408 protein-coding genes, 8 tRNA genes, 1 other RNA gene, 6 pseudogenes, 1 CRISPR repeat array, 2 riboswitches and 2 other annotated features (2 of these 428 cut by a window edge) are annotated in these 461,373 nt (G+C 36.5%); of the genes and pseudogenes, 138 read left to right on the top strand and 285 right to left on the bottom strand.

Annotated features, from left to right (window positions below):
• The 3 genes from AC3B7A_RS06695 to mmuM all read right to left on the bottom strand — a co-directional run.
• Positions 1-6,064 carry the 5' portion of an SLAP domain-containing protein gene (locus tag AC3B7A_RS06695; protein ID WP_489755351.1) on the bottom strand. It extends 4,301 nt beyond the left edge of the window, so the window shows 6,064 of its 10,365 coding nt (coding positions 1-6,064); the start codon lies at positions 6,062-6,064; its stop codon lies off the left edge, out of view.
• A 580-nt stretch (positions 6,065-6,644) separates the two neighbouring features.
• Positions 6,645-7,733: a PTS sugar transporter subunit IIC gene (locus AC3B7A_RS06690; protein ID WP_489755350.1), complete on the bottom strand. Its 1,089-nt coding sequence runs from the start codon at positions 7,731-7,733 to the stop codon at positions 6,645-6,647.
• A 120-nt stretch (positions 7,734-7,853) separates the two neighbouring features.
• Positions 7,854-8,084 (bottom strand) — a binding site (T-box leader).
• A gap of 78 nt (positions 8,085-8,162) precedes the next feature.
• Positions 8,163-9,083 carry a homocysteine S-methyltransferase gene (mmuM, locus tag AC3B7A_RS06685; protein ID WP_489755349.1) on the bottom strand — a complete coding sequence of 307 codons (921 nt, stop codon included), beginning with the start codon at positions 9,081-9,083 and terminating at the stop codon, positions 8,163-8,165.
• A gap of 83 nt (positions 9,084-9,166) precedes the next feature.
• Here mmuM and AC3B7A_RS06680 point away from each other — a divergent pair, with 83 nt between their 5' ends.
• Together AC3B7A_RS06680 and AC3B7A_RS06675 are read left to right on the top strand one after the other, a co-directional pair.
• On the top strand, positions 9,167-10,549 hold the full coding sequence (locus tag AC3B7A_RS06680) for an amino acid permease (protein ID WP_489755348.1): 1,383 nt from the start codon (positions 9,167-9,169) through the stop codon (positions 10,547-10,549).
• Positions 10,550-10,578: 29 nt separating this feature from the next.
• On the top strand, positions 10,579-11,040 hold the full coding sequence (locus AC3B7A_RS06675; RefSeq protein WP_489755347.1) for a cysteine hydrolase family protein: 462 nt from the start codon (positions 10,579-10,581) through the stop codon (positions 11,038-11,040).
• Between the two features lie 83 nt (positions 11,041-11,123).
• Here the strand turns inward: AC3B7A_RS06675 and AC3B7A_RS06670 are convergent, their stop codons facing one another.
• The 3 genes from AC3B7A_RS06670 to AC3B7A_RS06660 form a co-directional block, all read right to left on the bottom strand.
• Positions 11,124-11,831 (bottom strand): glucosamine-6-phosphate deaminase, encoded by a 708-nt coding sequence (locus AC3B7A_RS06670; RefSeq protein ID WP_489755346.1) that lies wholly within the window; start codon positions 11,829-11,831, stop codon positions 11,124-11,126.
• 71 nt (positions 11,832-11,902) lie between these two features.
• The gene (locus AC3B7A_RS06665; protein ID WP_489755345.1) at positions 11,903-13,075 is read right to left on the bottom strand and encodes a hypothetical protein; all 1,173 of its coding nucleotides are present in this window, start codon (positions 13,073-13,075) and stop codon (positions 11,903-11,905) included.
• Between the two features lie 393 nt (positions 13,076-13,468).
• A complete protein-coding gene (locus tag AC3B7A_RS06660) occupies positions 13,469-14,689 on the bottom strand; it encodes a NupC/NupG family nucleoside CNT transporter (protein WP_489755344.1) in 1,221 nt (406 codons plus the stop codon).
• A gap of 300 nt (positions 14,690-14,989) precedes the next feature.
• Here AC3B7A_RS06660 and AC3B7A_RS06655 point away from each other — a divergent pair, with 300 nt between their 5' ends.
• Positions 14,990-15,640 (top strand): HD domain-containing protein, encoded by a 651-nt coding sequence (locus tag AC3B7A_RS06655; protein ID WP_489755343.1) that lies wholly within the window; start codon positions 14,990-14,992, stop codon positions 15,638-15,640.
• Position 15,641: 1 nt separating this feature from the next.
• Here the strand turns inward: AC3B7A_RS06655 and AC3B7A_RS06650 are convergent, their stop codons facing one another.
• The 12 genes from AC3B7A_RS06650 to AC3B7A_RS06595 all read right to left on the bottom strand — a co-directional run bounded on the left by AC3B7A_RS06650 (position 15,642) and on the right by AC3B7A_RS06595 (position 24,494).
• Complete coding sequence (locus AC3B7A_RS06650) at positions 15,642-16,499, bottom strand: alpha/beta hydrolase (RefSeq protein WP_489755342.1); 858 nt, start codon at positions 16,497-16,499, stop codon at positions 15,642-15,644.
• 166 nt (positions 16,500-16,665) lie between these two features.
• Positions 16,666-17,397, bottom strand: coding sequence for an acyl-[acyl-carrier-protein] thioesterase (locus tag AC3B7A_RS06645; RefSeq protein ID WP_489755341.1), 732 nt, complete (start codon positions 17,395-17,397; stop codon positions 16,666-16,668).
• Between the two features lie 5 nt (positions 17,398-17,402).
• The gene (gene rsmI, locus AC3B7A_RS06640; RefSeq protein ID WP_489756561.1) at positions 17,403-18,272 is read right to left on the bottom strand and encodes a 16S rRNA (cytidine(1402)-2'-O)-methyltransferase; all 870 of its coding nucleotides are present in this window, start codon (positions 18,270-18,272) and stop codon (positions 17,403-17,405) included.
• Positions 18,272-18,601: a DNA replication initiation control protein YabA gene (locus tag AC3B7A_RS06635; protein WP_489755340.1), complete on the bottom strand. Its 330-nt coding sequence runs from the start codon at positions 18,599-18,601 to the stop codon at positions 18,272-18,274. The genes rsmI and AC3B7A_RS06635 overlap by 1 nt, the downstream gene beginning before the upstream one ends.
• A 12-nt stretch (positions 18,602-18,613) precedes the next feature.
• Positions 18,614-19,543, bottom strand: a complete 930-nt coding sequence (locus tag AC3B7A_RS06630; protein WP_489755339.1) for a hypothetical protein — start codon at positions 19,541-19,543, stop codon at positions 18,614-18,616.
• A complete protein-coding gene (locus AC3B7A_RS06625; protein WP_489755338.1) occupies positions 19,543-19,869 on the bottom strand; it encodes a cyclic-di-AMP receptor in 327 nt (108 codons plus the stop codon). The genes AC3B7A_RS06630 and AC3B7A_RS06625 overlap by 1 nt, the downstream gene beginning before the upstream one ends.
• Before the next feature lie 2 nt (positions 19,870-19,871).
• On the bottom strand, positions 19,872-20,510 hold the full coding sequence (gene tmk, locus AC3B7A_RS06620; protein ID WP_489755337.1) for a dTMP kinase: 639 nt from the start codon (positions 20,508-20,510) through the stop codon (positions 19,872-19,874).
• A 150-nt stretch (positions 20,511-20,660) separates the two neighbouring features.
• Entirely contained in the window at positions 20,661-21,260 is a 600-nt protein-coding gene (recR, locus tag AC3B7A_RS06615; RefSeq protein WP_489755336.1) for a recombination mediator RecR, read from the bottom strand.
• Positions 21,261-21,272: 12 nt separating this feature from the next.
• Entirely contained in the window at positions 21,273-22,991 is a 1,719-nt protein-coding gene (gene dnaX, locus AC3B7A_RS06610; protein ID WP_489755335.1) for a DNA polymerase III subunit gamma/tau, read from the bottom strand.
• 166 nt (positions 22,992-23,157) lie between these two features.
• Positions 23,158-23,245: signal recognition particle sRNA small type (ffs, locus tag AC3B7A_RS06605), an RNA gene on the bottom strand.
• A 159-nt stretch (positions 23,246-23,404) separates the two neighbouring features.
• Complete coding sequence (gene tadA, locus AC3B7A_RS06600) at positions 23,405-23,848, bottom strand: tRNA adenosine(34) deaminase TadA (protein ID WP_489756560.1); 444 nt, start codon at positions 23,846-23,848, stop codon at positions 23,405-23,407.
• A gap of 34 nt (positions 23,849-23,882) precedes the next feature.
• Positions 23,883-24,494 (bottom strand): class I SAM-dependent methyltransferase, encoded by a 612-nt coding sequence (locus AC3B7A_RS06595; protein ID WP_489755334.1) that lies wholly within the window; start codon positions 24,492-24,494, stop codon positions 23,883-23,885.
• A 649-nt stretch (positions 24,495-25,143) separates the two neighbouring features.
• Here AC3B7A_RS06595 and AC3B7A_RS06590 point away from each other — a divergent pair.
• Positions 25,144-28,458, top strand: coding sequence for a hypothetical protein (locus AC3B7A_RS06590; RefSeq protein ID WP_489755333.1), 3,315 nt, complete (start codon positions 25,144-25,146; stop codon positions 28,456-28,458).
• A 98-nt stretch (positions 28,459-28,556) separates the two neighbouring features.
• On the opposite strand, the gene AC3B7A_RS06585 is transcribed toward AC3B7A_RS06590, so the two are convergent.
• Positions 28,557-30,095 carry an ABC-F family ATP-binding cassette domain-containing protein gene (locus AC3B7A_RS06585; RefSeq protein ID WP_489755332.1) on the bottom strand — a complete coding sequence of 513 codons (1,539 nt, stop codon included), beginning with the start codon at positions 30,093-30,095 and terminating at the stop codon, positions 28,557-28,559.
• Between the two features lie 119 nt (positions 30,096-30,214).
• Here AC3B7A_RS06585 and AC3B7A_RS06580 point away from each other — a divergent pair, with 119 nt between their 5' ends.
• Positions 30,215-30,502 (top strand): virulence factor, encoded by a 288-nt coding sequence (locus tag AC3B7A_RS06580; RefSeq protein ID WP_489755331.1) that lies wholly within the window; start codon positions 30,215-30,217, stop codon positions 30,500-30,502.
• A 67-nt stretch (positions 30,503-30,569) separates the two neighbouring features.
• On the opposite strand, the gene rplL is transcribed toward AC3B7A_RS06580, so the two are convergent.
• The 17 genes from rplL to AC3B7A_RS06495 form a co-directional block, all read right to left on the bottom strand.
• The gene (gene rplL, locus AC3B7A_RS06575; RefSeq protein ID WP_489755330.1) at positions 30,570-30,938 is read right to left on the bottom strand and encodes a 50S ribosomal protein L7/L12; all 369 of its coding nucleotides are present in this window, start codon (positions 30,936-30,938) and stop codon (positions 30,570-30,572) included.
• A gap of 29 nt (positions 30,939-30,967) precedes the next feature.
• Positions 30,968-31,477, bottom strand: a complete 510-nt coding sequence (gene rplJ / locus AC3B7A_RS06570) for a 50S ribosomal protein L10 (RefSeq protein ID WP_489755329.1) — start codon at positions 31,475-31,477, stop codon at positions 30,968-30,970.
• Between the two features lie 23 nt (positions 31,478-31,500).
• Positions 31,501-31,616, bottom strand: a sequence feature (ribosomal protein L10 leader region).
• Positions 31,617-31,634: 18 nt separating this feature from the next.
• Positions 31,635-32,318 (bottom strand): 50S ribosomal protein L1, encoded by a 684-nt coding sequence (rplA, locus tag AC3B7A_RS06565; RefSeq protein ID WP_489755328.1) that lies wholly within the window; start codon positions 32,316-32,318, stop codon positions 31,635-31,637.
• Positions 32,319-32,408: 90 nt separating this feature from the next.
• On the bottom strand, positions 32,409-32,834 hold the full coding sequence (gene rplK, locus AC3B7A_RS06560) for a 50S ribosomal protein L11 (RefSeq protein WP_489755327.1): 426 nt from the start codon (positions 32,832-32,834) through the stop codon (positions 32,409-32,411).
• A gap of 158 nt (positions 32,835-32,992) precedes the next feature.
• Positions 32,993-33,538: a transcription termination/antitermination protein NusG gene (gene nusG / locus AC3B7A_RS06555; protein ID WP_489755326.1), complete on the bottom strand. Its 546-nt coding sequence runs from the start codon at positions 33,536-33,538 to the stop codon at positions 32,993-32,995.
• Positions 33,539-33,640: 102 nt separating this feature from the next.
• On the bottom strand, positions 33,641-33,814 hold the full coding sequence (gene secE / locus AC3B7A_RS06550; protein ID WP_489755325.1) for a preprotein translocase subunit SecE: 174 nt from the start codon (positions 33,812-33,814) through the stop codon (positions 33,641-33,643).
• Positions 33,815-33,825: 11 nt separating this feature from the next.
• Positions 33,826-33,975, bottom strand: a complete 150-nt coding sequence (gene rpmG / locus AC3B7A_RS06545; protein WP_489755324.1) for a 50S ribosomal protein L33 — start codon at positions 33,973-33,975, stop codon at positions 33,826-33,828.
• A 36-nt stretch (positions 33,976-34,011) separates the two neighbouring features.
• Entirely contained in the window at positions 34,012-34,623 is a 612-nt protein-coding gene (locus tag AC3B7A_RS06540) for a sigma-70 family RNA polymerase sigma factor (RefSeq protein ID WP_489755323.1), read from the bottom strand.
• Between the two features lie 73 nt (positions 34,624-34,696).
• Positions 34,697-36,019: a D-alanyl-D-alanine carboxypeptidase family protein gene (locus AC3B7A_RS06535; RefSeq protein ID WP_489755322.1), complete on the bottom strand. Its 1,323-nt coding sequence runs from the start codon at positions 36,017-36,019 to the stop codon at positions 34,697-34,699.
• A 20-nt stretch (positions 36,020-36,039) separates the two neighbouring features.
• Complete coding sequence (locus AC3B7A_RS06530; RefSeq protein ID WP_489755321.1) at positions 36,040-36,567, bottom strand: NYN domain-containing protein; 528 nt, start codon at positions 36,565-36,567, stop codon at positions 36,040-36,042.
• A 2-nt stretch (positions 36,568-36,569) separates the two neighbouring features.
• Positions 36,570-37,334, bottom strand: a complete 765-nt coding sequence (rlmB, locus tag AC3B7A_RS06525) for a 23S rRNA (guanosine(2251)-2'-O)-methyltransferase RlmB (RefSeq protein WP_489756559.1) — start codon at positions 37,332-37,334, stop codon at positions 36,570-36,572.
• Complete coding sequence (locus AC3B7A_RS06520) at positions 37,315-37,728, bottom strand: Mini-ribonuclease 3 (RefSeq protein ID WP_489755320.1); 414 nt, start codon at positions 37,726-37,728, stop codon at positions 37,315-37,317. Before AC3B7A_RS06520 ends, rlmB begins: the two co-directional genes overlap by 20 nt.
• Positions 37,725-39,137 (bottom strand): cysteine--tRNA ligase, encoded by a 1,413-nt coding sequence (gene cysS / locus AC3B7A_RS06515; RefSeq protein WP_489755319.1) that lies wholly within the window; start codon positions 39,135-39,137, stop codon positions 37,725-37,727. The genes AC3B7A_RS06520 and cysS overlap by 4 nt, the downstream gene beginning before the upstream one ends.
• Before the next feature lie 70 nt (positions 39,138-39,207).
• Positions 39,208-40,698, bottom strand: coding sequence for a glutamate--tRNA ligase (gltX, locus tag AC3B7A_RS06510; RefSeq protein ID WP_489755318.1), 1,491 nt, complete (start codon positions 40,696-40,698; stop codon positions 39,208-39,210).
• 158 nt (positions 40,699-40,856) lie between these two features.
• Positions 40,857-45,065, bottom strand: coding sequence for a bacterial Ig-like domain-containing protein (locus tag AC3B7A_RS06505; protein WP_489755317.1), 4,209 nt, complete (start codon positions 45,063-45,065; stop codon positions 40,857-40,859).
• Between the two features lie 333 nt (positions 45,066-45,398).
• Positions 45,399-46,763, bottom strand: a complete 1,365-nt coding sequence (gene radA / locus AC3B7A_RS06500) for a DNA repair protein RadA (protein WP_489755316.1) — start codon at positions 46,761-46,763, stop codon at positions 45,399-45,401.
• Between the two features lie 64 nt (positions 46,764-46,827).
• Positions 46,828-47,367 (bottom strand): dCTP deaminase/dUTPase family protein, encoded by a 540-nt coding sequence (locus AC3B7A_RS06495; protein ID WP_489755315.1) that lies wholly within the window; start codon positions 47,365-47,367, stop codon positions 46,828-46,830.
• Between the two features lie 96 nt (positions 47,368-47,463).
• On the opposite strand from AC3B7A_RS06495, the gene AC3B7A_RS06490 reads away from it, so the two are divergent.
• From AC3B7A_RS06490 to AC3B7A_RS06480, 3 genes are all read left to right on the top strand, one after another.
• Complete coding sequence (locus tag AC3B7A_RS06490; protein WP_489755314.1) at positions 47,464-47,775, top strand: GNAT family N-acetyltransferase; 312 nt, start codon at positions 47,464-47,466, stop codon at positions 47,773-47,775.
• Positions 47,762-48,448: a ribose-5-phosphate isomerase RpiA gene (gene rpiA, locus AC3B7A_RS06485; RefSeq protein ID WP_489755313.1), complete on the top strand. Its 687-nt coding sequence runs from the start codon at positions 47,762-47,764 to the stop codon at positions 48,446-48,448. Before AC3B7A_RS06490 ends, rpiA begins: the two co-directional genes overlap by 14 nt.
• 69 nt (positions 48,449-48,517) lie before the next feature.
• Positions 48,518-49,864 (top strand): C1 family peptidase, encoded by a 1,347-nt coding sequence (locus tag AC3B7A_RS06480; protein WP_489755312.1) that lies wholly within the window; start codon positions 48,518-48,520, stop codon positions 49,862-49,864.
• A 206-nt stretch (positions 49,865-50,070) separates the two neighbouring features.
• Here the strand turns inward: AC3B7A_RS06480 and AC3B7A_RS06475 are convergent, their stop codons facing one another.
• From AC3B7A_RS06475 to AC3B7A_RS06460, 4 genes are all read right to left on the bottom strand, one after another.
• The gene (locus AC3B7A_RS06475) at positions 50,071-50,586 is read right to left on the bottom strand and encodes a shikimate kinase (RefSeq protein ID WP_489755311.1); all 516 of its coding nucleotides are present in this window, start codon (positions 50,584-50,586) and stop codon (positions 50,071-50,073) included.
• A gap of 4 nt (positions 50,587-50,590) precedes the next feature.
• On the bottom strand, positions 50,591-51,880 hold the full coding sequence (gene aroA / locus AC3B7A_RS06470; RefSeq protein WP_489755310.1) for a 3-phosphoshikimate 1-carboxyvinyltransferase: 1,290 nt from the start codon (positions 51,878-51,880) through the stop codon (positions 50,591-50,593).
• A 356-nt stretch (positions 51,881-52,236) separates the two neighbouring features.
• Positions 52,237-53,403, bottom strand: coding sequence for a chorismate synthase (gene aroC / locus AC3B7A_RS06465; RefSeq protein WP_489755309.1), 1,167 nt, complete (start codon positions 53,401-53,403; stop codon positions 52,237-52,239).
• 9 nt (positions 53,404-53,412) lie between these two features.
• The gene (locus AC3B7A_RS06460; protein ID WP_489755308.1) at positions 53,413-54,474 is read right to left on the bottom strand and encodes a serine hydrolase domain-containing protein; all 1,062 of its coding nucleotides are present in this window, start codon (positions 54,472-54,474) and stop codon (positions 53,413-53,415) included.
• Between the two features lie 125 nt (positions 54,475-54,599).
• On the opposite strand from AC3B7A_RS06460, the gene AC3B7A_RS06455 reads away from it, so the two are divergent.
• On the top strand, positions 54,600-56,684 hold the full coding sequence (locus AC3B7A_RS06455) for a KUP/HAK/KT family potassium transporter (RefSeq protein ID WP_489755307.1): 2,085 nt from the start codon (positions 54,600-54,602) through the stop codon (positions 56,682-56,684).
• 584 nt (positions 56,685-57,268) lie between these two features.
• Positions 57,269-57,439, top strand: coding sequence for a hypothetical protein (locus AC3B7A_RS06450; protein ID WP_489755306.1), 171 nt, complete (start codon positions 57,269-57,271; stop codon positions 57,437-57,439).
• 430 nt (positions 57,440-57,869) lie between these two features.
• Here AC3B7A_RS06450 and AC3B7A_RS06445 read toward each other — a convergent pair whose 3' ends face one another.
• Both AC3B7A_RS06445 and AC3B7A_RS06440 read right to left on the bottom strand, forming a co-directional pair.
• The gene (locus tag AC3B7A_RS06445; RefSeq protein ID WP_489755305.1) at positions 57,870-58,547 is read right to left on the bottom strand and encodes a 2,3-bisphosphoglycerate-dependent phosphoglycerate mutase; all 678 of its coding nucleotides are present in this window, start codon (positions 58,545-58,547) and stop codon (positions 57,870-57,872) included.
• A gap of 14 nt (positions 58,548-58,561) precedes the next feature.
• Positions 58,562-59,503, bottom strand: coding sequence for an AEC family transporter (locus AC3B7A_RS06440; RefSeq protein WP_489755304.1), 942 nt, complete (start codon positions 59,501-59,503; stop codon positions 58,562-58,564).
• A gap of 97 nt (positions 59,504-59,600) precedes the next feature.
• Between AC3B7A_RS06440 and lepB the strand changes: the two genes are divergently transcribed.
• Positions 59,601-60,185 carry a signal peptidase I gene (gene lepB, locus AC3B7A_RS06435; protein WP_489755303.1) on the top strand — a complete coding sequence of 195 codons (585 nt, stop codon included), beginning with the start codon at positions 59,601-59,603 and terminating at the stop codon, positions 60,183-60,185.
• Here the strand turns inward: lepB and AC3B7A_RS06430 are convergent.
• Both AC3B7A_RS06430 and AC3B7A_RS06425 read right to left on the bottom strand, forming a co-directional pair.
• Positions 60,182-61,078 (bottom strand): cation diffusion facilitator family transporter, encoded by an 897-nt coding sequence (locus tag AC3B7A_RS06430; protein WP_489755302.1) that lies wholly within the window; start codon positions 61,076-61,078, stop codon positions 60,182-60,184. The two genes, lepB and AC3B7A_RS06430, sit on opposite strands and share 4 nt — an antisense overlap.
• 120 nt (positions 61,079-61,198) lie before the next feature.
• Positions 61,199-61,363 (bottom strand): hypothetical protein, encoded by a 165-nt coding sequence (locus tag AC3B7A_RS06425; RefSeq protein ID WP_489755301.1) that lies wholly within the window; start codon positions 61,361-61,363, stop codon positions 61,199-61,201.
• Between the two features lie 536 nt (positions 61,364-61,899).
• On the opposite strand from AC3B7A_RS06425, the gene AC3B7A_RS06420 reads away from it, so the two are divergent.
• Positions 61,900-62,877 carry a DUF5067 domain-containing protein gene (locus AC3B7A_RS06420; RefSeq protein ID WP_489755300.1) on the top strand — a complete coding sequence of 326 codons (978 nt, stop codon included), beginning with the start codon at positions 61,900-61,902 and terminating at the stop codon, positions 62,875-62,877.
• 109 nt (positions 62,878-62,986) lie between these two features.
• The gene (locus AC3B7A_RS06415; RefSeq protein WP_489755299.1) at positions 62,987-63,622 is read left to right on the top strand and encodes an SAP domain-containing protein; all 636 of its coding nucleotides are present in this window, start codon (positions 62,987-62,989) and stop codon (positions 63,620-63,622) included.
• Between the two features lie 63 nt (positions 63,623-63,685).
• Here the strand turns inward: AC3B7A_RS06415 and AC3B7A_RS06410 are convergent.
• From AC3B7A_RS06410 to rpsJ, 37 genes and pseudogenes are all read right to left on the bottom strand, one after another.
• Positions 63,686-63,951: pseudogene (locus tag AC3B7A_RS06410) on the bottom strand (helix-turn-helix domain-containing protein).
• Positions 63,938-64,294: pseudogene (locus tag AC3B7A_RS06405) on the bottom strand (type II toxin-antitoxin system RelE/ParE family toxin). The pseudogenes AC3B7A_RS06410 and AC3B7A_RS06405 overlap by 14 nt, the downstream one beginning before the upstream one ends.
• Positions 64,295-64,431: 137 nt before the next feature.
• The gene (gene rpsI, locus AC3B7A_RS06400; protein WP_489755298.1) at positions 64,432-64,824 is read right to left on the bottom strand and encodes a 30S ribosomal protein S9; all 393 of its coding nucleotides are present in this window, start codon (positions 64,822-64,824) and stop codon (positions 64,432-64,434) included.
• Positions 64,825-64,837: 13 nt separating this feature from the next.
• Complete coding sequence (rplM, locus tag AC3B7A_RS06395; RefSeq protein WP_489755297.1) at positions 64,838-65,281, bottom strand: 50S ribosomal protein L13; 444 nt, start codon at positions 65,279-65,281, stop codon at positions 64,838-64,840.
• A 124-nt stretch (positions 65,282-65,405) separates the two neighbouring features.
• Positions 65,406-66,152, bottom strand: coding sequence for a tRNA pseudouridine(38-40) synthase TruA (gene truA / locus AC3B7A_RS06390; RefSeq protein WP_489755296.1), 747 nt, complete (start codon positions 66,150-66,152; stop codon positions 65,406-65,408).
• Positions 66,153-66,950, bottom strand: coding sequence for an energy-coupling factor transporter transmembrane component T family protein (locus AC3B7A_RS06385; protein WP_489755295.1), 798 nt, complete (start codon positions 66,948-66,950; stop codon positions 66,153-66,155).
• The gene (locus AC3B7A_RS06380) at positions 66,943-67,806 is read right to left on the bottom strand and encodes an energy-coupling factor transporter ATPase (protein WP_489755294.1); all 864 of its coding nucleotides are present in this window, start codon (positions 67,804-67,806) and stop codon (positions 66,943-66,945) included. Before AC3B7A_RS06380 ends, AC3B7A_RS06385 begins: the two co-directional genes overlap by 8 nt.
• A complete protein-coding gene (locus AC3B7A_RS06375) occupies positions 67,782-68,618 on the bottom strand; it encodes an energy-coupling factor ABC transporter ATP-binding protein (RefSeq protein ID WP_489755293.1) in 837 nt (278 codons plus the stop codon). The genes AC3B7A_RS06380 and AC3B7A_RS06375 overlap by 25 nt, the downstream gene beginning before the upstream one ends.
• A 185-nt stretch (positions 68,619-68,803) precedes the next feature.
• Positions 68,804-69,184 carry a 50S ribosomal protein L17 gene (gene rplQ / locus AC3B7A_RS06370; RefSeq protein WP_489755292.1) on the bottom strand — a complete coding sequence of 127 codons (381 nt, stop codon included), beginning with the start codon at positions 69,182-69,184 and terminating at the stop codon, positions 68,804-68,806.
• Positions 69,185-69,203: 19 nt separating this feature from the next.
• The gene (locus tag AC3B7A_RS06365; RefSeq protein ID WP_489755291.1) at positions 69,204-70,139 is read right to left on the bottom strand and encodes a DNA-directed RNA polymerase subunit alpha; all 936 of its coding nucleotides are present in this window, start codon (positions 70,137-70,139) and stop codon (positions 69,204-69,206) included.
• Between the two features lie 69 nt (positions 70,140-70,208).
• Positions 70,209-70,604: a 30S ribosomal protein S11 gene (rpsK, locus tag AC3B7A_RS06360; RefSeq protein WP_489755290.1), complete on the bottom strand. Its 396-nt coding sequence runs from the start codon at positions 70,602-70,604 to the stop codon at positions 70,209-70,211.
• Between the two features lie 18 nt (positions 70,605-70,622).
• Positions 70,623-70,991 (bottom strand): 30S ribosomal protein S13, encoded by a 369-nt coding sequence (rpsM, locus tag AC3B7A_RS06355; RefSeq protein ID WP_489755289.1) that lies wholly within the window; start codon positions 70,989-70,991, stop codon positions 70,623-70,625.
• 15 nt (positions 70,992-71,006) lie between these two features.
• Entirely contained in the window at positions 71,007-71,123 is a 117-nt protein-coding gene (gene rpmJ, locus AC3B7A_RS06350; RefSeq protein ID WP_045922249.1) for a 50S ribosomal protein L36, read from the bottom strand.
• 49 nt (positions 71,124-71,172) lie between these two features.
• Complete coding sequence (gene infA, locus AC3B7A_RS06345) at positions 71,173-71,391, bottom strand: translation initiation factor IF-1 (protein ID WP_489755288.1); 219 nt, start codon at positions 71,389-71,391, stop codon at positions 71,173-71,175.
• Positions 71,392-71,498: 107 nt separating this feature from the next.
• Entirely contained in the window at positions 71,499-72,155 is a 657-nt protein-coding gene (locus AC3B7A_RS06340; protein WP_489755287.1) for an adenylate kinase, read from the bottom strand.
• 19 nt (positions 72,156-72,174) lie between these two features.
• On the bottom strand, positions 72,175-73,479 hold the full coding sequence (secY, locus tag AC3B7A_RS06335) for a preprotein translocase subunit SecY (RefSeq protein WP_489755286.1): 1,305 nt from the start codon (positions 73,477-73,479) through the stop codon (positions 72,175-72,177).
• The gene (gene rplO / locus AC3B7A_RS06330; protein ID WP_489755285.1) at positions 73,479-73,919 is read right to left on the bottom strand and encodes a 50S ribosomal protein L15; all 441 of its coding nucleotides are present in this window, start codon (positions 73,917-73,919) and stop codon (positions 73,479-73,481) included. The genes secY and rplO overlap by 1 nt, the downstream gene beginning before the upstream one ends.
• A 28-nt stretch (positions 73,920-73,947) precedes the next feature.
• Entirely contained in the window at positions 73,948-74,130 is a 183-nt protein-coding gene (gene rpmD, locus AC3B7A_RS06325) for a 50S ribosomal protein L30 (protein ID WP_489755284.1), read from the bottom strand.
• A gap of 11 nt (positions 74,131-74,141) precedes the next feature.
• Positions 74,142-74,642, bottom strand: a complete 501-nt coding sequence (gene rpsE / locus AC3B7A_RS06320; protein WP_489755283.1) for a 30S ribosomal protein S5 — start codon at positions 74,640-74,642, stop codon at positions 74,142-74,144.
• 18 nt (positions 74,643-74,660) lie between these two features.
• Positions 74,661-75,026: a 50S ribosomal protein L18 gene (gene rplR, locus AC3B7A_RS06315; RefSeq protein ID WP_489755282.1), complete on the bottom strand. Its 366-nt coding sequence runs from the start codon at positions 75,024-75,026 to the stop codon at positions 74,661-74,663.
• A gap of 30 nt (positions 75,027-75,056) precedes the next feature.
• Positions 75,057-75,593: a 50S ribosomal protein L6 gene (rplF, locus tag AC3B7A_RS06310; RefSeq protein WP_489755281.1), complete on the bottom strand. Its 537-nt coding sequence runs from the start codon at positions 75,591-75,593 to the stop codon at positions 75,057-75,059.
• Between the two features lie 28 nt (positions 75,594-75,621).
• Entirely contained in the window at positions 75,622-76,020 is a 399-nt protein-coding gene (gene rpsH, locus AC3B7A_RS06305; protein WP_489755280.1) for a 30S ribosomal protein S8, read from the bottom strand.
• 25 nt (positions 76,021-76,045) lie between these two features.
• Positions 76,046-76,231: a type Z 30S ribosomal protein S14 gene (locus tag AC3B7A_RS06300; RefSeq protein ID WP_489755279.1), complete on the bottom strand. Its 186-nt coding sequence runs from the start codon at positions 76,229-76,231 to the stop codon at positions 76,046-76,048.
• Positions 76,232-76,251: 20 nt separating this feature from the next.
• Complete coding sequence (rplE, locus tag AC3B7A_RS06295; RefSeq protein ID WP_489755278.1) at positions 76,252-76,794, bottom strand: 50S ribosomal protein L5; 543 nt, start codon at positions 76,792-76,794, stop codon at positions 76,252-76,254.
• Between the two features lie 25 nt (positions 76,795-76,819).
• Positions 76,820-77,083, bottom strand: coding sequence for a 50S ribosomal protein L24 (gene rplX / locus AC3B7A_RS06290; protein WP_489755277.1), 264 nt, complete (start codon positions 77,081-77,083; stop codon positions 76,820-76,822).
• Positions 77,084-77,114: 31 nt separating this feature from the next.
• Positions 77,115-77,483, bottom strand: coding sequence for a 50S ribosomal protein L14 (rplN, locus tag AC3B7A_RS06285; RefSeq protein ID WP_489755276.1), 369 nt, complete (start codon positions 77,481-77,483; stop codon positions 77,115-77,117).
• A gap of 36 nt (positions 77,484-77,519) precedes the next feature.
• Positions 77,520-77,795, bottom strand: coding sequence for a 30S ribosomal protein S17 (rpsQ, locus tag AC3B7A_RS06280; protein WP_489755275.1), 276 nt, complete (start codon positions 77,793-77,795; stop codon positions 77,520-77,522).
• Between the two features lie 15 nt (positions 77,796-77,810).
• The gene (gene rpmC, locus AC3B7A_RS06275; protein ID WP_249514631.1) at positions 77,811-78,008 is read right to left on the bottom strand and encodes a 50S ribosomal protein L29; all 198 of its coding nucleotides are present in this window, start codon (positions 78,006-78,008) and stop codon (positions 77,811-77,813) included.
• Positions 77,998-78,432: a 50S ribosomal protein L16 gene (gene rplP, locus AC3B7A_RS06270; RefSeq protein WP_489755274.1), complete on the bottom strand. Its 435-nt coding sequence runs from the start codon at positions 78,430-78,432 to the stop codon at positions 77,998-78,000. The genes rpmC and rplP overlap by 11 nt, the downstream gene beginning before the upstream one ends.
• A gap of 3 nt (positions 78,433-78,435) precedes the next feature.
• Positions 78,436-79,119 (bottom strand): 30S ribosomal protein S3, encoded by a 684-nt coding sequence (gene rpsC / locus AC3B7A_RS06265; protein ID WP_489755273.1) that lies wholly within the window; start codon positions 79,117-79,119, stop codon positions 78,436-78,438.
• A 20-nt stretch (positions 79,120-79,139) separates the two neighbouring features.
• On the bottom strand, positions 79,140-79,493 hold the full coding sequence (gene rplV / locus AC3B7A_RS06260) for a 50S ribosomal protein L22 (RefSeq protein ID WP_489755272.1): 354 nt from the start codon (positions 79,491-79,493) through the stop codon (positions 79,140-79,142).
• 17 nt (positions 79,494-79,510) lie between these two features.
• Positions 79,511-79,789: a 30S ribosomal protein S19 gene (gene rpsS, locus AC3B7A_RS06255; RefSeq protein ID WP_489755271.1), complete on the bottom strand. Its 279-nt coding sequence runs from the start codon at positions 79,787-79,789 to the stop codon at positions 79,511-79,513.
• 38 nt (positions 79,790-79,827) lie between these two features.
• On the bottom strand, positions 79,828-80,667 hold the full coding sequence (rplB, locus tag AC3B7A_RS06250) for a 50S ribosomal protein L2 (protein WP_489755270.1): 840 nt from the start codon (positions 80,665-80,667) through the stop codon (positions 79,828-79,830).
• A 17-nt stretch (positions 80,668-80,684) separates the two neighbouring features.
• The gene (rplW, locus tag AC3B7A_RS06245; RefSeq protein WP_489755269.1) at positions 80,685-80,972 is read right to left on the bottom strand and encodes a 50S ribosomal protein L23; all 288 of its coding nucleotides are present in this window, start codon (positions 80,970-80,972) and stop codon (positions 80,685-80,687) included.
• Entirely contained in the window at positions 80,972-81,595 is a 624-nt protein-coding gene (gene rplD / locus AC3B7A_RS06240; RefSeq protein WP_489755268.1) for a 50S ribosomal protein L4, read from the bottom strand. Before rplD ends, rplW begins: the two co-directional genes overlap by 1 nt.
• 28 nt (positions 81,596-81,623) lie before the next feature.
• Positions 81,624-82,313 (bottom strand): 50S ribosomal protein L3, encoded by a 690-nt coding sequence (gene rplC / locus AC3B7A_RS06235; RefSeq protein ID WP_489755267.1) that lies wholly within the window; start codon positions 82,311-82,313, stop codon positions 81,624-81,626.
• Positions 82,314-82,350: 37 nt separating this feature from the next.
• Complete coding sequence (gene rpsJ, locus AC3B7A_RS06230; protein WP_489755266.1) at positions 82,351-82,659, bottom strand: 30S ribosomal protein S10; 309 nt, start codon at positions 82,657-82,659, stop codon at positions 82,351-82,353.
• 271 nt (positions 82,660-82,930) lie between these two features.
• On the opposite strand from rpsJ, the gene AC3B7A_RS06225 reads away from it, so the two are divergent.
• Entirely contained in the window at positions 82,931-83,482 is a 552-nt protein-coding gene (locus tag AC3B7A_RS06225; protein WP_489755265.1) for a cysteine hydrolase family protein, read from the top strand.
• 337 nt (positions 83,483-83,819) lie between these two features.
• Here the strand turns inward: AC3B7A_RS06225 and fusA are convergent, their stop codons facing one another.
• The 3 genes from fusA to rpsL are packed head-to-tail and all read right to left on the bottom strand — an operon-like array spanning position 83,820 to position 86,872.
• Positions 83,820-85,913: an elongation factor G gene (fusA, locus tag AC3B7A_RS06220; protein WP_489755264.1), complete on the bottom strand. Its 2,094-nt coding sequence runs from the start codon at positions 85,911-85,913 to the stop codon at positions 83,820-83,822.
• A gap of 35 nt (positions 85,914-85,948) precedes the next feature.
• Complete coding sequence (gene rpsG, locus AC3B7A_RS06215) at positions 85,949-86,419, bottom strand: 30S ribosomal protein S7 (RefSeq protein WP_489755263.1); 471 nt, start codon at positions 86,417-86,419, stop codon at positions 85,949-85,951.
• 39 nt (positions 86,420-86,458) lie between these two features.
• Positions 86,459-86,872: a 30S ribosomal protein S12 gene (gene rpsL, locus AC3B7A_RS06210; protein ID WP_489755262.1), complete on the bottom strand. Its 414-nt coding sequence runs from the start codon at positions 86,870-86,872 to the stop codon at positions 86,459-86,461.
• A gap of 219 nt (positions 86,873-87,091) precedes the next feature.
• Here rpsL and AC3B7A_RS06205 point away from each other — a divergent pair, with 219 nt between their 5' ends.
• Positions 87,092-87,769 carry a prepilin peptidase gene (locus AC3B7A_RS06205; RefSeq protein WP_489755261.1) on the top strand — a complete coding sequence of 226 codons (678 nt, stop codon included), beginning with the start codon at positions 87,092-87,094 and terminating at the stop codon, positions 87,767-87,769.
• On the opposite strand, the gene msrA is transcribed toward AC3B7A_RS06205, so the two are convergent.
• Complete coding sequence (gene msrA / locus AC3B7A_RS06200; protein WP_489755260.1) at positions 87,761-88,279, bottom strand: peptide-methionine (S)-S-oxide reductase MsrA; 519 nt, start codon at positions 88,277-88,279, stop codon at positions 87,761-87,763. The two genes, AC3B7A_RS06205 and msrA, sit on opposite strands and share 9 nt — an antisense overlap.
• Before the next feature lie 142 nt (positions 88,280-88,421).
• Here msrA and AC3B7A_RS06195 point away from each other — a divergent pair, with 142 nt between their 5' ends.
• The gene (locus AC3B7A_RS06195) at positions 88,422-89,207 is read left to right on the top strand and encodes a TraX family protein (protein ID WP_489755259.1); all 786 of its coding nucleotides are present in this window, start codon (positions 88,422-88,424) and stop codon (positions 89,205-89,207) included.
• A 68-nt stretch (positions 89,208-89,275) separates the two neighbouring features.
• Here the strand turns inward: AC3B7A_RS06195 and rpoC are convergent, their stop codons facing one another.
• The 3 genes from rpoC to AC3B7A_RS06180 form a co-directional block, all read right to left on the bottom strand.
• A complete protein-coding gene (rpoC, locus tag AC3B7A_RS06190; protein ID WP_489755258.1) occupies positions 89,276-92,917 on the bottom strand; it encodes a DNA-directed RNA polymerase subunit beta' in 3,642 nt (1,213 codons plus the stop codon).
• Positions 92,918-92,931: 14 nt separating this feature from the next.
• Positions 92,932-96,603, bottom strand: coding sequence for a DNA-directed RNA polymerase subunit beta (gene rpoB, locus AC3B7A_RS06185; RefSeq protein WP_489755257.1), 3,672 nt, complete (start codon positions 96,601-96,603; stop codon positions 92,932-92,934).
• 217 nt (positions 96,604-96,820) lie between these two features.
• The gene (locus AC3B7A_RS06180) at positions 96,821-99,283 is read right to left on the bottom strand and encodes an ATP-dependent Clp protease ATP-binding subunit (RefSeq protein ID WP_489755256.1); all 2,463 of its coding nucleotides are present in this window, start codon (positions 99,281-99,283) and stop codon (positions 96,821-96,823) included.
• 453 nt (positions 99,284-99,736) lie between these two features.
• Between AC3B7A_RS06180 and AC3B7A_RS06175 the strand changes: the two genes are divergently transcribed.
• Entirely contained in the window at positions 99,737-100,993 is a 1,257-nt protein-coding gene (locus tag AC3B7A_RS06175) for an ISL3 family transposase (RefSeq protein ID WP_489755255.1), read from the top strand.
• Positions 100,994-101,272: 279 nt separating this feature from the next.
• Here AC3B7A_RS06175 and AC3B7A_RS06170 read toward each other — a convergent pair.
• The 19 genes from AC3B7A_RS06170 to pth all read right to left on the bottom strand — a co-directional run bounded on the left by AC3B7A_RS06170 (position 101,273) and on the right by pth (position 116,614).
• Positions 101,273-101,346: transfer RNA gene (locus tag AC3B7A_RS06170), tRNA-Pro, on the bottom strand.
• Between the two features lie 5 nt (positions 101,347-101,351).
• Positions 101,352-101,425 (bottom strand) — tRNA-Pro (locus tag AC3B7A_RS06165).
• 8 nt (positions 101,426-101,433) lie between these two features.
• Positions 101,434-101,505, bottom strand: a tRNA-Gly gene (locus AC3B7A_RS06160).
• A 31-nt stretch (positions 101,506-101,536) separates the two neighbouring features.
• Positions 101,537-101,610: transfer RNA gene (locus tag AC3B7A_RS06155), tRNA-Arg, on the bottom strand.
• A gap of 9 nt (positions 101,611-101,619) precedes the next feature.
• A tRNA-Leu gene (locus tag AC3B7A_RS06150) sits at positions 101,620-101,705 on the bottom strand.
• A gap of 14 nt (positions 101,706-101,719) precedes the next feature.
• Positions 101,720-101,791: transfer RNA gene (locus AC3B7A_RS06145), tRNA-Gly, on the bottom strand.
• A gap of 24 nt (positions 101,792-101,815) precedes the next feature.
• A tRNA-Lys gene (locus tag AC3B7A_RS06140) sits at positions 101,816-101,888 on the bottom strand.
• Between the two features lie 81 nt (positions 101,889-101,969).
• Complete coding sequence (lysS, locus tag AC3B7A_RS06135; RefSeq protein ID WP_489755254.1) at positions 101,970-103,457, bottom strand: lysine--tRNA ligase; 1,488 nt, start codon at positions 103,455-103,457, stop codon at positions 101,970-101,972.
• Between the two features lie 11 nt (positions 103,458-103,468).
• The gene (gene dusB, locus AC3B7A_RS06130) at positions 103,469-104,461 is read right to left on the bottom strand and encodes a tRNA dihydrouridine synthase DusB (protein ID WP_489755253.1); all 993 of its coding nucleotides are present in this window, start codon (positions 104,459-104,461) and stop codon (positions 103,469-103,471) included.
• 64 nt (positions 104,462-104,525) lie between these two features.
• A complete protein-coding gene (gene hslO / locus AC3B7A_RS06125; RefSeq protein ID WP_489755252.1) occupies positions 104,526-105,398 on the bottom strand; it encodes an Hsp33 family molecular chaperone HslO in 873 nt (290 codons plus the stop codon).
• A gap of 226 nt (positions 105,399-105,624) precedes the next feature.
• Positions 105,625-107,703 carry an ATP-dependent zinc metalloprotease FtsH gene (gene ftsH / locus AC3B7A_RS06120; RefSeq protein ID WP_489755251.1) on the bottom strand — a complete coding sequence of 693 codons (2,079 nt, stop codon included), beginning with the start codon at positions 107,701-107,703 and terminating at the stop codon, positions 105,625-105,627.
• Positions 107,704-107,870: 167 nt separating this feature from the next.
• On the bottom strand, positions 107,871-108,413 hold the full coding sequence (gene hpt / locus AC3B7A_RS06115; RefSeq protein WP_489756558.1) for a hypoxanthine phosphoribosyltransferase: 543 nt from the start codon (positions 108,411-108,413) through the stop codon (positions 107,871-107,873).
• Positions 108,414-108,421: 8 nt separating this feature from the next.
• On the bottom strand, positions 108,422-109,744 hold the full coding sequence (tilS, locus tag AC3B7A_RS06110) for a tRNA lysidine(34) synthetase TilS (protein WP_489755250.1): 1,323 nt from the start codon (positions 109,742-109,744) through the stop codon (positions 108,422-108,424).
• A 59-nt stretch (positions 109,745-109,803) separates the two neighbouring features.
• Positions 109,804-110,217, bottom strand: a complete 414-nt coding sequence (locus AC3B7A_RS06105) for a S1 domain-containing RNA-binding protein (RefSeq protein WP_489755249.1) — start codon at positions 110,215-110,217, stop codon at positions 109,804-109,806.
• Positions 110,218-110,233: 16 nt separating this feature from the next.
• A complete protein-coding gene (locus tag AC3B7A_RS06100) occupies positions 110,234-110,626 on the bottom strand; it encodes an FtsB family cell division protein (RefSeq protein ID WP_489755248.1) in 393 nt (130 codons plus the stop codon).
• Positions 110,627-110,713: 87 nt separating this feature from the next.
• Entirely contained in the window at positions 110,714-110,959 is a 246-nt protein-coding gene (locus tag AC3B7A_RS06095) for an RNA-binding S4 domain-containing protein (RefSeq protein WP_489755247.1), read from the bottom strand.
• Complete coding sequence (locus AC3B7A_RS06090; RefSeq protein WP_489755246.1) at positions 110,959-112,521, bottom strand: putative polysaccharide biosynthesis protein; 1,563 nt, start codon at positions 112,519-112,521, stop codon at positions 110,959-110,961. The genes AC3B7A_RS06095 and AC3B7A_RS06090 overlap by 1 nt, the downstream gene beginning before the upstream one ends.
• 2 nt (positions 112,522-112,523) lie before the next feature.
• Positions 112,524-116,045 carry a transcription-repair coupling factor gene (gene mfd, locus AC3B7A_RS06085; RefSeq protein ID WP_489755245.1) on the bottom strand — a complete coding sequence of 1,174 codons (3,522 nt, stop codon included), beginning with the start codon at positions 116,043-116,045 and terminating at the stop codon, positions 112,524-112,526.
• An 11-nt stretch (positions 116,046-116,056) separates the two neighbouring features.
• Entirely contained in the window at positions 116,057-116,614 is a 558-nt protein-coding gene (gene pth, locus AC3B7A_RS06080; protein WP_489755244.1) for an aminoacyl-tRNA hydrolase, read from the bottom strand.
• 391 nt (positions 116,615-117,005) lie between these two features.
• Between pth and AC3B7A_RS06075 the strand changes: the two genes are divergently transcribed.
• The 5 genes from AC3B7A_RS06075 to AC3B7A_RS06055 all read left to right on the top strand — a co-directional run bounded on the left by AC3B7A_RS06075 (position 117,006) and on the right by AC3B7A_RS06055 (position 120,293).
• Entirely contained in the window at positions 117,006-117,974 is a 969-nt protein-coding gene (locus AC3B7A_RS06075) for an L-lactate dehydrogenase (protein ID WP_489755243.1), read from the top strand.
• Positions 117,975-118,133: 159 nt separating this feature from the next.
• Positions 118,134-118,277, top strand: coding sequence for a hypothetical protein (locus AC3B7A_RS06070; protein ID WP_489755242.1), 144 nt, complete (start codon positions 118,134-118,136; stop codon positions 118,275-118,277).
• 11 nt (positions 118,278-118,288) lie between these two features.
• On the top strand, positions 118,289-118,954 hold the full coding sequence (cbpA, locus tag AC3B7A_RS06065; RefSeq protein ID WP_489755241.1) for a cyclic di-AMP binding protein CbpA: 666 nt from the start codon (positions 118,289-118,291) through the stop codon (positions 118,952-118,954).
• A gap of 73 nt (positions 118,955-119,027) precedes the next feature.
• Complete coding sequence (locus AC3B7A_RS06060) at positions 119,028-119,951, top strand: aldo/keto reductase (RefSeq protein WP_489755240.1); 924 nt, start codon at positions 119,028-119,030, stop codon at positions 119,949-119,951.
• Positions 119,952-120,164: 213 nt separating this feature from the next.
• A complete protein-coding gene (locus tag AC3B7A_RS06055) occupies positions 120,165-120,293 on the top strand; it encodes a hypothetical protein (RefSeq protein WP_489755239.1) in 129 nt (42 codons plus the stop codon).
• A gap of 99 nt (positions 120,294-120,392) precedes the next feature.
• Here AC3B7A_RS06055 and AC3B7A_RS06050 read toward each other — a convergent pair whose 3' ends face one another.
• A complete protein-coding gene (locus AC3B7A_RS06050; RefSeq protein WP_489755238.1) occupies positions 120,393-121,310 on the bottom strand; it encodes a P63C domain-containing protein in 918 nt (305 codons plus the stop codon).
• 210 nt (positions 121,311-121,520) lie between these two features.
• Between AC3B7A_RS06050 and AC3B7A_RS06045 the strand changes: the two genes are divergently transcribed.
• Positions 121,521-121,688 carry a hypothetical protein gene (locus tag AC3B7A_RS06045; RefSeq protein WP_489755237.1) on the top strand — a complete coding sequence of 56 codons (168 nt, stop codon included), beginning with the start codon at positions 121,521-121,523 and terminating at the stop codon, positions 121,686-121,688.
• Between the two features lie 1,134 nt (positions 121,689-122,822).
• Here the strand turns inward: AC3B7A_RS06045 and AC3B7A_RS06040 are convergent.
• The 10 genes from AC3B7A_RS06040 to AC3B7A_RS05995 all read right to left on the bottom strand — a co-directional run bounded on the left by AC3B7A_RS06040 (position 122,823) and on the right by AC3B7A_RS05995 (position 143,504).
• The gene (locus AC3B7A_RS06040; protein ID WP_489755236.1) at positions 122,823-132,680 is read right to left on the bottom strand and encodes an SLAP domain-containing protein; all 9,858 of its coding nucleotides are present in this window, start codon (positions 132,678-132,680) and stop codon (positions 122,823-122,825) included.
• Positions 132,681-135,575: 2,895 nt separating this feature from the next.
• Entirely contained in the window at positions 135,576-135,971 is a 396-nt protein-coding gene (locus AC3B7A_RS06035; protein WP_489755235.1) for a type II toxin-antitoxin system death-on-curing family toxin, read from the bottom strand.
• 1 nt (position 135,972) lies between these two features.
• The gene (locus AC3B7A_RS06030) at positions 135,973-136,212 is read right to left on the bottom strand and encodes an AbrB/MazE/SpoVT family DNA-binding domain-containing protein (protein ID WP_489755234.1); all 240 of its coding nucleotides are present in this window, start codon (positions 136,210-136,212) and stop codon (positions 135,973-135,975) included.
• A 664-nt stretch (positions 136,213-136,876) separates the two neighbouring features.
• The gene (locus tag AC3B7A_RS06025) at positions 136,877-137,587 is read right to left on the bottom strand and encodes a C39 family peptidase (protein ID WP_489755233.1); all 711 of its coding nucleotides are present in this window, start codon (positions 137,585-137,587) and stop codon (positions 136,877-136,879) included.
• 184 nt (positions 137,588-137,771) lie between these two features.
• The gene (locus AC3B7A_RS06020; protein WP_489756557.1) at positions 137,772-138,110 is read right to left on the bottom strand and encodes a type II toxin-antitoxin system PemK/MazF family toxin; all 339 of its coding nucleotides are present in this window, start codon (positions 138,108-138,110) and stop codon (positions 137,772-137,774) included.
• A complete protein-coding gene (locus AC3B7A_RS06015; protein ID WP_489755232.1) occupies positions 138,100-138,363 on the bottom strand; it encodes a ribbon-helix-helix domain-containing protein in 264 nt (87 codons plus the stop codon). The genes AC3B7A_RS06020 and AC3B7A_RS06015 overlap by 11 nt, the downstream gene beginning before the upstream one ends.
• A gap of 377 nt (positions 138,364-138,740) precedes the next feature.
• Positions 138,741-139,865, bottom strand: a complete 1,125-nt coding sequence (gene alr / locus AC3B7A_RS06010; protein ID WP_489755231.1) for an alanine racemase — start codon at positions 139,863-139,865, stop codon at positions 138,741-138,743.
• Positions 139,866-140,225, bottom strand: a complete 360-nt coding sequence (acpS, locus tag AC3B7A_RS06005; protein WP_489755230.1) for a holo-ACP synthase — start codon at positions 140,223-140,225, stop codon at positions 139,866-139,868. It abuts the gene before it with no gap.
• A gap of 179 nt (positions 140,226-140,404) precedes the next feature.
• The gene (gene cshA / locus AC3B7A_RS06000) at positions 140,405-141,916 is read right to left on the bottom strand and encodes a degradosome RNA helicase CshA (protein WP_489755229.1); all 1,512 of its coding nucleotides are present in this window, start codon (positions 141,914-141,916) and stop codon (positions 140,405-140,407) included.
• A 226-nt stretch (positions 141,917-142,142) separates the two neighbouring features.
• Complete coding sequence (locus AC3B7A_RS05995) at positions 142,143-143,504, bottom strand: UDP-N-acetylmuramoyl-tripeptide--D-alanyl-D-alanine ligase (RefSeq protein WP_489755228.1); 1,362 nt, start codon at positions 143,502-143,504, stop codon at positions 142,143-142,145.
• Between the two features lie 94 nt (positions 143,505-143,598).
• Between AC3B7A_RS05995 and AC3B7A_RS05990 the strand changes: the two genes are divergently transcribed.
• Complete coding sequence (locus AC3B7A_RS05990) at positions 143,599-144,810, top strand: MFS transporter (RefSeq protein WP_489755227.1); 1,212 nt, start codon at positions 143,599-143,601, stop codon at positions 144,808-144,810.
• 202 nt (positions 144,811-145,012) lie between these two features.
• Here the strand turns inward: AC3B7A_RS05990 and AC3B7A_RS05985 are convergent, their stop codons facing one another.
• The 5 genes from AC3B7A_RS05985 to AC3B7A_RS05965 form a co-directional block, all read right to left on the bottom strand.
• The gene (locus tag AC3B7A_RS05985; RefSeq protein WP_489755226.1) at positions 145,013-145,261 is read right to left on the bottom strand and encodes a type B 50S ribosomal protein L31; all 249 of its coding nucleotides are present in this window, start codon (positions 145,259-145,261) and stop codon (positions 145,013-145,015) included.
• 104 nt (positions 145,262-145,365) lie between these two features.
• Positions 145,366-146,634, bottom strand: a complete 1,269-nt coding sequence (gene murA, locus AC3B7A_RS05980; RefSeq protein WP_489755225.1) for a UDP-N-acetylglucosamine 1-carboxyvinyltransferase — start codon at positions 146,632-146,634, stop codon at positions 145,366-145,368.
• 325 nt (positions 146,635-146,959) lie between these two features.
• Complete coding sequence (gene pyrG / locus AC3B7A_RS05975) at positions 146,960-148,573, bottom strand: CTP synthase (RefSeq protein ID WP_489755224.1); 1,614 nt, start codon at positions 148,571-148,573, stop codon at positions 146,960-146,962.
• A gap of 177 nt (positions 148,574-148,750) precedes the next feature.
• On the bottom strand, positions 148,751-149,278 hold the full coding sequence (rpoE, locus tag AC3B7A_RS05970) for a DNA-directed RNA polymerase subunit delta (RefSeq protein WP_489756556.1): 528 nt from the start codon (positions 149,276-149,278) through the stop codon (positions 148,751-148,753).
• A gap of 98 nt (positions 149,279-149,376) precedes the next feature.
• On the bottom strand, positions 149,377-149,811 hold the full coding sequence (locus AC3B7A_RS05965) for a YwiB family protein (RefSeq protein WP_489755223.1): 435 nt from the start codon (positions 149,809-149,811) through the stop codon (positions 149,377-149,379).
• A 198-nt stretch (positions 149,812-150,009) separates the two neighbouring features.
• Between AC3B7A_RS05965 and AC3B7A_RS05960 the strand changes: the two genes are divergently transcribed.
• The 3 genes from AC3B7A_RS05960 (at position 150,010) to mscL (ending at position 152,695) form a co-directional block, all read left to right on the top strand.
• Positions 150,010-150,825 (top strand): lipoate--protein ligase family protein, encoded by an 816-nt coding sequence (locus tag AC3B7A_RS05960; RefSeq protein WP_489755222.1) that lies wholly within the window; start codon positions 150,010-150,012, stop codon positions 150,823-150,825.
• Positions 150,822-152,162: an HD domain-containing protein gene (locus AC3B7A_RS05955; RefSeq protein WP_489755221.1), complete on the top strand. Its 1,341-nt coding sequence runs from the start codon at positions 150,822-150,824 to the stop codon at positions 152,160-152,162. The genes AC3B7A_RS05960 and AC3B7A_RS05955 overlap by 4 nt, the downstream gene beginning before the upstream one ends.
• A 155-nt stretch (positions 152,163-152,317) precedes the next feature.
• A complete protein-coding gene (mscL, locus tag AC3B7A_RS05950; protein ID WP_489755220.1) occupies positions 152,318-152,695 on the top strand; it encodes a large conductance mechanosensitive channel protein MscL in 378 nt (125 codons plus the stop codon).
• Positions 152,696-152,806: 111 nt separating this feature from the next.
• Here mscL and AC3B7A_RS05945 read toward each other — a convergent pair whose 3' ends face one another.
• The 13 genes from AC3B7A_RS05945 to AC3B7A_RS05885 all read right to left on the bottom strand — a co-directional run bounded on the left by AC3B7A_RS05945 (position 152,807) and on the right by AC3B7A_RS05885 (position 165,732).
• Positions 152,807-153,643 carry a hypothetical protein gene (locus AC3B7A_RS05945; RefSeq protein ID WP_489755219.1) on the bottom strand — a complete coding sequence of 279 codons (837 nt, stop codon included), beginning with the start codon at positions 153,641-153,643 and terminating at the stop codon, positions 152,807-152,809.
• Positions 153,644-153,681: 38 nt separating this feature from the next.
• Entirely contained in the window at positions 153,682-154,821 is a 1,140-nt protein-coding gene (locus AC3B7A_RS05940; RefSeq protein WP_489755218.1) for a DUF3114 domain-containing protein, read from the bottom strand.
• A gap of 222 nt (positions 154,822-155,043) precedes the next feature.
• Complete coding sequence (locus AC3B7A_RS05935; protein ID WP_489755217.1) at positions 155,044-155,301, bottom strand: hypothetical protein; 258 nt, start codon at positions 155,299-155,301, stop codon at positions 155,044-155,046.
• Between the two features lie 383 nt (positions 155,302-155,684).
• A complete protein-coding gene (locus AC3B7A_RS05930; protein WP_489755216.1) occupies positions 155,685-156,659 on the bottom strand; it encodes a ribose-phosphate diphosphokinase in 975 nt (324 codons plus the stop codon).
• 42 nt (positions 156,660-156,701) lie between these two features.
• Positions 156,702-158,090, bottom strand: coding sequence for a bifunctional UDP-N-acetylglucosamine diphosphorylase/glucosamine-1-phosphate N-acetyltransferase GlmU (glmU, locus tag AC3B7A_RS05925; RefSeq protein ID WP_489755215.1), 1,389 nt, complete (start codon positions 158,088-158,090; stop codon positions 156,702-156,704).
• A gap of 72 nt (positions 158,091-158,162) precedes the next feature.
• Complete coding sequence (gene purR / locus AC3B7A_RS05920; protein ID WP_489755214.1) at positions 158,163-159,011, bottom strand: pur operon repressor; 849 nt, start codon at positions 159,009-159,011, stop codon at positions 158,163-158,165.
• A 156-nt stretch (positions 159,012-159,167) separates the two neighbouring features.
• Positions 159,168-159,401 carry a Veg family protein gene (locus tag AC3B7A_RS05915; protein WP_489755213.1) on the bottom strand — a complete coding sequence of 78 codons (234 nt, stop codon included), beginning with the start codon at positions 159,399-159,401 and terminating at the stop codon, positions 159,168-159,170.
• Positions 159,402-159,475: 74 nt separating this feature from the next.
• Entirely contained in the window at positions 159,476-160,363 is an 888-nt protein-coding gene (rsmA, locus tag AC3B7A_RS05910; RefSeq protein ID WP_489755212.1) for a 16S rRNA (adenine(1518)-N(6)/adenine(1519)-N(6))-dimethyltransferase RsmA, read from the bottom strand.
• Position 160,364: 1 nt separating this feature from the next.
• Positions 160,365-160,925: a ribonuclease M5 gene (gene rnmV, locus AC3B7A_RS05905; protein ID WP_489755211.1), complete on the bottom strand. Its 561-nt coding sequence runs from the start codon at positions 160,923-160,925 to the stop codon at positions 160,365-160,367.
• On the bottom strand, positions 160,912-161,691 hold the full coding sequence (locus tag AC3B7A_RS05900) for a TatD family hydrolase (RefSeq protein WP_489755210.1): 780 nt from the start codon (positions 161,689-161,691) through the stop codon (positions 160,912-160,914). The genes rnmV and AC3B7A_RS05900 overlap by 14 nt, the downstream gene beginning before the upstream one ends.
• 88 nt (positions 161,692-161,779) lie before the next feature.
• On the bottom strand, positions 161,780-163,789 hold the full coding sequence (gene metG, locus AC3B7A_RS05895) for a methionine--tRNA ligase (protein WP_489755209.1): 2,010 nt from the start codon (positions 163,787-163,789) through the stop codon (positions 161,780-161,782).
• Between the two features lie 88 nt (positions 163,790-163,877).
• Complete coding sequence (locus AC3B7A_RS05890) at positions 163,878-164,567, bottom strand: NAD-dependent protein deacylase (RefSeq protein WP_489755208.1); 690 nt, start codon at positions 164,565-164,567, stop codon at positions 163,878-163,880.
• 229 nt (positions 164,568-164,796) lie between these two features.
• Positions 164,797-165,732: a hypothetical protein gene (locus AC3B7A_RS05885; protein ID WP_489755207.1), complete on the bottom strand. Its 936-nt coding sequence runs from the start codon at positions 165,730-165,732 to the stop codon at positions 164,797-164,799.
• A 124-nt stretch (positions 165,733-165,856) separates the two neighbouring features.
• Here AC3B7A_RS05885 and AC3B7A_RS05880 point away from each other — a divergent pair, with 124 nt between their 5' ends.
• Complete coding sequence (locus AC3B7A_RS05880; RefSeq protein WP_489755206.1) at positions 165,857-166,369, top strand: YbhB/YbcL family Raf kinase inhibitor-like protein; 513 nt, start codon at positions 165,857-165,859, stop codon at positions 166,367-166,369.
• A 233-nt stretch (positions 166,370-166,602) separates the two neighbouring features.
• Here the strand turns inward: AC3B7A_RS05880 and AC3B7A_RS05875 are convergent, their stop codons facing one another.
• The 16 genes from AC3B7A_RS05875 to trpS form a co-directional block, all read right to left on the bottom strand.
• Positions 166,603-167,502, bottom strand: coding sequence for a Ppx/GppA phosphatase family protein (locus tag AC3B7A_RS05875; RefSeq protein WP_489755205.1), 900 nt, complete (start codon positions 167,500-167,502; stop codon positions 166,603-166,605).
• 266 nt (positions 167,503-167,768) lie between these two features.
• Positions 167,769-168,650 carry a DNA/RNA non-specific endonuclease gene (locus AC3B7A_RS05870; RefSeq protein WP_489755204.1) on the bottom strand — a complete coding sequence of 294 codons (882 nt, stop codon included), beginning with the start codon at positions 168,648-168,650 and terminating at the stop codon, positions 167,769-167,771.
• A 185-nt stretch (positions 168,651-168,835) separates the two neighbouring features.
• Positions 168,836-169,246, bottom strand: coding sequence for a PTS sugar transporter subunit IIA (locus AC3B7A_RS05865; RefSeq protein WP_489755203.1), 411 nt, complete (start codon positions 169,244-169,246; stop codon positions 168,836-168,838).
• A gap of 18 nt (positions 169,247-169,264) precedes the next feature.
• Positions 169,265-170,260: an SIS domain-containing protein gene (locus AC3B7A_RS05860; RefSeq protein WP_489755202.1), complete on the bottom strand. Its 996-nt coding sequence runs from the start codon at positions 170,258-170,260 to the stop codon at positions 169,265-169,267.
• Positions 170,261-170,416: 156 nt separating this feature from the next.
• Positions 170,417-171,244, bottom strand: a complete 828-nt coding sequence (locus AC3B7A_RS05855) for a PTS system mannose/fructose/sorbose family transporter subunit IID (RefSeq protein WP_489756555.1) — start codon at positions 171,242-171,244, stop codon at positions 170,417-170,419.
• On the bottom strand, positions 171,228-172,013 hold the full coding sequence (locus tag AC3B7A_RS05850) for a PTS mannose/fructose/sorbose/N-acetylgalactosamine transporter subunit IIC (RefSeq protein ID WP_489755201.1): 786 nt from the start codon (positions 172,011-172,013) through the stop codon (positions 171,228-171,230). Before AC3B7A_RS05850 ends, AC3B7A_RS05855 begins: the two co-directional genes overlap by 17 nt.
• A 15-nt stretch (positions 172,014-172,028) precedes the next feature.
• Positions 172,029-172,865 (bottom strand): sugar phosphate isomerase/epimerase family protein, encoded by an 837-nt coding sequence (locus AC3B7A_RS05845; RefSeq protein ID WP_489755200.1) that lies wholly within the window; start codon positions 172,863-172,865, stop codon positions 172,029-172,031.
• A gap of 3 nt (positions 172,866-172,868) precedes the next feature.
• Entirely contained in the window at positions 172,869-173,339 is a 471-nt protein-coding gene (locus AC3B7A_RS05840) for a PTS sugar transporter subunit IIB (protein ID WP_489755199.1), read from the bottom strand.
• Positions 173,340-173,623: 284 nt separating this feature from the next.
• Complete coding sequence (locus AC3B7A_RS05835; protein WP_489755198.1) at positions 173,624-176,383, bottom strand: sigma 54-interacting transcriptional regulator; 2,760 nt, start codon at positions 176,381-176,383, stop codon at positions 173,624-173,626.
• Positions 176,384-176,690: 307 nt separating this feature from the next.
• The gene (locus AC3B7A_RS05830; RefSeq protein ID WP_489755197.1) at positions 176,691-177,395 is read right to left on the bottom strand and encodes a DUF4811 domain-containing protein; all 705 of its coding nucleotides are present in this window, start codon (positions 177,393-177,395) and stop codon (positions 176,691-176,693) included.
• Complete coding sequence (locus AC3B7A_RS05825; protein ID WP_489755196.1) at positions 177,396-178,862, bottom strand: MDR family MFS transporter; 1,467 nt, start codon at positions 178,860-178,862, stop codon at positions 177,396-177,398.
• 3 nt (positions 178,863-178,865) lie between these two features.
• Positions 178,866-179,324, bottom strand: coding sequence for a MarR family winged helix-turn-helix transcriptional regulator (locus AC3B7A_RS05820; RefSeq protein WP_489755195.1), 459 nt, complete (start codon positions 179,322-179,324; stop codon positions 178,866-178,868).
• A gap of 349 nt (positions 179,325-179,673) precedes the next feature.
• The gene (locus AC3B7A_RS05815) at positions 179,674-180,981 is read right to left on the bottom strand and encodes a PTS sugar transporter subunit IIC (RefSeq protein WP_489755194.1); all 1,308 of its coding nucleotides are present in this window, start codon (positions 180,979-180,981) and stop codon (positions 179,674-179,676) included.
• A 148-nt stretch (positions 180,982-181,129) separates the two neighbouring features.
• Positions 181,130-182,083 (bottom strand): glycosylasparaginase, encoded by a 954-nt coding sequence (locus AC3B7A_RS05810; RefSeq protein WP_489755193.1) that lies wholly within the window; start codon positions 182,081-182,083, stop codon positions 181,130-181,132.
• A gap of 15 nt (positions 182,084-182,098) precedes the next feature.
• On the bottom strand, positions 182,099-183,412 hold the full coding sequence (locus tag AC3B7A_RS05805) for a Sapep family Mn(2+)-dependent dipeptidase (protein WP_489755192.1): 1,314 nt from the start codon (positions 183,410-183,412) through the stop codon (positions 182,099-182,101).
• 354 nt (positions 183,413-183,766) lie between these two features.
• Positions 183,767-184,783 (bottom strand): tryptophan--tRNA ligase, encoded by a 1,017-nt coding sequence (trpS, locus tag AC3B7A_RS05800; RefSeq protein ID WP_489755191.1) that lies wholly within the window; start codon positions 184,781-184,783, stop codon positions 183,767-183,769.
• A 734-nt stretch (positions 184,784-185,517) separates the two neighbouring features.
• Between trpS and helD (AC3B7A_RS05795) the strand changes: the two genes are divergently transcribed.
• On the top strand, positions 185,518-187,791 hold the full coding sequence (gene helD / locus AC3B7A_RS05795; RefSeq protein ID WP_489755190.1) for an RNA polymerase recycling motor HelD: 2,274 nt from the start codon (positions 185,518-185,520) through the stop codon (positions 187,789-187,791).
• Between the two features lie 272 nt (positions 187,792-188,063).
• On the opposite strand, the gene coaA is transcribed toward helD (AC3B7A_RS05795), so the two are convergent.
• Positions 188,064-188,993 carry a type I pantothenate kinase gene (gene coaA / locus AC3B7A_RS05790; RefSeq protein WP_489755189.1) on the bottom strand — a complete coding sequence of 310 codons (930 nt, stop codon included), beginning with the start codon at positions 188,991-188,993 and terminating at the stop codon, positions 188,064-188,066.
• Positions 188,994-189,098: 105 nt separating this feature from the next.
• Here coaA and AC3B7A_RS05785 point away from each other — a divergent pair, with 105 nt between their 5' ends.
• Entirely contained in the window at positions 189,099-189,698 is a 600-nt protein-coding gene (locus tag AC3B7A_RS05785; RefSeq protein ID WP_489755188.1) for an SGNH/GDSL hydrolase family protein, read from the top strand.
• 25 nt (positions 189,699-189,723) lie between these two features.
• Positions 189,724-190,023: a CRISPR direct-repeat array (repeat unit 36 nt; unit sequence GTTTTTGTACCCTTAAAGATTTAGCAATAGAAAAAC).
• Positions 190,024-190,175: 152 nt separating this feature from the next.
• Here the strand turns inward: AC3B7A_RS05785 and AC3B7A_RS05780 are convergent.
• Entirely contained in the window at positions 190,176-190,583 is a 408-nt protein-coding gene (locus AC3B7A_RS05780; protein WP_489755187.1) for an iron-sulfur cluster biosynthesis family protein, read from the bottom strand.
• Positions 190,584-190,664: 81 nt separating this feature from the next.
• Between AC3B7A_RS05780 and AC3B7A_RS05775 the strand changes: the two genes are divergently transcribed.
• Positions 190,665-191,390 (top strand): SIR2 family NAD-dependent protein deacylase, encoded by a 726-nt coding sequence (locus AC3B7A_RS05775; protein WP_489755186.1) that lies wholly within the window; start codon positions 190,665-190,667, stop codon positions 191,388-191,390.
• A 30-nt stretch (positions 191,391-191,420) separates the two neighbouring features.
• Here the strand turns inward: AC3B7A_RS05775 and AC3B7A_RS05770 are convergent, their stop codons facing one another.
• From AC3B7A_RS05770 to AC3B7A_RS05750, 5 genes are all read right to left on the bottom strand, one after another.
• Positions 191,421-192,815: an amino acid permease gene (locus tag AC3B7A_RS05770; RefSeq protein WP_489755185.1), complete on the bottom strand. Its 1,395-nt coding sequence runs from the start codon at positions 192,813-192,815 to the stop codon at positions 191,421-191,423.
• Between the two features lie 233 nt (positions 192,816-193,048).
• Positions 193,049-194,497: a DUF8451 domain-containing protein gene (locus tag AC3B7A_RS05765; protein ID WP_489755184.1), complete on the bottom strand. Its 1,449-nt coding sequence runs from the start codon at positions 194,495-194,497 to the stop codon at positions 193,049-193,051.
• 570 nt (positions 194,498-195,067) lie between these two features.
• Entirely contained in the window at positions 195,068-195,724 is a 657-nt protein-coding gene (pgmB, locus tag AC3B7A_RS05760) for a beta-phosphoglucomutase (protein ID WP_489755183.1), read from the bottom strand.
• Positions 195,721-198,534, bottom strand: coding sequence for an alpha-L-rhamnosidase (locus AC3B7A_RS05755; RefSeq protein WP_489755182.1), 2,814 nt, complete (start codon positions 198,532-198,534; stop codon positions 195,721-195,723). The genes pgmB and AC3B7A_RS05755 overlap by 4 nt, the downstream gene beginning before the upstream one ends.
• Positions 198,535-198,798: 264 nt before the next feature.
• Positions 198,799-200,502 carry a glycoside hydrolase family 3 protein gene (locus AC3B7A_RS05750; RefSeq protein ID WP_489755181.1) on the bottom strand — a complete coding sequence of 568 codons (1,704 nt, stop codon included), beginning with the start codon at positions 200,500-200,502 and terminating at the stop codon, positions 198,799-198,801.
• 182 nt (positions 200,503-200,684) lie between these two features.
• Here AC3B7A_RS05750 and AC3B7A_RS05745 point away from each other — a divergent pair, with 182 nt between their 5' ends.
• The 6 genes from AC3B7A_RS05745 (at position 200,685) to AC3B7A_RS05720 (ending at position 209,323) form a co-directional block, all read left to right on the top strand.
• On the top strand, positions 200,685-201,695 hold the full coding sequence (locus tag AC3B7A_RS05745; RefSeq protein WP_489755180.1) for an AraC family transcriptional regulator: 1,011 nt from the start codon (positions 200,685-200,687) through the stop codon (positions 201,693-201,695).
• Positions 201,696-201,996: 301 nt separating this feature from the next.
• Positions 201,997-203,298 (top strand): PTS sugar transporter subunit IIC, encoded by a 1,302-nt coding sequence (locus tag AC3B7A_RS05740; protein WP_489755179.1) that lies wholly within the window; start codon positions 201,997-201,999, stop codon positions 203,296-203,298.
• Positions 203,298-204,710 carry a glycoside hydrolase family 1 protein gene (locus AC3B7A_RS05735; RefSeq protein ID WP_489755178.1) on the top strand — a complete coding sequence of 471 codons (1,413 nt, stop codon included), beginning with the start codon at positions 203,298-203,300 and terminating at the stop codon, positions 204,708-204,710. Before AC3B7A_RS05740 ends, AC3B7A_RS05735 begins: the two co-directional genes overlap by 1 nt.
• A gap of 433 nt (positions 204,711-205,143) precedes the next feature.
• Positions 205,144-206,358: an MFS transporter gene (locus tag AC3B7A_RS05730; protein ID WP_489755177.1), complete on the top strand. Its 1,215-nt coding sequence runs from the start codon at positions 205,144-205,146 to the stop codon at positions 206,356-206,358.
• 75 nt (positions 206,359-206,433) lie between these two features.
• Positions 206,434-207,897 carry a GH39 family glycosyl hydrolase gene (locus AC3B7A_RS05725; RefSeq protein WP_489755176.1) on the top strand — a complete coding sequence of 488 codons (1,464 nt, stop codon included), beginning with the start codon at positions 206,434-206,436 and terminating at the stop codon, positions 207,895-207,897.
• Between the two features lie 229 nt (positions 207,898-208,126).
• A complete protein-coding gene (locus tag AC3B7A_RS05720; RefSeq protein ID WP_489755175.1) occupies positions 208,127-209,323 on the top strand; it encodes an MFS transporter in 1,197 nt (398 codons plus the stop codon).
• A gap of 341 nt (positions 209,324-209,664) precedes the next feature.
• On the opposite strand, the gene rpoN is transcribed toward AC3B7A_RS05720, so the two are convergent.
• The 13 genes from rpoN to AC3B7A_RS05655 form a co-directional block, all read right to left on the bottom strand.
• Complete coding sequence (gene rpoN, locus AC3B7A_RS05715) at positions 209,665-210,954, bottom strand: RNA polymerase factor sigma-54 (protein ID WP_489755174.1); 1,290 nt, start codon at positions 210,952-210,954, stop codon at positions 209,665-209,667.
• Positions 210,955-211,221: 267 nt separating this feature from the next.
• Positions 211,222-212,400: an MFS transporter gene (locus AC3B7A_RS05710; protein WP_489755173.1), complete on the bottom strand. Its 1,179-nt coding sequence runs from the start codon at positions 212,398-212,400 to the stop codon at positions 211,222-211,224.
• Positions 212,401-212,705: 305 nt separating this feature from the next.
• Positions 212,706-213,098: a PTS sugar transporter subunit IIA gene (locus AC3B7A_RS05705; RefSeq protein ID WP_489755172.1), complete on the bottom strand. Its 393-nt coding sequence runs from the start codon at positions 213,096-213,098 to the stop codon at positions 212,706-212,708.
• Between the two features lie 81 nt (positions 213,099-213,179).
• Complete coding sequence (helD, locus tag AC3B7A_RS05700; protein WP_489755171.1) at positions 213,180-215,471, bottom strand: RNA polymerase recycling motor HelD; 2,292 nt, start codon at positions 215,469-215,471, stop codon at positions 213,180-213,182.
• Between the two features lie 210 nt (positions 215,472-215,681).
• Positions 215,682-216,476, bottom strand: a complete 795-nt coding sequence (locus tag AC3B7A_RS05695) for a hypothetical protein (protein WP_489755170.1) — start codon at positions 216,474-216,476, stop codon at positions 215,682-215,684.
• An 18-nt stretch (positions 216,477-216,494) separates the two neighbouring features.
• Positions 216,495-217,283, bottom strand: coding sequence for a hypothetical protein (locus AC3B7A_RS05690; protein ID WP_489755169.1), 789 nt, complete (start codon positions 217,281-217,283; stop codon positions 216,495-216,497).
• A gap of 23 nt (positions 217,284-217,306) precedes the next feature.
• Positions 217,307-218,086, bottom strand: coding sequence for a hypothetical protein (locus AC3B7A_RS05685; protein WP_489755168.1), 780 nt, complete (start codon positions 218,084-218,086; stop codon positions 217,307-217,309).
• The gene (locus AC3B7A_RS05680; protein ID WP_489755167.1) at positions 218,079-218,807 is read right to left on the bottom strand and encodes an ATP-binding cassette domain-containing protein; all 729 of its coding nucleotides are present in this window, start codon (positions 218,805-218,807) and stop codon (positions 218,079-218,081) included. The genes AC3B7A_RS05685 and AC3B7A_RS05680 overlap by 8 nt, the downstream gene beginning before the upstream one ends.
• Positions 218,797-219,174, bottom strand: a complete 378-nt coding sequence (locus AC3B7A_RS05675; RefSeq protein WP_489755166.1) for a GntR family transcriptional regulator — start codon at positions 219,172-219,174, stop codon at positions 218,797-218,799. Before AC3B7A_RS05675 ends, AC3B7A_RS05680 begins: the two co-directional genes overlap by 11 nt.
• Before the next feature lie 160 nt (positions 219,175-219,334).
• Positions 219,335-219,865, bottom strand: a complete 531-nt coding sequence (gene hdcB, locus AC3B7A_RS05670) for a histidine decarboxylase maturation protein HdcB (protein WP_489755165.1) — start codon at positions 219,863-219,865, stop codon at positions 219,335-219,337.
• Between the two features lie 55 nt (positions 219,866-219,920).
• Positions 219,921-221,405: a basic amino acid/polyamine antiporter gene (locus AC3B7A_RS05665; protein ID WP_489755164.1), complete on the bottom strand. Its 1,485-nt coding sequence runs from the start codon at positions 221,403-221,405 to the stop codon at positions 219,921-219,923.
• Positions 221,406-221,420: 15 nt separating this feature from the next.
• Positions 221,421-222,356, bottom strand: coding sequence for a histidine decarboxylase, pyruvoyl type (hdcA, locus tag AC3B7A_RS05660; RefSeq protein WP_489755163.1), 936 nt, complete (start codon positions 222,354-222,356; stop codon positions 221,421-221,423).
• Positions 222,316-222,597, bottom strand: coding sequence for a hypothetical protein (locus AC3B7A_RS05655; RefSeq protein WP_489755162.1), 282 nt, complete (start codon positions 222,595-222,597; stop codon positions 222,316-222,318). Before AC3B7A_RS05655 ends, hdcA begins: the two co-directional genes overlap by 41 nt.
• Positions 222,598-222,759: 162 nt before the next feature.
• On the opposite strand from AC3B7A_RS05655, the gene AC3B7A_RS05650 reads away from it, so the two are divergent.
• Positions 222,760-224,142, top strand: coding sequence for an FAD-dependent oxidoreductase (locus AC3B7A_RS05650; RefSeq protein WP_489755161.1), 1,383 nt, complete (start codon positions 222,760-222,762; stop codon positions 224,140-224,142).
• 157 nt (positions 224,143-224,299) lie between these two features.
• On the opposite strand, the gene AC3B7A_RS05645 is transcribed toward AC3B7A_RS05650, so the two are convergent.
• From AC3B7A_RS05645 to AC3B7A_RS05630, 4 genes are all read right to left on the bottom strand, one after another.
• Entirely contained in the window at positions 224,300-224,617 is a 318-nt protein-coding gene (locus tag AC3B7A_RS05645; protein WP_489755160.1) for a glycine cleavage system H family protein, read from the bottom strand.
• Positions 224,601-226,001, bottom strand: a complete 1,401-nt coding sequence (locus tag AC3B7A_RS05640; protein ID WP_489755159.1) for a lyase family protein — start codon at positions 225,999-226,001, stop codon at positions 224,601-224,603. The genes AC3B7A_RS05645 and AC3B7A_RS05640 overlap by 17 nt, the downstream gene beginning before the upstream one ends.
• Complete coding sequence (lplA, locus tag AC3B7A_RS05635) at positions 225,994-227,040, bottom strand: lipoate--protein ligase (RefSeq protein ID WP_489755158.1); 1,047 nt, start codon at positions 227,038-227,040, stop codon at positions 225,994-225,996. Before lplA (AC3B7A_RS05635) ends, AC3B7A_RS05640 begins: the two co-directional genes overlap by 8 nt.
• Positions 227,041-227,250: 210 nt before the next feature.
• A complete protein-coding gene (locus tag AC3B7A_RS05630; RefSeq protein WP_489755157.1) occupies positions 227,251-229,101 on the bottom strand; it encodes a cation:proton antiporter domain-containing protein in 1,851 nt (616 codons plus the stop codon).
• A gap of 1,095 nt (positions 229,102-230,196) precedes the next feature.
• Here AC3B7A_RS05630 and AC3B7A_RS05625 point away from each other — a divergent pair.
• Positions 230,197-231,102 carry a proline-specific peptidase family protein gene (locus tag AC3B7A_RS05625; protein ID WP_489755156.1) on the top strand — a complete coding sequence of 302 codons (906 nt, stop codon included), beginning with the start codon at positions 230,197-230,199 and terminating at the stop codon, positions 231,100-231,102.
• A 167-nt stretch (positions 231,103-231,269) separates the two neighbouring features.
• On the top strand, positions 231,270-231,968 hold the full coding sequence (locus AC3B7A_RS05620; RefSeq protein WP_489755155.1) for a histidine phosphatase family protein: 699 nt from the start codon (positions 231,270-231,272) through the stop codon (positions 231,966-231,968).
• A 126-nt stretch (positions 231,969-232,094) separates the two neighbouring features.
• Here AC3B7A_RS05620 and AC3B7A_RS05615 read toward each other — a convergent pair whose 3' ends face one another.
• The 7 genes from AC3B7A_RS05615 to AC3B7A_RS05585 all read right to left on the bottom strand — a co-directional run bounded on the left by AC3B7A_RS05615 (position 232,095) and on the right by AC3B7A_RS05585 (position 239,210).
• Positions 232,095-232,751: an amino acid ABC transporter permease gene (locus AC3B7A_RS05615; protein ID WP_489755154.1), complete on the bottom strand. Its 657-nt coding sequence runs from the start codon at positions 232,749-232,751 to the stop codon at positions 232,095-232,097.
• A gap of 13 nt (positions 232,752-232,764) precedes the next feature.
• Complete coding sequence (locus tag AC3B7A_RS05610; RefSeq protein ID WP_489755153.1) at positions 232,765-233,403, bottom strand: amino acid ABC transporter permease; 639 nt, start codon at positions 233,401-233,403, stop codon at positions 232,765-232,767.
• Entirely contained in the window at positions 233,400-234,215 is an 816-nt protein-coding gene (locus AC3B7A_RS05605) for a transporter substrate-binding domain-containing protein (protein ID WP_489755152.1), read from the bottom strand. The genes AC3B7A_RS05610 and AC3B7A_RS05605 overlap by 4 nt, the downstream gene beginning before the upstream one ends.
• A gap of 12 nt (positions 234,216-234,227) precedes the next feature.
• Positions 234,228-234,965 (bottom strand): amino acid ABC transporter ATP-binding protein, encoded by a 738-nt coding sequence (locus AC3B7A_RS05600; RefSeq protein WP_489755151.1) that lies wholly within the window; start codon positions 234,963-234,965, stop codon positions 234,228-234,230.
• Positions 234,966-235,051: 86 nt separating this feature from the next.
• Positions 235,052-236,239 (bottom strand): MFS transporter, encoded by a 1,188-nt coding sequence (locus AC3B7A_RS05595; protein ID WP_489755150.1) that lies wholly within the window; start codon positions 236,237-236,239, stop codon positions 235,052-235,054.
• 354 nt (positions 236,240-236,593) lie between these two features.
• Positions 236,594-238,390 carry an FtsX-like permease family protein gene (locus tag AC3B7A_RS05590; protein WP_489755149.1) on the bottom strand — a complete coding sequence of 599 codons (1,797 nt, stop codon included), beginning with the start codon at positions 238,388-238,390 and terminating at the stop codon, positions 236,594-236,596.
• Positions 238,391-238,457: 67 nt separating this feature from the next.
• Positions 238,458-239,210 carry an ABC transporter ATP-binding protein gene (locus AC3B7A_RS05585; RefSeq protein ID WP_489755148.1) on the bottom strand — a complete coding sequence of 251 codons (753 nt, stop codon included), beginning with the start codon at positions 239,208-239,210 and terminating at the stop codon, positions 238,458-238,460.
• 199 nt (positions 239,211-239,409) lie between these two features.
• Here AC3B7A_RS05585 and AC3B7A_RS05580 point away from each other — a divergent pair, with 199 nt between their 5' ends.
• The 8 genes from AC3B7A_RS05580 to AC3B7A_RS05545 all read left to right on the top strand — a co-directional run bounded on the left by AC3B7A_RS05580 (position 239,410) and on the right by AC3B7A_RS05545 (position 250,322).
• The gene (locus tag AC3B7A_RS05580) at positions 239,410-240,795 is read left to right on the top strand and encodes an APC family permease (RefSeq protein ID WP_489756554.1); all 1,386 of its coding nucleotides are present in this window, start codon (positions 239,410-239,412) and stop codon (positions 240,793-240,795) included.
• 371 nt (positions 240,796-241,166) lie between these two features.
• The gene (gene hflX, locus AC3B7A_RS05575; protein ID WP_489755147.1) at positions 241,167-242,450 is read left to right on the top strand and encodes a GTPase HflX; all 1,284 of its coding nucleotides are present in this window, start codon (positions 241,167-241,169) and stop codon (positions 242,448-242,450) included.
• Between the two features lie 295 nt (positions 242,451-242,745).
• Positions 242,746-244,389 carry a peptide ABC transporter substrate-binding protein gene (locus AC3B7A_RS05570; RefSeq protein WP_489755146.1) on the top strand — a complete coding sequence of 548 codons (1,644 nt, stop codon included), beginning with the start codon at positions 242,746-242,748 and terminating at the stop codon, positions 244,387-244,389.
• A gap of 228 nt (positions 244,390-244,617) precedes the next feature.
• Positions 244,618-246,261 (top strand): peptide ABC transporter substrate-binding protein, encoded by a 1,644-nt coding sequence (locus tag AC3B7A_RS05565; protein WP_489755145.1) that lies wholly within the window; start codon positions 244,618-244,620, stop codon positions 246,259-246,261.
• Between the two features lie 72 nt (positions 246,262-246,333).
• Positions 246,334-247,269: an oligopeptide ABC transporter permease gene (gene opp3b, locus AC3B7A_RS05560; RefSeq protein WP_489755144.1), complete on the top strand. Its 936-nt coding sequence runs from the start codon at positions 246,334-246,336 to the stop codon at positions 247,267-247,269.
• Positions 247,269-248,288, top strand: coding sequence for an ABC transporter permease (locus AC3B7A_RS05555; RefSeq protein WP_489755143.1), 1,020 nt, complete (start codon positions 247,269-247,271; stop codon positions 248,286-248,288). The genes opp3b and AC3B7A_RS05555 overlap by 1 nt, the downstream gene beginning before the upstream one ends.
• Positions 248,289-248,301: 13 nt before the next feature.
• The gene (locus AC3B7A_RS05550) at positions 248,302-249,378 is read left to right on the top strand and encodes an ABC transporter ATP-binding protein (protein WP_489755142.1); all 1,077 of its coding nucleotides are present in this window, start codon (positions 248,302-248,304) and stop codon (positions 249,376-249,378) included.
• Positions 249,378-250,322, top strand: a complete 945-nt coding sequence (locus AC3B7A_RS05545; protein WP_489755141.1) for an ABC transporter ATP-binding protein — start codon at positions 249,378-249,380, stop codon at positions 250,320-250,322. Before AC3B7A_RS05550 ends, AC3B7A_RS05545 begins: the two co-directional genes overlap by 1 nt.
• A gap of 49 nt (positions 250,323-250,371) precedes the next feature.
• Here AC3B7A_RS05545 and AC3B7A_RS05540 read toward each other — a convergent pair whose 3' ends face one another.
• From AC3B7A_RS05540 to AC3B7A_RS05510, 7 genes are all read right to left on the bottom strand, one after another.
• Positions 250,372-251,538 (bottom strand): MDR family MFS transporter, encoded by a 1,167-nt coding sequence (locus AC3B7A_RS05540; RefSeq protein ID WP_489755140.1) that lies wholly within the window; start codon positions 251,536-251,538, stop codon positions 250,372-250,374.
• A gap of 77 nt (positions 251,539-251,615) precedes the next feature.
• Entirely contained in the window at positions 251,616-252,722 is a 1,107-nt protein-coding gene (menC, locus tag AC3B7A_RS05535) for an o-succinylbenzoate synthase (RefSeq protein WP_489755139.1), read from the bottom strand.
• Positions 252,712-253,521: a 2-succinyl-6-hydroxy-2,4-cyclohexadiene-1-carboxylate synthase gene (gene menH / locus AC3B7A_RS05530; RefSeq protein ID WP_489755138.1), complete on the bottom strand. Its 810-nt coding sequence runs from the start codon at positions 253,519-253,521 to the stop codon at positions 252,712-252,714. The genes menC and menH overlap by 11 nt, the downstream gene beginning before the upstream one ends.
• Positions 253,511-255,238: a 2-succinyl-5-enolpyruvyl-6-hydroxy-3-cyclohexene-1-carboxylic-acid synthase gene (gene menD / locus AC3B7A_RS05525; protein WP_489755137.1), complete on the bottom strand. Its 1,728-nt coding sequence runs from the start codon at positions 255,236-255,238 to the stop codon at positions 253,511-253,513. The genes menH and menD overlap by 11 nt, the downstream gene beginning before the upstream one ends.
• A 17-nt stretch (positions 255,239-255,255) precedes the next feature.
• Positions 255,256-256,527, bottom strand: coding sequence for an isochorismate synthase (locus AC3B7A_RS05520; protein WP_489755136.1), 1,272 nt, complete (start codon positions 256,525-256,527; stop codon positions 255,256-255,258).
• Between the two features lie 110 nt (positions 256,528-256,637).
• On the bottom strand, positions 256,638-257,306 hold the full coding sequence (locus AC3B7A_RS05515; RefSeq protein WP_489755135.1) for a C40 family peptidase: 669 nt from the start codon (positions 257,304-257,306) through the stop codon (positions 256,638-256,640).
• Between the two features lie 153 nt (positions 257,307-257,459).
• On the bottom strand, positions 257,460-258,005 hold the full coding sequence (locus AC3B7A_RS05510) for a guanylate kinase (protein WP_489755134.1): 546 nt from the start codon (positions 258,003-258,005) through the stop codon (positions 257,460-257,462).
• Between the two features lie 244 nt (positions 258,006-258,249).
• Between AC3B7A_RS05510 and AC3B7A_RS05505 the strand changes: the two genes are divergently transcribed.
• The gene (locus tag AC3B7A_RS05505) at positions 258,250-258,474 is read left to right on the top strand and encodes a DUF2187 domain-containing protein (RefSeq protein WP_489755133.1); all 225 of its coding nucleotides are present in this window, start codon (positions 258,250-258,252) and stop codon (positions 258,472-258,474) included.
• Positions 258,475-258,546: 72 nt separating this feature from the next.
• On the opposite strand, the gene AC3B7A_RS05500 is transcribed toward AC3B7A_RS05505, so the two are convergent.
• Positions 258,547-259,167 (bottom strand): LVIS_2131 family protein, encoded by a 621-nt coding sequence (locus AC3B7A_RS05500; RefSeq protein WP_489755132.1) that lies wholly within the window; start codon positions 259,165-259,167, stop codon positions 258,547-258,549.
• 327 nt (positions 259,168-259,494) lie between these two features.
• On the opposite strand from AC3B7A_RS05500, the gene nrdH reads away from it, so the two are divergent.
• The 8 genes from nrdH to AC3B7A_RS05460 all read left to right on the top strand — a co-directional run bounded on the left by nrdH (position 259,495) and on the right by AC3B7A_RS05460 (position 265,973).
• Positions 259,495-259,731, top strand: coding sequence for a glutaredoxin-like protein NrdH (gene nrdH / locus AC3B7A_RS05495; RefSeq protein ID WP_489755131.1), 237 nt, complete (start codon positions 259,495-259,497; stop codon positions 259,729-259,731).
• Entirely contained in the window at positions 259,728-260,105 is a 378-nt protein-coding gene (gene nrdI, locus AC3B7A_RS05490) for a class Ib ribonucleoside-diphosphate reductase assembly flavoprotein NrdI (protein WP_489755130.1), read from the top strand. The genes nrdH and nrdI overlap by 4 nt, the downstream gene beginning before the upstream one ends.
• Positions 260,086-262,260 carry a class 1b ribonucleoside-diphosphate reductase subunit alpha gene (nrdE, locus tag AC3B7A_RS05485; protein ID WP_489755129.1) on the top strand — a complete coding sequence of 725 codons (2,175 nt, stop codon included), beginning with the start codon at positions 260,086-260,088 and terminating at the stop codon, positions 262,258-262,260. Before nrdI ends, nrdE begins: the two co-directional genes overlap by 20 nt.
• Before the next feature lie 711 nt (positions 262,261-262,971).
• Positions 262,972-263,940 carry a class 1b ribonucleoside-diphosphate reductase subunit beta gene (nrdF, locus tag AC3B7A_RS05480; RefSeq protein WP_489755128.1) on the top strand — a complete coding sequence of 323 codons (969 nt, stop codon included), beginning with the start codon at positions 262,972-262,974 and terminating at the stop codon, positions 263,938-263,940.
• A gap of 301 nt (positions 263,941-264,241) precedes the next feature.
• Positions 264,242-264,553, top strand: coding sequence for an ArsR/SmtB family transcription factor (locus tag AC3B7A_RS05475; protein ID WP_489755127.1), 312 nt, complete (start codon positions 264,242-264,244; stop codon positions 264,551-264,553).
• Between the two features lie 80 nt (positions 264,554-264,633).
• Complete coding sequence (locus AC3B7A_RS05470; RefSeq protein ID WP_489755126.1) at positions 264,634-265,329, top strand: helix-turn-helix transcriptional regulator; 696 nt, start codon at positions 264,634-264,636, stop codon at positions 265,327-265,329.
• Complete coding sequence (locus tag AC3B7A_RS05465; protein ID WP_489755125.1) at positions 265,323-265,457, top strand: hypothetical protein; 135 nt, start codon at positions 265,323-265,325, stop codon at positions 265,455-265,457. Before AC3B7A_RS05470 ends, AC3B7A_RS05465 begins: the two co-directional genes overlap by 7 nt.
• Before the next feature lie 81 nt (positions 265,458-265,538).
• Positions 265,539-265,973 carry an SRPBCC family protein gene (locus AC3B7A_RS05460; protein ID WP_489755124.1) on the top strand — a complete coding sequence of 145 codons (435 nt, stop codon included), beginning with the start codon at positions 265,539-265,541 and terminating at the stop codon, positions 265,971-265,973.
• 510 nt (positions 265,974-266,483) lie between these two features.
• Here the strand turns inward: AC3B7A_RS05460 and AC3B7A_RS05455 are convergent.
• From AC3B7A_RS05455 to AC3B7A_RS05445, 3 genes are read right to left on the bottom strand one after another with little or no spacing between them, the layout of a single operon-like run.
• Positions 266,484-267,383 carry a ribokinase gene (locus AC3B7A_RS05455; RefSeq protein ID WP_489755123.1) on the bottom strand — a complete coding sequence of 300 codons (900 nt, stop codon included), beginning with the start codon at positions 267,381-267,383 and terminating at the stop codon, positions 266,484-266,486.
• Position 267,384: 1 nt separating this feature from the next.
• Complete coding sequence (rpe, locus tag AC3B7A_RS05450) at positions 267,385-268,053, bottom strand: ribulose-phosphate 3-epimerase (RefSeq protein WP_489755122.1); 669 nt, start codon at positions 268,051-268,053, stop codon at positions 267,385-267,387.
• Positions 268,046-269,038 (bottom strand): LacI family DNA-binding transcriptional regulator, encoded by a 993-nt coding sequence (locus AC3B7A_RS05445; protein ID WP_489755121.1) that lies wholly within the window; start codon positions 269,036-269,038, stop codon positions 268,046-268,048. The genes rpe and AC3B7A_RS05445 overlap by 8 nt, the downstream gene beginning before the upstream one ends.
• Before the next feature lie 177 nt (positions 269,039-269,215).
• On the opposite strand from AC3B7A_RS05445, the gene AC3B7A_RS05440 reads away from it, so the two are divergent.
• Positions 269,216-270,616 carry a PTS transporter subunit IIC gene (locus AC3B7A_RS05440; RefSeq protein ID WP_489755120.1) on the top strand — a complete coding sequence of 467 codons (1,401 nt, stop codon included), beginning with the start codon at positions 269,216-269,218 and terminating at the stop codon, positions 270,614-270,616.
• Between the two features lie 124 nt (positions 270,617-270,740).
• On the opposite strand, the gene AC3B7A_RS05435 is transcribed toward AC3B7A_RS05440, so the two are convergent.
• From AC3B7A_RS05435 to AC3B7A_RS05425, 3 genes are read right to left on the bottom strand one after another with little or no spacing between them, the layout of a single operon-like run.
• Entirely contained in the window at positions 270,741-271,106 is a 366-nt protein-coding gene (locus tag AC3B7A_RS05435; RefSeq protein WP_489755119.1) for a DUF1634 domain-containing protein, read from the bottom strand.
• Positions 271,107-271,964: a sulfite exporter TauE/SafE family protein gene (locus tag AC3B7A_RS05430; protein ID WP_489755118.1), complete on the bottom strand. Its 858-nt coding sequence runs from the start codon at positions 271,962-271,964 to the stop codon at positions 271,107-271,109.
• Positions 271,961-272,443, bottom strand: coding sequence for a hypothetical protein (locus AC3B7A_RS05425; protein WP_489755117.1), 483 nt, complete (start codon positions 272,441-272,443; stop codon positions 271,961-271,963). The genes AC3B7A_RS05430 and AC3B7A_RS05425 overlap by 4 nt, the downstream gene beginning before the upstream one ends.
• A 242-nt stretch (positions 272,444-272,685) precedes the next feature.
• Between AC3B7A_RS05425 and AC3B7A_RS05420 the strand changes: the two genes are divergently transcribed.
• Positions 272,686-274,023 (top strand): amino acid permease, encoded by a 1,338-nt coding sequence (locus AC3B7A_RS05420; RefSeq protein ID WP_489755116.1) that lies wholly within the window; start codon positions 272,686-272,688, stop codon positions 274,021-274,023.
• A gap of 166 nt (positions 274,024-274,189) precedes the next feature.
• On the opposite strand, the gene AC3B7A_RS05415 is transcribed toward AC3B7A_RS05420, so the two are convergent.
• From AC3B7A_RS05415 to AC3B7A_RS05390, 6 genes and pseudogenes are all read right to left on the bottom strand, one after another.
• Positions 274,190-277,018 (bottom strand): BspA family leucine-rich repeat surface protein, encoded by a 2,829-nt coding sequence (locus tag AC3B7A_RS05415; protein ID WP_489755115.1) that lies wholly within the window; start codon positions 277,016-277,018, stop codon positions 274,190-274,192.
• A gap of 608 nt (positions 277,019-277,626) precedes the next feature.
• Positions 277,627-278,781, bottom strand: a complete 1,155-nt coding sequence (gene nagA, locus AC3B7A_RS05410) for an N-acetylglucosamine-6-phosphate deacetylase (RefSeq protein ID WP_489755114.1) — start codon at positions 278,779-278,781, stop codon at positions 277,627-277,629.
• A gap of 181 nt (positions 278,782-278,962) precedes the next feature.
• On the bottom strand, positions 278,963-283,003 hold the full coding sequence (locus AC3B7A_RS05405) for a hypothetical protein (protein WP_489755113.1): 4,041 nt from the start codon (positions 283,001-283,003) through the stop codon (positions 278,963-278,965).
• A gap of 365 nt (positions 283,004-283,368) precedes the next feature.
• On the bottom strand, positions 283,369-284,679 hold the full coding sequence (gene potE / locus AC3B7A_RS05400) for a putrescine-ornithine antiporter (protein WP_489755112.1): 1,311 nt from the start codon (positions 284,677-284,679) through the stop codon (positions 283,369-283,371).
• A 47-nt stretch (positions 284,680-284,726) separates the two neighbouring features.
• Positions 284,727-286,940, bottom strand: coding sequence for an ornithine decarboxylase (gene speC, locus AC3B7A_RS05395; protein ID WP_489755111.1), 2,214 nt, complete (start codon positions 286,938-286,940; stop codon positions 284,727-284,729).
• A gap of 1,775 nt (positions 286,941-288,715) precedes the next feature.
• A pseudogene (locus tag AC3B7A_RS05390) lies at positions 288,716-289,134 on the bottom strand (transposase); the annotation flags it as partial.
• A gap of 107 nt (positions 289,135-289,241) precedes the next feature.
• Between AC3B7A_RS05390 and AC3B7A_RS05385 the strand changes: the two are divergent.
• Positions 289,242-289,505: a type II toxin-antitoxin system RelE/ParE family toxin gene (locus tag AC3B7A_RS05385; protein WP_489755110.1), complete on the top strand. Its 264-nt coding sequence runs from the start codon at positions 289,242-289,244 to the stop codon at positions 289,503-289,505.
• Between the two features lie 37 nt (positions 289,506-289,542).
• Positions 289,543-289,836: a HigA family addiction module antitoxin gene (locus AC3B7A_RS05380; protein WP_489755109.1), complete on the top strand. Its 294-nt coding sequence runs from the start codon at positions 289,543-289,545 to the stop codon at positions 289,834-289,836.
• Between the two features lie 238 nt (positions 289,837-290,074).
• On the opposite strand, the gene AC3B7A_RS05375 is transcribed toward AC3B7A_RS05380, so the two are convergent.
• Entirely contained in the window at positions 290,075-292,759 is a 2,685-nt protein-coding gene (locus tag AC3B7A_RS05375) for a BspA family leucine-rich repeat surface protein (protein WP_489755108.1), read from the bottom strand.
• A 418-nt stretch (positions 292,760-293,177) separates the two neighbouring features.
• Here AC3B7A_RS05375 and AC3B7A_RS05370 point away from each other — a divergent pair, with 418 nt between their 5' ends.
• Positions 293,178-297,419, top strand: coding sequence for a hypothetical protein (locus AC3B7A_RS05370; protein ID WP_489755107.1), 4,242 nt, complete (start codon positions 293,178-293,180; stop codon positions 297,417-297,419).
• Positions 297,420-297,778: 359 nt separating this feature from the next.
• On the opposite strand, the gene AC3B7A_RS05365 is transcribed toward AC3B7A_RS05370, so the two are convergent.
• Both AC3B7A_RS05365 and AC3B7A_RS05360 read right to left on the bottom strand, forming a co-directional pair.
• Entirely contained in the window at positions 297,779-297,931 is a 153-nt protein-coding gene (locus AC3B7A_RS05365; protein WP_489755106.1) for a hypothetical protein, read from the bottom strand.
• A 178-nt stretch (positions 297,932-298,109) separates the two neighbouring features.
• Positions 298,110-298,343: a hypothetical protein gene (locus tag AC3B7A_RS05360; RefSeq protein WP_489755105.1), complete on the bottom strand. Its 234-nt coding sequence runs from the start codon at positions 298,341-298,343 to the stop codon at positions 298,110-298,112.
• Between the two features lie 474 nt (positions 298,344-298,817).
• Between AC3B7A_RS05360 and AC3B7A_RS05355 the strand changes: the two genes are divergently transcribed.
• Positions 298,818-302,750 (top strand): pectate lyase-like adhesive domain-containing protein, encoded by a 3,933-nt coding sequence (locus AC3B7A_RS05355; RefSeq protein ID WP_489755104.1) that lies wholly within the window; start codon positions 298,818-298,820, stop codon positions 302,748-302,750.
• A gap of 200 nt (positions 302,751-302,950) precedes the next feature.
• Here AC3B7A_RS05355 and AC3B7A_RS05350 read toward each other — a convergent pair whose 3' ends face one another.
• Together AC3B7A_RS05350 and AC3B7A_RS05345 are read right to left on the bottom strand one after the other, a co-directional pair.
• Positions 302,951-304,012 (bottom strand): D-alanine--D-alanine ligase family protein, encoded by a 1,062-nt coding sequence (locus tag AC3B7A_RS05350; RefSeq protein WP_489755103.1) that lies wholly within the window; start codon positions 304,010-304,012, stop codon positions 302,951-302,953.
• 377 nt (positions 304,013-304,389) lie between these two features.
• Positions 304,390-304,653, bottom strand: coding sequence for a type II toxin-antitoxin system Phd/YefM family antitoxin (locus AC3B7A_RS05345; protein WP_489755102.1), 264 nt, complete (start codon positions 304,651-304,653; stop codon positions 304,390-304,392).
• A gap of 261 nt (positions 304,654-304,914) precedes the next feature.
• Between AC3B7A_RS05345 and AC3B7A_RS05340 the strand changes: the two genes are divergently transcribed.
• Positions 304,915-305,856, top strand: a complete 942-nt coding sequence (locus tag AC3B7A_RS05340; protein ID WP_489755101.1) for a DUF1002 domain-containing protein — start codon at positions 304,915-304,917, stop codon at positions 305,854-305,856.
• Positions 305,857-305,936: 80 nt separating this feature from the next.
• On the opposite strand, the gene AC3B7A_RS05335 is transcribed toward AC3B7A_RS05340, so the two are convergent.
• The 5 genes from AC3B7A_RS05335 to AC3B7A_RS05315 all read right to left on the bottom strand — a co-directional run bounded on the left by AC3B7A_RS05335 (position 305,937) and on the right by AC3B7A_RS05315 (position 310,870).
• A complete protein-coding gene (locus AC3B7A_RS05335; RefSeq protein ID WP_489755100.1) occupies positions 305,937-307,304 on the bottom strand; it encodes a bacteriocin secretion accessory protein in 1,368 nt (455 codons plus the stop codon).
• A complete protein-coding gene (locus AC3B7A_RS05330) occupies positions 307,297-309,477 on the bottom strand; it encodes a peptide cleavage/export ABC transporter (RefSeq protein ID WP_489755099.1) in 2,181 nt (726 codons plus the stop codon). The genes AC3B7A_RS05335 and AC3B7A_RS05330 overlap by 8 nt, the downstream gene beginning before the upstream one ends.
• A 10-nt stretch (positions 309,478-309,487) precedes the next feature.
• Entirely contained in the window at positions 309,488-310,213 is a 726-nt protein-coding gene (locus AC3B7A_RS05325) for a response regulator transcription factor (protein ID WP_489755098.1), read from the bottom strand.
• 163 nt (positions 310,214-310,376) lie between these two features.
• On the bottom strand, positions 310,377-310,538 hold the full coding sequence (locus AC3B7A_RS05320) for a class IIb bacteriocin, lactobin A/cerein 7B family (protein ID WP_489755097.1): 162 nt from the start codon (positions 310,536-310,538) through the stop codon (positions 310,377-310,379).
• 155 nt (positions 310,539-310,693) lie between these two features.
• A complete protein-coding gene (locus AC3B7A_RS05315; protein ID WP_489755096.1) occupies positions 310,694-310,870 on the bottom strand; it encodes a class IIb bacteriocin, lactobin A/cerein 7B family in 177 nt (58 codons plus the stop codon).
• A gap of 315 nt (positions 310,871-311,185) precedes the next feature.
• Between AC3B7A_RS05315 and AC3B7A_RS05310 the strand changes: the two genes are divergently transcribed.
• Together AC3B7A_RS05310 and AC3B7A_RS05305 are read left to right on the top strand one after the other, a co-directional pair.
• Complete coding sequence (locus tag AC3B7A_RS05310) at positions 311,186-311,428, top strand: type II toxin-antitoxin system RelB/DinJ family antitoxin (protein ID WP_489755095.1); 243 nt, start codon at positions 311,186-311,188, stop codon at positions 311,426-311,428.
• Positions 311,421-311,701, top strand: a pseudogene (locus AC3B7A_RS05305) (type II toxin-antitoxin system YafQ family toxin). The gene AC3B7A_RS05310 and the pseudogene AC3B7A_RS05305 overlap by 8 nt, the downstream one beginning before the upstream one ends.
• 62 nt (positions 311,702-311,763) lie before the next feature.
• Here AC3B7A_RS05305 and AC3B7A_RS05300 read toward each other — a convergent pair.
• The 8 genes and pseudogenes from AC3B7A_RS05300 to AC3B7A_RS05265 form a co-directional block, all read right to left on the bottom strand.
• Positions 311,764-312,111, bottom strand: a complete 348-nt coding sequence (locus AC3B7A_RS05300; RefSeq protein ID WP_489755094.1) for a hypothetical protein — start codon at positions 312,109-312,111, stop codon at positions 311,764-311,766.
• 47 nt (positions 312,112-312,158) lie between these two features.
• Positions 312,159-312,695 carry a hypothetical protein gene (locus AC3B7A_RS05295; RefSeq protein WP_489755093.1) on the bottom strand — a complete coding sequence of 179 codons (537 nt, stop codon included), beginning with the start codon at positions 312,693-312,695 and terminating at the stop codon, positions 312,159-312,161.
• A 736-nt stretch (positions 312,696-313,431) separates the two neighbouring features.
• Positions 313,432-313,620, bottom strand: a complete 189-nt coding sequence (locus tag AC3B7A_RS05290; protein WP_489755092.1) for a hypothetical protein — start codon at positions 313,618-313,620, stop codon at positions 313,432-313,434.
• A 428-nt stretch (positions 313,621-314,048) separates the two neighbouring features.
• Positions 314,049-314,273 (bottom strand): hypothetical protein, encoded by a 225-nt coding sequence (locus tag AC3B7A_RS05285; RefSeq protein WP_489755091.1) that lies wholly within the window; start codon positions 314,271-314,273, stop codon positions 314,049-314,051.
• Between the two features lie 21 nt (positions 314,274-314,294).
• Positions 314,295-314,834, bottom strand: coding sequence for a hypothetical protein (locus tag AC3B7A_RS05280; protein WP_489755090.1), 540 nt, complete (start codon positions 314,832-314,834; stop codon positions 314,295-314,297).
• A gap of 299 nt (positions 314,835-315,133) precedes the next feature.
• Positions 315,134-316,390: a glycosyltransferase gene (locus tag AC3B7A_RS05275; RefSeq protein WP_489755089.1), complete on the bottom strand. Its 1,257-nt coding sequence runs from the start codon at positions 316,388-316,390 to the stop codon at positions 315,134-315,136.
• 60 nt (positions 316,391-316,450) lie between these two features.
• Positions 316,451-316,633, bottom strand: a complete 183-nt coding sequence (locus AC3B7A_RS05270; RefSeq protein WP_489755088.1) for a hypothetical protein — start codon at positions 316,631-316,633, stop codon at positions 316,451-316,453.
• Positions 316,634-316,995: 362 nt separating this feature from the next.
• Positions 316,996-317,860, bottom strand: a pseudogene (locus AC3B7A_RS05265) (IS982 family transposase).
• Positions 317,861-318,501: 641 nt separating this feature from the next.
• Between AC3B7A_RS05265 and AC3B7A_RS05260 the strand changes: the two are divergent.
• Entirely contained in the window at positions 318,502-319,122 is a 621-nt protein-coding gene (locus tag AC3B7A_RS05260; RefSeq protein WP_489755087.1) for a helix-turn-helix domain-containing protein, read from the top strand.
• Between the two features lie 846 nt (positions 319,123-319,968).
• On the opposite strand, the gene AC3B7A_RS05255 is transcribed toward AC3B7A_RS05260, so the two are convergent.
• Both AC3B7A_RS05255 and AC3B7A_RS05250 read right to left on the bottom strand, forming a co-directional pair.
• On the bottom strand, positions 319,969-320,106 hold the full coding sequence (locus AC3B7A_RS05255; protein WP_489755086.1) for a ComC/BlpC family leader-containing pheromone/bacteriocin: 138 nt from the start codon (positions 320,104-320,106) through the stop codon (positions 319,969-319,971).
• A gap of 127 nt (positions 320,107-320,233) precedes the next feature.
• Positions 320,234-320,905 carry a ribonuclease H family protein gene (locus tag AC3B7A_RS05250; RefSeq protein ID WP_489756553.1) on the bottom strand — a complete coding sequence of 224 codons (672 nt, stop codon included), beginning with the start codon at positions 320,903-320,905 and terminating at the stop codon, positions 320,234-320,236.
• Positions 320,906-320,987: 82 nt separating this feature from the next.
• Here AC3B7A_RS05250 and AC3B7A_RS05245 point away from each other — a divergent pair, with 82 nt between their 5' ends.
• From AC3B7A_RS05245 to cls, 3 genes are read left to right on the top strand one after another with little or no spacing between them, the layout of a single operon-like run.
• Positions 320,988-321,836, top strand: coding sequence for an alpha/beta hydrolase (locus AC3B7A_RS05245; RefSeq protein WP_489755085.1), 849 nt, complete (start codon positions 320,988-320,990; stop codon positions 321,834-321,836).
• A complete protein-coding gene (locus AC3B7A_RS05240) occupies positions 321,823-322,218 on the top strand; it encodes a hypothetical protein (RefSeq protein WP_489755084.1) in 396 nt (131 codons plus the stop codon). Before AC3B7A_RS05245 ends, AC3B7A_RS05240 begins: the two co-directional genes overlap by 14 nt.
• A gap of 21 nt (positions 322,219-322,239) precedes the next feature.
• Positions 322,240-323,700, top strand: a complete 1,461-nt coding sequence (cls, locus tag AC3B7A_RS05235) for a cardiolipin synthase (RefSeq protein WP_489755083.1) — start codon at positions 322,240-322,242, stop codon at positions 323,698-323,700.
• A gap of 271 nt (positions 323,701-323,971) precedes the next feature.
• Here the strand turns inward: cls and AC3B7A_RS05230 are convergent, their stop codons facing one another.
• Positions 323,972-324,442 carry a hypothetical protein gene (locus tag AC3B7A_RS05230; protein ID WP_489755082.1) on the bottom strand — a complete coding sequence of 157 codons (471 nt, stop codon included), beginning with the start codon at positions 324,440-324,442 and terminating at the stop codon, positions 323,972-323,974.
• Between the two features lie 69 nt (positions 324,443-324,511).
• Here AC3B7A_RS05230 and AC3B7A_RS05225 point away from each other — a divergent pair, with 69 nt between their 5' ends.
• Positions 324,512-325,348 carry an aldo/keto reductase gene (locus tag AC3B7A_RS05225; protein WP_489755081.1) on the top strand — a complete coding sequence of 279 codons (837 nt, stop codon included), beginning with the start codon at positions 324,512-324,514 and terminating at the stop codon, positions 325,346-325,348.
• A 187-nt stretch (positions 325,349-325,535) separates the two neighbouring features.
• Here the strand turns inward: AC3B7A_RS05225 and AC3B7A_RS05220 are convergent, their stop codons facing one another.
• Positions 325,536-326,141: an Rgg family transcriptional regulator gene (locus tag AC3B7A_RS05220; protein ID WP_489755080.1), complete on the bottom strand. Its 606-nt coding sequence runs from the start codon at positions 326,139-326,141 to the stop codon at positions 325,536-325,538.
• Entirely contained in the window at positions 326,119-326,418 is a 300-nt protein-coding gene (locus AC3B7A_RS05215) for a helix-turn-helix domain-containing protein (protein ID WP_489755079.1), read from the bottom strand. Before AC3B7A_RS05215 ends, AC3B7A_RS05220 begins: the two co-directional genes overlap by 23 nt.
• 93 nt (positions 326,419-326,511) lie before the next feature.
• Here AC3B7A_RS05215 and AC3B7A_RS05210 point away from each other — a divergent pair, with 93 nt between their 5' ends.
• Both AC3B7A_RS05210 and AC3B7A_RS05205 read left to right on the top strand, forming a co-directional pair.
• Positions 326,512-326,763 carry a hypothetical protein gene (locus AC3B7A_RS05210; protein WP_489755078.1) on the top strand — a complete coding sequence of 84 codons (252 nt, stop codon included), beginning with the start codon at positions 326,512-326,514 and terminating at the stop codon, positions 326,761-326,763.
• Positions 326,714-327,712 carry an MFS transporter gene (locus tag AC3B7A_RS05205; RefSeq protein ID WP_489755077.1) on the top strand — a complete coding sequence of 333 codons (999 nt, stop codon included), beginning with the start codon at positions 326,714-326,716 and terminating at the stop codon, positions 327,710-327,712. Before AC3B7A_RS05210 ends, AC3B7A_RS05205 begins: the two co-directional genes overlap by 50 nt.
• A gap of 138 nt (positions 327,713-327,850) precedes the next feature.
• Here AC3B7A_RS05205 and AC3B7A_RS05200 read toward each other — a convergent pair whose 3' ends face one another.
• Positions 327,851-329,245: an MFS transporter gene (locus AC3B7A_RS05200; protein WP_489755076.1), complete on the bottom strand. Its 1,395-nt coding sequence runs from the start codon at positions 329,243-329,245 to the stop codon at positions 327,851-327,853.
• A 155-nt stretch (positions 329,246-329,400) separates the two neighbouring features.
• On the opposite strand from AC3B7A_RS05200, the gene AC3B7A_RS05195 reads away from it, so the two are divergent.
• A complete protein-coding gene (locus tag AC3B7A_RS05195; RefSeq protein ID WP_489755075.1) occupies positions 329,401-330,966 on the top strand; it encodes an Nramp family divalent metal transporter in 1,566 nt (521 codons plus the stop codon).
• A 130-nt stretch (positions 330,967-331,096) separates the two neighbouring features.
• Positions 331,097-332,722, top strand: coding sequence for a malolactic enzyme (locus AC3B7A_RS05190; RefSeq protein WP_489755074.1), 1,626 nt, complete (start codon positions 331,097-331,099; stop codon positions 332,720-332,722).
• Here the strand turns inward: AC3B7A_RS05190 and AC3B7A_RS05185 are convergent.
• From AC3B7A_RS05185 to AC3B7A_RS05165, 5 genes are all read right to left on the bottom strand, one after another.
• The gene (locus tag AC3B7A_RS05185; RefSeq protein ID WP_489755073.1) at positions 332,719-333,444 is read right to left on the bottom strand and encodes a MurR/RpiR family transcriptional regulator; all 726 of its coding nucleotides are present in this window, start codon (positions 333,442-333,444) and stop codon (positions 332,719-332,721) included. The two genes, AC3B7A_RS05190 and AC3B7A_RS05185, sit on opposite strands and share 4 nt — an antisense overlap.
• A gap of 117 nt (positions 333,445-333,561) precedes the next feature.
• Positions 333,562-333,882 (bottom strand): PTS sugar transporter subunit IIA, encoded by a 321-nt coding sequence (locus tag AC3B7A_RS05180; protein WP_489755072.1) that lies wholly within the window; start codon positions 333,880-333,882, stop codon positions 333,562-333,564.
• An 18-nt stretch (positions 333,883-333,900) separates the two neighbouring features.
• Positions 333,901-334,209 carry a PTS sugar transporter subunit IIB gene (locus tag AC3B7A_RS05175; protein ID WP_489755071.1) on the bottom strand — a complete coding sequence of 103 codons (309 nt, stop codon included), beginning with the start codon at positions 334,207-334,209 and terminating at the stop codon, positions 333,901-333,903.
• 47 nt (positions 334,210-334,256) lie between these two features.
• Positions 334,257-335,555 (bottom strand): PTS cellobiose transporter subunit IIC, encoded by a 1,299-nt coding sequence (celB, locus tag AC3B7A_RS05170; protein WP_489755070.1) that lies wholly within the window; start codon positions 335,553-335,555, stop codon positions 334,257-334,259.
• 16 nt (positions 335,556-335,571) lie between these two features.
• Entirely contained in the window at positions 335,572-337,017 is a 1,446-nt protein-coding gene (locus tag AC3B7A_RS05165; RefSeq protein WP_489755069.1) for a 6-phospho-beta-glucosidase, read from the bottom strand.
• 220 nt (positions 337,018-337,237) lie between these two features.
• On the opposite strand from AC3B7A_RS05165, the gene AC3B7A_RS05160 reads away from it, so the two are divergent.
• Positions 337,238-338,326, top strand: a complete 1,089-nt coding sequence (locus tag AC3B7A_RS05160; protein ID WP_489755068.1) for a DUF871 domain-containing protein — start codon at positions 337,238-337,240, stop codon at positions 338,324-338,326.
• Between the two features lie 140 nt (positions 338,327-338,466).
• Here AC3B7A_RS05160 and lplA (AC3B7A_RS05155) read toward each other — a convergent pair whose 3' ends face one another.
• The 5 genes from lplA (AC3B7A_RS05155) to AC3B7A_RS05135 all read right to left on the bottom strand — a co-directional run bounded on the left by lplA (AC3B7A_RS05155) (position 338,467) and on the right by AC3B7A_RS05135 (position 343,611).
• Complete coding sequence (lplA, locus tag AC3B7A_RS05155; RefSeq protein ID WP_489755067.1) at positions 338,467-339,480, bottom strand: lipoate--protein ligase; 1,014 nt, start codon at positions 339,478-339,480, stop codon at positions 338,467-338,469.
• A 47-nt stretch (positions 339,481-339,527) separates the two neighbouring features.
• Positions 339,528-340,541 carry a lipoate--protein ligase gene (lplA, locus tag AC3B7A_RS05150; RefSeq protein WP_489755066.1) on the bottom strand — a complete coding sequence of 338 codons (1,014 nt, stop codon included), beginning with the start codon at positions 340,539-340,541 and terminating at the stop codon, positions 339,528-339,530.
• A gap of 73 nt (positions 340,542-340,614) precedes the next feature.
• Positions 340,615-341,187 carry an energy-coupled thiamine transporter ThiT gene (thiT, locus tag AC3B7A_RS05145; protein ID WP_489755065.1) on the bottom strand — a complete coding sequence of 191 codons (573 nt, stop codon included), beginning with the start codon at positions 341,185-341,187 and terminating at the stop codon, positions 340,615-340,617.
• A gap of 39 nt (positions 341,188-341,226) precedes the next feature.
• A riboswitch (TPP riboswitch) is annotated at positions 341,227-341,324 on the bottom strand.
• A 110-nt stretch (positions 341,325-341,434) separates the two neighbouring features.
• Entirely contained in the window at positions 341,435-342,172 is a 738-nt protein-coding gene (locus AC3B7A_RS05140) for a DUF4811 domain-containing protein (protein WP_489755064.1), read from the bottom strand.
• Positions 342,169-343,611, bottom strand: a complete 1,443-nt coding sequence (locus AC3B7A_RS05135; RefSeq protein ID WP_489756552.1) for an MDR family MFS transporter — start codon at positions 343,609-343,611, stop codon at positions 342,169-342,171. The genes AC3B7A_RS05140 and AC3B7A_RS05135 overlap by 4 nt, the downstream gene beginning before the upstream one ends.
• Positions 343,612-343,944: 333 nt before the next feature.
• Between AC3B7A_RS05135 and AC3B7A_RS05130 the strand changes: the two genes are divergently transcribed.
• The 8 genes from AC3B7A_RS05130 (at position 343,945) to AC3B7A_RS05095 (ending at position 351,195) form a co-directional block, all read left to right on the top strand.
• Positions 343,945-344,385, top strand: coding sequence for a MerR family transcriptional regulator (locus AC3B7A_RS05130; RefSeq protein ID WP_489755063.1), 441 nt, complete (start codon positions 343,945-343,947; stop codon positions 344,383-344,385).
• 28 nt (positions 344,386-344,413) lie between these two features.
• Positions 344,414-345,151, top strand: a complete 738-nt coding sequence (locus AC3B7A_RS05125) for a DUF475 domain-containing protein (protein ID WP_489755062.1) — start codon at positions 344,414-344,416, stop codon at positions 345,149-345,151.
• A 263-nt stretch (positions 345,152-345,414) separates the two neighbouring features.
• Positions 345,415-346,620: a betaine/proline/choline family ABC transporter ATP-binding protein gene (locus AC3B7A_RS05120; RefSeq protein ID WP_489755061.1), complete on the top strand. Its 1,206-nt coding sequence runs from the start codon at positions 345,415-345,417 to the stop codon at positions 346,618-346,620.
• Entirely contained in the window at positions 346,613-347,245 is a 633-nt protein-coding gene (locus AC3B7A_RS05115) for an ABC transporter permease (protein ID WP_489755060.1), read from the top strand. Before AC3B7A_RS05120 ends, AC3B7A_RS05115 begins: the two co-directional genes overlap by 8 nt.
• A gap of 12 nt (positions 347,246-347,257) precedes the next feature.
• Positions 347,258-348,193, top strand: a complete 936-nt coding sequence (locus tag AC3B7A_RS05110) for an osmoprotectant ABC transporter substrate-binding protein (protein WP_489755059.1) — start codon at positions 347,258-347,260, stop codon at positions 348,191-348,193.
• Positions 348,194-348,853, top strand: a complete 660-nt coding sequence (locus AC3B7A_RS05105) for an ABC transporter permease (protein ID WP_489755058.1) — start codon at positions 348,194-348,196, stop codon at positions 348,851-348,853.
• A 91-nt stretch (positions 348,854-348,944) separates the two neighbouring features.
• Positions 348,945-349,370 carry an Hsp20/alpha crystallin family protein gene (locus AC3B7A_RS05100; protein WP_489755057.1) on the top strand — a complete coding sequence of 142 codons (426 nt, stop codon included), beginning with the start codon at positions 348,945-348,947 and terminating at the stop codon, positions 349,368-349,370.
• Between the two features lie 232 nt (positions 349,371-349,602).
• Positions 349,603-351,195 carry an APC family permease gene (locus AC3B7A_RS05095; protein ID WP_489755056.1) on the top strand — a complete coding sequence of 531 codons (1,593 nt, stop codon included), beginning with the start codon at positions 349,603-349,605 and terminating at the stop codon, positions 351,193-351,195.
• Between the two features lie 135 nt (positions 351,196-351,330).
• Here AC3B7A_RS05095 and AC3B7A_RS05090 read toward each other — a convergent pair whose 3' ends face one another.
• The 8 genes from AC3B7A_RS05090 to AC3B7A_RS05055 form a co-directional block, all read right to left on the bottom strand.
• Positions 351,331-351,408: a S26 family signal peptidase gene (locus AC3B7A_RS05090; RefSeq protein ID WP_489756551.1), complete on the bottom strand. Its 78-nt coding sequence runs from the start codon at positions 351,406-351,408 to the stop codon at positions 351,331-351,333.
• A 169-nt stretch (positions 351,409-351,577) separates the two neighbouring features.
• Complete coding sequence (locus AC3B7A_RS05085; protein ID WP_489756550.1) at positions 351,578-351,718, bottom strand: S26 family signal peptidase; 141 nt, start codon at positions 351,716-351,718, stop codon at positions 351,578-351,580.
• 16 nt (positions 351,719-351,734) lie between these two features.
• Complete coding sequence (locus AC3B7A_RS05080) at positions 351,735-351,887, bottom strand: hypothetical protein (RefSeq protein ID WP_489755055.1); 153 nt, start codon at positions 351,885-351,887, stop codon at positions 351,735-351,737.
• Between the two features lie 121 nt (positions 351,888-352,008).
• Positions 352,009-353,322 carry a class II fumarate hydratase gene (locus tag AC3B7A_RS05075; protein ID WP_489755054.1) on the bottom strand — a complete coding sequence of 438 codons (1,314 nt, stop codon included), beginning with the start codon at positions 353,320-353,322 and terminating at the stop codon, positions 352,009-352,011.
• Between the two features lie 48 nt (positions 353,323-353,370).
• Positions 353,371-356,502 (bottom strand): AAA family ATPase, encoded by a 3,132-nt coding sequence (locus AC3B7A_RS05070; protein ID WP_489755053.1) that lies wholly within the window; start codon positions 356,500-356,502, stop codon positions 353,371-353,373.
• Between the two features lie 3 nt (positions 356,503-356,505).
• Positions 356,506-357,630 (bottom strand): exonuclease SbcCD subunit D, encoded by a 1,125-nt coding sequence (locus tag AC3B7A_RS05065; protein ID WP_489755052.1) that lies wholly within the window; start codon positions 357,628-357,630, stop codon positions 356,506-356,508.
• 291 nt (positions 357,631-357,921) lie between these two features.
• Complete coding sequence (locus AC3B7A_RS05060) at positions 357,922-359,592, bottom strand: glycoside hydrolase family 13 protein (RefSeq protein WP_489755051.1); 1,671 nt, start codon at positions 359,590-359,592, stop codon at positions 357,922-357,924.
• 118 nt (positions 359,593-359,710) lie between these two features.
• On the bottom strand, positions 359,711-360,727 hold the full coding sequence (locus tag AC3B7A_RS05055; RefSeq protein WP_489755050.1) for a PTS sugar transporter subunit IIC: 1,017 nt from the start codon (positions 360,725-360,727) through the stop codon (positions 359,711-359,713).
• Between the two features lie 356 nt (positions 360,728-361,083).
• On the opposite strand from AC3B7A_RS05055, the gene AC3B7A_RS05050 reads away from it, so the two are divergent.
• Positions 361,084-361,404 carry a DMT family transporter gene (locus AC3B7A_RS05050; protein WP_489755049.1) on the top strand — a complete coding sequence of 107 codons (321 nt, stop codon included), beginning with the start codon at positions 361,084-361,086 and terminating at the stop codon, positions 361,402-361,404.
• A gap of 246 nt (positions 361,405-361,650) precedes the next feature.
• On the opposite strand, the gene AC3B7A_RS05045 is transcribed toward AC3B7A_RS05050, so the two are convergent.
• The 3 genes from AC3B7A_RS05045 to AC3B7A_RS05035 all read right to left on the bottom strand — a co-directional run bounded on the left by AC3B7A_RS05045 (position 361,651) and on the right by AC3B7A_RS05035 (position 365,778).
• Positions 361,651-362,595: a 3-hydroxyacyl-CoA dehydrogenase family protein gene (locus tag AC3B7A_RS05045; RefSeq protein ID WP_489755048.1), complete on the bottom strand. Its 945-nt coding sequence runs from the start codon at positions 362,593-362,595 to the stop codon at positions 361,651-361,653.
• 184 nt (positions 362,596-362,779) lie between these two features.
• A complete protein-coding gene (locus AC3B7A_RS05040; RefSeq protein WP_489755047.1) occupies positions 362,780-365,188 on the bottom strand; it encodes a YhgE/Pip family protein in 2,409 nt (802 codons plus the stop codon).
• Between the two features lie 26 nt (positions 365,189-365,214).
• Positions 365,215-365,778 carry a TetR/AcrR family transcriptional regulator gene (locus tag AC3B7A_RS05035; RefSeq protein WP_489755046.1) on the bottom strand — a complete coding sequence of 188 codons (564 nt, stop codon included), beginning with the start codon at positions 365,776-365,778 and terminating at the stop codon, positions 365,215-365,217.
• A 138-nt stretch (positions 365,779-365,916) separates the two neighbouring features.
• Here AC3B7A_RS05035 and AC3B7A_RS05030 point away from each other — a divergent pair, with 138 nt between their 5' ends.
• Positions 365,917-366,606, top strand: a complete 690-nt coding sequence (locus tag AC3B7A_RS05030; protein WP_489755045.1) for a GTP pyrophosphokinase — start codon at positions 365,917-365,919, stop codon at positions 366,604-366,606.
• 91 nt (positions 366,607-366,697) lie between these two features.
• Here the strand turns inward: AC3B7A_RS05030 and AC3B7A_RS05025 are convergent, their stop codons facing one another.
• The 8 genes from AC3B7A_RS05025 to rsmG all read right to left on the bottom strand — a co-directional run bounded on the left by AC3B7A_RS05025 (position 366,698) and on the right by rsmG (position 372,860).
• Positions 366,698-367,321 carry a type 1 glutamine amidotransferase gene (locus AC3B7A_RS05025; RefSeq protein ID WP_489756549.1) on the bottom strand — a complete coding sequence of 208 codons (624 nt, stop codon included), beginning with the start codon at positions 367,319-367,321 and terminating at the stop codon, positions 366,698-366,700.
• A gap of 202 nt (positions 367,322-367,523) precedes the next feature.
• Positions 367,524-368,285: a DUF1129 domain-containing protein gene (locus AC3B7A_RS05020; protein ID WP_489755044.1), complete on the bottom strand. Its 762-nt coding sequence runs from the start codon at positions 368,283-368,285 to the stop codon at positions 367,524-367,526.
• A gap of 8 nt (positions 368,286-368,293) precedes the next feature.
• Positions 368,294-369,394 carry a redox-regulated ATPase YchF gene (gene ychF / locus AC3B7A_RS05015; RefSeq protein ID WP_489755043.1) on the bottom strand — a complete coding sequence of 367 codons (1,101 nt, stop codon included), beginning with the start codon at positions 369,392-369,394 and terminating at the stop codon, positions 368,294-368,296.
• Between the two features lie 15 nt (positions 369,395-369,409).
• A complete protein-coding gene (locus AC3B7A_RS05010) occupies positions 369,410-369,661 on the bottom strand; it encodes a DUF951 domain-containing protein (RefSeq protein WP_489755042.1) in 252 nt (83 codons plus the stop codon).
• A gap of 12 nt (positions 369,662-369,673) precedes the next feature.
• Positions 369,674-370,528 (bottom strand): ParB/RepB/Spo0J family partition protein, encoded by an 855-nt coding sequence (locus tag AC3B7A_RS05005; protein ID WP_489755041.1) that lies wholly within the window; start codon positions 370,526-370,528, stop codon positions 369,674-369,676.
• Complete coding sequence (locus AC3B7A_RS05000; protein ID WP_489755040.1) at positions 370,521-371,285, bottom strand: ParA family protein; 765 nt, start codon at positions 371,283-371,285, stop codon at positions 370,521-370,523. The genes AC3B7A_RS05005 and AC3B7A_RS05000 overlap by 8 nt, the downstream gene beginning before the upstream one ends.
• A complete protein-coding gene (gene noc / locus AC3B7A_RS04995) occupies positions 371,278-372,114 on the bottom strand; it encodes a nucleoid occlusion protein (RefSeq protein ID WP_489755039.1) in 837 nt (278 codons plus the stop codon). Before noc ends, AC3B7A_RS05000 begins: the two co-directional genes overlap by 8 nt.
• Positions 372,115-372,143: 29 nt before the next feature.
• Positions 372,144-372,860: a 16S rRNA (guanine(527)-N(7))-methyltransferase RsmG gene (gene rsmG, locus AC3B7A_RS04990; RefSeq protein ID WP_489755038.1), complete on the bottom strand. Its 717-nt coding sequence runs from the start codon at positions 372,858-372,860 to the stop codon at positions 372,144-372,146.
• A gap of 176 nt (positions 372,861-373,036) precedes the next feature.
• On the opposite strand from rsmG, the gene AC3B7A_RS04985 reads away from it, so the two are divergent.
• Positions 373,037-373,570 (top strand): GNAT family N-acetyltransferase, encoded by a 534-nt coding sequence (locus AC3B7A_RS04985; protein WP_489755037.1) that lies wholly within the window; start codon positions 373,037-373,039, stop codon positions 373,568-373,570.
• Positions 373,571-373,573: 3 nt separating this feature from the next.
• Here AC3B7A_RS04985 and AC3B7A_RS04980 read toward each other — a convergent pair whose 3' ends face one another.
• Positions 373,574-374,536, bottom strand: a complete 963-nt coding sequence (locus tag AC3B7A_RS04980; RefSeq protein ID WP_489755036.1) for a S66 family peptidase — start codon at positions 374,534-374,536, stop codon at positions 373,574-373,576.
• A 174-nt stretch (positions 374,537-374,710) separates the two neighbouring features.
• A complete protein-coding gene (locus AC3B7A_RS04975; protein ID WP_489755035.1) occupies positions 374,711-376,033 on the bottom strand; it encodes a C1 family peptidase in 1,323 nt (440 codons plus the stop codon).
• 85 nt (positions 376,034-376,118) lie between these two features.
• Between AC3B7A_RS04975 and AC3B7A_RS04970 the strand changes: the two genes are divergently transcribed.
• Positions 376,119-376,799 carry a type 1 glutamine amidotransferase gene (locus tag AC3B7A_RS04970; RefSeq protein WP_489755034.1) on the top strand — a complete coding sequence of 227 codons (681 nt, stop codon included), beginning with the start codon at positions 376,119-376,121 and terminating at the stop codon, positions 376,797-376,799.
• 105 nt (positions 376,800-376,904) lie between these two features.
• Positions 376,905-378,662, top strand: a complete 1,758-nt coding sequence (locus tag AC3B7A_RS04965) for a thiamine pyrophosphate-dependent enzyme (protein WP_489755033.1) — start codon at positions 376,905-376,907, stop codon at positions 378,660-378,662.
• Between the two features lie 156 nt (positions 378,663-378,818).
• Here the strand turns inward: AC3B7A_RS04965 and AC3B7A_RS04960 are convergent, their stop codons facing one another.
• From AC3B7A_RS04960 to AC3B7A_RS04950, 3 genes are all read right to left on the bottom strand, one after another.
• Positions 378,819-379,199, bottom strand: a complete 381-nt coding sequence (locus AC3B7A_RS04960; RefSeq protein ID WP_489755032.1) for a VOC family protein — start codon at positions 379,197-379,199, stop codon at positions 378,819-378,821.
• 130 nt (positions 379,200-379,329) lie between these two features.
• Entirely contained in the window at positions 379,330-381,297 is a 1,968-nt protein-coding gene (locus tag AC3B7A_RS04955) for a cation:proton antiporter (protein WP_489755031.1), read from the bottom strand.
• Between the two features lie 195 nt (positions 381,298-381,492).
• Positions 381,493-382,086 (bottom strand): ECF transporter S component, encoded by a 594-nt coding sequence (locus AC3B7A_RS04950; protein ID WP_489755030.1) that lies wholly within the window; start codon positions 382,084-382,086, stop codon positions 381,493-381,495.
• Between the two features lie 388 nt (positions 382,087-382,474).
• A riboswitch (Lysine riboswitch) is annotated at positions 382,475-382,659 on the top strand.
• 80 nt (positions 382,660-382,739) lie between these two features.
• Between AC3B7A_RS04950 and AC3B7A_RS04945 the strand changes: the two genes are divergently transcribed.
• From AC3B7A_RS04945 to AC3B7A_RS04920, 6 genes are all read left to right on the top strand, one after another.
• On the top strand, positions 382,740-384,179 hold the full coding sequence (locus tag AC3B7A_RS04945) for an amino acid permease (protein ID WP_489755029.1): 1,440 nt from the start codon (positions 382,740-382,742) through the stop codon (positions 384,177-384,179).
• 196 nt (positions 384,180-384,375) lie between these two features.
• Positions 384,376-385,074: a Bax inhibitor-1/YccA family protein gene (locus AC3B7A_RS04940; RefSeq protein ID WP_489755028.1), complete on the top strand. Its 699-nt coding sequence runs from the start codon at positions 384,376-384,378 to the stop codon at positions 385,072-385,074.
• Positions 385,075-385,411: 337 nt separating this feature from the next.
• On the top strand, positions 385,412-386,596 hold the full coding sequence (locus tag AC3B7A_RS04935) for an MFS transporter (RefSeq protein ID WP_489755027.1): 1,185 nt from the start codon (positions 385,412-385,414) through the stop codon (positions 386,594-386,596).
• An 18-nt stretch (positions 386,597-386,614) separates the two neighbouring features.
• A complete protein-coding gene (locus tag AC3B7A_RS04930) occupies positions 386,615-387,478 on the top strand; it encodes an NAD(P)-dependent oxidoreductase (RefSeq protein ID WP_489755026.1) in 864 nt (287 codons plus the stop codon).
• A gap of 23 nt (positions 387,479-387,501) precedes the next feature.
• Entirely contained in the window at positions 387,502-387,747 is a 246-nt protein-coding gene (locus tag AC3B7A_RS04925) for a hypothetical protein (protein ID WP_489755025.1), read from the top strand.
• Positions 387,748-387,934: 187 nt separating this feature from the next.
• Complete coding sequence (locus AC3B7A_RS04920) at positions 387,935-390,283, top strand: ABC transporter ATP-binding protein/permease (protein WP_489755024.1); 2,349 nt, start codon at positions 387,935-387,937, stop codon at positions 390,281-390,283.
• Positions 390,284-390,387: 104 nt separating this feature from the next.
• Here the strand turns inward: AC3B7A_RS04920 and AC3B7A_RS04915 are convergent, their stop codons facing one another.
• Entirely contained in the window at positions 390,388-391,185 is a 798-nt protein-coding gene (locus tag AC3B7A_RS04915; protein ID WP_489755023.1) for a pyrroline-5-carboxylate reductase family protein, read from the bottom strand.
• 130 nt (positions 391,186-391,315) lie between these two features.
• On the opposite strand from AC3B7A_RS04915, the gene AC3B7A_RS04910 reads away from it, so the two are divergent.
• From AC3B7A_RS04910 to cydC, 5 genes are all read left to right on the top strand, one after another.
• Entirely contained in the window at positions 391,316-392,185 is an 870-nt protein-coding gene (locus tag AC3B7A_RS04910; RefSeq protein ID WP_489755022.1) for a DUF308 domain-containing protein, read from the top strand.
• A 446-nt stretch (positions 392,186-392,631) separates the two neighbouring features.
• A complete protein-coding gene (locus AC3B7A_RS04905) occupies positions 392,632-394,095 on the top strand; it encodes a cytochrome ubiquinol oxidase subunit I (protein ID WP_489755021.1) in 1,464 nt (487 codons plus the stop codon).
• Entirely contained in the window at positions 394,095-395,105 is a 1,011-nt protein-coding gene (gene cydB, locus AC3B7A_RS04900) for a cytochrome d ubiquinol oxidase subunit II (RefSeq protein WP_489755020.1), read from the top strand. Before AC3B7A_RS04905 ends, cydB begins: the two co-directional genes overlap by 1 nt.
• Before the next feature lie 3 nt (positions 395,106-395,108).
• A complete protein-coding gene (gene cydD, locus AC3B7A_RS04895) occupies positions 395,109-396,839 on the top strand; it encodes a thiol reductant ABC exporter subunit CydD (protein ID WP_489755019.1) in 1,731 nt (576 codons plus the stop codon).
• Positions 396,839-398,563 carry a thiol reductant ABC exporter subunit CydC gene (gene cydC, locus AC3B7A_RS04890; protein ID WP_489755018.1) on the top strand — a complete coding sequence of 575 codons (1,725 nt, stop codon included), beginning with the start codon at positions 396,839-396,841 and terminating at the stop codon, positions 398,561-398,563. Before cydD ends, cydC begins: the two co-directional genes overlap by 1 nt.
• 65 nt (positions 398,564-398,628) lie before the next feature.
• Here the strand turns inward: cydC and AC3B7A_RS04885 are convergent, their stop codons facing one another.
• Positions 398,629-399,321 (bottom strand): GntR family transcriptional regulator, encoded by a 693-nt coding sequence (locus AC3B7A_RS04885; protein WP_489755017.1) that lies wholly within the window; start codon positions 399,319-399,321, stop codon positions 398,629-398,631.
• Between the two features lie 196 nt (positions 399,322-399,517).
• Between AC3B7A_RS04885 and AC3B7A_RS04880 the strand changes: the two genes are divergently transcribed.
• The gene (locus AC3B7A_RS04880) at positions 399,518-400,846 is read left to right on the top strand and encodes a PTS sugar transporter subunit IIC (RefSeq protein WP_489755016.1); all 1,329 of its coding nucleotides are present in this window, start codon (positions 399,518-399,520) and stop codon (positions 400,844-400,846) included.
• Positions 400,847-400,936: 90 nt separating this feature from the next.
• Complete coding sequence (locus tag AC3B7A_RS04875) at positions 400,937-401,392, top strand: ASCH domain-containing protein (RefSeq protein WP_489755015.1); 456 nt, start codon at positions 400,937-400,939, stop codon at positions 401,390-401,392.
• Between the two features lie 763 nt (positions 401,393-402,155).
• On the opposite strand, the gene AC3B7A_RS04870 is transcribed toward AC3B7A_RS04875, so the two are convergent.
• From AC3B7A_RS04870 to AC3B7A_RS04850, 5 genes are all read right to left on the bottom strand, one after another.
• Positions 402,156-402,845: a hypothetical protein gene (locus tag AC3B7A_RS04870; protein WP_489755014.1), complete on the bottom strand. Its 690-nt coding sequence runs from the start codon at positions 402,843-402,845 to the stop codon at positions 402,156-402,158.
• A 36-nt stretch (positions 402,846-402,881) separates the two neighbouring features.
• Positions 402,882-403,658, bottom strand: a complete 777-nt coding sequence (locus AC3B7A_RS04865; RefSeq protein WP_489755013.1) for a DUF3114 domain-containing protein — start codon at positions 403,656-403,658, stop codon at positions 402,882-402,884.
• Positions 403,658-404,425, bottom strand: a complete 768-nt coding sequence (locus AC3B7A_RS04860; protein ID WP_489755012.1) for a hypothetical protein — start codon at positions 404,423-404,425, stop codon at positions 403,658-403,660. Before AC3B7A_RS04860 ends, AC3B7A_RS04865 begins: the two co-directional genes overlap by 1 nt.
• 100 nt (positions 404,426-404,525) lie before the next feature.
• Positions 404,526-406,154, bottom strand: coding sequence for a DUF3114 domain-containing protein (locus AC3B7A_RS04855; protein ID WP_489755011.1), 1,629 nt, complete (start codon positions 406,152-406,154; stop codon positions 404,526-404,528).
• 376 nt (positions 406,155-406,530) lie between these two features.
• Positions 406,531-407,286, bottom strand: coding sequence for a DeoR/GlpR family DNA-binding transcription regulator (locus AC3B7A_RS04850; RefSeq protein ID WP_489755010.1), 756 nt, complete (start codon positions 407,284-407,286; stop codon positions 406,531-406,533).
• A gap of 210 nt (positions 407,287-407,496) precedes the next feature.
• Between AC3B7A_RS04850 and AC3B7A_RS04845 the strand changes: the two genes are divergently transcribed.
• From AC3B7A_RS04845 to AC3B7A_RS04800, 10 genes are all read left to right on the top strand, one after another.
• On the top strand, positions 407,497-408,015 hold the full coding sequence (locus tag AC3B7A_RS04845) for an RpiB/LacA/LacB family sugar-phosphate isomerase (protein WP_489755009.1): 519 nt from the start codon (positions 407,497-407,499) through the stop codon (positions 408,013-408,015).
• A gap of 20 nt (positions 408,016-408,035) precedes the next feature.
• Positions 408,036-409,403 (top strand): PTS galactitol transporter subunit IIC, encoded by a 1,368-nt coding sequence (locus tag AC3B7A_RS04840; protein ID WP_489755008.1) that lies wholly within the window; start codon positions 408,036-408,038, stop codon positions 409,401-409,403.
• Between the two features lie 16 nt (positions 409,404-409,419).
• Positions 409,420-409,704, top strand: coding sequence for a PTS sugar transporter subunit IIB (locus tag AC3B7A_RS04835; RefSeq protein WP_489755007.1), 285 nt, complete (start codon positions 409,420-409,422; stop codon positions 409,702-409,704).
• A gap of 9 nt (positions 409,705-409,713) precedes the next feature.
• A complete protein-coding gene (locus AC3B7A_RS04830) occupies positions 409,714-410,178 on the top strand; it encodes a PTS sugar transporter subunit IIA (protein ID WP_489755006.1) in 465 nt (154 codons plus the stop codon).
• 50 nt (positions 410,179-410,228) lie between these two features.
• On the top strand, positions 410,229-410,777 hold the full coding sequence (hxlB, locus tag AC3B7A_RS04825) for a 6-phospho-3-hexuloisomerase (protein WP_489755005.1): 549 nt from the start codon (positions 410,229-410,231) through the stop codon (positions 410,775-410,777).
• A gap of 312 nt (positions 410,778-411,089) precedes the next feature.
• Positions 411,090-411,764 carry a deoxyribose-phosphate aldolase gene (gene deoC, locus AC3B7A_RS04820; RefSeq protein ID WP_489755004.1) on the top strand — a complete coding sequence of 225 codons (675 nt, stop codon included), beginning with the start codon at positions 411,090-411,092 and terminating at the stop codon, positions 411,762-411,764.
• An 11-nt stretch (positions 411,765-411,775) separates the two neighbouring features.
• On the top strand, positions 411,776-412,963 hold the full coding sequence (locus tag AC3B7A_RS04815; RefSeq protein ID WP_489755003.1) for a phosphopentomutase: 1,188 nt from the start codon (positions 411,776-411,778) through the stop codon (positions 412,961-412,963).
• Between the two features lie 11 nt (positions 412,964-412,974).
• Positions 412,975-413,922, top strand: a complete 948-nt coding sequence (locus AC3B7A_RS04810; protein ID WP_489755002.1) for a sugar-binding transcriptional regulator — start codon at positions 412,975-412,977, stop codon at positions 413,920-413,922.
• Positions 413,923-414,312: 390 nt separating this feature from the next.
• Positions 414,313-415,611 (top strand): pyrimidine-nucleoside phosphorylase, encoded by a 1,299-nt coding sequence (locus tag AC3B7A_RS04805; protein WP_489755001.1) that lies wholly within the window; start codon positions 414,313-414,315, stop codon positions 415,609-415,611.
• Between the two features lie 144 nt (positions 415,612-415,755).
• Positions 415,756-416,955 carry a NupC/NupG family nucleoside CNT transporter gene (locus tag AC3B7A_RS04800; RefSeq protein WP_489755000.1) on the top strand — a complete coding sequence of 400 codons (1,200 nt, stop codon included), beginning with the start codon at positions 415,756-415,758 and terminating at the stop codon, positions 416,953-416,955.
• A gap of 68 nt (positions 416,956-417,023) precedes the next feature.
• On the opposite strand, the gene AC3B7A_RS04795 is transcribed toward AC3B7A_RS04800, so the two are convergent.
• The 5 genes from AC3B7A_RS04795 to AC3B7A_RS04775 all read right to left on the bottom strand — a co-directional run bounded on the left by AC3B7A_RS04795 (position 417,024) and on the right by AC3B7A_RS04775 (position 420,971).
• A complete protein-coding gene (locus AC3B7A_RS04795) occupies positions 417,024-417,638 on the bottom strand; it encodes a DUF6037 family protein (protein WP_489754999.1) in 615 nt (204 codons plus the stop codon).
• A 91-nt stretch (positions 417,639-417,729) separates the two neighbouring features.
• Complete coding sequence (locus AC3B7A_RS04790; RefSeq protein WP_489754998.1) at positions 417,730-418,326, bottom strand: MarR family winged helix-turn-helix transcriptional regulator; 597 nt, start codon at positions 418,324-418,326, stop codon at positions 417,730-417,732.
• 385 nt (positions 418,327-418,711) lie between these two features.
• Positions 418,712-419,308 (bottom strand): histidine phosphatase family protein, encoded by a 597-nt coding sequence (locus AC3B7A_RS04785; RefSeq protein WP_489754997.1) that lies wholly within the window; start codon positions 419,306-419,308, stop codon positions 418,712-418,714.
• 193 nt (positions 419,309-419,501) lie between these two features.
• Positions 419,502-419,972 (bottom strand): MarR family winged helix-turn-helix transcriptional regulator, encoded by a 471-nt coding sequence (locus tag AC3B7A_RS04780; RefSeq protein WP_489754996.1) that lies wholly within the window; start codon positions 419,970-419,972, stop codon positions 419,502-419,504.
• 33 nt (positions 419,973-420,005) lie between these two features.
• A complete protein-coding gene (locus AC3B7A_RS04775) occupies positions 420,006-420,971 on the bottom strand; it encodes a polyprenyl synthetase family protein (protein WP_489754995.1) in 966 nt (321 codons plus the stop codon).
• 71 nt (positions 420,972-421,042) lie between these two features.
• Here AC3B7A_RS04775 and AC3B7A_RS04770 point away from each other — a divergent pair, with 71 nt between their 5' ends.
• Positions 421,043-421,954 (top strand): 1,4-dihydroxy-2-naphthoate polyprenyltransferase, encoded by a 912-nt coding sequence (locus AC3B7A_RS04770; protein ID WP_489754994.1) that lies wholly within the window; start codon positions 421,043-421,045, stop codon positions 421,952-421,954.
• A 79-nt stretch (positions 421,955-422,033) separates the two neighbouring features.
• On the opposite strand, the pseudogene AC3B7A_RS04765 reads toward AC3B7A_RS04770, so the two are convergent.
• From AC3B7A_RS04765 to AC3B7A_RS04755, 3 genes and pseudogenes are all read right to left on the bottom strand, one after another.
• Positions 422,034-422,381, bottom strand: a pseudogene (locus AC3B7A_RS04765) (RNA-guided endonuclease InsQ/TnpB family protein); the annotation flags it as partial.
• A 24-nt stretch (positions 422,382-422,405) separates the two neighbouring features.
• On the bottom strand, positions 422,406-422,495 hold the full coding sequence (locus AC3B7A_RS04760; protein ID WP_489756548.1) for a helix-turn-helix domain-containing protein: 90 nt from the start codon (positions 422,493-422,495) through the stop codon (positions 422,406-422,408).
• Positions 422,496-422,831: 336 nt separating this feature from the next.
• Positions 422,832-424,022, bottom strand: coding sequence for an acetate kinase (locus AC3B7A_RS04755; protein ID WP_489754993.1), 1,191 nt, complete (start codon positions 424,020-424,022; stop codon positions 422,832-422,834).
• A 174-nt stretch (positions 424,023-424,196) separates the two neighbouring features.
• Between AC3B7A_RS04755 and AC3B7A_RS04750 the strand changes: the two genes are divergently transcribed.
• Positions 424,197-425,381 carry an NAD(P)/FAD-dependent oxidoreductase gene (locus tag AC3B7A_RS04750; RefSeq protein ID WP_489754992.1) on the top strand — a complete coding sequence of 395 codons (1,185 nt, stop codon included), beginning with the start codon at positions 424,197-424,199 and terminating at the stop codon, positions 425,379-425,381.
• Positions 425,382-425,587: 206 nt separating this feature from the next.
• On the opposite strand, the gene mnmG is transcribed toward AC3B7A_RS04750, so the two are convergent.
• The 6 genes from mnmG to rpmH all read right to left on the bottom strand — a co-directional run bounded on the left by mnmG (position 425,588) and on the right by rpmH (position 431,280).
• Positions 425,588-427,507: a tRNA uridine-5-carboxymethylaminomethyl(34) synthesis enzyme MnmG gene (mnmG, locus tag AC3B7A_RS04745; protein ID WP_489754991.1), complete on the bottom strand. Its 1,920-nt coding sequence runs from the start codon at positions 427,505-427,507 to the stop codon at positions 425,588-425,590.
• 10 nt (positions 427,508-427,517) lie between these two features.
• The gene (gene mnmE, locus AC3B7A_RS04740) at positions 427,518-428,894 is read right to left on the bottom strand and encodes a tRNA uridine-5-carboxymethylaminomethyl(34) synthesis GTPase MnmE (RefSeq protein WP_489754990.1); all 1,377 of its coding nucleotides are present in this window, start codon (positions 428,892-428,894) and stop codon (positions 427,518-427,520) included.
• Positions 428,895-429,184: 290 nt separating this feature from the next.
• Positions 429,185-429,847 (bottom strand): RNA-binding cell elongation regulator Jag/EloR, encoded by a 663-nt coding sequence (jag, locus tag AC3B7A_RS04735; RefSeq protein ID WP_489754989.1) that lies wholly within the window; start codon positions 429,845-429,847, stop codon positions 429,185-429,187.
• 30 nt (positions 429,848-429,877) lie between these two features.
• Positions 429,878-430,720: a membrane protein insertase YidC gene (yidC, locus tag AC3B7A_RS04730; protein WP_489754988.1), complete on the bottom strand. Its 843-nt coding sequence runs from the start codon at positions 430,718-430,720 to the stop codon at positions 429,878-429,880.
• A gap of 25 nt (positions 430,721-430,745) precedes the next feature.
• Positions 430,746-431,084 carry a ribonuclease P protein component gene (gene rnpA, locus AC3B7A_RS04725; protein ID WP_489754987.1) on the bottom strand — a complete coding sequence of 113 codons (339 nt, stop codon included), beginning with the start codon at positions 431,082-431,084 and terminating at the stop codon, positions 430,746-430,748.
• 55 nt (positions 431,085-431,139) lie between these two features.
• Positions 431,140-431,280: a 50S ribosomal protein L34 gene (rpmH, locus tag AC3B7A_RS04720; RefSeq protein ID WP_249512191.1), complete on the bottom strand. Its 141-nt coding sequence runs from the start codon at positions 431,278-431,280 to the stop codon at positions 431,140-431,142.
• A 475-nt stretch (positions 431,281-431,755) separates the two neighbouring features.
• Between rpmH and dnaA the strand changes: the two genes are divergently transcribed.
• The 16 genes from dnaA (at position 431,756) to AC3B7A_RS04640 (ending at position 449,866) form a co-directional block, all read left to right on the top strand.
• On the top strand, positions 431,756-433,111 hold the full coding sequence (gene dnaA, locus AC3B7A_RS04715) for a chromosomal replication initiator protein DnaA (RefSeq protein ID WP_489756547.1): 1,356 nt from the start codon (positions 431,756-431,758) through the stop codon (positions 433,109-433,111).
• 166 nt (positions 433,112-433,277) lie between these two features.
• Positions 433,278-434,420 carry a DNA polymerase III subunit beta gene (gene dnaN, locus AC3B7A_RS04710; RefSeq protein WP_489754986.1) on the top strand — a complete coding sequence of 381 codons (1,143 nt, stop codon included), beginning with the start codon at positions 433,278-433,280 and terminating at the stop codon, positions 434,418-434,420.
• Positions 434,421-434,689: 269 nt separating this feature from the next.
• Complete coding sequence (gene yaaA / locus AC3B7A_RS04705; protein WP_489754985.1) at positions 434,690-434,896, top strand: S4 domain-containing protein YaaA; 207 nt, start codon at positions 434,690-434,692, stop codon at positions 434,894-434,896.
• Complete coding sequence (recF, locus tag AC3B7A_RS04700) at positions 434,896-436,002, top strand: DNA replication/repair protein RecF (RefSeq protein WP_489754984.1); 1,107 nt, start codon at positions 434,896-434,898, stop codon at positions 436,000-436,002. Before yaaA ends, recF begins: the two co-directional genes overlap by 1 nt.
• On the top strand, positions 435,999-437,948 hold the full coding sequence (gene gyrB / locus AC3B7A_RS04695) for a DNA topoisomerase (ATP-hydrolyzing) subunit B (RefSeq protein ID WP_489754983.1): 1,950 nt from the start codon (positions 435,999-436,001) through the stop codon (positions 437,946-437,948). The genes recF and gyrB overlap by 4 nt, the downstream gene beginning before the upstream one ends.
• 19 nt (positions 437,949-437,967) lie before the next feature.
• Positions 437,968-440,466, top strand: a complete 2,499-nt coding sequence (gyrA, locus tag AC3B7A_RS04690; protein WP_489754982.1) for a DNA gyrase subunit A — start codon at positions 437,968-437,970, stop codon at positions 440,464-440,466.
• A gap of 183 nt (positions 440,467-440,649) precedes the next feature.
• Complete coding sequence (gene rpsF / locus AC3B7A_RS04685) at positions 440,650-440,946, top strand: 30S ribosomal protein S6 (protein ID WP_489754981.1); 297 nt, start codon at positions 440,650-440,652, stop codon at positions 440,944-440,946.
• 32 nt (positions 440,947-440,978) lie between these two features.
• A complete protein-coding gene (gene ssb, locus AC3B7A_RS04680; RefSeq protein ID WP_489754980.1) occupies positions 440,979-441,494 on the top strand; it encodes a single-stranded DNA-binding protein in 516 nt (171 codons plus the stop codon).
• A gap of 30 nt (positions 441,495-441,524) precedes the next feature.
• Positions 441,525-441,761 carry a 30S ribosomal protein S18 gene (gene rpsR / locus AC3B7A_RS04675; protein WP_489754979.1) on the top strand — a complete coding sequence of 79 codons (237 nt, stop codon included), beginning with the start codon at positions 441,525-441,527 and terminating at the stop codon, positions 441,759-441,761.
• A 106-nt stretch (positions 441,762-441,867) separates the two neighbouring features.
• Positions 441,868-443,901, top strand: a complete 2,034-nt coding sequence (locus AC3B7A_RS04670) for a DHH family phosphoesterase (RefSeq protein WP_489754978.1) — start codon at positions 441,868-441,870, stop codon at positions 443,899-443,901.
• Positions 443,902-443,912: 11 nt separating this feature from the next.
• Complete coding sequence (rplI, locus tag AC3B7A_RS04665; protein ID WP_489754977.1) at positions 443,913-444,365, top strand: 50S ribosomal protein L9; 453 nt, start codon at positions 443,913-443,915, stop codon at positions 444,363-444,365.
• A 249-nt stretch (positions 444,366-444,614) separates the two neighbouring features.
• Positions 444,615-445,052, top strand: a complete 438-nt coding sequence (locus tag AC3B7A_RS04660; protein ID WP_489754976.1) for a CidA/LrgA family protein — start codon at positions 444,615-444,617, stop codon at positions 445,050-445,052.
• Positions 445,052-445,780, top strand: a complete 729-nt coding sequence (locus tag AC3B7A_RS04655; protein ID WP_489756546.1) for an LrgB family protein — start codon at positions 445,052-445,054, stop codon at positions 445,778-445,780. Before AC3B7A_RS04660 ends, AC3B7A_RS04655 begins: the two co-directional genes overlap by 1 nt.
• 190 nt (positions 445,781-445,970) lie before the next feature.
• Positions 445,971-447,353 (top strand): replicative DNA helicase, encoded by a 1,383-nt coding sequence (gene dnaB, locus AC3B7A_RS04650; RefSeq protein ID WP_489754975.1) that lies wholly within the window; start codon positions 445,971-445,973, stop codon positions 447,351-447,353.
• 5 nt (positions 447,354-447,358) lie between these two features.
• Positions 447,359-448,507, top strand: coding sequence for a hypothetical protein (locus AC3B7A_RS04645; protein ID WP_489754974.1), 1,149 nt, complete (start codon positions 447,359-447,361; stop codon positions 448,505-448,507).
• Between the two features lie 72 nt (positions 448,508-448,579).
• Positions 448,580-449,866 (top strand): adenylosuccinate synthase, encoded by a 1,287-nt coding sequence (locus AC3B7A_RS04640; RefSeq protein ID WP_489754973.1) that lies wholly within the window; start codon positions 448,580-448,582, stop codon positions 449,864-449,866.
• Positions 449,867-449,966: 100 nt separating this feature from the next.
• Here the strand turns inward: AC3B7A_RS04640 and AC3B7A_RS04635 are convergent, their stop codons facing one another.
• Positions 449,967-450,887: a hypothetical protein gene (locus AC3B7A_RS04635; protein WP_489754972.1), complete on the bottom strand. Its 921-nt coding sequence runs from the start codon at positions 450,885-450,887 to the stop codon at positions 449,967-449,969.
• 106 nt (positions 450,888-450,993) lie between these two features.
• On the opposite strand from AC3B7A_RS04635, the gene AC3B7A_RS04630 reads away from it, so the two are divergent.
• The 3 genes from AC3B7A_RS04630 to AC3B7A_RS04620 are packed head-to-tail and all read left to right on the top strand — an operon-like array spanning position 450,994 to position 455,303.
• Positions 450,994-452,196 (top strand): hypothetical protein, encoded by a 1,203-nt coding sequence (locus AC3B7A_RS04630; protein ID WP_489754971.1) that lies wholly within the window; start codon positions 450,994-450,996, stop codon positions 452,194-452,196.
• 12 nt (positions 452,197-452,208) lie between these two features.
• Positions 452,209-454,848, top strand: a complete 2,640-nt coding sequence (locus AC3B7A_RS04625) for a transglycosylase domain-containing protein (RefSeq protein WP_489754970.1) — start codon at positions 452,209-452,211, stop codon at positions 454,846-454,848.
• Between the two features lie 38 nt (positions 454,849-454,886).
• Positions 454,887-455,303, top strand: coding sequence for a GtrA family protein (locus AC3B7A_RS04620; RefSeq protein ID WP_489754969.1), 417 nt, complete (start codon positions 454,887-454,889; stop codon positions 455,301-455,303).
• A 177-nt stretch (positions 455,304-455,480) separates the two neighbouring features.
• Here AC3B7A_RS04620 and AC3B7A_RS04615 read toward each other — a convergent pair whose 3' ends face one another.
• On the bottom strand, positions 455,481-455,924 hold the full coding sequence (locus AC3B7A_RS04615) for an 8-oxo-dGTP diphosphatase (protein ID WP_489754968.1): 444 nt from the start codon (positions 455,922-455,924) through the stop codon (positions 455,481-455,483).
• A gap of 172 nt (positions 455,925-456,096) precedes the next feature.
• Between AC3B7A_RS04615 and AC3B7A_RS04610 the strand changes: the two genes are divergently transcribed.
• The gene (locus AC3B7A_RS04610) at positions 456,097-457,266 is read left to right on the top strand and encodes a pyridoxal phosphate-dependent aminotransferase (protein WP_489754967.1); all 1,170 of its coding nucleotides are present in this window, start codon (positions 456,097-456,099) and stop codon (positions 457,264-457,266) included.
• A 105-nt stretch (positions 457,267-457,371) separates the two neighbouring features.
• Here AC3B7A_RS04610 and AC3B7A_RS04605 read toward each other — a convergent pair.
• Positions 457,372-457,444: transfer RNA gene (locus AC3B7A_RS04605), tRNA-Lys, on the bottom strand.
• A 117-nt stretch (positions 457,445-457,561) separates the two neighbouring features.
• Here AC3B7A_RS04605 and AC3B7A_RS04600 point away from each other — a divergent pair.
• From AC3B7A_RS04600 to AC3B7A_RS04585, 4 genes are all read left to right on the top strand, one after another.
• Positions 457,562-458,263, top strand: a complete 702-nt coding sequence (locus AC3B7A_RS04600; RefSeq protein ID WP_489754966.1) for a hypothetical protein — start codon at positions 457,562-457,564, stop codon at positions 458,261-458,263.
• A gap of 105 nt (positions 458,264-458,368) precedes the next feature.
• Positions 458,369-459,094 (top strand): response regulator YycF, encoded by a 726-nt coding sequence (yycF, locus tag AC3B7A_RS04595; protein ID WP_489754965.1) that lies wholly within the window; start codon positions 458,369-458,371, stop codon positions 459,092-459,094.
• Positions 459,095-459,109: 15 nt separating this feature from the next.
• Complete coding sequence (gene walK / locus AC3B7A_RS04590; protein ID WP_489754964.1) at positions 459,110-460,990, top strand: cell wall metabolism sensor histidine kinase WalK; 1,881 nt, start codon at positions 459,110-459,112, stop codon at positions 460,988-460,990.
• Positions 460,974-461,373 carry the 5' portion of a YycH family regulatory protein gene (locus AC3B7A_RS04585; protein WP_489754963.1) on the top strand. 935 nt of this gene lie beyond the right edge of the window, so only the first 400 of its 1,335 coding nucleotides appear in the window; it begins with the start codon at positions 460,974-460,976; its stop codon lies beyond the right edge, outside the window. The genes walK and AC3B7A_RS04585 overlap by 17 nt, the downstream gene beginning before the upstream one ends.

Below are 461,373 nucleotides of genomic sequence, written 5' to 3'. Positions count from 1 at the left end.
GCGTACTGGTATCAGTTGAATCAGCAGCACCAGTTAAATAACCACCTTGATTACTACTTGCAGCTAACTCATTAATATTATCCTTAGCAGTATTATACCAACCAGCTACTGTACTTAGGTTACCGGATAAGTTTTTCGCCGCTGTAACAATCGCATCAATTGCTTTTTCTCCAGCTGTTAAAGCATCATCAGCAGCTCCAATACTATCAGCTTTCTCAATATTCTGATTTGCTGTCGTTTGGGCGCCATCAGTGGTATTGGTAATTTGATCTTGATACTTTTGAATATCTGTTGGTTGCAGAGTGGCCGTCAAATGACCAATTATGTCACTCGCAGCTTGCGCATAGCTATCTAATTGGCTTTGATTATCAGCTTTATGTTCCGCCAATTGCGCTTGATCCACCACTTGTTGTAACGCCGTTTCACCGGTGGTTTCCGCACCATCAGTACCATTGGTAATAGCTGTCACTGCATTGTTATAAGCTGTCTTAACTTGGCCTTGATACAACCCCTGTTTCTCTTCGCTTAAATGACCGAGTTTGTCAGCAGTTGTTTCATCTTGGGCCGTTTGGTAAGCAGTTTGTAACTTACCCATGTCTGTATTCATGGTTCTTGCTTTACCAGTTACTGCCGTGAGCTTTTGCTCCTCTGTTTCTTCGTTGAAGCCTGCCCCAGGATTTTCTAGATCACTTAAAACTTCATTGTAAGCCGTACCTAATTGTTCCACTAAGGTATCCACTTGTGACTTATGTTCGGCGTCAGGCGCTGTGGTTGTTAAATGACCATCAGTTTGATCGTCACCTAAATTAGTAATGTTTTCCTTTTCGGTATTGTACCAATCAGTAACTTTATCAGCAGTTGTAGCTTGACTAACAATATTGTTAATCTTTGCTTGAGCAGCTTGATAAGCACTAGCAGCCTTTGTTGCATCAGTAGCACTATCAATCGCAGCTTGCCCTTTAGTTTGTTCGGTTTCTTTAGTCGGATCAGTATTCGTAATTTGTTGTTGATACTTGGTCTTTTGCTTGTCTGTCAAATGCATTAAAGCATTAATTTGGTTAACAGCAGCCGTGACCCCATTTTGAAGTTGCGCACTAGCTAATTTCTGGGCAATTTCTTTCAAGCCCGTATTAACAGTAGCATCAATTTGGTCTTGGGTTGTGGTTGTGACAATCAAAGAATTTAAACCACTAACTGCTGTATTATAAGCACCAGCAATGTTATCTTTATAAGTTTGTGGATTAGTTAAGGCGGTTAAATCAGTGTTGACGGTTTGTTCGGCATCATTTTTAGCGGTTTGTAGTTGCGTCATTGCTGTATTTAACTTGTCAGCTAACGTGGTAATCGGAGCAAAATTGGTTGTTTCTTCACTGCTTAACCAATCGTCAGCCAAAATATCAGCTTGCTGCAAATCGGTTTTAATTGTCGTTAAAGCTGTTGATAATAAAGCTAAGAGCTGTTCAACTTGTTTAGTGTCATCCCCACTAGTTAAATGATTATTGGCTTGCCCTTCAGCCAAGTCTTTAATGGCTTGGACTTGTGTATCATAATCGGTTTGTAACTGAGTTAAAAGTTGATTCTTCTTGGTAATTAAAGTGGCTAAATTATTTAACGCCGTAACGCCATTTTCTTGCGCCGTGTCTAAGTCATCTTCGTCTTCACCAGCCAAAACCGCAGTAACTGCATCATCATAGATCTTGTTAATTTGCGTTGTGAGTGTGTCTTTCTGATCTACCAAATTAGTTGCATTGGTCACTGCCGTATCAGCAGCAGTTTTAGCAGTTTGTAAAGCATTTAGGGCAGCATTCTTGTCTGTAGCTAAACTTAAAACATCATTAAGCTGCATTTGCCCTAATTTCCGTGCTAATTTAGCAGTATCTTTATTAGTGGCAGCAATAATATCAGCTTGAGCAGTTTGGTAGTCCTGATTCAGTTCAGTAATAATCGGGTTCAATTGTTCCGTCGTTAATTGGCCACCATTACTTTGATTTAAAGCATTTAACGCTGCTAAATCATTAGTCTGTGTACCATCAAGTTTATTTAACTCATCATCTTGAGCTTTAACTAATTCCAAAACTTGCTTAATGGCCGTAGTCCCCGCATCTTTCAAATCAGCCAGATTATCCGTCGTTGCGGTCGTCAAATTATTAACTGCTGTTGTATAAGCTTCATCAATTTGACCACTCAACTTGTTCTTGGGATCCAGCAAATCAGCATGGCTCAAATTATCCAAATCTGTGTGCGCATCCGCTTTTGCTGTATTTAAGGATTGCACTGCATCACTCATGTTTTGTGCAAAGGCTGTGATAGTCTTTAATTTTTGTTTTTCCGTTTCCGAGTTGAAATCGGCACTAGGATCTTTTAGATCATTCAAGACTTCATTGTAAGCTGTCTCTAAATCAGCTAATAACTTATCAACTTGGGACTGATGATCTGCATCAGGTGCAGTTGTCGTCAAATGTCCTTGTTTATCGTCACCTAAATTAGTAATTTTTTCCTTTTCGGTATTGTACCAATCTCCAATTTGACTAGCCGTTTGAGCTTGTGTCACAATCTTCTCAATAGCCTGTTGACCCGCAGCTTCAGCAGCATTCACATCTGTCTCACTCGTAGCTTGGTTAATTGCCGTCACGGCTGCTGATTGCGCTGTGGTCTTGGTTGGATCAGAACTAGTAATTTGTTCTTGATAAGCAGTAATTTGATCATTTGTTAAATTATTCAAGTCACCAATGACGGTTAGTTCTTGATTAACGTAATCTTGCAATTGGGCTTGAGCCAAGCCTTGAGTAATACCTAAGACGGCCTGATCTTTGGCTTTGTCAATCGCTGTTTGGTCCGTAGCACTATTAATGTCACTTTTAGCTTGATTATAAGCCGCATCAATTAAAGTTTGGAAGGGTTCTTGTTTAGCGGTGGTATCTAAGGTTGCCAAGTTATTATGCAACGTATTGAAAGCCGTATTATACTTCTCAGTAATAGCTTGCATGGCATCATGCTTAGCTTGCGCTAAACTGACAATTGCCGCAATATCGTCAGCCGGATCACTAGTAGCAGCGGTAGCGGCCGCATTAGTAACATCATCTTTATCTTTCTCTGGATCTTTTTGCGCCGTATCAATAGCGGCTAAACCATTGTTAGCAGCGGTATTAGCCTGATCTTTTAAATTCGAAACTTGATCGGAAGTTAAACCATCCGCACCACCTAAATCATTAATCGTTGTTTCATCCGTGTTTAACTGCGTAGCTAAGGCGGCAATGGCATCCATGGCTGCTTTGCCTTTATCTAAGGCTGTTTGGCGACCAGTATCATCACTAGCAGCATTATAAGCACTTGTTGCCGTAGTCAAAGCTTGGTTAACTTGCGTCAAAAAGTTATTAACTTGCGTTTCGTTTAATTGCCCGGTAGGGTCTTGGAAAGCTTTAATTGTTTGTTGATCAGTATTTAAAGTGTTAGCTAAAGTAGTGACCGCATCAATCAAGGCTTTACCATTATTAATAGCGGCTATTAAAGCGGCAGCAGGATTAGGTCCACCATCAGGATTAGCAGGATCAACGTCATCATCGCCGACTTGACTAACTAACGCTTTTGCTTGTTGTAAAGCCGTATCAAACGCCCCATTAATGGCATTAATTAAATCCGTTTGTCCCGTAATATTAGCTAAATTATCCGCAGTAGTCTCACTACTATCATGGTAGTTCTGTAAAGTAGTCAAGGCATCTTGTTTTGCATCAGCTAAGCCTTCCATGTTAGAAGTAACTTCAGGGTCGAAGTCTAAAACCGGACTGTCTACAAAATCTTTATTAGCAGTTAAAACTAGATGATCACCCTTTTGTAACATATTTGCGGGTAAGGAAAAACTAAAGTTGCCATCAGCATCAGAATTAACAATATAAAGTTTCTGGGGATTACGCCAGCTATCATTTGTTTCAACTAAATTAGAATTGTCAGGAAAATCTACTAAAGTTCCGTTAGCATGTTTAATTTGAACTTTAATATGGGCATTAGCCAAATTAGTCTTGCCAGATATCTTGGTTTTATCAAATGATAACTTGATTGAGTCTGAGACAAAATTAATAGTATTATCGGTAGTAGTCATCGGTTTCAAAGCACGGCCATTCACAAATTGTTGGTTGGCTAATAACTGTAAAACTTGCGTTTCAGCGTCTTTAGTTGGACCGACAATATCACTGACACTTTCACTATTTAAATCCTGATTAATTGCTTGAACTACATCATTTCGTAAATTAAATTTGAGTTTCTGTAAAGCATGTGCCTGTCCTTTTGAGTCCACAAAATTAATATTAGTTAAATTAAAGTAACCCATACCTGTAATCAAATGAGCTTGTGCGTTATTACCCGCATCTAAAATTAATTGTCCAGAATAGGTATATTCACTACGTTGAAGAGCTTTAAATAACGTTAACGCCCCGCCACTACCATCTGTGGTAAAAGACACCGTTCCGCTTTTCATTATTAAAGGATTCCAATTTACATGCTCACCAACACAAACAGCTGTAGTAGCCCCGACTGGCGTAAAATCACTACCATCGTAAATGATTCCATTAAAATCAGGTGCCAAATTAGCTGCCCGTATAATAAAACTACCACCAGTAGTTTCAATTCCCGTTTGAATCCAATGCTCAATGTGTTGCCCATTAGTATTAATAGTTAATTGAGCCGCTGGCGGTAATTGTAAGGGCCAATAATAAGTTTTTGAATTACCTGTAATATCTAATCCCAAAGCTCCTGATAAATCACCACTGGTTGTATTACCATTGACATTAATGGTTAATTGACCTAGTACAGCAATAAAATTACCATCCGTGGCGTAATTTTCGACATTAATACCATAGGCAGTTGAACTAGCGGTACTATGTGGCGTTAGATTAACTTGTGCACCATCATTAATATCAACAGAAGAATAAAACGTATGAATCACATCACTACTAATCGTTTCACCAGTAAATTTTGCCCCACTATCAAAGATTAAATGCTGTGTATTTACCGTACGGTTTCCAATAGAAATTAATGGTTGATCACTATAATTGGTATTCACCGTTATGCCGTTAATCGTATAGGCAGATACTATTTTGCCAGTAACCTGATTTTGGATGTGTACTCTGCGACAATCAGTAGTGTTAACAATTAATTGCGCACCTTGATAATCAACATTATTAATAAAAACTGCGTTAGTATCGTCGGAATAATAAACATAATCATGATTAACACCGGCATCAATTGCTAAACCTGTGCTGTATAATTTAACATTTTCAATAGTAAACTGCTGTGAATGATTAGCTAATTTTAATGAATTACTACGTAAATCCAAAATATGGTTCTGACCATTAATAATTAACCCGTCATAAATATTTAAAGCATTATCAGTATAAGTATCTAAGATAACATCAGAAGTCAAATCAATTTCTTTCACATCGTAAACACCTATAGCTGATATAAATTGAGCTTCATTGCCAACTTGAACGACACCATTGGCATCAATACTTAAAAGATTAGAGATTTCTGGCTTGGTAGTCTCATTATTATTGTTATGTACTACAGTTTGGTTGATATTATTGTCAGAAACTTCATTAGTGGGTTGATTAGAATTGATATTGTTGTCGGCACCAACAGCATCGGCGTTATTATTGGTATTTGCTTCGTTAGCGTTATTGTCATTGACATTATTATTAGAATTAACATCATTATTATTGCTAGCGTTTACATTAGAACCACTTACAGAATTTTGCTCATTGTTAGCAACAGTATTACCAGCTTGTGCTTGATTATTCTGTTGATTGTTCGTTACATTCTCAGACTCATTAGTATCAGCGTTCGTCACATCACCCATGGCTCGCGCACTAATTTGCCCCGCTGTGACATTCGCTGGTTGATTAATTTCCCTAGCGTTAGTAGCTTGCACTGCTTGTCCGGGTGCGGCTTGATCGACTTTGCCTTGATCATTAACTTCATCCGCTTTGGTCGTGGTTTTATTAGCTGTTAACCACAACGTTGATGAAAATAGAGTCACACCCATGGTTGCTAATAATCTTTTACTTCGATGCATTTTTATCTGCTCCTTTAATCGTCTAAAATATTTACATTTTTTGGAAATGATTTTGATTATGTTCAACTCGAATTTGATATATAATTTTATCAAATAATAAGCATTCAATAATCTCAATCTCTCATATATTCAATATTATAATTGGTTAATGAGTGATAAATCAAACCCTATTTGGCAAAAAACTCGCGAAAAAGCTCGTTGTGATTTATACATCACACAAAATGACCGTTTTATTTTTTCACATACTTGCGGTCAATGTTGATTTAATCGCATTTATTCTTGTGAACGATTTTTTCAAAAATGGGCAAAATCTAAATGTTAAGTTTTTCTTAAGATTCTTAAGTTTTTATTAAGTTGCAACACTATGTTGCTTTCAAGACCCACTTTTTCAGTAAATAAAAACAGACTAGCCCCGTTTTTAATCTGTCAGCTAGTCTGCATTTTTGATCTTCGTCTCGATAATTAATTTCTAATAGTTCCAAAAAAATTTAGTTTTCTCAATTTTGAATTAAAGTCATTTACATAGGTACAACTGGTTAACTTTGGAAGTGCAATAACTAATTAACGTCCCGATCAGTTTTTAAACCAAGTCAACATGCAATTGTCCATCTTTAACTAATTTCATTTTCAACATTACTTTATAAATGACGTATGAAATCACTGCCGGAACCACAACTCCCATTACCAAATAAACAACTAAGGCCTTCGGATTACTGGAGGCCAAGTTAATCGGCACAATCAACGAATTCAAACCCAAGCCGGCCAAAGTGTAATTAACTTTAAAGTGGAAGAACATTGTGGCAATTGGAGCCGCCACCACTGCGGCAACAAAGGACGGTATCGCTAATTTAGGATTAATTAATAAATTAGGAAATTGAATTTTCGGGGTAATAAAGCCTTGAGAGATATTAGTTCCTAATTGATTTTGTCGCCAAGAAATGGTCAAAAAGCCCACAAACTGTGCTGTTGTTCCAATTAAGGCTGCTCCTGATGATAATGGATCTAGCATAACCGCCACTGCTAAGGCGGCTGAAGAAGCCGGCGTCATCAAAAACAGTGACCAAGCAAAGGAAACGCAAATCGAACCGAGTAATGGATTAACTTGCATTGATTGTGCAATAAAATCACTCAACCAATTCAAGGCTGGTGTTGTAACACTGGCTAAGCCTAAACCCGAAATGGCGCCGACTAAAGTAGCACCTAACGGCACTAAAATCATATCTAATGGTGTTTTACCAGTTAAATATTTACCAACCAAAGCAGCAATTAAACCAGCTGCTACCGCACTAATTGGCTGACCAGAAGTAAAAATTCCTGAGTGAGCAGCTTCCATTAAGGTATTACCGGTCGGTGTGACCCCTTTCATCGCTGCATTGGTAAAGTAAACAGCATTCGCCCCAATTGTGGAAGAAATCATGGAACTAAACATGACTAATGAATTAGTTCTTAATTGAGTGGCGATAACGGCCCCAAAGGCCGGCGCCAACATCCACTGCGCGATCGCTCCGACTTGATAGAGTGCATTCCAATGAACAAAATTCGCAATAGATTGAATTAATAAACCAACACCTAACATTACTAAAACGGCATTGGATACCCCTGCTGATACCGCATAAACATAATCTTTAACAGTCATTTTATGTTTTTCTTGTTGCGCTGTTTCTTCCATAACAAAACACTCCCATCTTAAAATAATTTTAATGATTAAATTAAAAACTTTGATTTGATAATGACCTGCGCAGTTTTTTACCAGTTGCAAAAAACGCCCTTTTAAAGAGTAATTACTCTTTAAAAGGGCGTTCAACGCGGTACCACCTTTTATTATCTCAATCGAATTTCTTTGACGCGATCAAGGTCAAATTATTCGTAGTAGTGATAACGGCTACCAGCCGGTAAAACTTAATTAATTTCAGTTAACAACTAAGAAGTGAGATTCACATAATACTTTTAACCTGCTTGCACCAACCGCAGGCTCGCTAATAAAAGTAATTATATTGTTTATCTTCCTTAACGTTTTTTAATTTTTAATTTAATTGTTTCTAATCTTACTCATTAAAAAACGAATTGTCAAGCCTAAATTTAATTTCCTTTAATTAAATTATTTTTTCGGCAACTTTTCTCTAATCTGCTGAATATCAGTTGGCGTCGTCCGACAACAACCGCCTAACACTCCTAATCCTAATTGTAACCATTGTGGCACAAAATCTGCCAATTCCCGTGCATCAGCAGTCGCCTGCCAACTCTTAGTTAACGGATCATAAGTATCACCATTATTGGGATAAACAATGACGGGTTTATTGGTATTTTGCACTACTAATGGCAATAGCTGCGCCACATTGTCCATGGCCGTACAGTTAAAACCGAGCGCCACGATCTGGGGATGCTGAGCAAAATATTGAACTGCTTGACTCAGTTTAGTCCCATCACACAAACACTCCTTGCCATCAACGCTAAATGATAACCAAGCTCCCATTTGTGGAAACTCAGTTTCTAATAATTCGACTAAAGCCTGTGTCTCGGCAAAATTAGGCATGGTTTCAAACGCAAACAAATCAACGCCATTAGCCGCTAAAATCTGCATCCGGGGGCGATGAAATTCTTGATATTGCTCTTTAGTTAAGTGATAATCCCCCCGATATTCGCTACCGTCAGCCAAATATGCGCCGTAAGGTCCCACATCCCCAGCAATTAAGACGGGCTGCTTACTAAACTGTTGACGGACTGCTTTAGCTAACTGAACGGAACGTGCAATTAATTCTTGGGCAGTTTGTTCACTATAACCAGCCTGCACAAAAGCGGCAATATTAGCTTGATAACTGTTCGTTGTCAAAACTTCTGCCCCCGCTAACAGATAACTTGCGTGCACTTTTTGGACGGCTGCTGGATTTTCGATTAGTGCTTGGGCTGACCATAAATCATTATTAGTATCAACCCCCTTTTTCTCTAGCTCACCAGCCATTGAGCCATCTATTAAGCGGACTTTTTCGTTAAAAAACTGTTGGACTGTCTGTAATTTCATCCTAACTTCACTCCTCATTGATATTAATTATCTGTTAATGATATTATATGATAGAAACTTTCGTACATAAAAGTAGGGTGAAAATGTTGAAAAAAAACAAAACTGATCTCAAACGAACAATGAATCAATACCAATTGCTGATGATTTCCTTAGGTGGCGTCATCGGCACCGGATTATTTTTAAGCTCTGGTTATACCATTAATCAAGCTGGTCCCATTGGGACTATTTTAGCTTATGCTTTAGGCGCGGTGATTGTCTACTTAGTCATGTTGTGTCTAGGTGAACTGTCTGTCGCCATGCCCGAAACTGGCTCTTTTCATGTTTATGCCACGAAATTTATTGGACCGGCAACTGGATTTACCGTCGCTATTTTATATTGGCTGACTTGGACAGTAGCTTTAGGCTCAGAATTTACCGCGGCGGGCATTATTATGAAGCAATGGTTTCCGCATTCCCCCACTTGGGTGTGGAGTTTGTTATTTATGACGTTAATTTTTGTTTCCAATGCCTATTCCACAAAATTTTTTGCCAATACTGAATTTTTATTTTCGAGTATTAAAGTCATTGCCATTATTGTTTTTATTATTTTAGGGGGCGCAGCCATCTTCGGCATTATCCCCATGAAAGGTTATACCCACGCACCACTCTTTCATAACTTATTTAAAGATGGCTTGTTTCCTAACGGTTTTAAAGCGGTCTTTACGACCATGTTGACCGTGAACTTTGCTTTTTCGGGCACCGAACTAATTGGCGTCACTGCCGGCGAAACCAAAAATCCGGCCTTGGCTTTGCCCAAGGCCATTCATACCACCTTATTACGCTTAGTGCTCTTTTTTATCGGCAGTATTATCGTGATGTCTGCCTTAATTCCGTGGCAAAAAGCTGGTGTTAATCAAAGTCCCTTTGTCTTAGTTTTTAACAAAATGGGCTTGCCGTTTGCGGGCGATATTATGAACTTTGTCGTCTTAACTGCCATTTTATCAGCGGCTAATTCTGGCTTGTATGCTTCCACACGAATGCTCTGGTCCTTAGCTCATGAAAATATGATTTCCCCAAAATGTGCCCAAACTAATTCCCGCGGTGTGCCGATGATCGCTTTATGCTTGAGTATGATTGGTGGTATTTTAGCTTTAGTCTCAAGTGTTTACGCCGCTTCCACCGTTTATTTAGTTTTAGTGTCCATTTCTGGATTAGCCGTAGTCATTGTGTGGATGGCGATTGCTTTATCCGAAATTAATTTTCGCAAGCAATGGCTCAAAGCAGGGCACTCCCTTGCAGAACTCCAATACAAAACTCCATGGTACCCCGTCATTCCGTGGATCGCTTTTTTAGCCAGTTTCTTATCGTGTGTCTTGATTGTGTTTGATCCCACGCAACGTCCGGCTTTATTTTACATGATTCCGTTCTTAATTTTGTGCTATGCCGTTTATTATTTAAAAGAATGGCTGGCCAAACGCAAAGCGTAAACTATGTTTTTTGAAAAGAGGAGTTAACAATGGCTGATTTTTTGATTGTGGTTGATATGCAAACTAATGTCGTGGGTCAAAATACCCCACATGCTGATCCAAAATTAATTACCGCTGTTAATAACAAGATTAAAGAGTATTCAGCTAGTCAAGTAATTTATGTCGTCAATCGTTACTTATGGGATTGGTCGCGCCAGCCCAAGCGCTTGATTAATGAACTGAATATTGTCTCTAATAATCTTTATGAAAAGCGACATGGTTCTTGTTTAACAAATCAAGAATTGCAGCAATTCTTAACAAGGAATCATGCTCAAACTTTAGAAATCATCGGTGTTGACGGCAACTGGTGTATCAATGCTTCCATTCTAGGGGCAATCAAAGCTGGTTATCGTGTCTTTACTGCCCTTTCTTGTATTGGAACCAGTAATCAACACAAGCTTCACGACAAAATTGAACACTGGCGCAAGCTTGGTGTTCAGATTACAGCTTAAACAATGATTAAACTAAAACGGAAATGTTCGTCAATTTCAAAAGTTGACCTGAACATTTCCGCTTTTTAATGTTTGAAAATTATTTATTGATTTAATAATGAAGCCGCTGCTGGATCCAACAAAACAATCACATCTTTGTGTCGCTGCAACACACTGGCAGGCACGTCTTCAGTCACCGGTTCTTCAAGCATTTTTTGCACTGCTTGTGCCTTATTAGCTCCAAACGCTTCTAAAATAATTTTTTTCGATTGCATAATCGACGCAATCCCCATGGAATAAGCTTGTTTTGGAACATCGTCAATCTGATCAAAGAAACGCGCATTAGCATCAATGGTTGATTGCGTCAAATTAGCTACATGCGTTGTTAAACTAAACGGGGTCTGCGGCTCATTAAAACCAATATGACCATTTTGACCGATGCCTAGCAATTGTAAATCAATCGGATTTTGAGCAATTATTTGGTCATAACGTTTGACCTCAGCTTGAGCATCAGTTGCCAAACCATCGGGCAAATAAGATTGAGCAAATGGCTTCTTAGCAAATAAATGCTGCTGCATAAAATAATGATAGCTCTGTTTATTGGTCGGAGCAATACCAACATATTCATCCAAATTAATTGAAACACAACGCGAAAAATCTAAGTCACTATTCACCAAATTTTGATAAGTTAAAATGGGACTGGAACCCGTGGCTAAGCCAAAAGTTTGGGCTCCTTGACTTAATACTTCTGCAAAAATTTGTGAAGCTTGGTAGCTAGCTTCGACTTGATCTTTAGCAATGATAACTTTCATGACAATCGCTCCTATTTCTCACTGATTGGTATAGTCCAATTATAATTGATCTAGACCAATAGTCAAGTTGTCTATAAAAGTTTCAAAAAGACCGTCGCAATCACGACTGATGCTAAAGAGACGGTTGCAAAGCCTCCAACCAACATTTTAGGCAACATTTGATCCAATAAATATTCATGTTGTTGTTTGTCAGTCGTTAAACTATCCACCACTTCATTGGTTAAAATATAATCCATCGGAAAACCAAATAGTGCTGTCAAAGAACAAGCAAAAGCCATTTGCCACGACATTTTTAACGGCTTTGCTAAAACAAAAGATACTAAAAACATGCCTAGTAATCCTAAAATAATTAGCCCCATAATTTGCACAATCAGTCCTAAGACTTGCTGTGGTTTGATCAAACTCAATTGTGAAAAAGCATAGGCTAAAATGCCATACATTAACCAATTATAAACCCCAGCTCGGTTTAAAATTTCATCTTCTAAGAAACCAATTTGATGGAAAATAACCCCCAAAACTAAACACATGATACTCGAATTAATCGCACCATTCATTAATTGTGACAACCAATTGCCCAAAAAGGCAACTAATGCCACCTTCGCCAACATAAAGGACGCAGTTTGATAAGCCTTAGGCATTGTAAAGCGAGCTTTGGTTGAGTCATCTTTTGCTACGATTACTTGTTGAACTTTAACACTTTGTGGTGAAAAGTTTTTTAAGAGCCGTTTACCTTCTTGCTTAAGAACCATCGAAGTTAACGGATAACCGACTAATGAATGCATAACCATCATGGCGATCGGTAATGCTGATAAGGCAATAATTCCCTTTTGCTTTAGGCCTTCTGTCATCAACAAAGCAGCGACAATCCCACCAGTTAAAGGAGGAATTGCCGCCACCACGGTCTGCCAATTAAATAACAATGTTCCAATTGTTAAAGTTAAAATTAGGGTACCTAAAACACCACAGATTGCAATTAAAACTGCTTTCCATTGTTGCAGCAACTTTTTTAAGCTCATCATCGTTCCTAAATGCACCAAAATAAACGACATAAACATGTTCACTGCGGTATCTGTAAAAGAAGCATTCGCTGCTAAATTTTTAGGAAAAAACGTCCAATAACCAATTAACGATAAAATAGCTGTAACAAAAATTGAAGGTAAGTATGCATGGGTTTTAGTTGATACCCATTCCCCCACAAACATACAACTCATGACCGCTAAAAACGAACCAATAATTAGTACCATTTGACTCACCCTCTTCTATTCAAATTAAAATTAGTTTAATTTAATATTACTTAAGAAAGTTTGTCAATAGTTTTTTATTTGCTAATCAGGCAGTCTGTTATAATGCGGATTATCAAAAAATATTTTTAATAAATATTAATTTAAAATTTTGAATTTAAGCTTTTGAAATCACACACAAATTCTTTTTATTAGAAATAAAAGTTACTCAATTAAATAAAAATCAATGTTCATTCTTGATTAAATTATCAATATTTTTGCTCAAATTAATATTTGGTGACTACTATTTTTTATGTATAAAAAAGGTTGGGCAATCAGAATCATAATTTTTTTCTGATTGTGTTCCAAGAAAACAACCGTTTCTTGTTGTCCCAACCTCTCAACTAATCTTTTAACTTACCACACAAATAAACCAACCGTGGCCGCTGACATTAACGAAACTAGAATTCCTGATATTAGTAAATAACTAATATTTTTAGCAATGTAATTATTTTTCTCTCGGTCAATCAAGTCCTTGAAAGCACCAATGATCATGCCAATCGTTGAAAAGTTAGCAAATGAAGTTAAAAAGACCGTTAAAATGGCTTGATAATGCGGAGTAAAATGATGAATCGTCTTGGTAACTTCACCCATTACCACAAATTCATTCGTGACCAACTTAGTTCCCATATACTGAGCAAATTGGAACGCATCCTGGACATTGAGTCCCATTAACCAAGCAAAAGGAAACATCACAATTCCCAATAAATGCTCTAAGCTGAGCCACGGATTAATAATGCCTAAAAGCTTGTCAATCAAAGCTGCTAAAGCTACAAAAGCAATCACATTAGCCGTAATGATCAAAATCAATTTACCGGCTGCTAAAATAGAATCACCAAGAAAAGAAAAGAAGGGCTCTTTTTCGACTTTATCGCCCTTGCCCTCATCAGCTTGCTGTCCCATCTTAGCAATGGTATCCTCACTTGGAGTGACATTCACTGGATTCAAAATACTGGTTACAATAATTGCGTTAATGATGTTCACTGGAATCGCCGTTAATACAAATTGGCCAGGAACCATTTTGGTATATGCTCCGATAATGGAAGCTGTCACACAACTCATTGACATCATAGCAATGGTTAAGTTGCGTTCCCGACTCATTTGACGTAACTGAATGCCTGAGACTGCTAAGGCTTCAGTATTTCCCAAAAACATCATTTCCACAGAAAAGAATGATTCAAAACGAGGTTGCCCTGTAATTTTGGCTAAACCTTTACCAATCCATTTGATCACCCAAGGCAAAAAGCCAATATAGGTTAAAATATCAAACAGGGGCACAATTAATAAAATAGGCATCAAAACACTAATGACAAAATCCATATTTTTAACATGCACCATACTTGGTAAAGCAAAGGCAATCCCCGTATAAGCGACTTGAACCAATTGGTTAAAACCGTTTGCTGCTCCTAAAACAATTTGTCGCCCAATTTCAAAGCCTGTTAAGAACCAAGCAATCACTAAATTAATGACTACCATTACTAAAACTGAACGCCAATCAATTGCCTTCTTGTCCTTTGAAAACAAAAAAGCTACTCCAATAAAAACTAGTAAACCAATTGCGTTAACAATTAAGTACATCGCTCCTTCACTCTCCTATAATATCAGTCTAGCTATATCATTACATTTTTTTGGAGGGGAGGCAACAAACTTTACTATTATTTATTGATTAGATTTTATTAATCTAAAAAAATTGGTAGTAACTTTTTTAATTTTTATCCGTGCTAATCAAGCACTAAAGGAATTTTAAAATTAAACTTTCAAGTGGATTTTCTTAAATTATTACTGCTAAATAATTTTTCACCTTGGTTGCAATAAACTATTCAATTAAACTTATAATATAAGATAATTTTTATATTAACAATTAAAAGGAGTAATCGTATGAATTTAGATCAAATTAAAGCTTTTGCGCAGAGCACTTTGCAAGCGGATGTTAGCGGTCATGACTACTGGCACGTTCAACGCGTAGCTGATTTAGCTTTAGCTTTAAATCACCAAGATCAGGTCGCCGATTCTTTAACAGATAATTTGCTGGTGGCTGCTAGTTTATTACATGATACCGTCGATGAAAAACTCATCACTAATTTAACCAAGCAACAACAAACAGTGACTGACTTATTAAAAAATAGCGGTTTTTCTGCACTACACATCAAAGCCATCTTGCAAACTATCAATAATCTTTCCTTTTCCCATAATATCCAAGCACAACAATCTTTACCGGCATGGGGTTATTATGTTCAAGATGCTGATCGTTTAGACGCTTTAGGCGCCATCGGCATCGCCCGCGCCTTTGCTTACGGCGCTAGTCACCAACAGCCTATCTATGATCCCAATTTAAAACCCATTCAGCTGCACAATCGGCAAGAATACCGGCACCATCAAAGCACGACAATTAATCATTTCTACGAAAAATTACTAAAATTAGAAGGTCTCATGACTACACCAGCTGGTCAAAAAATTGCTCGGCAAAGAACCAAAATTATGCAGGACTTTTTACAAGAATTCTTGGCTGAGTGGAACGGCCAAAAATAATTTACCATAAGAATTGTCCAATTTTTTGGGCAACTTGTTGATTTTCGTGTAATTGACTGTGTTGACCTTGAGCGCCTTTAATTTCCAGTTCCTGATAAGACTGCGCTCGTTTTTGAACAATTGAACGCAAACTTTGCGCAGAGACGGTGGTCACATCACCATCTGAATTCGAACCATCTTCTAAGTTACCAAAAATATTCAACACTTGGGAATCTGAAGGAAAATTCAACCGGTGCTTGTACAGATAACGATAACTGTCATTTTGAAACTTCGGTTGACCATTAGCTTGCAGATAGTTGTGGTTAACTCGATCATCAATCCCAATAATCCCAGCAAAGTGTCCTGCTAAATTAACTTGGCGATGTAATTTGGGCAAATCTTTGGTGCCATGAGGTGTGACTTGATAGTACATCGTCATTAAATTGCCCATGGAATGCGTCACGGTATTATATTCTTTAATCCGATACCGCTGTTGCAGTACTATTAATAGTTGTTCAAACCACTTACTGGTCTGGCGATAATTGGAATTTTTATTATCCTGTAACACGACCTGAATTAACGGATGCTTAACCCGCGTCTGCCAATTTCCTTGTAACTCCACTTGGCCTTTGGAAGAAATTTTAGCTGTTAAAACCTTTTGGGCCTGATGATGCTTTTGCGCATAATTAATCAGATAATCAGTGGACTTAGCCCCCGCACCATAGCCAGGAAGATAAATCGTCGGAATACTTTCTGATTGATTGACACTATGTGGTTGCATAGACCGCCAAGATAAAATTGCTAATAAAATAAAGATAATTATTAAAGCTACAATCATGCCTCCACCAGGCCGCTGTGAATGCGAACTTCTTTTTTCCATTACCGTCAAATTTCCTCCATTGTCTGCATTGTAGTAGATTATGAAATAGTTAAAATTTAAACATTAGAGCAATTCATCACGTTCTTAAAAGAATGTATTTTCTTGCCCGTTTTCAAAAACCAGTTGCCCACTAATATGATTTTTAGTACTATTAGGTTCAATTATTCTATCTTTTTTGCCAAATAGCTTGTGCCTGTGCACTAACACCTGCCGGTGACTTAATTAAATGATGTGTCACTAGTTGTTCTTTTTGAACAAAACTTTGCACAATATCACCGTATTGAACTTCGCGCTCATATTTAATGTCAAATTGTTTCAACTGATAATTTAACAAAAAGTCCCAACCTAATGAATCTAGCATCCAGTTTAAATAAATTGAATTATTAACATGACCATTAACATCAATGTCAAAAAAACGGGTTCGATACGACCGCGGCGGATTGGCATAATCAACCAAATCTACACGTGGAAACTTCCAAATTGCTTTGGAATAAGGGCATGCCAACTGAGCCATAATTTCATCATTAATTGGCAACATCTTACGCGTCTTAATATCTAACATAACCCAATTGCTAGTTAATTTCACCAATGGTTCATCAGCTAATGTTTTCACAATAAAAGTACGATAACAAAAAAATTTATTGTAGCTATTAGCCTGTGTGGTAATTTTAATCTGCTCATTTAGTTGTGGCAAGCGCTCAATTTCTAAATGATATTTGGTCACTACCCAGCCCAAACCATGCTGTACCATTTGCTGAGAATCAATTTGTGCTTGGTGCAATTGATGTTCCGAAACTAATAAAATTTCATTGAAGAGGCTTGATAAATTCATTTCTTTAGTAATGTTAATATCATAAAACGGTACTTCGATTTGTTCTGTAAATTCTGGAATACTCATTATTTTTACTCCAATCCGTGATAAAGATTATAAACTTTTTGTCGCGTTAACTGCTGCTGCTGCGCAATTTGTTTAATAGCAGCATTGGGTTTTAATCCCCGATCAATTTGTTGTTTGACTAAAGCGATAATTTGATCATTTGCCAATTGCGGTTTACTAGCGGGCTGCTCTGGTTTGCCAGCAACAATAATGACGTATTCTCCTCGGGGAGTATGCTCTTGAAAATAAGTTTGAACTTCAGCTAAACTACCACGTAAAAATGATTCATGAATTTTAGTTAATTCTCGTGCTAAAACCACTTGTCTACTAGCACCTAAATTAGCGGCCAGTGTTTGAATTGTTTTTACAACACGATAAGGTGATTCATATAAAATAAAAGTTGCTGTCAATTGAGCTAGCTTTGCTAATTCTTGATGCAATTGTGACTTTTTCCGTGGTAAAAAGCCGTAAAAATAAAAGGGCTGCGGCACCAAGCCAGAAGCAATTAATGCCGTAAGTGCTGCATTGGGACCGGGCAGTGGAACAACTGGAATTTGGGCTTTGATACAAGCAGCGACCAATTCTTTTCCCGGATCACTAATTGAAGGCATTCCCGCATCGCTGACTTGGGCGATACTTTGTCCGTGCTGGAGTTTACTTAATAACTCTGGTAAGCGTTGTTGCGTGTTATGTTCGTGAAAACTAATTTGTGGGGTCTTAATTTGAAAATGATTGAGTAATTTTTGCGTATTTCTAGTATCTTCAGCGGCAATTAAATCAACCATTGCCAGCGTTTGAATCGCTCGGTTACTAAAATCCTGTAAATTACCAATCGGCGTCGGTACTAAGTATAAGCAGCCACTATTTGCTGCGGCAAAGTTTGCCACTTCTTGAATCATTTTGGCCCCCGATCTCCATAAATTACATCTAAACAAAAAGCACATTCTTCGTTATTTTTACGATGGGCTCCATACATAACTGTACAGACGTGAAAACCATCTTCGTATAATTTTTCCAAAGTCCGTCGAGCATGTGGTAATTCCGGTTCTTTTTTTAAATCCATTTCATTCAACCGATTACGCAAATGATCATTTTCAATTTTTAATTCCGCATTTTCTTCTAAAACACGAGAAATATCATCTTTCATGGTTGACAAAGCTGTTGTTAAATCTTGAGCTACCTGTTGTAACTCTGCAAATTTAGCATAATAATCTGGTTGTTTCATGATCAACTTCCTTTAAATGAGCGTCGTCGCCTGCAACGCTAATTGTTCCAAACAATTTTCAAAACTAACATTCGCATGCCACAATTGTTGGGCATGTAAAAAATCCTGTAGCACTTGCGTTACATGTCGTAATTGTACCAAATTAGTCAAATTAGCCTGTAGTTGTTGCTGTAAAAAGGTTTCTATCAAGCCTAATAATAATTCTTGTTGACTCCGATTATCAACAACAGGAACCAGCTTAGCTGCGACTTCCACAAACGCTTGCCATGGTTTTTGTAAGACTAACGGTGTCCAATTAAAAGCGACTTGTTTAAATTTGGCAAACTGGTCACCAGTTAATTCAGCAGCGATTAAATTTTCCAAATCACCCGTCACAATCAAGTCAATATCCGGCTGACTGAAACCTCTTTGCTGTAAATCTTGTTTCAAATCCAAGTCAGCATGTTCTTGTAAATTAAATGATTGCACCCGCGATAAAATTGTCGGCAAAATAACCGCTGCACTATTGGTCAATAATAAAGTTGTTATTTGTCCGCTTGGATCTTCTAAAAATTTCAATAAACTATTGGCGGCCGCCACCGTTAATTTTTGTGCTTGTTCAATTACTAATAAGCGCCGATTACTTTCGACTGCCGTTTGCTCTAATTGTTGTTTAGCTTGTCGAATATCATCGACACCCAAACTAGTTTTAGTGGTTTTAATCCGACTAATATCGGGAAAATCATTTTGCGCAATGCGCCGACAATAATCACACTTTAAACAAGGATATCCCTGATCAGCTTGCGGGCAATAAATGGCTTGCGTAAACCACAAGCCTAAAGCTTGGGTTTGCAATTGATTATTCCCAGCAAACAAATAGGCATGCGAAATCCTTTGCTTGTTAACTTGATTGGCTAATTGTGCAACTAAAGCGGACTGTTCTTGAATAATTGCAGCTGTCATTAAAAATGAACCATCTTTTCCATCGGTAAGATAAAGACGGTTGCACCGCCAACACTCACCTCAACTGGCCTTTCTGGGATTTCACCTAACATACTAGTTGCAATGGCTGTCGAAACATATTCTTGACGAGTTTTCGAATGTTCCTTGATGAGCGTCAATAATTCATCTAAGCGCCCATCTTCAATTCCGACAATAAAAGTAGAGTTGCCATTTCGCAAAAAATTACCAGTCGTTGATAGGCGTGTCGAGCGAATTTGTGCTTGATTTAACGCCTTACTTAAATTGGAATGATCTTTATCTTGAACAATAACAATTACTAATTTCATAATTAGCCCTCTTTTGTTAAAACCCTTTGAATAGCTGTTAAACTAGCAGCTACCACTTGTTCCGGCGACTTAGTAGCATCAATACGTTGAATACGTGTTGGATTAGTTTGCCACAAATGTTGATATTCTTGATAAACACGTTGATGAAAAGCCAAAGTTTCTTGTTCTAAACGATCCTCTTGCCCAGGGCGCTGATGACGAATTCTAGCTAAACCAACTTCTGGCGGAACATCAAAGTATAAAGTTAAATCTGGCAACAATCCACCAGTCGCAAAATGATTAATAGCCGCTACTTCTTCAACGCCTAACTTTCGTCCTGCACCTTGATATGCCAAGGAACTGTCAACATAACGATCGCTAATCACCAATTGATTTTTAGCCAAAGCGGGCATTACTACATCAATCAAATGCTGGCGCCGTTGGGCAGCATATAATAATGCTTCTGTTCGATCATCCATTTGCTGATTAGCTACATCTAAAATTAATTGGCGAATCTTCTCCGAAATGAAACTACCACCTGGTTCTCTGGTTAAAAGTACAGGCATCGTTGTTAATTTTGGTAGTTGCTCGATGATTGTTTTTGCTGCTGTCGACTTTCCTGAGCCATCAGGTCCTTCTAATGAAATAAATATGCCTGTCAAGCTTGCAACCTACTTTCTAATCTACTTTTAAAACTAATTGTGAATTATCGCTACTCATCTCAGCAAGAGCAATTTGGTCTAATTGTAATCCAATTTGCATGAAAAAATGCTACTATATCTCAATTTAGGATATATTGATTTTTAAACAATTCAAATTTGTTGTCGGCCTTCTACAGCACGCCTTAACGTCATTTGATCAGCATATTCAATATCTGCTCCAACTGCTAAACCATGTGCCAAACGAGTAACCTTAATTCCCGCAGGTTTAATTAATTTAGCCAAATACATAGCGGTCGCTTCACCTTCAGGTGTTGCATTGGTCGCTACAATTACTTCTTGAAATTGCGAATTTTGTTGCAGTCGTTCTAATAGATGTTTAATTTGCAAATCCTCAGGACCAATTCCGTTAACAGGTGATAAAACGCCCCCCAAAACTTGATACAATCCATTATAACTTTGCATTTTTTCCATTGCCATAATATCTTTTGGTTGTTCGACCACTAATAATTGACTTTGATCACGGTTGGTACTACTACAAATTTCACAAGGTTCTTCATCTGTAATATTTCCACAAACTTTACAATAATGTAATTGAGTTTTAACAGCTGTCAAACTTTGAGCAAATTCGGTTACATCTTCTTGATCCATACCAATGGTAAAAAACGCTAACCTAGTGGCCGTTTTTTCACCAATTCCCGGTAATTTCATATACGAATCAATTAATTTTGTAACTGGACGTGGATATTGCATACTCTAACTCCTTTAGTCGTGACTAATCTCTACTAAATCCTCACCAAATAAATCTTGAGCTTGTTTCACCAAATCAGGCGTTTTAGGCTTGCTAGTACCAGCTTGGTTATGCAGGTCATGACCCTGTAAAAAATCTTGTCGAATTTTCGGCCAATCTTTGGCCGCCACTAAAACGACATCTGCATCATTTTTTAGTAAGCGATCCAAATTATCTTTTAGCATGTCTAACATTTCTTGATTACTCATCACCCGTTCAAACCACAACGCATAGTCAAAGGAGACAACCACCCCTTGAGCACTAGCCGCTACTGGTTTAGACACTTTCATCACTGCTTTTTGGGTAACATTTAACATACTCATTAAATCCGGCCAAACTTCGCGCACTTGATTAAGGTCATCTCTTGTTGCCGCTTGTAAAATTTGATTAATTTTAGCTTGATCAACATGCACCTTCGTCTTTTTCTTGGCCACGGTGGACTTTGTTTTCAGTGGCTTAGTCATCGTTGTTCCTGCACTAGCTAAATGTTCAGGATGTTGTTTAGCCGTTTGTTGTAATTGTTCGACTTGTTGCGCTAATTTTTGAACTTGTTGTTGCAATTGCCAAAATTGCTGATCAGCGCCCTGAACACCTGTGACGGTCGGTTGTTGTAATTGTTCAATTAACTTAATTGTCAAAACTTCTAAGTGAATCGAAGGGCGATCGGCTTGTTTTAACGCTTGTTGGGTGGCTGAAACCTGCTCAATTAGATTATACAATTGATCCGTTGTGAATTTTTCCTTCAATTGTAATAATTGGTTGGATAACAATGATTGGTCTAAATTAGACAATAACTTTTCATCCGTTTTAGCCAATAATAAATCACGTCCCGTGGACATTAAGGCTTCGGTAAAACGATTAGCTGAGCGACCACTGGCCATGATTTCGTGCAAACTTTGTAACGCTTGGGCGACATTCTGCTCCGCCAAAGCCGTAAAATATTTTTCTAATTGTTGATTATCTAAAGCACCAGTAACTTCTAACGCATTTTTTAACTGCAGTTGACCCTGTCCTAAAGATAAAGCCTGGTCTAAAATACTTAAGGCATCACGCATTCCACCTTCGGCGGCCTGCGCAATTAAATTTAATGCTTGCTCATCAAAATCAATTTGTTTTTGCTCTAGGATTAATTTCATGCGTGCCAACAAATCTTGCGCCCCAATTCGCCGAAAATCAAAGCGTTGGGTTCGCGAAATAATAGTGGCCGGAACTTTTTGTGGTTCAGTCGTTGCCAAAATAAAAATCACTTTGGCCGGAGGTTCTTCTAGCGTTTTGAGTAAGGCATTAAAAGCTCCAGTCGATAACATATGAACTTCGTCAATAATATAGACCTTATATTCTGATTGTGTGGGCGCATATTTAACTTTATCACGGATATCACGAATTTGCTCAACGCCATTATTAGAAGCTGCATCAATTTCCAGAACATCATTTAAACTACCGGCCGTAATTGCTTGACAAATTTCACACTGATTACACGGTTCGCCTTCAACCTGCTGGGGACAATTAACCGCCTTTGCTAAAATTTTAGCACACGAAGTTTTTCCTGTCCCCCGGGGTCCCGTAAATAAATACGCATGACTAACTTGATGCTCACTAACTGCGTTTTTTAAAGTAGTTGTGATAACCTCTTGACCAACCACATCACTAAACTTCTGGGGCCGCCATTGCCGATATAAAGCCTGGTAAACCATCAAAAACCTCCTTTTTAAACTTGTACTACACCAATTACTTAAAAAATTTCAGTTTAATTTTTAACTGCTACTTTTAGCTGTCGTCAATCTTTTTGGTTCCACCAGCTAATTACAAAATTTATTATAATAAAAAAACTCTTAGCTAAACAGCTAAGAGTGTTAATAATCATATCAAAAGGCACATGACCGCACTTACTTAGTGCTGCTTTCTCTCGAACCTGACACGATTCATAAGCCAATCATTGCCTCCGGCCTTGCGGCAAAGATATTATATCTTAATTTCAATAAATTAACAAGTCATTTGGAGCAACTTAAAATTTTATTTAGTAGTTATTTAACATCGACAAATTATAAATTTAAGACTGGGACTACTCGTTGACGTCTTTTGGATCATCCTTATTTTCCGAATCAAACTAGCTTTTTTGACGTCGAATAGCTTGAAAAAAGTTTGTTAATAAACTAGCACATTGCGTTTTCAAAACCCCACCTTGAAAATGCGGCTGGTGATTATACGGCTGCGTAAACAAATTAACTAACGAACCAACTGAACCGGCCTTCGGATCGAAGGCTCCAAAAATCACATTGTTAATTCGACTGTTAATAATTGCGCCAGCACACATTGCACAAGGTTCCAGTGTTACAAATAAGGAACACTGTTCTAAACGCCAAGTCTTAAGCTTTTGACAAGCTGCTGCAATAGCAATCAATTCTGCATGTGCTAGAGCATCTTGTTTAATTTCCCGTTGATTATAACCGGTTGCAATCACTTGGTGACTTGTCTCATCAACTATAATTGCCCCGATGGGTACTTCAGCTTGTTTGCGTGCTTTTTGAGCAACACTAATTGCTTGTTGCATATAGTCAGCTAATTGGGCGGTGGTATATAGTTCTTCAATCGTTGGTCTTAAGACTTTCAATAATATAATATCCTTTATCTCGTTTAATAATTTGGGCGTTACCAAAGGTTTGCAACATTAATTGCTGATAAGTTTTAGCTCCTTGCTTTTTTTGGCCGACAAACCAAAACTGACCATTAACTTGTAAATGAACTTTCGCTTGCGTAATCATCTTACTTACCACTGCTTTGCCAGCCCGAAAAGGTGGATTAGTATAAATTGCCGCATAATCTTGGTTAGTCACATTTTGGTAGACATCCGATGCAAAAATATGAACATTGTCAATTTGATTAACTTGGGCATTTTGGCGAGCTAACTGTAAAGCTCGTTCATTTAAATCAACTAAGTCAACCGCACGTCCAGTTTCTTGAGCCAAGCACAACCCAATTGGTCCATAACCACAACCCAGATCTAATAAAGCTCCCGTTTTTGGTAAGTTCTTTGTTTCAATAGCCATCAATAGTGCACGCGTACCATAATCAACCGTCTTCTTGGAAAAAACTCCACTATCAGTTTGAAATTTCAAATTTTGCTTTCTCAAAGTAAAGTTAAATTCTTGGTAATCATGGTCTGCACTAGGGTTACTAGCAAAATATTGTTCTGTCAAAATTACAACCTCTTTAAAATATAAAATCATGACTGTCCAACTTCAATAATATCATGATTTCAAATAATCGTGATACCCTCCATCGGATTAAGTAACCGTAATTTTTCAATCGTCGAATATTTCAACAATTGATCGTTCAATTTTTTAACACATAATTTTAAATTTATCATACAAAAATAATTATACGATACATAATTTTTTCAGTGCACTAATTAAACCGTTATTTTTTTATTTTAATTCCTATTTTTTATCAAAAAAAATTAATAATTTTGAATATAGTTCTCAATTTTCACGTTTCTTTCCTCAAAAAAATTTCAAATTTAAGTCCACTTGGAAATCGTATACAATTAATCAATATCAAGAAAAACAATAGTTTTCAAATTGTTTCATCAATTATCAAGTTGCCGTTCTTGAAATAATTTTATTCTAAAAAAAGCGCTATATTTTTACCAAAATTTTAGGTTAAGAACGTATACATCAGACAATACGACCAATTATCTAAATTTTTAATTAGGAAAATAATTTTTATCAGTTTACCATGGCTTTTTTATATAAACATTGAAATTGACCACGTATAACTATTAGGTTATGGTTAAGGGTATTTAAACTAATTTTTTAGAATAACATAATTAAGGAATTCAAGACTAAAATGAAAAATACTAAAGCCTCAGGTTTATTCAAAACTATTTTATACATGTTGACTATGGTCATCATTTTATTAAACGCCCAGTCAGTTCATGCCACGCTTAATAGTGAGAGTGAAATTTCTCCCTTTGATCAACTCGTGCAAGAACAAGGTTTACCTTTAAGTCTTTCTTCACAGCTAAAAAGTAAACAGTTAGAAATCAATACTTTAGCCGAAGGCGTCAGTAGCTCAGATTATCAAAATTTATTGAATATGCAATCCAATTTTGATAAAGATTTAACTAGTAAATTAGCCTACAAAAGTTACCATCAATCAGTACCAACCACATCAACAACCGTTACAGTTACTAATTGGGCCGACTTTTGTCTGCAAGTTCAAAATCCACAAGTTCAAACCATTGTCCTCAATAATGATTTAGTTGCAAGTGGTCAATCCGCTCATATCACTTCCGATAAAGTCATTGACTTTAATAATTATCAAATTAACACCACTGATTGTACAATTTCTTTAGATCAAGGTACTACCACCGTTAAAGATGCTCATGTCCTTGCCAATACTACCACTTCTACAACTTATTATAGTTTTACAGCAGTCAAAGGCAATTTAGTTGTGCAAGATAGCGCCACTGCTAGTTTGGAACCTGCAGCGGATATGGATAACACAAATACAGATAGTACTATTAGTAATGGTGGTTTTTATAGTGCTGAAAATGCCAGTACTGCCGTCAAATTAACCTTTGATCACGCCAATGTTTCACAGCAAATGCCTGCCAGTCTCGTAACTGGTAGCCAAACTAGTACTAGTCCTTACGCCATCGTTTTAAATAGCACTATGGGCAGTCAATTAATGATTCAAGATAGTAAATTTCAAGTTGAAGCTAACAATTACGTTATGTTTCCCGGAATGAAAAGTAATTTAAGTATTGATAAAACTGTTAATATCACCAATTCAACCATTAACGCCGTTCAAGCTAGCAATCTTTATACAACAAACACTAACTTTTTTATCAATAGCGATAATAATAGTACTACCCAAAGAAATTACTTTGGCTTAAACTTCAGCATCACCGATCATTCGCAATTGAATGTTTTATATAACAATGCTGCTAATCTGGATGCATCTGGCGTTATTCGCATTTTCGGGGCTAATTCAACCTTTGAATTAGGAAGTGGCTCCAATCTTAATATTAAAAATATCAACGGTTCAGCTATCAGTATCTCCGGTATTAATAGTAAGTTTAACGTCACAGGTGTGGATAATGACCAAACCACTAGCCTAGACGCCACCCGTGGTACTGGTGGTGGAGGCAATTCCACCAACCCGGCGTTGCGTTTTATCTGGACGGGTGGAATGTTATTTGACATCCAAGGTAATGCCAAGGTCAATGTTAATCAAAACGTGCGTGATTCTGATGCCCCTGGAATTCGCATGTATGGTACAGGTAATAAAATTTCCGTTTCTCAAGGAGCCGAATTTAACCTTCACAATAATTCTGCTTATGCAGCTCCTAACAGCGGTGAAAGTGGTGGTCAGGGCATTCTTTACCGCGATAATCGTGCTGACGGAACAGTTGACCCTTACAATTCTTTTGTTTTAAAGGATCCCAATTCACAGGTATTAGTTGACGCTAATAATGGTGCTGCCATTATGACTAATGCTACCCCACTAAAAATTGATGCTGGCGACTCAACGAACGATAAAATCTCGTTCGTAGCTCGGGGTAATTACCCTAAAAATGCCATTTTTTCTGCTAGTTCCAATTTGAATTTCAGTATGCCATATCCCCGTTATTTTGACTTTCAAAATAAAGCACCAATTAATACTGCCAGTTATTTATTTAGTGGGACCGTTAAAGGCAGTACTTTTGCTCATAACGCGCTACCGTTACAAGTTTGGGACAGTAGTAGTGACGTCAATAGTAATCCCTCAGCCAGTTGGCAACACGTCGGTGCTAATTATCAATCAGTCTCTAATTTATTTGATACCATTTCTCCTAGTCCTGATAGTGATGCCACCGAAGCTACGTATTTTAAATCCTATTTGGAAAGGCCACTGGCGGGTTCTAAAGCACCTGGTTTAAATAAAATTATCCGGATGACCGCTAATGTCATGCCTGCGAAAGTTAATTGGTTACAAGACGCCAACCATCAATTAATTAGCCCCGCCAATACTGATAAATATATTTGGCTCCAAGCTAAAGTTCCTGCTGAAAATCATGCGTTACGACCTGGCTTAGATCAAGAAATTAACGTTGACTTACAACTAACTTTTCCAGATGGTTCAACCAAAGAAGTCCATGGCTTTTCTGCCAATCAGGAACAATATTATGATAAGCAATCTTTGAGCGGTGCCGTCAAAATTGCCGTCCCTGACGCCAAACTATTAACCACCGGTACTAAAATCAAAATTTTACGTGTCTGGCGCAATGGAACCTACGAAAATGGTAATTTTAGTACCAGTGCAATTGTTTCTCAACCTAAAGAAGATTACGACGATACCGATCAAGTAGTAGTGAACAAGACGCCACCAGCCCCAGCAAAAGTCTTTAATGCCAAATCGACTTTAAGTAGTCAAGGCTCTACTACACCACTCACTTCGATTGTCCCTTCAACTCATAGCCTATCCGGTACCGGTGCTAGTAATGCTCAGGTTTCTTGGCGCATTATTCATGCTGACGGTTCTACCTACGATTCCAAGCCAACGGAAAATACTACGGTCGGTTCTGATGGTAAGTGGACCTTAGACCAAGTTCATGGCTTAGTTGCCGAGGATCAATTGCAGGTTATTTTAACAGACGCCGAACAAAATTCGAATCCACAAACTACTACCATTTATCATGACACTTCTTTTCCTGCCGCCACAACTTTAACGGTTAAAGGAGATTTGACTTTACAAGTCCCACAAAGTTTAGACTTTGGTTCTCATTTTTCCAATGATAGACGTAATTTTCCTATCGCTAATTTGACCGGCAATTTAGCAGTAACTGACACTTATCATCAAGAAAACAGTTGGTCCATTACCACTCAGTTAACTAATCAGCCTGGTGATGATTTAGGGACGGGAAATTTACCTTTGTACTATGGCAATGCCGGAAGTAGTATTCAAATTACAAATATTCCTGTAAAAATTTTTCAAAATAATCAACCCAATATCGTTGATAATATCTTTAATATTTCCGATAGTTGGACTAATAGTCATCAATCTAGTAGTACGTTACCTCAAGGTCCTTTTGTCAAAAATATCACTGCCAATAATACAATGCCCATTAAAAATCATAATGGTCAGATAACCTGGTCCTTAACTAATAGTCTAGAATAAGCCCTTCCCTATCAAAACTAAAAAAGCATTGAAATCTCATAATTCAAGGTTTCAATGCTTTTTAGTTTTACAATTCAAACTACCAAAATTTTCTGTTTTTAAGACAATTGTTTTTCAATATCTAAAACTTTATTAATCCAAGAACTATCATAAAAATCAGTCTCATGAGTAATCAAAATAACTGTTCCGGCATAATTAACTAAAGCTTGCCGTAAAGCTAATTTGCTATCGTCATCTAAATGATTGGTGGGTTCATCCAACAATAACACATTAGATGGCTGCAACATCAATTGAGCCAATTTAACTTTAACTTGTTCACCCCCAGACAAAGTTTTAATCGCCGAATTCACCTGTTGATTGGTCAAACCTGTTTGTGCCAAAGTACGGCGAATGACTCTTGGTTCTTGTTCACTAAAACGTTGTTCTAAAATAGCTAAGGGAGTCGCTAATGGTGCTGCCCACAGCAAATTTTGTTCATAATAAGCGCTTTTGACCGTTGGTACTAAGTCCACTTGACCACTCACGGCTGGAATTAAGCCCTGAATTGTTTTTAATAACGTTGTTTTACCAATACCATTAAAACCTTTAATGACAACTTTTTCGCCCATCATAATTGAAAAATTAAGTGGTTTAGCGATTAACGGTTCTTGATAACCAATTATTAAATCATTGACTTCTAAAATCATGTGCATTTTATTCAAAACATACGGAAAATTAAACTGGGCTACTTGCCGATTAGCCGGCGGGGTTAATTTATCCAAATGAGCTAATTGTTTTTCACGACTACGTGCACTTTTAGACCGGGAACCCGCTTTATTTTTTTGAATATACGCTTGCGTCTTCGCAATTTTTTTCTGTTGACTGGCATAAGCTTTTAAATAAGTTTTTTGGTCGGCTGCTTTTTGGCGCAAAGCTTGCTTTAAAGTGCCCGTATAGGTTTTTATCTGCCCTAGTTCTACATCACAAACTTTATTAACGACCTGATCTAAAAATTGATAGTCATGTGAAACGACCACAAAGGCTCCCGCAAAGTTTTGTAAATAAGTGGTTAGCCAAGCAATATGCTGTTGGTCTAAATAATTAGTTGGTTCATCTAATAATAAAATATCAGGTTGTTCTAATAACAACTTAGCTAAAATTAATTTTGACCGCTGCCCACCACTTAATTCGGCGACATCATGATCATAACCTAAAGCTACCAATCCTAAACCTTGCGCTACTTGTTCAACCTTTAGATCAATTTCATAATAACCATTAGTTTCCAGACTAATTTGTAACTCACCCGCATGTTCTAGCAAATCAGAGCTAGGATTAGCCTGTTGATAGATCTGTTCTAATTGTTGTGCTTGATCCAATAATGGTTGAAAAGCTGTCGTCAAAAATTCTCGCAGCGTTTGACCAGGTTTTAAATTAGCATACTGATCTAAATAGCCAATTGCTGCTTTCTTTTTCCAAGTAATTTTACCTGCATCTGGCACCAAGGCTCCAGTTAAAATATTAATTAAGGTACTTTTACCGACACCATTTTGACCAATAATTCCTAAATGGTCATGCTCATTAACCTGAAAGCTGGCGTCCGTATATAAAGTTTTATCTAAAAATTGTTGACTCAAATGTTCAACGCGTACAATACTCAAATTCTGCTCCTTTGAAAAGTTAAATTAAAATACTCGCCAGTAGTACTTCATTGACATTACAATAAATAATGTCTTAAACTATTTCTATAGTTACTAAAAACGGGGAGGTAAAAATAAATATGTCAGCCAGATATGCTATTGCTTTCAACCTTGATCAGAAAGAACTTAAAAAGAATTATCCAAATTCTAGTTTTAACAATGCCTATAATGACATTAAAACTTTTTTTATAGAAGAAAACAATTTTGAATGGCAACAAGGATCTTTATACTTTGCTGGTGAATCTCCTGTCGATGCAATTATCACCGTTCAAAAATTATCCAATAAATACAACTGGTTTAAACCATCAGTTAAAGATATCAGATTATTACGTGTTGAAGAGAATAATGATTTAAAATCAGCATTATAATGGTGTTTTATTTAAACAAAAAAGCTATCGAATAAAAATTCGATAGCTTTTTTAACTCTAACAATGATTATTTCAAAGTTACAGTAGCGCCAACTTCTTCAAGTTTAGCTTTCATATCATCAGCATCAGCTTGAGCTACGCCTTCTTTGATAACTGAAGGAGCTTTGTCAACTAAGTCTTTGGAATCTTTCAAGCCTAAGCCTGTGATTTCACGAACAGCCTTGATAACCTTAACTTTTTCTTGACCAACTTCAGTCAATTCAACATCGAATTCATCTTTAGTTGCAGCAGCATCGCCACCAGCAGCACCGGCAACAGCAACTGGAGCAGCAGCTGAAACGTCAAATTCTTCTTCAATTGCCTTTACTAAGTCGTTTAAATCGGAAATACTTGCTTCTTTCAAGGAAGCGATGATTGAGTCTTTATCGAAAGCCATTTTTATTCCTCCAATGGATTATAATTTAATTAAGCAGCATCGCCATCTTCATTGTTTTTATCAGCGATTGCTTTAACAGCATAAGCAACTTTGCGAACTGGGTCTTGCAACATTGAAGCAAGAGTAGCCAACAATTCGTCGTGACTTGGCATATGAGCGTATTCATCAATTTTGGCTAAGCTTTGAACTTCACCTTCGATGATTCCACCTTTAATTTCCAAGACATCAGCAGTTTCTGCAAATTTAGAAATAGTCTTAGCAGCAATAATCGGATCTTCATAAGAAAATGCGACCGCTGTAGGACCTGTAAAGGTTTCATCTAAGCCTTCAAAGCCAGCCTTATCAGCAGCCCGCCGTAAAACAGAGTTTTTGATGACGCGCATTTCAACGTCTTCAGCACTCAATTGGCGCCGTAATTCTGTTACTTGCGCAACATCTAAGCCTAAATAATCAACAACAATAACTGATTCAGCGCGTTTGATTTTATCAGCAACACCATCAACTAATTCTTGTTTAGCTTTTAAAACAGCATCTTTCACGTGGTTTCACCTCCATAATTATTCTACCTAAAATTAAAGGACACCTTGACAAAGCAAGATGTCCTAACGAATACATCTAGCCTCGGCAGGATATTAAGGCATACGCCACCTGAGTCTTAGGTAGTTTCTTTAATAGAATTTAACATTGATTAATTAATTAGTCAATATTTAATTTGATACCAGGTCCAAAAGTTGAAGTTAAGTAAACCGAGTTTACATATTGACCCTTAACGGTTGCTGGACGTGCTTTAACAATCACATCGTTCAATGCATTAAAGTTAGCAACTAACTTATCAGTATCAAACGAAATCTTGCCTAGTGGTGCATGGATTAAGCCTTGAGCATCAGCCCGATAAGTTACTTGACCAGCTTTAATATCATTAACAGCTTTAGTAACATCCATTGTAACTGTACCAGTCTTCGGGTTTGGCATCAAACCTTTCGGTCCTAAAATCCGTCCCAAACGACCAACTTTAGCCATCATCTTCGGTGTTGCTACAACAACATCAAAATCTAACCAGCCATCAGTAATCTTATCAACTAAGTCATCATCACCAACATAGTCAGCACCAGCAGCTTGCGCATCTTTGGCTTGTTGACCATCAGCAAAAACTACGACCCGTTGAGTCTTACCAGTACCATTTGGCAAAACCATTGCGCCCCGAATTTGTTGATCAGCTTGTTTAGTATCCAAGTTCAAATTATAAGAAACTTCAATTGTTGCATCAAAGTTTGCATAGTTAACTTTCTTTAATAAGTCCATTGCTGCTTTTGCGTCGTAAGCTTTATTCTTATCAACTTGCTTAGCAGCTTCTAAATATTTTTTTCCATGTTTAGCCACGTTTTGTTCCTCCTTGTGATTGTGGTCAAGTGGGTTTTACCCCTCCCACTGTGACAAGCTTTTTGTTTAGTTACAGTCAATTAATGAAGTTTAGCCTTCAACAGTAAAGCCCATGCTTCGTGCTGTACCTTCGATCATTCGCATCGCAGCTTCAACATCATTAGCATTTAAGTCTTTCAGCTTAGTTTCAGCAATTTCGCGTACTTGATCTTTAGTAACTGTCGCTACCTTTTCATCACGAGGATTGCCAGAACCCTTCTTGACACCAGCGGCTTGCATCAACAAGACAGCTGCTGGTGGAGTCTTTGTAACAAAATCAAAGGAACGATCTTCATAAACTGTGATCACAACAGGAATAATCATACCCTTTTGATCAGCAGTCCGTGCGTTGAAATCTTTCGTAAATTCAACGATATTAATACCAGCTTGTCCTAAAGCTGGACCAACTGGAGGAGCTGGTGTTGCTGCTCCACCTGGAATTTGCAATTTAACAACATTTGCAACTTTTTTAGCCACGGTACATACCTCCTTAAGTCCGTGATGTGGTAAAAAATGGGAATTTAAATTTTCCCTCCCACAGAAATGTCCAAGACATTCTTAGATAGAATAACACAAATTACAATAACAAACAAATCAGTCTAAACTGAAGAATGCTACGCAAATTAATTTGATTATTAAGCGCGCGTCAAACTAGTGTAATCTAACTCGGCTTCAGTCATTCGTTCAAACATATTAATTTCAACTTTGACTTTGCCATGTTCATTATCAATGGCTGCCACTTTGCCTTCCATATTAGCAAAAGCACCGTCTTTAATTTTAACAGTATCCCCAATTTCAAAATCAATATCATAATTGTTCTGTTCTTGAGTCATACTATTTAAAATAGCATCTGCTTCTTCCGGCAATAACGGAGCAGGCTTACTACCGGCCCCGTGACTACCAACAAAGCCAGTAACACCAGGCGTATTCCGAACCACAAACCAAGATTCATCAGACATCACCATTTCAACTAAAACATAACCCGGAAAAGTCTTTTTCATTTCAGTCTTCGTTTTACCATTTTTGGTTTCAGTTTCTTCTTCTTCAGGAACCACTGCTTGAAAAATATAATCTTCCATGCCCATTGATTGTGCCCGCGATTGTAAGTTTTCCTTAACCCGATTTTCATATCCAGAATAAGTATGTAAAACATACCACATCTTTTGTGTTTGATCTGACATTTGATAACCTTCCTTAACCAAATAAAAAAAACCTCGTTCCAACGAAGTTTTTAACTACAATTCAAGTATAGAATAGCAAATTTTTTAAAAAACTACAAATCATTAACGTGTAACAAATAAAGTAATGAGGGTCTGAAACAGCCAATCACAAGCACCTAAGAATAGAGCAAAGAAAACAGAAGTTAAAATAACGGTCATTGTATCATGCCGATTTTCCTTAGCTGTTGGCCATTGTACTAATTTCATTTCATGTTTAACACTTTTTAAAAATTTCATCGAAAACCCCTCTATCTTGTTTCTTGATGAATTGTCTGCTGATTGCAGTGCTTACAAAACTTTTTAATCGTAAAACGTTGCTGACGGTCTGTGGCTACTGAAGTGCGATAATTATGAGCTCCACAAACTTGACATTCCAAAACAACTTTTGCTCGTTGCATAAATACCACCTACACTAAGTGATAACTATACCGATTCTAATGTACAGTGTCAAGACTCACATGCTGATAAAAAGTTAAAAACTTGATACGGCTACGCTGACTTGCTTGTTCCAATTGAACCGTAGTGTATGGTGAATGTTGTTTAACTTGGTCTAATCTGCTACCTAACAATAATTGTAATCCCTGCAATTCAACCAATGACATTTTGGAAATCAAATTCTTAAATTCTACTGATAAAAATTCGGCTTCATTCTGTACCAGATTATGCTGCCACCGCCAATCATTTTCTAAATCAGGATTGATCTGGATTAAAGCATCCATCGAAATGGCTTGAACATTAATTTGCCGCTTTAAGGCTAACTGTTGTCGAACCAAGTTTGTCCAATGATTTTGTAATCGCAACTTAAAAAAACTACCAAATTTTGAACCTTTTTGTTCATCAAATATTTGACAAGTCTTTAAACAAACGATCCGGGCTTCTTGTCGCCAATCATCTTGATCGAATAATCGTAAACGATACTTATGACTAGTACTTTCAATTAATGGTAAATACTTTTGAAATAATTTTTCTAAAGCTAAAGAATCATTATGCTCACGAACTAATTTTATCCAGGATAACTCTTGATTAATTAATTGTTGATCTACCATAATTTTTGGGAACTTTTAAAGAGTCTAAAATCAATATAACAAAATAGCTTTGGTCTGATAAGCGAACTAATGTTTATTTTTTAGATAAATATTTTAAATATTTAAAATTAAAAACGGTTTTTGACGTAATTTTAGGATTATTTTGCATAATTTCAGCTAAATAATTAACTTTAATTTGTTGATTTAAATTATTAGCAATCCATACTGGCTGTTGTTCTGCCTTTGTCCACTGCTGAAGTAGAACATTGCGCGGTTGTAAATTCACATTCACAAAATCCAAAACTTTTTGAGCCTGTTCAAAGCGTTGTTGGTCATTACTAGCATGTAAAATTACTAATACCAACCGTTGCTGATGTAGCTTAGTTGTTACTACTAAACTAGCACCCGCATGAACCCCGGTCCCGGTCTTGAGCCCATCAACTACATAATTATGAGAAGCCCACTTGCCGCCAGGAATCATTTGGTTAGTATTACTTAAATTGTGTGTGCCTAATTTCACGGCTGGCGGTTTAGTTAGCTGCAAAATCTGGGGATCAATTTGCAGTAAACGCCGCGTAATTTTAGCTATAGCTAGGGGGGTCAACTCATTTTCAGAAGTTGTAGCTTGCGGATTATTATTCACAGCTGGATCGAGATCTTTCGGTAAACCATTAGCATTAACAATTTGGTAATTAGTTAACTGCAATTGGCGGGCTTGCTGAAGCATCTTTTGGACAAAATTTTCCTGACTACCGTAAAGAAATTGACCAATTACCATAATGGCATCATTAGCACTAGCAAGCATTGAAGCTTGTAATAATTGTTGCAATGAATAAGTCTGTCCAACTTGTAAATGAGCATTACTTAAATCACTTTTTTTCTCTAAATTAGCAATTACTGAAGTGGCAACAATTGGTGTTGTCAGTTGCAAATGTCGCTGTTTGATCGTCTCTTCGACTGTTAACACAGCTAATAATTTTGATAAAGAGGCGACCGGTTGGCGAATCTGGGCAGCTTTTTGCCATAAAATTTGGCCACTAGTTTGATCAAACAAAATTCCCGCCGAAATGTCTGAAAAAGTGGACGTCGTAATTGGCGTGGCCGTTTGGTGCGTCCAACTAGCAAATGGTGCCACTTGCTGACTTAGTTGCTGCAACCGGTTAGCAGTTTGTCTAATTTTGGGTAAAGTGTTTTTCGTGGTTAATTTTGTCGTTGTTGTGGTTAACTGAGACCATTGTTGCTGATTAAATTGACTTTGGGCTATTTTTAGTAAGTCAATTTGTTGGCGATATGATCGTGCCTGCGAACCAGATATTTGACGCAGAACCTTCTGTGCCGTTTGATAACGCCCTAATTGAACATAATGTTTAGCTAAATTAAGGCTAATTTGTTGAGATTGTGCGCTACAACCAACCAATAACAATAATCCACAAAAAATTAAGAATCGGAAGACAACTGGTCGCGTAAATTTTCGAGTTGTTTTAATTGATCATCCCTCCACGGATTATTACGTTGTAAATCCCGATCAAAGCGTTGGCGACTTTCTTGATGCAATTGCTGACGCATTTCTTTAATTCGCTTATACAATTCATAAGACGGTATCCGAATGGCTCCACGGGAAAAAACAGTCCATTGTACTGCTTGATCAGAAGTTACAACTGTGACTTGATTAAGCACGGTATTTAACTCATTACTCAAATTTTGAATATAGGTATCTGCAGTCACATCTTCTGGCGTAAAGATAACCTCTAATTCCCACTTGGTAAACTGCTCTTTTAAACCAGGTACATACATTGCATCAAAGACCACAATAATTTGTCCATCAAAAAATTTGCGGTAATCCGCTAATGTTGCCAATAATTGATCACGCGCATCAGCTAATAAATCACGTTGCTTTAACTTTTTTAATTGCGGCCAACTGCCAATCACGTTATAACCATCAACAATTAAAATATTATGCTTCATAATTACTGACTTTCCCGACTACTAAAGGCTTGATATAACAACACCCCCGTGGCCACACTAGCATTCAAACTTTGCACATGACCAATCATTGGAATTGTCAACATTTGATCAGCTTGCTTTTTAACTAACGGTGATAAGCCTTTACCTTCATTACCGATGACTAAGGCAATCTTCCCCCGGGCATTCCAAGTCCGATAATCGCTGCCTTGCATATCCGTCCCAAAAATCCAAATTCCTTGGTCTTTTAAGTCTTGAATGGTTCGGACTAAGTTAGTAACCCGCACAATTGGTAAATGTTCAATCGCTCCAGTTGACGTTTTAGCAACCACTGCCGTTACTCCGACTGAACGACGTTTAGGAATAATAATTCCATTGACCCCAACCGCATCTGCGGTTCGTAAAATTGAACCAAAATTATGAGGATCGTTTAAATTATCCAAAATTAAAAAGAACGGATCTTCTTGTCGATCTTGCAGCTGGTTTAATAAATCTGCTAAAGGTGTGTACAAAAAAGGCGTCACTGTTAAAACAATGCCTTGATGATTACCATTTTGTGATAATTCATCTAACTTTTGCTTGGGCGCATCTTGGATTACTAAATGTTTTTCTCGAGCAATTTTAACCGCAGTTTTAATGCCATCATTATGCAAACCGCGTTGTAAAAAAATTTTGTTAACTTTTTGGGGGGCATCAGCGGCTTGTAAAACAGCTAGCGCAGCATGATGACCAAAAATTATTTCTGCTTGATTACTGGAAGTTGAATTCATCACTATGACCTGCCTCTACTTGTTCAATACACCATTGTGCCAATTCATTTAACCGCTCATTTTGTCCACTAAGTTGTAAATAACCAAAGATTGCTTCAAACCCCGTCGAAATATTATAAGTTTGCACCGAAGTATTTTTAGCATGCGTTTTACTTTTGGCATTACGCCCGCGTTTAAAAATTTCTGCTTCTTGTGGTGTTAAAATATCTTGTTGTTGCATTAAAGCAATCAAAGCTGCCTGAGATTTTGCCGACACGAAATGTGTGGCCCGTTTTTGCAGCCGATTAACCTTAGTCAATCCTTGTTCTAATAAATGCTGGCGGACGAACGTTTCCCAAGCAGCATCGCCTAAGTAAGCTAACGTCACACCGTTTAATTGTTGATAATCAATCATTGTTTATGCCACCGTGTCCCTTGTGGAGTATCTTCTAAAATAATGCCTTGTTGTTGCAACTGATCACGAATTGCATCACTGGTTGCAAAATCTTTTTGACTACGTGCCTGATCACGCTGCGTAATTAAAGCTTTTACTCGTTCATCTAACGTTTCAGTCTTGTGAAATTGTAACCCAAAAATGCCCGCTAAAGTAGTAAAAGTAGTTTGAAATTGTTGCAAATTTTGCGAATTAACGCTTGAACGCTGCAAATAAGCATTGATTAAACCTTGAATTTCAAACAAATCACTCAAGCCATTTTGCACATTAAAATCATCGTCCATATGTGCTTGAAACTGCTGTTCCAGCGTTGCCAATTGCTGTGCCACCGATTCATCAAACTTGGCCGTCGTTGCTAAATTATTTTGACGAAAAACTAAGTTTTGCCACGTAGTTTGTAAATGTTGCAAATTGTTAGCAGCGGTTTGTAAGTTAGTAGCGGAATATTGGATTGGCCGTCGGTATTGTGTACTAGCAATAAATAACCGTAAAGCTTGTGGATCAACTTCTCTTAACAAATCGTGAACCGTTACAAAATTACCTAACGACTTACTCATTTTTTCATTGTCATCACCGACAGTCACAAACCCGTTGTGCAGCCAATAATGTGCAAACTTTTGTCCCGTATGAACTTGACTTTGGGCGATTTCGTTTTCATGATGGGGAAAAATCAAATCTTCCCCACCCGCATGAATATCAATCGTTGCACCTAAATATTTAGTTGCCATTACAGAACATTCAATATGCCAACCTGGACGACCATTGCCCCAAGGCGAACGCCAAGACAACTCATCTGCCGGTGCCTTTTTCCATAAAGCAAAATCCAATGGATCTTTTTTGCGAGCTGTTTCTTGATCTGCGACGCGTTGACTAGCACCTTGTTCTAAATCATCAACGGATTGGTGCGATAATTGCCCATATTGAGCAAATTTCCGCGTTCGATAATAAACATCACCATGACTGGGATAAGCATAACCTTTCACAATCAAATCTTCAATAAATTTGATAATTTCATCAATATTTTGCGTTGCCCGGGGATTGACCGTTGCTGGTAAAACATTTAAAGCTTGGCGATCTTCATGAAAAGCGGCAATATACTTAGCGGTCAGCTGTTGGGGCTCGATTTGTTGTTGTTGAGCGGCATTAATAATTTTATCATCGACATCAGTAAAATTAGAAACATAATTAACCTGATAACCACGATATTCTAAATAACGTCGAATGGTATCAAAAGCCACCAACGAACGAGCATTACCGATATGAATATAATTATAGACCGTCGGTCCACAGACATACATGCGAACTTTATTTTTTTCTAAAGGTATAAACTCTTCTTTGGTTCTAGTTAAAGTATTATAAATTCGAATCATTCAATCACCTCTTACGAAAAAAACAGCGACTGATAGTTAATCATCATGTGCTGTTTTTTTATTATTAATATTAGTCAGCTAGTTGTTTTAAAGTTTCTGCTAAGTGTTTTTGTGAACGTTCATAGCCTAATAATTCAATTGACTCGCCAATTCCTGGTCCGTGCATTGAGCGTGTCGTTGCAATCCGAATTGGCATGTATAATTTCCGCCCCTTGACCCCAATTTCATCACGCACTGCAAAGATTGCTTGCATAATTTGGGTAGCTGTAAAACGTGGCAATTGTGTGATTTTTTCTTGGAAAACTTGTAAAGTCTTGAGAGCATCATCTTTTTGCAATTCAGCCATTGTTTCATCATCCAATTGTTCTGGATCATTAAAGAAAATTTGGGACAATTCTACAATTTGTTTAGTATAACTCATTTGATCTTTAAACAAAGTGACCAATGACCGAGTCCATTCAATTGTTTTGGTATCTAAATGTTCTGGTAATAACTGGGCTTCTTGCAAATTAACGATCGATAAATCAGTAATTTGACTTAAATCAGCAGCTTTGACGTATTGGTTATTAACCCATTCCAATTTCTTTTGGTCAAAAGCAGCGGGGGACTTGCTTAAACGTTTCGGATCAAATTGTTTAATAAATTGCTTCCGCGTAAAGATTTCATCTTCACCAACTGGTGACCAACCTAACAAAGTAATGAAGTTAAACATCGCTGCTGGTAAATAACCACGTTCTTTATATTGTTCAATAAACTGCAACACACTTTCGTCACGTTTACTTAATTTTTTACCTGTAGCACTGTTAATAATTAAGGTCATATGCCCGAACTTGGGTGGTTGCCAGCCTAAATAATCATAAATCATTAATTGCTTAGGTGTATTAGCAACATGGTCATCGCCCCGTAAAACATGTGAAATTTCCATTAAGTGATCATCAATCACAACTGCAAAGTTATAAGTCGGCATGCCATCACGCTTTTGGATAACCCAATCGCCCCCAATCGTATTGGCATCGAATTTAACTTTGCCTTTAACCATATCATCCCATTCGTAAACTTTGTCTTGTGGCACTTTAATACGGATAACTGGTTTAATCCCTTGCGCCTGAGCTTGGGCAATTTTAGCTTGTTTTTGTTCTTCAGTCATGCCCGCAAATTCATATTCATAGTGGGGCATAATCTTAGCAGCTTTTTGAATTTCGCGGTCATGTTCTAATTCTTCTTCTGTCTTATAAGATTCATAAGCGACCCCAGCGTCTAATAATTGTTGAATATATTTTTGATAAATTGCTTGACGTTCAGATTGCCGATATGGACCATAATCGCCACCAATATCTGGGCCTTCATCCCAATCCATGCCCAGCCACTTTAAATTCTCTAATTGACTTTGCTCGCCACCTTCAACGTTACGTTTGGTGTCAGTATCTTCAATTCGGATGACAAATGTCCCCTTATTATGACGCGCAAACAAATAATTGAATAAAGCTGTCCGGGCATTACCAATGTGCAAATGTCCAGTCGGACTCGGTGCATAACGAACACGAATTTTATTATCAGTCAAAATAAACTCCTCTTTCTTGGCAATACTTACTATTATATAGCTTACCTACTTTTATTCAAAAGTCAAAGTTTCATCACCATTATTTTCAATCCCAATTAATAAAAAACAAGAGAATGAAATAATTAAAATAAAATCTTTCATTCTCTCGACGATTATTATTAATGTTTTCGCTTAAAACTCAATTTAGCCAACAATAAATCAACTGCCGCCAACAGTCCACCAAGCATTTGCCAAGAACTTTCGTTACTATCACCCGTTTGTGGATAACTCTTTTGAGCTGGTGCCTTTGAAGATGCTTTAGGATCTTGTCTTTGTAAAACCACTAACCAAGAACTGTTATTAATTGGGTAACTTATTTTATGAGCAGTTGGTTTAAAAGTAGCAACTGGTTGAACAGTATTTGCCGTAGTCGGACTCATCGCAGTCCCAGAGCTTCCAAGTGCTGGAGTAGGATGCGTATTATTGTCCTTGATCTGGACTGTTGCCGTTTGAAGATACAAATTGCCATCTGCTGCGCGATAATAATAAGTGACTGAATAATTGCCAGCTATTTGCGGATTAACATTACTAGAATAATATACCCCCATGGTTGTCGGAACATGATTTTGATCTGTAACTTGTTGCAGCTTATTCGGATCAACTTTAATCTGATTACCATCTTTATCAGTTAGACCGATAAAAGTTGCCTGTGGTGTCCATTGTTGACCACTACCTAAATTAAAACTCATATTAGAAACATAAACATTAAATTTGGGTTTATCAGGTTGAACTGGTAAAGAATTGGTCGGCGCAGTTGTTTCATGATTGGAATTATTTGGTTGCGAATTATTGTGGTCAACAGCAGGTAAAGTTATTGTCGGTGCCTTGACTGTAACTACTGCCGTCGCTTCAGCTAAAATATTGTCTTTGGCATCTTTATAGTAATAATGAATCTCATAAGTTCCAGGGCGTGTAGGATCAACATTCCCCGTAGAAGTAATTTCACTATAATTTAAGTGATTTCCCTTTTCATCCGTATTTTCTGATAAATCTAAATTAAATGACGGATTCCAAGTCACATTGTCACCTGCAATAATAGTACTATCATGCGCCTGAATGTGTGCTTGATTAGCACTCACAGAAACGGTGGCTGTTGCTTCATGTTGACTGCCAACACCGTCAGTGTAAACATAATGAATTTGATACTCACCTGGAGTGGTAGGATCAACTGTAGCATCACTAATTGTAATATCATTTTTATGATCAGCTAGATTAATTGGGTCACCATTCTCATCCAAAATAGAACCGATTAAGTCGAAAGAATCGTCTTGACTCCAAGTACCATTTGAACTAGCCACTAATTGCGTATTGTGAGTTTCAACTTTACCTTCATTTTCACTCACAGAAACGGTGGCTGTTGCTTCATGTTGATTGCCAACACCGTCAGTGTAGACATAGTGAATTTGATAATTGCCTGGTTTAGTCGGATTAACCATACCATTAGGATAAGTGACAGCAGTATTAGCCACTGTTGCTGTTATTGGCGTGCCATTTTCGTCAACTAACTGACTGACTAAGGAAAGCGCGTCTTGATCAGTCCAAGTCTGATGAGAACTAGCTATTAGATGCTTGTCTTTAGCACTAACTTGACCTTTATTTTCGCCTACATAAACGGTGGCTGTTGCTTCATGTTGACTGCCAACACCATCAGTATAAACATAATGAATTTGATACTCACCTGGAGTGGTAGGATCAACTGTAGCATCACTAATTGCAATATCATTTTTGTGATCAGCTAGATTAATCGAGTCACCATTTTCATCTAAAATAGAACCGATTAAACCTAAAGAATCGTCTTGACTCCAAGTAAGATTTCCACCAGCGGTTAAATGTTTGTCATGGGTTTCAACTTTACCTTGATTTTGTTTGACAGTTACTATTGTAGAACAAGTTACAATTTTACCATTATTATCAGTAAAACTGTAATTAATTTGATAATTCCCGGGTACGTTAGTATCAAATGGTTCATCGGTAATATTACCTTCTAAACCATAAGTGACTTTAATCTTACTAGAATCAACCACTTTGCCATCAATGTTTAACAAGGTATTGTTAGTTTCGTTCGCAAGTTTATCAATTAAAGCCAAAGATTTATCTTTATTCCAAGCCGCTTTTGGGTTAGAAGTTTGCATAATATTGGTTTTATTAGCATGGATATCTGAAAGATCAGGAAGAACATTCACAGAAGATTCAGCCGTAACCTTCTTGCCGTAGCTATCTGTGTAACTATAGTAAATCTTATAAATTCCGGTTTTAGTGACATCAACCTTTTTATCGGTGCCATCAGCATTTTTATCGTAACTAATAGTTACTTGGCTTTTATCAAGGGACTGCCCATTCTCATCCACAAAAGAATCAATCAATTCGTTAGTTTGTGCGTCACTCCAAGCCGCTTCTGGCTGAAAGTTTTGGGTAATCGTTCGATCACTAGACTGAATAGCTGTTTGATCAGTTAACACCGTCACTGTGGAACTCGTACTGACAGTTTTACCACGGCTGTTAGTATAACTATAATGAATTGTATAATTTCCTGGTTTAGTAACATCAACCTTTTTCTCGGTGCCATCAGCATTTTTATCGTAGCCAATAATTACCTTGCCCGTATCAACCTTTTTTCCATCTTCGTCAACCAAATTGGCAATCAGCTCTCTGGACTGATCATCATTCCAAGCAGCAGTGGGCTTAAAACTTTGCATGACTTGTTGATCAGTAGCAGCAATATCTGTTTGATCCTTTTTAACATGGATAGTAACCGAACTGGTAATATCGTTGTCTAAATCATCTTGATAGTGATATGTGACAACGTAATCTCCCGGTTTAGTGGTGTCAACTCCACTCACAGTCTCCCCATTTAATGAAACGGTCGCAGTAACTTTATCTTTAGCGCCAACAATACTATGATCGTCACCATCTACCACATCAATTAAATTATCATCTTTATTCCAGTTATTCTGATTGTCTTCAACCCAAATAGTAGCGTCATCAGTGGTTTTAATTTTAGTAACCGGAGCAAGAACATGAACAATAGTATGAGTAGTATAAGTATCATTAACGTCTTGATCGATGTCTTGATAGGTATAATAGGCGTCATAATCTCCGACTTTAGTAACATCAACATTACCACTATAATTAACATTAGAAGACGTAGATGAAACTACGGTTCGACCTAAATGATCAGTTGCACCCAATCCGACATTAAAACCAAATGCTGGGTAAGGGTTCTTCATGCTATTTGATTTTTTATTTTCCCATTTATCCGTTAATTTTTGACTTTGTGGAATAGTAATTTCTTTACTGGAGGTAATATGACCTAGGTTTCTCCTAATCGTTACAGTTACATTGTTAGTTAGTTTTTGTCCTGCAGAATCAATAAAACTATATTTTAAAATTACTTTGATTGAATTTTTCTTAGTTCCATTAATGTCTGAATTCCAAAGTAAATCTGAATTATGCAAAGCGGAAACAAACTCATCCCAACTAGTGGGATCAACTGTCACCGAATTTTTCCATTGTTCGCTATTGCTAGTAACAGTATCTCCGTTAGCATCCTTAATTTCAACAAATTGCCCTGCGTTACTTTCAATATCATCTAATGAAGTATTATTAACCGATTGGGCATAAAGTGTATTTTCCATACTGTTGATAGCAGACAAATCTTGATTGACAGAAAAATCCCGTGACCACGTTGTCGTACCATCAGGAGAAGTATATTCAATCTCACCAAAACTACTACTACTAGACCAATCGCCATTACCAAAAAAGTTCACGTTGAAACTAACTTGATCAATTAAATCATTTCCATTAGTGTCGTAATAATGTAGCTCTCGTTTCAAATCGCTATGTTTAATTTGACCATCTGGAGTAGTGTAAGTATATACAGGTAAAGTATTATCTTTTAAATCATCCACAAATCCAGTTTGCTTTTCTTTCGGTGCAGATGTCGGAATTTGATTATTATTAGTTTTACTCTGAGCTGTCATTAACTGATTTTGGTTAGTCGTATTTTGATTTGACGTCGTTAACTGCGATTGCTCAGTTACTGGCGCTTGAACATTCGTAGTTTTCAAAAATGAATTAGATTCTGAACTAGATTGTTCAGTAATTAGCGATTGTTGACTAGTAGCAACTTGGTCATTATTAACTGGCGCTGGTGACTGCTGTTGTTCATTAGTAAGCGACGAATTGCCATAATCTTTGATTTTTACATCAGCATTATTAACATTATTTTGCACGTCAGCGTGTACTGTTTGACTACTTTGATTAAAACCTAATAAAGCCAAGCCGGTAACAGTCATAGTTGCCATTACCCATAATTTATTTTGATTCATTATTTTTTATCCCCCATATCAATAAAAAACAATCCATACTTTCAATTTTAGAAAGCATAGTCCCCATATTGAAAAATTATTCAGCTATTAAATATTGCGAATATTATCATAGGTTAAAGTAAAAACCACTCCGACACAAGCGTTTTAAATTAACGGTTCAAACTTCCATTTGGTCGGTAGTGGTTTAAGGAATAAATTATCATCAGCAAAATAAGTTATTTCTTCATAGCTTTTACATATTAGTTATCAATCAATCATCTTACAATGTTTCATTAAATATAAATTAAAAATTATAGTTTTATAGTATTTCAGTTATAAAAAACGACGAATTTTCTAAAATACTAGCTTAATTGCTTCATTTAAAGTATGCACACCCACTAATTCAATTTGAGGATAATCAGCAGCTGGTAGGTCATTATTAGCCGGTAAATAAATCTTGCGAAAGCCTAATTTTTCAGCCTCTTTAACCCGCTGATCAATCAAATTCACCCGGCGAATTTCACCAGTTAATCCAATTTCCCCTACAAAACAAACATCACTGGCTAAACTCCGGTTTTTACAACAAGAAACAATGGCCATCGCCATCGCTAAATCAATGGCCGGCTCATCTAAACGGACACCACCAGTAGCTTTTAAATAAGCATCCTGATTTTGCAATAACAAGTTGGCGCGCTTTTCCAAGACGGCTAAAATGACCGCCACTCGATTATGATCCAAGCCCGTGGTTGTTCTTTTGGCATTACCATATAAAGTTGGAGACGTCAGTGCTTGAATTTCTACCAAAATTGGCCGTGTTCCTTCCATAGAAACCACTACCGCTGAGCCCGTGGCATTATCTAAGCGCTCAGCCAAAAAAATCTCAGACGGATTTTGTACTTCGCGCAAACCAGTATTAATCATTTCAAACATGCCAATTTCATTAGTCGAGCCAAAACGATTTTTAACGGAACGCAAAATCCGATAGTTATGATGCAAATCCCCTTCAAAATACAAAACAGTGTCAACCATATGTTCTAAAATTTTAGGACCCGCAATCGCCCCACCTTTTGTAACATGCCCAACCACAAAGACCGTTACTCCTTGCTGTTTAGCAATATTCATCAACTCCGAAGTTACCTCGCGAATTTGGGCGACACTACCAATCGCTGATGCTAGTTCTGGCTCATTCATAGTTTGCACCGAGTCAATGATTAAATAATCTGGCTGTTGTTCGTTAATTGCCTGCCGAATTGCCCCCATATCAGTCTCCGGATACAAATACAAATTCTCACCCGTGATCTGTAAACGATTAGCCCGCAACTTGATTTGAGCTGCACTTTCTTCACCGGAAACATATAATACCCGACCGCCGGTTTGTTCTAGTTGTCCCGAAACTTGTAATAATAATGTTGATTTACCAATCCCAGGATCACCGCCAATTAACACTAACGACCCTGGCACCACACCACCACCTAAAACCCGGTCTAATTCGCCTAATCCGGTTTGCACACGCTCTTGTTCATCAAAACTAACCTGCGCTAATTTAACTGGTTGACTGGTATTTTGACTAACTCGACTGGGTGTGGCCTTTGAATTCAAGGGACGCTGAATTTCTTCAACTAATTGATTCCAAGCACCACAATTGGGACAGCGCCCTAACATCTGCGGTGAAACATAACCACAATTTTGACAAATATAACGTGTTCTGGCTTTAGCCATTAACTATCTCACCCTCGATTTCTTTAAATTTAATTCTAAAACATTAATCTCTAGCCGCCTGTTACTATCGTCCTGACGAACCAAATCCGCCTTGGCGTTGGTTAGTACTAATTTGATCATCAACGGTTTTTAAATACTTGATAAAAATTCCCTGGCAAATGCGCTCTCCTTTTTTAATTAAACGGTCAGTCGGATAGTAATTCAATAATTGAACGAAAATTTCGCCTTCATTGTTGGCGTTATTGTAATAATCAGCATCAATGACGCCCACTGAATTAGGTAAAACTAAGCCTCGTTTTAAGGGGCCGCTGGATCGATTAACTAATAATAAAACTTCATCGGCTGGCAAACTAACTTTTAAACCAGTTGGCACTAAAACCGGCTTCAGAACTGCTTGCGCCCATTGAGCACGTCGTTGATCTTTAAGCTGACGGGTTTGGCGCCAAATAAATTGCGCTAACGGATGTCGCCAAATGGTGGGCACGATAAAATCTTCTGCTGCCGCCAAATCATAACCAGCAGCTGCTGGTGTTTGACGCTTTGGTAAAGTTAAACCTTGGTTTTTGTAACGTGTCACAATTTCAAACTTACGTTCTGGCATCATACTACTTCCTTAACTAATTATTTTTAATTTTTTAAAATAGCTTTATACTTAATATAATTAAACATTTACCTTAACACAAAGGAGGCCAAATTAAAGATGGATTTTCAACAAGACGACCAGCAATTTTTTCAAACAACGGCCACTGGTGAGATCATGGTACAATTACATTATACGTTATTGCCTGATCAACAAGCGATTAGCATTGATCAAATTTTTGTTCAACCGCAATATCGTAATCAGGGTTTAGCCGGAAAAATATTATTAGCTACCTTAAAGTGGGTGCAACAAGAAAAATTAAAGGTCATTCCCGTTTGTCCTTTTGCCCGCCAATTTTTCTTGCGTGAACCAAAATTTCAACCATTATTAGCAATTAATACTATCAAAGGAGATTATTATGAATCAAGATGAACTAAAACGGATGGCTGCTATTAAATCTGTTGACTTTGTCGAATCAGGTATGGTTTTAGGCCTAGGTACCGGTTCAACTGCTTCTTATATGGTGGAAGAATTAGCGCGCCGAGTTCGCCAAAATAAATTACAGGTGGATTGTGTCTCCACTTCCAGACGGACTTATCAACAAGCACAAGAACTAGGCATTACTATGCATCCGCTAGCCGATATTGAACAAGCTGACTTAACAATTGATGGTGCTGATGAATTAGACTTTCATTTTCAAGGAATCAAAGGTGGTGGCGCTGCTTTAACTTACGAAAAAACCGTCGCCATTAACTCAAAGCGTAACCTTTGGATTATTGATCAAACAAAAGTTACGAAACAATTAGGTCATTTTCCACTCCCGATAGAAGTTAATCCGTTTGGTTATCACCAACTCATTGAACGTTTAATGCAAGAACGTTTACATCCTAAATTACGTTATGATGCAAATAATCAATTAGTGAAAACGGATATGAATAATTACATTGTTGATTTACATCTCGAACGAATTGAACATCCCCACCTTTTAGCTGATTGGCTAGATCATCAAACTGGCATCATTGAGCACGGTTTATTTTTAGATCTAGTGAATGATGTCATCATTGGGCAACCTGAAGGTCCCCGTGTAATTAAAAACATTCGTTAAAGGATTGGAAAATTTAGTAATTTCCGTTATATTTAACTTAAGTCTTTTTAATTAATGGAGGATTTTGTTATGACTAAAGCAATCAGTCAAACTGATTTACAAAAATTTCAAGCTGATTTTCAACAAACACCAGCTGCTAATGTAATAAAAAATAGCGTTGCTAATAACGGTATTTATCAATCTAGTGAAACTTTACAGTCACAAGTTGCGATGGATCCTACTTTTTCTATTGATTTAACCACCGGCAAAGTTGCTGACCAAAAGCAATCCGGTTTATGTTGGGTCTTTGCCGCTTTGAATACCTTGCGCCATCCGATGCAAAGCAAATTTAAAATTAAGGATTTTGAATTATCTCAAGGTTACGTTTTCTTCTGGGATAAACTAGAAAAATCTAATTATTTTTACGAAAACGTGATTCAAACTGCTGCTTTACCAATTGGTGACCGTAAAGTTGATTTTTTGATGACTACCCCTCAACAAGACGGCGGCCAATGGGATATGGTTTGTGCTTTATTTGAAAAATATGGCGTCGTTCCTAAAAGCGTGATGCCCGATACTGCAAGTCGGACTAATTCATCCGAATTAAATAGTGTGTTAAATACTAAGTTGCGCAAAGATGCTGTGAGCTTACGGCAATGGATTAAAGATGGCGTACCAGAAGATACAGTGGAAGAACGCAAAGAAAAAATGTTATCTGAAGTTTATCGGATGTTGACCTATGCTTTAGGTGAACCACCTGTCCAATTTGCTTGGTCTTATCGCGACGATGATAACAACTTCCATTCTGAAAAAGCGATCACCCCGCAAGAATTTTATAAAAAATATATTGATTTAGATTTACCTGAATATATTTCCACCATCAATGCGCCTACGCAAGATAAACCGTATAACCATGTTTATACAGTCGAAATGTTAGGTAACGTCGTTGCTGGTCGTGGTGTCCGGCATTTAAACTTGGAATTAGCTGATTTTAAGGCAAGTGCAGTGAAGCAACTGCAAAACGGTGAAGCCATCTGGTTTGGTAGCGATGTTTCCGCTATGTCTGATCGCAAAAAAGGAATTTTAGACACTAAAGTTTATAACTTAGACGATTTATTTAATGTTGACTTTTCGATGACTAAAGCGCAACGGCTCGACTACGGCGAGAGCTTAATGAACCATGCCATGGTCTTAACTGGAGTAGATTTAGATGCAGAAGGCCAACCAACGAAGTGGAAAGTCGAAAATTCTTGGGGCGAAAAAGTCGGTACTAAAGGGTACTTTGTTATGAGTGATGCCTGGTTTGATCAATTTGTTTACCAATTAGTAATTAACAAAAAGTATCTACCACAAACAGCCCAAACTGCTTATGACCAAGAATATGATCAACCAAAAGTTTTAGCACCTTGGGATCCAATGGGTGCTTTGGCTCAATAATTTAGCTTTATTATGCCTTTCAAAAGAGGTCGAGACCAAAGTCGCTTAGAAGTTAAGCACAAACTTCTGACTTTTTGTCTCAGCCTCTTTTTTCGTGTCTAATTAGCACCAAATTATCCAGTTAATATTTATCCCTTGGGAAAAACCCCAAAAGAGAATTAATTAGTTTTTTATTAGTTATCCACAACTAGTATCTGTTTTTTTAATCAACTTTTAGGGCAAAATTTCTTTGACTGTAACTGGGCAATAATAGTCTGCACCACTTGCTGTGGTGGTAATGTGTCCGTTTGCACTACTAAATCGGCCACCTGTTGATAACTAGCTTGTCGTTGTTGCTTTAACAATTTCAATTGGGTTAAATTTTGAGCTAACGGTCGTGTCTGATCCGTTTTGATACGTTGCCAAAGCACTTCCATCCGCGCATCTAACCAGATAATTACTGCTGGCGACTTTTTTAACAACTCGCCATTTTTGGGACAACAAAGTGTCCCTCCGCCCAAGGATAGCACACCTTTTTGAGGTAAAATTTGGCTTAGCACTTGTTGTTCCACTTGGCGAAAATAGCTTTCTCCCTGAGTTGCAAAAATATCGGCTATTCTTTGGTGCTGGGTTTGTTCAATAACGGCATCTAAATCCCACATCGGTAATGATAATTGCTGCGCCAATAACTGACCAACGGTCGTTTTTCCAGCTCCCATAAAGCCTGTTAAAATAATATCCATTTGTTCAAACTCCAATTAACTTGTCTAAATCTTGCCAAAACTGCGGATAAGAAATGGCGACGCATTCACTGTTATTTAATTTGACTGGGGTGGTTAAATTTAGCCCCGCAATCGCTAACATCATCGCTAATCGGTGGTCACCGTGGCTATCTAACGGCACTTGATTCCACTGCCATTTAGTAGGACCGTGTATAATCCACCCATCTGCTTGAGCGATAATATTCACTCCTAATTTTTGCAATTCTTGTGTGACCGTTTCAATCCGATCAGTTTCTTTATAATGCAGTTCCTGCGCACCACTAATCCTGCTAGTACCTTGAGCGTTAGCCGCCAGTAAAGCTACTAGTGGTAATTCATCGATTAACTGCGGGATTTGGGCAGCCGTTAGTTGAATTGACTGAAGCAAACTAGTTTGTGCACTAATTTTGCCCCAAATTTCCCCGGTTGTAGTATGCGGTTTGACTTGTAAATTAGCTCCCATGGTTTTCAAAACCTGTAAAAAGCCACTGCGCGTGGGATTCAATCCCACTTGCTGCAATTCAATCTTTGAATGCGGTACTAAAACTGCCGCCGCGAGCCAAAAAGCAGCGGCTGATAAGTCCCCAGGAACTTGAACAGTTCTCCCACTTAAACTAGTCTGGGGCACAACCTGAATCGTCCTTTGATCTGGGGCAGTATTAACATCAGCACCAAATTGACGTAACAATAATTCAGTATGATTGCGCGTTGGTAACTTTTCCACAATGGTTGTTGGTCCTTGAGCTTGTAACGCTGCTAAAATTACGGCACTTTTCACTTGCGCGCTGGCAACTGATAACGTTATCTGCGTACCATGCAATGGTTGGCCTATAATATCAACAGGTAAATGTCCTTGAGTTGTAGTAATTTTTGCTCCTAATCGCGCTAATGGTTCACTGACCCGGGCCATGGGTCGTTGAATTAATGAACGATCCCCCAACAAATGTAAATGCCACTGCCCTGCAGCTAATAACCCCATCAATAAGCGCACTGAAGTTCCCGAGTTATTAAAATTCAAAGTTGTTTGGCTTGGTTGCCATAAGTTCAAAGGTCGTCCTTGAATCGTAATTGTCGTCCCCTGGCAACTAATAGGAATCTGAAAGTTTTTTAAAGCGGCCATGGTTGTTAAACAGTCTTGTCCCAAACTAGCATCTTGTAATTTGGTCGTTTGCTGAGCTAAGGCACCTAAAATTAAACCGCGGTGCGTAATACTTTTATCCCCTGGTAATTTGATAGTTCCCTGAAGGCCATGAGGGGCTTGAGCTAAAATTTTCATCTTAATTAATTCCTTTGACTAGCTGTGAAAAAATAATGTGTGTCTTTCATATAGTATTAAGCACACATCAATTCATTGTGACGTCTGCAACTAATACTGATAGCCCGTACTTTTAATTACGATCACAAAACCAGAAGCTTACATCTAACCACGCCTAAGAATTAAGTTGCAGATCAAAATTAGTCTCTTAGTTTAGGTTAATTGATGGCTTCTAAGCGGTCTTGTTCATAGCTTGTTTTTAATTACGCTTCAAGAAACAAAAGTTTGCGTCTAACTACACCTGTCAAGCAAGCCAAGTTCAGGCTTAATCGTCAGTTTAGGTTAGTACTCAACTTTTAACCGTTTCTTGTCACAGCTTAATATTGATCTAATTCTGCTCGATAAACTTGAACTTGTTCTTGCAAACGGCCAAGACTAGAAGCTTCAAACATCTGCGTAATTTGCCGAACTAATTCAATTGCCACTACGCTTTGAATCACAATTGAGGCTGGGACAATAGCCGTTGTGTCCGAACGTTCAACGTTAGCCTTTTGGACTTCTTTCGTTTCAATATTAACGGACTGTAAAGCATGATACAACGTCGGTAAAGGCTTCATCGCTGCATTAACAATCAACGGCATGCCATTAGTCATGCCTCCTTCAAATCCGCCTAAATGATTGCTTAAACGTCCCCAATGCTGATCTTGGTAAGAAATCGGATCCATAGCTTGACTACCCGGGCGCTCACTATTTAAAAAGCCATCACCAAAACTTACACCTTTCATGGCATTCACGCCCATAACAGCCGCCGCGATTTGCGCATCAAACTTGGTATCCCAACTTGTATAACTGCCTAAACCCGCAGGAACATTTTCTGCTATCACTTGCAAGACGCCGCCGACGGTATCTCCGACTGTTTTAGCTTGATCGATTAATTCATGAATCACTGGTACTTGTTGTGGAACCAAAATTCTTAAATCATTAGTTTGAACTTGTTGTTGGATTTGTTGCACATTAAAATGTTGTGGATTACCAACTCGCTGATTACCAACTTGGTAAACATAACCGACTAAGTGAATTTGCAATTGCGCTAAAAGTTGTTCACATAAATTACCAATCGCTACGCGCATTGCTGTTTCACGCGCTGATGATCTTTCCAAAACATTTCGCAGATCACGCTGACGGTATTTCATGCCTCCGACTAAATCTGCATGTCCCGGTCGGGGACGTTTGACTTGGCGTAAGTTAGCTCGTTTTGACTCCACAGCGATGGGACTCATGATATTTTGCCAATGACTAAAATCACGATTCACTAAAGTCAGTGCAATAGGCGAACCTAAGGTTACTTGCTGGCGAACGCCCCCGACAATTTGGATTTGATCGTGCTCAATTTTTTGGCGATTACCACGCCCATAGCCACCTTGACGAGCAGCCAAGGCAGCATTAACTTGGTCAATATCAATTTTTAAACCGGCAGGAAAACCTTCAATAATCCCAGTTAATTGGGGACCATGTGATTCACCGGCTGTTAAATAAGTAAACATCATTCAACCTCACTTGTTCGAATTTACTAGTTCGTAAAATTGTTTAGCTAAAATAATGAGATTATTAGTGTGGGGATTATGCCGATTACTAAATAAAATCACTGCTGTTTTAGCATCATCACTCATGACAATGACCGTATCGAACCCTTGCTGCACACCATGTGCATAAAAATAGTGATCCTTCAATTCGTGATAAACACCGCCACTATAAATACTATTCGCAGCTGGAGTACGCAATTGCCGAACATGTTTTTGAGAAATAATTTGACCACGCACAATGGCTTTTTGAAGTTGATAAAATTCTTGTGGATTGGAGTATAACTGACCTGCTCCTACTTCCAAACGAATGGCTGACCACTGCCATGTTAAAGGCGTTTGGTAATTAGCAGGGGAACTGTTACCATCATAAGCCGTCACGTGATGACGATTAGCCAAAAAGTTCTGATCAACTTGCGTATTTTTTAAGTGCAATGGTCGGCGAAAATAACACTGAAATAATTGCTGGAACGACTGATGTTCCACCTTAGTTAAAATGCGTGCTAATAAAATATAATTTACATCACTATAATGCCATTGATTAATATACTTAGCTTCAATATGGACGTGCGTATTTAGATAATGATCCAATTGTTGCCCTTTGATTGGCGGATTTTCTTGATGTAAAACTAAACCTGATTGCATCCGCAACAAATTCCACAAAGTTAAATTAGCACTATACGGAATTTTAGGAAAATACTTTTGTAAAGAATCCGTTAATTTCAAACGCCCCTGTTCTTGAGCTTTCATTAATAAGGTCGCCGTAAGGGCTTTTTCCAACGAAGCCAATTGGTACGTCGACTGTTTAGTCAAAAGTTTTTTTTGCGCATAATTACTATATCCTTGAGTTGTTTGGTAATAAGTTTTACCATGCTTAATTAACAGGACATTACCACTGAATTCATTCTTAGTCAGTAATTGTTGATAACTTTGGCGCTGCTGGTCATGAGTACTGGCTTGAACAAATGTTGGTCGACTTAGATTTAACCAACAAATACTGGCAACCACCAGCAACCACTTAGTTAACTTCTTCATAGTGCACCTTCGTCATTTAATCTGTCCTATCATATCATTTAGCTTGGCATTAGAAAAGCTCTGCGACCGTTATCAATTTTTTCTGTTATAATCAAATATGATTAAATAAGGATAAGCGATTAATTATGAAATTTCAAAACACAATTCAACGAAAGAAAAATTTACAAAATAAGCTCTCGATTGGTGGCATCTTGGTGGCCTTAGGTGTTGTCTACGGTGATATTGGAACTTCACCGATGTATACCATGTCATCTTTGATCCATGGCAATGGCGGTTTAAGCCATATTTCCACTGATTTTATTTTGGGTACTATTTCTCTTATTTTTTGGACTTTAACTATTATTACTACAACTAAATATGTCCTGATTGCCTTGCGGGCTGATAATAACGGCGAAGGTGGGATTTTTGCGTTATACACATTAGTGCGCAAAAAAGCCAAGTGGTTAATTATTCCCGCTATGATCGGCGGTGCTACTTTTTTGGCTGATGGGATGATGACCCCTGCAGTAACGGTCACCACGGCCATTGAAGGTCTTAAAGGAGTCCAAATTTTCAAACGGGTGCCCATTACCAACCAAAATACCGTGATTTTAACGACCATTATCATTTTATCATGCTTATTTTTTATTCAACGGTTTGGAACTGAAGCCATTGGTAAAGCTTTTGGTCCGATTATGATGATTTGGTTTACTTGCCTTGGCTTAGTCGGCTTATATCGCTTAGCTGGGGACTGGAGCTTTTTAAAAGCTTTCAATCCTTACTATGCTTTTAAAGTTTTAATTAGTCCCCAAAATAAAAACGGCTTATTTATCTTAGGCAGCATTTTCCTAGCGACGACCGGTGCCGAAGCTTTATATTCGGACATGGGGCATGTGGGACGCAACAACATTTATGGCAGTTGGCCTTACGTCAAAATTTGTTTGTTAATCAATTATTTAGGTCAAGCTGTTTGGATCAACCAAGTTAAAGATCAAGTTGCTTATCAAAAATTAGATAACTTAAATCCCTTTTTTATGATGGTGCCTGCACATTACCGCTTAGCGATGACCTTTCTAGCAACTTTAGCAGCCATCATTGCTTCACAAGCCTTAATTTCAGGTTCTTTTACCCTAGTTTCTGAAGCTACTAAGTTAAAAATTTTACCCCGGTTACGCATGAATTATCCGACTAACTTCAAAGGGCAATTGTACATTCCGGCAGTCAATAATCTAATCTGGATTATTTGTTCATTTATCGTTATTTATTTTCAAACTTCGGCGCGCATGTCAGCTGCCTATGGTTTAGAAATTACAATCACCATGTTAATGACAACCCTGTTATTAAATGTTTGGTTATCAACAACACAAGTTAATCGCTGGTTGTCACATTTAGTAATCACCTTTTTCTTAGCCATTGAAACGGTCTTTTTAATTACCAATAGTGTAAAATTCATTCATGGCGGCTACATTACCTTGGGTATTGCTTTAATCTTAATCATTGTGATGGTCATTTGGCGTTACGGTGAACTCCTGAAAAATGATAATACGTTCCATCGTGAATATGTTTCGCTTTTGGCCTATAAAAATCAATTACGTGAATTAAGTCAAGACCAAAGTTTACCAATGTACACTACCAATTTAGTTTATTTAGCCAAAGTTAAAGATGGCTATAAAATTAAAAAAGATATTCTTTACTCCATCCTAGATAAACGTCCCAAACGCGCACAAGTTTATTGGTTTGTGACCGTTAACGTTACGGATAAGCCATACACTACTGCTTATAGTGTTGATACCTATGGCACTGATTATATGGTCAATGTCCAATTGTATTTAGGTTTTCGGATGGAACAAAAAGTTAATTTCTTCTTACGGCAAATTGTCAATGAAATGATGGTAAAAAAAGAATTACCCCGACAACCACAAAGATACACAACCATTCCGGATCGTAGTGTCGGCGATTTTTCCTTCGTTTTAATTAAAGAAGTTTTATCACCGGATACCCAATTAAACAGTTGGAAAAAGAATTTAATTCAAAGTCGCTTATGGTTACAAAAATATACGGTTACTCCTACAGCTTGGTATGGCTTATCTTATGCAGACGTTGTCACTGAATTCGTACCATTGACCTTAGGTCAGGTACGCTCTGATCGTTTACAGTTAATTCAACGTGAACCCAAAATTAAATATGATCCTAACAATTTAGATGATGATGACGAGGACGATGATGATTAACTATTTTAAGTTTCTGATGTTAATAAAGTTAACTATTATCCATTTCTTGGTATCGTTTTCATTTTTAAAATGCTATAATTGATACGCGGGGAAGTTGGCGCGGAAACACCACTTTCAACATAAAACTACTAATAATAGCTTTTAATTTAGAGTTCCTGCTAAGTGTGAAAACTAAGTAGGACTTTGCCATTAGACCTTATTTTCGAAGTTCCTGAATGATTGTTTTTATAATATTGAGTGTTGATGAATATTTCATTAGCACTCTTTTTATGTAAACGAAAGCGGTTTGGGAAAAAGTCGTTTAGAAGTTAAGTACTAACTTATTATATGGTAAAAAAATCCCTATTCGTAATTAATTTTGTATTTTATATCTTGATTCTTTGTTTCTCATATCCCCCCTCTCCAACTTCTTCTATGCTTATTTTCCCAATAAAATAATCTTTTTCTAATCGTAAATTATAAGGCGTATCGTATTATTTATGTAACCGCTTATAAAAACTCAATATATTTTTTAGACATTTTTTCCAAATATCAAAAAAATATTTCTCATACGGAAAAAATGTACTGAAGAAGGAATAACTAATATGACTAAAACAGCATTGGAGCAAAGCTTAATAGAACTTAACCAACTATTAGATGGAATTGATCCTGGTGTAGAAATTCATAAACGTATATTATCCGAGCTACCTGTTTTTAGCGAAAACGAAATTAAAAAACCGCGAAAAGAAATCGAGCTCAACAAGGATTCGCATTAATTATGAGTGCCTCTATTAGAACTGTAGAAGCTGGGGAAACAGGACGAAGCAAAGCTTAACGGTCCTGCAAGGAGGCTAATGCAAATAAAAAAAAAGAGTCCAAGATTGCTAAAGCTCTAATTTAGATAAAAGTTCGTCCAATAACTTATATAACAAGCCCTCCTAAACCTATCAGGAGAGTTTTATTTTTTTAGATTTAAAAAAGACCGCCCGTCGGCGGTCACATCATTCATCGTAGGAGTAACTTTGGTGTTTAATTCTTAAAAAACTCCCAATATCTTGACAAATCCTTGTAACACGATTATTAACAACCTGTCGTTTTGTTATGCATCATGATCTCCTTATTAGAAAGCTACTAATCAGTACCGTTAATGTTCGGGCAAGTGAAATAATTTAAGGGTTAACAGTACTAAACTTACACCACAACCTATTACTTTAAAACTTGTTTTTGCACAATTTGCAACTTTTCATCTAATTCGTACACAATGGGTTCGCAATTACCCACTTCGACGCCATCAATTGCTTGATCAGATATTTTTTCTAAATACTTAATCAAAGCCCGTAAAGTACTACCATGTGCGACCACTAATTGATTCTGCTGTGCTAAAAGTAACGGGGCAATTACCTCTTGAAAATAAGGAACAGTTCGCTTTAACGCCATTTTTAAACTTTCAGCACGCGGTAGGATATCTCGAGGATAACCTTGATATACTCGTTGGGTCGTATCAACTTGTTTTAACTTAGGCGGCACACTCTCAAAACTCCGGCGCCACAAAGAAACTTGCTCTGTCCCAAATTGTCGGCGCGTCGCTTCCTTATTCAAACCACGCAACGCACCATAATGTCGCTCATTTAACCGCCAAGATTTATTAATGGGCGTCCATAAAGCCTGACACTGCTCTTGAATCAAATAAGCCGTAACAATCGCCCGTTTTAATACTGACGTATGCACACCCACAAAAGTTAAACCTTGTTGTTGGATTAATTGGCCTGCCTGTTGTGCCTGTGAGACACCTTGCGGCGTTAACTCCACATCTGACCAACCAGTATATTCATTTTTCGCATTAGCCGTACTTTGTCCATGGCGCACTAAAATTAACTTAACCATTACTTCCTCGTCATTTAAAAACTAATTGTTACTAAATTCATCAAAATGGGAACCATCACCAAACTAAAAATCGTTGTCGCTGTCACCATGACCGCGGCATAATCGGAATCAGCACCGTATAATTTGGCAACTACAGGCGCATTGGTCATGACTGGCATGGCTGCTTGTAAAACAAAGACTTGCTTCATCAAAACGGGGACATTCGCGGTTTTAACTAGCACTAACATCAATAACGGTGCTAAAATAAAGCGACCTAAAAAAATTCCGACCATATCTTTACTAAAACGAATATTTTTAATACCCACTTGCGCTAATTTCATCCCAATGAAAAACATGGATAACGGAATTGTTAAACTACCAATATATTTAAAATCAGAGTTTAAAAACGTTGGTAATTGAATTTTAGCTAAAACTAAAACCACCCCAATTAAAAAGCCCAGTAATGGTGGTGAAAAGATTTTTTTCAAAATTTCAGTCAATTTCATTTTGGTCGTGGCCGAACCATCTAAGCGAATCAAATAAACTCCTAAGGTCCAAAAGAAAGTCGTATTGGCCATATAATAGATCAAAACATATGGTAAACTGGCCTTACCAAATAGCGCCATATTAACCGGTAATCCAACGAAAACAGTATTGGAATTGGAGAACATTGATTTAAACAAGCCCCGATGACCGAGCGCAATTTGCAATAAATATTGCACGCCCCAAGACACCACAAAAAGTAAAACCATCGATAAAATTGGAAACTTTAAATCCGGAAAAATCCGAAAAAGTTCCCCCCGTGAAAACTTAGACGTGATAGTATTAATCATGTAACACGGTAGTGCTATTTGGGTCACTAATTTGGAAACTGTTTGACTAAAATTTTCATCAAACCAACCACTCAAGGTTAAACAGTAACCGACAATAATCATTCCTAAAATAATTAACACACCGCTAATACTGTGTAATAACATAATTTCATCTCTTTTTTAGTTATAATATCTATGTTAGCATTACTGACTGGTTTTTTCAGATAAAGATGACAGCAAATTTAAGGACGGTAATCACCTCATGCAAAATAAAGCTCATTTTTCTTGGCAACAATTTTGGCATAAAAATCACTTATTTATCAGCATCATCGCTGGCTTCATCATTACGGTCGCCTTATTTACATACCTCGTTTTTAACGTCGTTTGGATTAATGGGACGGTGCATGGTAAGTCCATGCAACCAAATTTTTATGCCCAAGATCGCGTTTTAGTTGCTCCTAATGCGTCTATTAAGCGCGGTGATATTGTGCTCTTAGATCCTCCCGGTTCCACAGAAAATAAATTATTTGTTAAACGTGTAATTGGGGTACCACATGACCAAATTTCTTCCAAAGACGATACCACTTACATTAACCATCACGCCATTAATGAGCCGTATCTTGATCCCTACAAATCCAAACTGCCACCAGATAAATTATTAACCAAAAATTTCAAACTCAAGAACCTCTTTGGCATGACTAATTTGCCAGCTGATACGTACTTTGTGATGGGGGATAATCGCCGCCAGTCTGCGGATAGTCGTTCCTTTGGGCCTGTCAAAAAAGAACGCATCTTAGGTGTTATTAAGATGCGCTATTGGCCATTAAATCGCATTAAGTTTTATTAGTTTTGCTTTTGATGGACTAGTTGTTCTTTTAAGCCATGTTTAAACTCAGGTTGTAAAGTCACATGTTCAATACCATAAGTTTTTAAGATGTGACCAATTTGCTCATATAAACTTTCTAGTTGCGCCACGGTAATATTGGCCTGCACATTAATATGCGCATCAAAGGCAATTAATTGTTCATCAATTCGCCAAATATGAACGTGGTGGACACTAACAACATCCGGTAAAGCCGTAATTTTTTGACAGACACCATGTAAGTCCAGTTGCGGACTAGCTTCCATCAAAATCGAAACCGTTTGTTTAATCACTTCAAAGGATTCTTTTAAAATCCAGATACCCGTTAACAAAGTGATCACCGGATCCGCCCAATACCAATTAAAGAATTGTACCACTAATGCCGCAATAATCACGCCCAAAGATGATAATGCATCGGCAGCCATATGTAAAAACGTAGCCTTGATATTTAAATTATGTTGCGAACCTTGCACCATAATCAGCGCCGATAACAAGTTAGCTGCTAAGCCGACAATAGCAACAACCAGCATCAAGCCACCATTGACTTTTTGCGGATGTAATAGGCGCTGAATTCCTTCCACTGCTAAGACAACGGTAATCGCAACTAAAATCGCCGAATTAACAAACGCGGCTAAAATTTCAGCTCGTTGGTAACCAAAAGTCTGTCGTTCATTATTGGCTTTTTGGCTGATTAAATGTGCAATAAAAGACAACACAACGGACAAAGTGTCTTCCATGTTATGAAAACCATCAGAAATCAAACCCAAACTACCAGAAAAGAAACCACCAATGATTTCTGCAACAGTAATTAGCGCGTTCAAAACCGTCACTAACGCAAATTTAGCATTAGACATTACATTATGAGGTCTGTCAGTCATTTAATCAGGAACTCCTTCAAGTTCCAATTCTAATTTAAAATTCCATAATATTCAATTATTATTTTTAAATAATTAAAAAACCAGCGATTAACAAACCACTGGCAACCTCAAATTTATTTTTTAATGATTAATCTTTGCGTTAACTTTAATTGGACTGTGGACATCCAGGTTATCAGAATACTGGGTTTGTACCCAGTTTTTCATTCGCTGAATCGCTTCACGTCTTGAAACGTTGTGACAAATGCGCTTTGCCACAATCCGTTCACCACTAATTGTATTAAACACTCCAACTACTTCGTAATCACATACCTGACGATTGAAAATCAATTTTATCATTCCTCCATCAGAATCCTTACTTCTTTAGCAACCAGAATGTTATATCATGTTTAACTAATAAATTCAAGACCTAACTTAGTTTTTTAGTTTTACTTTGACTATGAGATCTTTTGTGAATAGCATTTTATAAAATTTACCTGACCACAATTTAATTTTTTCTAGCTGGTTAAAATTTCAAAATTATTGCCACAAGCCTGCTAATCCCTGGGAAATCTGCAAAAAAATTTGCGAAAGCTTTCATTTCGAAATATAATTTCTAAATGAATAATTTTTAAATAGTTACTAAATTAAATTCACCTAACTAGTGGGAAATTTTGTTAACTTTAACTCCATAAATATAAGCAATTTAAAATCAACCAATAAGTCAAATGTTATTTAATTGGAATTAATCACCCTAAATATTAAAGATTTACTTTAATTTTCATCAGAATAGTTTTATTTGTGTGGTAGATTGTATAAGATAAGATAGAGGAGGCTACGAATCTATGCCTGAAAAAAGAAGACGTCAATTTAAAACTAATCAAAATAATAATTTAACGACTAATCAAAGCACTAATCCCCAAGTGCCACAATCCCAACCGCCATTTACCAATAATACTGCACCGACACCCCCACAACAACCAGCTTCCCCGCAGCAGTCAGCACCGATACTACCGAACAATCAAAAGCCCGAGTATCCCAGTGAGCAGCATCCCAACTATCAGATGCCCGAAACCAATCCGACCCCGGAAAAACTTCCGCGTCATTCATCCAATAATAAAGGAAAAGCAACGGCTAAACGCGCGCAACATAACAAAGCCTGGTATAAGCAACCCATTATTTGGATTATTGCTAGTCTAATTGTCATTGTCGCGGCCATTTTACTCATCTTTTTATTGTTACACCCGACTAAACAAGCTGCTAAACCAGCTAGTCATCCCCAAAGTGAGCAATTATCTAATAAGAAAGTGCCTTTAAAAAAATCTAAAACTCCCAAGGTTACACCTGATTTAAAGAAGAGCGCTACTGCTAAGGACGTTCAACATCCAGCTGCCGATGGCCGTCAATGGAAAAATCCGGGCTCCTATGACAATATGAAGTATGATACTGATGATTTTACCATTGAATTAAATAACTCTTCTGACGGCGTTAAATTAATCTCTGACGCCAATAACAAACCGGCTTTATACATTGAGTACACCATCACCAATCATTCTAAACAAGATCTCAAGCCGGCCGACATTGTTAGTCAAGACTTACAGTTAAAGCAAGACAACCAAATCTTAAATGCCAATGGCGACATTGGCGATAATCAAGACCTTAAAGCAAAGCTTGATAACGCACAACAACCGGTCGCGGCTGGGCAAAAGACTGATGCAGCCATGTTATATTCAGTTAATAACACCAAAGACCAAATTTCGATGTTCTTTATGAACTTGAAAACCAAACAACCAATTACTACCACACAACCTTTTAAATTATAAAAATAGAAGCCCAAATGTTAATTAACGACGCCACCTTCACGGTTGTGTCGTTTTTTTGTATAATTGAGGCAACTGAATATTATCAATAATTGTCGTAGGAGCTGGTATTTTGACTCAGATAACTTTAAATGACTTAAAAGAAAAATATTTTTACAAAACTGAATTAATCAAACTATGCCGGGAATACCATTTGCCAACCTATGGCACTAAAGCAGAATTAACTCACTATCTTTCTTTATATTTAAGTGGAAAACCTGCTGACCAAATTAAAGCCCGGCGCAAAATTTCCCAGCAGCCAGTACTTACGGCCAAGCAAATCACTTTAAAAACAAAATTAATTGGTTCCGGTTTTACGTTTAATAATGAAGCTCGGAAATTTTTTGCGGCTTATTTTAAGGTTGATCATTTTTCATTTAAAAAAGAAATGGCCATTATTAAACGTCAAGCTGAAATCGATCACGACACTAATATGACCGTTGGTGATTTAATTGTCCAAGCTCAAAAATTACAAAATAACAGTCAGCAAAGAGCTCACCTTTTAACTAAAAATAACGAAGAAGCAACTTATCAATGGAACAATTTCGTTAAGGATTTTTGTCAAAGTCCTGAAAGCCGTTATTTTACTAATCAATTAAAAGTAGCGGCAATCTTATGGCAACACGTTAAGCAATCAAAGCACCCAAAAATATATTCTCCCAATTTAATCAATAAATTTTCCGAAGAAATTAGCACCTTTAAAAAATAAATATTTACGTATTACATTATTAATAGGAAATTGCTAAATCATTGAGGACATCGAAATTTAACATTATTCAAACTTGACAACTAAACTTTTGCCCATAGCATGCGCTACTGTAGCTAATTTATCAAAAGTTACATTATCGCCACGCTCTATCCGTGCTATGGTTGGTTGTGGTACGCCAGCCCGTTCGGCCAGATCAGCTTGTGTTAAGCCGGCTGCTTCAAGTGCTTTATATAAAGCTATCCACTGGCAGATCGTTCCTTTTCCAAGCGATAAGCCTTAGCAAATTCTGGATCTTTTAATTATTCTTTTAAAACATCATTGACTTTCAATGTTAAACTCAAACTCCCTTCTTAAAGCTATTACATGATTAATTTCTGACTTAGGTGTTTTAGCTAAATTTTTTGTAAATCCATGAGTAATTACGTACCTAGATCCGTGAACATTAAAATATAGTACTCGTTGAATATTGGTAGACACTTTACTACGAATTTCATACAAATTTTTTTCGCCATGTATTTTTTTAACCCAATTAAGACTTTGAGCAATTAATAAGCCCTGCTCTTGCGTATCAGTTATAACCCGCAATTTTTAGCACGGTCAGCTTTGCAACCATTCCTCAAATTCGTCATGTTCATTTAAACGTTTATATGACTCAAATATTGGTCTTTCCATAATATTTTAATTTTGTTATATATGGTATTTTTGTATTTAAAGTAAAATCAAAAAAAGTGCCGACGAAATCACTCATCAACACTCAATATTATAGAACCAAAAAAACACTCCCAAAAGGAAGTGTTGTAAAATAATTTTTAACGTTTGGAAAATTGTGATGCCTTACGAGCTTTCTTCAAGCCAGGCTTCTTCCGTTCTTTCATCCGTGGATCACGAGTTAACATTCCTGCGCGTTTTAAAGGTGTCCGAAAATCAGGATCTACTTCTAGTAAAGCCCGTGCAATACCATGACGGATTGCACCAGCTTGACCAGAAAATCCGCCTCCATGAACATTAACCAAGACATCATAACTATCAGCAGTTTCAGTGATATCTAATGGTTGTTTTAAATCTTTGATTAAACTTGCAGAAGGAATATAATCTTCCGCAGCGCGTTTATTAATTGTAACTTGACCCTTACCAGGGACTAAGCGTACACGAGCAACTGAGTCTTTACGACGTCCAGTTCCAGCATAAGATACTTGTGCCAAATCGTTCTCCTCCTTAAATCAACTTATTAATATCTAAAACTTCAGGTTGTTGAGCAGCATGTTTATGTTCAGAACCAGCATAGACATAAAGCTTCTTAAATTGTTGACGACCAAGAGAATTCTTTGGCAACATACCGCGAACTGAGGTTTCAATTAAGCGTTCAGGCTTTTCAGCCAACATTTTACCTGCAGAAGTAGTTTTTAAACCACCGGGATGGTTACTATGATGATAATACATCTTCTTAGTAGCTTTCTTGCCGGTTAATTTAACTTTATCGGCGTTAATGATAATTACATTGTCACCAGTATCAACGTTTGGGGTAAATGTTGGTTTGTTTTTGCCACGTAAAATTGTAGCAACAGCTGATGATAAACGACCTAAAACGACATCAGTTGCATCAATCAGATACCATTTACGTTCAACTTCGCTTGGTTTAGCTAATGGTGTTGTACGCATTTGTTTTCCTCCAATATCTGTGTTTGTTCACACACTCAATAAGTTTCCGGGGCTCATCGTGGGGTAAACAATACCATTTATCAGTATAGCTTCTAATTTTGATTAAGTCAATGCTAACACAAAGTTAATCGTAATAGACTTGCTTTAAATATAAACCGCTGGCGGGAGCCGTTACCCGAGCTTGCTGGCGATCTTGAACCTCATATAAACGTAAAAAGTCGTGAACTGCACGGCGACCATTACCAATTTCTAGTAATGTTGCAACCATAATACGCACCATATTATATAAAAAGCCATTACCGTGAAAACGAAAAATCAATTGCTGCGGATAAAAACTCAAGTCTAAATCAGCTTGATAAATTTCCCGGACTTTATTTTTAATTACACCGCCACTGGCTTCAAAACTCGCAAAGTTATGCACGCCCACCACATCTTTTAACGCCAAAGCAATTTTATCTGTCTCCAATGGATATGGGTAATGACCGGTATATAATCTTAAAAACGGATCCGTATAACGCCCTAGTGCGACTCGATATTCATAAATTTTACTAACAGTATCAAAACGGGCATTGAAGTTTGCCGGCATAATCGCTGCATTTTGAAACAAAATATCTAATGGCATTAAGCTATTTAAGGCTTTAACCATTTTATCAGTCGGAATATTTCCCGGGTAATTAAAAGAAATAACTTGTCCTAAAGCATGGACACCAGCATCTGTTCGGCCCGAACCAGTTACTTCAACTGCTGTCCCCTTAGTCATCTTTTGCAGTGCTTGTTCAATTGTTCCTTGGATGGTTGCTAAGTGGGGCTGTTTTTGAAATCCATGGTAATTTGTACCATCATAAGCCACCGTCATTTTGTAAACCGTCATTTAATAACTCCGCAAAATTAGTAATAAAACTGTCAAAAGGCCAAATGTTGCCAACATCAGCGTATCAATTCTTTGCCAATGCAGTTGTCGATATTTGCTGCGCCCTTCACTGCCTTGATACCCCCGCGACTCCATAGCAATGGAAAGATCATAAGCAATATTAAAACTGCTAACAAATAAAGGAATTAAAATGGGTACAATAGCTTTAACTTGTTTAACAAGATTACCTTCACCAAAATCAACACCACGGGCTCGTTGCGCGTTCATAATTTTCGTTGTTTCATCAGACAATAAGGGAATAAACTGTAAAGCAATTGACAACATTAAGGCCACTTCATCAACCGGAAAATGTACATAACGTAAGGGTTTGAGTAAAGCCTCAATGGCATCAGACATTTGCAAAGGGGTCGTAGTAATAGTTAACAAAGTAGAAATAAAAATAATTAAAATAAAGCGTAAAAAAATATAAGCACCGTTAGTGAGGCTGAGCGTTGACAAGGTTAAAAAGCCCCAGCGCCAAAAAGGATGCCCCCCTGGCGTTAAAAAAACTTGAAGCGCTACTGTAAATAAGATCAAAATAATCATTGGCCGAATACCACGCAAAAAAAAGCCGAGAGAAACTTGTGATAAGTAAACAGCTCCAATGACAAAGGCCAATAACAAGGCGTACGTCCACCAATTATTGGCTAAAAAAACAATTAAAACAAACAAAAAAGTGGCGATAAATTTAGCACGTGGATCCAAACGATGAATGAAAGAATCGCCAGGTAAATAACGCCCAATTATAATTTTACCCATCTGTCTCTCCTTTTAATTGCGGAATTAACTGCTTAACTAAAGCTGGCGGAGTAATTGGCAACTGAGCAAATTCAAATCCTTTTTGTCTCAACATTTGCGCAAATTTAGCACTTTCTGGTTGTAACAAATGATGTTCTTTTAAAAAGGTTTGATCGCTAAAAATAGCTTGGGGACTGTCATCACGAACTAAACGTGCCTGATCCATGACCAAAACCTTATCACTGTATAAAGCTACATCTTCCATCTGATGAGAAATTAAGATGATCGTCGTTCCTTGTTGATTCAATTTAGCAAATAAACCCATTAACTCTTGATGACCTTGGGGATCCAAGCCAGCGGTTGGTTCATCTAAAATCAAAACTTGTGGTTTCGAAGCTAAAACGCCAGCAATCGCCACTCGGCGCATTTGTCCTCCTGATAAATCAAACGGTGATTTATCAGCTAAAGTCGGTGGTAAGCCCACTAAATCTAACATTTCTAATGCCAATTGCTCAGCTTGCTCTTTAGAAACCCCAAAATTTTGGGGACCAAAACTAATATCTTCTTGAATCGTTTCCGCAAATAATTGCTGTTCTGGAAATTGAAAAACCATCCCCACTTCTTGCCGCAAGGACTTCAAATGTTTATTTTTAGTTGCGGCAGTAATCTGATGATCACCAATCTGTATATGACCACTGGTTGGTTTCAATAAAGCATTCATATGTTGTACCAATGTCGATTTACCACTGCCAGTTTGCCCAATAATCGAAGTAAAACTCCCATCAGCAATTTGAAAACTAACATCTTTTAAACCAGTATAAGCTAAAGGGCCATCTGCTTGATAAGTATGTGTTACCTGTTCAAATGTAATTGCCATAATTTTTCGACCAATTCCTGCTCTGTAAAATACTGACTGTCAATTGCAATCTGTTGCTGCTGTAATTGTAACTGTAATTGTTGCGTAAACGGTGGCTGTAAGCCAAAACTGGTTAACTCTTGTGGTTTTGCAAAAATACTTGCCACCGTGCCAGTTTTTAAAACAGTTCCGTTTTTTAAAACTACTATTTCATCAGCTTGAACGATTTCACTTAAATCATGCGTAATTGATAAAACCGTCATGCCTAATTCAGCTTGTAAACTCTTAATCAGGTTAAGAATATCCTGCCGTCCTTGGGGATCCAGCATACTAGTAGCTTCATCCATGACAATAATTTGTGGTTTTAACGCAATAATTCCCGCAATAGCGACGCGTTGTTTTTGACCACCAGACAATAATTGTGGCGCTTTTTTAGCATAAGCGCTCATCTTGACTTTTTGCAAGGCCCACTGTACCCGCGTAACCATCTGTTCGCGCGGCATACCTTGATTTTCTAGGCCAAAAGCCACATCATCTTCAACTGTCGCCCCCACGAATTGATGATCCGGATTTTGAAAAACAATTCTTAACTTACTGCGAATATCCCACACAGTTTGCTCAGATAATTTTTGACCGTCAATAATAACCTGCCCACTTTGCGGTTGTAATAACCCATTCAAAATTCGCGCCAAGGTACTTTTACCACTACCGTTACGCCCAATAATTGCTACCCAATTGTGAGCTGGGATAGTTAAATCAACGTGGTTCAACGCTGGAGTTGTGGCTTCTTCATAAGTATATGTGACATGGTCTAATTGAATAATATTTTCCATCCAGTCACCTCGTTATCGTCTTTATCAAATATCATACCATACCCCAACCAGATTTTAACCACAAAAAAATCATTCCCGAAAAGTAGCGCAAAAGCATTAGAGCTAGACTTAGCTTTCACCATCATCGTTACGCTCACTACTAATCGAAAGAATGATCATTTAAATAGCTATTTAAAAAACCTAAATTAAACTAATTCAATAATTGCCATTGGTGCTGCATCACCACGACGAGGGGCTGTCTTTAAAATTCTTGTATAGCCACCTTGACGCTCTTGATAACGAGGTGCAATATCACTAAACAATTTTTGCAAAGTTGATTGAATAACAACTGCGTCATCTTCTTCAGTAATACTTGCGACCTCATTACGTAGATACTTAGCAGCTAAACGACGGGAATGCAAATCGCCACGTTTAGCTAACGTAATCATCTTTTCAGCAATTTTTCTGATTTCTTTGGCACGAGCTTCAGTTGTCACAATTTGTTCATTGATAAATAAATCTGTTGTCAAATCGCGTAACATTGCTTTACGTTTATCTGATGCACGACCTAATTTACGATAACTCATCTGTTTACCTCCTTTTTACCTAATCATCCATTCGTAAAGATAAACCTAGGTTCGCTAATTTTTCTTTAACTTCTTCTAGCGACTTACGTCCCAAATTACGAACTTTCATCATATCTGATTCGGACTTATCGGTTAATTCTTGAACTGTATTAATTCCCGCACGTTTCAAACAATTATAAGAACGTACAGACAAATCCAGCTCTTCAATGGTCATTTCCAGTTTCTTCTCTTTACGAGTTTCTTCCTTTTCAACCATCATTTCAGCATCTTTAGCTTCGTCAGTTAATTCAACAAAAACGCTCAAGTGTTCTGTCAAAACTTTAGCAGCTAAGCTAATGGATTCCCGCGGACCAATTGAACCATTAGTCCAAACATCCAAAGTTAATTTATCAAAATCATTTCTTTTACCAACACGGGTATGTTCAACTTGATAATTAACCCGAGAAACAGGGGTAAAAATTGAATCCACAGGTAAAACGCCAATTGGTGTTTCATCAGTTTTATTTTGATCAGCAGGAATATAACCCCGACCAGTCTTCACAGTCAGTTGCATATGCAATTGGCCACCTTCAGCTACCGTACAAATATATTGATCTGGATCCAAAATTTCTAGATCGGCATCTGTTTCAATATCTGCGGCAGTAACCTTTTTAGGACCTTCTACATTGATTTCAACTTTTTTCTCGTCAGTGTTTAACTTCAAAGATAATTTTTTAATGTTCAAAACGATCTCTGTTACATCTTCCAAAACACCATCAATCGTTGAAAATTCATGTAAAACACCGTCAATTTGAATATCAGAAACGGCTGTCCCTGGTAAAGAAGATAATAAAACCCGGCGTAAAGAATTACCTAAAGTAGTTCCATAACCACGTTCCAATGGTTCAATTACATACTTACCGTAATTATCTGTCTCATCAATTTTTGTGATAACAGGTTTTTCAAATTCAATCATTATTTACGTTTTGCCCCTTTCACAACACTGTTTAACAACAAAAGTTTAACACTAATGCTTGGGTCAAAACTAGACACGACGCCGCTTTGGTGGACGTGAGCCGTTATGTGGAACTGGTGTTACGTCACGAATTGCAGTTACTTCTAAACCAGTAGTTTGCAATGAACGAATAGCAGCTTCACGACCAGAACCAGGACCTTTAACAGCTACTTCTACAGATTTCATACCATGTTCCATTGATTCTTTAGCAGCAGCTTCACCAGCCATTTGTGCGGCAAAAGGTGTAGACTTACGGCTACCCTTAAAACCCAACGCACCTGCAGAAGACCAAGAAACAGCATTACCATGAGTATCAGTAATCATTACGATCGTATTATTGAAAGTTGAATGAATATGAGCAACGCCAGATTCAATATTTTTCTTTACACGACGCTTACGTGATGTCTTTGCTTTTTTGTTTGCCATTAATCAGTAACCTCCTTTTTAAATAGTTTTCTTGCCAGCAATTGCCATCTTCTTACCTTTACGTGTCCGAGCATTATTCTTCGTATTTTGTCCCCGAACTGGTAAACCACGACGATGACGCATGCCACGATAGGAACCAATTTCTTGTAGACGTTTAATGTTCATGCTGACTTCACGACGTAAGTCACCTTCAACTTTAATGCCATCCACTTGTGCACGGATTTTTTCCTCTTGTTCAGGAGTCAAATCACGTGTTCTGATATCTTCAGAAACACCGGCAGCAGCCAACACCTTTTGAGCGGTAGTATTACCGATTCCATAGATGTAGGTTAATGCGACAACAATCCGTTTATCACGTGGTAAGTCAATACCTGCAATACGTGCCATGTTGTAACCTCCTTTTTAACCTTGTCTTTGCTTATGCTTAGGGTCAGCAGAACAAATAATCATAACGCGACCCTTACGCTTAATAACTTTACAATGTTCACACATTGGTTTCACTGATGGTCTAACTTTCATAAACTAAATCCTCCCATCTGAAATGACGGACAACTTTGACTAACACTATTTACCGGAAACGATAGGTAATACGTCCCTTAGTTAAATCATAAGGTGAAAGTTCAACCGTAACTTTATCACCCGGCAAAATCCGAATATAGTGCATCCGAATTTTACCAGAAACATGTGCCAAAATAGTGGCTCCATTTTCCAATTTAACTTTGAACATTGCATTTGGCAAAGTATCGGAAATAGTTCCTTCAACTTCGATTACATCATCTTTAGCCAAAAAAGTATCCTCCTCGTTTCTTTTAAACACAAAAATAGTGAGAGCTTGGCACTCACTAGACGATACACGCGCTTAGTGTACCATATAAATGAAGTGATTGCCACCAATTAATTAATCTGTTTTAAAACTTGATCAATTTCCGCAAAAACTTGATCAATTTCTTGTGCACCATTAACTTTATATAAAATACCAGCTTTTTGGTAATAATCAATTAATGGTGTATTCATTTTGACGTTAACGTCCAAACGATTTTTGACAGTTTCAGGTTTATCATCATCACGTTGGTAGAAATCATGACCGCCACAACGGTCACAAATTCCTTGAACCTTCGTCGGGTTATAAAGCTTATGGTAAGTTGCTCCACAATCCCGGCAAATAAACCGTCCAGATAAACGATCAACTAATAAATCAGTTGAAACATCAATATCAATTACTGCATCTAAGCGAAGTTTAATATCAGCATTAATTTGATCTAAAGCCTTAGCTTGATCAAGATTACGCGGAAAGCCGTCTAACATATAGCCGGCTTGAAAAACATCGCTTTGTGCTAATCGCTCTTTAACAATTTCATTAGTCACACTATCAGGAACCAAATTGCCACTATCCATGTAGGATTTGGCTTTTAGCCCAACAGGCGTTTGTTGAGCCATTGCTTCCCGAAACATATCACCAGTTGAAATATGAATCACATGATATTTATCAACAATTTTTTCAGCTTGTGTGCCCTTACCAGCACCAGGCAAACCCATGAGCATCAAATTCATTTAAACTTCCTCCAAGTTTTTAACGAATAAAACCAACATATTCACGCTTCATTAATAATCCTTCTAGTTGCCGATTTGCTTCAATCGCTACCCCAACAACAATTAACAAACTCGTACCACCTAAACCAATTGATTGAGGTAAGCCAAAGAGGTTAGTTGCTAGTTGTGGAATTAAAGCAATCAAGCCCAAAAAGATCGAGCCAACGGTTGATAACCGCATTAATAAACCAGAAATATATTTAATAGTAGCATTTCCCGGCCAAATGCCAGGAATATAAGCCCCTTGTTTTTGAAGGTTTTCAGCTAATTTTTCAGGATTGACCTGAACAAAAGCGTAGAAGAAAGTAAATAGAACAATTAAAACTGTATAAACAATCGAGCCAGTTGTTGTCTGTAAACTAAAAATGTTTTGTAATACTTGATACCAAGTATCACCACCATGTGAATTTTGAAAAGCCATTAAAATCGTTGACGGTGTAACAATTAATGAGCTAGCAAAAATAACTGGAATAACTCCCGCAACGTTAACTTTTAATGGTAAATAACTTTCGGAACCACCGCTAATTGCCCGCCGTGTATATTGAATGGGAACTTTACGATTGGCTTGTTGAACGTAGGTGGTAAATTGCGTTACTAGTAATACTGCAACTAAAATCAAAACTAAGAATAAAATATTTAACCAAAGGTCAGAGCCTGTAGAACTAATAATTTTTTCTTTGATCAATTGATAAGTGCCATGTGGTAAACGTGCTACAATTCCGGCAAAGATAATCATCGAAACACCATTGCCGATTCCCTTGTCAGTAATTTGTTCACCCATCCAAGTCAGCAACATAGAACCACCAGTCATCACAATTCCCAAAACTACAAAAGTTTGCCAATCAGGTTTTGGTACCAGTTTTAAGCCCTTCATTGAGCTTAATGCATTAAAACCAGCTGTAATGCCGACTGATTGAACAAAAGCTAAAACAATAGTCAAATAACGCGTAATTTGGTTTAACTTTCGTCGACCAACTTCACCCTGTTTACTCCATTCTACAAACTTAGGAACAATATCCATTTGTAATAATTGAATAACAATTTGGGCAGTGATATATGGTGAAACACCTAATGAAAAGATTGAATAATTAGATAATCCACCACCACTAACAGTATCTAACAAAGGAATCAGTCCTGAAGAACCAAATTTCTCCATCGCTGCAACGTTAATACCCGGAACTGTAATCTGTGCTCCTAAACGATACACTGCCAAAATAAACAGTGTGAAAAAAATCTTCTTGCGAATCTCTTTAACTTTAAGAGCATTTTTCAATGTTCCTAGCATTAAATCACCTCGATTGAGCCACCTGCTGCTTCAACTGCTTTTTGAGCAGCTTTAGATACTTTGTTAACTTTAATAGTTAATTTCTTAGTTAATTCGCCATCAGCTAACAATTTAACGCCAGCTAATTCTTTCTTAACAAGACCGGCCTTCTTCAAGGCATCAATATCAACTGTACTTCCAGCGCGGAATTGATTCAATTGATCTAAATTAACAACCGCATATTCTTTACGGTTAACATTACTAAAACCACGTTTAGGCATCCGCCGGAATAAAGGCATTTGACCACCTTCAAAACCTAGACGAGTTTTTCCACCGCTACGTGCTAATTGACCTTTTTGTCCACGACCAGAAGTTTTTCCAAAACCAGAAGACGTTCCACGACCAACACGTTTACGTGCTTGACGTGAACCTGCACTCGTTTGTATTTCATGTAACTTCACGATTATGACACCTCCTTCAATTTAAGCTTTAAGCTTCTTCAACATCAACTAAATGAGCAATCTTTAAAACTGCACCCCGAATTGCAGCATTATCAGGTTTTACAACTGAACTGTTAAGGCGACCAAGGCCCAATTCTTTAACAACTTTACGTTGTTCTGGGATTCGGTGTGCCACACTGCGTTTTAAAGTGATTTTAATTTTATTCGCCATTGTGTGCTCTCCTATCCTTGTAAGTCTTCAGTTGAAACTCCACGCAAATTAGCAACTTCTTGCGCAGTCTTCAACTTTCTTAGGGCATCCATTGTTGCACGAATCATATTGATTGGTGTGTTACGGCCCAAGGATTTGCTGGTAATATCATCAATTCCAGCTAATTCCATAACGGCACGAACAGAACCACCAGCGGCAATTCCAGAACCAGCAACAGCTGGTTTCAAAAGTACACGACCAGCACCAAACTGACCAATAATTTCGTGAGGAATCGTTGTTCCAACCTTTGGTACTTCAACCAAATTTTTACGTGCATCATCAACAGCCTTGCGAATAGCTTCTGGAACTTCTTGAGCTTTACCAGTACCTAGACCAACATGACCATTTTTGTCGCCAACAACAACAATCGCTGCGAAACGTAAGCGACGACCACCTTTAACAACTTTAGTAATCCGATTGATGGAAACCAAACGATCTTCTAATTCTAATTGAGATGGGTCAACAAAAGCCATAAATTTTATTCCTCCTTTCTAAAATTTCAAACCATTTTCACGTGCAGCTTCGGCTAAAGCTTGAACTCGACCTTGGTATAAGTAACCGCCACGATCAAAAACAACATTTTCTTTGCCGGCTTTTAAAGCACGTTCAGCAACTAATTTACCAACAGCACTTGCTTGTTCAGTTTTATTAGCAGCTGCTACTTCAGAGTCTAAAGTTGAGGCACTTGCTAGCGTTACACCCGCTACGTCATCAATTAATTGAGCGTAGATGTTTTTGTTGGAACGAAAAACGTTTAAGCGTGGGCGCTCAGCAGTACCAGAGATTTTAGCACGAACTCGACGATGGCGTTTAGCGCGAGTCTTGTTTTTATCTGGTTTAGTAATCACAATTTTCACCTCATAAAATATTAAGAATAAACTGGTCGATTATTTACCAGTCTTACCTTCTTTACGACGAATATGTTCATCAACATATTTAATACCCTTACCCTTATAAGGTTCTGGTGGACGAACATCACGAATTTCAGCCGCAAATTGACCAACTTTTTGTTTACTAATGCCACTAACATTAATTTGTGTGTTTGAAGGAACATCAATACTTAATCCTTCAGGTGTTGTCATGTCAACGGGGTTAGAGTAACCAACGTTTAACACTAAGTTATTTCCCTTCTTTTGGGCCCGATAACCAACACCAACTAATTCCAAGTTCTTTTGGAAGCCTTCGGTAACACCGATTACCATGTTATTAACATTAGCTCTCGTTGTACCATGAATGGCTTTGTCATTTTCATTATGACGTTCAAATTTTAATTGATTGTCTGTTTGTGTAATTGAAATCTTAGGACTAACATTACGGGTTAATTCACCTTTGGGTCCCTTAACAGTAACAGTATTTTGATCATTGTCAATTTTAACTGTTACGCCTTCTGGAAGATCAATTACTTTATTTCCAATACGACTCACGCTAAGCGCACCTCCTTGTTATTGATTTTTACCAAACGTAGGCAATAACTTCGCCACCGATGTCTTTAGCCCGAGCTTCTTTATCAGTAATAACTCCTTCAGATGTTGAAAGAATAGCTATTCCTAATCCATTAAGAACCTTGGGAACGGCATCAGCCTTAACGTAACTACGCAAACCTGGCTTAGAAATTTTCTTCAAACCAGTAATGACGCGTTCATTGTCTTTACTATATTTCAAGTAAACCTTGATAATACCTTGTTTATGATCATCAATCACTTCGTAATCGCGAATGAAACCTTCACGTTTAAGGATCTCAGAAATACTTTTCTTCATATTAGAAGCAGGTACTTCTACTGAAGCATGACGAACCATGTTCGCATTACGAATCCGTGTTAAGTAATCCGCAATTGGATCTGTCATAGACATGTGCTGACCTCCTAAGTTTTATTTTTTACCAACTAGCCTTACGCATACCAGGAATTTGTCCATCATGAGCTAATTCACGAAGGCAAATACGGCAGAGCTTGAATTTACGATATACAGAATGTGGACGACCACAGCGTTCGCACCGTGTATAAGCTTGTGATGAAAACTTTGCAGGACGATGATTCCGAACAATTTGTGACTTCTTAGCCAATAGTTTGACCTCCTAATTTACTACTTTGCAAATGGCATTCCAATTTGCGTTAACAATTCTTTAGCTTCTTCATCGAATTGAGCAGTTGTAACAATGACAACATCTAATCCCCGAACTTTGCTAACCTTGTCGTAATCAATTTCTGGGAAAATTAATTGTTCTTTAATACCTAAAGTATAGTTACCACGACCATCAAAAGAACGACCGTTGATTCCGTGAAAATCACGAACACGAGGCAATGAAATATTGATTAACTTATCTAAAAAGTCATACATTCTTTCACCACGTAAAGTAACTTTAGCACCAATTGCCATACCTTCACGTAAACGAAAGCCAGCAATGGATTTCTTAGCTTTAGTAATTAAAGGCTTTTGTCCAGAAATTAAGCTTAATTCTTCAACTGCATTATCCAAGTTCTTAGAATTGGCAACTGCGTCACCAACACCCATGTTTAAGACAATCTTATCAATCTTTGGTACCTGCATTACTGAGGTATAATCAAATTTCTTAACTAAACTTGGGACAATTTCTTCAACATATTTTGTATGCAAAGCATTTTCCATCTTAGACAAAATCCTCCTTCCTTAATTATTTATCTTTCTTTTCATCGGACTTTTTAGCAGGCTCTTTAGCTGCAGTCACGACTTTAACATTTGATGCATCAAGCGGAGCTTCAACGTCTTTGATTCCACCGTTAGGTTCTGTTTGAGATGGTTTTTGATGTTTTTTCACCATATTAACACCCTTAACAGTTACCTTGTTGGCTTTAGGAAAAGCTTTAATGACTGTTCCAGTCTTACCTTTATCTTTTCCTGCAATGACTTTAACATTATCGCCGGTTTTTACAAACACTGGTCGAGCACCTCCTTATGAATTCCAGATTTTACAAAACTTCGGGAGCTAATGAAACGATCTTCATAAAGTTGTTATCACGTAATTCACGTGCAACTGGTCCAAAGATACGAGTTCCCTTCGGTGTCTTATCAGCATTAATAATAACAGCAGCATTTTCATCAAAACTGATATAAGAACCATCAGGACGGTGAGAGCTAGAAACTGTTCTCACAATAACAGCTTTAACAACGTCACCTTTTTTGACAACGCCACCTGGTGTTGCTTGTTTAACAGTTGCAACAATTACATCGCCAACTCCAGCAACTTTCCGGCCAGAGCCACCTAATACTTTAATAGTAAGCAATTCACGTGCACCAGAGTTATCAGCTACACGTAACCGCGTTTCTTGTTGAATCAAATTAGGATCCTCCTCTCATGAACTATAAAAAGCAAATTAAATTTTAACAGCCTTTTCAACAACATTTAGTAAACGGAAACGTTTCAACCGTGACAAGGGACGAGTCTCCATGATACGAACAATATCGCCAATTTTTGCTTCATTATTATCATCTTGGGCATAAAATTTCTTAGAATATCTAAACCGTTTGCCATATACTGGATGAGTCTTATAAGTTTCAACCACAACGGTAATAGTTTTATCCATTTTATCAGAAACCACGCGTCCTTGATAAACTTTACGATGGTTACGAGTTTTTTCTGTTTCGCTCATTAATTACACTCCCTCCTACTTGTCTTCTAATTCTTGTTGACGTAACACAGTTTTAATCCGTGCAATATTTTTACGCACTTGCTTTAAACGTGCTGTATTTTCTAATTGACCAGTTGCTTGTTGAAAATGCAAATTAAATAATTCTTCTTTATACTGCTTTTCTTTATCATGCATTTGCGCAGTGGTTAATTGTCTAATTTCACTAGTTTTCATCAGATTCGCCACCTACTTCCTCACGCTTAACAAACTTAGTTTTAATTGGGAGTTTGTTAGATGCAAGCCGCAAAGCTTCACGAGCAACTTCTTCGGAAACACCACCGATTTCAAACATGATTTTTTCACGTTTTACAACTGCTACCCAGCCAGCAGGTGCACCTTTACCAGATCCCATCCGGACACCGACACCTTTTGCAGTGTAAGATTTATGAGGGAAGATCTTAATCCAAACTTTACCGCCACGTTTCATGTAACGAGTCATTGCAATACGAGCAGCTTCAATTTGACGGTTAGTAATCCAGTAAGATTCTACAGCTTGTAAGCCATATTCACCAAAAGTCACTTCACGACCGCCTTTAGCAGCGCCACGCATTTTACCACGAAATTCACGACGGTGTTTTACACGCTTAGGTACTAACATCGATTAGTTTCCTCCTTTCGCTCCATTATGATTAGTGCGATTATTTGTTCTTGGCTTATCTGGTAAGATTTCACCACGATAGATCCAAGTTTTAACACCTAAATTACCATAGGTGGTTGATGCTTCAACCCAAGCATAATCAATATCAGCTCTTAATGTATGCAAAGGAACAGTTCCTTCTGTATGCCATTCAGTCCGTGACATATCAGCACCATTTAAACGACCAGAGATTTGAGTCTTAATACCCTTAGCTCCAGTACGACGAGTACGTTGAGTTGCTTGACGTTGTGCACGACGGAAAGCAATCCGCGCTTCCAATTGACGAGCAATGCTTTCGCCAACCAATTTAGCATCTAAATCAGGTTTTTTAATTTCAACGATATTAATGTGAATATTTTTGCCTGTTAAAGAATTTAATTCTTTACGAAGTTTTTCAACTTCTGATCCACCTTTACCAATAACCATACCAGGTTTAGCAGTGTGAATAGAAACATTAATTTTTTTAGCAGCACGTTCAATTTCAATACGTGAAACGGAAGCACTAGCTAATTTCTTTTCGATAAACTTACGAATCTTTAAATCTTCAAGCAAGTATTTAGAAAAGTCTTTTTTATCAGCATACCATCTTGAATCCCAGTCACGGATAACACCAACACGGAATCCAATTGGATTAATCTTTTGACCCACGTTTTTTCCTCCTTATTGGATTATTCGACTTCAGAAACTACAACCGTAACATGGCTTGTCCGCTTATTAATTGGAGATGCGGAACCCTTTGCCCGAGGACGGAAACGTTTCAAAGTTGGTCCTTCATTTACATAAGCTTCACTAACAACTAAATTTTGTGCATCTAAATCATAGTTGTGTTCAGCATTAGCAATCGCAGATTTTAAAACTTTAGCTACAACTGGTGAACCAGCACGTGGAGTAAATTGTAAAATTGCCAAAGCTTCAGCAGCACTTTTACCTTTAATTAAATCTACAACCAAACGCACTTTTCTTGGAGCGATGCGAACTGTTTTCGCGGTTGCTGTTGCAGTAGTAATTGATTCTTCTGCCATCGTATAACCTCTCCTTTCTATGCGCCAGTCTTCTTGTCATCTTTACTATGACCATGGAATGTCCGTGTTGGCACAAATTCGCCAAGCTTATGACCAACCATGTCTTCTGAAATATAAACTGGGACGTGCTTTCTTCCATTATAAACAGCGATCGTATAGCCTACAAAACTAGGAAAAATAGTGGAACGACGTGACCAAGTCTTAATAACAGACTTCTTTTCTTGATCTGCTTGAGCTTCAACTTTTTTTAATAAGTGAGCATCTGCAAATGGTCCTTTTTTCAAACTACGACTCATTAGACAACCTCCCTTAACGTTATCGTGATCAAACTATATTATTTTCTCTTATTCTTACGGTGACGAACAATGAATTTCTCAGATTGAGCACGTTTTGAACGTGTCTTTTTACCAAGAGTTTTCTTACCCCAAGGAGAAAGAGGAGATGGATGTCCAACGGGAGCTTTACCTTCACCACCACCATGAGGGTGATCGTTAGGGTTCATAACTGAACCACGAACTGTTGGGCGAATACCCATCCAACGCTTACGACCGGCTTTACCAAGATTAATCAATTCATGTTGTTCATTACCAACAGAACCAATGGTTGCACGACAAGCAGAAAGGATCATCCGAACTTCACCAGAAGCTAAACGAATCAATGTGTACTTACCATCACGACCTAAAACTTGTGCTGAAGTACCAGCAGAACGAACTAATTGTCCACCCTTACCAGGTTTTAATTCAATGTTATGAATGATTGTACCAACAGGGATGTTTGCCAATGGCAATGCGTTACCAACCTTGATATCAGCTTCTGAACCAGATTGTAACTTTTGACCAACTTCCAAACCTTTAGGAGCCAAAATATAAGCTTTAACACCATCATCATAATGAAGTAAAGCAATATTAGCTGAACGATTTGGATCATATTCGATAGCTTTAACCGTTGCTGTTACGTCGTCTTTAGTCCGCTTAAAATCAACAATACGATACTTTTGTTTATGACCACCGCCACGATGACGAACGGTAATTTGACCATATGAGTTACGACCAGCCGTATGACTTTGTGATTCTAATAAAGTCTTTTCTGGCTTCGTCTTCGTGATTTCAGCAAAATCAGAGCCAGTCATGTTCCGGCGACCATTAGTTGTCGGTTTGTATTTAATAATACCCATGCTCATTACCTCCTATTTTACTTGTTTTCAAAAATTTTAATTTCTTTAGAATCAGCAGTCAATTTAACAATTGCCTTGCGGCGACGATTAGTTTTACCAACGTAACGACCAACGCGTTTTTTCTTTGGCTTAACATTCATAATGTTAACTTGAGCAACTTTTACATCAAAGATTTCTTCAATGGCTTGGCGTACTTGAATTTTGTTAGCAGTAACTGCAACATCAAAGACGTACTTTTTGTCGTCCATATCAGCCATGGAAGATTCTGTAATTACAGGACGTAAGATGATATCTTGTGCTGCCATTATCCAAGTGCCTCCTCAATTGTTGATAATGCTGATTTAGTAATAACGATTTGATTGTTATTTAAAACATCCAAAACATTAATGCCATCAGCCTTAATTACTTTAACCTTGTCAATGTTACGTGCTGACAAAATCGCATTTTCGTTGTCTGCTTCAACAACAACTAAAGTCCGACCCTGAGCCTTTAATTGATTTAAGGTTTGCTTAAATTCTTTAGTACTTGGTTTAGCAAAGTTTAACGCATCAACAACGATCATTTCTTGATCTGCTACCTTTTGAGATAAAGCAGACTTAATTGCTAAACGAGCAACTTTACGTGGCAATTTATAAGCATAAGATCTTGGTGTTGGTCCAAAAACCACACCACCACCACGCCATTGTGGGGAACGAATTGAACCCTGACGAGCACGACCTGTACCTTTTTGACGCCAAGGTTTACGACCACCACCGCGAACTGCAGAACGATTCTTAACAGCGTGTGTACCTTGACGTAATGATGCTTGCTGCATGATAACAGCATCAGCTAAAACATGATTATTTGGTTCGATACCAAAAACTTCATCTTTGATATCAGTTGAACCATCTTTAGAACCTGTCTGTTTGAACACATCAATTTGTGTCATTAGTAGTTTTCCTCCTTTCCTATCTCACTTATTCTTCACTAGCAGTAGCTTTTTCATCAGCGATTAAAGCACCAATATTCTTTTGTCCTTTAATCCCTTTGATTGTTGATTGAATTTTAACTAATGATTTGTTAGCGCCAGGAACATTACCCTTAATCATTAATAAGTTATTTTCAGTATCAACTTTAGCAACAACTAAGTTTTGAGTTGTAACTTGATTGCCACCCATACGTCCAGGTAACATCTTGCCCTTAAAGACCCGATTAATAATGGAACCCATTGAACCAGGAATGCGATGATAGCGTGAACCGTGAGTTTCAGGCCCACGTGATTGACCAAAACGTTTAATATTACCTTGGAAACCATGTCCCTTGGTAATACCTGTAACATCAATCACATCGCCACTAGCAAATGTATCAACTTTAACTTCATCGCCAACTTTGTAATCATCCAAATTTACATCACGAAATTCGCGAGTATAATGCTTGGGAGTTGTGTTGGCTTTTTTAGCATGACCTTGTTGCGGTTTATTGCTTAAAATTTCACGCCGGTCTTCCAAGCCTAATTGAACAGCTTCATAACCATCGTTTTCATTGGTTTTTAGTTGCATAACAACATTCGGGGTTGCTTGAATAACTGTTACGGGAATTAATTCGCCTTTATCAGTAAAAAGCTGAGTCATTCCGACTTTTTTACCAAGAATTCCTTTTCTGGTCATGATTACACCTCCATTAATTGATTTAGTTTTTTAAAAATTATAATTTGATTTCGATATAAACACCACTTGGAAGATCAAGTTTCATTAAAGAATCAACGGTCTTCGGTGACGGATTAACAATATCAATTAAGCGCTTATGTGTACGCATTTCGAATTGTTCCCGTGAATCTTTAAACTTATGTGGTGAACGAATAACAGTATATACTGCACGTTCTGTTGGTAAAGGAATTGGACCAGAAATTTGTGCACCAGTTCTCTTTGCGGTTTCAACAATCTTATCAGCTGATTGATCGATAATCCGATGTTCATAAGCTTTAAGACGAATACGAATCTTTTGACTTGCCATGGATTTCCCTCCTTTTTGTATCTTTCAAGACACCGGCTCCGTGAAAATTACCGATTGCCCTGCCGTGGCAAAGCGTCCGGGCGTGTCGCAACCTCTCACATCAATGCCGTAGCAACTAATTCAAATTCAGAGCATAATACACCCTTGATTTTGAATTAGCACTCTTATTATATTACACTGATAACTCTGATATTTCAAGGTATTTGTTTAATTTTTTAGTCGGTTTTAGTACCAATATGCTAAGATTAATTTAAAAAAGGAAGCGAAGCAAATGAGTAATGAAGCTTTATTAATTATTGATTATACAAACGATTTTGTTGCAGAAAAAGGAGCACTGACTGCTGGTCAACCAGCTCAACAATTGGAAGACAGAATTGTTCAGTTAGCACAACAATTTTTGACAGAAGACAATTGGGTTATTTTACCAACTGATTTACATCAAAAAGACGATCCGTATCATCCAGAAACAAAACTTTTTCCACCACATAATCTAGCCAATACTTGGGGTCGCGAATTTTATGGTCAACTGCAGACTTGGTACGATAAAAATCAGAATAATCCTTTGGTTTATAATTTTGCTAAAAATCGTTATTCTGCGTTTGCTAATACTAATCTAGACAATTTTTTACGCGAGCGCCAGATTAATACCCTTCACTTAACGGGGGTTTGTACCGATATTTGTGTCTTGCATACCGCAATTGATGCTTATAACCGTGACTATCAATTAATAATTCATCAAGATGGTGTTGCTACTTTTAATCCACAAGGTCAAACTTGGGCTTTGGATCATTTTAGAAATAGTTTAGGAGCAACAATCATCTAGCTTCTGGTTAGATTCCAAATAAAAAAGTCTAATGAGTGCAGTTGACTGCTAAATCTCATTAGATTTTTTGTTGTTCGATCAAAAAATAAAGCTGGGGCAAAAGTCTTTGTCTAGTTTTTGTAATACAAACTATAGTGACGAATTTATCTTACCAAGACTTGTTCCAAACCCATAATTTGATTACTTTTGTATAATGCTTGGTTTTTTAGTCCTAGCTTAAATCCTAACAAATTTAAGTTTAGAAGCAGTTCAACGAGTCCTTAAAAGAACGCATTTCCTTGCTTATTTCCAATAAAAATGCTCGTATTTAAATTAAATACGAACATTTTTCTTTATATTAACCAGCGTTACCGCCGTTTTTCTTAATAATTTCTGCTTGAATACTCTTTGGTGTTTTTTCATAATGATCAAAGGTCATTGTAAATGTACCACGACCTTGCGTTGCAGAACGCAAAGTAGTTGCATAACCAAACATTTCAGATAATGGAACAAAAGCATTAATCAATTGTGCATTACCACGTTCTTCCATACCTTCAATCCGACCACGACGAGCTGTAACTTGACCCATAACATCACCTAAGTAATCTTCTGGAGTTACAATTTCAACTTTCATGATTGGCTCTAAGATTACAGCACCGGCATTCTTAACCGCATTATGCAAAGCCATTGAAGCAGCAACTTTAAAGGCTGCTTCGGAAGAATCGACTTCATGGTAAGATCCATCATATAACTTAGCTTTAATATCAATTAAAGGATAACCAGCCAAGACACCATTAGCCATTGAATCTTTCAAACCATCTTCAACTGATGGAATATATTCTCGTGGAACAACCCCACCAACAATGGCATCTTCAAATTCAAAGCCTTTGCCTTCTTCATTCGGTGTAAATTCAATCCAAACATCACCATATTGACCTTTACCACCAGACTGACGAACAAACTTACCTTCAGCAGAAGCTTGTTTAGTAAAGGTTTCACGGTAAGCAACCTGTGGTTCACCAACTTGAGCATCAACTTTAAATTCACGCCGCATCCGGTCAACCATGATATCCAAATGCAATTCACCCATACCAGCAATTAAAGTTTCACCAGTCTCTGGATTAGTTTCAGCCCGGAAAGTAGGGTCTTCTTCAGCTAACTTTTGAATTGCGATGTCTAATTTGTCACGATCTTCCTTTGATTTTGGTTCAATCGAAACTTGAATCACAGGATCAGGGATTTCCATTGATTCCAAAATTAATGGATGATCAGGATCAGTTAAAGAGTCACCAGTTGTAGTATTCTTTAAACCAATAGCTGCAGCAATGTCACCGGAAAACACTTCTGGAATTTCCATACGGTGGTTAGAGTGCATTTGTAATAAACGACCAACACGTTCACGTTTATCTTTGGTTGCATTCAAAACATAAGAACCAGCTTCCAATGTTCCAGTATAAACCCGTAAGTAAGTCAAACGACCAACAAATGGATCAGTAGCAATTTTGAAAGCTAAACCAGCAAATGGTTTGGAATCATCAGCAATTAATTCAACGTCTTCACCAGAATCTGGATCCTTAGCATTATAAGGACGAACATCTAATGGTGAAGGTAAATAATCAACCACGGCATCCATTAACATTTGAACACCCTTGTTCTTGAAGGCTGAACCAGCTAAAACAGGGAATAATTCTAACTTAATGGTAGCTGTCCGAATAGCTTGACGAATTTCATCGTTACTAATTTCTGCTCCATCCAAATATTTTTCCATAATAGCATCATCAACATCGGCCAAATCTTCAATCATTTGAGCCCGCCGTTTTTCTGCTTCTTCTTTATATTCATCAGGAACATCGACAGTATCCCATTTTGAGCCTAACTCATCTTCATCATAAAGATCAGCTTTCATTTCAATTAAGTCAATCACACCTTCAAACGCATCTTCAGCACCAATTGGCATTTGAATAGCTAATGGTTTAGCGTCTAAACGGTCTTTAATAGTTTGAACAGAATAGTCAAAGTCAGCGCCTAACTTATCCATTTTGTTAACGAAAACTATCCGTGGAACACTATATGTTGTGGCCTGACGCCAAACATTTTCAGTTTGTGGTTCAACACCTGATTGACCATCCAAGACAGTAATTGCCCCATCTAAAACCCGCAAAGAACGTTCAACTTCAATTGTGAAGTCCACGTGTCCTGGGGTGTCAATGATGTTAATTCGATGGTCTTTCCATTGAGCAGTAGTCGCAGCAGAAGTAATAGTGATACCACGTTCTTGCTCTTGTTCCATCCAATCCATTTGGGAAGCACCATCATGTGTTTCACCAATTTTATGAATCTTACCAGTATAATAAAGAATCCGTTCTGTTGTTGTTGTTTTACCGGCATCGATATGTGCCATGATTCCGATATTACGTGTTTTTTCTAACGGAAATTCACGTTTATTAGCCATCTAACTAATACTCCTCTCGATAAATCGGTCTTAAATTACCAACGATAATGTGCAAAAGCTCGGTTAGCATCAGCCATTTTATGAGTATCTTCACGTCTTTTAACCGCAGCACCAGTATTGTTAGCAGCATCCATAATTTCTTGAGCTAACCGTTCATCCATTGTATGTTCGCCACGTAAACGTGCATAGCTAACAATCCAACGTAAGCCTAAAGTAGTCCGACGTTCTGGACGTACTTCAATTGGAACTTGGTAGTTAGAACCACCAATTCGACGAGCCTTAACTTCTAACACAGGCATCACATTTTTCATGGCTTCGTTAAAAACTTCTACCGGATCATTACCAGTCTTATCTTTGATGATATCAAAAGCATCATATAAAATAGTTGAAGCTTTACCTCTTTTACCATCAACCATTAAATGATTAATTAAACGAGTTACAAGCTTTGAGTTATAAATTGGATCGGGCAAAACGTCACGTTTTGCGACTGTACCTTTTCTTGGCATTGGAAGTCCTCCTACATATCTATCTTAAAGTTTTAGTAATTATTTCTTAGGTTTCTTAGCACCGTACTTGGAACGACCTTGCATCCGGCCATCAACACCAGCAGTATCTAGGGCACCACGAACAATATGGTAACGAACACCAGGTAAATCCTTAACACGACCACCACGAATTAAAACAACACTATGTTCTTGTAAATTGTGACCAATTCCAGGAATATAGGCAGTTACTTCGATTAAGTTAGATAAACGAACACGAGCATATTTACGTAACGCGGAGTTTGGTTTCTTTGGTGTCATGGTACCAACACGAGTAGCAACCCCTCTTTTTTGTGGAGCAGGATTATCAGTAGCGATTTTCTTCATACTGTTATAGCCGAAGTTCAAAGCTGGGGAATCAGACTTTGAAGTTCTTGATTTACGACCTTTACGTACCAATTGATTAATTGTTGGCATTAAAAGTTCCTCCTTGTTTTTTAAGCACACACATCCAGGTGGTTCTTTTTTTACTAAATAAAAATACCACTGATGTGGTTTAGTTTACTAAGCTAATTACGGCACACTAATACCTCTAAAAAGCACAACTATCATGTTAGCATCGAATAAATTAAGTGTCAAGTTACATTAATACGAAAAATTCACCCCATTCCACGTAATTAAGTTTGAGGTGAAAATATGATTATATTTCAAATATGCTTGAGTATCTGTTTAGCATCGTTTTGCGGTTTAGTCGCTTTAAGACTTCCATTTGGTTATTCAATCATTCGTGGACGTTCACGCTGTGATCTTTGTTCACACCCTTTAAAATGGTATCAGGAAATTCCCATCATTAGCTATTTAACTCTACATGGTCGTTGTGCCTACTGTCATCGGCGCATTTATCCGGGAATCTTCTGGATTGAAGTCTTAGGTTTATTAATTGGTCTAGAAGCTTGCTATCAAAAAAATGTTAATCCTTACTTGCTTATTGTAGTTGGTTTGACCATTGCTTTAGGTTCCTTGACCGACTACGTTTTCTTAAGCATTTGGCCCGTAACTTTAATTCCGGCTTACTTACTTTGCTTAATATTCAACTTTCCCAGTGTTCAAAAATTTTTATGGATTTTACTATTTGGCATCATCATTATGAGCTTTTATTTCTGTTTTCGACCACAGTTTGGTTTGGGTGATTGTGAAATTCTAATTTTAATCAGTCTCTTAGTGCCAAGCTATATGCTTTTACAAATAATTTTAATTGCTTCTGGTCTCACGCTAATCGGTTTTGCTGTTTTATATCAAAAGTATCATCACCGCGTTATTTTACCATTTGTTCCTTTTATTTTATTAGCAATCCTCATTCGCTTTTTATTTTGACCAATGTTTCTTGAGAAATTTTTCGCGACCACCAGCTTCTTCAATTTGGTAACGAAACGGATTTTTCTTATAGAATTCTTGATGATAATCTTCAGCAGGATAAAAAGGCTGCACGGGTTCAATTTTTGTCACAATTGGTTGATCAAAACGATCACTTTGTTCTAGTTCACGTTTTGATTTTTCAGCAATTGCCTTTTGTTGCTCATTTTTCACAAAAATCACTGGACGATAGCTATCACCACGATCCTGAAATTGTCCCATTGCATCAGTTGGATCAGTCTGTTGCCAGTAAATATCCACTAATGCTTGATAGGAAATAACCTCGGGGTCAAAAACAATTTTAACTGCTTCTGTATGCCCAGTTTGATGACTAGCTACTTGCTCATAAGTTGGATTAGCAACATGACCACCAGTATAACCAGAAATTACTTTTTTAATTCCGGGCATTGTATCGAACGGCTTAACCATACACCAAAAACAACCACCGGCAAATATTGCTGTTTCTTCCATAAAACTTGCCTCCTACCTTTATCTTTTTTCTAGCATAGCACGCCTGAATTTTAAATTCGAATAATTAAATTATGTGAGTTGCAATTGCATAATTTAAAAGTTATAATTCGTATTCGCAGTGCAAGATTAATGGAGGTCTTTTATGGATTTAAAACTGCCCAATCTTAAAAAAGGGTTAACTACTTTTGATCTAAAAATTTTAGGAATTGTGCTCATGGTAGTTGATCATTTTCACCAGATGTTTCAACCATTTGGCGCTCCGAATTGGCTGGACTGGTTTGGTCGGCCTGTGGCAACTATTTTCTTCTTTACTAGCGTTATAGGATTTAGTTACACACATAGTAAAAAAAGTTATATGTTTCGGTTGTATTTAAGTATGGTCATGATGTCTTTTTTGACTTTTGGTACTGAGCACATCGTTAAATATGACAAAGTGGTTTTGTCCAATAATATTTTTCGGGATTTATTCATTGGTACTATTTTTATGTTAGCCATTGATTTTTTCAAAAAGGCGCGTCATTCAAGCAAGCGCTGGTTTAACCTTTTAATCGGTACATTATTATTTCTCTTACCATTCATCACTTCACTACTAATCTTACCTCTTACCAAGGTACCAATTGCGGTCATGGTAACTGTCACTAATTTTTTGCCTGCTATTTTTTTGGCCGAAAATAATATTATGACACTTATGATTCCCTTAATGTATCTTTTTAAAAACAATCGTAAAATTCAATGTTTAATCATCGCCATCGTAGCAATTATCTATGCCTGCCTAAGAATGGATCAATGGTTAATGATTTTTGCCATCATTCCGATCATCTTATACAATGGTCAAAAAGGGCGCGGATTAAAATCTTTCTTTTATATTTTTTATCCCGCACACATCATTATTTTATATTTAATTTCCGCCTTTATGTATCTGCACTAGTTAAATTAACTAGTGCCAAAATAAAAAACCTGTGAAACTAGAATTTCACAGGTTTTTTTATAAAATTTTTAGTCTTGATCTACTTCAGCTTCGGTACTTGCCAAATTAGCATCACTCAGATTATCGCTCAAGGCTGCACCTACTTTTTGTGGTTGCATATGACGATATTTAGCCATTCCGGTACCAGCTGGAATAATTTTACCAATCATAACATTTTCTTTCAAACCAACTAATGGATCATTCTTACCACGAATTGAAGCATCAGTTAGAACACGCGTTGTTTCTTGGAACGAAGCTGCCGATAAGAAACTATTAGTTTCCAATGAAGCTTTGGTAATTCCTAATAATACTGGTGAGCCAGTAGCAGGCAATTGACCTTTAATCAAAGCTTCTTTGTTCGTATCTGTAAAATCACCAATATCCAATAAGGAACCAGGTAAAACTTCAGTGTCGCCAGGATCCAAAATCCGAATTTTACGTAACATTTTACGAACCATAACTTCAATATGCTTATCACTAATATCTACACCTTGCATCCGATAAACCTTTTGGACTTCAGACAATAGATAATTTTCAGTTGTTTGCACATCAGTAACTTTAATTAATTGCTTAGGATCAATAGAACCCACAGTTAATTTATCACCACGGTGTAAGACATCACCTTCACTAACCGCAACACTAGCCGTGTAAGGTACACTGTAAGTCCGTGTATCAATCTTACCTTCAATTGTAATCTCACGCGTATGTTCAGCCGGATTTTCATCAATTGCCGTAACTGTTCCGTCAACTTCAGAAATATAAGCCAAACCTTTTGGATTACGAGCTTCAAAAATTTCTTCAACCCGCGGTAATCCTTGCGTGATATCTTCGCCACCAGCAACACCACCAGTATGGAAGTTTCTCATGGTTAACTGAGTACCAGGTTCACCGATTGATTGTGCAGCAACAACCCCAACAGCTTCACCAACTTCAACTTCTTCACCAGTTGCTAAGTTACGTCCATAACATTTTTGGCAAATACCATGCAAGGTATTGCATGTAAATGCTGAACGAATCGTTACTTTAGTAACACCGGCATCCAATACCTTCTTAGTTAATTCTTCATTTAATAAAACATTTCGACCAACTAATTCTTCGCCAGTCTTTGGATCCAAGATTTCTTTTTGCGTATAACGCCCAATTAAACGATCATATAATGGTTCAATAATTTCATTGCCTTCAGTAATGGACATTACTTCTAAACCACGGTCAGTACCACAGTCTTCTTCACGAACAATCACATCTTGAGCCACATCAACCAAACGTCGGGTCAAATAACCAGAGTTCGCAGTCTTCAATGCCGTATCAGTCATACCTTTACGCGCACCGTGAGTAGACATAAACATTTCTAAGACGGACAAGCCCTCACGGAAATTAGAAGTAACGGGAACTTCCATCATCCCGCCGTTAGGAGCAGCCATCAAACCACGCATTCCGGCTAACTGAGTAAAGTTAGAGATATTACCACGCGCACCAGAATCGGACATCATAGAAATTGGATTTTTAGGATCAAAACTATCAACTAATTGTTGTTGAATCTCGTCCTTAGCGTCATTCCAAATACTAATAACACGATTATGCCGCTCTTCATCAGTAATTAAACCACGACGGAATTGTTTAGCCACAGTTGCAACTTGCTTATGCGCTTCATCAACAATCTCTTGTTTATCGTCTAATTGAGGAACATCAGAAACCCCAACGGTCAAACCGGATAACGTACAGATCTTATAACCTAATTCTTTCATATCATCTAGTAATTCAGAAGTTCGTTGAACCTTATAGACTTTAAAGACTTGCGCAATAATATCACTTAAATAGCCTTTTTTAAACGGATCAACTAATGGCATATCTTGTAAACGCTGATGAATGTCTTCACCTTCATTTAAGAAATACTTATCCGCAACTCCATCAGTTAAATTAGCTTCCGTTGGCTCATTAATATATGGCATTCCTTTTGGCAAAATCCGATTAAAGACGACTTTACCAACACTAGTCATCATAATGCGATCTTTTTGATCATCTTTAAAAGCAAAATCCGTTAGGGACTTGGTTGATAATCCAATTCTTGTATGCCAATGCACTACACCATCGGCAAAGGCCATTTCTACTTCATCCATGTCCTTAAAGATCATACCTTCGCCCTCACGACCGCGTTCTTCCAAGGTCAAGTAATAGTTACCTAGAACTACGTCCTGTGAAGGAGTAACAATTGGTTTACCGTCTTTAGGGGCTAAAATATGATGAGCAGCTAACATTAACATCCGTGCTTCTGCTTGGGCTTCATCAGATAATGGAACGTGAACCGCCATCTGATCACCATCAAAGTCCGCATTATAAGCTTCACAAGCTAAAGGATGCAAACGAATTGATTTACCATCAACTAAAACTGGTTCAAATGCTTGAATTCCTAAACGGTGCAACGTCGGTGCCCGGTTTAATAGAACTGGACGTTCTTTAATTACGTCTTCTAAAACATCCCAAACTGCATCATCTTGCCGTTCAATTTTACGTTTAGCATTCTTAATATTGGAAGCTAATTCCCGCTCAACTAATTCATGCATAACAAATGGTTTGAATAATTCCAAAGCCATTTCTCTTGGTAAACCACATTGATAAAATTTTAAAGTTGGGCCAACATCAATAACTGAACGCCCAGAGTAATCAACCCGCTTACCTAATAAGTTTTGACGGAAACGACCTTGCTTACCTTTAAGCATGTGTGACAAAGATTTTAATGGGCGATTACCCGGACCAGTAACCGGACGGCCACGACGACCATTATCAATTAAAGCATCAACGGCTTCTTGTAACATTCGTTTTTCGTTTTGAACAATAATATTTGGTGCGTTTAAATCTAAGAGCCGTTTTAACCGATTATTACGGTTAATTACCCGCCGATACAAATCATTCAAATCAGAAGTAGCAAAACGGCCACCTTCTAATTGCACCATCGGTCGTAAATCAGGTGGAATAACAGGAATACACTCCATGATCATCCATTCAGGACGATTACCAGAGTCCCGAAAAGCATTCAAAATGTCTAATCTACGAATTGCCCGGGTTCGTTTTTGACCAGTTGCGGTCTTCAATAATTCTTTTAAGCCTGTAACTTCTTTATCCAAATTGACAGCTTGTAATAATTCTTTAATACCTTCAGCACCCATTTTGGCTTCAAATGCATTACCAAACTGAGCACGTTTTTTCCGGTATTCAGTTTCAGTCAATAACTGTTTATCTTCTAAGTCAGTATCACCTGATTTAATAACCACATAAGCTGCAAAATAAATAATTTCTTCTAAAGCTCGTGGACTCATATCTAAAACTAAGCCCATCCGGCTTGGAATACCTTTAAAGTACCAAATATGCGTTACTGGTGCTGCCAGTTCAATGTGTCCCATTCGTTCCCGCCGAACTTTGGAACGCGTAACTTCAACACCGCAACGATCACAAACAATTCCTTTATAACGAATCCGTTTGTACTTACCACAAGCACATTCCCAGTCTTTAGTGGGGCCAAAAATCCGTTCATCAAACAAACCATCACGTTCAGGTTTTAAAGTTCGATAATTGATAGTTTCTGGCTTTTTAACTTCACCATATGACCAACTTCTAATCTTATCTGGTGAAGCCAAACCAATTTGCATACTTTCAAATTTATTGACGTCTATCAATTGGCAACCTCCTATTATTTATCAGTTGTATCGCCATCATCTAAGCTTAAACTACTCATTTTATCCATTAAATTATCTAAGTCAGGTTGCATTTGAGTTTCTTTTTGCTTATTTTTCTCAGCCAATTCTTGTAATTTCTTTTGTTCTTGTTCCTGAGCTAGTTTGGACAAAGCATCAACACTCTTCGAAGTACTATCTTCATCCATATCACGCAGGCCAATTTCTTGATGTTCATGATCTAAAATCTTCATATCCAAACCTAAAGATTCCAATTCTTTAATTAAAACTCTAAAGGATTCTGGAACACCAGGCTTGGGAATTGTTTCACCCTTAACAATAGCTTCATAAGTGTTAACTCGACCGGTAACATCATCTGACTTATAAGTCAAAATCTCTTGCAAAGTATAAGCAGCACCATAAGCTTCTAAGGCCCAAACTTCCATTTCACCAAAACGCTGACCACCAAATTGTGCTTTACCACCTAAAGGTTGTTGCGTAACTAAGGAGTATGGTCCAATTGACCGTGCATGAATTTTATCATCAACCATATGGGCTAATTTCATATAGTACATCACACCCACGGCTACGCGGTTATGGAATGGTTCACCAGTCCGACCATCATATAAAACAGTCTTGGCATCAGAAGCCATATTAGCTTCTTTAACAGCTGACCACAAATCATCATCACTCGCACCATCAAAAACAGGAGTTGCGATATGAATACCTAAATTACGAGCTGCCATCCCTAAATGCAGTTCCAAAACCTGTCCAATATTCATACGTGAAGGAACACCCATTGGATTTAATAAAATATCAATTGGGGTACCATCTGGCATATAAGGCATATCTTCTTCAGGAACGACAATAGAAACTGTCCCTTTATTTCCGTGACGACCAGCCATTTTATCGCCCACTTGAATCTTACGCTTTTGAGCAATATAAACCCGAACCATCGTATTAACACCGGGGCTTAATTCATCGCCAGCTTCACGAGTAAAAACTTTGACATCCTGTACGATTCCGCCGCCGCCATGAGGTACCCGCAAAGAAGTATCACGAACTTCGCGAGCTTTTTCACCAAAAATCGCGTGCAATAACCGTTCTTCGGCGGATAACTCAGTCATACCTTTCGGTGTTACCTTACCAACTAAGATATCGCCATCACGAACTTCAGCACCAATCCGGACAATTCCGGTTTCATCTAAATCTTTTAAGGCGTCTTCACCAACATTCGGAATTTCCCGAGTAATTTCCTCAGGTCCTAATTTGGTATCACGCGCTTCAGATTCATATTCTTCAATATGGATTGAAGTATAAACATCATCTTTAACTAAACGTTCTGATAAGACAACGGCATCTTCGTAATTATACATGTTCCACGTCATGAAGGCGATTAGTGGGTTTTGACCTAAAGCTAATTCGCCTTCTTGCATTGCAGGTCCGTCAGCAATAATTTCACTTTTATCAACGTGATTGCCCTTTTCAACAATTGGTCGTTGATTGTAACATTTACCCGCATTAGAACGCCGATATTTCATTAAGTGATAAGTGTCTACAACATCTTCATCATCACGCTTAACCATAACAATTTTGGCATCAACGTATTGAACAATACCACTATGATGTGCCAATAAAGCTGTTCCAGAATCATGAGCAGCTACATATTCCATACTGGTTCCCACTAATGGAGAATGAGGTTTAACCAACGGCACCGCCTGACGCTGCATGTTGGCACCCATTAATGCCCGGTTGGAGTCATCGTTTTCCAAGAAAGGAATACATGAAGTAGCTACTGAAACAACTTGCCGTGGAGAAACGTCCATATAATCGACTTTATCAGCTGTGGTTTCAATATTGTCATCTTGATGACGCGCTAAGATTCGTTCTTCAGCAAAAGAACCATCATCATTTAAAGGAGTGTTAGCCTGAGCTACCACGTAATTATCTTCTTCATCAGCTGTTAAATAATCAATTTTATCAGTAACTTTATGAGTTTTCCAAGAAACACGGCGGTATGGTGTTTCAATAAAACCGTACTTATTAACAACCCCATAAGTTGCCAAGTTATTAATCAAACCAATGTTTGGTCCTTCAGGTGTTTCAATCGGACACATCCGACCGTAATGCGTATAGTGAACATCCCGGACGGCATATCCAGCCCGATCCCGAGTTAAACCACCAGGTCCTAAAGCTGATAAACGTCGCTTATGTGTCAATTCACCTAATGGATTATTTTGATCCATAAATTGTGACAACTGTGAAGAGCCAAAGAATTCTTTAATGGCTGCCACTACTGGTCGAATATTAATTAATTGTTGGGGTGTAACCGTTGCGGTATCTTGAATCGACATTCGTTCACGGACAACACGTTCCATCCGTGACAAGCCCAAACGAAATTGATTTTGTAATAATTCTCCCACAGAACGAATCCGCCGATTACCCAAGTGATCAATATCATCAGTAGAACCAATTCCTTCCTGCAAGTTCAAGAAGTAATTAATTTCTGCCAACATATCAGCTGGAGTAATATGCTTAACTTTTTCATCAATATTACCATTACCAATAATGTTTACCGCATGATCTTCATCGACCTGTGAATAAACTTTGATAATTTGTAGCTTAACTGGATCGCCTAAAATTCCTTCATCAGCCGGTTGAAAAGTTACAGCTTTAAAATCAGGATCTTTCAGATAAGGTGATAACTTAGCTATAGCTTCCCGGTCAATTTTGGTATCTTTAGCCAAAATTACTTCACCCGTTTGTGGATCGGCTAAGGTTTCAGCTAAGGTTAAACCAAGTAACCGAGTTTTTAAATTTAATTTTTTATTAACTTTATAACGTCCGACTGGTGCCGTATCATACCGCTTTGGGTCAAAGAAACGAGCATATAGTAGCGACCGTGAACTTTCAGCTGTTTTAGGTTCACCGGGACGTAAACGTTCATAAATATCTTTTAAAGCTTCAGCAACACGCGAATCACTTGTATCTTTATGAACATCTTTTTCCAAAGAAAGATTTAAAGTATCACTGTTACTACCAAAAATTTCAGTAATTTCTTGATCGGTGCCAAAACCAATTGCTCGAATTAATTCGGTAATTGGTAATTTACGGGTTCGATCAATACGGACGTAACTAATATTTTTAGCATCATTATCAAATTCTAGCCAAGCACCGCGGTTAGGAATAACCGTCGTGCCATAGATCATCCGCCCATTTTTATCAGTTTCAGCAGTATAGTAAACTCCTGGTGAACGAACTAACTGAGAAACAATAACTCGCTCAGCACCATTAATAATGAAAGTTCCCTGTTCTGTCATTAACGGAAAGTCACCAAAGAAGACATCTTGGGTTTTAATTTCCCCAGTATCATGATTAGTCAAACGCAAAGTAACGTGAAGTGGTGCAGAATAATTGGCATCATGATCCCGTGCTTCTTCAACCGTATATTTTGGTTTGAGAAGCTTATATCCAACATAATCTAAAGATAATGTGCCAGCAAAATCATTAATTGGCATAATATCCTGGAACATTTCCTTCAAACCTTCATCTAAAAACCAATTATAAGAATTAGTTTGAATGTCAATTAAGTTTGGTAATGGTAAAACTTCCTTAATCCGGGCATAACTGCGACGGGTCCGGTGTTTTCCGTAGTTGACATTATGGTAACGAACTGTTTCTTGCGTCAAACTATTCACCCTTTCAAATAAATTACCAGTCAATATTACAATTTCATTACAAATTAGCATTTAACAATTTGAAAGCAAAAAAAAACCAAAAATAGTTCAAATACTATTTTTGCTTTTCTATAATTCCGGCTCGGACAAGATTTCGAGGGAATACGCCCACTGCACCACGCTAATTAATCTTAACTAGAATAAGACAATTTTGGGAAATTGTCAAGAATTAAACTTGAACTTTTTGAGCATGTCGGATATTAAATGTTAATTGATTCTTAGCCACTCCTACTGACAGTCGATCACCAGCATACAATTGATTTGACAATAATAAATCACTAATTTGATCTTCCACCTGGTTTTGAATTGTCCGCCGTAAAGGTCGAGCACCTAATTGTGCACTAAAGCCCTTTTCTACCAACCAATTCAAGGCTCTAACAGTCAGCGTTAACTTAATTTCACGTTGGGCTAAGCGCTCAGTCAAATCTTTGGTCATAATTTTCACAACTTGTCTTAAATCAGACTTAGTCAATTCATGGAAAACCAAAATCTCATCAATTCGATTTAAAAATTCCGGTCTAAAAAATTGCTTAGTTTCCGTTAAAATATGAGCTTTCATGGCTTGATAACTATCAGCATGTGCTTGATTAAAGCCCACACTATGGTCTTCATTCAAGCTCTCAACTCCCAAATTAGAAGTCATGATAATAATCGTATTACGAAAATCAACTTTTCGGCCCTTCGAATCAGTTAAAAAACCGTCATCCAAAACTTGCAATAATAAATTAAAGACATCACGGTGAGCCTTTTCCACTTCATCCAATAAAATAACCGAATAAGGATGATTACGAACCTGTTCTGTTAACTGTCCGCCTTCGTCATAACCAACATAACCAGGAGCTGAACCCACCAAACGTGAAGTACTAAATTTCTCCATGTACTCAGACATATCAATCCGAATCATATCTTCTTCGCTGCCAAAAACTATCTGCGCTAAAGCCTTTGCTAGCTCAGTTTTACCAACGCCCGTTGGCCCTAAAAACATAAATGAACCAATTGGTCGTTTAGGATCTTTGAGACCACTACGTGCCCGACGAATGGCCTTGGCAATCGCACCAACTGCTTCATCTTGACCAATTACCCGCTGGTGTAATTCATCTTCCAAGTGTAATAATTGTTGCGATTCTTGTTGCGTAATTTTAGTTAAAGGTACATCGGTCCATTGTGAAACAATCTCAGCTATATCCGCTTGACCCACGGCTACTACCTGATTGATTTTTGAACGTTCTTTTTGATCTTGTTGTTGAATTAAGCTTTGAACCTTCATTTCTTGCTTACGAATACTAGCCGCCGTTTCAAAGTCTTGTTTAGCAACTGCTTGATCTTTTCGTTTTCCCAATTGGTTCAATTCTTGTTCGAGAGTTTGCATTTTATTAGGCTGTTGAGCATATTGCTGAATATGAACCCGTGCAGCTGCTTCATCAATTAAATCAATTGCTTTATCAGGGAAAAAACGATTAGTTAAATACCGTTGAGAAAAGTCAACTGCAGCCTGCAAAGCAGCATCCGTAATCTTTAGTTGATGATGCTGTTCATACTGGGGACGCAAACCTTTCAAAATTTCAAATGTCTGCGCAGCCGTTGGTTCTTCAACCATAATTTTAGCAAAGCGGCGAGCAAAAGCGGCATCTTTTTCAATGTATTTTTGATATTCATCTAAGGTTGTCGCACCAATCATTTGTAATTCACCACGAGATAGCGGTGGTTTCAAAATGTTAGAAGCATCAATTGCGCCTTCCGCACCACCAGCGCCAATCAAAGTATGAAGTTCATCCACAAATAAAATTACATTTTGATCACGATTAATTTCATTAATAATTTTTTTCAATCGGTCTTCAAATTCGCCCCGATACTTCGTACCAGCTACCAAAGAGCCCATATCTAACATCATTAGCCGTTTATTATCTAATTCAGCTGGAACTTCATGACGAATGATCTTTTGCGCCAATCCTTCAACGATTGCCGTTTTACCAACGCCTGGTTCACCAATTAAGACGGGGTTATTTTTGGTTCGCCGACTTAAAACCTGAACCATTCGTTCGATTTCCTGCTCACGACCAATTAAAGGATCCAATTGTTTTTGTTGAGCTGAAGCAGTTAGATCACGTGCCAAAGAATCTAATGTTGGCGTCGTTGTTTGCGAATTACCATTAAATTGCTTTTGGTTAGCTCGATCCTTACGTTCTGAAACTCCCATATTTTTTAATAATAGTCGTTTAACCTTTGAAAGGCTTAAACTGAGACTTGTCAAGATTCGTGAAGACAAAATAGTTTGATCACGTAACAGGGCTAATAAAATATGTCCCGTTCCTACTTGATTAGCACCTAGTAGCTTAGCTTGTTGGCTGGCTTGTTCTAAAACCTGACCGGCACGCGGAGAATAAGGTAAGTACAATTTATCTTGATTCGCAACTTTATTATCTCCATAACCCGCTAAAGCTTCAATCTCATCTTTAATATCATCAGCAGTAACCGTCATTTCCATAATGGTTTTAGCAGCCACGCCATTATTTTGTTTAACTAAACCATATAATAGATGTTCTGTTCCCACAGCATGATGCCGAAAATCCATTGCAATCTTTTGTGCTAAATTTAAAGCTTCTTTGGCACTGTTAGTAAATAATTCGCCCATAACAGTCTCACTTTCTTTAAATACAATCTCATTAATTAAATAACTACCGTTTAATTATTGTACACCAGATTAAGGCTGGTACAAATTTTTAATAACTGATTATTAACAAAAAAGCACTAATCAATTGAAACTGTGACAAAAATGCTTAATCATTAAATATAATTTAAATGTTAAACTAATTTCTGATCCTAATTATTATCAATGATGAAAACTAGCACGGATCGCAAAACTAGTTTTATCATGTTATAGGATATTACAGCAAAATTAATTTGTTATCAACTAGCACCGATTGTTCACTATTAATTTTTAAAAGGTTCTATAATATTGAGTGTTGATGAGTGATTTCATCGGCACTTTTTTATGTATACCAATTTATTTTGGAATACAAAAAAGAACATTGCCTCCCTATGTTACAATTTAGTCGTCTAAACCTATTGAAAGAAGGAAAAAACAATGCCCTTAGATAATTATTCTACCAGTTTAATTCTTGGAATTAAAGATCAAAACATTAATTTTGAATCTGTTAAGCGTCAATTTATTAATGGTAAGAGTGCTTTGGTGTTTCATGCTACTTTATCTTATCCTCTAAAACGTTGTCCTAATTGTGGTTTTACTGGAAACATAGTTAAGTATGGAACTATAAAAGTTCGTATTTTACTACCAGACAATCACTGTCAATTATCATATCTAGTTCTAAAGAAACAACGATTTTTATGTCGACAATGTCATTCCACAACAGTCGCGCAAACTGATATTGTCAAACCACATTGTCATATTGCCCTAAATGTTTATCGTTGTGTAACCCTGGCTGCACGCAAAAATCAGTCACTCAAAGATATTGCCCAAAGATATAGTGTTTCAGCCACCACTGTGCAAAATGTCTTAAACCAAAACTATCAGCGATTGTTAGGCTATCCAACTTATCGTTTACCTAAACATCTTTTGTTTGATGAATTTAAAGCTTTAAAGAATTATAGTTTTATCTTGATGGATGCCAAAAGTCACCGTTTATTAGATACCTTACCCACCAGATTAACTAAAGATCTGAAACACTATTTTGAACGGTTTTCTTTAGAAAATCGGCAACAAGTGCAGACCATTGTCGTTGATTTGAATGCTGCCTATATTAATTTTATTCCCAAACTATTCCCGAACGCAGAAATCATCCTTGATCGTTTTCATCTAGTACAAATGGCTAATCGGTCACTGAACTCCATTCGTAAACGGGTAATGGAAGGCTGTGTCCACAGGAGTCGTGACTATTGGATCTTAAAAGGTTATTGGCGGCTGTTTTTAACTAATTTTGAAAATTTGGAAGCTAAAAAAATGAATTATCAAACCAAAGTTGGTTATTATGACACGCAAGTCAATTTATTGCATATTGGTTTAGCCTTAGACTGTCAGTTTCAAGCTGCTTATGAAGTTTACCAACAGCTATTAACCGCTGTGAAAACGCGAAATGCTCATCTTTTGAAAACTATTTTGAATGACTATCGACCTCTGCATAATGAGATGGACCAAACAATTAAATCATTGCGTAAGCATTTAACAGCAGTTCTCAATAGTTGTCGCTATGAGTACAATAATGGTGCTATCGAAGGTCTGAATAGTAAGATCAAGAAAATCAAACGAACTAGTTATGGTTTTCGCAATTGGGATAATTTCCGCTTACGCATTAAACTGGAATGTTTACCCACTTTACAGATTTAACGATAACAATTAAATAATTTTTAAAAGCCCAACAGCTTGGGTACCTTTAAGATACCCAAAAATAGCTTAGAATTAAAAAATGACGACTGAAAAGTAAACAAAAAAACTAACTAGACCAATTACTAATCTAGTTAGCTAAAAAATTAATTATCAACACTGCTTTACATAGAACCTTTTAAAACTTATTATTCTCCAACACTAAATTTTATATAATCAAAAAAAAGACAGTCAGATTACTTCTGATTGTCTTTTGTCAGCTAATATGTAGTTAACCAATAATCGGGAAAACAAGATTCGAACTTGCGACCCCTACGTCCCTAACGTAGTGCTCTACCAAGCTGAGCTATTTCCCGTACTATCGGGAAAACAAGATTCGAACTTGCGACCTCTACGTCCCGAACGTAGCGCTCTACCAAGCTGAGCTATTTCCCGATTAAAAAAGCGGAAGACGGGATTCGAACCCGCGACCCCCACCATGGCAAGGTGATGTTCTACCACTGAACTACTTCCGCAAGGATTATTCATCAAAAATTCTAAGGACAATGCACCCAGTAGGAGTCGAACCTACAACCTTCTGATTCGTAGTCAGACACTCTATCCAATTGCGCTATGGGTGCTCATTATAATGCCGAGGACCGGAATCGAACCGGTACGGTAATCACTTACCGCAGGATTTTAAGTCCTGTGCGTCTGCCAGTTCCGCCACCCCGGCGTGATTATAATGAAAGCGGAAGACGGGATTCGAACCCGCGACCCCCACCATGGCAAGGTGATGTTCTACCACTGAACTACTTCCGCAAAAAAATACTAAATTAATAGTAATGAGTCGCGTGGGACCCGAACCCACGACCCACGGCTTAAAAGGCCGTTGCTCTACCAGCTGAGCTAGCGACTCAACACAATCATCAGCTTAACCAATGACTGTATTAGTATAACAATTTAAACTAGAAAATGCAACTCTACTGCCAAAGATTATTTATTTTTTATCATCTGGTCGTAAAGTTGGGAACAAAATCACGTCCCGAATTGATGGTGCATCCGTTAAAAGCATTACTAAACGGTCAATGCCAATTCCCAAACCACCAGTTGGCGGCATGCCGTATTCTAGTGCTTCAACAAAGTCTTCATCAATCGGTTCTGCTTCATCATTACCAGCTTCACGTTCTTTAGCTTGTGCTTCAAATCGTTCTCTTTGATCAATTGGATCATTCAATTCAGTAAAGGCATTAGCATATTCATTACCTAAAATAAATAATTCAAAGCGGTCAACAAAACGGGGATCTTTTTCATTCTTTTTAGCTAACGGTGAAATTTCAATTGGGTGACCATAAATAAAAGTTGGCTCAGTAATGGTTTCTTCAACGAATTCTTCAAAGAAAGCATTGATGATATGTCCCACTTGCCAATAATCTTCATAATGAACTTGGTGCTCATCAGCTATTTTACGAGCTTGTTCAATTGACATTTGTGGCCAGAAGTCAACGCCAGTTCGTTCTTTAATAGCATCTACCATGTGTTGGCGTTTAAATGGTTTGCCTAAATCAATTTCATGACCTTGGTAAGTAACTTTATCAGTTTTTAAGGCTTTTTTAGCTGCATAACGGAAAATACCTTCAGTTTCATCCATTACATCTTCAAAATTGAAATAGGCCGCATAACTTTCTAATTCCGTAAATTCAGGATTGTGCTTAGTATCAATTCCTTCATTCCGAAAAACACGACCAATTTCATAAACACGTTCCATACCACCAACGATTAACCGTTTCAATGGTAATTCCAAAGCAATACGCATGTAAAGATCGATATCTAAAGCGTTGTGATGTGTCAAAAATGGCTTAGCCGAAGCTCCACCAGCTTGACTGTGTAAAACTGGGGTTTCCACCTCTAAGAAACCATTTTGATCTAGATACTCTCTAATCGCTGAAATAATCCGCGTTCTTTTCACAAAACGATCAAAACTTTCTTGATTGGTAATTAAGTCTAAATACCGTTGCCGATAAATCTGTTCGACGTTAGTCAAGCCGTGATATTTATCAGGCAAAGGACGTAAGGCTTTGGTCAGTAATGTTACGTGATCGGCGCGAACAGTCAATTCGCCCATATCAGTTTTCATAACAGTACCTTCAATTCCAAACAAATCGCCTAAATCAGACTTTTTAAAAATTTGGTAATTTTCTTCACCAACAACATCTTTACGAACATAAAGTTGAATTTTACCAGTCCGATCTTTCAAATCAGCAAAACCAACTTTACCCTTGCCACGTTTAGTCATCATCCGACCAGCAATTTTAACTGCTACTGGTTCAATCGCATCTTTATCTAAATCACCATATTTGTCATGTAATTCTTTTGCTGTTGTATTCGGCTCATAACGGTGACCGAACGGATCGATCCCGGAATCACGCAAATCCTGCATTTTTTGCCGTCTAACCCGCAATTGATCATTCATTTCATTGTCTGCCATATTCTCTTCTCCTATCTTTGTAATTGTCTTTGCATTGCCTGTTGAGCAAATTGATCCAGTAAGTCATCAACCTCTTTTTGAGTATTGACTTCATTAATGGCCGCCTTGGTGCGCGCCGAACGTGGAATCCCTTTTAGGTAATATGCCGCTTGCTGGCGAAATTCTGGTACGCCAATGCGTTCACCTTTTAATTCCACGAGCCGTGCCAGTTGCTCTTTAGCAATCTTAATTTTTTCTTCAGGTGTTGGCTCCGGTAATAACTCACCTGTATCTAAATAAGTTGCCATAGCTTTTAAAGCCCACGGATTACCAATGGCTCCGCGCGCAACCATTACTGCATCTGCGCCCACTTCATCAATCATTTTTTTGGCATCCTGCGGTGTTTTAACATCACCATTGCCCATAAAAGGAATTGTTAAGTGTTGGGCTACTTCATGCAATAGTTCCCAATCGGCATGACCACTATACATTTGGGCTCGTGTTCGACCATGCATGGCAACAGCATCAGCACCACCTTCCTGGGCAGCCAAAGCGTTTTCCACTGCTAAAATATGATCACTATCAAAACCAGTGCGCATCTTAATGGTCAAAGGCTTAGAAATTTCTTGCTTAACAGCTTTGACTAAATCATAGATACTATCCGGATCTAATAACCAATTAGAACCGGCTCCCGTTTTAATAACCTTTTTAACGGGGCAACCCATATTAATATCAATAATATCAGCTGCTGTATTTTCAGCTACATATTTAATAGCAGGCACCAAAGTTTCTTTAGAACCGCCAAAGACTTGAATACTGATTGGATGTTCATTGGGATTAACATACAACATTTCATGAGTCTTTTGATTATTATATAAAATCCCACGATCACTGACCATCTCACAAACTACTAAGCCAGCCCCGAATTCTTTAGCGGTCATTCGAAAAGAATAGTTCGAAATCCCCGCCATTGGCGCTACAACAACTTGATTAGGGATTGTAACGTCACCAATTTTCCACTCCATCAATCTTTCCTCTTTCCAAATTACTAGCACATACATCATAGCAAAAGCTAAGGGTTACTGGCAATTATTTCTCGGAGATCATTTGCTGTAATTCTGTCGTTGTGAATTGATATTTTTGACCACAGAATTTGCAAACCACTTCAATTGGTTGGTTTTCAGCTATCATTTGTTGCAATTCCAAATTTGGTAAAGCTGAGATTGTTTTAGCAAAACGTTCTTTTGAACAATCACAAGTAAAACTAACGGGCAGCTTTTCTAAGATCTTAGTTCCAGAACTAAAAAGTGATTTTAAAAGTTCTTCTGGAGTTTTTTGCTGTAATAGTTCATGCAAGGGTGGTAATTTTTGAATTTTGTCAGTTAAAAGTTCTAATTCTTGATCAGTTGCTTGGGGCAGTGCTTGTACCATAAAACCGCCAGCACAACTAACCTGATTATCGCGCTCAACAAAGACTGACAATCCCACTGCTGCTGGAATTTGTTCCGATTGAACCAAATAATAAGCGTAATCTTCAGCTAACTCACCGGAAATCAAAGGTACTTTGCCAGTAAATGGCTGTTGTAAATGCTGATCTTTAGTCACAGCTAAATAACCGTTTTGCCCAACTGCTTTAGCAACATCAATTTTGCCCTTTGCATTCAATGGCAAGCTAATATGGGGATTTTGCACGTAGCCTTTAACTTGCCCCTGAGCGTTACCATCGGCGACAATTAATCCCACGGGACCGCCACCAGCAATTCTAGTAGTTAACAACTCATCGTTCTTGAGCATTGAAGTACTTAATAATAAGGTTCCAATTAAACTGCGACCTAAAGCAGCAGTGGAAGCACTCCAAGTATCATGATTTTTTTGTGCAGTAGCAACCAATTTAGTGGCATTAACCACATAAATTCGAAAATGCCGCTTTTGATCCAATGCTTTGATCAAATAATCTGCCATTTAATTCTCCTTTAGAACTACTTTATCTTAAATTTATCATAATAATTAAATAATCAACAGTTCATATTTCACGAAAAGTAAATTTCGAAAAAATTTAATCTACAATCTTATAAAATTGTTGTCTGCCGCGATTATTAAAATATCCTTTTTTGACATCTTGACTTTTAAGTTCTAAAAATGGCTGAGATTAAAACTTCATCTCAGCCATTGCGTAACTTATTAAATCCTATTCTTCAGTCTGATCGCCATCACTATCGGTCGGATCAGAAGTGATTGTTTCTGGGTCATCATGATGTTGTTGAACTTCATGCGCCTGTTTTTCTTCATCGCGACGTTTGGCCGCTTGTTTAGCTTCTTCAAAAGTAGAAGCTTTTTCAGATGGAAATTCATTTTGATCAGTTTCTGGCAGATGACCAGTATTATATAAACTTAAAATTTGCTTTTCATCCAAAGTTTCATACTTCAACAATGCTTGTGCAATCGCCTTATGTTGTTCACGATGACTTTGAATCACCTCTACAGCAGTTTGATGACCTTCATCTAAAATCTTGCGAATTTCTTCATCAATGGCCGTTGCCGTTTCTTGCGAATAATTAGGTTGACCATAAGCACCAACGGGTGCGCCACCCTTTTCTAATTGAACCATACCCAAGCGTTCGGACATACCATATTCAGTTACCATGGCCCGGGCAATTTGGGTTGCTTGTTCAAAGTCATTGGAAGCCCCGGAAGATTGGGTGCCAAAAATAATTTCTTCAGCCGTTCGACCACCCATCAAACCGGCAACTTGTTCCATTAAATCTTTCTTGGTTAACAGATTTTGATCTTCCTTGGGTAACATGATGGCATAACCGCCAGCGCGTCCCCGCGGAATAATGGTTACTTTACGAACTACGCGTGAATCACTTAAAACCACACCAATAATCGCATGCCCAGCTTCGTGGTAAGCCACCGTCTCACGTTCCTTAGCGGAAATAACACGGTCTTTTTTCGCTGGACCAGCAATAACACGATCTTCAGCTTCATCAATATCAGCAGCATCAATCTGCTTTTTATTGCGTTCCGCTGCTACTAAAGCTGCTTCATTTAAAACATTCTCTAAGTCAGCACCAACAAAACCGGGGGTTTGTTGAGCAATAACTTTCAAGTCAACATCATCCGCCAAAGGTTTATTTTTGGCATGAACTTTTAGGATAGCTTCACGCCCTTTAACATCTGGCTGACCCACTAAAATCTTCCGGTCAAAACGTCCCGGCCGTAACAAAGCTGGATCCAAGACATCAGAACGGTTAGTAGCTGCAATAACGATTAAACCTTCTTTACCAGTAAAACCGTCCATCTCAACTAATAATTGATTTAGGGTTTGTTCCCGTTCGTCATTGCCACCGCCAGTTTTACCGTTACCACGCTGACGGCCAATCGCATCAATTTCATCAATAAAGATAATAGCTGGCGCATTCTTCTTAGCGCTACTGAATAAGTCACGCACCCGTGAAGCACCAACACCAACAAACATCTCAACAAAATCGGAACCCGAAATCGAATAAAACGGTACCGCTGCTTCACCCGCAACTGCTCGGGCTAGTAAAGTTTTACCGGTTCCTGGCGGTCCTTCTAATAATACCCCAGAAGGAATTCGTGCCCCTAAAGCTAAATACTTGCGCGGATCTTTTAGAAAATCAACCACTTCAACTAGCTCTTGTTTTTCTTCCTCTGCACCCGCAACATCGGAAAAACGAACCTTATTTTTCTTAGGATCAACTGGCTTAGTCTGTGACTTGCCAAAACTCATAATCTTGCCAGCACCGCCACCTTGACCAGCTTGACCCATCATAGAATACAGTAAGAATGCAAAGAAAAGAAATGGAATAACCGTTAAGGCAATATTCAACCACATTCCATTCTGTGATTCCTCACGTGTTCTCATTTGTGTTTTCGATTTTTGTGCTGCTTGATTAATTTCTTGCAGAGTGGAGTTATTAGGCAAAACTGTTGCTGTAAAATCTTTTGCCTTGGTCACACCAGCTGCAGAGTGAGCAAATAAATTAACATTCGATTGACTACTTTTATTAGTTTCTGACTTCTTTAAAGTCCCTGAAACTTTATAAACGCCATTGGATGGCTGCAGCGAAAAATGTTTAATTTTATTAGCTTTCAGCTTAGACACAAATTCGCTTGAAGACAGATTTTCCACTTGTGATGAACCTTGTCCACCTACAAACCAACTTGTAGCCAAAATTAATAACACAAAAATAATGATATAAAATAGACTATTATTTCGTAGTCCATTTTTATTATTTTTCAATCTGTTTTTCCTCCACGAGAATTAAATTATTTTCATGCTAGCATACTTCAACGTATGTCGCTAGTTACAATCTACATTTAAAGTTTCTAAATTTAAAGTTTCTAAATTTAATAAATAATTATAACCAGTATAACATAATGCTAAGAACCAGCTTGAGTTAGAGCTAGCTAATCTTGAGAGTAAATTTCTGGTTTTAAAACACCAATATAAGGTAAGTTGCGGTAACGTTCTTGATAGTCCATCCCGTAACCAACCACAAATTCATCAGGACATTGTAAACCAACATAATCAACATGAACATTTTGTTGACGGTTAGCTGGTTTATCCAATAATGTAACAATTTTGACCGATTTAGCATGCCGAGATTTAAATAAATTAGTTAATTCACGCAGTGTAATCCCTGTATCAATAATATCCTCAATGAAAACCACATCGCGGTCAGTTACTGAAACATCTAAATCTTTTAAAATCCGCACCTGACCCGATGAAGAAGTTTGACCATTGTAACTGGAAACATCCATAAAATCAATTTCCGTACTTTCTGGCAATTGTCGCATTAAATCAGTTAAGAAAATAATTGCCCCTTTTAAAATACAAACAAACAACGGATTTTTATTTGCATAATCATTAGCTAATTGTTGGCCCAACTTACGGTTGGCCTGTGCAATCTCTTCCGCAGAAAATAAGACTTTTTGCATATCTTGATCCATTTTCATAATTAATCTCCAATCTGAATTTCAAACAAATACTTTGTTGGGGCAATTTGATAATGATAAATATCTTTAATCCACACAATTTCATCATCAAACGTCACTACCCACAATTGCTCCCGTAAACTTTGCGAAACTTTCAAATTGATTAAACGATCCTTTAATTTCTGATGTTGACCATTTAATAAGCGTAAACGATCACCAGGTCGACGTGACCGAATTTGAATTTTTTGGGGTAAATTAGTGAAGTAAAACGTCTGTGAATTAATTTGTGAAGACTGTTTTATTGTAAACTTTTGACCATTATTTGCAAGAACGGGCTGGTTTAATTTCATTGATAAGTCAAGCTGTAATGGTTCTGGTAAACCTTGGCTAACTTTTAAATTTTGATAAGTTTTAATTAAGTACCAATTGTGACTGAGATTTAAGCGCGCATTGGCTTTTGTCAATAGTTGAATAATCTGTTGTAACTGCCGATTATTCAAATCCACTTGCAAAATATGATGACATAAATATTGAATAAACAGTGCTTGCTGCAATGCTGTTAAATTAACAATTTTTGTCAAATCAAGCTGAATTTGATTGGATGCAACTTGAGTACTTTGCTGCTGCAATTGCTTGAATTGCGTGGTCAGAAATTCGTCGGCAGCTTGGAGTTGTTGGGCAAAACTGGTAATGTGCTCTGCTAATTTTGGATTAAAAACGGTTAATTGCGGCACAATCTGATTGCGCAATTGATTACGCCAAGTAATATTTTCAAAATTAGTTTCATCAACAGCAAAATTAATTTGTTGTCGTTTTAAATAAGCCCGCAGCTCTGTCTTGGAAAAGGTCAGCAGTGGTCGTACTAGTTCGCCCTGGGCAAATTTTCTTTTCCGCTGCATCGCCGCCACTTCCCATAAGCTGCCACTGCGAATTAGCTTCATTAAAATCGTTTCCACTTGATCATCGCGTTGATGCGCCACCAATAATTGTGCTAAATGAAATTTTTTCATTAACTGGGCAAAATACTGATAACGAAAATTACGCGCCGCATTTTCCAAACCAATAACGTTTTTTGGATGTTGCCACGTAGTCGTATGGAAAATAACATCTTTTTGTTGACAATAACGACGCACTAATTGAACTTCAGTTTGACTTTGTGGTCGTAAATTAAAATCCACCGTTGCCACGTGAATTTGGGGACGCAAATTAATTGGCAATTGTAACATTAGTTGCAATAACGCCATTGAATCACTACCACCAGAAACGGCAATTAAAACCCGGGTTTGCTTATTCCAATCCTGAAATTTTTGAACTTGATGAATAAATTTAGTTTCGATTACATCCATTATTATTAACAGTTAACCTTACATCCGTGTTAAAAATTGGTGCCAATAGCACCAGTTATTTAACCCCGACGTCCGCCACGGCCACCTCTTTTGCCCTCAGTATTTTTCTTAATAGTTGCTAGACGATCTTGACTTTCTTTCATAAAATCGGCTAATAAATCGTCAAAATCTTCACCAGATTTATGTGCTCCAGCATGACCGTGACTATGATGAGGGGCATGATGTTTATGATTTGGGACTGGTGGTAAAGCTTTTTTCATTGATAACGCAATTTTACCGTCGTCAATTCCGACAACAATCGCTGTTACTTCGTCACCAATACTTAATTTGTCATGAATATCTTTCACATAGTCATTAGAAATCTGGCTAATATGTACCAGACCACTTTGGCCATTACCAATATCAACAAAAGCTCCAAAATTTTTAATCCCCACTACTTTGCCTGTTACTTTTGCGCCTACCGATACGGTCATTTTCTTTCCCTACTCCTTAAAAATTTAAATTTTTATTTGACTCATTGGGAATATTATAAATAATTTCTCCATTTTTGGAATAGTCAAATCGATAACGAATTAAATTATCTAAATATTCTGGCTGATGTAATTGTTGAACTTCATTTTGTAAATCTACATTTTTTTGCTTCATTTTTGATAACTTTTTCTTCTGGTCAACCAAGTCTTGGCGGGTCACCGCTTGTGTTTGATTAGCCTGATAAAGACGATAGCCAAAAAACAAACTAATAATGGTCAACAAGCCAATTAAAACTGTTACGCGCCGCCGATGAATAACTTGAACATGCCGTTTAAATTGCCGTTCGGCAGAACGATCTTCATTATTAATGTTGATCTGACTAATATTATTCCTTTCAGGCTGATTAGACAAAATAATCCCTCCGTTTAGCTATCCCTATTTTGAGTATAACAACACCGTGATTAAATTGTCTATTATTTAATCAAAATAAACGCCACTTTAATCATCTATTGGTTGATACATTTTCACAGCATCTTCTTTTTTCACAATTTGTGGTGTTGCAATTACCTTAACACTCACGGGCCGATTACCATAATGAATGGTAATTTGGTCACCAATTTCTACATCTGTTGCCGATTTAGCTACCCGTTGATTAACATCAACTCGTCCTTTATCAGCTAATTCTTTAGCTAAAGGACGTCTTTTCACTAAGCGTGACAATTTTAAAAATTTGTCTAAGCGCATCATTTCACCTTCTTTTGTTTTCTATTAATTAACCACTTAAAGCCCGGCAATAAGCGCCACTCAGCCGGTGACAATAGCCTTCCATAATAACTGCCTACTAAAACCCAAATTAGGCCAAATAATATGCCACTTAGCGTTTCCAGCACGGCAAAAGAGCGATTTAAAGGCCAAATTACTTGCCATAGTTGATTAACAATCCCAACTACTAACCCCATTGTACCAACAATTAAAATAACTTTTAAGCAAAAATTGTGCTGCCATAGAATTTTTTGTAAAAATTGGCCGGAATAATGATAAATAATTACTGCCATAACTAAACCAGAAAGCAAAGTTGCTAAACTGGCACCATTAATACCTTGGCGGGGGATTAAATAATAATTGGCAACTAATTTAGTTATCATTCCCCACAATAATGCCCACCAATTTTTTTGTTGGCGATGTTGGGCATGCATAATGGTATTGATAATTGTTACATATGAAATAAAAATTAAAGTTAAAACATAAATGGCCAAGGAAAAACTTTGATCAGCATTCGTAAACAGCAACGTATTGATTTGTGGCATTAAAACGGCTAATCCGACCGCACACGCGCTGGCTAAAAGTAACGTGACATGAAGTGTCGATTGAATTAATTGATTGGTAGCCGCATTTTTGGTGGTGCTAATTTGGGGCAATAGAGTAGTTGCAAAAGAAACTGCAATCACAATACCTAATTGGGCTAACGGCTGGCCGCGATCATAAATTCCTTTAACAATCTGCGGCTGTAAAACGCCGCCTTTGATTAACAAACGTAAAACCGTCAACGAGTCAACTAACTGTAATAAAACCAAAATACTACCAAACAAACTTAGTGCTAATCCTTCTGTTAAAAAGCGTTGTTTTAATTTGAAGGTGGCGGTGGCGGTGGCGGTTTTCTTGCTGGATTGCCGTAATTTTACTTGCGGCCAAAATATTAGCAATACTATAATGCCGGCTAACGCACCAAACATTGAACCAGCATGCGCCCAGGCCCCCATCACATAATAAGACCAATGCTTTGTTTTAAACAAAAGTGCCACCACAATAATAATTAGGACGCGGACAATTTGTTCACTAACCTGAGCCAAAGCTGTCGGTAGCATTAATAATTGCCCTTGAAAAATTCCGCGTAATAAAGCGGCCATGGGCGCCACTAAATAAAAACCTGCTACCACTTGAATTAAACTTGTTAACCGCCCATCTCCCATCACCTGAGCTAATCCTGGCGCCATTATAAATAAAATTCCTGCGGCCACTACTGCCAGCTTCATCATCCAATTACGCAAATGTTGATAATTACTTTTTTGATTAGTCGGATCTTCCACTAAGACTTGCGAAATAAACATGGGTAATCCCGTTAAGGTGACTGCGGTCCATAAACCATAAATTGGATAGATTTGTTGATAAACAAAAAAGCCCCGATCGCCAACAATATTTTGTAAGGGAATACGGTAAAGCGCACTTAAGATTTTGGTAATTAGGGCTGACAATGATAGCAACCATGTACTCTGCCATAATAAATGATTCGATTTATTATTCATCATAATTAGCTTGATTTTTCTAAATTAGTTTGCGCCTGACTTGCAAATGGTTTAATTAATTGTGGTAATTCCACTAACAAATCTGTTTGTGTTGTTAACTGCAAAGAAACCACAAAGTAATCATGTTCGTTAGCCACTTTAGCTTTTAAATCAATTTGAGCCAAATTAGCAAAGATTAATTTGCCAGTTAAATAACGGTTAGCTATTTGATCAAAAGTAATCTCCACTCGCTCGTTGATTTGCACAATTTTTTTAATTAACGCCTGATCGGCTAAAATCTTGATCATACTAATCTGTAACAAATTAGCGACTTCAACAGGAAATTTGCCAAAGCGTTCTTTGAGTTCTTGTTGTAATTGAACAATTTGTTCTACCGACTTAGCTTCCCGCAAGCGCTTATAGATTTCAATCTTTTGGCTTTCATCACTAATATACTCATGTGGTAAATAGGCCTCAACATTCAAGCGAATTTGCGCATCCGTACGGGGATGTTGTGCTTGTTGATTACGTTTTTTAGCAACCGCTTCATTTAACATTTGGGTATACAAGTCATAGCCCACCGAATCAATAAAACCATGTTGCTGTTGACCTAACAGGTTACCAGCTCCGCGAATTGCTAAGTCCCGCATGGCAATTTTAAAACCCGAGCCTAATTCGGTAAAATTTTTCACAGCTTCTAAGCGCTTTTCACCAACTTCGGTCAGTGTTTTATTCGGTTGATACATAAAATAAGCATACGCCACCCGGCTTGAACGACCGACGCGCCCCCGCAGTTGATAAAGTTGTGATAACCCATAATGATCGGCATTTTCCACGATTAAAGTGTTCGCATTGGCAATATCAACGCCCGTTTCAATAATGGTTGTAGTTACTAAGACATCATACTCACCGTTTAAAAAATTGGTAATCACACTTTCTAATTGGTTTTCGGACATTTGACCATTGGCAATACCGACACGGACATCGGGAATTAAGCTTTCTAAGATGCTAACAGTTTGTTCCATATCTTCCACCCGGTTATGCAAATAAAAAACTTGACCACCACGCTGAATTTCCCGTTCAATCGCATTACGAATCACATCATAATTTTGTTCCATCACAAAGGTTTGAATCGGATAACGGTTCGGGGGCGCCGTTTCAATTACCGATAAATCACGAACGCCCATCATCGACATGTTTAAAGTCCGCGGAATTGGCGTAGCTGTCATGGATAACACATCAATCTGTGACTTTAATTGTTTTAAACGTTCCTTATGCTTAACACCAAAACGTTGCTCTTCGTCAATAATCAACAGTCCCAAATCAAAAAACTGAATATCTTTTGATAATAAGCGATGCGTCCCAACTACAATATCAATACTGCCGTCAGCCAAACCTTTTTTAGTTGCTCGTTGTTGAGCTGGCGTCTGAAAGCGTGACATAATTGCCACTTTAACTGGAAAATCTGCGAAGCGATCTAACATCGTTTGGTAATGTTGTTGCGCCAAAATCGTAGTAGGAACTAAAAAAGCGACCTGTTTATTATCATTTACGGCTTTAAAGGCCGCGCGTAAAGCCACTTCCGTTTTGCCAAAGCCAACGTCTCCGACTAATAAACGTTCCATGGGATGCGGTTTTTGCATATCTTCTTTAACTTCGGCAATACTGCGTAATTGATCGGGCGTTTCAATATAAGCAAATTGGTCATCAAATTGCTTTTGTAGGTCATCATCGGCTGAAAAAGCAAAGCCTGGTTCCGCTTCTCTTTTGGCATAGAGTTTAACCAAATCATCAGCAATATCTTCAATATTCTTTTGAACTTTTTGCTTGGTTTTATGCCATTGGGTTCCACCTAATTGGTTTAATTTGGGCGTTTTACCTTCCGCAGAAACATATTTTTGAACCATATTTAATTGCGTGACCGGAATAAACAGCTTACCGTCATCGCGATATTCAATGGTCATATAGTCTTGATGCTTGCCATCAACTTCTAAGGTTTGAGTCCCTAAAAATTTACCAATGCCGTGATTAACATGAACAACATAATCCCCTGGCTTTAAGTCGGTGTAACTTTTTAAGCGTTGGGCGTTACTGATCGTGGAACGCACTCGTTTACGCTGGGGTTGACGGTTAAATAATTCTTTTTCAGTAATAATGACCAATTTTTCATTCGGTAAATCAATCCCCGAGTGCAGTCCGCCTGCTACTAATTGAACCTGGTCAGCAACAAGTGTAGCTAAAGTCGTTTTGACAGCCGTAATTTCAAAATCGGCTAACGTCCGCTGCAATTTTTGTAAATTAGCTTGGTTACTAATTAATAAAATGACGGTATAGCCTTGCTTTTGCCACCGATTAACTTCCGTTTTGAGCAACGGTAAATTACTAAAAAATTGTTGCACACTACGACTATTTAAATTGAGCAGTTGTTGCCAGCGAAAAGCATAACTACTTTTTTGAAACAAGGACAAATAAATTTCTGGTTGCGCTAAATCGGCGGTTACTTGGGTAAAGGGCACGTTAAAACTTTGTTGCGGCAGCAATTTGCCCGCCTCTAATTGACCGCTCATCCACGCCGTATTTTCTTCCACATTTGCCCGTTCTTGTTCTTGTAAACGGCTGTAATCATCATAGACAACAATGCCATCATCTAATAAGTAATCAATAATCGTTGTGGCTTTTGGATATAAGAGATCAGCATATTGGTTAATTTGCTCGGGAAATTCAGCTTGCTGTAACTGTTCAATATCGGCTTGAAAATATTTGGTTAAGGCTTTTTTAGTGGATTGATCCTTCATGGTTCGTAAATCAGCTTGTAACCGTTGTTGTAATTGTTGACCCACCGTAATTAATTGTTGCGAATTAACCAACCGATCGCGGGCGGGGGTTAATTGAATTTGTAATAATTCTTTTTGATTGCGTTGACTTTGAGGATCAAATTCATGAATGGCATCAATCTCATCGCCAAAAACCTCAATCCGAATGGGCTGGTTTTGCGTCAAGGGATAAAAATCTAAAATATCACCACGTAAAGCAAATTCTCCCGGGTGAGCCACGAGGCTTTCGCGCCGATAGCCTAAAGTCACTAGTTGGTTGATTAATTTCGTTAAATCAATTTCTTGATCCAGCTGCAGCGTGGACTGAAACTCCCCAAATTCTTGCACCGTTGGCAAAAAATATTCCAAGCCACTGACAGAACTCACTACCACGCCGGGTTGTTGGGTTCGTAAAAAGTTCAAGGCGGCAATTCTTTTACTTAAAGCCTGCGGCGAACTAGTTGCTATTTGCGTGGCAAATAAAGCCTCCACCTCAAACTTATACAACTGATTTAGCGGTAATAATTGCTGTAAGTCATCAAATAATAAATCAGCATGATAATTATTATCAACCACCACTAAAATCGGCTTTTGCGTCTGGTTCACTAACGTCGCCAAAAATAAAGCCTTAGCTGAACCATTTAAACCGGTTAACAATTGCTTAGATTGCGGCTGTAACTGCGCGATAAATTTTTTTAAATCTTGATTTTGTTTTAAAAAATCAATTAATTTCACCACATCGTCCCCTAATTAAAATCATTCATTGTTTGTTGAAAATTGTCAGTCTCAATCCATTGTTCAATGGCCGCTGCGGCTTGCTTAATGCCCGCTTGAGCCACCGGAGCTTCTGTTTTTGAAAAAGGCGCCAACACCCAGTTAACGACTTGGGAACGTTTTGGGTGACCAATTCCGATTTTGACCCGCTTAAATTCCTTCGTCCCAACAGCCGAAATAATACTTTTAATCCCGTTATGGCCGCCAGAAGCTCCCTGCATGCGTAAGCGAACTTTTCCGATGGGCATATCTAAATCATCTTGAATAATCAAAATTTCGGCTGGTTGAATTTGATAATAACTCATCAACATTTTCACAGCATTACCGGAGGTGTTCATAAAAGTTAACGGTTTAACTAAATAAATCGTCTCCCCCGCCACTTTAAAATGAGTATCAATAGCAGAAAATTCCTGCTTGGTTAGCTCAACTTGATAATGTTGTGCTAAGTGATCAATGGTCATAAAGCCCATATTATGTTTAGTCTGGTCATATTGTTGACCCGGATTTCCTAATCCAAAAATTGCTTTCATATTTGCCCCTGTTTTGTAATTTAAATAAATAAAAAGCGTCCCTACAACTATTTGCAGAGAATCAGCCCATTTATAAAATTTAATTTAACCTTTGTGATTTGATTATAACATTTATAAGCTACATCGGCACTAAAGTACCAAACTACTAAACGCCGATTGAACTTAATAATTGATCGACTATCTGGTTGCTCAAACGGTCTAAAACCGTGACATTCAAACTAACTGTTGAAGCCAATAATCAATCCATTAACTAAAGTTTTTTTAACTTTTTCAGAAAATGTTTAACAAATTTAATAGTGTCAATTTACACAAAGCCCTTTGCGTTTCAGAAATTGAGTGGTAAAATCAAGTCGTGCAATAATTAACAAAGTTAAAAAAAGGGGTAGAATTCATGACAAGTATTACTGATAAAAATCATACTAAAATTTTATTAGTTGGTGATGGGGCTGTTGGTTCAACATTTGCTTATGCAATGACTTTACAAGGTATTGCCAATGAAATCGGCATTACTGATATTGCAAAAGATAAGACAAAGGGTGACGCGTTAGATCTTGCTGATGCTACACCATTAAGTCATCCAACAAAACTTTATTCTGCTGAATATAGTGATGCAAAAGATGCTGACATCGTGGTCATTACCGCCGGTGCACCACAAAAACCGGGTGAGACTCGATTAGATTTAGTTAATAAGAATTTAAAGATTTTACAAACAATTGTTAAACCAATTGTTGATTCTGGCTTCAATGGTATCTTTTTAGTTGCTGCTAACCCAGTAGATATTTTAACCTATGGTACTTGGAAGATTTCTGGTTTCCCAAGAGAACGTGTTATTGGTACTGGTACTTCATTAGATACTGCTCGTTTACGCAAATTTGTTGGTCAAGAATTAAACGTTGATCCTCGTTCAGTTCATGGTTACATCTTAGGTGAACATGGTGACAGTGAATTTGCTGCTTGGTCACACGTTACTGTTGGTGGTTTAACAATGAAAGAATTGGAAGCTACACATCCTGACTTAACTGACAAGCGTTTAGATGAATTAAACGATACAATTGTTAATGCCGCTTACGATATTATTAATACCAAAGGTGCAACTTTCTACGGTATTGGTACGGCTTTAGCTCGCATTTGCCAAGCTTTATTACGTGATGAAAATACTGTTTTACCATTATCTGTTGGTATGGATGGTCAATATGGTGTCAAAGATTTGTACATCAGTTCACCAACTGTGATTAACCGTAACGGTGTCCAAAAGATCTTGGAAATTCCTTTAACTGATGCTGAAAAAGAAAAAATGGCTAACTCTGCAGCACAATTAAGAAAAGTTGCTGATGACAGTTTTAAAGAAGTTGGCATTTAATTTTAAATAATTAATAATTTTGGGAGGCTGGGACGCTAGTTCTGGTCTCTTTTTTTGTGGAAAACAAGGAGATTGCCACAAAATCCAGTGAGTTTAATTGTCAAACAACCAACTTCGCTTTACAATAAGAGTACTGGACATCAATTGGAGGTTATATTAATGAAGAATTTGATGATTATTTTATTAATCTTATGTTTATTAAGTGTACTCGGAGGAATTGCCTTGGAAAACTGGTGGTTGGGCATCGTTCCCTTGTTTGTTGCTTTTTGGCCAGCAGCTTACTTTGCTTCTCGTGATGAGTAAAGGAGAAAATTATGTTAATTAAATCTTTAGTTTTAAAAAAACAATTTCTAACAACCGTGCAAGAATCTGTCACCTTAGAGGAAGCATTACAAATTTTAGAAGATACGGGGTTTCGCTGTGTGCCCATCTTAGATGAAACGGGCACCATTTTTCGCGGCAACATTTATAAAATGCATATCTATCGCCACAAATCACGTGGCGGCGATATGTCCTTGCCAGTTACTTATCTGATTAAAAATGCTACTAAAACCATTCCGGTTAACGCACCGTTTTTTAAAGTCTTCTTTAACATCAAAGATCTACCATATATTGCGGTTTTAGATGAAAATAGCCATTTCTTTGGCATTTTAACGCACACCAAGTTGCTCAATATGTTATCAGAAGCTTGGAATATTAGTACTGGTAGTTATGTCTTGACGGTCATTTCTTCAGGTCAAAGTGGTGAGTTAGCTGCCATGTCTTCAATCATTAGTGATTATGCTAACATTGCTGGTTGCCTAACTTTAGATGCACGCAAAACGGCTTTAGTACGGCGCAATTTATTCACTTTACAGGCTGGAATCAAGCCAGCTACTTTAGAAAAAATTGTCGCCGAACTCGAACAAAATAATTTTCGGGTGGCAGAAATTGATGACCTACAAAAAGGTAATATTCTCAACGAATTACCCAAGGCTTAACTGCAAACCAAATATTTGCTGTTGTGAAGATTAAAAATTACAATATAGTAACTAACTCTTAGGAGGTTACTTAATGATTCAAACAGTAAACATTGGTCAAAGTACCGTTCAAGCTACTAAATTAGGCTTGGGTACGAATAAAGTTGGTGGTCACAACTTATTTGCTAACTTAAATGATCAAGATGGTTATGCCGTTGTTCGCCAAGCTTTAGATTCAGGTATTAATCTATTAGATACGGCCTATGCTTATGGCAATGGTCGTTCTGAAGAAATTATTGGTGATGTGATTCAGGACTACGATCGTTCTAAAATTGTTATTGCCACTAAGGCTGCGCAAGATCCCAACCAAGACATGCAACCTAATAATCAACCTGCTTTTTTGAAACAAGCAGTTGCTGATTCTTTGGCACGACTCAAAACTGATTATATTGATATTTTTTATATTCATTTTCCAGATCAAACAACTAACAAAACCGAAGCCGTCAAAGCTTTGAACGAATTAAAGCAAGCTGGTAAAATCAAAGCTATTGGTGTTTCTAACTTTACTTTAGAACAAATTAAAGAAGCCAATGCTGAGCATTTAATTGATATTGTCGAAGATAATTACAGCTTGGTTCATCGGGAAGCCGAGCAAGCTTTATGGCCTTATTTGCAGGCAGAACAGATTTCCTTTGTTCCTTATTTTCCCCTAGCTTCAGGATTGTTAACGGGCAAATATTCTAGCAATAATTACGAAAAGTTTGCTAAACAATTTACCCAAGAGCAATTTGGGCAGATTTTACAAGCTTTAGAACGAATCCGCCAAATTGCCAATGCTCAACAAGCAACGGTCACGCAAGTTATTCTTGCTTGGTATTTAGCTAATCCTCAAATTAGTGTAGTAATTCCCGGAGCCCGTACTAGTGATCAGGTTAAAGCAAACGCCAAAGCTGGCACAATCAAGTTATCCGAGCAAGACTATCAAACTATTGATCAGGCTTTTTCGAATTTTATTTAAGTATTCAGAGCTAAAAAGCGCTGTGCACACCAATCAGAATAGATTTTTTAAGTTTAATTAAGAACTAATTTTTGTTCTATAATATTGAGTGTTGATGAGTAATTTCATCGGCACTCTTTTTATGTAGACCAATTTATTTTTGGACACAATAAAAGAACATTGCCCCCTATGTTACAATTTAGTCGTCAAAAACTATTGAAAGAAGGAAAAACAATGCCCTTAGATAATTATTATACCAGTTTAATCCTGGAAGTTAAAGATCCTAACATTAATTTTGAATCTGTTGAGCGTCAATTTATTAATGGTAAGGGTGCTTTGGTGTCATACTACTTTATCTTCTAAAACGTTGTCTCAGGTGTGGGTTTACTGGACAAATAGTTAACTTTTTCTATTGCTCAATCCTTAAGGGTACAAAAACTAAACGTAATTCACAGCTTCTATTTATCTTAAGTCTAACGGAATTAATCCATTTTTTATATCCTCTTCAAAGTTTTTTCTCTCTAATTCTTTAGCAAATACTTTTTTAAATTTCTCATCAAAATCTTCTTTGTTATCAGATAATTGCATAACCCCAATTAATTTAGCTAAATGCTGATCAAGTTGTGGTATTCCTATATTGTCCGTCAAAAATTGAAAGTTTTTATGCACCCTATAGACCGTACCATTTGAAGACATAGTTAGAGGATTTTTCTTTCTTATTTCTTCCATTACTTCATCAGGAAATACACCATATACATACTTATTAGTAAAATGCCCTATCCACTGAGGGTGCTTAGTATTTTTAGGATCAAATGATTCTGAAATACCATATAATCTATATATTTCTTGATAATATTCTTTTGGAAAATGTGGCATATATTTAAGTAAATCTTCTGAAACATATGCTTGTAATAATTGTAAAAGAGCTTGACTTTCACGATCGTACTGATATCCAGTAGCTTCATCAATTAAAGCTACCATACCTACTTTAGCCAATGATCTAACAATTATTAAAGACTTTATATACACTTTTTCTTGTATTTTAGTTAATGCACCTTTGTCGTGTGCTTCTATATATAAATCAGCTATTTCTGGAATTACCGATGCATCATATGCTTCTGATACTTTACCATTTTTAGCTTTATATTCAATTGGAAGCAGTTTTTGTCTTAAGTCTTCCGAAATAAACTGAATTAAATTTTTTGCACCTATGAAAGCGTGATAATTAGATACTCGTTTATTTCCTCTTCTTGATCTACTTCTTGATCTCCCCACAGCTCTAAATACACTAGATGCCGTAATTAATCGTTTACCACTTTTAGTTACCATACAATTTAGAACAACATTGTCCAATTCCGCCTTTTTTGAATGCGCTATCATTTTAACCGTTTTTTACCACCGATCCAATATTCACATTGCACTTATAGCACTTTGTTTTAAGTTGTAAAATTAGCATTGTTAAACAAGTGCACATTCATGTTAATAAAGATCAAACTTACAGTGTCAAAATGAATTTTAGTTGACATTGGTCTAAAACATCAATACCATAAGTTATGAGAGAATTAAATCTTAATTGAAAGGATGTTAAATATGAAAATCGAAAAGAAAAATGGTGTCACGGTAATTACCGTAACAAATAATAAAGAACATCAAAAAGTACTTGAAGTACTTAATCCTTCAATTTACGCTAAAGATAAAGATAAAGAAAAAAAAGAAGTATTAAAGGCTGCTAAATTACTTACAAAGGCCGCATTTTGATAGAAAACTGTAGCATATCTAATATTTGTTAAATCTTATGGCAAAGATAACTTAAATCAATTTGACTCTGGAGAGCAAAAAATTAATACCTTCGTTAAACAAAAAGCGTATTTATATGAGCAAGAAGATATTATGTCAACAACGATTTCTATGATGAGAACAGTCATCAAGTAATAGGTCTGTATGCAATTAAATCCAGTATGCTATTAATTAATAGCCTTTATGACGTAGAGTTATTTAATCATAAAAAATCAATTGAGAATGAACACTCATTAGGCACGGAATTACCTTCAGTTGAAATCAGTTATTTTGGCGTAGACAAAAATCTACACAGATAGTACATAGGGACTGCTATGATAAAAGAACTGTTTAGCAGGTTGTTAAAAATACGTTATAAATATGGTTTAGGATTTACTAGCATAACTATAGAATCACTTCCCAACGCTACAGAATTTTATGAAGCTTTTTCATTCAAATCTCTTCACCATAGTGATGATGATCCTTACTATATTACACATAGTAATATTTTCCCTATGTACTTGGATATTCAAAAAGTAAGGGACATATATGCAAACAGTCTGCCTGGTACTAGTTAAAAAATTGAATTAAAAAGTCGGTCTAGGTAAAACTTGAAATTATTACTAATTGGTAAGTAAAATGCAATTAATGAACGGTGAAATCTCTAAGGGAGCCATCGCGAAAAAAGATCACATTAACCGAAGATGTGGTCTTTTTTATTTTAATAATCTTCATCTAAGCTCTTTATCCAAGCTATAATTATGCCTATAACTAAAACTAATACACCCCAAATTGGTAAAAAAGTCAAAAATCTAAACTTGATACGAACCAAAAAATTAGAATAGATGTTTAAAGTTTAATTAAGGACTAGTTTCCGATACTCAATCGAAATTAGTCCTTTTAATTTGGTTATTGCTAGTAGAGAAAAATGAGTGCAGATCCCCATGTGCAACATAATAAAGAATGTTTAATCGCACGTAAACAACTTTAAATCTGCGACTTAATACTTCTGGAACCAATTCATATCAATTTTATCTTGATTAAATAATTTGGACATAAAAATGACCTCCGAAGTTTTCCTAACCTCAGAGGTCACATTACTGTTACTTATTAACTTTAATTCAATTTAACATCCACATCTCTGACCCAATCATTATCACCAACTTGATAATAACGATGACCGTTAACCGTTAGAACTTGATCAAAGTTCCAAGTAGCTTGACGAGTTAAGTGTTTATCCGTGGAACGACTTAAGAAACCAATTTGTGGTTGATAATGATAAATTGGTGCCGCTTGTTCTTTCAAGCTTAAGGTTCCGTTCTGTGGCTTGGTGACAATCGCCGTCGTCATGACCGCAACATCCAGGGCTCGCACATATTGATGTGGAGCGACTTGATAATAAACTTGTCCGTCAGCTAATGTTTCTTGCGCATTGACTAACCACCGTGTGCCCGTTGGCAATTGTTGCTTCAGTGCGGCACCTTGATCACTATACACGGTGATGAAGTCTTGACCTGCAGTTGGTTGCACGGTAATTACCCCATCAATGATTTGGCGTTTACCAATCTTAGTATAGTTGACATCATCAGCTTTAACATATTCATTAGCCCCTACGCGGTAATACATCGTGCCATCATTGTGCGTATAAATATAATCAACTTTCCAATCAGTATTGGCGGCTAAGACTTGCTCCAACTGGTGACCTTGCTGGTCATACAAGTGAATGAAACCACCCGTGACATCGGGTTTAACAATGGCAATACCGGGATTGCGCACCGTATGACTTTGACTCAAGCCACTACCAAGATTATCAGTCAAGTTGACACTACCTGTGCCCGCTAAACTATTGATGCGTTGAATGCAATCATTTTGGGCTTGGTTGACAGCTGCCACACTCGTTGCTTGTTGAACTTGGTCAATGCCCGCACTTTCAGCATGCCGCACCGCAAAGATCCGATCTTGGCGTTTATCAGCGTCTAAACTGGTATTGTTCTCTAAGTTCTTGACCGCTTGATCAGCTGCTTGATGAATGGCATTAATGGCAACCGCACTAGCTTGCGCTACTTGAGCTTTAACCACTTCATTACTAATTTGATTTTCCCCGTCGGCTTCCGCAGCGTGAGCAGCATCCACACCTTGACTTTGATCAATTTGATCTTTGGCCGCTTGATAAGCCGCATCAACTTTTTGTTGAGTGTCGTCTTTTTGTTCGGGCGTTAAGTCCGTTAAATCGTTCAAATGATCCGTGGTATCTTGATAATGTTGCTCTAAGTTCGTTAAGCTATCATCTTTAGCTTTCGTCACTTGAACCACTTGTTGCATGTTTTCAATTCCAGTTTGTTTGTGCGGATCAACTTCTGTTAATTCGGCATTAGTAATGCTGCCTTGCGCTGCTTGATAAGCGGTCTCCAACAAACCATTCAAACTGCCAATTTGATCTTGGTAATGCGTTAAACCATTAATCTTCGCTTGTTCTTCTTGATAGGTTTGTTTTAATGCCTGCATCGCTTGGTTCTTGTGATTAATCAAAGTCTTAGTGTCATTTAATTGCTTAGTTCCGGTTTGTTGAACCTGATCCACACCACTTTGATCTGTTGCCGCTAAGATTTGATCAATGGCTGCTGTGGCTTGTTGACTAATTTGACTCTGTAAGATAGTTTGTTGATCACTATTCAAAGCTTCCGCAGCATCATAAGCTTGTTGGGCTTGTTTTTGTGTTTGCTTAATCTGTTGCACTGCCTGGGCTTTTTGTTGGGCTAAAGTGACTTGTTGTTTCATTTGCTCAATGGTTTGTTGTTGTTCACCAGCAACGTTGGCAGCGGTCGTTTCCTGTTTAATTTGGCTTAAACCAGTTTCATAAGCAGTTGTAACTTGTTGTTGTAATTGGTTAACTTGGTCACTACTTAAATTACCACCTTGCGCTAAACTACCTAATTCTTGTTGCTCACGATTTAACTCATCATCCAAGGCATTCCAAGCGGCATTTTGTTGTTGCTTCAAGTCTGTTACTTGCTTAATGTTTTTTACACCATCTTTAGCGGCTTGGGTAATAGCAGCAGCCGAACTGGCTTGATTGATAACGGCAATCGCCTGCGTTTTTTGGTTCTGCACGTCTTGTTTCAAGCTATCTTGGTCAGCTTCATAATGATTTAAACCCGCAATTACCTCATTGGCGGCCGCTTCGGCTTGATCAACTTTTTGCATGGCTGCATTGATCGTCTCGGCTAAGTCTAACGTTGGCCGTAACTTCTGCTTTTCTTGATTGAGCCAGTTTTCAGTAACATCGTTAGTTTCATTTAAATCATTTAACATCGCTGTTTGTTCGGTTGTGACTTGCTCTAATAAATTATTAACTTGATCAGCGGTTAAGTGACCACCTTTGTCCGGTTTACCTAAATCTTGAATTTGTTGTTTGGCGTCATTGACTGCTTGGTTAATACTTGCTTGCAACTTTTGCTTCTGTTTAGCAGTCGCTACTAACTGATCTAAAGCGTTGTTTTGTTGACTGGCGGCATTGGTGACATCCTGCGCCGTCTTACTGGAATCTTGTTGTGCCGTTTCAATGGCACTAACACCATTAGTTGCTGTTTGGTCAGCTTGGTGTTGTAATTGATTGATTTGGTCTTGGTCTAACTTGTTGTCGCCTTGACCTAAATCATTAATCTTTTGCTTATTAGCAGCTAATTGTTGCGCTAAAGCCACAATTGCATTAATGGCGGCGGTTCCTTTGTTAAAGGCCGTAGTTTCGGTGTTACTATCTTGCATACCGGTTAAGGCTGTGGTAGCAGCGGTGTTGACTTGATTTAAGAAATCAGTTTGTTGCTCAGCACTAATATTCGCTAAACCAGTTAAATCATTGTTGGCTTGACCTAAAGTCGTGGCTAAACTCGTTAAATCCGTAATAACTTGGGTCTGAACTTGGTTAATGGCTTCGACGCTTGCTGCTGCTTTGATTTTAGTAGTTAATGAACTTTGCGCTTGATCTAATTGCTCTTTAAATTGCGTCTTTTGCTCAGCCGTCAAACCAGCTGTGGTTTCAAGCTGATTCTTAGCTGTGGTAATTTGTGTCTGCAAGGCTGTTAAGGCATCGTTTTGAGCCTGCGGTAACTTCAATAATTTATTAATAGCTGTGGCACCGTCACTCGCTACTTTATTAAGATTAGTCGTTGCATCAGCTTTAGTAATTTGGTCGACAATCTTAGCTTGTTGCTCATTAACTTGTTGCTTCAAGCCAGCTTGTTGGTCAGTTAATTGATCCAACTTACCAATAGCAGTATTAGCGGCAATAACAGTTGCGTTAATCACACCCATAGCCGTATTCATATTATCAGCTAAATCCGTTACCGGCTTAAAGTTCTTCGTTTCTTGATCAGTTAACCAACCTTCTGGCAAATCAGTGGCGTTTTGTAAGTTAGTTTCAATTGTTGTCTTCGCTGCCGCTAATTGAGCTAATAACTTACCAACTTGTTGAGCTTCATCAGTTGGCGTCGTACCACCCGTTAAGTTATGACCAGTTGTACCTAACTCTTTGATGTGATTGACTGCAGTATTGTAGTCACTTTGTAACTGTTGCATAATTGTGGCTTTTTGGGTGATTGTTTCTTTAATCTTCTGTAATGCGTCAACTCCTGCTTGGCCCGTTGTTTGAGCAGTAGTTGAATCTGTAGTACCCAAGACATCATTGACAGCCTGATTATAAGTGGTTGTAATTTTTTCAGTGAAATTAGTCTGTTGATCATGGCTTAAATCGGTAGCATTACTTAAAGCTGTTTCCACCTCTTGTTTAGCAGTAGCTAACGACCCTAATTGCGTATTTTGTTCTTTTAAGGTTGCCAACAAGTCGCGGACATTAGATTGCGCTAAGGAACTAACAGATTCTATCGTGCCTTTGTCTGCAGCTTTAATCTTACCAACTTCAATATCGTACTGGTCTTTTAACTTCTTCAAAGCCGCAGTTAAGTTAGCACCAAAGTGATTGCCCGCAGCACCATTTAAATCAATCACACCATTGTTATAAATGGTTTCCAGAGCGTCCCAAGCCGTTGCTTGGTCTTGTACTAACGCAATTACACCCTCAATGTTTGTCTTTTCAGCAGTAGTTTGCGCCGACATGTTGGCAGTAGTTGCATCTCTTAAATCAGCTTGGGCGGTTTGATAAGCATTATCTAAAGCCGTTGTTAATTGATTACCAGCAACTAACTCATCATGATGGTGTAAATTACTCAAAGCATCCTTGGCTGTTTGATAAGCGACTTCTACTGTTTGCATAGCCGTATTCATAGCCTGAGCTTTAGTCACAACATCAGTTAAGGAACTTGGTTCTTGGGTACTATCAAAGCCTGGTTTAGCAGCATCTGTTTTAACTTGTTCATAAGCACTAGCTAAATCAGCTAATAACTTACCAACTTGCGTACTGGTATCAGTTGAATCAGCAGCACCAGTTAAATAACTGTCTTCATTATGACTACTTGCAGCTAACTTATTAATATTATCCTTAGCAGTATTATACCAACCAGCTACTTTACTTAAATTACCGGATAAGTTTTTCGCCGCTGTAACAATCGCATCAATTGCTGTTTTACCATTACTTAAAGCTTTATCAGCATTTTCAATACTATCAGCTTTCTCAATATTCTGATTTGCTGTCGTTTGGGCGCCATCAGTGGTATTGGTAATTTGATCTTGATACTTTTGAATATCTGTTGGTTGCAGAGTGGCCGTCAAATGACCAATTATGTCACTCGCAGTTTGCGCATAACTATCTAATTGGCTTTGATTATCAGCTTTATGTTCCGCCAATTGCGCTTGATCCACCACTTGTTGTAACGCCGTTTCACCAGCAGTTTCAGCATTAGCCGTTCCCGCAGTAATCTCAGCTACTGCAGCCTGATAAGCACTTGTTACTTGTCCTTGATATGAGCCCTGTTGCTCTGTGCTTAAATGACCGAGTTTGTCAGCAGCTGTTTCATCTTGAGCTGTTTGGTAAGCAGTTTGTAACTTACCCATGGCCGTATTCATGTCTGTTGCTTTACCAGTTACTGCAGTTAGTTTTTGTTGTTCTTTTTCCGAGTTAAAATCGGCACTAGGATTTTCTAGATCACTTAAGACTTCATTGTAAGCTGTCTCTAATTGTTCCACTAAGGTATCCACTTGCGACTTATGTTCGGCGTCAGGTGCTGTGGTTGTTAAATGCCCTTGTTTATTGTCACCTAAATTAGTAATGTTTTCCTTTTCGGTATTGTACCATTGAGTAACTTCATCAGCCGTTGTAGCTTGACTAACAATATTATTAATATTTGCTTGAGCAGCTTGATAAGCATTAGCAGCCTTTGTTGCATCAGTAGCACTATCAATCGCAGCTTGCCCTTTAGTTTGTTCGGTTTCTGTACTTGGATCAGAACTTGTAATTTGTTGTTGATACTTTGTCTTTTGTTCATTTGTTAAATGCGTTAAAGCATTAATTTTATTAACGGCAGCCGTGACCCAATTTTGAAGTTGCGCACCAGCTAACTTCTGAGCAATTTGCGTTAAACCAGTCTTAACCGCAGCATCAATTTGGTCTTGGGTTGTGGTTGTGACAATCAGAGTATCAAAACCACTAACTGCCGTATTATAAGCACCATCAATATTATCTTTATAAGTTTGTTGATCAGTTGAAGCTGTCAAATCAGTGTCAACCGTTTGATCAGCACTATTTTTAGCGGTTTGTAGCTTATCCATGGCAGTATCAAGGTTAGTAGCTAAATCAGTGATAACATTAATCTTTGCTTTTTCGTTAGTCTTCCATTCTTCAGTTAAACCATTAGCAGCTAAATTGTTTAAATCATTGGTAATTGCTGATTGAACGTCGTCCACTAATGCCAACAATTTGCCAACTTGCTCATTTGTATCAGCTGGTGTACTACCGACGGTCAAATGTTGCAAGGCCTCAATCTGTTGCTTAGCATCATTAATCCAGCCAGCTAAACCATCCGTTGTATTATTTAAGAAACCATTGTTAGCATCAGCGTCACCTTGAGCGCCTTGCACAATCTCATTAATAGCTGCTTGGGCTGTGGTAAAAGCGCTATTAGCTTTATCAGCGTCACTTGCTGCATTAATTGCCGCTTGACCTTTAGTTTGTTCAGTTTCCTTACTTGAATCAGAATTTGTAATTTTATTTTTATAATCTTGAACAACATTAGCACTTAAATGACCACCATTGGCAGTACTCAAGGCATCCAAATCAACTGTTGCTTGATTAACACAATCTTGCAATTGAGCACTAGCTAAGCCTTGAGCAATTCCTAATAGTTCAGTCTTTTCAATATCAGTTACATCAGTTGTTGTCGTATCAATAGTAATATTATTTAACCCAGTTGTCGCTGGTTTAAAAGCCTGATCAACTTGATCAAGGTAATATGACTTGTTATCCAAGTTCTGCAAGCCATTAATTGTATTAGTTGCTGCATCATGTTGGCTTTGTAACTCACCCATGGCAGTATTCATAGCATCAGCCAAAGCAGTAATCTGAGTAACTTTCGCTTTTTCGCCATTCTTCCAATCATCTGTTAAACCAGCAGCATCAATATTACCTAAATCATCAGTAATAGTTTGTTGAACCTGCTCTAATAAATTAAATAGTTTTCCGACTTGTTGCGTCTGATCACTAGTATTACTTTGGCCTGTTAAATTGTTTAATTCTTGAATGTGTTGTTGAGCAGCACTAATCCAGCCAGCCAAACCATTGTCAGTGTCATCCGTTAAGAAGCCATTGTTAACGTCTGATACTCCTGTAGCAGCCGCCACAATTGCTTCAATCTTACCTTTGGCTCCATCAGTTCCATCAAAAGCAGCTGCTGCTCCTTGCACATCAGTAGCGGCATTAATTGCAGCTTGACCATTAGCTTGTGCACCAGTATCTGTATTAATAATTTCGTTTATATAACCATTAACTTGGTCTTGACTTAAATGACCACCTTTATCCGTACTTAAATTATTCAAATCAGCTTTTGCTTTATTAACGCAATCTTGCAATTGAGCAGTAGCTAAGCCTTTAGCTAAATCAACCAACCCCTCATCCACAACTTTTTGTCTAGCTTCAGAAGTCGTTTTTTGTCGATAGTCGGTAATAATGGCTTGTACCTTTTGATCAACTTGATCTAAGGCTGAACTGACTTCACTGGCGCTTAAATGACCATTCTCATTGTTATCTGAACCTAAATCAGTAATAGCTTGATTGGTATCACTTAACTTTTGCGCTAAGTTAACTAATGCTGTTAAGTCGTTTTCGCCATTTTGTTCAGCGGTATCAACATCAGTACTATTCTGCGCGGCTTTAATTTGTTGCACAGCAGCTTCATAAGCCACATTAGTTAAACATTTACTGCCATCAGTCCCATCTTGATTAAAATAATTAACCTGAGCACTAGTTAAATGTCCATTCTGATCCGCGCCTAAATTATTAATATCATTGACCGCACCATTAATATCAGAACCATTACCATTTAGATGGTCTTTTAACTTATTAATCGCCGTTGTTTGTAGTTGGGGCAAGGCCATAGTTGCGGCCATTGCATCCAAACCTTTTTGTTTGGCAGTCGTAATCTGGCCTAAGGTCGTATTAGTCTTCGCATCTTTAACATTTGTGCCTGCCGTATTATAGGCTTCTTCTAAAGAACCAACCAAATATGGATTACCTAAGGTCTCACCTATATCTGACAAGGTTGGCTGATCCGTATTGAATTGAGTTTCCAATTCTGCCAATGCCGCGTCTACAGCTTCTTGATAAATATCTTCGTTTAGTTCAAAGGTGGCACTATCTTGAAAATCTTTTTGCGCACTAAAGACTAAATGATCACCTTTCTTCAAAACTACATCAGCAATATCAAAACTAAAGTTGCCACCCGCATCACTGTCAGTTAAAAATGTTTGGTCAGTGCGCCAATTATCACCAGGTACATTACTGTTGGGGAAGTTTACCAAAGAATCATCGTCATGTTTAATTTGCACTTTAACGTGGGCATTACCTAAGTTGGTCTGACCAGTAATCTGGTGGTTAGCAATATCTACTTGAATGGAGTTATCATTTAAAGCAATATCATTAACTTCTAAGTCCGTCCCAAAATGCTTGCCCAAAAAGGTTTTTCCTTCTAAAGCAGCCTTCACCGCGGCTTCATCAGCTTTTGAGGTACCAACAATATCACTGGCATCAGCATCAGTTAGATTTTGCCCAATGGTTTGAACCTTGCTATTATTCAATGTAAAATTCAGTTTTTTCAAGACATGCGTCTTTGACTGGCTATCAACAAATTTAACATTATTGAACTTTAAGGTTCCAGTACCATTGAATAATGTTGCAGAAGAATTATTACCTGCATCCAAGACGAAAGACTTCGGATCTGTAATAGTCGTCTTTCCAAAATTACAAATATCAACAAAATTACCAGTACCATCAGTAACAATTTTTAAACTACCGCCATCGACTTTTAGCGAACCGCTCCCAAGATTAATAACTCCAAGATTCGTCGCGTTTCCCATATTGGAACAATTAATTTGTAAAGTACCGTTTTTATTGATATTTAGTTTACCATTGCCATTGAATACATTAGTATTTGAACCAGTTTCAAAAGAGCCCTCAGTATTAACACTTAATACTGCATTTTGATTAATGTCTAAACTTCCATCTAAATCAAAAGGATTGGTATAATGATATTTACTTTCTTTGACGTTTAAAGTCAGTTTGGAACTATCATCCAAAACCATTGAGCTATTTTTATCAAGATTAAAAACTTTAGCATTATTAGTAGTGGCTTCCGAATTAATCGTCACATTAGCATTGGCTTTTAATTCAACTGACGAATTATTAACCAGAAAGAACGTCTGTCCACTTTCAGTTTTTGACAGATTGAAAGTAACTCGTGAGTTTTCTTCAAAGATTAGCTTTGCAGTATTTTGCACAGCCATGATCAAAGTATTACCGTTTGTTTCGCCGTGAATTGTGTGATCAATTGGTGAAGTATAAGATGAAACTCCATAAATCTGTGAAGTACCCAAAAAATGAAATGACTCATTGGCGCCACCAGAATGAGTAAACAACGTCACACAGTAAGCAGTCACATTATTAAAATAAATACTCGGTTCACTGTTCTGAGACCACGTGACGTAACCATTAGAATAGACAATCAAATTGTTTATTCTCAAAATACCTTTTGTAAACAGACCAGAACCAGTAGAACTAGACCGGAGTTCCAAAATATGTGGTGCTTCAGGAGATTCACTCTCAATGGTTAGATCTGAGCTGACAGCTGTTAAATAACCTGAAGAATTGACTATTATATCTGCAGCTAAAATAATTTTCTTGGTACTAGCAGCGGTGTAAGCATTAATAAATTGGTCTGATGTTATAACTGTTACTACCCCTTCACCATCAAGGTTAGCAATATTAGGTTTAGTCGTTTCATCTGCATCATTATGTACTACACTTGGATTATTATCAGTGTCAGTACCATCTGGTTGTTCTAATTGGTTAGAATTATGATCATTTACATCAGAATTATTAGGCAGATTAGTTGTACTGTCATTAGTATTATCTGCATTACCAACATTGTTTTGATTTTGGTCTTGATCTACATTAGCAGCATTATTGTTATCGCTTACATCAGAATCACTTACGGAATTTTGATCAGTGTTAGTAACAGTATTACCAGCTTGTGCCTGATTGCCTTGTTGGTTATTTGTCACATTATTAGACTCGTTAGCGTTAGTTTCATCGTCAATGGAACGCGCACTAATTTCATCCTGTTTGACATTCGCTGATTGATTAACTTCACTGGGATCGGTTGCTTGCATTGCTTGTCCGGGGGCAGCTTGATCAACTTTTCCTTCATCATTAATTTCATCGGCTTTAGTGGTCGTTTTATTAGCCGACAACCACAATGTTGATGAGAATAGTGTCACACCCATCGTGGCTAATAATCTTTTGCTCCTATTCATGATAACTTCTCCTTTACTAGTCTGAAATATTGCAATTTTTTAGAAATGATTTTAATTATCATTAGCATTAATTCGGTAAATAATTTATCGAATAATAATCCATTAATAACTTCAATCTCTCATATATTCCATATTATAATTGGTTAATTAGAGATAAATCAAACACTATTTCGCAAAAAGCGCCTTAAAAAGTCCGTTTTGGCTTATACATCGTATAAAATGGTCGTTTTGTTTTTTCACATACTTGCCGCAAATCTGATATTCATCGCATTTTAGCTTGTGAACGATTTTTTGAAAAATAGGCAAAATCTAAATGTTAAGTTTTTCTTAAGATTCTTAAGTTTTTATTAAGTTCCAACACTAGTGTTGGATTAAATGCTGGTTTTTTTTAAAATCAGGTGCAGGCTAACTCATCATAAAACTGTTAATTAGTCTTCAATTTTGTTCCAAATCTCTCAGTTTTGCGCCTTCTAAAAACCCATCACTGGTATTAAATTATGTTGTCACCTTAGCAGACTTGATGCTTCAATCTATAACTTCGCTGCAAAAGACTGTTTTAAATGGTTGGTTGGCTTAATCTGAGTCGTGATCAAATAAGTGCCAATGAACTTAATCATCAACACTCACTCTTTATCAAGATCAGTAACTAACACTAGCTGAAAATTTTCTTGGATAGAAACCAAAATTTCATAAACATGGTCATATAAACTACGTTATCAGGAGAATTAAAATATCTTTTAACTCCTTGTTCATTTCAGCCGTGATTAACAGAACTAACTTTTTAGAATAATTGGCTGAATACTTCGTTTTATAACGTTCATACAAATTGTTATCTCATTGTTTAATTTAAGCAAGCTAAATCTTTTGTAGCTAGATTTAAATTTGAAAAGCAGTATTCTATATTTAAACAACCCTTTTCCACAGTCGTGCTTAGGTATTTCAGCATGATCGTCAGGCTGAACTAATCACTGTTTGATTATTACCAATTTCAATATATGAAGGATGACTTTTAAACTAATTATGTTATCATACTTATGTAAAGAAAAAGAGCCAGCGCTGTAAACACTGACCCTTTTGTAAAGTTGCCAAAGCGGTAACTATTCAAAAATTCAAATCTAATTTAAATAGCTATCTAGCCTGGCAGGGCTAAGGACAGCTATTTTTTTGTTTTTCATGTTTGACTACCCAAACAAAACTTGCCACGTTGATAATCGTATTGATTATCTGGCAAATTGTGTTGGCGTCTAAATGAAACACCTTGCTACTCCTTTCTTTAGGATCTGCGTTTACAGTTGTTACACCATAAGCACCACTCCCTTTCTAGGAATAGCCACCGCCTTAGCATTTACTTTACACTTATAAATTATATCATAGTCGTTATCCTTTAATTTTCGGATTTTCTTTAAGTGTTTTGCTCCTTAAGTTAAACTAAAAACCACAGTCCTGAGTCTTTCTAAAAAGATGACATTATAAACTAATTATGTTACCATACTTACGTAAAGAAAAAGAGCCAGCGCTGTAAACACTGACTCTTTTGTAAAGTTGCTAAGACGGCGACTATTAAATTTAATTATCTAAATAAAATAATCGCTAGCCTTGCGCGGCTAAGGCGATTATTTTTATTTTTGACCCTTTTTGATATATTCAAGAACCCGCATTACAGCATCAAAGATTGTTTTGACAACAGTAATGATCAGCTCAAGAATCTCAAACAGAGACACTTGACTACTCCTTTCTTTAGGATCTGGGTTCACAGTTTTTACACCATAAGCACCACTCCCTTTCCAGGAATAGCCACCGCCTTAGCATTTACTTTACACTTATAAATTATAGCATAATCGTTATCTTTTAATTTTTGGATTTTCTTTACGTGTTTTTCGTTTCTTAAGTTAAAACTTAAATAATGATATTTTTACATAAGTATGATATCATACCTATGTAAAGAAAAAGAGCCAGTGAGCAAACACTGACCCTTTGTAAAGTTGCCAAAGCGGTAACTATTATAAATTTAAATCATTTAAAAATAGCTATCAGCCCTGCCAGGCTAAGGACAGCTATTTTTTTGATTTTTCATGTTCCTGAATTGTCAGATCAAGTGCAACAATCCAGGCAGGCCTTTTCATTTTCTTAAGCATAACTTATTATTAACAAAATCAAAATAATCATGTTATAATTACTTTGTAGATAAAGACGTCTGCATGATGACACAAAAGCCACTCCTATTGATGGTAGGAATGGCTTTTTTTGTGCTGTTGCAATTGACAACTCACTTCTTAGTATGCTTGTTGCGCAACAATTCAGCAAACAATTGGCTTGCTATACTCACAATTATTGGTGCAATAATTGTGATAAAGACGTCTCTAAACATGACGACACCCCCTTTCGGGGCGAGTTGCCATGTTTGATTATATTATTTAAAAAAGTACCGTTGTAGTAACACAGCGATCCTTTACTTAATTTAACTTTCTAAAGCCTTAAAATACCACGTCCAACGCATCAAAATAATCATCTTTAGCCATATTATCCCCAAGCTATTGTACGTTTTTTAGGAAAATTATTATTCTCTCCCATTTTCATCAATTCAGAATGAAGATAGTCATAGTACATAGATGTTTCATCATCAATTACATTATCAACCTTAGTTTCCTTGCAGATTTACTGTATAGAATCTCCCCTGTTTTACCATTTTCAATTTGATAATTATAAGTCACAATATCATGATTTTTTGATTTGAGCCACATTCTAATCATATAATCTTCCCTCCTTATCTAATTGATTAACATAATTATAAACTTTATTAGTTTCGGCGTGAGCTTTTTCGTACGTTAAACCATCATCCATCAAGATGAACTCATAGAGACCAGTACTTTTTGTCCCAGCCTCTAAAAATAAAATCTATTTTTTAGAACTATGATTTTTCAACCAATTTGCTGCTGCAAGCATAACTTGTTCATCATCCGGTTCATTGGTTACCGTTAAAATGAATAGCTTCCCAGATTCTAAGTCAAATTCTAAATGATAACCATTCATATCCAAAAAAAATGCAGTTGCTATCAAGGCAGTCCTTTTATTACCATCTTGAAAAATATGCTTCTTAGTTATTTTCTGTACAATAAACGCTGCCTTCAGCCAAATAGTCGGATATAATTCCCGACCGAACAAAACCTGTTGTGTCTGTTGAACGATTATATCTAGTCCTTCACTGTACTGAATCCCAAAATCTCCATTGATAGAACGATCAATTACAGATTGATTAATCGCCACCAGCATCTCTTTGCTTAAATATTCCATATCACAAATTCTCTAATTCAGTCATTAATTCACCATTCTTTTGATAAAAATCATCAATAAATTGATTTAATTTTTTTGGAACAGCTTCTTTCTTTTTAAAGGTAATAGACTTCCCATCTGGTGATACCACTTTTTCAAATATGGTATCCTCAGTTAATCCCAGTAACTCACTATCCTTTTTAGTTATTCTAACTGCAAGCGAATTACCTGATTTGAATGGTTTAACACTACTATTTGTCATCATAATCCTCCTCTATTTCGTATATACATTATACCGTATAGTCATCACAAAATAAAAGAGATAATCTTTATTAAAGTATTCGATGATAAATTATTTACACTATCATAATACCCATCAAATCCGGCTTTTTGCCCATAACATTTCCTCTGGATTTCCCTCAGATTACAAAATTTTTTATAATATAATCATAAACGGCAACTCGCCCCGAGAGGGGGTGTTACTGTGTTAAAAATAATCTTCACGACGGTTGTTGCGCCTTTTTTAGTTAGTGCATTCAGCCAAATGTTTTCCGATTGGTTGCAAAAATAATGAGTTGCTAATTGCAACTGCACATTAAAAAAGCCATTCCTACTAGAGATAGGAATGACTTTTGTGTTACTGCATTTTAACAATCTTCACGTTTTCCGAAGCAAGTATAACATATCTTTAGTGTTTATTCAAAAAGACCAGCCTCATTACACGTCAAATGCATCAAAATATAAAAACTTCTCTTATTGGTTATTCCTTGCCATTGCTGCTTGAATGGTAGTAGCACCACTCCATTCTAGAGTAGCTATTGCCTTAGCAAACGTTAGCATCTAATTTGCTTAATTGGCACAATTTTCCAAAAATTAAAAAGTGCCGATGAAATTACTCATCAACACTTCTTTACATAGAATCTAATTTACTTAGTTAAATACAAATATTGCGACTGCAAACCCGCAAAAGCTGTTAAAAATTGCTTAATTGGTACTGAACGATCCTTCTTTTTTAAGGGATCATTAACATAAAAATCCTGCTGGTCAATCCCAGTAATAACAACTGAATGAATTAAAGGCGTGACGGTCATGGTTCCTTGTAACGTCGGCCATTTTAGTAAATCCTTTTGCGTAACTGTTTGGAAATCTAAAGTCGTCAATACCCAGATTGGATAGTCGTGATGAATCAATCTCTTTAAATCATTAGCCGGTAAATTTTCGCCACTATGCACTTGATATTTATGCCCCACAACTTTTTTACACAACTGACTAATGGGTTCTACATAAACGCCCATGGCTGCATATCCTTCTTTGATATTACCAACAAAACCTTTGCGAGGGTTGCCATAATGACTGTCGTCAACCATGAACGGTTCATATTGAATCCGCGCAGCCAACTGATTCTTCGTAACATCAAATCCATAATATTGCAACAACATCGACAAAGATGTTACTTCACAACCATTTTTTAAGGGATCATTTTGTAATTGATTTTCATAAGGAACATCAAGCTGCACTGACCGATGATAAGTAAACGGGTTATGTAGTCCATTGTCTGCCCTAAACCAATAATATCCACTACCGATTAAAATAATAACTGCTATTACACTAATAATTACTTTACTAACTTTTGTCATAAATCTAATTATAACGGAATTACTAAAAGTTGTAATACCATTTTTAAACCCGTGCTATTATTAGTCCAACAACTGTAAATAAACTACGTCTGCACTTAATACCAAACGTTGAAAAAAATTCTTTCTAGCTCAGTTTGATAGCCGTCTAATTGTAATTTAGCCTTACAGCCAATAATTGACTTAATTACACGTGGACGCTAATTCTTAAAGCCTTATCCACGGCAGCCATCCTTTCTGCTGACAAAGTCGTCACCTTTTCTCTCAGGCGTTGTTTATCAATGGTGCGAATTTGTTCAGTTAAAATAACGGAATCTTTACTAAAGCCATCCGCCCGTGTAATACCCACGTGTGTTGGCATCTTAGGTTTTTCGATCCGCCCCGTAATCGCCACAATAATTGTCGTCGGACTATAACGATTACCAACATTATTTTGTACCACTAGAACAGGGCGCATCCCTCCCTGTTCTGAACCAACTACTGGTGATAAATCGGCGAAAAAAACATCGCCTCGTTTAATTGAAATAACCACTAACTTGCCTATCTACTTCCTGCTCACAAATTGAAAAAGCATTACTAATTTCTTCGTTAATATCTGCCATATTTACGTATCCATCAACCAATTGACCGACAATTCGATCCTCTTGTTGAAAGAAGTTAAACAATGCTTCGTCGACAACATAACTAGTATCACAAGCATTATCACTACTATAATTTTCCAAGCGATCAACGACATCAGAGTCTAATCGAATTGAAACATTTTTCTGAAATGCGGCCATGGCTAACTTCCCCTTTCAAGTTTCAAAGATTAAATATCTTTTAAGTTATCAAATTGGGACGTTAAAATCAATACCATCTTTATTTTAAAAAATATTAAAGCATTAATCAATTCTCGCGTTTTAAAATTAAAAAACATTTTCCCACTGATCTGCTTGTCCCAACTACCTCAATTTAGATTAATGACTTTAATAATTCGATGTTTAATACCTAGATTTTAACATAGTTCAGATACTTGTCTGACATTGAATTTCAAAGTTCTAACCGTACGTTAACAATCAATTAGCAGTTGAGCTCTTCTAATTGATAATTTAACGTTGTTAAGTAAAAACTGCTGACTAACACGTCAGCAAAAATGAAGAACTGCTTGTTTGATGTACTAATTGATGTAGTTTCGTGGAATGCGATCAGTTAATGAACATAAAATTTCATAATTGATGGTCTGACAATAGTCCGCTACATCATTAACACTAATTGCCTGCTGGTGTTGTCGCCCAATCAAAGTCACTTTAGTAGCTAAAGGATAAACTTTAGGCAATTTAATCATTAACTGATCCATACAAATCCGCCCCACAATGGGACACAATTGGCCATCCACCAAAACACAACTACCACTTAAACTGCGGCGCCAACCATCAGCATAACCAATAGGAACCGTTCCAATAATCTCAGTATCAGCTTGAACCGTATAAGTAGCCCCATAACCAACTTTTTGACCCTTACTTAATTGCCGAATAGAAATAATTTGACTCGTTAAACTCAAGGCGGGTTTTAAAGCTAATTTTAAATCACTGCGTTGATTACCAGCTGGACTTAAACCATATAAACCAATACCGAGTCGAACTAAATTGCCAAATTGTAAATCGTCTTGCCACAAGGCCGTAGCAGTATTTGCAAAATGAACATTTTCAAACTTTAAGGACAATTGTTGGACACTAGTTTGAAAAAGTTTCCATTGTTGTTGAAAATAGTTCAAATCTTCCTCATCAGCCGTCGCAAAATGTGTAAAAATCCCTGTTGGAATTAATAACGAGCTCTTGGCAATTATTGAACACGCTGTTGCTAATTTCTGAGCCGCTTTTTGCGGTTGAAAACCAATACGACCCATACCAGTATCCAAGGCTAAATGAACTTTTAACGGTGTTTTAACTATGGTTGCCACTTGAGCTAACCAAGCGTCATCATCAACGGTCAAAGAGATATCATTTTGGGCGGCTAAAGGTGCTTGCTCAATTGGTACCACATTCAAGACTAAAATTGGCTCGGTAATTTGTGCTGACCGCAATTGGAGCGCTTCGTCTAAAGTCGCGACACAAAAACCATCAACTTGAACTTCATGCAACGTTTGCGCCACTTCAACTGCCCCATGATGATAAGCATCTGCTTTAACTACCGCAAATAGCTTTTGTTGGGCGCCGACAGCCCGGCGAAAACGCAAATAGTTTTGCTTTAAAGCTGCACGATCAATCACAATTTGCGTAGGACGATGAATCGAAGGTTGCATCTAGACCACTTCCTTTTCCAAGATAACTTCTGTCATCACGTACGACTGCGTGTGCGAAATTGAAATCCAAACAATACCAGTATATACCTTTTGTTCGATATAAGGCTGCCCTGAATTGCGATTTAAAATAGTTAAATCTTGAAAACTAATTGGCCCAATGCCCGTTCCTAAGGCTTTACTGAAAGCTTCCTTCGCTGAAAACCGCCCCGCCAAAAATTCTTTTTGCCGCTGACCATGATATTGATAAAAGAGTTCTTGTTCTTTAGCGGTTAGAACTTTGTCTACAAACCGGGGCTGCTTTTGGTAAGCCTGCCAAATTCGTTCAATCTCAGCAATATCGACGCCCATCCCTTGAATCATTTTTGTGCACCTCTATATAAAAAAGTGGAGCAAAAATTTGCTCCACTTACTTAAATTTAATCAAACTAACATTCTCAAACCAGGACACAACGCTTAAAGTGTCTGGATGGCAATGCTCAAAAACTCATCCGCAAATTTTATTACTAAATTTTGACTGCATATTAAAGTTCATGCACGCATTATTTATTATTAGTCCGAATTGTAAAATTGCGCTTATGATGATTTTGTTTTGAGCGATCATTGTGTGAATAATGGCGCCGATCACTATTATGATGATCGTTATTTCGCCGATTACGATGATCATTGCCATGACCGCCGCGATAACGGGAATGACTACCATTGCCCCGATAGTTATTGTTACGATTCCGCCGACTAGGCAATGGACGTTCCGGAGTGATTTTCACTGGAATAGCTTCCGGATCTTTGGTTAAGTTTTTCAACAACAATTCCACTAATTGGAGACCATCGTACTGATCTAATAATTCTTGCGCTACTTTACCAAACTTGTCTAACTTGCCTTGACTCAATTGTTCAGCAATTTTGGCAGTAGCATCTTCTAACTGTCCTGCTAAAGCTTGTTGATCAGTTGGTGGCTTTAAGGGCAACATTCGGACTTTAGTTAATTGTTCAATTGCCCGCAAATAACTCATTTCATTCGGTGAAACAAACGTTACTGACACACCGGAACGACCAGCCCGGCCAGTCCGACCAATCCGGTGAACATAGCTGTCTGGGTCTTGGGGAATATCGTAGTTATAAACATGACTAACCCCAGAAATATCTAAGCCCCGAGCCGCCACATCAGTGGCTACTAAATATTCTAACTTACCAGCTTTAAATTGTTTTAACACACTCATCCGTTTTTGTTGTGATAAGTCACCGTGAATGCCTTCAGCATTATAGCCACGAGCTTTTAATCCGCGGGTAATTTCATCAACCCGTCGTTTGGTCCGCCCAAAAATAACAGCTAATTCTGGTTTTTGAACATCAAATAAACGCGTCATCGTATTAAACTTTTCATATTCTTTAGAACGAATCATATATTGTTCAATATTATCAGCGGTCAATTCCTTTGACTTAATTTGCACAATCGTCGGATCTTTCATGAATTTTTCAGCAATATTCATGATTGGTCGTGGCATTGTGGCTGAATAAAGTAAAGTCTGGTGATCAGCTTGTACGTTTTTCAAAATACTTTCAATATCTTCGACAAAGCCCATATCTAACATTTCATCAGCTTCATCTAAAACCACCGTTTGAACTTGCTCTAACTTCAAAGTATGGCGTTTAATATGATCCAAAACCCGTCCGGGTGTTCCCACAACAATTTGGGGATGGTTGCGTAAAGCTTGAATTTGGCGACGAATATCTGAACCGCCATAAACTGCTTGGACTGCAACATGACGATGCCGACCTAAACGGTGTAATTCTTCTTGGGTCTGAACGGCTAATTCTCGCGTTGGTGAAATTACTAACGCTTGAACATAAGGAGCGTGCGTATCAACGGTCTGCAATAGTGGCAACCCAAAAGAAGCGGTTTTTCCGGTTCCAGTTTGAGCCTGTCCAATCACATCTACTCCGGATAACACCAACGGAATAGTTTTTTCTTGAATCGGCGTTGCTTCTTCAAAGCCTGATTCTTGAATGGCTTTCAATAAGTCTTCATTTAAATTAAGTTCACTAAATTTCAAAAAATATCCTCCTAGAATTGTGAAAGTCAATCACAAAACAGGGGCCAAATCAGATTAAATCAACTGTCTTGTAATTATTATTACTATTTTTCAGAAACTTTCACTAGCTAACTACTTTACCACGTTTTAACCAGAAGATAAAGCACTTTAAATCGTTAATTAACCAACTTGGGCTGCTAACTTAAAAAAATTTCCAGCTAATTTTAACTGAAATTTTCAATTTTAATTAATTTAAAAGTTGTTGTACCACTTCATCAAGGTGTAAACCGTTACTAGCTTTTAACAAAACTAAATCGTTACTCTGAAGTGTTTGTTTCAAGTCGGTAATTAATTGGGGTTTTTGTTCGATTTCATAAAACTTAACGGAAAATTTGGGCGCTAAAGCTTCTTTAAGAGCTAACATTTGGTTTCCGTATAAATAAATTGCGGAAATTTTGGTTAAATCAATAGCCTTTGCTACACTAGCGTGTAATTGGGACGATTTGGCTCCCAATTCTAACATGTCCCCTAAAACCAAAATCCGTCGTCCCGTTGTCGGAATTTTTTGAAAATTTTGAATTACATCAATCATCGCTGTTGGATTAGCATTGTACACATCACTTAAAATCTGAGTGCCTTGAGCTGTTTTTAACCACTGCGTCCGATTTTTAGTTGGTTGAAACTGACTCAAAGCGGTTTTTATTTGGGACAAAGCAACTTGAAAGTGTTGACCTACCAAAATGGCCGCTAATGCATTATCTACGTTGTAATCGCCCATTAACGGCAAACTAAATTCTAAGTTTTTATCCCAATTAATTTTAAAATTGGTTTGAGTTTGGTAGGTTTTGATCGCTGTCGGATATAAATCCAATTGTTCTTGGTGGCCAAAAGTCTTTTGCGCTTGAGTAACTTTACGAGCACGCTGAGTCAGTAAAGGTTCAGAACCATTATAGATAAATAAGCCCGTCGGCTTTAGCGCAGAGACAATTTCCATTTTGGCGTCGGCAATCTTGTCACGCGTCCCAAAAAATTCGATATGTGCCTCACCAATCATGGTAATAACTGCCACATCAGGTTGCACTAACGCCGACAACTTAGTTAATTGGCCGGGACGATCCATCCCCATTTCCACCACTAAAATCTCGGTATTTTCCGCCATTGCCAACACAGTCAACGGGACACCAATTTCATTATTGTAGTTAGCTGGCGTCTTAGCCACTTGATACTTTTGCGCCAACACTGCAGCTACCATATCCTTAGTCGTAGTTTTACCATTACTACCAGTAATCGCCACTACTTGCGGGTGAATCTGTTTTAAGTAAGCTTGACTTAACTGTTGAACCGCTTGTAAGGGATCGGCTACCACTAAGTAATTGGCCACATTGCCAGTCGGTAAAGGATGATCTGCCTGCCATAAAGTTGCTACGGCACCGTTTTTTAACGCTTGGGCCACAAATTCATGACCGTCACGCTGATCAATTAACGGTACAAATAACGAGCCGGGGGTCACTTTGCGACTATCAAATACCACATCACTAACAATAGGATCTACTTCAAAATGTTGATCTAATCGCAATAATTGTGCGATCTTACTGAGATGCATCTTCATAAAAATGCTCCTTAATTAATTTTATTGAAAATAATTGCCAAAGATTAACTTTTAGCGTGCTATAATACTTTCATGTAAATGGAAGTGAAAATGAATGCAAGAAGATCAATATTGGCAACGTAACATGTATATTTTAACCTTCGGTAATTTTATCGCCGGCATTGGTTTTAGCATGGTCGTGCCATTTTTATCCTTATATATTAACACGTTACAGCACTTTAGTAATGCAGAATTATCTTTTTGGTCCGGGATTACATATTCAATTACCTTTTTAATCTCCGCGGCCGTATCACCAATCTGGGGCAAACTAGCCGACCGGAAGGGACGTAAATTAATCATTCTGCGGGCGTCCTTCGGAATGGCCATCGTCATTGGCTGCATGGCGGCCGTAACGAATGTTTATGAACTCTTTTTACTCCGAGCGCTCCAGGGAATTTTTTCCGGTTATATCAGTAACTCCAATACGTTAATTGCCACGACTGCTCCTTCCAAAAATGTTGGTAAAGCCTTAGGGACTTTAACCACCGGAACAGTTACTGGCAACTTACTGGGGCCGTTATTAGGAGGCGTGATTGCCCAAACGTTTGGCTACCGCTTGCCTTTCTTAATTACTGGTATTCTTCTATTATGCGCTTTTTTCCTTTGTTTATTTTTTGTCAAGGAAGATTTTACCCCAGTTGCAAAGGATCAACAGCCATCTTTTCATGAAGTTTATCGGCAGTTATCTAATCCAAAAATTATTATTGGCATGTGTATCACAACTTTTATCATTCAGACGGCGAACAATTCAATTAACCCCATTATTAGTTTATACGTCCACCAATTAATGCATGGTCAAGGCAAAGTCGCCTTTATCAGTGGTTTAGTCACGGCGATGCCGGGCATTCCTTCAGCTTTACTAGCCTCACGTTTAGGTGCACTCGGGGATCGCATTGGAACTAAACGCGTTTTAATTGCTGGGTTGATTTTTGCCACGATCGTTTACATTCCCCAAGCTTTTGTCTCCAACGTTTGGCAATTAATGGGGCTGCGCTTCTTAGTGGGTATCTCAAACGCTGCTTTATTACCCCAAGTGCAGACCATTTTAGCCAAAGAAAGTCCGCATGCCGTTTCCGGACGAATTTTCGGCTACAATCAAAGTTTTATGTACATTGGTAACTTTGCTGGGCCGTTATTAGGCTCCTTAGTTTCCGGAACACTGGGCTATGCGATGGTCTTCTTATCCACAGCTTTCTTAGAATTTCTGAATCTCGGTTTTGTGCAACAAATTACTAAAAAACCAAAAACTTCAACCAAGAGCAATTAATAGGACAATTGGCGAAGTTCGAATCATCAACTGATGCAGTCCCTGCTGATTGTTTGAGCTTCGTTTTTTATTGACTGAATTTTCCTTTAGCCTTCAATTTTTAAGGCTTGGTTGGGATTTTGAGCTGAATCTTCTTAAGGTTCAATAACTCTATAAATACAAAAAAAAGACGTCTTCTTCAAGGCGTCTTTTTTGAGAGCAATTATTTTTCGGATAAACCGTATTTCTTGTTGAAACGATCGATTCGACCATCGGCTTGCGTAAATTTTTGTTTACCAGTGTAAAACGGATGAGAATCAGAAGTAATTTCAACCCGAATTAAAGGATATTCTTTACCTTCATAATCAGTAGTTTCATCTGATTGAACAGTTGAACCAGCTAAAAATTTCTTACCTGTTGCTGAATCCATGAACACAACTTCATGGTAATCAGGATGGATTCCTTTTTTCATAATAGACACTCCTCTGCCCTAAATCATTTGCTGATCTAGAGATTAATTTGACTAACAACTTTTTATGATAGCACCAAATAAAAACAGGCGCAACATCTTAATTTCTAAAATTTTTGGACACCCGTATAAGAAACATCAGCCCGCAAATTACGTAATTTATCAATGATACGGTCATAGCCACGCATAATATTTTCGGCTTGATGAATTACCGTCGTTCCGGAAGCCATTAATCCAGCCACCATCAAACTGGCACCGCCACGAATTTCTTCTGCAGTCACTTCCGCACCAGTTAATTGCTCCGTATGACTCACCTCAATTTGTCCTTCAACTACTCGAATATGTGCGCCCATCTTAATTAATTCGGGAACATGCCGCGTTCTTTTAGGATAAAGCGTATCAATAATCGTACTCTTGCTGTCTGCTCGCAAAAGTAGGGGGGTCAATGGCTGTTGTAAATCGGTCGCAAATCCTGGATAAGGACTAGTTTTAATTTCTACACCACTTAATTGGCTGTTCGGATAGACAAAAATACTATCTTCCCGCACATCAATATTAACCCCTAATTCTTGAACTTTAGCCAAAAAAGCATCTAAATGCTCAGCAATAATATTTTTAATTAAAATACCATCACCCATTGAGGCGGCAATAGCCAAATAAGTGCCTGCTTCAATTCGATCAGGAATAATTGTATGCGCATTTTTAGCGCGCAAACTTTTAACACCTGTAATGCGAATTGTTTGCGTGCCCACGCCACGAATTTTAGCCCCCATATTATTCAAAAAGGTTGCTAAATCAATGATTTCTGGTTCCTTAGCGGCATTTTCAATAATCGTTGTTCCTTGAGCGCGAACAGCTGCTAAAATAATATTAATGGTTGCGCCAACCGAGGCCATATCTAGAAAAATCCGGGCTCCATGTAATCCTTGGGGGGCTTCAACAACAATACAGTGATCTTTTTCAGATACTTGTGCTCCTAAAGCTTTAAAGCCCTTAATGTGCTGATCAATTGGCCGTGGTCCAATATCATCACCGCCCGGAAAGCCGACGACCGCCTTACCAAAACGACCTAATAATGAGCCAATAAAATAATATGAGGCCCGTAAACTATTGACTTTACTATGTGATAAGGAAATTGGATAAATCTTGGTTGGATCAACTTTTAAAACTTCATCTTGAAATTGTGATTGGACGCCCATTTCTTGGAGCAAATCCATTAAATTATAAACATCTTTGATTTGCGGTACAGAATCTAAAACGACCGGCGTATCTGACAAAATGGTCGCGGGAATAATTGCTACTGTACTATTTTTAGAGCCACCAATGGTGACTGATCCGGAAAGTCTTTTTCCCCCATGAATAACCATTTCTGCCATATTTTTCAATCCTTCTTTGTTAGTCGTTGCTAAGCAAGATTATCATTATTTTTGTCGCGCGAAAAATAGGATCGATTAAATTACTGATAATAATAAATCCCACTTTAAAATAATAATATAAACCGTCTCCAAAGTACACCCATTATTAACAGGTTCAATAAAATATCTTCGTTCATTATTAAATTAAATTTTGAAAACCGGAGCGGCACTAAAGTCCGGATTGTTGAAAACAAACTTAGTTTGTTAAATTTTTCATAAAAAAATAAAGCTCCCGCTCAACTACAGCTGTGAAACTTTATTTTTTATTTACTATCTTTTCTTAATCTTACAAGTCAACTTCAGGCAAATCACTAGCCGCCGCCATAAAAGCTTTAAAAATTGGCTCAGGGCGATTAGGACGGGAAAGAAATTCTGGATGATATTGCGTCGCAACAAAGAATTTATTTTGTGGCAATTCAATAATCTCAACTAAATGATTATCTGGTGAAACACCTGACATAACCAAACCTTGATCTTGTAATAATTGCCGATAATCATTATTAAATTCGTAACGATGACGATGACGTTCTTGAATCACACTTTGACCAGCATAAGCTTTTGCAGCAACCGAGTTAGCCTTTAATTTGCAAGGATATAAACCTAAACGTAAAGTTCCGCCAATATCTTCTACATCTTTTTGATCAGCCATCAAGTCAATTACTTTATGTTGCGCTTCTTCATCAACTTCACAACTAGTAGCATCACTAATTCCTGCTACATGGCGAGCAAATTCGATGCTCGCCATTTGCATACCTAAACAAATGCCCAAGTAAGGCAAATCATTTTCGCGCGCATATTGAATTGCTTGAATCATACCTTCTAAACCACGAGTGCCAAAACCACCAGGTACAATTAAACCATCAACACCTGCTAACTTCTCAGCCACATTATCAGCGTTAACTTCTTCTGCACTAATCCGAACAACATCAATATCGGTGTCAAAACAAAAACCAGCATGCTTTAAAGCTTCGTTAATCGAAATATAAGCATCTTTTAAGTCAACATACTTTCCAACCAAAGCAATTTTGGTTCGATGCTTCAAATTTAACACACGTTGCTCTAACTTTTTCCATTCTGTCATGTCCGCCTGCGGAACATCCAAATGTAAATAATCGCAAACAATTTGATCCATTTTTTGTTTTTGTAAGTTTAACGGTACCGAGTAAAGCGTTGGTACATCTAAAGATTCAATCACTGCTTCTGGATCAACATCACAAAATGAAGCAATCTTATTCCGCATTCCTTGCGAAATTGGTTTTTCAGTCCGAACTACCAAAATATTGGGTTGAATACCTAAACCACGTAACTCTTTGACACTATGTTGTGTAGGCTTAGTTTTCATTTCATCAGCTGCTTTTAAATATGGAACTAAAGTTGTATGCACGTAAACGACATTTTCAGCACCAACTTCTGATTTCATTTGCCGCAAAGCTTCTAAATATGGCAAAGATTCAATATCACCAACTGTACCACCAACTTCAGTAATAATCACATCTGAGTCCGTCGTCGTGGCGGCTCGCATGATTTTTTCCTTAATCATGTTCGTGACATGCGGAATCACTTGAACCGTAGCGCCGTTATATTCACCTTTACGCTCTTTACGCAAAATTTCTGCATATAACTTACCCGTGGTAACATTTGAATATTTATTCAAATCATTATCAATAAAACGCTCATAATGACCTAAGTCCAAATCAGTTTCTGCTCCATCATCGGTTACAAAGACTTCACCATGCTGATAGGGACTCATCGTTCCAGGATCAACGTTCAAATAAGGATCAAATTTTTGCAATGTTACTTTTAAACCACGATTTTTCAATAATCGTCCTAAAGAAGAGGCCACAATCCCCTTACCTAAAGATGAAACAACGCCACCAGTCACAAAAATATATTTGGTCATTCAATTTACTCCTTTAATAATTGATTGAGGGAAGATCCGGTCATTAAAATTAAAAAAGCTCCCTATTCTATAAGAACAGAGAGCCTTTATCGCACACTGTAAAGTGCCCAATCGGTATTTTACAATGATTTAAATATCTTGTCAAACTATATTTATGCTATGCTATAATGACAGTGTTTAATCGTCATCCTCGTCTTCATCATCAGAAAACTCACTGAGATCGCCTTCGATTCCATCTTCCAAATCATCAGCCGGATCACTAGTTAAATCATCGTCATCATTACCAAAGGTTAAATCTTGATGTGAAAACTGCGATAAATCCGGCGTATGATCATCACTGTTCTCTTCGTCATCGCTAGCATCAACTGTGTCATCGTCATATTCAATGACATCATCATCGTCTTCTTCGTCATCCAAGAAAGCGTTCACGCGTTTAATGGTTGGTGTTTTAACATTATCTGCATCTTCAGGATGATTGACTTCTTCATCAACAGAGTCATAAGGATACCACGTACGTAGTCCCCAAACATTTTCACCTAAAGAAATAAAACCGCCATCGTCATTTAAATCTGTGTAAAATTGTGGCAACCGTTCACGAATCTCACTGTCGCTTTTACCCATGAATTGCTGGATTTCATTGACAATATCCGCAAAAGGCATTGCTTCTCCTTTTTGCCCCAAGATTGCGTGTGCTACTTCGATCATCGACAAATCTTTTTTGTCTTCACCATCGAATTGTTTAAGTTCTACAACCAACTACGTACACGTCCTTTCAACAGTCTAGTTTTAATATTACAGATTACTTAACTAAAAATCAATCTTAACTTGTAATCACCGACCAAATTAGTGCCCGAATGTAATGAATAATCTAATTTAACCCGTCCGGATAACGGTGCTTGCGAAACCAAGACCTGCAAACGATTAGTATGTGAAATCAACGGGATTTGACCGTATTCTGTTAAATAATTGAAGGCCTGATCATTTTCTTGATCAAACATCATATTAGTTGTTAAATTATCACCAGTTTGACGTTTAATGGTAATCTGATTATTAGTAGCGATTTTCACGATGACTTTAATATTGTCTTGGTCTTGTGGGGACTCTTGATAACGAATATATAATTTATCACCAATAATAACCGCTTGCCCGAGTTGATCAACCTGATAATTATGCACCTGTCCATCTTGAATAACTTGCGTTTTTAGTTGAACTTGAATATCTTGAGCAGTACGTTCCATGATTAATTTTCACCCCGTAGACTTTAAAATTTGAAAAGCTCTTTGCCATTAGGACAATCGGGCTAACAACAAGAATTTTTCGTAACTTTAGACGAACATTTTCTTCTTAGTAAGTACTCCAATTGTCTTTGGACTCAACTAAGCCACTTGCGGCTTTATTTTTCATTATAAGCTATTTATTAATTATTGAGGAAAATTATGCTAGAAAAAAAATATTTAATTTATGACGTAACTTATCAAAAAAAGAACGAACTAGAATTAATCTTTCCACAAACTGATTTTTTACTAGATTATTGTCAAAAAATTCACCAACCACTGATTCATTTTTGGCAAACTAGTCCTACCATTATTTGCGGCTTACGTGATAAGCACTTAGATCATTTAAAAACTGGTGTCAGCTACTTAGCAAAACAAGGCTATCAAATTATGATTCGTAATGCTGGTGGTTTGGCAGTGGTCAGCGATCCCGGCGTATTAAATATTAGCCTCTTACTCCCCACTGCTGAAGAATATTCAATTGATCAAGCTTACGCTTTAATGCTTGATTTAATCAAAACTTGCTTACCAGCCGTTAACATTCAACATTATGAAGTCAAAGATTCTTATTGCCCTGGAAGTTTTGACTTAAGTATTAACCACCAAAAGTTTGCGGGGATCGCTCAACGCCGCCAGCATCAAAGTTTGGCCATTATGGCTTACTTATCAATCAACGGTGACCAAAACAAACGTGGTGAAGTAATTCATAATTTTTATCGACTAGCCAATAAAAATCACAACTCCGCCTACCCCACGGTCAACCCGGCTACAATGAATAATTTAAATCAATTAATCAACACTGATTTTAGCATTGAACAATTTAAAAAATTATTCCAAAAAACTTTAGCAGCCAAAACAGATTTAGGGATCTTAACAGCAGCTCAATTAGCAAATCTTCCTGATTACCAAACGATTATCACCACAAAAATAGCCCAACAGCAACGATTAAATCAGATTATCAAGGAGAGTTTACAATGACCAAAATTGAACGTTTACCCCGGGAAAAAGTTTTGCGCGACCCCGTCCACAATTATATTCATGTCCCTTACCGGGTAATTTTAGATTTAATCAACACGCCTGAATTTCAACGTCTCCGGCGCGTTAAACAATTAGGAACCACCTCACTCACCTTTCATGGTGCCGAACATTCGCGCTTTACACATTGTGTTGGTGTTTATGAAATCACCCGCTTAATCTGTGATTCCTTTCAACAAAATTATCCTACTAAACATCCTGGTGACGGTTTATGGGATGATCAGGAACGCTTAGTCGCTTTATGTGCTGCTTTATTACATGATATTGGACACGGCCCTTATTCACATACGTTCGAACATATTTTTGGTACCAATCATGAACAATGGACCCAAAAAATTATTACTTCACCTCAGACTCAGGTTAATCAGATTTTACGCCAAATCAGTCCGGATTTTCCCGAACAAGTCGCTAGTGTCATTGCTAAAACTTATCCCAACGCACAAGTTGTCCAGATGATTTCTAGTCAAATTGATGCAGATCGCATGGATTATTTGTTACGCGATGCTTATTTCACCGGTACGCAATACGGAATGTTTGATTTAACCAGAATTATGCGCGTCATTCGTCCTTACCAACATGGTATTGCCTTTGACATTGGTGGTATGCATGCGATTGAAGATTATATTGTCTCGCGGTTTCAAATGTACCAGCAAGTTTATTTTCATCCGGTGTCTCGCGGCATGGAAGTAGTTTTAACAAAATTATTACATCGCGCTAAGTATCTTTATGAAAACCAATGCCTGAGTACCTCAGAAAATTCTAGTTTATTAATACCTTTTTTTAAAAATCAGATTAGTGTCAAGGATTATCTTCGCTTAGATGACGATGTGTTAAATACCTATTTCAATCTTTGGCGGGATCATCCCGATCAAATCTTACGCAATTTAGCACATCATTTTTTAGACCGAATTCCGTTTAAATCCGTTACCTTTCAAGACGGACAAGAAGATTTAGTCCAACATATGCAAGAATTAGTTGCAGCGGCAGGGTTTGATCAACAATTTTATACTGCTACTAATAGCAGCTTTGATTTACCATATGACTTGTATGATCCTTCATCTAAAGAACCTAAAACCCAAATTGAGCTCATGCAACCAGATGGTACTTTACAAGAATTATCGACTGTCAGTCCCATTGTTCAAGCCCTCAGTGGGCGCGTGAGTGGCGATTACCGGCTTTATTTTCCTAAAGAAATGCTAGCAGACCCTCAAGGATCTACATTTGCTAATACTTTAACCGAATTTCAAAGTCATATTCGTAACAATTCTTTGCAAAATTAGCTATGATTAAAATAACGGGTCATACTAGATGCTGGGACAAAAAACGTTGCGAAACCTTTAATCTGCTTAGTAATACAACTTTAAAATAGACCGTCCCAACCTCTTCTAGCAAAATTTGTTAGTACCTATTAATTTCAAAGAGGAGTAAAACGTTCATGTTAAAAGAATTCAAAGAATTTATTTCACGCGGCAGTGTCGTGGACTTAGCTGTTGGGGTTATTGTTGGTGGTGCTTTTAATAAAATTGTCAGTGCCTTGACTAAATATATTTTAAATCCCTTTATTGGATTGTTTCTAGGAAAAATTGACTTATCGTCAATCAAGTTTGGCATGTTTCGCGTAGGTGACTTTTTAAATGCAGTGATTGAGTTTTTGATTATTTCATTTGTCGTTTTCTTAATTGTCAAAGCACTTAATGCGTTAGAAAAGCCCCACAAACAAGTGCAAGCAGAACAAACTAGTGCTGAAGATTTGTCAGCCCAGTATCTCCAAGAAATTCGCGATCTTTTGCAAAAACAACAAAATCATTCTTAATAATAAACACTCAAAAAGCTAGAACATTGGTTATATTCTGGATTAATTCAGAAATAGCTATTGTCCTAGCTTTTTTTACATTACATGGTGTTAATATTAAAATCTCTGTTATCAGTAACTACCGCTGGCTTTAAATTTGTTGATTAAGTCTTCTTGAATGGAATCGGGAATTGGATAAACATGGTCGTATTTGTGGAGGTAACCTAGTTTATAGTGGTGATTGTAATATTTTTTAATCCCTTTAACGTGCTTGCGTTCACCAATCACCGGTTGTTGAACCTGCCACGTATTTTTGTTTTTTACTATTTCGTAATTACTAGCATTTGCTAATCTCCTAGCCAAACCTTTAGACGTTCCAGGCCTAAAATTTTCATCTGAACGATCGTACATTTTAGTAATCTGCTCAGTCGATAATTTCTGTTGCCAATCTGTTGGTAATTTATTATATAATGCTGGATTTATTCCAATAGATTCTGGTATTATCGGCCAACTATTAAGTCTTTTTAATGGAACATTTTCATTTTCATCTTCTCCAGTAACATAATAATCTTTAACAAATAATTCAACTTTCCCTTTTGATACTTTATAATTTCCTGAAAAGAATTGAATATCTAGTCCGTCGGATCCACCTTCTTGAGGAGTTCGAACTTTAAAGGCATTATTGTGTACTAAGACAAAAGTTTGGTTAGATTTTAATTTTAAAAAATATTCACCGTCACCTTCTCTGGGAAAGTACTCAAATTCACTAGAGTTGAAAGAAAAAGATTTGCCAATCAAACCTTGGACTGTTTTAGCCCTAAATTTAGGTGTTAACACGGCACCTTCATCTTTACGCGCTTGTAATTTTTTAGTACTCATTTTTTGATACTTTGGCGCCATTTCTGAACGACTGGGCGGATTAGGATTACTACTGAGACCTAAAGTGAAAACACTTGTTATTAATATCATAAATAATAGACTAATTTTCAATAATTTTTTCATAACAATTATTTACCTTTACCTATACTATGATATTTAGAATAACTGATCACATCATGGTATTTATTCTCGCCTTTTCTTTGTGGGGTTTTATATAAATTGTCATCAGGTCTTTTATTTCCTAACATCTCATTGCGATTAGGCATATCTAAATTACCATATGAGTAATCGTAATTGTAATGTGAACTTTTCAAGTTAGGTAAGTTCATATCATTCTTATCGGCATAATTATACGAAGGTCCATTCACAAAACCAGCTAAGTCATTCAAATTCCATTCAGCTAAATTTCGTCCGCTTTTGTCAATAGTAGTTGCTGGATCAACTTTTAGCAATTGACCATTCTTGTTACTAATAATGAATTCAACATGAAAATTAGATAATAACTTATAATTGTGCATATAATTCAAATTATATCTATTATCATCTGGAATATAATACTTTTTATTATGTGCCCGCGCACTTTCACTAGCTACTTTGAACTGGCCAGTTTGACTCAGATCATCCAAATATTCACCTGGGGTCACGTGTAACTTTTTTGCTACTTGTTCAACATATTTTGCATTAGAATAAGAAATATAATAGCGCAGTTGGTGGATCTCCGTCGCTAAAGTTCCACTAGCAGTTGCTAAACCACCTTTCTTGCCTTTGGTAAACGGAAACGCTTTGCGAACGACTTTGGGCAACAAATCTTGAAGCAATTCGTTGGTAAAAGGATTTAAATTTGGAAAACCATGTTCTAATTTTAGATAACCATTTTCTACAGTCGCTCCTAGATACTTCATCATGATTGTCAAAGCTGAACTAGCAGCTTTTTGACTAACGCCTATTTCTGCATAAGGACGAAACAGCGCGTTAAACGCAGTTGAGCCAACTTGCCGTGCTTGTTTAAACAGCTGCTTTAATTGCTCTAATGCCTTTTTGCCCGTTACTTTATCAATTTGGTCATCTAAAAAATGCTCAAAGCTAGTTAAAGCCGCCGCATTCCAACCGTCATGTTCTAAAGCAGTTAGAAAAGCCGCAATTTGAAAATGCTCTTTGCCTTGACCTTTAATGCCTGCAGTGACCGCTAAATCTTTTTTAATATTAACGACATTATTACTTAAATTTCTCAGTGTTAATGGTAACGTCCGGTTATTGTAATTCAGCAATAAACGTTTGGTTCCTTGGACAAAGTGAATTGTTTCGCCTAGTGCCTCGTCAGCTTGATTATCAATTAGTTGACAATTAGCACCCGCTTCAATCGCCAGTCGATAAGCATCATTCAGCTCCGCAACCGTTTGGCGATTTAATTCCCGCGCTTTTTTTAATTGTTGTTCAATATCGTCTAAATTATCCGTATCAATTCGGGCATTGCTACTACTGTCAACATTTTATTTAAAGTCGTCAATCAAGCGCTGCATTCCTTGAGCTAATTGATCTAACTCAGAAATCAAGCTTTGGCTAGTTTGGTGATGCGCTTCTTCAACGTATTCGGACATTTGTTCTTGCGTGTGTCCGCTAAAGCCTTCTGTTTGTGGAACAGCTTGCATTTTGCGATCAGTATTTGCCAACAGATCCTTCAAAGCTTGCGTTTGCTTTTGTAAGTGATAATTATTGGCTTCCAGTTGATTCATATCTATTTTAACCATCATTTTCCCCATTTATTTTTTTAAGACGTAAACAAATTAACATAGGAATTAGATCCAAGTAAAGTTTTTTTAAAGCAACTTAACCAATAGCTTTCAATAAATCATAATGAAAAAAAGTGCTGATGAAATTAATCATCAACACTCAATCTTTTAAAACTATTAATATTATTCAAAGTCAAACATCCATATTTAAGTGAACTACATCAATACTAAAGTACTGAGCTTCTGGGATAAGTCGTTTGTCTAGTCTTTTAACACAAACTAGATAGTGACCACTTTCTCTTACCAAGGCCGCTTCTAAACTTAGGTGCTAACTTTAGAAGCAATTTATCACGTCCTGGAAATAACAGTTTTCCTTACTTACTTCATAAAACTAAATCGTCTTAGTGACGTTTAAACCGCGTTTTAAATAACGGACTAACTGGTGCATTATCATAAATCCGTTTAATTGCTTCACCCATTAACGGAGCAACTGAAATTTGCACCATTTTATCAATTTTCTTTTCTTCGGGTAATTGAATCGAGTCGGTAACAATCACTTGCTTGATTGGTGAAGCTTCTAAACGAGAAATTGCGGGACCTGATAAAACAGCGTGTGTACAAGAAGCATAAACTTCCTTAGCACCAGCATCCATTAATGATTGCGCTGCTAATGAGATCGTTCCGGCAGTGTCAATCATATCGTCGATAATAATGCACCGCTTGCCCTTCACATCACCGATAATGTTCATCACTTCAGAAACATTGGGACGGGGACGACGTTTATCAATAATCGCAATTGGTGCCTTTAAAAATTCAGCTAGTTTACGTGCGCGCACAACACCACCGTGATCGGGTGAAACTACCACTGCATCTTCATCTAAACCTTTTTCTAAGAAATAATCTGCCAATAAAGGAGCACCCATTAAATGGTCCACCGGAATATCAAAAAATCCTTGAATTTGCACCGCGTGTAAATCTAAAGCCAAAATCCGATCAGCACCAGCCGTCTGTAACATATTAGCTACTAGCTTGGACGTAATTGGTTCACGCGCCCGCGCCTTGCGGTCTTGACGGGCATAGCCGTAATAAGGAATGACCACATTAATCATCGCTGCTGAAGCCCGACGTAATGCATCAATCATAATCAACAATTCCATTAAATTATCATTGACTGGATCAGATGTTGATTGAATAATGAAAATTTCTGATCCTCGGATACTTTCTTCAATATTAATTTGAATTTCACCATCACTAAAGCGTTTAACAGAAGATTTACCTAACGGTACCCCAACTTCTTGGGCAATCTTTTCTGCCAAAGGCTTATTTGAGTTTAAAGCAAAAATTTTCATCGGACTATTAGCTCTTAATGTAGACATTTTTATCTCAACTTTCCATTATTTAAATTCAATTATTTTTAATTAATTCCAGTTTGGATCATCAGCAATTGGCAAGTGCAGCCAATAATCAGCCTTATTAACTTGCCGAGCACGCCCTAAAGCTAGATCATGACGAGCTACATCTTTAGTAATGGTGGAACCCGCTGCAACAAAAGCATGATCAGCAATCTTTAATGGCGCTACCAGATTGGAATTACTGCCAATAAAAGCACAATCGCCCACTTCTGTTGACCATTTTTTGACGCCATCATAGTTAACAAAAACGACTCCACAACCAATATTAACATCATGACCAACTGTGGCATCACCCAAGTAACTCAAATGTCCCATTTTAGAACGAGCACCTAAGGTCGCTTTTTTTACTTCACAAAAGTTACCCACATGAGCTTGTGGTCCAATATGAGCCTGTGGCCGTAAATGCGAATTAGGCCCAATATCACTTTGATCCTCCATCACCGCTTCTTGTAAAGTTGAACTCGTGATGGTGACTCCTTGACCAACTGTTGAATCGACAATTCTCGAACCACTGGTAATGTAACAATCTTGACCAATTTGGGTTTTTCCTTTAATGACAACACCACCTTCGATAGTCGTGTCTGCTCCAATCTGAACATCAATATCAATTGTTGTTTGATCTGGAGCAGTTAACGTCACGCCTTGTTCCATCCAAGATTGATTAATGCGTGCTTGCATGATTTTGGTTGCTTGAGCCAAAGCTGTTCGGTCATTCACGCCTAAAGATTCTGTAAAGTCAGCCATCTGATAAGCTAACACTTTTTGTTGATTAGCCTGCATCAAACCAATTACATCTGGTAAATAATATTCACTTTGAACATTGTCATTTTTAACTTGATGCAAATAATGAAATAGCTGTTGATTATCAAAACAATAAACACCAGTATTAATTTCTTGCACTTGTTGCTCAATTGGTGTCGCATCTTTTTGTTCCACAATTCGTAAAACTTGATCATTACTATCACGAATAATTCGGCCATAACCAAATGGTTCTGAAGTTTGGGCAGTTAAAACCGTTACCCCAGCCTGATTTTGTTCATGGTAAGCAAACAATTTTTCTAAGGTATCTGCTGTAAATAACGGTGTATCACCACTAATCACTAACGTGGTTCCCTGTTTTTGACCTAATAAAGCTTCCGCTTGTAAAACAGCATGCGCAGTTCCTAATTGTTCCTGTTGTAAGGCATAAGCTGTTCTCGTTTGTAAAAGTTCTTGAACTTGATTAGAACCAAAACCAACAACTGTTACAATTTGGCTCGGTTGAGTTCGTTCAACTTGCGTTAAAACATGATCGACCATTGCCCGACCACAGACCGGATGCAAAACTTTGTAAAGCTTTGACTTCATGCGTGTACCTTTGCCTGCGGCCAAAATAACTGTGAAACGTTCAGCCATTGAAATTCCTTCACTTCGTTTAAAATTTATTAATTATTACTGATATAATCATACATGAATGTCTAATAGCACTCAATCTTTTGTTTCAAAGGGACTAAAGTCAGTTCGCTGGAGATAATTGCCTAAAGAAATATCTACCATTTGTGTTTGTGCAGTTAAAGGTTTAATTGCAAATAAAGAAGTGGCTGTACTAGCGCTGCCGTCGGTTTGATCTTGAACTTCCACCAAAACGGTCGCTCCAATTAATTGACCCTCAAACTCTTGAACCAAATTGCGCATGCCCAAGACTGTGCCACCGCCCTTCATAAAGTCATCAACTGCTAAAACTTTAGAACCTAACGCCAAGCTACGTTTTGAGAGTTCCATTTTTTCTACATAATTTGAAGAACCGGAAGTGTAATTTACACTTAAAGTCGGTCCTTCAGTAATTTTAGATTCACGGCGAACAATGACAAAGGGAACATTCAGATATTCGGCTACACTTTGTGCAATCGGAATTCCTTTCGTCGCCATTGTCATCACCACATCAATTTCTTGTTTGGCATATTGGGTAGCAATTAATTGACCGATTTGATTGAGAATAGTTGGATTACCCAACAAGTCTGACAAGTATAAATAACCACCGGGTAAAATTCGTTGTGGATCGGCTAACTGTAACCGCAGATTATCTAAATATTCTTGCGCTAATGAACGACTAATCCCTGGCGTGAAAATCACACCACCACTAGCACCCGCAACTGTTTCTACTAAACCAATATTACTTTTTAAAAAAGTTTGCTTAATAATGGAAACATCTTCACTAATAGAAGATTTAGCTGAATGATATCTTTGAGCAAAAAAAGTTAACGGAACTAATTGATATGGTCGTTGCTTCAAATAATTTGTAATATCAATTAAACGTTCGCTTCGTCGTATTTTCATAAAAATTACCTGCTTTAATTCTATTTAATACATATTATACCGAGAAACCGAACATTTTTAAATAAACCACTTCGGAGTTCCAGAAAAAGGTCAAAATATGATCATTAGCTTTAACGTCACAGCCACAAAAAAAGATTGTCTAATAGACAATCTTAATTAATCGAAAGATAATTCAATTGACTTAGTCAATAAATCAGCATAACTATATGAAACACGTTCAAACGAATTTTCCGCTGGATCTAAATCAACTACAAAAACAGAGTGGAATGTTTCAGCTAACTTACCGTGACGGCGAGTAACTTTCTTACGTCCAACTTGAGCAACAACAGTAATTCCTTCACCCAAGTGACTATCCAATTTACGTTTAATAGAAGCAAATGTCATTGGCAATAAACTCAACCCCTTTAACATAAATACTACCATTAAACAATCTAAAATTCAATTTTTAACAAAAAACAGCAAAATTAAGCAAATTGTTGTTTAACTTGCCGTGCTAATTGGTTTAACTGACTAATTGTTAATTGCTCCGCACGCACTTGATGTTGCCAACCTAAATCATTAAAAACCACTTCTAATTTTTGTTTATTCAAGGCTGATTTACCAACAAATGATAATAAATTATTCCACAAATTTTTACGTTTTTGCTTAAAGACTGCTTTAACAACTTGCTCAAAATAAGCTTCATCTGCAATTTGATAATCTGGACGCTTTACTAAATCAAAGCTGACGACGGCTGAATCAACTTGTGGTTGGGGCACAAAGGCACTGCGCGGCACAATTTGGTCAATTGTCACCTGGGCTTTAGTTTGCACACTCACACTCAATGCCCCATATTCACGATGACCAGGAGTTGCGGTAATTCGTTGCGCAACTTCTTTTTGCATCATCAAAACTAACCGCTGCAACGTCACTGGTTCCTGTAATAATTTCCATAAAATCGGGGTCGTAATATAATATGGCAAGTTGGCAACCACCTTGACTACTTGCTTGGTTAAATGTTGTTCTTTAAAAAAACGTGCCAAATCAACTTTCAAAAAATCTGCTGCAATAATCGTTAAGTTTTGATAATCAGCTAAATTTTCCCGTAATAATTCAATTAAATCATTATCTAATTCAAAAGCATAAACTTGTTTGGCAACCTTTGCCAATTGTTGAGTCAAAGCCCCAATTCCGGGACCAATCTCTAGCACTATATCTGTGGGTTTTATCTGCGCACTAGTGACAATTTGGTCAATAACTGCGGGTTCCTGTAAGAAATTTTGGCCCAGACTTTTCTTAGCATGAATCTGATACTTAGCTAAAATTGCTTGTGTCCGCAAAGGATCTGCAATATCGTATTTTTCAACTACCATTTTATTTTCCTTGAAATTTTTGAACTGCTTGAATTAACTGCTCTTTGGTGATATTTAGCATTGCCAAGCGCCGTAAAAATTGTTTGGCATTAGCATAACCAATATGCAATTCATCACCCACTAATTCGCGCAAATGCCGCGATTCACTAGCCCCAATCAAACGTAAATCAACTAGGTCTTGTTTGGTAATTGTATTGGGTGCTAATTGATCTGTTGTAAAAACCGACTCTAAAGCATTCCTAATGACTTGAGCATTCGCATGTTCTAATCCCAAACTACCATGCCGATTACTAGGAACACTGTCTTGTCGACGTAAAAAAGCTTGCTTCACACCGGGAACCTGCTCCACAATTTTTCGCCGAATTCGTTCGCCATTAAAATCTGGATCAGTAATTACAATAACTCCTCGCTTAGCTTGGGCTTGTTGAATTAGTTTGATTGTTTGGTCATTAATTGCTGAACCATTAGTTTCAATAGTATCAATTTCTCGACCAAAGACTTGCTGTAAACGAGCTGTATCGTCGCGACCTTCCACGACAATGACTTCTTTAATTTTTTCCATCTAAACCATAAACCTCATGCGCATTCTGATAAGTCTGTTGCGCTATTTCTTGAACACTTTCTAAGCGACATTTAGCCACCGCTTCCACCACAAAGCGACTAAAAGCTGGTTGATTCATTTCACCACGATGTGGTTCTGGCGTCAAATAAGGAGCATCTGTTTCCACCAATAAACGTTTTATAGGTGTGTGTGTAGCTGCTGCTCTAACTTCTGGCGCATTTTTAAAAGACACGACACCACTATAAGAAATATAGCAGCCTAACTCTAAAAACTTATCCAACCATGATAAACTACCATTAAAACTGTGCATAATGACACCCGACTGAGGCCAATGCTGCTTTAATAGCTGGTAAGTATCAGCCATCGCATCACGAGTATGAATACTGATTGGTAAAGCCAATTGTTGCGCCAATTGTAATTGGCGCACAAAAACTGCTTGTTGAACCTGTGGTGTGGGATTTTGCGACCAGTGGTAGTCAAGGCCAATTTCACCAATAGCAATCGCTTGAGGATCTTGTAATTGTTGGCACAACTTTAGCTCCGCTTGCTTATCAAAGCTCGCACTATCTTCAGGATGCCAACCAAGCACTGCAAACAATTGCGGATAAGTTTGCGCCAACTGCAATGCACGTTCATTGAGTTTGGTATTAGAACCAACAATCGCCATTTCCACAACATCTAAATCTTGCGCCTGTTGTAAAAAAGTGGGCGTCTGTTCCCAAAAGGGATCATCATTTAAATGGGTATGTGAATCAAATATTTTCAAAATCTAACCTCTGTCTTCAACTATAAAACGATATCTCATCCAAAAGTTTATATTAATCCTTCTCAAAAACCACCGTTACAATTAAATTTTATTCAACACCGGAACCATTAACCAAATTGTCAGGGACAGTAACTAATTGGACTTGACCATCATGTTCAGCCGACAATAACATTCCTTGGCTAACTTCGCCCCGCATTTTACGTGGTTTTAAATTCGTAATTGCCAAAACTTTGCGGTGTACTAATACTTGTGGATCTGGATAAAATTCCGCAATTCCAGAGATAATTTGCCGTTCTTGACCACTACCATCATCTAATTTGAATTGTAATAGCCGATCAGCACCCTTAACTTTTTGCACAGTTAAAATTTCAACCACTTGGACTTTAATTTTATTAAAATCATCAATTTTAATTTCTGCTTTATTCTGTGCTTGTTTTTGCTTGGCAGCGGCGGACTTCGTCACCTTTAAAGTACCATTAGTTTGGGCTTTTTGTTGTTCTTGACGCATTTTATCCTTAATGTAGGCAACTTCTTCATCATAATCAAGTCGTGGAAAAATTGGTGTTGGTTTAATAACGACTTGACTCTGTGGTAAATGTCCAAATTCAACATTTTGCCCGTCTTGTTTGTCAAAACCCAATTGGGCAAAAATCTTTTGTGGTGCGTGGGTCATCACCGGGCTAATTAAAATAGCAATAATCCGTAATGCTTCAGCTAAATGAGCCATCACGTTATCTAATTGTGCTTTTTGGGCTGGATCCTTAGCTAAAACCCACGGTTGTGTTTGATCAATATACTTATTCGTGCGCGCGATCAACGTCCACGTAATATCTAAAGCCGTTGAAAATTCAAATTTGTCCATGGCTTGATTATAGTTAGCAATCGTTTGAGCCGCTACTTGTTCTAAATCTTGATCAAGCTCAGTTTGACCTACAACTAAGGCCGGAATTTGACCAGCGCAATACTTATTAATCATCGAAACTGTCCGATTTAACAAATTACCTAAATCGTTAGCTAAATCATAATTAATCCGTTGCACAAAATCTTCTGGCGTAAAGACACCATCACTCCCAAACGGAATGGCGCGCATCAAATAATAGCGTAAGGCGTCTAAACCATAGCGTTCAACTAACATTTCCGGATAAACGACATTGCCCCGTGATTTGGACATTTTGCCATCTTTCATTAATAACCAGCCATGACCAAACACCTGATCCGGCAGTGGTAAGCCTAAAGCCATCAAAATAATTGGCCAATAAATGGTATGGAAACGCACAATTTCTTTACCAACAAAATGAACATTGGCGGGCCAATAGCGTTCAAATAACTCTTGGTCGGAACTACCGTAACCTAAAGCTGTAATATAGTTTAACAAAGCGTCAATCCAAACATAAACCACATGTTTGGGATCACTAGGAATCGGCACACCCCAATTAAAACTAGTTCGAGACATTGCCAAATCTTCCAACCCTGGCTTAATGAAATTGTTAATCATTTCATTCTTCCGGCTTTCCGGTTGGATAAAATCAGGATGATCTTCATAATATTGTAATAAACGATCCGCATATTTACTCATCTTAAAAAAGTAAGACGGCTCTTTAACTAACTTAACTTCGTGACCACTAGGAGCTTTACCACCAATAACTTGACCATTATCATCACGATAAACTTCAGCCAATTGAGATTCCGTAAAGTATTCTTCGTCATCAACAGAATACCAACCAATATATTCACCTAGATAAACATCGCCGCTATCAATTAATTTTTGCACAATTTGTTGGACTGCTGCTACATGTTGCGGATCGGTAGTCCGAATAAATTTGTCATTGGAAATTTCCAACAATTTCCATAATTTTTGAATGCCCACCGCCATCTCATCAACATAAGCTTGGGGTTGCATTTTTTTAGCTTGGGCTTTTTGTTCAATTTTCAACCCATGCTCGTCTGTTCCAGTCAAAAAGAAAACATCAAAACCTCGGGAACGTTTATAACGTGCCAGCGTATCTGCCGCAACGGTTGTATAAGAATTACCAATTGTTAACTTACCTGATGGATAATAAATGGGTGTTGTGATATAAAATGTTGGTTTTTTTACCATTATGTGCCTCGTTTCTACGTTATCGTTATTATAGTATCGAATTTTCTGTGAATAGTTGTTTTTATTATAACCTATTAAATTAGTTCAATTAAACTAACTTTGCAAAAACATCTTGAGCATCAGCTGTAATCATGACACCATGTTGACCCACAGTAATTGGTGTTTTATTGACAGCTACTAATTGAGCTTGCGGCTGACGATACTGAATCAAACCGGCAAACGGATAGACTTGAAAACTAGTTCCCACTACAATAATCACATCTGCTTGTTGAATCGCTAAAACTGCTTGTTCTACCGCTGTTTGACTGATTGGTTCACCATACAAAACAATATCTGGACGAATCACACCACCACAATTTTGATGATGATAATCATTTAAGTAGTCTGGCCAAGCCACTTTTTGACCACATTTAAGACAAGTCGTTTGATATAAACTACCATGAAATTGGACCAGTTCATGATTATCAGCCTTTAAATCCAAGTCATCAATATTTTGGGTGACAACTTTGCCTTTTTGATTAGCAATTTGCGCCATTTTTTGATGGATAATATTCGGTTTAGCTTGAGGAAAATATAAACTTTGCTTGACAAATTCCCAAAATTCTTGCGGATGATCCATGAGATAATCATAACTTAATAATTCTTCTGGCCGTTTCTTACCAGCGTATAAGCCATTTTTAGAACGATAATCCGGAATGCCCGAAGCCGTTGAAACCCCGGCTCCTGTCAAAAAAGTTACATACTGTGCTTGATCAATAATTGCCTGTAAATCACTCATATAATTACTTCCATTTAAATAATATTATTTTTGAACACCGACTATTTAATTTATAATAATTCGGACACCTAAAACGTTCATTCATAAGATGGAGACATCATATTCTATAAATAATTTAGCCGAACATTAAATTAATCCATTATTATATTCCAAAAGTCAACATTTTATCCCCGCCTCTATTCTGAACTAAAAGCCTATCAGTGCGCAAAAATTTTCAATCAAACGATTTTTATCGAATACGATATTCAAGACCATGTGACGTTAAAAATTCTTCAACTGGCTGACGATAAAACTGAAGATATTCTTCTGGCTCTAAATTAACATTCAAATCCAAGATTCCACAACACTGAAAATCTTGCTGACCCATCAATAAAAATGCTGGCCACTTTGTTATTGAATCGACTAATTCAGAGTGCTTAATTTGAAATACTTGCCCAACACTGAGGCGTAATTGCCGTTCACTTAAAATTGGTTCAAAAGAAACAAAATCTTCAAATGGTAATGGTAAATCATAACCTAAATCCCAAAAAATGTCGGAAAATGTTTGTAAAATTATAATTTTATTACGTCTTAAAGCTGTCTTTGTGATTTTAAATTTATACTGGGCAGTATCTAAAAGCTGTTGAGCATAACGATTAGCTTGAGGTAATTTTTGTTGCCACATTTTCAAATCATCATCTAAGCCTAAGATACCAGCATTAACTAACGTAAAAATTTGATTAAAAATGTCATCATAATTTTCCAACACAAATTTTAATCCAGTTAACAAATCATTTTTTACTGCTGTCGTAATTTCACCAGCTAACTTTTGTTGTTGCGTAATAGCAATATGGTCGATAAAATCCGTTAACACTGCTGTAGTTTCTCGCATAAACTTATCAATTTGTGAATCTTGTGTCGTAACTGGAAAAGTTATATGGGAAGCAAATTCCTCCTCCAATAAAACATGACGTAACTCATGAGCCAAAGTGAAATTCAAATCGCTAGATGTCGCTAAATTAATTTCTAAATGCCCCTGAGTATTAAAATAATTCACTGATTGGTCAAAGGCTAACCAATCTTCTTTACGATTTGATTCTAAGTGTAAGTCAATAGCTAAGCCTGTTTGTTGCTGAACTTGTTGATATAAATCTTGTACGTGCTGATCGAATTCAGTAATTTTCATCGTATCTCTTCCATCTTAATTTAATTTAGTTGCATTCTGCTTCACAATTGCTAAAATTTAAGCAAGAACCATCTGACTCAAATTATTATTAATTATAACATTGGTTCTAAAGGAAGTCTTAATCATGAAAATTAGTGTGCCTTTAACTCAAGGATTATTGCCAAAACAGTATGGCAAATTTGCGCCACTGGAAGAATTACTGAATGGTAAAATGCCGATTAAATCTTTTCCCATTGAAATTCAAAATGTTCCTGAACATACCCAATCGTTTGCGCTAACCTTTTTAGATCCTGATTCGATCCCTGTCTGCGGTTTTGAATGGATCCATTGGAGTGTAGCTAATTTAGAACCTACTATTACCAAGATTCCTGAAGACGTCAGCCAAAATCCCAGTATTCCAATGATTCAAGGTAAAAATTCGACTGCTGGTTCTTTGTTAGGCGAAACTGATCCGCAAATTACTCAAACTTATCACGGCCCAACCCCACCGAGTGGGACTCATCAATATGAATTGCGTGTTTATGCCCTGGATAAAATGCTTAATTTATCAAATGGTTTTTGGTTAAACGAATTACTTCATGCAATGGACGGGCATATTTTAGAACATCAAAAATTAATTTTACCTTATCGCGGCTAAAATCTAAGCTGTGAATAAAAGCGAATAACAACTGAGTATAACCTAGAATAATTATTTAAGTTGGTTTATAACTTGAATGATTATTCGTAGTTAGACGCAAGTTGTTGCTTTTGTGAATGCAATCAAATCTAAGTTGTGAACAAAATGCATCGCAACTGATTATGACCTAAATAGTGTTAATCTTATCCGTTAACCTTTAATCATATGTATCCATGAAAACAAGATCGATCACTTTAAGATTGATCTTGCTTTTTTTGTTGCCGTAAGAAATCTACCAAAATTCCATCCCGTAAAGCATAAGAACAAAAATTAACTTGTTGAATTTGAAACAAATCAATGATTGTTTTCAGTGGCATTAATCCTACTGGCATAAAAGGCGCCCGGGCAAATTCCATATTAGCTAACGCCGAATTAGCAGCAATATTGTTATGTTGAATCTGTTTAATCCAACGTAAAATTGTCGTTGCTGAATGCCATTTATTAGCTGCTAATTGCATAACCTCAAATAAAGCCCGATGAACGCCACCAATTACTACTAGTTGGTGCAACTGATGGGTTTGACATTGCTGTAAACAAGGTATTAATAAATCGTTTAATTGTTGCTGTTGTTGAATACTCAAACAATTAGGTTGCCCTAATCGATCATATAATTTAACAGCACCATAAGGCCAACTATGTGCTTGAACTAGTTGACGATCCAGTACCGTTCCAAATTCAAAACTCCCACCACCTGTATCCAAAAACAAAAAATTAGGTTGCAAAATTGCTTTTTGAATGGCTAATGAGTCAAAGTATGCTTCTTGATAACCACTTAAAACCTGAATTTGAATCTGCGCCTGCTCTTGAACAGCTTTTAAAAATGCAGTTTGGTTTTTAGCCTGCCGAATCGCTTCAGTAGCCGTTGCAATGACTTGCGTAATTTGCGCATGATTTAAAATTTGCCGAAAATGCTTTAGTGTAGCTACGCCCGCAGCAAAATTATCATCATTAATGCAGCCATCAACTGTCATTTCTTTAGCTAACTGGACAAACTCACGATAACGTTGAATTTCTTTGGAAACCCGGTAATGTTCAATTTCATAAATGGCCATGCGAATAGAATTAGATCCAATATCAATCAAAGCTAATTTCAAAATAAGATCCCCCTCAATAACTTCATGATTGAACTGTAAGTTTCACTAAGCAAATCTGCAAAAAGAGCCGTTTAATAAACCTCAAGTTAATTTTTATCAACAAACGTTTAGAATAGCTCTAATTTACAATCCGAACTTTTTTAACTATTGTTTCAATATTCATTAATAATATTAGAATACACAATTTCGACCATAATTTCGACCATTAAAATTATTTTATTAAAAAAGTAACCTCCCACTAAAATCCAAGATTACTTTAATCACTTTTATTGTGTATTAGCTTGACCTGTATTATAGTTAATGGCCACGCCAGACTGCGTATTAAAAGTCCAAATATTAAGCTTTAATGCTTTCAGGTCTTTAATGGATTGTGCCTGTACTTGAACACCACGCGGAACTAGTTCATTGCCAACATATTCTGGAATAGCTTTATAGAAAACAACTTCATCTTGATGAGCTCGTAAAAAGTCACGAACTTTAGTTTCCGCATAGGCCATGCCCCCAGGATCATTACTATTATTAGTCCCGACGTTCTGAGCTCTTGTTCCCAGAACAATGTTGTCACTATTCATCGAACCCCCTAACGACCACGCCAAAAGATGGCTTTTATTATAAATGTAACCCCGATAACCAGATAATTGGACAATGCGATTATTAGAATGCGTACCCGACCATTGATGTAGTTGACTATCAAACTGTCCATCAGAATATTCACCAGAAATTTTGGCATTAGTACTAAATGAAGGTCGTTTCATAACTTGAGAAGAATGCTTAACCACATCTTTATAACGAACAAAACTGCTGACTTCACGGGTTCTGCCCAACGAATCAAAGCCACGGTAATTAGTCTCTTGTTGATCATCACCTTGTTGTAAATATTGACCACGTTGTTGCTGCATTCTAGTAATTTGTTGCTTAGTATTGACAGAAAAATTAGGTTGATTATTTAATAATACGGCATAATTTTGGGGATATTTTTGAATATCAAATTTGAGATTAACCAAATTATCATGATTAACGACTTTAATATCCTGAACTGATCCAGGGGCATTCGTCGGTGTTTTCCCTTTACCAAAAATCACAAAGGCAACAATGATAATAACGATTAACCAAAAACTCAAGTTAGAACTTTTACTTTTTTTTCGCATAATTTATCCTTTAAAAAATTGTTTCTTAACGTTTATTAAGCATACCATGATTCATAATTAAACTACGAATTTTTTTGCTAAAAAATCCTCCGAAACCAATTAAAAAATTAATTTTGGAGGATTTATCAATAAATTAGCTCAATTGCTAACTTGATTTAATTAAAAGCTGGCTGATGAAAAATCAATCAAAATTCTTCATCTTGATCATTGTGTTCCAATTGATAAAGGTAAATGCCCTTTTGGGCACTTTTAATTATGGAATCAATCAATTGTTCTCTTGCCAACTGATCACGATAAATAAACAGTTGCAGTAACATCGGAATATTCACTCCAGTAATAATTTCTAGTTGCTGATAACGATCTTTTAAAGAAACTAACGTATTAAACGGAGTCCCGCCCTTTAAATCAGTTAAACAAATGATGGGGCCTTTCAAGGTTTTTATTTTTTGTTCCAATTTTTGTTTTAAATCAGTCAAAGATTGGCCAATTGTAAATGATACAGTTGCGCATTGCTTTTGTTGACCACAAATCATTTCTGTTGATTTAACCAATTCTTTAGCTGAATCACCATGCGTACAGACAATAACTGAAAGCAATTTTTTCTCCTTTACTAATTAATAATCCAAAGCCCGATAGTAACGGCGAATGTCCATTGGATGGCGATTCAAATGTTCAATATGCGCATCAATCCGATTATTAATAGCCCGAAAGACAAATGGTGATAAATTACCACGGTACTGCTTAGAAAAGCCGGGCAAATCATAATCTTTAGCATCAATAATTGTATAATTACCACAAATTTCTGGCAAAAACTTTGCTACGCGTTGGCTTAACGCCCTTTGCGTATCTTCACCAACATAAACGGTCACTGGTGTATCACGATCAATAATTTCAAATGCACCATGGAAGAATTCCGCCGCTTCAATAGCACGTGTCCGTAACCAATGTTGTTCTTCCCAATAACACATGGCATAAGAATAAGTGGCGCCCCACTGATTACCTGCTGCCACAAAATAATGGATTGCATCTTCATGATGTTTTTGTGCGAATTTTTCTGCAAAAACATCTGCCGTTTCTTCAATATTAGCAATATCTTGAGCAAAGTGCGCATCCATTTCTTGATAAAATTCATCATAATCGGGAAATTCACCTGCTAAATACATTAGCCGATCAGCAACCATAAAGAACTTTAATTGTTCATCAGTTGGATAAGAAATACAGTAAGTGACCATTGATGAAAGATCAGCTTTTTGATTATCAATAAATCCTAAGATCTTAGTACCAGCGTCACTCATTTTTTGTACAGCTTGAACCACTTCGGCTGTATTACCTGAAACTGATGATGTAACAACTAACGTTTTTGATGTAATCCGTTTATTTCCTGTAACTAAATATTCACCCGCATTTTGATAGAAAGTTTCTAAAGCTGACTTTTCTTTCATATGAATAACTGCCTGCATTGAAGACGCATAAGTGCCGCCAATTCCCAACCAGCAAATATTGTCATAACCATCAGCATTTATTTGATCAACAATTTCATTAATTTGTGAACGTAATTTTAAAGCTCCTTGCATATTATCAATTAAGGCTTGTTTGTTAAATTTTCTCATTTTTTCTCTCCTGACTTTCTATTAATTTCAAGCTACCAACAAAAAAGATGAGCTAGTGCACGTTAATCAGAATAATTATTGAAGTTTATTTTTACTTGGAATGATTATTCATAGATAGCTAAAAAGCACACCTTTTGTCACAGTTTAAAAAGCTTTTTAAACACCTAAAATTCCAAAAACAGTTAATAAAACGCCAATAATTGTGGCACCCAATAGTTGCCATAAAACATTAACTTTCTTTTTGTTCAAAATCCAAAAAGCATACAAGACAATTAAAGACAATAATCCCGGTAAAATCTCATTCAAAATACTCTGCAAAGAAGTCGCTGTTTTACCAGTACCAAATTTCAGAACTGTTTTAACAACCACCATACTTTGCGTCATAGCACCAATGACCATCACACCTAAAATTCCTGCTGCTTCTTTAAACTTATCCATTAAACCGGATTTTTGAATTTTATCTAAATAACCAGCACCCAAGTTATAGCCGGCTTTAACACCATAAAAACGAACTAAATAAGCTGGAATATTATATATTAATAAAAACAAAATCGGACCCAAAAGATTGCCTTTTAAGGCGATTGAAGAAGCCAAACCAATTGCCAAAACCCGTAATGTTCCTAAGAAAAGCGAGTCCCCAATTCCAGATAATGGACCCATTAAAGCTGTTTTTATCGCGCTAATCGAAGAAACATCAAATTGATCAGCGGTTGCATTCTTTTCTTCCATGGAAGCCACCACCCCACCAATAAACGGTACGATCTGGGGTGTACAATTAAAAAACTCCATTTGTCGTTCTAATGATGCTGTATATTCCTTAGAGTCAGCGTGGTAAAGTTTTTTCATCAAAGGGGTCATCATGTAGGCAAATCCTAAATGCATTTGTCGTTCATAATTCCACCCAAATTCCACTGTTAAAGAACGCCACATAATTTGGCGCAAATCTTTATTAGTTAACTGACCATTCTTAGAAGTCATCGTCATCACTTAAATCCTCCTGATTAAAATCACTAGCGGAAACATGGTTAGTTGAAGTGGAACGCATTTTAATCACCACAATGATCAAACCAAACAACGCTACGCCAACAACGGGAATTTTTAAATATGATGCTAATAAAAAGCCTAAGAAAAAGTACGGCAAGATATTTTTGTTGAGAATCATTTCTAATAAAATTGCAAACCCCATAGCAGGCAACATATTAGCTGCAACCTGTAAGCCATCAATCACATTTTGGGGAATAACTTTTAGTAAAGCATTCATTCCTGAACTACCAACGTAATAACCTAAGAAACAAAGAACTCCTCTTCTGGTACATTCAATGAGGCCAATTCCCCACATGGCGGCCGTTATTCCTCCAGCTTGACCCTTTTTAGCATACCGATCACCAATATGGGCTATAGCCGGAAAAAAAACACTAGTTAAATTACCGACAGCTAAAGAAAGCATCGCAATCGGCATTGCAATGGCAATTGCAGCTCCCACACCTTTTCCTAACGAAATAGCAAAAGCAGTTCCTAAAACACCACCCACAATCACATCAGGTGGTAAATATGCGCCCACCGAAATGGCTCCCATAAAAACTAATTCTAATGAAGCACCGATAATAATTCCTTGGGTTAAATTCCCCATTGCTAAACCGACTAATGGTCCCATGATAATGGGCCGATTTAAGAGATTTGATCCGATCACAAAATCTAACGGGCCAATAAAGCCAATTAAACCAATTAGCAGTGCTGTCAAAATATTACTCATCAAACTCATCTCCATTTATTTTAAAAACGGTTTCAAATATTTGAGTGCTGACTGTTCAATTTCTTTTGGTTCTAAAAAGTATTTTTCCTGAGCAAATTCAAAGGTGAAGTCACCGTGGTATTGATATTTATTGAAAATTACTAAATCAGCACCAGGATTTCTTTGACCTTCTCCCCAACGTAAGTGACCAGTGGGACAGCCATCTACAAAATGACAATGAATTATTTTCTGACCAAAAGTCTGAAAGTATTGAGCAATAGTTTCGTAATGACGTGCCATTGCACCCAAGTCTAAATTAATATAAACGTTGGAATTATCCACATCAGCTAAATATCTTTCTAAGTCAATAATTGAATTTACTAAATGTGATTCATCTGGTTGTAACGCTTCAATAACCAACTTAATTTTTTTCTTTTGTGCGTAATCAGCTAACAGCTTTAAAACCATTACTGATCTCTGCCACGCTTCTTGTGGGTCTTCATCATAAAATTCCCAACCTGGATTTAAAGACACTAGTCCAACATTTAAATCTACTGCCGCATTAATCACGTTTTTAAAATATTGAATGGCTTCTTTTTGTCGACTAATGGGGACTGCCAAATTATACGGATTCGGATTACCTTGCTGTGGCGTTAAACAGATAATTTTTAAGTTGCGTTTTTGCACAGCCACTTTTAAAGGTTGGGGATCCTGATATCCTTGACTGCTAATCCAGAAGTGCTGTGGTCCGGTCCATAATTCAAACTTTTGCAGGCCATTTTGTGCAATTGCATCTAAAAAATAGTCCATTGAGTAATTACGATAGTAATAATTCATCGCCGCTAAACGATTACTTTTAATTTGATTATCCATTTTCTATTTAATGTCCTTATAACTAAGCACTTTATCGTTAGGCACTTGGCGAATTTCTAAATTAATTCCTTGCGCAGACAAAGTATCCAAAAGTTCACGATCTTTGGATGAAACATAGATAGCTTTACTAATTTGCGTGGTATTGTCTAATGGCTTAGTTCCACCTAAGTTAATGTGGCGGATAGCCGGATACGCAGTAGCTAAATCATAAGCATCTTTGACTGATTCAACGACAATAAATAATTTATATTTGTCAGTCACACCACTTTTTAGTGCCTTAATTGAATCAGCAATATTCTTAATCACTAGCTTAACCCCTTGCGGCTTAGCTAATTTCATTGTCGTCTTTCTAATTTCATTTTTAGGAACATCATCGTTAGCAATTAAAATACAGTCAACGCCTAAATCCTGAGTCCAAGAAAAAGCTACTTGCCCGTGCAGTAAACGGTGATCAATTCTTAATAACTTAATCATAACTAACCTCCTTATCAATCTTTAAATTTAATGAACATTCACTCTTATTAAAGCAACTTCCGTGCCAAACTACTGTCAAAGATTTCCAAATGCTTGGTAAAAATAATAATTAATGACCACAATAAAAGGCTAAAACGGCGTGGGCAATGAATCCATATTGTAAAAATATGTTATTCACCGCACTGCTATTTTAGCCTTTAGCTATTAAATCATTAGTTTAGTACAACTTTTTTTGACAGTAATCATAATTTTTGACAGTTGATACCAACTAACCATTAAGACTGTCAAAATGATCGAGTATCAATTTTTTCATCGTCAAGGTCATTTTTTTCAGAATTAAGGATTAATTCATAAACATACTTAATTTCATTCAAAGGAATCCGAATATTATAAATAGTCTCCAAGCTTGTCAATGACTTTTGGATATTTTGTAATGCTTGTTGATTTTGTTGCGTTAGTTTAAAACTAATAGGCGCTGTCTCTAAACTTTGATTACGGATAATTCTTTCAATCATACAACTAAGATGAACGTACAAAGTCATTTTGGTTTGGTTAGATAAGTTCATGTGCAACAGTAATTTAATTTTTTCCAAAACAACGTCAATATTTTTCATAACTGATTTAGTATCCAAAATCGTCAAGGAGTTAATTACTCGTTCAATGGTAAAATTACGTAATATTTGTTGATCAAAAGTCTGTAATTCAGAATCTGTTAACAGTCTCCCAAAAATTTTGCGCAGTAAGGATAATTTAGAACCATTGATTAATTGATCCAAAGAGATAAATGGCACATTTTGATAATGCAGATTTAAAGTTCCAATCAGCGCCAAAATATTATATTGTTGTTTGAGTGATTGCTCTTGCTTATCTAAATGTAAAAAATCATAATCGTAAGCCTTGACAATCAAACGAGTCTGCTTAGGCAAACTGGCAATCAACATCTTTTTTATTTTGCTAGACGTCCCGACTCCGGTAGTACAACAAACAATGATGATATTTTGTTTAACAGTTTGGGGATAAATCAAACGATAATCATTATTAATTGTTAGACGCATCCGCTTGACAATATTTTCAATAGTAGTTCCTTCCTTGACACAACTAGCAATAAATAGCGCTAATTGTGTCGAAACATTATTAAATATCGCCAACGGAAAATTAAGATCTTGGTGAATTAATTCTGGTATTTTTTCTAATGAACCCATATCTACCATTAAAATCAAACCATTAGTAACATGCCGAACATGAATATAGTTCGAAATTTTACGGGCAATGGCTTCAGGTTGAATATCAATTGGCATATCAAATGCATCTAATAACGGCATCCCCGCAATCTCATTTACTGTATCAGCAATACTACTAGCAGTGGAGTAACCATGCGCTAATAACACGCAATATAGTGTTTGGTTCGGTTGGCCTAATTGTAGATTGGCCAAATAAAGCACTAAGAATAAATTATCAATTTCGTCAACATGTAGACTAAGGTCATTGCGTACCACATCCATAATGGTTTGAACTAATTGTTCACTAGTTTTTTGGGTCTGCATTTGGGAAATAATTGTTTGAATACTTTTAATTTGACCATTAGTCAACTGCCAGTAATTTTCCTGACGATAATAAAAATAATGTGCCAACGTTATGATGACATTTCCGTTAAAATTATTACTGAGATTATCTTGTAAATAACCAATCTTTTTATTTAAAACCGTTTTTATCAAGTCCAGTGGTAAAGCACCATAATCTAAAGAAACTGGTTGAAAAATCAAATAATCACATAAAGCGTTCACTTGTTCAACTGCCTTATTTAAAAAAAGAGACCATGAGTTAGTTTCACGAGACAAAGTCAATATTTTACTGAAAGTTCGTTTTAGGTAATTGCAGTTTTGATGTTCATCAAAAAAATTGCTTAAATCACTTTCTGGTTTGATTATTAGAGCTTTCTGTGAATAATTATCAGCTTGTTCAATTAATGAAACGCCCTCGCACAAAATCCACTGTGGTAAATCGACTAATTTAATGTGAATATCAGTATCTTGTTGTCGTTGTAAAGCATTAGCGACAGATAATAGCACCGCATTTTTTAATTGACCAACATTATTAGGATATGTCATATTAGTCAGTGTAAAAAAAACTTGGTGATCTAATTGAATTGAACGCTCAATTTTTTGAGCATGTGTAATATAAAAGTGAATAATTAAAGCTTGAATTTCATTGGTCGTCCGCTGACTAAGCAGTGGCATTTCAACTTGAACCGGAATGCGGCGGATAAAGGTTGCTAAAAAACTACTAGCTAAATCTTCAGTTGTTGCAAAAACTAATCGTAAATTAACTTTCTTCAACGTACCAGCTGCCCCCACCGGTGAAAAAACGCCTTGATCTAAATAGGAAAATAATTTTTCCTGCCCTTTTGCATCTAAGCGATGAACTTCATCTAAAAACAACATACCGTTGTTGGCATCATCAAATAAGCCCCGATGATCTTCATTAGCACCTGTGAAAGCACCCTTCGTATAACCAAATAAAGTACTGGCCAAAAGTTCTGGATTGTCAGCATACTCAGCACAATTAAAACTAATAAAGCGACTATTAGTAGAGATATAACCTTGAGCGACACAATATTCATAAAATTTCCGGGCTAAATAACTTTTCCCAGTTCCAGTTTGACCAGTCAATAAAACGGGCAAACCATCAGGATAAGAAGCCGCTGCTTTTAATTTATTAATTTGACTAGAAAGTGACTCGTTATAACCGATCACTTCACTAAATGTATCCAATTGTAATACTTTGTTGTTAAAGTCTGCCAAACTAGCATATTCACAATTAACAGTATGTTGACTCTTTTTCATAGCCCAATCGCGATCAATAAAAACCACTGGTCGAGTATTAATCTTAATAATTTTTTCTTCTGTTACTAATTCATTTAAGTAATGGCTAACAGTATTTCGTTTAACGCCTAACTTTTGCGCAATTGCTGTCGTGGAACGAAAAAACTGCGGGCTATGATTCATGGATTTAATTTCTAATAAGATTCTTTCTTTGAGCTTCATTCAAACGCACCTTACCCAATTATTAAACTGCAAACAAAAGTGATTATGGCCTAGGATGATAATTAAACGCGAATTATAATTCTTGAAACGTAATTTTTTTAAACTAACATATCTGCATCAGGCTCTGGTTAAATTGTACCATTAATGATAGCGCTATCTAATAATTACTCAAAATACTTGCTGACAATCAAGCTTGACGCCTAACCATTTAATATGTAAAAAAGACAATCTTAGACTAGGGCCAATAAATTAATGCTTATTTTTTGTCTCAGTCGCAATTTTGTCTTCAATAATAATTATTTGAGCTTTAATGGTTACCAACCAATTGTAGAATTGCTTGGCGTTGATAGGTTTGAGTCAAATTTCTAATTTGCTGTTTTTGTTGTGCACTAGACAAATTAGATTGTTTAATTTTTTGCACACCCGGTAACAATTTTTGACTAACTTGTTGTTGTAAAATGCTTTTTGCTTTGGGATTAGCTAATTGCTTCTGTAAAATTTTGGCTTGCTTAGTTGATAAAACTAGCCAATTTTTCCCAACATAAAAAGTATTAACTGTTTTAAGATGCCGATGATTATTTCCTAGCACATTAAACATTAGTTTAAAGCCCTGATTTTGATAAGTCCAAGTTTGTTTCTGTTGAACTAAATAGGGCTGCTTAGTTGTTTGTTTAACTAGATTTTTAGTTTGCTCCGTTGCCGTGTGCTGAACTTTAGTCTGACGCGTAGTTTTGTATAAATATATTTTTTCGGTTTGTTTAGAACCTAAAGTTTGATACATTAACATCGGCATTTGCTTTTTTGGACTGACCGATTTTAAAGACACGGTTGTCGTTTGGGTAACAGGTTTCATTCCCCAATGATAAGTATCATTTAAAACCAGCATTGCTAAAATGGCTACCAAACACAAATTACCACACCAGCGAATCCACAAACTCAAACGACGATTTTTTAAATAAACACTACCTAAATAGGTAATCAAGGTCACAATAATTAATAAAGCAATAATCATTTAAGCCACCTCCTGCTTCACATCTCGGGATGGTTTTTTATCTTTTAACTTCACCGATAAACATAACGTAATTAAACAAAAACCGACAGCGACGGCAAAAGCTGCTCGATAACCAATAATCGTCGCGTTAACCATTTGATTTTTATAAGCCAACGGTGCTTGTTGTAACAAACTGTGCGTCGGTTTGACTGTATTTGTAACATTGGTCAAAACACTAGTCAAAATTGCGGTTCCGATAGAAGTGAATACTTGACGAATGGTATTATTAACTGCTGTTCCGTGACTAATTAAATCAAACGGCAAAGAATTCATACCGGAAGTGGTAACGGGCATGTTGACCATCGAAATTCCAAACATGCGAAAAGTATACAACGCCACAATTAAAACCGTTGAAGTATGCTGAGTAATAAAAATAAAAGGAATCGTCCCAATCGTCAAAAAGAACATCCCCGTAGTTGCTAGGCGTTTAGCGCCATACTTATCAAAGGCAGCACCAGTAATGGGGCTCATGACCCCAGTAATAAGGGCGCCTAATAATAAAGCTAAACCAGAATGAAAAGCTGATAAGCCTTTAACCATTTGTAAATATAACGGTAAGATCATTTCAATGCCCATCATTGCCATATTGGTAACGGATGATAAAACAACTGATAAGGAAAATTCTGGTGATTTAAACACGCGTAATTGTAAAAACGGCTTTTCTAATTTTAATTGTCGCCAACCAAATAACACAATGAAAACTATGCCAATCATAATACTTAGATAAACTTTGGGTGCCTCCCAGCCATCATCACCAACTGAAGAAAAACCGTATAGTAAAGTACCAAACCCAATGGTTGATTCCAAAATAGAAAGGATATCAATTGAACTTTTGGCTGTTTTCAAAACTGAATGCATGGTAAAAAAGCTGACAATTACGACGAGTGCCACAATGGGAATAATAATGCTAAATAAATCGCGCCAATTCCAATTATCAATAACCCAGCCAGATAAAGTGGGGCCAATAGCCGGCGCCAAACCAATCACCAGGCCACCCAAACCCATAGCAATGCCCCGTTTTTCTTTGGGGAAAATACTGAGCATAATGGTCTGCATTAGTGGCATGGTAATCCCTACTGCAACACCTTGAATTAACCGACCGGTCAATAGCATTCCAAAACTATTGGAAAAATAGCAAATAACGGTTCCTACTAAAAAAGTGCTCATCGCAAAAATATAAAGCACTTTAGAATTAATTCTCGTACTAAGCCAAGCACTTACCGGAATCATCACGCCATTAACCATCATAAAACCAGTGGTTAACCATTGAACAGTTGATGCTGAAATGTTAAAAGTGTGCATCAAAGTCGGAAAAGCCGTGGCTAAAATCGTCCCGTTTAAAACAGTACAAAAAGTTCCGCATAACAAAGTAATTACCATGGCCAATCGATTAAAGGACTTACCATTGGTATCAATATTACCATTCATTAACTACACCTCATCTTTATTATTAATTGATTTTAAATGATCCATTTGACTAATATTTTGCGCAATCTTTGTCGTCAAGTTATCTAAAGTTTGCAAATCTTGGCCGGACAAATCTTGAAAGACAACTTGATTTAAGTGCTCTAATGATTGGTTAAAATTTGACAACAATTTTTTAGCTTGATCTGTTGGAAAAACCAACTTTTTACGATGATTTTGGGGATCTTCACGCCGTTGAACTAAATCTCGACGTTCTAATTCACGTAATCCACGTGCGACACTGGATTCATTAGCCAACATTTTTTGGCTAAGCGTTTGTTGATTAATCCCCGGGTGTGCAATAACTGCAAACAGTAAACTACCATCAAAATAATTAATTTGATATGGTTTAAAAAAGTGTTGGATAATTCGTCGCCGACTCCGATCCAACATTAATGCAAAATGAATAAAAGCCTGTGTATCCATCTTTATCACCTCCACATGCTAACAATCTGTGCCAAGAAACGCCTAAAAGTTAAGCACTAACCTCAATTGATGATTAAATTACAAATTTTACGTAATTATTTATGATTAAACGCAATTAAAAACGCAAAAGTTACCTTACGACTACTATTAACAAATGTCAAGTGTTAACAATTGAACAAATATCAAAATTAACTAACTGACCCTTAATTAATAATTGCCAAAATAAAAAAGTCGAACTCTGGGCACCAAAATAAGGTTGAAGCAATACGATCAACGTTTGTATTGTTTCAACCTCATTAATTTACCACTGTTAACAAAATTTAGCTTTCTGCACTTGTTAGCTTGAAAGTTAAGCTTCACTACCAGTAGATTTGTCTAATTCAACTTGATGTTCTTGATTTAAATACTGTTTATCTAGCATCTTAACAAATGGATAATAAATTAAAATACCTAAGATAATTTCTACAATTTGCAGTACTGAGCCCTTCCAACTACCAGTTGCAAGCCAACCAGAAATAATGGGTGGCGTTGTCCACGATAACTGAATACCATTAGTTCGTGGTACCAAACCTAACATGAAGGCTAAACCAGAAATCAAGGTATTAATAGTTGGTACAAAGATAAAGGGTAGAGCCATTACTGGATTTAAAACGATCGGTAATCCATAAATGATTGGTTCATTAATTCCAAAAATTCCTGGTAAAATCGCCAATTTAGATAACTCTTTGATTTGTTTAGAACGACAAACCAGCAACATCACAATTAGTAAAGATAAAGTACTACCGCCACCACCATAAGTTGTAAAGACATCAATAAACGGCTGTGTAAAAATATGAGGCAAAGCTAAATGATTATTGTAAGCTTTTAAATTATCTTGGGTCAACACAAAGAAAATCGGTTGCCAAACTGAATTAGTAATCGTTGGTCCATTAATTCCAAAACACCATAATAAACTAGCTAAAAAGTTATATAGCAAAACTGATGGTAATGAATTACCAACATTTTTTAACGGTGTCTGCAACAGTGTATAAATAAAGTTATACGCCGTGTGAAAATTAGTTAAACTAAACAGGATGTGTATCAAAAAGAAAACCAATACTACTAAAGCACTCGGAATTAAAGCATCAAATGATTGCCCGACAGCAGGTGGAATTCCTTCAGGCATTTTAATCCGCCAGCCACGTTTGAAGGCAAAGCGGTAAACTTCTACACTGATCAAGGCAACAAAAATCCCTAAAAAGACACCATTAGGCCCCAAATACATCATTTGAACTGCATCAATAGTACTTTTACCAGATTTGACAACCGTTGGTGTCAAAATCAAGAAAGAAACTAAGGCAATCATGCTCGAGTGAATTGCTTGTAAGCCCCGATTCTTTCCGTAAGCATAAGCAATCGCCGTACAAGATAAGATTCCCGTAAAACTAAAGACTGCATTCGAAACTGCTGAGAACCAATCGCTCCATCGAGATCCAAAAAGATGACTCCAAAAATCATTCCAACCAGGAATTGGAAAGTTACCGACTAAGAGAAAAATTGAAGTTACAAGAATTAATGGCATGATGATCGCAAAACCATCACGTAAAGATCTTAAAACAACGTTGTTACCCAATTTAGTAGCAACAGGCATGAGAACTTTTTCCATTTTATTACGCATTTTTCATCCCACCTATACTAAAAATAATAGTAATAATAACTAATTTTAAAAGCTGTTAAATAACTTTGATCAATTAAAAACCTAAAGTCTAGTAAAATATGGTTAATGATCAAATTCAATTTTTAATTAAACAACTATTTATTTTTTCTTAGTCAATCGGCTTTTTAATTCGCTTTTCGTAAGCATCCAACCATTGTTGCGTGATGGGTTCAATTTTAGTAGTATCTTGATTTCCAGGATAAGCAATTAAAATTTGCGGTTGTTCTTGAGCAGTCGCTACACTAAAGGTAAATTCTACATTAGTAGCCACGCCCCATTGACCTTGATTATTCATCGCAATTAAAGAAAATTCTCCAGCCTGACCATACCGCCGTTTTAAATCTTTAATAAATGGATAAACGGCTTGATCACAAGCTTGTTGCGGTGTTTTGCCTTCACCCATTGCGCGTACAATTTCGTAGGACAGACAACCTTTCATGATATCTTCACCCAAACCAGTAGCGGCTGCAGCACCAATTTGACTATCGGCATAAAAACCCGAGCCAGAAAGCGGTGAATCACCAATTCGCCCTGGTTGTTTCATAAATAACCCCGAAGTTGAAGTACCAACTGCTAAAGATCCCGTTTGATCCAATGTAATGGCACCAACAGTATCATGACCATCGTAAGGATTAAGATCTTGCTGTTGCAATTCAACTTTTTTCTTTGCCCAAATTTTTTTAGCCCGTTTCGTTAACATATTGGTTGTTTCAAAACCCTGTAATTTAGCGTATTGCGTAGCACCAGTACCAACTAAAAAACTATTGTAATGGTTTTGACTTAAAGACCGAGCCACACTAATCGGATGCTTTACATCTTCAATACCAGCAACCGCGCCTTGAGCTAAAGTATTACCATCCATAAAGGCGGCATCCATTTGCACAACACCATTAGCGTTAGGTAATCCTCCATAGCCAACCGATTTATAGTACGGATAACTTTCAACTTGTTTAATTAATTCTTCAACTGCATCGCCAGCAGCTTTTTGCTGCTGTAACATTTCACTTGCAGTTACTAAACCTTCATAAGACATGCGCCAAGTGGCGATTGTTCCCCAATTCATATTCAATTAATCCTTTCATTGATGTGTCATCGAATAAATAGCTTGCATGTAAATTTCCATCATGGTTAATAAATCAGTTAATTTCATCCATTCATCTTGTTTATGAGCGATCCCTTTTTGGCCTGGAAAAGAAGGTCCAAAAGCCACAATGTTTGGCATTGTACGTGCATAAGTAGCACCTGTCGTTGTTACTGGCGTACCATCTAAACCTGTAACTTCTTGATAAATTTTTGACAATTGTTGAATGTTGGAATCTTTTGGATCATGCATTACACTAGGCAAACTACGAATAATTTCTAACTTGCTATTTTTAAATAAAACTTGCTTCAGCTCTGCAGTTACTTGCTGTTCTGTAACTGAAACGGGATAACGAATGGCAACTTTTAAAACTAAACTTTGCGGTTGTTTTTGTAAAAAATACGGTGTTTGAATTAACTTGCCACTAGCCTGGTCAGCAAAAGCTAAATTTAAACCTTCACCAAAGTGTTGTTCATGAAAACTGGTGACTAACCACTGAAAATATTGCTGTAATTGCCCAGTAACTAACTTTTGTTCAACTATTTTTTTAGCTAAATAAGTCAGCGCATTTTTGCCTAACTCGGGGGCATTTGTTGGCGATCTTTTTCCTTGAACAGTAATGACTTGTTGGTTAATTTTAACTTGTAACCAATCAGGAACATGATCACTGGCTTGCTCACCTTCAATAGTAGACAACGTTTGCAAATCAACTTCATTAAATGGTGTCGTAATTTGATAATTAACAATGCCCCGTTCACCGTAGACAACTGGAAATTTACAATCAGGTGTAAAGCCAAAATTTGGTGCAGCTTCTTGCTGTAAATAACGTGCGATATCTTGGCTACCGCTTTCCTCGTCAGAACCAAAAATTAAACGAATCGTTTGTTGTGGTTGAACGCCCAAATCTTTTAATAATTTCATCCCGTATAAGCAGGCAAAGCTAGGCCCTTTATTATCTAAAATTCCTCTTCCATAAAGCATCTTATCTACTTTAGTCAAAGCAAACGGTTCATAAGACCAACCGCTACCCGCAGCTACCACATCTAAATGCCCAACAATGGCTTGATAATGTTGATCATCATCGCCCCACTGTACATAAGCCATTGCATCATTCACAATTTTAGCCTGAAAACCATATTGATGTGCCAAATCTACTAACACTTCCAAAACATGTTTGGGGCCTTGACCAAAAGGAGCGTGTGGTTGTGCTGTAGTTTTAACGCTTTTAACTTGTAATAATTTTTGTAAATCACTTAAAAAATTATTCTGTTGCGTTTGAATTAATTGTTTAACTTGCTCTTGAGCAAACATTTTTCCTCCCTTAAAATAAACAAAAATAAAATAAATAATTGTTACTTTCTGAAAAATTATTCTAACAACAAGTTTAAAATTATTGCTAAAAAGAAGCTGATACAAAAAAATTCTGAAATTTAAACGAACATTTTCTGCTGATAGTGTTCCAAAAGTCAGAAGTTTGTCCCAACCTCATTTATTCAGATGTGGATAACACTTATCTTTTTATTTTAAGTCTAATATAAACCGTTATGAAATCATTTACAAGAAATTATAAGAAAAATGTCATTCTGTTAAAATGTTATTAGTACTAAATGAGATAAAAAAACACTCCTTTAGTCAACTAATTCTAGTTGACTAAAAGAGCACATTTTAATCAAAATAATTAACGCCGATTGCTGCTCGCACTTCAGCTAAAGTTTGTTGCGCCACTTCATTTGCTACTTGACTACCATTTTTTAAAATTTGATAAACAGCGCCTAAATCTTGAGCATATTCTGCTCGCCGTTGACGAATGGGCATTAATACTTCATTAAGCACTTCTTCTAAATAACGTTTCACTTTCACGTCACCTAAACCACCATGTTGATATTGTTCTTTTAACGAAGCAATTTGTTTTTGATCTTGGCCAAACAAGTCTAAATATTGAAAAACAATATTACCTTCTACTTGACCGGGATCTTGAACGTGGATATGATTAGGATCAGTGTACATCCGCATAACTTTTTGATGAAGTTCTGCTTCCGAATCTGATAAATAAATAGCATTATTCAATGATTTACTCATTTTGGCATTACCATCTAAACCTGGTAAACGTCCCTGACCTTTAGGTGGAAACAAACCCTTTGGTTCCACCAAAACTTGCGTTTGATAAATTGAATTAAATGACCGGACAATCTCGCGTGCTTGTTCCAGCATTGGTTCTTGATCATCACCAACAGGAACTGTATCAGCTTTGAAAGCTGTAATATCAGCTGCTTGACTCACCGGATAAGCTAAAAAACCAGCTGGCACACTTTCACCAAATTCTTTTTGTTGAATTTCTGTTTTAACCGTCGGGTTACGTTTTAAACGCGCTAAAGAAACTAAGTCTAAGTAATACATAGTTAATTCATTTAAAGCTGGAATTTGCGATTGGATAAAAATTGTTGATTTTTGTGGATCAATGCCAACTGCCAAATAATCTAATGCTACTTCAATTAAACTTTGACGAATTTTTTCTGGATTACGCGCATTATCAGTTAAAGCCTGCATATCAGCAATCATAATAAAAGTACGATACTGACCGCTATTTTGCAATCGTACCCGATTTTTTAAAGAGCCTAAATAATGGCCAATATGCAATTTACCGGTTGGCCGATCCGCTGTTAAAATAGTATGTTCTGTCATAATTATTCTCCTTTATAATTATCAAGCCGTGAACAAGACTGGTCAACAATCGTCAGCTAACCTAGACTAAGAAGTTAAGATTGTATTTTATCTTGAGTTCTTGGTCGTAGTTAGATGTAGGTTGTTAGTCTTGTGAGCGCAATTTTCAAGCTGCGAACAAGACTAGTCAGCAACCGTCAGCTAACCTAGACTAAGAACTTAAGATTGTATTTTATCTTGAGTTCTTGGTCGTAGTTAGATGTAGATTGTTAGTCTTGTGAGCGCAATTATCAAGCTGTGAACAAGACTGGTCAACAATCGTCAGCTAACCTAGACTAAGAAGTTAAGATTGAATTTTATCTTGAGTTCTTAGTCGTAGTTAGATGTAGGTTGTTAGTCTTGTGAACGCAATTATCTAGCTACTAACGAGACCGTTTAGAAGCTACAACCTAATTTATTTTTGTCTCAAGTAAAAAAAGTCCCATTGTTCATAGAACAATAGGACGAATAACCGTGGTACCACCTGTTTTGCAGAAAACTACTCTGCCACTTATACTTAGCTTAAGGCGCTAATACCACCAATCATTAAGTTCCACTTCTCATTTAAACGGGCTAACTTTGCAACAACCAGTTAGTTTCTGTTTTCCCAAAATAAATGATACTTTGCACTCAAAAGATACTTGTTAGATTAATGACTAACTGTTAACGTGATTATATCACAAACTATCGTTGGACAACATGGAAAGGAAGTAACTATGTCATTCCCTAATAATTCGCGTCTTCAAGAACAGGATCACTTAAATTTTGTCGAACAACAAATTAGCAATCAACTCCAAGAAACTTCAATTAAATTAGAGCAAGCAAAAAAAGAACGGCGGCGTGTGGAAATTAACTATGGTGCTAACACTCGTGCTAACTATATCGAAACTGATGACATCATGGAAACTTACGCTACCACCCAACAGCAAAAGCAACTTTTAAATAGCGCTACTAGTAATGAAGAAATTTTGCAAAAAAAACAAACCAATCTCCAAACGTTGCAAGGTTCACCTTACTTTGGGCGCATTGATATTGTCGAAGAAGATGAAGCTGATACATTATACATTGGCTTAGCCTCTTTAGATGATGAACAGAACGCTGATTTTTTAGTCTATGACTGGCGCGCACCCATTGCTGCTATTTATTATAATGGGACTCTCGGACAAGTTAAATACCAGACACCGATGGGCCAGCAAACCGTTGACTTAAAGCGAAAACGGCAGTTTTCCATTCAACATGGTCAAATAAAAAATATGTTTGATACCAATGAAACTATTGGCGATGAAATCTTACAAAATGCCCTTGGTCAAGCCAGTAGTGCGCAAATGCAAAATATTGTCGCAACCATCCAGCGCAAACAAAATCAAATCATTCGTGACACTAATGCTAATATTTTAATTGTTCAAGGGGTGGCTGGTTCAGGTAAAACTTCAACCATTATGCAGCGAATTGCTTATCTACTTTATCATAGCCGTAAAAATTTAGTTGCCGAACAAATTATTCTTTTTTCACCAAACCGGTTATTTTCTAACTACATTGCTGCCGTTTTACCAAGTTTAGGTGAAAAAAATATGCGTCAAGTTACACTCAGTGATTTTTTGACCCAGCGCTTGCAGGGATTTCATGTGGAAAACTTGTTTGAACGTTTTGAACGTGATCAAGCACAACAAACGGCCAGTTTTCAACAAATTCGTCAATTTAAAGAAAGCTTAACTTTTGTGCAACTATTAGATCAATATCATCGCTACTTAAAACAGCCAGCGTTTCGTGATTTATATTTTGAGGGGGAAATTTTTTTCTCTGCCAAAAAAATTCAACAAATTTATGATCGTTGGCCGAAAAATCTTTTAGCTAGTGATAAATATTTACAAACCAAGAACTATTTAATTAAACAAGTTAATCACTTGCTTCATTCCCAACAAAATGCAGACTGGTTGGTAGATGAGTTAGATAATTTAAACGATGAACAATACCAACAAATCTTACAAGAACAAAATTTATTAGATGCTAACTTAGATCAACAGCAACAAGCTTTGACTAAATTTTTATTAAAAAAACATTACTTACCACTATATGACGCAATTTATAACGATTATTTTTTTGATGAAACGCAAACCTATCTTAATTTGTTAAAACAAATTAAGCCCACTAAAATTTCTGATACGGCATGGTTTGAAATGATTGCTGAAATTGCTGATGGTTTAGAACGGCATCAACTCCATTTAGACGATGCTACTGCCATTTTATATTTACGCCATTTAGTTAGCGGCCGAGGACAAAATCATCAAATCAAATATTTGTTTATTGATGAGATTCAAGATTATTCTTACGTTCAATTAGCATATATTCACCAAGCTTTTCCAAACGCTAAATTAACCCTAGTCGGCGATATTGAACAAAACGTTTATCAAACTGATGGTTTACCTACCAAACATTTTCAAAATATTGCTCAACTTCTCAACAGTTCCAAAACAAGCATTATTACGCTCAATCAAAGTTACCGTTCAACGGCTGCCATTACTAATTTTGCTAAGCAACTTATTCCTAGTGGGGAGCAAATTCAAGCCTTTAATCGGACTGGCAATCTACCAAAAATTGTTGTCAGTCATCATCTACTAACATCCACCATAAAACAAGCAAAACAATTATTGAAGCAATATAAGACCGTAGCGATCATCACTAAAACGCAAGCCCAAGCACAACAACTAGATGAGCAACTAACCATTGAACATCATCTTTTAACTCAAGAAAATTTTCAAATTCCCCACGGAATAGTCATTTTGCCTGTTTATCTAGCCAAAGGATTAGAATTTGACAGTGTGATCGCCTATAACATCAATCAGCAAAATTATCACACCAGTGGTGATCAAGGCATTTTGTATACTATTGTTACTCGGGCTATGCACCAATTAAATATTATTTGTGATCTAAAACCAGCGAACTTTTTACAACAACTAGACGCAACAACTTATCAGTTAATTAATGATTAAAAAAGCTGTGAACAAGACCGCTTAGAAGCAAGAAGCTAACCTAAACTCATGATTTAAGTCGATTTTTGACTTGAATTACGAGTTGTAGTTAGATGATTGCTTATGGTCTTGTGAACGCAATTATCAAGCTGCGAACAAGACTAGTCAGCTAACCTAGGCTGATGATTAAGCTTGAACTTAACTCGACTAGCAGTTGTAGTTGGAGGCAAACTTTTATTTCTTGAAGCGCAATTTTAATGCTAGCAACTAAGCTAATTGCTAGCAACTCTTACCTAATATTTTCGTAAGAACACTTGATCAATCAGATGGTTATTAGTTTTATGCAAAATAACTTCCGCCCGATTCATAGTCGGCGCAATATATTCCACTAAGTTCTTATAATTCACATCTAGCCAAACTTGATGGGCTTGTTGAATGACTTGCTCCTGCGGCTGTTTTAAATAGTGATAATAATAGTCATCAGGGTTAGGATTATCCCGTTCGTTTTGTAAAAAACCTAAAAAGCGTTTTAAATACCATTGCTCAATTAATTGCGGATCAGCATCAACGTAAATCGAAAAGTCAAAGTAATCACTCACATATAAATTTTGATTTTGAGGTAATTGTAAAACATTAATTCCTTCTAAAATTAGAATATCTGGTTGTTCCAATTTACCTTCCTGTCCAGGAACAATATCATAAATTTCATGAGAATATAAAGGATAAGTTACTGGACCTTGATTAGCCTTAACTGACTCTAAAAATTCCAATAATTTTTCATTATCATAACTCCAGGGAAAGCCTTTTTCATTTAAAATTTGTCGGCGTTCTAATTCCTGATTTGGGTATAAAAAACCATCTGTTGTCATCTGCGCAATTTTATATTGCGGGTAAGCTCGTTCTAGCATTAATTTTAATAACCGAGCTGTGGTACTTTTACCAACTGCTACACTACCACTAATTCCAATTATAAAAGGTGTTTTATGCGTCTCTTGCCCTAAAAATTGTGCTTTTTTCAATAATAATTGTTGATAATTTTTGAAGTAAATATGTAATAAATGCCTCAGGGGCGCATAAATTTCTTGGACATCAATTAATGATATTTGATCATCGACCGACCGAATTTGTTGTAAATCTTCAGTAGTTATTTCGTTATAGTTAGTTCCATGAAATTGTGACCATTGTTGCCGAGAATATTTATTGTAATTGATAAAATCTTGCATTTAGTTGCCTCACTCATGCTATTATTAAATTGAATAGATTTAATATTTTTGCGATTATTATAACAAAATTTATGAACTATCCCAATTAACAAAAGAGGTTTTTTTATGCAGCGAATCATTTTATTCGGTGATGAAATTCTTGGTGGAGTTTACCATAATCAAGTGACCGAGACTTTTACCAAGCGCATTGCCCTTGCTTTTCCCCAAGCTGAAGTAATTAATCAGTCTATCCCCGGTCACAAAACTGCAGACGCTTTGACGCATGTCCAGCGTGACGTTGTTAATTCTCATCCCACCGTGGTAATTTTAGGATTTGGAGTGAATGATGTTTCTATTCACGATGAAATCAAACCCGGATATTTCACTAGTAATTTAACAGAATTAATTGAAGTGATCGGTGCTACCAAAATAATTTTGCTATCACCACCTTATACTGATTATCAAAAAAACACCAACTATAATTGGCCCAGACAATTACAATTTGCTTTAGCGGCTGAACATATTGCACATAAATATCAGCTACCATTCATTAACCTGTTAAAAATTATGCAGGAAGATGAACTACCTCAAAAATATTTACAAGATGATGGCTTACATTTTAACGAAGAAGGATTTGATTTATTATTTGATTTAGTCCAACCGTGTTTAACCAAGGTTTTGCAAAATCAGACAAGATCAAATTATGCTACAATTTCTGACTTTTAAAAGCTGTCAGTCTTTGTGATTTGAGGTTTTTGTACCCTTAAAGATTTAGCAATAGAAAAACCTTCGAAAGGAAGTGATATAAATGCAAACAGTTTTTGTACCCTTAAAGATTTAGCAATAGAAAAACACGAGGAACTCGGCGCCAGCCCTTAATAATGTTTTTGTACCCTTAAAGATTTAGCAATAGAAAAACCTTGCCACCAGCTGTTCTGGAACATTGATAGTTTTTGTACCCTTAAAGATTTAGCAACAGAAAAACATTCGCATACGTCATGGCTAAAGCCAGACTGTTTTTGTACCCTTAAAGATTTAGCAATAGAAAAACTATGAATCTTAGCACCGTTGATCGCCGTGAGTTTTTGTACCCTGATGAGAATTAGTTATCATTACAGACACAAATAAAAGATGCCCTTAATAATCAGATATTTAATTCAATTATTACGAGCACCACCAAATAATTCCAACATAATACGATTATTAGTTAGAAATATTATCCATTTTTTCCAAATGTGGCTTCGGATGTTGCTGTTCTTTTGATAAATTAATAATTGGCACATTACCATCAATCACACCAGAATGTTCTCCCATCAATTGAATCGAACCATTAGCCTTTTGAGTCAACTTATTGTTGGCGTCTAAAAATTCTTTAGAATAACCCTTCACTAAGAAATCACCCAAATTAGTGGCTACGTGATCATTAAAATCTATTAAATCAGCACTAGAATTCACAATTGTTATATTAAAGTTAACTTCCAAACCACAAGTAGCTTGGACTTTAGAATAAACACCCACCCCATCATCAAAATTTAATAAAATCTTTAATTTGGGATTGTTAACATACTGTTGCAACTTTTGTTGAACAAATTGATCGACTTCCACAAACATAATTAAGACCTCCTTATAGTTCTACACCTATATCAGTGTTAATGTAACACAATAGTTAAATTAATACTTGGAGGAACTTTCATGAAAATGACCGATCAACCATTAATTGCTGATTTAAAGCAGTTACTCTTAACTTCCAGAAAGACAGTTTTAATTACAGGTGCCGGTTTATCAACAGCTAGTGGTTACCCCGATTTAGAAGGAATGAACCAGCTAGCTTTGAATAATCCAATTTATCAAGCTCCTTTAATGGAGATTCTGACCAATCGCTTTGCTCAGAAAAATCCAGAAATTTTTTACCAGTTGTATCGTCTAACTCATTTTCGTCCCGATAGTCAACCCAGTCGTGCACATCAAATTATTACGCAATTAACTGAGCAACAACTAATTCAGGGCGTTATTACCTATAATCTAGACTACCTGCATACGCTGGCCAAAACGCCAAGGGTCATTGAATATTGGGGGAGTATTAACGAAAACTATTGTGTTCAGGAACATCATTTTTTTGATCTGCAATTCATTAAACAACAAGCAGTTCCTTATTGTCCCATTGATCATTCTTTGGTGTTACCAGTTTTTGTTCTCCGTAATATGGTAGCTATTAAAGATCGCGTCCTAGCAGGGCAACAATTAATTCAAAAAGCCGAGGTGATCATTGCTTTAGGTACTAAATTAAACCATGGTTTGCCAAAAAATCATGCCCAATTGGTAGTTTTGAATAATCAACCCATTAAAATTAACCAAAAAATTCAACTTTTCATCCAAGGACAATTAGATGAAATCTTAACTAACTTAATAAGTAAGTAAAAAAAGCCACTGAAAAGTGACTTTTTTATATTAAAATTTATTTTTAACGGTTAAACCATGGTTTCGTAGCACATAAATTAAAGCCATAATTATTTCAAAACCAACCCCAATAATAATCGAGATGCGAGTTTCAGGATTAACGAACATAAAGAACAAAGTTACAATTAGACCTAACAAAGCAATGTAGTTACTCCAAGGAGCAAACGGCATTTTAAAAGGATGCTTTTGTAAAATCTGCGGATCAGTTTGTTGACGAAAACGTAAGTGACTAATTAAAATAACAAACCATGGAATCATACCTGGTAAAACACTAGCTCCATAAACTAAGACAAAAGGATTAGTTTTCAAATGCAACATTTGCGGGATAAAATCGTTTAGTAATAAACCAAGCAAAATGCCACCTGACATTAAAATTACTGGCCAATAAGGAACCTTATGTTTAGAAATTTTTGTTAACGATTGCGGAACATCGCCGTTTTGTGCCAATGTATATAACATTCGACTAGCACTAAAAATACCGGAATTACAACCAGATAAAGCCGCCGTTAAGACCACAAAATTAATAATTTCCGCCGCAAAAGTAATCCCCACTTTAGCAAAAGTTTGTACAAAAGGTGAGCCAATTTTGCCTAATTCATTCCACGGATAAATAGCAACAATAACAAAAATCGCGCCAATGTAAAAAATTAAAATTCGAAAAATTAATGATTGAATCGATTTAACAATACTTTTACGAGCATCTTGAGCTTCTCCCGCAGTAATACCAACAATTTCAATACCTTGGTAAGACGCAATAACTAATGACAACGAGAAGAAAAATCCCTTCCAGCCCCCAGTAAAAAAGCCACCGTGTGACCAGAGATTACTGATACCAACGGGGTGACCATGATTACCTAAACCAAAGAAAATCACCAATAAACCTAAAATTATCATTAAAATAATCGTGACCACCTTGATCATGGCAAACCATGATTCCAATTGACCATAAGCTTTAACTGAAGCTAAATTGGCTAAAGCCAAAGTAACAATCACAATAATCCCCGCTATCCAGCCGGGAAAATGAGGCCACCAGAACTGTAAATATTGCCCCACAGCAATAGTCTCACTAATTCCTACCAAAAAGAATTCAAAAATGTTACTCCAAGCAGTCAAGTATCCAGCTAAAGGATGCACATATTCAGTAGCAAAATCTGCAAATGAACCAGTAATCGGGTCAATATAAAGCATCTCGCCTAATGCCCGCATCACTAAATACAAAATTCCACCGGCTAAAGCATAAGCTAACATAACTGATGGACCTGTCCATTTAATAGTGGAAGCTGAACCCATAAAAAGGCCGACGCCAATAGTTCCGCCTAAAGCAATCATTTGCATTTGATGAGGTGATAAAGATTTATTTAACCGTTGCTCTTGTTTTTGCTCCATGGAACTCCTCCAAACAATAATTATCACATTTTAACTAATAAGTTATCTAAATGCAAAAACTGGTTCTAATTTAATTGATTCTCTAATTGAAAATCTTCTACTAGAGTACAATTAGAAATTGTAACATTAAAAACAGCTAATTTAAACTGTAAATATTTCATTTTAAAATTAAAGGTCCACGAATTCTATTATTAAGAGTAAATTGTTTTAATTTCGTAACTAATCTCAAAAAATCAATTAACTTTATACTTTGTTGACCTACCATTTCCAATTTTTGAAACAATACCTTTTTCTTCTAAGATTTGTAAAGTTGTTGTTACTTTGGTTCTTGTTTCCCCAGTTACAGCTTCAATTCTCTTATGCGATAAAGTATGGGTATCGGAATTAGTAATAGCTCTGATAACTTCCTTCTCTCGGTTAGATATTTTTTTATCATTTAAAGTGCTAGCGTATTCTACCTTCCAAATCTTTAAAATAGTCTTTTCATTACTAGTTTCAATTTGTGGTAAAGCATAATTATTTTCGTCTGCTGCTTCTTTAATTTTTTCCCCACCATGTCCAGCTCGTTCGCCATATCCAGCTTGAACAAATAGCTTCGATATAATAGCATTTCGATTTTCAGTATTATTAGTGGTAAAAAATTCATCACTAGGTATTTTCATCTTGCCAGGGTTAATAAACTCATAATAACCAATATAATTATTTAGGATGATAGGTGTATTTCCGTAATAATCAGCGTGCATTAACATATTGACTAAACCTTCACGTAAAGCCATTTTCATTGTTGAGTTAGGATTTATTCGCTGTGAGCCTTCCATTGTAAAAGCATTATTGAGTGTAGCTACAAGTTTTTGATCTACTTGTTTAAAAAAGCTATAAATATTTAAATTATTCTCAACAGAAGAGACTCGATCTGACCATCGATTTTGATCTAAATTACTTTTATCAAAATAATCTAATTGAAAATTATTAAAGGTATGTATAATTGCATCATTATTGCTAAAGAATAATAAGCCACCTACAGTAACTCCAAATTTGCCACTACCTTCATAATCTTTTCCAATAACACCAATTCTTTTTAGAAAGGTTTCATTATTCAATTGTTTATAATTTTCGTAACCACGTCTCTCAATAAGATTTTTTCTATAGTCTAAAACTGAATCCATATCCAAATCTTCTAACGAGTAATTCTTCAACACTTTTGTATCTAAATTTCCCCTATTTAGTCTTAATAAAGATTGCATATCTTCTCCTACTGCCCGGTAATCATTGGGTCCTTTACGAATAAAAGTTCTAGTTGCATCCCTTCCTAAATAAACCGGTTTTTTATTATCCGGAGCTTGATTAACTGTTATTTCAATAATATGCATATCCTTATTTTTAATAGGTATTAATTTAACATCTTCATTTTTGATAGTTGAGTAACTCAATTTTTTATCATTTATAGCTGACCAAAATTGTTCTAACACACTTTGACTATCTTTCACGCCAATAATTTCATGACTATGATCTTGAACATTTTCTTTAATTCCTAGTACTAAAACTCCACCATCAGTATTTTCAAATGCTGAAATGCTATGCCAAGCTTCATTTGGAAATTGACTTTTATACCCCTTACCACCACTACACTCCTTGTACTCTAAATGTTCATCTTCCATAGGTAATTTTCGTAAATAATTCAAGAATATCTCCTTCCATCAGAAGCAAAGATAAGCATAACCTTAACTCCTAATTAAAAACCTGCAGAAAAATTGGCTACATATCAAGGTTTATAAAAAAAACCTGCAGAAAACCTGCGGAAAAAATAGTTAAGTTTGCAATCTCAATAAAAAAACAGCTTTCGAATAAGTCACTAATATTATTATATACTCCGTTTTTTCCAACTACTATTTTTAAAATTAACTTAACAAAAAAAGAATGAAAAATTGATTAACCGATGTACCTCCCCGAAATCAAAAAAACTTTCAGTTCGCATCATAATATGATTAATACTCAGTATTGCACAATCCCGACGAACACTAACTCATCATTGTCATTTTCAGAATTAATAATTGGTCTTATAACTACAAATAAGACGCCGCAACAAAAAAATGCCCGTATCAAATACGAACATTTCTCTTTATGTTGCTCCAAAGATCAGAAGTTTTTGTTGAATTCCGTTCCAGCACGAAAGTAAGTGTGGAACAAAGTTAATACTCAACTTCTTTGCAATTTTGGTCACAATCTTTTATTTTGATTAATAAATACTTTTGTTAATTATTGATCTGTTGTTCAATCATCATTAAATCAAGCTTAGATGTGCTTGGCAATAATAAAGCAGCAGCACTCAATTCATCAGCAGCACCAACGCCGACTGAAAAAGCCCCCGCAGCATTAATTGCTTGAATGCCAGCAATAGAATCTTCAATTCCAATACAATTTTTAGGATCTTCATTAATTCCCGCAGCTGCTGCTAGAAAAATATCAGGTGCTGGCTTACCAGCCTTAACTTTAGCAGGGTCAGCAATGGCCGCAAAATAGTTAGTTAGTTGTAACTTATCTAAAATTACGGGAGCATTACGACTAGCTGAAGCCAAAGCAATTTTTACATTATGAGCTTGTAATTGTTTTAAAAATTCTACAATCCCAGGCAACGTATCACTTGGTTGTAATTGTTCCAGTGATTGCAAGTATAAATCATTTTTTTCAACCATCATGGCTTGAAAATCAGCTTCACTAACTTCAATTTGTAAATAATTTAAGATGGCTGTTAATGAATCGGCTCGACTCACACCCTTAGTCTGTTGCTCTAATTTAGCTGGTAACTCTTTTTGAAAATGGTTGGCAATTAATTGACGCCAAGCTTGAAAATGATATACCGACGTATCAGCAATGACACCGTCTAAATCAAATAATGCTCCTTGAATCATTGTTTACCCTGCTTTCGTTCACTTAAAATTGGCGTCTTCGCCAATAATTGATTCACTTGTTGTAAATGCTCATCAGAAATATTAATGAATGGGAAAGTTACGCTAACTTCGGTTAAATTCATATCGCCCATCCCACCAGCTACTTCATTAGGATTTTGTTTAAAGAAATCAAGAACTGGATCAATAGCCGCAATTTGGGCTACTAATTCTTCATCAGCCATAATTTCCTTAATCGGACTTTGGGCTTGATAACGCTCAATATAATCCGTAGTTGGCTGATAACTAATATGATAAGTTCCTGCTGTTAGGTCAAATTCACCACCATTGAATTGTTGATCGTTAACTTGCACGGTTTGACCATTAGCCCGTGGTAAACGGACTTGGGCTGTTACACCAAAAGGAATCGTCAATTCAATCTTAATTGTGTGTTGGACATCAGTCTCAACCTGATTGTGAATTTTAATTTCACCATAAGAACTTTGATAACGGCCTTGAACATCAGTTAAGCGATAATCAAATTGAGGGGCAAATGTAAACTCTTTAAAGCCTGGAGTATGATCAGTTAAACCTACCAAGTATTTGTATGCCCATTGCATAATGGCCCCAATACTATAGTGATTCAAAGAATTCATTCCTTGCGGATTCATTGAACCATCTTCTTGAACTGAATTCCAACGTTCCCAAACAGTTGTGGCACCTAGGTTCACTGCATAAAGCCAGCTAGGAAAATCTTCGTTTAAAAAGATTTCCGTCGCTAATTTATGTTGACCGTTAGCCGATAACGCTTGGCATAAATACGGTGTTCCCACAAAACCAGTTGTTAAATGATTATGATCTAATTTCAAACGTTGTACTAAATCACTAACGACATGGGCTTTTTGCTCGGGTGTCACTAAATCAAAATACAAGACTAAAGCATAAGCTGTTTGTGAGTTAATCGCCACGCGTCCCTTAGCTGTAATATATTCTTGTTGAATAGCTTGCTTAATGTGTTGCGCTAAAGTCTGATATTTATCAGCATCAGCGGCTTGGTTTAATAGCTGTGCCGTTTGCGCTACAATGTTTGCCGAATAGTAATAGTAAACCGAAGCAATAAAATCTTCATCAGTTTTCCCCGTTGGTTTGGCTGGATTTTCACCATCAAGGGCTAACCAATCACCAAATTGGAACGTCCCTGTCCATAAATTAGGTGTCGTAGTATGTGCGCTAATCCAGTCAACCCATGACTTCATCTCTGCATAATTTTGCTTTAAAATAGCCGAGTCGTCATAAGCCTGATACATATTCCACGGAATAATCGTCGCAGCATCTGCCCAAACTGCTGAACCACCATCGCCTTGACCCATAGCCGGGGCGTACATTGGTAACATACCATCGTGCTGGCGTTGTTCAATGGCCATATCACGCGCATATTTTTTGAAGAAGGCAAAAACATTCATATTAAAAGCGGCCGTTTCGGAGAAAATCTCACCATCACCACTCCAACCTAAACGCTCATCTCGTTGTGGACAATCGGTCGGCACATCAACAAAATTACTGCGTTGACTCCACACAATATTGTCAAATAATCGATTAACTAAAGCATTATTCGTAGTAATCGAACCAGTTTCGGGCATATCAGAATATAAAACTGCTGCTTGATAATCAGCCATTTGTAATGGCTTAGTGTTACCAGTAACTTTGACATAACGATAACCAAAATAGGTAAAGTGCGGCCGCACCCAGCCAGCTTGACCATCGGAAATATAGGTAAAACTAGCGCGAGCTTCCCGTAAATTATCCCGATAAAAATTACCTTGTTGTAAGATTTCGCCCATTTCAAAAGTAATTTTTGTTCCTTTAGGTTCACGATTGTAAAACTCCAACCAACCGGCTTGATTTTGTTGAAAATCTAAAACTTGTTCCTGCGCTGGTGTTTGAATCAATTGTGGCGTTAAGCGTTGATGCACTGTAATTGGCAAACTCAAGCGATCTTTTAAAATTTCCTTGGTATGGTCGATCTCTACTGCTGGTTGCCAATCAGTAATTATTTTTGTCGCATCGTAATCTTCACCGTAATAAATTGCCGATTTAGTGATACGGCCAGCAGTTGTTTGCCATTGAGCGTCCGTTTTAATAACTTCATGGCTACCGTCTTCATAGTCTAAGTGGTACTCAGCAATAGCCATTTGGCGATCACCATAAATACAATCACTACCACCATCAAAACCAAAGTTACCCTTATACCAGCCATCGCCTAAAGAAATCAATAACTCATGTGTCCCAGTTGTTAAAACTTTGGTCACATCATAAGTCTGAACTTGAACCAATTGATCATAAGCAGTAACTCCTGGTGCTAAATACTCAGTTCCTACTTTTTGATCGTCAATATAAGTCTCATATAAACCTAAACCACTAATGTAAAGGCGAGCTTGTTTGAGTGGCTTAGTTAATTCAACTTTTTGTCGTAATAACGTGTTTTGCAGATCCAGGTTAGAATTACCAATCCATTGGGCAGCAAAAGGTTCGGTCATTTTACCAGTTTCAAACCAAGTTGTTTTGGTAGCAGTTTGACTGGCAGTTTGCACATTAATTACAACTTCATACCGAGTGCGCGGTTGCAAAGACTTAGTAACTGCAAAATAATTATTAGTAAAATCTTGCCAACCACTGTCGTAAAAAACTTGTTGATCTGGTGTATAAATTAATAACTGTTTTTGTACTGTCGCTGATTCACTAACTGTTTGTAATTGAAATTCAATTCGTAAATTGCTTAAATCAAAGCCCAATGGTTGTGATAAATGATTAATCAAAACATTCTCAATTTCCATCGAAATCCTCCTTTACTGATAAAAAATATTTTTAGGTTTTAATAAATTAGTTACACGCTGCCAAGATCAACACTGAAACGTCAACTTTTTAATTGCTAAATTCCCCAGATTGATCAAACTAAAAACAAGTAGCTAACACCTGAATTATTATTGAAATTATTCAAAAACTAATTCTCTGACTGATTACTTATTGTCATGGATTGTTAAATTGCGCTCACAAAAGCAACAACTTACGTCCAAGTGGCCTTGTGCGCAGCTTAATTTTTATAATCTAGTTGAGAAATCACCACAAAACGGATCAACTGGATTAATACCCTTAAATTCACTTTGCCCCATTAATTTATCAAATACTGCTTGGATGGTTTCTTCATTACCGGTATAAGCATTGATATAAGTGGAAATATTTGGAATATCAAACAAGTGATATGGATTAGCAGTTGAAACAAAAATTGTCGGAATAGATTTCATAAACCACGGCGCATCGGCAGCCATTAAATGAACCCAATCTAAACGAGTTGTCGTTTGGTTGCTGGCAGTTTCGACATTAGCAACATATAAAGCCAAATCAAATTTTTCTTCTAAATCGGCCACACCTTCGTCAAAAACTTCGTGGAAGTCTAAGTGCTTTTGATCAAATAGAGTAACTTTGAAACCACGTTGTTCTAATTGTTTTTGTAAGCTAGCAGTGACGCTGCCACCTTCTTTAAACCCTCCATCATCGCTATCGCCTAATACCACTAAGCGCACCCGCGGATATTTTTCTGGCGTCATTGGTAGCAACTGATCACGATCTTTAACTAATGTCACCGATTGATCAGCTAACTTTTGCGCTGCTTGGTGATGTTGTTCTAATTGTAAATCAATTGTTGCGGGCACTTGAGCTGTAAATTGACCCTGGACATTCATAATTCCTTGGGCTAATTTAGTAGCCAAAATCCGAGTTACTGCTTCATCCAAACGTTCTTGAGTAATAACGTTATCTGCCACGGCTTGGGTAACAAAGGCATAATCTTCATCAATATTTTTATTAAATAAAATCATATCAATGCCTGCATTGATGGTTGCTGGCAATAAATCTTTTCGAGCCATTGCTGCATTATAACCAATCATTGGCGTTGCATCAGTGATTGTTAAACCATTAAATTGCAAAACATCACGTAATAAACCATCAATCAATAGTTTTGAACTAGAAGCGGGTCGTAAATCTTGATCACTGATTCCTGGTTCCAAGGCTCTTTCCCAAGCTGGTTGCATAATATGGGCAATCATCACTGCTGGAACACCATCATTAATTAACTGATGATAAATTTGACCGTACGAATTCATCCAGTCTTCTTTTGACAAAGAATTAACGGAACTAACCAGATGTTGGTCACGTTCGTCAACCCCATCACCAGGAAAATGCTTGATCACAGGAATTACTTGGTTTTCATCTAAACCTTTAATTTGCGCCTGCGCCATTTTTACAACCCGTTGTTGATCACTACCAAAAGTCCGCGTATTCATAATCGGATTGCGAAAATTATTGTCAATATCAACAATTGGTGCAAATGACATATTGCCCCCAACTTGATGAGCTTCACTACCAGCAACATTGCCTAATTGATAAGCATTATCTGCATTGTCACTTGCAGCCACTTGCAATGGTGTTCCATACCAAGTTCCTTCACTCACTAAACCGTTACCACCAGATTCCAAATTGGCAGCTGTTAATAATGGAATCTGACTGTTAGTTTGGGCAGTAGCTAATTCACGCTTGATTTTTTCAGCTTGATCAGGACGATACATAATGCCACCGGGTTGATATTTCTTCATAAAGGCCGCTAAATCAGTGGCTTGTTCATCGGGACCAATGACAAAAAATAATTGCCCAATTTTTTCTTGATTATTCATTGTTGCTAATTTTTGCTTTAAATAAGTAATTTGTTCTTGCGTTAAGTTATATGGTTTTGCCGTTAAATTTACCATTTGTTAACCTCCATTAGATTACAATCTTGTATCGATTTCATTTTAGCGAAGATAAATTCTTGACACTATTGCTAAAAGGTATAAGTCATCTGTTCATTTCATAGATAATCAAAAAGTCAATGTGCTTTTTTGATAAATAGTTTATTATTAAAGTAAAAGATCCTAACATTGGGGGACTTATCGTGAAGACTGAATTATTAAAAATTTTACGTACAAAAAATCATCCACGCGATTGGGATGAAGTCTCAAAAACTTTTGCCCAACAAGGTAGTATGCTTAAAAAAGTCGGCAAAGTTATTGACGAACCCACATATGAATTTTTTGAAACCTACTCTGACGATCTCGTCTTAAATTTGAATGCGATTACAATTTCACTACAGCCAGTGAACTCCTATATTCCTTATCACCTCCATAATTATGTTGAAATCATGATTCCCTTAGCAGGTGGCTGTACCGTCTATTTAGAAAAACAAAAGGTGCAGCTGAATTGCGAAGATGTTTTATTCGTAGGTAATCATACTCCACATAAAGTTGAACCCATTGGTTCCAATGATATTGTCGTTAATATTGCCTTAAAAAGTTCGGCTTTTTCTCTGAATGACTTAAACTTTTTGCACCGTAATGGCACTAGTTCTAATATTTCCAACTTATTATTTACATTACTTTCTAATGAAAATTATAGCGCTGGACGCTATGTTTGGTTTAAAGTCCAACATGAACCTAAAATCGTCAACAACATTTATGACATTATTGACGAATATTATCACTATGATATTCAATCACACCAAATTATCCGATTTGACATTCTAGCTTTATTTTCACGCTTAATTCGCCAGGCTTATCATTATAAAGCTCAAGCTATGAAAGTTAAAGATTCGCAAATTAACTTACTATCTTTGTTACTCTACATTGAAAATAATTTTCGCACCATTACTTTAGATCAAATGGCTCAATATTTTGGCTTTAATCCTAATTACCTATCAACTTATCTCAAAAAAGAAACTGGTCAAACCTTTATTCAACTAGTGCACTTACAACGAGTCAATACTGCTGGTGAATATTTAATTTATACCAAGGCGCCCATTGAAACTATCGCTAGCGAAGTTGGTTATGAAAACCCTTCTTATTTTTACAAAATTTTCAAAAAAATCCTGGGTGTTTCACCAGCTGTTTATCGTAAAAATAATCAATAATAAAAAGCTGAGAACAAGCTCACTTTCATAAATTAAGTAGCGCCTGGAATAATAAGATTAAAGTTCTTATTCTGAAAAATTAATTTTTTCTACCCTCGGCATCTTCAAATTCAGCAGCATAAATGTTCAGTTTATCAGTTAATTTTATTGATATTAAAATTGTAATTTTTAATTTATGTTGATTTATCACTAAGAAATCAACATAAATATTATTAGTTTTCAATCTAGTTATTTAATTCATATCCTGCATATACTATTCATGAAATCGAATCCATTATTGATAAAAAAAGGAGTCAGTTTGATGAATAAATTCCAAGAAATCTTACAAAAGACTTTGGTTCCGTTGTCCAACAAAATCGGTCAAAGTAAAATTTTACAAAGCATTTCCGCTGGTATGGTCATGACTTTGCCAATTACGATTGGTGCCTCAGTCTTTTCCATTTTAGCTAGTTTTCCGATCAAGAGTGTCAGCAACTGGTTTAATGCTTTAAAAATTACGCAACCGATGAACGCCGTCGTAAACGGTTCAATGAATATTTTGGCCGTCTTTATTGTTTTTTGTATTGCTTATAGTTATGCACAAAAGAGCAAAGCCAATGGCGTTATTGCCGGTTTATTTAGTTTATCTAGCTTTTTTGTTTTAGCACCCCAAAGTGTGGGGCACGGCAAAAGTACCGTCAACGCTTTTGAAATGCAGTACATGGGTAGTCAAGGAATTATTGTTGCTATTATTTTAGCTATTTTAATCAGCATGTTATACGTGCGCTTAAACCAAGTCCAAGGTTTAAAAATTAAATTGCCCGACTCAGTCCCCAGCATGGTCAGCTCTTCTATTGAGCCCTTGATTATTGGAATCATTATTTTTACATTAGTCTTTATTGTCGGTGCTGGTTTCAGCTATACACCATACAAAGACGTCTTCCACTTTGTCAATCAATTAATTACGACGCCTTTGTTACACGTCGGTGGTTCTGCTTGGACTATTATTTTAGTCATTGCCTTATCCAATCTATTATTCTTCTTTGGAGTTCATCCTGCAGCCATCCAATCAGTTTTGATGCCAATCGTAATTTCCATGATGGTGGCGAGTGCTCCAGCTTTTCAAAAAGGCCAGACCATTCCTTATTTACAAAACTTAGTAGCGTTCACTTTTTCCAACAATGATGCTGCTGGTGCTACACTAAGTTTGGTCTTAGCGGGCTTAATTTTTGGTAAATCCAAACGCTATAAAGAATTCTTTAAAGTGTCCTCAATTCCTAATCTGTTTAACATTAATGAACCGATTGTTTTTGGCTTACCAATCGTTTTAAATGCCCTCTTGTTTATTCCCTTTGTTTTATCATCATTAATTTCTGGTTTAATTGCTATCGGAGCAGTTAAAATTGGTTTTATTACGATGTATAATCCAACATTGAGTCTCGGTATGCCTTGGACAATGCCTAAAATCATTTCAGACTTTTTAATTATGGGTTGGCAAGGCATTGTTATTTGGTTAATTAATTTTGTTTTGATGTTTTTACTTTATTTACCGTTCTTCAAAATCTTAGATCAACAAGCTGTGGCTGCTGAAGTTCAAGAAGCCCATGCTCAAGGAGAAAAATAATGACTATTTTAAAAAAATTACCGCAAGATTTCCCTGCAGATTTTTTATGGGGTGCCAGTACTTCTGCTTTTCAAGTGGAAGGTGCTAGTCAAGAAGATGGCAAAGGGGTCACTGTTGCTGATTTACGTTCACAAAAAAGTAAATATTTAAACACTTCTGTTTCAGTTGATCACTATCATCACCTAGAAGAAGATGTCAAATTGATGGCTCAACTAGGCCTAAAGAGTTACCGTTTTTCCATTAGCTGGGCCCGAATTTTTCCCCAAGGTAATGATAAACAATATAACCAAGCAGGAGTAGATTTCTATAATCGTTTAATTAACTTATTAATAGCAAATCAAATTGAACCGATTGTGACCATGTTTCATTTTGATTTACCACAAGGCTTGGTTGACCAATATAACGGTTGGACCAATCGCCAATGTATTGATGATTTTTACAACTATGCCCAGACCTTATTTCAACTATTTGGCGACCGTGTTCATTATTGGCTCACTATTAATGAACAATCTTTACTGGCCAATGTGCCGACAATGAATGGTGTCAAAGCTGAAAATCCACAAGATTTACGACAAAAAGGTGAACAATCTAACTACAATATGTTTTTGGCTCAAGCCAAGGTTTACCAATTATGTCATCAAATGTTACCGACTGCTAAAATTGGCCCCGCTGTGTCTTATATGACTACGTTACCATACGATCATACTTCCAGTGACGTATTAAAAAGTAAACAATTAGAAGATTTTATTGGCTATATTGATATGGATATTGCCTTACGAGGCGAATTACCCAGTTATTATTTACGCTATTTACAAGATAATCACATCAAGCTACAAACTAAGGTGGAAGATGAAGCCATTTTTCAAGCCGGACGAGCTGACTTTTTAGGATTAAATTGGTACTCAACTAGTATTTTTAAATTAAATGAGCAGGCTAATCCCAAAATGTTAGATGGCGTCATTGCTGGCGTGGAAAAAGTTCAAGATAAACGTTTACTAAATTCTGATTGGGATTTTTCTTGTGATCCGCAAGGCTTACGCTACGCTCTACAAAAAGTTAACGATCGTTTTCCCAATATCCCTATTATGATTACCGAATGTGGCTGGTCAGAAAAAGAAACACTTGGTGTTGATGGCCAAATTCATGATCAAAATCGGGTCCATTATTTACACGATCATATTTATCAACTGCGCGAAGCCATCAAAGACGGCGTCAACGTGATTTCCTTTAATCCCTGGTCTTTTCTTGATTTAATCAGTGTTCATGATGGCATTGATAAACGCTACGGTCTAGTGTTTGTTGACCGCGATAATTCTAGTGCAAAACAACAAAAACGTTATCCCAAAGATAGTTATTATTTTTATCAAAAAGTCATTGCCACTAATGCCAAAAATATAAAAACTATGGATTAATCATTGTCATTGACAATGATAGTTCAAGGTTGGGACAAAAGATTAATGTTCGTATCTATTACAAATCAAACGAACATTAGTCTTTTGTCTCAGCCTCTTTTTTTGCCATGAAAAAGGCACTCGCATACTAAACGACTTTTATTCCAGCCATCAGCAACTTTAATATTTTGCTTGCGCCGTTCAGGATCAGAGAAACCGCTGAAATAATTTTTTGACCTCTATCAAGGTAGTTTGATCTAATTATCGTATTATTGTCATTTTTTTATTGAAACTATAATCTGGAAAGCCAACTAGCACCGAATTTAAAATATTATTTTGAAAATAGGAAATGAATATATTTTATCCGTTTTTTCGATATAGCAACTGCATAATTTCAATCTTATACTTGAAATAGTCACTGAAAGCGTAAACAAAGCAAAGGAGAGAAATTTAAATGACTAAAAAACAACTATCAATGGCCGTTGGTATTTTAAGTATGAACCTATTGCTAATGCTCAGCACCACTGCTAGTGCAGCTATTGCCGCGATTACCAAATCGTTTCCTAGTGAACCGGTTTCCAAAGTCCAATTAATTGGTTCTATTCCACAGTTAGGTCAAATTATTGCCACTGCATTATTTACTTATTTAGCTTTTGTCATGACTCGTAAAAACTTAGGACTAGTAGCTGTCGGACTCGTGGCCTTAGCAGGAATGGCACCAGCAGTTTATAGTAGTAATTTAAATATTATTTTAGCTTGTATGGTTTTGGTCGGCTTTGGCACCGGTACCATCACTAATTTAGTACCCGTTTTATTACAAGAAAACTTTGAAGGTGAAACCAGAGCCACCGTTATGGGCTGGGCTGCCGGTGTTACTAATGTCGGTATGATGGTCTTTACCGCTTTAGGTGGTTTTTTAGGTAGTTTAAACTGGCGGAACTTATTCTGGGTTTACGGCTTAGCCTTAATTGTCTTTGTGTTGGCCTTTTTCTTAATTCCACAAGATGTTAAATTATCTGCAACTACCAAAGATTCCAAAGAGACTCAGTCAAAAGTTGGTCTATGGTCTTTACTAAAAGGTTTAAATGGTTATGTTTATATTATCTACATCATTAACTTCATGTTATCTTTAGCCATGATGACTTTCGTTTCCAATCAATCCATTGTTTTAGCCGCCCAAAATAAAGGTACTGCTTATGTTGGTATGGTCACAGCTTTAGGCAATGTTGGTGGTATTTTAACAGCCGCCTTTTTAAAATACATTCGTAAGTTAACCAAGAATGATACGATTGCTTGGGGCTTTGTTGCCTTTGCCCTCTCATTTGTCTGCATCATCTTCTCTTCTAATATTGTGATGCACATCATTGGCAACGCCTTTTCTGGGATGGGGATTGTGTTAGTTAACGCTACGGCGCCTTATGAAATGTCAATTCTAACTGATCAAAAACAATTTACCATTGCCATTTCGATTAATACTTTATTAGGTTCTATTGCAGGCATGATTGTGCCTATTTTATTAGCTGCGTTACAGATTAAACCTGGTTACAATTCATTTATCGCAGGCATGATTGTTTCCATTATTGTTGCCGCTATTTTAATTATTACACGCTTTGGTACTAAAGTTGAAAAAATCAGTCAAGCTAAAACAGCCGCTCAAAAAGATGCTTAAAGATTAAGTTAAACAAGTAGTCTTATAAAGTACCAATTATCAATAACTAATAACATAAGTGAGGTTTTAATTATCATGGTTCAGTTTCAAATTGATTCAACAAAAGTAACAAACTTTCCCCATTACTGGGAACTATGCGTTGGTAGTTGTCACGCCTATACTGCTTTACGGGCTGACTATCAAGCTCAACTAACTAAAGCTCATCAAGAACTTGGTTTTAAATACGTGCGTTTCCACGGTCTATTCGATGATGAAATGAGTGTCTGTATTGAAAATTTTGGCTTTGATGGTCAGTCGCAAGGAATTGTCTACAATTTTACTAATATTGATAAAATCATTGATTTTCTCTTGAGTATTGATATGAAACCTTTCTTAGAATTAGGTTTCATGCCGACTTGTTTAGCTTCGGGCGATGGTCGAGTTTTTGCCTATGGTGGCAATAACTCCATGCCCGCTCATGATGAACAATGGGAAGAACTCATTCAACGTTTTACCAATCACATTATTGATCGTTACGGCAAAACCGAAGTGGAGTCTTGGTTCTTTGAAGTGTGGAATGAACCTAATTTGCCCTTGTTTTTTGCAGGCAATCAACAAGATTATTTTCATTTATATGAGATAACGGCGCGTACTATTAAGAAAATTGATGCACATTTACAAATCGGTGGACCCGCAACCTCTTTTAACGCTTGGATTGCTGATATGGTTGATTTTTGTCACCAAAACCAAGTTCCACTCGACTTTATTTCTTCCCATCACTACCCGACTGATGATCCCTTATGGCAAAGTGGCATGGAGATTGATGAATTCTTCAAGCAAACAGGGGGGCAAAAAACGGAATATCGGCGGGGCGTACTCCAAAAAATGACGCGGATTGCTCACCAAGAAGCCCAAGGTTTACCATTGTATTACACGGAATGGAATGTTTCTGCAATGTTAGGTGACGCCATTCATGATGAACCTTATGCCGCTGCCATGATTGCTAAAACTTTAGCAGATAATGATGGGTTGGTCACAGGTTACTCATTTTGGACATTCTCTGATATTTTTGAAGAACAATCGCAAAAACCAGGTGTCTTTCACGGTGGTTTTGGCCTACAAACTACTGCTGGCATTGCTAAACCAGCTTATCGTTTATTTGAAATCTTCCATCACTTAGGCACCGAACGTTTAGCAGTTACTTCTTCAGATAGTCCAACGGTTGAATTATTAGCTGTTAAAAAGGGCTCAGAGTTGCAGTTAGTACTTTATAATCACAATGTCCCTGATCAGCCAATTGCTAGTGAAGAAGTTAAAATCCAATTGACTATTCAAAAGGACTGTGAAGGTCTTTTACAACGCATAGATGATAATCACGCCAATGCTAAAAAGATTTGGCAACTGCTTGGTTCACCAAAAGATCTTACTGCAGAGCAATTGCAACAATTACAGACTGCATCACAACTACAAACTGAAACCATTACTGCTCATGATGGTCAAATCCAATTGACATTAGCTCCACATGCGTGCTTCTTCATCAGTTTGCCACATTATTTTTAAAAATTAATCTCGATCAAAACCTCCAAATTGAATTAGCAATTTCAATTATGGAGGTTTTTTGTTTATCATTATTTTTTAACTTATCTTTTTGATTTTTTTAAGTTTTTTAAATAATATCTAAGAAATCAACATACAATTACCATTTTTTACATATGGAGAAAGCGATTAACACCTTATATGATAATTAAGGAGTTTACATAGCTCATAATATTAGAAGGGATTTCAACACATGAATCGAAAAAAAACAACTTTAGCAATCGGCATTTTAAGTATGAACTTACTACTAATGACCGGATCAATCATTGGTTCTGCCATTGCGGCCATTGCTAAATCTTTCCCCAATGAACCAATTTCCAAAGTGCAAATGGTTAGCTCTATTTCTCAATTAGGCCAATTAGTTGCCACAATTTTATTTACTTGGTTAACTTATCAAATGACCCGCAAAAATATTGGCTTGATGGCCGTCTTATTTGTTGCAATCAGTGGTGTCATTCCCTTATTTTATCCCAATAGTCTAAACTTAATTCTTGCCTGTATGGTCTTATTAGGTTGTGGTGCTGGCTTAATCAGTAACGTTAGTCCTATTTTGCTACAAGAACATTTTGAAGGTGAAGATCGAGCTAGTGTCATGGGCTGGTCTGTTGGGTTTAACAACTTAGGAATGATGATTTTTACAGCTTTAGGTGGCTTTTTAGGTGGTTCTAACTGGCATAACTTATTTTGGGTTTATACTTTAGCCTTTGTCGTCTTACTAATTGTTTGGTTCTTGGTTCCACAAGATACCAAAATTACAGCTACTAAAGATAATCAGGGTCAAAAGCAAAGTTTTTGGCAGTCATTTAAAAGCTTAAACTGGCATATTTATTTGATCATTATTTTAACTTTCTTTACTTCCTTAGCGTTAATGATCTTTATGTCCAATCAATCGATTGCTTTAGCCTCTCAAGGACGCGGTACTGCTTATACAGGACTAATTACCGCGATTGGTAATATCGGTGGTATTTTAACTGGTTTCTTATTGAAATACATTCGTAAGGTTACCAAATCTAATACTTTAGCCTTCGGCTTCGTGGCCTTTGCCTTATCATATGTTTTTGTGATCTTTTTCCACAATCCAGTTTGCCACATCTTAGGAAATATGTTTTCTGGCATGGGAATCGTGATGGTCAACGCCACTATTCAGTTTGAATTATCAATCTTGGCAGATCAAAAACAATTTCCAGTGGTTATTTCCATGAACACTTTTATTTCTTCAATTGCTGGAATGATTGCCCCAATTTTATTAGCCGCAATTAAAATCCCAGCGGGCAATGCTTCATTCATTGCTGCTACTGTCATGTGCGGTGTCATTGCCTTACTATTATTACTTACTCGCATGGGTAAAGTTATTGAAAAAGAACAGGCAAAACAAACAGTAGCAGAATAATCATTCTTAATTAAGCACAGGGTTATGCTTAACATCAAGAAAAACCTAATTCATAAAAGCTTCTAATAGTTAGTTAAAATCTAATTACTAGAAGCTTTTTATTGTGTTTCTAAATCATCAAAATCATTGCAAAGCAATCATAACATTTTAGTTTTTACTGCAGCGTCCAGCACCCAAATAACCTCTGACTTATCAATTTTAATTATACAAAAAGTGGTGAATAAATAATTCCGTCGAATCATCTATCCACCACTAAACTTAGAATGTTTTTATCTCAACCTTATTTCCTAAATTAATAGTTACTACTTATCTTAGTGCTTCATTATGATCTGGGTCAATTACTACCCACTAATCTTTTTGCGCTTACTGGCTGGCGCAATACCTAATTGTTGCCGATATTTAGCTACCGTACGCCGGGCTACAGGCTGATTTTGTTGTGCTAATAACTGACTAATCTTTTGGTCACTTAACGGATGCTTAACATCTTCTTGGTTAATAATTTGCTTGATTTGCTGTAAAACTTGATCAACTGATTGGTCTGAGTGCAGACTACTGCGTTTGGTAAACAGATTTTTCAAAGGTAAAATGCCTGTATCTGTTTGAAGGTATTTGCCACTAATTGCGCGACTAATTGTGGATTCACTCAAATTCAATTTTTGCGCTACATCTCTTAACAACAAAGGTTTTAATGGTGTCTGGGGATCTAAAAAATAGTCATATTGAACACTTAAAACCAGCTGACCAATCAAACTCAAAGTTTCCAAACGCCGATTTAAATTCTGTTGCAAACTTTGATAAGCTTGTAACTTTTGTTTGACATAATGTTGCACGGCTTGATCAGTGGACTGTTTTAGCGCGTCATAAGTTTCTTGCACAAACACTAAGTTAGGATAACCATATTTAGTCACGCTTAAAGTTAGCCGTTGATTTTGTTGCTGGATTAATAACTCTGGTAAAACATATTCCGTCGTAGAATTGGCTTTGACATAGGGATAGGGACTAAGTTTTTGAACTAAAATAAAAGCTTGTTGCACGGCAGTCAACTCTACCTGCAAAGCACGGGCAATAAATTGCCAGTCGTGCGCAACAACCTGCTCAAAATAATCTTGCAACATCACTTTTGCTAACTGGCGACTTGAAGATACCGGCAATGCGCGCACTTGTAACAGCAAACATTCGCGCAAATCTTGCGCTCCCACGCCTGGGGGATCTAAGTTAAACAACAACTCTTTGGCATCTGCTAATGCTACGGGCGTAATTTGTAATTGCTCCTGTAATTGTTTGTCCGTTAACAATAAGTAGCCATGTTCATCTAGTTCCATAATTAAAGCAATCACTACGTGTTGCAATTTAGTCGGACGCATTGTCAAACGCACTTGTTCCAGTAAGTAATCATAAATGCTGGTCACTTGGTTGTTCGTCTGATTCACTTCAGCGGCTAAACTAATTTCACTCTGTGACAACCGGGGGTTGACATCAAACAACGGATTTTCTAAGCTTTGTTCTTTAACGTACTCATTTAAATCCACCAAATTACTTTGCAGCATCCATAATGACTGCTTCATTGTTTGCGTTAAAACTAAACTATGTATTTGCTTTTGATTCAATTGATAGCCTTGTTGTAAACTCATGTGACAAATTCCCCCCTTGTGTTAATTATGCCACAAGACCTAATTTTAACCAATTTTGAGACACAAAAAAAGGCGGGGTCAAAAGTCACTTCACAGTTGCGCAGTAACGTTATTCAATCTCCCAGTTCGAACTGGAATGGAAAGTTTGAATCGCCTTAGGTAAAAACTGCTAACTTTTAAAACACAATAATGATTAACGCACGGTTCATTTAAAACAGAACCCGCTTAATCTAATTGCTCCCGCCTTAGTCTCAATTAAATTTTCAATTATTTATTAGGTAACGGTTTTTCCGTAGTAATAATCACACCACTGACTAATAGTAAAATTCCTAACAAACCATAAACAACAAAGATTGGGCCAAAAGAGTGAATTTGGCCTTCAACAATTCCGGTTAAAGTCGGACCAATGGCCGCTAACAAATAGCCGACTGATTGCGCAGTGCCGGATAATTTTGCTGTTTGATAAACCGAACTCGTTTTACGCTGGAAAAAGACCATACATAAACTAAAAGCTGAACCCGAAGCTAGACCGGCAACAATGGCTAAGATCACGTTACCAATAAAACTATGCGGTACTAATAAGAAACCAAAGGCTCCGATAGCAAAGCCTCCACCAACAATCGCGACACTAGTATACATGCCCGGTTTTCTGGCGGCTAAAACCGGAATTAGCAACGACATTGGCATCCCACACAACTGATAAATTGTGGCCAATAATCCTGCTTGCGTTGTGGAAAAACTATTATGACTCCAAAAAACGGGCAACCAGGTCAACATAGAATAATATAAGAGTGACTGCGTGCCAAAAAAGAACGTCACAAACCAAGTTAAACGATACTTACTTAAAGGTGGTTGGGCTACTTTTTGTTGATTAACGGCCGTCGTTTTCTGAGGCAATCGCCGTACTACTACCCACCAAACTAAAAAGGCTAGTAAGCTAACCGTTGTCATAATCGCAATTGTCGTGGCTAAATTGGTTTGCTTAACTAATGGTGCGGCTAAGCCAGTGCCGGCTGACGCCACTAATCCCATCGTAAACGTATATAAACTCGTTAACAGCGTTGATTTTCGTGGAAAATATTCTTGAATAACCGCTGGTAACAAAACATTACCGCCGGAAATACCAATCCCAACTAAGACTGTTCCTAATAATAAGACCCAGCTGCTCGGAATGACCCGTAAATAACCCCCAATTGTCAAGGTTAATAACGTGAACCATAAAACGCGAGCATGACCAAATTTAATCCCCCATTTAGCAATTAAGGGCGACAACAAGGCAAACATCACCAACGGAATAGTGGTTAAGAGGCCACTCCAACTAGTAGCGAAACCTAAATTAGCATGTAACCAAGGTAAAATTGGTGGCAACATGGTAATTGGTAACCGCAAATTGGCAGCGATTAAGATAATTCCGATGCCAATTCCGAAATAAGTTTTTTTCTTCAAAAGCTAACATCCCTTTTACATTAATTCTTTTATTGCACTACAAACCAGAACTTAACTTTGTTAATTCGCGAATCTACCATTAAATTCTTGTTTCAGTTCCATTTGTTCAAAAGCACAGCAAAAATAACTTTACTAGTAATTAGTTCTCTTGGCAAGTTAAAATCAATAATCTGTTAGTTTAATTCTCTGCAACTAACCCCCAAACTAGCTTTAGCTAACAAAAAAGCCCCCGTCAAAATAATTTTAACTTAAGGAGGCTCGTTATTAGTACTAGTTCTTTATCGGAAACTTTTGAACAATCGTTATTAACGTTTTAATTGCGCACTAATATCAATGATGGCATTTTTACCAGCTGATAACAATTGCAGTTTATCAATATCATCAGTAATTGCTGATTGATTCACAAAATCAATAATCATGGCTAAATTAATTCCACTAATTACTTGTAACCGTGGGTATTTAGCCATCATCCGTAAAACGACATCTGATGGCGTGCCACCAAAGATATCAACTGCTACTAAAGTGTCTTCATCTAATTTTTGCTCCAAAACAGCCTCGGCACTCTTTTGAAAATCAGCTGCACCTTGATCTTTTCCTAAACCAACAGCATAAACGTTGTCAATTGGTCCCACAATCATTTCTGCACTAGCTAAGGCTTCTATCGCCATCTGACCGTGGCTCATCAATAACATTCGCATTTTTTAATCCCCCAGGTTCAAATTAATTGAGTCTTAACCAAACTTAACCAGTTTAACACATTAAGCAAGCATGCAAAACAACTAACTTTGCTGGGACAAGTTTTGTGGAACTTGAGCTACAATCGGATCCAGCTGGTGCATCGCAAAAACACTTAAACGATGCATAGCTCGCGAAGCAATAGTATAAATTAATTGTCGTTCATCCGCCTGAAAAACCCCCGCACTAGTATTCCACATAATAACCGCATCAAATTCTAATCCCTTAGCTAAATAAGCAGGAATCACAATATTACCACTAGCTAAACGCTGATTTTCAGAACGAATCAAAGTCACATGTTCCGTCGCTTTTAATTGTTGGTAAACTTGTTGGGCTTGCTGTAAATCGCGCGTAATGATGGCCGTAACATAATTACTTTGTTGATTCAGCTCTAGTTGCCGCTTAACAGCTTGGAACATTTGTGCCCGGTCAGCGGTAACTTTAATATTTGGTAAATCACCGTCCCGCTGAAATGGTGTAATTGTCTCACCATAAGTTAATAAGGCTTTGGTAAACTCAGTAATTTGCTTAGTCGAACGATAAGAATGAGTTAACTGAACAACTTTAGTTTTATCAGCATCAAACAATTTGGTAATTTCCTTGAGCAAAACATTGCCCTGATCTTTAATCATAATTGATTGATTTAAATCGCCTAACATAGTATAACGGGCGCGCGGAAAACTATACTTTAAATACGCTAATTGAAACGGCGTATAATCTTGAATTTCATCAATAAAGACAAATTTCATACTCGTATCTCCATGATAACCGGTAATTAAATCATATAAATATAAGTATGGTGAAATATCATTAATTGTAATTTTTTGGTCGTTTAAATTTTGTTTAAACTCTTGTAAATGTTGTTGCCACTGTTCTGCTGTAATCTGAAATTTACTTAAATCTAATAATTGAGGCACTGACTGTAAAAACTTTTGGTAAGTAGCCGTAATATTAATGTAATTGTTATGCTGAATTTTACGTGCCAGTGGTTTAAAAGCCTGGATTACAATCTTGCGTGCCAAAAATTTTTGTTCCGCATCACTATTTTTAAATTCTTGGTCAGGGTAATCATACAAGGATCGTAATTGTTCTTGACTTAAAGATTCAATCGTTTCTTGCACCCATTTTTTGCGCATTTCTTGACCTAAGCGTTGATTAAGAAGTTTCAATAGTTTCTGTTGCGTCGCATCAATTCGGTTAATTAATTTATACTGTGGGCCAAAACTATAATAAATTTCAGCAATTTTTTCTTGAGAAATTAAGACGCGCTGCCTAAATTTTAAATCGCGAAAATACACGCCTCCACTGCCCAAAATCCGGGCATAATTAGTTTCTAATTTAAAAAATTCTAAATCGGTCATTAAATCGGCAACTGGCTGTTTGGCTTGTTTAGTTGCTTGTTCAAACTGTTCAAATAAAGTTTGTAACTGTAAATGCGGCAAGCGCCGAGCAACATATTGCAAATAAGTCATTTGCACCATATTTTGCTCGCCCATTTCTGGTAAAACTTGACTAACATAATCGTTAAACAACATGTTCGGTGAAAACATTAACACTTGCCCAGAAGTTAATTTTTTGCGGTAACGATATAATAAATATGCGATCCGTTGCATAATCGCGGAAGTTTTACCGGAGCCAGCGGCACCTTGAACAAATAATAAATCCGAGGTGGTATCGCGAATAATTTGATTTTGTTCACGCTGAATAGTCGTCACAATCCCGCGCATTTTGGTACTAGCTTTTTCATCTAAAACTTCCAAAAGCATTTGATCGCCGATTGTTTCTTCAGTATCATACAGGGTTTTAATTTGTCCGTCTTCAATGATAAACTGCCGCTTTAACTGTACATCAACCGCTTGTTCGCCATCGGGCGTTTGGTAACTAATTTGGCCTAAGTCACCATCATAGTAAATCGAAGAGATAGGCGCACGCCAATCATAAACTAAAAAATGATCATTCCGATCAGTAAAAGATCCTAAACCGATATAAATCGACTCTGGTTTACCCGCCGGTAACTCTCGAAAATCAATGCGCGCAAAATATGGATTTCGTTCCAATTTTTGCAACACACCTAACTGTTGACGTGAACGTTGCCAAGCATTGTTACGTTCCGCTAGCATTTGTTGCTGTTGATGAATTGATAAAGCCCCCGCCATCGAAATTGAATCATCACCTAGACCAATATGCACATCATCCCCAAATGTGCGATCAATTTCTTTAATATCAGCCTTGGCAGTTGCAATACTTTTCGTTAACTTTAATTCAGCTTGCTTAATCTGGTGCACAACTTGATTCAAATGTGCTTGCTCTTGCTGCTTTGCAGTTTGTTTTGTCATACGAATTTCTATCCCCAAGTTTATGAATTAATGATTAAATATTTAGTCAAATATTCTAGCATACCCTTGACCAAAATAACAGTATTGCATCAAGAAGTGGTAAAAAGTTGAATATCCTAGACAACAACGTCTTAAACAGGGTTGGGACAATAAGATTAATGCTTTTATTCTATTTTTCGTTTTCCATTAAGCCAATATATATTTCAGCAACTAGTTCTTAGTTTCCAATTTTTTCAGTAAGCAGCCATTAACCACGTACAAAATCGCATTGATTATTACAAAAATTAAATCATTAATCAAGGTTGCACCAATGCCACCACGTACTGTCATTTGACCATAACCCACTTGATAAGTAAACCAATCAGAAAAATCAATTAACCGCACACACAAGTAGATGGCGGCAATAATAGCTACTATATAAACTATCCACCGCAGCCAAATTTGATAACCAGCGGGCAGATAATCCAAAACATAATTACTTGTGAAGTTCACTAATTGCATCAACAAGAGTACAAACAGAGCCATAACTACGACAGTAATCACAACGATAACAATAATCGCTACGGTCTGTTCCCCATTAAATGGGTATTTTCCCTGACCAATCCAAGCTTTTTGCTGACGAACAAGGGTTAAAAGATAACTGAGTCCCAGACAGATTCCATAAATCACCCCAATATATAACCAATCTAACAAAACGCTGACTAACTGTAACGTATAGAACTGCCAATCACTGACTGGCACTAGCCGATATTGATTGTGATAAACTTGATTTTTCGCAATTAACATCGTACTAATTAAGAGAATAAGCCCAAAAACAGTTTCCCACATTACTACATTAACAAAAATAGATAATGACCAATCAGATTGAGAACTAAGATCTTTGCCCGTAAATAAAACGCCCCAACAACTAACAACGAAAAACAACAAATTAATTAATAAGATATTAGTTGTTTTTTTAACTTGTTCTTTTGTTAATACTTTTAATAGTTGCCAATTATTAGTCACCTTTTATCACTACCCTTATTATTTAGTGGTCTCTAAATGTTGCGTCAACCAACTATTCAAACCAATTAAAACCAGATCAAACAATAAAAAGACCCCGTTGGTAACTAACATTGATGAAATAATACTAGTACCAAAATTAACACTTGATCCATGTGAACTAACATTAACATTAAAACTTTGGGGATTATCAATTTGATTAAATATTGATAATAAGTCGCCAATCACTTTAATCGTCAAGATAATCACAATAATATAAACAATCCATTTAACTAGTTGTGACGTGCCTCCTGGTAAATAATCTAGGACAAATTTGCTAATAAAGTTCACAAAGTTAATTAATAAGGTCACCATTAAGGCAAATAAAGCGATCGCACAAGCACCTAATAAAATACCTTGTAAAAAGTTACCATTAATTGCTTGTTGCTGATAATGCGCCACAGAGAAGAAAAAAGGAATGGCAAACAAAACTGCTTGAACTATTAACACATAAAGCCAACTAATTAACATCCCTGCTAATTGCATCAAATAGGTTTTCCAATTGGCAATCGGCACCAACTGATAACGATTGCTAAACACTTGATGTTGAATGATAACTGCCGACTGAATTACGACTACCACCGCTGCTACCATGCCCCAAACCATGACGCTTACTGCAGTAGAACCACTCCAAGAATCCATGCCACTATCAGTAAACATCATGATGAAAACTGTGACGACATCAAATAATAAATTAATTAATAACAAACGTGTAATTTTTTGAAATTGTTCTCTTGTAGTTGCTTTGAAAGCTGCTGACCAACTAGTCATTTTTAATCTCCCCCATTGACTTTTTATTTTTTTGGTTCTAAATAATTAATTAACCAAGCATTAACCCCGATTAAAACGACTACTGTCAAGAACGTGAAGACATAATTACCATTAAAATTTAATGCTCCAGAATGATAATCAATGGCTCCTAAAGTAATCATGTGTAAAAGATAAATTGCTTGATTAAACAACTTAATTGCTAAATAAGTAATCACTAAATAAACTACGACAGTTACTATCTTGGATTGGCGAATTGGTAAGTAATCTAATAAAATATTGCCACTAAAACTAATCAGATTAACAAATAACAGGCTTAAAATCACCGTTCCTAATAAAACCAAACCTATCAAAAAACCTGCTGACCAATCAATTTGATCAAAGATTTTAAAATGTTGAATGAAATAATATAAATTTCGATTTTGTTGCCAAATTTCAATTAAGACAATTCCAAAGGCAATAATTAATAAACACAGTTGCATTAGGCCAAAAGCAAACCAATTCACGATTATACCAACAATTTGTGTTACATAAATCTTCCAGTCGGCAATTGGAATTAGTCGATAACGATTACTATTGATTTGCCTTTGTGTTAAGACAATATTCTGAACAACAAAGACCACCGCAAAAATCATGGTTAATAACAAAACACTAAAGAATAAGGATTCCGCCCAATAACGATTACCGGAAAATAAAACCATTACCCAGGAAATAATGATAAATAAACTATTAAAGATTAGATTACTTCTGAGTTGTTTGAATTGCGCTAAACTAACTGCCTTAAACAGCGACCACCAATTAGTCATCAACTATCTCCTCGTCTTCATCTTCTGTATATAAGCTTTCAAAATATTCTTCAATTGAGCATTGTTCCTGCTCTAAAATATCTTCAGTGGCACGATGATTCAAAATCGTTTGATCTTTGATAATAATTAACTCATCCAAAATTTGACTAATTTCTTCTAAATGATGACTACTAATTAAAACTGAAGCGGAGTCATCAACCCAATTAAGCATCCCTTGAATAATCTTCTTACGGCTCATTACATCAATGCCGCTAAACGGTTCATCTAATAAATACAGTTGAGCTTGACGCGCTAAAGTTAAAGCAATCGTCAAACGTTCTTTGGTCCCCTTTGATAAACTACCAAGTTTTTGCTGTTGGTCTAACTTTAAGAATTGAGCTAATTGATTATAACGTTCATTAGAAAAATCAGGATAAACCGTTTGGTAAAAGTGAACAATCTCTTTAATTCTAGTTTGGCGACCAAAACCTAATAGTTCATCAGAATAACTAACATGAGCTTGACGTTCCACTAAATTTTGGTTGCCGTCAAATAAAATCTGACCTTTATAATGTTTGGCTACACCAGCAATTAAACGCATCAAAGTTGTTTTACCGGCACCATTCGCACCCGCTAAGCCAATAAAATGACCCGTTTGGAGTTGTAAATTAACATCCTTTAAAATCAAGTGATTATTCTTACGATAGTTTAAAGCGTTAATTTCTAATAAATTACTTGTCATGCTGATTCATCCTTTCACCTAAATACAATTTAATGTAATAAAACATTTCACCCTGATCTAGTCCCATCTGTGATAAAGATTCATACATTGAGCCCAAAGTTTGATCAATAATTTGATTACGCAATTGGTCCACAATTTGTGGATCTTCCGTCACAAAATTGCCTTTGCCACGTTTGGTCATGACAACCTGCTCTTGAATCAATTCCGCCAATGCTTTTTGAATTGTATTAATGTTGACTTCTAAAGTAACTGATAGTTCACGCACTGACGGTAACTTTGCTCCAAGTTGATATTTACCAGCAATAATTTGCCGATTAATTAAATCTTTAATTTGTAAATAGATCGGAATATTATCTTTAAATTTCATAATATCCTCCTTTATCCGTGTACCAATACAGTATAACACCTATTTAAAAAATTACAAGGCACGCTAATTTTAAAACTAAAAAAGTGCTGTGTTCCCAACTAAGTTTTTCTTTCAACTTAGCGAATCACAGCACTTTAATTTAATTGAAAATTTTTCTGTTTTACTTACCTGCTTTTGGTAAAGACGGATTACTATCATCATATTCATATTGGCTAATATAACCATTTTGCATATAATTTCGTAAGCGATCCACTTCCGGTCCATGATCAGCATCCAACAGTTGGGGAAAGCCACCCCGAATAGTATTATCATAGGCCGCTTGTGTATTTTCCTGCGGGCTAATGGCTTGAATTAAATCAAAGGCGCGGCCGGAAACAATGTCATCAAAGTACCACTTTTCTAAATCTTCAAAAATAATTTCAATTTGTCCGTGTGGCACACCTTTCAAACATTTCGCCGTTTTGACTTCAGCACGACTACGATGTTGAAGTGAATCCGATTTTTTTAAATCATAATAATAAATTTTAGTGCCTGCTGTAAAAATAACTTGTTCTAAATCGCCTGCTTCATTTAAGGCAATACTGGTCATTTTTTCTGGAACATCTTTCAAAGCCGGTAAAACTTTTTTCACTTTGACTTCTGGCAAATATTTCCGAACAAATTGTTCATTATCGGCCAAATCAACACTCATCAATAGACCTCCAATTTTTTATAAAAATACTATCTAAACTTCACCCAACTACTGATCAATGTTTATAAATCACAAAGATTAACCCCAAAACCGCTACGAGGACAATCACTGCTGCAAAAATTTTTTCATATTTAGTAAAGACTGGCTGGTGGGGTGCATACTGCTTTCGGCCGTAGATAAAGACGGGAATTCCGAGTGCATAAATAATAAAGGATAAAGTTGTGTATTCAATTCCAGCTGCATAGCCCATAAATAAAGTTCCTAAAGCTCCCAACAAACTAATATAGTGGGCCTTCTTTTGTGATGTCGTCGTCGTTAAATGTTGTGGATTAAAGGTTTGCTCACTACCACTAGCCTTAAAGAGATACATCATTGAAATTAAATACGGTGGCACAGTCATGGTACCAACGATTGTCAACATAGTATTAAACGCATTACCAGCAAAATGAGTCCCGATAATAATAATTTGCATCACAATCGTGGAAACAATCACAGAAAATGAGGGCACATTGTTTTTATTAATTTTGGCAAAAGCTTTAGGAAAAGTGCGGTCTTCTGCAGCTGCGGCCGGCATTTGCGATAATAATAAAGTCCAAGTTAGCCAACTTGATAACACAGCCAAGATAACACCAAAAGTGATAATCAACCGCCCCCAAGGCCCAACGACAATATTCATCAACTCACCAGAAGACGGTGAATGCATTTGCGCAATTTGACCATAGCTCTTTAAGCCTAATGGTAGTAAAGATGCCATCGCATAAAGTACCAGACAAATTAAGAAACCATATTTGGTAGCAGTCCGCACGTCTTTTTGGCTCCGCGCTTTATCAGATAAAACGACCGCTCCTTCAACACCACCAAAGACCCAGAGTGTTGTCATCATCGTGTTCTTAACCTGAGAAGCTAAAGAACCTAGATTTTTATCACCTAAACTGCTAATTGCGTGATTAGCAAACATGTTGGTCGTAAACGTCTGCCAATTAAAGACCACAATCATTGTAATTAAGAAGACCGCTGTGGATAATAACATCACCACCGTTCCTGTAATATCAACCCAACTAGCACCTTTAATTCCGTTTAAAATTAATAAACTCATTCCCCATAGAATTAAGCTATTTAAGATTAAAGATGGAATATTATTACCATTGCCAAAAGTTCCCGGCCATAAGGTATTTAAAGTCGACATCAATAAAACTGCATACGTCACGTTAGCAAAACATTCACAGATCCAATAACCCCAACTGACAAAAAAGCCCGTAAATCGTCCAAAACCATCATCAGCATATTTATATAAACCGGTAGTAAACTGTGGCCGGATTTCGGAAAGCGTCAAGAAGGACCGCACAATAAACCACATGATAATCCCCGTCAAAATCCAGCCCAAAACTTGACCAATCATTCCCGCTTTAATGGCCATATTTTGCGGTAAATCATAGATTCCACCGCCAACCATTGCCGACAAGACAAAAGCAATTAAAGCTAAAACGCCAACTTTTTGGGTATTGGAACTTTTTGTTGTTTGTTTCTTTGTTGCCGCCATTGTTCCTGCCCCCGCCTAATATTTAATATTTTTCGTTTCAACAATGGAATCATAATTCATTTGTTCTAACCATTGTGGTAAGGTCAAATTTTCCATAATTTCCATGTCTTTGTCAGGTGTTAGAATTGAACCATTAGGAATCGAATCAATTGGCAAAGAGAAGTACGGTGCTGCTGTAATGGCATTACCGATTTGTCCCGGTTCCATCATCGTATGCGCAAAACCAATCCAAGAACTAGCAAACGAAGTATCTGCATCTTGACCACAAGCCGCAATTGATTTAGCAATAGCTTTTCGGCGCGTTTTTAAAAATGCAATCAGTTCATCTTCACTCGGAGTATTCCAAACACCCGCATCTTCAATATACATACTGGAGTTATGCTCAGGATCTTTAGCAAAAGAAATCGCAATGGCCGACCACACACCATAACCTTGACCAGGTTTCATTTCCTGATCAGCTTTTGGTCGAGAAGCTGTCACCCCTTTATTAGCACAAACAATAAAACTGCCGGGAGCTGGATAATGGCGGCGCTCATCACGAACACCAAAATATTCAACTAACGAATCTTGCAGTGGTTTAGCATCATAAATTGGCAAACTACTTTGGTCCCATTGATCAACTTCAAATAACGGTTGAACCTGATCAACTTGTGGATTACGCAACAAATCATAGCCCAAAAAATGACCTTGTGGACCAGTAAAACTAGAAGCCGTTGTCATATTAATTTGACCAATGTAAGCATTTTTAGTTTCTGCCCGATCATAAGAAACAATGCCGTCTAACACGTCATCATCGGTTTTATCGCGAACACCGGCATCTACTTTAATCCCTGTCACGTAACCATTACCCAAATTTCCGGGTTCCATATAGCCCCGTGAATATTGGTGATATGGACTAATTGCAATCCGATCAATCCCAATTTTGTTGAGTTTTAAATCCAATTTTGCCATTTGATAACCCCCATAAGTTATTAAAATTGTTAAAACTAATTTCTAGAGCCATCATAAATTGGTGATATTTTTTTATCAAGAAATAAGCAATATAAGTTATATTATTTGACATTAATAATTGCTTTGAAGTTAAATTATGTATAAGCAGATACTTTTTAGAATTGTTATTTTTATTATCTGATTTAATTGTTATATTCAAATCAACGCCTGTATCAAGCCCACCTGTTCCAGCTAAAATCACTTGTTATTTGAATTGGCTTTGAAAAGTAAAATTCAATGTGCTAACTTTAGAAGTGGTGACCACAAGAAAGATCTTTCTTACCTTCTAGTACTTGATTATTGTTCTCAAACTTCAATTTTTGTTCTCACTACTAATTTAAGTTTGAAAGGAAGTTAATCTTAAATGGCAAAAAAGAAAGTTGTAATCGTTGGTGCTTCTCACGGCGGTCATCAATCCATTCTAGAGTTATTAAGTCGTTATCAGGATCAAGTGGATATTACCTTGTTTGAAGCGGGGGATTTCATTTCATTTATGTCTTGTGGAATGGAATTATATCTTGAAAACCAAGTAACTGCGGTTCAAGATGTCCGAAACTTTAGTCCCGAAAGTTTTCCTCAAGAAAATGTTCATATTTTCAATAATCACCAGGTTACTAAAATCAACAGCGACCAAAAAAGTGTTGCTGTCACGGATTTAAAAACCGGCCAGAGTCAAACTGTGGCTTACGACAAATTAATTTTAAGTTCGGGGGTAACACCCAAAGCACTACCGCTTCCTGGCAAGGAACTAGATAACATTTATCTCATGCGCGGATTAGACTGGGCCACGAAAATTAAAGCTAAGTTAACTGACCCTACCGTCAAAAATGTTACCGTGATTGGGGCCGGCTACATTGGCATTGAAGCTGCCGAAGCCGCCACCAAAGCTGGCAAGCATGTCACTTTATTGGATGTTATCGACCGCCCACTGGGAACTTATTTAGATGCTGAATTAACCGACATTTTAACTAAAACTTTAACTGCTCACGGTATTGAAGTGCAAACCAAGGTGCAAATCAATGAATTTATTGGTCACAATGGCCAGGTTCAAGCTGTCAAAAGTAGTCAAGCTTCCTATCCTAGTGATTTAGTAATTCAAGCCACTGGCGTTCAACCAGTTACTGATTGGCTCAAAGGCACCGTTAACTTAGACGATCGTGGTTGGATTAAAACCGACGAATATTTACGGACTAATTTGCCAGATGTTTACGCCATCGGTGATGCTACCTTAGCTTATTCCGTATCTGCTCATCAAAAAATGCCGATTGCTTTAGCAACTGTTGCGCGGCGTGAAGCTCGTTATGTTGTCCAACATCTTTTTGAAGACCAGCCTGCAGTACCTTTTGGTGGTGTAGTCGGCTCGTCAGCCTTAAGTGTTTTTGATTATCATTTTGCTCAAAGTGGTCTGAATAGTTGTACTGCTGAACGTGCTGGTATCAAGCTCAGCAGCTCCTTTTACCAAGACACTTTACGTCCTAACTATGTCCCTAGTGGTGAAAATAACCCCCCGGTTTACACGCAATTATTCTTTGACCCTCAAAGTCATCGTTTATTAGGTGGAGCTGTGCTGTCAACTTATGATACTACAGCTCAAGGTAATGTTTTGGCTTTAGCAATTCAGCAACAATTAACGCTGGAAGATTTAGCAGAAGCTGACTTCTTCTTCCAACCAGGTTTTGATCGACAATGGAGTTTGCTTAATTTGGCTGCCCAACATGCTTTAGGCGAAGTTGAATTCACCAAATAAGCTATAATTAACCATTATTACAGCAAAAATTGAGACTACAATTGCTGCAGCTCTCATCCTTCAATAAAATTAACAACAATTATACGCAAAAATGGTTCAATTTGTGAGTTATTTCAAATTCACAAATTGAACCATTTTCATTTTTTAAATATACTTTTTAAGCTTCACCACAATTGAGCTCTAAAATCCAATTTTGCGCTTTGTCGGTACTATTTAAATTTTCGGGATGTTCTAACAATGAAACGTTTAAACGTACGACTTTCCCAGTCACCGGACTATATAAATCCAAAACTGACTTTGCGGCTTCAACTGATAAAACAACATCACCTACTTTAACGGAATTCAAATGATCTGGAAAATCGGCGAAAGAAATTTCGCCAGCTTCTTGCCGACCTTGATCATTTAAGCCGAGACGCAAAACTCCGGTATCACTTTTTTCTTGCCAAAAATATTGTTCATCATTTCTTGCTTGCATTCTGCACAGCTCCCTTCAATTCTGGATGATGCTGATCAAATAATTGTAAAATAGTCTTCACTTTGCTGACGGCATTCGGAATTTTATCCAAACTAGGTGTCATAAGCTGTTCCAATTGTTTAGGAGGTAATACCTGCGTAATATTATTACTTTTTAAAACAACTTCTCTAATTGACAGTTGTTGTTCATCAGCTGTCAAACGAACTTGGTACAACCAATCATGAGCTGTATGTCGGCCGACCTTCTGACTTAAAGCGGTCATGAGTGCTCCTGAATACAAGGTTCCATCATCATAGTCCAAATTAGCAACCATCCGCTCGGTATCAAAAGTCCCTTTCGTCAACACTACCAAAGCATAATTTAATTGTCCTGATAAATACATACAAATTTCGGGCAATCCTACGTATAAATCGCGCCAAACGGCAGTATCCTTTTCACCACTGACTAACATTTGATCGTACATTAACGTCATTTCATTACGAATTACCGTACTCAAGTTCAACATCGATTCACACATATAAGGTTCTCTTGACGTAGGAATCACGGTTGATCCTTGGCGGCCCAAAGCATAAGGTTCACTAAATTCTTGTACTGGTGTCTGACTCATATATAATAATTCTTTGGCCAATCGACCAATTACTTGCGCAATCTCGGTTAACAAATGCGTATAATCGGTAAATCGTTCGCGTTGCGTATGCCAATACATTTCTGCTTGATTTAACGACAATTCTTGACAAAATCGCGCTTCTACTTCTGCATAATGCTCACCAATCATTCCCGATAAACCATCCGCATTGGTTAAACTACCGCAAAAACTAATCTGAGCTTGTCGTTCTAAATTAGTTAATAAATGTTCCAAATCATTCAAAAAAATTCCCAATTTAAAACCTAATGTTGTGTACGAACCATAAGTTCGATGAGCAACTACGGCAGTCAAATTCGTTTGATATTTCTGCGTTAAGGTGGCTAATTGCAGGACAATTTTATCTAAATAATCAATGATGATCTGATGGGCTTGTTTTAATTGGAGGACATAAGCAGTATCTTCAATATCCTCACTAGCCGCTCCTTGATGTAAAAACTGCCCACCACCACCCTTAAATAAAGGTTGCACATAACTAATTAACCCAGCTAAAAAGTGACCACTCCGCGCTACGGCCAGCCTCAACTTCCGTTCCGAAAAATTTTGCGGTTGCAAAACTTGTTGAATTTCCATAGCGGCCGTTTGGGGAATTTTATTTTGAGCGGCCATGGCCTGTGCTAACGCAATCTCCGTTTGACAAATCACTTGGAGTCGATTTTCATCGGTCCAGACGGCTCGCATAGCAGCCGTAGAATACTCATTTTGATTAAAGATAGAACTTAACATCATTCCGTTAGCCATGAACCTGCTCCTCTTCATAATGCTCATTTAATAAAATATCTGCTAAGGCTGCTGGCTGAAATGCTCCCAGATTTTTAGCCACGTCGCCTCTTTGAAAAGCCGTAATCAAATTCTCCTGTTTTAAAGGAACGCCAATCAGATTAGCCTCAACTTCCGATAATTTACCAGAAGCCAAGGAAAAATCACCATAAATTTTACACTTTGTAATGAAACCTGCATGACTCGTGAAACTAAATTCAATCGTTCCTAAGCCGTTAAAATGTCGCGCATGGAAGTGCTCATTGGTTAGTTTAGAACCATAAATCCAGTGTTTTGTGCCATATTTATCATGAGCAATTTGATATAAACGCTGCCAATCTTGTTTTTGCATTTTGTAAGTGGGAATAGTGGCTAAATCATCGGTTGCAAATTGTGTTTTTAAAAACATTTCTTGGATGGCTGTGACGGAAATATCTTGATATTGTGGCTTAAAATATTGTCGAATATTAGTCACGCGACTATGTACCGATTGCACACCTTTAGACCGTAATTTAGCCTTCAATGGTCGTAAAACTGTACCAGCCGCTGTTAAATCAACATCAATCATTAAAGTTCCGCCACATGAGAATCGGTTGCCAATGCGTGCTGAAGACATGCCCGAAAACTTTTTACCTTCAACAGTTAAATCATTGCGCCCATTCATAATTGCTGGAACGCCTAACTGATGTAAAACTTTTAGTGCTGTTTGCGCATAGAGGTCAAATTGTTGATAATTATTACCTCGATCGCTATCAATATAAAAATAAGTTAAATTCCCCGGATCCACATAAACTGCACCACCCCCAGCATTACGGCGCATTAAAGTGATTTTATTCTTTTTCAAATAGTCAAAATTCACTTCAGCATAAACATTTTGATTCACACCGCAAATTACAGCTGGCTGTAAGGGATGGTAAAAACCGAGCAATGTTTCATTGCCAAACTTTGTTTCGGTTTCTAAAAATTCAGACGTGGCTTGACTTAAATACGGATAATTTAAGTAATCCTTTCCATCAGACATGTCAATATATAACACAAATTTCCCCTTCTTTTTTGTAATCGTTACCATTTATTATTAACACAAAAGCAGTTTAAATTCAATTATTATTTTGCTTTATTGGCAGAAACGCAAAAAATATTTTTGGATAACTCGCTTTTTCAACAAGATAATAGTTTGATTCTTAAACTGCTCAGTAATTTTTATCGCTAATCACTCTTTGATATATTCACTTTAACCTTGTTTGCCTAAAGTTGTTCTTAATTTTACAATCGTGGCCCAAGAACCCGTTAAAATCAAGTGATCATTTTGTTGCAAGAGTGTCTCGCCATGTGGAATTAATGGTTTGCCCTGACGAATAATGCGACTGACAATCACGTCTTTTGGCAATTGTGCAACCTGTGTCCCAACCAAATTAGGATTGCTTAATTTAAATTCAAAAATCCGTGAATGGTTGGCAGTAATTAATGGTAGAATTCGGGAGGATTCAATTGCTGAACGTAAAACCCCAGCCCCAACATCAAATGTATTAAAAAATTCAATATTTTTAGCGGCTAATTCTTGCGCCATCATGTGTGATTCTTCAACATCAGGATTATCTAAGCGCACCAAGACTCGCTGGACACCATATTTTTTGGCAGCCAAAGCCAATTGAAAGTTAGTCTTAGAATGTAAATGTGAGATTACCAAAACATCAGTATCAAAAACATCATTGGCAATTAATTGATCAATCTGAAAATTAGAAAGTAAGGTCACTGGCGCTTGAGCTTGAAAAGTCTCAAAACTGTCACGATGATTAGTATAAAGCGCAACCTCATACCATTCTTGGGGTAATTGTTGTGCTGCAGCAACTGATAAGGAAGTAGTTCCGATAATATGAACATTAGTTTTAACAACTTTTTGTTCCTTAGGTTGATAAAGTTTTTTAAACAGCAAAGGTCCTAACAGACAAGTTATGATGGCTGCCAAAGTAAAAGCTCCCGCTTGTTGAGCATTGAGTGCTTTAATATCTTGAGCAATGGCGACACCAGAAATAACTAAAGTCATAGTTGTTTCAACCAGCCAAGTACCTGCTAAAGAGTTCTTTTTAGAAAACAAGTGCTTGAAGCTAAAATAAGCGGGTAATTTAGCTATTAAAAAGGCGACCAATAACAAGGGAATGAGAATTAAAGTTTTTTTCGCACTTAATAATGTGACTAAATTTAATTTAACTCCCGTTAAAATAAAGAAAAACGGAATCAAAAAGCCATAACCAATGGCATTAAGTTTCATTTCAGTTGCCTTTTGTGGTTCTAGTAATTTAATAACAATGCCCGCTAAAAACGCGCCTAAAATATTTTCAGCGCCTACAGACATCGCCAAAACGACTAAAATAATAATAACTAAAAACGCAAAGCGCATATCTAATTGCGTTGTCGATTTATTAAATTTAATAACATTTTTAAAGAAATTGCGAAAATGAGCCAAGAAAAAAGCCGCTACCACAAAGACCAATGATAATAACCATAGCGTTGCCCCGTGACCTCCCTTTAGTGCTGAAAAAATAGTTAAACCTAGTAATGGAATAATCTCACCTAAAACGCCGAACAATAATAACGTTTGCCCATAAGTATTTCCTAATAAATTATTTTCTTTTAAAATGCCAATCATTACACCTAATGAAACCGTCGCAAATAACACTGATGATAAGAAAATATTACTGAATAAACCACCAAGAGCAAATAAAATTCCTAAAATCACCGCTGTCAATAACGTCATAACATATCCAATCGTTGCGATTTTTAATGGTGTAGTACTTGGCGCATTTTTAGCACGCTTAATCTCTAAGGTCGTCGTTGGTTGAGGCTTTTTAAATAATGAAAAATCAATTTCCATACCACTTAAAAACAACAACATAATGGTTCCCAAAGTTGCCAAAGTGTCCAATACAGAATTAATGTGGATAATATTAAAACAACTTTTACCTAATATAATTCCCACAATAATCTCAGCTATATTGGATGGAAGCAGCGAAATCTTAAAACGTGCCAGAATGGTGGGAGTCAAAAAAGCTGCCACTGCCACAATCACTAATGAAACATCCATAAAAACAAATACTCTCCTCGCTTAAAGTTCATTGATCTTTAGATCAGTACTTAAAATTTAATTATAATACAGAAAATACTGTTATTTTTGTGATTCAGGTAAAATTTGGTAATTAAGTTCGAAGAATAATGCTAAAACTATCGCTTAAGATAAGATTTCGTAAAGTACAGTAAACTTTTTAAATAAAATAATCCAGCTTCAAATTTTCTAAAATTGCTAAAAATTTGAAACTAGATCAATATTTAACGTTTTCCTATTGCTAAATCCTTAAGGGTACAAAAACATTATAGCATGTGTTATCATTGATATTGAAAAAGGAATCAGTGCTTGTACACCAATCCCTTTAGACAAAGTTACAAAAGCGGTAGCTATTAAAAGTTTGATAAACTTAAAACAACCATCTAACCTAGGCGAGGCTAAGGATGGTTATTTTTGTCGTCTACCGATTTTGATTTTTAATCAGTTTGACAACTTCAACTACTATGCGTACAATACCCACAAAACTGTGGATCAAGTAAGCAATTGCTAGTAGTTTCATTATTGCTAGTCCTTTCTTCAGGATCTGGCATTATAGTTTTTACACCATAAGCACCACTCCCTTTCTAGGAATAGCCACCACCTTAGCATTTACTTTATCTGTAACTATTTTAGCATAATGCCTCATCTCTTTTCCTTAAAACTAAAAATCCAGCCCAAAATTTTCTAAAATTGCTAAAAATTTAAAACTGGATCAACATTTGACGTTTTTCTATCGCTATAAATCCTTAAGGATACAAAAAAATAATCAATACCTCTACCCCAGATAATTTAAATAAACTACTTGTTCCCACTTTCTTAAAAATTTAACTATGGCTTATCTAATCAAAGCCATAATTTTTTTAAAACTGTAACATTTAATAAACTACCAGCACATTTCTTGAAAGTTCAATTATGTTAATGACTATCACAACTTTTTATTAACTATTCTTAGTGGTCTGTTTCAAAACTTAATTTTGATTAAAACTTTGGTGCTTATTCAGGTTTTAAAACCAGCTTGTTTACCATCATTAAAGTTTGCTATGATAGAGTAAATTATATCAAGAAAAGAGTGAGTTTATGAAACAAGGTACACATATTTTAACCTTAGATAACGGCTATCATCTATGGACCCGCACCGTTGGTCAAGGTGATATCAAATTACTTTGCTTGCATGGTGGACCTGGTGGTACCCATGAATACTGGGAAAACTTTGGTGATGAACTAGCTGATTTAGGTGTCGAAGTTACTATGTACGATCAATTAGGTTCATTTTATTCTGATCAACCAGATTACAGCGATCCCAAAATTGCCGAAAAATATTTAACTTATGATTATTATTTAAGTGAAGTTGAAGAAGTTCGCCAAAAGCTCGGCTTAGATAACTTCTATTTAATTGGCCAATCTTGGGGCGGTTTATTAGTTCAAATGTATGCTGCTAAATATGGTCAACACTTAAAAGGAGCTATCATCTCCAGTATGGTTGACGAAATTGATGATTATGTGAAGCACATTAACCAGTGCCGTCTTGATTGCTTAGGTGCTGATAAAGTCGCTTATATGGAAAAAATTGAGCAGGAAAATAAACTTGATGATCCAACTTATCAAAGTTACGTTGATATTTTAAATGCTGAATACGTAGATCGTAAACAACCTGAAGCCATTCAACATTTGGTATCAACCATGGCGACAGACGTTTATAATGTTTTTCAAGGTGATAATGAATTTGTTGTGACTGGTAAATTGAGCCAATGGCATTTTCGGGAACATCTCCACGAAATTCAAGTTCCAACCTTGCTGACCTTTGGTGAACACGAAACAATGCCAATCTCCTCTGCTAAAATCATGCAAGAAAAAATTCCGCATGCCCGTTTAGTAACTACACCTAATGGTGGACATCATCATATGATTGACAATGCGCCCGTTTACTTTGATCATTTAAAACAATTCATCAAAGATGTCGAAAGCGGCAATTTTAACGATTAATTAAGTATAACCACGAAGGCTCTGAATTAACTGGCTCTTTTTTGTCCAAATGAATTCAGAGCCTTTCTTTAAAATTTTTCGACTGATTTAAATAAAAATATCAGTCTTTAAACAAATTAACTATTTATCCATAAAACGAGTACAATAATTGACAGGAGGTAGTGGTTATGAAATATACAATTTATTTAATCCGTCACGGCCGTACCTGGTTTAATAACTATAACAAAATGCAAGGTTGGTCAGACAGTCCGTTAACCCCTGAAGGAACTGCGGTGGCTGAGCAGGCTGCCCAACAATTAAAAGACATTCCGTTTGATTTAGCAATTTCTTCAGATGCCAGACGAGCCATTGATACTTGTCGGATTATCGTGAGTGCTAATGTTCAACATGAACAATTATTTCCGCAAAAGGCGCCTCGCTTTCGTGAAGAATTTTACGGTTACTTTGAAGGCATGAATTCTGACGAAGCTTGGCACATGGTCTTATCTCCTCACGGATATACTAACTTTAATGAGGCTAGTCAAAAAGTGGGTTTAGATCAAACTAAAGACTGGATGAAAATGGCTGATCCTTTTCATGATGCAGAAAATGCTGAAGAGTACTGGCACAGATTAGATGCTGGCTTCGGTGATTTAGATCAATTAGCTTTTGACGGGGCCAAAGTTTTATTAGTTAGTCATGGCACTACTATTCGTTCACTAGCCCAAAAATATGGTGATGGTTCTTTCAAAGTTAATCAAGGGCCAGCTAATGCCAGCTTAACTACTTTAATTCGCGAAGATGGTCAAAATACAGTGACCGATTACAATCAGGATTTATTAGCTAATAGTATTTTACCTGATACCACTGATCAAACTGAAATTTAACTCAACTATCAATTAGGATTAGCAAGAAATTAAGACTTTTTACTTAAACAAAAAAAGAATGTTTGAAAAACCTACTACTAACTTTAGGGTAAGTTCTTGAACATTCTTTTTTGTCTCAATTATCGCTTAACTAGCCATCCGTTTATCAATATGATTACCTAATAATGATAAGCTGAAACAAACGATAAAGTATAAAACTGCTAGTGCTGCAAACATTGGCAAGATGTAATTAGCATTTTGCCCATAAATCACTTGCGCATGTTGCATCATTTCTGGAACCACGATAATCGTGGCTAATGAAGTATCCTTAATCAAAGAAACAAATTGACTAATCATTGCCGGAATCATTTTTTTGTAAGCCTGTGGTAAAATAATGTGCCACAAGGCTTGAATAAAGTTCATCCCAACCGAACGCGCGCCCTCCATTTGTCCAATATCAACCGCATTTAATCCCGAACGTACAATTTCGGCAATCATTGTTGATTCAAACAACGTCATCGCAATAATTGCTGCAGGAATAGTATCGGGTTTGAAGCCAAAATTAGGTAAGCCAAAGTAAGTAAAGAAAATAATTAATAGTAACGGCAGATTACGAATAATATCAATTATAAAACCCACAATTGCTGATACATACCTAATTTTTGAATAACGAATAATGCCCAAAATGGAACCAAAGATAAAACTTAAAACCACAGAAATGACCGAAATATAAATCGTCACCCATAAGCCCATCAATAAAAAACGTAGATTTAACCACGAAAAAGCTTGTACCCAAGTTTGCATTACCGGTCACCTCCTAAGCTAATTTCTTTTCTAAGTGTTGCATATAATAACTTAATGGTAAGGTTATTATTAAATACAACATACCTACCACTAAGTAACTATTAATGGTATCAAAAGTTGTCGAAGCAATTGAATTAGCTTGATACATGAGATCAAACCCTGCTACAAAAGCTAAAACTGAAGAATTTTTGACTAAATTAACAAATTGATTGCCCAATGGCGGAATCACAATTTTGACGGCTTGCGGCAAAATAATATAGCGCATCGCTTGCCAATAAGTCATTCCCACCGAACGCGCGCCTTCCATTTGCCCGTTGTCTACTGATTGAATCCCCGAACGAATTGTTTCTGCAATAAATGCGGACGTATAAAGGGTTAAACCAATTGTTCCGGCCGTAAAACCATTGATTTTAACAATGTACATGGGAATTACTAAATAAAAAAACATCGTGATAACTAAGAGTGGAATATTTCGAAAAATTTCTACATAAATTTTACCAATCAAACGCACAGTTTTATTGGGCAAAACCTCCATAATGGCAAATAAAGTTCCGATTATTAAGCTGAAAAATAGCGCTAAAATACTTGATAAGACTGTCCAGCCAAAGCCGGTAAGTAGTTGACTACCAAAATTAGTAAAAATATTAATCATTGTCGATACAACTCCTTATAATTAAATCCCGGCACATCACCAAACCACTTTCTGATTAATTGATTGTACTCACCATCACGTTGCATTTGAACAACCGCGCGATCAACAGCTTTAGCAAAAGATGCTTGACCTTTATTAACGGCAACACCATAAGGTTCTTTCGTAAAAGTCCCACCGCGAACTTCAAAACCCGGATTTTCAACCGCTAAACCATATAAAATGCCATTATCCGTTGTTAAAGCATCACCTTGATGAGATTTCAAAGCATTCATTGCCTGAGCATAATCTTGAAGTTCAACAACTTTAGCTTTAGGAGAAACAGCCTTAATATTGGCAACTGAATTAGCCCCAACCACGCCAATGACTGTTTTGCCATTTAAATCGTGAGCATTTTTAATGGCAGAGTCTTTGGGCACTAATAATGATTGGCCGGCATTAAAATAAGAATGAGAAAAACCAATAATTTTTTTACGTTCGGGGGTGATAGACATGGTTGCAATAACAGCATCAATATTACCATTTTTGAGTAACGGCACTCGGGATTGCGAAGTTACTGTGACAAACTTGGCTTTGCCTTTTTGACCTAACAAATGTTTAGTAATGTGTTTGGCCATATCAACATCGAACCCTTTTTCCTGACCATCGCGGACATCAATCAAGCCAAATAATTTAACATCACCTTTAACACCCCAGGTAATCGTCTTTGATTGGCGCGCATTGTTTAAAACCGATCGGTCTGCAACCGTTTTGTTGCAACCACCAATTAATATGAAACTTAATAATATGGGGAGTAACCAAAATTTATTTTTCATCAGTGGTTCCTCCTAATGAGTAATAATCTTGCTCAAAAATTGTTGAGCACGTTGGGTTTTCGGTTGTTTAAAGAATGTCTGGGAGTCATCATCTTCAACAATTTGTCCAGCATCCATAAAAATAACGCGATTAGCTACCTCTTTAGCAAAGCCCATCTCGTGGGTCACAATCAAGGAAGTCATGTCACTATCCGAAGTAATTTTCTTAATAACTTGCAAAACATCATCAATCATTTCGGGATCAAGCGCAGAAGTCGGTTCATCAAAAAGTAGCAACTTAGGACGCATTGCTAAGGAACGCGCAATCGCTACCCGTTGTTTTTGACCGCCAGAAATTTGACTGGGCATATTTTGCGCCTTAGTTTCTAAACCAACCATTTCTAATAATTTCATCGCTTGTTTTTTGTTATCTTCTTCTGGTAAATGACTAACAATGCGGGGAGCCAACATTATATTCTCTAAAACCGTCTTATTAGCGTACAGATTAAAATGCTGAAAAACCATGCCCACGTCCCGCCGTAAAATATTTAAATTTGTTTTATCCGCAGAAAGATCGTGATTATTGACAATCAACTGCCCTTCTTGAATTGATTCTAAGCCATTAACTGTTCGAGCTAACGTACTCTTGCCAGAACCAGACGGGCCAATTAAAACCACTGTCTCTCCTTGATCAATCTCCAAATTAATATCGTGCAATGCGTGAAATTGTCCGTAATATTTTTGAACATTATGAAATTCAATCATTGACATGTTATCGCCTCTTTCAACATTTATTACCATAGCTTCATTCAAAAAGCCATTTTTATGATTATACTCTATCACTAGCAAAATTAAAATTAATCTTTCTTATGGTTAATTTTTTTTAATTTAATCTGGTAAGCAATGGCTAAAATCACTAAAAATCCCAGAGCCGCAATAATCGTATTTAAAAGAAAAATAGCTCTAATATTCTGTGTCAAAAATCCGGTGACTAGTGGCAGACTAACCGTTGCTAAAGCGCCTGCTGTATTATAAAGTCCTGTTAGCCAGCCTTTTTGCTGCGGGAAAAATTCTAATAATAACGTTAAACCTAATTGCATGACCCCGCCTGCTGCTGTAAAACCAATCACTAATGCCAATAAAGTACACAGCCATGGCGATGGCCAAATCGAAAAAATTATTAACGAAATTAGTGAACCTAACGTATTCCAAAGTAACAATTTCAACGTCTTAATTCCTTGATGCGTTAACCAAACAGTTATTAAAACGCCCAATAAAGAGCCTGCACTGTAATAACTAATTAAACTTTGTGCTCGGGTAAAATTAAGCTGTAGCACTTTCTGTCCAAATTGACTGAGCCACTGACTAAAAATATAGAATGTTGCTTGCGCTAAAAAACCGTAACTAACGAAAAGACCTCCTATTAATGACAAACCAGGACGTGCAAGTAAATTTTTAGGTGTTGTGATTTGATGATGATTACTTTTAGTAGTTGGATAACTAATAAAAATAAACAGTAACATATTAAGAATTAAACCCAGCAAACAACTCAAAACACTCCAAAAAAACCAATAATGATTGGCCATCAACCAACTAATGATTAAGGGCAGGCTAAACTGTCCTAACGACATGAACGCTTTAATTAAAACATTAGCACTGCTGGCTTTAGCCGGAAACAATTCTATTAATTCTGGATAAGTACCCGCATCTAAAAAAGCATTGGCTGCTCCGCCCATCAAACCAGTAAGTAGTGCCCCCGCTAATTTTGAACTAATCATTAAACCGCCAAAAAATAACATGTAACCAAACATTCCCATTACAATGATTTTTTGGCGGCCTAAATAGTCTGATAACCGCCCGGCAATCAATTGTGTCAATAAGCGTCCTACGCCAATACTAGCAACAACTTCAGCAATGCCTGCTAAATTTGTTTGCCAATGAAGCGCCAATTGTGTGGCGTTTTGAGCTACGATTAAAACTCCCATGCCATGAATTAAATAATTAAAATATAAACTAAGCGCTAATAAATAGCGTCTGATTCTCATGATTGTTATCTCCTAGCTATTTAAAAAAAGTCAAACCATCACATAAAATTAGAAATGACTATCGCGAATGTGACAAAAGTCATTGAACAATTGATCAAAGTTGAAATAATAAAGAAAGAGGCTGAGACAAAAATTTTCTTCTTATAGTGCTCCAAAAGTCAGAAGTTGGGCTTTAACTTCTACGCAACTTTGGCTCAACTACTTTCAAATCAAGTTCATAATACTAAAACCACAGTTTTTAAAATTTAATAATAATCAATTTTTCTCTTAACCACAACAATAGCCTTAAGCGTCTGACCAGCTTAAGGCTATTTTCTAGATCAATTTCTGATTTTTACTAACTTGTTAAAGTGCTTATTTTCGCTTTAAAACAATTACTTGATACAAACTAATCGTTATTAAATAATAAACTAAATATAATAGGATAAAAATTAAAATTGGCACCCAAACATTTTGATACGGATTACTTAACAGCGGTTTAAACAATTGTAATCCAAACAACAAATTAACAATTCCCATCATTGCTGGGATTCCAAATAAAACGCCCAGTTCTTGATTAATTGAAGTCTTTAATAATTTTGTTCGTGCCCCAATTTTTTGTAACATCGTATAACGTTGTGTGTCTTGGTTAGCGCTAGATAAGACCTTAAACATTAAACAACTAGCCAGCATTGCCAAAAACGCAAAGCCTAAGAAAAAGCCCATGAATTCTAAGCCACTATACATTTCATTAATCATTTGGTAGGTCAGATATTTAGGCATTGCACCTTGATCTTTCAGCATCGGAAAATGACTTTGTTGTGAACGAACTAATTGACCAATAACTTTTGTATTTTGATAAAAATCAGCTGTTTTGATTAAATACAACTTATTAGTCGAGCCCTTAATTTGGCGAAATTCTTGTTCGTTCACCCATTTCAGTGGCTTTTCTAAGGCGTTAGGAACCAACATATGTTGCAAATGGCTCCCCACTTCAGACGTCGAATGCTGCATTTGTTGAGCTGTTGGTGTTAAAACTTCTGTAGTTTGACCAGAAGTTGTCAATAAATATTTAAAAGGTTGTTGATGCAATTGTTGCTGCACGAAGTAAACTTGGCCATTCTGAACTTTATATTGATATAAAGTTTGTTGCGGTTGTTTTAATTGCTGGAGCAATTGTTGTTCATGAGCATTCGGGTTATTAACCACAACATCATAGTATTCCGCGTGATCAGTTACCATCTTAACATTATTTTGAAAACTCATGCCCACACTTAATGCTCCCAAAGCCAAGGAAAACAAGAGCGAAACCACTGCTAAAATTTTAGTGTAATCGCTCAACCGAAAATTTAATTGCCCCAAAGTAAAGCTGTGCAGCTTTTTTAAGGCAAATTGACTTTTCTGTAAAATTCCTAAAAGCAAGCGAAACAGCGTATTAATTAATAAATAAGTTCCCCAACTGATAGTCACCAGACTAATTGCCAGTGCTAATAACTGTAATTTTGTGATTAAAGTCAGACACCAGTAACCAACCAATAATAAACCTAAGCCTAAAATAGAACCCAAAACTTGTCCTGGACCAAAACCAATTTTTTTAGCTGTTTGCGGACTTTTTTCTTTGAGTAATTGTAATAGCGGTAAATGACTAACCTGCCAACTATTTTTAGTTGCTGCTAAAATAAAAATTAAACCTAAAACAATCACGGTCGAGCAAATAGCTGGCCAATAAAACGCGTGAAAACCCGTCACTGAAGTTTGTAATTTATGACTTAGAGCCTGTGCCACAAAGCGCGTCAACCCGAGCCCCACAATCATGCCACTCACCAAACTAATCAAACCAATGGTTAAAGTTTCGCGGATAACTAAGCGGCGAATTATCTTGGGGCGAGCCCCCAGCATTAAAAACATTCCGTACTCTTTTTGCCGCATACTCATTAAAAAATTATTGGCATACAGTACATAAACAAAAGTAATAATAATCAATAAAACTGTCCCTAGTTGAAAAACAATTGGCGTTACTGCAATTGGTGAATTAGTTTTTAAAAATTTTTGATTAAGTGCCAAAGCTTGAAACATGTAAAAAATTGCCGCCGCAATTAACAAACCGGAAAATAAAACTGCATAATCTTTAAAACGCCGTTTTAAACCGGTTAAGGCTAACTTGTTTATCATTTTAGTTCTCCTCTTTTACTCTGTGGTTGAAACAATCAAATTAAGACGTTTCTGGGCGCAGCTTATTTTATTCGATAAATGTTCCTAAATTATTTAAAATTTGTTGGTAAAAATCACTGCGGCTCGTCTGTTTGCGGCGCAATTCTAAACCAATCTGCCCATCACGAATAAATAAAATTCGTTGACAAAAACTCGCCGAAAAAGGATCATGGGTCACCATGAGAATTGAAGTTTGATCCTCTTGATTGAGTTTCGTCAACGTATCCAATAAAGCCCGCGCACTTTTGGAATCTAGTGCTCCAGTAGGTTCATCACCCAAAACAATTGCTGGATCATTAATTAAAGCTCGTGCTGCCGAAACTCGTTGCTTTTGTCCCCCAGATAATTGAGCCGGGTAATGCTTTAAATACTGATTCAAGCCCAATTTATCCGCTACTGCTTGAACCTTGGCTTTAATCAAGTTAGGCTTTTCTTGTTGCAAGGAAAGCGGCAAGGCAATATTTTCAAAAGCCGTCAAATTATCTAGTAAATTAAATTCTTGAAAAATAAAGCCAATTTCTTGAGCACGAAAATCAGATAACTGATTGCCTTTTAATTGAGTTACGTCTTGTCCATTAATTTTGACGATTCCACCAGTGGGTTGATCAAGCGTTGACATTGTATTCAGTAACGTTGTTTTTCCTGAACCAGAAGCACCCATAATCCCCACAAATTCACCTTGAGCAACATTTAAATTAATATTTTTGAGCACCGAGGTCTGAACCGCTTTTTTCTTACCGTAAACTTTTTGCACATTTTGCAATTCAACAACTAAACTCATCGTAACCTCCACAATAATATTTTTTAACAAACTATATTATATGATGAATAGCATTGTACATCAAATTATATATTTTCGTCAAACTTTTTTTGGCGTATACTATTTACGTTTTTGAATTAATCTGGAGGAGGATAAAACATTGCTTGAAGATTTAGATCCCGATCGTAAAAAATTCATCAGCTGGCCTGTGGTCGCCCTCATGGACTTCGTCACAGTCATTGGGTTTGATGATATTATTTATAATTTTCAAAACCAAGGTTTAGCCGTAGTTACAACTTGGATTTTAATGTTATTTGTTTTTGTTGTACCTTATGAAATGATTGTCGGGCACTTAGGTTCGGTCTTTAGTCATGATGGTGGCGGGATGAGTTCTTGGGTGCGCCATACTAGTGGCGATTTATGGGGCTATATTTGTGCTTGGACTTACTGGGTCTCAGGTTTACCCTATATTGTCGATGTTGCTAATTCAATGGTCATTTCTTTTGGCTGGTTGATCTTTGGTAACAACTCGTTATCCGATAAAATGAGTAATGCGATGTTTGCTTTATTAACAGCGGTCATCTTCACTGCGTTTATCTTTTTAGAACACCGCTTTAAAAATTCACTACAATTCTTTAGTATCATCGGTGGTGGCGCCATGTTTGTGATGACGGTTTTATATGTCATTATGACCTTTATTTATCTGGGGCATGGTGGCGCGCCCCATACGCAACCTTTTACTTGGAAATCATTTATGCCCCACGTTGATATGAAATACTTAGGTTCTTTTGCACTAATTATTTTCGCCATGAACGGGAGTGAATTCGCTGCTCCTTACGTCACAGAAATGAAAGATGGCAAGCGAGACTTTCCCAAGGCAATGTGGATGTTGGCAATTATGACTGGCTTTTTAACAGTTCTCGGATCTTTTGCATTAGGAATCTTCTTTAATGCCCATCATTTACCAAATGACTTAAAGATGAACGGTTCTTATTATGCTTTTCAAAAAATGGGTGCCGAATTTGGTCTAGGAAAATTCTTTTTATATGCGTTTGCGATTACCCAGGCAATTTATATGATGGCTCAATTAGCCGTCTTATTGGACGCTGGAACTAGAATGTTCCTATCTGATACCGCCAAAAAATATCTACCCAAAAATTTAACTAAACTAGATAATCGGGGGTTACCAATTAACGGTTACTGGCTAACAACGGGCATTTGTACCTTTATTATGGTAGCCAGCGCAACGTTGCCGAATATGAATTCCATTTTTAATCAATTATTAAATTTAAATGGTATTGTTTCGCCATATACAACTTGTTTTCTCTTTTCTTCCTTTATATTGGTACGCTTACATGACAAAAAATACCCTTCCGACTTTGTCTTCATTAAAAATAATAAACTAGCTGTCGCTGTGGGCATTTGGTGTTTTGCTATCACCTTTAGTTTTGCCACCTTAGGCATTTGGCCAGTAGATGAAAAACCAGGCACTACCACTTTCTATCATGTTTTAGCTTTAAATATTATTGAACCGCTAGTCATGTTAGCCATTGGTGCGATTTTGCCAATGATTGCTCGTCATCAACGACAAAAAGAGTTAAGTTAACATTGAAACTAAAATTTTTAAAAATCCGATAACCGCCAAAGAGTCCGAACTAAAAGTAATATTAGTTTCCAAAGCCGAACCTAATTTTGGAAATTAATACAATACTTTTTATACTAGGGCTCTTTTTATTACTTATTAACAAGCAATGATTATCTTTCATAAAATGCTGCTACTTATTGAAAACTGTTATTTTTGGTGTTTTTGCCTGTCAACTAAGCTCACTATTCTAACCAAAAACTATCCTTAACATACACAATTAGCTAAAATAGAATACAAAATCCAACAATCAATTCCATTAAGGTTAGTTCAAGAATTTGAATTTTACGATACTAAAATTAAGACAAAGGCAATTATGGATAGGAGAAAACATTATGAATCATTTAACTTCAGTAATTATTAGTGGTGTCAGCCATCTCCAAGCAGACTTTTTTGGTTCAATGGACGAATTGAACCAGTTAGCCCTCGCTGCCAATTTTCAAGTTGCGACTACTTTTACCCAAAACCTTGCACAAATTAATCAGCAAACTTATTTTGGTCAAGGCAAGGTGCAAGAATTAAAACAACTAGCCCAATACTATGACGTCCACTTGATTATCGTTAATGACGAACTAACACCAGCGCAATTACGAAATTTAGAAAAAATGACCCACTTGAATTTTTTAGATCGGACAGAATTAATTTTACAAATTTTTAATCGGCAAGCTCATAGTCGCCAAGCACAACTGCAAGTTAAGATTGCTCAGTTACAATATCAATTACCCCGCATCCATCCTTCGGGTAACCCTTTAGACCAACAACGTGGAGGCGGTGTAGCCAACCGGGGTACTGGTGAAAGTCAATTGGAATTAAATCGCCGTACTATTAAGCAACAAATTTCTCAATTAAAACATGAATTACAACATATCCAAACTGCTTTAAAAACTCAAGGTCAGCGGCAAAATAATTCTGCCTTACCAAAAGTTGCCTTAGTTGGTTATACCAATGCCGGTAAATCAACTACTTTGAACGCCATCTTAGATCTTACTAACTATAAAGCCGCCAAACATGTGGTTGCCAAAAATCAATTGTTTGCTACTTTAGATACGGCTGTTCGCAAAATTCAAGTACCGCGGCAAACTAATTTCTTACTCTCAGACACCGTCGGCTTTGTCAGTAAGTTACCGCATAAATTAATTGAAGCTTTCAAGTCCACTCTCACCCAAGCTCAAGATGCCGATTTACTGATTCAAGTTCTTGATTATGCCGATGAACATCATGAACAAATGCGCCAAATAACTAATCAAACACTCCACGAAATCGGCATTGAAAATAAGCCCATAATTTATGCTTATAATAAAATTGACCTTGAAAAAGAGCGAGTACACACCCAAATTGATGGTAATAGTATTTATTACAGTGCGAAAAAGCCAGACAGCATCAGCCAGTTAATTGATTTAATTGAACAAAATTTAACTAAGCATTACCATAAAATCACCGTGTTAATTCCTTATAATCAAGGTCGTTTAGACAATTACATTCAAAATAATTTAACCATTAAACAAAAATATTTCACGGCCACGGGAACCTATTATTACCTTTTAGTGTCCACGCATCAACTTAAGACCTTACAACCATTTGCAATTTCTGAGCAACAAAAACCAGCTCCACTAACATAAATGTTAAAAAAGGCAATTAACTAAAATTAAAACTAAGTTAATTGCTTTTTATTTTGTTTAACTAATGATTGATCAATGACAAGTACCGCTAGTTATTAAGAAAGCTCCAATCATCATATTTATATTAACTAATCAGCAAGATTTTTTAATTATATTTTGGTGTCCAACTGGCGAAAAACTTATATTTAATTAATTTACAATCACTAAATATAATTTATTTTTAATATTACTATTTACTTTTTATACCAAACTAGGTAAACTAGGGGAAATATTTTGGTCAGGAGTGATTTATCGAATGAAATTCAACCAACTCTTCTTAATTAGTGGCGCACTCTTAGTGACTGGTTCTTTAACCACTGGCTGCCAGTCCAGCAACAACAACGCTGCTAATTCCAGTTCCGTTAAGTTCATGGCTAAAGACGTAATTGCCACCATGGATCCTTCCTTAAACACCGACGTTATTGGCTCGCAAAATCAAAACAACACCATGGAAGGTTTATACCGTTACCGTGGTAAAGCTCTAGAGCCCGGTATGGCTAGTAAAATTGTCAAACCAACTAATAATGGTTTAACTTATACTTTTCCGATTAGAAAAAATGCCAAATGGTCTAACGGACAACCAGTAACTGCCCAAGACTTTGTCTATGCCTGGCAAAGAACAGTTGATCCCAAAACTAAGTCCCAGTATGCATACGCTTTTGAAAACATTGTAAATGCTAAAGACATCTCAGCTGGTAAAAAAGCAGTCGCAACAATGGGAGTTAAAGCAATTAATGATCATACTTTCCAAGTGAATTTAGCTAAACCTGTTCCTTATTTTAATCAATTGATGACGACGCACGCTTTTTTCCCACAAAATAAAAAGAACAATGATAAATGGGGCAAAAAATACGGCACTAGTTCCAAAACCATCGTCTTCAATGGACCGTATAAATTAGTTAATTGGAACAGTCCAGATACTACCTGGAACGAAGTTAAAAATCCGAAATATTGGAATGCTGATAAAGTTAAAGTGAAAAAAATTCAATACCAAGTAGTCAAAGATCCATCTACGGCCTTAAATCTTTATCAATCCAAAAAATTAGATGACGTTGTCATTAGTGGCGATATTGCCAAGCAAATGAAAAAGTCTAAAAGTTATAATATTGTTAAATTAAATGCTACTTTTTATATTCAAATGAACCAAAAAAAGGATCCAATTTTTAAAAATCCAAAAATCCGGCAAGCTTTAGCTTTATCAATTGACCGTCAACAATTAACCAAACAAGTTTTAGGTGATGGTAGTTTTCCAACCTCGTCAGTGACGCCAGCACACATGGCGTATAACCCTCAAGATAAAAAGCAAGACTTTATCAAAGCAGCCAGACAAAACCAAAAGCAAAGTTATGCCAAATATCAACCGCAATTAGCGAAAAAACTCTGGCAAGAAGGTCTTAAAGAAACTGGTCAGGAACAGAAAAAATTTACTTGGACGTTATTGGGTGATGATACGGATACTTCGAAAAAACAAAGTGAATTATTACAGAATCAGTTAGAAAAATTACCTGGTGTGAAAATTAATCTCAGTAATGTTCCTTTCAAGAGTCGTCTTAACCGGACTGATGATGGTGATTTCGACCTCGTAACGACGGGCTGGAGTGCCGATTATCCGGATCCAATTAACTTCTTAACGCTCTTTACAACCGGAGCTAGCAACAACGATGGCTACTGGAGTAATAGTCAATATGATGCTTTAGTCGACAAAAGTTTAAATGCCGATGCTAATAATGCTAACTTACGTTGGCAAGATATGACGAAAGCGCAAAGTATTTTAGATGAACAGCAAGGTGTTATTCCGATGTATCAAAAAGGTGATGCTCATTTAACTAATTCGCGCATTAAAAGTGTTAAGTATGATCCAGCGGGTCAATGCGATATTTTAACTTTGAAATTAAAATAATTTTTTAAAAGAATTATTACCTTCATTAAATAATAAAAATCATAAAAAAAGATATCCAGAAAATATTTTTTATTTTCAGATATCTTTTTTTAGCTAAATTGTCTAAAACTAATTTGGGACTAAATCTCACAAAAGCTTATGAATGAGCATTTTTTAAGATTATCAGTTTACTTTTAATCTTAAACATTGTAAACTTAACTAAATGCTTATGAATGAGGAGAGGTTCTTATGAAGTTAAAACAAGTGTTAGTTGCCAGCACAACAGCACTCGTCAGTATGGGTGTGCTCGCCGGTTGTGGTAGTTCATCAAAATCAGCATCATCGACCGATACTGTGCGAATCATGCGTAAAGATGTGATTGCCACCATGGATTCTTCCATGAATACTGATGTCATCGGTGCGCAAGCCCTAACAGATACAATGGATGGTTTGTATCGTTATCATGGCAAAGATGTTAAACCAGCTATTGCTACTAAGGTTGTTAAACCAACTAACAATGGTTTGACTTACACTTTCCCATTAAGAAAAAATGCTAAGTGGTCTAATGGTGACCCCGTGACGGCTAATGATTTTGTCTTTGCTTGGCAAAGAACGGTTAATCCGAAAACTAAATCACAATATGCTTACATTTATGAAGGAATTGCCAACGCTAAAGAAATTACTGATGGTAAAAAACCAGTTAGTTCTCTTGGAGTCAAAGCCTTAGATAAGCACACTTTACAAGTCACCTTAGATAAACCCATTCCTTATTTTGATGAGTTAATGACATCTGCAACTTTCTTCCCTCAAAATAAGAAAGTTGTTAACAAATGGGGTAAGAAATACGGCACTAATTCCAAGACTTTGGTCTTTAATGGTCCTTATACTTTGAAGAAATGGAATGGCCCAGATAATACTTGGAACGAAGTTAAGAATAATGGTTATTGGGATGCTAAACGTGTCAAAGTCAAAAAATTACAATTCCAAGTTGTCAAAGACGCTTCAACTGCGCTCAATCTTTACCAATCTAACAAACTTGATGATGCTATTTTAAGTGGCGACACTGCTAAGCAAATGAAGAACTCTAAAGGTTTCAACATTAAGAAGATGAATTCCACTTTCTATGTGCAGATGAATCAAAAGAAGGATCCAATCTTTAAGAACCAAAAGATTCGTCAAGCTTTGGCTATGTCGATTGACCGTAAGCAATTGACAAGCAAGATTTTAGGCGACGGTAGTGTGCAAAGTTTATCCACCACACCATCTAATATGTCCTATGATCCTGCTGACAAAGCACAAGATTTTGTTAGTGAAACCAAGCAAAGTGCTAAAACGGCTGAATACAACCCCACTAAAGCTAAGCAACTTTGGAAACAAGGTTTAGCTGAAACTGGTAATACGGGTAAGAAATTTAACTGGACACTCTTAGGCGATGATACTGATGGCTCTAAGAAACAAGGTGAATTCTTACAAAATCAATTAGAGAAATTATCCGGCGTTAAAGTAACGTTGAACAATGTTCCGTTCAAGAGTCGTCTAACTCGTTCAACAAATGGTGATTTTGATTTAGTAGTTACTGCTTGGAGTGCCGACTATCCTGATCCGTCTAACTTCTTGACCCTCTTCACTACCGGTGCAAGCAACAACAACGGTAATTGGAGTAATAGTGAATATGACAATCTTGTTAATAAGAGCTTAACTGATGATGCCAATGATCCAAATGCTCGTTGGAAAGATATGAAGGAAGCTCAAGATGTTTTAAATAAAGAACAAGGTGTTATTCCGATGTATCAGATGGGCGAGGCGCATATGACAAGAACTAACATTCAAAACCTCAATTATGGTCCATCAGGAAATTACGATACAGTTTCACTTCGTGTTCATAAAAAATAATGATTAACTAATGAAAACGGAGTTGCAGGTAGTGCTGGAACTCTGTTTTTATTTTATAAAGGAGTTGGTTACATGACCAAATATATTCTCAAGCGCCTTGGCTACATGCTTTTAACACTATTTATCGTTGCCAGTGTTACCTTCTTCATGATGAAATTGATGCCGGGAACTCCTTTTTCTAATCAAGACAAGCTCTCCGCTGCACAATTAAGAATCATGAATCAGCAATACGGACTAGATAAACCTCTTTGGCAACAATACGTCATTTATTTAGGTAACTTACTACATGGTGATTTTGGAACTTCGTTCCAGTTTAATAATCAACCAGTTTTATCTTTAATAATGACCCGTTTACAGCCTTCCATGTTAATTGGTGCTCAAGCAATGATTATCGGTTCTCTGCTCGGTATTTTATTAGGTGCCATTGCTGCTATTAACAAAAATAACTGGATTGACAGTTTAGCAACTTTTGTTTCCATTGTTGGTATTTCAATCCCTAGTTTTGTGTTAGGTGTTTTATTGCAATTCTTTATTGCCTTCAAATGGCATTTATTACCCATCGCTTTATGGACTGGCTGGCAATCTAGTATTTTACCATCCTTAGCTTTAGCAGTTTCACCTTTGGCGCAAACTGCGCGGTTTATGCGAACCGAAATGGTGGATGTTTTAAATAGTGACTATATTGAGCTTTCCAAAGCTAAGGGTAATACTCGTTGGCAAACGGTTGTTAAACATACACTGCGGAACTCTTTAATCCCCGTTATTACTATTTTAGGACCGTTGACTGCTAATATCTTAACCGGCTCTTTAGTTGTAGAAAACATTTTCTCAATCCCTGGAATTGGTGAACAATTTGTCAAGTCCATTATGACGAATGATTATCCAACTATTATGGGATTAACCATTTTCTATTCCATCATGTTTATGGTCATGTTACTAATTACCGATATTTTATACAGTATTATTGATCCAAGAATTCGGCTAACAAACAATAAGGGGGCTAACTAATGGCTGATCTCAAAATCACAGCTGATAGTTTTGAAAAAATCAGTAGTGACCAATCTAAAAATCAGGAAAAAATTAGTGCACCTTCATTAACTTTCTTCCAAGATGCTGTTCGTCGTTTAAGAAAGGATAAAGTGGCTGTCGTTTCGTTTATCCTTTTAGTTTTGATAGCCGTTGTTGCCTTTTGTGCTCCGATTTTGTCACCACGTGATCCCAATGCACAAAATCCTGATTATGCTAATTTACCACCACGGATTGCGAACACTAATATTCCAGGCTTTCGGGGCGAAATTAAAAATGCTGCGGGCATTAAAACCAATCCTTATGAAACTAACAATGTTCCCAAAAACCGCACTTACATTTTAGGAACTGACTATCTAGGACGTGATTTATTTTCCCGAATTCTTTACGGAACTCGTTTGTCATTAATCATTGCCGTCGTTGCTACCTTAGTTGATTTATTGATCGGGCTACCCTATGGTATTATCTCTGGTTGGAAAGGCGGTACAGTCGATTTAGTTTTACAACGCATTATTGAAATTATTTCTTCTGTACCAAACTTAATTATTGTTATTTTGTTATTACTCGTTTTAAAACCGGGACTTTCCTCAATTATTATTGCCATTGCCTTTAGTAGTTGGGTCACGATGGCGCGATTAATTCGAGCGCAAACCCTACAATTAAAAGAAGAAGAATATATCTTAGCTTCTTTGACGTTAGGTGAATCACCATTTAAAATTTCCATGAAACATTTAATTCCTAACTTGTCTTCAACTATTATTATTCAGACTATGTTCTCCATTCCAAATGCGATTTTCTTTGAAGCTTTCTTAAGCTTTATCGGAATTGGTATTCCTGCACCAAATGCTTCTTTGGGAACTTTATTATCTGATGGTCAAAAGGCCTTTAGGTTCTTACCTTATCAAATGTGGTATCCCGCTCTAGTTCTCTGTATTTTAATGATTGCTTTTAATTTGTTTGCTGATGGATTGCGCGATGCGTTTGATCCTAAATCAGAATAAGGAGGTTGACATAATGGCTAATAATATTTTAGAAGTTAAAAATTTACAAATTGATTTTAAAACCTTCGCCGGTACAGTCAAAGCAATCCGTGATGTCAGCTTTACCTTACGCAAAGGTGAAACTTTAGCAATTGTTGGTGAATCCGGTTCTGGTAAATCTGTTACCACACGCAGTATTATGGGGCTATTAGCTTCTAATGCGCAAATTACGAATGGTGAAATTCTTTTTAAGGGTCAAGACTTACTCAAAGAATCCGAAAAACAAATGGATCACCATCGTGGTAATGACATTTCAATGATTTTCCAAGACCCGATGACTTCACTTGATCCAACGATGCCCATTGGTAAGCAAGTTGCTGAACCATTGCGTATTCATAGCAAAATTTCGAAGGAAAAAGCGCTTAAACGCGCTCAAGAAGTTTTAGAATTAGTTGGTATCCCCAATGCTAAAGAGCGAATGAAAGATTACCCACACCAATTTTCTGGCGGACAACGACAAAGAATTGTGATTGCGATTGCGATCGTTAATTATCCCGAAATTTTAATTGCTGATGAACCAACAACCGCATTAGACGTAACCGTACAAGCTCAGATCATTGATCTCATGCGCGAATTACAAGAAAAATTGGAAACGTCAATTATTTTTATTACCCACGACTTGGGAGTTGTTGCCGGAATTGCTGATCGAGTAGCCGTAATGTATGCTGGTAAAATCATCGAATACGGTACTGTTGATGAAATTTTTTATCATCCACAGCATCCATACACCTGGGGATTGCTAAGTTCCATGCCTACACTGGATACTAAGGGTTCTAAATTATCTTCGATCCCTGGTACACCACCTGACTTACTAGATCCACCCAAAGGTGACGCCTTTGCGCCCCGTAATCCTTACGCTATGAAAATTGATATGGAAGCTCAGCCACCATTTTTCAAAGTTAGTGATACTCACTACGCCGCAACTTGGTTACTACATCCTGATGCTCCTAAAGTACAACCTCCAGTTGCTATTCAAAAGCGTGCTGAAGAATACGATCGTTTATTAAATAAAGGGCAAGTCATTGATCCGATTCAAGGAGGCACTAATTAATGAGCGATAAGAAAAAAATTGTTCAAGTTCAACATTTAAAGCAATACTTTAGTCCCGGTAAACCGAATGAAGTGCGCGCTGTTGATGATATTAGTTTTGATATTTATGAAGGCGAAACTTTTGGCTTAGTCGGTGAATCTGGCTCCGGTAAAAGTACAACTGGGCGTAGCATTATTCGCTTATATAATCCCACTGCAGGTAAAATTTTATTTGACGGCCAAGATGTAAGTAAAATCAAAAATCACAGCTCGGAAATGCTCAATTTCCGACGGGAAATGCAAATGATTTTCCAAGATCCCTACGCTTCTTTAGATCCCCGCATGAAAGTTAAAGACATTATTGCTGAGGGCTTGGACATTCATCATCTAGTAAAAAATGACCAAGAACGTGATCAAAGAGTTAATGACTTATTAAAGATCGTTGGTTTGAATCCCGATCATGCCACCCGTTATCCGCATGAATTTTCTGGTGGGCAGCGCCAAAGAATTGGTATTGCTCGGGCTTTAGCTGTTGATCCGCAATTTATCATTGCTGATGAACCTATTTCTGCCTTAGACGTTTCTATTCAAGCGCAAGTTGTTAATTTGATGAAAGATATTCAACGTAAAAACAATCTAACCTATCTTTTTATTGCGCATGATTTATCAATGGTTAAATATATTAGTGACCGCATTGCTGTGATGCATCAAGGACGATTGATGGAAATGGGTGATGCTGAAGAAGTTTATAATCACCCACTTCACCCTTATACTAAGAGTTTATTATCAGCGGTACCCACACCTGATCCAGAGATTGAACGACAACGTACTCGGATTCCTTATGATGCATCAATTGAAGATAGTACTAATAATGATCGTAAATTACGTGAAATTACTCCTGGACATTCAGTCTTTTGTACTGAAGCAGAAGTGGCTGATTACCAACAGTTAGCCGAAAACCAATAATTGATTACAAAAAAAGTGAGACTGATTTAGCCTCACTTTTTTTGTGGTCTTATTTTTTAAATAACCGCGGCACAATAATGTTAAAACAAAGTACGGCTACCACTAAAACTACAATACATAAAACAAATAACCAATGATAAGTCAAACTACCAATCACCACTGCCCCAAAAATAGGACCTAAAGCTTTACCAGCCGCGGTGAACATTTGTACCTGTCCTTGAAAGTAACCACTCATTTGTGCGGGGGTCTTTGCTGCCACCCAACTCGAAATGCCGGGATACAATAAGATTTCACCTAACGTCAGTATTCCCATCGCTAGAAAATATCCCAGATACTGATGATTGCCTAATAAAAAGCCAAACGAAATGATAAATAAGATTAATCCTACATTCAAACGTGCCCTTAAATGTTGCATTAAAAAGTGATCAAAATGGGTCACGATCGGCTGACAAATGACAATTACAATAGCATTAAAGGTCCATAATAAACTGTAATCCTTGACTTGGTAACCTTGAGCCACCATAAATGTTGATAGATTACTTTGCCACTGTGTATATACTAACCACGCACATAAAACTGTTATTAAGGCCCCTAAAATTCCCAGCTCATAGCCCTGTGGTCGTTTGGTACGCTGAGATTTAGTAGTAGTTGCTGGTTGTTTAATTTGAATCCGATAAAAACGATAAACTACCAGCCAAAAGAAAACTTGAATAATAACTGCTGCTAAAAAAACCACCTGAATGCCTAATGGTAAGATATAGCCAACAATTGCCGTGCCAATAACAATTCCTAAATTGAGTGTAAAATACGTTGCATTAAAAACATAGCTCGAGGGACGATTAGTCACATGCATAGCTAACGAATTTTCACAAGTTGCATTAATTCCATTAGCAAAGCCAACTAAAGTAATTAAAATAGCGTAACTGGGCCAACCATGCCAAATAATGAGCCCACTTAAGGCCAGAATATTTAAACTAACACCAATTAACATCGTATAATAAGGATCCCAATGATCAAATAAGTGCCCACCTAAATAATTTCCCAACATGGTAGCTAATTGATTCAAGCAGAGAACCACTGCTGCTGTAAATAAACTTTGATGTAAAGTTTCATGCATATAAATGGTATTTAGCGGCCAAATAAAGCTCATGGCAATACTAGTAATTAAATTGCCTAACAAAAGCCACTTTAAATCAATAGTGGTTGATCGTTTCATCTGTTCCTCCTGTATTTATCGGCGTTAAGTACCGAACTGCTGACAACCAAGTGTCTTGTTTTCCTAATTTTTGCAGATTACAATGCTGGTTGTTGCCGCAAAAGTTGTTGATATTGCGGTAAGATTTCCACGCCAATACCACTTTTAGTTGGCACCAACATCCGCCCTTGTTCAAAAGTTAAAGCTGTCGTGTAATCTTGCCCATAATAGCGACTATTAGCCGATAAGTCTCCTGGAATTTTGAAATTAGTTAAACTAGCAACTGCTAGATTAACAGCTCGGCCTAAGCCTCCTTCCAATAAACCGCCACACCATAACGGAAAAAATTGTTGTTGCTGCGCTTTAATTAATTGCAAAACCGGACTAATTCCGCCGAGTACTGCTAATTTCATACTAATAACTTGACATTGTTGTAATTTTAAAGAATTTAAGGCCTGCGCTACCGTTGTAATAGGTTCATCAAAACACAGCGGCGTTTGCATTTGTTGTTGTAGCTGACGACTCATTTCTAACTGGTTATCACTAAAAGGATCTTCAATAAAGCCGAGTTGTAATTCATCAATTTTAGCCGCTAAATCTGGCGTCATTTTTAAACTCCCATTGGCATCTAACGTTAAGTTAAAATCCGGCAATTCTTGACGCAATTGATAAATTCGCTTTAAATCTTGATTACCCTGAACTTTAATCTTAATCCGCGTGTAACCTTGAGTAAGCGCTGTTTTGACCGCCGTTCTTGTTGCCGCTAAATCTTGTAAGCCCAGGCTAATGCCCACCGGTACTTGCTTTCTAGTTTTGATACCACTAATTTGTGCTAATAAAGCCGCTAAACTTAATCGTTGCCTTTGAGCCACCAAATCCCAAACAGCCACGTCAATGGCTGCCTTAGCTAAATGATTGGCTTTAACTGCCTGCATTTGTTGCCATAATTGCTGTGGTGTCGTAAATTCTACGTTTTTAATCAAGGGCCACAAAAACTTTTTGATGATGGATTGCGCCATCACTTGCGTTTCTGCTGTATAAAATGGCGTCAAAAAAGCATCTAACTCGCCATAACCAAAATTTCCTTGATCATCTTCTAAAGCAATTAAAGTTACTGGTCGGTGGCGCATTGTTTCATGTGCTGAAGCAAAAGGTTGTTTTAACGTCAATGAAATTGGTAACAACTTCAGTTCTTTAAGTTTCATTAATTAAACTCCGTAAAATCATTTGATAAATTCGTGGTTGTTCTAAATGAACATTATGCCCCGCATGAGCGACCACATAACGTTGAACCCATGGCAAGCATTGCGCCATTTGATAAGTCAAATGACGAAATTTAGCATCTTGATTACCCGCAATTAAGGTCACGGGTAAATTCAATTGCTTTAATTGCGGCCAATAATTCGGCATTGAACCAGTTCCCATTCCTAATAAACTAGCAGCTAATGCTAAAGGATCTTGCTTCAGCCGTTGTTGACGAATTTTAGCTTGGATAGCTGGCTTTAAAGTCATTTGTGAGGCAAATAGCGGCAATTGTTGCCAGTCATCAACAAAGTTGACCAACGGCTGTGTTTGCAATTTATTGGCCAAATGGGCATCATGTTGTTGCCGCTGTTGGCGTTGAACAACGGTCTGCAACCCAGCAGTGCTACTTTCTAGAATTAATTGTTTAACGCGTTTTGGATATTTCAAACTAAAACCGAGTGCTAAACGTCCCCCCATTGAATAACCAACTAAATTAACCGGCGTCTCACCCAGCAATTGTTGTAATAATAATTCCAACGTTTTTATTTGTTGGGCCATTTGATAAGCACTAGAACTACTACTTTTACTGGACTGACCATGACCTAACAAATCCAGATACCAACTAGTTCCGGGTAAAGCGGCACCAATCTCGGCAAAATCTTGACCACTGCCCATAAAACCATGAAAAAAGACCCACTGTGGCTGTCCAGTACCTTGTTTTTGCAGATAAAAAGTTTGTTGATTAAGTTTAATTTTCATTATTTTGTGACTTCCATAATTGCATAATAGTTTGCTTAATTTGTTCATCAAAACCAGTCAATTGTTGTCGATTAGTTTGAACCTCAATTAGTGTCAGACCTTTTTGTCCTTGACTTAATAATTGTTTCAATTCTGCTTGATTAGTTACACAATAATAATTAGCCTGATATAAATGCGCTACATCAGCTATTTGGTAATCTAGCGGCGTTCCGAAAACTTTTTCAAACTGGGTGGGTTCTTGCGCCTGCGGTAAAAATGAAAAAATACCACCACCATGATTATTCTGAATAATGACAGTTAATTGTAAATTTTCTTGGTTAGCGACCATTAAACCAGTTAAATCATGGAAAAAAGCTAAATCTCCCACGTATAGATAAGAACACCCTGGATATTGGCTAGCCATGCCAAGGGCAGTTGAGTTAATACCATCAATGCCATTAGCTCCCCGATTGGCTAAAACTAACTGGGACGTTACCGGCTTAAAGTAATCATCAATTTCACGAATTGGCATTGAGTTGCTGACAAATAATGCCGAATTAGCCGGTAAACACTGCCCCAAAGTCCAAGCCACTTGTGGTTCGGTGAGTTGTTTTTGGTGGGTAATGACGCCTTTTATTGCTTGATTAATTTGTTGTTCCAACTGTTGCCACTGAGCTAACCACGTTTGATCAGTCATTGTTAAAGTTAATTGTGGTAAAATTTGCGTCGGCTTTAAAGCTATAGCAATCGTGGTTTTTAAAGTATGATCTAGTTGTGCACGATTAGCATCTAAATACACAATTTTGGCCGAAGTAGTTGCCAAAAAACGCGTAACAGCGGCCGAAACTGGTGTTGCACCCAAGCGTAAAATCACCTGCGGTTGCAAATTTAAAGCCGCTAAATCCGTTGTTTGCCATAACCAATCGCCACACGTTAATACTCCCGGCTGACCGCGGAGTGAGCTTAAAGGATCAGCTAAAATCGGCCATTTAACTTGTTGTGCAAAATCTAAAATGGCTTGTTGTTCTTGTTGATTAGCTGACATTGGTCCTGCAATAATTAAGCCATGTGGTTGATTTAATAATTCCTGTAGTTGTAACACCAAGTCTGGATTAGCAATTGTTCCCACTAGTTGTTGAGTAACTGTGACTTTGGTTGGTGGTTGAAAAGACGAAGTTTCTGGCAATAAGGGTTTTCGTAATGGTAAGTTTAAATGCACTGGCCCTTGCGGAAATTGTAAAGCCGCTTGAACCGCTTTTTGGGCTACATATAATAGATACTGCTGTGCGGAGGCTGGTAAAGTTGCTTGGGGCGTTGGTAACTGATAGTAAGCTTTAACTTGTTGTCCATAAAAATTATCTTGTTGTAATGTTTGTGGTGCGCCAACTTGTTGTAATTCAAGAGGACGGTCAGTTGTTAAAACAATTAACGGCACATTACTAGCGAAAGCTTCACAAATTGCCGGATAATAATTGGCCGCTGCCGTGCCCGAAGTACAAACTAATAAGACTGGTTTTTGACTAGTTTTAGCAATCCCTAAGCCCAAAAAGGCTGCCGAACGCTCATCAACGTCAACATGTAATTTGACTTGTTTTAAATCCGCTAATTTACCTAATAAAATGGCTACTGGCGTTGACCGCGAACCAGGTGATAAAACAATATCATTGATTCCTTCCTGTAAAAAAGTTTCTAAAAATGGGGTTAACTGCGTTATTAAATAACTTTCACCATGGATCATTTTCTAGTCTCCTTCAATTAGACCTGTAAGGCCTGCTGCAACGATTGCAGTTTGGCACTCGTTTCTTGTACTTCCGTTTTAACTTGAGAGGCGGCCACAATGCCAGCCCCCGCAAAAAAACGCAGCTGCGTCTGTTGGATCAAAGCACTGCGAATTCCCACTGCAAATTCACCGTTATGAGCCACTGACAAGTAACCAACTGGACCACCAAACAAGCCGCGTGCCTGCGTTTCTAAATGCCTAATTAACTGAACCGCTAATTGTCGAGGACTGCCCCCCAGCGCTGGTGTTGGATGTAGTTGTTGCATAACAATCCACGGCTGGACTACCCCACGACCAATAATTGGTGTCCATAAATGTTGTAAATTGGCTGTAGGTAAAATTTGGGGGTGTGCGGGTAGCTGAACTTTTAAACCGGCCTGCTGCAAGACGCGTTTAATTGTTTGAACGACAATTTCATGTTCACCTAAATTTTTAGTATCATGCAATAGCTCTTGGGCATATTGCTGCGCAATGATCGGATCAGCCGAGTTTTTCGTAGTCCCAGCTACTGCTCCTGTTCGAACCAGTCCTGCTTGAAATTGCACCAAGCGTTCCGGTGTAATACTAATAAAAGCCGCTTGTTCTTTTTGTAACAAAATATGATAGCCTGGCTGTTTTTGACTTAGGTTTAGCCAAACTGCCGGCCAATTAGTCGCTTGGACTTGCGCCGTTGCACACCGCGCTAAAACGACCTTTTGTAATTGAGTCTGCTTAATTTCTTGAACAACAGTCTGCAATGCTTGTTGCCACTGAGTCAGATTCCTTTCTTGATAATTAGTCAATTGTATTTGTTGTGGTTGTAACGGTGGCAAGGCACTGACACTTTGCAGAATTTGTGTTAACCGCCGGGAACTAGTATCAATCACTGTCAACTGCCACTGTTGTTCATCATAAAAAAAACTCACTTGGGGTACCCAAGCAATTCCGTTTTGAAAAGCACCCCATTGTTGATTACGAACATCGCTTAGATCAAATAAAAAGCTTCCCACTAACTTCACATCCTGCCAGGAACTACCTCTTGTCAAACGAACAGTTTGTTTGACTTGTTTTAATAAAACTTGGGCTTTAGCAAACGTTAAAGGCTTGGTTGGAGCTTTTGGTAAAATATTACCAGCCGTTAATAATTGTTGTGTTTTGATCGGATTTTCCCACAAAAAAATTTCCTGTTGTTGACTTAACCATTGCAAAATTTGTTCACGCGCAATCGTTTTGGGTAATAATTTTGTATAAACTTTCAATGGTTTCATTTAATTCACCTTGTTTTAAAGCATTAAGATTGTTAATTCACTCTTAAATTTTAACATTAAAAAAGCCAGCAACAATTGTCGCTGGCTAAATCAAATTATTTTAAATTTTATTAATTGATTGCCCGAACACCAAATGATGGATAAAAGTAACTAGAAATTGTTGCGACAGTTACACCTTGACCTGGTTGCGGTGCATGAATATATTGATTATTGCCAATATATAAACCAACATGATAAGAATTACCTTGTGAACCCCAGAAAACTAAGTCGCCAGGTTGTAAATTATTAACCGAAACTTTGGGACCAGCACTTTCTTGGGCTACTGTATAGCCACCAATATTTTTACCTAATGCTTGTTTAAATACATAATACATTAAACCAGAGCAATCAAATGAATTAGGTCCCTTAGCACCCCAAACATAAGGCTTACCACCTTGAATTTGAGCAAAGTTAATTACTTTTTGAACTTTGGCATTACGAGCATCTGCCATATCTATTACATCGCTCGCTTTAATCCAATCATTACCACCTAAGTTATACCACTGACCATCAGCACTAATTTGAGTAACTGCCCAAGAAGAATCTTTCGGAACAGACTGACCAGTTAAAAAGCTATCGTCATAAGGTTGTGTACGTAAAGCAACTTGATTACTGGTTACAGTAACACCATCACCAACTTTAGCAGCTTGTGCATCTTGATTATGATTAAGAATTGCGGAAGTAGATAGACCCATAATACCTGCAGCAATTAAACTAAGAAAATGTTTTTTAGAAACCATTAAGATTGTTCGCCTCCGAGAATAAGTAACGTAATTTATTATGAGAATTATTTAAAATTCAATTGGAAATAACTTAACAATCAAAATAGTACACTTATTACATTGCAGATATGTTACAAACAAGCAAACAAATAATTACAAATTAGTAGAAACTTAAATTTTTAACATTAGTTGATCAATTTGGTTTTGCAAATGCCCCCAAGAATCATTTTGGAGGATTACAGCATCTTTTTTTAACAAACTGGGTAAAACCAAATCTCGCTGAAACTCATGACTAGCTAAGCGTTGCTGAATCAAGTCCGGGTCATCACCTCGTTTTAGTAAGCGAGCAGCCAGTACCTGTTTGGGAGCTGTCACAAACCAAACTATCGCTTGTTGAGGATAAGCTTTTAAATACGCCACTGCGCCCTTCGTATCCAAGACAATACTAACAATATTATTTTTTTGAAACGCACGGTTTAACCCTTGACGAGAAGATCCATATTGATAACCGGCATAAGTTACTTGTTCCAAATAATCATTTAACAAAAAACTTTGGGGTGTTTCAAAATAATAATCAATTCCTGATTGTTCATGCTTACGTCGTGGTCTTGTTGTATGTGTAATAATGCTCGGAATGCGATATTGATCTTTTAAATAATGACTAACGGTCGTTTTGCCAACACCACTAGCACCGGTAATAATAATAATTTTTTTCATTTTTCTACTCCAAATAATTGTCAAACTAACTTTTTTACATTATTATAAGATGAGTCTAGCAGACAAGACTAAGAACCGGTAACGGGTTGGCTTTAGTCTGATCAAGCGAATAGCGAAGCTAAAAAATGAGGTTGGGACAAACTTCTGACTTGTGGAGCACATAAGAATCAAATCTTCGTCTCAATTTACGAAAAATTCTTTTTGTCCCAGCCTCCTGATTATTTAAATAAAGGAGTAATCTTGTATGAAAATTTCTAGTATAAAAGCTGGCGATAAACTTAAGGCTCAAGTTGAAGAAGATTTAGAAAAACCAGTTATTGGTACTGTGGAAAAAATTTATACCAATGCCGTTTTATTAGATATTGAACAATTTGACCCCAAAGATAGCGACAGTGTTACCGAACTTAATCACAAAATTGTTGTTAATGCGCGCAATTTGAAACGCGCACCAAAAACACCTGCCAAATAAATTTAATTCTAAGACAAGACAAAAGTTCCCCAGTTCATTCAATAAATGACTGAGGAACTTTTTTAATTAGCTTTACGAAATAGTTTTCATAAAAGTTGCACTCGGAATTCGAATTAAGGCATAATCAGTCGCCACATTGCCAGCGTGAATGCCTAAACCATTTCGCCAATTATTCTTATAATGTGCCACCATCGTGATTACATAGGCTTGTTGATACTTACTATCGTAATTCTTAGTAGCTGGCCAAGGGTAATTTTTAGCATTTAAATTAGCTGCTTGATCACCATCTAAAACCGAAGCATTATTGCCCGGAATACTGTATTTAGCCCCCTGAATCCAATAATTATAGTATTTAACAGTCTTTTGATTGTCTGATTGTTTCACTTCAACATAGTAACCTTGACTATTTTTCGTCTGCATAACTAATGGTTTTACCGTATAGCTTAATTGAACTCGTTGACTATCTTGAACTGCTACCTTATCTAAAAAAGTCACATAAAACATGGCTCCAACTAAGATAAAAGCACCAATAAACTCACAAAAATCTAATAAAACATTACCGATAGAACGATGTTTTTTACGAACAACAATCATTTTTAAATGACGCCGCCGAATATCAAAAATAATTCCTATGACAATCGCAAGTACTAAAATCCAAATCACGACGCCCAATAAATTCCAGTTTAAACGCATCCCAACTTCTCCAAACTCCTAAATAAATTTATTAGAATTATTATAGCTCAATTTATACTTAGCTGCACTGTAGAAACTTACCAGCAGCAATCATTCATTTGATTTCATTAGTCACCAAATTCTAAACAACTTTTGTCCCAATCTATTAAATTTCCAAAAATTCACCTTGACTTTTCACACAAACTGATGTTCGAAAAAATATTTTTAAATCAAATCCAGCAGTAGCAACCACAGTATCATGTGGTTAGTCTTCTAACAAAACACTATATATTGTATTTTGATTGGAAGGGTCTTATAATTGAGCTCAGTTATTGAGGAGGTAGTTTTATGAAACAAACAGTGACGATTTTTACCAAAAATGGTTGTATGCAATGCAAAATGACCAAAAGATTTTTAAGTGAACATCAAATTTCCTTTGAGGAACATAATATCAATCAACAACCACAAGATCTAACTTATCTTAAACAACAAGGTTTCAAAAGTGTCCCTGTAGTTTTCACAGAGAATCAAGCCCCCATTGTCGGCTTTCGTTTAGATGAACTGAAAGATCTGGTGCAAGCATGAAAATTGCTTATTATACAATTACTGGTCAAACCAGACGTTTTATTCAAAAAGTCCAATTACCGGCCTATGAAATTAGTGACGCTGATCCCTATCATGCCATGGAAGAACCTTATTTATTAGCTGTACCTGCTTATGATGACAACATGATGGATGCCGTCATTGATTTCTTAAGTTACAAAGACAATGCGCAACAATTAGTCGGTGTCGTTGGTAGTGGTAATCGGAACTTTAATGAACTTTATATCCATACTGCCAAAGATATTGCCGCAGGTTTAGACGTCCCTGTCGTCTTTGATTATGAATTTAACGGTACCGAATCTGATGTCAAAAATTTCCGGAAAGTAGTGGAACAACTTGAGTCTAAACAACATTGATATTGCTAAAGTTAGCTATTTTAAACTAAATAATGAATTAAATATTCCCCAAGCTGGTCATATTGCTTTAGAGCGCGATCAAGCAGCATTGAAAGCTTTTTGGCAGGAAAATGTTCAACCAAATTCTCAGATTGAACCTGATATTATTCAACACCTTACTAATCTAGTTAAGACTGATTATTTAGAAGCCGAGTTTTTGAAAAAATATTCAACAGCTTTTATTCGACAACTTTATCAATATTTAAAAGAGCAACATTTTCAATTTAAATCATTTATGGCGGCCTATAAATTCTACAATCAATACGCATTAAAAACTAACGATGGTGGTTATTATTTAGAAAATTATGAAATGCGGGTTTTAAATAATGCTTTATATTTTGCGGATGGCAACGAACAATTAGCTCAACAATTAGCCGATGAAATGATTCATCAACGCTACCAACCCGCTACACCTTCTTTTTTAAATGCTGGCAAAAAACGTCGTGGTGAATTTGTGTCTTGTTTTTTAATTCAGATGACTGATGATATGAACTCAATTGGGCGCGGTATTAACAGTGCTTTGCAATTATCCCGGATTGGGGGCGGAGTTGGTATTGCTTTGTCGAATTTACGCGAAGCTGGGGCCCCCATTAAAGGCGTCAAAGGCGTTTCCAGCGGTGTTTTACCAGTTATGAAATTACTAGAAGATAGTTTTAGTTACAGTAATCAATTAGGTCAGCGCCAAGGCGCTGGCGCCGTCTACTTGAATGTCTTTCATCCTGATATTCTAGATTTTTTATCTGCTAAAAAAGAAAATGCTGACGAAAAAATTCGGGTTAAGACGCTATCTTTAGGCATTATTGTTCCCGATAAATATTATGAATTAGTCCGTCAAGATGCAACGATGTACCTTTTTAGTCCTTATAGTGTTGAGCGCGAATACCACCAACCATTTTCTTACGTTGATATCACTAAAGAATATGATAACTTAGTGGCCAACCCTAAGATTGAAAAGTATACGATCAAAGCACGGGATTTAGAGCTAGAAATCAGTAAATTACAACAGGAATCTGGTTATCCATACATTTTGAACATCGACACTGCTAATCGGGATAATCCGGTTGCAGGAAAAATCATTATGAGTAACTTATGTTCCGAAATTCAGCAAATTCAAACACCGTCTGTTTTAAATGATCGCCAAGATTATGTAGAACTAGGACGTGACGTGAGCTGTAATCTAGGATCAACTAATATTCCGCAATTAATGACTAGTCCGGACTTTGGTCGATCGGTTTGCGCCATGACTCGGGCTTTAACTTTTGTCTCGGATCATTCTCAAATTGATGCTGTTCCTTCCATCAAAAAGGGCAATGATTTAAGTCATGCAATTGGTTTGGGAGCTATGGGGTTGCATACTTTTTTAGCAACACACCAAATTGAATATGGTTCTAGTCAGGCTTTAGAGTTTACAAACGTTTATTTTATGCTTTTAAATTATTGGACTTTAGTTGAAAGTAATCAAATTGCTCGTGAACGTCATAGCATGTTTCACGACTTTGATCAATCAAAGTATGCGGACGGTTCCTATTTTGATAAATACACCAGTCAATCTTTTGCCCCGCAAGATCCGAAAGTTCAAGCTTTATTTAAAAATATTTTCATTCCCACTCCCAAAGATTGGCAATTATTACAGCACAAAGTTCAAGCTACCGGTTTATATAATGCTTATCGCCTAGCAGTAGCTCCGACTGGTTCAATTTCATATATTGATGATACCAGCGCTAGCTTGCAACCAATTACTTGGTTAGTTGAAGAGCGCCAAGAAAAAAAGAATGGTAAATTGTATTATCCTGCACCACATATGTCTAATGAAACTATTCCTTATTACCGTTCTGCCTATGATACTGATATGCGTAAGGTCATTGACACTTATGCTGCAGCTCAAGAACACGTTGACCAAGGATTGAGTTTAACTTTATTTGTTCGTTCAACTATTCCAGAAGGTTTATACGAATGGAAAACTTCTGACGAAGAAAATAAACAAACGACACGCGATCTCACTATTTTGCGCAATTATGCATATTACAAGGGCATTAAGTCATTATATTACGTCCGCACTTATACTGATGATAACTCCGAAGTGGGTGTTAACGAATGTGAAAGCTGTTCGATTTAAAATCAAGCTGCGAACAAGACTGGGCAGCAACCGTCAGCTAACCTAGACTAAGGACTTAAGATTGGTTTGTATCTTAAATGCTTAGGCGTAGTTAGATGAAGGTTGTTAGTCTTGTGAGCGCAATTAAAATCAAGCTGCGAACAAAAGCGGGAGCAACTGAGTATAACCTAGAATAATAATTTAAGTTGGTTTGTAACTTGAATTATTATTCGTAGTTAGACGCAAGTTGTTGCTTTTGTGAGTGCAATTAAAATCAAGCTGCGAACAAAGTCGTTTAGAAGTTGAGGATTAACATCGGCAAGAGATTTAAGTTTGAACTTTAACTTAAGACTCTTGGCGGAGTTAAACGCAAACTTCTGACTTTGTGAGCGCAATTTCAAAGCTGCGACAAGAAACGGTTAAAAGTTGAGTACTAACCTAAACTGACAATTAAGCCCGAATTTGGCTTGATGGTCAGTTGTAGTTAGACGCAGACTTTTGTTTCTTGGAGCGCAATTATTCAAAGCTGCGACAAGAAGCGATTAGGAATTTAGTATAGCCTAGGCTAAGTTCTTAAGGCAGTTTTGACTTGAGTACTTAGTCGTAGCTAGACGCAAATTCCTGCTTCTTGGAGCGCAATTTCAAAGCTGCAAACAAAACTTTTTAGAAACGAGAAATTAACCAAATTTTAGATTATTGTTGAGCATAATTAATTTAAGAAAGGTTTTATCAATGGTTAAAACATACTATGAAGCAATTAACTGGAATCAAATTGAAGATCAAGTCGATAAGGCCACTTGGGAAAAATTAACTGAGCAATTTTGGCTCGATACAAGAATCCCTTTATCGAATGATCGCGACGATTGGCGCAAATTGAGCCCCGTTGAACATACCGTTGTTGGTCATGTCTTTGGTGGTTTAACTCTTTTAGACACCTTACAATCTCAAGATGGCGCTGAAGTTTTACGTAAAGATGCCCGCACCCCTGAAGAAATTGCCGTCTTTAACAATATTCAATTTATGGAATCGGTTCACGCTAAAAGTTATTCTTCGATTTTTAGTACCTTGAATACCGCCGAGGAAATCGAAGAAATTTTCGATTGGACCAACCATAATGAATTTTTGCAGAAAAAAGCCCACGTCATTAATGATTTATACCAAAACGGCGATCCTTTACAAAAAAAGGTTGCCTCTGTCTTTTTAGAAACTTTTCTTTTTTACTCTGGTTTTTATACACCGCTTTATTATTTGGGTAATAACAAACTCACTAATGTGGCAGAAATCATTAAACTAATTATTCGTGATGAATCAGTTCATGGAACTTATATTGGTTACAAATTCCAAGTCGGCTTTAGCGAATTATCGTCAGCCAAACAAGATGAATTTAAAGATTGGATGTACGATTTATTATATAAACTCTACGATAATGAAGAAAAGTATACCTCACAACTTTATGATGAAATTGGTTGGACTGATGAAGTTAACCGTTTCTTACGTTACAATGCTAACAAGGCTTTGATGAACTTGGGGCAAAACCCCTTATTTCCTGATGGTACTGCCGAAAATGTCAATCCGATTGTCATGAATGGTATTTCTACCGGAACTAACAATCATGACTTCTTTTCACAAGTTGGTAATGGCTATTTATTAGGAAAAGTATCTGCTATGAAAGACACTGATTATGATATTGGGCGCAAATAAGTAGAAAATTGTCTAGTAAATTACTCACTGCGAACACACCTTACTAATAAGCTAGTTTCAATTAAACTCCTAGGTATTTCTAGCTGGAGGGCAACTAGTTGGTGGTAAAGTTTGCAGTGTTTTTTTATCTTTTCATGCCGCAATAAATATTACCAAACTATTTAATTATTAGTAATTGATAAATAAAATATTATCTATTTAATGAGAGCGGCCTAATTAGGATCCAAAATTGCATTAATAATCGCATTATTGAATAATGATAGCGTTTTATTTATAATAAAATTATTAAGGAGGACTTCGAATGACTTTAGTTACACATCCAGAATTTACTGATATCAAACTTGAACAAGTTCTATACGCTTTATGTGAACCGCTACGACTCCAAATCGTGGCGGCACTTCAACAAAATGGTGAAACAGCTTGTCAAGATTTTGATTATTTAGGCAAAAAAAATAATTTATCTCATCATTTTAAAGTCTTAAGAGAAAGCGGTTTAATCTATGTTCGCATTGAAGGTCGGCAAAGATTTATTAGCCTACGCTGGGATTCATTAGAACAAAAATTTCCGCATTTAATTGACGTTGTTGTTCGCTGCTATTTAAGTAACATTTAAATTTCCTGACTGCCAATAACGATACTAAAACAGTATGTTAAAATGAGCTGAATTGATTACTCCAGAAAGGAATTATTTAAATGTCTATTTCTCTAGGTAATGTTATCAAAACCGCTCGACTAAAGGTTCATTTATCCCAAACTCAAACTTGCCAAGATATTTGCAGCCAACCAATGTTGTCAGCAATCGAACATGACCGCTATATTCCTAATGCGCAATTACTTTTAGCTTTATGTTCCCGTTTAGGCATTAATTTACAGGAAATTAGTCTGGCTACTAATTATGGCATTAGTTCAAATGTCAAGCTTAATCAAAAATTAGAACGTTTATGTAACGAGCACCTTTATAAAGAACTATGCTCATTTTTAATGGCAGCAGACACCATTGAACAAGTTGGCATACTAATTCAAGAGCAGTCATACTATTATTATTTAGGTATTGCTCAAGTCAATACGGGTGCTTTAGATCAAGGAATTCGAAGCTTACAACTGGCAGTAGCGGCAGTTTTAACACAACAATCAGCCACTACTTTAACTCGTCTGTGTCAGATTGCTTTAGCTTACGCACATGCTCGCAAAAAAAATTTCCAAGCAACTACCACTTTCCAAAAATTGGCTAATCAAAATTTAATTGCAGCTACTTATGACGAAAATCTCAATATTATTGGCTACGTAACTGCCTTAATTTATTATTTAAAAGGTGACTATTTACAAACCAGCAAACAATTATCCGAAACAATTACTTTCATTACCAATCATAATTCTCACTTATGCTAGTTAATTGTTATTACTTATTAGCGAAAGTAGCCGCTCAATTAGATCAAAAAAATCAGGCTCATGATGCCCATGTGCGCCAACAAATTTTAGCCGATTTGTTTCCAGAATTAATTTATGAAATTAATTAACCCTTTCAAATTATTAGTATTCTTATTTTTGCCATAAATTATTTTCTCCTATACTAAGGTCATTCAAGGGAGGAATTAATTATGAAACAAACGTTATTTTCAAACATTGCTTTAGTCCAAGCTAATTTAGGTGCGGTTCATCAAATTTTAGATCATCCTCAGTCATTATTACAGTGGATCCCTGATATTAGCACCGTGGTAAATGAAGACAACCAATTCAAGATATCGCGTTTAGCTCCAGCCTTAAATGAACAGGAAACTATTCAAGTCGTAAGTTCAGAACAGCAAGTGACTTATTTCAGCACTAAGGGTCGTTTAGAGTATCAATTAAACTTTTCTTTAACTGAAAAGCAAGGTCAAGTAACTATTCAAGAAGATCTCATTATTGATGACACTGCTAATCAACATTTACCACTCAAGTTATTAGCTCCAATTGCTAAACACGCCTTTCAAGCTAATCTTAATCGGCTGGTTGCCTTAATTGAAAATAATTCTGCAACTGACTTAGTCAAATAATCAAACGAGGACAGGCCAAAACTTCTGACTGTACGAACATTGGCAAAAAAGTATTCGTCTAAATTTCAGAAAAATTGTTTTTGTCCTAACCTCTAGCAAAACTAGATCAACATTAATACAGCAACGGAACTAACTATTACAAATAAGGACTTAAGATAAAAACCAATCTTAAGTCCTTATTTGAGGTTAACTGCTTTTGTTCGTAGCTTGTTCTTAATTACACTCACAAAGTCAGAAGTCTGCGTTTAGCTACGCTAAAACATTCCAGTCACAAACCGACTAAAATGTTTTTCCTAGGCTATACTCAACTTCTAACCGACTTTGTTCGTAGCTTGTTCTTAATTATACTCAGTTGCTAACCGCTTTTGTTCACAGCTTGTTTTTAATTGCGTTCACAAGACCAGAAACAATCATCTAACTACAACTAAGAACTCAAGATATAAAACAATCTTAAGTCCTTAGTCTAGGTTAGCTTCTTGTTTCTAAACGGTCTTGTTCGCAGCTTGTTATTTATTGCATTTCTTGGGCAGTCGGCATTGATTTTTGACCACCAGTCCGACTCACTTTAATTGCAGCAGCCTTATTGCCGTATTCAATGGCTGCCAATAAGTTTTGGTGTTTTGCATAATGAACAGCCAATCCCGCTGCAAAAGTATCGCCAGCACCTAGGGTATCAACTGCTTGGACTCGATGAGCTTCAATAAAATCAACCTGGCCTTCATGATAAACCAAATTACCCTTACTGCCCATTTTAATAATAACGTTGGCTACACCTTTAGCCGCAATAATCTTCGCTGCCTGCAAGGCGCTGGCTTGATCTACTACTTTGATGCCACTAATTTTTTCAGTTTCTTGAGTATTAGGTGTCACACAATCGGCATATGGTAAAGCTTCAACAAAGAAATTATCAGCTGGTGCTGGATCCAAAATCACAAACATGCCTTTTTGCTTAGCTGTCTTTAAAGCAGCCATGATAGATTCACGACTAGTTTCCATTTGTAACAACAAAACTGGAGCTTCGATTTCTTTCATGGCTTGCTCAATATCAGCTGCAGTTAAAGTGGCATTGGCGCCTAAAGTGCCGACCATCGTATTTTCACCTTGTTCGTCTAACCAAACAATAAAACTACCGGTCCCAGCAGCAGCACTTTGTTTAATATAACGAGGATCAATGCCAAAATTTTGTAGATTTTGAATCATTTGTTGGCCACTACCATCTTGACCAACTGCCCCCATAAAGGCCAGTTTCCCTCCCAAACGTGCAACACCAATGGCTTGATTAGCACCTTTGCCACCAGGTAAGGTTTCCACACTTTGAGCTGTCGTTGTTGCTCCATAAGTCGGGTATTCCTTGATTTTTGCTTTAATATCAACGTTAATACTGCCTAAAACCGCCACATCATATTGCATCTTAATCCTCCTGTAACCATTGTTTAATTGTTTGCACATTTTGGGCTAAAGTAGCACCCGCATGATAAATCGAACTCGTTCCACCAACGAACCAATCGGCACCAGCGGCGACACATTTTGGAATCGTTAGTTCACCTAAGTTACCATCAACTTCAATGGCCACTTCTAAGTTAGCCGCCGTAATTTTAGCTTTTAATTGTTTAATTTTGGCATACATTTCCGGGATAAATTTTTGCCCGGCAAAACCAGGATTAACTGTCATTAACACCACGTAATCCACCACCGGCAAAACATAATCTAAAGTATTCAACGGTGTTGCTGGATTAATCGCCACTCCCGCTTTCATGCCCGCCGCTTTAATCGCGGTTAAGGTTCCTTGTAAATTATTAGTAGCCTCGACGTGAATGGACATCATATTGCCACCAGCTTGGTGGAATAAGTCCACAAAACGTTCCGGTCGTTCGACCATGGTATGAATATCTAACGGTTTGTCCGTTAACTTTCGGACTGCTTGAATAAAGTCGGGACCCAAAGTAAAGTTCGGGACAAAATTACCATCCATAATATCGATATGGTAATAATCGACTCCGGCAGCATCTAACTCTTTAAGATCATGAGCAACATTACCTAAATCTGTACACATTAATGATGGTGCGATTTTTTTAGTCATTTTTTCCTCCGACGGGTGTTGATTCCCGCATAATCAATTGTGGCGTTAAAAGATATTGTCTTGGTTGCTGCTTACTGAGCAATTCTTGTATCATCAAAGTAAAAGAAGCCGGTTTAAACTGTTGCACTGAACTTAAGCGCGGATTTGTAAATTGGCTCAGTTTAGTATTATCGTAGCCGACCAGTTGTAAATCATCTGGCACAATTAAGTGCTGGTCCTGACACGCTCGTAAGGCACCCAAAGCCATGGCATCATTGGAGCAAATAATTCCATCACACTGTGGGTACCGCTTTAAAAACTGCTGGACTTGATCATAACCACTTTGATAAGTAAAATCGCCATATAAAATCCCCAATGACTGACCTGATGTTTGAGCTAAAGCAGCTAAATAACCTTGATAGCGGTCTTTGGAGGACTGTTCTCCTGCTGGTCCTGATAAGAAAACTAATTTGGCCTGCGCATTATTATTCAACACCGCTTTTGTTGCTAAATATTCGCCTTGAACATGATCAACGCCTAAGGCTGCATACGGGTGTTTTAAATTGGTTCGATCGATTGTCATCGTCGGAATGCCATTATGCTCTAATTGGTCTAAGTCTTCACGTTTAACAAACAAAGAATCGATAATGGCCCCAGCAACATAATTGTCCTGCATCGTTTCTAAGTAATACTCAACTTTTTGCCGATTATCTTCACTGTTACATAAATAAATTTGATAACCAGCTTGGTTAGCAGCACATTCAATCTGTTGCACTAATTCACTAAAAAAGGGATTATTCAAGTTCGGAATTAGTAACGCAATTAAATCCGAATGCTGGTTGGACAAAACGCGAGCCGTCCGATTAGGACGATAATTTAATTTGGTAATTAAATCTTGAATCTTTTTGACCGTTTGGGGACTAGCTTCCCCTTTGCCGTTCATCACCCGGGAAACCGTAGCAGTTGAAACGCCAGCCAAACGGGCAATATCTTTTAAAGTTGTCATCTCTACAAGCCTCAATTTTAACGTAACCGATTACGGAACATAGAATAACGTTTTCACACTTTTTTGTCAAGCACCAATTTTAATTTGCATTTTAACTATAAAAGCGTTATATTTTAGCTAATCTCAATTTACGTAACCGGTTACTCACAATTTAAATAGAATTGGAGTAACAAAAATATGATCAATACAATTCGCGCTGGCTTTAACTTCTTCATCGGTTTAGGCGGCGCTGCAATGATGTTTTTTATTATTACCATTTTGGCGCTGTGCTTTGGTGTAAAATTCTCTAAATCCGTGGAGGGTGGCTTGCGAATGGCAACGGCGCTCACGGGAATGAGTGCCGTAATTTCTTTGTTAACAACTGCTTTTGGCCCCGCTTTAAACGCTTTTGTTAAATCGACAGGGGTTAATTTAACCATTACCGATTTAGGTTGGGCACCCTTAGCCGTAATCACTTGGGGCTCGGTATATACGCTTTATTTTGCCTTTTTAGAAATCTTAACGAACTTGGTAATGCTCTTTTTGAAGTGTACTAATACCTTAAACGTGGATCTTTTCAATATTTGGAATGTCTCAATTTTAGGGTTATTAATTCATCATTATTCTGGTAATAATATTTTTCTCACCTCATTATTTGTTGTTATTTTAGTAATGTTGATGCTCTTTAACGCTGATGCCATCAAACCAACTATCAATTATTTGTTGAAATACGATGATACCAATATCACCACGACTGCACACCCGTCGTTGTTGATTATGCCGTTAGCGATGGTCATCAACAAATTAATTGACCTCGTAATTCCGTTCGTAGACAAATTTGATTTTAATGCTGATACCTTAAATGAAAAAATTGGTTTTTGGGGTAGCAAATTTGCCATTGGTGCTTATCTCGGAATTTTCATTGGTCTCTTAGGCAAGCAAAGTGCTGCTAATATTTGTTCGCTCGCTTTTACCGCCGGTGTCGCCTTAGAACTATTTGGGTATGTCGGCGATTGGTTTGGTCCTGCAATTGAACCTTTATCTGGTGGCATTCAAAAATTCATGAGTTCTAAACTCCGCGGACGCCAATTATTCGTGGCAATTGATTGGCCGATCCTCGCTTCGCGTGCCGAAATTTGGGCGGTGGCTAATATTTTAGCGCCCATTATGTTAGTGATTGCGATGGTCTTACCAGGCAACAAAGTCCTCCCTCTCGGGGGCATTATTTTAACCGTCTTGACTCCCGCCTTACTGCTAGTGACTCGCGGTCGGGTAATTCGTATGACGATCATTGGTACCATTTTAGTGCCACTATATCTTTGGGGAGCAACCGCTATTTCCAAATTTATCACTTCCACTTCGATGGCGATGGGCAACTTTCCTAAGGGGTTATCTAAAGGTCAACTCTTTAGTTCCATTGATTCCGATCCAATTGAAAAATTTTTAGCAATTTTATTTGGTAAAACCGTTAAATCCTGGGAACCAAAATTAGTGCTTATCTCCGTGATCGCCATTGTCGTTTATGCTTTAGTCTTTGTTTGGTACATTAAGACTATGAAAAAAGTAACTTTACCAAAAACTCAAACTGACAAAAATTAATGCTAGTAGTTACTGCTAATATATCAAGTGTCATTAATAAACTTCAGCACAAAATTTAACAATCTAGTAGCTACCAAAAAAGCTTTCCTCACCGGAAAGCTTTTTTATAATCAACTTACTTTTATTAACGATTACCAAAATAGCCACCAATCATGGCAATGGCTAAAATAATCAAGACTAACGTGGTGATGGCTACATATAAATAATCATGTTCTTTTAAGAAAGCATAGATGGAAACCACCACGCGCAATACGGGCGTTAAAATCAGCAAGAAAACACCCAACATCATCACTGCAAAAGGTTTTAATTGTATAATTCCTTGAAAAATGGCTCCAAAAGTAGTGGGATGGCTTTGTCCTGGATAACCACTATTGCCTTGGACTAACATCAAGATGATCCCCAAGGCCATCACAATAACTGAAATGAATACACCGACCCGCAAAATTTTACCAATGATTAATTCAATATCTTGCATTTCTTCTTTTTTCATTTAAATGTTCACCCCAAATCCTTTTAAGAACATTTGTAAGCCCAGATATAACAAAATCGGAATAAAAATAATGCGAATCACTTTCGGATGCAAATGTTGCATAATGCGACTACCAATCATAGCGCCAAACACAACGCCTAAAGCTAATGGTACGGCAATATTGGGTAAAATTGTTCCGTTAAAAAAATAAACCGTTGCACTGGCTGCAGCCGTTACCCCCATCATTAAATTACTGGTGGCACTAGATGGTTTCAGTGGCATTTTCATAATATTATCCATAGCAACAACTTTAAAAGCCCCACTTCCAATGCCTAACAATCCACTAGACACACCTGCCACTAACATCATCAAGAAACCACCAGGCACGTTTTTCACTTGGTAATCAACATTCTTTTGCAAAGCTTTGTCGTAGTAACTACCATTTAAGCGCAACTTTTGGGACAAATAGTCTGGTTGCACTTGCAAATTGGTTTCACTCGCTTTTTTATTCATCAACTTTTTAATCATGTTATAACAAGACTGTAACAGCAATAAACTAAATAAAATGTACAAAATAGCTTTAGGAATAATGCCATTTAAAGCCGCACCCGTCACTGCGCCAATGGTCGTGGCAATTTCCAAAAACATGGCAACGCGCAAATTTAACATTTCATCTTTTAAAAACGAAATCGTCGCTCCCGAACTAGTGGCAATCACCACAATAATACTAGCGCCAATGGCATATTTAATGTCCAAACCCATCGCTACCGTCAAAATGGGCGTTACAATCATGCCCCCACCAATGCCTAGAATGGAGCCTAAAGTGCCCGCTAATAAGCCAGTCAGCAACATTATTAATAAATTACTTGTCGTAATCATGATTTTTTCTCAGCCTCTTTTGCTTTTGCTTGATTATCTAACGCCGTTTGGCAATTAGTCATTACCATGTCCTCAATTGCCGTTAATTGTTGTTTCAACTCCGTGGGCTCACTGGCTACTTCATCAATTCGCAAATGCGAAACGTTGATCCATTCACAATCAGTCACTAAGTAAACGTGGACAGCTTCTTTAGCATCCTCATCAAAAAAGCGTGCTACCTTAGCACTATCTTGCCAGGGCAAATTAATTAAACTCATCTGTAAACTACATGTTAAAGCAAAACCCAAACCGTCAATTACTAATTGTCCCTGCGCTAAATAGCCACTATTGGCCGCTTCCGTTAATTGATTACATAACTTTTTGAGCGCGGCTTGAACTTTAGTTTTCGCCAAGCGTTTGGTCAATTTAACCGTTTCTTGAAACGTTTGATATGTTTGTTGCTCAATTTGCTCTTGGAATTGTTTGGTGGTCATTTCCATATACATCACCCCTCTTAAAAAAATCGCATTACGAATATCCTAATCAACTTAACTTATTACTTGTACTTAATGCAATCAAAAACATTATATTACTGGTATCTTGTGGTTGCAATTTTTCACTTACAGCTTGTCATCGTGAGACTTTTTTAACAATTCTTTCACATTAGTTTTACTTTGTGCTAGAATGAGGGCTTAAGTAACTTCGTTAAGATGTCATAATCTTGAAAGGGGTTCAATCCATTATGGCAGAAAAAAAAGCGTTGTCCCGTAGTCTATCAGCCAGACACGTCAGCATGATTGCATTAGGGGGAACAATTGGTACCGGATTATTCTTAGGTTCTGGTGAATCAATTCATAAAGCTGGGCCTTTAATCTTATTAATTTATCTATTAACCGGACTCTTTGTTTTCTTAATGATGCGGGCTTTAGGCGAATTATTATTGTCAGACACGCATAAAATAATTTTTATTGATTTTATCAAAGAGTACTTGGGAGAGCGCTGGGGTTTTATCATGGGCTGGACTTATTGGCTCGGCTGGTTAGTGATTGCAATGTCCGAACTCACAGCAGTGGGGACTTATATGCAGTTTTGGTTTCCTAAAATCCCAACTTGGATTTGGGAATTAATCTTTTTAGTTATCTTATATTCGATTAATATCATTGCCGTCAAAGCCTTTGGCGAAACAGAGTTCTGGTTTGCACTCATCAAAATTGTCGCCATTTTAGCCATTATTGCCGTCGCCGTTATTATGGTCGTTTTACATACGAAAACTAATCACGGCTATGTTCAATTAAGCAATTTATGGCGTTTTGGTTTTACTTCTGGTAAGACCAAAGAAATTATTGCGGCTTTTCAAATGGCGTTCTTTTCCTTTCTCGGAGTTGAATTTGTGGGTGTTTCAGCAGCGGAAACTAAGGATCCGGATACTAATATTCCGCATGCGATCAATTCCGTCATCATGCGTATTTTAATTTTTTACATTGGGGCTTTAGCTGCCATCATGATTATTCAACCGTGGCCCAATTACAGTGCTGGTCGTTCGCCTTTTGTGCAAGTATTTGGTGGCATTGGCATCAAGGCAGCAGCGGGCATCATCAATTTTGTGGTGTTAACGGCCGCCGCTTCATCATTAAATAGTTCCTTATTTACTACCGGACGGATGTTATATTCCATGTGTCCTCCCAAAAGTTACTTTGCTAAATTAAATCACCAGCAGATTCCCATGCGCGCAATTTCCGTTTCTACATTATTAGTAGCCTTAGTTGTTATTATTAATTATATTTTTCCCGAAGGAGCCTTTAAACTAATTACTTCCATTGCTTCAGCAGGATTTTTGGTTATTTATATGTTTTTGATGCTCACTCACGTCAGATATCGCGCTTCCCACAATTTTCAAATTGGTGCTCGTAAATTCTTAATGCCTGGTGCTCCCATTAGTGATTATTTAACAATTATCTTCATGCTCTTAATCTTTGGCATTCTCTTATGGACTCCAGAAACCACTTGGACGACCATCGCCACAGTGGTCTGGTTTGTTCTCATTTACTTGATTAGTTTTAAAAAAGTTAAACCAGTATAGTTGATTATTACGGGCATTGTTTTCCTTTCTGACACGACTAAATTGTAATGTAGGAAGAAAAACAATGCTCTTTTTATACTTCAAAATAAATTGGTCTATATAAAAAAGGTGCCGATGAAATTGATCATCAACACTCAATATTATAGAATCCAAAATCAGAGTATCTTTACAATAAACTATTGGTTAAAGACCAAGTAATGACAGATTTATGATTATACTGTTGGGACGGTGATTGGTGTGAGATGACATCTAACATGGGACCGTTAATTTGCTGTCCTTTGGCATTCCACCAATCTTGCGTAATATCTGTCGTTGCTGTACCATCAATTACCGGCGTTTTAAAACTGGCATATGAAGCCACAGTAGTAAAATTAGATTCATCAACTTGTTGATCTCCATACAGCTTACGATGAGAAACATTCTCTTTATTATTAGAAAGATCATTCCATTTCATCTGTAATTGCCATCTTGGTTCTCCAGTCACATCAACAACTGACAGCATCCCTTTCAAATTATTATCTTTTAGTTTATGGATACCTAAATCATGGGTCAGAATTCTTCCAAAATCTAAATCTTGCGGTACAAATAATGAAATAGCACCAATTTTTTGATTATAAATAATTGGCACATCAACACAATAGCCCTGATCTTCGCCCGCCGTAGCACTGGACTTGAACGGAACTTCAGTAGTAATCAAAGTATAAAAGCTCTTACTTGTCCAAATTTTAGTTGGAAAAGCAGTGGGATTATCGGCGGTGTTTAAAGATTCACCTACATTACCTACAATTCGTTGTTCAACTGGGACATTAGTAATTGCTTGACCGTTTAGATCTTGATAAACCGGTTTGATAATACTATTTTCTTTAATTTTAAAACTGGCGGTTTCACTGACTACCTGACTCCCATTCGTTTGGTCAATCGCATGGACATAAATTGTGTGTCCCCCAACTTTAGGCGTTGCAATAGTCTGAAGAACATTCTGATCATCGATCGTTAAATTCAAGGGCATCGTCTTAGCTTCTGCCTTTTTGGTAAATATACCCAAAGAATGTAGCTTGGGATCTTGTGTATCCGATCCAACCTTTGGTAAAACATCCTCGTCAACGGAATACCATAAATGAAAGGCCGTTTCACCAATATGACTCAGTGTTCCTTTTAATTTCAGTGCTGGTAAATCTTTGTTTTGATAATCATATTTATAAGTTACGGGACTTTCTGTGTTAATAACCGTTAAATTGGGGCGTGAATACCAAACATAAGTCTCACTAGTTTCACGAAATTTAGCCAGACCTTCAGACAACTCATCTTCGTCACGATAAATTGGCCCTGCAGGATGAGTAACACTCCCCGTTCCCACGGCTTGCCACCATGGTTCAAAAATTTTATGTGGAACTCCATCTACCAGAAATTCATCTGAATTATAATAAAGACTGGGCATGTTAAACATAGAGCCAGAAGCCCAATCATCAAATTCAGGGATAGCCTTCACCCCCAGTGTTATTTCATGTAACCTTGGACATTCATAAAATAAACCATAAAGAGCTCCGTTTACATCATACGCTATTGAAGAAAAATCAAAGTTTGTCAAATCCGCAGTTTCTAGACTCCAACAGCCACGAAACATGCTATTCATCATTTTAACGTTAGGTGTATCAAAGCTCAATAAATCTAAGGACGTCAAACTACCACAACTGTAAAACATAAAACTCATATCTTCAACTTTAGCTGTATTCCAGTTTGATAAATTTAATGAATCTAATCCCCTACATTCATAAAACATTCGATCCATTTTTTTAACGTTTGCTGTATTCCAGTGAGATAAATCTAGGAACCTTAGTGCTCCACACTGAAAAAAAGCATTACTCATATTGGCAACTTTCGCTGTATCCCAGTTTGATAAATCTAGGGCAGAGATCCTACCACAGCCCGAAAACATGCTGTCTATAGTCTCGACATTAGAAATCTTGAGCTTAGAAACATCTACAGATGTCAAAGCCCGACAATTAAAAAACATATAGCTCATATCTGTAACATTAGAGGTGTCAAAATTTGATAAATCTAGGGCAGTGAGACTGCTACAGGCTCTAAACATAGCTTGTGTGGTCAAAACACTAGAAGTATTTTTTAACTGAGAAAGATCTATAGCTAACAAACTAGAACAATATTCAAACATACTATTCATATTCCTAAGTTTAGGTGTATCAAAACCTAATAAATCTAGTGAGGTTAGTTTTGTACAGTAATAAAACATTTTTTCCACAGTCAAAACATCAGTAGCCTCCCAGTTAGCTAAATTCACAGAATTCAAACTAGAATAAGCGAACATTTCTTTCATACTCGTTACTTTAGATACATCCAATGTTGATAAATTTAGGGAGGTCAGTCCTGTAGAAGAATAAAACATTTGGCTCATATCTTTAACATTAGAGGTATCAAACGTTGACAAATCGAGGGATTTTAGCTTTCCAATTCCATAAAACATTGATCTCATATCCGTAACATTAGAAGTATCAAATGTTGACAAATCGAGGGATTTTAGATTTTTACAATTGCTAAACATTGAGCTCATATCCGTAGCATTAGAAGTATTTAAATTATTCAAGCCCTCAAAGGTAGTGACAGAATTAAGATTTGCAAAAATACCATATGAATACTCATTTAACTTAACACCCTCATTGATTTTAACTTTAGTAATTAATTTATTGTAGCCGTCAAGTCCCCAATTACCACCATAAAAATTATAAGGATATCCTTGATTAACCCGCGTGCCTAAAGTACCGGCATTAATAGTCAATAGTCCGTCAGAATCAACCGTCCATTTACAGGTTCCGGAAATCCCCGAGATTGGATTAATACTTATTTTTTGGTTTAATATATTGTTTTCAACGGCAATTTTGGCAGATAATGGCTGAATAACATCGCCATTTTCCAATAAGTCCTCATCCGCATTGACCTTAATTGCTTGCGCTATCGATAAACTAGTATTTGCATTCATTAAATTTGAGCTCTTGCTTGCAATGCTTTGCGCAGATACGCTGGTTAAACTGAAAAAAGCCAAAACTAAGGTAAAAGATATAAACAAGCTGCATAGTATTTTAACTAAAAATTTAATATTTCTAAGCATTACTTTCCTCCATAAAAAAGTGAAACTCAAGCGAAATTTCGGATATAGTCACAATAATTATCAATGAAGTAATTTACTAATTACCGTTATTCAAAAGATTAGGTTAAAAGAAATTTTTTTGAATAGTTAGCAGATATTTTTTATCATATTAAATAAATGTTTCACAATTAGTAAACACATATTATAACGTATCTATATCTTAAATTATAATCATTTTTTAATAATTACCAGCACTTTTTAAGGAAAGAGCATTAATTAATGCTTATTTAGTCAAAATCTAAAATAAACACTTTTTAACGTAATATTAATTGTCTATAATTATCATCTGCGATTTGTGGCGAGTTTGATTTGAACTGTCTAAACTTTAATTACTACTTTTGAGCCGTACAAAAAGATCCTCCTAAAAGTTACCCGACTTTGGAGGATCTTCTCAATTAAAGATTATCTTATTTTTATTATTCTGGTGACAAATCGACTAACTATGCTTGGTACCGTAATTGACCATCTAAATAAGTGGCTTGTAGTTGCATTTGGGGATTTAACACAATAAAATCAGCCGCGCGTCCCGGTAAAATGGCTCCCGCACTCTGTTCTACATGAATACTACGTGCTGGTGTCGCCGTAGCCATTTGAATGGCCATTTGGGGTGTCACTGTATTCCAATCAACTAAATTTTTAATCGCGTCTTTTAATTGAAGAATACTGCCCGCCAAATTGTGCGTTTCATCTTTTAAACGCACGGTGCCATCGGCTACTGTGACCGGTAATTCCCCTAACATGTAATCACCATCAGGCATCATGCCAGCTGACATACAGTCAGTCACTAAAACAACATGTTCAGGTGATTTTTGTTTAATTAAAATTGCCGCTGCATTAGGATGAACATGATGACCATCACAAATTAATTCGTCATTCACATTATTTAAACCCATCGCAGCCCCTACCATTCCTGGTTGTCGGTGATTTAAGCCACTCATACCATTATAAGTATGGGTAAAAGTTGTCGCTCCCGCTTCCACACAAGCTTTAGCTTGTTCAAAGGTTGCTGAAGAATGACCTAAAGCCACTACCACGCCGGTTTGACTAATGGCCTGCGTAAATTCCACAGCGCCTTGGCGCTCGGGAGCAATGGTAATCTGGCGTAACAATCCCTGAGCTGCATCTTGCCAGTCATTAAATGTATCAACATCAGGATCACCAAAATACTTGGGATTTTGGGCACCCTTATGTTCTGCTGTAAAAAACGGTCCTTCAAAATTAATGCCTGCCACTTTAGCGCCCGTAAATTGTTGATAATTTTGGGCAATGGTTTGACAAATTGCTTCGAGCTGTTCTTTAGAACCCGTAATCGTTGTGGGCATCCATGAAGTCACTCCACATTTTAATAACGCTTCCGACATTTCATTTAAACCCGGCGCATCATTATCCATTACATCATGACCTGCTAGGCCATGAATATGCGTATCAATTAAGCCCGGTGCGATCCATTGCTGGGTATAATCTAAGATTTCACCTTCAGGACGTTGGTTTTCAGGAAAATATTTACCAAATAATCCGTCGTCAGTAATCGCTAGATAACCGCCATTTTCGGTCGTATTTTTGAGAAAAAACTTGGCTGCATGAATATATTTCATTAGTTTTAACCTCCATTAAGGTCAATTGTAACGAGCTTACCTCTGAAAGTAAAATCAGCAACAAAAATGAGACCGAAACCTTGAGCAAGCACTTTCTTTTGGAAGGATAGCTCATTTGATTTTTATCTCATTTTAACAAAATTAAACATAAATTGGTTCCGATTAGCTAGTTGACACTTCGTTAATCTAAAGCATTATTAACCGTCCACGTCACTGTTGATTGATAATGAGCGGCCGCCGGTTTATCTTGAGTTGGTTGTAAATAAATTCCTTTTTTAGCACCTGTATCTGGCCACCAATCAGCCGCAAATTGAGCTGGTGAACTGGTGTTAACGCTGGTTTGAAAGACCGGCACATTACCACTATTAATAATTTGTTCGGCCCCCGCAGTGCCATTTTGATAAACTAAGTTAAAAATTTCATTCGTGGAAGTACACCGTACATCGATTGTATAGTGAAAACTATGATTAGATCCCGGTGCTGGCACTTCATATTTCAATTGATAAGCCGTCAGTTTATCAGCCGTTGTCGCGGGACGATAACGATCTGTTGTTTTAACAGTCGTCCGCGTATGTCGGCCAAAATCAACATTTTTCGGAACAGTTAAGGTTACATCATACACATTGTTATAAGTTAAAGTTCCTGAACTACCCAAGTCTAATTGCGTTGTTGGTTCTTCAGGATCCGTCGTTTGTAACGTTGAGCCATGTAACGCCAAATTGGTAGCAGCCGCTTGTTTATGATAGGTCAAAGTCGTATCTACTTCAAAACTCGTGCCCGCGGGAAAACTAGTCCCCTTCAAACCAAAGTCACTAGGCTGATAAGTTTGACCATACGAAAAATTACTCAATGTTTGATCTGCTTGATTAGGAAGGTGCAGAATTAACTTGGCTTTAACAGCGGTGACACCCGCTCCTGAACTAGCCGGTTTAGTTAGCCGAAAATCTTTTAAACCAACAGTATTCAGCTTGGGATCATAGCAATCTTTTTGCAAGTAATGACCACTCGTCAAGTAAGCTTGGTGACTAGCAGCATTCGTTGAATCCAACAATTGCTGCGGAGTATTTTGGTTGTACAACTCTTTATAAGCATTAAAGCCCGGCACATTTTCGACATGATAGTTATACTGTAATAAATCTGACGTAGCTAAATTACCAGCACTATCCGGCTTAACGTAAGGACTAAGACCTTGTTGATCATCATGACCTTGAATATACAAAGTGTGATCACCCGGCGTTTGGGTAACTTGACTAACGTCCCAATTATGGGATGTTAACTTAGTCGAAGTTGGGGCAAAGGAGACAGTTTGTGCCTCTGCTGTAGCAGGATTGACACTAGTTGTAGAGCCTGCATCATAACCCGTTAAATGAATCAAATTACTATCATTAATATCTTCTTGATATTCTAAGGGTACTGATACTTTGTCGCCCAATAAGACCTTGGCGCCTTGACAGACATTGTTTGTAACAGCCGTGCTCTTTTGAAAACCTAAATATAAACTATTAATATTTAAAATTTTAGTAGCGGATTCTTGGTTATTCGCCACTGCACTGACTTTAATGGTATCGTTAGGCTTTAATTGCAATGGTGAACTAGCATTAGCCTGATTATAATCTTTAACAGCCTGGTCAATATCAAATGAAAAGTTCGTTGTGCCCGTCGGCCACGTAACAATTTTATTATTGCTTAAATACAACGGCTTATTGGATACCATGGCGCCAATCCCCGTGATGTTTGTAGGATTATTAACATCATAGGCAATATCATCTTCATCGTTTAAAACATCTGGCAGCGACGGACTGAATGCTGGCAGATAACTACCAGCCGAATTAGTAAACTTGCTGACGCGGTAACCTTGAGTGTCACTGTGATCAGCGTTTAAATTGGCTACCGTGCCCAAATCGTAATCCTTGATCCCGTCATTCACAATAACTTTTAACATTGGCGGATTAGGATAAAAATTATCTTTGGAAGTATTCAAATTGCCTTGAACGACTCGTGTTCTAGGATCAATGACGGGCGTCTTTAAATGTTCAACAGGACCATCAATCCCTGAAAAATGAATATGATTAAATTCTTTGGAGATCCCCGAATTATTAGCTGTCTGCATTTGATTTAAATACAGTAACAACCGTTGAATCTGGGACGGATCACCAGTCAAGTCATCTGGTGGGGTTTTGAGCACAAATTTGGTTAAATCAATATAACCCATGCCCCAACTATTAGTAAACGGAATACTTAAGTGCTGCATTTGAACTGGTTTTTGATCTGCTGGTTGTGAATCACTCATTCCAAAAGACACCGGCTGCGATTGGGTATTCAAACCACTAGCGCTCATTTTAATATCGTAAGCTTTAATATTAGTAGCGGCACTAGGAGCCACAATGTTCGAAGAAGCATTGGTATTACCGGCTAAGTCTAAGTCAACATTTTCTGGTTTGAACAACTTAATCGTCGTTGTTCCCGTCAGATTCAACAGTTTAACATTACCGCTACTCGTTGCTGTCCCCGCATCATCAGCTAGTTTAATATTAAAATTACCACCCTTTCTGACAATAACCGTTGAGGCACCTAAAGTGAATAAGCCTGAATTATTAGCAGTATCTAAATTATGAGCCGTGATGTTAAAATCACCCCGATTTAGATTAGCATTACCACCAGCAAAGTTAACTAGCGGTTTAGTAATCGGTCCGTAGCTATCAATATTAATAGCTTCATCATTTTGATCTTTTTGATAGCCGCCTGAATTATACGTAATATTAGAATTCGTTCCGCTCATATAAACAGCCGTTGCTATGGTCGAAGTACTGTAAGGATCATTATAATTAGCCTGATCATCATAAGCACTAATATCATTGCTCAATAATTGCATAGAATCTTTCATGGAATCGTTTTTAACAGCAATTTTCAACTGGGTATTGGGATTAAGTGTTAAATTACCAGTTCCGTTCAAGTACAAGCCTACCGAACCATTGGGGGCATTTTCACCACTGCCCCGAGGGTAAAGATTGACGGTCGCAGCGTGTTGAGCATTACTTAATAAAGTAGCATTCCCTGTTAGCTCCAACACGTTACCATTATAAGTTGAACCGTTAAAAACCGCATCGGGTTCAAAGGTGACATTAGTAACTTGCATCACCTGCTGATTAGAAGCTTGACTACTATAAACTTGTTGATCCACCGGGCTTCGATAAGTATTGAGCGAATAAGCCGTCGTTTGACCAGCAATATAAATATTGGACGTCCCACCAGTTGTCCATAAAAATTGTGAACCATAATAAGTAATATCGCGATAAAATTCGTTTGAAGTACTTTGAGCCCCATTGCCTAACCGAACAAAGCCATAAAATGTTGAACCATATAGTTTAAAATTATCTAGCGTGATATTATCTGTTTGCCCAGTAGCACTCCGCGCAAAACGTAAACTATAGTTACCAGCATTAATCTTAGGAGTACTGTGATCAGTTCCGTGATTGCCGACAATCGTTAAGTGATGATTAATACTTGAGTCTCCTGGACGTGCTGCTAAAATCGTGAAATTACCGGTTCCGCCACCATCATGACCAGTCGTATCATTGGTTACTCCACTTAAAGCCGTATTTCCCTTAAAATCATATTTTTTTAAAAGCGGCGCTAATTCGGAATTAGCGGTTGAAAAAACATCCGCTGTCACAAAGTCTAAATCCTTAACGACAATGATCCGTTTCACTGGACTAGTCCCCGTGGTCGTATTACCGCCGGTTCCTTCAGCAATATCAACCGTATTGGTGGTATTATCTTTAATCCCATAAACCGCCAACAAAAACTGTAAGACATTCCGAACGTACACGGTTTTACCACCATCAGCGTTAATATTCTCGGTGCCATTCCCCCCGCTGATGGCCCCTGGTGTGACATCAGTTGTCGCATCAGCGTACAAACCATTACTAGGCCAATTAATTTGTTTTGGGTCAATCTTCGTATAACCCAGCACTTGCAGCTGATCGTCATCCCCAAAACCAATTTTTTCAATCTCGGATTCCGATTTTAATAATGAATCGGTCGCACTCGTGACACTCGGTGGTGTTGGCTGCGAGCGATAATACGGCAACACCTGATTAAATTGTTCTAAATCTGCTTGAAAATCCTGGGTATTAGCGGCTCCTTGTACTGTCTGATTACGCCCAATTAACACTATCGTAAATAACAACAAAACAAATAATTGTCCAAATTTTCTCAACATCTTAACTTCTCACCCCGCCATTATGTAATATTTTTTAAAAACCCGAAACCTCGTTTCCTTATTTAACCAACAAAACAATTTGTTGTGAAAAATAATTTGAGATACATAAATTAATTCTAATTAGTTTTTAAAATTAATAGTTAGATAATTATAACACGAATATCTAAATCCCGAAATTCAAAGGCTGACTTTATCGCATTTAATTCGGCAATAAATTAGCTGTCATGTGTTTTTGTCATGTTAGCAGCAGACCAAGTTGAAGCACTCAGGCGCCAGAGTTTTCTAGAAAATAATTAGCTCACAAAAAAAAAGCTAACTAGACCAATTAGTGATCCAGTTAGCTAAAAATTGTCGTCAAAGTTTAATTACTCAGCTTTTTTTAAATCAAATCGTTTGGAGACTAAACCATACAAAATCCAACCCGCAAATGTGACTAATGAACCACCAACTAAAGCTTGGGCTCCCGCAGCGTATAAAGCATACAAACTATAGATACCTGCAAACAGTGCCACTAAGTTGGTAAATTGCTGTGATTTTGTTGGAACATTTTCAGCAATTTGCATTGTCCGCAAAGAAGACATGGATAACAAATATGGAATAACATTGGTGACCACCGCTAAGTTAACCAAAATAGTAAATTGTTTAGATAGCGAAGGACTAATGGTCATTAATGATAATAACGATTGAATAACTGTAATAATCACCATGCCCATTAATGGTGTTCCATTGCCAATTGTTTTCTTGAAGATTTTCGGGAAGTAACCTTCCACCGCTGAACTTCTAAAGACTTCAGCAATCGTAAATTGCCAACCCAATAATGAACCAAAACAAGAAATAACCATCAAGGCCATCACAATCTTACCAATTAATGGGGTAAACATACTGGCAAAGACTAAACCAAAAGGTGCATCCGAATGCGCCAATTTAGCCACGGGCATAATTCCTAGCATAACATTAGTGGAAATAATATACATCACAGCAGCGCCAATCGTGCCGCCTAAAACCGCAATCGGCACATTTTTCTTCGGATTTTCTACAGAGTCCATATTGGCTGATGCAGATTCCAAGCCCAAAAAGGCCCACAAAGTGATGGAAATTGATTTACTAATCCCATTCAAGAACGTAAAGTGATGCGGATTCCAACTCGCAGCATAACGTTGGCCACTAAAGAAGAACCAGCCACCAATTGAAATCACAACAACTGGAATAATAACGCCCCAAACAGTGAAGGTACTAATTTTACCAGTAATGTTCGGACCACCAAAATTCAAAACTGTTGCTAACCATAAAGTCAAAATCGTACCTATTGCTACTTGAACTGGTGATAATTTAACCCCTACCAAATTAGCAGCATAACCAACTGCAGAAATAGCAATCGCCGCATTGGCAATGATCAAAGACATGCCGTAAGTGTAATTAGATAGGAAAGAACCCGCTTTACCAAAGGAATATTCAGCATAGCCACCCATACCACCACTTTTGGAAGTATACATACCAGCCCGTGAAAAGGCATAGGCTAACGCCATCGCCCCTAAGACCGTAATAATCCAAGATAAAACAGACATGGTTCCGACTTGCGCCAAGTTAGTTGGCAACATAATAATGCCAGAACCCATCATATTAATCGCTGTCACGATTGTCAGTTGTACCACGCTCATTTTTTTCTTCTGAGCCATTTAATAACCCTCCATTAATTAAAATTACTTGTTTAAACTAAGAAATTTTATTCGGCAGAGTCATCATAAACGTAGCCGTAAGCAACTGATTTGCCATTTTCTTGTTCGAAATAAACACCTTGAATTTCGGGAGCAAAACCAGGGAACTTATTAATACTATCTTGTAAAATCAAGAAGTACTTTTGCGCCACTTCACTCCATCTTTCACCAGGAACAACACAGAAAATCCCTGGAGGGTAAGGTAAAGCTCCTTCAAGCGCAATCATGCCTTTAATATCTTTTAAAGGTACCAATTTAGCATTGTTCTTTAATAATTGAACGTTGGCATCAAATGGCGTCATAGCTTGTTCTGGCAAGTAATCGCTTAAGAACATCTTCTTTTGGTAATCCTTAGCGTTATTCCCCTTATAAAAGTCATGCACTTCTTGGCATAATTGCCGAATGGTATAACCTTGGTAACGGTCTTGATGTTCAGCATAAATTGAGGGCAAAACTTGACTTAACGGTGCATCTTGTTCAACCAACGATTCAAATTTCACAATTTGGGCTACTAAGTTATCCATTTTAACTTCTGTTTCTGCAGGAGTCATTAAGAATAAAATTGAGTTTAAATCGTTCTTTTCAGGAATAATCCCATTTTCTCGTAAATAACTAGCTAAAATGGTTGCTGGTATTCCGAAATCTTCGTATTCACGAGTTTCATTGTTAATCCCCGAAGTAGTTAATAAGAACTTGTTCGGATCAACGTAGTACTGATTGTCTTCGTAGCCATCAAAACCATGCCACTTAGCATCTTTTTCAAAACGCCAGTAATCAATATCATTCACAATGGTTTCCGTGTCGGCATCTTCCCATTTTTGACCATGAACAACTGGTGGGACAAAGGGCTTGATTAATTTAGCTTGTTTCAATAACTTCTTGCGCGCATTGACTGAAACTACTAACGCATCATGCCATAACTTCTTACCAGCTTGCCCTTCTTGCATCTTAGCATTAACGTCCAAACTAGCAAAGAGTGGATAAAATGGTGATGTGGAAGCATATTGCATATAAGCATTGTTAAAACGTTTGTGGTTAATATACCGTTTTTGACCCTTGATATGAGAATCTTTCTTGTGAATTTGTGAAGCTTGTGAAAAACCAGCTTGTTGTTTGTGCGTGGATTGGGTGACTAAAATCCCAGGATCATCTGGTCCTAAATCTAACAATAACGGTGATGAATTCTTCATCATTGGGATAAATTGTTCATAACCAACCCAAGCAGAATCAAATAGAATGTAATCACACAACGAACCAATCCGATCAACCACTTGACGCGCATTGTAAATCGTCCCATCATAAGTTCCTAATTGAATCACAGCTAAACGAAATGGCCGTTTGGCTTTAGCTTTTTGTGGATCAATCTTGGCAATTTTGGCGCGGATGGATTGTTCATCGAAATCTTTAGAATAAATGCCGCCGATGAAGCCAAAAGAATCCCGTGAAGTTTCTAAGTATACAGGAATTCCACCATTTTTAACCAACGCTGAGTTATAAACGGACTTATGATTATTCCGATCAAATAAGACCAAATCACCAGGCGCTACGGCCGCAGTAATGGCAATATTATTGGAAGTAGTCGTTCCGTTCATCACAAAGTAAGTTTTGTCAGCATTAAAGACTTGAGCTGCATGCTTTTGTGCATCCATGGCTGGACCTTCATGGATTAATAAGTCACCCATGTCCACGTCCGCATTGCAAATATCCGAGCGAAAAACATTTTCGCCAAAGAAATCATACAAAACCCGACCTGCTGGATGCTTGCTAAAGTATTGTCCGCCCTGGTGACCGGGACAATCAAATTGCAAATTGCCACGTTCAACATAAGACTTTAAGCCCTTGAAAAATGGTGGTAAAACTTGTTCTTCATATTTGACTGCTGCTTTTTCAATTGCACGACTATTCAAAGTCTTATCAATTTTGGCAGTAGCATCAATGATATGTTCAATCTTGGTCATCTCGTGCGCGATCGAATCGTCGCTACTTTTCACAACAAAAACGGGAATATTGAAACCAGTTTGAGCAACCTGATCGACAATGTCTTTAGCGGTATCGTTTACAATCACGACCGCTACATCAACGAAATCAGTCTGCTGTGGATCAACAACTTCCCGTTCAGTATCAAAGTATTGTAAAGTATCAGCCGCAGCTGCCACTTTAAATCGTTCTTTATTTAAAGAACCTTTTTTGGCTTTCGCCATTGATGGATCTACTTCGTCCATTTATCTGTTCCTCCTAAATTTATTATGCTAAAATTAGCAAGCTCATTCTACATGCAAATTTGAGCAATTACAATTTTGTCAGTAACCCAAGCGCAATTTTAGAAACAGCATAAATCCGCTCACAAATGCTATTAAATCAAGGATTTAACCCACCAAAGCAAGAGTTATTCGCGGACCACCAACTGTTACAACTTTTAGAAGATGATTATCAATATTCAAATTAGATTTAGTGTTAATTACAATAATAGTTTCATTTTTAAGAATATTTTCAATATTAAATTATGTAATCATTATAAATAGCCAAAACACATATCTGATATCTATCAAGAATAAATTTTATCTAAAATGTTAATTAAGAAAGCATTTTCCAGAGCAATTTAAACTTAAGACAGCGTAATTCGCACCAAAACTGATGTAATCAAAAAACATTACTGACAATTATTAATATCCAAATTAAATGAAATTTAGGTAATACGCTTAAGAAAGGAATAACATTTAAAATTAATAGCTATTGCTGATCTAATCCAAAGCTTCGTTGGATTAGTCGCATACTTGTTAAGTTAAAAAACAGGACAAGAAAATAGCCATCCTTAGCTTGTACAGAGCTAGATGGCTAATTTAAACTAAAAATTTTAAATAGTCGCTACTTTGGCAACTTTACTTAAAAGTCAGTGCTGGACACAATGACTCATTTTCTAGATTGACACCGGCTAAAAGAAATACCAATTTTAATACCCTATTCTGCTATAATATTAATTAGTAAAGTTAGTGCTAAGGTGGCGGCTATTCCACAAAGGGAGTGGTGCTTATGGTGTAACAATCATTCAAGCAGATCCTAGAGAAAGGAGTAGCCAGATTGGTTTGGATGATCGTTGTTTTGGAATCCATCTATTGGTCTGTAAAAACAATTCACGAAATTGTTGATACAATCATAGATATTCTAAAATATCGAAATTCAAAGTAACAAAAAAGCCGTCTTAGCTCTGCAGGAGCTGATGGCTTTAAAAGTTTAATAAAAATTTTGAATAGCCACCGCTTGGGCAACTTTGCTAAGAGTCAGTGTAACAGCACTGGCTCTTTTTCTATACCTATACTAACACAAGTTAAAAGAAATACCAGTTGTAGCGTATTATTCTGCTATAATATTTATTAGTAAAGTTAAACGCTAAGGCGGTGGCTATTCCAGAAATGGGGTGGTGCTTATGGTGTAACAATCATTCAAGCAGATCCTAGAGAAAGGAGTAGCACAATTGGCTTTGATGGTCGTTGTTTTAGAAATCATCTATTGGTCTGTAAAAACAATTCACGAAATTGTGGATATAGTCATAGATATTCTAAAATACCGTAACTCAAAGTAATAAAAAAACCGTCTTAGCTCTACGCAGGAGCTGATGGCTTTTCAAAGATTACCTAAAATTGAATAGCTACCGCTTTGGCAACTTTACCAAAGAGTCGGTGTGTCCAGCACTGGCTCTTTTTCTATGCCTATAGTAACACAAATTAAAAGAAATACCAGTTATAGCGTATTATTCTGCTATAATATTTATTAGTAAAGTTAAATGCTAAGGCGGTGGCTATTCCAGAAATGGGGTGGTGCTTATGGTGTAACAATCATTCAAGCAGATCCTAGAGAAAGGAGTAGCACAATTGGCTTTGATGGTCGCTATTTTAGAAATCGTCTATTGGTCTGTAAAAACAATTCATGAAATTGTTGATACAATCATAGATATTCTAAAATGATATGCACCCCAAAAAATAGGACAGATTTTTAAACTTTAACTTAGGACTAATTTCCGATACTCAATCGGAGTTAGTCCTTTTAATTTGTTAATTTGATTTTGATTCTTTGATTATTATAGTAACTGATATAAGATCTGATTGCTACTTCTAATTCTGTTAAATTCTGAAAATTTTTCTCAAAGCCATAAAACATTTCTCGTTTGAGAATACCAAAGAAACCTTCCATGAGCCCACTATCTAATGAATTTCCTTTGCGGGACATTGATTGTTTGATTTGCTTCTTTTGCAGTAATTCTTGGTACTGCGCATGTTGATACTGCCAGCCTTGATCTGTATGCAGAATTAAATTATCTAGTTTAGGATGTTTTCGTACCGCTTGCTTTAACATGTCCATTGTTTGTTTGAGATTCGGACTACGAGAAATATTATAGGCAATGATTTCTTGCGTACACCCTAAAAATACCTTTTTTTAAACATAAAAATCTTTGTTGTATGTCTCCTTTACATGTACATTATAAACAGATATAATTATAGTTAAATTAAATTATTGGAAAGTAAACTATGATACAATCTTTTGCTGACAAAGAAACAGAAAAAATATGCAATCAAAAATTCTCAAAAAAATTGTCTCAAACAATCCAAAAAACAGCATTACGAAAGTTGATTATGTTAGACAATGCAAACAATATTAACGATCTAAGAATGCCCCCGGCTAATCATTTAGAACAATTATCTGGTAATAGAAGCGACAGTATAGCATTAGAATTAATGAACAGTACAGGCTTTGTTTTTCAATTAGGAACCAAAACGATTTTATTGACGTAGAAATTATTGATTATCATAATTAATGGAGGATCCGTAGATGAATAGTATAACTACACCTAAAATTAGTGAGATTTTAAAGGAAGAATTTATGATTCCTTTAAATCTTTCTGCATATATGCTAGCTAAAAAAGTAAATGTTCCAACATCAAGAATACAGGATATCTTACATGATCGACGTAAAATTACTGTAGACACTTCTGTCAGATTAGGACGATTATTCGGTGTATCAGATAGCTATTTTTTAAATTTACAAAATGATATTGACATCCGTAATGCAGAAAAAAGCATGAAAGATGAATACGATCAAATACAACAATATCAATTCAATTAAATCAAAACTTCTATCATAACTTATGTAAAAAGCTCTCCTGCATTGATGTGACCCCCGAAGTTGTCCTAACTTCGGGGGTCACATCACTTTTCACAGAGCTAGATGACTAACTTAAACTAAAAAATTTAAATAGTCGCTACTTTGGCAACTTTACTAAGAGTCAGTGTAACAGCACTGACTCTTTTTCTATACTTATATTAACACATACCAAAAGAAATATCAGGGTTCAACCCACTATTTAATCTTTAGTATAGTAAATATCTACCACTTGATCTTGATCATTACTGGTAACCGTTTGTGGGTCAACTTGTGTTTGATTAGCCGTATAACCAGTAATAGTTGGAGCTACCACTACGTCCCACGAACCAGTATTCCAAGTCCCATAAACAACCGCACCAGTAACTTGGTCAACATATAAATTACGCTTCAAAACTGCCACTTGATCTTGACTATCAATCGAACCGTCTGGATAGTGTAAGTTGACTGTTCGTGTTAACGTCTTAGTTTCTGAACTAACCTGCATTTGATGCGTCACATTAATTTGTAAATCAGTTTGATCAGCAATAATCGTTGCTGGTAATTGACCAACAGTTCGATACCCCCGTGGCGCATGATAATTAACAGAATCGCCAACATAACCAGTAACTGTTTGCTTACCAACTTCTCGACCATTGTCTAAATAATGAATAGTGATTGTTTGTTCCACTGGTGTATAGTAAATATCAATTGTTTGGTCTTGGGTATCGCCATTAACGGCTTGCGCAGCAACGTGGTTCACATCAGGTTGATAACCAGCAATAGCATCTATATCATAGGAATCCCATTGTGCTGCTGACCAATAACCATAAGTCAAACTATCATCATTATTAACCGTCACTGCTCGTTTCATCGTTGCAGTTTGTGTAATTGTTTGTAATTGACCATTCGGTTGGTGAACATTAATCGTACGTGTCACAGCTTTTTGCTCAAATTTATTCTTGATAATTGGTTCACTATCCCAATCATATGTTGTGACTTGGTCACGACCTTTAATCTGTGAAAATTCTTCTGGTGTATACTTGGTTCCTTGCTGATAACCACTAGTTGCTACCCAGTGTTGTGAGGCAACTACTTTATTAGTTCCAGGAATTTTGGTACCAACTTCAGGAACATCAAAATTTTGAGGTAAATTAACATCAGGACTAGCAATTATATGTGGTACGGTAATGAAGCTTTCAAACATATTTGATTTTTCCATAAAATCAGGGTCAAAGAACTTCCAATCACTCAGATCCAGACTAAGACTAGTAACGTTTCCTAATATCATCCTTGAAAAATCTCCTCGATTTATGTCGGGATCATCTGGATTATTTGGATAAGTTACTCCATTGATAGAATCAGCATAAGCTACTGGTTTTAACTGATTAGGATTAGTAATGTGTAATTGGAAAATTTTAAAATCATTACTAATGTTTGCATATATCAACATGCCGTAGCCAACACCTAAATTATCAAAAACCCATGTACTTAAATCCAAAGACTCCAGTTTCTCACAATCGACAAACATTCCCTGAACAGTAATTACATTTCTAACATTCCAATCAGAAACATCAATTTTCCTTAAAGCCCGGCAAAGCGCAAACATGCCCATCATATCTGTAACCTTGCTAGTATTCCACCCTTTTAGATTAGCCTCCACCAAATTATAGCATTTAGCAAACATACCACACATTGTAGTTACATTAGAGGTATCAAAATGACGTAGATCTGCGGTTGCTATTCCACTGCCTGCAAACATGCCATACATAGTGGTAACTTTAGCTGTGTTAAAACTACTTAGATTAATACTTTGTAATTCGTCATTGTAATAATTATACTCACTAGCAAACATGCCGTACATATCAGTTACATTAGAGGTATCAAAGTTACGCAAATCTAAACTAGTGATACCTAAAATATCATTAAACATTTCTTTCATGGTTGTAACTTGAGAAGTATTCAGTTTGCTAATATCTAAACTTGTAAACGTACTACCAGCAAACATATCGCTCATATCCGTGACATTAGAGGTGCCAAAATTAGTTAGATCTAAATTACCGTAAGAGCCTCGACCAAACATGCCCCGCATATTAGTAACTTTACTAGTGTCAAAGTGACTCAAATCTAAATCAGCAGTCAATTTAATATTTCGAAACATACCTTGCATAGTTGTGACATTGGAAGTGTCTAAGTTGTTTAAGCCCAAAATTCGTTTCACTGGTAGATAAGCAAATAAGAAAGACGAGTTCGCATTAGCTACCACTCCGGGATCAAATTGGATCTGCGTTAATTCATTAATCCAACTAAAGTTTCCATTAAAAATAGCAGAATCACAACCAATACTACCATATTCATATTCATCCATTTTAGGCTCATCATCAGTATCAATTTGAGGCTTATCACTACTATTAAAATGAGAGAAATGAGAGAAATGATATCGGTGACCTTCCCCCAGCGTTCCCGCATGGAAGGTCAAAGTATAGTCATCGCCTTGATGTACATAATCCCAATTACTAGTACCCCAAGTACCACTGGCAATTGTCTCACTATCAGTGGTTGGCGTCGTTACATTATCTGCAACCGCGCTAGATGTATTATTAACATTAGAATTTGAAACGTTATCATTGTTAACCGAATTATTAGTTCCTGAACTAGTTGCTTCATCAATATTAGTTTCCGAATCATTTTGTTCAGGCGTGGTTTCAGTAGCAACCGCTGTCTTTGTTTGAATTGGCGCCACTTCATTTGTTTGGTTGTTGACAACAGTTGAAACACTATCAGCTACTGCGGCTTGTGTCACATTTTCCTCTGTCGTCGTATCTGCTGACACTTGTTGCGTTAAGGCTGCGCCACAAACCAAACCTAATAGGGTTCCCGTTGTTGTCAACCATTGCTTTTTATTCATCTAAGACTCTCTCCCTCTATTGAATTCGTTTACAACAAAGTTATTATAACCCGTGATTTTTAAATCACAAACTGTTTTTAAAAAAGATTTCTTGCTAAACTATTTCAATTTATCAAAAAGCAATTAATTATTTTTAAAATATTAATTTAAAAATATAGCAATTCTAATAATCATGCTGTTTCAAAAATTTACTTGTCATTTTTTAAAAAATAAAATTATAAATTAATGAATAAATATTTTCTTTTTATCATACTATACTCACAAATCATGTGAATCATTTATTATTTGTACATTTGATTAATAAAAGGGTTAGAATTATAATGATTTTGCATAAACTATTATTATTTTTAAAAATTAATCATCAAGTTATAAACTTATCATTTCACAAACTTTTTAAAAGTTCCTGAGGGGTGTATGAATGTCTAAATTAAAAATTATTTTATCAACTATTTTTGCTTTTACTCTTATTTTGGTTACTCAAGTAAAAATTGCCCAAGCCGATTTATTAAAACCGACTACTGGTAATGATGAAATTATTAGTGCTTATACTAGAAATCAGCCGTTACAAAAAACGCCTGCTTTTAATCCACAAGAAATCACACGGGAATCACCCTTATTAAAAGATAATAGTGAAGATGGTGTGGCTTATCCTAATAAACCTACTTACACTGATATGGACAAAATCGTTCCTGATGGTAATAATCCTGACCTATTGTACGCAGGAGAAAAATCAGATGATACTTACACTGTTTATGTGTCTACGCCGAGAGCTTTTTTAGAAGCCGTTTATGACCTAAAAGCTAGTGGTGCCACCCATCATGATTCGGTTAACCCAAGTTCAGCTATTTCACACATTGATAAAGTAGTAATAACAAAAGATTTAGATTTAACAGATGTTCCTCAAACAGACAATTCAGATGCTTTTGGTTTCACAATAGGAAACCCATGGGGATTTTCTTACCAAAAAACCCGGCATTTTAAATTTATGATTGAAGGTCAGACGCTAAAAACCAGCCATGCACCTACTGTAAATTTTGGACACCATTCAATCTCACTAATGGGTAACGGTAATTTACCAAATACTGGAATTCTATACAAAGAGGATTGGACTTTAAAAAATCTTCATTTATACGGTCAAACTTTTTGGGGACCTGTTGCTGCTAATACGGGTATTGCTGAATTAGCTGATGCAAATCTATCAAATGATGAATTAACTAGACCAGCTAAAGGCGTATCCAGTGGAGGGCCATTAAATGGGGGCGGTGGTTACACTAAATTAACATATGATAATATCACATACGTTGGTTCGCAGTTACACAACTCTGTTACTGGTGCTTCCAATACTTTGATTGATATTAAAGATCGAGTTAGTGCGTCTTCAGTTCGATATTATAAATACAATGGTGAAGTTTATAACACTGACAGTAGTGGTGATCAACAAAACTTTGAAGCAGCAGATATAAAATTTGAAAAAAATTCCTACTTCACTGGATATACCTACAATAGTACTCCTATCAGTTTAACTCTTGGTGGAGACTATATGGATACTTCTACAATTGAACTAAATGATGGTGCTCAAGTTTATTTATATCCGCATGGATCTGGTGGCGAAAATAGTGGTAATACTAATGGTGTTGCGTATGCTATGTCTACCGTCAAAGGAACAAATACCAATATTATCATGCACGGTAATTCACAATTAAATATGGTTGAAAATAATGCTCCTGCAAAAGGTCAGTATGCAAACGGAAGTAATTCCTTGCGTCAAACAACTACTAATGTAACTGGCGCATTATACTTTTCTAACAATACTAATATTTCTTACAAACAAGATGATTCTGGAAAACCTATAATCCGTTCCCAAAGTAATGACCAAACTAATATGTACTACGATACAATTGATGCTGATAACGAATTTGGTAGTAAAGATGATGCCAAAAATCTCATTGTCAATAAAACTGTCACTTCTCCAAGTGATACAGGAACTGATCAAACTATCGAAGATGACTATCAAAACGATTATAGTAAATATGTAAACGATCTTTATTCGACAACGGATCCATCTATGAAACAGCCTAGTGATTCAACAGGTAAAATTTTAAGTAATCAACCATTAGTTGACTTTAAAGGATCAGGTAATATCACTCTAGAACATGGTAATTTTGAAATAGAATCTGACAATCTTAATGATTATACGGGCAATTTGTTTCACATTGGTACATCCTCTAATGTAAATATCAAAAAAGACGGTATTTTTAGATTAAGATCCGTAGGTAACACAACCGGGGCTATGACTTTACTTGATGCTGGTGACGGTTTAAATTTACGCATTGATAACCCTCAAGAAATCATGTTAGACGATAGAGCAAACAAACAGAGAAATACCAATATAGTTTACGTTGAGGGAGCAGCTTCTCCAACAAAATCTAACGGTGACGTCGTAGTTTACAATTCAACATTTACCGCTGAAGGGGAACCATATCCAGCATTTAATGGACCAATGGGAGACAGTACATTAGGCTCAAATGCACCAGATAATACAAAAATAAGTTTAAAAGATATTCCTATACAAATGATAGATGTTCCTTTTATTCATCAAGCAATTCCAGCAAATTTCTTTGCTGATGGTACAAAGGCTGTTTATGCAAAAGCAACTGATCTACCTCAATTAAATTCTGGTCTAGCTTCAATGAATGGTAAAGAATTTAACTATATTAAATTTGGTAAACTAGATAGCCCCAAAATTAAAATAGTGCCAAATCAAATTAATCATATAATTCCTAATCACAAAAATAATATGACCATTACTAGAACCATTGAGCATTTTGATGGTGATACACCTTTCACACCTATAACCCCATTAATAAGCCTAAACGTCAAACGTGGAGATGGTACTGTTTATGATTTAGGAACCGAGAGTAATCCTGATCGTGCTTGGGGAATACCTAAAAACAGTAATTCTACTAACACACGAGAAGTTAGTCCCAATATCTTGGGTGTTGATAGCAATGGCAATCAGACTGGTGTTACTGATATCTTAGGCAAATTGACTGATAGTAGTGATCCATTAAATCTTCCACCAAAATATTTAAAAACTGGTACAAATAGCAGTGATATTTCTGCTCCTTTATCCTGGACAGAATCGCCGGGAACTTCTGTTCACAACGAATCTTTCCAATACACTATTGACGTCCAAAAAGCTCTGGATAATTACAATAAAGCTAATCCTAATAATCAGATCCCCGCACTGAAGTCTAATGATATTATCCAAGTCGGTGCCGTGACTAACTTCCAAGGAACACCCTATCAAACGGTTGGTATCACTAATCTATTCTTAGATACCAGTAAAACGACGGATCAATATTTAATTGGTGATACCGTTAAAGTTCCCGTAACCTACTTTGACGGCGATAGTGTAGCCAATAATATTGCTTTGAGTGGTTCAGTTGATGGCGAAGATACTACTAGTAAAAATGTTAGTGGTTCTTTAAAAATTGATACTCACAAAAAAGACGTGGATAGCACATGGAACGTTGATGATATTACAAATAAAGTTGACGCCGCTACTACTAAGCATACTTTGACATTTAGTGGGGAGGACGATGATACTGCTTCACCAAATAAGTACCCTTATGACAGCAGTCAAACTTTGACATATAATTATCAAGTTTTACCTTATCCAAAATATAATGGTATTAAAGAACTAACCAACGTTAACCGTAAGGATTCTACCACTGGTAATGGATCTACTATTGACAAAAGTCCTGTTATTATTGGCAAGGGTTCTAACGTTTTGAGGACTACTTTTACGCCCGTCGGACAACATTCTTTGACTAACATTGGGTTTAATTTAGGCTCTATCAATGGTGATAGTAATTCTCAATCAGTCGCAGCAGTTGATTCTACAAGACCCGCCACCATTACTGCTGAAACGAGCACTGGCGAAAAGGGCACGTATACAATCAAGTCTACTGATGATCTCACTAATCTTTCCTTAACTCCAACACAATTCGGTTTATCTTCAACTGATTTCCCAGCTGGAACTACTTTTACAGTGCGGCGTCCAGTTATGATTACAGGAAATGATGATGATTCTTATATTCCAAGTGCTGATAAGTTAAACACTATTGCTGCGGATGGCTCTAGCAAACTTTTAGCCACCTCTGATTCAAGTGCTTACTCATTAGGCTTACCGGATATTTCTTTGACAGTGCCTGACAGTTTAGAATTTTCCGCCACTTTAAAACATGCCAAAGATAATGTCTATCCTAAAGCTGATGACAACCTAACACCCAAAGTTGTTATTAAGAATAATTACCGCTTACCTTTGAAGGTGCCAGTAACTGCCAGAATTATTGGTCCTGCCGGTTCAGAAAAAATCGATCAATTATTCCGCTTTCATTATGACGATTCTATTACCGATGATCCGTCTATGATCAATGCAGTTACTATTGATCAAGGTCAAACAGCTATTGCTAGTGCATCTGAAGAAGACATCCTACTATCAACTGATAAGACTTCATCAACTGATAAGACTTCATCAACTGAGAAATTTGGTCCCTATTTGCAAGTTCCAGAAGATGATAACGACTTAAAAGCTCTGGCTAAAGAGAAACAGCACACTCAAATTATTTGGACAACTATGAATACACTAAATTAAGATTCTATAAAAAAGTCTTGGTAATTAATTTTTTAACTAACTAGATTAGTAATTGGTCTAGTTAGTTTTTTTTACTTTCTAATCGTCATTTTTAGTTCTAGACTATTTTTAAGAATCTTAAATATACTCCAAGGATTTTCAATATTATTAAGTTGTTACCGTTAAATGTTTACGGAATGATTTAATTGTTTGATCCCATTCTCATTATGCAAGGTTCGAAATAGCTGTTGTTAAACCTGCATAAGCAGCTCTAGGGATAAGAAAACGACTTGCATTGTGCAAACTTGTCGACGCAAAAAACGTTATCTTAAAGCTAGATAAGTTAGTTGACAATGATTTTCTGGTAAATCCGATCTTCTTTAGTTCCATACTATTTGTCCAGTAAAACCATACTTTGGAAAGCGTTTTAAAAGATAAGATAAAGTAGCTTGAAACAACAAAGTCTGCTGATTTTTAGTAAATTTACACTTAATTTTCGGAATTAAACTGATAGAATATTTATCTAAGGGCATTGTTTTTCCTTCTTTCAATAGGTTTTGACGACTAAATTGTCATACAGAAAGGCAATGTTCTTTGTTGTACTCCAAAATGGATTGGTCTACCCATTAATTAAGATTTAACTTAACTAACGGCAGAAAAAAAGTGCCGATGAAATTACTCATCAACACTCAGGATTATAGAACCCTTTTATTAGTTAATGTTTACAGTATACGTTCCAGTGAACGTTGCCACACCTAAATGTTTAGGCGTCGTCCAGTTAAAGGTAAACTTCTTAACATTGGTTGGAACCTTAAATTCATGCTTAGCATCATCATACTGTACTTGATTTGAAATTCCAGAAATTTTTAAATCAGAAATATTATCAACCTCTAATAAATCATCTATTAAATACGCAAAAAAGGCTTTGAAAATATAAATTTCCAAAACCTTTTTGCATTTAAAGCAGTAAGTTTCGCACTTACTTCTTTGTGTTATGCAGTTATCTTATTACGTTTGCTAACAGCTGCAGCTTAGGTAACCCCTACCAAAGTAAGTGCAGCTTTCAGCAAACCCATTTTATTTTAATCAATTATCTAAGAGAATTCAATTCTTATTTTCATTTAAATTGGGTATTTTTCTAATTGTTGCAAATACTAAACAGTTTTTAATCATCATTTGTTAATCTTTTCTATCATGAAATTAATCTATTATTAAGCAAAACTTATCAGAACATTGTGAATCAATAAACTCAGTCCTAATAAATAGACACTTTCATCAATTATGTTTGTGAAAATAACTTGTATCTTCCTATTAAATGGCATATAATATCGGAGCTCATCAAATTAATAATTATAATCTTTTTAACTAAAAAGCAACATTCACAATCATAATTCAATTTAGATAGGTCAAATAAGATAAATGATCAAAAAAAATAATTTTCTCTTTGCTATTCTAATTTTAATCCCCGTTTTTTTTATTTTTAATACGCCTGCGCACGCTGATTTATTCCACCCCGATAATCCAACTGATACTTTTGTCAGCACTTTAGACCGCCAGCAACCTCTGGTCGTCAACAATCAGCCCACTATCGCTACCACACCCTTATTAGCTAATTGGGCTAAAGCTGGTAGTGCTTACCCGGACATGCCGGATTATTCTGATATGGATCAAATTGTCCCCGATGGTTACAACCCGGACGTTGGTAATACTTATACAGCTTATGTATCGACCCCTCGGGCGTTTTTAGAAGCAGTTTATGACTTACACGCCGGTAATATTAGTTCTGCCGAAACTTCGACCAATGCAATCTCGCATTTCGACCGCATTGTCTTAAACCAAAACTTAGATTTATCTAATTTACAAGTTGATGATCCTACCACAGCTACTCTCTTTCATTTTACCAATAAGGCATTTAGTTGGAACTATACGCGCCACTTCAAGTGCACCATTGATGGTGCTGGTCATACAATTAATTTTGGTGAGAACAATATTGCTCTGGACGGCCCCAATACTGGTTCAGTCACAAGTATGCTTTATAAAGAAGACTGGACTTTTCAAAACATCAATTTATTTGGAACTTCTTATTGGGGACCAATTTCTGGTAATTCCGGTCAATCACAAAACATTGATTTAAAAGACAATGCGGCGATTCAAAGCGCCGGTGGCTATACAAAAGTCACCTATGACAACGTTAATTATGTCGGCTCCCAAGCGCACAATTCCTTAAGTAATGTCGGCACCACCGCGGTGGTTATTAAAAATCACGTAAGCTTATCATCCGTTCAAGAGTATAAATACCATAATAAAATCTATCAAACTGATTCCAGCGGCAACCAACAGATTTTTGAAGCTTCCCGAATTATCTTTGATAAAAACAGCCACTTTGATGGTTACACCTATAACGGTAACGCCATTGAATTGACGGGACCAACCGTTAATAGTGTCACCTTAAAAGATGGCGCGCAGGTTTATCTCTACCCACATGGTCAAACTGGTGAGAACAGTCATTACTATTTTGATGCTGGTGAATACCATAATTATGCTCTAGTGTTAAACCCCAGCAATTCCTTGGCAACCTCCAGTATTGATCTGTATGGTAATTCCCAATTAAACATTATTTCTAACGACGCCCCCGCTAAAGGTCAATATTACGATGGATCCAATTCTTTACGCAGCAACCATATGTTAGCTGGTGCCATCTACGCTTCCGGTCAAAGTAGCATCAATTACCACCAAGAAAACGGCGGTTCACCTTTGATCCGCGTTCAAAGTAACGATCAAAGCACCATGGATTATCAAAATGATGCTAATAATTTATTAGATGATCAAGGTCAAATTGCTGACACTGCCACGCAAGCCGTGGGCGATAGTGCCAGCTATGACAGTGACCATGGTCAAGATTATGGGCAATATATTACCCCCGATAATGCTAATACCAATAGTACGCTTAATCACAGCCTGCCCTTAGTAGACCTTAACGGTGGAACAGCCACCTTGGAGCACGGTAGCTTTGATATTCAAGCCAATAACCTGCACGATTTTGGCGGTATTCAATACAATTATTTAAATCCTCATTATGGCAATTTAATGCATATTGGTGCTAGTATGAAAATCACAATTAAAAAAGATGGTATTTTTAAATTGCGTGATACTGGTACCCAACAAGCCAGCAATAAAATGAATTTACTGGATTCGACCGCTGGTTTAAATTTGAATATTTATAACCCCAAAGAAGTAACCCTAGATCTCGGTAATAATAACAATCCTGCTGCGCACATTGTAAACGTGGAAGGTGGGTCTACGACTACGTCTGGTGGTGATGTTGTGGTTAACGATTCAACCTTTAGTGCTCAAGGCGATCCCACAGCTATCAACGGTCCCGCGGGATCATTAGGTACCAGTGGTGCTGATCCCGTAAAATTAGACAAAATTCCCATTCAACGTTTAGATGTTCCTTTTGTTTATTGGGCCATTCCAGCAAATATGTTTCAAGATGGTACTAAAAAAGTATTTGCTCGACAAAATGATTTAACCGCGTTAAATCAAGGCTTAGCTACCATGAATGGTAAAGAGTTTCATAATATTACTTTCGGTAAATTAGGTAGTCCCACCATTACTAACCAAACTGCCCAAGTAGTTCCTCATCAAGATGCAAGTCAAGACATGCACATTCTTGGTAGTGTGCAGCCTTACCAAGAAGACTTGAATGATCCTTTTGTACCTAACCCCGCTTTAATACATTTAACCTTAAGACGTGCTGGTCAAACAATAGACTTAGGAACTATTATTAATTCAAAACAAGCTTACGGGATTTTAACCACCAATCAAATTTTACCAGTTACACCAGGGTTATTAATGGCTGATGCAGACGGCAAACAGACTGGGTTGGTCGATCCTGACCACGAAGGTAGTTTTGCCAATCAAAAAAGCATCTTAGAACCACAGTATCTAACCAGTGATGCTGTCGCTTGGACACCTCAGGCTGATGGCACTACTCAAAATTACGATATTGATCTCCAACAAGTATTAACCGACTATAACAAAGCCCATCCTAATAATCCGCTGGAATTAAATTCTAGTGATATTTTACAGTTAAGTGCCGTGTCTAATTTTCAAGAAACGCCCCTTCAAGAAATCGGCATTACTAATTTGGCTTTAAGTACCAAGTCTACTACCGATCGGTATTTATTAGGTGATCAGCTTCAAGTTCCCCTCACTTATTTTGATGGTGATCAAAAAGCCAACAATATTACGGTTACTGGGCAAGTCACAGATACCACCACCACTAATTTGACCAAGCAAATCCCCATCACTTCACATAGTGCTGAAGTAACGGCTCAAAATTGGAGCATTGACCATGTTACCCAACAAGCTGATACCACTACTTCCACGCACCAATTACGTTTAAGTGGTGTCGATGATGCCACTCCCGCCAATCATTATCCCTTGAAAGCAACCGATTATTTTACCTATAACTATCAAGTCCTGCCCTACCCTAAATACGATGTCCAAAAAACCTTAAGTACTTTCAATCATGATAACAAAACGGTCAGTCGTGGTAACAATTACGTTCAAACCACTTTTAAGCCACTAGGACAACATGATTTAACCAGTGTGCAATTCAAATTAGGTGGCCTCAGTTCTGCTAAAGGTGTAGCCACTTTGGGCGATCAGGTGAAAATTACCGCCCAATTGCCTGATGGCAGTCAATCTAGTATCAACTTAGCCGCTAAAACTAGTAAAACTTATACCGTATCGGGCAGTGATTTTAAATTACCCGCCGGTCAATTTCCGGCTGGCACAACTTTCATTGTTGAACAACCACTGACTATTCAAGGCAGCGACAACCAAAAAGTTACTGCTCATAGTGACCAAATTTTGGCCATTAAAGCCGACAAAACTAGTCAATTGTTAGGTACCAGTAATATATTCAGCGCGCTTATTACTGAACCCGATTTAGAATTAAATGTCGTACCCGAATTAAATTATCACGTCATCTTAAGCCCGCAAAGCCAAACTGTTTTTTCTAATACCGCTGATGCTTCTTTAAAATTAACCAATAATTTCACCCAAAAGCTCAACGTTTCAGTCCTCGCCACCTTTAGCGGTAATCAAACTTTAGCGCCTTTACTTTACTACCAAGCACCCGGGACTTCACTCTCATTAAATAGTCCCGCCCCCATTTTTAAGGGTAGTTTGGCGGCCCAAGCGCAAACCAGTTTGGATTTAAAACCCACTGTTCATCAAAAGCAACAAGGCTTGGCGCTCAAAATCCCCGCCAATGATACGACGCTCAAGTCTGGACAGCAAGGCGGAACCATTACTTGGACCGCTCAAAATAGTTTAGAATAACAATTAATTAGGCATTAATGTCGGTTTAAAATTTAACGATGGGGCCACGTTACGCCACTGCAAGTCAAGTTTTATTTGCACTGCTGCTAAGCGGTGAATTAACTTATAAATACAGCAATTTGTCAAACGCGCCCTAATTTAAAAAATGACCTCCCTTTCTTTAAGCGGAAAAGGAGGTCATTTTTCTACTGAACATAATTTTACGACTGGTCTTGTTGTTCGTACCAGTTCCATTTACTTTGAATAATTTTTTCGCATAAATCGGGATAGCTAATCCCTACTACTTCAGCTTCCCGGGGAATTAAAGACCGTGGTGTCATACCTGGTAAGGAATTAGCTTCCATCACGTAGGCTCCTTCATCACTAACTAAGAAATCAATGCGGCCATAATTCTGCATATCTAACGCCGAAAAGGTTTGGCGCGTTAATTTTTCTAAAACTTGACTAGTTGCCGGATCCAATTTTGGTGGGGTAATGAATTGGGTTTGATCATTATCTTGGAACTTATGTTGAAAATCATACCAACCAGTTGTCACCACAATCTCTACGGGTGGCAAAACTTGACCATCAATAATTGCTACCGAAAATTCACGACCTTTAATATATTTTTCAATTAAAACTTCATCATCAAACAAGAAAGCATCCGCCAAACTAGCGGCCAAATCCGCATAATTTTGCACAATATGCGTTCCAACACTGGAGCCGCCATTTGCTGGCTTCACCACTACGGGAAAATCAAACGGAATATCTGACTCCGCTACTTGTGGTGTTTTAGTCGTGATATACGCAGCTGTGGGAATTTGGTTTTGGACAAAAACTTCCTTAGAAAACTTCTTATTCATTGCTAAACCAGAAGCTAGCGGACCACTACCAGTATAACGAATATCAAAAACGTCTAATACGGCTTGAACCTTGCCATTCTCGCCATCTTCACCATGTAAACCAAGGTAGACTAAATCGGCGACTTGACAAATCCGTAACACATTTTTGCCTAATAATCCCCGCGTGCCGTCGGTACGTAAAGCATTAATCTTGTCATCAGTCAAGACTTCATCGTCAATCACTAACTTTGTTTCGTCAGCTAACTCCGTAGTAAACAAATCAGCTGGCGTTTGATCAGCTGCCAACTCTTGTCCTAAGAACGAATCCACCAATGCCACTTCATAACCCTTGGAACGTAAAGCATTAGTAATTTTAACACCAGACGATAGTGAAACATTGCGTTCAGTGCTGCGGCCACCGGCCAAAACAACTATTTTCATTTGTTTAACTCCTTAAATTAAATTGAAGTTCATTTATCTGTGCTACCTAGAATCTTGAGTATACCACATTTAATTAAGAAATTAATAGAAAAATAGTTCACGCAAACATCAGTCTAAACTTAGATGTTTATTCATAGTGGTTCCAGGCAGAATAAATCTTCACAACTTGCTGCTGGTCATCGACTGAATAAATCACCCGATGCTGTGCGTTAACTCTGATAGAAGATAGAACTTTACTGGGCGGTTGCAATTTTTCTACTGATTGTGTCTTTTGTCTTTTAAATCAGCACCAACTTCTAAGAAACGCTCCTTTAAATGAGACTGTTTCAGTTTTCTCAAATCACTTTTAGCAGAATTTTTAATTATTACTTTGTATGTCATAGACTATCCCAATCAATTTGATCTACCTCAGTAAAGCCACTGTGATTTTTTTGTCGACCATTAACTTTAGCCAATGTCCCAGTATTTTCTAAATAGACCGTTTCAACCATCGCATCCCAATCTTTTTTACTGACGATCACCGCATCTTCATCATGACCATTTCTCTTAGAAGAGATCATAATTGGTTTTCTTTGCTGACTAACAGCTTTGATAATTCCAAAAAAATTTTGACGTGCTTGCGTTGGCGTATAATTGTCCATTTTTTCACCTTCAAGCCTATTATAATGTACACGGGAAGGTGCACACAATTTTTGTGGTAGACATTGCAAAATAAGATTGTAAAAAATTGATCTAACTAAAAAGAGAACGGTACTTTTTGTTCCAACCTTCGAATTAATATTCTTTACGTTTCTCCGTCATATTTCACATTCTTCACACTAGTGATTAATCTTTGCGCAAAAGTAGTCACTATTTCGTTAAATTGCTATAATAAGACTAGATTCCTACGAGGAGGAAATACCATGAAATTACAGACTCGTTTTTTAACCCTGTTAACCGTCTTGGTTGCCAGCTTCATGTTTACCGCAACAACCACACAAGCCGACAATAATTGGGACACGCCCGTCATGACTTTAGGTGATTCCTTATCTAACGGGCAAAAACAAGGGACAATTGACGTTCTATCCAATCAAATTCAAAATAAAAATTTTCAACAAATTTCCATCACTGGTGCCACTTTAGTTCAATATCTGAATCCTGCTGGGGATAATTTTACCGACCAGTCCGGAGTTTGGTCCTCGGCCTTAATTGAAAAAACTAGCCGCGGTTCCGGTATCAACGTTCAAATTTTAAAATATGACGGTCAAAATAATATTACTAAGATTACCGCTAACCAATATCGCAATGCCGCTTTAACTGCGGGGATTAGTGACGCTAATATTTATGTAACTTCAGCGACTCCGATTGATGGTTCTGGTGCTTTAGCTGGGGTGTACGCTGCTTTTGCTCAAAACGGCAAGCAACTCAATGAAAATCAAGTTGCTGCTGCGCAAAATGAAATGGGAACGCTCAGTCAAATTAGTCAACAAAACAAAGGTCAACAAGGTTATAGTGATACGCAATTAAATAATGCGGTCGCGCAAGCTAAGGGCGAAATGGCAAAAATTGGTAATAACGTCACCGTTAATCAAATTACCAATATCGTCAATAACACCATTGAAAATAATAATTTACAAAATATTATTACTGATAACCAAAAACAACAAATTATTAATATTTTGATTCAAGTGCGTGATTCCGGTGCGTTGAAGAATGGTAATTTTAGACAGCAAGCCAATAAGTTAAGCTCAGATATCAAGAGTCACGCCCAAGACTTGTTTAACAAAGTTAATACCCCGCAAAATCAAAACTTCTTGCAACAAATTTGGTCTAGTATTGTGAACTTTTTCCAAAATTTATTTTAAAAGATAATTATTATAGTATGTAAAAAGGCGAGATAAAAGGCCGCAGTTGCGCGACTTTTAACCCCGCCTTTTTTATCTACTTACTTATCTTCTTGATTAAATAAACGATTCTTATAATAAGTGAAAAACGATTCGCGGCCGGTGATAATGGATCCCTGTCCGGACATGCCATAATGTAAATTAGCAAGTTGGTTGGCTGGTACTTGCGCCCAAGCTTCAACAACATAATAATTGCTCTTACCTACGGTCACTGGTGCAATACTAATCGTCTTAATCCGACCACTCAAAACAATCGGTGTCGGCACATTCCGACTAATTTTCACCCGCAAAGTTTGTGTCCGCCGTACAGTTGAAATATCATTAGGTGCAACATAAGCTTGTAATTTAAGTGGCTTTTGCACCGTCAGCGGCGGATAAATTTGTGCCAGCGGGGTGCCCGTCCCCACTAATTTATTACGCTGATTGGGATTTAACACATGCACAATACCGGCAATCGGGGCTTTAACTTTTAAATCATTCTTTGAATTTTGAACTTCTTTTAGTTTTAAATTATTTTGTGCCTGTTTTTGTTTCAGATCAACTTGTTGTTGGGAACAAGACTTTAATTGTTCATTTTGTAAACTCGCTAATTTTTGCTGATTGGTAGCTACGTCATATTGACTGCTATCAAAATCGGTTAATTCTATTTTTTGCTGGTTCGTCGCTTGAATACTGTCTTGCAATTGGTCGATTTGTTGTTGAAGATTACTTAAAGCATCGGCCTTGGCAGCACTCGGGTCTTGCGTCTGTTGCGCGGCAATATAAGCTGTATATAAATAACGATAAGCAGAATTTCCTGGATCAGAACCTTGTTTAATAGCTTGAGCAATATTTTGATAAGCCGTCAATTTCGTTTGTGCTGTTTGTAAACTCAGATTTAAACTAGCAACCAATTTATTCTTCTTATCCGTATTGGTTTGGGACTTTTGTTGTAATAAATCATTTTCCAGCAGATAAACCTGTCGCTGATTTTGATAGCTGTGATACAGATCTTCATAGCCAAATTGATCGGTCTGAGCAAACAAATCTTGATTTTGCTGCAAACTATCTTTTAAAGTCGTTAACGCGGCTAACTGTTGTTGAAATAGTTTTTGTTGTTGCTGTAATAAAGTTGACTGCCGTTGGAGGGATTTTGACTGATAAGTGACCAATAATTGACCTTTGTGAACCCGGGCTCCCTCTTTTAAATAATCATGCGTAATTTGATTGTTACTCGTGGATTGTAAAATGGATACTGCCTTACCAGAGTCAATTTGACCAGGCGCTTTGATCGTAATTTCGCGTTGACCAATCAAAGAAAATAAAACTACCAACACAACCAAAATAGCAACCGGTAGAATTAGGAGTGTTGAAAAATTATTAAAGCGGGCATGATAAAATTCGCTACTTTCTAATTGGGACTTATCCATTTAATCCACCTCCCGTTGCATTTAATAAGCGGAAGTATTCGCCTTGCTGGGCCACCAATTCTTCGTGCGTACCTTGTTCAATTAATTGCCCCTGTTTTAAAACGACAATGTTATTCGTTTTTTCGGCAATCGCTAAACGGTGGGCAATAAAAATCACGGTTTGCGGCAACTTCAATAAAGCATCCACTAACTTGGCTTCCGTAATCGCGTCCAAGCCACTAGTTGATTCATCAAAAATCAAAACCTGGGCTGGTGAAAGTAAAGCGCGCGCAATCGTTAACCGTTGTTTTTGACCTCCGGATAAGATATCCCCATTTTCATCCAGTTGAGTTTCATATTGCAAAGACATTTGTTCAATATCAGATTTAATTTGGGCCACCGCACATGCTTGGCGCACATCATCAAACGTAACTCCTGGGCGATTACCTAATTGGAGGTTTTCCAAAATGGTTCCTGAAAAAACGTATGGATCTTGGGGGACATAAACAATCTGATGGCGCAGGGTAGTTTTAGCAATTTCCTTGACGTTGTGGTCATTAATCAAAACTTGACCTTTGGTCGGCTCAAAAAAATCAACTAATAATTTTACCATGGTGGATTTGCCAGAACCGCTCATTCCCACAATCGTTAATTTGGAGCCAGCTTTAATCGTTAAATTGATTTCGTGCAGGACATCTTGACCATAGCCGTAACGATAGCTAACATCTTTTAATTGTAGATCACCTGCTAATAAAGCAGTCTCTTTGAGGGGACGTTCTTGTTTAAATTCCGATTCCACTAAATAAATTTCATTGAGTCGATTATTAGCCACCTTGGCGCTTTGCAGTTTCGGTTGCAGATTCACAATATTTTGCAGGGGGTTAGTAAAATACGTCAACAAGGCATTAAAGGTCATTAATTGCCCGACCGTCAAAACATTTTTCACCACTAATCTAGAACCAGTCCACAAAACCACGACTCCTAAACCTAATTGCACAAAGAGCTTCAGCGCCTGCTGTAATTGATCGGCTTTCGTATATTTCAGATTTTTCTGGAGTAAATCCACAAATTCATGATCGACTTTTTGATAACTCTGTTGTTCACTGGATAACGACTTAATAGTTTCAATCCCGTGTAAATCTTCAATAATAGAAGAATCTAAAGCGGCGCCACTTTCCATTTGTTTACGATTTAAAGTTTCAAATGGCTTGTTAAATGCCCAAATAATGACAATGTAAACAGGCAATGCAATTAACGTAATTAAAAACAGCGTACCATTTTGTAACGTTAAAACTGTCCCCATAATTACCACAATGGTTAAGTCCAAACCAATAGAAATGATGGAACTAGCTAAAGCGTCAATAATTTTGCTGGCATCATTAAACCGGGAAATGATATCTCCCGTTTTCCGGGTCGTAAAAAACGACATTGGTAATTCAAAAATGTGGCGTACGTAGCCTAAAATAATTTCAATGGACAACCGTTGCCCCAAAATAGCTAAGAGAAAGTTTTGGGCGTACGAAAAAATTGCTTGAAAAACGTAAGCAATAATTAAACCGAAAGCAATAATTGATAAGGTGTGAAGCATATTATTGGGAATATATGTATCAATTAAACTTTGGAGAAAATATGAACCCAAAATACTGATTAAAGTGACTAATAAAGCTGCTAAGATAATGTTGACCAACAACTTCTTTTGTTTAAAAATGATGGGTAAAAATTGCGCTAACGAAGTTTTTTGTTGATCTTTGACCGGCTGGTAAGTCGGTTTCGGTGCAAAAAACAAGCTCACGCCCGTCCATTCTTTAGCAAACTGTTCCCGTGACATTTTTGTCACACGTACATCAGGATCCGGATCAGCAATCAAAATATATTTACTTGTTGATTGTAAAACAACATAATAATGCAATAGGCCACTATCTTTAATAACATGCGCTATAAATGGATACGGAACATCCTTCATTTGAAAAATACTCATATCAGCTTTTAAAGCTTTTACTTCAAAGCCAAAATGTTCTGCGGCTTTCTTCAAACCTAAGGCTGTGGTGCCTTCACTAGTGGTCTTCGTAAAAGTCCGTAACCGTGCTAACGAAAATTCAGAACCATAATTTTTCAAAATCATCGCTAAAGCAGCGACACCACAATCTTCTTCATCAACTTGAGAAACATAAATTTTATTGTACTTCACTACCAAATCCCCCAAACTATTTTGATTTTAACAATTTTACTATTTCACGTGCTTTTCTGACCGATACAAAGGCTTCACTGTCATCTATAAAAGAGATTTTACGATCATTGTAATTAAAACACTTTAACAAATCTAAGTTTACCAAATAACTCTTGTCACTGCGAAATAACATCGGATACTTTCGTTCTAAATTAGTCAAGTTATCAACAAATTCAGATTCTTTATTAAGGGTATGTAAGTGAACCCTTCCTGGCCTGAATTTAATAGTATTTATATAAACAACTTCAGCAATAGGAACCGAAAAATAACGTGATCCTATATGGTAGGAAAAAATATTTTCTTTTTGATATTTATTAGATTTTAACAGTTCATTGACTCTAACTATATCTGTTTTAATGCAACTTTTAATACGATCAATTCCTGAATCTTTTAAAATAAAATCTAGTGGGGATATCCTTAACTCAAGCGTTTTAAACGAAAGTTCACTATGAATCGTAATGAAAACAATCTGTGCGTTGGGAATTTTTTCTCGGATTATAGTTGCTACTTTTAAACCAGCCTCCTTTTGACCATTAATTCCCATATCCAAGAAAAACAGTCCTTGATAGTGATTATTTATATTACTCAATAGATTATCAACGGAATTAGTCTCACAGATAAGTTTCATCGGAAAATCATTAATCATAATGAAATTCTCAATTGTTTGTGCATATAACCTTCTTTGTTCAAAATTATCTTCCAATAAATAGATCGGGAACATTATTTTTCTCCTATAATTAGTTATCGTGTAAAGTATATAATATAAACATTATTTAGATAGCTACATAAGTAAAAAGTGTTGACGAGATCAACTATCAACACTTTAATAAAACCGTCATATTGAAATAATAAATAATTTTTAGTTTTTAGCCAAAATGTTTGGCAAAAAAGTAGCCTCCTGTAGCCCCAATACCAATGCTAACTATAATTCCAATGCCAATAAATATTGGTAGTATTCCACCATTAACTTGTTCCAAAGAAGAATTATCTAACTGCCTAAAATTGTCTAAGCCATGAAATTTATCCATTTGGTCACCCCTTATTATTTATTTATATGATTTAAGCCCACGACAACCCCACCAAGAAAGCCCACGCTGGTAGTAAAAGCAAAAATAATCCAGATTCCATAGGCATTCCAAACTTCAATTAATTTATCCCGCATCACATCACCCCATTATAATAGTTATTTGCGTTTGCGATTAACTCGGTTGAGGCCTACAGCAATTCCGCCAGTAAATCCGGCCGCCGCTGCTGCTCCCCATATTGCCCAGACTGCAACTGGTATAATAAAACCACCATCAATAGTCCCCAGGTCATCTTCTACTAAATTGACAAATTGATTATCATTGAAATTTGACATCATTTCCATCTCCCTCAAATTAATTAAAGCTCATTGAATATTTTTTCATTTTAATGCATAAAAATTAACAATTATCGTTTTCTTATTAACGTGAATTTATGGATTAGTAACGTAAACCTCTTAATACGCTGTAACATAATTGCAAGAGCAATCATACAAAATTATTGATAGATTCAATTTAAAACCATTTCAATTAAATTACAAGCTCTCTGTGACAGACATATTGCCTGGGGAATAATAGTGAATACTTTAAACAGTAAAACATTTCAAATCTACGATATAATTTGTTATCATAGGTTTGGAGGTGCTATAAATATGACTAGTCAAATTAATTTCAGAATGGACGATCAAGAAAAAAAAGAGTTTGAATTGGTCATCAAGCAAATTGGATTAATTCCCAGTGAGGCATTTCAAATTTTTGTAAAAAAAGCCATCGCAACTGGTGGAATCCCCTTTAAAATTTCTCCCCCCACAGAACGTTTAACCACAGCTATCAAAAGCCAAAACTATTTAGAATTTGATAATGCTAAAGAAGGTTTGGAATGGTTAAATGAATAAATATTTTTACAAGCCGGCTTTCGAAAAGCGTTTTAAAAGTCATTACAGAAACATTTAAAAGGAGGTCGCTATAAAAAAGAACATTTTGAAAAAGTATATAATTTGCTATTACAAAACGAAACACTGCCGCTACAACATAATGACCATCCTTTGGTTAACCGTAGTCCAGAGCGTGATCTACATATCAAACCAGATTAGTTATTAATTTATAAGTATGATGGTCAGTTTGTACGCTTTATTGACACTGGCTCACATGCAGACCTTTTCAGATAATTAAACACATTAAAAATCCTACCTAGCTAACAGCCGAGTAGGATTTTTAAATGATAATAAGCTTATAAAACAAGAAACAAAGCAACACTAAAAATAATATCTAAAATAATTTTGCCAATATTAGTCATATAAAATATGTTTTTAGCGTCCGTCTTCACTGAAGCATTAGTAATTTTGATTTTCCAGTAAAATAGTGTCCAAATAATAATCCCTATAACATAAACACTAGTTAGCAAAAGCTGATAGTGAGCTACTACCGAATGTGATCCATTTCTACGTAAAATTTCATTAACTAAACAAACTGCTAAAGTCCACAGCATTAAATAAGTAAATTCCACATTACGCTTTGCATTCAGGATCTGCTTTACTTCTGTTCCCACACCTGCAAAAGCCCTTTCTTTTTGCGACATTTATTACTTCTCCCCACTATGATTTTTAAATAAGGACATTTAGAATTTTATTCTGGTAAATATGGTTGTAATTGGGTAAGCTTTTGCCGAAAATTTTCTTGGTTATAAACATAATCAATTGATAAATTAATTGTAATTGTCTGCGCACTTTTTAGCGTTAACGTTAAAATAATCGGATTTTTAGTAGCCAAGATTGATGGTACAAAAGCATTATAAGCTGTTGTAGTCGGTAAGGGTAAGGAAATATCGACAAACTTATCGTGGTGCCCTTGGATTTGGTAAGATGAAACCTCACTAATCGCGACACTTTGTGGCTTTTTAAAAGGTAATAAAACTAAAGACATTCGATCGCCAAAACTAGCCATTGGGTAATAATAAATTCTTTGCTCATCAACTTGTAAATAGCCATCTAATGTAGCAATTTTGCGTGTATAATTTAAAATCATCAAAATAAAAGCTACGACAAAAACTACTACACCTAAACCTACATTCCACACCGATCCAACAAACAAACCGAAGATTGCACCAATTAATAAACTCAGTATCAATGGGCGATATAGTGGTTTACGACCAAAAGTTAACATGCTAGATTCCTCTCTTCATTTATTGCTTTCAAAAACATCCCATGCACGATACAACATCATTAAAAATATGCTTTTTATACGTTTACATTTTAAGGCTATTTGGTCAACCTTGCAAGCTTCATCGTACAGACATAGATTGTTAAAGGAATATTTCCAGGGAAATATTTCACTGGAGTCGCTTGCTTGATATTTATAATGTTTGTAGTAAATTTTTAAATCTATCCTTTAAATTGAATTATTTTAAGCTTGAAACTAATCAATTGATTATAACGTTTGTCCAACATTGACGACTTTATACCCTTGTAAAGAGTGTATGGATGGCATAGTAAGTAGTTGTTATTCATTGCAGATATAAATTTTTAAATTGAGTCGTTATAGACAATCAAAGTCAGAAAAGCGATTTAGTGTCTTTGATGTTTGAAAGTAACAGTGACAAAATAATTGTTGTTGATCGACATTTTACTGTTACTGATTATTATTAAAATACCTTTTTAATTAATAAATTATTATGGTAGTGCTAATTAATTTTTCTCCAAATGTCCATAAATAAGCATTGTTCCAATCTACTTTGGAATACCGATAAATAACGGGCACGGTTGCGTTAAATGATATGTACCCCAAAATTAGGACAGATTCAATTTAAATTTGTCTAAATAATATTATTAAACGTAGAAAATGGTTGCTAGATGAATTTTTAGACAGCATCTATCAACCATTATTTTTTATAAATAAATTCTTAATTTTTATTTAGTAAATTTCTAAATTTTTCGCTCATAAAATACAATATAGCAGTTAATATAGTAGCAGTAACTACAAAAATCAAAAAATCTATAATTAAGTTTTGAGAAGCTTGTGGCAATCTATTCATAAAAAGTGAAGTAAGACAAAAACTAATAAATACTATTGGAATTAAATATTTCAGCATATAAAAAATCTCCTAATTAATTTCACAATTGCTTATATTTTTTAGCCAATTGGATCTAGGTCAAACAAAGCAATACTAAAAATAATGTATAAAATTGTTTTGCCAATATTCGTCCAATAAAATTTATTTTTAGCATCCGTCTTCACTGAAGCATTATTCAATTGGACTTGCTAGAAAAATAATGTCCAAATAATAACTCCTATTACATAATATACTAATTAGCCAAATTGGATAGTTAGCCACTGCAACATCAGATCGTAAAATTTCATTAACTAAGCAAATGGCTAAAGTCCACAACATTAAATAAATAAATTCCAAATTCCTTTTTTATTCAGCGTCTGCTTTAACTCTGTCCCCACACCTGAGAAAGCACTATCTTTTTTGTGCCATTTGTTACTTCCCCCCCTCTAATCATAAAGCGCCAATTTTTATTTTTTAACAGTTTTGATTTGCCGATTATCATGAAGAAAATTAGTAATTAGCTTAGCTGATGAATATACCAGCCAGACAGCTACCAGAATTAATGATAAGTTGCCGATCATATCTAGTGGATTTTTCCAATTAAACAATGGTTGTGTCAAGCTAAGTAATGAAAGTATAATTAACACAATATTTAAGATAATTTCTCCAATAAATTTACTACGTTGTTTCATCAAAATCACTCCAAATTATTCTTATTTTGGTAAATATGGTTGTAAATTAACTAACTTTTGCCGAAAATCTTCTTGATTGTACACATAATCAATTGATAAATTAATTGTAATAGTTTGTGAATTTTTTAGTGTTAAGGTTAAAATAATCGGATTCTTAGTAGCTAAGATTGACGGTAAAAAGGAACTGTAAGAAGTTGAAACCGGTAATGGCAAACTAACATCAGTAAATTTGTCATGGCGCCCTTGAATCTGATAAGATGATACCTCACTAATTGCTACACTTTGTGGTTTTTTTAAAGGTAATACGATTAACGCAATCCGATCGCCAAAACTAGCCGTAGGATAATAATAAATTCTTTGCTCATCAACTTGTAAATAACCATCTAATATCGTAATTTTGCGCGTATAATTTAAAACCATCAAAATTATAACTGCTACAAAGACTGCTAAACCTATACTTGCATTCCAAACCGATCCGACAAACAAGCCAAATACCACACCAATTAACAAACTCAATATCAACGGACGATACAAAGGTTTACGACCAAAAGTTAACATCATAAACTCCCCTTTCATTTACTAAAAAAGATTAAAAAATAATAGGTAATTAAGAATAAGTTATAAAAGATTTATACTAAAACGTGATACTCAATTTCTATACGCTTAAATCAATAAAAGAATTCTATGAAGTTACATGATTAGAATTGGATTTACATTCATTATTATAAGACCGAAATTATTCATTTACAATAAATATCTACATTAAATATCCATAAATCCTAGCAAAAATACATAAAGCAACAAAATGTTATTATTATCATAATTTAAAATTAATTTTCATTTAAGCGTAATTAAATAAATTATTTTTCCAAAATAGGATTTTGTTTCTTTAAAAAAGCTATAGCATCTTTATCATTAATGCTTTGATAAATTAAATGTGCCTTTTCAAACTTTCCCATAGATAAGAGAATTTGAACAATTAAAGCTTGTAAATTACCAACATCTTGTTGAGTATCTTCATAAACAAGTCTTTTGTCTAATTTATTTATATCTTCCAACAGATTATTTAGTAAATAATTATAATTAAAATCAATTTTTATTTTTTGAGACAAATAATTCAAAAGCAACAAATTTGTATTATTAGGGAAAATTTTTTTACCAATATTAGTCACTTTATACACCATATCAATCCTTTGCAATTTAAAATTAAAAACAGAATATCTCAAAATCAACGATTTAGTATAATTACTAATTTTTATATTGTCTAAGACAAATCCTTTATCTACATCCAATAATAAGAACTTTCTAAAATATTGATCATATTTTTCTGGTGTTTTTATTAATTCATTAACATCATATAAGGAAAGCCATCTAGGATTTGATGGTTCAATTTGAGACATCTTATGCAGTAAACTGGAATATTTATTAGCCTTATCAAACTTCTTTATCTCTTCCGTACTATTACCCAAATTTTTTACTTCTATTGTTGTCTTTAATATCAATTTTTTACTATTACTTCTAATTTCTTCATGTACTAATCCATAAAAATATTTATTTGATTTTATAAAAATTCTTTCTGGTGTTACATAACTACTAGAAAATTCATTGCATTGATGAATAGTCAAAATGGCTTTCTGACCGTAAAGATAATTTAAACAAGATAGAAATATTTTTAATTGTTTATTATCTATAGAGGACAATATATATTCATCAGAGTCTAAAACAAATATCCAATCATTACTATCTACTCTTTTAAGATTTATATTCCTCATTTTAGCAAAATTATCTTCCCAGTTTCTTTCAAAAAAGCTAATTTTTTCATTCGAATTAGATATATCACAAAGTTTTTCTACGGTTCCATCAGTTGAACCTGTATCCATAACTATTATTTTGTCAACGACTTTATTAAATTGATTAAGTACATTTTCAATTATGCTAACTTGATTCTTAACCATCATACAACCAACTATATTAATAGTTTCATAATGAGAAGCTATATATTCTAACAATCGATTTTGTTCTTTAAAACCGAAATTTTCAATTTCTTTTTTTATTTTTTCAAAAGATTTAACTTCAAGGAAAATTTGAACAATATTCAGCACATCGATAATAGTCATATAATTTAACCTCCAAACAAAAATAAAGGTTTAGCATTGAGCTAAACCTTTTCTAAACAATTAGTATCTGGCACCTGTGTAACCTTCAATAATATCTCCAAAATGGCTTGCCCACTTTCCCCAAGCATTCCATTGATTCCATTGCTTTCTGGAAATTCCTCCTTGAATATTTGAAAGTTTCTCATCTCCAAGTTGGTTACTTAGATTGTTCAACAACATGATATTATCATTATTCTTTTTCATGACATATCCTCCTTAATAAATTTTTACTTAGTTAATAAAATAGAAAATCGACTATTCATCAACCAACATTAATCATTGTTTATAGACAGATATATTGCAAGCCGTTTATTAAAGACATAACTATCTTAAAAATAAAGACAAAGTAATTATGAAGTATCAAATACCAACTGCCAGCGACTTTAACTTAAAATTTAGCTTTGACAAGCTGAAGACCTGACAACTCAATATAACTCTTTTATGTATCGATTATTTATGCAAAAAAATTGAAAAGCCGGGACAAAAAGATCCAGTCTTTACTAAAAAATTCTAAATGAGATTGGGACCAAAGTCTCATTGTTTTTCACAATCATCTACGCGTGGTGCTAGTTAATTTTTCTCCAAGTATCTACAAAATAAACATTGTTCCAATCTACTTTTGAATCCCGCTAAACAACGGGCACGATTATGTTCAATATCAAACATTTGGTTCCATTGAGAAAAGACTGTCTCAATTTTTCTCCGCCGTTTATTCAGTAATCGCTGACTAACTTTATTAGATTTTTGTTTCATATTTTTTCTGACTGGTGTCCAAAAATTAATGCCTTCTTGAGCTAGTGTTTGTTTCAGTTTTTAACTTAAATAACCCAAATCAGCTAAAACGTTCGGACAAGGATATTGATTTAATAATTCAGGCACCATTTTGATATCATGCAAGTTGGCCTCAGTAATGGTATAAGCAACGACAATACCTTGATCCGTAATTTCAAAACTACCTTTGAAACCATAATAATGTAATTTCTTGGTGGCATTGTGGCCTTTAGCTGCCAGGTTCTCAAAAATTTTGGCACGAAAGTTGCGAACTGGCTGACAAACAGGTATTGGTAAGCTATCAAGAATCGTGTATTGTGATTTAACTTTCTGGTTCACGATTCCAGTTCTAATGTATGGAAATAAATCACCACACCTTTGGGTTAGACGATTAAACTGGGATCTTTCTGGTAAATCAAACAAATTTAACAAGCTTAATAAACGATAAAAACTACGTTGATTAGACATCCCAATTTGGACCTGAAAACACATTAAAGCCAGTAATTGTACGTCAGATAGTTTAGCTAAATGAACATTGCGACGTTTTTGAATAGTAATGGGCACAAACTTTTTATAGAGTGTGGTTAAAATATTAATCCAAACTTGAATTGAAGATTGCAAGCTAGAAGAATCTTGGTTAAACTTAAGGAGGTCTGAAATGGCTATCACTTTCTTGTTAGAGGTAATTTAAAGTGTAGCCTAGTCAGGCTTTTTATTTCAACTATTTTTTAACTAGCACCACGCGTAATCATCTGTAAATAACCGACTTTTGAATTCTGATAAACAGTGAATACGATTGTTCTCAATGTCATGTCAACTTTTTGGTTTCATTGATCAAAAATTAATTTTTTAAGTTTCAACTTTCGAATCAAATATCCAAAATCAACTAAAAAACTCATTATAATATCATACAGTTTAGATGTAGTACTGGAATAATTACCACAATACCAATACATTGATCAATAATTTAAAATACATCTTTGGAAACTATGGTAATTAGAAATACCCAGTTCAACTAGAAGACACAATAAAGCCAACGATTGCATGTTTAACGTAATAAAGTTTTAATAGAACAACATTATCACATTTAAAATTAATCATTAAAGATTTTTATTGCTTAACTAGCACTAAAAATAATCATTATGATATCATGTCATGTTTTTTTCTGCCAAAAATGTCCTTCGCATTATAAACAAGATGAAAAATAAAATTCATAATGAAAAGAATCAACAAATGTCATATAATAAAAAATATGTAAGCGTATAAACAAGCAAAAAATAATTAAGCAAGAAGGTCACAAAATGACAATTGGGGAAAAGATTAAACTAAATCGTAAAAAAATGAATCTAACACAAGAACAACTAGGACAAAAAATAATGGTTTCGCGGAAAACTGTTTCTGGCTGGGAAAATAATCGTAGTTTTCCCGATATTAATACCTTAGTTGATTTAAGTAACTTATTTGATCTTTCCTTAGATTATTTAATTAAAGATGATGCTGTGATTTTAGATAATTATGAACAAAAAGAAAAACAAAACAAGAGCAGTAACAAGTTATTACTTTGCTTATATTTCCTAATCATAGTATCTGATATTTTTGTTTATTTACGTATTTTAAATATCATTTCAGCTCCTCATTTCATGGGTACGATTTCTTTAATAATATATGTACTTTTATATTTAATATTATTTTCAAATTGGATTAGATTAAAATCAATAAAAAAAGCAACTATAACAATAGCCTGCTTTTTATGTTTGTTAATTATTAATTCTTTTATCATTGTGAACACTAATTACTTTTCAAATTCAATAAACAAAGGAATATCATATTCCTTTGGATCAATGACAGCTGGACTTCTTATGGTTTTTATATTATCCATTTCAGAAGTAATAGTTATAGTAATTTATCCTAAAATAAAATAATTATCATTTATGATAAATTACAAACCTTTATATACTTACAATGTGTGTTATTGGTTAAAAAATAGTTGAAATAAAAAGCCGGACTAGGTCTCACTTTAGTTATTTCTATTCAAAAAATTAAATCTTATGTCAGACTTAATTAAATTTAACCAGTAATCTCTTATCTTAATTCAAGATTGGATCAATATCTTAACACTACTCTATCAATAATTTGTACCCGTTACTATTCGATGACAGAACAATGCTCACTTATGTTAAATTATCAAACGTACAAATTACTGGGGGTTAATTGTCTGCAAGATTTTTCTAACAAACTTAGTTTTTATCGATTATTAATCTAGCTTAAATTGTTTGATTTGCTGGAAAGATCCAGATTTAATCGTCTAACACAAAGATATAATGCTTTATTTCAATACATTAAAACTGACATCGCTAATCAGAAAATTAAGCTACAATAAAGGATCCACAATACACGATTATTGATAGTTTACCGCTACCGGTTTGTCAGTCCACAACTTCCATGCTAAGGTTTTTGAGAGTATAGCAACTAAAGATTACAATCCCACCAAGAAATTGCATTATTAGTTATAGGTTCAAAGGAAGCTTCGAAATTACGGAGCAAGTGTTCAAGTGTTGTGGTAGCTTGTACCATCACTACAGCCAACTTACTAAAATAGGTAAATGGTATTAAGATGTTAAGTCAATACTCTCGTCCAAAAGTCTTTGCTAATCTAAAAGTTATTAGTTATTAAATCAAGAACTATTGCATAAACGTCGTAGAAAAATTAAATAGCACCACATGTTTATATTACATAAAGTACAATACTCTTAAGAACAGGATTCAAATTAAATATTAAAAATATCAACTTCCAGAATGTGATTTTTAAATCCATTCCACCATTGTGAAAATTTAGATTTCTTCCCACCTACAACCTTATTCAATTCATTATTACTTAAACTTTGAAATTCATTAAACTTATCCATTTAATGTTCCCCCTTTATATCTAAAAGATAACGTTTAACGTTAAACAATTTCAAGCTTAATATCTAAGACAAGCTTTCAAATTACTGTTTTTTTCAACACAACATGGCTCAAAGTTGTACATATTTATTACATTTGATCCATCGTTTGATTTAACAATTTATCTACAAAAACATTGCCTGAATTATCCGCATGCCCTTTCGTCCACAAAAACTTCATTTGCTTAAATTGTGGTAATAAAGCGGCAATTTTTTGCCACAGCTGCGCATTTAAGACTGGATCACCCGCAGCTTTTTTCCAACCACGGCGTTGCCAGCCAATTAACCAGCCTTTATTAATCGCATCCAATACATAACGCGAATCCATAATGACTGCAATTTTTTGCTGGTGCAACTGCAATGCCACTAATCGCTCTAAGCCTTTGGTTAAAGCTGTTAATTCCATTTGGTTATTGGTTGCTCCCAAAACACCGTTAGTTCCTGAATATTCTTGCGAAGTCGTTTGAATTAAATACGCCCAGGCGGCTTTATCGGTTGCTTTGACGTGCCCCCCTAACACATTGCCCGTATTACGAGTGCCACCATCAGTATAGAGTTTGACTTGTGCGACCAAATCCGACTGTACTTTCTTAACCGTAGCTTGTTGAAGCGGCATTTTTAAGAAAGCTTGTGCTTGGGCTAACGTGGTAAAGCTTTTAAAAATTGCCCCCTTAAAGCCCTGTACTTGGCGTTGACAAGTTGGCCAATCATGATAAATTCCGGGCTTTTTGCCCCGCTTAACTGCATAATATTTTGACATAATTTCTCCTCACAACTAGAATTAATCGATTATTACCTGTATCATGTTTAATAGTTAACTCTACAAACAAGAGGGCTATCCCCAAATGAAACTTTGGCATCATTCACTGACACAAACAGCACAAATTCCGATTTGTGAATTGGACGAACAAGTCTCAGTTAATTCAAGTACCGAACAGATCCCAACTTTTTACATTCATGGTTTTCGTGGTGGTAATTATACTACTGAAAAAATGGTTGGTTCGGCACAAAAAATTACTGGTTCGCCCGTTTTTTTGCGTGCCACGGTTGATTGGCGCAGTAAAATTCACTATTCCGGTTATTGGTCAACGGCTAAGTATCCAATTATTCAATTAATTTTTAAAGACCGCTGGATTCCTTCCAGTACCATGGAACGCTGGTTTAACCAAATTTTAAATGATTTAAGCCAACGTTACCATTTTCAACAATATAATGCGATTGGCCATTCTTTAGGTGCTGTGGCCTTAGTTTCTTATCTCTTAAATACGTATAATCGGCCATTACCAACTATTAACCGGCTTGCTTTGATTGCCGGACCATTTGACGGCTTAGTGGCTTTTGGCGACTTACCTAACATTAATCCGCTTAGTGACAACGGTAAACCGGCTTTTATGACGCCTAAATATTTATGGATGTACCTTAATCGCTTTAAGTTTCCCCAAAGTGCCCGCGTCTTAAATGTCTATGGTAATATTAACGATGCTTCCAATACCGATCAGTACGTTTCAGTTAGTTCAGCCCGCTCCATTAAATATATTTTACAAGACCAAGTTCAAGAATTTCAAGAATATAGTGCGTTAGGTGTCAGTGGTGAACACTCACAAATGCATGATGATGCCGAAGTACTGCAAAAACTTAATTCATTTATTTATCCTGAATTTCCCAATTTGGAGGAAAAAAATGATTCAATTTAAGACGTTTCATCCTTTATTAACAGCTAATTACCGCTTAGATTTTTTAAGTTATTTACCTGGTCAAGCCATCCAAACGTTTCTAGCTACTGACTTAACCAGTTCAGCGCAATTTATTAATCAAGCGATGAAACAAATCATGGCTAATCAGGCTTTAATTTGGGGTGTCACTAATCAAAAGTCTGCTACTCTCATTGGCATTATCACACTCAATCATTTTACAACCACAACTTGTACTTTAGATTTAAAATTTAAACAAACCGTACCGCCAGAAATTTTGATCCGCCTTAAACAATTAATAAAAATGCAGTTTCATGATTTAACCATTCAAATTACTTCACAATCAAATTCTGTTTTAGATACGCCAACATTTTTTAACCACTAACACTTTTGAAGGAGTCGTTTCATGCACATCGTCATCACCCTAATTAGTCTCATCTTATTATTAAACACTATTGCTGCAATTATTACTGTTTTTCACCGTCGCCGGAGTATTCCGACCACTCTAGCTTGGCTAATCGTTTTGATTCTGCTACCGTTAATCGGCTTTTTAATTTTTGCTTTTTTTGGTCGGGGCATTGCCCAGGAAAATCTTTTTGCGATCAGTAATGCCGAACACATTGGCTTAGATCGCCTCAAACAAATGGTGACCCGTGATTCCGATCAAAAGCGTCCCTTAACAGCCACTGATACCACACCACTGGCACAACGACAAATTGATTATTTTAATCACAGTGAAGATGCTCCGGTTACCATTCATAATGATACCCAAATTTTTACTGATGGACATGAAAAATTTACTGCTTTGGCTCACGATTTAGAAAATGCTCTGGAAACGATTCACTTAGAATACTATTCTTTTTTTAATGATGAATTAGGCCGGCAGATTTTAAAGATTTTGACTAACAAAGCGCAAGCTGGCGTGGAAGTTCGTGTCATTTATGATCGTTGGGGCTCGCCCGGTGCCAATAAAAAATTCTTTCGCCCACTAGTAGCAGCTGGTGGTCAAGTCATGCCCTTTATTACTTCCCAAAATGCTGTCACCAAATACCGCTTAAATTATCATCTGCATCGTAAAATTGTTGTGATTGATGGTCAAATTGGTTGGACTGGTGGCTTTAATATTGGTAATCAGTATCTTGGTTTAAAGCCTAAATTTGGTTATTGGCGCGATACGCACGTCCGTATTTACGGTTACGCTGCTTTATCTTTGCAGGAACGTTTTATCTTAGATTGGAACGCTTCTGTTGACAAACATCACCAAAAAATATTGTTCCAAGAAAAATATTTTCCCACCACATTAGCTCATTCAACAAACATTACTCCCATTCAAATCGTTTCGGATGGTCCCGATAGTAATTTTGATACCTTAAAAGGCGGGTTCATGAGCTTAGTCATGAGCGCTAAAGAAAGTATTTTAATTCAAACGCCTTACTTAATTCCGGATGAACCCATGATTGATGCGCTACTAGTTGCAGCGCGCTCGGGCATTAAAATTAAAATCTTAATTCCGGATAAACCTGATCATCCCTTTATTTACCGGGCTACCCAATTTTATGCCAACTTATTAAGCGAACATCATATTGAAGTTTATATTTATAATAATGGCTTTATGCACGCCAAAACAGCTGTCTTTGATAATCAAGTTAGTGCGATTGGTTCTATGAATCAAGATTATCGTAGTTATAGTTTGAACTTTGAAGCTGATGCTTTCTTCTACGACACCCAAGTTAGCCAACAATTAACTGAAATTTTTATGAATGACCTGAAAAAAAGCACCTTATTAACTCCTGAAATTATTGCCCAACAATCACGCTGGTTACGTTTCAAGCAACTTTTCTCACGCTTATTATCACCAATTTTGTAAAAAGTAAGTCTGATTTTTGACATTTATCAATAATAGTAGTAATTGGAAAATATGACCTCTATAATGGTCGCGGATGCTCCTTATTAGGAGCGTTTCGTATTTAAATAACCCTGACTAAAAGAATTGTTCTTTGAGACAGGGTTATTTTCGGCTTTAAAGCCGGATTGATTATTGGTTCTATAAAAAAGTACCGCTGAAATTACTCATCAACACTCAATATTATAGAACCATTATTTAAACACTAAAACATGACCAGATTATTGAAGCTCCATTACATATGAGCAATCTCAATTTCAATATTTTGTGGTAAAACTTGCTGCAATTCTTGTTGTAATTGTGTAACCGAATTTTTAAACGTCATCTGAACATTTTGCCGATTAGCCATCGTAAAAATGGAAATCACTTGTGCAGGCGTATTAGGCAATTCCACTGGAATCAAAGTAACATGCGTTAACTTTTGATAATTATAAGATCCCGAGAAAAAGCCACTTGTAATCAACCGCGTACGTCCGATGCCCCCAGTCCCTTGCATTAAAGTCACCGTTAAAAATGAGGCCACCATCACCACGTACCACCACGAATCTTCCGGCACGGATAAGACCCAGACGCCAAACAAAATCGTTATAATTAAGCTGGAAATTTTATATTTGGCATGTACCACAATTTGTGATTGCCAATATAAATTAAAAATTAACGTTACTACAAAAAAGATATCTATGGCAATTAACAGCCAATCAGCCATCATAATGTCCCCCGTTGAATTAAATTTTAGATATAATGACAATGAAGTTAAATTTAAGGAGGTTTACTTATGCAAATTCCCACATTAACTACCTATGATGGATTAATTTTACCACAAATTGGCTTTGGAACTTACAAATTAAACGGCGCCACGGGGGTCAATGCTATCACAAGTGCTTTAGCTGCTGGCTATCGCCTGTTAGATACTGCTTTTAATTACGAAAATGAAGGTGCAGTTGGTCAAGCTATCAAGCAAAGTAACTTAGACCGTTCCCAAATCATTGTTTCTTCAAAACTCCCTGGTCGCCATCATCGTTACCAAGAAGCTTTACAAACCATTCAAGAGTCATTATATCGAGCTGGATTAGATTACTACGATTTATATTTAATCCATTGGCCTAACCCCAAAGAAGATTTGTATGTTGAAGCTTGGCAAGCTTTAATTACTGCGCAAGAAATGGGGCTCATTAAAACGATTGGCGTCTCCAACTTTTTACCGGAACATATTGATCGTTTAGTTCAAGAAACTGGCGTCAAACCAGCCGTGAATCAGATTGAATTACACCCTTACTTTTCGGAAAGCGACTTACGTAAATATGATGCTGAACAAAATATTCTGACTTGGGCTTGGAGTCCGATTGGTCGCGCCAGTTCCATGCTACAAGATCCGATTATTCAAGGCATCGCCCAAGATACCAAACACAGTGTGGCTCAAGTTATTTTACGCTGGGAAACTCAACTAGGTGTCTTACCAATTCCGAAAGCTACCCACTTCAGTCGCCAACAAGAAAATTTGAACATTTTTGATTTTAAATTAACGCCTGAACAAATGCAGACCATTACTAACTTAGATCGTCCTGATGGTCGTTTAGCTAACCAGAACCCTGCTGAATATGAGGAATTTTAATTCTTAATAAAAATAAAACTGAGCTAAACTTCGTTTCAACATTCAAAACACAATCATCAACTAATGTTCGTCCATTAAACATGGCGAGCATTTTTTTGTTTGCTCAAAACACGATAACATAGCATAAATGTTTAAAATTACAAATCAAATTTAAAATTCATACTATGAAACGTCCTTAAATAATTAACTAAATTCTTAAACCCGAAAAATCAAAAACGCTTAAAACTTCCTCTAGTTTTAAATAATCTTTTAAATAACGTCGCTCATTATCTAAATAAGTAGGCGTTTGATTAGTGAGATAAGAAATGAGATTAGCTTTCTTAATTAATCGTAGTCCCGCTTCTTTTTTACCTTTTAAGTAAAATAAAAGTCCTTTTAAATTAAAAATTCGTGCTTTATGATAATAATCCTTTTCACGATCATTAAAATAACCTTCTAATTTAGCGATTAAAGCTTCAGCTTCACTCAAATAATTATTTTTCAAAAGAAAGAGAATCAAATTATTATAAATATAAAAAATGATCGAAAAATTGTCGTTACGAAAGTTATCATAAATAATTTCTTTTTTCTGCAATTCTTGAAACAAACTCAACATAAAGGTTTTATTCAAAAAGGGGATCGAATGACCAAATAGATACAACTCAAAAAAAGTCCAGTTAGTAATACTTTGAAAATAATCCTCCAGAACTCGCAATTCATCTTCTGTTATTTTTCCAGCGTCCAGTGTTGTTAACATCATTTTTAATTGAATCACTTGCAGTTCCGCAAATTTACCAGAGTATTGTTGCCACATACTCTTTTAACTTTCTAATATTACCATTTTGATAAGCTGCTTGAAAATTTGGCAGCAAGTCATTGTTACCAACATTCTGTTCTTGATACAAAAACTCAAATTCCGAAAGTTGTACATTAATTCGATTTAATAACTGTAATAAGTGTGTAAATGAAATATCCGTCAGTCCGCGTTCAAACCGCGACAAAAAAGGAACAGAGACAATTCCTTGACTGGCTTCTTGTAAAGTAATGTGTTTACTGGTTCTAAACTCTTTAAATACATGTCCTATCTTCATAATTTAAACTATATGCAAGTTTTGCACCTCTTTTTTAATTAGCTCTTACACTAAGTTCATTAAATCAATTTTCTCACAATGGAGGAAGAAAATTTGCAAAAAACAAGATCAACATTTAATTATCTCTGGTTAAGTTTTTTAATTTCAGCAATTGGGGATTGGCTGTCTAAATTAGCCATTCCAATCATTATTTTAAACAAAACTAATTCCGCTTATCATGCAGCGACTACTTTCGGCGTTTCTTTTATTCCGTGGATAGTTTTTTCCTTGCTTGGTGGCAGTTTGGCAGATAATTATGGTAAAAAAAATTTTAATTCTGGGAAATCTTTTTTCTACTGTTGCTAGTTTAAGCTTGATTGTCATTTTATCAAAACCAACCATTAATTTTGTCTTACTATACACTGGAGTGTTTATTTTATCTTCAATAGATCCTTTAATCCATCCCAGCTTTCAAAGTATCATTCCAGCAATTGTTACACCAGAAAAGTTTGCTCAAGCTAATGCAACCATTCAAACCATTGATAATACACTATCAATTTTAGGTCCCTTAATGGGCGGCTCAATCGTTACCTTACTAGGCGGCAGCAATGCACTCTGGATCGACACATTCTCATTTTTATTAGCAGCAATAACACTTATTGGACTGCCGAATCAGAAAAAACAATGCACCACTAGCACCCCAAAAATTAAGCGAAAAATGATTAATGATATCATTCAAGGAGCTAAATATAGTGTACATCAACGTGTAATTTTTAGTGGTTCCTTAATGTTTTTATTTACAAATTTTGCATTAAATATGTTTGAAGCTAATTTCATGTTTTACATGACTAAATCACTGCACTATCCCGTAATAAACGCAACAATTGCCATGGCGATTGGCGGAATTGGCGCTTTAATAGCTGGAATGGTCGGCAGCAAAGTCGTCAATCATTTTCGCGCTGGCATCTTATTGTCAAATAGCACAATATTCGCGGGATTAAGCACCTTATTATTACTATTTAATCAAAATTATATCTATATCGGCTGTATTTTAGGTCTAATTAGTTTTTTTGGTAATATTAATGTCATTACCTACTTTACTTTACGTCAAAGAACCGTGCCAACAAAAATTTTAGGTCGCGTTGTGTCTGTGACACGGATGGTGTCGTATGCTTCAATTCCTGTCGGATCTTGGTTTGGTGGCTTTTTACTGGATCATGGTCAACCAATGTTAGTCGTTATTTTAATCGCTGGTATTATCAGAACCTTAGCTGGTTTAGGCGCAATGTTATCGCCTTTAGGAAAAGAAAAATAACGTTACAGTTACTGCAAGGGTTTGACAAAAGTCGTTTAGAAATTGAGTGTTAACCGACTACTTTTGAAATACAATCATCAATTAATGTTCGTCAATTAAAAAATGGCGAACATTTTTTTGTCTCAATTTCAATTATTGCTATCGGATTTCCACTTTCGTTCGATCTTTAATCAATAAGGCCGTTAAAAAGCCCAATAAACTAAGCAACCAAAACACCCCGAACACCAATTGAAATTGATTTTGTTGCCGCAATAAATGAGTTTTTCCAGCCGCGGGTAAAGTTAATAATAAAGTTGCTACTGTTACGCCGAAAGAGCCTACAATTTGTCGTGCCGTCGTAATCACAGCCGTTCCATGAGCTAGATATTTTTTTGGTAGAACATTAGCTCCCATCGTCACAGCGGGCATCATCACAAAAGCATTACCGCCTTCAATTAAAGCTGCTAAGAGCATGAGCCAAAAGACATTCAACTGCTGTTTCAAAATAAATAATAAACTCCAGCCGATAACAATCATGCCCATCCCCATTAACAGTATTGGTTTAAACCCCAAGTGATCGGCTAATTTTCCCGTCCAGGGATTCAAGAAACTTAAGACTAATGCACCTGGTACCAAAGCCAGACCCGAAAGAAAAGCTGATAAATGTAACACATTTTGATAATACAGCGGAAAAATAATTGTCACAACAATAAGCGCAATATACGAACTTCCTGTTAAAATCAATGCTAAATCAAAGTTAAAAGTTTTTAAAACGCGTAATTGTAGCATCGGCTGCTGTACACTTAATTGTCGCCAAATAAAAACCGCTAATCCCCCTAAGCTAGCAACCAAAAGTCCCGTTAAATTAAAAGTCCAAGTCAAAGTTTCCCCCCATTGCGTTAAAACATAGAGTAAGCCAATCAAACTGACAGATGATAGTAACGAAATTAAATCTAGTTTAAACGGATGCAATTCTAACGGACTAGTAATTGTTTTAAAAGCAAGGAAAAACACGATGGTTACAATCAAGGCAAAGCAAAGAAAGATTTTTCGCCAATTAAAAAAGTGCAAAATAATTCCGGAAATAATGGGACCAACCGCTAAAGCTGAACCCATCACCAAACCGGCCATTCCCATGACTGCTCCCCGTTGTTTCTTGGGTGTAATTTGTAATAAAACAGTTTGATAAGCTGGAAACAAAACACCGACAGCAATGGCTTCTAACACTCTGCCCAACATCATCCACCAAAAATTGGGCGCTAAAATAATGACGACCGTTCCGCCATCAAAAATTGCTAGAAGGCTTAAAAATAACGGCTTAAACCTCACATTAGCTAAGAGCCACGGACTAACAGGAATCATCACCGTCATTACTAACATAAAACCCGTTGTCAACCATTGGATCGTTGTTGTCGGCACTAAAAAATAGTGCATTAAAGTCGGATAAGCGGTTGATAATGAAGACTGACTAATCGACATGGTAAAAGTTCCAATTAATAAAGTAATAATAAATGCCCGCCGTTGAGCTTGCGATAATTGGTGTGAAACAGTCATCAAATCCCCCCTCTAGCCCATATTTAGCCATATTATTAAACCCCTTTCTGAAAATAGCAAATAAAATGTTTTTTTAAGTTAACCTAATTTATGGTTTAATTTTGACGAAAGTAGGAGTATCATTGTTTTTTGGAAAAACATGAGGAGGAATACTTTTGGTTGAAAATACAAAGAAAAAACACCATTTGATAGAATATGCCAATGGTCCTTCCTTGGAGGAAATCAACAGTACGGTTGAAGTTCCCCATGGTAAAGGCTTTTGGCGCACATTATTTGCTTATTCAGGACCAGGAGCATTAGTTGCTGTTGGTTATATGGATCCTGGTAATTGGTCAACGTCCATTACTGGCGGTCAGAATTTCCAATATTTATTGATGTCCATCATCTTAATTTCAAGTTTAATTGCTATGCTTTTACAATACATGGCGGCTAAACTTGGCATTGTGACACAAATGGACTTAGCTCAAGCTATTCGGGCACGGACAAGTAAATCTTTGGGTGTTATTTTATGGATCTTGACAGAGTTAGCCATTATGGCCACCGATATCGCTGAAGTTATCGGCGCCGCAATTGCTTTATACCTCTTATTCAACATTCCGTTAGTTATTGCCGTCTTTATTACGGTACTAGATGTTTTGGTTTTACTGTTATTGACCAAAATTGGTTTTCGCAAAATCGAAGCCATCGTCGTGGCCTTAATTTTAGTCATTTTAGTCATCTTTGTTTATCAGGTTGCTTTATCTGATCCTGATTGGAGTGGAATTTTAAAAGGTTTAGTTCCTTCTGCTCAAGCATTTTCATCTCACCCCGTAATCAACGGTATGAGTCCTTTACAAGGAGCGTTAGGTATTATTGGTGCGACAGTTATGCCACATAACTTATACTTACACTCTTCCGTTTCTCAAACCCGTAAAGTTGATCACAGTAAGAAAGAAGAAATTGCCGATGCTGTGAAATTCTCGACTTGGGATTCCAACATTCAATTAACTTTCGCCTTTTTTGTTAATGCTTTGTTATTAATTACTGGTGTAGCGGTCTTCAAGACTGGTGCCGTTAAAGATCCATCATTCTTCGGTTTATACCAAGCTTTATCTGATACTTCTAAATTAAGTAATGGCATTTTAATTGCTGTTGCTAAGACTGGTATCTTATCAACCTTATTTGCAGTAGCTTTACTAGCTTCTGGTCAAAACTCTACAATTACTGGTACCTTAACCGGTCAGGTTATTATGGAAGGCTTCGTTCATATGAAAATGCCGTTATGGTTACGGCGGTTAGTAACACGGATTATTTCCGTCATTCCTGTTTTAATCTGTGTAATGATGACCGGTGGTCAAACACCAATTCAACAACACGCAGCCTTAAATGATTTGATGAATAACTCTCAGGTCTTCTTAGCTTTCGCGTTACCATTCTCCATGCTACCATTACTAATGTTTACCGATAGTAAAGTAGAAATGGGCGAACGCTTCAAGAACTCCATGTGGGTCAAAATTTTAGGTTGGGTTTCAGTTATTGGTTTAACCTTCTTAAACTTAAAAGGTTTACCTGATTCAATCGCTGGTTTCTACGGTGCAAACCCAACAGCAGCCCAATTAAGTCAAGCTAATATCATTGCTTATATTTTAATCGTTTTAGTGTTAGCTTTATTAATTTGGACCATTGTAGAATTATATAAAGGTAACAAGCGTTTTGAAGAATCACAATTAGGACGCGAGTAAGCTTTAATTTCAAAAATAATTATCAAAAAAGTCTAGATAGATTTTTCCTATATTAAAGGAAAATTATCTAGACTTTTTTCGTCTTAGTTTTAAACTAACATTAAAACACTTAATATTAGGAGGCTTCAAGATGACAGCACCGATAAACATTTTAAATAATCCATTTCTCAACAAAGGAACAGCCTTTACTCAGGCAGAAAGGCAACAATATCATTTATTAGGTAGCTTACCACCAACAGTCCAAACTATTGAGCAACAGGCTCAACAAACTTATCAACAATTTAAAAGTAAGACTAGCGCTTTAGAGCAACGTTTATTTTTAATGAATATCTTTAACACCAATCGCACTCTTTTCTTTTACTTAATGCAACATCACTTAGCGGAGTTTATGCCCATCATTTATGATCCAACGGTTGCCGAAGCCATTGAGCATTATCAAGACTTATTTATTCAACCGCAAAACGCAGCTTTTTTATCAATCAATGATGTTGAAAATACCAAAACAGCCCTTCGCGACGCTGCTCAAGGACGAGAAATCAAACTCATCGTCGTGACTGACGCTCAAGCCATCTTAGGTATTGGCGATTGGGGAGTCAATGGAATCGAAATCGCAATTGGCAAACTTATGGTTTATACAGCTGCTGCCGGGATTAATCCCGCTCAAGTTCTGCCAGTAATGTTAGATGTCGGAACTGATAATGAATCTTTATTAAAAGATCCCCTCTATTTGGGTAATCGGCAAGCAAGAATTCAAGGCTCGGCTTACTATCAATTTGTTGATCAATTTGTCCAAGCAACTAAAGAACTATTTCCGCAATGCTTAATTCATTTTGAAGATTTTGGTCGGCAAAACGCCGCCACTTTATTACACCACTATCAAAAGCAAATCTTAGCCATTAATGATGATATTCAAGGAACTGGAATTGTTGTCTTAGCTAGTATTTTAGGAGCTCTCAAAATTTCACAGGCTTCTTTGGCTGATCAAAAAATTCTCATTTTTGGTGCTGGCACCGCTGGCGTTGGCATTGCGCAAATGATAGAATCCGAATTATTAAACAACGGTTTAAGTGCTACAGCTGCCAAAAACTGTTTTTACTTAGTTGATCAACAAGGACTGTTATTTAGTGATACGCCAAACTTAACAACTGGTCAAACCCAATTTACTCGTAATCGACCAGAATTTTCCAATTCTGAACAATTAATCACTCTAAAAGATATCGTGCAAGCAGTTCAACCAACAATTTTAATTGGTACTTCTACAGTACCTAAGACGTTTACTAAAGAAGTGGTTCAAACAATGGCCGCCCATACTAAGCGCCCGATTATCTTACCACTGTCTAACCCAACCAAACGTGCTGAAGCCACTGCTCAAGATTTACTAACCTGGACTAATGGTCAAGCTCTAATCGCCACGGGTATTCCGGTAGCGCCCATTAACTATCAAGGTACGACTTATCACATTGGGCAAGCCAATAACGCTTTAGTTTATCCCGGGGTCGGTTTAGGTGCTTTAAGTGTCCAAGCTCAAATCGTCAATCAGCCCATGTTACTAGCTGCTAGCCATGCATTAGGTGATTTAGTTCAACCAACAAAACGCGGTGCTGGCATCTTACCAGCCGTCAATCAATTACCACAATTTACTAAAATCATTGCCCAAGCGGTAGCCCAAAGCGCCTTAGACCAGGGCCTAGCTCAAAAAACAGATTTAACACCTGCAAAAGCTATTGCTCAATTACAATGGCCAGCTCAATATTAGTGATCACTGCTGGTTTTCAAACCTTGGCAGCGTCTGACTGCTTGAGCCAAGCGTTCTAGTAAATAAACAACCGGCACTTGACTAGTTAAATTAATTGACTGGCCAATGATTCTTTCATCAATATGATAGGAAAAATTCAAATCTGCTAAATTGGCCAAAGAATTATGTTCGTTATTAGTAATACTAATAATCGTCGCCTTTTGATCATGAAAACTAATGACTTGTTCTAACGTTTGCTCTGTTTCACCACTCACTGATAAGACCATCAAGACATGATTTTTCAAATCATTATGGCCTAGTTGAATCGGATAGAATGGATCAGAAATCACGAATGCTTCGCGACCATTATTGACAAATTGTCGAGCACCATAACCTGCTAAATCGCCAGAAGTTCCAACTCCTAAAAAAACAAAAATGGTATCAGATCGAATTAATTGTAAAAATTGCGTGATTTTCTGATCATAATTTTCCATATCAGAAAAATAATTGTGCGCTTGATAGGTAATATCATCAACCCGACCTTGATCAGCCACTTCTTGTTGTAATTGTTGACAGAATTCATAATAGTGATGATAACCTAAGCGATTAATCATTCGCAAAACAGAAGCTGGTGCCACTTTTAATTCATCAGCTAAATGGCGTAAACTAAAATCTTTGACTTGTTCTTTGTGGCTTTGAATATATTGATAAATTTTTTGTTGTGTGGCTGTCAATTGTTCCAAGAATTATCTGCCCTTCTTTCTACTAATCAAAAAGAGGTTGAATCAATAAGATTAATGTTTCAAAAATTGCAACGTTAATCAATATTGTAATTCAACCTCATTTTTTATGAATGACAATTATTTATTGGCTAATTGCTTATATAAATCCACAATTTCACCAGCTAAATCACGAAAAGTGATCGCATTCATAATATGGTCTTGTCCATGAACCATTAATAAAGTAACTTGCTCATGTTCACCGTTAGCTTCTTTTGTTAGCATTCCGGTTTGTGAATTATGAGCTTCTGCTAAAAATTTATCAGCATCTTTCAGCTTAGCATCAGCCGTAGTAAAATCATTCACTTTAGCAGCCTTAATAGCTTCAAAGGCCGCACTTTTAGCATTACCACCATTCATGATTAAACCCATGACAGTTTGCAAATTTTCTTCTTCACTCATTAATTAAATATCCTTTTATTATTGAATTAAACTCAAAGCTTCATCTAAAACTTTGGGACCGTTCATCATTCCGTAATCTTGCATATTAATAACTTCAACCGGAATAGAAACCCGCTTTTTAAAATCATCTAACATGTAACTAACTTGTGGTCCTAACATTAAAACATCTGGTTTTTCAGTTTCAATTTTAGAATCAGCATCTGCTGCTGCTGTGGCAAAAATTTTAGCATCAACGCCCTTTTCTTCAGCTGCTTTTTGCATCTTGCTGACTAATAAACTAGTTGACATACCAGCAGCACAGACTAACATAATTGTCTTTTCACTCATAATTAATTCTCCTTTAAACTTTTAGATACTTATATTAAACCACTAATTTAAGCATTTTGCGCTGCTTTTTCCTCTTTTACTTTTTGATTATCCATACTCTTAAAGAAGAAGTAATAAATTAAGGTATCTAACACAATATTAACAATTTGTAATACTGCACCTGAAAGGTGACCAGTTGCTAAATAACCAGACATAATTGGCGGTGTTGTCCAAGGAACCATCACGCCCATTGTTTTGGCAACCCAGCCCCACTTCATTGTTAAATAAGTGACTGTAACATTGGTTAAAGGAGCAACAATAAATGGAATTACCATTTTATAATTCATGACGATTGGTAGACCAAAAATAATTGGTTCATTGACATTAAAGATGGCAGGCCCTACTACAAGTTCACCTAAAGTTTTATATTCTTTACTCTTGGACATAAAGGCAATCATTAAAGCTAAACCGATAGTAGCTCCAGAACCACCCATATGCACAAAATTATCAAAGAATTGTTGAGTAACAATGTTTGGTAAGGCATGACCAGCTTTTAAAGCGGCCGCATTTTGTGCCATCGCTGCTAACCAGATTGGTTGCATCACCCCAGCAACCGTATTGGAACCATGAATCCCAAAAATCCATAAAATGCAGACTAAACCTTCAGCCACCAAAGCTCCTGGCAAAGTGTTGCTCAAATGACTCAATGGATTTTGTAAGAAGAAGGTAATCACATTTGGAATACTCTTCATTGGTGTTGCTTCAACACCCAAACGAATGAGCCAAACTACTAACAAAGAAATAGCACCTGGAATCAAGGAAGAAAATGAATTACTGATAGCTGGTGGCACACTAGCTGGCATTTTAATCGTCCAATTCTTGTGAACAATCCAAACATATAAGTCAGTAATGAACAAGCCAACTAAGATAGCAATAAACAACCCTGATGAATCTAATTGCTTTAATGGTACCCACAAATCGCCAGCCTTATCCGTTTTTAACGGAATAGTTAATATATAAGCCCCGATTGATACAATCATGGCCGAAAAAGCATCAACTTTATAACTCCGAGCTAAGTTATAAGAAATACCCGCCACAGCAATGAGACCCATAATATGGAATGAGGCGTTAGTGATATATTGAACCACATTTGCCCAATTAGGCCCAAATGTGTGCGCCATAAAAGCTAGATAGCCCTTAATTGGAAATTGCGCAATAATCATAAAAATTGAGCCAATAATGATCATTGGAATTGCCGCTGCCATCCCATCACGTAAAGCAACCATATGTCTAGCAGATGAAATCTTTTGGAAAAATGGAATCAACTTCGTCGTCAAAAAACTATTTTTCGACTTTTCTTCAGCCATTTTTCACGCCCCCTTTTTAATCTAAATCTTCCCCATTTGATGCAATAACTTTTTGATACCAAGCAAAAGAATCTTTTTTGGAGCGATCTAAACTTCCATGACCTTCATCATCTTTATCAACATAGATGAAGCCATAACGTTTAGACATTTGTCCCGTACCGGCAGAAACTAAATCAATACAGCCCCACGGAGTATAACCCATTAAATCAATCCCATCTTCTTGGACAGCTAACTTCATTTGTTCAATGTGTGCCCGTAGGTAATCAATCCGATATTGATCATGAACTGAACCATCAGCTTCTTTTTGGTCAACTGCTCCAAAACCATTTTCAACAATAAATTGTGGTTTATGGTAACGATCAGCCAACCAATTCATGGCGTAACGTAAACCTTCAGGATCAATTTGCCAACCCCACTCTGACGCTTTAACATATGGATTTAGTGTACCGTCTTGGTCTTCATCATAATGATAATTAGCAGGTTCATCCGCTTTAGCCTTGACTGCCCGTGACATATAATAACTAAAACCAATATAATCAACGGTTCCTGCTGCTAACTCTTTTAAATCGTCAGCAGTGATATCCATTTGCCAACCTTGATTAGCTTGATAAGCCCGTAACCAGGCGGGATAACGACCATTAGATTGCACATCTTCAAACCAATAACGTGCTTGGTTAGCGCGCTGGGCTTTTAACATATCAGCAGGTTTAGGACTAGCGGGATACAAGGGCACCATGGCAATCATCGAACCAATTTGAAAATCAGGATTAATTTGATGACCCATTTGAACTGCTTTAGCACTAGCTACTAATTCATAATGCGCTGCTTGGTACATGGTCTTTTCCATATTTTCTCCTGGTTGTTTCATTAAACCAGAATTCGTCATCATGGAAAAATCATTTTTGTAATCAGTTTGATTATTAATTTCGTTAAAAGTCATCCAGTATTTAACTTTATTTTGATAACGTTTAAAGACCGTCTCAGTAAATTTTAAAAAGAAATCGATTACTTTACGACTGCGCCAACCACCATATTCTTCGACTAAATGATATGGCATTTCAAAATGTGACAAAGTAATCACTGGTTCAATTTTATATTTTAAACACTCATCAAATAAGTCATCATAAAACTTCAAGCCAGCTTCATTAGGTTGTTCTTCATCCCCATTAGGAAAAATCCGAGTCCACGCAATCGATGTCCGAAAACACTTAAACCCCATTTCGGCAAATAATTTAATATCCTCCGGATAGCGATGATAAAAATCAATCGCTTCATGATTTGGATAGTACAGACCGTCTTGGACACCAGCAGTAATCTTGCGGGGAACACCATTAGCACCGGCAGTCATGATATCAGCTACGCTGACACCTTTATTACCTTCTTGCCAGCCCCCTTCTAATTGGTGAGCAGCGACTGCTCCACCCCACAAAAAATCTGAACGTAATTGTGATTTATTAGTCATATTTATCTCCTCAACCTTTAAAGCGCTTTTAGATAACGTTTACAAGAAACATTTTACTATTTTGTTTCTAAAATTCAAGGTTTTTTTCAAAAAATCAGAAACACGTTTCATCATTTGCTCGATTAACGACTTCAGAAAAGCTGTTGCAAACTTGATTGGTTCGGTTAAACTGAAACTAGATAGATAAAAGTTATTTTGTTTAATTTAAAAGGAGTTTCTGATGACAAAAAGACAACTGGGCTTATCAATTTACCCCGATCACAGCAACTTTGCGGACGATCAGCATTATTTAGAATTAGGCCATAAATACGGTTTTACCCGAATTTTTATGAGTATGCTAGAAATTTCTGGATCTGCTTCGCAAACTAAAGCCAAATTTCAAAAAATTATTGATGTCGGTAATAAATTAGGTTATCAAACCATTATTGACGTGGCACCCCAAATTTTTGATGATTTACAAATTTCTTATGATGATTTATCTTTTTTTGCAGATTTACACGCGGCGGGGATTCGTTTAGACCAATCTTTTGATGGGGCTACCGAAGCCATGCTGTCATATAATCCCTATGGTCTCATCATTGAATTAAACCTGAGTAACAATGTTGATTACTTGAATAATATTCTGAGTTTTCAAGCCAATACACCTTTTATTTATGGTTGTCATAATTTTTATCCTCAAGTCGGCACTGGTTTACCGTATGATTATTTTATGGAATGTAATCGCCGTTTTAAAAAAGCTGGTCTTCACACCGCGGCATTTGTTGCTAGTCAAGTTGGAAAAATTGGTCCTTGGAACGTAAATGATGGCTTACCGACCCTCGAAATGGATCGCCAATTACCGATTGCTGTTCAAGCTAAACACCTCTTTGCTTCACAGATGATTGATGATGTCATTATTGGCAATGCTTACGCTAGTGAAGCCGAACTAAAAGCCTTAGCTGAAATTGATCGCTATCAATTAGAATTTAGTGTAGAGTTAAACAATCCTGTCAACCCTGTCGAACAAGAAATTATGTTTAAACCTCAACATTTTCGGCGCGGTGATATTAATCAATTGGTCGTTCGTTCCACGATGCCACGAGTTACTTACAAAGATGTGCCAAATCCTGCCCACGATAATGAACAAGTTTTTCAACGCGGTGACATTTTGATTGGCAATGATCAATTCGGTGTTTATAAAAACGAATTACAGATTACCTTAGAACCTCACCAAGATGTTCGGAAAAACAAAGTTGGTCGTATCAAAGATGAAGAATTATTCTTGCTTGACTTCATCAAGCCCTGGACAAAATTCAAATTAACACGTTAAAAGATACCGCCTAATACAATGATTCATAGCTTTTGATCATTAAATTTTATCTTATCCAACAAAAAGCTGAAATTTTAAATGTTTTAGAAAAAACATTCAAAATTTCAGCTTATTTGGGTTTAAATCTCAAAAATCCAATTTCACGGCTTTAATAAATTCACCAAATCGAATTTAGAAATACCCGTAAAATAGCGCTCCACATCAACGTTTTGTAACGCCTGTTTTATTGCATCTTGATCATAGACAAGACCGATTAATTGTTGTTGTAACTGATTAACATCTTTTTGTCCAAAGAAATCACCATAAAAATGAACTTGCGCAATTTTTCCGTGTTCAATTAAAAGTCGGGCATCAATTGTTCCTGCAGTAAAATGTTGCCGTTTTTTAACTGTAAATTCTGGCGATTTTCCATACACCCAATCCCAGTTATAATAAAGTTCTTGATTTAACTGCTCAATGCCAGCTTGATCTGCAGCTGTTAAATGATATTCTTTATCTTTAATCTCTGCTAAATCTTGGGCTTCAAATAAACTCAATAATAAAGCATCACGAAATTGTTCGATCGTTAAGTCTTGATATTGAGCACTTAAATAAGGCTTTAAGTTTGTCACCCGGCTACGCACTGATTTGATACCCTTCGAAGCAATTTTATCTGGTGCAACTTTTAAGGCTTGACTTAATACGTCTAAATCAACATCATACGTTAAAGTTCCGTGCGAAAAAGTCTTACCATTTTTGGTATACATCGCGTTACCGGAAAATTTCTTACCGTCAATTAAAATATCATTGCGCCCCGAAACTTCTGCGCCAGTTGCACCCATGCGGTGCAAAGCATCCACAATCGGTTGGGTCATTTTTTTAAAGTCACCGAAGCGCTCATCTTGCGCATTGATGACAAAACTAAAGGAAACGTTACCCAAATCATCATAAACGGCACCACCACCTGAAATACGCCGAGTCACAGTAATTTGATGGTCTTTAACGTAATCCAAATTCAGTTCTTCTAGTGTATTTTGATTGCGCCCCACAATAATACATGGCTTTTGAATATAAAACAAAACCAAGGGCTCATCAAAATCTTTATTATTCATTAAATACTGTTCAGTTGCTAAGTTATCGCGAATATCACGTGAAGGCATACAAAAATAATACAAAGCTTTATCCCCCTGGCTGCGACACAATCATCGCTTGCTATTTTTAGTTATGGTGTAACCAGCTTAATCAAATCCGCCACTTTAATTCCTGTAAAGTATTGCTCAATATCAATACTATTTAACTTTTGGGCTAGATGATCATAGTCGTAAATCACCCCTTGCAATTGCTGCTCTAGTTGAGCAACATCTTGAGTCCCAAAGAAATCACCATAAAATTTAGCTTGGGCAATTTTGCCGTGTTCAATCAAAAACCGCGCATCAATCGTTCCCATATCAAAATGTTGCCGATTTTTAACTGTGAATTCCGGTGATTTTCCGTACACCCAATCCCAATTATAATAAATTTCTTCTTTTAATTGATCGATCTCTTTTTGGTCAGCTGGTGTAATTTGATACTCATGATCTTTAATTTCAGCTAAACTATCAGCTTGGAAAAGACTTAACAATAAAACATCACGAAATTCTTCGGTCGTTAAGTTTTGATATTGTGAGTCCAAATATGGTCGAATATTAGTCACCCGACTACGAATAGATTTAATTCCTTTAGATTGAATTTTATCTTTTTGCACATGCAAAGCTTTTGTCAAGACGTCTAAATCAACATCGTAAGACAATGTTCCATGTGAGAAAGTTTTGCCATTCTTGGTGTACATTGCATTTCCAGAAAACTTTTTACCATCAATTAAAATATCATTTCGTCCAGAAACTTCTGCGCCAGTTGCACCTAAGCGATGCAAGGCATCAACCATTGGTTGCGTAATTTTCTTGAAGTCACCAAATTTTTCATCTTTGGCATCCACCACAAAACTAAAGCATAGGTTACCCAAATCTTGATAAACAGCACCACCACCAGACAACCGACGCGTAACAGTAATATGATGTTCTTTGACATAATCATTGTTCAATTCTTCCATTGTATTTTGATTATGCCCCACAATAATACATGGTCCTTCAATATAAAATAATACTAGTGGTTCATTAAAATTCTTGTTATTCATCAAATATTGCTCAGTTGCTAGATTATCGCGAATATCATTCGACTTCATTACCACATAATACATTGACAGCACCCTTTCATTAAACCGTTTTCAATCATATTATAAATAATTTCAGTCGAAATAACCACTATAATTTTTAATTTATTTTTAAATTTAACAACTTAATTAAAATATTTTTTAATAAAGCAAAAATAATAATTGCAAAAATTAAACTAGCCAGGGCGCTGCCACCATTAACTAGTAATGACCAAGTCCAAGGGTTAAAGGACTTAGGCGCATATGAGCCCCAGACTAAAACCCCGGCAATAAAGTGTAAGAAATACTTAATAAACAGTGCCACGCTACTACTTAATAATACTAAACCAAGAATTGAACGTCGGTTTTGAATCCGCCGTTGAATAGCAGGTGCCCATAATCCGGCTAAGCCTAAGACCCCAAAAGCCAAAGGATATTCTAGAATTCCTTGCCAAACATTTAGCACTGAACCACTACTTAAACCACGTAAAATTAAATCTAATAACCCCCAAGCAACTCCTGCCGTAACGGCTGCTTTAAACCCACGCCGCCACGAATATAAAAACAGTGGCACGACCCCATATAAAATTTCAATGGAGGAAATTCCTAAACTATGTGGTATATACGATAAAGCCATAGCTAAAGCAACGATAATTGCTCCTTCTACTAAAGTTTGTAACTGATTTTTAGGCATCAAAAAACACTCCTTTTTGTCATTTTGCAAAAAAGAGTGTTAGACACTCATTACAATTCCTACGCATGTTTTAACATAACAGGTTCCAGGGTCTGAACTTAATCACTCTCAGCTAACTAGCTCCCCTTTGCAATGACAATTATTTAATTGCTTTTAGTCTAATAGAAAAATCTACCGAAAACAAGTGTTTAAAAAAAAGAAGCTGGCTTAAAAGACACTAATCTTTCAAACGAGCTTCGGTGAAACCTTATTTAGTTACTGCTTGTTTAATTAATTGCTGTTGAAATTCCTGGGCATACTGTTGACTTAAAGTCTTAACTTTAGCCTGATTAGTTAGTAAGCTAGGATCTTTTTGAACTGCAGCAGCCAATTTTTGTTTAACATAAGTTTGGGCTTGCGCCTGCACTTTAGCTTTATTAGCTGGTGTCTGCATTTGCTTCATTTTCTTTTGCAATTGCTTTACTTGATTCATTGACAAATGAAGCCAAGTTTTTGGCAAATAAAAAGTATGAACCCGTTTAACTAATTTATTTTGTAGTCCAGAAACGCCAAACCAGAATTTAGCTGCTGCTGAATTAAATTGCCACCGTGTTGTCGCAGTTTTTAAAGTAGCCTGCGTTGCCGTTGTGGACTTAATGTGGTTATTAGCCACCGTTTGTTCATTAACTTGAGTATGAACCGGCTTTTTTTGCTTAGCTGAAGTTTTATAAATTTGAACCGTTTCTTGCTCATTTGATCCGAGCGTCTTATATAACATTAAATTCAAGCCATTAGTGGCTTTTGCTGGATAAATTTGTGTTGTTTGATTAGTCGTAACTTGGTGCATGGCATAATGATTATAATTATTTAAAACTAAAAAAAGTAGTGATAAACCAAAAATAATTAGTGAAACAATGGTCGCTAACCCTCGCATCAAGGGCTTGCGTAAATAAACAAAACTAATAAAAGTTGCCACCGCACCGATAATTAATGTTCCTAAAATCATGCTTGGTCACCGCCTTTTTTCATTTCTGCTAAATCAACATCTTGACGTTTAGTTTTATCTTTTAAGAAGAACGCTAAGATCACACCAATCACGGCAAAAACTAATGAGAACATAAAAGAAGCATGATAACCAGCTAAAGTAGCATTTAAATAATCATGTTTGTACTGAAAGGGAGCTGCGTGTAACAAATGTTTTGCTGGTTGCTGCGCATTAGTAACATTGGTCAATAAAGTGATCATGATTGCTGAACCAATTGACGAAGCAACTTGACGAGCTGTGTTATTAGCAGCTGTTCCATCAGCAATTAAATGATCTGGCAAAGCATTCATTCCGGAAGTAGTCACCGGCATCAAAACCATGGAAATTCCTAACGTCCGTACCATCTGTAAAACTACAATATAACTAGTAGGCGTATCAACAGTTAACCACACAAATGGTAAAGTTGACAATGTCAAAATTACCAAGCCAATCACGGCTAAACGCCGACCACCAAAGGAATCAAACGTCCGTCCAGTAATAGGACTCATGAAAGCCATAATCAAAGCGGCTGGCAGTAAAATTAAACCGGATTTTAAAGCACTCATTCCATGTACAATTTGTAAATAAAGCGGTAAAACGGTGGAAACTCCCAGCATAGCAATCATCACAATCGAAGATAAAATCGCTGCTAAGGTAAAATCGCGCGTCTTGAAAACTCGCAATTCCAAGAAAGGCTTGGGAATAACCAATTGCCGCCAAACAAAGCACACAACTACGATCGCCCCAACAATTAGTGAAGCTAAAACATTCATAGAAGTCCAGCCATCATTACCCGCAGCTGAAAAACCGTATAGCAAAGCGCCAAAACCAACCGTGGATAATACTAAAGAAAGCCAATCTAATTTTTGTTTTTCCGTCTTAATGACTGGTTTCATAAAAATCAAGGCCAAAACCACCACGATCACCACAATCGGAATTAGTAAACCAAAAAGATCACGCCAAGAAAAGTTATCCACAATCCAACCAGATAGAGTCGGACCGATTGCCGGTGCAAAGCCAACGACAATCCCCACTAAGCCTAAAGCTGCCCCTCTTGATTCGGCAGGAAATAAGGACAACATAATCGTCTGTAATAAGGGCATGGTAATACCAACACCCACCGCTTGAACCAAACGGGCAATCAACAAGACGCTAAAGCTAGGAGCTAAATAAGCTAAGATCGTCCCGACTAGAAAAATTGCCATTGCCGAAATGTATAACCATTTAGTATTGACAGTCGTTGCTAAATAAGCGGACAACGGAATCATAATCCCATTAACCATTAAAAAGCCCGTGGTCAACCATTGGACAGTTGCTGTCGAAACATTAAAAGTTGACATTAGCTTGGGTAATGCCGTTGACAGTAAAGTTTGGTTTAAAACTGTACAAAAAGTTCCAATTAATAAAACAACAACTAACATAATTTTACTGAATTTAGTGTTGTTAGAATCAGTTTGAGTCAAGAAAAATCCTTCTTTCTATTTAAGTAATTAGTTATTAATGAAGCTGTGACAAGAAGCGTTTCGTTTTAACCAGAATGCAAGCTCGAATCTTAATTGTCGCAGCTTTCTTTTTTAAAATACACTATCGAATTCATATCAAAGCAACAGTAATGAATATAAACTATGTAATAGTATTTGTCAATTAATTGATATTGATATTCAAAATTAAATAACCTTACAATTTTATCTAAAAAAAGGTATAATACTAACTGTTAAATTATAATTTATGTCATTTATAGAGATAGGTGCAAAATGGTACAAGTTAATGATTACGTTACCTGGATTAATAACATTATTCGTCCCGATAATTTGTATTTAAGCATTCGTGATACCGCACGAGCTTGCAATATCACTGACACTCAAGTCCGTTACTGGATTAAGATGGGCTATTTAGAAACAGTCCAAGCAGAAAATGGTGCTGTCAAACTATCATACAAACAAATCACGCGTGCGCGCATGATCAAAAAGTTCTTAGATGACGGCTATACACTACACGCAGCTGTTCAAAAAACCAAAGATAATGCCAAATTGGCGAAGGCTTTACAAAAAGTTCTCTTAACCTGCATTAAAAATATTTCTTCACACGATGACGAAGTCATTTTTGATTTTGGTCCCTTGGCCGAAGATGCAACTAAACACGTTTATGGTATTGCCAAAGGTCAAAAAATCAAATTCACGTTAAATAAACCGTAATTTATTCAAAACTGCAAAGGAGTTATCAGTGGATTTTATTATCAATTTATATAAACCCTTTTTTGAATTACAAAATTGGGAAAATGTTATTCAATCACCTAATGATTGGTTCTTAATTTTATCGTTAATTATTATGGAATGTTTATTGTCGGTTGATAATTCCATCGTCTTGGCTGCTCAAGCCCATACTTTAAAGACCAAAAAGGAGCAAGAAGATGCCCTATTTTATGGTATTTGGGGCGCTTTTATCTTTCGCTTTTTAGTGATTGGTATCGGTACTTACTTAATTGATTTATGGTGGATTAAAATCCTCGGTGCCATTTATCTAATTTATATGGCCATTCATTTTTTCTGGGAGAAGTTTTCTGGCCATCAGAAAAAAATTAAAATGTTTAAGATCAAAGGCCTATCCCCTCTTTGGCAAGTCATTATTTCCGTCGAATTTACCGACATTATGTTTTCACTGGACTCAGTTTTAACTTTAATTGCGGTCTCTAATAATCCCGTTATTATTTTAATTGGTAGTATCATCGGCATCATTGCCATGCGTGGTGTTGCCGAAGTTATCATGAGCCTCATGAATAAAATTCCTGAATTAGAACCCATGGCTTACGTCTTAATTTTATTTATTGCCATTAAACTCTTCTTAACTATTCCAATCATTGATATCGAAATTCCAAATTCAATGTTCACTTTAGTTCTGGCAGTGGCCTTTATTATCACTTTTATTATTCATTTTCTTCGTAAAAAACAGACTAAAAAATAGTCTGTTTTTTGCTTTCAAGCGAAAGCTTAGTTATTATAATCATAAGGTTGCAATAAAGTAGTTTGAATCACCATGATCAATTTGCAAAATAATATATTACAAACTATGACCATTAAGAATTAAAGTTATTAATGAGTTCCCATTACTAATTTTAATTAGCTTTGTTGTACCTATTTTTAATCACGTTGAAAAATTGTAAATCATTGGCTTAAACGACTTTGATTTGATTTCAACTTTGTCTACAAGAAAGGAGTATTTACTGCATGACAGAGAATACACCAATGGTGGAGTTTAAACACGTCACCAAAATTTATAAGGGTAAAACACCCGCCGTTAGCGATGCCAATATTAAGATTGCTCAGGGCGAATTTTGTTGTTTTATTGGAACTTCTGGTTCCGGTAAAACAACTTTAATGCGCATGATTAATCGAATGAATAGTATTACTTCGGGTGACGTTTTAATCAACGGTCAAAGTGTTAATAGCTTTAATCCCGTAGATTTGCGTCGAAAAATCGGTTATGTTATCCAAAATAATGGTTTGATGCCCCACATGACAATTAAAGATAACATTATTTTAGTACCTAAACTTTTAAAATGGCCAAAAGAAAAGTTGGATCAACGAGCCAAAGAACTAATTAAATTAGCCGAATTACCAGAAGATTACTTAGAACGCTATCCGTCAGAATTATCAGGAGGCCAGCAACAAAGAATTGGTGTTGTCCGGGCCTTAGCATCTGACCAAGATTTAATTTTAATGGATGAACCTTTTGGAGCCCTAGACCCCATTACCCGGGAAAATTTACAAGATTTAGTACAAAAATTACAGCAAGATACTGGTAAAACTTTTGTTTTTGTCACTCATGATATGGATGAAGCCTTAAAACTGGCTACCCATATTGTCATCATGCATGATGGACAAGTCGTTCAGGATGATACTCCCGATAATATCCTGCGTCATCCCGCCAATAAATTTGTTGAAGATTTAATCGGTGAAGAACGGCTAGCAGAGGCCAAACATGATATGGTGCAAGTACAAGAAATCATGTTAACCACACCAGTCAAGATCAACTTAGGAGCTTCATTAAAAGAAGCTTTAATGTTAATGAAGCAGCGACACGTGGATACTTTGTTAGTTACTGATGATCAAGATCATCTCAAAGGGATGATCAGTATTGACCGTCTAGAACAAAAGTATCACAAAGCCTCCAGTGTTAGTGATATTCTCGAAACTAAAATCTATACCGTTCGTCCTGAAGCTTACCTACGTGATACTGTTGATCGAATTTTAAAACGTGGCTTTAGTTATGTGCCTGTCGTTGATCATCAAGGTATCTTAGTTGGAATTGTCACCCGCTCAGCACTGGTTACCTTAGTTTATAACACCATTTGGGGTGATAGTGATCCACTAGCTGATAGTCAAACTGCTGCCAATTCAGAAACCAAAGGAGCTGAAATAAAAAATGAGTAATTTTTTAGCCCAACACGGTTCAGAACTACTAGTAAAAACTTGGGAACAAATTTATATTTCCGCTATTTCTTTGGGACTAGGAATTTTAGTAGCGGTTCCCTTAGGGGTCTTACTTTCACGCTTTCCGAAAACTGCTAATGTGGTAATGCAAATTGCCAGTATGTTACAAACGATTCCAGCTCTAGCATTGTTAGCTTTGATGATTCCCGTCTTTGGTATTGGTCAGCTGCCAGCTATTGTGGCTCTTTTCATTTATAGTTTAATGCCCATTCTCAGAAATACTTACATTGGCATGAAGGGCGTTGATCCTAACATCATTGATTCTGCTAAGGGGATTGGCATGACCAATTGGCAATCCATTATCAAAGTCGAAATTCCCTTAGCCACACCAGTTATCATGTCCGGTATTCGTTTATCAGCTATTTACGTCATTGCCTGGTCAACTTTAGCTTCTTATATTGGCGCTGGTGGTTTAGGAGATTTTATTTTTAATGGTTTAAATCTTTTCCAACCTGAATTAATTTTTGGTGGTACGATTCCGGTCATTATTCTGGCCATTTTGACCGATTATTTACTGGGAAAATTAGAACAAAAATTAACTCCTATTTCGAGTAAGTTGGATTAAGGAGGTTAACAAATGAAAAAGAAAATCTTACATTGGCTGTTAGCCTTGACTCTCTTAATAACCACCTTAACAACTAGCGGTTGTAGTTTACCGGGGTTGAGTTCTGCGCAAGGTGGCGATAATACCGTCCGCATTGCTTCTTTAAATACGACCGAATCACAAATCATTGCCAACATTATTAGTGAATTAATCAGTCATGAAACCCATTATCAGACGACCATTTTAAATAACTTAGGTTCTGCACCTTTAATGCACCAAGCTTTGGTCCGTGATGATGCCGATATTCAAGCTGTTTCTTATTCTGGAACAGAACTGACGACTACTTTGAATTTACCACCAACCAAAAGTGCCAAAAAAGCGACGCGTATCGTGCGCCAAACGGTTAAAAAGCGGTATAATCAAACCTTATTTCCCACCTATGGTTTTGAAAACAAATTTGCTTTTATGGTCACTCAAAAAACGGCCCGTAAGTATAGCTTACAAAAAGTTTCCAACTTAAATAAAATTGCCAATAGTTCCACCGTAGGTGTCGATGCTAATTGGTTAAATCGTAAGGGTGATGGTTACAAAGATTTTACCCGTTATTATGGTTTTGAATTTGCTAAGGCTTATCCTATGCAAATTGGTCTAGTTTATTCCGCTTTAGCCTCTAATAAAATGGATGTCGTTTTGGGATATTCTACAGATGGCCGAGTTGACAGTTATCATTTGAAGCAGTTAACGGATGATAAGAAGTTTTTCCCACCTTATAAATGTTCCATGTTGGTCAACAACTCCCTACTTCAAAAATATCCGTCTTTAAAACCGCTTTTGCATCGTCTGGATGGTAAGATTAATGTTCATACTATGCGGAAATTAAATTATCAAGTAGATGATCAACTCTTAGAGCCACAAGTCGTAGCTCAGAAATTTTTACAGGAAAATAATTATTTCCGAGGTGATAAATAAATGTCACATTTAAATATTTGGCAACAATTAATTTATTATTATCAACACAACGGAATGTATATCTTACAACAATTTTGTCGTCATTTCTTAGTCTCTATTTATGGGGTCTTAATTGCCGCCATTATTGGTATTCCCATCGGAATTATGATTGCTCGTAATCATAAACTCGGCAATTTTGTCATTAGTATCGCTAATGTCATTCAAACAATCCCGTCACTCGCCCTTTTATCAATCATCATGATTGGTCTAGGTTTGGGGGTTAATACTGTTATTGTCACGGTCTTTTTATATTCCTTATTACCAATTATCAAAAATACGTATACCGGGATGCGCAATGTTGATGAAAATATTATTGATTCCGGCAAGGGTATGGGTATGACGCGCTGGCAAGTTTTATATATGGTACGTTTACCGTTATCTCTTTCCATTATTATGGCCGGTATTAGAAATGCCTTAGTGTTAGCAATCGGCATTACTGCGATCGGTGCATTTGTTGGCGCTGGTGGTTTAGGTGATATCATTATTCGCGGCACCAATGCAACCAACGGCGGTGCTTTAATCTTGGCCGGTGCTTTACCGACTGCTTTGATGTCGATCATTTCTGATTCCTTGTTAAATCTTCTCGAAAAATGGTTACAGCCAACTGGTTTACGCAACTAATTAGCAATGTAAAATTTATAGTGCTAATTAGTTGAAATTTATAAATGAATTAACTACACTGTATTTATAAATTGAAAGGAAGTAATCAGTTATGAATAATAATTTAACGAATCGTCGTGGCGATATGTTTGATATGTTCAACAACATGGATCGTTGGTTTAATAACTTCACACCTAGTTTTGCTAACTCCAATATGAAGACTGATGTTTCTGAATCTAACCAGGCCTATGATGTTGCCATTGATTTACCTGATCTTGATAAAAAAGATATTAACATTAACTACGAAAATGATCTTTTAACTGTTTCTGCTAAAAGAGATTCTTTTGCAGATGCTGCAACCAAACAAGGGCAACTAATTATGAATGAACGCTCTTATGGTCGTTTTAGTCGGCAGTACCGTTTACCCAATGTTGAGCAAAAACAAATCAGTGCTAAATATGAAGAGGGCGTTTTAAAAATTAATTTGCCTAAAGCCCAACAAGATCGGGGTAATATTACTAACATTGATATTCAATAAAATTAAACTTTTTCAGGAATTAGCACAAAAGGCACTTAGAAGTTGTGTACGCACCATCAAGAAAAATGTTCGTATTTGATACGAGCATTTTTTTGTCTCAACTTCTTTTTTGTTCATTTATTTTATAAAACCATTATCTCAATAAAATAACTTTGAAAAACAATCTATAATATTAACACCTTACGAATTTAAAAAGTGGTAAATTAGTAAAGTAAATATTAAGGAGACTTTGATGAATAAAAAAATAAATTTGTTCCATCTGGTAATGTTGGCGCTAGGCTCATTAATTGGCTCTGGCTGGCTCTTTGGCTCTTGGGAAGCAGCCAAAATTGCTGGTCCCGCGGCTATTTTGGCTTGGATTATTGGTGCGATAATCATCGGGGCTATTGCCTATAACTATGTAGAATTGGGAACCATGTTTCCGGAATCTGGTGGTATGAGTAAATTTGCTCAATACAGCCATGGCTCACTATTAGGCTTCATGGCTGCATGGGCCAACTGGATTTCGTTAATCACTTTAATCCCGATTGAAGCCGTCGCTGCCGTACAATACATGAGTTCGTGGCCATGGTCTTGGGCTCAATTTACGCATCATTTATTAAAAGATGGTGTGATCACCAATTCTGGTTTAATTGTTGTATTTTTATTTATTATTATCTTTACTTTAATCAATTATTGGTCAATTGGATTATTAACGCATTTTACCAGTTTGATTTCCATCTTTAAGGTTCTGGTTCCTTTGTTGACTATCATTTTATTAACCTTAAGTAGCTTTCATCCCAGTAATTATGGCCATAGTTTTCAAACTTTTATGCCTTATGGCAGTGCTCCCATTTTTGCTGCTACTTCCGTTTCAGGAATTATTTTTTCATTTGATGCTTTTCAAACCGTCATCAATATGGGCAACGAAATTACTAATCCGCAAAAAAACGTTGGTCGAGGTATCACAATTTCTCTGGGAATTAGTGCTGTGTTATATATTTTATTACAAGGAACCTTTATCACGACTTTAACTCCCAAAATGTTAAACCATAGTTGGCAAGGCCTGAACTTTAATTCTCCGTTTGCGGACTTAGCAGTCCTCATTGGTTTATCTTGGTTATCAATTTTACTATACTTAGATGCTTTTGTTTCGCCCTTTGGCACAGGAGTATCCTTTGCAGCTTCCAGTTCACGTGCTTTAGCAGCAATGGTAGATAGTGAACATCTGCCCCCAATTATTGGCCAATTGAATGCAACTTACCACACCCCCCGCGTGGCAATGATTATTGATGCCTTTTTAAGTATGATTATGGTCAGCGTTTTTCGGTCTTGGTCGACGTTAGCAACTGTGATTTGCACCTCAACCTTAATTGCCTACCTCACCGGTCCCGTAACCGTCGTAACCTTGAGAAAATTAGCTCCTAATTTAAAACGTCCTGTCAAATTAAAACACTTATCTTGGCTAGCTCCTCTCGCCTTTGTCTTAACCTCCTTAGCGATTTATTGGGGTATGTGGCCTACCACTATTGAAGTAATTTTCGTTATTTGCCTTGGTTTACCAATTTATTTTTACTATGAAGCTAAAAATCATTGGCAGGAAACAAAACTTAATTTAAAAGGTGCTGCTTGGTTACTATGTTATCTAATTTTTATGACTATCATTTCATTAATCGGTAGCCTAGAATTTAATGGTTTAAATTGGATCAAATATCCTTGGGACTTTTTAGTAATAATTTTGGGAAGTTTACTCTTCTACTGGTGGGGCTTAAAGAGTGCTTGGTCATCGAAGTTCTTAACCAAAGCGACTATTGCTAACCAAAACGCTGTTAAAACCAATAATTAAAACATCAGTTACTAATCAACTTTTAGCTCTGCCCTTTTTTCTCCTATCTTGCAATTTGCTATTGCGTAAGGAAAACAAACCTTAAATATTAATTAAAGATCCGCAGCTGATTTAATAGCCAATAACGTAATTTGACTACGCCCACACCACTTGATTGCGTTTAATACAACCAATATAACGACTATCTTTCGAAACACTGCGGTGATCACCCATCACAAAATAATAATTTTTTGGTACTTGATTGGTCTTTTGTATTTATTGTAATTACTTTTTAGAATAAATCTACATGTAATTAGAGGTTTTAGCTAACGAACTAATAGAAAAACCACCCGTATCCGAATATCTAGTACCATAGACAACAGCATTGCCATCATCAACCAATTTATTTTAGATAGTCTTGCTTAATTTTGCGACCATTAACATAAATTTGATTATTATGAGCAGTCACAATTTGTCCCGGTTCATCGGGCGCATTAATGACAACAACATTGCCCCGTTTTAATTGACTATGACGGTAAGCAATTAATCGATCACCATCTTCAAATGTCGATCACTCGCGATTGATCCAAAACATAATGATTCAATAATGAAAGTACGCTAAACAAAATTGCTGTTAAAATTAAGGTTTGTAAAGCCCAAATCTCCCATTCTTTCAGGCCATTAGTTTCATTAGAATTATGTCTTTTATCCATATTTATTTAAGCCTATGCAATAAGTAATTAATAATCGCAAATAATATTATGCGTTTTTATATAATGATAAATTTAATAACTTTTTTAAATCACTCTTCACCAAAGCAGTCCCAGCAACAGTTTAGTTGGCTTTTTGACTATTAGTCATCTTTAGTGGATCTACCCATTGGTCAAATTGAGTGGCTGTTACTTTGCCTGATTTAATCGCTGCTTTTTTCAAAGTTAAGTGTTCCTTTTGTGCTAATTGCGCAATTTTAGCACAAGCCAAATAACCAATATGCGGTGCTAAAGCGGTCACAGTCATTAATGATTGGTCAACCAACTTAGTCATTTGCTGCTGATCAATAGTCAGACCGTGAATTAATTTTTCGCTAAATCCTTGTAAAGTTCCCGTTAATAAGGAAATAGACTCTAAAACTGCTTGAATAATAACTGGTTTATAAACATTCAACTCAAAGTTTCCTTGTGAGGCCGCTAAATCGACTACCACATCGTTGCCCATCACCCGTACGGCAGCCATCGTCAAGGCTTCAGCTTGGGTAGGATTAACTTTTCCGGGCATAATTGAAGAGCCTGGCTCATTGGCCGGAATCAGTAGTTCATGATAGCCTGCGCGCGGACCACTTGCCAAAAAGCGCACATCATTAGCAATTTTTAAAACGTCAGCCGCTAGTGTTTTTAACGCCCCGTGAATAACATTTAAGCCTGAATGAGCTGCTAAACCAGCAAATTTATTGGTTTTAGTTGTTAAGGGTAATTCATAAATTTCTTTTAATTGTGCCACCACTTTTTCTGCAAATTTGGCAGTTGTATTTAAGCCCGTTCCGACCGCCGTGGCTCCTAACGGCAAAGCAAATAAAGTTGGTGATAAAGTTTTTAAATATGAAAAATCGTGTTCTAACATGGCAATCCAACCACTAATTTCTTGACCAAAAGTTAATGGTGTCGCATCTTGTAAATGTGTCCGACCAATTTTAACTACTTGCCAATACTGATCCTGTTTAGTTTTTAATTCGGTCATTAAATTCTCTATTACTGGTAATAGTTTTTGTAAAGCTAAACTAGTTGCAATATTCATCGCCGTTGGAAAAACATCGTTCGAACTTTGACCTTGATTAACATCATCATTAGCTAAAATAATTACTTGATCATTCAAAGTTTTGGCTACATGCACAATAACTTCGTTCACATTCATATTCGTTTGTGTGCCTGAACCTGTTTGATAAACCTTTAAAGGAAAATGTTGTTGCAAATCTTGATTAGCACGAGCCGCTGCTTGCTTAATCCGCAGTAAAACCCGAATTAAACTTAACGGCATTAATTCACCGGTTGTAAAATTATTCAAACTGCGCTGCGTTTGTGGTCCCCACCAAGCAGTTTGGGGAATTTTTACTTTGCCCAAAGAATCTGCTTCAATTCGATATGGTTCCGTCATAATAAAAAATTTCCTTTCAATCCAAAATTAAAAACGCAAACAACTTACTTAACCATTAGTCAATAACTTGATATGACTCTGCCCCTGACCAGTTGCTTTAATTTGAATCTGATTGGGAATCCGTTCTCGCAATAAGTCAACGTGACTAATAATACCAATCAATCGATTTTGGCTTTCAACATGTTCTAAAGCATCCAGCGCAATCGTCAAAGTATCTTGATCTAGTGAACCAAAACCCTCATCAATAAATAAGGTATCAATATTAATCCCCCCAGCTTGTTCTTGAATTACTTCGCCTAAAGCCAAGGCCAAACTTAACGCCGCTAAAAAACTTTCCCCACCTGATAAAGTATGCACACTGCGAATTTGTCCCACATTATCATCATAGACATCGATCTCTAACCCGGTATTTTTTTGGTAAACGCCACTCGTTTGGTTTAGTAATAAATAATAACGTCCCGAACTTAATTGTTGTAAATGTTGATTAGCAACTGTCAAAACTGTGACTAGTTGCGCGCGCAGCACAAACCGTTCCAAACTAAGTTTAGTTTCATTATCCCCCGACATAGTCGTGACTAAAGCACTTAATTGGTTCAATTGTTGTTGCTTTTTATCTAGTGCACGCAAATCGGTTTGTAATTGCTGTAATAACTGATCATTCACTAAAAATTTTTGATAAGCTTGTTCATACTGTTGCTCATTGGCTTGCAATTCTTGTTGTTGCGCTAATAATTTTTTCTGCAAATCCTGAATCGAAACCAACTGCTGCTCACCAACTAACTCTTGATAAATAGCAATTTGTTCTGTCAATTTTTGTTGTTGGGCTTGATAAGCTGTCAGTTGTTGTTGATCTGTCACTAATTCATCTACTGATGCCAATAATTGCGTAAACTTCGACGTATCTTCTCCAAAATAATCCTGGATGACTTGTTGGAAGCTGTGAAATTGTGTTTGATATTCTTGCTGTAAATTAGTTAATTGTTGTTGTAACAATTGCGTTTGCGCCAAATTAGCAGCTCGTTGTTGTTTTAAAGCTGTTATTTGTTGTTGCAGTTGCGTGACTTGTTCTTCAAAATCGACAACCTGTTGCTTTAATTGTTTTAAATATTGATCTAACTGTTTTAAATCAGCAAACTGGGTGGGTAATTGCTGTTTAAATTGTGCTTGCTGTAAAACCAAAAATTGTAACTGATTTTGTAACTCAGTTAGTTGAGCATGTTGTTGTTCTTGTTGACTTTGTACTTGTGCTAATTTTTTCTGCACATCGGCTTTTAATTTCAGTTGTGTTTGCACGTGCACCAATAAGTCTTGTTTGGTCGATAATTCCGTTTCAATTTTATTTTGGACAGTTTGCAACTCGACTAGTAAATCCGTAATAGCACCAACATCCGTTTTGACCACTGATTGTTGTTGCCAACTAACTCTAATTGTGTTAGTTAATTGTTCGATCTCTGATTGTTGGTCATTAATTTGTTGCTGTTGTGTTTGCATGATAGTTTGTAGGCGAACAATATCTTGATCAGCCATGGTTAAATGGTGCTGAGCTTGTTCAACTTGCTGAAAGGTCACTGTTGATTGCGTTTGATTGCTGGGATGAGGGTGCGTTAAACTACCACAAACTGGACACGGTCGATCGACTTGTAGTTGGTGTGCCAAAACCCGTGCTTGATTACTTTGCCAAGCATCCTGTATCTGCTCTACTTGCTGTTTTAAAGACCTAAATTGCTGTTGTTGCTTAACTAAATCAGCTTGATTTTTGGCCAATTGTTGTTTTAAACGTTGCCAAGAATTTTGCCGCTTAATTAACTGCTGAACTTTAGTTGTCAGTGGATTAATAATTTGTAATTGCTGTTGACTATGATTTAAGTCTGTTAAAATTTGGGCTTCTTGGTGGCGGAAATTTTGATACTCTTGTTCAGCAGTTTGAAGTTGTTGCGTTTGCAGTTTGGTTTGCTCCAATTGCTTTTGAGCCATTGTTACTTGTTGCTGCTGTTGTGTTAATTGTAATTGCTGTCGCTGGTATTTTTCAAAAACCGTTCGTTGTTGTTGTAATTGCAACTGCTCTTGTTGTCTTTTGGCCTGTACAGCTTGTTGTTGTGCTAATTCAACAGCTTGGTGTTCTTGTAGATCCAATTTTGTTTGATCGTTTTGTGCTTTTAGCTGGAGTTCTTGTAATTGTTGATTAACATCATTAATTCTTTGTTGCTGTTTTTTTAAAGACTCAGCTTCTTGTTGATGATTCTTGACCCAAGTTAAATCTGCAATCTTTTTGGTTAGTCGTTCAAAATATGGCTGCTGCTGATTTAAAGAATGTTGCTCTTGTCTTTTTTCTTGTAGCACCGTGATCTGCTGATTAATTGTTTGGTAGTGTGTTAATAATTGTTGCTGCTGTTCAATTTGGTGTTGTTGCTGTTTGTGCACTTGTTTTTGCTGTGCCAAAGTTTGTTGTTGTTGCTGCTGCTGAGTTATTAATTGCGCCACTTGGTCATGAAATGTTTTGGCGATTTCTTCAGTACTTGGTTTTAACCAATGAACTTTCGTTAAAGCTACTGCTAAATTCTGCTTTAAACTAGCAACTTGTTTTTTGACGTCTTTATTTTGTTCTTGTAAAACACGTAACCATTGTTGATAAAGTTGAGTTCGAAAAATTTTACGTAAGACGGCCTCTTTATCCTGGCTGGAAGCCATTAAAAAGCGTTGAAAATCACCTTGTGGTAGTAACACAATTTGCACAAACTGTTGTCTAGTCAGTTGCATGACGGCGGCTAACTTTTGATTAATATCTTTCAACTTTGTTAATTCTAAAATTTGTTGCTGCTGGTGAAAAACTTTTAAACAGCCACTACTTTCATACTCTTTGTTTCCTGATCCACGTTTCTTTTTCAAAATTTGTTTTGGCTGGCGCGTAATTTGATAAATTTCACCTTGATGTTCAAACGTAAATTGAACTTGCGTCGGTTCTTTTAAGCTGGCAAAATCGGAGCGTAAGCTTTCCGGCGAACGTTCATCATTCGTCGTTGCGCCGTATAATGCAAAAGTTAACGCCTCAAAAATAGTCGTTTTACCACTACCAGTTTTGCCTGTAATTAAAAACAAACCCGCTTGTTGAAATTGACTAAAGTCAATGGTTTCATCAACATAGGGTCCAAAATTTTGCATTACTAATTTTAATGGTTGCAAACTTTATCGCTCCTTTTGCACTTGAGTTAAGGCCTTTTGGGCCCAATTTAATTGCTCAGGGGTCAAATCAGTTTGCATCGTTTGCTGATAAAAGTCATTGAGCAATTCTATCGGATCTTGCTGTTGTACCTTTGTTTGAGTTAAATCATTATTTTGCGGCATTTGAATTCCATAAGCCCGCTGCATAGTTAAAACTTTAGGATAAATTTCACGCAGCCGAGCTAAGACATTAGGAATAACCTGTCGGTCAGTCAAGATGAAGCCAAAATAATCTTCTAAATCATATTGCTGATAATACTGTGGATCTACTAAAGTAGCAAAGTCATTAGTTATTTGATGTACATCATGTAGTGGCGTCAACGGATAAAATGTTAATTTCAAAGGATCAGTTTCGACTAACCACACACCTTTTTTTTGATGCGCCTCTGATAATGAAAATTTAATCGGCGAACCACTATAACGAACATTGGTTAGATGAATAGCATCTTTACCATGCAAATGTCCCAAAGCAACATAATCAAAAGCAGCTAAGGCGGTTGCTGGCACAGCTGCTAATCCGCCAACCTTGAGTGGTGTTTCTGAATCCGTTTGACCACTACCGGCCACAAAAAAGTGCGCCACTAACACATGCTTCTTGTGTGGTTTAAATTGTTGTTTCATCTTCGCAATAACGGGCTCAATCGCCTGCGGTAAAGTTTGAATGTGGGCGTCAGCAAAATATTGCCGCACCGCAAATGGTTCAAAATAGGGCAGTAAAAAAATTTGTGTATCTGTTAATTCAATGGGCTGAAAAGCTTGTTCCAAACGGGTTGCTAAATACAGATTAGTATTTTGATACCATGAACTCCCCGTTGCTAAACGGGTCGCACTATCGTGATTGCCCGCAATCGCATAAATGGGCAAGTGATCAATTAAATTAAGTTGCTTTAGTTGTTGGTTAAAAAGTTCGACAGCCTGTTCTGCTGGTAAGCTACGATCATACAAATCACCCGCAATAATAATGCCATCAACTCGTTGTTTTAAAGCTATTTGTTCGATCTGTTGAAAGGCAAATTTTTGTTCTTCTTGTAAATCAAATCCGTGCAAACGACGCCCCAAATGCCAATCTGCAGTGTGTAAAAAACGCATTCCGTTTCACTTCCTTAAAGCTATTGTACCTAATTAAGCTGCGTACAAACAAATTTTTTAAAAAGCTAAATCTAGCCTTAAATTAAGTTCTTAAAATGATTAACTTTCAGCGTAGTCAGCTAGATGTAAATTTCTGCTTCTTATTTAAAATTAATGTCCGCTCAACCCAATAGCTAAAATAAAAAGACTGAAATAATAATGAATTAATGTTCGTTCAACTCTCAATAAAAGACGAGCATTAACCCTATTGTTCCAGCCTCTGAGTTTAATTATGAACAACTGTTGGAAAAATCACTTAATATAAACTTTGCTTTCATATGGACGTAAAACCGTAACTTGATCATCAGCATAATTACTTAATAAGAGTTGTCGATAATTAGCCTGCTGATAGTCGCGCTCTAGCGTTTGAGCAGTGAAGTTACTAATTACCAACAATGTTTGTTCTTGGTATTTACGTTGATAAGCAAAAACATGCTCATCTTTAGCAGCTAATAATTGATAAGAACCCTGTGTGACAATTTCTAAATTATGGCGTAGATCAATTAATTTTTTATAATACCAAAAAATCGAATTGTCATCAGCTACTGCGGCTGCAACATTGATGCGTTGGTAATTCGGATTCACCGTATAATACGGTTGAACTGGACTAAACCCCGCATTTTTTTGATTAGACCATTGCATTGGCGTCCGCGCATGATCACGTGAACGTGTATTTAAATAATTCATCATTGTTTGCACATCAACTAAATGATTTTGCTCCACTAATTCTTCATACGCATTGATGGACTCGATATCTTCTAACTCTGAGATTGCTGTAAACTTCATATTAGTCATGCCAATCTCTTCCCCAGCGTAAATATAAGGTGTTCCCTGCATTAAATGAAGTGTAGTAGCTAACATTTTGGCTGAAAGTTCCCGATAAGCTTCTTGGTCATTGCCAAAACGTGATACTACCCGCGGTTGATCATGATTGTTCCAATACAAACTATTCCACCCCTTATTGGCTAAAGCTGTTTGCCAATGGGATAAAACTGTTTTTAAATCAACTAATCGTACCCGTTGATCACTCCATTTGCCCAACTTAGGATCCGGATTACCACCTAAATCAACATGCTGAAATTGAAAGACCATGTTTAATTCACTCTCATCTAAATTACTATATTGGCAAGCAGCTGGGGGTGTTACATCAGGCATTTCGCCCACTGTCATAATGTCGTATTTAGATAAAACTTCTCGATTCATTTCTTGCAAGTAATGATCGAGTTGTGTACCATCAGCCACAATCTTAAAACTATCACCAAACAAAGCATCCGGTGCTTGCGGTGCATTTGGCAAGCCTGCGGGTTTAGCAATCAGATTAATTACATCCATGCGAAAACCATCAATCCCTTTATCTAACCAAAAACGCATAATTTGATAAACTGCCTGCCGAACCTGTGGATTTTCCCAATTTAAATCAGGCTGTTCTTTAGCAAATAAATGTAAATAATATTGCTTGCGCTCAGGGACATAAGTCCAAGCAGAACCACTAAAAGCTGAGCCCCAATTATTAGGCTCATGACCATCAACTGGATCACGCCAAATATAGTAATCAGCGTAGGTATTGGTGCGTGATTTTTTACTTGCTAAAAACCACTTATGTTGATCGGAAGTATGATTAACTACTAAATCCATCATTAATTTTAAACGATGTTGATGGACATTAGTTAATAAATTATCAAAATCAGTCATTGTTCCATAAATTGGTTGGATTTTCTGATAATCTGAAATATCATAACCATTGTCGACATCCGGCGATTGATAAATCGGATTCAACCATAAAACATCAACCCCTAATTTGGCTAAGTAATCCAAACGTTGACTAATACCATTTAAATCACCAACCCCATCACCGTTACTATCTTGAAAACTACGGGGATAAATTTGATAAACCACCGACTTCTTAAACCAATCTTGTTTCATGAATAAATGGACCTCCTTGAGCTTTTTAACTTTAGAATAACTTATTTAAGCCCGAAAGTCTGCTTTTCCACCCAAGATTTCACACCTGAATGCCACTACTTTTTTACAGTTTTTGAATTTAATAATTCAAATGAAAGTCCGTACTTTCAAAGAGATGATGTTGACAAATTCGATTACTTAAAAAGCCCAGAATCACTGGTAAAACCAAGAACAAAACAACAATCAGAATAATATTCTCCGTATTCCAACCACCTTGATCTAGCGCCGTTACCGGACCGATTAATCCTGAAAAACCAAATCCAGCACTTTTAGGCGTTCCTGAAATGTTAAACATTGCACCAAGGCCACCCATAATCCCGGAATTAACAATTAATGGCAGCAACAGTTGTGGTTTAGCTACTATATTAGGCATTTGCATTTTAGGTGAACCCAAAAAGTGGGCTAATGAAGTTCCTATCGTATTGACTTTCCAGCCATAAATTGCTAAAGCAAAACTAGCTGCTGTAATCCCTAAATTTGCAGAACCTGACGCAATACCGTTCAAACCAATCGCGGTGGCAATGCCAACTGAAGATATCGGTGAAACAATCAGTAAGGCAAAAATGATCCCCATCAAAATCCCCATCATAATCGGCTGCAAATTCATTAAATGCTCAATCCCCAAACCAATTACTGTCGTAATTTGACTAATTATTGGTAATGTTAATAAACCAATTCCGCCCGCAATTGTAATCACGATTAAGGGCATTAATAAAATCGTATAAGCCTTTAATTTTTGACCTAATACCAAGATGACGGCATAACCAATCACAATAGTAAGTGCAATATTAATCACGTCACCACTTCCCTGAACTATCAATTGTTGATTTTTCAGATGAATATTTCCTGCACCACACATGGCAGCAATAGCTAACGCTCCAATCTGAATAGGTGTTAATTTGGCTTCCATTCCCACACAAATTCCACTAATCACCGGTAAAAGTATTGTCGCTATCCCTGTCAAAAAACCTAGCACTGAGAGTTGTGGTATTACTTTCACTACTAAACTGACTAAAACTCCAGGTACTAAAGCTAAAACAATCCCTGTTGCTAAACCATTTAAGGTATTCCAACCAATTTTTTTGAATGTTTGCATTTTCCTTCACCTCGAATAAAATAAAAAACCTACATAGACAACTATGCAGGTTCATTTCATTAGATGTTAGAACGCTACACAGTTATCAAAAAATTTCTTAACCTGTGTAGCCCGCAACTCAAAAAATTACCGGTACTCAGATCAATGATCTAAAGTAAAAGTAATAATATGCGTTACTATTAAATGTCGGGTTTGTGCTAGTTATCATCATCTTTAACACCTTTCATTTAAGTTACATTAAATATTACTTAATAATTAATTAAAAAGCAAGCATTTTTATTAATTATGATTTTAGTTTGCTTTCTCCGTGCAAAATCTTTACTGTATTATTAAACAAACTAGTTGAGGAAAATCTTATGAGTTATCTTTATTTATTTATTGCGGTTATCGGTGAAATTATCGGAACTTCTCTGCTCAAAGCATCCAATGGCTTTACGCAAATAACTGCCACTATTGGCGCCATGATCTCCTACGGAATTTGTTTTTATTGTCTATCTCTTTGTCTCAAAACGATGAATTTAAGCATTGCGTATGCTTTATGGTCCGGTATTGGGATCGTTGCTACCACGCTAATTAGTTATTTCATTTGGCATGAGAGCTTAAATGTGCTGACCATCTTGGGTTTAGCGCTTATTTTATTAGGAATCGTCCTTGTTAATCTTTTCAACGGCCATTAGTATAGACAATTGAAAACAACTCGTACTAGCTAGAATGTTCGTGAAGTAAAGCCAGCTAAAACCGCCTGTTATAGGTAAAAATCGAACGACGTTTCACGTGAAACGTTTTCTACGTAATATTTCAAAAATCTAAGAATAGACGTCTAAAAATTTCAGTTATCCTCAGAATAAATTTTCCAACTTACTTAACTAGCGCCCTATCTAAAAAAGCCGTGTGTTTGGAATAATTCCATTCACTCGACTTTTTTAAATTTGATTTTGATCAAACTTACATTGATGTAATAAAGTTTGATATGAACGTTGTTGCATTTCATCAATCGCCTGTTGATCCCAAGAATAAAAGCCTTGATTGGATTTAATTCCTAGTTGATCGGTCATGACTTTATTTTGGAGAACCCAGTCTGTTTGTTTGGCATCAGACAAATTAGAATATAAATAACTACTCAAACGTTCCAAAACATCCAAGCCAACAACATCTGCTTGTGCCAATGGACCAGCGGTTTGCCAATAACGGGCTAAACCGTATTGAACAATCTTATCTATTGTTTCCGCATCTACAATACCGTGATCAATTAATGATGTTGCCTCACGTAAAAGTGCCATTTCCAAACGTTCACTAATGAATCCGGCATCTTCCGCTGACAAATGTACTGGCTTTTTTTTCATTAACGTCAGCCAATCCATTACTGTTTGAATGACAACATTTAAAGTCAATTGTCCCGACATTAATTCCACTAACGGAATTAAATAAACCGGACTGCCAAAACGTAAACCGATAAAACGTTCAGGATGCTTAAGTTGTTTTTGAATATCAGTCGGACATAAATAAGTGTTACAATCAGCCAAAATAGCCGAAGCACTAACATTTGGTTCTACCTGATTCCAAAAACGACGCTCTGAAATCAGAGTTTGAACATCCGTTGCTAAAACAACATCTGCTTCTGCAAACGCATCAGCAGATAATTCTAACAAATGAATTCGACCAAGGACATCTTTGGTATTTGTATCTAATACTTTTTGATCAACCAACTTCTGTAATTCAGCTGATATTAATCGCATACTAGAAGTTAAAGCAACTTTTGGTGCAACTACATTAACTTGATAGCCAAACCAAGCTAACTGAATAGCTAATGACCGGCCCAATTCGCCAACACCAGCTACACAACATTTTTTGATTTGATTTGCCTTCATCAATTAGCCTCCTAATTAAATAAACAGCAAATAATTAATCAAACCCATATCTTCCCCTTAGTTTCATAATAGTCGTCACCTAAAAATATTTCAAGAAAACATTTACATACTACTACATTTATCATTAATATGTTGTTTTTTTAAACGATAAACATTTTTAATGATTCCATTAGTAAAGAAAAAATTAGTTTTCAACCGCTTGTAGATCTTGGTTATTATCAAGTTGTGACTTACCAGCCAAATGCTTTTTTTGTAAGAAATCCATACTAATATACAATAATGCCAAACTAATGATAATAATTGCTAACAATACAATCACTGTTTGAACAAAGGTATTATATCCTAAACCTGAAGTCAGTGCTTCGCGGAAAGCATTAATAGAATAAGTCATGGGCAAGAATGGATGGATTACGTTATAAAAATGATTGGTAATTGGCATTGGGAACGTACCACCGGAACCACCTAATTGTAGCATTAATAAAACCATCGCTAAAAAGCGGCCTGGATTATCAAATAGCATTGCTAAAAACATAATTAAAAACATTGATGTTAATGAAAACAGAATCGCTACTGTAAAGTATTCACCTAAATGATCAGGTTTTAAACCACCAATTAACATTAAACCAGCATTTAAAACACCCATGGCCACGGCAATTACTGTACCAACAGTAACCTTACTTAAGAACCACTTCCAAGCTGCTTGACCCGTTTGGGAAATTCGACGAATTGGATAGATAAAGTTAAAAACTAAAGCTCCAACATATAAAGCTAACGATAAAACATATGGTGCTAAGGCATGACCATAATTAGGTACGTAGCTATAAGATTGATGTTTGGTGGTTGAAGGTGCAGCAATCATTTTGGCTGTCTTATTAGTCGGCTTAACCTTATTCAAGGTTTGCGCGCCTTCATTTAAAGCTTGTCCTAGTTGACCACTACCTTCTAGTAATTGTTGTGAACCAATAGTTAAAGTGGGACCATTGGCATCTAATTGCTCAGTAGCATTTGCTAATTGTGTAATGCCTGAGCCTAACTGTTGACCACCGGAACTTAATTGATTAATTCCGGTTGTGAGAGCTGGTACGGCTTGATTTAATTGTGATAAACCACTAGCTAATTGATTGGCGCCGCCAGTTAAACCAGTTTGCGTTCCTGTACCGTTTAAAGCACCCTTAATTCCTTGAACACCTGAATTTAATTGATTAATAGCTTGACTAGCACCGGGTAAAACTAAATTAGATGCTTGGGCTAATTGGTGAACACTAGCTTGTAATTGACCAATTTGGCCTTGCATTTGTTGCAATTGTGGTTGTGCTTGTTGAACCGCACGCAGATTAGTACTAATTCCTTGAGTAGCGACACCTGCTACTTGCAAGTTTTGCGCAACACTTTGTAACGAAGATTGCACATTATCAGCACTACCTGTCGTTAATTGCGCTAAACTTTGCTGGACAACTTGGCTTAATGTTCCTTGCTGCTCAGCAGTTAATGCCGGTAAACCTTGATCAACTAAAGCTTGATTGGTTTGGGCAACAATATTTTGAGCGCTAGTATTCGGATCTAAATTCGTAGCAGTCCCACCAACATTTAAACCTGCCAAAGTTTGACTAGCTTGTTGAATATTGCTACCAATCGTCTGCGCTTGACTACCAATACCCGTCAGATTGTTTTGTAAACTATTTAAAACCCCTAGCCCATTAGAGTTAGCCTGCAAACTCTGGTTCAACTGTTGTAGGCCTGAATTAATTTGGGGTAACGCTGCTACTACTTGTTGCAATTGAATTTGTTGATTACCAGAAGCACTAGCACTAACAGCATTTTGCAGCTGAGCTAACCCAGAACTAAGCTGATTGGCTCCATTAGTTAATTGACCAACACTGCCTGATAACGGCTGAACTTGTTGTTCCAGTTGAACTAAACCGTTAGTTAACGGTGATACATTAAGACTTAATGTCTGAACGCCATCATTTACTTGTGAAACGGCAGCTGTATATTGATTTAAACCATCATTTAAAGTAACAGTTCCTGTATTTAATTGACTGGCTCCACTAGCTGCTTGTTGCATGCCGTGATTAATCACGTGTAATCCTGCAAACATCGCTTGAGCATAAGCTTGCGTAACTGCTTCACGAACCTGCGCATTCAATTGGGTCACGCCCATCTTACTAATTACACTACCGATATAATTTAATGAGTCATTTGTTTGATACCGCAATTGCATTTTCTTAGGTTTTTTGTCCAAAGCCGTGGCTGCATGCTTAGAAAAATCTTTGGGAATTGTCACTACTGTATAATACCGCTGATCTTTTAATCCCTTTGCTGCTTGCTTAGCAGAGACAAAACGCCAACCTAATTGATGATTCTTTTTTAATTTTTTAACAGTTTGCGCTCCGACTGCTAACTTTTTACCTTCGTAATGAACTGGCTGGTCCTCATTGACTACAGCCACTGGTAAATTTTTAGTATCACCATAAGGGTCCCAAACGGAACGTAAAAAGAAAATAGAATATAAAAAAGGAATCAACGAAATCGCAATTAAAGAAATCCAAACCATCCGATGACTCCTAATAAACTGCCACTCTTTTTTAATCATAAATAACGAACTGCTCCTTAATAATTTTATTCCACAATTTCATCTAATTGTAATGCTAAAAGTTCTTGAAATGACTCCTGCCGCTGTTGCTTTTGTTTGGGTAAAAAACCCATCATTTCAATGGCAGTAAATCCTAAAACGGAACTAATAAAGGCTTGTACATAGCTATGTGCATGCATATTTTTTAGTTTTACTCCCGCAACCAATTTATCCAAAATTTGCCAATTAAGAGCAGTATTTTGATAAAACAAACTGCTATGATTAAATTTATGAACTTCATAAACTAATTCTACCAATTTGCCATGGCTTTCAAAATAATTATGCGCTACCTCTGCATATTTTTGAAAAGCGGCTTTACCTGATAGTCCAATTAAATTTTCAATAAACACTTGGTATAAACCTAACATAAATTCGGCACCAACTTGATTAATTAAATCGTTCAAATTCTTAAAATAGTTATAAATTGTTTGTGAACGAATATCCAGCTGTTTGGCTATTACAGGAAAAGAAAGGGCGTTAACCCCTTGCTCAAAAATGATTTGTTGCGCACTTTGAATAATTTGATCTCTCGTAATACGTCGATTGACCATTCTCCATCTCCTTATAGTTGTAAAAGCAATTTTACAAGTTGTAATTTTAATATAAAATATTAGTTCTTTCAAGAGCAAAATTCCAGAATTAGTTATTCAAAATAAAAAGTTTTATAATATCAGCTATTGGAGGCTCTCATGATTTTAGAACGTAATAATTTTTTAAGTATTGATCAAATTGAAAACCAGATTAGTTCAGTTTTAATTAAGGATCAAGCCATTGATTTATCTCAACTAGTTAACTTATATATGTTAAGGCGCTCAGCCATTAAAGAAATTGGCACTAAACTAGAAAATTTAGACGACGAGTACTCACTAGTTCATCACCATAATCCCATCAGTTTAATCGAAGAACGAATAAAAAGCCCGACCAGTTTATTTGATAAATTAGATCGAAAAAATTTGCCCTATTCTATTGAAAGCATTAATAAAAACATTTTAGATATTGCTGGTATCCGCGTCATCACTAACTATTTAGATGATATTTTACGTGTGAAAGAGGTTCTAGTTAATCAAGACGATATCCGACTTCTAAAAAGTAAAGATTATCTGAATCATCCCAAACCTAATGGCTATCGTGGTTTTCACATTGTGATTAGCGTGCCTGTCTTTTTAGCTAATCAAACTCATAAAGACATTCCCGTTGAAGTTCAATTGCGAACCAGTGGTATGAATATGTGGTCTAGTTTGGAACATAAATTACATTATAAAAATTTAACTAGTCACCAAAAAGCCGATACCTATCTTGATAAGTTAAGTGATTATTCACAGCGCATCAATGATATTGAAGTCGGGATGCAACAAATTGCCAAAGACTTAGATAAATAAAAAAAGGCCCACTTAATGATCAGACGATCTCCCAAAAGAGCTCAAACTGGGGGAACACCTCTTAGTATTAAGTGGGACTTTTTAATTGTAATTATTTTTTGGTTAAATAATGCAAAATTTGATATAGAGCTTGCCGATTAATAGTCGAGATTTTATGATTAATAATCTCTTGAGCTGATTGATTTAAAACTGATCCTTGCAAATATGAATAATCATTAACCACAATTTCGCGAACATTATTGGCCTTGGGTTCTAAATGAAATTGTAAACCTGCCGCTTGATCGTGCCAAATAAAGCCTTGATTATTTAAATTAGCGTTGGAAAATAATAATTGGGCATCTGGAGGCAAAGTAAACATTTCTTCGTGCCAATGTAAGACAGTCAACTGTTTGGGCAAATTAGTGATCACTGAACTCTGAGCTTGAACGGGTGCCCAACCAACTTCTTTAACGGACGCTTTTTTGACAACTCCACCCAAAACTTTAGCAATTTGTTGAGCGCCAAAACAAACTCCAAACAGCGGAACTTTGTAGTTGAGTAATTGTTTAATCAATGCTCGCTCTTGTAAAATCCACGCTTCATTATCATTAGGACTCATCGGACCACCTAAAATGACCAACAAATCTGTAGTTTCAGCTTTTGGTAACTGACCAAATTGATAGGGATGATAAATATAACTCTCATAATCATTTTCTGATAACCAATCTAAAATCATTCCCGGTCCTTCATTCGGTGTATGTTGCAGAATATTAGCTCGCTTCTTCACTACTGCTACTTCCTTTTATACCTTATTTTTAAAGCCTACGGCAATTTTTGATTGGTTTCGCCTGCAATTACCAAGATTTCTTAAAATTAGTATAACATTAAATTTAATTTAAAATATAAAAAAACGAGGTGGCAACAACCTCGTCAATAATTTATTTACCTGTAAAAGAACTAAAGGTAATGTGATAATACTTTCGAAAAGCCCAACGGCCACCAAAGGCCACAACTGCAATGAGAATCTCTGCCCAAGCTGGTAAAATCGGATTGAGGAATGGTGGCAACATAACCGTAAACATCCAAACGATAAACATTAGTAACAAACCAACAATGACAATCAACATCGTTTTCCAAAATGGTTCTCGTTGCTTTTTATCGACCAACATTCGTTTGTTTAACCAACCAAATAAAATTCCCCACACAATAGCAATCAATAAAATTGAAAAAATTCCACTTTGATTATCCCGACTCGGATGTTTAATAAATAAACTCATCACCCCGTACATAATAGCAAAAATAGCAATAAACAAAAGGGAATTATCAATCGCCATTTGCCAAGTAGGCGTATTAGATGCTGTTGCAACTGGTGCTTTTTTATTAACTAAGGAATCAATTTTAGCCGTTACGGGACCATATAATTGACGTGCCGGAATACCCTTAACCTGATTATCTAAAACTTCCTGTAACAAATCATCAACCATTGTTTGTGCTTGTTGTGGTGTTTTTTGCTGCTCGACCAAGCCTTTTTGCAATCTAAATAAGTAATCTTCATTTTTATTACTTAACTTTTGCCGCAATTGTTGTGGCGTAGCTGTTTTTATTTGTTCTGCGACTTCCATTTGGTGCTCTCGTTTTTGCGCTCGCTGTTTGGTTTGTTGCTGTTGTTGTGCTTGAGCATTTTTATCTCTGGGATCCATATTTACTCCTAAACATTAAATCGAAATTCAATAATATCGCCATCTTGAACAACGTAATCTTTGCCTTCTAAACGTAACTTGCCGGCTTCTTTAACTGCATGCATACTGCCATATTGATCTAAATCAGAAAAAGAAACAGTTTCTGCTTTGATGAAGCCCCGTTCAAAGTCTGAATGAATAACACCAGCAACTTGTGGAGCTTTCATTCCTTGCTTAAAGGTCCAAGCTCGTGTTTCTGGACCACCAGCTGTAAAGAAGGTTGCTAAGCCTAATAAATGATAGCTAGCTCTAATCAAACGATCCAAGCCAGATTCTTTAACACCTTCAGCTTCCAAAAATACTTGCCGTTCATCATCAGCTAATTCAGCAATTTCTTCTTCTGTTTTCGCCGAAATGCCAATAACTTCCGCGTTTTCCTTAGCAGCATAATCAGCAACTTGTTGATAATACTGGGACTGCGTCGGATCAGCCATATCATCTTCGGCAATATTAGCAACATATAAAACTGGTTTAGCTGTTAATAAAAATAGTCCTTTAACAATAAGTTGTTCTTCATCATTGAAATCAATGCTACGCACAGCCCCGCCAGCTTCGAGCACTGGTTTGATTTTTTGTAAAACAGCTAATTCAGCGACAGCTTCTTTATCCTTGGTTCGAGCTACTTTTTCCACTTTAGAAAAACGTTTATTGACACTATCTAAATCCGCAATACTCAATTCCAAATTAATGGTTTCAATATCATCTAGTGGGTCAATCTTACCATTAACGTGTGTAATATTATCGTCAGCAAAAGCTCTGACCACATGAACAATCGCATCCACTTGGCGAATGTTTTCCAAGAACTTATTTCCCAGACCTTCACCTTGACTGGCACCCTTGACAATCCCTGCAATGTCGGTAAATTCAAACGTCGTGTGTACGATCTTTTTAGCGGGAATCAATTCGTCAATTCGTTTCAATCGTGAATCAGGAACTTCAACCATGCCAACGTTTGGATCGATTGTTGCAAATGGATAATTAGCCATTTCTGCTCCTGCTTTAGTAATTGCGTTAAACAAAGTCGATTTACCAACATTGGGCAAACCGACAATTCCTGCTGTTAAAGCCATATTTTTAACTCCTTGTTAGTTTAATTGATTAGGTAATTTCAGTTTATCTGGTAGTAAATAAAACGTTTCTTGTTCCGGTTTAACCTCATGACGTTGAGTACTAACTTTTTTCATTTTTTTATTAAATTCGGCACGGGACATCATTACCTGATGACCACAACCTAAACAATGAATTTTAATATCAGCCCCCAAACGCACTACTTCCCAACGATTATGGCCGCAGGCATGTGGCTTTTTCATCATGACAATATCACCAATTTGATACATGTCAAACCTCCATTAATCAATCGAAATGTGTAACAAATCTAAAATGCGGTTTAAATCTTTAGTTGAAGAAAAATCAATTTGGATTTTCCCCTTACCATTTTTACCATCAGTCACTTTCACACTGGTACCAAATTTATCCACCAATTGTTCTTCTGTTGCTCGAATAAACGGTGATTTAGTGACTTTCTTTTTAGTCTTAACTGGTTGATTAGCCATTGCTTCCAATTGACGGACAGTTAAGCCTTGTTGCACCGCCATTTTAGCAATTTGATCAATTTTTTGAGGATCTTTAAAAGTCAACAACGTTCGCGCCTGTGCCATCGTTAAACATCCTGCAATTAAGTATTGTTTAGTCTGCTGGGGCAAACTTAATAAACGTAAATAATTAGCAATGTACGGACGACTTTTACCTAAGCGCTCTGAAACTTGCTCTTGCGTCAAATGTAACTTTTCAATTAGTGTTTGATAAGCTTGGGCTTCTTCAATGGGGTTTAAATCTTCACGCTGCAAGTTTTCTAAAACCCCAATTTCCATCATTTGACTCTCGTCTAATTGCCGAATAATTGCTGGAATAGTTTGCTTTTTCGCAATTTTACTAGCCCGAAAACGACGCTCACCAACCACAATTTGGTAGCCATTGACACTTTTACGAACAACGATTGGTTGAAAGACGCCATTCTCTTTAATGGATTGCGCCAAATCTTCTAAGGCATCTTGATCAAAACTTTTTCGAGGTTGGTAAGGATTAGGTCGAATTTCATCTAACGGGATCTCCACAACATTTTCCGAACTAATTTCATCTTTTTCAAAGTCCGAAAAAATAGCATCAATTCCCCGACCTAACCCACTTCTTTTTTTATCAGGCATCGGCGTTCATAACCTCCTTAGCTAACTGTAAGTACATTTCTGCTCCACGCGATTTGCGATCAAAATCAATAATCGGTAAACCATAACTAGGAGCCTCGGCTAAACGTGTATTGCGCGGAATAATCGTTTGATAAACATGGTCACCGAAATAACTTTGCACTTCAGTAACTACTTGCGTACCCAAATTGGTACGCGCATCAAACATCGTTAATAGCACACCTTCAATCGCTAGATCAGGATTAAAGTGCTTTTGTACTAAGCGAATGGTATTTAATAATTGACTCAACCCTTCCAAAGCGTAGTATTCACTTTGCACTGGAATAATAATTGAATTACTGGCAGTAAAAGCATTAATTGATAATTGTCCCAAAGACGGCGGACAATCAATTAAAATATAATCATAATCATTAGCCACTGAACCAATTGCTTCTTTGAGTCGGGTTTCACGCGCCATCATCGACGTCAATTCCATCTCTGCTCCCGCTAATTGAATGGTGGCTGGAACTATGTCCAAATACTTTCTTTGTGTATGCATAATTGTATCTTTCAAAGGCATTTCATTAATAATAACATCATAAATATCTTGTGTGACATCAACTTTTTTGATACCCAAACCACTAGTTGCATTACCTTGAGGGTCAATATCAATTACTAAAACTCTTTGAGCTAATTCAGATAAACAAGCACCTAGGTTAATGGTCGTCGTTGTCTTGCCAACACCACCTTTTTGATTGGCGAGTGAAATTACTTTAACCATGCTTGTTCTCCTTTTTAATTGTAATAATCATTTGGTATTCTTGTTCATTATCAACTTCTTGAAACTTAAACTGTGCCCCATTTTTTTGCGCTAATTTAACTGAATCACGGACTGTATTAATTGATAATTTAGTGTTTTTAGAAGGCAAAGCGCGAATATGACGCTGAGGCTTCTTGGTTTTTTCTTGCGGATTTAGCAGCCCTTGAACTAATTTCTCGGTTTGTTGAACAGTTAAATTTTGTTTTTTTATTTTGGCTAAAATTTGTTCTTGTTGCTGGTCGGTCAATTTTAACAAAGCCCGACCATGACGTTGCGAAATTTGTTTTTGCGCAATAGCGGTTCTAACTACTGCCGTCAAATTCAATAACCGAATTTTATTAGCAATGTATGATTGACTCTTGCCCAATTTTTTAGCTAATTCTTGTTGGGTTAAATCATTCATTGCCATCAAATTACGGTAGGCTTGCGCTTCCTCTAACGGATTGAGATCTTGGCGTTGCAAATTTTCAATCACCGCTAAAGAAGCGGCCTGATTGTCATCGTAATTACGAATAATAGCAGGAGCTTTATCCCACTGCAAACTATTCATAGCACGCAAACGCCGTTCACCAGCAATCAGTTCGTATTTTTGGTCAGCCAACGGTCGTACCACAATCGGTTGTAACAAACCATTAGCTTGAATGGACTGTGCTAATTCCAAAATTTGATCAGCATCAAATTCCTGCCGCGGTTGAAACTGATTAACGGTAATTTGCTTCAATGAAATTTCTTGGATCTGGTCCGTTTTGGCAGGGCTATTTTTATCTTTAAAGTGTTCCCAAAATGACACTCCATACTCCTCCTAATTCAAACACTACGCTATAACGGCTTCTTGGCTGGAGTTCCGGGCTTACGAGGATATTTTTTTGGTGTAACTTTATTTTTAGTAATCAATAAAATTTCCCGTTCTCCAGCTTGTTCTGGCAACTGCCATTGTTGTTGACTTTGCACTTGACCGCCTAAGATTGCCAGCGCGGTTTGTGCTTGTTCCAGTTCATTTTGAGCTTGTTGTGATTTTAAAGCAATAAAAGTCCCCTGCAATTTAACAACCGGTAAGCAAAGTTCTAAGAGTGTCGGTAATTTAGCTACCGCACGAGCAGTTACAAAATCAAATTGTTCACGATAAATTTTTTGTTGTCCAAATTCTTCAGCCCGCGCATGAATTAATTGCACCTGCGATAAATTTAATTGATGCACAACCTGTTCTAAAAAATTAATTCGCTTTTGTAAAGAATCCACAATTGTTAACTGCAATTTTGGATTAGCGATTTTCAATACAATGCCCGGAAAGCCTGCTCCGGATCCAATGTCCGCCAAACTGACAGCCGTTTGTAATTGGGGCTGAACAAATAAGGGAATCAGTGAATCGTAAAAGTGCTTCACATAGATTTCTGCTGGTTCTGTAATACTAGTTAAATTCATAACTCGATTAGTTTGAATTAGTAACTCGAGGTATAAATTAAATTGTTCCATCTGGTGCTCGGACAGTTGTACGCCTTGTTCTTTAACAGCCTGTTGAAATTCTTGGGGATTCATGTAAACTCCTTACGTGAAACAAAAAATTATGTTTCACAATTAATCCTATCTTAATTACTTAATAAACGCAATAACTGACTACTATTATACATGTTTTTTTCCGAGGCATTATAGTAAAATCTAAGGTAAAACTTTCAGAAACAGTTAAAATTTAAATATCAGAGCAATTCATAAAAATGAATGAGGAAATCATCATGTTACCTTACTTACGTTTAGCACAAAAATCCGATTTACCACAAATATTAAACATTATTCATATCGCCCAAGCCTTACTAAAACACGAACAGATTGACCAATGGCAAGATGGTCATCCCAATATTACACAAATTACCAATGATATTTTACACAAACAAAGTTTTGTCTTATGTCGCCAACAAGAAATCGTCGCCACTGCTGCTTTAATTTTAGGGCCAGAAATTAGTTATCAAACATTGTCTGCCAAACATTATCAAAGTCATGCACCGTATGCAGTAATCCACCGTTTTAGTGTCAATGCTAAGCTCAGTGGTCAACATCTAGGTCGCTATCTAATGTCTAATTTAATCACACAGGCAGTCCAACAAGGCTTCCGCAATTTAAGAATTGATACGCACCCCCAGAATTTGCGCATGCAACATTTAATTACGCAAACTGGTTTTCAAAAGCGCGGCAGTATTGAGCTATTGACCGGTGATCATGCCAAACGATTTGTCTATGAGCTAAATTTGTAAAATTTAAGCTTCAAGATTGAAAGTAACTTGACCTTTTTGCGCATCAATTGTAGCCATAGTTCCTAAGACCGTTGGCAACATTGGAACTGTATGACAGCTATCATAATCGTAAATAATCGGTAATTGCGGATTATTTATAACTTCTTGCAAAATCTCAATTGGCAGCCGATTAGTTTGCTGATCATCAAACAAGGCATGCTTGCCCAAAATGATGCCATTAACTATTTCAAAAATTCCAGCTGCTTTCAGGTGAGCAAAACTCCGTTCAATGGTTGTCGCATCTTTTTCCGCATCTTCAATGAATAACAAATCGCCGGCTTTAATTTGCGGAAAATACTCCGTACCAAAAATTCCCGCCATTGTATTTAAATTACCACCCATCAGCCGCCCGGTTAACTTGGGTTGAACGGTATAATGCCACTGATTATTCTGCCGTTTTTTGGGACGCTGAAACTCTTCCCAATTCAAAGCCTCATCACTCCAAAATGGATGTTTTTGTAGAGTTACTGTTTTTGTTTCTGTCAAAACCTGTAATAAATCATGCCACATATAATCGATGTATGGGGGCCACTCACCAAAAGAAGCTACTACCGCCGGTCCATAAATCACTCGACAATTGGGAGCCTTTTTTTGGATAGCTAACAATAAAGCCGTAGTATCAGAATAACCAATAATCGTTTTCGGATGTTGATTTAAATAAGAAAAATCAACATAAGGTAAAATTGAATTAGTATTATTGCCCCCAATGGCCGCCATTAACACCGACAAATCCGCTTGATGAATGAGTTCGTTTAGTTCTTGGGCTCGTTCTTGAATAGATCCCGAACGATAGTAATCACTTTGACCGGTTAACTTGCCTGGAACAACTTCGACTTTTTGTTGCCTTAAATATTTAATTGCCCGTTGATAGCGTTTAGGTGATAAGGCACTAATCGGCGTTGAAGCGGAAAACATTCCGATTTTCATAATCAAATACCCCTTCTCAATTCCAATTAAATCAAAAAGACACAGTTCAAAGGCTGTTGCTGCGGCTAAAGCAATTAGTTAACGCCCGTCTTCTATACTAAAATCAAACGAACATTAACAAATCCTTGTTTACCGTTTCTCAATCAGCCATTATGCTGTGTCTTTTATTATTTTTTAAGCTAATGGATCCCAAGCTGGCACTAAAATTGGATCTTGTTGCCATTGCTGTTGTTCAACTGGCGTTAAAAATTCTTTTTGAATAATCACTTCATAAACATAGTCACTGAACCATTGATCATCCATCACAAAATAACCTTTGGTTCCTACCTGTTCACCCCAAGAATTTTCAACTTTCCATTTTAATGGCTGATTGTTTTCATCTAAGTCAACACCTGTGAAAACCATGGCATGTGACATTTGTGCCTGCCGTGTATCTAAACGTTGCTCTTTAGTCATCTGCAAATTAAGATCTAACAAAGCTTGATATTGATACAAATTACCTGCTAATAAACCTTGTTGCCGATTAGATTGGGCACCAACATCATTACCAAACCACACAGTATCGCCTGCCTGCAATTGTTGAATAGTCAATTGTTTTAACCGCTCAATTGGTAGATTAAGATCTTTTTGTTGGGGTGCACCAATCATATTAGTATCATCTTTCAAATGATACGTACGCCCGTAAGGCTTCTCGTTTTGTGGTGCATTCAATAACGAAACATAATTTTCAAAAGGATACGCACAATATTGACTAGCAAATTGTTGCGGTGTTAGATTAGTTGCTTGAATTAATTCACCGCTATCCGTCTTTAACTCTAAATCAAATTTTACCGGTGGTTGCCCAAAACAAAGGACACAAATCCGATAAACTTCACTTAACTTTTGTTGAACCATTTGCGTTAATCTTTCTTCTTTGACTTGCTCTTGAACTAATGACCGCAACAAAATTGCATCTTTGCGTAATTTAGTATTTAAAACTTGGGAAAATTCTTGCGTGTGTTCTGAATTATAAGTCTCGGGCATCACATACTTAGGCACTACCCCATACTTATGTACCAAATTATAACCATAATTCCAGCGGCCACCATCTTCATCAGGGCCAGCTAGTAATTGAGCTACCAACCGGTCAGTCAAAGGTTTTGTGGCTGTCTTAATGATCTGTTGATAAAAAACGTTCGCTTTTTCTAGCCGATCATAAAACGACAAATAATTCTGTGATAATTCAAAATCCTTAATTTGATACTGGGTTGCAAATTTAGTTCGTAAAGTTGTTAACGTTGAGAACAGCCAGCAACGACCGGATTTTTTTTGATTAGAAACTTTTCCGGTTGCTACTTCAACATTAAATTCAGGATTTAACAAACGCGTTTTATTCGGGTCTTGCGTAGCTTTATTAAAGCCATTATTCTGCACCAATGATGCTTTAATTGCAGCAGCTGGTTGCCGTTTTAAATCAGCACGAAATTGCTGTAATTGTTGTTGATCAATTGCTTTCAAACTTATTCACTCCTAGACTTTTCTTATCAGACAGTTTAAACTATTGGGGATTAATAGTAAATAGTTTAATGAGGAAATTTTAAGAATGCAACCAATTAAAATTGCTTATTTATATGAAGATTTAATGAATACGTATGGTGATTCCGGCGATGTCAAAATCTTACGCTACTTTTTAAAAAAAGCAGGCTATGCCTGCACCGTCGACAATATTAGTTTAAATGATGAATTTGATGCTTTTGAGTATGATTTCTTATTCTTTGGTGGCGGTCAAGACTTCGAACAAACAGTAGTAGCAAAAGACATTTTGCGCCATCGGCAAACCATTGCTGACTATATTGAAGCTAGCCGACCGATGCTCGGCATTTGCGGCGGCTATCAATTTTTAGGATCTTATTATCAAACCAGTGGCGGTCAAAATATTAAATGTTTAGATATTTTGCCCTTTCATACTGTTTTTAATCCTGACAAACGCATGATCGGTGATACTCATTTTCAGACGGAATTTGGCGAAGTACACGCCTTTGAAAATCATAGTGGTCAAACTTTTTTTGATGATCCAGCGCTGCTAAAACCTTTTGGGCAGATGATTGAAGGCTATGGTAACAATCCTGATGATGGCGTTGAAGGCATGGTCTATAAAAATACAATTGGTAGTTATGCGCACGGTCCTTTACTGAAAAATCAAAATGTTGCCAAAGGACTTGTACAAAGAATAATTAATTCTAAAAAACAAGCGCTTAATAACCCGCAAAACTTTGCTTTATAGTCTAATACCAACTTTTTAATAATGAATAAGTTAAACAGTTCAATTGACTTATCCATTATTTTTTTGTTAGATAAGAATAGTAGTCTACACTAAGGAGTGATTAAAATGGCAAAGATGACTGCTGGTCAAGCTTTAGCAAAAATTTTAGTAAAATGGAATATTAATCATGTTTACGGAATACCCGCTGATTCGATTAATAATACCGTTGAAGGTTTATATCAGGAACGAGAAAATATCAAATACATTCAAGTTCGTCATGAAGAAATTGGGGCCTTAGCCGCAACTGCTGATGCTAAATTAACTGGTAAAATTGGCGTTAGTTTTGCATCTGCTGGACCGGGCGGTGTGCACTTATTAAATGGCCTTTATGATGCTAAGATGGATCACGTTCCCGTTTTAGCCCTAGTTGGTCAATCAGCGACCGGCATTATGAATACTAATTTTTTCCAAGAAATGAATGAAGACCCCATTTTTGCAGACGTGGCACAATTTCATAAACAGGCTAGCAATGCTGAACAAATTCCTTATCTAATTGATGAGGCTATCAGAAGCGCATACGCTACTAAATCAGTTTCGGTTGTCATTTTACCAGACAACTTAGCTGGTCAAATGATTGAATTTGCTGGTTATCAAACCACCGCTATTGCTCAAAAACCAGCTAATTTATTAAAACCAACTGATCAAGAAATGCAACAAGTTATTACTGCACTAAAACATGCTCAACGCCCCGTTTTATGGCTGGGTCAAGGCGCTAAAGGCACACGTGATTTAGCTGTTAAAGTCGTTGAACAATTAAATTTACCGGTCTTAACCACGGTTCCGGCAACTGGTATTATTCCAACTGATCACCCTAACTTCATGGGCTCACGTGGTCGCTTAGGTACCAAACCAGGATTTGAAGTTACAAACGCCAGTGATTTAATTATTTTTGTGGGATCCAATTACCCATTTGCTCGGTTCTTGCCAGACACCGTTAAATTCATTCAAGTTAATAATAATTTAGCTGATTTAGGCAAACAATATGATGCTAGTGTCACCGTGCTGGCTGACAGTAAAGAATTCTTTAAAGCCTTATTAGCAAGCGATTATCACCGTGAAGAATCCAACTTTACCAAAGCAGCCAAAAAAAATAAAATTAATTGGGACAACTGGTTACTGCAATGTGCAAAAGATGATCAAAACGGTCTCCGCGCTGAAGGCGTGATTCAAGCAATTAAAGAACATAGCACTAACAATGCTGTTTACGGTCTAGACGTGGGCAACAATACGGAATGGTCCATTCGGCAATTACCATTTGACCAAGCACAAAAATTTACTATGTCTCCGTGGTATGGAACTATGGGCTTTGGCCTACCTGCTGGTTTAGCTGCTCAATTAAACTATCCTAATCAACAGGTTTGGAGCATTTCTGGCGACGGTGGTTTTGCAATGGTGATGCCAGATCTCTTAACTGAAGTTAAGTATCAATTACCTGTCATTAACGTGGTTTTAGAAAATAATTCTCTGGGTTACATTGAACACGAAAAAATTCAAAATAGCCAATCCATGTACGGTATTAACTTAATTGGAGCCGACTGGGGACAAGTTGCTCAAGCCATGGGGGCTCACGGTTTTACTGTTCATAATCTTGCAGAATTAAATCAAGCGATGAAACAAATTGACGAATTACAAAAGCAAGGCAATCCTCTCCCAGTTGTCTTAGATGCTAAAATTCAAAATATTGACCCAATTGATACTAGTTTTGTTCCAGTTAATGAAGATTTATTTGACCAAGCAACAATTGATCAATATCGTAAATTGTATGATGTTTCTGCAAAACAACAACCATCCTTGCAAACATTAATTAAGCAATTAGAACAATAAGCTAGCTGGTTTCAACCTCAAAAATTAAAAGATGCTTTACTGATAGCAAGGAATTTTCAACTATCGTAAAACATCTTTTTTAATATCAATTATCGTTAATCTTGTAAATGTCATCATCGTACCCATTTACTTTTTAGTAAAATACACTTGCTAACTTCAGGCTTGGTTTCGTTGACAAACTTCAATAACTTCATGATTGGGGCCATAAAAGTTAAAATAGCTAATTCCGTGCTCCCAAAATGGTAAGTGCATCACTTTGTGATCAATGAATTCAAAACCTAGACTCTTAACAAAATCAAAGGCCGCTTGCGCATCATCAGTATCTAACGCCAAATGATTAATTGCTCCATTAACTGGATTAACTTGGTCTTCATACAACTCAATCATCAAATTATTAATTTGTAAGAAGCCCACTTTGCTGCCTTGATTGTCTTCTTGATTAATTAATTCAAAGCCTAACTTTTGATATAATTCAACACTCTGTTCAAAATGAGCAGTTGTAATTCCAACATGAGAAATTCCTTTAAAAAAATTCATTTACTAATCCTCCTCACAATTATTCGACTTTATTATAATCTTTTTTTAATATTCAAAAAAGCCACTTCACAGTTCATGAAAAACTGCCAAGTGGCTTCCTTTTTGACCAAAATAAAAAGTAACAACTAAATTAGTTATCTGACATCATATAAACAAACTGATCAGTTGAAATTTTTTCATTCAAAGCGGTGACCAATTCTGGTGCTAATTTGTGCTTACGCAGTTCCTGTTGCACAAATTCATATTCATATTGAAAAGCAGTAATAATCAATTCGCGCTCCTGATTTTCATCAATTGAACTATTATTAAAACGTTGATGCCGATAAGCATAGTAGTGCTGAACCAAATTAACTTCAGCAATATTATCTGAATTACGTAGTTGTTTTAAATATTTAATAACCGATCGATAACCAATATTCTCTAATTTTCGTAACTGCGCTTTATTACGTTCAATAACTTCCTGGTAATTTCTGATCGTTGATTGTGGACGTTTCTTTTTCAAACGTCGAATCTTGCGCCGCAACTTTAATAATTTCCACCACATTTTAAATTGGATAATTGGATTAGCAATAATTTTACGCATTTGTAAAATTTGTTGACGATTATATTGCCAAACGATTTTTAAATCCACATCTTCATCTTGCACCAGTTGGTCAATGGTTGTAAATTCAATATTCTCTGTTTTTTCCAGCAAATACCGAACTTTTTTCGGATTAGCACGCGAGTTATCTAATTTCTGACTATTCAATAAAGTAATTACGTGACTTACAGCCAAAGGATCCGCATCTTCATTTTCCCGCAATTCTTGGATAGCATAATTAACCAATCGGATCAATTGATCATTAAATTCATTAATTGAAAAAGGACTTTCTTTGGCCGGCAAAATTCGCGGCAAGATTAAGGTTGGTACAATCAAGCTTAATAAAATAATAATTTCGGCCATAAAAATCAGATCAGTTCGAAAGGGAATTAATTTACCACTGCGCATAATCGGTAAAGAAAAAGCCATTGCTAGGGTGATCGTTCCATGAATTCCGCTTAAAGCTACAATCAAACCGTTTTTAACTAAGCTATTATTAGTCGCTGGTAATTTGATCCATTGCCAGTAAGCCCAAAGAAAGCGCATTATTAACATTAACAAATATAAACCCGTAGCTAGTAACAATAAGGTGGAGAAATGTAGATTATTATAATCAGCAATTGCCAATAAATTCCTAGGCAAACTCACACCTAATAAGACAAAAACAAAACCGTTCAACAAATTGGATAAAATTTCCCAAGTGGAAGTTAAAACCACTTGATTCGATGAAGATGTCAAACGCAATTGTCGCTTGTAAATACCAAAAACAACCCCCGCCGCCACAGCCGCCAAAATTCCTGATAGATGTAATTCTTCGGCAACTAGATAAACAACAAAGGGCGCTAAAACATTAAACGGAACCGTAATTGCTGTCGCGTCAAATAAACGACGCTGAAAAATAATTTGAATACTAACCAAAACTAAGCCCAATAAAATTCCGACAATGACCCCACCAACAAAAGTGGTTAAAAAAGTCCCGACGCTATGAACAACACTAAATTTTCCCGTCGCAAAAGCACCCAAAGCTAGATCTAAAGCTACTAAACCAGAAGCATCATTGAATAAAGATTCATTCTCTAAGTTATGCATAATTGGTTCCGGCACTTCGATATCGGCTGTAATTGAAGATACTGCCACAGCATCAGTTGGCGCTACAATAGCTGTTAAGGCCAAGGCTAAGCTCAAAGGTAAAGCATCCCATAACCAGTGAATAAAATACCCACCAACAATAATCGTGAAAATTGCCAAAATTATTGCCAATGACAAAACATTGCGAAAATTATGTCTTAAATTTTTAAAATCAGTATTTTGTCCATCATTAAACATTAAGGGGGCAATAATAATTAAGAAAAAAATTCCTGGTTTTAAATTAAAATGCATAAACTCTGGCAACCATGATAAAGCAAATCCCGTTGCAATTTGATAAAAAGCAAGGGGAATTTTAGGATACAAAGAATAAATAATATTAGCAGCAATTGTTGCACTAATTAACAACAAGCACGTAAAAAATAATGACATAAATTCCTCCTTATTGTTGAATAAACAGCATGCAGGGGGGAAGATTAACATACTTTCAATCACCAAAATCACTGACTTAAAAGCTCCACCAAAAAAATCCATGTCAGTTGCATTAATTGCCTATCAATAAATATATTACCGGATACAATTTTTCAATTGGTCTTCAATAATTTTTTGATAAAAATTAACCAATTTTTAAGATCCTAAAAACTTGTTAGCTTTTAAAATTGCCAAAGAAATAATTGGCACAATAATAATGGCCGCCAATAATTCAGCGATTCCGTTACTACCAATAACACCCATAATTGCGATATTTAAACCATTCAGCGGTACTTTATAAGCCGAAGCCATTGCCGACGCATACAAAATTCGCATTAATCCTAAAACCACAATTGTATTTGTCAAAGTACCAATCATTGCAGCAATGATCATCGCTAAAGTTTGTTTTTTTAAAGTTTTCATCAGTCCACGATAAGTCCAACCAGCAAAATAACCGACCAAAATTCGCGGTAATACGGAAATTAATGGATTGGTGAAAACAATTGTATCTAAGACACTGGATGGCGCCGTATAAGCACGGACTAAAGAACCCAGTCCCCAAATCAAACCTACTAGCGCACCATCATTAGGTCCTAATACGATAGCCGCCGTGATAACAGTAATGTGAATAATAGTAACATTCAATAATCCCAAAGGAATATAACCTAAAAAAGGAGTCATTGATTGAATTAAAATGATCGCAATTAAAATAGCACGAATTGCAATGGTATAAGCTTTACTTTTATGCAATTTTCTATCCCTGTCTTAGTCATCGAAATAATAAACTTCATTAGCCGAAATTGGTAACAATAAACTTAATGATCTATTCTAAAGTTAGGTAGCCCATTAAATTATCATGTTCCAAGAACCACAGCTTTCGTCTCAACATTTCTTATTCAAGCTTCAAATTCATTCGCAAATAAATTTTAATTAAATAAAAGATTATCAGCTAATTTTAACTATACCATTTTTTACAAATTAAATAAAATTAGCCGACACTAGCGCTTTTATTTTTTTTAAAAACTATACCAATTTTAGTCTGATCATTTTAAATTATTAATAAATTAGCTTTTTTTTACTTGATATTTTAACGAAATCTTGACTTTCATTTAATCTGCGCTAAAATTAAAAAGCAAACAATCAAAGAAGAGGTTGCTAAACTTATGATTAACATTATGGTGGTCATGAAGGATCAAGACCATAATGTGAAAGGACTTTTAGCCGAAATAGTAATTAACTTCATTTAATTACCGTTGGGTTCAGATTGAATAAGTCTGAGACTGTCGCAATCAAATAATAAGATTGCGGGGCGCTATCTACGATTTTATCCAGTAGCCTCTTTGCTTTTCGCAAAGAGGCTTTAATCGTTTTTAGGGTCCTCTCAATTATAGGAGGATTTTTTTATGGCGGACAAAGTACAAAACCAAGTCCAACGTAATCTTAAAAACCGGCATGTTTCCATGATTGCCTTAGGCGGTTGTATCGGTACAGGATTATTTATGACTTCAGGTTCAACTATTTCCAAAGCTGGTCCTGGTGGCGGACTAGTGGCTTATTTAGCAATGGGAATCATGGTTTATTTTTTAATGACTAGTCTTGGTGAATTAGCGACTAATTTGCCGGTATCGGGATCCTTTGCGACTTACAATGCTAAATATGTTGATCCAGCCTTAGGATTTGCCATGGGCTGGAATTATTGGTTCAATTGGGCCATTACTGTGGCAGTAGATATTTCCACTGCTGCTTTGTTAATTCAGTATTGGCTGCCCCACACTCCCGGTTGGATTTGGAGTTTATTAATTTTAGTTCTTATCTTTTTAATTAATGCCCTGACCGTTTCCACATTTGGTGAGACTGAATATTGGCTATCATTAATCAAAGTTATTACCGTAATTGTCTTCTTAATTATTGGCTTTGCCATGATTTTTGGCATTATGTATCACCCGGCTGCTGGTTTACACAATTTCACATATAAAAAGGCGCCTTTTGTCGGTGGCTTTCCCGCCATTTTAAATGTCTTTTTAATTGCAGGTTTTTCTTTTCAGGGAACAGAACTAATTGGTGTGACTGCTGGTGAATCTGAAGATCCTGAACACGCTGTTCCGAAAGCTATTAAAGAAGTTTTTTGGCGCATCTTGTTATTTTATATTTTATCAATTTTTGTGATTGCCGCTTTAATTCCATATACTAGCAAGAATCTGCTCAGTGCTGCCAATGGTAATATTGCCGTTTCACCATTTACTCTGGTTTTTAAAAGAGCAGGCTTAGCTTTCGCTGCTAGTTTAATGAATGCCATTGTTTTAACTGCTGTTTTATCTTCGGCTAACTCTGGGGCTTACGCTTCCACTAGAATGCTTTATGCCCTAGCCCATGATAACTATGCTCCTAAATATTTTGGTAAAACCACCAAACACGGCATTCCGTTACTATCTTTAATTGCTACAATGATCATTGCCTTAGTAACTTTTACTACCAGTATTTTTGGACAAAAAATTTATATGTGGTTAGTGGCCGCTTCTGGCTTAACCGGTTTTATTGCTTGGGTCGGAATTGCACTCAGTCATTATCGTTTTCGACGAGCCTTTGTCCTACAGGGTCATCAACTAAGTGAATTGAAGTATCATGCTAAACTATTTCCTTTAGGTCCAATTATTGCTTTAATTCTCTGTATTGTCGTCATTGGTGGCCAGAATATTGACGCTTTTATTCATTGGGATTGGCAACAAATTGGCATTACCTATATTGGAATTCCATTAGTTTTAATTTTATACTTTGGTTACAAATGGAAACATCATACTAAAATTATTCCATTAGAAGAAATTGATATTTCTAGTGAAAAATAAGCAAACTACCAAAAGTTGGAACAACAGCAATAATGTTCCAGCTTTTTTATTACTATTTTTTGGAAAACAGCCACTATCATCCATCAATTATTCAATATTTAGTTTTATTAGCAACCGAGAAATTACCCTTTGATGAGCATTTGACTTTATTCATAGTATCCAGTATGTTTTAATCATTAAAGGTGGAGGTAAATTTATGCAAACTTCTGAAAAAGTTCAAGCAACTGGATTAAGTCGCTTTACTTCATTAGTCTATTTATATACCGGTTTAGGAATCATTTTCTGGTTGATGGCGGCATTTGCTTTAGCTAAAAATCAAGCTTTCACAATGCCAATTATGTTATGGGCAGCTAACCACTGGCTCTTATCGACCATCGTTGTTATCGGCTTATCAATGATCTTATTAACTATGTGTCAACGCTTCGCACAAAGTTCGTACTTAATGACATTTGTCTGTTACTTGGCATTTTTATTTGTTTTTTCATTTTTAGGTGTGCCAATTTTCTTTAGCTATTCAGCCAAAAGTATTGCTCAAGCCTTAGTATTAACTTCCGTCGTCTTTTTTGTAATGGCTGGTTATGGTTACTTTACTAAAACAGATTTATCATCTTGGAGTCGGACTTTGTTCATTGGTTTAATCGCTATTTTAATCGTCTCACTTTTAGATGTTTTCCTATTTAAGAGTCCAATAGTTGCTTTAATTATCAATATTTTAACCATCGTTATTTTTATGGGTTATATTGCTTTTGATTCTCAAGATTTGAAGCGCATGTATGCTAATAGTCAGGGGCAAAATTTAGGCGCCTTAGCATTAGTGGCTTCAGTCAATTTGATTTTGGATTTCATTAATTTATTAATTAATCTCTTATCCATTTTTGGCAATAATGATAATTAAAATTTAACAACTACTACAAGCAAGTTACTGGCTACTCTTTGATGAAAAAGGGTGGCTTTTTTTATTTGCAAGCTACGACAAAGAGCGGGTAAACACCGCCAAGCTAGCCTAGACAAATTAAAAAGTCTGAACTTGACTTTTAATTTGGCGTAGTTAAACACAAATTTCTGACTTTGTGAACGCAATTATATCAAGCTGCGACAAGAAACGGTTAAAGGTTGAGCACTAACCTCAACTGATGATTAAGCCCGAACTTGGCTTGATTAGCAGTTGTAGTTAGGCTCAAGTTTCTGCTTTTGGGAGCGCAATTTTCAAAAATTTTTAGGAGGATCCTTTTTTGAATACTAAAAAAATACAAATTTCCACGTTAATCGGAATTATCGCTTTAACCACAGTAACGCGTTTAGATTCCATTATGGCGCCATCAATTGTCAAAATCCAACAAGCTTTTCCCCAGGCTGATGCTGCTCAAGTCGAATCCATTGCTTCAATTGGTGATATAGCATCAATGATTGCTTCTTTTATTTTTGGCTTTATTTTAACCAAAATAACTTATAAGTACGCTGCCATCATTGGTTTAAGCTTGCTAGCTGCTGGTGGCTTATTGCCTATCATTATTCATCAAAGTGTCAGTCAATTAATCTTTTTTGCTTTAATCGTCGGCTTAGGAAGTGGTGCTATCACTACGGTTTTGCCCAGTTTATCAGCTGCTGCTTATCAAGGCAATCGACGTTCCAATCAATTTGGTTTAAATGTTGCGTTAGAAGATGGCTTTGCAATGGTGTGGATTGTAATTGGCGGTTATTTAGCCAACATTAGTTGGATTCACAATTATTACGTTTATCTCATTACCCTAGTGGCTTTAATACTAGCGATCTTTTTCATTCCTAATATTCGACCTAATGAAAATACTGAAATTAATGAAACTTATGCTGCCAAAAATCACTGGGGCTTGATTATTAGTTTAGTTGTGATGTCCATGTTTGTGGAAGTCTTATCTGCTGTCATGTCTAATAAAATGGCAATTTACTTGCATACTTATCACATTGGTGGTCCTAGTACTTCTGGACAAGCTTTATTATTTGTGCGGGCAGCTTCTATTGTGGCAGGAATTTTAATTAGCGTCTATCGTAAAACTTTTGGTAATTATTTACTAGCTGCTGGGTTTATGGCTTCAGCTATTGGTTCGTCCTTATTTATCTTTTTCCATGCCTTTTGGAGCAGTGCTTTGGGCGCCTTTTTAATCGGAACCGGGACTTCCATCACTTTAATTACCGTTCCATTTCTCTTATCCAACTTAGCTACGGCAAAAGTTTATCCTATTGTCATGGGTTCTTTTTCAGCATTAACCAGTTTAGGCTTTGCTTTTTCGGTTTGGTTTTTCAAATATACAGCGCCACTGTTTAATCACAATCATTTAACCGGAACTTTTGAAGCAATGATTGCGTTAAGCGTTATAATTGTCATAGTACTGATTAGTACTAACCTGCAAAAGCGGGCAACTCAAGTCGTGATGGATTAATGCTGGGAGGTTTTCAATATGAAAATTGGTTTCATTGGTACTGGTGTGATGGGTAATGCTGTTTGTCTCAATTTACTCAAAGCTGGTCATCAACTATGGGTTTATAATCGCACGAAGAAAAAAACTGACAACTTAGTTGCTAAAGGTGCTACTTGGGAAGAAAATCCTCAAGCAGTAGTCGCCCAAAGTGATGTTATTTTTACGATGCTGGGTTTTCCTCAAGACGTTGAACAAGTTTATTATGGTGACAATGGTATCTTTCAAGCAGATGTGCACAATAAATTTTTAATTGATTTAACCACTTCTAAACCGCAGTTGGCACAAAAATTAGCCCAAAGTGGTGAAAAATTAGGCGCCAAGGTTTTGGATGCTCCCGTTTCCGGTGGCGATATTGGTGCCAAGAATGGAACCTTAACCGTCATGGTTGGTGGTAAAGCCGCTGTTTACGACGAAATTAAAGATTTATTTCCAGATTTTAGTGGGCAAGTTCACTTATTTGGTCCAGCTGGTGCTGGTCAAAATACTAAGATGGCCAATCAAATTATGATTGCAGGCACAATGACTGGCATGACCGAAATGTTTGTTTACGCTAAAGCCGCCGGTTTGAATTTGCAAGATGTTTTAACCACTGTGAACGGTGGTAGTGCTGCTAATTGGAGCCTGGAAAATTATGGTCCACGCGTACTCAAGGGTGATTACACACCAGGATTTTTCAGTAAGCATTTTCTCAAGGATTTGCGCATTGCCTTAGATACCGCTGATGAAATGAACTTAAAGCTCCCTGCTACTCAGCGCGCCAAAGAATTATACGAACAATTAGTCGATCAAAAACACGATGGTGACTTAGGCACCCAAGGTTTAATCAAATTGTGGTGGAATTAAAATTAATTACTCAATAGAAGAGGTTGGCACAAAAAACGCTGTTCAGCGATTTTTATTCTGACCTCTTTTTTCTAGGGTTAGGAACTTTGCCTCAAATTGCTTTTAGTGGCAATGATAATCCAATTTTAGATTGGGACAACAAAAAGCTCGTCAACAAAAATCCTACTGACACGAATAATGAACGCCAAATCAATGAACAACGGGGGAGTAAAACTAGCTTAAATGACTATTTTGATCCTTACCAAGTCACGATTAAAGCGGGCAAATAAACAGCTCACCTCACATATACTATTAAAATGTGCCGTAGACACTTTTACTTACAGCTAGTTAAATTTCAGTATTACTGGAAGCCTAATTTTTTCCAACTAGATTTCCCCTAAAACATCATAGTTTTCCACTCTAAAAAGCGTTAGAATGAGCTAATAAATAATTAAAATATTAATTGGGGAGAAATTTATGCTGAAACTGCAACATATCAAAAAGTATTTCACTGTGGGCGATACCACCACTAAGGCATTAGATGATGTCTCAGTGGCGTTTCGTTCACAAGAATTTGTTTCAATCCTCGGTCCATCCGGTTCTGGTAAAACCACCATGCTCAACATTATTGGTGGTTTAGATCACTATGATTCGGGTGACTTAATCATTGATGGCAAGTCAACCAAAACTTTTAAGGGCGCTGATTGGGATGCTTATCGTAATAATACCGTGGGGTTTATTTTTCAAAATTATAATATCATTAGTCATTTAAGTATTTTAGACAATGTCAGTTTAGGTATGACACTAAGTGGCGTTTCCACAACAGAAAAAAAGCACAAAGCACAGCAAGCTTTAGAGCGAGTAGGCTTAAAAGATCACTTATCTAAAAAGCCCAGCCAATTATCTGGTGGTCAATTACAACGAGTGGCGATTGCCCGGGCATTGGCTAATGATCCCCAAATTTTATTAGCCGATGAACCAACCGGAGCACTAGATACTAAAACCAGTAATGAAATCATGCAGTTAATTCAAGAATTGTCCAAGGAACGCTTAGTCATCATGGTGACGCATAATCCCGATTTAGCTCATCAATATTCTGATCGGATCATCGAATTCTCTGATGGTAAAATTCGTTCCGATTCTAATCCTTACCAAGAACCTGATGAAAAGGCTCATTTCAATCCGGTTCGCACAAAAATGAGTTTTTGGACTGCTTTAAAATTATCTTTTACCAATATTAAAACTAAAAAAGGTCGTACCTTTTTAACTATTTTGGCTTCTAGTATTGGTATTATCAGTATCGGTGTCGTCTTAGCTTTATCCAATGGTTTTCAAAAACAAATTGATTCCACACAATCAGAAACGCTTTCGCAATTTCCAATCACAATTTCGCAAGTCACTGCTGATCAAAAGCAAATGCAAAAAAGTGATAGTTCCGGTAGTTCTAATAATCAAAAATTTGCCACTAATAACCAACTAACTGCTCAAGCCAATCAATTAACGGCTGCCCAACATTTGAATAAGATTACGCCCCAATTTTTAAAATATATTCGCAAAATCAAAAAATCGGATAGTAAAAATATTGCTTACACATACACCACTGGCTTAAACCTAATTCGTAAGGTCGACGGTCACTATCGTCCGGTTTCTTTTGCTACCACTGACAGTAGTAGTTCCGAATCTAATAACGCCCAAAGTATGGTTACCTCAAACTTAGGTGTTGGCGGCAGTGTTTATCCAGTTGATCGGAATAATCAACAAAGTTTTTTAAAGAAAAATTATCGTGTTCTTGCCGGCAAATATCCGACTAATAATCACGAAATCGTCATGATTACCGATAAACAAAATCATTTAAACTTGGATGCTTTAAAAAATCTCGGTTTCAAGTTTAAAGATCAACAAAACGTTCAAGCTAATCAATTGTTAAATACAAAAATCCAAGTCATTGCTAATAATAACTTTTATCAACAATTACCGACCGGTAATTTTGTTCCCAGCCCAAATTATAGTGAGATGGCTCAATCTCAGGACACGATTAATTTAAAAATTGTGGGTATTTTACGCACTAAGTCTAAAAATTCCGATGGTTTATTGTCGAGCGGTATTGCATACTCCGATCGGTTAACTAAAGAAGTTATTAATATTAACAAAACTTCCAAAATTGCCCTGGCTCAAAAAAACAGTACTAATAATGTCATCACCGGTACTCCTTTAAAAGGCATGGAGGGTGCTTTAACACTCACTGCTTTAGGAGCCACGGCCACGCCAAATTCCATTCAAATTTATCCTAATAACTTTAAAGATAAAAATAAGATTACCGCTTATTTAGATCGTTACAATAAGCATAAAAGTAAAGCTAATCAAGTTATGTACGTTGATCTAGCTGGTAATATCACAAGCATTACTGGTGGTTTAATGGATGCTATTACCTATGTTTTAATTGGTTTTGCTGCCATTTCTTTAGTAACTTCCATGATTATGATCGCGATTATTACCTACACTTCAGTAATTGAACGTACTAAAGAGATTGGCGTTTTACGGGCTCTAGGTGCCCGCAAAAAGGATATTACTCGCGTCTTTGATGCTGAAACAACAATTTTAGGAATTGGCTCTGGTATTTTAGGAGTAGTCATTGCTTGGCTTTTAACCTTCCCAGCTAATGTTATTTTGCAAAATATGACTGGTTTAAGCCATGTTGCTAAATTGAATCCAATCCACGCAATTGTTTTAATTATTGTCAGCACAATCTTAACAGTTTTAGGCGGTCATATTCCAGCTCGGATGGCTTCTCAAAAAGATGCTGCTACGGCTCTTAGATCAGAATAGTCATCACTAATTTTGTAATTTAATGCCAAAAATAAAAAACTTGTCTCATGTTTAATTAATAAACTGTGACAAGTTTTTATTTTATTAAAGTCAATTATGATGGTTTATTCTTCACACGCTTTAATTGCCTTAATCAAAGCACCGCGAAAGCCATTTTCTTCTAAAGCAGCTACCCCGCGAATGGTGGAACCACCTGGAGTTGCAGAGTAGTCTTTTAAAGATTCAAAATCTAATTTTTGCGCTTGAACTAATTGAACAGTTCCCGTTAACATTTTTAAAATAATTTCGTGACTATCTTGCCGATTCATGCCGTAAAAGACCCCAGCATCACTTAAAGCATCCATCATTACTGCCATTAAAGCTGGTGTACAGCCAGCAATTGTGCCATAAATACTTAGTTTATTTTCCGGAACCACATAAACTTGACCAATTTGCTTAAACAAATTAACAACCAGTTCTTGGTTAGCCACAGTCTCTTGCTCTTTAAAACTAACTGCAATAATTCCTTGGGCAATTTCCACTGCCGTGTTCGGAACAGCTTTAGCAAAACTAGCTGAACTTGGTAATAATTGATTGATTTGATTCAAATCACCACCAGAAACTGAAACAATCATGCCTTGATAAGCAGCTGCACTTAACTCTTGAATTACTTGAGCAACCGCTGGAGCGGGAATAGCTACCAAAATCAAATTACAAGCTGTTAAAGCTTGCACTGAATCAGCTGCAGACAAACCGTACTGTTCAATTAATTTTTGAGCAGTTTGATGCCGACTTTTTTGAACCATAATATCCTGTGGTGCTAGTTTGGCTTTTAATAAGCCCTTAACCATTGCACTGCCAATGCGACCAGCGCCGATAATCCCAATTTTCATTTTTATCACCTCAATTTTTTCATTGTACATTATTTTTAATTAATAATAAATTATTGGTTTCAAACCGTAGTTTGCGGTAAAATGCAATTAACTAGACAAATTAAAAATAATAGCTTACAAGTACTAATTATTTAAAAAACAAGCTGGAGGTTCTCTTATTATGAAAATAGCAAGACTGATTACGGGTACCATTTCCATTATCTTAGCTATTGTAATCATCATTCAATTCAAATTTGATAGCTTTATTCAAGCCTTAATGGGCTATGCCGACCTTGGAAGCACCGCCAGTGTCTTGGTAGCACTAGCTTTCTTAGTCGCTGGAATTATTTATATTGTCTGCAATTCCAGCACTAGTGTGGTTCCGGCTATCGTTAGTTTTATTATTTTTATTTTAGGCGGGGTTATGGGCATCTTTAATGCTCTTAGTTTTCCCGGATTGATGATTTGGTCATGGATTGGCATTGGTATCGGAACATTGATGGTAATTGCCAATTTAATTAATAAATTTTTCTTCGCCCCACCAGTTGATGAATATGGTAATTCTTACAGTAACAGTGCTTATGATCCCAATAACGCTTATCAAAATCCGACTAGTGGTTATACCAATCAAACAAATTTTGTTAATAATCAACCCAATTCAATGCCGAATGGTTATCAACCACCCCAAAATCCTAATGATCAATATCAGATGTCAAATAACTATCCACAAAATAATCAATATCAAGCACCTAATAATTTTCAACAACCCCCTTTAACTTCTAATAATAATTATCAGGCACCACAGCAACCACAACCGCAGGCACCACTACCACAAGAGCCAAATAATAATCAATTCAACCAACCAATGAACGATTACCAACAACCAGCCCAAGTAGATAATAATATGCCTAATAATCAATCTGGCCAGATACCGATGAATAATTATCCTAATCCAAACGATCCCAACAATTACTATCAACCACCTATACAAAATCCAGTTCCACCGGCCAATAATTCGCACCGGCGCTTTAAAACCAAGAACAATTCTTAAACAATAAAAAGCTAACTTTTGCCACCTTTTCTTCACATTTTCATCATAATTAATTAATATGATTATCAATGTAGTTAACCGTATAGTTGCTACAACATATAAATTGTATTCACATCCTTACTCCTCCAAGAAGTGACAACTAACGTTGTTGCTTCTTTTTTATTGCCATTTTTAGATTATGACTTATAACTGAGAATTGTCATTTATTTAAAAAAAGTAACCACCGAAAAAGAGGCAACCACTAGATAAATAATAATTATGCATTAAACTTAATAAAGTGGTGCTTTACATTTTAAATCATCAAGATTTTGATCACTTAATTGACTAGAATTATGTTATTTTTGGTCAAAAAAGCATTTATTTTGCTAATTTTATGTTACAGTAATAGTTGGTAATTTGTGTATTAATGTAATTAATTTTACATAATCCAAGGAGTGTGAAGTCAAGTGTTAACTTTAAGTTTATCGTTGTTATCATTAGCAAGATTTCAGTTTGCAATGACCACAATTTTTCACTTCTTTTTTGTGCCGTTCTCAATCGGTTTAGGCTTCCTAGTTGCCATCATGGAAACTATCTATGCCATCAAAAAAGATGATATTTACAAAAAAATGGCACAATTTTGGGGCAAAGTCTTCTTATTAAGTTTTGCCGTCGGAATTGTTACCGGCTTAATCCAAGAATTTCAATTCGGAATGAATTGGTCCAATTATTCTCGCTTTATGGGTGATATTTTCGGTGCACCATTAGCCATTGAAGCGTTATTGGCATTCTTTTTGGAATCCACTTTCATTGGTGTTTGGATGTTTACCTGGGATCGTTTCAAGCCGGGAATCCATGCCTTATTTATTTGGTTAACTTCCATTGGTACAATGCTATCAGCCATCTGGATTTTAACTGCTAATAGTTTCATGCAGCATCCAACTGGTTTTACTATCAACGCTAAAACGCATCATGCGCAGATGACTGATTTTGGTAGTATTGTTGGTAATCCTCAATTATGGCGGGTTTTTCCCCATTTGATTTTAGGAGCCTTTGTGACAGCTTCCTTTGTCATTATTGGCATGAGTGCCTGGGCTTTAATTAGAAAGCAAACAGATAAAAAGTTTTTCAAAAAATCATTACGTTTCGGTTTGTGGTTTGGCTTAATTGCTTCCATTGGGGTCGTTGTTGCTGGTGACTATCAAACCCAACAAATCATTGAAGATCAACCAATGAAATTTGCCGCTACTGAAGGTGAATATCAAGATACTGGTTCACCAGCTTCTTGGAAAATTGTGGCAACTTTTGATACCAAAGATCACAAAGTCAACCACGAAATTTCCGTTCCTTATATGTTAAGTTTGTTGGCTTACCACAAACCTCAAGGTTCAGTTAAGGGTATGAATACCATTAACAAAGAACTCAAACAAAAATTTGCTGATAATAAGAGTAAAAGTATTCGTAATTTAAAGAATTTTTATGTTCCAACCACAGCTATTTTCTGGAGCTTTAGAATTATGGCTGGCTTTGGCGCCCTCTTTATTTTAATTGCTTTAGTGGGCTTATATTTAACCAGACCTAAGAAAAATCATATTGAAAACCAACGTTGGTTCTTATATATCGCTGGTATTGCTTTATGGTTGCCATTTGTCGCTAATACCGCTGGTTGGTTAGTGACTGAGTTAGGTCGTTATCCATGGATTGTTTATGGATTATATACTATTGCCGATGCCGTTTCACCTTCAACTACGGTCGGTCAGTTAGTCTTTAGTAATATCTTATATTTCTTGTTATTTACTGTTTTAGGTGGCGTCATGATCTTTTATGCTCGGCAAACTCTGCATAAAGGTTTAAGTGCCATTGAAGGGCCTAGTGCCACACAAAAAGATGCTGTCACTTCCGATCCATTCGCAAAGGAGGCCTTTGACTAATGAGTGCTTTACAATTTATTTGGTTCGTTTTAATTTGTATTTTATTTATTGGCTTTTTCTTTCTTGAAGGTTTTGACTTCGGTGTCGGTATGGCCTCTGGTATCATTGCGCGCACTGATGAAGAAAAACAAACAATGTTAAAAATCATTGGTCCTCACTGGGTGGTTAACGAAACTTGGTTAGTAACTGCCGGCGGTGCAATGTTTGCCTCATTTCCAATGTGGTATGCTAGTTTGTTTTCTGGCTACTACGTGATGTTTATGCTCGTTTTAGCAGGACTCATCATTCGTGGCGTGTCCTTTGAATTTGCTGACCATGCTGAAACTAAACGTGGCCGTCACTTATGGTATAACGTCTTTGTTGCTGGTAGCTTGATTGCTCCCTTAATGCTCTGCATTATTTTCTTCAGTATGATTCAAGGTGTGCCGATTAATGCTAATGGCGATATCCATGCTGGTTTCTTCGATATTATCAATTGGTTATCACTAGTTGGTGGCATTGCAGGCGTCTTAATGTCATTAATTCACGGTTTAAACTATACTCGTTTAACAACTACAGGCATTTTAAGAGAACGAGCACGCAACTTAAATCGTTATTTATACCCCGTTTTATTCGTTGGTGAAGTAGTATTTGCTTTATTAGTCATTTTCCAAACTGATTTCTTTACTAACAAACCAGTTTCTAGTACTTTAATTACCTTAATGATTGTGATTATGTCCATTATTGGTACTTGGGGAACTTACAAAGATCATGAAGTCTGGAGTTTAGTTGGTAGTGGTTTATCCTTAGCCTTTGTTGTTTTATTAATCTTTAACGGCTTATTCCCACGGGTAATGATTGCTACTAACCCAATTCATGACATTTTAATTAAAAATGCTTCTTCCTCACCAGCTGCTTTAACAGTGATGACGATCGTAACTTGTGTCTTATTACCAATTGTTTTAATTTACTTTATTTGGTCATACTACATTTTCGCTCATCGCGTACCGACCAAGAAAGCGACTCGTTAATTTATGATAGATCAGCGATTATTTAAATTACCAAAAATAAAATCGCTCTTTATAATGCTTGCAGGACTAACTGTCTTGCAAGCATTTATGATTTTATTACAAGCTAGTTTTCTAACTAAAGCCCTAGTGCAATCGTGGCAACAACATTCTTTGAACCATTTGTGGTTACCAACGAGTGGTTTTTTAGTCGCCTTTTTATTGCGCCACTTAATCACTTGGGGTAAAAATATTATCTTAGATCATTTTGCCACTAATACGACAGAGGACATGCGCCACCACATTCTTGAAAAGATTTACCAAGCTGGCCCAGATCTAGTTGCTCAAAACGGTTCTGGCAATTTAGTAACTGAAACTTTAGATGGTATGGACAAGGTTAATAACTATTTCAATTTAATTTTATCTAAATTCATGGATATGATGATTATTCCCTGGGTAATTTTGGTCTTCATTTTCTGTCAAAATAAAACTTCTGGCTGGATTTTAATCTTAGTTTTTCCCATTATCATTCTTTTCATGATTATTTTAGGCTATGCTGCTCAAGATAAAGCCGACGCTCAATATGATGAATACGTTGTTTTATCTAATCATTTTTTAGATGCTTTGCGGGGCTTAACTACATTAAAAATGTTGGGTTTAAGTAAAGACTATGCTCAAAACGTTCAAACCGTTAGCGAAAATTATCGTAAAAAAACCATGAGCACTTTACGAATTGCAATTTTATCAACCTTTGCGCTTGATTGGTTTACTACTTTATCTATTGCGTTACTGGCAGTCTTTTTAGGATTAGCGTTAATCAAGGGGACGATTCCCCTTTATCCCGCTTTAGTTACGTTAATCTTAGCGCCAGAATACTTTTTACCATTACGTAATTTTGCCAATGACTATCATGCCACCTTAGATGGTAAAAATGCCTTTAGTGCTGCCAACGAATTACTCCGACACCCAACAGTCCAACGCCAAGCATTGTTAAATGACAAGCAATGGAATCAAGACAGTCAATTGATAATTAAAAACTTAAACTTCCAATATGATGCGGCACAATCATTAGTCAATCTCAAAGACATCAATCTACAATTACACGGTTATCAAAAAGTGGCTATTATTGGTAAATCTGGTGCGGGTAAAACGACTTTATTGGATACTTTAGGGGGCTTTTTAGCACCCAAAACAGGCTCCATTCAAGTTAATGGTCAAGAAGTAACTCATTTATCGCAAACAAATTGGCAAAAGCAAATCACCTATTTACCACAAAAACCATATTTATTTAGTGATACGATTGAAAATAATATTCGCTTTTATCAACCAAAAGCCACAACTCAGCAAGTACAAGCTGCGGTTGAGCAAGCCGGTTTAACTGCCTTCATTGCTAGTTTACCCAAAGGATTACAAACTTATGTTGGTGAAGGCGGTCGTGGCATTTCTGGCGGTCAAGGTCAAAGGATCATGTTAGCACGAGCCTTTTTGGCTCAAAAACGACGAATTATTTTATTAGATGAACCGACAGCGCACTTAGATATCGAAACTGAGTATCGCCTCAAGCAAACAATGTTACCATTATTTGAGCAACACTTAGTAATTTTTGCAACCCATCGACTGCATTGGCTGCAGCAAATGGATTACGTCATCGTGTTGGATCACGGGCAAATTGTCGAGCAAGGTTCTATTACTCAGTTACAACAAGAAACTAGTGGTCCATTTTATGATTTAACTTTCCGAATGCGAGGTGACCTCTAATGTGGAAAAATGATACTTGGGTCAAGCCGTATTTAAAACAATATAAGTTTTTGTTAGCCACCGCCTTATTATTAGGTGTCTTAACTATTTTTTGTGGTGGCGCCTTGATGTTTGCTTCTGGTTATACGATTGATCGTTCTGCCACCCATCCGTTTAACATTCTATTGATTTATCCAGCAATTTTATTAACCCGAGCCTTCGGAATTGGGCGACCAACTTTTAAGTATTTGGAACGGTTAAAAAGTCATAATTGGGTTTTAAAAGTTACCTCTAACTTACGAACACGTTTATACCAAACCGTCGAAAAAGACGCGGCTTTCTTTCGCGAAAAATATCAAAGCGGTAACTTATTAGGTCTCTTGGCCGAAGATATTGACCATTTACAAAATCTATATCTACGCACCGTTTTTCCAACCGTGGTGGGCTTAATTTTAGCAGTTTTAATTACGATTGCCCTCGGTTACTTTGACTTATGGTTTGCTATCTTAATTGCAATTTTATTATTATTAGAAATTTTAGTTATACCATTAGTTTCGACGGCCATTGAAGCTGCACGCCGCAACCACCAAAAGCAACTTAAAGATCAACTTTACACCCAATTAACAGATAATATTTTAGGGGTTCAAGATTGGATTTTGGCTGGTCGCCAACAAGATTTTCAAAATCGTACCTTACAAACAGTGCAGCAATTGAATCAATCTAAATTGACCAGTAAACATTTCCGCTGGCGACGTGATTTTTACTTGCAAGTCATCCTCGCGCTAATTTTTCTAGCGATGCTTATTTTTACTAATTTACACTTTACCGGTAGTCAAGAATTAGCCAATTACACAGCAGCTTTTGTCTTAGCAGTTTCACCAATTGGCGAAGCTATTATTCCAATTAGTCAAGGTTTTGAAGAATATCCAGTTTACAAAGATTCTATCAATCGCTTAAATCATTTAAAACCCACGCTCCAACAATTACCTGCAGCCCAAAGTTTAGCTGCTGTCGATTTTCAAACTTTAAAATTGGAAAACTTACAGTTTGAATACGATGCTGATTCGCCCATTTTACTGACTAATTTTAACCAAACCATCCAACGCGGACAAAAGTTAGCCTTAATTGGTCCTAGTGGTACGGGCAAAACCACCCTTTTACAATTAATCAATGGTGATTTAGCCCCACAAAAAGGCCAAGTCACTTTAAATGGCATTAACGTTCGGGCTCTACAGGCTGAGCAAAAGCAGTTATTTTCGTTTTTAAACCAACAGCCATTTTTATTTAACACTTCAATTATGAATAATGTTCGGCTCGGTAACGAAAATAAATCGGATGAACAAGTTAAAGCCGCTTTAGCGGCGGTCCAATTAACTGATTTAATTGAGCATTTGCCAAACGGTTACGAAACTTCAGTCCAAGAAGCTGGGGCACGTTTTTCTGGTGGCGAGCAGCAACGCATTACTTTAGCGCGTATTTTGCTTCAGGACGCGCCGATTGTCTTACTTGATGAACCAACGGTCGGCTTAGATCCAATTACCGAACATGATTTATTAGAAACTATTTTTACCGTCTTAAAAGATAAAACGATTATTTGGGTCACACACCATCTCCAAGGCATTAATCACGTTGACCAAGTAGTTTTCTTAGACCAAGGTCAAATTAAAATGCAAGGTAATCCCAAGAAACTAGCGCAAACTAATCAACACTTCCAAGACTTATACCACATGGATCGCGGAATGTAAGAAAAATGGAACAACAAACTAAAGTTCATTGCAACTTTTAGTGATAGTTGTTCCATTTTTTTAATTTACAGGTAAAATTTAGTTGTTTGATAATTATAAACATTCTCAGAATAATCAAATATTTGCCCATTGGTTGTATAAAAAACCTCTTGCACAACTAACCCAAAACTATTTTTGGGCAAAACTAGTTGTTGACTTTCCTTATTAGTTAATGGCCGCACTGCAAAATATTTATCGGAAAAACCAACTTGAATTTGATAAGTTTGTGCTAAATAATGAAAAATTGAACCTTGAGCAATATTTTGGTCTAAAAAACACACATATTCTGTATTATAATACGAATTTTCTAAACATAAGACTCGTCCATTATCTAATTTTTTGCGTTGGACTTGATAAACAGACGTGGTTATTGAGCAGTTTAATTTGGCAGCAATTGTTGAATTAGGCTGCTTTTTTTGTACATCTACGACTACATTTTGGAATTGATCAACATCTAGGTCATTAGTCCAGCCGTGATTAGTTTTACAAAAATTAATGTAACCTGACTTAGGTGGCTTTCTAACATAAGTCCCACTACCTTGAACTTGATAAATTAAACCATCCCATTCCAATTCAGATAATGCTTTTAAAATCGTTGTCTTACTTGTTTGATATTTAGCCATCAGCGTTGTTAAACTGGGTAACTTATCTCCTTGTTGTAAATAATTTTGCTGGATAAAGCTTAATAATTGTTGAGCAACTTTTTGATACTTGAGCATTGAATTGCCCCCTTCAGTTTTCTTAATTTTACCCTTAACTCGTCATGTTAACTAATAAATTTAATATTATTCAACAAGAAATCGTTTGCAAAAAAGCATCTTTTGTCTTAAACTGTACGTGTACAATTTTAAATTGTAATACATTGCTGATACTTAAGGACAAAATGAAATCATAATATTAAGGAGAGCTTTTCCAATGAAAGATTTTATTAATAAAAAACTCTTACCACCAGTCATGAAATTGGTTAACACCAAACCATTGCGTTCGATTAAAGATGGCATGATTTATCCCATTCCATTCATTATTGTGGGGGCGATTTTCTTAATTTTAGGTCAGCCACCAATTCCTGCTTTACAGGCCTACTTTAATCAAATTGGAATTGGCCCAGTTTTTATGCAAGCTAGTGATGCTTCGTTTGGCATTATGGCTTTATTTGCAGTTTTTGGTATTGCTTACTCGTGGGTGAAAAACGAAGGCTTTGATGCTGCTCCAGCCGGATTGTTAGCGGTTACCGTAGACATCATTTTACAGCCGAGCACTATCACGACTGTTACTAATATTGCCCATCCCACTAAAACTTCCACTGCTTGGCAAGTCTCTGGTGTGATTGACAAAAACTGGCTGGGTGGCCAAGGGATGATTATTGCCATGCTGGTAGGATTATTCGTTGGTTGGCTCTATTCTTGGTTTTTAAAAAAGAAAATTACAATCAAAATGCCTGAACAAGTACCACCTAACGTTTCTGCCTCCTTTGTCGCATTAATTCCTGCTGCGGCTATTATTTCGTTGGCCGCAATAGTTTATGGAATCTTCAAACTCGACTTTAATACTACTTTGGCGGAATGGATTTATAAAGTAATTCAAATTCCATTACAACACGCAACCGATGGACTTCTAGGAGTTATTATTATCTCACTATTGCCAGTCTTTCTATGGTTTTTCGGTGTTCATGGATCAACTATTGTTGGTGGTATTATGGGACCTTTGTTACTATCAAACAATTCAGATAATTTGGCTTTATATAAAGCTGGTAAATTATCACTGGCACATGGTGCACATATCGTCACTCAATCTTTCATGGATCAATGCTTAACAGTTACTGGCGCTGGCATGACTATCGGTTTAGTTGTCTTTATGTTTATTTTTGCCAAGTCCGCACAGATGAAAACTTTAGGTAAATTAGAAATTGTGCCAGCTTTGTTTAATATCAATGAACCAATTTTATTCGGTCTACCAATTGTCTTAAATCCAGTTCTTGCAGTTCCTTTCATCTTGACACCTGTTCTTTCTGGACTTTTAACTTATGCCGTTATTGCTTTGGGCATTATTCCACCGTTTAATGGTGTTTATGTTCCGTGGACTACACCAGCAATTATTTCAGGATTAATTGTAGGTGGTTGGCAAGGAGCTATCTGGCAAACTTTAATGTTGATCATGAGTTTCTTTATCTATTATCCATTTGCCAAAAAATATGACCGCATGCTGTTAAATCAAGAACAAAATAGTTCTGAGCAAAAGTCTTAATGCTTTAAAATAATCGATCAATCAGTATGATAAAATGAATCTCGAAAATAAAGTTGATGCTATACTTTCTGAATTTTAAAGGAGTAATTTATGAAAGCAACAATTATTGACGATTTTTGGCGTAAATTCCGCCAACAACACCAATTGCTTCGTGATAATCTTCATCACGAGGTTTATAGTTTTGGTGACAATGCTCAGATGGCCACAGACCTAGGTAAACTAGTCTTAAGCAGTCAAAAAACCGCCACTACTTCAGCATTGGAGACCTACGAAGAGCACGAACGTTTACCAAAAGTTGGCGACTATAATATTATTTTAGACGGTCAAAATCAACCACTTTGTATCACACAAACTAAAGTCGTTGAAATTATCCCTTTTGATCAGGTTAGCGCTGAGCATGCTTATCACGAAGGCGAAGGTGATCGAACTTTAAAATATTGGCGTCAAGTTCATGAAGACTTTTTCAAGCTAGAATACCAGCAATTAAAACAGAATTTTAATTTTCAAATACCTTGCGTTTGTGAAGTATTTGAAGTTGTTAAATAGCCTATTTTGAAACTTTGTTTTTCCAAGTAAAAGCTCTTTATGCGTCCCTAAATATTAACCCCCCTTAGCAATTAAGACTTGATAAGATGCACCCCAAAATTAGGACGGATTTTTAAAGCTTAAACTAATTTCTGATACTCATTGAATTTAGTACTTACTTTTATTTTCACCTTGTACATAACAAAAAACTACGGTCGTTAAACCACAGTTTCCAACATCTTAATTAAACTATATCCTAAAGGAGCTGGCGGCTTGGGATTATTCGATGAGTTGGAAAGCAAGCAAAGTAGAGTAAGAATGTTTTAAGTAAATTTAGAATGTGGGCACGAATAGCGGATTATCATATTGACCGCCAATTATTGATGGTAAAGGCTACCAGTGGTGACCATGATGGACAGATGTATAGTTGCTCACTAAATTAGTCCATAAGCATGAAACTCAGATAGATATTGATGAGATGACCACGGCTATTTTAAAGTTAGACAGTGAATAATGTTTGAGTCTGTATTACACATCCATATTTAGTTTCTGATAAACTGAAAGATTTAGTCATTTTGGAACGGATTTAAGACTGGAAAGCCATTTGTTAACTTCAAATAACTATTTTCCTCGGTCGCCCCTACGTTTAACCTCATTAATAACTACCATTTTCCTTAAATTTATTAATTAGATCTTACGGCACTGAATCTGGAATTGGATAAACGTGATCGTACTTGTGAAGATAACCATACCGGTCAATTTCTTTAGAAAATATATACTTACCTTATTTTTTCGGATTGTCCTGCATATCTACTCCAGGTCTCTGTACCTGCCAATGATTATGATATTTATTGATCATATAATCACCAGAATTTTTTAAATACCTTACATATTTTTTAGGATAATTCTTTTCTGCAAAACCATATTCTTTATTGTCATCATAATCATAGTGAACTTTATCAGATGGAATCTTTTTCTGTAAATCTTCTGGTAATTGATTATATAATGCTTGATTTAAACCTATAGATTTTGGCGTTATGTGCCAACTATTCACTCTTCTTAAAGGATGAATTTCGTCTTCATTCTCTACTGTTATCCAATAGTCTTGGATAAACAACTTGATCTGCTTTTTACTTATTTTATAATTACCTGAAAATGTTTCAATACTTATTCCATCTGGACTACCTTCTTGATCCGTCCGCACTTTAAAAGCATAGTTATATACTAAAACAAAGGTTTGATCGGATTTTAATTTTAAAAAGTATTCTCCATCAAAAATAGAGTTAAAGGAAAAAGATTGGCCAATCAAATTTTTTGCCGTTTTAGCTTTAATTGTGGGTGTCAAAACTTCACCTTGATCTTTGAGAGCTCGCAGTTTTTTAGCACTCATCTTTTGATATTTCGGTGCCATTTCCGCTCTGCTAGGTGGGTTACTACTCAGTCCCATGGTAAAAACACTTAACCTTGCTATCATAGCTAACAGAAAGCTTTTATAATTTTTTTCATCGTCTTATTTACCTTGATTTTTGCAATGATAAGCCAAATAGCTGTCTACAGGCTGATATTTATCTTTACCTTCTTTTCTAGGCGTTGTATAAAGAGCATACTGATCTTTGAACTTATCTGTCGTCAACATATCATTTCGATTAGGCATATCCATATTTCCATAAGAGTAATCATAATTATAGTGTGAGCTATCTACATTTCGTAAATTCATATCATTTTGATTGGCATAATTATACGATGGTTCATTCACAACACCAGCTAAATCGTCGGTTTTCCATTCAGCTAAACTTTGCCCACTCTTACCAATCATTGTTGCCGGATCGACATGTAATAATTTACCCGTTTGATTATCAATAATTAATTCGACATGGAAATTGGATAATAATTTGTAATTATTTGAAGAGCCTATGCTAGGATAAACATCTTTAAATTTCACTTTATTATGCGCTCTGGTACTTTCACTGCCGACTTTAAACTGTCCGGTTTGACTTAAATCATCTAAATATTCACCAGGGGTAACATGCAATTTCTTAGCTGCCTGTTCCACATACTTAGCGTTGGAGTTCGAAATATAATAGCGCAATTGGTGAATTTCCGTAGCTAACGTCCTGCTGGCAGTAGCCAAATCACCTTTCGTTCCCTTAGTAAATGGAAAAGCTGTTTGTACGACTTTGGGCAACAACATCTGTAATAATTCATTTTCAAACGGATTTAAGACTGGAAAACCGTTTTTCAATTTCAAATAACCATTTTCCACGGTGATGCCTAAGTTAAACATCATTAATAACTACCACTTTCCTTAAATTTATTAATTAGATCTTCTGACACTGAATCGGGAATTGGGTAAACATGGTCATATTTGTGAAGGTAACCAAATTTATAAGGATTATTGTAGTACCTTTTAGTTCCTTTAATGTGTTTTCTTTCACCAAGCATTGGTTGCTGAACTTGCCAAATGTTTCCCTTTTTTATCAATACATAACTACCAGCATTTGACAATTTTTTAGCCAAACCTTTTGAATTCTCTCTTCTAAAATATTCATATGAATGATCATATCGCTGTTGAATTTGATCATGTGAAATCTTTTGTTGCAAATCTAATGGCAACTTATTATACAATGCTTGATTTAAACCGATAGATGTTGGTGTTACTGACCAGCTATTCATTCTTTTTAAAGGATGAATGTCGTCTTCATTTTCAACTGTTATCCAATAGTCTTGGATAAACAACTTGATCTGCTTTTTACTTATTTTATAATTACCCGCAAATGTTTGAATACTTATTCCATCTGGACTACCCTCTTGATCCGTCCGCACCTTAAAAGCATCGTTATATACTAAAACAAAGCTTTGATCGGGTTTTAACTTTAAAAAATATTCACCATCTCCTTCTCTCGGAAAATATTCAAATTCTGACGAATTAAAAGAAAAAGATTTACCGATTAAATCTTTAGCCGTTCTAGCTTTAACCTTGGGTGTTAAAACAGCGCCCTCATTTTTGCGAGCTTGCAGTTTTTTATCACTCATTTTTTGATATTTTGGTGTCATTTCCGACCTACTAGGTGGATTACTACTTAGTCCCATCGTGAAAATGCTTAATCCCGCTACCATAGTCAGCAGATAACTTTTATATATTTTTTTCATTGCCTTATTTACCTTGCTTTTTGCGATGATAATCTGAGTAGCTGTCTACAGGCTGATATTTATTTTTGCCTTCTTTTTTAGGCGTTGTATAAAGAGCATACTTATTTTTAGACTTATCTGTCGTAAACATATCATTGCGATTAGGCATATCTAGCGCTTTTTCATAACCATAATCATAATTAAAATGTGAGCTGTCCAAATTATTCAAATTCATATCATTTTGATTGGCATAATTATACGATGGTCCATTCACAAAACCCGCTAAATCATCTTTTTGCCATTCAGCTAAATTTTGTCCACTTTTGCCAATCGTGATTGCTGGATCAACATGTAATAATTTACCCGTTTGATTATCAATAATGAATTCCACATGAAAATTGGATAATAATTTATAATTATGCATGTAATTCAAATTATATTTATCATTATTTTGATCATAATATTTTTTATTATGCGCTCTCGCACTTTCACTGCCAACTTTAAACTGCCCGGTTTGGCTTAAATCATCTAAATATTCACCAGGGGTAACGTGCAACTTTTTAGCCACTTGTTCAACATACTTAGCGTTTGAGTCAGAAATGTAATAGCGCAATTGGTGAATTTCCGTGGCTATAGTGCCGCTGGCATTAGCTAGACCACCTTTCGTTCCCTTAGTAAATGGAAATGCAGTTTGTACGACTTTGGGCAACAAGGTTTGTAGCAATTCATTTTCAAATGGATTTAAGACTGGAAAGCCATTTGTTAACTTCAGATAACCATTTTCCACGGTCGCTCCTAAGTATTTCAGCATAATCGTTAAGGCTGAACTAGCTGCTTTTTTACTAACTCCCGTTTGCGCATACGGTCGAAATAAAGCATTAAAAGCAGCAGAACCCACTTGACGCGCTTGCTTAAATAAATGATTTAATTGTTTAGATAATTTATCTCCCTTTAAGTTCTTGATACTAGCATTCAAGAAATGTTCATAGCTAGTCAAGGCCTCATCATTCCAACCATCGCGTCCTAACTCCGTTAGAAAAGCCGCAATCTGAAAGTGATTTTTGCCTTGACCTTTAATCCCCGCAGTCACTGCTAGATCACTTTTAACATTAACTAAATTCCGATCCAACTCTTTTAAAGCTAATGGCAAGGTGCGATTATTGTAATTTAACAATTTTCGCTTCGTTTGTTGTACCAGCTGAATCGTTTCGCCCAATGCTTCATCGGCTTGATCATCAATTAATTGACAGTTAGCGCCAGCTTCAATCGCTAAGCGGTAAGCTTTGTTAAGTTTAGCAACTGTTTTACGATTTCTTTCTTTGGCCTTTGTCAGTATTTTTTCAATATCATCTAAGTTATCGGTGTCAATTTTAGCTTGACTACTACTATCAACATCTTCCTTAAAGTCATTAATTAGACGTTCCATACCTTGAGCTAATTGATCTAACTCACTCATTAATTGTTGCGGTTCACGACCATGGGCTTCTTCTACATACTCGGACATTCGTTGCTGTGCTTTTCCACTGAAGCCTTCTGAATTCGGAACCGATCTCATCTTGGTACTAGTATCTTGTAACGCACTTTTCAAAGCTTTAACTTGTTTTTGTAAGTCATAATTATTTTCTTCTAACTTACGCATATCAATTTTAACCATTAATTTCCCCATATTCTTAATTATTTTAAAATCAATATGTTATATTCATAATAAATAGTTTTTCATTTTAATGATAATATATTAATTCAATAGTAAAATAACATAATTACAAAGCCTAAGTAAAGAAATATTATTATGCCGATTAAAAAACGAATTATTTATATATTAAGCACTACCTTAGTAAAGACCGGAAAGCTAGGTTAGGGTTACTAGTAGCTAAAATCCCAGCTTAACCCCCTAACTAATTTATAAATAAAAAAATCGTAAATTTTAAAATTAGGTTAGCCACTTAAAAAATACAAAAATACCGAGATAAAAATTGATGTGCCCCCCGAAGTTAGGAAAACTTCGGGAATCACATCAAACAGCCTCTTTTTCAACAAGTTAATACCTGCGTTTGATTTCTTAATAAATTAACTTTTTCTGTATTACTTTCTTGATTAGTAATCAAAGCAGTTATTTCTTGCCAAGAGCAAATATTATATAAGCTTTTACGTTCAAACTTAGTATAATCTCCTAAAATATAGCGTTTCTCTGAATGCTGAATAATGTTTTGATCGACAAAAGCATCTGAAGATGACGGACTAGTGGGACCTGTGAAATTATTAAAACCATCTGTGCCTAAAAAACATAAATCGACTTGAATTTGTTGTAATTGATTAATCGTCCATCCCCCAAACACTGAAGAACTAGCTGAACGTAATTCTCCACCTAAAAAGAATAATTGATTATGTGAAGTTAATAAAAGCTGTGCTATAGGCAAGGAATCGGTAAATATTTTATACCCACTTTTATTAATCAATAATTTAGCTAACTCAACAATAGTACTTCCCGTACCCAAAATAATTGAACTTTTTTCAGGAATTAACGTTAATGATTTTTGAGCCAGTCGCATTTTAGCAGCTACATTTTCTTGTTCTCGAACTTGAAATGAATGTTCTATGGCATGTTGCTTTAAAGTTGCTCCTCCGTGTTCCTTGACTAATAAACCTTTCTTCTCCAAAAAAGTTAAATCCTTACGAATTGTTTCGTAAGAAACATCAAACTCACGGGATAATTCACTAACATAAACCACACCAGTTTGTTTAATTTCTGCCAAAATTAAATTACGTCGTTCTTCCATTAACTGCATTTTTCAGTCTCCTTTTTTTCATCATAGCAAAAAGCTCAAGATAACCCAAGCAAAAGCAAGTAAAGTCAATTAAAAATTGGTAAAAATTGGTAAAAACTATCAATATATCCCTTCAAAAACAAATAAAAGCCTATTGACAACAACTAAAACCAAGTTTATATTGAAGTTGTTGTTAAGCGTATACATTATATTTTACAAGGAGGAATACTAATGACAACAAAAATTGCGATTGCTTGTGACGATATTGGCTTTTCAACTAAAGAAGCACTAAAGCAATATTTAGTTCAGGAAAAAGACGCCGAGATTATTTTTGACCCTGTTAAAACACCTCAAGATGGTCAAAATACGTTTGCTAAATTGGCCGATGAAATGGCGAAAGTAATTCAAGAAGATCAATGTCGTTTAGGTATCTATATTTGTGGCACCGGAATTGGTTTTACTTGCCAGGTCAATAAACATTGGGGAATTCGGGCTGTAGCTGTCACCAATCCTTATTCTGCTCAACGTGCCCGTTTAAGTAATAACGCCCAAATTATTGGTTTAGGCTGTCGCGTTAATAGCTTGGAATACATGAAACAAGTTGTAGATGCTTGGTATGATCAACCTTTTGATTTTTCAACCGCTCGAGAAAATTCAAAGAAAAATTTATTAGAAGCTGAAAAAGATGATAATCGAAATCTAAAAAAACCCGATTATGTTGCTTGGAATATGGGATTTAGACCCGAATAAGGTCACAAGGAGGAGTTCTCGTGGCAATTATCACCCAATTTATCAATGATATTGGTAATTTTATTTTCATTCCCTGTATTTTTCTAATTTTTATGTTGCTCTTACGTCGGCCACTAGGCGAGGCTATTCAATGCGCTATGAAAGTCGGTATTGGCTTTATTGCCCTAACTATGGTTATTAACTTTATGCTTGATAAGATGAGCCCGGCTATCAAAGGTTTAGCTAAGGCCACCGGTTCTTCTTTATCAGCAATTGACGTCGGCGGTGCGGCCACTGCAGTTATGGGATTTGGTTCTAATTTAGGTGCAATCATTATCCCATTATGTGTTGTAACCAACATTATTATGTTAGTCCTCAGATTAACCGATTGTGTCAACGTTGATGTTTTTAACTTGCATCAAAATGCTTCAATGGGCGCTATTGTAGCAGCTTATTCACATAATTTCTTGTATGGCGTTTTAACAGCTGCTTTGTTCCACGTATGGGCACTAATTGCTGCTGATTTAGGTGCTAAACAAAATCAAGAATACTTTGGTTTACCGGAAGGAGTCTCCATTTCACATCCAGTTGCCAATACGTACTTAATTTTTGCTTACCCATTTAATTGGCTCTTCGATCATATTCCCGGATTTCGCAACTGGAACATTACGGCAGAAAATATTCAAAAACGCTTTGGAATTTTAGGTGATCCCACAATTGTTGGCTTCTTTATTGGCATGTTATTGGGTTTGATTGGTTACAGCTGGGCTAATCCCTATCGTACCGTGATCAAAAGTATCCAATTAGGTATGTATTTAGCAGCAGTTATGCTCTTACTACCTAAGATGACTTCTATTATGATGGAAGGTTTAGTGCCTTTATCCAACGCCGCTCGTAAAATGTTAGTTAAGCGATTTCCAAATCGTAATATTACAGTGGGAATGGATACAGCCTTGATCGTCGGAAATCCTTCTGTCATCGCTACATCTTTATTATTAATTCCCATCATCGTTATTTTAGCAGTTATTTTACCAGGAAACCGGGTCATGCCCCTAGGCGACTTATCACAGTTTGTCTTCTTCATTGCTTGTATGTTACCGATTTTTAAAGGTAATATTTTGCGAACTTGGCTAACATCAGCCATTGTCTTCGGTGGCGGTTTGTACATTGCTTCTTGGATGACACCTGCTACTAACACCGTCTTTCACGAATTTGGTGCCGGTGCCAAATCTGGAGTTATGTATTCATCATTAAATCCCTCTGCTAATCCGTTTACCGGTCTATTTGCAGCGACTACACATGTTGGGATTTTCGGTTTTATTCTGATTGGAATTTTATTAATTTCCATTGGTTATTTACTCAAAAAACGTGAACACCGACAACAACAAAGCGATGTTCCAACTAATTAGGCAGGAGAAAATTATTATGAAAAAAATTTTAGTAGTTTGTGGAAACGGCATTGCTTCATCATCAATTATGGTCTCAGTTTTACAAGATTATTTAAAAGAACATCATTTACAAGCTCAAGTGGATAAAGCTTCTATTGCCGATTGCAGTGCTGAAAAATTTAATAGTTATGACATCATAGTTTCCTCAACTAAACTTTCCAATCCCAAAATCACTACAAAAGTGATTGTAGGTGCAGGTTTATTAACCGGAATTGGCGAAGATGAAATCTATGACGCTGTCGCAACAGAATTAGCAAAGTAGGCTGACACAATGACAGATATTAAACTTTACGTTAATGAAATTTCTCAGCCAATTGATTCATATCAAGAAGCGATTAACTTTACAGGACACCAGATGCTTCAAGGAGGCAGTATTACTAAAGACTATATTGATGCTTGTATCAAGCGTGAAATTGATTTTCCAACAGGTCTAATGTTACCTGATGGTCATGGAGTTGCAATGCCTCATGGCAACAGTCAATATGTCAAACAAAATAGTATTAGTGTAGCACGCAACTTACATGGGGTAAAATTTGGTCGCATGGAAGACAATCAGCAAAGTGTTAATTGCCAGTTAATCTTTAATTTAGCCTTAGCTTCTGGTCAAGAACATATTCAAGTTCTCAAACAAGTGGTTTCCCTTTTTCAAGATTCAAACTTTATTGAGCTATGTTTACAGCAACCCATGAACCAAATAAAATATCATCTTCAACAAAGATTAAATCATCAAAATTAATGTTTTGGAGATAACAAAATTCTAAATAGAAATTAAGTGAGGCAAAACATTTGACTTTAAATTATTGGCAAAAAATTTTGGATGAATTGCAACAAATCACGCCCCGGTTAAGTTTACAGCAATTTAATCAATTAGTTAATTCAATCTTATCTGTATCGCAAATTTTTTTAACCGGTGCTGGTCGCTCAGGTTTAATGATTCAAGCATTCGCTAATCGCCTCATGCACTTAGGTCTACAAGCCCATGTGATCGGTGATATTAGTACTCCAGCAGCCCACACAGAAGACTTGCTCCTTATAGGTTCTGCGTCAGGGCAAACTGCTAAATTAATTACTCAAGCTCAGACTGCCAAAAAGTTAGGATTAACTATTGCCATCATTACAGCTAATCCGCAATCTTCATTGGCTCAATTAGCCGATTGGAAATTATTGATTCCAGCACCTTCTAAAAAAGATACGACTATTAAATCCATTCAGCCAATGGGGTCAACTTTTGAACAGAGTTCTTTATTAATTTACGATAGCTTAGTACTAGCTTTAATGGACAAACTTGGTGAAACGAACGCTAAAATGACTCAAAGACACGCTAATATTGAGTAAATTATGGCAATAAAAACTAGTTCAGTCAGAAAAATCATTAGTTCCAATTAATAAATATGTATTAGCACTAGCCCAAACTAAATCAAATTGTTTTTTAAATTTAGTAATTAGTAGCCAGTTTCTCAAAATCCTTTGTCATAACGTCGACTTTTCAAAATAACTTACCTTTTTATAGGTATTCTCCGAAAAATAAATTTTATTTTTCTGGAGAATATTTTTTATCCATTCTTGAACATAATTTCAAAAATTAGCTTTACATTTGTTAAATAAGTTATATAATTAATTTGGATTTACAGAAAGGGGTTTCAAAACATGAAAGAACTTACAAAAAAAGAATTAGCTAAATATTTGGACCATACACTTTTAAAACCAAATGCTACCAAAGAAGACATTTTAAAAACTTGTGACGAAGCAAAACGCTATCAAACTGCGTCCGTTTGTGTCAACGCTTACTGGACCAAGATTGTGCATGAGCAATTAGCCGGTAGTGAGATTAATACTTGTGTCGTGGTTGGCTTCCCATTGGGTGCTACCAGCACTGCGACCAAAGTTTTTGAAGCCAAACAAGCCATGACTGATGGTGCTGATGAGTTAGATATGGTCATTAACGTGGGTGAATTAATCGGTGGTAACTATGATGCCGTAAAAGCTGATATTGCTGCAGTTGTGGCAGCTGTTCATGCTGAAAACAAATTATTGAAAGTTATCATTGAAACATCATTCTTGAACGATAATCAGATCACTGAAGCTTCCAAATTAGCAGAACAAGCTCAAGCTGATTTTGTTAAAACTTCTACTGGTTTCAGTTCTGCTGGCGCTAAAGCAACTGATGTCAAATTAATGCGCCAAACAGTTGGCGAGCGTTTAGGTGTAAAAGCATCTGGTGGTATTCATAGCTATGAAGAAGCCATGAACATGATTAACGCTGGAGCCAGTCGTTTAGGTGTCAGTGCCACTGTAAAGATTTTAGACGGCGCCCCAAAATAAAGGAGAAGAAGATGGCTTATAAAAGAATTTTTGGTATCGTTTTAGATTCTATTGGAACCGGCGCAGCTCACGATGCTGCTGATTTTGATGATGTTGGTTCCGATACTTTAGGTCACATTGGTGAATATTTTGATGGCAATTTAAAATTACCTAATTTGCAAAAAATCGGTCTCTCTAACCAACGTGCTAAAGCTATTGTTGGTGTTCCTAAAGCTGAACAACCAATTGGTTACTTTGGTAACATGCAAGAAATTTCTGTTGGCAAAGACAGTATGGATGGTCATTGGGAAATGATGCAATTGCCCGTCAAAACCGAATTATCTTTCTTCCCTAATGGCTTTCCGGATGACTTACTAGACAAAATTGCTAAATTCTCTGGTCGCAAAATTATTGGTAATCGTCCAGAATCTGGCACCAAAATCATTGCCGAATTAGGCGAACAGCAAATGAAAACCGGTGACTTAATCATCTACACTTCTGGTGATTCAGTGTTACAAATTGCCGCTCATGAAGACGTTATTCCAGTTGACGAATTATACAAAATTTGTGAATACGCTCGTAGCTTAGTCAACGGTCCAGAATATACGGTGGGCCGCATTATTGCCCGTCCTTATATCGGCAGCGATAAAGATCATTTTACTCGGACTGCTAATCGCCATGATTTCACTTTAAAACCCACTGGTAAAACTACTCTAGACTACCTCAAAGACCAAGGCATCACCACTATCGGCATTGGTAAAATCAATGATATTTTCAGTGGTGAGGGTATCGGCGAAGGTTACCATAACGAAAGTAATATGGATGGCATGGATCATTTAGATCATGTGATGCAAAAAGATTTTACAGGCTTTTGTTTTACAAATTTGGTTGATTTTGATGCAATGTACGGACATCGGCGTAATATTAAAGGGGACGGTCAAGCCTTAATGGACTTTGATCAGCGCCTAGGTCACGTTTTAGAACAGATGCACGATGATGATTTATTAATCATCACAGCTGATCATGGTAATGATCCAAGTTACAAAGGTACTGATCACACTAGAGAATTAGTTCCCCTATTAGTTTACTCACCAAGTATGAAAACTCCGGCGAGTTTAGGTACTCGGACAACTTTTAGCGATTTCGGTGCTACAGTTGCAGACAACTTTAACGTTGCCACCAATAATTTGGGGACTAGTTTTTTAAATCAACTCCAATAAAAAGGTGAATCATGACAAATCACGGTGAAACCAAGTTAAAACAAGCTTTAACTGTTGCTCAACTTTATTATGAAGAAAATCTGGGACAAGCAGCCATTGCCAAAAAAATGCACTTATCACGGCCGACAATTTCACGGCTATTGCAACTAGCCAAGGAATCTGGACTAGTTAAAATTCAGATTGAAAATCCTTTTATTAACTATTCGGATTTGGCAGATATTCTTTCGCAAAAATATCAAGCACAAATTGAAATTGTCGCTCCTCATTTTGCTGGTAAAACGACTAATTTGGAAAGCTTAGGCGCTTATGCCGCCCAATTTTTAACTAATTTAGTCGAACCCAATGACATTATTGGCATTGGCTGGGGAAAAACTGTGCACGCTGTCACCACTAATTTAACAGTGCAAACAATTCCAGGCGTTAAAACTGTTCAACTAAAGGGTGGCTTCAGTTTTAGTCATGAAAAAACTTACGCGTATGAAAGTATTAACGAATTGGCACAAGCTTTTCAGACGCAAGCTCAATATTTACCCCTACCAACTATTTTTGATAGTAAAGTTACCAAAGAGTTAGTTGAACAAGATCGTTTCATCAAACAAATTTTGGACTTAGGTCAAAAAGCCAACATTGCACTGTTTAGTGTCGGGACTGCGAGCAGCAATTCTTTATTATTCAATCTAGGATATTTAAATAAGGAACAAAAGACACAAATTCAGACTAAAGCGGTCGGCGATATTGTTTCGCGCTTTATTGATAGCAATGGTCACATTATTGACAATGAATTGAATCAACGAACAGTCGGTATCGAAGCCAAAGCGCTTGGTCAAAAAGAAAATTCCATCGTGGTCGCCAGTGGTTTACAAAAAACCGCCGCTGTCCATGCCGTATTAAAGGCACACTATGCAAACATTGCAATTTTAGACGCCAACTTAGCACAAAATCTAATTGATTGTGAATAATAAGCTGTGACAAGAAACGTTTAAAAGTTGAGTACTAACCTAGACTGATAATTAAGCCAGAACCTGGCTTGATTAGCAGTTGTAGTTAGACGCCGACTTTTGTTTCTTGGAACGCAATTATAATAAGCTGCGAACAAAAAGCACTGAGTACCGAGTATAACCTCTGAAAATTGATTTTTATCTTGATAAGAACAAAATAAAATAATGTTCTGTTCAAAAACTGCTTACTACTAAAACTAAAATTCAATTCTCAAAGATCACATAAAACTTAACCGTTAACTAAAATCAGATTGGCATTAGATGGTCGGTTAACTGTGTTCTTTGAGAACACAAAAGTAAACGCTTTCTTAAAAATAAATTAAATTCAACTATTAAAGGAGTCCATTTAACATGAGAATGGTCGATATTATTGATGAAAAGAGAAACGGTCAGGAACTAACTCCTGAAGAAATTCAATTCTTTATTAACGGTGTTTGCGACAAAACAATTCCCGATTACCAAATTAGTGCTTTACTAATGGCTATTTATTTCCAAGATATGACGGATCAGGAACGCGCCGATCTGACCATGAAGATGATGAAATCTGGTGATCACTTAGATCTGTCAGCAATTCCTGGTATTAAAGTTGATAAACATTCTACTGGCGGTGTGGGTGACAAAATCAGTTTACCTTTAGCTGCAGTTGTGGCTGCCACCGGCATTGCAGTACCGATGATTTCTGGACGTGGCTTAGGTCATACTGGTGGTACTTTAGATAAATTGGAAGCCATTCCTGGCTATCAAGTTGAAATTAGTGAGCAAGATTTTATTCAACAAGTTGCTCAAGAAAACTTAGCCATTATTGGTGCTACTGGTGATATTGCACCAGCTGACAAAAAAATTTACGCTTTGCGTGATGTAACCGATACCGTGGATTCAATTCCCTTAATTGCTAGTTCGATTATGAGTAAAAAAATTGCTGCTGGTACTGACGCCTTAGTTATTGATGTCAAAACTGGAGCTGGCGCCTTCATGAAGACGTTAGAAGATTCTGTAGCGTTAGCCAAAGCACTGGTTGCTATTGGTAAAGGTGTCGGTTTGAAATGTATGGCCGTTATTTCTGACATGAATCAACCACTCGGTTATAAGATTGGTAATTCTTTAGAAATTGAAGAATCAATTGATGTTCTCAAAGGTCAAGGTCCTAAAGATGTAACTGAATTAATGTTAACTTTGGGGAGCTATATGGTCGTTTTAGGTGAAAAAGCGACTAATGCCGACGATGCTCGCAAATTATTAGAAGATGCTATTAGTTCTGGTCGGGCTTTAGACCGTTTTCGGGCCATGATCAAAGCTCAAGGTGGCGATGAACGCGTCATTGATGACTATTCAATTATGACGCAAGCCCAATATAAAATTGAACTGCCAGCTAAAAATAGTGGTGTCATCGCCCAAATTAAGGCTGATGAAGTTGGTATTGCCAGTATGATGCTTGGTGGTGGTCGGCAAAAGGCTGAAGATCCGTTAGATTACAGTGTTGGTATTGAATTACACAAAAAGGTCGGTGACCAAATTCAAACCGGCGAGTCAATTTTAACCATTTATAGTAATCGTGAAAATGTCGATGATATTAAAGATTTGCTCTATCAAAATATTACCATTGCTGATCATGCCGAAACTAACCCCATGATTTATCAAATTATTGATTAAGCACTTATTTTGACAATTCAACAATGTGCAAAAAAGACCCTTAAACCGTCTTGGGGTTTAAGGGTCTTACTACGCTTAGAAAAAAATATTTTAAACTAATTTATCCATAAAAGCAAAAATTTCAGATTGAGAAAGGTGAAAAAAATGCGCTTTGTCTTCTTATTAACAGGTATCCTTTTAGTACTAGCTATCGGTTGGCTCGTCAGTAGTGATCGTAAACACATTAAATTTAAAAAGATGGGAATTATGTTTGTCCTTCAACTAATTATCTCTTTTCTTTGTTTGAACACATCTGGCGGTATTAAAACCATGGGCGCGATTTCTAACTTTTTTAATTGGTTGATGGTTCAAGCTGCTGGTGGCATTAACTTTGTTTTTGGCGGTTTAGTTATTAAAAAAGGTGCTTCCGTCTTTTTCCTAAATGTTTTAATGCCTATTGTCTTCATCTCCGCTTTAGTCGGAATTTTAAATTACATCAAGGTTTTACCGTTTATTATTAAGTGGACTGGTTATGTGTTAAATAAATTAGCAGGCATGGGCGAACTTGAGAGTTACTTTGCTGTTTCCACGGCCATTTTAGGTCAACCAGAAGTCTTTTTAACAATTAAAGACGTCATTCCTAAGTTAGATGAAAAACGGCTGTATACCATTTGTGCTTCGGCCATGAGTGCTGTTTCGGCGGCAGTTTTGGCTTCTTATATGCAACTAGCTCCCGGTAAATTCGTGGTGACGGCAGTTTTTTTAAATATTTTATCAGCTTTAATTGTTTCTTGTATTGTTAATCCGTATGATGTTTCTGATGCAGAAAACAAAGCCATCAATGCTGATTCTGCGAACACTAATCTATCTAATGAACCGTTCTTTCAAGTTGTCGGTAATTACATCTTGGATGGTTTCAATTTGGCGATTACCGTCGCTGCCATGTTGATCGGCTTTGTCGCCCTAGTAACTTTCTTAAATAGTACTTGTACCGTTATTTTCCATATTAGTTTCACTACTATTCTCGGTTATATTTTCTCACCGATTGCCTTTTTAATGGGCGTTCCTGCTTCTGACATTCAAAAAGTGGGTAGTTTGATGGCCACTAAAATGTTAACCAATGAATTCGTGGCCTTAGGTCAATTACACCAAATTGTCCACGTTTTAAGTCCAAAAGCCGTGGCAATTATTTCTTCCTACTTGATTTCGTTTGCCAACTTCAGTGTGATTGGCATTATTACTGGAGCGATCAAATCTATTAGTGCTAAACAAGGATCATTTGTTGCTAAATTTTCACTGAAGTTATTATTGGGTGCTACTTTAGCTTCAATTTTAACGGGTACGATTGTCGGTTTGTACTTCTAAAATCTCTCACTGAATTTATGTAAATACTCCGTAACTATTGTATTAAAATTAATAGCTATGGAGTATTTTTATTTGTTAAAATTATTTTTTATTATTTCAAGGTCAGTTTTTTCCTCATCTTTAAGTTTAGAGTAGCAAAAGCTAATAGTCGTATCATTACAGAAATAATCATATAGTTTAGGTCTTAATAACTTAGTCTTATCAGAGTTACACATACTTCTATTTTGACCTTTAGGATTTCTTCTTAAGCCCATACAATAAATTTTGTCGGGATCTTCAGAATCACTGACACTCAAATAGTGAACCATAGCTTTTTTTTCACTATCAGAATAACGTTTAGGTACTTTTAAGGGAATTGAATTACCCAATCGCATCGAAAATTGTTCTAAAATGTCTCCCAAATTTTTTGAATATTCAATACCAAAATATTTTCTTAAACTTTTTGCATCTATAATCAGTTTATTAGAATTAGCTTCAACTTTAAGATAATCATTTGAATCAGAAAATTTCATAAATCGTAATCCAACAAGAGCGTATTTATTCTTTCTTGGAAAACGTTTAGAGAATCTTTGAACCAAAACAGCATAATTTATTTGTTTGTACCGAAATGAAAAACTTGAAATAACCCATCCTTTTTCTTTCATATCATCTTTTAAACTTTTTAAATTTTGCAGGTTATTCATAGTCATCACCCTTTGTAAATCAACTAATAAACTAATTTTACATGAAAGATTAAAAAAAGATCAATTACTTTGTTGCTTCTCAACTGCAGCATTAGGTAGAAAAAGTGATGCTAATAAGCCAATAAATACAAAGGCAATCATTAAAATAAAACTCCATTGATAGCCAATCTCTGTTGCTTGACCTTGACCAACACTCCCCCTTAAGTTGGCCGCTAAAGCGACCATCAACATTGCCAAGGCCGTACCTAACGCCCCCGTACAGTAAGACAAAGCAGCATTTGCATGGGTCGTTAGCTAGCCCGCCAACAATTTGTTCATTAACTTTACGCATTGTCTCATGGATCGAACTAATGTGCTGTTCTAAAAACTGCATTCTTTGACTAGTCAGTGCCAAACTAATCTGGCGACGGTAACTTTTTAAATGACTAGTGTTAATTAATTGGGCTTGCTCCAAACGTTTAACAATACTGCACATCGTCGGATGACTCAGCGCAAATTTTTGTGCTACTTCCCGCTGTGTAATAGTTTGACCATGAGCTTCATAAAGATAAACTAAAAGTGTGATCTGGGGACCAGTTAAATTATAATTGGGAATTAATTGCGCAATACGCCGGTTTAATTCTTTTTCAATCAATGTATTTGCGACTTTAATTTTTGGTCCTAATTGTTGCAACAAATCATCTTTCATAAATTATCCTCTCAAAAGTGTGGTTTACTACACTTAATCTAAAAGTCAATTAAAAAAAGCATTATTTTTTTCTTCAAAAAGTACTATAATCGTCGTGACAAGAGGGATTGAAAATGAAATTCACTTTCGAAACTGCATTCAGATTTTTCTACTATTGTTAGGTCTTGGGGAATTTGTAGCGGTGCATAATCACTTCAAAAGTGTTCAAAAGAATGCTACTGCCAATACGTCCCGCTTTGTGGCTCTGGTACTATATTCTGGTACTTATTTTCGAGTTTGCTGTTTGATTTTCAGTGTTTTACTAATCTTTAATTTCGCCTAAAAACAAAAATTCGTTGACTTTGATCGCAGTTTTTTTAACCGTTTTCAGTAGCCAACGAATTTTTTATTTATGCAATAAGCTTTTAACGTCAATTAATTCTTCAAATTTAAATTGGTGATTCTCAAACGCAAATTTTAAAATATTACAATTTTTCAAATGTGGCAACTGATCACGTGGCTGGTCAACTGGTAAATGTTGCATTAAAAAGGCATAACAGGCACCCCCATGACTAACTGCTAGTACCCGTTTGTGATCTGATTGTTCCATAATCTGTGTTAGCGTTGTTGTCATCCGTTGTTGGACTTGTTCATCTGATTCACCACCATAATAAACAAAATAATCCCCATAAGAATGCTTTTTCGGATCCAATGGTGGATTCAAGCGTTCACTTTCGCCTTCATACAGACCAAAGTTCCATTCCTTAATTCCTTTTAAGCGCTGATAAGATTGATCAGTCACACATTCTAAAGTATCGCTGGCCCGCTCTTGCGTGGACGCATAAGCATGATCAAAAGTAATTCCTTGCTGCTTGAAATATTGCCCCACTTCTTTAGCATCGGCAATTCCTTGTTGCGTCAATGGTGAATCACAAGCTCCTTGAATGCGGTGCGTTTGATTAAACAAAGTTTGTCCATGACGCATCAGGTATAATTCTGACATAATTAATTTTCCCTTCTAGTTAGATTGGAAACGATTAATTAAATTATACCGCTATTTAGAGGTTGGGACAAAAGTCGCTGAGAAGTTGAGTACCAACTGTGTCCAGTACTAAAGTGCGAACTTTTACCTTAATATTAGACACAGTTAAACACAAACTTCTGACTTTTGGAGCACTATAAGGAGAAAATGTTCGTCAAAATTCACGAAAAATTCTTTTTGTTTCAGCCTTTTCTGTTTTTTTAGTCTGAGTGACCACTGCATAAACCGCTTCTAGCGCCTGACAAAATTCTTGCGCATTTAAATTATTCTCGGTAAATAATTGTTGCCACCAATCATTCATGACCTGGCGTAGATGGCAGACTTGTTTTTGACCATACTTAGTGAGATTAATCCGCTTAGCACGTCGATCATCAACATCACACTGCCGTTTAATATACTTTTTTTGCGCTAAATCGCGTAAATCACGTGCTAGTAAACTGGGATCAATGACCATCTTTTGAGCAATTTCTTGTTGCATACAATTGGGATGTTCATCAATAAATAACAACAAATCACTTTGGGTAGCTCTAACATCTAGACAATTTAAACGCTTATTAAACTCATTCTTGGAGCCACGATAAATTCCTGCCAAATACTTACTTAAATAATAGTAATTAGTTGCCATAACTCCTCCAATTCATGTTCAAATTATGCTTTTTTACTGCTGCCGCTTTAATAATTTTTTAGTTAACCAACGTAAATATTTTTTATATTGATTGGGTGGTAAATCCTCAATTAAATTCAAAGCTTTTTGTGAGTAACGGTAAGCTAATTGTTGTGCCGCCATCAACCCGCCGGAACTTTGTACCCGTTCAGCAACTAATTCAATTTGTTCAGGTGCCAACTTTTTTTTACCGGTTAAAAATTGCTGTAAAGTAGGATCTAATTGTAATGCATAAATTAATGGTAATGAGTAGACTCCGTTTTTCAAATCTTCCAGCTGCGGTTTACCAGTTTTGTGACCTTGATAATCTAAAATATCATCTTCAATTTGAAAAGCCATCCCAATATTATGACCGATAAAGCGCGCATGATGCACTAACTTATCATCCTTAGCTGCTAAAATAGCACCAAATTGGGCACTCAATTCAATTAATTGGGCAGTTTTACCAGCAACCTCGCGCAAGTACATTTTAACTGTCGCTTGCGGATTATAATTAATACGCAGTTGATCCAATTCACCCTTTAAAATTTTTTTCATGCCTAGGGCATTTAACTGAACGTCTGCCTGACTAGTAGCCACCTGACTAATTAGTTCAAAATAAACGGTCATTAAATAATCGCCTGCATAAATCGCATTCCGGTCACCCAAGCGAATTTGAAGAGTTTCAACGTTCCGTCGTAATTTAGAATCATCAATAACATCATCATGAATCAAAGTAGCAACATGCAAGACTTCCATTGCGGCTGCCGCCTTAATTTTTGTTTGATAAGCCACATCACCAAAATCACTAAAAATTAATAAACAAGCGGGGCGAATCATTTTACCACCACTGACCACTTGTTCATGAATTGGTTGAGCAATCGCTTGATCTAACGGATCTAATTGTTTTAAAATAAAGTTTTGGACATCTTGCAATTGCTGTTTTAACTCAGGAATTGCAGACCACATGGGATTAATCATCTACAGGCACCTTTTCATGTATTATAATCTTTATATAGTATATCAAAATTTAAGTGAGGTTTATTGAAAGTTTGAAACCAGCAGTCTTTTTAGAATTAGTCGAAATTAAAGCAAAAACCGCGAGTGTGTTTCCTTTTCTATTGGGAGTCTTTTACACCGTCTATCATTACCAGCATTTAAATTGGCTCAATACCGGCCTCTTTTTTATTGCCATGTTACTTTTTAATATGGCCGTGGATATTAACGATAACTACTGGGATTATAAAAACGCTAATCATACTAAAGGTCAAGCATTTCGCCAACAAACTAACGTCATTGGTGTTAATAAATTAAATCTTCAGCATATCGGGTGGTTAAATTATTCGTTCATGGCTATTGCAGCTATAATCGGTCTAATCTTAGTCGCCCGTGTTGGTTGGTTATTATTAATTTTAGGAATTTTTTGTTTTGCTGTTGGTTTTTTATACGCGGGTGGCCCTTGGCCACTAAACTCTTTGCCCCTTGGTGAATTTTTTGCCGGTTTTACTATGGGCTTTATGATTTTTTTAATCACAGTTTGGTTAAACGTGCATCAATTACTCAACTTTAATTTAGCATTTATCCTTCCAATTTTAATGGCTGCTGGTTGTGCAGCCTGTGCTATCGCTTCGTTACTGTTAGCTAACAATATTTGCGACTACCAAGAAGACTTAGATTTAGGTCGTCACACCATTGTCCGTTATCTCGGCGTCAAAAATAGCCTCTGGTTTTACGCCGGAATTTTAATTCTCGGCTATTTATTATTAATTCTTGCCGTTTTAAAAAATTATTTACCGTGGTTTAATTTAGTCACTTTAGTAACAATTCCTTTAGTTTACAGTAATACGCAACAATTCTTTGCGATTCATGTTAAAAAAGAAACATTTAAATTAGCCGTACAAAATCTTTTCGTAATTACCTTTACTCAAGTATTAACTCTTGGTTTAGGTTTATTAATTCCTTGAGACTACGTCGGCACTAAAGTACCGAGCTTCTGGGAACAGACTTAACTTGCTAGGCTTTGTCTGACAACTTAGTAGCGGTTTATCCTAATTGCTTGATATTTAACGCAGCATTGACATCACGGTCATGCTGCTTTTTACATTGTGGACACTGCCACTGTCTGACATTTAACTCATGTTTTCCGTCATCATAGCCGCAATTGGAACAGATTTGACTCGTTTTTCTGGGATCGACAGTAATTAATTGTTTACCATGCCACGCACATTTATACTCCAATTGCCGCCGAATTTCCCGCCATGCTTGATTAGCAATCGCTTTAGCTAGATGGTGATTCTGCAACAGATTTTTGGTTTTCAAATCTTCAATCACAATCACATCATAGTCTTTAACTAATTGGGTTGTTAACTTGTTTAGATAATCATGACGTTCCTGTTGCATCGCTAACATTTGATTTCAAACAAAGCACACCGCACCAAAGTTTTTAATGATTTGTTGCCGTTGTGTTTGATTAGGATAGATTTTTAGTTTAACAGCTTTGAACACCACAATCTTGCACCACCCTTGGTTTAATAAATTAATTATAAGCCATAGATATTTACAAAACAGCTAAAATTCAAACATGGAGCAATTCATCACGTCCTTAAAAGAAGGTGTTTCCTTGCTCGTTTTAAAAAATAAGATTTCCACAGTCAGAAATTGATAGCTATTGATCCAAAAAGGGGCTAGAACAATAAGATTAACGTTCGTCTTCTATATTAAGAATTACACGAACATTAATTATTACGTTCCAGCCTCTTTTAATACTTTCAGTAATTAACTATATAAATGCTCAGAATTAAGATTGAAAATTCGACTCAATCCTCTTTTGGATCCTACAATTTATTTGATGAGCTGATAAGTGTCGCGCACAATCATTAATTCTTCATTAGTTGGAATTACTAATACTTTGATTTGAGAATCAGGCGTACTAATAATTTTCTCATGACCATGAACTTTATTTTTCTGCGGATCAATTTTAATACCTAAATGTGCCAATTGAGCACAAACATCGGCCCGGACCTCCGGATCATTTTCACCAATTCCGGCCGTGAAAACTAAGGCATCAGGTTGTTCATCCAACAAGGCCAAATAAGAGCCCACATATTTGACAATTCGATTGACGAACATTTGTTGAGCTAATAATGCTCGTTTATTACCATTCTCTGCCGCTTCATCAATATCACGTTTATCGTTCGATAGACCAGAAACGCCTAACAAACCCGATTGATGATTTAAAATATCCATCATTTCCGACACATCAGTCAAGTTTTCTTTTTGCATTAAGTGTTCAATAATTGACGGATCAATATCACCACTACGAGTCCCCATCATAATTCCAGCTAGTGGCGTAAAGCCCATCGACGTATCAATGGCTTGACCATTTTGAATGGCCGTAATTGATGCTCCACTACCTAAATGCAGCGTAATTAAATTAGTTTTCTCAACATCTTGCTGCAAAATCTCTGCCGCCCGTTGCATCACATAGCGATGACTAGTTCCATGCGCGCCATATTTACGCACATGGTCTTGACGATAATATTTCAAATCCAAGGGATATAAATAATTAACTGGCTTCAAACTGGTGAAAAATGAAGTATCAAAAACTGCCACTTGGGTGGCCTGTGGTAATAATTTGGCAAAAACCCGAATATAATAAGCTTCGGTGGCATTATGTAACGGTGCCAGTTCAGCTAAATCGGCAATGGCTTGAGCTACATAAGGTGTAATTTTTGTTGAACGCTTAAATTGTTCACCACCCGAGACGATACGATGACCGATTCCTTTGATATCTTCTAAGTGTTCAATGATTCCTAAACTCTTTAATCGTGTTAAAATTAAAGTAGCTGCAATTTGTTGATTAGTAATAGCTTCTTGTTGCTTAAACTTGTGTTCACCATACTGAGCTTCAAAAACGGCGTCACTTTTGCCCAAACGATCAATCATTCCCTGCGCCACTTTACGTTCGCTAGGTAAATCATAAATTTGCCACTTCAAACTGGAACTACCTGCATTAATTGCCATAATCAACATAATTTAAATCCTCCATTCTTTGCTGTCATTCATTATACTTCAAAGAAATCGGTTACACAAAAAAATCATTAATCTCTAGAAAACTTTAAAATAAATATAGTATATCGGTTTTCAGAACTTAAGAAAAAGTTTATAATAATTGTTAGAATTACATACAAAGAAAGGATTGGGTTTATGGCTCACATTGTAATTTTAGGAGCAGGCTACGCTGGTCTAGGTACTGCCAGAAAGTTAGCAAAAATTGCTCCTGCAGACACACAAATTGATTTAATCGATCGCAACACTAAACATGTTGAATCTATTGAACTTTATCAAGTAGCTGCTGGGACGGCTAATGCTGATAAAATCAGCTTTGACATCCGTGGTGTTCTACCAGATAATGTTAATTTCATTCAAGCAAATGTTTCAAAAATTGATTATGAAAACAAAACAGTTGAATTTTCCGATCATGATGATTTAACTTATGATTATGTCGTGGTCGGTTTAGGTTTTCGATCCGAAAACTTTGGCATGGAAGGTGCCGATCAGTATTCTTACAAACTACAAGATATTCCTTCTGCGGAAAAAATTTATGAAGTTATCAATTCTAACATCCGTAACTACAAGCAATCACAAGATCCGAACGATTTAAATATCGTCGTTTGTGGTGCTGGTTTTACTGGCATTGAATTATTGGGTGAATTAATTGACACTGCTAAAATATTGAAGGCTAAGTATGAAGTACCAGAAATTAACATTACCAGTGTTGAAATGGCTCCACAAATCTTACCAATGTTCGATTCTGAATTAGCACAATATGCGGTCGACTTCTTAAGTAAAAATGGTATCAAGATTATGACTAGTGCTAAAATTAAGAAGATTGAACCAAATGCAGTTGTTTACACTAAGGGTGATAGTGATGAGGAACAACGCATTTACGCTAATTCAATTATCTGGACTGTTGGTGTTAGTGGTAGTGATGTTATTAAGGATTCCGGTTTTAATGCCCGTCGCAATCGGATTACAGTAACTGATTACTTGAACATTGAAGATCATCCTGAGATCTATGTTGTTGGTGATGATTCCGCTTCAATGGATCCTCAGTCGAATCGTCCATTGCCAACCACTGGTCAATTGGCTTTAGCACAATCCGTGGTTGCTGCTGAAAATATTGTTGCCGACATTAACGATGCTCCTAAAAAGAAATTTGTTTATCATTCTAAAGGAACAATTGCTTCTTTAGGACCATCTCATGGAATCGCCGAAATTACTAAACCACATTTAAAACTCAAAGGTGCAATTGCTGCTATGGCAAAACGCTTCTCCTTTGAACAAGTTTTGTACGAAGTTGGTGGCGTTAAAGGTCTCCAAAAGAAGTAATTTATCAATCTCAATGTAGCTCAACTAAAAATTCTAGATGATTTTCCTAATTGGAAAACATCTAGAATTTTTTTATCTGCGATTAATATAATCCCTAATGTTAAAAAACATTCTACCGGTAATCAAAGATTGATTCAGTTGGTAGAATGTTTTTTATGTGTTATCTTTTTTAACCAGACTCATTCACACGTATCATTAATACACGCTTATTGGCGGTCAACTTTCGCGATGCGGCCGCGTTGAATATAGACCATCAAGATACTCAAATCAGCGGGATTAACCCCCGAAATTCGGCTAGCTTGGGCCATAGTCGTTGGATTAATTTTTTGCAATTTTTGCCGTGCTTCAGTAGCTAACCCTTGCACGTCATTATAGTCCAAATTTTCTGGAATTTTTTTCGATTCTAATTTTTTAAGATGAGCAATTTGTGCTTCTTCTTTTTTAATATAACCAGCGTACTTCAAGGAAATTTCGACTTGCTCAGTGACTTCTGGCGGTAATGGTTCATTAGTTGAACCAATGAACTTTACAACTGTTTGGTAATTAATTTCGGGGCGTTTTAAGAAATCTGCAGCAATAACTCCATCTTTTAACGGGTTCATCCCTAAATCTGTTAAAAATTGATTAACCTCTTTATTGGGTTTAATCCGTGTCATTTTTAAACGTAAAATTTCGGCTGAAACTTGTTGATACTTATGCAAAAACTTTTGATAGCGATTATAGTTAATCAACCCTAAGTGGTAACCCTTTTCCGTCAAACGCTCATCCGCATTATCATGCCGTAGAATCAAACGGTATTCTGCTCGACTAGTTAACAAACGATAAGGCTCATTAGTACCTTTAGTTACCAGATCATCAATCATCACACCGATATAAGCTTCATTGCGTCCTAAAATAAATGGTTCTTTATTTTGAGCACTTAAAGCCGCATTTATCCCGGCCATGATACCTTGACCAGCCGCTTCTTCATAACCGGAAGTCCCATTCATTTGTCCAGCAGTATATAAATGGCTAATCACTTTAGTTTCCAAAGATTGCTTCAACTGCCATGGTTCCACAATATCATATTCAATCGCATAACCTGGCCGCATCATCTTGGCATGTTCTAAACCGGCTACGGAATGCAACATCTGTTGTTGAATTTCTTCCGGCATGGAAGTCGAAAAATCACCCACGTAATATTCCTGCGTCGTGCGTCCTTCTGGTTCCATAAAAATCTGATGCCGCGGCTTATCCGCAAAGCGCACTACTTTATCTTCAATTGAAGGACAATAACGTGGACCGACGCCCTCAATCACTCCCGAAAACATCGGTGCTCGATCTAAGTTTTCCCGAATAATTTGATGAGTATTTTCATTAGTATAAGTCATCCAACAAGAAATTTGATCTTTTAAATAATTAGTCCGGTCAGTCAAATAAGAAAATGACCGAGGCGTTTTATCACCTGGTTGTTCCTCCATTTGGGAAAAATCAACACTATCCTTCGCAACTCGCGGTGGAGTACCGGTTTTAAAGCGGCGCAATTTTAGACCTAAACGTTCTAAATCTTCGGATAATTTAATCGATGGTAAAGAATTATTAGGACCAGAAGAATACATCAACTCGCCAATAATAATTTTCCCGCGCGAAGACGTTCCAGCTGTTAACACGACACTTTTAGCACGATAACGGGCTCCGGTACTAGTTACCACACCTTGGCAAACTTGATCTTCAACAATTAATTGATCAACTAAACCTTGCCGTAAAGTCAAGTGCGGTGTTGTTTCAATCGTTTCTTTCATATATTGATGATATTCATTCTTATCAGCTTGCGCCCGTAAGGCACGCACTGCAGGTCCTTTACCGGTATTTAACATCCGCATCTGCAAGTAGGTCGCATCAATGGCTTGACCCATTTGCCCACCTAAAGCATCAATTTCACGAACAACCACGCCCTTAGCCGGACCACCAATTGACGGATTACAGGGCATAAAAGCAATCATATCTAAATTTAAAGTTAAAAGTAGCGTTTCTTGACCCATACGCGCAGCTGCTAATGCCGCTTCACAACCAGCATGACCAGCACCAACAACAATGACGTCATACTTTTTTGCTGTTTCATATTCACGAACTTGATTTTCTGGCATTTTAAACTCCTTATTTTCCAACACAAAATTGCGTAAATAGTTGGGTGATCAGCTCATCCGGCGTACTTTCGCCAGTAATCTCACCTAATTTATCCCAACAATTCGTCATATCAATTTGGACTAAATCTATTGGCATTCCTTCATTGATCCCCGTAATAACGTCACTTAAAGATTTTTGTGCCTGATTTAATAACCCGACTTGCCGCGCATTTGTCACCACAGCCCCATCTTTGGGTTCAATTCCCGCAAAAAACATCGTTTGAATCCGTTGCTCAATCTGATCAATTCCTTGCTGATTCAAAGCTGAAATGTGAATCACATCTTGTCCATCAACCCCGATTGTTTGGGGCGAAAAAGCCGCTGGTAAATCATTTTTATTAATAATAATTATCCGTTTTTGCTGTGCAGTAACTTGTAATAACTGTTGATCTTGTGCATCTAAGTTACGGCTGCCATCTAATACTAATAAAACCAGATCCGCAGTTTTTAATTCCTGCAAACTCCGATCAACACCAATTTTTTCCACTTTATCTTCTGTGTCATGAATTCCAGCTGTGTCAATCAATTGTAAGGGGATACCATTAACATTAGCCATCTGCTCAATCACATCACGAGTCGTTCCAGCAACATCCGTCACAATCGCACGGTCTTGTTTAGCTAAAACATTTAATAAACTAGACTTACCAACATTGGGTTTGCCAATAATGGCAGTTTTTAAACCTTGATTTAAAATTTGTCCTTCTTGAGCAGTTTTTAATAAATTATCAATTTGTTTTTGCACTTGTTGGGCTTTTTCCAGTAGCATTTTGGTCGTCAGCTCTTCAGCGTCATATTCTGGATAATCAATATTAACTTCAACTTGTGCTAAAACTTCTAAAATTTCCTGACGTAAATTTTTAATTAAATGATTTAAAGAACCATCCAATTGTCGGACGGCTTGATCCATTGCCCGATCTGTCTTGGCTCGAATAATATCCATGACCGATTCAGCTTGGGTCAAATCAATTCGACCATTCAAAAAAGCACGTTTCGTAAATTCACCTGGTTGTGCCAGCCGTCCCCCATTACTTAATATTATTTGTAAAACTCGATTGGTTGCCAATAAACCGCCATGCGTATTAATTTCTACAATATCTTCACGCGTAAAAGTTTTTGGTGCTCGCATAACTGAAATCATTACCTCATCAACCACTTGTTTGGTCTGTGGATCGATGACATGTCCATAATTAATAGTATGTGAAGCAACTTTGGTTAAATCTTTACCCTTTGTTATTTTATTAGCAATAGCAATCGCATTATCTCCAGATAAACGAACAATAGCAATGGCCCCTTCGCCCATTGGGGTGGAGATTGCCGCAATCGTATCAAATTCAGTAATTTCCGTCATTCAACTACTCCTTTAAGACACAAAAAAAGTGCTACTAATCCAGACTAAAAATTAATCTCGATAAAAAGCACTTTGACTACTTTTTTAAATTGAAACATACAACTGGAACCCCAAAATTCTTCAACTGCGTATTTTAGAATAATAATTACTTTAGAAGTAAATTATTACTTTTGTGCACGCAATAATAAATTAATATTTGTTGAAAACTCGACCGAATTAGCTCAGCTTATTGCCCCAGTCACAGACAGTATTATGGTTAATATAATAGTAATTTTTGTTCTTGTCAAAAATTACTGCTCACGTACTGGACGAATTACTAAATATTTATCCAATCCCCGCCCCTGGGTACGCACAAAAACTTTTTCATTTGACTCAAGATTTTGATAAATAATTTTGCGCTCAATTGCTGGCATAGCATCTAAATAAACTGGTTTATTGGTTGCGGACACTTGCTCAGCTTTAAAGGCCGATAAGGCAATTAAAGATTCTTGTCGCCGTTTACGATAGTCACCAACATCTAAAAGTACCGGTTGATCGCGAAAATCCAAATAATAAGCAAATTCCTGCACAATCGTTTGTAAAGCATTGATATTTTTACCATGCTTACCAATAATTTTAGCTTGTAACGGTTCGGCCACTTTAATATTGAATTTCAAACAATCAACATTTTTAACATATTCGACTGCTTTAGAAAAACCCATCGCTTGTAATATCTGATCTAAATAGGTCTGAATTTGTTGAATTTTATTTTGCGCTGTTTGATTAGATTCTACTAAATTTTGAATATTCTCAATCGGCTTTAATTCAACAATTGCTGGTTTTCTACCAATTCCAAAAAATCCTGAACGTCCCTCGCTGATTACATCGACTGAAACTTGTTCTCGCTGAACTTGTAATTGTTTTAAACCTTCATCAATGGCTTTTTGAATTGTCGATCCCTTAAACTCTGCCATGTTTACAACTGAACTCCTCCAACATCATAATTACTTATGTTTTTTATATGCTTTTTTACGTGCTTTACGCAACGCTTTTTGGCGTTGTCGTTCCTGTTGAGCTTTAGCTTCCTGCTCACGACGATATTTAAACGGATTTTGTAATAATAAAGTTTGTAAAACTTGAAAAGCATTGGAAACTACCCAATAAACAGAAATTGCTGATGGAAAACTAATTGCTGGAATCAAGACCACAATCGGCATAAACCACATCATCATTTTTGTTGACTGCGGTTGATCAGGCTGTGATAAATTAGCAATCCAAGTACTTAAAAAGGTAAAGACAGCCGCTAAAATTGGTAATACATAAATAGGATCCGGCTTGCCTAAAGCCATCCACAAAAAGCTTCCATTACGTAACTGCGTGGTTCGATAAATTGCTTGGTATAAAGCCCACATCACCGGCAATTGAATGATTAATGGTAAACAACCAATCAATGGATTGACGCCTGCTTCAGCATATAACTTTTTAGTTTCTGCCTGCAACTTTTGTTGAGTTTCCATATCTTTAGCTGAATATTTATCCTGCAAAGCTTTCATTTGCGGTTGAATATCCATTTGTTTTTTCATACTACGTGTTTGCCACCAGTTAAGTGGTAATAAAATCACTCGAATAATAATTGTGAAAATTACAATCGCCCAACCATAATTATTACCAACTAAATTAGCCAGCCACAAAATAAATCTTGAGCATTGATAAAGCACGTAATGGTTCCAAAAGCCACTACTATTTTTAGTAATGGGAACATTAATATTGGAACATCCACTTACTACCAAGACAAACATTAAAAGCGCAACAAGTAACAGCCAACGATGTTTATTTTTTTTCAGCATAGCAACTTCCCTTTAAATAATATTTCTATAATATTTTACCTAATTTTAGAAGATGTATCAGATTTTTTTTTGTTTCCGCCATATTTAATTTAGTCGCAGGACGACGAGCAATAATCAAAAAGTCAATTTCTGCCGGTAACTGTGGCTTTAATTCTAATAATGACTGCCGTAAGTATCGTTTCATTTGATTGCGCAACACTGCCGTATGCGCAATTTTCTTACTAACTGACAAACCCACTCGAAAATGTTTTTGTTGTGGTTTTTTGATTTGATATAACACAAATGCCCGATTAGCCACCGAGTCATGTTGATCATAAACCGCTTGAAAATCTTTTTCTTTTTTAATCCGATAACTTTTTCGCATAATCTAACTATCTACCTCGTCTAATAAATAAAAAAACCACTGAATTTTCAGTGGCCTAGGCGGATAATACTTTTCTACCTTTTTGACGACGACGTGCTAAAACCTTACGACCGTTACTGGTACTCATCCGTTTCATAAAACCATGGACACGTTGACGATGACGTTTCTTAGGTTGATAAGTTCTTTTTGTAGTCATGTTTAAACACCTCCATAACTAATCTCATCGTTTACTATTCTAATGATAATACCATAATAGTTTACCACATTTACAAAATAAAAAACATTATTTTTTATTAAGAAAGTATGACTTTTATTTTTCCACCTGTTAATAAAACAGTGTAAAAACTTTCTTAATTTTAATTTTCCAAACTTTTTCCACAACACAATTAGCAATATATCAACAATTAACTCAATTGTTCACAGCTTTTCCACAGTTGTGGATTTTGTTTGGTTGACACAGGTCATCCTAATCAAATTCTGCGTTACTTGCTTGTGGAAAAATAAAACATCTGACTTTTTTCTTTTTTTTCCACAACCGGTAATTTTTTTAATTTATTTTACGAGAATAAGTTGATTTTAAATATCCACTTGTGGAAAACTTTTATAAAAAATGCTAAAATAATGCAGTTCTATTCTTATTATATTTTTGCTGGAGGAGTAATGTGCCTGAAATAACAAATGGCGAACTAGATTCTTTTTGGGAATTTTTGCAAAAAAAATTTAAATCCGATTTTGCTGCCGTTAGTTATCAAACTTGGATCGAAAGCGCCAAACCTTTAAAATTAGAAAATCAAAAAATTTTTATTTCTGTCCCTTCATCTTTGCACAAGGAATATTGGGAAAGAAATATTAGTACTAAAGTGGTTGAAGCCGCTTATGAATACAGCAATCAAGAAATCGTGCCGGTTGTTTTATTAGAAGCTGATGTCAAAAAAGCTCAACAAATAACAAATCCTAGTACCGATCATAAAAATCCTTCACAACCAAAACAGTCTCCCATTCAAAATGCTCATTTAAATAGTAAATATACCTTTGAATCTTTTGTTACTGGAGGCGGTAATCAAATGGCACACGCCGCTGCACTGGTTGTTTCTGAAGAACCGGGAACAATGTATAATCCACTTTTTATTTATGGTGGTGTCGGTTTAGGTAAGACTCATTTGATGCAAGCGATTGGCCATCAGTTATTAGATCGTGATCCTAGTGCAAATGTTAAATATATTTCTAGTGAATCTTTTGCCAATGACTTCATTAATTCCATTCAAAACCGGACTCAAGAACAATTTCGGAATGAATATCGTACCGTTGATTTATTATTAGTCGATGACATTCAATTTTTTGCAGACAAAGAAGGAACGCAAGAAGAATTTTTCCATACGTTCAATACTTTATATAACACTAAAAAACAAATTGTTCTCACTTCTGATCGTTTACCGAATGAAATTCCAAAATTACAAGAACGCTTAGTATCACGTTTCAAATGGGGGTTATCTGTGGATATTACTGCACCAGATCTAGAAACTAGAACCGCTATCCTGCGCAAAAAAGCAATTGCGGAAAACTTAGAAATTCCAGATGATGCTCTATCTTATATTGCCAGTCAAATTGATAGTAACGTCCGCGAATTAGAGGGAGCTTTAGTTCGTGTTCAAGCTTACTCAACTATTAATAATGCCGACATTGATATTAGTCTGGCAGCAGAAGCGCTCAAAGATTTAAAAGATTCCAAGCATCAAGTTGGACTGACCATTAGTAAAATCCAAACGCAAGTAGCTAAATACTATAAAGTTACAGTTGAAGATTTAAAAGGTAAACGCCGCAATAAAGGCATCGTCGTTCCCAGACAAGTTGCTATGTATTTAGCCCGCGAATTAACAGATAGCTCATTACCCAAAATTGGTCAGGAATTTGGGGGAAAAGATCATACTACTGTCATTCATTCGTGCGAAAAAATTGCTAAATTATTAGAATCAGATTTAAATATTCAACATGACTTAACTAATCTCAAAGCCAGTCTCAAAAATTAACATGTGGATAAAAAAATAAAAACTCAAACTTTTCCACAAAAGTTTTACGCAATTTATTCACAGGACAAAGTTGATTAACTTTTACTTTTACCAACTAATCCACAGAATCAACAAGCCCTACTACTATTACTACTAAGATTTTATTAATTAATAAAGGAGTTTCCCCATGAAATTTACAATTAATCGTACCCAATTCAATCACCAAATTGCCAATGTGCAGCGAGCAATTTCAACTAAAACCACTATTCCGATCTTGACCGGTATAAAATTAGAATTAACCGAAGAAGGTTTGACAGTCACGGGTAGTGATGTGGATATCTCGGTTCAAACCTTTATTGATCAAAAAAAAGCTGATAACGAATTAACAATTGAATCAACCGGTTCGATTGTTTTACCAGCTCGTTTTTTTAGTGACATCATTAAAAAATTACCTAATGATCAATTCTCACTAGAAGTTCTTGATCACTTACAAGTTCAAATTACATCTGGCAGTTCTGAATTTAAAATTAATGGTTTAGATGCTAATAATTATCCCCATTTACCAGAAGTTTCTAGTTCCGATCAATTAATTATTCCAGCAGAAATTTTAAAACAAGTAATTGATGAAACGGTTTTTTCTGCTTCTAAAGAAGAAAATCGTCCAATTTTAACCGGCCTGCATTTAATTGTTCAACAAGAGCAGCTCTTAGCTGTTGCAACTGACAGTCACCGGTTAGCTCAAAGAATTGTTCAAATTAATAATCCTAACGCGAACGATTACGATTTAGTTTTGCCGGCAAGAAGTTTAAAGGAATTAGAACGTTCCATTGATGATAGTAGTTCTGAAATCAATTTATCAATTTCAGAAAATCAAGTTTTATTTAAATTTTCTAATACCCTTTTTTATTCACGTTTATTGGATGGCAACTATCCCAGAACTGATCGCTTAATTCCAGAATCTTCAACAACGCAAATTGAAATGGAAGCTAAATCGTTACTAGCTTCCGTTGAACGGGCTTCCTTGTTATCTCATGCTAGTCGCAATAATGTTGTCCGCTTAGAAATTAAAGTTGACACTAAACAAATAACCATTTATGGTAATTCGCCTGAGGTGGGAACTGTAGAAGAAAATGTCCAATTTGATCAAGTTACTGGTGAAGACTTAGCTATTTCATTTAATCCAGATTATCTCAAGGAAGCCCTCCAAGCTTTCGGTGACACTAAAATCAAATTAGAATTTACCGTCGCTTTACATCCTTTTACACTAAAACCGTTAAATGATGATCATAGTTTTATTCAATTGATAACACCAGTGCGGACGTTTAATTAAATTTTAGCTCATAAAATCCCAGCTATCTCAAAAAAAGATAACTGGGATTTTTGATTTATAAGATAAAAAATGTTTCAAACTGTGTGGTAATCACTCAAATTTTATTTTTTAAATCGCTGATTTTACTTATTATTAATTTTAAGACAATTTTAGTCATTTTAGTCTAAAACTAATTAATTAGCTGATATCGCTTAAAATTGCTACTAATGTTAAAAAGCGTTATAATTAATAACGAAAGTTTCTTGTTTATAAGGATGTGAACAGTATCAATGGACATTAAATTAACTGGCGAATATATCACTTTGACGCAAGCTTTAAAAGAAGCGGGTGTGATTGCCACTGGTGGTCAAGCAAAATGGTATCTTCAAGAAAATCAAGTCTGGGTCAATCAAGAATTAGAAAATCGTCGTGGCAAAAAATTGCGCGTTGGTGATCAAATTAAGCTAATTGATGGCTCACAACTAAACATTGTCTAATGGAATTAACCCAGTTAAAACTTAATAATTTTCGAAATTATCAACAAATACAATTAGACTTTGATCCACATTTAAATATTTTTATTGGTCAAAATGCGCAGGGAAAGACTAATTTACTGGAAGCTATCTCAGTATTAGCTTTGGTTCGTTCACATCGAACAAATAATAATCAAGAATTAATTCGTTGGGGCTGTGATTTTAGCAAGTTACACGCTATCGTTCAAAAAAATAGTGGTCGCTTAACACTGGATTTAATCTTGAGCTCTGCCGGTAAAAAAGCCAGTTTAAATCATTTAGAGCAAAAGCGGCTATCACAATATGTTGGCCAGTTGAATATTATTTTATTTGCTCCCGAAGATTTAAAGTTAGTGAAAGGATCTCCAGGTAATCGAAGACGTTTTTTAGATATGGAAATTGGACAAATAGATGCCGCTTATCTAAAAAACAGTAGTAAATATCGTCAAGTTTTAAAACAACGTAATCTTTATTTAAAGCAGTTACGGGCTAAGAAGGCTCACGATCTAGTCTATTTAGAAGTTATTTCGGATCAATTAGCGGGGTTCGGTGCAGAGTTAATTTATACGCGGGCTAAATTCTTACAACAGCTGCAGGAATTTCTAGTGCCAATTCATCGGCGAATTACACAAGAGCAAGAGCAATTACAATTAAAGTATCTGCCTAGCGGTGTGGATCAAATTAAAGATCCTGACCAGTTATATCAAGCACTCTTGAAGCAATTTAAGCAGTCACAAACAAGAGATCTTCAAGTTGGCTCTACGACTATGGGGCCGCATCATGATGATTTTCAGTTTTTAATCAATGATAATGATGTGCAAAAATTTGGGTCCCAAGGTCAGCAACGTAGTGCGGTCTTAAGTTTAAAATTAGCTGAAATTGAGTTGTTTCATCAAGTCGTGGCTGAATATCCAATTTTATTACTGGATGATGTTTTATCAGAATTGGATCAGTTTAGGCAAACACAGCTACTGAAAACTATTCAGGATCGGATTCAAACTTTTATTACAACAACGAGTCTCCAGGGTGTTAATTTAAAAGAAATTAAACATCCGAAAGTATTTAAAATTAAGGCTGGAGGGATAATATGAGTGATCAAGATAACAAAGATCAAGAAAGTTTAGCGCAACGAGCTAAGGAATATGACGCTAGTCAAATTCAAGTTTTATCTGGATTAGAAGCGGTTCGCAAGCGGCCAGGAATGTATATTGGTTCAACTAGTGTGCAAGGTTTACATCATCTAGTTTGGGAAATTATTGATAACGGGATTGATGAAGCCTTAGCTGGTTTTGCGACAGAAATAAATGTTGAAGTTGAACCAGATAATAGTATTACTGTCACTGATGATGGTCGGGGAATTCCCGTAGATATTCAAGAAAAAACGGGTAAACCGGCTTTAGAAACAGTTTTTAATGTTTTGCACGCTGGTGGTAAATTTGGTGGCGGCGGTTACAAAGTTTCCGGTGGTTTACATGGTGTGGGCGCTTCAGTTGTTAATGCGTTAAGTACACACTTAGATGTCGAAGTTCATCGTAATGGTCAACGCTATTATATGGATTTTGAACGGGGAAAAGTTAAAACACCGATGAAAGTTTTAGGCCCGAATGATGAACATGCTCACGGAACCAAGGTTCATTTTGCGCCTGATCCGGATATTTTTACGGAAACGACGGTTTATGATGACCATACGCTAGTAACAAGAATTCGGGAATTGGCGTTTTTAAATAAGGGATTGAAGATTAATTTTACTGATAAACGTCAAGAAACTGCGGAAAAATTAGAGTTTTGTTATGTTGGTGGGATCAAGAGTTATGTTGAATATTTAAACGAAAATAAAGACGTTATTTTTGATGAACCAATCTACGTTGAAGGTGTCCAAGACGGAATTACAGTTGAAGTAGCTTTACAATATACTGATGATTACCATTCTAATTTGATGACTTTTGCTAATAATATTCACACTTACGAAGGGGGAACTCACGAATCTGGGTTTAAAGCCGCTTTAACGCGAGTGATTAACGATTATGGGCATCGCAATAATTTGCTCAAGGAAAATGAAAAATTATCCGGTGATGATGTTCGCGAAGGAATGACGGCAGTCGTTAGTATCAAACATCCTGATCCCCAATTTGAGGGTCAGACCAAAACTAAATTAGGCAATTCTGATGCCAGAACAGTTACCGATCGGACCTTTGCTGATCATTTTAATAAGTTTTTATTGGAACATCCAGCGCAAGCCCGTAAGATTCTTGATAAGGGCATGTTAGCCTCCAGAGCTCGGGTCGCAGCAAAACGCGCCCGGGAAGTGACCCGTAAAAAATCAGGTTTAGAGATCAGTAATTTACCAGGAAAACTAGCAGATAATACTAGTAAAGATCCAGAAATTTCAGAATTATTTATCGTCGAGGGTGATTCGGCTGGTGGTTCCGCTAAAGAAGGACGTTCTCGTTTAACACAAGCTATCTTGCCAATTCGTGGCAAAATTTTGAATGTGGAAAAGGCCTCTATGGACCGAATTTTAGCTAATGACGAAATTCGGACGTTATTTACGGCTATGGGAACTGGTTTTGGCAATGATTTTGATGTTTCTAAAGCGCGTTATCATAAATTAATTATTATGACCGATGCGGATGTTGATGGCGCTCATATTCGGACGTTATTATTGACGTTATTGTATCGTTATATGCGTCCGGTTTTAGAAGCAGGTTATGTCTATATTGCTAAGCCACCACTATATCAAGTGCGGCAAGGAAAAATGGCGCGTTATATTGACTCTGATGAGGAACTCAAAGATTTCATGGTTACCTTACAACCCAGTCCGAAACCAGTAATTCAACGCTATAAAGGTTTAGGTGAGATGGATGCTGACCAATTATGGGATACAACAATGAATCCAGAAAATCGCCGGTTAGATCGCGTTGCTAGTTCGGATGCTGCCGATGCTGATCGAGTATTTTCAATGCTCATGGGTAACAAAGTAGAACCTCGGCGGGAATTTATTGAACAAAATGCTCAATATGCTGAGTTAGATTTTTAATTGAAGGAGCTGATAATGCATGGCAGAAACTGATGATCGTCGGATTCAAACGGTTGATTTGTCTAAAACAATGCGTAGTTCATTTTTAGATTACGCAATGAGTGTCATTGTTGCGCGAGCGTTACCAGATGTTCGTGATGGTTTAAAACCAGTTCATCGCAGAATTTTATATGGTATGAACGAATTAGGGGTTACACCGGATAAACCATATAAAAAATCAGCGCGGATTGTCGGCGATGTAATGGGAAAATACCATCCTCACGGAGATTCAGCGATCTATGAGTCAATGGTGCGGATGGCTCAGAAATTTAGCTATCGTTATTTATTAGTTGATGGTCACGGAAATTTTGGTTCCGTCGACGGGGATTCCGCGGCGGCAATGCGGTACACCGAAGCTAAAATGAGTAAAATTGCGACGGAAATGTTGCGTGATATCAATAAAGATACGATTGATTTTCAAGAAAATTATGATGGAACTGAACGTGAACCGGTTGTGTTACCGGCGCGTTTTCCCAACTTATTAGTTAATGGTGCAACTGGGATTGCGGTCGGAATGACGACCAATATCCCGCCGCATAACTTAACCGAAGTTATTAATGGGATTCATATGTTGATGAAAAATCCTGATGTTACGACAGCGGAATTAATGCAGGCTATTCCAGGACCTGATTTTCCAACTGGTGGCGTTGTCATGGGTAAGTCAGGGATTCGGCATGCTTATGAAACCGGGCATGGCAATATTATTTTGCGCGCTAAGGTCGATATTGAGACCTTGAAGAACGGACGTGAACGCTTAGTTGTTACGGAATTACCTTACATGGTTAACAAGGCTAAGCTCATTGAACGAATTGCTGAATTGGCGCGGGATCATCGAATTGAAGGAATTACGAACTTAATTGATGAATCTGACCGGACTGGTATGCGAGTAACTATTGATATCAGAAGGGATATGAGTGCTAATGTAGTCTTAAATAATTTATATAAAATGACAGCTTTGCAGACATCGTTTGGTTTTAACATGGTGGCCATTGTAAAGGGTGCGCCTCAAGTCTTATCATTGAAGGAAATTTTACAATACTACTTAAAACATCAAGAGCAAGTCATTCGGCGCCGGACCCAATTTGAATTAAAGAAAGCCCAAAATCGCGCACATATTTTAGATGGTTTGCGGATTGCTTTAGATCATATTGATGCTGTTATTGAAGTCATTCGGGGGTCAAAAACCGCTGAAATTGCTAAGAGTACATTAATTACGCGTTTTGAATTATCTGATAAGCAAGCACAGGCCATTTTAGATATGCGTTTGGTTCGGCTAACTGGATTAGAACGCGATAAAATTGAAAATGAATATCAAGATTTGATGACTAAAATTGCTGATTATCAAGATATTTTGCAAAAACCGGAACGAATCGATGAAATTATTTATCAAGAATTATTAGAAATTCAAAGCAAATATGGTGATAAGCGCCGGACGGAATTGTTGGTTGGTGAAGTCTTAAGTATTGAAGACGAAGATTTAATTGAAGAAGAAAATGTTTTAATTGTCTTAACTCATAATGGCTATATTAAACGCTTGCCAGCTGATGAATTTAAGGTGCAAAATCGAGGTGGCCGCGGAATCAAAGGCATGGGTGTTAACGACGATGACTTTATTGAGCAATTAATCTATACTTCGACACATGACATTTTGTTATTCTTTACCGATGCCGGTAAAATTTATCGTTCCAAGGCTTACGAAATTCCTGAATACGGTCGTAGTGCCAAGGGGATTCCGATTATTAATTTGTTAGGCATTGATAATGGTGAACAAATTCAAACAGTCGTTCATTTGCAAAAAGATTTACCGAAAGCAAATAATTGTCTCTTCTTTGTCACTAAAAATGGAACCGTAAAGCGCACTGCCCTAGATGAATTTCAAAATATTCGAAAAAATGGCTTACGGGCGATTACCTTAAAAGATGGTGATTCTTTAGATAACGTAATGTTGACTAATGGACAAAATAATATTTTAATTGGTACTCATTTAGGCTATGCTGTGAGCTTTAAAGAAACTGATGTCCGCATGATGGGTCGAACAGCAGCTGGAGTGCGCGGAATTCGGCTACGTGAGCAAGATTTTGTTGTTGGTTCTGCTATTTTAACCGAGCAAAGTGATGTTTTAGTCATTTCGCAAAATGGTTATGGCAAAAAAACTCCTGCTGCGCAATATCCGATTAAAGGCCGTGGTGGTAAAGGCATTAAGACTTCCAATGTGACGGAGAAGAATGGGCCACTAGCAGGAATTACGACGGTGCAAGGTGATGATGAAGATATTATGGTTGTCACCAACCAAGGAGTGATGATTCGCTTTGCTGTTAGTGCGGTATCTAAAACTAGTCGTGCAACCTTAGGCGTCCGCTTAATTAAGTTGGATCATGGAGCACTGGTTTCCACAATGACTAAAGTTGACGCCGAACCAGAAGAAGTATCAGCTGCTGATGAACAAGAAAATCATGAAGAAGATCAGACGGAAGATTAAAAATTATCAAAGTTTTTAGCGTAATCTAAAAGTGGAAGGCTTTTAACGCTAAAAACTTTTTTAGTAGTATTTTGTGGATGATAATGTTAGAATAATAATCTGTGAGTATTAGACTTTAAAACAGTTAATGCTCCTTGAGAATAAGTTAGTTATTCTCCATTAGTCCATAAGGAGGTAAAAATAATGGCTCAAACACATTATGAAATCACTTATATCATCAAACCGGATATTTCTGAAGAAGATAAGAAGGCCTTGATCGACCGCTTTGATAAGATTCTCAAAGATAACGGTGCAGATGTGTTAGATTCTAAGGATTGGCAAAAACGGCGTTTGGCTTACGAAATTGGTGGTTATAACGAAGGCACTTATCATATCGTTAACGTCAATGCTCAAGACCAAGCAGCAGTTAATGAATTTGACCGTTTATCTAAAATTGATGACAACATCTTACGTCATATGATTATCAAGCGCGAAGATTAATCTATTTGAAAAGTTAAAAAGGAGACAGAAGCATGATTAATCGCAGTGTATTAGTTGGACGTTTGACCCGTGATCCCGATTTGCGCTATACCGCAAACGGCACCGCAGTTGCTACTTTTACAGTAGCTGTCAATCGTCAATTTGTGAATTCCAGTGGTGAACGTGATGCTGATTTTATCAATTGTGTGATTTGGCGAAAATCAGCGGAAAATTTTGCTAATTTTACGCATAAAGGTTCGTTAGTGGGAATTGATGGGCGGATTCAAACACGCAATTATGAAAATCAACAGGGACAACGGGTTTATGTGACTGAAGTAGTTGTCGAAAACTTTGCACTTTTAGAACCGAAGTCTGCTAACCATAATAATGGTAATCAAAATCAATCAGCTGCGAACAATTTCGCTTCTGGATCGAATAACTCGAATAATAATTTTAATAAATCTTCGAACGTTAATCAGAATTCCAATTCTACACAGTCATTGGATGAAGATCCGTTCGCAGATAATACGCAGTCAATTGATATTTCAGATGATGATCTACCGTTTTAAAATAATTGAAAATTGAAAGGAGCGTTCAACATGGCACAACAACGTCGTGGTGGCCGTCGTCGCCGGAAGGTTGACTTTATTGCCGCTAACCATATTGAATATATTGATTATAAAGATACTGATTTACTCAAACGTTTTATTTCTGAACGGGGTAAAATTTTGCCTCGTCGTGTTACCGGTACTAGTGCAAAGAATCAGCGTCGTTTGACAATTGCAATTAAGCGGGCACGAGTAATGGGATTATTACCATTTGTTGCTGAAGATTAAACTATCATAATCAATACTTTATGAAAAGTCTGGCTTAAGTCAGGCTTTTTTTTAATGATTAGGAATATGGTAAAATATAGCTAAATTTTAGTTACAAGAGGGTATTATGAAAAAAAGTAGAGTAGCTAAGAAAAATTTATTGGCTATTAGTCAGCCATTACGTTTGGGTTTAATTGCGTTAGTAATTTTGGCATTAGCTTTAGTTAGTTTGATTTTTGGCATTAGCCCAATAATGGGACTTTTAGTTTTTATCATGTTGACATTAATCGTTGCTATTGGTTCTTATTTATTACGGAATTTTGTTGTTCAGACCAATAAGTATTTATATGATTTGTCTTTTCGCGAAAATCGAGGTAAGCAAGAAGCTTTAATTAACATTCCAATTGGAATGCTCTTATACGATGCTGATAAGCAGCATACAATTGAATGGATTAATCCTAATTTACAACGTTATTTTCCCGATAAAGATTTATTAGGACGGGGTCTAAGTCAGATCAATAATTCATTAATTCAATTAGTTGAAAAAAATGAACAGACAAAGCAGGAGTCGATCTTAATTACAATTGGCGATAAGAAGTTCAAAACTTTTGTCCAGTCAAATTTACGAGTCATTTATTTCTTAGATGTTACGAAATATATGGTAATGAAACAGCAATATGAAGATGAAAAAATTGCGATTGGCCAGGTTTTTTTAGATAACTATGATGAATTAGTCCAAGCAATGGCTGATCGTGATCGTTCAGATTTAAATAGTTATGTTACTAATCAATTAACTGATTGGGCTAATCAAAATGCGATGTATTTAAAACGAGTAGCCAGTGATCGTTTTATTGTAGTTGGTTATGTCAGTTCTTTGAAGAAATTAGAAGCTAACAGTTTTGTTATTTTGGATCAAATTCGTAAAACTACTTCCCAGCAAAACGTCCCTTTAACTTTAAGTATCGGCTTTGCTTATGGCAAAGATGATTTGGCGCAGTTAGCCCAAGATGCTCAAAAAAATATTGACTTGGCATTGGGGCGCGGTGGCGACCAGGCAGTTGTTCGTAAAGCAGACGATCAAGCGCGTTTTTATGGTGGCAATACGAATCCAATGGAAAAAAGAACGCGGGTCCGAGCGCGAATGATTAGCCAGGCTTTACGAGAATTATTTAATCAAGTAGATACCGTTTATGTGATGGGACATCAACAACCAGATATGGACTCCATTGGGGCTTGCTTAGGAATTCATCGCATAGCGCAAATGAATGATAAATCTTGTAAAATAGTTATTGATGCAACTGGTGCACATAGTGATGTTAAACGTTTGTTAGCATGGATTGATCAAGATGCAGTTTTAAAAGATGATATTTTGACACCGCAACAGGCGTTGGAACAATCAAGTAGTAACAGTATGTTAATTATGGTCGATTTATCAAAACCTTCACGGGCGATGAGTCCCGAATTATATACTAAATTAGCCCAAAGAACGGTGGTAATTGACCATCATCGTCGGGGCGAAGAATTTCCAGAAAATCCGTTATTGGCTTATATTGAGCCTTATGCTTCTTCAGCCAGTGAGTTAGTGACCGAAATGATTGAGTATCAGCCCCAAAATAAACAATCATTGTCTAAAATTGAAGCCACTGCCATGTTAGCAGGGATTTTTGTTGACACACATTCTTTTACTCTACGTTCAGGAACTAGAACATTTGATGCTGCCAGTTATTTGCGCTCCGTTGGTGCTGATGGTACCAAGATGCAAAACTTGTTAAAAGAAAGTGTTGCATCTTATGTTCAACGCAATCATTTGATTGATACAGTGCAAATGGTGACATCCAAAATTGCCGTTTGTAGTGGCGAGGAAGAGCAAGTTTATGATCCCGTAATTGCTGCTCAAGCAGCAGACACTTTATTAACTTTAGCCAATATTGATGCTTCCTTTGTGATTACAAAGCGGGCTGATAATAAAATTGCTATTTCTGCGCGGAGTTTAGGTGATTTTAATGTACAAGTCATCATGGAAGAAATGGGTGGTGGTGGACATTTATCTAATGCAGCAACCCAATTAAGTGATCAAACTATTGCCCAAACCCAAAAAGAATTGATTGCAATTATTCAACAAAAAGTGGAAGATAAACCTAAAGAGGTTAACCCAACATAGGAGGATTAAATATGCGCGTAATTTTTACACAAGATGTTCGAGGCAAAGGCAAGCGTGGAGAAGTTAAAGATGTTGCTGATGGTTATGCTCGTAATTTTTTGATCAAAAATAATAAGGCGAAAGTAGCCACGGCCAAAGCTATTAGCGAACTGAAGGGACAACAATTAGCTGCTCAACGTGAAAAAGACGAAGAAAAAGCTAGCGCACAAATGATTAAGACGGTTTTAGAAAAAGACGAGACGGTGGTGGAATTAGAATCCAAAGCTGGTAGTGACGGTCGTTTATTTGGTTCAATTCCCAGCAAACAAATTGCGCAAGCATTAGCCAAGCAATATCAAATTGAATTAGATAAACGTAAAATTGAATTGGCAGAGCCTATTAAAGTTTTAGGATATACTAACGTTCCAGTTAAATTGTATCCTGGCATTGAGGCTAAAATTCGCGTGCATGTGATTGAAAAATAATTTAAAGAAAACTAGAATCTTGTGAATTCTGGTTTTTTAACTCCTTAAAAATGTAAAGGCTTACGATTGTGAAATAATGGTCTTGTGAAACACTTGACAAATTGATGAAAACGTTATAAACCATAGGTAGGGAGTTTTATCACTAACTGATCAAATTTGTCATTGATTAAATTTAAAGGGAGTGATCAATTAACAAATATTGGGTAATACAAATGCAATAATACATTTTTAAGAATAGGTGATGTAAAGATGAAATCAGAAGATAAAGAACCAAAATCCGCCCCCTTATTGATTCAAATGTTAATTTATGCAGCAATTTTGTTTGTATCGCAGTGGATTTCTAATATGATGCCTAAATCATTCCCTGTGCCGACTCCAGTTATCGGTTTGATTTTGTTATATTTGTTATTGACTTTCCATATTATCAAATTAGAGTGGGTTGACTCCTTTGGTAGTGCCATGATTGGCTTAATTGCCTTTTTGTTTGTACCATCGGGAATTTCGTTGGCCGCTAATTTGAATATTATGGAAAATGAAGGTATTCAATTAGTTATTGTAATTATTTTATCAACCATTGTTTTATTGGTAGTAACTGCATATACAACAAGATTGTTATTATTTATCAGTAAAAAAATTAAACATACTGATACAGATGTACAAGAACAAGTAGGAGGAGAGAACAAATGATGGCAGGATTATTATCGAATCCCTTATTTGGTATCTTACTTTCATTGGGAGTTTTTGAAATTGGGCAGTACTTATTTAATTTAACGAATGGCTTTTTCCTGTTTCAGCCGTTGTTTGTCGCAATGGTTTTGGGAATTTGCCTATTAGTTTTGTTAGGTAAGAGCATGGGCATGACCACTGCGGCTGCTTATACTAAATTCTATAAGCCCGGTGGGGATTTAATCTTCTGGTTCTTAACACCAGCAACTATTGCTTTTGCCATTCCACTTTATAAACGTAATGATGTTTTTAAGAAGAATTGGTTGGTTATTTTACTAAGTTTGTTAATTGGTACATTTATTTCTCTATTTGTCATTTTAGGTATTTCTAAGCTTTTGGGACTCAGTCGGGTCGGAACAGCTTCGATGATGAGTCAATCAGCCACAACTGCAATTGCTTTACCATTGTCAACAGGTATTGGTGGTAATGCTGCTGTTACTGCGATGGCATGTATTTTGAACGCCGTAATCATTTATGCTTTAGGTAAATGGTTAGTAAAATGGTTCAGATTGGAAAGCGACCCAATCGGTGCTGGTTTAGGTATGGGTACTGCCGGACATACTGTTGGTTCAGCCTTTGCTTTAAAACTTGGTTCCGTTCAAGGAGCGATGGCCGCCGTTTCAGTAGTTATTATCGGTATTGTTGATAATATTGCTGTGCCACTATTTGCTCAAATGATGCATTTGTAAAATATTGAATAAATAGTTATAAATTAATTTCTTTTGACTTGTATCTTTTGTTAGTAAGATACCGGTTAAAAGGAATTTTTTTACGAAAAATTTTAATTAATTTTATATTTTATAAAATAATTGGGTTCATTGCGAAGTATATTATCCTGTTGTAAAATGTTAAAATTAGAGATAGATGCGAGGTTCATTAATGAATGATACTGCAATGCAACGAATTCCACCGAATAATAAAGAAGCTGAACAATCAGTCTTAGGATCAATTTTATTACGTCCTGAAAAAATTGTTGACGCTGCTGAGAGCTTAACTGCTGAGTCATTTTATTATCACGCACACCAATTAATTTTTGCGGTGATGTTGGAATTAAATGAAGCAGATCAAGCGATTGATGTGGTCACTGTCAAAAACAGTTTGGAAGCCAAAAATCAGTTAAGCGATATTGGTGGTACCAATTATTTGGCTGATTTAGCGACGACAGTGCCAACAGCTGCTAATATTAGTTATTACGCTAAGATTGTCGCTGATAAAGCGTTATTACGTCAGTTAATCAATACAGCCACCGATATTGTTGCCAAGAGTTTTGATGACCAAGCTGATGATGTGGCTAATATTGTCGATGAAGCCGAACGTTCAATCATGGAAGTTGGTGAGAATCAAAATAGTAACGGTTTTAAAAAATTAGCTGATGTGCTCAATGAGACTATTGAAAATATTGATCAGTTAGCTCAAGAAGACTCACAAATTACTGGATTAGCTACAGGTTATAGTGAACTTGATAGTATGACCGCTGGTTTACATCCAGATGAATTAACCATTTTGGCAGCTAGACCAGGAGTCGGAAAAACGGCTTTTGCGTTGAATGTTGCCGAAAATGTTGCGGTTCATAGTCAACAAACAGTAGCCATTTTCAGTTTGGAAATGGGCGCTGATCAGTTAGCGAGTCGCTTATTATGTGCGCAAGGCAGTATTGATGCCAATCATTTACGAACAGGAAGTTTGAATGATGATGAATGGCAAAATCTAATTGTTGCCATGGGTATTTTGTCGAAAACTGATATTTATATTGATGATACTCCGGGCGTTAAAATGGCCGAAATTCGTGCCAAATGTCGACGCTTGGTAAAAGAGACGGGAAATATCGGTTTAATTATTATTGATTATTTACAATTAATTGAAGGAACTGGTCAAGAAAATCGCCAACAGGAAGTTTCCACCATTTCGCGGCAATTAAAAAAGTTGGCCAAAGAATTACATGTTCCTGTGATTGCATTATCACAATTGTCACGGGGAGTTGAACAGCGTCAAGATAAGCGACCGGTTTTGTCTGATATTCGTGAATCCGGTTCCATTGAACAAGATGCTGATGTGGTAGCATTTTTATATCGCGATGACTATTACAACGATGAATCAGGAGAAGATGATACCACTGGTGCTGATCCTAGTGATGAAACGAACGCAGGAGAAGTTGAAGTAATCATTGGCAAAAATCGTTCAGGTCCTCGGGGAACAGTTAAGTTATTATTTGTAAAATCGTATAACAAATTTGCCGCAATTTCACCATTAACAGAGGGATAAATCTAATGAATAAAGTGCAACAATTGAAACAAGCCCAAGCTAAGCAGCAAATAGTCGATATTTTTATTCGTCAAACAGGCGATATTTATACTGGTTATGTTAAAGCCTTAGATAATAAATGGGTTATTATTCACACCTATAATGATTATGGTTTGTTAGATGGTTATGTTCTGCTGAAAATTAGCGGAATTGCTGACCTTACTAGTCAAGGTATGGACTTAGAACGTTTAAGAAAGCGCATTGATTTAACCGCTGTCAATCATTTACAGTGGTCTACAGAAACTCCAGTACCTGACTTTCAATCTGATAATCTAATTGTGCAGTTATTAGAATTTTTACAACAACAAGAACAAGCCATATTAATAGTGAAGACCGGTTCGAATCGCTATTTTCAAGTACAATTAGCTGATTTTCAACAGTCGCGCTTGGATTTTAAACTCTTGGATTCTTTTAATTTTTCAAAGACGGGGCGCGATTTCCCGGTGGATTTGGAACAAATAGTGGTCTTGGAATTTGTGGGTGCACAGTTACAAATGGCCACCAATTTTTTTCATCAAGCAGAATTACAGCATACGCCTTCGATTTTGATCAAAAATAATTCGGATATTTTTCCAATTCTGCAAGAATACCAAGAACAGCAGCGCTTGATATTAGTTTATTGTTCTAAAAGTCAGGATGTTTTCTTTTCTGGGCATGTGATGCAATTAAATCACCAATTTTTGGTATTAAAATTACTAGATAATCTCGGCTGTTTTGGCGGCTATGCTATGCTTAATTTAAATGATATTGATTTTGTATCACCTAATTCTGATTATTTATCAATGCTACGGTGTTATTGGAAATATCAACAACGTAATATGACTTATGTTCAGCCGGTTTTGGATGATCAATGGGATTTTGGCACTGACTTTGTGGAAGTAACGTTACAGCGTTTGGTTCGGCAACGTAATATGGTTCGGTTTCGTGAGGCAGACGAAATATTAGATCAATTAGCATATTGTCAAGATGTGAAAAGTGATAGCCTGACCTTGGCTGTCTTTGACGATTTACCAGAGACTCGAACTTTACGCAAAAATCTGAGTTATCAAAAATTAGCGGCAATTACCTGGGGATATTTGAATACCTTTTTCACTAAAAACGAATTAATAGATTAACTATTGCTAGTAATGTTCGTAATTGCTAAAATGTTAGTGGATTTAATTTAGATTAAAAAGGGATGACTGATGATGACAGGTGTTGTAGTAGTTGGAATGCAGTGGGGCGACGAAGGAAAAGGTAAAATAACTGATTTCTTGGGTCATGGTAGTCAAATTATTGCTCGTTATCAAGGTGGTGATAATGCTGGCCATACAGTTGAAGTTGACCAAGTCGCTTATAAAATGCGATTGGTTCCTTCAGGAATCTTATATTCAGACAAATTAACCATGATTGGTAATGGCGTAGTAATTAATCCGAAATCTTTAATTTCGGAAATTACCAATCTTAAACAGCAAAATGTCAGTTTCGATAACTTTTATATCTCCAATCGGGCACAAATTATTTTGCCCTATCATATTCGGATGGATGAACTCCAGGAAAAGAGTAAGGGCGATCAAAAGATTGGCACCACCAATCGAGGAATTGGCCCCGCTTATATGGATAAGGCTGCGCGAGTTGGTATTCGCATGATTGACTTGCTAGAAAAAGATACCTTTGCAAATAAATTACGACAAAATTTAGATTTGAAGAATCAAGAATTTGTTAAAGTGTACGGTGGTGAAGCTTTAAACTTTGACGATATTTTTGAACCATATTATCAATATGGACAACAATTAAAACAATATGTAGTCGATACTTCTAAAATTTTAAATGAGCATTTAGAACAAGGTGAAAATGTTTTATTTGAAGGTGCCCAAGGTATCATGTTAGATATTGATCATGGCACTTATCCATATGTAACGTCTTCAAATCCAGTAGGTGGTTATACGGCCGGAATTGGTGTGGGTCCAACTAAAATTCAACATATTGTTGGTGTGGCAAAAGCTTATACATCAAGAGTAGGTGACGGTCCTTTTCCTACGGAATTAACTGATCAAACTGGTCAATTTATTCGGGATGCCGGTCATGAGTATGGTGTCGTAACCAAGCGGCCGCGTAGAATTGGTTGGTTGGACACGGTTGTTTTACGTCATGCCAAACGCGTTGCTGGGGTAACTGATTTGGCTTTGAATTGTATTGATGTTTTGAGTGGCTTAGAAAAAATTAAAATTTGCACAGGTTATCAATTATCTGATGGCTCAATTATTGATGAGTATCCCGCTAGTTTGAAACAAGTTGAACAATGTCAGCCAGTATATGAAGAATTACCTGGTTGGTCCCAAGATCTTCGCGGACAGACAGATATGAGTACTTGGCCGCAAGCGGCACAAAACTATCTGCAAAGAATTAAAGAATTAACTGGCTTACAGTTAGTTAGTGTTTCTGTCGGACCCAATCGTGATGAAACAATTGTTTTAAAAGATATTTGGAAATAATTAGTGAAACTAAAAAGTTCTTTAAACTAAAAGTAGTTCGTTCTTTTAGTTTGAAGAACTTTTTTAATATAATTAATTGTTTCATGTGAAACAATTAAAATTATTTATTTGAAGCCACACTCTGGTAACCACTGATAAAATCAGTAAAGTTATTTTGATTACGATTAAAAATCAGAGTGTAGTAATAGTGATGATGATTATAAAATTGCGTGAGATAAAATCTTGTTTCACGTGGAACATCACTAAATTCATAGGCGGTAATGGCACTATTTTTTTGATCGGCACCGCCACGATTAATGAAGTGCTGCAGTCCAGCAGCACTGGCGGAACTCAAGCCAATATTATTAGCTAATTGTTGGTACTGTTTAAGCGGTGTTGATGGTTTAGTAACGATACCAGCATTAAGCATTGTGGAATTAATTTTATCAAGAAAATTAGGTGCTTTTGAGAGACCAGAAATACCAATTTGTTGGGTCCAATTAATAAATTTGGGCGGCTTTTGACTGCTAAATTGACCGAGATAATGTGCTTTTTTGATATGATGTTGCTGATAAAATACTTGATAACGATAGCTTTTGATTTTTAGGGTATCATCATGACGATTAACACTAACTATTAGATAGGAGCCCTGATGATTTTTACCAATTGTTAATGGGGTTACACTATAAAGGTATTGATGAGGCTTAGCCTGAACCCAAGTTTTCAATTGCTGATTTTGCTTAGAGGATAAAAAGCCACAAGTTTGTTTTTGTTGATTAAATAGACTTACAATATAATCAGTATTTTTTAATTCTTTCTGATAGGCTGGATTAGTGACCTCGTTAAGATTTATACTCTGTGGTTGCTTGCTTTGATTAACAGTTTGGGGATTAACTACCAATTGAAAAGGAATTGTCTGGCTAGACAACCAAGAACTAGTAGAAGTAATTAATATTTTCCGGTTATAATAAATAGTAACTAGTAAGATAAAACCGAGAATTAAAGAGATTAAACAACCTTTTTTTTTCAATATTTGTTTCAAAAGTGCACCTCATTATATATTATCTTAAGAAAGATTATTCTCTATGAAGATTAATAAGCAAGTACTAATATGGCTATCGAAGAAAATAAGCACATTAATAATAGGTTTGGGACTGCTGATATTTAGTCTAAGTGCCATCAGTGGTTACTTTAATGTTACTACGCAAAAATGGATTGATGATCAATATCAGGATCAACAACATCTAATATTGGTTACGAAAGTTAATACCAAACATTTAAATTCACTTAATTTTTTAGTAAAGACCTCGATGGGAAGCATAATACTACATGATCAGACGCAGCAAAAGTTACATCGTTTACAACGGTTGTTTGCTAGACGACAAGCTGTTAGTCATCAAATTAAACTATATTATGATGGTAAGTATTATGCGAATCGCGTAACAACTAAAAAATTAAATTTAACAGATAAAAAATTATTACAGGAAAAAAATCAAACAGTCTACCAAGCAGAAAAAAATCGAATTGATACGATAAGAATTTGGTATGATCAAACAATGGATGCTAAAAATTATTTAACGAAAAATTTAACTAATCAAAAAGCACAGTCCTCATTGACCTTGACACAAGCCTCAACGATTAATACTTATTATAAACTAATTAAGAATCGTAGCTTGAAAAAGTATTGGCAGCCGAAAGTAAAACAGGTATTAACTAAATTTAAATCAGATCAAAAGCACCAAAGTCAAGCTCAATTAAAAGAACAACAGGCACAATTGGTAGCTTTGAAGAACGCGCCCTTAACTCAAGACTATCGTCCGGCAAATGTTGTTATTATCAATGATGCTAAACAATTAGATCAATTTAGTAATAATTTACAACAAGCAGATGTTAATTCTCAATTAGTTTTATTTTATTCTAATGCCAATCAAACTTTAACCTTATTGCAAAAGAATGGGTCTAAGTATTTACCGAAAATGCCTAGTTTTGCGGCAGTTAATCATTCTTTGGCGGTAGGTAAATACACAATCGAACATTTAATTAGTGATCCGGCAACGACTGCTGGAATTGTCACGGACAATTCTAGTAGTTCATTTGGTCGTTATTTGGAAGATGCGACCGATCTGCATAATCCAGATAATGATATTAGTGATTTTAATCAGGCTGAAACAATTTTTTGGTTGAAAAATAATTTAGCCTTAAAAACTTCAATTTTGATTGAAAATCAGAATCAAATTGGATTTATTGCCAGTTCAGCAATTAGTTTGAATAATACTTTGACACTCAGCACTAGTGACTTGCATAATTTGATGGCGGTTTTAAGCACCGACACAGTGTTATACGTACGCTGATTAGGAGATAATATGAAAAATTTTTTGAGGCATTGGTGGCAAAATGTTTGTAATCACCCAATCAAAAAGATAATAAAATATTTAACACTGATTATTTTACTGCTAGTCTTAATTGTGGGTTGGCATGTTGGCCAAAAGTATTGGCAGGAACTTCAAAAAGATATTACAGCTGGTTATTTGATTAGTGATGAAATCACGGCTAAGACATTTTATCCTAAACAACCAACAGTCATCAAAGATCGACATAATCAAGTAATGAAGAAGTTAACTCATAGTCAATCGACGTATGTTTCGCAACGGCAGATTAATTCACGTTTAAAAAAAGGGGTTGTGGCGGTTGAGGATCGCCGTTTTTATCAACACCATGGTGTTGATTTGACTGGGATTTTTCGAGGAATTATGTCTTTAGCTTTGCGTCATCAGGTGCAAGGGGGCTCAACTTTAACCCAGCAATTAGTGAAAAATGTTATTTTAAAAGATCAAACACAAAATTTTGATCGTAAGATCAAAGAAATGGTGATTGCGCAGTCTTTGGAACGTAAATTTTCTAAGCAACAAATTTTGGAATTTTATTTAAATGATGTTTATTTAGGACATGGCTGTTATGGTATTGGCAGTGCTGCTCAATATTATTTTTCCAAAAATCAAGCGCAACTAACCTGGGGGCAGGCTGCTTTATTAGTGGGAATTCCTAATAATCAAGTTTTATATGACCCAATTTTACATCCTAAATTGGCTATTAATCGGCGCAATACAGTTTTATATAGTTGGTATCAACAAAAAATGATTTCGAAAAAGAGTTATCAGTATTATGCGCATCAATCATTGCAACTCAAAATTCATAATTTTAAGTATGATAATGATATTTCTAAAGATTATGCTCTCAATTATGCTGTCAAAACAGCAGTGCAACAGTTAATGTCGATTCATGGTTTTCAAATGCAATATTTGTTTGATAATGATCAAGCTAAAAATAATTATAAAAATCAATATTCACAGACCTATGATAAATATTATGGTGAATTACTAAATGGTGGATATATTGTTAAAACAACAATTGATCAAAAATTACAACAACAAATTGTACAAATAGTCCAGCAACAATTTGCTCAATACCAGCAGCGCGATCAAGATGGTAAATTAACACCGCAAGTTGCCAGTAGTATTATTGACAATAAAACTGGTGATGTCTTAGCGATTGTGGGGGGAAGAACAACTGATCATGATCAATTTAATCGGGCTGCAGATGCTTACCGTCAGCCTGGTTCGACGGCTAAGCCACTAATTGCTTATGCGCCAGCTTTTGAACGAGGTTATGCACCACAATCTAAAGTGGTCGATGGTCCCGTAGGAAATGTTAATAACTGGTATAGCGGTTATCGTGGAAGTGTCACTTTACGAGATGCTCTGGCTGACTCAATTAATACTGTAGCTTTTAAGTTAGCTTTAGGTGATAAAGACCAAAGTTTTTATCAGGATTTAGGCAAGATGCAATTTCAAGGATTATATCCAGCAGATAAAAATGCTATCTTAGCCGTTGGTGGGTTTACTAAGGGCGTAACAACGACCGAAATGGCGGCGGCTTACAGTTCTTTTGCGCGAAAAGGGGATTTTGTAGCTCCGAATAATTTACGTAGTATTTACGACACTAATCACTCACGGTTGCTCTATGAAAATCCACACGTGCCCGTGAATGTTTATTCGGCTGATGCTAGTTATATGATGCTTAACGCAATGCAAAGTGTTGTGAATAATGGTTTGGGTAAAAAGGCGGCCTTGAGTAACTATCCTTATGTGGCCGGCAAAACTGGGACGACTGATAAAAATTTAGATAGTTATTTTGTGGGCATGACACCGTACTTTACAATCGCCAATTGGACCGGTTTTGATCATCAACGACCTTTAAGTGAGGCACAAGAAGAACTACCGATTAAGACTTTTAAAGCCGAAGGCGAGTATTTAGTTAAAACTTTAAAGGAACCTAAAAAAGATTTTGCCGTTCCGAATACGATTAGGAGAATGGGGGATAATTTATATGTTCGCCATGCTGTGGCTAAGAAAAGTATTGAACAGGTAATTCAGGCTAATTATTTAGCCTTTAATAGTGCAGAAATTAATGCTAATAAAAAAAGGTTAGCCAACTTGGATTACCGCTTGATCTATCATCTAACTAAAAAGCAAGAATTACAGCGTGAGAAAACCGTTCAAAAATCTTTAGCCGACTATCAAAATTTAGCATTTGATAAATTGAGTCAGTACGATCAAAAACTGACCAAATTGCAAAAATTACGTTATCAAAATGAGAATGTTAAACGAATGTCGGCCAAAACGAAGTTTAATCAGCAAATCATGCAGTTGCAGCGAAAGTTGAATTGGCAACAAGCTCAGCTAGAAGCTAAGCGTGACAATGGTCGTTTGGCAAAGTTTGAAGCGCAGAAAAATCGAATTGAAAAGCAACGTGCAGCTAAGAAAAAAGCGCAGATTAATAAGTTAATGCCGCAATATCAAGCACAATTAAGTCGAACGAAAGCTGCTTATCAAGCTGATGATAAGGATAAGGAAGCACAAAAGCAAAAGTTAATTGATTTAATTAATCAGATACGTAGTTTTGGTGGTGATGTTCCAGATCCAGTAATTGAAGTTGATAATTAAAAAAATCACAAATTAAAATTTAAAGTAGGAGTAGTTGAATGAAATACTGGCACCATTTAATGACTCAATATGGTCATGTTATCAGTTATTTGTTTTTTGGAGGATTAACGACCTTAATTAATTTGGTCGTTTTTAATTGCTTATACACTTGGTGGCAGATGGTTGACTACCAAGTTGCCAATGTGATTGCTTGGTTTTTGTCAGTGATCTTTGCTTACGTGACTAATAAATTATATGTATTTGATTCTCATCAAACTACTAAAAAGGCAGTTCGCCAAGAATTAATATCTTTTTTCTTTTTTAGAATCTTGAGTTTGGGTCTAGACTTGGCAATTATGGTAATTGGAATTAGTTGCATGCATCAAAATGCTTTCTGGGTTAAATTAATAGACAATATTTTAGTAGTATTGGCTAATTATTTATTTAGTAAACTTTTTATTTTTACTGCTCATTAGAACGCTACGACAGTAAAGCTTAAAAGTGATTATAAACAAGTGGAATCTACTGGAAATTTTTTAATACGAAGCTAGAGTTAGGTTAATCGCTGCGGACAATATGAAGCCAATTAATAATGAATGCAGGTTCTTTTAAATAAGGAAAAATAAGATTATTTGTCTGCTTAGCTCAGCTTTTTAAAAGAAATAAGTTTGATCACCTTGATATAAGACTTCATTAAAGTTACTAGTCATAACGCTGAAAACATCTTCCATACCACTGGCCAATTGATTATTTCCCGGGAAATCTTTGGGATTCATCCAAAAAACGGGACCTTCAATTGAGGACTGGAGATTACCACTAAAACTTTGAGTACGATATAAAAAGCATAAAAAGCGTCCCTGGGGGGTTAAGGGATATTGTTTAATGCCACAGAGCTCAAGATTGGTGACAAGCAAACCGGTTTCTTCTTGAATTTCGCGTTGAGCGGCATAAGTTAGACTTTCATGTGGTTGAACATGACCACCAGGAAAAGCAATTCCCGGCCAATTAGGATCACGTCGATATTCAACTAAAATCTTTTGGTTGTCTGGATTAACAATTAAAACCATATTGGTTAATTCTACTGGTTCTGTGCGCATAATAAAATCCTTTCCGACAGTTTTACTGATTTATTTCATCGCAGTTATTATATAACAGAAAGAAAAAATGCTGTTAATAATTATTTGCCAACCAGTTTTGCCGATTAATATTAAGTGGTTGATAGTTTGGTTCATCAAGATATAATTGTGGTTAAAAGAAGGTGTAATAGTTATGAAATTTGCAGAATCAAGGTTATTACAGCAACTACCAAACCAATTTTTTGCAACTTTAGTTCAAAAAGTTAATGCGAAGATTGCTAGTGGAGTTGATGTTATTAATTTAGGTCAGGGTAATCCTGATCAACCAACGCCTAATTTTATTGTTCAGGCATTAGCTCAAGCAGCCCAAAATCCCCAAAATCATAAATATTCACCATTTCGTGGTTTACCAGCTTTTAAACAAGCGGCAGCCGATTTTTATCAACGAGAGTATGGTGTGCAATTAGATCCTGAAACAGAGGTTGCAGTCTTAGGGGGATCAAAAATTGGTTTGGTTGAGCTCCCCCTGGCACTTTTAAATCCAGGTGAAACGATTTTACTTCCTGATCCTGGTTACCCAGACTATTTATCTGGGGTTGCTTTAGCACAGACAAACGTCGAACTAGTACCACTACTAGCAGAGAATAATTTTTTACCTAATTATCAACAATTGAACCCCGAAATAGTTAAAGCAGCTAAATATTTATATTTAAATTATCCGAATAATCCTACCGGTGCAGTAGCAACACCAGAATTTTTCCAGGAAACAGTTGCTTGGGCGCAACAAAACCAAGTGGGAATTGTTCACGATTTTGCTTACGGAGCGCTTGGCTTTGATGGACGGAAACCGATCAGTTTTTTACAAACGCCACATGCTAAAGAAGTGGGAATTGAGTTATATACATTTTCTAAAACTTATAATATGGCTGGTTGGCGTCTGGGCTTTGCTGTGGGCAATCCAGAAATGATTGAAGCACTAAATTTAATTCAAGATCATTTATTTGTTAGTGTTTTTCCAGCGGTTCAACAAGCTGGAATAGCTGCTTTATTGAGTGATCAAAGATCAGTGAAACAATTAGTCGCTCTTTATCAACAGCGTCATGATGATTTTGAAGCTGCTGCCAAGGCGATTGGTTGGCAACCAACAACAGCCGGGGGAACTTTTTATGCTTGGATGCCAACTCCTTTAGGAATGACCAGTCAAGAATTTGCAGATATTTTATTAGATCAAGCTGGCGTTGCTGTGGCTGCAGGAACGGGATTTGGTCAGCGAGGAGAAGGCTATGTTCGCATTGGCTTGTTGATTGATAATCCGCGCTATCAAGAAGCGTGTCAACGAATTGCTCAATTAAACTTATTTTAAAAGCGCGCCTGTGCTGGAAAACCTTGAGGAACCTAGGTGAACTAAAAAAGCTGTTACTCTAACTCTTTAAAGTTAAGATAACAGCTTTTAATGATAATAGGTTGATGGGTGGTCAGGGGATCGAACCCTGGACCCACGGATTAAGAGTCCGTTGCTCTGCCAGCTGAGCTAACCACCCGTAAGCACAACTAATATAATAGCATATTTGTGATGCTTTGACAATAACTAAATTAAAAAGTTAATTATTATTCCTAAAATATTGAATTAGTTTGAACTGAAGAAAGGGGTAGCAACCATGTTAGCGATGAAAAGAAAAAACAGTATGGTTATTTCTGAAGATAATCGGTTTTTATTTCAAGTATATTTATTAGGTGGCTTAATGATGCTGGTTTCAGCCATAGTCTCCTATTTAATCTGGCCATTAGTTCAAGCAAAAATTGACGTAAACTCGGGAATGACGTTATTTTGGGGCGTTTTGATTTTTTTTCTACCGATTGTTTTTTTAGTCATTGGTCTTGATGGATGGAAAGCTCACCACTTAATTACTAATTTGTTACTAGTGTTTTTTATTGCCCTGATGATGGGAGTAACTTTTACGACGACTTTTTATATTTTTTTCTCAGCATATACTGATACGGCGTTTTTGGCGATAGCATTGCTTTTCTTTTTATTAGCGGCTATGACGAAAATACGAGCAAATAAAGTCAATTTAACCAGTTTTATTTTTATTGCCAGTGGCTTGTTAGCTACAGGCAGCATGTTTATTTGGAATCATTATTTAAACTATTCGCGCAGTGATGATATTATTACTGTGATTGGGGTTATTTTGTTTCTGATTGCAATTGCTAATATATCGACGAAAGCTTTACAGCAGCTAAAAAACGCTAATCAGAAAGTCCTAATTGGTAGAACGATACTAATGATTTATTTGAATTTTTTATCATTTTTTACCATTCTATTTGAGATTAAATATGATCAAAATTTTCCTATGTTTTAGTAAAAGTTTGTTGTGCAACCATTGGTTAAAATTAGATAATTTTGTTATGAGTTCCAAAAGTTTAGTATACTAGATATATGAGAAACCAAGGAGGTATTCTACCTTATGGCTAATAAAGTATTAATTGTTGACGATGAAAAGCCGATTTCCGATATTATTAAGTATAATCTGGACAAAGAAGGCTTTGTAACAGTAGTGGCTTTTGACGGTGAAGAAGCCTTAGAAAAAGTCGACCAAGAAAATCCTGATTTAATTATTTTAGATTTGATGTTGCCAAAAGTTGATGGTTTAGAAGTTGCACGCCAAGTTCGTAAAACTAAAGATACACCGATTATCATGTTAACAGCGAAAGATTCTGAACTGGATAAAGTTTTAGGCTTAGAAATGGGGGCGGACGATTACGTTACGAAACCATTTTCTAATCGCGAGTTAGTAGCACGGGTGAAAGCTAATTTGCGCCGGCAAAAAGTTAATTTAACCAACAATAATGAAGCAGCGACTTCTGAAATTAAGGTGGGAAATTTAACAATTTTACCCGAAGCTTATACCGTCATGAAAAATGGGCGTGAATTGGAATTAACGCACCGAGAATTTGAACTTTTATACTATTTGGCGCAACACATTGGTCAAGTCATGACGCGGGAAAATTTATTACAAACTGTTTGGGGTTATGACTATTTTGGCGATGTACGCACGGTTGATGTAACCATTCGCCGTTTGCGAGAAAAAGTCGAAGACGATCCCAGCAAGCCAGAATATTTAGTTACCCGGCGTGGTGTAGGTTATTATTTGAAGACTGAGGCTAATTCTAAAGATACGAAGAAAGATTAATAGAGGCTTTGTGCCGTGACAAAACGAACAAAATTTTTTAGTTCAATGCAATTTAAAATTGCATTAGTGTTTATCTTATTACTATTAAGTACAATTGAGATTATTGGGGCTTATTTTGTCCATCGTTTGGAACAACAAAACGTTGAAACTTTTGAAACGCAAGTGCAATTGCCATCTTGGTTGACGACACCTTTAGCGGTTAATTTAACCAGTAATACTGCCAAAGCGCGCAAAAATATTCGAAGTACCATTCGTGACTTTACCAATATTCAAATTTCGGAAATGGAAGTTATTGATAGTCAAGGGCGAATTGTAGCCATCAAAGGAGATAATAATCAAGCATCAGTGGGTAAGCGGACGGCTAACTCACAGATTAAAGATGTTATTTATTCTGGACGCAAGGTGACCCAAATTTCGCATAGTGATCGCGATGGTAGCTATTATTTATCTATTACGCCATTACTAAATTCGAGTGGTGATAGTAATTCGACAGTGGGCGCGGTTTATGTCCGCGCTGATATGGATCAGGTTTATAAAAATATTAATCGCATTGTTTTTATCTTCTTTTTGGCTTCCTTGGTGGCGGGGATTTTAGGTGCACTAATTTCGATTGTGGTAGCACGTGCTATTACGCGACCAATTGCTGAAATGCAACGGCAAGCCATTCGCATGGCCAATGGTGACTATTCTGGACAAGTTCGGGTCTATAGTGAAGACGAATTGGGTCAATTGGCGATAGCTGTTAATAATTTATCAGTTAAGGTTGAAGAGGAACAAGAAAACTCTGATTCTGAACGTCGCCGTTTGGATAGTGTCTTAAGTCAAATGTCTGATGGAGTTTTAGCAACTGATCGTCATGGAAAAATTACGATTATTAATGAAATGGCACAAGAATATTTAAATGTTGATGCTAAACAGGCACAAAACGGTGATTTAATTGAATTGTTAGGTTTAACTGACCATCTAAAATTTGATGATATTTTAAGCAATCAAGAAGAAAGAATTATTGAACCACAAAATACGTTGGATGGTGAAGAATTAATTTTACAAGCTGACTTTTCCTTGATTAAACGAAGTACAGGATTTGTGACGGGGGTTGTTTGTGTACTCCATGATGTCACAGAGCAACAAAAAATTGATCGTGATCGGCGCGAGTTTGTGTCTAACGTCTCGCATGAATTGCGGACGCCTTTAACTAGTTTGCGGAGCTATGTCGAAACGTTAAATGATGGCGCTTGGCGTGATTCCCAGTTGGCGCCCCAGTTTTTAAAAGTTACGCAAGAGGAAACCGAGCGGATGATCCGGATGGTTAATTCCTTACTCAGCTTATCACGGCTAGATCAAGGTACTGCGAAAATCAATGTTGAATTGGTCAACTTTAACGAGATGTTTAATTATATCTTAGATCGATTTGACTTAATGATTCAAAAAGAAACTCAGCATGCTCAAGAAAATCATCAAGCCGTCAAGCATTACCAAATTAAGCGAGCATTTACGAAGCGCGATTTATGGGTAGAGATTGATCCTGATAAAATGACGCAGGCCATTGATAATATTATTAATAATGCGCTTAAGTATTCACCTGATGGTGGAACCATTACTTGTCGGTTATTGGATACTAATCATAATCTGATTTTAAGTATTGCTGATCAAGGTTTAGGGATTCCGAGAAAGGATATTAAACGAGTTTTTGATCGATTTTATCGGGTTGACAAAGCTCGTTCACGTAAACAAGGTGGTACCGGTTTGGGATTAGCAATTGCTAAAGAAGTAATTGAAGCTCAAGGAGGTCATATTTGGGTCAATAGTGCCGAAAATCGGGGCTCAACTTTCTATATTTCACTACCATATGATCCTAACGAAAGCGAGGGTGCATGGGATGAAACAACTGAATAATTGGATTTTACGAACTTTGTTGATGACAGCTGTTTTAATAAGTGTCGTTTTGTCGTGGTTAATTTGGACTAATAATGCGAAATACCAACAGGGGTTAGCGACTGGTGGTAAGCAACAAACTTTGAGTCAACGTAATGTGACGATTTCTAAGACAATGAACGAAATTTTTTTACCAACTAAGTTATTAATTACTCAGAAGAATAAACAGTCTGTGGCTAATAATAATCAATCAAATATGATTGCTTCGACAATGAAAATTTTAAAAGCAGCTAAATTGCGTGGTGTTAAGCAACTGAGTCGACACAATACGGCACGTTATCAAAAATATTTACAGTTAAATCATTCTTTGCAGTTAATTTATCCCACACATTTTACAATTAATT

Source organism: Bombilactobacillus sp. ESL1202 (assembly GCF_058107125.1).
The sequence above is the reverse complement of the archived record's forward strand: the minus strand, read 5'-3'. Positions and strand labels throughout refer to the sequence as shown.

What these genes read in the sequence shown, in the direction of transcription:
- AC3B7A_RS06690 (WP_489755350.1), bottom strand. Translation starts at nt 7,733, where the DNA reads ATGGAAGAAACAGCGCAACAAGAAAAACATAAAATGACTGTTAAAGAT.
- mmuM (WP_489755349.1), bottom strand. Translation starts at nt 9,083, where the DNA reads ATGAAATTACAGACAGTCCAACAGTTTTTTAACGAAAAAGTCCGCTTA.
- AC3B7A_RS06680 (WP_489755348.1), top strand. Translation starts at nt 9,167, where the DNA reads ATGTTGAAAAAAAACAAAACTGATCTCAAACGAACAATGAATCAATAC.
- AC3B7A_RS06675 (WP_489755347.1), top strand. Translation starts at nt 10,579, where the DNA reads ATGGCTGATTTTTTGATTGTGGTTGATATGCAAACTAATGTCGTGGGT.
- AC3B7A_RS06670 (WP_489755346.1), bottom strand. Translation starts at nt 11,831, where the DNA reads ATGAAAGTTATCATTGCTAAAGATCAAGTCGAAGCTAGCTACCAAGCT.
- AC3B7A_RS06665 (WP_489755345.1), bottom strand. Translation starts at nt 13,075, where the DNA reads ATGGTACTAATTATTGGTTCGTTTTTAGCGGTCATGAGTTGTATGTTT.
- AC3B7A_RS06660 (WP_489755344.1), bottom strand. Translation starts at nt 14,689, where the DNA reads ATGTACTTAATTGTTAACGCAATTGGTTTACTAGTTTTTATTGGAGTA.
- AC3B7A_RS06655 (WP_489755343.1), top strand. Translation starts at nt 14,990, where the DNA reads ATGAATTTAGATCAAATTAAAGCTTTTGCGCAGAGCACTTTGCAAGCG.
- AC3B7A_RS06650 (WP_489755342.1), bottom strand. Translation starts at nt 16,499, where the DNA reads ATGGAAAAAAGAAGTTCGCATTCACAGCGGCCTGGTGGAGGCATGATT.
- AC3B7A_RS06645 (WP_489755341.1), bottom strand. Translation starts at nt 17,397, where the DNA reads ATGAGTATTCCAGAATTTACAGAACAAATCGAAGTACCGTTTTATGAT.
- AC3B7A_RS06635 (WP_489755340.1), bottom strand. Translation starts at nt 18,601, where the DNA reads ATGAAACAACCAGATTATTATGCTAAATTTGCAGAGTTACAACAGGTA.
- AC3B7A_RS06630 (WP_489755339.1), bottom strand. Translation starts at nt 19,543, where the DNA reads ATGACAGCTGCAATTATTCAAGAACAGTCCGCTTTAGTTGCACAATTA.
- AC3B7A_RS06625 (WP_489755338.1), bottom strand. Translation starts at nt 19,869, where the DNA reads ATGAAATTAGTAATTGTTATTGTTCAAGATAAAGATCATTCCAATTTA.
- recR (WP_489755336.1), bottom strand. Translation starts at nt 21,260, where the DNA reads ATGCAATATCCACGTCCAGTTACAAAATTAATTGATTCGTATATGAAA.
- dnaX (WP_489755335.1), bottom strand. Translation starts at nt 22,991, where the DNA reads ATGGTTTACCAGGCTTTATATCGGCAATGGCGGCCCCAGAAGTTTAGT.
- tadA (WP_489756560.1), bottom strand. Translation starts at nt 23,848, where the DNA reads ATGCAACAAGCAATTAGTGTTGCTCAAAAAGCACGCAAACAAGCTGAA.
- AC3B7A_RS06590 (WP_489755333.1), top strand. Translation starts at nt 25,144, where the DNA reads ATGAAAAATACTAAAGCCTCAGGTTTATTCAAAACTATTTTATACATG.
- AC3B7A_RS06580 (WP_489755331.1), top strand. Translation starts at nt 30,215, where the DNA reads ATGTCAGCCAGATATGCTATTGCTTTCAACCTTGATCAGAAAGAACTT.
- rplL (WP_489755330.1), bottom strand. Translation starts at nt 30,938, where the DNA reads ATGGCTTTCGATAAAGACTCAATCATCGCTTCCTTGAAAGAAGCAAGT.
- nusG (WP_489755326.1), bottom strand. Translation starts at nt 33,538, where the DNA reads ATGTCAGATCAAACACAAAAGATGTGGTATGTTTTACATACTTATTCT.
- secE (WP_489755325.1), bottom strand. Translation starts at nt 33,814, where the DNA reads ATGAAATTTTTAAAAAGTGTTAAACATGAAATGAAATTAGTACAATGG.
- rpmG (WP_489755324.1), bottom strand. Translation starts at nt 33,975, where the DNA reads ATGCAACGAGCAAAAGTTGTTTTGGAATGTCAAGTTTGTGGAGCTCAT.
- AC3B7A_RS06540 (WP_489755323.1), bottom strand. Translation starts at nt 34,623, where the DNA reads ATGGTAGATCAACAATTAATTAATCAAGAGTTATCCTGGATAAAATTA.
- AC3B7A_RS06530 (WP_489755321.1), bottom strand. Translation starts at nt 36,567, where the DNA reads ATGAAGCATAATATTTTAATTGTTGATGGTTATAACGTGATTGGCAGT.
- rlmB (WP_489756559.1), bottom strand. Translation starts at nt 37,334, where the DNA reads ATGAATTCAACTTCCAGTAATCAAGCAGAAATAATTTTTGGTCATCAT.
- AC3B7A_RS06520 (WP_489755320.1), bottom strand. Translation starts at nt 37,728, where the DNA reads ATGATTGATTATCAACAATTAAACGGTGTGACGTTAGCTTACTTAGGC.
- cysS (WP_489755319.1), bottom strand. Translation starts at nt 39,137, where the DNA reads ATGATTCGAATTTATAATACTTTAACTAGAACCAAAGAAGAGTTTATA.
- AC3B7A_RS06505 (WP_489755317.1), bottom strand. Translation starts at nt 45,065, where the DNA reads ATGAATCAAAATAAATTATGGGTAATGGCAACTATGACTGTTACCGGC.
- radA (WP_489755316.1), bottom strand. Translation starts at nt 46,763, where the DNA reads ATGGCTAAAGCCAGAACACGTTATATTTGTCAAAATTGTGGTTATGTT.
- AC3B7A_RS06495 (WP_489755315.1), bottom strand. Translation starts at nt 47,367, where the DNA reads ATGATGCCAGAACGTAAGTTTGAAATTGTGACACGTTACAAAAACCAA.
- AC3B7A_RS06490 (WP_489755314.1), top strand. Translation starts at nt 47,464, where the DNA reads ATGGATTTTCAACAAGACGACCAGCAATTTTTTCAAACAACGGCCACT.
- rpiA (WP_489755313.1), top strand. Translation starts at nt 47,762, where the DNA reads ATGAATCAAGATGAACTAAAACGGATGGCTGCTATTAAATCTGTTGAC.
- AC3B7A_RS06480 (WP_489755312.1), top strand. Translation starts at nt 48,518, where the DNA reads ATGACTAAAGCAATCAGTCAAACTGATTTACAAAAATTTCAAGCTGAT.
- AC3B7A_RS06475 (WP_489755311.1), bottom strand. Translation starts at nt 50,586, where the DNA reads ATGGATATTATTTTAACAGGCTTTATGGGAGCTGGAAAAACGACCGTT.
- aroA (WP_489755310.1), bottom strand. Translation starts at nt 51,880, where the DNA reads ATGAAAATTTTAGCTCAAGCCCCTCATGGCCTTCAGGGAACTATCAAA.
- aroC (WP_489755309.1), bottom strand. Translation starts at nt 53,403, where the DNA reads ATGTTTACTTATTTAACAGCCGGTGAATCACATGGTCCCCAATTAACT.
- AC3B7A_RS06460 (WP_489755308.1), bottom strand. Translation starts at nt 54,474, where the DNA reads ATGAAGAAGTTAACTAAGTGGTTGCTGGTGGTTGCCAGTATTTGTTGG.
- AC3B7A_RS06455 (WP_489755307.1), top strand. Translation starts at nt 54,600, where the DNA reads ATGAAATTTCAAAACACAATTCAACGAAAGAAAAATTTACAAAATAAG.
- AC3B7A_RS06450 (WP_489755306.1), top strand. Translation starts at nt 57,269, where the DNA reads ATGACTAAAACAGCATTGGAGCAAAGCTTAATAGAACTTAACCAACTA.
- AC3B7A_RS06445 (WP_489755305.1), bottom strand. Translation starts at nt 58,547, where the DNA reads ATGGTTAAGTTAATTTTAGTGCGCCATGGACAAAGTACGGCTAATGCG.
- AC3B7A_RS06440 (WP_489755304.1), bottom strand. Translation starts at nt 59,503, where the DNA reads ATGTTATTACACAGTATTAGCGGTGTGTTAATTATTTTAGGAATGATT.
- lepB (WP_489755303.1), top strand. Translation starts at nt 59,601, where the DNA reads ATGCAAAATAAAGCTCATTTTTCTTGGCAACAATTTTGGCATAAAAAT.
- AC3B7A_RS06430 (WP_489755302.1), bottom strand. Translation starts at nt 61,078, where the DNA reads ATGACTGACAGACCTCATAATGTAATGTCTAATGCTAAATTTGCGTTA.
- AC3B7A_RS06420 (WP_489755300.1), top strand. Translation starts at nt 61,900, where the DNA reads ATGCCTGAAAAAAGAAGACGTCAATTTAAAACTAATCAAAATAATAAT.
- rplM (WP_489755297.1), bottom strand. Translation starts at nt 65,281, where the DNA reads ATGCGTACAACACCATTAGCTAAACCAAGCGAAGTTGAACGTAAATGG.
- truA (WP_489755296.1), bottom strand. Translation starts at nt 66,152, where the DNA reads ATGACGGTTTACAAAATGACGGTGGCTTATGATGGTACAAATTACCAT.
- AC3B7A_RS06385 (WP_489755295.1), bottom strand. Translation starts at nt 66,950, where the DNA reads ATGGGTAAAATTATAATTGGGCGTTATTTACCTGGCGATTCTTTCATT.
- AC3B7A_RS06380 (WP_489755294.1), bottom strand. Translation starts at nt 67,806, where the DNA reads ATGGCAATTACATTTGAACAGGTAACACATACTTATCAAGCAGATGGC.
- AC3B7A_RS06375 (WP_489755293.1), bottom strand. Translation starts at nt 68,618, where the DNA reads ATGGAAAATATTATTCAATTAGACCATGTCACATATACTTATGAAGAA.
- rplQ (WP_489755292.1), bottom strand. Translation starts at nt 69,184, where the DNA reads ATGAGTTATCGTAAATTAGGTCGTGCATCAGATAAACGTAAAGCAATG.
- AC3B7A_RS06365 (WP_489755291.1), bottom strand. Translation starts at nt 70,139, where the DNA reads ATGATTGAATTTGAAAAACCTGTTATCACAAAAATTGATGAGACAGAT.
- rpsK (WP_489755290.1), bottom strand. Translation starts at nt 70,604, where the DNA reads ATGGCAAACAAAAAAGCAAAGACATCACGTAAGCGTCGTGTAAAGAAA.
- rpsM (WP_489755289.1), bottom strand. Translation starts at nt 70,991, where the DNA reads ATGGCACGTATTGCAGGTATTGACTTACCACGTGATAAACGGATTGTT.
- rpmJ (WP_045922249.1), bottom strand. Translation starts at nt 71,123, where the DNA reads ATGAAAGTTAGACCATCAGTGAAACCAATGTGTGAACATTGTAAAGTT.
- AC3B7A_RS06340 (WP_489755287.1), bottom strand. Translation starts at nt 72,155, where the DNA reads ATGAATTTGATGCTCATGGGTTTGCCTGGTGCTGGTAAGGGCACACAA.
- secY (WP_489755286.1), bottom strand. Translation starts at nt 73,479, where the DNA reads ATGCTAGGAACATTGAAAAATGCTCTTAAAGTTAAAGAGATTCGCAAG.
- rpmD (WP_489755284.1), bottom strand. Translation starts at nt 74,130, where the DNA reads ATGGCGAATAAAATTAAAATCACTTTAAAACGCAGTGTGGCACACCGA.
- rpsE (WP_489755283.1), bottom strand. Translation starts at nt 74,642, where the DNA reads ATGGCTTTTGTTGACCCATCTCAATTAGAATTAGAAGATCGTTTGGTT.
- rpsH (WP_489755280.1), bottom strand. Translation starts at nt 76,020, where the DNA reads ATGTCTATGACAGATCCAATTGCGGATTACTTAACACGGATTCGTAAT.
- rplE (WP_489755278.1), bottom strand. Translation starts at nt 76,794, where the DNA reads ATGGAAAATGCTTTGCATACAAAATATGTTGAAGAAATTGTCCCAAGT.
- rpsQ (WP_489755275.1), bottom strand. Translation starts at nt 77,795, where the DNA reads ATGAGCGAAACAGAAAAAACTCGTAACCATCGTAAAGTTTATCAAGGA.
- rpmC (WP_249514631.1), bottom strand. Translation starts at nt 78,008, where the DNA reads ATGAAAACTAGTGAAATTAGACAATTAACCACTGCGCAAATGCATGAT.
- rplP (WP_489755274.1), bottom strand. Translation starts at nt 78,432, where the DNA reads ATGTTAGTACCTAAGCGTGTAAAACACCGTCGTGAATTTCGTGGTAAA.
- rplV (WP_489755272.1), bottom strand. Translation starts at nt 79,493, where the DNA reads ATGGCAGAAGAATCAATTACTACTGCAACAGCAACCGCGAAAACAGTT.
- rpsS (WP_489755271.1), bottom strand. Translation starts at nt 79,789, where the DNA reads ATGAGTCGTAGTTTGAAAAAAGGACCATTTGCAGATGCTCACTTATTA.
- rplB (WP_489755270.1), bottom strand. Translation starts at nt 80,667, where the DNA reads ATGGGTATTATTAAATACAAACCGACAACTAATGGTCGCCGGAACATG.
- rplW (WP_489755269.1), bottom strand. Translation starts at nt 80,972, where the DNA reads ATGGCAGCACAAGATATCATCTTACGTCCTGTAATTACAGAATCTTCC.
- rplD (WP_489755268.1), bottom strand. Translation starts at nt 81,595, where the DNA reads ATGACACAAATTGATGTGTTCAAACAGACAGGTTCTAAAGATGGTTCA.
- rplC (WP_489755267.1), bottom strand. Translation starts at nt 82,313, where the DNA reads ATGACCAGAAAAGGAATTCTTGGTAAAAAAGTCGGAATGACTCAGCTT.
- rpsJ (WP_489755266.1), bottom strand. Translation starts at nt 82,659, where the DNA reads ATGGCAAGTCAAAAGATTCGTATTCGTCTTAAAGCTTATGAACATCGG.
- AC3B7A_RS06225 (WP_489755265.1), top strand. Translation starts at nt 82,931, where the DNA reads ATGAGTAATGAAGCTTTATTAATTATTGATTATACAAACGATTTTGTT.
- fusA (WP_489755264.1), bottom strand. Translation starts at nt 85,913, where the DNA reads ATGGCTAATAAACGTGAATTTCCGTTAGAAAAAACACGTAATATCGGA.
- rpsG (WP_489755263.1), bottom strand. Translation starts at nt 86,419, where the DNA reads ATGCCAAGAAAAGGTACAGTCGCAAAACGTGACGTTTTGCCCGATCCA.
- rpsL (WP_489755262.1), bottom strand. Translation starts at nt 86,872, where the DNA reads ATGCCAACAATTAATCAATTGGTACGTAAAGGTCGTAAATCAAGAACT.
- AC3B7A_RS06205 (WP_489755261.1), top strand. Translation starts at nt 87,092, where the DNA reads ATGATTATATTTCAAATATGCTTGAGTATCTGTTTAGCATCGTTTTGC.
- msrA (WP_489755260.1), bottom strand. Translation starts at nt 88,279, where the DNA reads ATGGAAGAAACAGCAATATTTGCCGGTGGTTGTTTTTGGTGTATGGTT.
- AC3B7A_RS06195 (WP_489755259.1), top strand. Translation starts at nt 88,422, where the DNA reads ATGGATTTAAAACTGCCCAATCTTAAAAAAGGGTTAACTACTTTTGAT.
- AC3B7A_RS06180 (WP_489755256.1), bottom strand. Translation starts at nt 99,283, where the DNA reads ATGGGCGAATTATTTACTAACAGTGCCAAAGAAGCTTTAAATTTAGCA.
- AC3B7A_RS06175 (WP_489755255.1), top strand. Translation starts at nt 99,737, where the DNA reads ATGCCCTTAGATAATTATTCTACCAGTTTAATTCTTGGAATTAAAGAT.
- lysS (WP_489755254.1), bottom strand. Translation starts at nt 103,457, where the DNA reads ATGGCAGACAATGAAATGAATGATCAATTGCGGGTTAGACGGCAAAAA.
- dusB (WP_489755253.1), bottom strand. Translation starts at nt 104,461, where the DNA reads ATGGAGTGGAAAATTGGTGACGTTACAATCCCTAATCAAGTTGTTGTA.
- hslO (WP_489755252.1), bottom strand. Translation starts at nt 105,398, where the DNA reads ATGGCAGATTATTTGATCAAAGCATTGGATCAAAAGCGGCATTTTCGA.
- hpt (WP_489756558.1), bottom strand. Translation starts at nt 108,413, where the DNA reads ATGGATCAAGATATGCAAAAAGTCTTATTTTCTGCGGAAGAGATTGCA.
- tilS (WP_489755250.1), bottom strand. Translation starts at nt 109,744, where the DNA reads ATGGATGTAATCGAAACTAAATTTATTCATCAAGTTCAAAAATTTCAG.
- AC3B7A_RS06105 (WP_489755249.1), bottom strand. Translation starts at nt 110,217, where the DNA reads ATGACCGTATCGGTAGGCGCAAAAGTAACAGGCAAAGTAGTGGGGATT.
- AC3B7A_RS06095 (WP_489755247.1), bottom strand. Translation starts at nt 110,959, where the DNA reads ATGCGCTTAGACAAATTTTTAAAATTGTCACGCTTAGTGAAAAGACGT.
- AC3B7A_RS06090 (WP_489755246.1), bottom strand. Translation starts at nt 112,521, where the DNA reads ATGATGAATAATAAATCGAATCATTTATTATGGCAGAGTACATGGTTG.
- pth (WP_489755244.1), bottom strand. Translation starts at nt 116,614, where the DNA reads ATGAAAGCAATTTTTGGATTAGGAAATCCGGGTCAACAATATGACCAG.
- AC3B7A_RS06075 (WP_489755243.1), top strand. Translation starts at nt 117,006, where the DNA reads ATGACAAGTATTACTGATAAAAATCATACTAAAATTTTATTAGTTGGT.
- AC3B7A_RS06070 (WP_489755242.1), top strand. Translation starts at nt 118,134, where the DNA reads ATGAAGAATTTGATGATTATTTTATTAATCTTATGTTTATTAAGTGTA.
- cbpA (WP_489755241.1), top strand. Translation starts at nt 118,289, where the DNA reads ATGTTAATTAAATCTTTAGTTTTAAAAAAACAATTTCTAACAACCGTG.
- AC3B7A_RS06060 (WP_489755240.1), top strand. Translation starts at nt 119,028, where the DNA reads ATGATTCAAACAGTAAACATTGGTCAAAGTACCGTTCAAGCTACTAAA.
- AC3B7A_RS06055 (WP_489755239.1), top strand. Translation starts at nt 120,165, where the DNA reads ATGCCCTTAGATAATTATTATACCAGTTTAATCCTGGAAGTTAAAGAT.
- AC3B7A_RS06050 (WP_489755238.1), bottom strand. Translation starts at nt 121,310, where the DNA reads ATGATAGCGCATTCAAAAAAGGCGGAATTGGACAATGTTGTTCTAAAT.
- AC3B7A_RS06045 (WP_489755237.1), top strand. Translation starts at nt 121,521, where the DNA reads ATGAAAATCGAAAAGAAAAATGGTGTCACGGTAATTACCGTAACAAAT.
- AC3B7A_RS06040 (WP_489755236.1), bottom strand. Translation starts at nt 132,680, where the DNA reads ATGAATAGGAGCAAAAGATTATTAGCCACGATGGGTGTGACACTATTC.
- AC3B7A_RS06035 (WP_489755235.1), bottom strand. Translation starts at nt 135,971, where the DNA reads ATGGAATATTTAAGCAAAGAGATGCTGGTGGCGATTAATCAATCTGTA.
- AC3B7A_RS06030 (WP_489755234.1), bottom strand. Translation starts at nt 136,212, where the DNA reads ATGACAAATAGTAGTGTTAAACCATTCAAATCAGGTAATTCGCTTGCA.
- AC3B7A_RS06025 (WP_489755233.1), bottom strand. Translation starts at nt 137,587, where the DNA reads ATGACAAAAGTTAGTAAAGTAATTATTAGTGTAATAGCAGTTATTATT.
- AC3B7A_RS06015 (WP_489755232.1), bottom strand. Translation starts at nt 138,363, where the DNA reads ATGGCCGCATTTCAGAAAAATGTTTCAATTCGATTAGACTCTGATGTC.
- alr (WP_489755231.1), bottom strand. Translation starts at nt 139,865, where the DNA reads ATGCAACCTTCGATTCATCGTCCTACGCAAATTGTGATTGATCGTGCA.
- acpS (WP_489755230.1), bottom strand. Translation starts at nt 140,225, where the DNA reads ATGATTCAAGGGATGGGCGTCGATATTGCTGAGATTGAACGAATTTGG.
- AC3B7A_RS05995 (WP_489755228.1), bottom strand. Translation starts at nt 143,504, where the DNA reads ATGAAGATGCATCTCAGTAAGATCGCACAATTATTGCGATTAGATCAA.
- AC3B7A_RS05990 (WP_489755227.1), top strand. Translation starts at nt 143,599, where the DNA reads ATGCAAGAAGATCAATATTGGCAACGTAACATGTATATTTTAACCTTC.
- AC3B7A_RS05985 (WP_489755226.1), bottom strand. Translation starts at nt 145,261, where the DNA reads ATGAAAAAAGGAATCCATCCTGATTACCATGAAGTTGTGTTCATGGAT.
- murA (WP_489755225.1), bottom strand. Translation starts at nt 146,634, where the DNA reads ATGGCAGAAATGGTTATTCATGGGGGAAAAAGACTTTCCGGATCAGTC.
- pyrG (WP_489755224.1), bottom strand. Translation starts at nt 148,573, where the DNA reads ATGACCAAATATATTTTTGTGACTGGTGGCGTTGTTTCATCTTTAGGT.
- rpoE (WP_489756556.1), bottom strand. Translation starts at nt 149,278, where the DNA reads ATGATCGAAGTAGCACACGCAATCTTGGGGCAAAAAGGAGAAGCAATG.
- AC3B7A_RS05965 (WP_489755223.1), bottom strand. Translation starts at nt 149,811, where the DNA reads ATGGAACGTACTGCTCAAGATATTCAAGTTCAACTAAAAACGCAAGTT.
- AC3B7A_RS05960 (WP_489755222.1), top strand. Translation starts at nt 150,010, where the DNA reads ATGCTAGAAAAAAAATATTTAATTTATGACGTAACTTATCAAAAAAAG.
- AC3B7A_RS05955 (WP_489755221.1), top strand. Translation starts at nt 150,822, where the DNA reads ATGACCAAAATTGAACGTTTACCCCGGGAAAAAGTTTTGCGCGACCCC.
- mscL (WP_489755220.1), top strand. Translation starts at nt 152,318, where the DNA reads ATGTTAAAAGAATTCAAAGAATTTATTTCACGCGGCAGTGTCGTGGAC.
- AC3B7A_RS05945 (WP_489755219.1), bottom strand. Translation starts at nt 153,643, where the DNA reads ATGATATTAATAACAAGTGTTTTCACTTTAGGTCTCAGTAGTAATCCT.
- AC3B7A_RS05935 (WP_489755217.1), bottom strand. Translation starts at nt 155,301, where the DNA reads ATGGTTAAAATAGATATGAATCAACTGGAAGCCAATAATTATCACTTA.
- AC3B7A_RS05930 (WP_489755216.1), bottom strand. Translation starts at nt 156,659, where the DNA reads ATGTCTACATTAAGAGCTAATAGTCCGATGAAAATTTTTGCTTTAAAC.
- glmU (WP_489755215.1), bottom strand. Translation starts at nt 158,090, where the DNA reads ATGGCTGAACGTTTCACAGTTATTTTGGCCGCAGGCAAAGGTACACGC.
- purR (WP_489755214.1), bottom strand. Translation starts at nt 159,011, where the DNA reads ATGAAAATACGACGAAGCGAACGTTTAATTGATATTACAAATTATTTG.
- rsmA (WP_489755212.1), bottom strand. Translation starts at nt 160,363, where the DNA reads ATGGTAGTTGAAAAATACGATATTGCAGATCCTTTGCGGACACAAGCA.
- rnmV (WP_489755211.1), bottom strand. Translation starts at nt 160,925, where the DNA reads ATGGAAAAAATTAAAGAAGTCATTGTCGTGGAAGGTCGCGACGATACA.
- metG (WP_489755209.1), bottom strand. Translation starts at nt 163,789, where the DNA reads ATGGTAAAAAAACCAACATTTTATATCACAACACCCATTTATTATCCA.
- AC3B7A_RS05890 (WP_489755208.1), bottom strand. Translation starts at nt 164,567, where the DNA reads ATGAGTGATTTACAGGCAATTATTGATCAAGCACAGTATGTAACTTTT.
- AC3B7A_RS05885 (WP_489755207.1), bottom strand. Translation starts at nt 165,732, where the DNA reads ATGAAAATTACTGAATTCGATCAGCACGTACAAGATTTATATCAACAA.
- AC3B7A_RS05880 (WP_489755206.1), top strand. Translation starts at nt 165,857, where the DNA reads ATGAAAATTAGTGTGCCTTTAACTCAAGGATTATTGCCAAAACAGTAT.
- AC3B7A_RS05870 (WP_489755204.1), bottom strand. Translation starts at nt 168,650, where the DNA reads ATGCGAAAAAAAAGTAAAAGTTCTAACTTGAGTTTTTGGTTAATCGTT.
- AC3B7A_RS05860 (WP_489755202.1), bottom strand. Translation starts at nt 170,260, where the DNA reads ATGAGAAAATTTAACAAACAAGCCTTAATTGATAATATGCAAGGAGCT.
- AC3B7A_RS05855 (WP_489756555.1), bottom strand. Translation starts at nt 171,244, where the DNA reads ATGACGATGACTTCTAAGAATGGTCAGTTAACTAATAAAGATTTGCGC.
- AC3B7A_RS05850 (WP_489755201.1), bottom strand. Translation starts at nt 172,013, where the DNA reads ATGAGTAATATTTTGACAGCACTGCTAATTGGTTTAATTGGCTTTATT.
- AC3B7A_RS05845 (WP_489755200.1), bottom strand. Translation starts at nt 172,865, where the DNA reads ATGGATAATCAAATTAAAAGTAATCGTTTAGCGGCGATGAATTATTAC.
- AC3B7A_RS05840 (WP_489755199.1), bottom strand. Translation starts at nt 173,339, where the DNA reads ATGATTAAGTTATTAAGAATTGATCACCGTTTACTGCACGGGCAAGTA.
- AC3B7A_RS05835 (WP_489755198.1), bottom strand. Translation starts at nt 176,383, where the DNA reads ATGAAGCTCAAAGAAAGAATCTTATTAGAAATTAAATCCATGAATCAT.
- AC3B7A_RS05830 (WP_489755197.1), bottom strand. Translation starts at nt 177,395, where the DNA reads ATGATTATTGCTTTATTAATTATTGTGACCTTGATTACCTATTTAGGT.
- AC3B7A_RS05825 (WP_489755196.1), bottom strand. Translation starts at nt 178,862, where the DNA reads ATGAATGGTAATATTGATACCAATGGTAAGTCCTTTAATCGATTGGCC.
- AC3B7A_RS05820 (WP_489755195.1), bottom strand. Translation starts at nt 179,324, where the DNA reads ATGGATACACAGGCTTTTATTCATTTTGCATTAATGTTGGATCGGAGT.
- AC3B7A_RS05815 (WP_489755194.1), bottom strand. Translation starts at nt 180,981, where the DNA reads ATGCGTAATAAAATGGAAAAAGTTCTCATGCCTGTTGCTACTAAATTG.
- AC3B7A_RS05810 (WP_489755193.1), bottom strand. Translation starts at nt 182,083, where the DNA reads ATGAATTGGGGAACAATCGCCACTTGGCGCATGTCTTATGAAGGTTTA.
- AC3B7A_RS05805 (WP_489755192.1), bottom strand. Translation starts at nt 183,412, where the DNA reads ATGTTTGCTCAAGAGCAAGTTAAACAATTAATTCAAACGCAACAGAAT.
- trpS (WP_489755191.1), bottom strand. Translation starts at nt 184,783, where the DNA reads ATGACAGAACATACTATTTTAACAGCGGATCGGCCAACCGGTAAATTG.
- helD (WP_489755190.1), top strand. Translation starts at nt 185,518, where the DNA reads ATGTCATTCCCTAATAATTCGCGTCTTCAAGAACAGGATCACTTAAAT.
- coaA (WP_489755189.1), bottom strand. Translation starts at nt 188,993, where the DNA reads ATGCAAGATTTTATCAATTACAATAAATATTCTCGGCAACAATGGTCA.
- AC3B7A_RS05785 (WP_489755188.1), top strand. Translation starts at nt 189,099, where the DNA reads ATGCAGCGAATCATTTTATTCGGTGATGAAATTCTTGGTGGAGTTTAC.
- AC3B7A_RS05780 (WP_489755187.1), bottom strand. Translation starts at nt 190,583, where the DNA reads ATGTTTGTGGAAGTCGATCAATTTGTTCAACAAAAGTTGCAACAGTAT.
- AC3B7A_RS05775 (WP_489755186.1), top strand. Translation starts at nt 190,665, where the DNA reads ATGAAAATGACCGATCAACCATTAATTGCTGATTTAAAGCAGTTACTC.
- AC3B7A_RS05770 (WP_489755185.1), bottom strand. Translation starts at nt 192,815, where the DNA reads ATGGAGCAAAAACAAGAGCAACGGTTAAATAAATCTTTATCACCTCAT.
- pgmB (WP_489755183.1), bottom strand. Translation starts at nt 195,724, where the DNA reads ATGATTCAAGGAGCATTATTTGATTTAGACGGTGTCATTGCTGATACG.
- AC3B7A_RS05755 (WP_489755182.1), bottom strand. Translation starts at nt 198,534, where the DNA reads ATGGAAATTGAGAATGTTTTGATTAATCATTTATCACAACCATTGGGC.
- AC3B7A_RS05750 (WP_489755181.1), bottom strand. Translation starts at nt 200,502, where the DNA reads ATGGTAAATTTAACGGCAAAACCATATAACTTAACGCAAGAACAAATT.
- AC3B7A_RS05740 (WP_489755179.1), top strand. Translation starts at nt 201,997, where the DNA reads ATGAATAAATTCCAAGAAATCTTACAAAAGACTTTGGTTCCGTTGTCC.
- AC3B7A_RS05735 (WP_489755178.1), top strand. Translation starts at nt 203,298, where the DNA reads ATGACTATTTTAAAAAAATTACCGCAAGATTTCCCTGCAGATTTTTTA.
- AC3B7A_RS05730 (WP_489755177.1), top strand. Translation starts at nt 205,144, where the DNA reads ATGACTAAAAAACAACTATCAATGGCCGTTGGTATTTTAAGTATGAAC.
- AC3B7A_RS05725 (WP_489755176.1), top strand. Translation starts at nt 206,434, where the DNA reads ATGGTTCAGTTTCAAATTGATTCAACAAAAGTAACAAACTTTCCCCAT.
- AC3B7A_RS05720 (WP_489755175.1), top strand. Translation starts at nt 208,127, where the DNA reads ATGAATCGAAAAAAAACAACTTTAGCAATCGGCATTTTAAGTATGAAC.
- rpoN (WP_489755174.1), bottom strand. Translation starts at nt 210,954, where the DNA reads ATGAGTTTACAACAAGGCTATCAATTGAATCAAAAGCAAATACATAGT.
- AC3B7A_RS05705 (WP_489755172.1), bottom strand. Translation starts at nt 213,098, where the DNA reads ATGCGAATGTTATTGATGAGCCACGGTCAGATGGCGATAGAAGCCTTA.
- helD (WP_489755171.1), bottom strand. Translation starts at nt 215,471, where the DNA reads ATGACAAAACAAACTGCAAAGCAGCAAGAGCAAGCACATTTGAATCAA.
- AC3B7A_RS05690 (WP_489755169.1), bottom strand. Translation starts at nt 217,283, where the DNA reads ATGACTAGTTGGTCAGCAGCTTTCAAAGCAACTACAAGAGAACAATTT.
- AC3B7A_RS05685 (WP_489755168.1), bottom strand. Translation starts at nt 218,086, where the DNA reads ATGACTAATTGGTGGTCGCTGTTTAAGGCAGTTAGTTTAGCGCAATTC.
- AC3B7A_RS05680 (WP_489755167.1), bottom strand. Translation starts at nt 218,807, where the DNA reads ATGACAAGTAATTTATTAGAAATTAACGCTTTAAACTATCGTAAGAAT.
- AC3B7A_RS05675 (WP_489755166.1), bottom strand. Translation starts at nt 219,174, where the DNA reads ATGAAATTTAAAGATAATATTCCGATCTATTTACAAATTAAAGATTTA.
- hdcB (WP_489755165.1), bottom strand. Translation starts at nt 219,865, where the DNA reads ATGAGTGTTGATTTGGCCGATAATGAACAATTTGTTCGGAAATATTTG.
- AC3B7A_RS05665 (WP_489755164.1), bottom strand. Translation starts at nt 221,405, where the DNA reads ATGGCGGCAACAAAGAAACAAACAACAAAAAGTTCCAATACCCAAAAA.
- hdcA (WP_489755163.1), bottom strand. Translation starts at nt 222,356, where the DNA reads ATGGCAAAATTGGATTTAAAACTCAACAAAATTGGGATTGATCGGATT.
- AC3B7A_RS05650 (WP_489755161.1), top strand. Translation starts at nt 222,760, where the DNA reads ATGGCAAAAAAGAAAGTTGTAATCGTTGGTGCTTCTCACGGCGGTCAT.
- AC3B7A_RS05645 (WP_489755160.1), bottom strand. Translation starts at nt 224,617, where the DNA reads ATGCAAGCAAGAAATGATGAACAATATTTTTGGCAAGAAAAAAGTGAT.
- AC3B7A_RS05640 (WP_489755159.1), bottom strand. Translation starts at nt 226,001, where the DNA reads ATGGCTAACGGAATGATGTTAAGTTCTATCTTTAATCAAAATGAGTAT.
- lplA (WP_489755158.1), bottom strand. Translation starts at nt 227,040, where the DNA reads ATGTCTGATGGAAAGGATTACTTAAATTATCCGTATTTAAGTCAAGCC.
- AC3B7A_RS05630 (WP_489755157.1), bottom strand. Translation starts at nt 229,101, where the DNA reads ATGGATGTTTCATTAGTGATTGTGGCAGTGGCAGCTTTTTTGACTCCC.
- AC3B7A_RS05625 (WP_489755156.1), top strand. Translation starts at nt 230,197, where the DNA reads ATGAAACAAGGTACACATATTTTAACCTTAGATAACGGCTATCATCTA.
- AC3B7A_RS05620 (WP_489755155.1), top strand. Translation starts at nt 231,270, where the DNA reads ATGAAATATACAATTTATTTAATCCGTCACGGCCGTACCTGGTTTAAT.
- AC3B7A_RS05615 (WP_489755154.1), bottom strand. Translation starts at nt 232,751, where the DNA reads ATGCAAACTTGGGTACAAGCTTTTTCGTGGTTAAATCTACGTTTTTTA.
- AC3B7A_RS05610 (WP_489755153.1), bottom strand. Translation starts at nt 233,403, where the DNA reads ATGATTAATATTTTTACTAATTTTGGTAGTCAACTACTTACCGGCTTT.
- AC3B7A_RS05605 (WP_489755152.1), bottom strand. Translation starts at nt 234,215, where the DNA reads ATGAAAAATAAATTTTGGTTACTCCCCATATTATTAAGTTTCATATTA.
- AC3B7A_RS05600 (WP_489755151.1), bottom strand. Translation starts at nt 234,965, where the DNA reads ATGTCAATGATTGAATTTCATAATGTTCAAAAATATTACGGACAATTT.
- AC3B7A_RS05595 (WP_489755150.1), bottom strand. Translation starts at nt 236,239, where the DNA reads ATGAGAATCAGACGCTATTTATTAGCGCTTAGTTTATATTTTAATTAT.
- AC3B7A_RS05590 (WP_489755149.1), bottom strand. Translation starts at nt 238,390, where the DNA reads ATGATAAACAAGTTAGCCTTAACCGGTTTAAAACGGCGTTTTAAAGAT.
- AC3B7A_RS05585 (WP_489755148.1), bottom strand. Translation starts at nt 239,210, where the DNA reads ATGAGTTTAGTTGTTGAATTGCAAAATGTGCAAAAAGTTTACGGTAAG.
- AC3B7A_RS05580 (WP_489756554.1), top strand. Translation starts at nt 239,410, where the DNA reads ATGGACTTCGTCACAGTCATTGGGTTTGATGATATTATTTATAATTTT.
- hflX (WP_489755147.1), top strand. Translation starts at nt 241,167, where the DNA reads ATGAATCATTTAACTTCAGTAATTATTAGTGGTGTCAGCCATCTCCAA.
- AC3B7A_RS05570 (WP_489755146.1), top strand. Translation starts at nt 242,746, where the DNA reads ATGAAATTCAACCAACTCTTCTTAATTAGTGGCGCACTCTTAGTGACT.
- AC3B7A_RS05565 (WP_489755145.1), top strand. Translation starts at nt 244,618, where the DNA reads ATGAAGTTAAAACAAGTGTTAGTTGCCAGCACAACAGCACTCGTCAGT.
- opp3b (WP_489755144.1), top strand. Translation starts at nt 246,334, where the DNA reads ATGACCAAATATATTCTCAAGCGCCTTGGCTACATGCTTTTAACACTA.
- AC3B7A_RS05555 (WP_489755143.1), top strand. Translation starts at nt 247,269, where the DNA reads ATGGCTGATCTCAAAATCACAGCTGATAGTTTTGAAAAAATCAGTAGT.
- AC3B7A_RS05550 (WP_489755142.1), top strand. Translation starts at nt 248,302, where the DNA reads ATGGCTAATAATATTTTAGAAGTTAAAAATTTACAAATTGATTTTAAA.
- AC3B7A_RS05545 (WP_489755141.1), top strand. Translation starts at nt 249,378, where the DNA reads ATGAGCGATAAGAAAAAAATTGTTCAAGTTCAACATTTAAAGCAATAC.
- AC3B7A_RS05540 (WP_489755140.1), bottom strand. Translation starts at nt 251,538, where the DNA reads ATGAAACGATCAACCACTATTGATTTAAAGTGGCTTTTGTTAGGCAAT.
- menC (WP_489755139.1), bottom strand. Translation starts at nt 252,722, where the DNA reads ATGAAACTTAAAGAACTGAAGTTGTTACCAATTTCATTGACGTTAAAA.
- menH (WP_489755138.1), bottom strand. Translation starts at nt 253,521, where the DNA reads ATGAAAATTAAACTTAATCAACAAACTTTTTATCTGCAAAAACAAGGT.
- menD (WP_489755137.1), bottom strand. Translation starts at nt 255,238, where the DNA reads ATGATCCATGGTGAAAGTTATTTAATAACGCAGTTAACCCCATTTTTA.
- AC3B7A_RS05520 (WP_489755136.1), bottom strand. Translation starts at nt 256,527, where the DNA reads ATGAAACCATTGAAAGTTTATACAAAATTATTACCCAAAACGATTGCG.
- AC3B7A_RS05515 (WP_489755135.1), bottom strand. Translation starts at nt 257,306, where the DNA reads ATGGTTTCTAAAAAACATTTTCTTAGTTTAATTGCTGCAGGTATTATG.
- AC3B7A_RS05510 (WP_489755134.1), bottom strand. Translation starts at nt 258,005, where the DNA reads ATGAAAAAAATTATTATTATTACCGGTGCTAGTGGTGTTGGCAAAACG.
- AC3B7A_RS05505 (WP_489755133.1), top strand. Translation starts at nt 258,250, where the DNA reads ATGAAAATTTCTAGTATAAAAGCTGGCGATAAACTTAAGGCTCAAGTT.
- AC3B7A_RS05500 (WP_489755132.1), bottom strand. Translation starts at nt 259,167, where the DNA reads ATGCGTTTAAACTGGAATTTATTGGGCGTCGTGATTTGGATTTTAGTA.
- nrdH (WP_489755131.1), top strand. Translation starts at nt 259,495, where the DNA reads ATGAAACAAACAGTGACGATTTTTACCAAAAATGGTTGTATGCAATGC.
- nrdI (WP_489755130.1), top strand. Translation starts at nt 259,728, where the DNA reads ATGAAAATTGCTTATTATACAATTACTGGTCAAACCAGACGTTTTATT.
- nrdF (WP_489755128.1), top strand. Translation starts at nt 262,972, where the DNA reads ATGGTTAAAACATACTATGAAGCAATTAACTGGAATCAAATTGAAGAT.
- AC3B7A_RS05475 (WP_489755127.1), top strand. Translation starts at nt 264,242, where the DNA reads ATGACTTTAGTTACACATCCAGAATTTACTGATATCAAACTTGAACAA.
- AC3B7A_RS05470 (WP_489755126.1), top strand. Translation starts at nt 264,634, where the DNA reads ATGTCTATTTCTCTAGGTAATGTTATCAAAACCGCTCGACTAAAGGTT.
- AC3B7A_RS05465 (WP_489755125.1), top strand. Translation starts at nt 265,323, where the DNA reads ATGCTAGTTAATTGTTATTACTTATTAGCGAAAGTAGCCGCTCAATTA.
- AC3B7A_RS05460 (WP_489755124.1), top strand. Translation starts at nt 265,539, where the DNA reads ATGAAACAAACGTTATTTTCAAACATTGCTTTAGTCCAAGCTAATTTA.
- AC3B7A_RS05455 (WP_489755123.1), bottom strand. Translation starts at nt 267,383, where the DNA reads ATGCAATATGATGTGGCGGTTTTAGGCAGTATTAACGTTGATATTAAA.
- rpe (WP_489755122.1), bottom strand. Translation starts at nt 268,053, where the DNA reads ATGACTAAAAAAATCGCACCATCATTAATGTGTACAGATTTAGGTAAT.
- AC3B7A_RS05445 (WP_489755121.1), bottom strand. Translation starts at nt 269,038, where the DNA reads ATGACAACTTTAAAAGATATTGCCCGTTTGGCTGGCGTTTCAACTGCT.
- AC3B7A_RS05440 (WP_489755120.1), top strand. Translation starts at nt 269,216, where the DNA reads ATGATCAATACAATTCGCGCTGGCTTTAACTTCTTCATCGGTTTAGGC.
- AC3B7A_RS05435 (WP_489755119.1), bottom strand. Translation starts at nt 271,106, where the DNA reads ATGAAAAAAGAAGAAATGCAAGATATTGAATTAATCATTGGTAAAATT.
- AC3B7A_RS05430 (WP_489755118.1), bottom strand. Translation starts at nt 271,964, where the DNA reads ATGATTACGACAAGTAATTTATTAATAATGTTGCTGACTGGCTTATTA.
- AC3B7A_RS05425 (WP_489755117.1), bottom strand. Translation starts at nt 272,443, where the DNA reads ATGGAAATGACCACCAAACAATTCCAAGAGCAAATTGAGCAACAAACA.
- AC3B7A_RS05420 (WP_489755116.1), top strand. Translation starts at nt 272,686, where the DNA reads ATGGCAGAAAAAAAAGCGTTGTCCCGTAGTCTATCAGCCAGACACGTC.
- AC3B7A_RS05415 (WP_489755115.1), bottom strand. Translation starts at nt 277,018, where the DNA reads ATGAATGCAAATACTAGTTTATCGATAGCGCAAGCAATTAAGGTCAAT.
- nagA (WP_489755114.1), bottom strand. Translation starts at nt 278,781, where the DNA reads ATGAAATATATTCATGCAGCCAAGTTTTTTCTCAAAAATACGACCGAA.
- AC3B7A_RS05405 (WP_489755113.1), bottom strand. Translation starts at nt 283,003, where the DNA reads ATGTTGAGAAAATTTGGACAATTATTTGTTTTGTTGTTATTTACGATA.
- potE (WP_489755112.1), bottom strand. Translation starts at nt 284,679, where the DNA reads ATGGCTCAGAAGAAAAAAATGAGCGTGGTACAACTGACAATCGTGACA.
- speC (WP_489755111.1), bottom strand. Translation starts at nt 286,940, where the DNA reads ATGGACGAAGTAGATCCATCAATGGCGAAAGCCAAAAAAGGTTCTTTA.
- AC3B7A_RS05385 (WP_489755110.1), top strand. Translation starts at nt 289,242, where the DNA reads ATGATACAATCTTTTGCTGACAAAGAAACAGAAAAAATATGCAATCAA.
- AC3B7A_RS05380 (WP_489755109.1), top strand. Translation starts at nt 289,543, where the DNA reads ATGAATAGTATAACTACACCTAAAATTAGTGAGATTTTAAAGGAAGAA.
- AC3B7A_RS05375 (WP_489755108.1), bottom strand. Translation starts at nt 292,759, where the DNA reads ATGAATAAAAAGCAATGGTTGACAACAACGGGAACCCTATTAGGTTTG.
- AC3B7A_RS05370 (WP_489755107.1), top strand. Translation starts at nt 293,178, where the DNA reads ATGTCTAAATTAAAAATTATTTTATCAACTATTTTTGCTTTTACTCTT.
- AC3B7A_RS05365 (WP_489755106.1), bottom strand. Translation starts at nt 297,931, where the DNA reads ATGCCCTTAGATAAATATTCTATCAGTTTAATTCCGAAAATTAAGTGT.
- AC3B7A_RS05355 (WP_489755104.1), top strand. Translation starts at nt 298,818, where the DNA reads ATGATCAAAAAAAATAATTTTCTCTTTGCTATTCTAATTTTAATCCCC.
- AC3B7A_RS05350 (WP_489755103.1), bottom strand. Translation starts at nt 304,012, where the DNA reads ATGAAAATAGTTGTTTTGGCCGGTGGCCGCAGCACTGAACGCAATGTT.
- AC3B7A_RS05345 (WP_489755102.1), bottom strand. Translation starts at nt 304,653, where the DNA reads ATGGACAATTATACGCCAACGCAAGCACGTCAAAATTTTTTTGGAATT.
- AC3B7A_RS05340 (WP_489755101.1), top strand. Translation starts at nt 304,915, where the DNA reads ATGAAATTACAGACTCGTTTTTTAACCCTGTTAACCGTCTTGGTTGCC.
- AC3B7A_RS05335 (WP_489755100.1), bottom strand. Translation starts at nt 307,304, where the DNA reads ATGGATAAGTCCCAATTAGAAAGTAGCGAATTTTATCATGCCCGCTTT.
- AC3B7A_RS05320 (WP_489755097.1), bottom strand. Translation starts at nt 310,538, where the DNA reads ATGGATAAATTTCATGGCTTAGACAATTTTAGGCAGTTAGATAATTCT.
- AC3B7A_RS05315 (WP_489755096.1), bottom strand. Translation starts at nt 310,870, where the DNA reads ATGTCAAATTTCAATGATAATCAATTTGTCAATTTAGTAGAAGATGAC.
- AC3B7A_RS05310 (WP_489755095.1), top strand. Translation starts at nt 311,186, where the DNA reads ATGACTAGTCAAATTAATTTCAGAATGGACGATCAAGAAAAAAAAGAG.
- AC3B7A_RS05300 (WP_489755094.1), bottom strand. Translation starts at nt 312,111, where the DNA reads ATGTCGCAAAAAGAAAGGGCTTTTGCAGGTGTGGGAACAGAAGTAAAG.
- AC3B7A_RS05295 (WP_489755093.1), bottom strand. Translation starts at nt 312,695, where the DNA reads ATGTTAACTTTTGGTCGTAAACCACTATATCGCCCATTGATACTGAGT.
- AC3B7A_RS05290 (WP_489755092.1), bottom strand. Translation starts at nt 313,620, where the DNA reads ATGCTGAAATATTTAATTCCAATAGTATTTATTAGTTTTTGTCTTACT.
- AC3B7A_RS05285 (WP_489755091.1), bottom strand. Translation starts at nt 314,273, where the DNA reads ATGAAACAACGTAGTAAATTTATTGGAGAAATTATCTTAAATATTGTG.
- AC3B7A_RS05280 (WP_489755090.1), bottom strand. Translation starts at nt 314,834, where the DNA reads ATGATGTTAACTTTTGGTCGTAAACCTTTGTATCGTCCGTTGATATTG.
- AC3B7A_RS05275 (WP_489755089.1), bottom strand. Translation starts at nt 316,390, where the DNA reads ATGACTATTATCGATGTGCTGAATATTGTTCAAATTTTCCTTGAAGTT.
- AC3B7A_RS05270 (WP_489755088.1), bottom strand. Translation starts at nt 316,633, where the DNA reads ATGAAAAAGAATAATGATAATATCATGTTGTTGAACAATCTAAGTAAC.
- AC3B7A_RS05260 (WP_489755087.1), top strand. Translation starts at nt 318,502, where the DNA reads ATGACAATTGGGGAAAAGATTAAACTAAATCGTAAAAAAATGAATCTA.
- AC3B7A_RS05255 (WP_489755086.1), bottom strand. Translation starts at nt 320,106, where the DNA reads ATGGATAAGTTTAATGAATTTCAAAGTTTAAGTAATAATGAATTGAAT.
- AC3B7A_RS05245 (WP_489755085.1), top strand. Translation starts at nt 320,988, where the DNA reads ATGAAACTTTGGCATCATTCACTGACACAAACAGCACAAATTCCGATT.
- AC3B7A_RS05240 (WP_489755084.1), top strand. Translation starts at nt 321,823, where the DNA reads ATGATTCAATTTAAGACGTTTCATCCTTTATTAACAGCTAATTACCGC.
- cls (WP_489755083.1), top strand. Translation starts at nt 322,240, where the DNA reads ATGCACATCGTCATCACCCTAATTAGTCTCATCTTATTATTAAACACT.
- AC3B7A_RS05230 (WP_489755082.1), bottom strand. Translation starts at nt 324,442, where the DNA reads ATGGCTGATTGGCTGTTAATTGCCATAGATATCTTTTTTGTAGTAACG.
- AC3B7A_RS05225 (WP_489755081.1), top strand. Translation starts at nt 324,512, where the DNA reads ATGCAAATTCCCACATTAACTACCTATGATGGATTAATTTTACCACAA.
- AC3B7A_RS05220 (WP_489755080.1), bottom strand. Translation starts at nt 326,141, where the DNA reads ATGTGGCAACAATACTCTGGTAAATTTGCGGAACTGCAAGTGATTCAA.
- AC3B7A_RS05215 (WP_489755079.1), bottom strand. Translation starts at nt 326,418, where the DNA reads ATGAAGATAGGACATGTATTTAAAGAGTTTAGAACCAGTAAACACATT.
- AC3B7A_RS05205 (WP_489755077.1), top strand. Translation starts at nt 326,714, where the DNA reads ATGGTAAAAAAAATTTTAATTCTGGGAAATCTTTTTTCTACTGTTGCT.
- AC3B7A_RS05200 (WP_489755076.1), bottom strand. Translation starts at nt 329,245, where the DNA reads ATGACTGTTTCACACCAATTATCGCAAGCTCAACGGCGGGCATTTATT.
- AC3B7A_RS05190 (WP_489755074.1), top strand. Translation starts at nt 331,097, where the DNA reads ATGACAGCACCGATAAACATTTTAAATAATCCATTTCTCAACAAAGGA.
- AC3B7A_RS05180 (WP_489755072.1), bottom strand. Translation starts at nt 333,882, where the DNA reads ATGAGTGAAGAAGAAAATTTGCAAACTGTCATGGGTTTAATCATGAAT.
- AC3B7A_RS05175 (WP_489755071.1), bottom strand. Translation starts at nt 334,209, where the DNA reads ATGAGTGAAAAGACAATTATGTTAGTCTGTGCTGCTGGTATGTCAACT.
- celB (WP_489755070.1), bottom strand. Translation starts at nt 335,555, where the DNA reads ATGGCTGAAGAAAAGTCGAAAAATAGTTTTTTGACGACGAAGTTGATT.
- AC3B7A_RS05165 (WP_489755069.1), bottom strand. Translation starts at nt 337,017, where the DNA reads ATGACTAATAAATCACAATTACGTTCAGATTTTTTGTGGGGTGGAGCA.
- AC3B7A_RS05160 (WP_489755068.1), top strand. Translation starts at nt 337,238, where the DNA reads ATGACAAAAAGACAACTGGGCTTATCAATTTACCCCGATCACAGCAAC.
- lplA (WP_489755066.1), bottom strand. Translation starts at nt 340,541, where the DNA reads ATGTATTATGTGGTAATGAAGTCGAATGATATTCGCGATAATCTAGCA.
- thiT (WP_489755065.1), bottom strand. Translation starts at nt 341,187, where the DNA reads ATGCCTAAAAATCAGTTACAAACTTTAGTAGAAGGAGCAATTATCGTT.
- AC3B7A_RS05140 (WP_489755064.1), bottom strand. Translation starts at nt 342,172, where the DNA reads ATGATTTTAGGAACATTAATTATCGGTGCGGTGGCAACTTTTATTAGT.
- AC3B7A_RS05135 (WP_489756552.1), bottom strand. Translation starts at nt 343,611, where the DNA reads ATGTTAGTTGTTGTTTTATTAATTGGAACTTTTTGTACAGTTTTAAAC.
- AC3B7A_RS05130 (WP_489755063.1), top strand. Translation starts at nt 343,945, where the DNA reads ATGGTACAAGTTAATGATTACGTTACCTGGATTAATAACATTATTCGT.
- AC3B7A_RS05120 (WP_489755061.1), top strand. Translation starts at nt 345,415, where the DNA reads ATGACAGAGAATACACCAATGGTGGAGTTTAAACACGTCACCAAAATT.
- AC3B7A_RS05115 (WP_489755060.1), top strand. Translation starts at nt 346,613, where the DNA reads ATGAGTAATTTTTTAGCCCAACACGGTTCAGAACTACTAGTAAAAACT.
- AC3B7A_RS05110 (WP_489755059.1), top strand. Translation starts at nt 347,258, where the DNA reads ATGAAAAAGAAAATCTTACATTGGCTGTTAGCCTTGACTCTCTTAATA.
- AC3B7A_RS05105 (WP_489755058.1), top strand. Translation starts at nt 348,194, where the DNA reads ATGTCACATTTAAATATTTGGCAACAATTAATTTATTATTATCAACAC.
- AC3B7A_RS05100 (WP_489755057.1), top strand. Translation starts at nt 348,945, where the DNA reads ATGAATAATAATTTAACGAATCGTCGTGGCGATATGTTTGATATGTTC.
- AC3B7A_RS05095 (WP_489755056.1), top strand. Translation starts at nt 349,603, where the DNA reads ATGAATAAAAAAATAAATTTGTTCCATCTGGTAATGTTGGCGCTAGGC.
- AC3B7A_RS05090 (WP_489756551.1), bottom strand. Translation starts at nt 351,408, where the DNA reads ATGGGTGATCACCGCAGTGTTTCGAAAGATAGTCGTTATATTGGTTGT.
- AC3B7A_RS05080 (WP_489755055.1), bottom strand. Translation starts at nt 351,887, where the DNA reads ATGGATAAAAGACATAATTCTAATGAAACTAATGGCCTGAAAGAATGG.
- AC3B7A_RS05075 (WP_489755054.1), bottom strand. Translation starts at nt 353,322, where the DNA reads ATGACGGAACCATATCGAATTGAAGCAGATTCTTTGGGCAAAGTAAAA.
- AC3B7A_RS05065 (WP_489755052.1), bottom strand. Translation starts at nt 357,630, where the DNA reads ATGCGTTTTTTACACACTGCAGATTGGCATTTGGGGCGTCGTTTGCAC.
- AC3B7A_RS05060 (WP_489755051.1), bottom strand. Translation starts at nt 359,592, where the DNA reads ATGAAACAAGATTGGTTTAAGAAGTCGGTGGTTTATCAAATTTATCCC.
- AC3B7A_RS05055 (WP_489755050.1), bottom strand. Translation starts at nt 360,727, where the DNA reads ATGCAAACATTCAAAAAAATTGGTTGGAATACCTTAAATGGTTTAGCA.
- AC3B7A_RS05050 (WP_489755049.1), top strand. Translation starts at nt 361,084, where the DNA reads ATGAGTTATCTTTATTTATTTATTGCGGTTATCGGTGAAATTATCGGA.
- AC3B7A_RS05045 (WP_489755048.1), bottom strand. Translation starts at nt 362,595, where the DNA reads ATGAAGGCAAATCAAATCAAAAAATGTTGTGTAGCTGGTGTTGGCGAA.
- AC3B7A_RS05040 (WP_489755047.1), bottom strand. Translation starts at nt 365,188, where the DNA reads ATGATTAAAAAAGAGTGGCAGTTTATTAGGAGTCATCGGATGGTTTGG.
- AC3B7A_RS05035 (WP_489755046.1), bottom strand. Translation starts at nt 365,778, where the DNA reads ATGGTCAATCGACGTATTACGAGAGATCAAATTATTCAAAGTGCGCAA.
- AC3B7A_RS05030 (WP_489755045.1), top strand. Translation starts at nt 365,917, where the DNA reads ATGATTTTAGAACGTAATAATTTTTTAAGTATTGATCAAATTGAAAAC.
- AC3B7A_RS05025 (WP_489756549.1), bottom strand. Translation starts at nt 367,321, where the DNA reads ATGATTTTAGATTGGTTATCAGAAAATGATTATGAGAGTTATATTTAT.
- AC3B7A_RS05020 (WP_489755044.1), bottom strand. Translation starts at nt 368,285, where the DNA reads ATGGATCCCAGAGATAAAAATGCTCAAGCACAACAACAGCAACAAACC.
- ychF (WP_489755043.1), bottom strand. Translation starts at nt 369,394, where the DNA reads ATGGCTTTAACAGCAGGAATTGTCGGTTTGCCCAATGTTGGTAAATCG.
- AC3B7A_RS05010 (WP_489755042.1), bottom strand. Translation starts at nt 369,661, where the DNA reads ATGTATCAAATTGGTGATATTGTCATGATGAAAAAGCCACATGCCTGC.
- AC3B7A_RS05005 (WP_489755041.1), bottom strand. Translation starts at nt 370,528, where the DNA reads ATGCCTGATAAAAAAAGAAGTGGGTTAGGTCGGGGAATTGATGCTATT.
- AC3B7A_RS05000 (WP_489755040.1), bottom strand. Translation starts at nt 371,285, where the DNA reads ATGGTTAAAGTAATTTCACTCGCCAATCAAAAAGGTGGTGTTGGCAAG.
- rsmG (WP_489755038.1), bottom strand. Translation starts at nt 372,860, where the DNA reads ATGAATCCCCAAGAATTTCAACAGGCTGTTAAAGAACAAGGCGTACAA.
- AC3B7A_RS04985 (WP_489755037.1), top strand. Translation starts at nt 373,037, where the DNA reads ATGAATGAGGAAATCATCATGTTACCTTACTTACGTTTAGCACAAAAA.
- AC3B7A_RS04980 (WP_489755036.1), bottom strand. Translation starts at nt 374,536, where the DNA reads ATGAAAATCGGAATGTTTTCCGCTTCAACGCCGATTAGTGCCTTATCA.
- AC3B7A_RS04970 (WP_489755034.1), top strand. Translation starts at nt 376,119, where the DNA reads ATGCAACCAATTAAAATTGCTTATTTATATGAAGATTTAATGAATACG.
- AC3B7A_RS04965 (WP_489755033.1), top strand. Translation starts at nt 376,905, where the DNA reads ATGGCAAAGATGACTGCTGGTCAAGCTTTAGCAAAAATTTTAGTAAAA.
- AC3B7A_RS04960 (WP_489755032.1), bottom strand. Translation starts at nt 379,199, where the DNA reads ATGAATTTTTTTAAAGGAATTTCTCATGTTGGAATTACAACTGCTCAT.
- AC3B7A_RS04955 (WP_489755031.1), bottom strand. Translation starts at nt 381,297, where the DNA reads ATGTCATTATTTTTTACGTGCTTGTTGTTAATTAGTGCAACAATTGCT.
- AC3B7A_RS04945 (WP_489755029.1), top strand. Translation starts at nt 382,740, where the DNA reads ATGGCGGACAAAGTACAAAACCAAGTCCAACGTAATCTTAAAAACCGG.
- AC3B7A_RS04940 (WP_489755028.1), top strand. Translation starts at nt 384,376, where the DNA reads ATGCAAACTTCTGAAAAAGTTCAAGCAACTGGATTAAGTCGCTTTACT.
- AC3B7A_RS04930 (WP_489755026.1), top strand. Translation starts at nt 386,615, where the DNA reads ATGAAAATTGGTTTCATTGGTACTGGTGTGATGGGTAATGCTGTTTGT.
- AC3B7A_RS04920 (WP_489755024.1), top strand. Translation starts at nt 387,935, where the DNA reads ATGCTGAAACTGCAACATATCAAAAAGTATTTCACTGTGGGCGATACC.
- AC3B7A_RS04915 (WP_489755023.1), bottom strand. Translation starts at nt 391,185, where the DNA reads ATGTACAATGAAAAAATTGAGGTGATAAAAATGAAAATTGGGATTATC.
- AC3B7A_RS04910 (WP_489755022.1), top strand. Translation starts at nt 391,316, where the DNA reads ATGAAAATAGCAAGACTGATTACGGGTACCATTTCCATTATCTTAGCT.
- cydB (WP_489755020.1), top strand. Translation starts at nt 394,095, where the DNA reads ATGAGTGCTTTACAATTTATTTGGTTCGTTTTAATTTGTATTTTATTT.
- cydD (WP_489755019.1), top strand. Translation starts at nt 395,109, where the DNA reads ATGATAGATCAGCGATTATTTAAATTACCAAAAATAAAATCGCTCTTT.
- cydC (WP_489755018.1), top strand. Translation starts at nt 396,839, where the DNA reads ATGTGGAAAAATGATACTTGGGTCAAGCCGTATTTAAAACAATATAAG.
- AC3B7A_RS04885 (WP_489755017.1), bottom strand. Translation starts at nt 399,321, where the DNA reads ATGCTCAAGTATCAAAAAGTTGCTCAACAATTATTAAGCTTTATCCAG.
- AC3B7A_RS04880 (WP_489755016.1), top strand. Translation starts at nt 399,518, where the DNA reads ATGAAAGATTTTATTAATAAAAAACTCTTACCACCAGTCATGAAATTG.
- AC3B7A_RS04875 (WP_489755015.1), top strand. Translation starts at nt 400,937, where the DNA reads ATGAAAGCAACAATTATTGACGATTTTTGGCGTAAATTCCGCCAACAA.
- AC3B7A_RS04870 (WP_489755014.1), bottom strand. Translation starts at nt 402,845, where the DNA reads ATGATAGCAAGGTTAAGTGTTTTTACCATGGGACTGAGTAGTAACCCA.
- AC3B7A_RS04865 (WP_489755013.1), bottom strand. Translation starts at nt 403,658, where the DNA reads ATGATGTTTAACTTAGGCATCACCGTGGAAAATGGTTATTTGAAATTG.
- AC3B7A_RS04860 (WP_489755012.1), bottom strand. Translation starts at nt 404,425, where the DNA reads ATGACACCAAAATATCAAAAAATGAGTGATAAAAAACTGCAAGCTCGC.
- AC3B7A_RS04855 (WP_489755011.1), bottom strand. Translation starts at nt 406,154, where the DNA reads ATGGTTAAAATTGATATGCGTAAGTTAGAAGAAAATAATTATGACTTA.
- AC3B7A_RS04850 (WP_489755010.1), bottom strand. Translation starts at nt 407,286, where the DNA reads ATGCAGTTAATGGAAGAACGACGTAATTTAATTTTGGCAGAAATTAAA.
- AC3B7A_RS04845 (WP_489755009.1), top strand. Translation starts at nt 407,497, where the DNA reads ATGACAACAAAAATTGCGATTGCTTGTGACGATATTGGCTTTTCAACT.
- AC3B7A_RS04835 (WP_489755007.1), top strand. Translation starts at nt 409,420, where the DNA reads ATGAAAAAAATTTTAGTAGTTTGTGGAAACGGCATTGCTTCATCATCA.
- AC3B7A_RS04830 (WP_489755006.1), top strand. Translation starts at nt 409,714, where the DNA reads ATGACAGATATTAAACTTTACGTTAATGAAATTTCTCAGCCAATTGAT.
- deoC (WP_489755004.1), top strand. Translation starts at nt 411,090, where the DNA reads ATGAAAGAACTTACAAAAAAAGAATTAGCTAAATATTTGGACCATACA.
- AC3B7A_RS04815 (WP_489755003.1), top strand. Translation starts at nt 411,776, where the DNA reads ATGGCTTATAAAAGAATTTTTGGTATCGTTTTAGATTCTATTGGAACC.
- AC3B7A_RS04810 (WP_489755002.1), top strand. Translation starts at nt 412,975, where the DNA reads ATGACAAATCACGGTGAAACCAAGTTAAAACAAGCTTTAACTGTTGCT.
- AC3B7A_RS04805 (WP_489755001.1), top strand. Translation starts at nt 414,313, where the DNA reads ATGAGAATGGTCGATATTATTGATGAAAAGAGAAACGGTCAGGAACTA.
- AC3B7A_RS04800 (WP_489755000.1), top strand. Translation starts at nt 415,756, where the DNA reads ATGCGCTTTGTCTTCTTATTAACAGGTATCCTTTTAGTACTAGCTATC.
- AC3B7A_RS04795 (WP_489754999.1), bottom strand. Translation starts at nt 417,638, where the DNA reads ATGAATAACCTGCAAAATTTAAAAAGTTTAAAAGATGATATGAAAGAA.
- AC3B7A_RS04790 (WP_489754998.1), bottom strand. Translation starts at nt 418,326, where the DNA reads ATGAAAGATGATTTGTTGCAACAATTAGGACCAAAAATTAAAGTCGCA.
- AC3B7A_RS04785 (WP_489754997.1), bottom strand. Translation starts at nt 419,308, where the DNA reads ATGTCAGAATTATACCTGATGCGTCATGGACAAACTTTGTTTAATCAA.
- AC3B7A_RS04780 (WP_489754996.1), bottom strand. Translation starts at nt 419,972, where the DNA reads ATGGCAACTAATTACTATTATTTAAGTAAGTATTTGGCAGGAATTTAT.
- AC3B7A_RS04775 (WP_489754995.1), bottom strand. Translation starts at nt 420,971, where the DNA reads ATGATTAATCCCATGTGGTCTGCAATTCCTGAGTTAAAACAGCAATTG.
- AC3B7A_RS04755 (WP_489754993.1), bottom strand. Translation starts at nt 424,022, where the DNA reads ATGTTGATTATGGCAATTAATGCAGGTAGTTCCAGTTTGAAGTGGCAA.
- AC3B7A_RS04750 (WP_489754992.1), top strand. Translation starts at nt 424,197, where the DNA reads ATGGCTCACATTGTAATTTTAGGAGCAGGCTACGCTGGTCTAGGTACT.
- mnmG (WP_489754991.1), bottom strand. Translation starts at nt 427,507, where the DNA reads ATGCCAGAAAATCAAGTTCGTGAATATGAAACAGCAAAAAAGTATGAC.
- mnmE (WP_489754990.1), bottom strand. Translation starts at nt 428,894, where the DNA reads ATGACGGAAATTACTGAATTTGATACGATTGCGGCAATCTCCACCCCA.
- jag (WP_489754989.1), bottom strand. Translation starts at nt 429,847, where the DNA reads ATGGCAGAGTTTAAGGGATCGACAATTCAAAAAGCCATTGATGAAGGT.
- yidC (WP_489754988.1), bottom strand. Translation starts at nt 430,720, where the DNA reads ATGCTGAAAAAAAATAAACATCGTTGGCTGTTACTTGTTGCGCTTTTA.
- rnpA (WP_489754987.1), bottom strand. Translation starts at nt 431,084, where the DNA reads ATGCGAAAAAGTTATCGGATTAAAAAAGAAAAAGATTTTCAAGCGGTT.
- rpmH (WP_249512191.1), bottom strand. Translation starts at nt 431,280, where the DNA reads ATGACTACAAAAAGAACTTATCAACCTAAGAAACGTCATCGTCAACGT.
- dnaN (WP_489754986.1), top strand. Translation starts at nt 433,278, where the DNA reads ATGAAATTTACAATTAATCGTACCCAATTCAATCACCAAATTGCCAAT.
- yaaA (WP_489754985.1), top strand. Translation starts at nt 434,690, where the DNA reads ATGGACATTAAATTAACTGGCGAATATATCACTTTGACGCAAGCTTTA.
- recF (WP_489754984.1), top strand. Translation starts at nt 434,896, where the DNA reads ATGGAATTAACCCAGTTAAAACTTAATAATTTTCGAAATTATCAACAA.
- gyrB (WP_489754983.1), top strand. Translation starts at nt 435,999, where the DNA reads ATGAGTGATCAAGATAACAAAGATCAAGAAAGTTTAGCGCAACGAGCT.
- gyrA (WP_489754982.1), top strand. Translation starts at nt 437,968, where the DNA reads ATGGCAGAAACTGATGATCGTCGGATTCAAACGGTTGATTTGTCTAAA.
- rpsF (WP_489754981.1), top strand. Translation starts at nt 440,650, where the DNA reads ATGGCTCAAACACATTATGAAATCACTTATATCATCAAACCGGATATT.
- ssb (WP_489754980.1), top strand. Translation starts at nt 440,979, where the DNA reads ATGATTAATCGCAGTGTATTAGTTGGACGTTTGACCCGTGATCCCGAT.
- rpsR (WP_489754979.1), top strand. Translation starts at nt 441,525, where the DNA reads ATGGCACAACAACGTCGTGGTGGCCGTCGTCGCCGGAAGGTTGACTTT.
- AC3B7A_RS04670 (WP_489754978.1), top strand. Translation starts at nt 441,868, where the DNA reads ATGAAAAAAAGTAGAGTAGCTAAGAAAAATTTATTGGCTATTAGTCAG.
- rplI (WP_489754977.1), top strand. Translation starts at nt 443,913, where the DNA reads ATGCGCGTAATTTTTACACAAGATGTTCGAGGCAAAGGCAAGCGTGGA.
- AC3B7A_RS04660 (WP_489754976.1), top strand. Translation starts at nt 444,615, where the DNA reads ATGAAATCAGAAGATAAAGAACCAAAATCCGCCCCCTTATTGATTCAA.
- AC3B7A_RS04655 (WP_489756546.1), top strand. Translation starts at nt 445,052, where the DNA reads ATGGCAGGATTATTATCGAATCCCTTATTTGGTATCTTACTTTCATTG.
- dnaB (WP_489754975.1), top strand. Translation starts at nt 445,971, where the DNA reads ATGAATGATACTGCAATGCAACGAATTCCACCGAATAATAAAGAAGCT.
- AC3B7A_RS04645 (WP_489754974.1), top strand. Translation starts at nt 447,359, where the DNA reads ATGAATAAAGTGCAACAATTGAAACAAGCCCAAGCTAAGCAGCAAATA.
- AC3B7A_RS04640 (WP_489754973.1), top strand. Translation starts at nt 448,580, where the DNA reads ATGACAGGTGTTGTAGTAGTTGGAATGCAGTGGGGCGACGAAGGAAAA.
- AC3B7A_RS04625 (WP_489754970.1), top strand. Translation starts at nt 452,209, where the DNA reads ATGAAAAATTTTTTGAGGCATTGGTGGCAAAATGTTTGTAATCACCCA.
- AC3B7A_RS04620 (WP_489754969.1), top strand. Translation starts at nt 454,887, where the DNA reads ATGAAATACTGGCACCATTTAATGACTCAATATGGTCATGTTATCAGT.
- AC3B7A_RS04615 (WP_489754968.1), bottom strand. Translation starts at nt 455,924, where the DNA reads ATGCGCACAGAACCAGTAGAATTAACCAATATGGTTTTAATTGTTAAT.
- AC3B7A_RS04610 (WP_489754967.1), top strand. Translation starts at nt 456,097, where the DNA reads ATGAAATTTGCAGAATCAAGGTTATTACAGCAACTACCAAACCAATTT.
- AC3B7A_RS04600 (WP_489754966.1), top strand. Translation starts at nt 457,562, where the DNA reads ATGTTAGCGATGAAAAGAAAAAACAGTATGGTTATTTCTGAAGATAAT.
- yycF (WP_489754965.1), top strand. Translation starts at nt 458,369, where the DNA reads ATGGCTAATAAAGTATTAATTGTTGACGATGAAAAGCCGATTTCCGAT.